The organism is Phenylobacterium sp. (assembly GCF_965284355.1).
GTDB lineage: Bacteria > Pseudomonadota > Alphaproteobacteria > Caulobacterales > Caulobacteraceae > Phenylobacterium.
In genome coordinates, this window is record NZ_OZ260078.1 from 3,645,421 (window position 1) to 4,094,288 (window position 448,868).

Below are 448,868 nucleotides of genomic sequence, written 5' to 3' on the forward strand. Positions count from 1 at the left end.
ACCATCGAGGGCACCAAGCGGGGCAACCTGCGCCGCGCCTGGCGCCGCGCCGGCGAGGACGGGGCGACGTTCGAGGTAGTCCAGCCCGCCGACATCGCGCCGCTGATGCCGGATCTGCGCCGGATCTCCGACACCTGGCTGGCCAGTCACGCCGGTGGGGAGAAGAGCTTTGCGCTGGGCGGGTTCGCCGACCGCTACATGCAGGAGTTCCCGCTGGCCGTGGTGCGCTGGGAGGGCCGGATCATCGCCTTCGCCAACATCTGGCCGGTGGCCAACCGCGCCGCCTTCTCCATCGACCTGATGCGGTACGTCGCCGAGGGGCCGCCGCGGATCATGGACTTCCTGTTCGTCGAACTCATCAACTGGGGCCGCGCCCAGGGCTATGGCGCCTTCGACTTCGGGATGGCCCCGCTGTCGGGCCTCGACGACCGCCCGCTGGCGCCGGCCCTCAGCCGCGTGGGCCGCCTGATCTTCGACCGGGGCGAGGAGATCTACAACTTCCAGGGCGTGCGCCACTACAAGTCCAAGTACGACCCCACCTGGCAGCCGCGCTTCGTGGCCGCCCCACGCAAGTGGGCGATCCCGCGCCTCATGGCCGACGCCGGGCTGCTCTCGTCGGGCGGCGTGGCGGGTCTCGCCAAGCGCCCCAAGAAGAACGACGAGTAGTCGCTATCGCCCCGGCGGCACGATCCCCGCCATCCGCTCGGCGCTGGCCACGCAGAGGATCGCGGCCGTGGCGCACAGCACCATGATCGGCCGCCACGGGATCATCCGGGGACCCTTCATCGGGTTGGGCGGACGGGCGCCCCGCCAGCCTGCGAATCCGGCCACGGCGAAGAGCCCGAGGGCGATGGCGAAAAGCGTGCCGGCGGTCATGGCCGAGCCCTATGCTCAAACGCCTGGGTGAGGGAAGGCCATTCGACGTCCCAGGCCCGATCCGGACGCCACGCCGAAGGGCCGGGCCGAAGCCGGGCGAGCCATCCACAGGAACCGACGCCGCACACCATATGTAGCGTTAGGGTTTCGTTTACACCCCAGGAATCGGTCTCTAGCCTCAAGGTTGCACGGAGCTAGCGATTCGGATGAGCGCGGGGGCGCCCTGGAGCGTCAAGGGGATTGACCCGAAGGCCCGCGAGGTCGCGAAGGACCTTGCCCGGCGCTCGGGCATGACTCTGGGTGAGTGGCTCAACCGCGTCATCCTCGAAGACGACGTTCCCGAAGAGATCACCGCCGAAACCCAGTTCGCCGACCGCGCCTTCCGCGCCGAGGCCCCGCGCCTGCGGGCCATCTCGCCGCCGTCGCCGCCCACGGTTCCGGATCTCGCGCGCATCGCGGCCGCCCTCGATCGGCTGACCGCCCGGATCGAGGCCTCCGAGACCCGCACCGGCCTGGCCATCAATGGCGTCGAGCATTCGGTTCGCCAGGCGCTGGCCCGCATCGAGACCACCGAGCGCGAACAGAACGCCGCCGCCGCCCGGCTCGAGAGCCTGCTCGCCGAGACTCAGGCCGAGGTCGGCCACCAAAGTGAGCGCCTGAGCCGCTTCGAGGCCGACCCCGCCGGGCCGCGCTCGATCGAGGCGATGCGCATGCTGGACTCGCGGCTGGCCGACGGCGAGCCCGAGCATCTGGTGCAGACGGTGCTGGAGCGGCTGGGCGACCGGCTGGCCATGGCCGAGGCCCGCACCGCCGCGGCGCTCGAGGATCTGAAGGGCTCGCTCGCGGGTCTCGACCGCCGCGTCGGCGCTGTCGAGCGCGGCGGCGGGCAGGCGATCGATCAGCGCTTCGAGACGCTGGCGCACACCCTGACCCAGCGCGTGGACGCCGTCCGCGCCGAGGTGGCCGACGCGCTGGCCTCGGCCACCGGCGGCGCGGTCGAAGCGCGCTTCGCCGCCCTGGCCCAGCAGGTCCAGGTCGCCGAGCGCCGCTCGACCCAGGCGGTCGAGGACATCGGCCGCCAGGTTCTGGCCATGGCCGAGGCCGTCGGCCGCAAGCTGACCGACGTCGACAACCGCAGCGCCGAGGCGATCGACCAGGTCGGAACCGAGGTTGCGCGCATCGCCGGCGCCGTCGAACTGCGCCTGGCCCGCGCCGAACAGACCCAGGCCGAGAGCTTCGAGAAGCTCTCCGCGGAGTTCGCCAGGGTGAGCGACTCGCTGGCCGCCCGTCCCTCCGCCGACGTCCAGCCGGCCCTGGAACCCGAGGCGACCCTGGAACCCCAGCCGGCCTGGGCGCCCGAGCCGGCCGCCGCGGTCGAGATGTTCACGGCGCCGTCGGTCCTGGGCCCGCCGCCCGAGCCGGAACCCGAGGCCGCGCTGAGCAGCCTGTCCGATCTGGTCGCCGCCCTGGGCCCGCCGCCGGAGCCCGAGCCCGAGATCCCCACCGTCGCCTTCGGCGCCGAACTGTTCTCGCGCGCCGAGCCGGTGCAGGACGACGAGGTCGAGGTCATCGACCCGCCGTGGCGCCGCCTCGACCTGGACGTTCCTGACGCCGAGCCGCCGGAGGCCTTCGCGCCGCTGGCCGACGACGACCTGTTCGAGGCCGAGCCGCCCGAGCCCACGCCGCAGCTCTCTACCCGCGAGGTCATCGACCGCGCCCGCGCGGCCGCCCGCGCCGCTCAGGAGGCCGCCCGCCAGGCCGAGACCATCGACCCCACCGCCGCCAAGGTCCGCGCCGCCGAGGTTCGCGCCCAGCTGGGCGCCCGCGCCACCGGGCGGCTCTTCCAGGGCTTCAACATGAAGCCCCGGCGTGCGCCGAACTCGGCTCTGCAGACCGCGCTGATGGTTGCGGGCGGGGCGGCGTTCCTCAGCGTCGGCGCCGCCGGCCTCACCCTGATGCAGTCGCCCGGCGCGCCCCAGGCTCCTGAGGCGCCGCAGGTGGCGGCCGCGCCGCCGCTGCCCGAGAATCCGCGCGCCGCGATGGTGCTGGGCCCGGGCCTGGTCACCGACAGCACGACCGCCACGCCCTCCGGCCCGGTGTTCGCCGAGGTCCGGGCCGACATCGAAGCCGGGATGCCGGGCGCGCTCGCCAAGCTGAAAGCCCTGGCTGACGGCGGCCACACCCAGGCTCAGATCTACCTCGCCCAGCTCTACGACAGCGGGGAAGCGGGCCTGCCCCGAGACCCGGTCGAGGCCCGCCGCCTCACGACGCTCGCCGCCGAGCAGGGCGACGTGAAGGCGATGCACAATCTGGGCGTCTACCTGTTCCGGGGCGAGGGCGGGACGCAGGATCTGCCCGGCGCCGCCAAGTGGTTCCGCAAGGCCGCGGCGGCCGGCGTCGTGGAGAGCCAATTCAATCTCGGGCTCCTCTACCAGTCCGGCAGCGGCGTGGCCCGCGACGACAGCCAGGCCCGCTACTGGTTCCGGCTGGCCGCCGCCCGAGGCGACGCCGAGGCCCGCAAGGCGCTGGATCAGCTGAAGCCCGCGCCCGCCGCGCCGGCCGCCGCGCGCGCTCCGGCGGCCGCGCCGCGGCCGGCCGCTTCGCTCAACGTGCGCCAGACCCAACTCGTGCTCGCGCGCCAGGGCTACTACGACGGCCCGGCCGACGGCCTGCCCAGCGACGCCTACCGGATCGCCCTGGCGGCGTATCAGCGCGACCTGGGACAGCATTGACGCTGCCCCTCGCGCCATCCTAGGGCGCTGACGGTGGACATCTACCTTCCCATCGCCGAGGTCGCGGTCAACGCCCCGCTCATCGTGGCGCTGGGCGCGCTGGTGGGCTTCATCTCGGGGATGTTCGGCATCGGCGGCGGGTTCCTGATGACCCCGATGCTGGTGTTCCTGGGGATTCCGGCGCCGGTCGCGGTCTCCTCGATGGCCAACCATGTGGCCGCCTCGTCCATGTCCAGCGTCATCGCCTACAGCCGACGGCGCGCCGTCGACCTGCGGATGGGCGCGGTGCTGGCGGCGGGCGGCGTCGTGGGCTCTATCGTCGGCGTCGAGCTGTTCCGCTGGCTGCGCCTGCTGGGCCAGGCCGATCTGGTCGTCTCGATCTCGTATCTGCTGTTCCTGGGCGTCATCGGCGGGCTGATGCTGCGTGAAAGCGTGGGGGCGATCCTGCGCCGCCGGCGGGGCGACCCGGCGCCGCCGCGCCGCGACCGCCGGCCTGTCTGGCTCTACGGCCTGCCGCTCAAGATGCGGTTCCCCCGCTCGCGGCTCTACATCAGCGTGATCCCGCCGCTCGCCCTGGGCGCCTTCGTCGGCATCCTGTCGGCGATCATGGGCGTGGGCGGCGGCTTCATCCTGGTGCCGGCCATGGTCTACATCCTGCGCATGCCCGCCGGCATGGTGGTGGGCACCAGCCTCCTGCAGATCATCGTCACCTCGTCGCTCACTGGGGTTCTCCAGGCCGGCCGCAACCAGACCGTCGACATCGTCCTGGCCCTCCTGCTGATCGTGGGCGGCATCGTCGGCGCCCAGTTCGGCGCCCGCGCCTCGTCACGCTTCCGGGCGGAGGAGCTGCGCGCCGTCCTGGCCCTCATCGTGCTGGCCGTGGGCCTGCGGATGGGCCTGGGCCTGTTCTTCGCCCCGGAAGAGCCCTTTGTCCTCCTGTCGGGAATGGGTGGCTGATGGAGATCGACGTTCCCCCGCCCGCCGTCCCCCCGCCGGCCGTCGCGCAGGCGGCGATCTCGGCGGCGCTGACCACCACCAACGTCCAGGTGAAGTCCGACTTCCGCGGCGCGCGGATCGTGCTCTACGGCGCGGTGTTCGACACGGGGACGCGGCCGTCCGACGTGGTCGTGCTGGTCCGCGGCCCCGATCAGCCGGTGCGCCTCACGCGCAAGCAGCGCGTGGCCGGCGTGTGGCTCAACAGCCGCCCGGTGGTGTTCCGCGGCGCGCCTGGCTTCTACCGCGCCGCCTCAAACCGGCCGCTGGAAGACATCGCCAACTTCGGCGTCCTGCGCCGCCTGGGCGCGGGCCTCGATCACCTGACCATCAACGCCCCCGAAGAACAGCGCGTCGACACCCGCTATGGCGTGCGCGACATGGTCGTCAGCCGCCTGGGGGCCGACTACTACGACTGGCGCCGCGCCGTGGTCCGCCTGAAGACCAACGCCGGCCTCTACCACGAGGATGGCCGGGGCGTTCAGTTCGTCGATCGGGGCCTCTTCCGGGCCGAGATCGCGCTGCCCACGGGCGCGCCGACGGGCGTCTACAAGGCCGACATCCTGCTCTTCCAGGACGGCAAGCCGGTCTCGCGGCGCTCGCGCACGCTGACCGTCGAAAAGGTCGGCATCGAACGGGCTCTTTACGTCTGGGCCCATTCAAGGCCATGGTCCTATGGTCTGGCAGCCATGGCGTTCGCGCTGGCGGCCGGTTGGGCGGCCTCGGCGGCATTCCGGAGAGACTGATTGCTCATGGATGACGTGCGGCCCGCCTCCAGGGCGGAGTCCCCTTCCGTAGCGCTTTGGGCCATCGCGCTGCTCGCGCTGTCGCCCTTCCCGATCACGTCGCTGCTCTACAGCTACGGGCCCCCTCAGCTTGCGGGCGCGTCGCTGACCAGCCTCCTGGCCTGGTCCACCGCGGTGCTCTCGTTCCTGGGCGGCGTGCGATGGGGCCTCGAAACGCGCGAGCCAAAGCCGCGCTGGATGCGCCAGGCGTTCTCGGCGCTGTGCGCGGTGGCGGCCTGGGTGATCCTGCTGGCGCGCGGCTCGGCCTCCGACGCTTGGGTCATCGGCGGCTTCATGGCCGCCTTCCTCGTCCAATGGCTGTTCGACCACCAGACCCCCGACACCCCCTCACGCTATCCGGTGCTGTCCACCGCAGTCACCGCCGCCGCCTGCGTCTCGCTGGCCCTGGCGCTCGAAAAGGCGATGAGCGCTTAGGGCTGCACGTGCTGCGCGCCGACGCTGCGCTGAATTTCGACAACTCTCTCCTTAGCGTCGTGACACGGCGCTACGCCTCATGATCACGGGTTCGTGATCGGAGATGGTCCATGCACAGGATGCTATTGGGACTGATGTTTGCGGCGTTCGCGCTGGCGGGGTGCACGAAGGCGGAGGAGGCTGCGGCCGAAGCCGTCGGTCGCGTCGGCGCCAAGGGGCGCTTCGTGGGCGTGGGCATCTATTCTCCTGGGCGCATGTGGAACCAGCTGTCGCGGCCCACGCCGGCGTCCCCGGCCGACCCGGCCGCCGCGACGCTCAAGGACGACGACCATGTCATCGTCGTGATCGACACGGCCACCGGCAAGCTTCGCCAGTGCGGCAATCTCAGCGGCCACTGCCTGACGTCCAACCCCTGGGCGAAGTCGACGTCGAGCCAGGCCGCGCCGGCGGCGGTTCTGAAGCATCTGGATCAGTTGCTGACGGAGGATAAGGCCGAGATGGAGGCCGAGTTGAAGGCCGCTCAGAAATAGACCGACAGCGCCGCCGACAGGCCCGGCCGGGTCCAGGTCACGTGCGGTCGGGCGCGGGGCGTCTGCGCCGTCCAGTTCAGCTGCGCCTCGGCGCGACCGATGCAGCCGCGCCACGCCCAGGGTCACGTCCACCCGCTCATCGTCTTTCGGGCCGCCGCCCAGGGGCGCCTGCACGCCCACGTGCCCGGCCAGCCGCCACCCGTCGGCCGGCCGTACGGCCCCGTTCAGCTCGATGTAGGCCGTTTCCACGCCCTTGCGGGGATAGTCCGCCGCCAGTGACACGCGACCCGAGAGGTCGCCCTGCGAGAGCCCGACGTAGGCCTCGGTGTACTCCGTGGAGTAGCGGCGGTCGTAGCGGGGGGCCATGTCCACCCGGCTGACGCCCACGTCCCAGCCCTGGCCGCCCGGCAGCCGGCCCGCGACGCCGGCATAGGCCTGGTACCCCAGCACGCGCGGTCCAAGCGCCGCCGGATCGTGGACCACCACGGTCCCGCCGGCGTAGGCGCCGCTCGGGTGGTCATAGGCGAAGCTGCCGCTCACGGCGCCGCGGCGGTCGGTGAGCGAGACGCCCCGCAGGCGGTAGTCGGTCGCCACGGTCAGCCCGCCGCTCAGCTGCGCCTGCGCCCGGGACGCAGCCGGGATCGCGAACGCCAGGACCGCGAACGCCAGACGGCTCGCCGCCGCCGGCCTCACCGGACGGATCGCGCCGCGAGCGGCGCGGGGGGCGCACACGCGCGCAGGGTGGCGCAGGCGTCGATGGCGCCGCCGCGTCCGCTGACCAGCCGCAGGGGCGCGCCACGCGGGCTGCGTTCCTTCGCCAGCGCCAGGAGGCCGCTGACGTGCGCGGCCGCATACGAGCTGCCGTTCACCATCCCGAACTTGCCGCCCGGCTGGGTGGTGGGGATGTCGCGGCCGGGCGCGGCGTAGGCGGCTGCGGGTCCGCCCTCGCTGGCCACCGACACGACGCCGCGATGCGACGCCGGAAAGCCGCCGCCGGGCAGCGTCGGGTCCTCGGCGCCGACCACCAGGACGCCGCGCGCCGTCGCCGCGTCGATCAGCCGGCCCAGCAGCACGTTCGGCGGTCCGCCCAGGCTCAGGTTGATCACCTGCGCGCCCCGGTCGACGGCGAAATGCAGCGCGTTGGCCAGGGCCAGCGTGTCGCACACGGTGTCGTCCGCGCCGCGTTGCCAGCAGGCCCGGAGCGCCATCACGCGCGCGCCGGGCGCGACGCCCGCCATGCCCAACTGGTTGTCGGCGACAGCGGCGATGACGCCCGCCACTGCGGTGCCGTGCAGCTCCGCGCTCGCCGGCCGGCCGGTCACGAAGTCCTGTCGCACCACCACTTGGCCGGCCAGGTCGGGGTGCCCCGCATCCACGGCGCTGTCGATCACGGCCACGCGCACGTCGCGCCCGGTGGCCACGCCGCGCAGCTCGGCCAGCCGCCAGGCGCTGGCGGCCGGCTGCAGGCGGAAGAGGGGATCGTTGGGCGGCGGTCGCGCCGCGGCCAGCGCGCGGTATTCCTGCATCGGCTCGGCCCAGGCCACCGCCCGGTCACGCGCCAGGTCCGCCGCCACCGCGGCCGCCGACTTGCCCGCAGGAACCTGCATGACGAAGCAGTCCACGCCCACCAGCGGCATGGGCCAGTCGGTCACCATTCTCAGGCCGTGCTCGCGCGCCAGCCGTCCGGCGATCCGCTGCCGCGCCGCCCGGCTCGGGCCGTCGCCATAGCCGCCGGCATAGGCCCGGTCCGAGAAGTGCGCCGCCGGCAGCCGCAGCAGCACCAGCACCTGGCCCTGGGCCTCGTTCGTCGCCTCGGCGGGCTCGGCCGCTTGCGCCCACGCGCCGCCCGCCGTCGCCAGCCAGGCCGCCGCCGCCAGGGCCGTCAGAGCGCGCCAGGCCCTCATCAGTGCGTCTCGATCGGTTCGGCCAGCACCACCCGGTCCTCCGCCCGCAGCACCTTCAGCACGGCGGCCTTCCGGGCTTCGGCGACGTGCAGCACATAGCCGCCCGCGGCCGTCGGCCCATCGACGATCCGCGCCTCGCCGGCCTTCAGCACCGCGCGCAGCTGCCGTTCGGTCGTGTCGGGATGGAAGACCACCACCACGTTCCCGCTCGCATCCGCCGCCGCGGCGGCGCCCAGGGCAGCATACGCCGGCGCCGGGGCCTGCGTCTGCGTCTGCGGCAGCCAAGAGACGCCGGCCACGATCGCAAACGTCGCCGCCAGGCCCCAGCCCAGCCAGGTCGCCCGCCCGCCGCCGTTCCTTGCCGGCGGGGCGTCGTCGTTGGCCTCGAGGCGGCCCCGCATCTGCGCCCAGCCCCGCTCGACGTCGATCGGCAGCCGCGCCACCTCGGAGGTCAGCCGCCTCTCGAAGGCGACCTCGGCCTGGCACTCGGCGCAGTCCGCCAGGTGCGCCTCGACCCGCGCCGTCTCTTCGGCGGAGAGCTGCCCGGTCACGAACCAGGGCAGCAGTTCGGAGAGTTCGTCGTGCTCTGCGCTCATCTCACCAGCCGTCCGCCGCCAGCCGTCCGGCCAGCATGCCCTTCAAGTGCTTGCGCGCATGCATCATGCGCGTCTTCACCGTGCCGACCGGACAGTCCAGGATCTCGGCGATCTCGCTGTAGCCGGCCTCATGGAAGTAGGTCAGGTCCACCACCGCCCGGTGCTCGGCCGACAGCCGCCCCATCGCGGCGGCCAGGATTTCCTGGGTCTGGCGCTGGCTCAGCTCCTGCTCGGGGCCGACGTCCCCGCTGGGCCGCAGTTCGGCCCAGGGGTCCTCCACCGGCTCGTCCAGCCGCGAGCGGGCCTTCAGCGCCACCCGGTAGGCGATGGCGAAGATCCAGGTCGAGACCTTGCTGGTCCCGTTGTAGCTCTCGGGCTTGCGCCACACGACCATCAGCGCGTCGTTCAGCGCCTCCTCCACCGCCTGCGGCTTGCGAAGGATGTTGGAGATGAACCGCGTCAGCCGCGGGTGGTAGATCCGGTACAGCTGCTCGAAGGCCCGCAGGTCCCGCGTGGCCGCGATCCGGGCGATCAGGCGCGCCTCGTCCAGCGCGAACGGCGCAACCGTCCCGCTCTCTGTCCGGCTCGTCTGACCACCCCCGCGCAGCATGGGTCCCCTCTGAAATTCCCCCATCTATGCCGCCCGCGCGGCCATCGGTTCAAAGCCCGGAGAATTTTTTCCGACCGTGAACCGCAAGCCGTCGGGACGGGATGAACGCCGCATAGGCCACCCGCTGGTGGCGCCGCGACCATTCACCCGTTCTGAGGAGCATTCCAGATGCGTAGAGTTCTGTTGGCCGCGGGCGCCGCCCTGGCCCTGGCCGCCCCGGCCCACGCGGCGACCACAACCGACGCCATGGGCGACTTCCTGCCCACCTATGCGGGGCCCCACGACGCCGACCTGAATGTGATCAGCTTCAATGTCTCATTCGACACGGCCGCCGACGCGTTCCGGCTGACCGCCGCTATGGCCGGCGACATCGATCCCAAGCGGCCCGGGCTCTACGCCATCGGGGTCAATACCGGCACGGGCGCGATCCGTCCGTTCGCCGCCATCGGCGCGCCGGACGTGATCTTCAACCAGGTGATCGTCGTCCAGAAGACCGGCGCGGCCGCGGTGGGCGGCAATGCGCTCACGGTCGCCGTGTTCGGCAACATCCTGACCGTGATGGTGCCCCTGGCCCGGTTGCCGTCGACCGGCTTCGCGGCTCGCGAGTACGGCTTCAACATCTGGCCCCGCAACGGCGTGGGAAACAACAATCAGATCAGCGACTTCGCCCCCAACAACACCACCCTGTCGGCCGCCGTTCCCGAACCCGCGAGCTGGGCGCTGATGATCGCCGGCTTCGGCCTCGCCGGCGGGCTCCTGCGCCGTCGCTCCCTTCCGGCGTCCCTGTCTCTCTAGCCGCCCATATTCGTCCGGCCTTGGTGCGCGCTGCGGTCACCCTCCCGCGGCGTCGGTCGGGCGGAAAGGGGCCGTGTCTCCCAACCCCAGGGGTCGGTCGTCCACGACGCCCGGCCTTGCATATCCCCAGAGGGCGACACGGCCCCGCTTCGCTACCGGTCGTCGGCCATGGCGAACAGCTCACGCGTGCGCTGGCGATAGATGTCGGCGACGGCCCGGCGCGAGACCTGCGCCGCGTCCTCGCGCACGGCCAGCCAGTCTTCCTGGTCCCGCTGCAACGCCTCGGGCGGCACGCCGGCCGCCATGGCCGCGGAATAGGCGCGCTTCATCCGCTGGTCCGCCTGCGCCAGCCATCGGTCGCTGCAGACCATCTCGTAGGCCGGCGTGGGCGCGTCGGCGCACGCGTCGAACCGGCTCGTCTCAGGGGCGGTGCGCACCCCCGCCGCCTGCGCGGAAGCCGCGGCGCTGGGCGTCTCGCGCGGCAGGGCCGCTTCCGGCGGCGGCGACGGGATCACCATCCGCGCCGGCGGCGCGCCCTCAGCGGCAGCGTTCATCTGCGGCGGCGGCAGCACCTCCAGGCGCTCGGCGGCCGGGGCGAGCGGGGCGGGCGAGGGGGGCTCGGCGATCACCACCTGCAAGGGCGACGGCGCGGGCGCTTCGACCTCAGGCGGCTGCGCCGGCGCGGGAGGTCGCCCAGGATATCCAAGGGTGGCCCAGCCCACCCCTGCCGCGAGCAGGGCGACGACGGCGCAACCGGCCACCAGCGGCGACCGCCAAAGACGCGGCTCGGGCGGCGCCTCGGCGCGTCGCCACGCCGGCGTGTCCGACCAGCCGGCCTTTACAGGCGTTTCGTCCGCGACGTCGTCCCGCGGCGTGTCGTCGGCATAGCTGTGGAATCCCCCCAGCGGGCGCGCATCGTCGCCTGACGCCATCTCTTAGTCCTCGCGAGCGGTCCCTCGGATGCTTAATCGTCGGGAGAGCGTCGCGGTTGCGGATGGCCTCGCCGAACGCGTCGGAGCGGCCTCCCGCCAGGACGGGCGTTCGCTAAACGGGCTGCGACTTCGTCGGCGACACGCGACCGTCATCCAGGTCGTAGCGCGCGGCGACGATCTTCAACGACCCCGCCAGGACCCGCTTGCGCAGGGGCGGCGAGCCCGCGAAGACTTCGGCCGCGGCGTGCGCGGCGTTCAGCGACACCGCCGCATCCAGCGGATCGGCGGCGCCCGTCGGCACCGCGCGCACGGCCGGCGCGATCAGGGCGGCCAGCGCGCCGATGCGCGTGTCCTTGTCGTCGGGGGATCCGCGGCCCGCCAGGGCCTCGGCGGTGGCCTTGACCGCCCCGCAACGCTCGTGGCCCAGGGCCATGATCAGGGTCGCGCCCAGGTGGATCACGGCGTACTCGATCGAGGCCAGGGTCGCGTCATCGACCACATTGCCGGCCACGCGCACGACGAACAGGTCGCCCAGGCCCTGGTCGAAGATCAGCTCGGGCGCGACCCGGCTGTCGGCGCAGGCCAGGATCACCGCGAACGGATGCTGTCCGGTGGCCACCTCGATCCGGCGCACGGCGTTCGCATGCGGGTGCGCCGACAGTCCTGCGCAGTAGCGGGCGTTGCCGCTCATGAGACGGGTCATCGCCTCTTCGGGCGGGACCGAAGGCGCGGCGTCGTGGGCCGCGGCCGCGTGCGGCTCGGCGGCCGGGGCAGCGGCCGCGGGCTTCTTCGCGACCGGCTTGCGCTTGGGACGCGGCTTGGGCGCCCCCTCGGCGTGCTCGACGCCGCCCTCGGCCAGGGCATAGGCCGGCACGGCGACCAGGCCTGCGCCCAGCGCCAGGATCAGCTTGCGGCGATGAAGGTCGGTCATGTCACGATCCCAGTGATGAAATTTCGCCGGGATCAGGCCTGAAAAACCCTAAGATGAGGTGACGCTGTTATGCGGCGACCTGCGACATCTAGTCCGCCTTGTTCGCGGCGATGCCGTTCAGCTGCCAGCCCACTTCCTTGGCCAGCACCTCGAAGAAGGCCGGCTCGTAGGCCTGCTCGGGATCGGCCCGGACCAGGGCGTCCATCTTGTACGCGTCGTCGCCCACCAGGATCCGCCAGCGCTCGGCCTTCACCCCGTCCAGGATGATCTTCGAGGCCTCGGCCGCGGTGGTGGGGGCGTTCTCCAGGAACCGCCGCGCCTGCTCGTCGGCCATCGCCTGGATCGCCGCGTCGGGGACCTGGCTCGTGTCGACGCCCATCTTGGCCATTCGGGCCCGTGCGCGGGCGATCTCGTCGGCGGCCAGGGTGCTGTCGTCGGTCCCGCGCAGCACCTTTCGCGAGTTGCCCGCGATCATCGTCCCGATGTGCCCCGGCATCACCACCGAGCACTTGATGTGCGGCGCGTTCAGCCGCAGGTCCGTGACCAGCGCCTCGGTGAAGCCCTTCACTGCGAACTTCGCCGCCGCATAGGCCGTGTGCGAGACGCTGGGGCCCAGGCTGGCCCAGAAGCCGTTCACCGAGCTGGTGTTCACGATGTGCGCCTCATCGGCGTTCAGCATCATCGGCAGGAAGGTGCGCACCCCATAGTAGACACCGCCCCAGCAGACGTTGAACGTCCGCTCCCACTCGCCTCGGTCGTCGGTCACGATCGACCCGCCGCCGCCGATGCCGGCGTTGTTGAACAGCAGGTGCAGCTTCTCGGTGTCGTGCAGCTTGGCCGCCTCGTCGCGGAAGCGGATCAGCGCCTGCTCGTCCGACACGTCGGCGATGTGGGCCGTGATCCTGGCGCCCTGCGGGATCCCGTCGGCCTGACATAGCGCGATGGTCTCCTGCATCGCGCGGTCCGACACGTCGCACATGGCCACGCTGCAGCCCTCGGCGATCAGCTGGCGCGCCAGCTCCCGGCCCATGCCCGTGCCGCCGCCCGTGACCACCGCGAACTTGCCCGCGAAATCCTTCATGACGCTCTTCCCTGTCCTTCGTTGGGGCGACGATAGCGCCGGGCGACGGCGACGTAATCCGTCACCCGACGTCAACGGCCCCGTTCAGCGCCCGACGAGCATCGTCCTCGAGACGGCGTCCCGGCGGACGGCCGCCTCGGTGAAGCGCAGGTCGTCCCAGCCCTTCTGCGAATAGAGGCGCGTCTGGTCGGCCGCGTGCGGCGAGTCCGGGTTGCTGGATTGGGAGTACGACAGCACGCCCTGGCTGACCGGACCCCTGGGCGTGAACTCGACGGTCATGATCCAGCTCGAGCCGTGGCGGATCTTGGTCCAGCCCTTTTCGGCCACCAGGTTCACCGGCGTGATCACGTTGAAGATGCCCTCCGGACCCGGGCCGCCGTGGATTGGGATGCGCTCGCCATTCGCCCGCGGCTCGGTCTGCACGGCGCGCAGCGGCGCATCCATCGGGATGTTCAGCGCGCGGAGTTGCGCCACCGCGTCCACCAGGGCCTTCAGCACCCGCGGGTCGTCCACGTCCAGGGTGTGCGGGGTGTTCACCGGATCCTTCGGATCGAACGGGACCTTGAAGCGCAGGCCGCCCTTCTCGGCGAACAGGCGGAAGACGTGCGCGCCCCGGCTGTCCAGGTCGAGCTTGAGATCCCAGCCCGCGAGCGCGGCGCAGGCGTCGGCCAGCTCCGGGTTCGCGCCCGCCGCGGCGCGCCGGCACAGGCCCACGAGGGAGTCACGGGTCAGCTCGGCGCCCAGGTTGCGGTTGTTGAACAGGACGCCCTGCACGGTCTTCAGGTCGAACTTCGGCGCGCCCAGGCCATCGACGCCGGCCACGCGATCCTCGATGAGCTTGAGCGACAGGCGGGTCCGCAGCGAGCGCTCGGTCCGTTCCTCGCCGAAGATGCGTCCGAAGCCCTCCAGCGGCTGCTTCGGATTGGTGAGCCAGTAGCTGTCGTTCGAGTTCGAGGTGAAGTCGTCTCGGAAGATCTGCGGCAGCGCCTGCGGCGGGTAGATCCCCGCCGTCGCCGCCTTGGGGTCGCTGTCCCAGTCGCAGGCCGCCTTCGACCCGTCCAGGATCGGGATGCGCAGCGTCTTCCAGGATGTCCGCGCCGTCTCCGAGATCGCGCAGGCCTCGGCCTTGGCGTCGGTCACGAAGGGCAGGGGCCCGATATCGCCGTAGAAGGCCTTGCCCTTCGCGTCCACCGCGGTCGTGTTGAAGCCCGCGGCCTGGAAGCGGCTGAGCGCCGCCTGCAGTTCGTAGACGCTCCTGGCGCGCCACATGACCATGTACTGATCCAGCCCCCGCAGGTCGACGGGCGCATCGCGCAGCGCGAAGGCCCGTTCCTTGGTCCAGGGGTTGGTGGGCGTCTCCACCACAGGGCCGAAGCGGGTCGAATAGGCCGTCCGCGTGACCGGCTTCAGCCCCTCGGGCGTCTTCACCTGTATGGTCACGTCCATGCGCTGCATGGGGACCGCCTGGCCCTCGAAGAGGTAGGCCGTCGGGTCCTTCGGATCGAGCGTGAGCTCGAACAGGCCGAACCGGCGCGCGGTCGAGACGGTGTGGGTCCACGCCACCTGAGCGTTGTGGCCGATGCCGATGGACGGGCTGTTCTGGAGCCCCGCGCCCACGAAGTTGAGCTTGCCCGGGATGATGAAGTGCATCCGCACGAAGCGGTTGATGCCGTCCCACGGATAGTGCGGATTGCCCAGCAGGACGCCGCGGCCCGACTTCGTCACCTCGCGGCCCAGCGCATAGGCGTTGCTGCCCTGGCCCTCGGGAACGGGCGAGCGCGGGGCGGGGCCCTGCGGCGCCGCCAGGTCGGGAACGCCGGGCGGGGCGGCGCCCGCCACGCCGGCCATCAGGGTCGGCTGCTGCCCGGCCATCACGGTGAGCCAGTAGTCGGTCTCGTCGAAGGGGCGGATCCAGGCCGCGCCACGGCAGCGGGTGTCCGGAATCTTGTCGGCGCCCACATCGGCCACATAGCGATTGAAGCCGGCCATGAAGCCCCTGGCCAGGCTCCGCGCATCGGCCGACGGCCTGTGGCCGCCCGGGACGTCGCCCGCCAGCAGTTTCTCCAGCCGTCCCGACTGGATCAGGCCCCGGTGATAGATGTCGCTGACGACGTTCGCGTCCTTGTCGCCGGGACCCAGATAGCGCGCGCGTTCGCCGCGCACCGTCATGATCCGTTCGGCGAAGTCGCAATAGTTGTCCTGGGCCGCCGCATAGCCGGCGCCGTAGCCCAGGCCGCCATAGTCGCGGGCCACCACATGTGGCGCGCCGTAGGCGGTCCGGAACACTTCGGCGCGGTAAGGCGTCTCCGCCGCCGCGGCCCCGCCCGCCGCCCCGCCCGCAACTCCAGCCAGCCACGCCGCCAGCATCGTCAGTGCAGCACGCTTCATCGCTTCCCCCGTCCGATCTGTCCGACCGGTTGCGCTCAGGCTAGGCCCGCGGCGGCGCGGTTGGAAGCCGCAGTACATCCGGGCGCGTGTCGGATCGGCGAGGCTGCGCTTCCCGCCAAGGCGGCGCCATCCGCGAGTTCGCCGCGGGCCTCTGCAGATTCGCAGAAGAGTGAGAACGAACCCGCGCCTTCCCCCTGGTCAAACGTTCCTGATCGGCGTTCACTGTCGGGAATCTCGGGAGGAACTCTTCGATGGCCGACGGACACGTGGCGCAGATCACGAAGGAACAGGCGAAGGCCGAGGCCTGGTCGCTGCCGATCGAGAAGCTGAATCCGGCCCAGCCCGAGCTGTTCCAGGCCGACGCCATGTGGCCGATCTTCGAGCGCCTGCGGAAGGAGGACCCGGTCCACTACACCGAGGAGCACGAGTTCGGGCCCTATTGGTCGATCACCAAGTACAACGACATCATGGCGATCGACACCGACCACAATCGGTTCTCGTCCGACTTCATGAAGGGCGGCATCACCATCGCCGGCGGCCAGGCCAACATGGACCCGCTGCCGATGTTCATCGCCATGGACCCGCCCAAGCACGACATCCAGCGCAAGGTGGTCTCGCCCGGCGTGGCGCCGCCGGCCCTCCACGCCATGGCCCCACAGATCCGCGAGCGCGCCGCCGCCATCCTGGACGGCCTGCCCATCGGCGAGGAGTTCGACTGGGTCGACCTCGTGTCGAAGGAACTCACGGCCATGACCCTGGCCACCCTGTTCGACGCGCCCCAGGCCGACCGCCGCAAGATCACCTACTGGTCCGACGTGGTCACCGCCGCGCCGATGCCCGGCGGCATCGTGGAATCCCTCGAGCAGAAGATGGCGATCTTCGGCGAGTACCACGCCTACTTCACCGGCCTCTGGAACCAGAAGGTCAATGCGCCCCCGGCCGGCGACCTGATCTCGATGCTGGCTCACAACCCGGCCACCCGGAACATGGAGCCGCGCGAGTACTTCGGGAACGTCGTGCTGCTGACGGTGGGCGGCAACGACACCACCCGCAACACCATCTCGGGCTCGATCCTGGCGCTGAACCAGAACCCCGACCAGTACAAGAAGCTGCGCGAGAACCCCGAGTTGATCTCCTCGATGGTCTCGGAAACCATCCGCTGGCAGACCCCGCTCGCCCACATGCGCCGCACCGCCACCGAGGACGTCGAGTTCCAGGGCAAGACCATCCGCAAGGGCGACAAGGTCGTCATGTGGTACGTCTCGGGCAACCGCGACGAGACGGTGATCGACAACCCCAACGCCTACATCATCGACCGCGAACGCCCCCGCCAGCACATCTCGTTCGGCTTCGGCATCCACCGCTGCGTCGGCAACCGCCTGGCCGAGCTCCAGCTCCAGATCATCTGGGAAGAGATCCTCAAGCGCTTCCCGGAAGTCGTCGTCACCGCCGAACCCAAGCGCTCGCTCTCCACCTTCGTGAAGGGCTACGAAACCCTCCCGGTGATCATCCCCAAGCGGAACTAGACGCGCCGCCGGCGCGGCAGGCCGCATGAGGGGCTGCGCCGGCCTTCAACCCGCGATGGCGCGTCAGCGCCGATGGGTTCAACCACGAACCACACGAACCACACGAACGGAACTTGCGGCTCGCGCGGGCCTCGAAAGCTTGGTCGCGTTCGTGTCGTTCGTGTGGTTCGTGGTCAAACGAGACAGCGCTGGCGGCGCGCTCTGAGCTGGACGGCCCAGCGCGACCCCTCATCCCTCCGCCCGCGGCCGACACCGTCTCCCGCAAGGGGAGAAGGTTCGCCAGACCACGCTACTTCGCCGCCGCTATGAACGCGTCCACGCGGCTCTCCACGACGTCCAGCGGCAGCGGGCCCGCCGCCAGGATCACCTCGTGGAAGGCCTTGAGGTCGAACTTCGGCCCCATCGCCTTCCGCGCCTTCTCGCGCAGCTCCAGGATCTTCAGCTGGCCGATCTTGTAGCTGGTGGCCTGGCCCGGCGTGGTGAAGTAGCGATCGATCTCGCGGGCGATATCCAGGTCCGAGCTCAGGGTGTTGGCGCGCATGTAGGCGATCGCCTGGTCGCGGGTCCAACGCTTGTGATGGATACCGGTGTCCAGCACCAGGCGCGCGGCCCGCCAGATCTCCAGGCTCAGGCGGCCGAAGTCGTCGTACGGGTCCTGGTAGAAGCCGGCTTCCTTGCCCAGCTTCTCGGCGTAGAGGCCCCAGCCCTCGATATAGGCGCCCTGATAGCTGAACCGGCGGAACAGCGGCAGGTCGGCCTGCTCCTGGGCCCGCGCGATCTGGAAGTGATGCCCCGGCGCGCCCTCGTGATAGGCGATCGCCGGCAGCTGCACCTTCGACACCTGGGTCATGTCGGACAGGTTCACGTAGAAGATCCCCGGCCGCGAGCCGTCGGGCGTGCCCTGGTTGTAGAAGGCGGTGGACGCGGTCTTCTCGCGGAACGGCTCGACGGCGCGCACCTCCAGCGCCTGCTTGGGCAGGGTGGAGAACTGCTTGTCCGCCACCGCCATGTAGTCGGCGATGATCTTCTTGGCGTCGGTCAGGTACTGCTGCTTGCCGGCCTCGGTGTTGGGGTACTTGAACTTGGGGTTCGTCCGCACCTCGGTCAGGAACGCGTCCAGGTCGCCCTTGAAGCCCACCTTCACGCGGATCGCGTCCATCTCCTTGCGGATGCGCGCCACCTCCGAAAGGCCGGTGGCGTGGATCTGGTCCGGGGTCAGCGGCGTGGTCGTGTAGAAGGCGACCATGTCGGCATAGAACGCGTCGCCCTGCGGCAGCGCCCAGACGCCGGTCACGGTGGTGGCCGTCTTCGACATCGCCGTCAGCGCGGCGATGTAGCGATCATAGCCGCGCTTCCACTCGCCCTTCAGCGCCGCCTCGGCGTCGGCCTTCAGCTTGGCCTTGGCCGTGTCGTCGATCTTGAGCGCATCCACCTTGGCCTTGAAGTCGGCCCAGACCGGATGGTCCGCGCCGCCGTCGAACGGGGCGCCCTTGATCTGGTTCTGGGCGTCGGGGATCACCCGGCCGAACACGAACGCCGGCGGCAGGAAGCCCTTGGCCGTGCGCTGGTCGATGTCGTCCGAGACCTCGCCCGCCACCCGCTCGAACGCCTTCAGGCGCGCGATGTAGGCCTCGGCGTCGGCGGCGCTGGCCACCTTGTGCGCGTTGATCAGCAGCACCGGCAGGTTGTCCAGCGCGCTGCCGGTCGAGCTCACGGCATAGCTCTGCCAGTACCACTTGAGCTGGACGGTCTGGATCGCCGCCGTCTTCTCGAAGAGGTCGTACGAGAGCTGCGAGCTGGGCGACAGCTTGGCGCGGTCGAACTCGCGCTTCATCCGCGCCACCAGCGCGGCGCCGGCGTCCACCTGCTTCTTCTGGCCCTCGTAGGTGTAGTCGCCGAGTTCGTTGTAGCGTTGCTTGATGCCCAGCTGCGTCAGGGTCTCGGGACTCATCCGCGCCATTTCCAGGAACGCGGCCTGGAAGAAGGCGGCCAGGCGGGCGTCCTCGGACTGCGCGGCGGCCGGCGCGGGCGCGGCGGCGGCCGGCGCCTGGGCCAGCGCGGGCGCGGCGATCAGCGCGGCGCTCAGCGCCAGGATGGAACAGGCGGTGCGGAACATTGGCGGCGTAACCCCGAAGCGATTGTGTGACGCAGGCTTAGTGGCCCGCACCCGCGCTCCGAAGTGAATTCCCGGTAAGGGTGGAAGGGGGGCTCAGCCGCCCCCGCGCAGTCCCGCCACGTGATTGAGCCGCGCCCAGCTGCGGCGGTGCGCCGGCGGCTCCACCGGCGGCCGTCCCGACAGGCGCGCCAGCCAGCGCTCCTCCGCCGCGTCCGCCTCGCGCCAGCACAGCGCCACCGCCGCCGCCAGGTCGCCGTCGCCCGCGGCATCGATCCGCGCGAGAAAAGTCGCCTCCAGCGCGTCCCGCTCGGGCGCGATCTCGGCCAGCGCCGCGCAGAAGTCGCCGAGGGCGGACCGGTGCAATGCCTCGTGCCGCCACCATCGCGAGCCGTCGGCCCGCTCGCCCGGCGCCGCTCCGAAATCGGGCGCGGGCGCGCCGAACACGAACGGCTTGAAGAGGCTGATGCAGGGCGCCGAGGTGCCGGTCACCCAGTGCACGCTGCGTCCGGCCTTGAGCTCGCTCACCATCGAGCCCACCGACTGGCTGCGCCGTGCGCCCGTCGAGGCGTGCATGCAGATCGTCCGCCGAGCGGTGTTGGCCGGGCTCCAGTCGGCCTCGTCGCCGTGGTCGCGCAGGATCGCCATCATCGACGCCGGCGTCAGCGCGGGCGCCGTCCGGTCCAGCAGCGCCTGACCCCGCGCGCACCGCCCGCGTCCGAAGCTCACCGCATCGCGCGCCTCGTCGATCAAGCTGGCGGCCACGTCATAGGCGGCGCCCCGGTCCAGGTCGGCGCTGATCCCGTCATAGCCGGCGCCGATGGAGTAGGCGTTCGACAGCGCCCGTACGTTGCGCACCCGCTCCCACACCCAGGACCGGCCCGCCGTCTCCAGCACATAGGCTTCCGCGCTGTCGGCGATGATGAAACCGTTGTTGTAGTAGAACCGCCCCAGGTGCCCGCAGTCGCCGCCCTGGCCGTACGCCTCCAGCAGCCCCACGATCACATCCAGGGCCTCGCGCGCCGTGCCGCCCCGCTCCAGGCCCAGCCGCACCAGGTCCATGCCGATCAGCGCGCGCCGCCGCTGCGCCGGCGTCTTCGCATGCAGCGCCTCGTTGCCGATCGCCACGCCCGCCTCGTTCACCCCCATCTCCGCGCCCCACATCCAGAAGGGGCGGCTGAGCAGGCACGCATAGGTCCGCGGCGCGTCGGGCAGGGTGATGTAGGTCGCCTTCAGCACCGTCGGCTCGGCGTTCACCCGCGCCGGCGACAGCTCCAGCCCCTGCGCCTCGTTCCGCTCACGGTCGCTGTTCTTGGCGAACAGCACCGCGCCCCGCTGCGTGGCCGCCGCCATCGCGGTGAGGGTGTCGCACACGGGCCTTAAGACCGCGGCGCCGGCGGCGCCTTGCAGGGCTTGATCTCGGCCGGCTTGGGCCGCTTCACCGGCGCTTCGAAGATGGCGATGTAGCCGATCCCGCCGTCCAGCGGCGTGTTCGACAGCTGCCTGTAGCCCACCGCCTCGAACTCGCACTTCAGCAACGCGGGCGGCGTGCCGTGGCTGTTGGTCGGCCGGTCCAGGTCGATCACGCCCACGCGACCGCCCGGCTTCAGCGCGTCGCCCAGCCGCCACAGCAGGGCGTAGGGGCTCTCGATCTCGTGGTACATGTGGACCAGCACCGCCCGGTCCACCGCGCCCGCCGGCAGCTTGGGATCGTCGGGCGTCCCCACCACGATCTTCACGTTCTTCAGGTTGCGTCGCTCGGCCTCGCGCTTCAGGCCCGATAGGTAGGCCTCGACGATATCCTCGGCATAGACCACGCCCGTGTCGCCCACCGCCGGCGACAGGCGAAGCGTGTGGTAGCCCGACCCGGCCCCGATATCGGCCACCGCCATTCCGGGCTTGATCTCCAGCTTCCGGATCAGCTGCCCGGATTCATCGGCCGCATCCCGGTCGGGCCCGTTCGACCACTCGGCCGCCACGATCCCCGCCACCGGCCGGTCCGGCATGGGGAACCCCGCCGCATCCCGCTTCACCGGCGCGGCCTGCGCAGCCGGGCCCTCCACCTGCGACGAACAGGCGGCGATCAGCAATGTTGCGAGGAGTGTGACGAGACCGAAACGCATCGATCCCTTTCCAGCCGAAAACGCGCGTCGGCGCCAGCCCCCACTCGTTGAGCGGGGGTGAAACCAAACGGGAACATGCTATAGCGCCTCGCATGGCCGACGCCGCGGGCCTTTCCGCCAATCTCCTGCCGCCCAAGTTCCAGGCCTGGTTCGCCGGCCGCGGCTGGGCGCCGCGTGCGCATCAATTGGAGATGGTGGCCAAGGGCCGCGCCGGGCAGGACGCCCTGCTGATCGCGCCCACCGGCGGCGGCAAGACCCTGGCCGGCTTCCTGCCCAGCCTGATCGAGATCGCGGAGCGGCCGCCCGCCAACAGCCCGCGCGGCCTGCACACCCTCTACATCTCGCCCTTGAAGGCGCTGGCCGTCGACGTCGAGCGCAATCTGAATGCGCCCATCCTGGAGATGGGCCTGCCGATCGTGGCCGAGAGCCGCACCGGCGACACCGGCATCGCGCGCCGCCAGCGCCAGCGGGTCAAGCCGCCCGACATTCTGCTCACCACCCCCGAACAGCTGGCGCTGCTCTGCGCCTGGGAAGGGGCGCGCCTCTACTTCGAAGACCTGCGCTGCGTGATCCTGGACGAGATCCACACCCTGCACGCCTCCAAGCGCGGCGACCTGCTGGCGCTCGACCTCGCCCGCCTGCAACAGCTCGCGCCCCACATGCGCCGCGTGGGCCTCAGCGCGACCGTGGACGACCCCCAGGTGATCCAGACCTGGATGGCCTCGCACGGCCCCAACGCCCCCTCCGTCAGCTTCGCCGACACCTCCCCCGTTGCCACGGGGGAGGAACTTGTCGCTCCAGTTCCTCCCCCGCGTGCGGGGGAGGGGGACCCCGAAGGGGTGGAGGGGGCGCTGGCGCGCCACGGCCCTCACTCCATTGCGCTAGTGAGAGGCCCCCCGGGCGCCGAGCCCATCGTCGATGTCCTGCTCTCTGAAGGCCGCGTCCCCTGGGCCGGCCACACGGCCCAGCACGCCATGGCCGAGGTCTACGACGTCATCCGCCGCTCGAAGATCGCGCTGATCTTCGTCAACACCCGCTTCCAGGCCGAGTTCGCCTTCCAGGAGCTGTGGAAGATCAACGACGACGGCCTACCCATCGCGCTCCACCATGGCAGCCTGGCCGCCGAACAGCGCCGCAAGGTCGAGGCCGCCATGGCCCGCGGCGAGCTGCGCGCGGTCGTCTGCACCTCCACCCTCGACCTCGGCATCGACTGGGGCGACGTCGACCTGGTCATCCAGCTCGCTAGTCCCAAGGGCGCCTCGCGCATGGTCCAGCGGATCGGCCGCGCCAACCACCGGCTGGACGAGCCGTCCCGCGCCCTCTTCGTGCCCGCCAACCGGTTCGAGATGCTGGAGTGCCAGGCCGCCCGCGAGGCCATCGCCGAGAACCGCCTCGACGGTGACCCGCCCCGGGTGGGCGCCCTCGACGTCCTGGCCCAGCACGTCATGGGCTGTGCGGTCTCCGAGCCCTTCGACCTGCTCGAGCTCTACGACGAGGTCCGCTCGGCCGGGCCCTACCGCGACCTGTCATGGGAGGACTTCGAACAGGTCGTCGATTTCGTCTCCACCGGCGGCTACGCGCTGAAAACCTACGACCGATTCCGACGCATCGTGCAGGGACAAGACGGCAAGTGGCGCGTCCGCAACCTGCAGATCGCCCAGCGGCACCGGCTCAACGTCGGCGCCATCGTCTCGCCGGCCATGCTCGCGGTGCGCATCGCCGCCCGTGGCGGACGCGGCGGCCGCAAGATCGGGGAGGTGGAGGAGGGCATGCTCGAGATGCTGGATCCCGGCGACACCTTCGTCTTCGCGGGCCAGGTCTGGACGCTGGTGGGCATCACCAACCTCGACGTGCTGGTCAGTCCCGCCGCGCACAAGGACCCCAAGATGCCGTCCTGGGGCGGCTCGAAGTTCGCGCTCTCCACCTACCTGGCCAAGCGCGTGCGCCAGCTGATGTTCGACCAGAGCCACTGGGCCGTCCTGCCCGATGACGTGCGCGAATGGCTGGAGGTCCAGAAGGACAAGTCCCTGATCGTCGGCGAGGACGAGCTGCTGCTCGAGACCTTCCCGCACAGGAAGCGCCACTTCCTGGTCTGCTATCCTTTCGAGGGGCGCCTCGCCCACACCACGCTCGCCATGCTGCTTACCCGCCGGCTGGAGCGCCTGGGCATCGGCCCGCTGGGCTTCGTCTGCAACGACTACGCCATGGCCATCTGGGCGCTGGAGCCGATGGACCGCGTCGACCTCGACGCCCTGTTCGACCAGGACATGCTGGGCGACGACCTCGAAAGCTGGCTGCAGGAAAGCTTCATGATGAAGCGCGCCTTCAAGGGCTGCGCGATCATCTCGGGCCTGATCGAGCGCCGCTTCCCGGGCGCCGAGGCCAAGACCGGCCGCCAGGTCACCTTTTCCACCGACCTGATCTACGACGTCTTGCGCCGCCACCAGCCCGACCACCTCCTGCTGCGCTGCGCGCGCGATGATGCGGCGACCGGCCTCATCGACGTGGCGCGGCTGGGCGACATGCTGCAGCGTATCGCCGGCCGCATCCGCCACGCGGCCCTCGACCACCTGTCTCCGTTCTCGGTGCCGATCCTGTTGGAGATCGGCAAGGAACGCTCGCCCGGCGACGCCCGCGAGATGATCCTGGCCGACGCGGAAGCCGATCTCATCGCCCAAGCTACACTTTAAGGATTCCCCACCCAGTGAACGACGTCCGCGTAAGCTCCGAATCTCCTCCCTCATTGGGGGAGGGCGACCATGCGCAGCATGGTGGAGGGGGCTTCGCCACGGCCGCTGAGCCCGCCGACACGCCCCCTCCACCCGCCTTCGGCCGGTCCCCCTCCCCCAATGGGAGAGGAGGGGAACAGCCCTACAGCTTCGCCGCGTCCCCCTGCGGCGGCCTGAGCCTGCGTGTGCGCAACACCGCCGTCGTCTTCCGCGCCTCGGGCGCCCTGTGGCTCGCCGCCAGCCGCACCCTGGTGGTGGCCGACCTCCACCTGGAGAAGGGCTCGGCCTACGCCTCGCGCGGCCAGCTGCTGCCGCCCTACGACACCGCCGAGACCCTGCGCCGCCTCGAGGCCGAGGTCGTCGCGCTCTCGCCGGCCGCCGTCGTGCTGCTGGGCGACACCTTCCACGACCGCCGGTCGGAAGACCGCCTGGCCCCCGACGATGGCGCGCGCCTGGCCGGGCTGGCCGACGGCCGCCGCCTGATCTGGGTGGTGGGCAACCACGACGCCGACGGCCCCCGCCATCTGCCCGGCGAGACCGCCGACGAGATCGCGCTGGAGGGCCTCGATTTCCGCCACGAGCCGCAGCCCGGCCCGCGGCTCGGCGAGGTGGCCGGCCATCTGCACCCCGCCGCCCGCGTCGTCGCCGCCCGCGGCAGCGTGCGCCGCCGCTGCTTCGTCACCGACGGCGAGCGCGTGATCCTGCCGGCCTTCGGCGCCTACGCCGGCGGCCTCAACATCCGCGACGCCGCCTTCGCGGGTCTCTTCGCCCGCTCGCCCCTGGCCGGCGCCCTGGGCCCCGCCCGCGTCCGCGCCGTCGGCTGGCGAAACCTCGCGGACGACTAGGTCTTCTCCACATGCCGCGCTTTCCCCTCCCCCTTGCGGGGAGGGCTATCGATATGGCCGGCACTTGAGGCGGAGCCCTCTCCCCCTTGCGGGGAGAGGGTTGGGAGTGGGGGTGTCGGCTCAGAGTCCGAAGGTTCGCACCCCCACCCCCGACCCCTCCCCGCAAGGGGGAGGGGAGCAGGCCTACTGCGTCGGTCTGTCCGACCCGCGCGACAGCACGTCCGCGTCGCGTTCGCGGCGGCGCTCCCATTCCTTGGGGGTGGCGCAGATGCGCGTCTTGAAATGGCTGCCCAGCTGGGTCTCCTGGACGCACACCTTTTTCGGCTTCTCGGCCTTGGCGGGCGTCACAGCCTCGGTCTTCGCCGGCTCGCCCTTCTCAGGTTGAGCCGCCGGCGCGGTGGCGGCCGGAACCGCCGCTTGCGCCAGCATCAGCGCCATCAACGGTCCCAGCGCCCCCGTCATGGCCCTACATCCGCACCAGGCCGCACAGCTTGTTGCCGTCCGGATCGCGCAGGTAGGCCAGGTACATCTTGCCCGTCGGCCCCTCGCGCACGCCCGGCGGGTCCTCGCAGGTCGTCCCGCCGTTGGCGACGCCCGCCGCATGCCACGCATCGGCCTGGGCCGAGTCGGCGCAGGCAAAGCCGATGGTGCTGCCGTTGCCGAAGGTCGCCGGCTGGCCGTCGATCGGCAGCGAGGCGGCGAACACCCCCGTGGGCGTGCGCCAGAACACGCGGTGGCGGTCCACGAAGCCCGGCGGCACGCCCAGCGCCCCCAGCACTGCGTCATAGAACGTCTTGGCCCGGTCCAGATCGCTGGTGCCGACCATGATGTGCGAGAACATTGAAGCGCCCTTCCTCGAAAACGGCCGGCACTTCAGGCCGCCCCGCCCCGCCGGTCAATCTGCCCCTGGGTGAGCCTCTCCGCCGCGCGTCCGCCAGACCCCCATTCGGGGGACGCGCCGGCGCCGCGGCGGCGGTAGATCGAGACGGGGCCGGAATGGGTGCGCCCCGAGTTCAGTCATGGGGAATTGCATGCGTATCAGGGGTTTCGCTGCGGCGCTGGGTCTGGCGGCGGGCATCGGGCTGTCGGGCGGGGCCAGCGCCGCGGCCATCGACATCGTGGCCTACACGGGCGCCGGGAACACGGTGATCGACTTCGAGGACGTGGCGGCCTCGGGCTATCCAGGCACGGTCTACAACGGCCTGTTCACCTCGCGCGGCGCCACGTTCGGCGAGCGGTTCCAGGGCCAGACCCTCACCACCGTTCCCGACGCCTTCACCCCTGACGGCCTGCTCGACGTGCTGTCCGGCGCGCCCACCGGCCCGCTCACCCTGGTGGCCGGCGCGGCCTCGCAGAACCAGGCGGTGGGCAATGACGGCTTAACCCACAACCTCATCCCGTGCGGCGCCCGCGGATGTGCGCATCCCAACGGCTACGGCGAGGGCGCCTTCGCGGTGATGTTCTCGGGGCCCGTGTCTTACTTCGGCTTCCAGCAGCTCTACGGCGGGGGGCCGGGCCAGACCACGCTCGACTTCTTCAACACCAGCGGCGCCCTGATCCAGCGGATCACGGTCGCCCCCTTCGGCAATTTCGGGTTCGCCCGCGCCGGCGGTCTCAAGGATATCGCTGGCGTCTCCGTCTTCACCACCGATCCCGGCGGCCTGGGCTACGACAACCTGGTCTACGACGCGCCGCTCGTCACCACCGGCGGCGTGCCCGAGCCGGGCGCCTGGGCTCTGATGATCGCGGGCTTCGGCCTCGCCGGCGCGGCGCTCCGCCGCCGCCGGACGGCTGCGGCCTGACGCCGGGCCGCGCAGGGCGCGCCGGCCGGCGCGCCCCCATGCTCAGGGCAGCACGGCCTCGGCCTCGATCTCCACGCGCGCGTTCGGGTCCACCAGCCCGCTCACCGCCACCAGCGTCATCGCCGGAAAGTGCCGCCCCAGCGTCTCGCCCCAGGCCGCGCCCACCTCGGCGCCGCCGGCGTTGAACTCGGCCATGTCGGTCACATAGGCCCGCAGCAGCACGATGTTGGGGATGTCGGCGCCCGCCGCCCGCACCACGGTCACCAGGTTGCCCAGCGCGCGCCGCCACTGCTCGCCCAGCGACAGCCCCTCGGCCACCGCCGCGCCGCCCACCTGCGCCAGCTGGCCCGAGACCCGGATCGTGGTCGCGCCCCGCGAACTCACCGCCTGCGCAAACCCCCGCGGCCGCGGCCACCCCTCGGGCAGCACGGCCCGGTACTCGATATCGCTCATGGCGTTCCTCCGTCCGCCCCCATCAGACGCGGCCGGGGGCGCTCCGGCAAGGTCCGCTTCCGTCGGAGCGGCGTCAGCTCCGCCGCCGCCGCAGCGCGCGAAACAGGTAGGCGCCGACCAGCAGCGCGACCACGGCGGTCGAGACCGGATCCAGCCAGGCTTCGACGCGGCGATACTCGTGCTCCAGCACATAGCCGGTGGCGGCCAGCAGCGCGGTCCAGAGCGCCGTCCCCAGGGTCGTGGCGACGAAGAAGACGCCGCCGGGCATGCGCATCAGACCGGCCGGAACCGACACCAGCGTCCGCACGCCCGGGATCAGCCGGCCGGCGAACACCGCCACGGCCCCGCGCCGCCGGAAGAACGCCCGCGACCGTTCCAGGTCGGCGGTGTCCAGCGTCAGCCAGCGTCCGTGCCGGTCGATCCAGCGGGCGAACGCGGCCTCGGGAATCCGCCGCCCCGCCAGGTACCAGACATAGGCCCCCGCCACCGCGCCCACCGTCCCCGCCGCCACGACGCCGGCGAAGCTCAGATGGCCCTGCGCCGCGGCGAACCCCGCCAGCGGCATGATCACCTCGGACGGGATCGGGGGCAGGATGTTCTCGGCGAACATCAGCAGCAGAACGCCGACGAGCCCGCCCGCCACGATGGCGCCCAGGATGAAATCGAACATGCCGCCGGTGCGCCCTACCGCGCCTCGTCCAGCCCGAACCGGGCCGGCTTCAGCCCCAGCGCCCGGCTGATCCGGCGGGCGGCCTCGCGTTCGGCGGCGTCGAAGCCGCCGTCGGCGTCGGCGATGGCGCAGGCGATGTCGACCAGGTAGGCGGCGTCACGGCCGGCCACCGCCCGCAGGCGGCGCAGGCCCTCGCTCTCGGCCAGGTCGGGGTCGCGGTCGAACGCCCCGGTCACCTTGTCAAAGGCGTCCGCCGTGGCGGCCAGATCCAGCCCGGCGCCCAGGGCGAACCCCTGCAGCTTCAGCAGCATGGCGCGCCGTTCCGCGCCGGTCACCCAGCCGTCGGCATAGGCCACGATGGCGCACGCCGAGGCCAGGGCCTCGACGTGCGCGGTGTCGGCATGGGCGCGAAGATCGGCGATGGCGGCCTTTAGGGGCGCGGCGTCCAGGGACGCGGGGGTCAGGCTCACCGGCGCGCGTCCCCCAAGTCGCCCAGTCGATCGTCCGTCCGGGTCTCCATCCGGGCGTCCGGCGCCGGCCAGCGCGGCGGCGAGGGCGGATCGGCCCACCACGCCCACAGGGGCGCCATGGTCCAGGCCCAGGGGGCCATCATCAGGTCCACGGCCATCTGTTGTTCGAGGGCCCGTTCGCGCTCGTCGCGCGGCATGTTGTGGGGGTGTCGTCTCATGGCAATGCCTCTCTCGTGAGAGGCGCGCCGCCGCCAGGATCGCGAACAGGGGGAACGTCGCGACCAGCCGGCGACGACGCGCCTGCTGCGATCCGACATCACGACCTGCTCATTCAGGTCGCCAGAGGGGCCCGGCCCGCACCCCCTATCTGGGAACCGTTCGCAAAGATGCAAGAGGGCCGCGCGCATCCAGGCGCCGCGCCGCCTCAGGCGTCCCCGGCCAGGCCCTTCAGGTTGTGGCCCTTGATCCGGGCCTCGGCCCGATCCGTGCCCACCCCGAACCAGGCCGCCGTCGGCCGCTCCCACGGCCCCGGATTGGGCTCGCGCACCAGCTGCCGTGTCTGCGGATCGGGACAGAAGGTCACCACCCGGCACATCCCGTCCTCGCGCTCCTCGACCATGAAGTGACGGTGCAGCACCGCCATCGGCTCGTTCGCCGCCGCCGCCGCCCGGGCCGCCTCGGCCCGCGCCTCCGCGTCCGCCGCCTCGGTCGTCATCGGCCGCGTCTTGCCGAACTGCTTCGGCCCCAGCGCCGCCGCCGTCCACCGCAGCTGGCCCAGCTTCACCCGCGTCGCGTAAGCCGTCTCGGGCGTTACGGCGCAGGCGATCTCCCAGCCCTCGTCGCACAGCCGCTCGGCCTGCATCCGCTGCGCCAGCGCCACGGCCTCGCCGAACGCCGGATACTGCAGCCGCCACTTCCACACCGTGTTGAACGACGGCATCTGCGGGTCGCGGCAGATGGCGGTCAGGCTCTCGCCCTCGCTCATCCGATAGTAGATCTCGGCCGCCAGGCTCTCGTCCCACCGGGGTTTCCGCCCGCCGCGCATGTGCCACCCGGCCGCCGTCCGCGCCCGGTGCAGCTTCGCCGCGAACACCGGCAGCCGCTGGATCCACGCCGTGATCGTCGAGCGGTGGGGCAGGGACGGATCGGCGCAGATCGACCGCAGCGCCTCGCCCGACTCCACCCGCTCCAGCACCCGGCGCGCCACCGCCGCCGAATAGAACACCTTGCGCCCCGACGGCCCCGCCAGCCGCCGCGACATCACGCCCTGGCCCTTCGCCGCCATGCGCCGCTCCTTGAGATGTTGATGATGAGGAGGATGAGACACGAAAAAGGGCCCGGCCCGCCCCAAGGCGCAAAACCGAACCCTGCCCGAACCCTACCCCAATTTGCGCGCAAATGCAAGAACAAACACAGAACATATTCCTCCCCCGCAGGGGGAGGGGAACCGCCGAAGGCGGTGGAGGGGGCTTCCGCTCAGGCCCCAGCCAACCCCCGCTCACCGCGGCAGTCTGAACCTCAGCGGAATCTGGCCGACGAAGGGCTTGCCGGCCGCCTCGCCCTCAGGGCGCATCCGAAACTGACACCCCATCCGCTCGGCGGTCGGCCCGAAGTCGTAGTCGGGCTCGGACTCCCGGATCCACACACAGGCCTCGGGGCGGCTGTCGGCCCGGAACCGGCACTGGATCACCGCCGAGCCCTCGACCTCCCGCCGCCGGGCCTTCTCCGGATAGTACCGCAGCGTCCTGTCCGGCTTGCCGGGGCAGACGAACCACGGCCGGTCGACGGGAACCTCCCCCTGCCGCTCCGGCGAAACCTCCACCTGCGCCTGCCCCGCCGGCGCCACGGCCAGCGCGGCGAGCAGCAGGGCGGCCCCGAGCCGGGTGCGCCAGGTCATGCCCAAGCCGGTTGCCCCCGCCCCCCGCCTACATCTCGTTCGGCGGCGGCGGCAGCGGCGCCTCGAACATCGTGTCCACGTCCGCAAACGCGGTCATCATCGTGCCCTTGGGGATCGAGGTGTTCTTCCCCTTGATGAAGGGCAGGGCGGGCCACAGCAGCAGCAGGCTCGCCACCTGCACGCCGGTATTGTGCGACCCCTGCGATCCGCGCTGTGCGCGCAGCTTGATCCGCTCCTCGCCCACCTTGAGGTAGACGAGGCGGATCGCCAGCTTGCCGGTCTTGCCCAGCATGCCGCTCTTGCGCGCGTCGACCACCTCGCCCACGCCACGATAGCCGGCCCGCAGGACCGTCCCGTCCGCCAGCTTCACGTCATCGTCCAGGCTGATCGTGAACCGGTCGCCATCCTGCGCGTGCTTGCTCGAGATCGACTCCTCGAGCCGGACCGTGAACTCGGTGCCCTCCGGAATCTTCACCGTCGCGGCCACCGCGGCCCCCGGCAGCGCCGCCGTCCCAACCGCCAGCGACCACGCAGCCGCCAGGGCCACGATCTTCTGCAATTTCAAGGCAGTCCCCCCATGCGCGCACCCTGCGCCGCCGCCACCTTGGCCGGGTTGCAGCCCGCCGTCCAGCGTCTCCTGCGCGAGCGACGGGCGCGAGGCGGCGCCTGGGCCCCTACCTCCCCCGCGCAGCGGCGGGAGGGGGACCACCGGCCGAGGCCGCAGGCCGAAGAGCGGGTGGTGGAGGGGGCGAGCCTCAGGCTCCGAGGCTGGACTCCACCGGCTGATCGGGAAAAGCTGGCCCGCAATCCGGAGGCCGCATGAAGCCGCCTTACAACGAGGAACGGGCGCGCGCCTGGGGGCGGATGGCGCCGCATATCGCGCAATTCAACGCGATTTGTCTCTGCGCTGTGGCGACGTTTCTCCTTGGCGCCGGCGCCTATGGCGTCCTGTTCGACGGCGTTCCGTACCGCCGCGCCCTGCCATTCCTCCTTATGGGGCTGCTCTTCTACTTCGGCGCCTGGGCGCAGCTCGCGCTCGTCCGCCTGGGGCAACGCTTGTCGCGATCCCAGCAGGCTCCCCCTCCGCCGCGGTGAATCAACCGCTGACAAACGCCCTGCCGGCCGCCCGCCCCCTCCACCCATCGCTCTACGGTCGGCTCGCGCCGCCCTCGGCGACCGGTCCCCCTCCCGCCGCTTCGCGGGGGAGGTGAGGGGGTCACGACACCGCCAGATCGGTCCGGACAATCACCCGGTCGCCCCAATACTCGACCCGTCGTTCGCCGGCGGTATGGATGATGAACCAGTAGACGTCGCCCCAGATCGGCTTCGTCGCATGGGTCAGGCCACTCAGCTCCCAGCCGCCGTCGCGCCGCTCTGAGCGATCCACCCACCAGACCAGCGACCCGCCGCCCAGGCCGGCGACCTCGACCTGCGGCCGTTCACCTGGCCTGAACGACAGTTCGTACCGACCGCGTGGCCCCATGAACCGCATGTCGAACGGCTCCGGCTGTTCCGTCAGTTCCTTGCAGACGACCACGCCCAGCCCCTCCCGCCCCGCTGCCCGACAGGGCAGGGAGGCGTCCTTCGATCCCATGGTTGATTGCGAGCCTGGGGGCTGAGCCGTGTCAAGGATCGCGCCTCCGGCGCGACCGCACCGCGGCGACGCCTGCGGCGTCGTCCTTGAGACGGCTCAGCCCCCAGGCAAACTCCGTCCATGGGATGAAGGGCGCGGTGTGGCCGCTGGGCGGGGGGTGGGTATCGTGTCCCCGCAACTTCCGAGGCCGCAGGCCGAAGAGCGGGTGGTGGAGGGGGCGAGCCCCAGGCTCCGAGCCTGCGACAGCCGCCGCCCACTGGCGCACGCGCAAAGCCTGTCCTAAGGCAAAGCTCAGCTTTCAGTGGAGTTCGCGTTGGCCGTCATCACCTATCACCAGAGCGACAGTCTCTTCTCGCGGCTGGAGCGGGTCTCGGGCTACAACTATCTGGTCGGCGACCCCACGCGGATCACCGCCACCGAGGCCGACTACTTCACCACGCCGGACTTCATCCGTTTCTACGGGACCGACTTCACCTACGACGTAACCCGACATTTCTCTGGCGGCGTGATCAACCGCATCCTCATTGTCGGATTTCGCGGTCTTGAGATCACCGGCCTCAACGTCTCGGCCGCGCGCTTCACCGAGTTGGCCCCCTTCGACGCCCAACTCCGCGCCGAGCTCCTCGCCGGCGATGACACCTTCATCGCCCTGGACGCGCATGACACCATCCGCGGCTACGGCGGCAACGACTCCATCTCCGCGGCGGCGGGCAATGACGATGTCGACGGCGGCGCAGGTTCCGACACTGTCAGCGGCGGCGCAGGCGCCGACCGGATCACCGACAGTGGCGGCGGCGCCAACTACCTCCGCGGCGACGACGGCGACGACTTCATCTCGGGCGGCTTCGATTTCGACGACATCAACGGCAACATGGGCAATGACACCGCCCAGGGCGGCCTGGGCCAGGACTGGGTCGTCGGCGGCAAGGACAATGACAGCCTCTCGGGCGGCGCCGACTATGACCTCGTCTACGGAAACCTCGGCGCCGACACCTGTTACGGCGACGAGGGCAACGACATCATCCGTGGCGGCCAGGACAACGATGTGGTCCGCGGCGGCGACGGCGACGACTACGTCTCGGGCGACCGCGGTGACGACACCATGACCGGCGACGCCGGCGCCGACACTTTCCACAGCTTCGGTGAGGCCGGCGTCGACCGCGTCACCGACTTCAATCAGGCCCAGGGCGATCGCGTCCAGCTCGATCCCGGAACCCAGTACACCCTGGCCCAGGTCGGCGCCGACACGGTGATCAGCATGACGGGCGGCGGCCAGATGATCCTGGTGGGCGTGCAACTCAGCACGGTTACGCCCGGCTGGATCTTCGGGTTCTGAGGTCGCGGCGCCCCACCATGACCCTGCGCGCCATCCCCGCCGGCATGGACCCGGCCGCCGTCGCCCGTATCGACGCCCTGCTGGACGAGATCACCGCCACCCACGGCGTCCACATCCCACTGGCCGTCGAGAGCGGCAGCCGCGCCTGGGGCTTCCCTTCGCCCGACAGCGACTATGACGGCCGCTTCGTCTACGTCCGCCCGCCCGGCGCCCACCTCACGCCCTGGCCGGTCCGCGATGTCATCGAGTTCCCGCCGGAAGCCATCCTCGACGTCAACGGCTGGGACCTCGCCAAGGCCATCCGCCTCCTGCTCAAGGGCAACGCCGTCATCCTGGAGTGGCTCTCCTCGCCCGTGATCTACCGGGCCGACCCCCGCTTCCGCGACGCCTTCACCGACTTCGCCCGCCGCGTCGCCACCCGCGACGCCATCGGCCGCCACTACCTCCACCTGGGCGAGCGCCAGCGGCGCGTCTACTTCGGCGACGGCGAGAGCGTGCCCCAGAAGAAGATCTTCTACGCCCTGCGCCCCGCCGCCGCCCTGCGCTGGCTGCGCCAGCGCCCCGACCAGGCCACGGCCCCGATGCACTTCCCCACCCTCATGGCCGAATGCGACCCGCCCGCCGCCCTCACCGCCGAAGTCGACGCCCTCCTGGCCGCCAAGGCGCAGACCCACGAACTGGGCGCCGCCCCCTTGAGCCCCACCGTCGCCGCCTTCATCGACACCGAGTTCGACCTGGCGCGCCAGGTGTTCGAGACGGGCCGGGCCCAGCCGACCGACGCGGCGCGCGCCGAGGCGGCTGCGTTCTACCGGAGCGTGGTGGAACGGGTGGAGGAGGCGGGCTGAGTTCGTCAGGGCGCCTTGCTCCACAGGAACCGCCATTACTCCACAGGGCTGTGGATAACTTCGACTCGACTCCGCTTCGCGAAGCAAATTATCGAGGTCATGTCACGGGGGGCTCTGCAGCCCTCGGGGGGCTGTGCCGGGGTCCGATCCCGACACAGCTCGCAGTCCCTGAAGGTCGGGGCAGCTTCCGAGCCTTGAGGGGTCGGGTCGGCAACGGCCCGGCCCCTCTTGGCGTGGTGACGTTGAATCACGGTCAGCGCGGACCCGTCAAGCGGGGCGCTTCCCTCCCGCCCCGCTGCCCGCCAGGGCAGGGAAGCGTCCTTCGATCCCATGGTTGATTGCGAGCCTGGGGGCTGAGCCGTGTCAAGGATCGCGCCTCCGGCGCGACCGCACCGCGGCGACGCCTGCGGCGTCGTCCTTGAGACGGCTCAGCCCTCAGGCAGACTCCGTCCATGGATTGAAGGTCGCGGTGTGGCCGCTGGGCGGAGGAATGGTGCTCCTGTCACCTTATTCCCCTTATTTCGTGTCGTTCCGCAGCGTGGCCGCTGGCCAGCCGGAAGGAGTGTTGTGTGTGCGACGCTAGGCCTTGGATCTAAGAATCGCGACGTAGGACTTGTTTGTGTCCTTGTTCTCCCAGGTGGCCTTCAGGTGACCCTCCAGCCGGGGAACGTCCGTCTTGATTGTGCTTGGCCAAAGATTGCTACTGTATTCGAAGACTCGCAGCATATTGTCCACGTCAAATATTCCGCCAGTATCTGTGGTCTTTATGATCGCAACCGGCTTCTCTTGCGCCATGCGAACGCCAAGTTCGAACAGGACGTTCGGGTTGTGATCCGTTAGGTCGGCGATGACCAGATCGGCATCCATGAGCTCGTTGATGATGGTCGATTGGATTACGTCGCTGCCGTCCTTATTGGCCGTCAATACGTCGAAGCCAGACGACTCCGCTGCCGGCTTGATGAGACTTTCAAATACTTCATCGAAGAATCCCTTTGGACGATTAGAGAGTCTTTCGGAGAAGGGCATGATGACGAAGCATCGCTTGCCATCGACGTTCTTCTCGGCCGCAAATTGTCGTAGAGCGGGCATTTCCTCCGAGGCGCGTCGCGACAGTGGCCTGATGTCGGAGTCGTACCCCTTCCAATTGCTGCCAATCTGGCAAAACGTGCAGTTTTCAAGAAATACCGCTCGAAATTCTTCGTGTAGTTCCCGCTCCAGGGAAAACTCGGATATCAGAGTGTTTGATAGAAATTCAATTTCAGGAAGACTATTTCCTTTGTAATATTCAAGAACTTTGCTGAATATGTCGACGTTCAAAAAGGCGCGCCGCCGAGCGACGATTTCCGCTTCTAAACTCGGTGCATAGACGATATCGCGGCCCAACTTCTCCAAGGTGATCGCGGACACGAAGCGCGTCCCACTTGTCAGACCATACAGAAGAGAAGCACGGGTCATCGTGTCCAATGAACTGGACTTTTCACCCATGCCCATTGCCTTGGCCACCTGCGAGGGTGCCCACGGATTTCCCGCATTCTTCTCCTTGATGGCGAGCGCAATCGCTAGCGTCTTCTCCAAGGAGTAAATCGGATATGGGCGAGTAATAGCAGCCTTTCGCGCCTTCTTGGCTGTTGGTGTAGAGCTTTCCTTCTGGCGAGAGTCCTCGCTCGAAGGCTCTAGAGTGCTCGGCACACTGGTATCCTTGGCCATTTTCACCTCGTGCGGCCGAAAGTACTTGGTTCGTTCCTTTCTGTCGAATCCATCATGCTGCCCTCTGAGGTTCCCCTTCCGTTCTTGCCGTCGCTGACCTAGGCTCCCACGGTGACTCTCCCCACCGCCCAGCTCCAACTCGCCCCCGCCCTCGTCGTCCTCCCCGGGCCACGCTGCGCCCTCGCGCCCCCTGACGGCCCCGCCCGCCCCATCCGCCCCCCCGACGCCCGCGACCTCCTCCTCTCCGCCCCCGTCCTCGTCGCCCACGCCTCCCTCACCGCGCGGCGCCTTGGCCTCAACGCCCCGCCGCGCACGCCCCGCATCTTCGACGTGCTGGAGCTGTTCGCCTTCGCGCGGCCCGCCCGGTTCGCCGCCCCCAGCGCCGTGGGCCTGGCCCAGGCGCTGAACCTGCCCATCCCCCGGACGCCCGAGGACCAGGCCGCGACGCTGCCGCTGGCCGCCCGCACGCTGCTTGCCGAACTCGCCGCCGCGCCCACCCCCTCCCGGGAAGAGGCCCTCGCCGTCGCCGAGACGCTGGCGCGGGGCGGGTGGCCCTGGGGCTCGGCGGTGATCGGCGCCCTGCGCTCGGCGCCGGCCGGCAACCAGTTCCGCTCCTCGGGCCTCGACATCTGGCAGCGCCTCACCGAGTGGGAGGCCGAGGCGCCGCCCGGCGAGCCCGGCTCGAAGCCCGTGGCGGCCGGCGATGCGGCGGACCGGCTGCGCGCGCTGCTGGCGACCGCCGGCCACACCGAGGTGCGCGAGGCCCAGGCCGACTATGCCGCGCAGAGCGCCTTCGTCTTCCAGCCCCGCGACCGCGAGGGCGAGCCCAACATGATGCTGGCCGAGGCGGGCACCGGCGTCGGCAAGACGCTGGGCTATCTGGCGCCCGCTTCGCTGTGGTCGGAGGCCAACGGCCCGGCCGTGTGGGTCTCGACCTACACGCGGGCGCTGCAGCGCCAGATCGAGCGCGAGAGCCGCGCCATCTGGCCCGACGAGGCGGTGCGCGCCAGGAAGGCCGTCGTGCGCAAGGGGCGCGAGAACTACCTGTGCCTGCTGAACTTCCAGGACCAGGCGAACGCGGCCCAGCTGGGCGGCGCCGATCTCGTGGGGCTGGCGCTGACCGCCCGCTGGGCGCGGGCCAGCCGCGACGGCGACATGACCGGCGGCGACTTTCCGGCCTGGCTGCCGACGCTGTTCGCGGTGGGGGCGACGGGGGCGGCGTCGGCGGCCAACCTGGTGGACCGCCGCGGCGAGTGCGTGCACGCCGGCTGCGCCCACTACCGGTCGTGCTTCGTGGAGAAGGCGATCCGGGGCTCGCGTCGCGCCGACATCGTCATCGCCAACCACGCCCTGGTGATGAGCCAGGCGGCGTTCGACGGGGCGCGGGCGGCGCGCGGGTCCAAGGGCGATACTGAGACCACGCAACTCCGCCGGATCGTGTTCGACGAGGGTCACCACCTGTTCGACGCGGCCGACTCGGCGTTCTCCGCCGCGCTGTCGGGGCAGGAGGCGGCCGAGATGCGCCGCTGGATCCGCGGGCCCGAAGGTCGTGGAAGGCGCGGGCGAGGGCTGGAAGCGCGGCTGTCCGACATGCTGGGCGACCGGGAGGAGGCGCGCCGCGCGCTGGACGAGGCGATCCGCGGGGCCTCGGCGCTGCCCGGTGAGGGGTGGAGCGGCCGCATCGCCCCGCCCAACGGCGAGGTGGGTCCGGTGGGGCCGATCGAGGCCTTCCTGGTGGCGGTGATTGAGCAGCTGCGCGCGCGGGCTGCGCCCTCGGACGTGGGCATGGAATGCGCCGCGCGCCCGGCGCTGGACCTGGTGCGCGAGACCGCCCGCGAGGCCGCCGCCGCCCTGGCCCGCGTCGAGGCGCCCCTGCTGGCCCTGGTCCGCGCGCTGGAGGACGTGCTGGATGTCGACGCCGAGATCCTCTCCGGCTCCGAACGTGCACGCATAGAGGGCGCCTTGCGAGGACTCGACCGTAGGGCGAGGATGCAGCTCCCGGCCTGGCGCTCGATGCTGGCCGCCATCGACGAGGACGCCGAGGACGACCCGGACTTCGTCGACTGGTTCGACGCCAACTTCATGTTCGGCCGGGTGGTCGACGCCGCCTGCCGCCGCCACTGGGTCGATCCCACCGAGCCGCTGACCAACGCCGTCCTGGCGCCGGCGCACGGCGTGCTGGTCACTTCGGCCACCCTGGCCGACCCCACGCTGGACGACCCCTTCGCCCTGGCCGAGATGCGCACCGGCGCGGCCCGTCTGCCCGAGCGGCCCAAGACGCTGAAGCTGGCCTCGCCCTTCGACTACGCCGCCCACGCCCGCTGCCTGGTGGTCACCGACGTCAGCCGCGACGACCCGCGCCAGATCGGGGCGGCGATGCGCGAGCTGTTCCTGGCGGCGGGCGGCGGCGGCCTGGGCCTGTTCACCGCCATCCGCCGGCTGAAGGCGGTGCACGAACGGATCGCCGCGCCGCTCGCCGACAAGGGGCTGGCGCTCTACGCCCAGCACGTCGACCCGCTGGAGGTGGGCGCGCTGGTGGACATCTTCCGCGCCGAGGAGGACGCCTGCCTCCTGGGCACCGACGCCATCCGCGACGGCGTGGACGTGCCGGGCCGCAGCTTGCGCCTGCTGGTCTTCGACCGCATCCCGTGGCCCCGGCCCGACATCCTGCACAAGGCCCGCCGCGCCCGGTTCGGAAACAAGAGCTACGACGACGCCGTCGCCCGCGCCCGGATCGCCCAGGCCTTCGGCCGCCTGATCCGCCGGGCCGACGACAAGGGCTGCTTCGTCATGCTGGACGCCAGCTCGCCCACGCGCCTGTTCTCGGGGCTGCCCGAGGGGGTCGAGCTGCAGCGCGTGACCCTGGTCGAGGCGATCGAACAGGTGGGCGATTTCCTGCGCGCGCCGCCGGATCCGCAGACGCCTTAGTTCACGTATTGTTCCGTTCCCGTCTGGCGTGCTAAAGCCAAGCTACGCCATTGGGGGAAGCGCATGCGCCTGGTTCACGCCCTGGTTCTGATCGCCGCCTTGCTGGCGCGACCCGCGCTCGCCGCGCCCCAGGATGCGGTGATGAACAGGGAAGGCTACTGGGGCATAGACGTCGACAGCGGCGCCTGCGCGGCCAGCATGACCCTGCAGGGCGGATCGGTCTTTCTGCTGCGGGCCCTCGACGGGGAGGTCACCTTCGGCCTGCTGGGCGTGAGATCCCCGGTCCGCAAGGGCAAGGCCGGCCGCATCGAGACCGACGCGGGCGGCTTCGACTTCGCGCCCAGCTACGGCGAAGATGCGATGACGCTGTTCTACGCCGAGACGCTCGACGCCAAGGCTCTGGACGTCCTGCGGCCGGCGCGACAGCTGCGGGTCCTGATCGACGGCGCGCCAGTCGCGGCGATGACCCTGGAAGGCACGGGTTTCGAAGGCGCGCTCGACGGCGTCGTGGCCTGCTCGAAGGGCCAAGCCGGCTGGTGGGGCAAGGGCGTCGTGGCAGACGCATCGGATGGGCCCGTTCTCGTCTACCAGCGTGAAGGCGACGCCTGGGGCATCGTCACGGGCGAGACGACCTGCCTCGCCTCGGCGGCCGCGCCCGACGATCGCCAACTTCAGTTGCTGTCGGTGGGGGGCCGCATCGGCATCGCGGTCGGCACGACGACTGGGAAGCTGCCCAAGGGCCGCAAGGCGCGGGTCGTGACCGACAGCTACAGCTTCGAATTCACGCCCGAGTACAGCGACGGAGCGACCTACCTGAACTCGGCCGACCTTCTGGATAGCGCCGACGCCTTCGCGCTACGCCGCGCGAAGGCGCTCCGCATCGTCGTCGACGGCCGGACGGTGCTGGACGTGGCCTTCGATGATGACAGCTTCCTGCAGATCATCGACGCCGTAACCGCCTGCTCACGTGGAGAGAAGGGCTGGTGGGGCGAGGGGGCGAAGCCGCCGCGCTAGACCAGCGCGCTCTCAAGCGTCTGCAGGATGGTCGCCCAGCCCTGCGCCGAGCGCTCGGCCCATTCGCCGGGCGTGTCGCGCTGGGTGAGGCGGACGTCGCAGCCGCTGGCGGTCGGGGTGATCTCGACCTCGACGATGGTGACGCCCGGGTCGAAGGCCGGGACCGCGAAGGTGAAGACCAGCCGGCGGGGGTGATCGATCACCAGGTACTCGCCCACGTGCTCGACGTCGCCCATCTCGGGCCGTCGGTCGATGAAGAGGAAGCGGCCCCCGACCCGGGCGTCGATCTCTGTCTTGATCATCTCGCCGCTCGGCGTCGCGAACAGGAACCGCCGCGCCACCGCCGGATCCAGCCACGCATCGAACACCCGATGGGGCGGATGGGGGTAGCTGTGGGTCACAGTCAGGTCAGTCATCGTTCAGCGCCGTTTCCAGTTGTCCCAGGCGCCAACTCCACAGCCTGCGTTGCTCGTCGATCCAGGCGCTGGCTTCGTCCAGCGGCGCTGGGGCCAGCGCCAGGAAGTGCTCGCGCCCCTCCACCCGGCGCCGGACCAGCCTGGCCCGCTCCAGCATGCGGATGTGCTTGCTGACCGAGTTGAGCGAGATCGCGAATGGCCGGGCGACGTCCGTCACCCGCGCCTCGCCCTGGGCCAGCCGGGCCAGGATCGCCCGCCGCGTCGGATCGGCTAGCGCACTCAGCGTCTCGTCCAACATATTCACCTCTAGGGGTGAGCATGTTGCGACAAAGAAGGCCGGTCAACCCGGCCCTCTTCGGATTCGCAGCCTGGCCTAGCCGCCGCGGGCCCGCATGGCGGCCATCGCGGCCTCAAGCTCGGCGGCGGTGACCTTGCCGTCCTTGTTGGCGTCGACCGCGTCGAAGCGCTCGGCGGGGCGGCCCGCGGCGGTCCACTCGGCCTTGTCGACGGCGCCGTCGCCGTTCTTGTCCCAGTTCTTGATGATGTCGGCCGGGGCCGGCATCTGCGCCGAGGCGGCGCCCGCCGCGGCCAGGGCGACGGCGGCGACCGCCGCGAACATGATCTTGCGCATCTCGAATCCTCCCACGATCAGGCCGCGAGTGAGCCGGTCGGATGTTGCTTCGATATTGCCCGATTGTGGCGGTTCAGTGCTTCCCGCGGTCGCGCCCGAAATTCGGCTCGGCGCTTTCCTGGCCCATGGCCACGATCCCGCGGCGGATCTCGCGGGTGCGGCTGAACAGCTCGAAGAGCTTGTCGCCCTCGCCCCAGCGAATGGCGCGGGAGAGGGCCTGCAAGTCCTCGGTGAACCTGCCCAATACCTCGAGCACGGCGTCCTTGTTGGTGAGGAACACGTCGCGCCACATCGTGGGATCGGACGCGGCGATGCGGGTGAAGTCGCGGAAGCCGCCGGCCGAGTACTTCATCACCTCGGCCTCGGCCACGCCCTCGAGGTCGGCGGCGGTCCCGACGATGTTGTAGGCGATCAGGTGGGGCAGGTGGCTGGTGATGGCGAGCACCAGGTCGTGGTGCCGCGCGTCCATCTCTTCGACGCGCGCGCCGATCGCGGTCCACAGCAGCGCCAGCCGGGCGACGGCCTCGCGGTAGGGCGCATCGTCCCGCGTGAGGGGAGTCAGGATGGTCCAGCGGTTCTGGAAGAGTTCGGCGAAGCCCGCGTCGGGGCCCGACTGCTCGGTGCCGGCGATCGGGTGACCGGGCACCACGAAGACGCTGTCGGGGCAGGCGGCGGCGAGGGCGTCTGCGACGTGGCCCTTCACCGAGCCGACATCGGTCACGGTGGCGCCCGGCATCAGGCCCGGGGCGGCCGCGCGGGCCGCAGCCTCCATCGACATCACCGGCACGGCGAAGACCACCAGGTCGGCGTCGCGCACGGCGTCGGCGGCGTCGGCGGTGACCCGATCAGCGAGACCCAGCGCCTCAATGCGTTCGCGAGCTGCGGCGGACGTCTCGGCGATCACGATCTCGCCCGCGGCGCCGGCCTCCCGGACGGCCCGGACCAACGACGACCCGATCAGGCCGCAGCCGATCACGGCCATCCGCGCATAGACCGGCGTCCGCATCTGTCAGTCCTTCACAAACTCGGCGAGCGCCTCGACGACGGCGCGGTTGTGCTCGTCGAGCCCGATGGTGACGCGCAGGTGGTCGGGCAGTCCGTAGTTGAGCACCCGGCGGGTGAGCAGGCCTCGGCGGCTCAGGAACTCGTCAGCGTCCGCAGCCGTCTTGCCCGGCGTCTTGGGAAAGCCCACCAGCACGAAGTTGGTCGCCGAGGGGCCCACGACCTCGAGGCCCAGGCCGCCGATCTGCTGGGCCAGATAAGCGCGCCAGCGCTCGACATGCTCGATGGAGCGCTTCTGAAAGTCCTCGTCGGCCAGCGCCGCGACGGCGGCGTGCTGCCCGGCGATCGAGGTGTTGAACGGCAGGCGGATGCGGTCGACCGCGACCGCGATCTCGGCCGGCGCATAGCCCCAACCCACCCGCAGGGCGGCAAGACCGTGCAGCTTTGAGAAGGTGTGGGTGACGACCACGTTGTCCGTGCCCCGGGCGAAGTCGAGGCCGTCCTGGAACGCCGGATCGGTGGCGAACTCGGAATAGGCGCCGTCCAGCACCAGCACGACGCTGGGGGGCAAGGCCGCGTGCAGGCGCAGCACTTCGGAAAACGGGATCCAGGTGCCGGTCGGATTGCCCGGGTTGGCGAGGAAGATGAGGCGGGTGCGCTCGTCGACCACCTTCAGGATCTCGTCGATGTCGATGCGGTAGCCCGGCTCTTTGGCCAGCTTGACCTCGGCCTGACAGGCCCTGGCGCCGATCGCGAAGGCGGCGAAGCCGAACTCGCCCTGCACGATGTTGTCGCCCGGCTCCAGGAAGGTCTGGTTCAGCAGCGCGAACACCTCGTCCGAGCCGCAGCCAAAGATGAGCCGCTCGGGCTCCAGCCGGAATCGCTCGGCAATGGCCGTCCGCAGGATCGTGGTGCGGCTGTCGGGGTACATCTGCAGATCGCCGGCGTGGGCCAGGTAGGCGGCCCGCGCGTGCTCGCTCGAGCCCAGGATGTTCTCGTTGGCCGACAGCTTGATTGGGTTCTCGACGCCTTCGGCCTGGGCCTTACCAGGCACATAGGCGTGGATGTCCATGATCCCGGACTTCGGAAGCGGGCGGGAGGCGGCCGCCCGGTTCGCGGGCGTGCGGTCGGTGGTGTCGCGGCTGTCGGGCATGGTCAGATCGTTACAATTGAAACCAATTGCCTCTTTACACGTCGAGCGGCGCCGGCGCAGCCCCGATTATGCCCGACAGGCGGCCGGGCGCGCGCGCGAGGCGCTGATCGTTGCGCTGATAGAAGCCCGCCAGCATGAACAGCTTCAGTCCGTTGGCTTCGACCACCAGATCGGCCGCCACGCCGTCGCGGCTGAGGGCGTCTTCCACGGCGCTGGCCGGTCCCGCCGCGTCCGTCACCCAGAAGGTGCGGTCATCGCCCGTGGGCTCGACGTCCACCGCAGCCACCGCGAGAGCCGACATCGGTCCCCAGGCGGCCAGGCAGGGCAGGGTGGCGAATACCTTGACCTCGGGCTCAGCCAGCAGACGGCCCCACCACGCGTTGTCCGGTGTGATGGCGCAGACCGCCACGCCGCCCAACGTCCTGGCCTGGGCGATGGCGTCCTCGGGTTTTGCGAGTTGGCGCAGCGGCGGCGCCGCGCCAAAGCGATGCCGGGCCAGCTCGACCGCGCGGGCCGGGTCCTTGCCGCCCCAGACGTTGATGTGGAACGGCCCCTGGACCGACAGGCTGTCGCCGATCAGCTCACGCCAGATGCGCACGATCAGCGACGGACTGGCGGCGGTGCGCTCGCAGGCGATCAGCCGGCGCAGGATCTGGGTTTCACGGGCCGGGCGCAGTGCGAACTTGTCGCCGGCGCCGGCCGCGCGCTTTGCCTGGGCGACGATCCGGGCCAGCGACGCGCGCTCGTCGACAAGGCGCAGAAGCTCAGTGTCCAGCGCATCGATGCGCTGGCGCACGGCCTCCAGGGACGGCGTCGGCTCCGTCTTCGCCTCGGACATAAATCTCCCCCGAAACAGGAGCCTGCGACCTAGGGGATTGCGGCCAGGGGCGCAATAGGCCCCGAACCCGCAAGAAAGTTGCAGTTGTAACGGGCCTTAGGCCGCGGCCGCGGCCGAGCCGGGATCCAGGGCTTGCTGCAGCGCCTGGAGCAGGTGCTCGGGCTTCATGGGCTTCTCGACCACGCCGTTCATGCCGGCGGCGAGGTAGCCTTCGGCGTCGTCGGGATCGGCGTTGGCGGTCAGCGCGATGATCGGAACGGCGCCCAGGCGGCCGGGCAGGGCGCGGATAGCGCGGGTCGCGGCCACGCCGTCCATCCGCGGCATGCGGATGTCCATGAGGATCAGGTCGAAGCGGCCGGTCTGGGCGGCCTCCACGGCCTCTTCGCCGTCCTCGGCCGACTCGCTGGTGCAGTCGAACATCTCGACCAGCGACTGGGCGACCATGCGGTTGGTGGCGTTGTCATCGACCACGAGGATATGGGCGGCGCGGCCCGTGTCTTCGCTGGGCGCCACGGCTTCTTCCAGCACGGGCGACAGGAGGATCTCGAAGGAAACGGTCTCGGAGGCGCCGGCGTTGGCCTCCTTGCGCAACTGGCCGTTCATGCCGGACAGGACGTTGCGGGCCAGCATGGCCCCCAGCGCCACCTCCAGGCCCAGGCGCTCGGCGATGCTGCGGACGCGGGTGTCGATATCCTGGCTGTCCCAGCCGGTGTCGCGCGGACCCCGGACGCGACCCTCCAGGCGCACGCCGTCGGGCCCGGTCTCGACCGACAGACCCACCTCGATCGCGCCGCGGCTCTGGGCGGCGACCGCCTCGCCGATGAAGCCGTCGAACACCTGCAGCAGACGTTTGCGATCCGTGATGGCGGCGACGTCCGGCTCGCCGTCGAACGACACCAGCAGGGTGACGCCGCTCGCCGCCGCGCGGGGCTGCCAGCGCTCCTGGACCTCGTCCATGATTTCGCGAAGCACAACCGGTCCGAGATCCAGCACGAGGCCTTGCCTGACCACGGCCTTGAGATCGCGTCCCGCGTCGACCATGCGCCGCACGCCCTCGGCCGCAGACATGACGCTGGCGACGCAGGCCTCACCGTCGGCGGTGAGGCGCTGGCGGGCGAGCTGCTCGGTAAGCGCCAGCACGCCATCCATCTGCTGACGGATTTCGGCTGCAACGCGATCAGCAAGGAACTCGGGCAGGGACATGACGCCGGTACTCATGAAACCTCAGGTACCCATTCTGGGGGCTAGCACTTGAGCAGAGGTTAAGTCCGGCGAGTTTTCCGTCGGCGTCGAAAATGCGCGTCCGGAAAGAAAGACGGCGGCGGACCGGGGTCCGCCGCCGCAGTGGTGGCTCTTAGGGAGGAAAGCGCCACTAAAAACAATGTTAGAAGCGGTACTGCAGCTCCACGCCGTAGGTGCGGGGCTGGATCAGGCCGCGTGTGATCGCCGTGCGGGTCTGCGCGATATTCGGCGCCGAGCCCGAGCCGGGGACGTCAAAGATGGCCGTCGGCGTCGTCGAACCGTTCGACGTGAAGCCCTTCTGGTCGAAGGCGTTCTTCACGTAGCCGATGATCGTGAAGCGGTCGTCGGCGTCGTTCCACAGGGCGCGGAAGTCGGTGACGTCATAGCCCTTCACCTTGTTCGCAGCGCTCTTGAACGGCTGGTAGTAGGTCTCGTCGGTCCAGGTGAACGTCGCCGACAGGATCAGCGAGCCCGGATCGAACTCGAAGGTGTAGTTCGCGTTGCCGGCGAACTTGTGCTTCGGCGACTGATAGATGCGCGAGCCTTCCAGGGTCTGGAACACCAGCCGGGTGCCGTTCGAGACTACGAAGCCGCCCGAGGGAGTCGCGTTCGGGTCGAGCGCGCCCGGGTCCGCCGGATCGTAGAAGCAGCAGCCCTTGGTGATCTCGGTGTGCAGGTAGCCGTAGCTGGCAGACAGATCGAGGTTGTCGATCGGCTTCCAGATGGCCTCCAGCTCGAGGCCGTAGGCCTCGGCTTCGACGTTGACGAAGTTGTTCGCCGCCGCCGTGCCGGCCGCGTTCAGCTGCGACAGGTTCAGCTGCAGGTCCTTGTAGTCGTTGTAGAAGGCCGCGCCGTTGATCTGGAAGCGGCCGCCGATGGTCTTCTTCAGGCCCAGCTCGAAGGCGTCGACCTGTTCCTCGTCGGCCTGCGGATCGGGCGCCAGCGTGCCCAGCAGGAAGCCGCCCGACTTATAGCCGCGGCTGTACTTGGCGTAGACCAGGGTGTCGGTGTCCGGGGTCCAGTCCAGGTTCAGCACGCCGGTCACGGCGTCCCAGCTGTCCTTCAGCGCGCGGAAGTTCTGCACGCCGGGGGTCGCCGGATCCATGTCGCTGGACACGTCGAAGGCGAAGGCGCCGCCCGCGATGGCCGGCGACTGGATGATCAGCCGCTGGAACTCGGTGCCGCTCTTCTTGTCCTTCGTGTAGCGAAGGCCCGCCGTCAGGGCGAGTTGGTCGTTGAACGCGTAGGTCGCCTGGCCGAACACGGCGTAGGCCTTGGACTCCAGCGTCGCCTGGTTGTCGGCGTAGTTGCGCAGCGGGTTCGGCGCGGCCGGCGTGCCGGCGAGCGTCAGCGGGTTGGCCAGGGCGGCCTGGTTCGGGTTCCCCAGCTGGATGCGCTGACGGTACTCTTCTTCGTACTGGTAGACACCGAGGATCCAGCGCAGCGGGCCGTCGCCGTTCGAGGTCAGGTTGATCTCGTTCGAGTAGTAGCGCTTGTGCTCGTTGAAGTCCGTCGTCTGGGTCGGGAAGTAGAGCTGGCCAGCGAGAATGCCCGGGATGCCCGCGGTGCGGCTGGTGCCGTCGTTATCGCCACCGGTCTGATAATTGTACTGCTGGAAGCCGCCGATGTACTTAAGGTCGGCGAAGCCGAGGTCGTAGGTCACCGTCGTGGTCAGCACGTGGTTGCCACGCAGCTGCCCGTAGCCGTCGGTGTTGGTGTTCTGCACGTACGGGTCGGTGACGCCCGGGTTCGGCGTGGCGTAGCCGAACTGTGGGTTGACCTGCAGCGAGCCGATCAGGCCGAACACGCGGGTGGTGTCATAGGGCGTGGTCAGGTTGGCGAGGCGGTCGCCGACGCCCAGGGTGTCGTCCCAGCTCGAGCGGTTGTAGCGGACGAAGATGTCCAGCTTCTCGGTCGGCTCGGTTTCGACCTGGAATTCGAAGTAGGTGCGCTTGATCTTCGCGCCCTCGTTCGCGCCGCCGATGTTCTTGATGAAGCCGTCGCGCTGGTGGTCCTGGCTGGCGCCGACCTTGAAGCGCAGGTTGTCGGCGACGGGCAGCGAGACCACGCCCTCCAGCTTGGTGCGGTCGTAGTTGCCGTAGCCGGCGCGGATTTCGCCGCCGAACTGCTTGGACGGGCGCTTGGACACCTGGTTGATGGCGCCGCCGATGGCGTTGCGGCCGTACAGCGTGCCCTGCGGGCCGCGCAGGATCTCGGTGCGTTCGATGAACAGCGCGGTCTTGAACAGCTCGGACGACGAGGCCGAGTAGAAGCCGTCCGAGTACGACGCCACGCCGGGGTCGTTGCCGATGTAGAAGGTGTTGCGGCCGGCGCCGCGCAGCGACACGCGGTCGGTGCCCGAGTAGTTCATGCCGGGGGTGAAGTTCACGAAGTCCTGGATGCCGGTGATGCCCGCGACATCGCGGCGCTCCGAGGTGAAGGCCGACACGGCGACCGGCACGTCCTGCAGCGACTGCTCGCGCTTTTCGGCGGTGACCACCAGCTCTTCGATTTCGAAGGTTTCGTCGGCCGCGGCCTGGGCCATGGCCGGCTGGGCGGCGGCGGTGAGGGCGGCGGCGGAGACGCCGGCGATCAGGAACGCCCGCACGGGCGCGGTTCTGCGAGACATGAAAATCCTCCCGAGAGCGCGTGCGGCATCGCCGCCGGCCTCGTCATTTGCCTAGTTTTCGGAGCGGACGCGGGGAGGCGCCCGGGGCGCGGACCCTCAAGCTGGGTCGCGGCCGGCGTCAACTCACCAGTGATAAGTTACGCGCGTTTGCCTGCGCCTTTTTTCAGAGTGTGGCGAAAAGACCGCATTTTCGAAACCTAGGAGCAAAATCGAACAACGGTCACCGATCCCTTGTACGGTAAGGGCTGACGTAACGCCGAAATCCCACAGAATGCGTACCGAGCTCTCAAAGCGCACGATCGTGCGCTGGGTGTCGGCTACTTTGGAGTCGCAGGAACAGCAGCTTTGGCGGCCAAGCCCATGGGTTCGAACAGCGCCTGCGCCCGCTTGAGCCGGGCCGTCATGTCGGCCACGACGTCGGGATGCGCAGACGCCAGGTTGTAGGCCTCCGACGGGTCGGCCGAGATGTCGAACAGCAGGTCCCCTCGCGAGCCCAGCGGCACGTTGAACCCGCGGTAGTAGGCACGGGCCACATACTTCCAGCGCTGGGTGCGGATCGCGGCGACCTGTTCGTTGTTGAACAGCACCAGATGCTCGTGCGGCGAGGGCGCGCGGCGGCGCGTGAGCACCGCGGTGAGGTCGCGGCCATCCAGTTCGACCCCTGTCGGGAGCGGTTTGCCCGCAGCGGCCAGCAGCGTCGGCAACAGATCGATGTTCATACCGATGGCGTCGCTGGCCAGGCCGGCGGGGATGACTCCCGGCCAGCGCGCGAGGAGCGGTACGCGATAGCCCCCGTCCCATCCCTGGCCGCCCTTGCGGTCTCGTAAGGGGCCCGCGGAGCCCTCGAACCAGGGGCCGTTGTCGGACGTGAAGACCACCAGCGTATCGCGATCGAGGCCCAGCTTCCGCAGATGGGCGAACAGGCGGCCGACGCCCGCGTCAACCTCCTCGACCACGTCGCCGTAGGCCGCGGCGGGAGAACGGCCCGCATGGTCGGGGTGTGGGTCCAGGGGAATATGCGGCGCCGTCAGGGCAAGCATCAGGAAGAGCGGCCGCGCCTTCTGCTCGTCGACGAAGGCCATGCCCCGGTCGAAGAACCGCTGCGTCAGCCGCGCCGGGTCGACGTCCTCCCGGGTGAGCTCGACGCCCGGCCCGGCGGTGAACAGCCCCAGAGGCTTCATGTCGTGGCTGTACGGCAGGCCGAAGAAGAGATCGAAGCCGTGCTTCGTAGGCGGCCAGTGGGGCTCGACATGCCCCAGGTGCCACTTGCCGATTAGGGCGGTGGCGTACTCCGGGCGCAACGCCTCGGCGATCGTGACCTCGCCCGCCGGGAGGCCTCGGCTGTCGTTGGGCTGGATCACCTCGTGCGCCAGGCCCGTGCGGATCGGATAGCGGCCGGTCAGCAGCCCGGCGCGCGACGGCGTGCAGATGTTGGCGCAGGCGTAGAAGTCGGTGAGCCGCGCACCCTCCCGGGCCATTCGGTCGAGGTGCGGCGTGCGGATCAGTCGCCCGTCGTACGAGCCCAGGTCGCCATAGCCCAGATCGTCGGCCAGAACGACGACGATGTTCGGCGCCCGGCGCGGGGGGCTGAACCCGGCAAGGCCTCCGGCCGCAAGCGCCGCCGCGCCCGCCAGGAGTTGACGGCGATGGGGTCGGGATGGCCCGGGCATGATCTTCTCCGCTTGTCGAAGCGCGCATCGGAACAGGCCTAACGGCCGCCGACGCTGGCAGGAATGAACTGCGCCTGGCCGCGGCGTCGAGGGGCGTTGCGTCCGGCGGCGGCGGTCGTCGCGCACGAAAAAGGGCCGGCGGATTGCTCCGCCGGCCCTAGAAGCTTCCCTGGGAAGGGATGCGCCGGTGCTACCAGCGCTTGGTGACCGAGACGCCGTAGGTGCGCGGCTCGGTGTAGAAGACGTTCCGGAACAGACCGGAGCTGTCGTCCGTCAGGTAGAAGTCGGTGATCGCCTTCTCGTTGGTGGCGTTCTTCATGAAGGCGGCCACTTCCACACCCATGTCGTCGTTCACGACCGTGAAGGTCAGATTGACGTTGTCCCAGGCCTTGATGCGGTCCGGCTGGGTGTTCCAGATTCGGGCATAGGTCTGGGTCTGGTGATAGTAGTCGCCGCGCAGCGTCGCTTCCCAGTCGCCGACCATCCAGCTGTACTGGGCGCCCAGCGAGATGGTCCAATGCGGCGCATTGGGCAGTTGCTTGCCGTCCAGGTCGACCGGAACGCCGTCGCTGACCAGACCGCCGAAGGCGTTGGTGCCGGTGGCGATCGCGCCGGTGCCCAGGATGTTGGTCCCGGCGCCGACCTGCTGACCGGCCGCGTTCGGCACGGTGGTGCAGACCCCGAGCAGCGCGAACGGGTTGCCCGCCGCGTTCGAGATGGCGAGGGCCTGGGCCGCGGACGCGGTGGACACGACGCAGTTGGACGCGGCGCTCGACTTCACCAGCGTCAGCAGCGGGTTGCCGCCGGTGCGGTTGAAGGTGTCGATCGACACGGCGTCCTGGATCTCGGTGTCGAGATAGCCGATGGCGGCGTTCAGGCGCAGGCCTTCGACCGGCTGCCAGATCGACTCGAACTCGAGGCCCATGACCTTGGCGTCGATGTTCTCGTTGGTCGAAGCCCGGTTCACGATCTTCGAGATCTGGTAGCCCTTGTAATCATAGTAGAACCCGGTGAGGTTCAGCTGCATCGTGCCGTTGAGCAGCGTGTTCTTCATCCCGATTTCGTACGAGTTGATGAACTCGGGATCGAAGGTCGGCGGCCCGCAGATCACGCCCGCGCCGCCGCTGCACGGCGAGTTCAGGCCGCCCGACTTATAGCCGCGCGAGTAGAAGGCATAGATCAGGGTCTCGTCGGTGAAGCCCAGGTCGGGCTTCCAGTCGAAGCCGAAGCGGCCGGTCGGCTCCTTGAACTTGACGTTCAGGATCGCCGGCGTGCCCGGCAGCGGGCCGCTGATGCCCGAGCCCGGCGTGCCGAGGTTCACTGCGTGGTTCTCGACGTCCTTCTCATCGACCGTGTAGCGCAGGCCCAGGGTCCATTTGAAGTTGTCGGTCATCTGATAATAGAACTCGCCGAACGCCGCATAGGACGTCAGGTCGTAAGGACCGTACGAGTCATAGTAGTTGTGGCCCGAGCGGTCCGGATCCTTGTTGGGATCGATCGCAACGCAGTTGGCGCCGGTCGTGCAGTTGGGATTGCCCGTGTTGAACAGGTTATTGAGCTGGTAGAAGCCCGTGCCTGTGTTGAACATCACGTAGTAATCGCCGGTCGCCTGATAGCGCGAGAAGATGGCGCCGACGTTGTAGTTGAACGGCCCGTCGAAATCCGACTGGAAGCGGATCTCATGGCTCCACTGTTCGGTGTAGCCCGAGGAGATGTCGCTCGTCGTAAAGCGGTTGGCCCGGCCGTTCTGCGGATCGTTGATCACCCCGCCGGGGAAGAGGCCCGCGTAGATGCCGGCAAAACCTGGAACCGCAGCGAAGGCGTTCACCGGGTTCGGCGTGGTGTTGAAGTTCACGCTGGGCGTGTAGCGGTTGTAGTCCTGGCGGGTCGTCAGCTTGTAGATGGTGTAGGCCGTCAGCCAGTTGAGTGTGACGTTCTCGGTCACGTCGAACTGGGCGTTGAACTCATAGATGTCGGTCTTCGACTTGTAGATCGGGTCGAAGTTGGACTCGATATCGCGGATGTTCGGCGTCTGGACCTTGCCGGCGTAGGCGTCGCCGGTCTGGAAGCCGCCGAGGGCCCCGAACAGGCCGCCCAGGGTGGCCTGGCTGTTCACGGTGCCCAGCACGCCCGGGGTGTAGAGACCGGTCGCCTGGCAGCCCTGGCTGAACAGGCCGCGCTGGACCTGGCCGATCAGGCCGCCGGCTGCGGTCGAGAAGCCGACGCCGCCGACCGAGTTCGGGCCGGTGTCCTTGGTGCAGAACTGCTTGCCGATCCGCGAGCGGTTGTCGTCTTCCTCGAAGTGATCCCACATCGCCCAGGCGCGGAACTTGTCGGTGGGTTCGAACTTCAGGGTTGCGCGGGCGCCGTACAGGTCGCGGTCGTCGGCGTCGTTGCCGGTGACCAGGTTCTCACCGAAGCCGTCGCGCTTCAGGTACGAACCGGCCACACGCAGGGCGAACTGCTCGCCGAGGGGGATGTTGACCATCCCGCGCGCCTTCATGGTGTTGTAGTTGCCGTACTCGGCGCGGATGTTGCCCTCGAACTGGTCGGTGGGCTTGGCGGTGATCAGGTTGACCACGCCGCCGGTGGCGTTCCGGCCGTACAGGGTGCCCTGCGGACCGCGCAGCACTTCGACGCGCTCGACGTCGTAGAATTCGGTCTCGAACAGGTTGTTGGCGATCAGCGGGGCGTTGTTCAGGTGGATGCCGGTGCCGGCGTCGCCCGAGCCCGCCACCAGCTTCGAGCCGATGCCGCGGATCTGGAAGTTGTAGCCGGTGAAGTTCCCCTTGGAGAAGTTCACGTTCGGCACGGCCAGCACCAGGTTGGGGCCACCGTCGATCTTGGACTTTTCGAGCGCGTTCTGGTCGAAGGCCGACACGGCGATCGGCACATCCTGAAGGGCTTCTTCCTTCTTCTGCGCCGTGACGACCAACTCTTCGATGACGTTGGTGGGCGCCGTCTGCGCCATGGCGGGCGCTGCGAACGCCATAAGAGCCGCGGCGGAAACGCCCACGGCAAGCATGCTCCGAAGAGTTCGGGTATCCGACATTCTGTTCCTCCCAGGGCGTCCGGGCTCTTTTGTGGCCCTTGGTCGCCGTCACGCCGCTAAAGCGCTCGCTGCGAGGAGGCGGCGCGGCCCCCCATCAGCGTGACGGAAGCTCGACCTCTCACGCTCGCATGTCAACGCAATCCGAAGCGGCGTAAGGGATTGCTGCCTCTACTGTGGCGCCCGCGACAACGAAGTTACCCCAGCGTCGCCCTGCAAAACTTCCCTCGCGCGCGGCCCTGGCCCATATGGGGCCGATGACCGATCAGGCCCTTGTCCTCTTCTCCGGCGGCCAGGATTCCACCGCGTGCCTCGCCTGGGCGCTCGAGCGCTACGAGCGCGTCGAGACCGTGGGCTTCGACTATGGCCAGCGCCACAGCGTGGAGCTGCAGGCCCGTCAGGCCGTCCGCGCCAGGATCGCGCGCGAGTTTCCCCCGTGGGCCGCCAGGCTGGGCGAGGACCATATGCTGGACATCCGCAGCTTCGGCGCCCTGGGCGAGACCGCGATGACCACCGAGCGGGCCATCGAGGTCACCGAGAAGGGACTGCCGTCGACCTACGTCCCGGGCCGCAATCTCGTGTTCTTGACCTACGCCGCCGCTTTCGCCGACCGCCGAGGGCTGAACGTGCTGGTGGGCGGCATGTGCGAGACCGACTTCTCGGGCTATCCCGACTGCCGCCGCGAAACCCTCGACGCGATGGAAAGGGCGCTGAACCTGGGCATGCAGCAGGCCTTTCGAATCGAGACGCCGCTGATGTGGCTGACGAAGGCTGAGACCTGGGCGCTGGCCAACGGGCTGGGCGGCGCGCCCCTGGTGGAGATCACCGTCGAGGAGAGCCACACCTGCTACCTGGGCGAACGCGGGACGCTGCACGCCTGGGGCCATGGCTGCGGGACCTGTCCGGCCTGCGAATTGCGCAGGACGGGCTTCGAGGCCTGGGAGGCGGGCGGACGCCCCGCGCTGCGCGCGTGAGTTACGCGGTCAAGGAGATCTTCCTGACGCTGCAGGGCGAAGGCGGTCAGGCCGGGCGACCGGCGGTGTTCTGCCGTTTCGCCGGCTGCAACCTGTGGAGCGGGCTGGAGCGTGATCGTGCGAAGGCGGTCTGCACCTTCTGTGACACCGACTTTGTGGGCATGGACGGCCCCGGCGGCGGTCGCTTCGCCGACGCCGATGCTCTGGCCGCCGCGGTCGAGGCGGCGTGGACGGGCGGCGCGGCCGACCGGCTCACGGTGCTGACCGGCGGCGAGCCGCTGCTGCAGGTGGATCCGGCCTTGATCGAGGCCCTGCACGCCCGCGGCTTTTCGATCGCGCTCGAGACCAACGGCACCCTGCCGGTCCTGGCGGGCGTCGACTGGATCTGCGTCAGCCCCAAGGCCGACGCCGAAGTGGTGCAGACCCACGGCCAGGAGCTGAAGCTGGTCTTCCCTCAGGCCAAGGCGCGTCCGGAACGCTTCGAGCACCTCGACTTCGAACGTTTCCTGCTGCAGCCGATGGACGGGCCGGACCGCGACGCAAACACGCGCGCGGCCATCGCCTATTGCCTTGAACACCCTCGCTGGCGTTTAAGCGTCCAAACCCACAAATACCTCGGCATAGCCTGAGGCGCTTTCGCCCCGGCGGCCCAACTCTTTGCGATGACCCAACCCATTTTCGAGATCACCAAGGCTGCGACGTTCGATGCGGCCCACTTCTTCGCCGATGGGCCTGACCACAGGCCCTACACGAACCTTCACGGCCATTCGTTCAAGGTGGAAGCCACCGTTCGGGGCCAGACCCAGGAGCCCGTCGGCTGGGTCGCCGACCTCGCCGACCTGGAGAGCGCGCTGAAAGGCGTGGCGAGCGAGCTGGACCACGGCCTGCTGAACGAGAAGCCCGGTCTGGAACGCCCCACCCTGGAGCACCTCTGCCTCTATTTCGCCGAGCGGCTGCGGGTGAAGTTCCCCGGCCTGTCGCGGATCGTGGTCTCGCGTCCGACCATCAGCGAGAGCTGCGCGCTGAGCCTCTGACCCGCGCGCCGGCCGCTCAGCGGCCCGGCGTGAACGCGGCCCCGCCGGTCTGGGCGCGGTGGCGCAGGAAGGCGTCGGCCAGCACACAGGCGACCATAGCTTCCACGACCGGCACGGCGCGGATGCCCACGCAGGGGTCGTGGCGGCCCTTGGTGCGCAGCTCGATCTCCTCGCCCGCCTCGTTGATGCTGCGCCGGAGCGACAGGATCGACGACGTCGGCTTGAACGCCACGCGCGCGGTCAAGGCCTGGCCGGTGGAGATGCCGCCCAGCACGCCGCCGGCCTTGTTGGACAGGAACAGCGGGGCGCCGTCGTTGCCCATGCGCATCTCGTCGGCGTTCTCCTCGCCCGACAGCGCGGCCGAGGCGAAGCCGGCGCCGATCTCCACCCCCTTGGCGGCGTTGATCGACATCAGGGCGGCGGCCAGCTCGGCGTCCAGCTTCCCATAGAGCGGCGCGCCCCAACCGGCCGGGACGCCGGTGGCCTCGACCGCCACGACGGCGCCGGTGGACGAGCCTGCCTTGCGGACCTTTTCCAGATGCTCGGTCCAGACCGGGACGATGTCCGGATCCGGGGCCCAGAATTCGTTGTCGCCGGTGACGCCGAAGTCGATGCGCTCGGGGTCGACCGCGTATGGGCCGATCTGGACGACGGCGCCGCGGATGGTGACGCCCTCGATGATCCTGCGCGCGACGCCGCCGGCCGCGACGCGCGCCGCCGTCTCACGGGCCGACTGCCGGCCGCCGCCGCGATAGTCGCGCACGCCGTACTTGGCGAAGTAGGGATAGTCGGCGTGGCCCGGGCGGAACGCCTGGGCGATCTCGGAGTAGTCGCGGCTGCGCTGGTCGACGTTGTCGATGATCATCGAGATCGGCGTGCCGGTCGTGCGCTGGCCATCCGACCGCTCGTCCTGGAACACGCCCGACAGGATGCGCACCGCGTCCGGCTCCTGGCGCTGCGTGACGAACTTGCCCTGGCCCGGGCGGCGGCGGTCCAGCCACGGCTGGATGTCGGCCTCGGTAAGCGCGATGCCGGGCGGACACCCGTCGACCACGCAGCCGAGCGCGGGCCCGTGGCTCTCGCCCCAGGTGGTCACGCGGAAAAGATGGCCAAAGGTGTTGTGCGACATGGCGGAGGCTTACTAGCCGCTTCGGGCGGCTTCACCAAACGGGCCGGTCAGATGCGAACGTCGACCAGATTCGCCATGGGGCGGACGTAGGCGCGGGCCTGGTTTTGCGCTGCGAGCGAACGCAGGGCTTCTCCGACGATCATGGCGCTCTCGGCCCGGATGCGATCGATCGAGCTCGCCTTGAACAGGCTGACCGGATCGGCGTCCGACGGAGCCGCGCCCTCGCTGGTCTCGACCGACGCCGGCTTGCCCGACAGCGCCAGCAGCTCGGCCGTGCTGCGCCACGTGCGCGGCGTCACGGCGTCCGGCGCGTAGGCCAGTCCGCGAGCGATTGCACCAGTATGGGTCAAGCCTGAGCTCATGCGTCGGTTCGTCGCAATGACGGCGCCAGACACGAAAACGGCGGCGGTTCTGAGACCCGCCGCCGTTGAAAATGCTAAGGAAATGTCCGCCTAGGCAGGCTGCTTGGCCTGCTGTTGGTTGTTACCCGGAATGGGGCCGCGGTTCAGGTCGAAGAATTTCGGGGCCATCTTTGGCACGGCTTCGTCGAGGATCGACTGCACCGTCCAGCCCTCTTCCTTCGTCACGGTCTCAATGGGCCGGGGCTGGGAGTAGAGGATGATGTTCTCGCCCGACGAGCCGAAGATCTGGCCCGAGACGTGGGCGGCCGCGGGGGTCACCATGGCGACGGAGAAGCGAGCCGGCTGGTCGGCGCGGATCTTCTCGGCCATCACGGCGCGGCGCGCGGCGGCGGCCTCGTCCTTGATCGGCACCGACTGGGTCATGCGGGTCCAGGCCACCGGCGCCAGGCAGTTCGAGCGCACGTTGTTGCGCGCGCCTTCCATGGCGATGATCCGCGAGAGGCCGGCGATGCCCATCTTGGCCGCGCCATAGTTGGCCTGGCCGATGTTGCCGAACAGGCCCGACGTCGAGGTGAAGAACATGTAGGCGCCGTCGTTCTGTTCGCGGAACAGCTCGATGGTGGCGCGGGCGACGTTGAAGCTGCCGCGCATGTGCACGTTGATCACCGCGTCCCACTCAGCCTCGGTCATCTTGTGGAACATCACGTCGCGCAGGATGCCGGCCGGATTGATCACCGCGTGCAGGCCGCCGAATTCCTTCTTGGCCAGCTCGACCATGCCGTAGACGGCGTCGAGGTCGGTCACGCTGTCGGAGTTGGAGACCGCCTGGCCGCCCGCGGCGCGAATCTCGGCCGCGACCGCCTCGGCCGGACCCGCCGAGCCCTCGTCCTCGCCCTTCAGACCGCCGCCCAGGTCGTTGACGACCACCTTGGCGCCTTCCTGCGCCGCGATGAGCGCGCAATCGCGCCCGATGCCGTTGCCGCCGCCCGTGACGAGGACAACCTTGCCTTCCAATGCGCCCATGACCGCAATCTCCCTAATTTAATGGGAAGACGCTTATTCGAGGCGGTCGGCCCTTCGCAAGTCGGGAAACAGCTTGGCCCAGAGAGCGGTGACCATGACGGCGCCCACGCCGCCGAAGACGGCCGCGCCCACGGGCCCCAGCAGCCGGGCCACGACCCCGCTCTCGAACTCGCCCAACTCGTTCGAGGCGCCGATGAACACCGACGACACCGAGGCCACCCGCCCGCGCATGTGGTCGGGGGTGACCAGCTGGACCAGGGTCTGGCGCACAAAGACCGAGAGCATGTCGGCGCCGCCCAGGACCGCCAGGGCCGCCACCGACAGCCACAGCGACTTCGACAGGCCGAAGACGATGGTCGCCATCCCGAAGACGGCGACGCCGGCGAACATGTAGAGGCCGGCCTTGCGCCGGATCGGGTTGGCCGCCAGCCACAGGGCCACCAGGGTCGCGCCGATCGCCGGGCCGGCGCGCAGGATGCCGAAGCCCTCGGGCCCGACGTGCAGCACGTCGCGGGCGAAGACCGGGAGCAGGGCGGTCGCTCCGCCCAGCAGGACGGCGAACAGGTCCAGCGAGATGGCGCCGAACACGATCTTCTGGCGCCAGACGTAGGACAGCCCCTCCTTCATCAGCTGCCAGCGCGACCCGGGGTTGGTCTCGGGCTTGGCGTTGGCGCGGATCCCCATCACCAGCACCGCCGACAGGCCGTAGAGGGCGAAGGTGGTGAAGTAGGCCGTCTCGGCCGAGCGGGCGACCAGGAAGCCGGCCGCGGCGGGGCCGGCGATCGAGGCCGTCTGCCAGGCCAGGGAGTTCCAGGCGATGGCGCGGGGCAGCAGCTTGCGCGGCACCAGCATGGGCCCCAGCGCGGTGTTGGCGGGGGCGAAGAACGCGCGGCTGGCGCCGAACAGGGCGGCGATCACCAGCAGCAGGGCGGGCGAGGCGTAGCCGTTGACGGTGGCGATCGCGAGCGCCAGCACGCTGACGATCTCGCCCGACAGGCACAGCAGCAGCACCTTCTTGCGGTCGTAGCGGTCCGCGGCCTCACCGGCCGGCAGCGTGAGCAGGAAGACGGGCACGAACGCGGCCAGGCCGATCATGCCGACCAGGAACGCGCTCTCTTCAACCGACCGGGTCTGGCGGGCGATAGCGTACATCTGCCAGCCCATGGCGACGCTCTGGATCTGGCTGGCGAAGCTGCCGGTCCAGCGCGTGCCCCAGAACATCAGATAGTCGCGCTCCTTCAGCAGGGCGCGGGCGGATGGGACGGCGTCGTCGTCAGGGGGCGTGTCGGACATGCGAGGGTCGCAACTTGGCCGTCGCCGCGCGTCGGGGCAATGGCCACGAGCGCACAACGGGCGGGGAAGTTGTCGTTCAGTATTATAAGGTCACCACTATCTCGTCGCGAACTTGAGTAAGCTTCATGCGTGTAATGATTTGAGTCCGTCATATATTCGTCTGCGACATGTTGTCCATTTGGCTCGATTTTTGATGGTTAATGCCAAATTCACGACGATCGGTCGTGGGTGGTTAATGCGTACCGATGTTCTTCCTCCGGGCGAAATTCGACACACAACGTCGTCGAGACCCTGGAGAACCCAACGATGAAGTTCGCTTGCCTGGCCGCCGTGGCCGTGACCGCTCTGGCCCTGCCGGCCGCCGCCGCCGACCTGCGCGTGTCGCAGGAACCGACCCCGGTCGTCCGCATCAGCCTGATCGGCAAGACCGACGCCCAAGTGGCCAGCGAGATCCAATCGGCCGCGGCCACCGTCTGCAGCGCCGTGACGGGTCCCTGCGTGCAATCGGCCATCCGCAACGCCAACCGTCAGTACGCCGCGATCAAGCGCACCCGTGACGGCGTCGCCGCCACGAAAGTGGAAGTCATCCGCGATGAACGCGCCAGCGTCCGCGTGAAGGTCGCCGGCCGTTCGTTCGACCAGATCAACGCCGACATCGACGCCGCGGCCAAGTCGGTCTGCAAGGTCGTCGGCGGCCCGAACTTCCGCGGCTGCGTCGACAAGGCCGCGCGCGAAGCCAAGAGCCAGCTGCGCGACATGCAGGTGGCCTCAGCCGGCGAGTTCGCGTCGCGCTGAATTCGGTCCGCAGCGTTGTAGAGCGGCCCGCCGGCGACGGCGGGCCGCTTTGCGTCGAGCGCGCGAGATCGCCGCATGGCCAAACCGAGCGTTGACCCCAGGGTCCGTTGGCCCTATCTGCGCGCTTCCTTGTCCACGGCCCGGAGGGCCCGAGAGATGCGACGACGTCCGCTGGCTTAAGCAGCCACCCGAACCCCAGCGGCCTGGGCTTTCCGCCCCGCCGCAGTCGCCCACTCATCTCTCGAGACCGCCCATGTCCCTGCAACCGTGCCGGCCCCCGCCGGAGCTTGTCCTCGTCAACGAAACGGCCGCCCACGGCCCCGCCATCGAAGCGCTGCTGGACCGCGCCTTCGGGCCGGGGCGCTTCGCCAAGGTGTCCGAGCGCGTCCGCGAGTTCGCCGACTTCGCCCAGGACCTGTCGTTCTGCGCCGTCGAGGGCGACACCGTCGTGGGCGTGGTGCGCATGTGGCGTGTGGCCGCCGGCGACCAGCCGATCGTCTTCCTGGGCCCCCTGGCGGTCGAAGCGACCGAGCGCCGCGCCGGCCTGGGCGCCATGCTGGTCGAGCGGGCCTGCGAGGCCTCGCGTGACGCGGATGAGGCCGCCGTCGTCCTGGTCGGCGACCTGCCGTACTTCCAGCGCGTGGGCTTCGCCGTAGCGCCGGGCGTGAGCCTGCCCGGCCCGGTGGACGCCCGCCGCGTCCTGTTCCGTGCGTTCCGGGACGTGGCCCTGCAGGGCATGATCCAGCCCCGCTGACGGCGTCAGCGCCCCCTCCACCACTCCGTGGTCCCCCTCCCCCATTGGCATGGGGGAGGAACTGAAGCGCATCGATCGGCCCTAGTTCCTCACCCGCTTGCGGGGGAGGGGGACCGCGAAGCGGTGGAGGGGGCGTTGGCATTGCCGTGACGGCGGCTTGAGGCGACTCCTCCCACCCCCTACCTTGCCGGGGTGACCACCGTTCAGAAGCCCGGCCTCGACGCCATCGCCCAGGCGGCGCAGTCCCACGAAAAGGGGCAAGCCCCCGGCCGCGGCCTGCCGCCGGTGCACCTGTGGAATCCGGCGCACTCGGGCGAGATCGACATCGTCATCAAGAGCGACGGCCGCTGGCTGCACGAGGGCGCCACGATCTCCCGCGAGGCGATGGTGCGGCTGTTCTCGACCATCCTGCGCAAGGACCCTGACGGCATCTATCTCGTCACGCCGGTCGAGAAGCTGAAGATCACCGTCGAGGACGCGCCGTTCGTCGCCGTGAGGGTGGATCGCGAGGGCGGCGACCTGAAATTCCTCACCAACGTCGGCGACGAGGTCACCGCCGGCCCTGACCACGCCATCCGCGTCGAGGTCGGTGACGACGGCGAGCCCCGGCCTTATCTGCACGTCCGCCGCGGCCTCGAGGCGTTGATCTCGCGGCCGGTCTTCTACGAACTGGTCGACCTGGCCGAGCCACGCGACACCCCGGGCGGCGAGACCCTGGGCGTCAGCTCGAACGGCGCCTGGTTCGCCGTGGGCCCGCCGGGCGCGCACCTGCTGTGAACGTCACGGCCCCCGCCCACGAACTGCGCGACTGGATCGCCGATCACCTCGATCCGCTGCACGATCACGCGGTCGAGGGTGGGCTGCGGCGCTCGGACTTCGACCTTTCGCCCGGCGGCTGGGCCGACGCCTCGGCCGGTCCGCCGAAGCCCGCCGCGGTGCTGATCGGGCTGGTGGAACGCGACCACGGCCTGAACGTGCTGCTCACCCGTCGCTCCGACACCATGCGCAGCCACACCGGCCAGGTCGCCCTGCCGGGCGGGCGCCAGGACGAGGGCGAGCAGCCCTGGGAGACGGCGCTGCGCGAGGCGCACGAGGAGGTCGGGCTCGAGCCGCATTTCGTCAGCCTGATCGGCCTGTCGACCCCGTACCACACGGGGAGCGGCTACCTGATCACGCCGGTGGTGGGCTTCGTGCGGCCGGGCTTCTCGCTGACTCCGAACCCGGATGAGGTCGCTGACATCTTCGAGACGCCGTTCGGCTATCTCATGGACCCGGCCAACTACCAGGAACACGAGCGGACGATGCCCACGGGCGAGACCCGGCGCTTCTATGCGACCACCCACGAGACCCAGTACATCTGGGGCGCCACCGCGGGCATCCTGCGCGCACTCCACGAGCGGCTGTACGGCGCGACCCTTGCCTAGCGCGCGCCTTCGCGTCACTTCCGCGCCATGACCGACACCCCCTCCAAGAACGAAGGCCTGGGCCAGCGCCACTGGATGACCAACCCCGCGACGGTCGCGGTGCTGGACGCGCTCGAGGCCGAAGGCGGCGCCGACTGCGCGCGGTTCGTGGGCGGCAGCGTCCGCAACGCCCTGGTCGGCCGCGCGGTCGACGACATCGACATCGCCACCACGCTGACGCCCGACCGTGTGACGAAGGCCCTGAAGGCCACCGGCATCGCCGCGATCCCTACGGGCATTGAGCACGGCACGATCACCGCCGTGTCGAACCACTTGCCGCACGAGATCACCACGCTGCGCCGCGACGTCTCCACTGACGGCCGCCGCGCCACGGTGGCCTTCACGACCGACTGGGCCGAGGACGCCCGGCGCCGCGACTTCACGCTGAATTCGCTCTACGCGCGCCGCGACGGCTCGATCTTCGACCCCACCGGCCACGGCGTGGCCGACGCCAAGGCGGGCCGCATCGTCTTCGTGGGCGAGCCCGAGCAGCGGCTGGTCGAGGACCATCTGCGCAACCTGCGCTTCTTTCGGTTCTACGCCTGGTTCGGGAAGGGCGCGCCCGACGCGGCCGCCGTCGCCGCCTGCGCGCGCCTGAAGGACAGCATCGACAACCTGGCGGCGGAGCGCATCTCCAAGGAAATCCTGAAGCTGCTGGCGGCCGACGACCCTCGCGCCGCCGTGCGCCTGATGGCCGAGACGGGCGTGCTGGAGGTGGTCCTGAAAGCCAAGGCCAACCTGGCCCGCTTCGAAGCCTTCGTGGAGGTCGAGACCGAGCAGCTCTTCGACTGCGATCCCGTCCTGCGCCTGGCCGCCCTCTTGCCCGACGACCAGGTGGCCGCGATGGCGTTGGCGACGCGGCTGCGCCTGTCGAACCCCGACCGCGACCGCATCGTGGCCGCGCTGGCCCCGACGCCTGTGCTGAAGAGCTGGATGAGCCCGCGCGAGATCCGCCGCGAGGTCTACCGCGCCGACACGGCCACGTTCCGCGACCGCGCCAAGCTGGCCTGGGCCGCCTCGCCGCGCACGGCCACGACGATGCAGTGGCGCGGCATGATCGCCCTGGCCGAAGGCTGGACCCGCCCCGAGCTGCCGCTCAGCGGCCAGGAGGTCATGAATGCCGGGGTGCCGAAGGGCCCGCTGGTCGGCCAGGTGATGCGCGAGGTCGAGGACTGGTGGATCGACAACGACTTCATCGACGACAAGCTGTCGGTCATTGAGAAGCTGAAGGCCGTGGCCCAGGGCATGGTCTATTGAAGATCGGCATCCTCAAGACCGGCCGGCCGCCGAACCCGGCGATCCCGACGTTCGGGACCTATCCCGACATGTTCATGGAGCTGCTGGGCCGCGACGCCTACGACTGGGCCACCTATGCGGCGGAAGAGGGCGAGTATCCGGCGGCGCCCGAGGACTGCGACGCCTACATCGTCACCGGCTCGGCGGCGGGGGTCTATGACGATGACCCCTGGATCGCCCAGCTGATGGACTTCCTGCGCGCCGCGAAGGGCCGCGCGAAGCTGGTCGGCGTCTGCTTCGGCCACCAGGCCATGGCCCAGGCGTTCGGCGGCCAGGTGATCAAGTCGCCCAAGGGCTGGGGCATCGGCGAACACGCCTACGAGGTCGTCAGCCGCGAGCCCTGGATGGACGCCTCCGATCCCATCCGCCTGCCCGCCTCCCACCAGGACCAGGTGGTGACCCTGCCGCCGGGCGCCGAGGTGATCGCGCGGTCCGAGTTCACCCCCTTCGCCGCCCTGGCCTGGCGCGACCAGCCCGCCATCTCGATGCAGCCGCACCCCGAGTTCCTGCCGGCCTACGCCACCGCCCTCATCGAGGCCCGCCGCGGCAAGGTCTACGCCGACGACCAGGCCGATCGCGCCATCGCCAGCTACGGCCGGCCGGATGACCGGGCGCGCGTCGGCGGCTGGATCCGGGCGTTCTTGGCGGGGTAGGGGCGCTGCGCGGGACTCAGCCGATCGCCATCCACACCACGCTCTTCGGCGGCACGCCCTCCAGCCGGCGAAACCCGTACGCTTCGTAGAACCGCTGTGCGCGCACGTTCTGCGCTTGGCAGCCCAGGTGCGCGCGGCCGCCGACGGCGCCGAGGAAGGCGTCCATGAGCCGCCGTCCCATGCCCTGGCCCTGCAGCCGGGGCAGCAGGTCGATGTGCAGGTGCGCCGAGGCGGCGTCGACCGCTGCCTGCGGAGTCTGCGGCGGGTGATGGATGTGATGGGCGTCCCACTGTTCGCGGTTGCGCGTCCTCGCGGGCACGTCGACGGGGTCTGAATACCGCTCCCGCAGCGCCGGCCACCACTCCGCCTCCAGCCGCGCCTCAAACGCCCGCGTGTCGGGCGCGCCCAGGATGTAGCCCGCAACGCCCGCATCATCCTCGGCCACGAAGGCGTACTGAGGCAGCAACACCCCGTACGGCGCCGCGAAGATCTCCCCGATGATCCTGTGGTCCGCGTAGAGGTGCGTGCCGTCGGCGCCGTTGTCGCCGGTCTTCAGGCAGATGTCGTAGAGCGCCGGCAGGTCCGCCGACCGATAGGGTCGGACCCGCGCCATCAGGCGTCCCGTTGCAGGTCGCGCAGGGCGGCGAAGGTGATCAGCCGGGCGCCCGCCGCGTCGATCAGGTCGCTGAAGGCCGGGCTCAGCATCTCGGCGTAGTCGCCGGTGCGGATGTCGGTGTGCGTCGGGTCGTAGGCGCGCAGCTCCGGGCCGTCCTCCACCGGATGCAGGAAGAGCTCGGTTACGCCCGGCCGCAGGTTCGCCAGTCGCTCGGCCACCGACCCGCGGGGGCGGCCCCACACGTCGATCATGTGGTCGGGATAGAGGATGCCCTCGGCCCGCGCCGCGCCGCGCGCGGCGAAGCCCAGGCGTTCCTCTGCGCGTGCCCCGAACATACGGACCGGCAGGCGATACTCGGCGGCGAGGTCGAGGAAGATCTCGAAGTATCGCCGCTCCAGCTGCATCACGCCCATGTGCGTGTCCAGGTGGGTGACGTCAACGCCCCAGGCGAAGGCCTGCTCGATCTGGGCGCGGCACTCGGCGCGGACGTCGGCAAGGTCGGCGCGATCCCACACAGCCTCGGCGGTTGTGGGGAGATAACCCTCTGCATCGTGCAGCGAGGACGCGCCCGTGAGGCTGCGCCAGCGGTAGGCAGGGTACTCGGCGGTCAAGGTCAGATGCACGCCGATGCCGCCGTCCTGGGCGCGCCGAACGCCATCCAGCGCCCAGGGGCACGGAACCATCAGCGTGGAGCTGGAGGCCGCCCCGCGGCGCATCACCTCGCCGATGGCGCGATTGGCTGACGCCGACGAGCCCAGGTCGTCGCAGTTGACAATCAGCAGCTTGGCGTCGGACGAGAAGCCCAGGCGTTCGGCAAGTGTCGGCAAGCTCTATCCTCTTTCCCCGCTCGTGAGGGAGGAGAGAACGACAAGCCCGGACCTACGTCCAGGCCACCATCGGCGGCATCGACGACAGGATGGTCTCGATGTTCCCGCCGGCCTTCAGGCCGAACATCGTGCCGCGGTCGTAGAGCAGGTTGAACTCGACGTAGCGGCCGCGGCGGATCAACTGCTCCTGCCGTTCGGCCTCGCCCCAGGGCTGGCTCATCCGCTTGCGCACGATCTTTGGATAGACGTCGAGGAACGCTTCGCCGACGGCGCGGGTGAACGCGAAGTCCTTCTCGAAGTCTCCGCTGTTGTGGCGGTCGTAGAAGATGCCGCCGATGCCACGCATCTCCTTGCGATGGGGCAGGTAGAAGTACTCCTCGCACCACGCCTTGTACTTGCCGTACCACTCGGGATCGAAGGGATCGCAGGCGCCGCGCATCGCGGCATGGAACAGCTGCGTGTCCTCGGCCTCCTGGGTCCGCTGAACGTCCAGCATGGGCGTCAGGTCGGCGCCGCCGCCGAACCAGCTTTCGGCCGTCGACAGGAAGCGGGTGTTCATGTGCACGGTCGGCACGCATGGGCTGCGCGGGTGGACGATCAGGCTGATGCTGGACGAAACGTAGGTCGGATCCTTGTCGGCGCCCGGCATCTGGGCCGCCATCTCGGGCGAGAAGCGCGCCGTGGCGGCCGAAGTATGCACCGCCGCCTTCTCGAACAGCCGGCCCTTGAAGAAGCCGCCGATGCCGCCGCCGACGCCGGTGTCGCGGGTCCAGGGCCGCATGTCGAAGCGGCCGGCCGGTTCCGGGAACAGCTCGGCCGGCGCTTCGGCGTCCAGCTGCTCCAGCTCGGCGCAGATTCGCGCCTGCAGGTCCTCGAACCACGTCTTGGCGCGGTCGCGGCGTTCCAGAATCTCAGGCGGCAGGGTCGTCGTCATGCGGGCGAGTCTGTTCGTTGCAGGCGCGGGAAGGCCTTGATCTGCCGCAAGGCCTCGCCCAACGCCAGTGTCGCGGCGGTCACGACGTTCAGCGATCGGGCCCCGGGCGCCAGGGGAATCACCACGCGCGCGTCTGCGGCATCATGGACCTCTTCGGGGACGCCGGCGCTCTCGCGGCCGAACAGCAGGATGTCGTTCTCGGCGAACGCGACGTCGTGCAGCGGCGTGGCGCCCCGCGTCGTGAACAGCACCAGCCGGCCGGAAGGCGCGGATTCAGAACGAAAATCCCGCCAGCCTGCGTGTCGCGTCACCTGCGCAAAGGCCGCGTAGTCCATCGCCGCGCGGCGGATTGCCGCGTCGCTCAAGGGGAAGCCGCAGGGCTCGATCACGTCCAGCGGAACGCCCAGGCAGGCGGTCAGCCGTATCGCGGCGCCCAGGTTTTGCGGAATGTCCGGTTGAAAAAGGGCCAAACGCATTCTAAGGCCTCTCGCCATCGGGAGTAGCCGGGGGGCAGGGGTACGAATCACGGGCGGGCGGACATGCAGTTCGCATTATTGCCCGTGTAACGCGCCTGGCCCTCGTCCGCGCCCGGAAACGGTCCTGCGTCAGCGCTGACGCGGGCCGCAAGCATTTGGGCCTCAAGGGGAAACCCGGGCAGGCCCCTTTCGAAGGGTAGCTTCAAGGTGGCCGACACCGTCGCGGGCGCAAATCCCGACACGCATGGCTCGGGGGACGACCCCAGCCGTCGCGACTTCATTCATATCGCCGCTGGCGCGGCCGCGGTTGGCGCCGTGGTCGGCGTCGCCTGGCCGTTGATCGATCAGATGAACCCCGCCGGCGACACGCTGGCGCTGTCTTCGATCGAGTTCGACCTGGGCAAGGTGGCTCCGGGGCAGCAGGTCGTCGTGAAATGGCGGGGCAAGCCGCTGTTCGTCCGTAACCGCAGCCCGGAACAGATCGCTGCGGCCGTGAAGGACGACAACGCGAGCGACCTGCGCGATCCGCAGACCGACGAAGAGCGGCACAAGCCCGGCAAGGCCGAGTGGCTGGTGCTGGTCGGCACCTGCACGCACCTGGGCTGCGTGCCCACGGTCGGCGGCGGCGACTACGGCGGCTGGTTCTGCCCGTGCCACGGGTCGCACTACGACCTGTCGGGTCGTATTCGGAAGGGCCCGGCGCCGAGGAACCTCGAAGTGCCGGAATACGCCTTCCTCACTGACACCTCGATCAAGGTGGGCTGAACCCGATGAGCGGACATTCAACCTACGAGCCGAAGACCGGCATCGAGCGTTGGCTCGATACGCGCCTGCCCATCGTGCGGTTCATGAAGGACACGGCGCTCGACTTCCCGACGCCGAAGAACCTGAACTACTGGTACACGTTCGGCGGCATCCTGGCGCTCATGCTGGGCATCCAGCTGGCCACCGGCATCGTGCTGGCCATGCACTACGTGCCGCACGTCGACCACGCCTTCGCCTCGGTCGAGCGCATCATGCGTGACGTCAACTACGGTTGGCTGATCCGCTACATGCACGCCAACGGCGCCTCGATGTTCTTCCTGGCGGTCTACATCCACATGATCCGCAACCTCTACTACGGCTCCTACAAGGCGCCGCGCGAGGTGCTGTGGATCCTGGGCTGCGTGATCTACCTGCTCATGATGGCCACCGCCTTCATTGGCTACGTGCTGCCATGGGGCCAGATGAGCTTCCACGGCGCCGTCGTGATCACCAACCTGATCGGCGCGCTGCCGATCGTGGGCGAGCCGATCACCACCCTGCTCTGGGGCGGCCCGGCGGTGGACAACCCGACCCTCAACCGCTTCTTCTCGCTGCACTATCTGCTGCCCTTCGTGATCGCAGGCGTCGTGATCCTGCACATCTGGGCGCTGCACGTGCCGGGGAACAACAACCCGACCGGCGTGAACGTGAAGTCGAAGGCCGACACCGTTCCGTTCCACCCGTACTACACGGTGAAGGACGGCTTCGCGATCGCGGTCTTCCTGCTGCTGTACGCCAGCTTCGTGTTCTACAACCCGAACGTCCTGGGCCACGCCGACAACTACATCCCGGCCAACCCGCTGGTGACTCCGGCCCACATCGTGCCCGAATGGTACTTCCTGCCGTTCTACGCGATCCTGCGGGCGGTCCCCGACAAGCTGGGCGGCGTGCTGCTCATGTTCGGCGCCATCGGCACCCTGTTCGTGGTGCCCTGGCTCGACACGTCGAAGGTGCGCTCGATGCGCTACCGCCCGACGGCGCGGCTGTACTTCTTCATCTTCATCTTCATGTCGCTCGTGCTGGGCTACTGCGGCGGCCAGCTGCCGGACAACCCCGTGTTCGGCTCGCCCAGCGGCTTCAAGCTGCTCGACGCCGACATCAACAGCATGGTGTGGCTCAGCCGCGTCGCGACCATCTACTTCTTCGCCTACTTCTGGCTGATCCTGCCCGTCCTCGGCCTGACGGAAACCCCGCTGCCGGTGCCGGAATCGATCTCGGAACCTGTCCTGTCGCATCCCGCCACGACGCCCGCGGGCGCCGCGGCGTCGCCTGAAAAGAGGGGCTAAGCCTAAGATGCTGCGCAAAGGTATCGCGCTCGCGGCGCTGGGCCTCGCCCTCATCGGTGGGCCCGCTCTCGCCGCCGGCGGTCACGCGGAAATCCGTCACGTCGACTGGACGTTCGACGGCCCGTTCGGGAAGTTCAACCCGGCCCAGGTCCAACGCGGCTACAAGGTCTATCGGGAGGTCTGCGCGGCCTGCCACTCGATGAACCTGATGTACTTCCGCAACCTGGGTCAGGCCGGCGGTCCGTTCTACGACCCCGAGTACAAGAACCCGAACGACAACCCGTACGTGAAGGCGTTGGCCAAGGACATCCAGGTCAACGACATCGACTCCGAGACGGGTGACGTGGTCCAGCGTCCGGCCATTCCGGCCGACAAGTTCCCGTCGCCGTTCCCGAACGACGCCGCCGCGGCGGCCTCGAACGGGGGCGCGATCCCGCCCGACCTGTCGGTGATCGTGAAGGCTCGCACGGGCGGCGCCGACTACATCTACTCGCTGCTGACGGGCTACCGCACGCCGCCGGCCGGCCTGAAGGTGGCTCCGGGCCAGAACTACAACGTCGCCTTCCCGGGCGACCTGACGCCCTTCTGGAGCGGCGACCACAAGAAGGTGCCGCCCGGCGGCTTCCTGGCGATGCCGCCGCAGCTGACGCCCGACAAGGTGACGTTCGACGACGGCACCAAGTCGACCGTCGACCAGCAGGCGCAGGACGTCGTGGCCTTCCTGGCCTGGGCCTCCGAGCCCAAGCAGATGGAGCGCAAGTCATTCGGCCTGGGTGCGATGATCTACCTGCTGATCTTCACGGTCCTGCTGTACTTCAGCTACCGCCGCGTCTGGCGCAACGTCGCCCACTAAGGCGCACGCCAGATCCGAGTTCGAGCGGCCCCGGAGAAATCCGGGGCCCTTTTCGTTGGGCGGATAGGGCGGTCGCTAGGGTAGCGGCTGGGCGATCAGCTTCCCGGCGGGAAAATCGAAGCGCAGGCGGAAGTGGGCCAGGACGTCGGCGCCCAACAGGCCCACCACATCGCCCTCGGGCTTCATCAGCCCCGCGCCCGCGTCCAGGCCCGTAGCGCCGGCAAACGACACCTGCGGCAGTCGCGCGAGCCAGACGCCGTCAGGATAGACCTCCTGCGAGCGCGGCAGCGTACCCGGGACCACCCGGGCCAGATCGTCGGCTAGCCGCACGGGCGCATTGGCCCCGCTGGCGATCACGAACCGGCCCCGGATCGTGCGCATCTCGTCCGAGACGGAGGCCTCGGCGGTGGGGCGGCCCAGATCCCAGCCCAGATTCAGCACCCGGCCAGTGAAGCGCGGCGCCTGTCCGGCCGGCCAGAGCCGCACGCGGCACGGCGCATAGCTCACGTCAACCACGAAGCCCCTCAGCACGTCCGCGCCAATAACGCCGGCCGCTGGGGTCGGCAAGTTCCAGGTGCGCACGTCCAGGTCAGCCACCGTCAGCACCGCGGCGCGGACCGCCATCCCCGCCACCCGGACGTCGCCGGTCAGCGCGGTGTCGGTGATGCCCTCGGCCTCGGCCTTGGTGGAATGCAGCGTGGTCTGCGCCGCCCCGGTGTCCAGGATGTAGTCGCCGCCGATGCCGGCCACCACGGCGGGCACGGTTATGGTCCCGGCCTCATAGCGGCAGGCGACCTCGCCCGCGAGCGCGGGGCTCGTGGCGGCCAGGGCCAGTATGCCGAAGGGGAGGGGACTCAGCCGGATCACGCCCGACCATAGCCCGAGATTCCGCCTTATCCCCGCCCCGCGTTGTCGGCACATTCGGCCCATGGCTCACACGCCCGCCTGGAGAAACTTCCGTCGCACCCAGGACCTGACCGTCGCAACGGCCGGGCTCATCTACGCGGGCGCCGTGGTCCACGCCTTCGACCGTCTGGCGGGCGACCCGCTGCTGGTGCAGCGGACCCTGCTGTGGCCGGGGCTCTTCCTGTCGCTCTCGCTGTCCGTGCCCCTGGCGGTGGGCGTGCTGCGACGCACCCTCGCCCGGTACGTCTGGATGAGTTTCCAGGCGGGGTTCGGCCAGAACGTGCGCTCGATCGTGGGCGGCGTGGTCCTGCTGGGCGGGGCGGCGGCCCTGATCTACTGGCAGATCTCCATCGCCGCGCACGGCGGCCGCTATCCGGCCGGCGTCTTCTCTGGCTACGCGGCTGGCATCGGCATCCTCGCGGCCCAGGCGGCCCTCGTGCGCGTGCTGGAGCGGCATCCCGAGGTGAGGAAGCAGATCGAGCTTTAGGGCTCCCCGCCCCGGTTGTTGCCCCCGCCGTTCCGGGCGAACAGCTGCAGGGTGCGCAGGCGCGAGAGCCGGGCGCTGTCGGCATGGAAGCCGTTGGGCGCCACGAAGGCGTGGCCCGCCTCGTACTCGTGGACCGGCATCTCGGGATAGGCCTCGCGGATCGCCGCCACTGTGGCCGGCGGGATCAGCTCGTCGGTCTTGCCCAGGTGCAACAGCGTCGGAACCTTCGGCGCGTCGTGCAGGTAGTCGATGATCTGGCCGCCATAGTACGAGGCGACGGCCGACAGGCCCGTGCAGCGCGACGCCGCCAGCCAGGCCACCGTCCCGCCGAAGCAGAAGCCCAGCGCGAATACGGGCGGCGCCATGGCGTCGATGGCCGCCTGGACGCCGTCCAGCACCTCCGCCCCCCACGCCGCATGCTCGGCGTAGCCGTTCTGGCGGGCATAGAGCGCCGGGTCGGTGTCGCGCTCGGCGAAGCCGCGGGCTCCGTCCAGCTCGAGATGGCGGTCGAACAGGCTGGGCACGATGGTTTCGTAGCCATCCTCCGCGAACTGATCGGCCAGGGCCCGCAGGTGCGGGGTGACGCCCCAGATGGCGTGGCAGACGACCAGGCCGCCGCGCCGGGCGTCCATGGTCGGCGCTCGATACGCGTCGAATTCGAAGCCGTCGCGCGGGCTCGCCAGCCGGATCTGCTCGCCCACGGCCTCAGGCCTCGAGCCTAAGCATGGTCGAACAGTTCGAGGGTGCGGTGGCGCGCCAGATCGGCCGCCTCGGCGTTGTAGCGCTCGGGGCTCTGGTTGTTGAAGCCGTGGCCGGCGCCTTCGTAGATGTAGACCGGAACCTTGTCGCCGTGATGCTCGGCGACGGCGACCGCCACGTCGTCGGCCGGGATGCCCGGGTCGGTACGGCCCAGGTGGACGATGGTCGGGCACATCGGCGTCAGCGCCGCGTTCGCCTGGACCATCGAGCCGTAGTAGCTGGACGCCGCCGCGATCCCCTTGACCTTGCAGGCCGCGAGCCAGGTCAGCGAGCCGCCATAGCAATAGCCCACCACGCAGACCTTGCCGCCGTGCTTGCTCAGAAAGTCGCGGCAGGCGGCGAGGTCGCCCAGCGCCTGCTCCAGCGGCGTGGCGCGCGCCTTTTCGATCCCCGCCTTGATCCCGGCGTCGTCATGCTCGGCGTGGAAGTCGCGCTGCAGGCGGTCGAACATCGCCGGCGCGATGGCCTCGTAGCCCATCTTGGCCCAGCGCTCGACGTCGGCCCGGACGTGCCGGTCGATCCCGAAGATTTCCTGGATCACGATCACGCCGCCCTTGTGCGGGGTGAATGCGGGCTCGTGATAGGCGCTGAACTCGAAGCCGTCCGCGCCCGCCAGAGTGATCGTCTCGCCCATCTCCGCCCTCGTTATCTGTCGTTACACGTTGAACCGGAAGTTCATCACGTCTCCGTCCCGGACGACATACTCCTTGCCCTCCTGACGGAGTTTCCCGGCCTCGCGCGCCCCGGCTTCGCCCTTGAGGTTCACATAGTCCTCGTAGGCGATGGTCTCGGCGCGGATGAAGCCCTTCTCGAAGTCGGTGTGGATCACGCCGGCCGCCTGCGGGGCGGTGTCGCCCTTGTGGATGGTCCAGGCGCGCGCCTCCTTGGGGCCGACCGTGAAGTAGGTCTGCAGGCCCAGCAGGTGGTAGGCCTCGCGGATCAGCTTGTTCAGGCCGGGCTCGGTGAGACCCAGGGTCTCCAGGAACTCGGTGCGCTCCTCGGGGTCGAGCAGGGCGATCTCGCTCTCGATCTGGGCCGAGATCACCACGTGGTCGGCGCCGTCCCTCTTCGCGCGCTCCGCGACCGCATTGGACAAATCATTGCCGGTGGCGGCCGAGCCCTCGTCGACGTTGGACACGTACAGCGCGGGCTTGGACGTCAGCAGCTGCAGCATCCGCCACGCCTTCTCGTCCTCGGCCGAGACCTCGACCTTGCGGGCGGGGCGGCCGGCGTTCAGCTCGGTGAGCGCGGCCTGCACCAGGCGCAGGGTCTGGGCGCTCTCCTTGTCGCCGGTCTTGGCGCGCTTCTCCAGGTTGACGACCCGCTTCTCCAGGCTCTCGAGGTCGGCCAGCATCAGCTCGGTCTCGATGGTCTCCAGGTCGGCGATGGGATCGACCCGGCCTTCCACGTGGGTGATGTCGTCGTCGATGAAGCAGCGGGCCACGAAGGCCACGGCGTCGCAGTCGCGGATGTTGGCCAGGAACTGGTTGCCCAGGCCCTCGCCCTTGGACGCGCCGCGCACCAGGCCGGCGATGTCGACGAAGTTCATCCGCGCCGGGATGATCTCCTTCGACGGGATGATCGCGGCCAGCTTCTCCAGGCGCGGCTCGGGCACCGCCACGTCGCCCGTGTTGGGCTCGATGGTGCAGAACGGATAGTTCGCGGCCTGGGCGGCGGCGGTCTGCGTCAGCGCGTTGAAGAGGGTCGATTTGCCGACGTTGGGCAGGCCGACGATGGCGACTTTTAGGGCCATGGGGAGCAGCAGTTCCTAGGGACTTAGCGGGGGCGCTGCCTAGCACGCGCAGAGGCGCGCGCGAAGCGGGCGAGGAACCGCCTGCTTAGCGGCTAGTCATGTGGCGCTCGAATCCGCGCCTTCCAACGCGATTTGGCGCCGCTTGTCGCGCATTCGCTCCCGGCCCCGCGCTGGGCGGCATTAACCCGGACCTGCAAGCGTACTCACTCGGGGGATACATGGAGTCCGGACGTCAAGTTCCAACGCGCCGCCAGCTTCTTCACGCCATCGGCCTGATGGGCGGCACGGCCGCCGTCTACCAGATGATGACCGCGTTCGGGCATGCCGCCGAAACCCGCTTCCCCGGTCCGCCCAACCTGTCCGGAGCGCGCAAGGGCGCGTCCGTGATCGTGCTGGGCGCGGGCCTGGCGGGGATGCTGGCGGCCTACGAGCTGGAAAAGGCGGGCTACAAGGTCCGAATCCTCGAATTCCAGAACCGTCCCGGCGGCCGCAACTGGTCGCTCTATGGCGGCGACACCTACACCGAGATGGGCGGGGCGACCCAGAAGGTGGGCTTCGCCAAGGGCAACTACCTGAACCCCGGCCCCTGGCGCATTCCGCACCATCACCGGACCCTGCTGCACTACTGCAAGAAGTTCGGCGTGGCGCTGGAGCCGTTCATCCAGTTCAACCACAACGCCTACGTCCACAACACCGAGGCCTTCGGCGGCGCGCCGCAGCGGTTCCGATCGCTGGCCGCCGACTTCGAGGGCGGCGTCGCCGAGCTGCTGGGCAAGGCCATCGACCAGAAGGCGCTCGACACCCGGCTGACCGCCGAAGACACCGACCGACTGAAGGAAGCTCTGCGCTCGTGGGGCATGCTCGACGGCGACATGCGCTATGTGAAGGGCGAGCGCTCTTCCAGCCATCGCGGCTTCGAGCTGCCGCCCGGCGGCGGCGTGAACGGCGCGCCGAAGCCTTCAGACCTGCTGCCCTTCGACGAGGTGCTGAAGTCGGGCATCGCGGCGAACATGTCGTTCTTCATGAACGACGAGTTCCAGACCACCATGTTCCAGCCCGTGGGCGGCATGGGGAAGATCGGCGAGGGATTCGCCCGCCAGGTCGGCCGCCTGATCACCTACAACGCCAAGGTCACCAAGCTCTTCCAGGACAAGACCGGCGTCACGGTCAGCTATACCGACACCGCCAAGGGAACGGCGACCACGGCCCAGGCCGACTACTGCGTCTGCACCATTCCCCTGACCGTGCTGAGCCAGATCGAATCGAACCTGTCGGAGAAGAAGCAGGCCGCGATCGCGGCGGTGCCCTATTCCAACGGCGTGAAGATCGGCCTCGAGATGCGCCGCCGCTTCTGGGAGGAGGAGGCCGACATCTACGGCGGCCACTCGTTCACCAACCAGGAGATCGGCCTGATCTCCTACCCCAACAACAACTTCTTCCAGGACGGACCGGCGGTGCTGCTGGGCTCGTTCGCCAACGGGGCCGGCGGCTATCGGCTCTCGGGCCTGACGCCGGCCGAGCGGATCGAGGCGGCCCTGGAGCAGGGCTCGGTCTTCCATCCGGCCAGCTACCGCAAGGAGTTCTCGAACGGCGCCTCGGTGGCCTGGAGCCGGGTGCCCTGGGTCATGGGCTGCTGCGCCCGCTGGAACGAGGACACCCGACGGGAGCACTATCAGGAGCTTGTGTCCGTCGAAGACCGCATCGTCCTGGCCGGCGAACACGCCTCGTATGTGGGCTGCTGGATGGAAGGCTCGCTGCTGTCGGCGCTGGACGCCATCACCCGTCTGCACAAGCGCGCGCTGGAGGCCTGAGATGATCCGTCGCCTGCTCACCGGCCTCGCCGTCGCCGCGGCCCTGACCACCCCGTCGCTGGCCGACGAACCCGGACCCGGCGGGACCAAGCCGCCCGTCGCCCGCACCGGGCCCGAGGTCTACAAGACCTTCTGCCAGGCTTGCCACATGGCCGACGCCAAGGGCGCGGTCGGCGCGGGCGCCTTCCCGTCCCTGGCCAACAATCCGCGCCTGGGGACGACGGCCTACGCGTCCTACATCATCGCCAACGGCAAGGGCGGCATGCCCTGGTTCCGCGACACGCTCAGCAAGGATCAGGCGCGCGAACTGATCAGCTACTTGCGCACCCACTTCGGCAACGACTTCAAGGACCCGGTCACGGCCGACGACGTCGCGGCCTTCGGCCAGCCCCCGTCGCGGCGATAGCCCCCAAAGCCTTCCAGCGGTCCGCCGAAGAATAACGCCTTCAGGATGGAACTTGTGGCCCATGGCCCAGGTTGGTGCGCTGGAGGGGGTGTCTCCGGCTGGGCTGCGTATCTGCCGACGGGGCGAGCTGCCTTCCTCCGAGTTCGATCATCAACTGACTTGAACGTCGGGAGAACCCGGATGTCCGGGTTCAACGGGGTCCCGTCTCTCTGGAGGGTGCTATGAAACTGAAGACCATCCTCGTCGCTGCGGCGGCGATCACCTTGTCCGCGGGCGCGGCCAACGCGGCCTTGATCACGACGGACGCCGGCTACACCGGCCCTGACCTCGACCTCACCGGCTACGACAACGGCAGCTACAACTTCACCTACGGGCCGGTGGCGGTGGGTGAGTTCACCTTCACCCGCTCCAACACCACCAACAACTCCGGCCAAGGCGCGGTTGTCGGTCAGGGCGGCTACGGCCTCAATGCCAACGGCTCGTTCGGCGGGGACGCGGTGTACATCGGCCTCGACGGTCCGGGCGGCTTCGGCTTCCTCGTCGGCCCGAACGCCTACAGCCAGATCGGCTTCTTCTTCAACTACGCCCCCGGCGTCGGCGATGATCCGACCATCGCCGCGCTCGATATCAACGGCAACGTCCTCGAGGAGTACAACCTCGCCACGGACGCCCCGATCTCCACCCCGGGCGGCTTCAATCAGTTCCAGTTCCGCGGCATCACGCGCGACACGGCCGACATCTATGGGTTCCGCTTCGGCGGCTCGTACCTGCTGGCCTCGGGCACGGCGACGGGCGACGTCATCGGCGGCATTCCGGAGCCGACGACCTGGGCGCTCATGATCCTGGGCTTCGGCTCGGCGGGCGCGATGCTGCGCCGTCGTCGGACCAGCTGCGCGCTCTAGTTCAGCCAGAACGCAGGCAGGGCCCCGGTCGTCGGCCGGGGCTTTTGCTTGTCCGGATCAGGCCTCGGCCCCGGATCAGGCCTCGGACAGAGCCTTGGCCGCCAGGTCGCGCCAGCGCTTGCCTTCCTTGCGGAAGTGACCCGACAGCTTGGTGAGCCGCTTGTCCATGTCGGCGACGGCGGCCCGGGCCTCGTCCTTGCGGCCGTTGCGCGCCATGAAGGCGGCGTACCGCCCAAAGGCCTCGAACCCGGCCACGCGCTGAACGGCCTCGGCGAAGGCTGTGTCGGCCTGCGCCGTATGGCCTAGGCTCTCATGCGCGCGCGCCAACGCCAGGACCGCGCCGGGCGCCAGGGGATCGATCGTCTCGCCGCCGGGGATGAGCTGGATGACGTCCAGCGCGTCCTGCGGCCGGCCCAGTTCCAGGAGCGCATTGGCGCGCCCCAGTAGCAGCGCCGGGTCCTCGGCGTGGATGCCCTGGGCGGCCTGGGCGTAGAGCTGTTCGGCTTCCTCGAAGCGACCGAGTTCGGCCGCGGCCCCGGCCAGCCGTGATTGGTTGCGGACCGTCGGCGTGTCTTCGCAGGCCCGCTTGGCCTCGCGGTACTCGCGGGCCGGGTCGAGCGCGGCGCGCGCCGTCTGTTCCAGCTTCCGGGCGCCTGACCCGCGGGTCAGTTCGGGCAGCACGATGGCGATGAAATAGACCAGCCCGCCCAGCGGCTGGAAGATCAGGATGATCCACAGCCAGAACAGCTCGCGCCCCGTCCGCACCACATGGACGGCGAGCGCGATGGAGAAGATCAGCGACAGCCCGATCAGCGGCAGCGAGCCGCCCAGCAGACCCAGGGTGCTCATTCGCCGCCGCCTCGGGCCTGCTTGCGCGGGTCGGCCTTCTCGGCGGGCGCCAGGCGCATCACCTCGGTCTGGTAGCGCTCGTCCTCGCCCATCGCGAGCAGCGGGGCGGCGTCGGCGCAGGCCTGCAGCAGGGGCTCGACCCAGGCCATTTCGGCCTTGTGGAAGTCGCTGAGCACGTGGCCCTGCACCAGGGCCTTGTCGCCCGGATGCCCGGTGCCCAGACGCGCGCGGCGGAAGTGCGGGCCCACCTGAGAGGTGATCGAGCGCACGCCGTTGTTGCCCGCCGCCCCGCCGCCGGCCTTCATGCGGAAGCGGCCCGGCGCCAGGTCGATCTCGTCGTAGAACACGACCAGGTCGACGGCGGGATCCAGCTTGAAGAACTTCACCGCCTCGCCCACGGCGCGGCCGCTTTCGTTGTAGTAGCCCTGTGGCTTGAGGATCAGCGCGCGGACCGGGCCTTGCGGCGTGTCGATCTGGCCCTCGGAACAGTGGCCCTGAAAACGCGAACGCGCCGCGGAGAAACCCCAGCGGCGCGCAATCTCGTCAACGGCCATGAAGCCGATGTTGTGGCGGTTCTTCGCGTAGGTGGGGCCAGGGTTGCCCAGGCCTGCAATGAGCAGCACGGACGTCCCCGATCCCTATGCGAAGTGCGAGGACTAGGCCTCGCCTTCCGTCGCCTCGGCGGCGTCGGTCACGCCCTTGGACATCGTGATGGAGGCCACGGCCAGGTCGCCGTCGATCGCGGCGGTGACGCCGGCCGGCAGCTTCAGGTCCGCGACGCGCACGGTGTCGCCGATTTCCAGGCCCGTCAGGTCGACCACGATCTCTTCCGGGATCTCGTCGGCGTGGCACGAGACCGACACCGCGTGCAGGGTCACGCCCAGCGTGCCGCCGCGCTTCAGGCCCGGAGAGGCTTCTTCGTTCGCGAAGTGGACGTTCACGTCGATCTTGATCTGCTGGTGCTCGTCGACCCGGTACAGGTCGAAGTGCCAGGGCTCGTCGGTGACCGGATGCATGTCGATCGCCTTGGCGATGACCGGCTGGGTCTCTTCGCCGTACTTCAGGGTCACCAGGTGACCCAGCAGCTTGCCCGTGTAGAGCGCCTTGCGGAACTCGTTGGACTTCACGGCGATGGCCACCGGATCCTTGTCGCCGCCGTACAGGACGCCCGGGACCTTGCCGCTGCGACGGGTGGCGCGCGCGCCGCCGGTGCCGGTCTGTTCGCGCACTTCAACGTTCAAAATGATCTCGGCCATGGCCTTGCCTCAAAACGAAGCCGCCGCGCGACTCGCGCGCGGCGACGAAATATCTATGACCTGTCGGTCGAAAGGGTGCGCGTAGATACACAAAAGCCCCGCCCTGCGCAACGGGGCGGCTGAGCTCATTTGCGCGGCGTTTTCGTCAGCTCTTCTTCTTCACCGGCTTGCGCTTCGCCGGCGGCTTCTTCACCTGCATGCCCTTGTTGATCGACTCCTGGCTCGGAATGAACCGCGCCTCGTAGGGCTCGGGCAGGCCCGCCGCCCGGATCATGCAGCGGCCGGTGTCCATCATGCCGTGCTGGCCCAGGCAGAAGACGTCCTCGTAGTGCGGCCGCGCCACCGCGAGGCACTGGTAGAGGTTCAGCTTCGACATGTTCATGCACATGCCGACGTTGGGCTCGGTCACCAGACCCAGCACCGAATTGACATTGGCGTCGCCCGCCTCGCCCAGGGCGGCCAGGGCGGCCACGGCCAGGGCGCGCACCACCGTCTGGGTGTAGGGCGGCGAGACGGGCGCGCCTGCCGGGACCCCCAGCACCGCAGCCCCCGACGAGGCCTGCTGCAGCCTCGCGGTCTCGTCGACGCTGCCGGTCATGGCGGCGGCCGACAGGCTCTTGGCGGTGGCCAGGCGCGCGTCGCGGCCGGGCACGTCGGCCTTGGACCACGGCTGCTTCTGGATGTCGTAGGCGGCCTGCTTCACGGCCTTGCCGTTGTCGTAGAGCCGCTGCGCGTCTCCCCCCAGCGCCGCGATGATCTGGCCGGCGGCGCTGGCCGAGCCGTTCAGTCCCACCGCATAGGCCGGGTCCTTCAGGATCTCGTAGGCCACCTGACGGCGCTGGGTCGCGTCCTTGGCGTAGATGCGCACGCCCTCGACGAAGGCGCGGTCCTGCAGGGCCACGACGGCGCCATAGGCGATGGCGCCCTTGGCCAGCTGTTGCGGCTCGTACTGGACGCCGGTGCGCAGCGAGGCGGCGATCGCCTCGCCGTCCGTGAAGGCCGGCGCGATGGCCGTGGTGTTGTTCACATACAGCCGATAGGCGCTGGCCAGTTCCACCAGCCGAGGCGACAGCTGGACCACCGGGGCAGGCGGCGGGGGTGGCGGCGCGACCACTTTCGGGGCTTCGGCGCAGGCGGCGACGAACGCGGCCAGCAGGGCCGGAAGAGCGAGACGGACGGCTCGGGGCCGGAAAACGAACGGCATCAGACGGCTTCCCCCACTGTACAGTGGTGATTTCTAGTGTCCGCCCCCGGGAGGCCTATGGATTAGCCGTGGTTTGCCGCCTTGGGCAAGCTCGGGCCGCATCTAGTCGAAGAGCTTCGACACGCTCTCTTCGTTGGCGATGCGCCGGATCGCCTCGCCGATCAGGCTGGCGCAGCTGACGTAGCGGATCTTGCTGGACGTCCCGATGCGGTCGGGCGCCGCGATGGAGTCGGTGACGACCAGCTCCTTCAGGACCGAGCCTTCGACGCGCTCGATGGCGCCGCCCGACAGCACGCCGTGGCTGCAGTAGGCCGAAACCTCGGCCGCGCCGGCGTCGGCCAGGGCCTGGGCCGCGTTGCACAGCGTGCCCCCGCCGTCGATCATGTCGTCGAACAGGATGCAGCGGCGGCCGTCGACGTCGCCGATGATGTTCGCGACCTCGGACTTGCCGGGGCCCGAGCGGCGCTTGTCGACGATGGCCAAGTCGGCGTTCAGGCGGCTGGCGACGGCCAGCGCCCGGACCACGCCGCCCACGTCGGGCGACACGATGAGCAGATCCTTGGTCTTTTCGTAGTTGTCCTTGATGTCGTTCGCCAGCAGCGGCGCGGACAAGAGGTTGTCGGTCGGGATGTCGAAGAAGCCCTGGATCTGGCCCGAGTGCAGATCCATCGTCAGCACCCGGTCGGCTCCGGCGCGGGTGATCAGGTTGGCCACCAGCTTGGCCGAGATCGGCGTGCGGCCGCCGGTCTTCCGGTCCTGGCGGGCATAGCCGAAGTAGGGGGTCACCGCCGTGATCCGACGGGCCGACGCGCGCTTCAGCGCATCGATGCAGACCAGCAGCTCCATCAGGTGGTCGTTGGCCGGATAGCTGGTGGACTGAAGGATGAAGACGTCCTCGCCGCGGACGTTCTCGTCGATGGTGACCCAGACCTCGTTGTCGGCGAACCGCTTCACCTGGGCCCGGCAGAGCGGCAGGTCCAGGTGGCTCGCCACCGCCTGCGCCAGGGTGCGATTGGAGTTGCCGGCGAGCAGCTTCATCGGGGCCTCAGGGCGGGAGTCAGGATGTTGCGCGCGCTTGTAGCAGCGGACGGCGCGCGGGCAAGGGCGCAGGCGCTCTCAGTTTCGCTTTGTCGCCGGCCCTCGCTAAGGTGGCGGGATGCATCGCCTCCCACGCCCGCACTGGACCTGGGTCGCGCCGCTTGTCGCATGGGCCGTCATGGCCGGCGCGGGACTCGGCGGACTTTTCAATCTCATCGTCGCGGCGGCCCTGGTGGGCGCCGTCCTGGCGGCGGTTCATCATGCCGAGGTGGTGGCCCACAGGGTCGGCGAGCCGTTCGGCACGCTGGTGCTGGCCGTCGCGGTCACCGTCATCGAGGTGGCGCTGATCGTCTCGCTGATGGTCGCCGGCGGCCCGGAGGAGCAGGCGCTGGCCCGCGACACGGTCTTCGCCGCGGTGATGATCATCCTGAACGGCATCGTGGGCATCTGCCTGTTGGTGGGAGCCCTGCGCCACCGCGAACAGACGTTCGGCCAGGCCGGCGTCAGCGCAAGCCTGGCCACCATCGCCGCGCTCGCCATCCTGGCCCTGGTGCTGCCGAACTATACGGTCAGCACGGCCGGCCCCACCTACTCCGGCGGCCAGCTGGCCTTCGTGGGGCTGGTGTCGCTGGTGCTCTATCTGGTGTTCGTGCTGGTCCAGACAGTCCGCCACCGCGACTATTTCCTGCCCGCGACCGCCGCGCTTGACGAGGACGCCCATGCCGCGGCGCCCTCCAACGCCGCGGCGATGACCAGCCTCGTCCTGCTCGTCGCGTCGCTGGGGGCGGTGGTGCTGCTGGCCAAGGCGCTGGCCCCGGTGATGAAGGCGGCGGTGAAGAGCGCCGGCGCGCCCGAGGCCGTGGTCGGGGTGGCGATCGCCGCGCTGGTTCTCCTGCCCGAGAGCCTGGCGGCGGTCCGGGCCGCGCGGGCCAACCGGCTTCAGACCAGCCTGAACCTGGCGCTGGGCTCGGCGCTGGCGTCGATCGGGCTCACGATCCCGACGGTCGCGGCGGTGTCGCTCGTCATGGGCTGGCCGCTGGCGCTGGGCCTCGACGCCAAGTCGATGGTGCTGCTGGTGCTGACCCTGATCGTGGCGACGCTGTCGCTGGGCGCCGGCCGCACCACCGTGCTGCAGGGCGCCGTCCACCTGGTGATCTTCGCCGTCTACCTCTTCACGACGGTGGCGCCGTGAGCATGATCGCCGACAGCAGGCGGCCATAGTCGGGCTCGCCGCGGTGGAAGGCCCGGCGGTTGGAGAAGAACAGGTCCGCCTCGGCGCAGGTGTCGTGCCCCACCCATTCGCAGGTCCCCACGCCGGCGCGGGTCAGGCGGTCCAGCACGTAGCCCGGCAGGTCGAACATCTTGCGATCGCCGTCGCCGTCCACGAAGAACCGCGCCGCCGCGGCGCTGTCGGCCACGAACCGATCGTAGAACTCAGGCCCTACCTCGTACGAGCCCCAGCCGATGCAGGGGCCGACCACGGCGACGATCCGGCCGCGCTGGGCGCCGAACGCCTCCATGCGCTCGATGGCCGCCTCGGCGATGCCCGTCAGCGCGCCCTTCCAGCCGGCATGCGCCGCGCCCACCACCCGCGCCACGGGGTCGGCCAGCAGGATCGGGGCGCAGTCGGCCGCCAGGGCGCCGCAGACCACGCCGGGGGTGTCGGTCACCACCCCATCGCCCTCGGGCGGACCCGACCCCCACGGCCCCTGCACGGCGAAGGCGGTGGCCGAGTGAACCTGATAGGCCGTCACCAGCTCGCCGCCCATGTGGGCCGCGGCGCGGCGGCGGTTCTCGGCCACGGCGATCGGGTAGTCCTTCGACCCGGCCCCGACATTCAGGCTCTCGTAGATGCCCTCCGACACGCCGCCCTGCTTCGTGAAGAAGGCGTGGCGGATGCCCGGCAGGTCCAGCAGCTTCGAGGTGATTATGGGCAGGTCGGTCATCTCAGGCTTCCTCGAACGCGGGCGGGGTCCAGCCGGGAGAATAGAGGCAACAGGCCTTGAAGAGTTCCCCCATCTGGTCGCCGCCGACCAATCGATTGAGCTGGCGCCCGATCGTGTGCGCCTTGTGGGGCCGCGCGCGCACCAGCCCCTCGGCCCGCTCGCCGATCCCCATGCGGGCCAGGAACGCCGCCTGGGTCTGGATCGCGGCGCGCGCGCCCGCCGTCTCGGCCGCGGCCATCACCGCCGGGAAGTCGGCCCACACGGTCAGGTCCGCCTCGCCTGGACAGGCCAGGGGATCCACCTTCTTGTGGCGGGATAGCGCCTGCAGGGTGTCGCCGAAGCCCGGCTGGTCTCGGCCATAGTCGATCAGCAGGGCCGCGCCCCCGTCCTCCGCCAGCCGATGGCCCAGGACCGCGCCCAGCGCCTCCTGCGCCGCCGAGATCTCCAGCACGGCCCCGTCGCGCGCGTCGGGCAGGGCGACGGGCGCGGGCACGCGGCCCAGGATCAGGGCGCCCTGGCGATCTACGCCCACCACCTGCTCGGTCCAACCGGTCGCCATGCGGACGAACTGGCGGGCGGGCAGGCAGTCCAGCAGTTCGTTGGCGACCAGCAACATCGGCACGCCGCTCGGAACCTCGTCCAGCGACCGCGCCCAGCTTACCCGCTCGCCCAGACGCGCCGCCTGCCGCGCCGCCAGCGGCTCGGACGTCTCGACCAGCCACACCTCGGCCGCATCCAGGAAGCCGGGCAGGGCGCGGCCGGCCCGCAGCAGGTCCTCCATCAGCGTGCCGTCGCCGGGCCCAATTTCGACCAGAACGAACGGATCAGGGGCGCGCATCTGCCGCCAGGCCGAGGCCGCCCAGAGGCCGATCAGCTCGCCGAACATCTGGCTGACCAGCGGCGCGGTCAGGAAGTCGCCCGTCTCGCCCAGCGCCGGGCGCGTGGCGTAGTAGCCGAACTGCGGGTCGTGCAGGCAGGCGGTCATGTACTGGGCCATCGTCAGCGGCCCGGTCTGCGCGATCTGCGCCGCCAGCTTGTCGGCGAGGCTCACGACGTCTTGGCGGCCGCCGGGCTCGCGGGCGCCGAGAGCGCCGGGGGCAGGGGCTCGCGCATCCCGCGCCAGATCAGGTAGGCGCCGCCCAGCAGCATCGGGATCGACAGGTACATGCCCATGGTCAGGCCCAGCGGCAGGTTCTCGAGCCCGGCGTCGGGCTGGCGCACCGTCTCGATGGCGATCCGGAACACGCCGTAGAACAGCACGAAGATGCCCGCGATCACGCCCCGGCGGTTGCCCAGCTTGGCCCGGTGCGTGGCCCACAGCAGGATCAGGAACAGGATCAGGCCCTCGAAGAGCGCCTCGTACAGCTGGCTGGGGTGGCGGACGACGTTCCCGGCCGGGCAGTAGCCCAGTTCGCGCTGGATCCGGTCGTTGCAGAACACGAAGCCCCACGGCAGGCCCGGCGCCTCGCGGCCCCACAGCTCGCCGTTGATGAAGTTGGCGCAGCGGCCGAGGAAGTGGCCGATCGGATAGGCGGGCGCCACCACGTCGGCGATCCGCAGCAGGTCCACCTTGTTGCGAAGGGAGAAGAGGATCATCGCGATCGAGACGCCGATCACCCCGCCATGGAAGCTCATCCCGCCTTCCCAGGTCTTCAGGATGCGGACCGGATCCTCGGTGATCAGTTCCGGCGTGTAGAAGATCACATGCCCCAGCCGCCCTCCGGCGATCACGCCGATGGCGATCCAGAGGATCAGGTCGTCCATCTGCTCGGGGGTCATGGGCGCCGGGCGATGCGTCCACAGCGCGGTGTTGCGAAGCAGGCCCGTGGCATATCGCCACCCCAGGAGGATGCCCGCGATGTAGGCCAGCGCGTACCAGCGGATGGCGAGGGGCCCGATCTGCACGAGGATCGGGTCGATATCGGGGAAGGGCACTGCGGCTCAGGCTCCGGCGTTGTCTTCCAGGGACTTAGACGAGAAGCCCTTCGCTTTCACCCCTCCAGTCGCCATATACCTGTATGGACGGGCCAACCCGCCGGAAGAAGACCTGGAATGCAGACCCAAAACCCCCTCCTCGACGAGATCGCCAAGCTCTCCACCGCCGCCATGGGCCTGGCCCAGGCCGCCGGCGAAGAGGCCAAGGCCGCCTTTCGCAGTCAGACCGATCGTCTGGTGGCCGAGATGGACCTCGTGCGCCGTGAGGATTTCGACGCCCTGAAGGCCGAAGTCGCCGCGTTGCGTGCTGAAATCGAGGCTCTGAAGACGCCAAAAGCAGCGAAGAAGAACGCGAAGACGACTTGACCACGTTACACGTCACGCGAAAGCCGTTCGCCCGTTACAAGAAGTCGCTGACACTCGTTTCCGGAAACGGTCTAGGGTCGGTTAAGCGGACGATTCGGGGGCGGCGTTCCGTCCCCCGTCCGATCAATAAGGGGTCGTGATGGACACCTCTCAGACCGACGACAGCGTCGTCCTGACCAACGACCCGCTCGACGTCGTCGAGCATGTTCTGACAGCCGAGAACCTGCCGTTCGACAGGACGGAAGATGGCGACCTGGCCTTTACGTTGGCCGGCGACTGGAAGGACTACGAGCTCTGGTTCGCGTGGCGTCCCGAGGGCGACACGCTGCAGCTTTGCCTCTCGATGGACCTGGCGGTGCCCAAGGCCCAGCGCCACACGGCCCAGGAACTGATCGCCACGATCAACCCTCGTGTCTGGCTGGGCCACTTCGAGCTGTGGGACGAAGGCGAGATCATCTTCCGGCACGGCATGGCGCTGATGTCGGGCGAGCAGCCCAGCCTGGCCCAGGCCGCGGCCATGATCGACGTGGCGGTGGAATGCGCCGACCGGTTCTTCCCGGCCTACGACTTCCTGCTCCGCGGCGCCAAGACCCCGCAGGAGGCCATCGCCGCCTGCATGTTCGAGACCGTCGGCGAGGCCTGAAAACCGCAGCGAGGCGACGAAGCGCCGCACAACCCGTCCTGGTTGTCTCGCTCCTCCGCCCTGCCGGGCGATGGTATTGAATAGATAAGGGTCTTCCGCCGCCGGCGTTACCCGGCGCTGTGAAGCGCGTGGGGCGCGCAACCGGGGCGGGCGGCGTCCGCGGCGGCTGTTAGCCATATGCTAAGGACCCGCGCCGCAACGGTGCGCGCATGTCTCCACGCACCGGCCACAAGCTCGCCGACATCGCAGCGCCGCTCGGTCTCGCGGCGGCGTCTGCGATCGTGCTGCTGGCCACGGGATCGCGCTCGGCCGACGCTCGCGAGGCCGCCGGTGTGTTCCCGCCGTGGTGGAGCCGCTCCCAGGTCATGCAGGCCGCCGCCGCCGCGGGGCAGGTCCGCGACCTGGGCGCCGCGCCCTTCATCATCGTCATTCGCGACCCGGAAGGGCGGGCGGCCGAAAAGCTCCGCGACGCCGGGGCGCTGTTCTCCGTCGCGCCCGCGGGCAGCGCGGTCTGTGCCAGCTAAGGACCCCAAATGTTTGAGACGATCGACCAGCAGCGCCAGTTCGCCGCCCGCATCGTGATCGTCGGCCTCTGGCTGCTGGTCCCGGTCACCACGGTCGCGGCCTGGGCGGCCGGGAACGCCTGGATGGGCCTCGGGCTGGCGGCGGCGGCGCTGGCGGGCGTCGTGACGGGACAATGGCGGGCCGCGGGCGCAGGCCCGGCGATGCGGCTGACCTCGGGCGTCGCGCTGATGGCCGCGGTCTCCCTCCTGGTGGCGTCCCTGGCCGGCCACCCGTGGCAGATCGACATGCACATGGCCTACTTCGCCGGCCTGGCCCTGCTGATCGTCTATTGCGACTGGCGGGTCATCGGCGCCGCGACCGCGGTCGTGGCTGCGCACCACCTGCTGCTCTCGGTTCTGCTGCCCGCGGCGGTGTTCCCCGGCGGCGGCCATCTGGATCGCGTGGTGATCCACGCGGTGATCCTGCTGGTCGAGGCGGCCGGTCTGATCTGGGCGGGCCGCAGCATCACGGCCATGTTCGAGCGCTCGGCCCAGACCCTCGCGGCGGCGTCGGAGGCCCGTGAGCGCGCCGAGGTGGCCAGCGCCGAAGCGCAGTCCGCCCGCCACGGCGAGGCCGCGGCCGCCGCCGAGCGCGAACTGGCGCGCCGCGCCTCCGACGACGAGGCTTCTCTGGTGGTCGGCGCCCTGGCCGACGCGCTGGGACACCTGGCCAAGGGAGACGTCACCTATCGCATCGGCGCGTCGTTCCCGCCGCAGTATGGCCAGCTGAAGCGCGATTTCGACGCCGCCGCCGAGCAACTCCAGTCGGCCCTGGGCGCGGTGGTCGAGGTGAGCCATCGCCTGCACGCCGGCATCGGTGAGATCTCCAACGCGTCCGACAACCTCTCCCGTCGCACCGAGCACCAGGCGGCCACGCTGGAGCAGACGGCCGCGGCCCTGGACCAGATCACGGCCACGGTGAAGCGCACGGCCACCGGGGCCATCCGCGCCCGCGAGGCCGTGGGTTCGGCCCGCCAGAACGCCGAACGCTCCGACGAGGTGGTTCAGTCGGCGATCTCGGCGATGACCGAGATCGAAACGTCGTCGCGCCAGATCGGCCAGATCATCGGCGTGATCGACGAGATTGCGTTCCAGACCAACCTGCTGGCGCTCAACGCCGGCGTCGAGGCCGCCCGGGCCGGCGAGGCCGGCAAGGGCTTCGCGGTCGTCGCGTCCGAGGTGCGGGGGCTGGCCCAGCGCTCGGCCGAAGCCGCCAAGGAGATCAAGGCCCTGATCTCGGCCTCCGAGGCCCAGGTCGGCCGCGGGGTCGAGCTGGTGGGGCTGACCGGCGAGACCCTCCACCGCATCGCCGCGGAGGTGGTGGCCGTGAATGGCGTGATCACCGAGATCGCCCAGTCGGCGGCTGAGGAGGCCACCGGCCTCCAGCAGGTCAACACCGCCGTCAACGCCCTGGACGGCGTCACCCAGCAGAACGCCGCCATGGTCGAGGAAGCCACCGCCGCCGCCCAGCAACTGGCGAACGAGGCGCAGAAGCTCACCGGGCTGGTGGCGCGCTTCCGCGTGACGGCCGACCCGACGGCGCGTCGCGCCGCCGCCTGACGGCTATTCGACGCCCAGCACCTTCTTCAGGAACACCACCTCGGTGGCCCGCACGGCCTCCTGGTTGGCCTTCTTGAAGATGCCGTGGCCCTCGTCCTTGGCCAGCACGTACCAGACCTCGGTTCCCTGGGCCCGCAGCTTGGCGACCATCTGCTCGGACTCGGACCGCGGAACGCGTGGGTCGTTGGCGCCCTGGAACACCATCATCGGCTTCTTCATCCGCTCGCTCATCCGGATGGGCGCGATCCTGTCGAACACGGCGCGCATCTTCGGATCCCGCTCGTCGCCGTACTCGGCGCGGCGGTTGTCGCGGCGATAGCCCTCGGTGTTCTGCAGGAACGTCACCCAGTCCGAGATGCCGTAGAGGTCGATCGCGCCGGCGATGCGGTCGTTGTAGTGGCCGGCCACCGCCAGCACCATGTAGCCGCCGTACGACTGGCCCACGACCGCCACGCGGCTGGCGTCCAGGTCGGGCTGCTTGGCCACCCAATCCAGCAGGGCGCCGATGTCCTTCACCGAGTCCTCGCGCTTCTCGGCGTTGTCGAGGCCCATGTAGGTCTTGCCGTAGCCCGACGAGCCGCGGACGTTCGGGATGATCACCGCAGCCCCCAGTTCGGCCACCCACGACTGGCGGCGCGGGTTGAAGCTGGGCTGCTCCTGGCCCTCGGGCCCGCCGTGGATCTGGATCACCACCGGCAGCTTGCCGCTCTTCGCCGTCTTCGGCTTGTAGATGAACGCAGGGATCTGCCTGCCGTCGAAGGTGGGGTAGCGGAACAGGGTGGGCTCGATCAGCCTGGCCGGATCCAGGCCGCCAAGCTCGCTCTCGGTCCAGCGGGTGAGCTGGCCGCTGGCCAGGTCATAGCTCCACACGTCGCCCGAACTGGTGGACGTCGACAGCGAGAGGCCGATCTTCGTCCCGTCGGGCGAGAACTTGGCCGCCGTCAGCACCCCCTGCGGCAGCTTCGGGCCCGGCAGCACCTTGCCGGTCGCCACGTCGCGCAGGACCAGGGTGGAATAGCCCTCCTCGTTGACCGACAGCGCCACGACCTTGCCGTCGGGGCTGAGGTCCATGCCCTCCGAGCCCCACTTCGCGTCGGGCTCCAGGTCGCGGACCTTGCCGGTCTTCAGGTCGATCACCACCGGCCGCGTGTGCTCGGCCCCGTCGTCCGACAGGGTCAGAACGCCCGCGCCGCCGTCCACGAACGCCGCGCCCTGGTAGCCGATCTTCCGGTTGGGCCCGATCGGCGTGAGCTTGCCGGTGGCCACGTCCAGGGTGAACAGCTCGACCCAGGCCTGGGAATGGAAGCGGCCGACCAGCACGGTCTTGCCGTCGCCGCTGATGTCGAGTGGGGCCACCGAGCCGGTCCCCTCGTGGATCACCTTGCGGCCGGCCGGGTTCGCCGGGTCGGCCAGCACGATGTCGTAGTTGGGATCGCCGGGCGTCACCTGGCTCCACAGCACGGTCTTCCCGTCCTTGGCGAAGACGAACCCCTGGTTGCGCGTGTTTGGCGCGGTCAGCTGGGTCTCGGCGCCGGTCAGGGTGCGGATATAGGCCTGGTAGTACTCGGCCCCGCCCACGTCGCGCGGATAGAGGTAGGTCGAGGTCCCGGGCAGGACCTGGGCGTTGTTGACCGGCTCGGGGAAGAAGGTGAGCTGGGTGCGCGCGCCGCCGGGCCGCGCGACGCGGTGGACCTGGTAGGTGTCGCCGAACCGGGTGGTGATCAGCATCGAGCCGTCGGGCAGCCAGTCCTGGAACGTGGCCGTGCGCGCATTGTAGTAGGGCGCGATTGCCGCCTGCAGCGCGGGCGGCGTGGCGGGCGCCCCGTCATAGACGATGTTCCCCACCTCGCGCTTCGCGGGCTGAGCCGTGGCCCCTGCGGCCAGGGCGAGGGCAAGGGCGGTTCCGAGCAGCAGCGCGCGCGACATGGATGTTCCCCGAACGTCAGGGCTGCGAAGCAAGCCCGCCCTCACGCCCGCGTCAACGAAAGTCGGCGGATCGGTGTTTCTTCATAGGGGTCAATGTCCCCCTCGCGCCCCTCTTGGAACGTCATCCCCGGCACAAGGCCGGGGATGACGTTCGGGGGGAGGGGTGGCGGTGTGGAAACCAGGATGACACGGGGGGTTTGGTCGCTAGTTTGCTGAACATGATCACGCCGATCCTGATGCTGGGCGCCGGCCGCATGGGCGGCGCCATGATCGAAGGCTGGCTCGCCGCGGGCGCCTTCGCCGGTTCCGACCTGATGATCCGCGATCCCAATCCGGGTCCGTCCGCTTTGGCCGCGGAAAGGGCGGGCGCTGTCCTCAACCCGCCCGAGGCGGACCTTGCCCGCGCCGCCACCGTGGTGCTGGGGGTCAAGCCGCAGGTCTGGCGCGAGGCCGCCGCCGAGACCGCCGCCTGGCTCGGCTCGGGCGCGGTGATTGTATCCATCGCCGCGGGCGTGAAGTCGGCCGACATCGCCAAGGCCTTCGGCGGCCGCAGCGTGGCCCGCGTGATGCCCACGACGGCGGCGGCCATCGGGCAGGGGACGGCCAGCGTCTTCGCCGACGACCCCGCGGCGCTGGCCCGCGCACACGCCCTGTTCGAGCCGCTGGGGACGGTGGTGTCCCTGACCGACGAGACCCTGATGCACGCCGCCACCGCCGTGTCGGGCTCGGCGCCGGCCTACCTCTATGCCTTCATCGAGACCCTCGAGGCGGCCGGGACCGCCGCCGGTCTATCGGCCAAGGAGGCCCAGCGTCTGGCCCGCTCGACCCTCACCGGCGCTGCCGCCCTGCTGGCGCGCAGCGGTGAGGAGCCGGCGGAACTCCGCCGTCAGGTCACTTCGCCCGGCGGCACCACGCAGGCCGCCCTCGACGTGCTGCTGGCCGGCAACGGCCTGCCTGACCTGATGCGTGAAGCCGTCGCCGCCGCTGTGCGCCGCTCGAAGGAGCTGGGGGCCTGACATCCTCTCCCGACCCTCCCCCTCTCTTCGCGCTGCGCGCTCGGGGGAGAGGAGGTCGCTAGCTCGCTCGCTTCCAGGTCTGGGCCTGGCAGATCACCGAGATGCAGCCTTCCACCTTCAGCGTGCCGTTCGGGTTCACGCTGATCTTCGAGTCATAGGTCTTGCCGCTGTTGGGGTCGTAGATCTTGCCGCCGGTCCACTTGCCGGGCCCCGACGACTTGAAGCCCCACAGCATCGGCATCCCCTGGATCGGGCGGGTCTTCAGCTTCGGGTCGGGGTTGTTGCTGTCGAGGGCCTTGTCGTTCGGCGGCTTCAGCCAGCTGATCGCGCCGCACAGCTTGCCCGCCTGGCTGGGGCAGGGGCCGATCCGGATCTTGCCGGTGGCCGTCTGGTTGAACCACTCGCCCTCGGCCGGGTCGGCGGCGAAGGCGGGCGCGGCGGTCAGGGCCGTCAGGACGGCGGCGAGGGCGATGGCGCGCATGAAGTTTCGATCCCCGGATTTCGTTCGCGGGCAAGCTTGGCCGTCGCCCGTGAACCCCACATGAATGATGCTACCCCGGCAGGCGCACCAGCGCACGCAGGCCGCCCAGCGGCGAGCGGTCCAGCGTGACGTCGCCGCCGTGGCCGCGGGCCACGTCCCGGGCGATGGCCAGTCCCAGGCCCACGCCCTTGATGTTCTGATTGCGGCTCTCGTCCAGCCGCACGAACGCCTTGAAGGCCTCTTCGTGCTGCTCGGCCGGGATGCCCGGCCCGTCGTCGTCGACGGTGATCTCCAGCCCCTGGGCGCCGCGCCGGGCGGCCACTTCCACGTGCTCGCCATGGGCGGCCGCGTTCATCACCAGGTTGGCCAGCGCGCGCTTCAGCGCATTGGGCCGCGCCGTCGCGATCAGGCCGGGGTCGACGTCGATCTTCACCTGGGCGCCCATCCGGCGCGCGCCCTCGCTCACCGCCTCGATCAGCGGGCGCAGGGGCGCGGGCTCGGTGGCCTCGCCGCCCTCGCCGCGGGCGAAGGCCAGGTACTCGTCGACCATGTGCTCCATCTCGGAGAGGTCGCGCTTCATCTCGGCCGTGCGCTTGGTGGGCTCCGCCAGGGCCAGCGCCAGCTTCAGGCGGGTGAGCGGGGTGCGCAGGTCATGGCTCACCGAGGCCAGCAGGGCGGTGCGCTGCTCGATGTGACGCTGGATGCGGGCGCGCATGTCCAGGAAGGCGGTCGCCGCGGCCCGCACCTCCCTTGCGCCGTGCGGCTTGAACGCGGCCACGTCGGCGCCCCGCCCGAACGCCTCGGCCGCGCTGGCCAGTCGCTCGATGGCGCGCACCTGGTTGCGGATGAACAGGATCGCGATGGCGGTCAGCAGCACCGTCGCCACCGTCATCCACAGCACGAAGATATGCCCCTGGGTCGCGAACGCCCGCTCGCGCGGCGCCAGGATCCGCATCACCCCGCCCTGAACGCCCACGCGGATGTCCACGTAGGCGGGGTAACGGGTGGTGTCGAACCAGAACGGGGCGTCGATCCGCTCGCTCAGCGCCCGGTCCAGCGACCGGTCGATGGGCGCGAAGAAAGCCTCCAGTAGCACCGGCGGATCGCGCCGCCGCTCCGGCAGCTTGCGCCCGGGCTGCAACGCCACCGACAGGCTCATAGACTCCTCGGCCCGCTCGCTCAGCTTGGCGAACGCCTCCGGCGTGGGGTCTTCCTTGTAGCTCTCGACCGCCCAGGCGATATCGCCCGCCAGACCCTCCGACAGCCGCGCCGTCACGGTCTGCCAGTGGGCGTCGAAGAAGACGTAGGTCACCGCGATCTGCATCAGCGCCACCGGCAGCACGATGATCAGCAGCGACCGCGCGAACAGCGTCGCCGGCAACTGCCGCTTCAGCCACCTCACCAGGACGCGGAAGGACGAGGGGAGCTTCATGAGTTCCTCCCCTGCGCCTCACCTCCCCCGCGCAGCGGCGGGAGGGGGACCATCGGCCGAAGAGCCGATGGTGGAGGGGGCGAACCACCTGCACGGAATGCGAATCGGCCAGGTTGATCCGCCGAGCTCGCGGCTCGCCCCCTCCACCACTCGCTCTTCCCCCGACACAAGGCCGGGCTCGGCGAGCGGTCCCCCTCCCGCCGCTTCGCGGGGGAGGTGAGGGGTTCGCAGATCCCCATCAGTCCGGCGCGAGCCGGTACCCCACGCCGCGGACGGTCTGGAGGTAGCGGGGGGCCTTGGGGTCGTCCTCGATCTTGCGGCGCAGGCGGGTGACCTGGACGTCGACGGCGCGGCCCGAGGGGTCGACCGAGCCGCGGGCCAGCTCCATGCGGTCGACCGCCTCGTGCGGCGTCCGCGCCAGCTGGCGCAGCAGCGCCACCTCGGCCTCCGTCAGCCGGATGCTCTCCCCGCCGCTGGTCAGCTCGCCGCGCTCGGCGTCGAAGGCGCAGCGACCCAGCGACAGCGAGCCGCCGCCCTGCGGCTTGTCCTGCGCCCGGCGCAGGATCGCCTCGATGCGCAACAACAGCTCCTCGGGCTCGAACGGCTTGCCCAGATAGTCGTCGGCGCCCAGCTTCAGGCCCTCGATGCGGTCGCCGGATTCGGTTCGCGCCGTGAGCATCAGCACCGGGGTCTTGCCCGACGAGCCGCGCTGCTCGCGCAGCCACTTGGTCAGCGAAAACCCGTCCTCGCCCGGCATCATCACGTCGAAGACCGCCAGGTCGAAGTCCAGCGTGCCCAGCAGCCGGCGCGCCGGCGCCCCGCCCGCCGCCGCCGTCACCCGGAATCCGGCGCGGGTCAGGTACTCCTTGAGCAGGTCGCGGATGCGGTCGTCGTCGTCGACGACCAGCAGGTGCCGCGCCCGGGGCGGAGCATCCGAAAAGCTCATCAGCGTCCTCCGGACGGGTTAGGGCTCCTGGTCCGCCCCCCGGCCATGGCCGACAGTATGGCGCGCGCGCCGGCCACGCCGTCCAGTCCCCCCGTGCGGTAGGCGCGGGCCAGATGCGCGCGCACGCGTTCGCTGATCGCCGCCTCGAAGGCCAGGCCACGCTCGGTCAGGGCGGCGCTGCGGCGGCGCGCGTCCTCGTCGCCTGCCAGCTTCTGGGCCAGGCCCTTGCCGGCCAGGTCGGCCAGGATGCGGCTGGCGGCCTGCTTCGAAAGGCTGGTGAGATGCGCCAGCTCCTGCACCCCGATGCCCGGGCGCCGGCGCAGCAGGAACGCCGCGCGCCAGTGCGAACGGCCCAGTCCCAGGCCCTCGGCGTCCAGGCCGGCGTCCACCGCCGCCCACAGCGAGGCCTCGGCCAGCAGCATCAGCTCGACGCCGGCGTCCAGCTCGTCCTCGCGCAGGATCAGGCGCGGATCGGGCGGCGCGCTCATCGGGGGCGCTCGGGTGTGGGGAGGGGATGCAGGCGGGCCATGCGAAGCGCCGGCACCGTGGCCGAGATCGCTTCCCCCCGCAAGGCGAAGGGCCGCAAGGCAGGCGGCCCTCCCGCGGACGGGAGGGCCTGGTGTCAGTGTCAGACCAGCAGAGCTTCGGGGCGCGGATAAGCGTCGCCGCGGCTCAGGTGCACCAGGCCCACGATGCAGCGGATGCCGAACCAGGCCGCGGCCACGCACCAGACCAGACCCGCCAGGGCCATGATCGGGAAGCCGATCAGGATTACGGTCAGGATCGCGCCGATCCCCATCAGGATGCCGCCGACCACGCCGCCCACGATGGCGAGCAGCAGGCCCAGCCAGAAGGTGCGGATCAGGAAGGTGTAGTGCGAGCGCATAACCGGGCCCGCCGTGCTGCGCTGCGCGTACGCGACGATCACGCCGATGACCGCCGTGATGCCGGTGGCGAAGGCGAGCAGGTAGAGCGCGTAGCAGATCGCCGGCATCGTCCGGTCTTCGGTCGTGCTGTAGCCCACTTGGTCGGTCATCGTCTCTCTTGTTGCTCCCAGGGCCTGTCCTGTCCGCAGGACGGGGCGAACAGGCCCGTTGCTTTCGTGAGCGGCCTTCCGGGAAGGCCGCGGGCCCACTATAGGGCGATGCAAGATAGATGGACCCGGAACGGCGTCACGAAAAGTGGTCACAGCGTTACAAATTGCTCACCCGGCGAACGGGCTATCGCGCGACCACGATCTCCACCCCGGCGCCCACCGCGTGCGGGGCCAGCGCCAGGGGCTTTTCGATGCGCACCCGGGCGCGGGTGACGCGCGGGTCCTCGAGGCACGTTTCGGCCAGGCGATGGGCGAAGGTCTCGACCATGCCGATGTGGCCTTGCCCGGCCAGGTCCTGGGCCGCCTTCAGGATCGTCTCGTAGTTCACGGTCTCTGCCAGCCGGTCCGAGGCATTGGTCGGCACGTCCAGCTCCACGTCGACGATCAGCGGCTGCACGCGGCCGATCTCGTGGCGATAGACGCCGATCTCGGCCTGCACCTGCACGCCGGTGACGAACACCTTGCTGATGGCGAGCGTGCTCATGACAGGTGCTGCCCCGAGTCCACCGCGATCATCTGGCCGGTCACCGCCTCGGCGTCGATCAGGTAGCGCAGGGCCGCGCCCATCTGCTCCGGAGCCGAGGGCCGCTTCAGCAGAGTCGTGGCCACCTCGGCCGCGAAGTCGGCGGGGTCCTGGTGGATCGACTGCAGGGTGGGGCCGGGGCCGATGCCGTTCACGCGGATGCGCGGCGCCAGCGCCTGGGCCAGCATCCGGGTCGCGTCCCACAGCGCGGTCTTCGACAGCGTGTACGAGAAGAAGTCGGCGCCCGGCCGCAGCACGCGCTGGTCCAACACGTTCACGATCAGCCCCTCGCGGTCGGCCGGCAGCCGCCGCGCGAACGCCTGGGCCAGCACCAGCGGCGCGCGCAGGTTGGTCTCCATGTGGAGGTCCCAGCTGGCGCGGTTCATGTCGGAGAACTGGTCCTGCTCGAACACCGAGGCCGAGTTGACCAGCAGGGTCACGGGCCCGAGTTCCGCCTCGGCCTCGCCCACCAGGGCCACCGAGGCGCTTTCCTTGCGCAGGTCGCAGGTCAGGATCGTGGCCTTGCGGCCGTGCCGGCGCACGTCGCCGGCTGCGGCTTCGGCCTCGTCGTCCATGGCGCGCACGTGGATCGCGACGTCATAGCCGGCCTCAGCCGCCGTCTTCGCCAGCACGCGACCGATCCGCCGCGCGCCGCCCGTCACCAGTGCTGCGCCGCGGTTGGCCATCGTCAGGGGCGCCTCAGTCGAAGCGGCCGAACTCGAAGCGGTTGAGGGCCGCGAAGACCGCGACGAACACGAGGATCATGTAGATGCCGCTCATGGGGCCTCCGGAGTCAGTTGGTCTGGGCTTTAGCGAGGCCCGGCCAAGCGGGCAAGTGCGGGCGGCCAGGCCGCTGCAAATCTGCGGGCCCTTACAGAAGACTTGTCACCGAAGGGCTTCCCACCTGAACGCCGATCACTAAAATGATTGTTTGAAGGGTGGGGCTCGCAAGCCCTATGCCCGCAACGACATAAGGTCTCCAGGAGGACGTCTATGCGCGAGTACCTCAAGTTCTACATCGATGGGGCGTGGGTCGATCCCGCCGAGGGCCTGAAGACGCTCGACGTCGAGAACCCCGCCACCGAGGAAGTCTGCGGCAAGATCGCCATCGGCACGGCCGCCGACGTCGACAAGGCCGTCAAGGCCGCCCGCAAGGCCTTCGCCACCTGGTCGCAGACCACCCGCGAAGAGCGCCTCGAGGTGCTGGGCCGCATCCTGGCCGAGTACCAGAAGCGCTTCGGCGACCTGGCCACGGCCGTCACCGAGGAAATGGGCGCCCCGGCCTCGCTGGCCCAGCGCGCCCAGGCCCCGATCGGCATGGCCCACCTGGCCACCGCCATCGAGGTGCTGAAGACCTTCAAGTTCGAGGAAGACCGCGGCCCGACGATGATCGTCAAGGAGCCGATCGGCGTCTGCGGGTTCATCACCCCCTGGAACTGGCCGCTGAACCAGATCGTCTGCAAGGTGGCCCCGGCCATCGCCACCGGCTGCACCATGGTGCTGAAGCCGTCGGAAGTGGCGCCGTTCTCGGGCCAGATCTTCGCCGAGATCATGCATGCGGCGGGCGTGCCGGCCGGCGTGTTCAACATGATCCAGGGCGACGGCCCCGGCGTGGGCGCGGCGATCTCCAGCCACCCCGACGTCGACATGGTCTCGTTCACCGGCTCCACTCGCGCCGGCATCGAGGTGGCCAAGGCGGCCGCCCCGACCGTCAAGCGCGTGGCCCAGGAGCTGGGCGGCAAGAGCCCCAACATCGTCCTGGACGACGACGCGTTCGCCAAGGGCGTCGGCCGTGGCGTCGCCACCATGATGACCAACTCGGGCCAGTCCTGTAACGCCCCCACCCGCATGCTCGTGCCGAAGACGCGCATGGACGAGGCGATCGCGGTCGCCAAGGCCGCCGCCGAACAGGTCACCGTCGGCGACCCCAACGGCAACAGCCAGCTGGGCCCGGTGGTCAACAAGACCCAGTTCGACAAGATCCAGAAGCTGATCCAGGCCGGCATCGACGAGGGCGCGACCCTGGTCATCGGCGGCACCGGGCGTCCCGACGGCCTCGACAAGGGCTACTATGTGAAGCCCACGGTGTTCGCCAACGTGAACAACGACATGACCATCGCCAAGGAAGAGATCTTCGGCCCCGTGCTGTCGATCCTCGGCTACGAGACCCTCGACCAGGCCATCGAGATCGGCAACGACACCGAGTACGGTCTGGCCGCCTACGTCCAGTCGGGCGATCTGGAAAAGGCCCGCAAGGTCGCGGCCAAGCTCCGCGCCGGTCAGGTCTCCATCAACGGCAGGCGATGGACGCCATGCAGTCCCCTTCGGCGGCTACAAGATGAGCGGCAACGGGCGCGAGTGGGGCGACTTCGCCTTCCACGAATTCCTGGAAACCAAGGCCGTCCTCGGCTACGCGCCGAAGCCCGCCGCGGAATAAGCGTCCGCCTCACTGCGAATGCGAAGGGCCGCCCTCCGGGGCGGCCCTTTTGCGTTGCGACTTACCTCCCCCGTCGCGGCAGCGAGGGGGAGGGGGACCGCCCGCCGAGGCCGGCGCGAGCCGGCCGCAGAGCGGGGGTGGAGGGGGCTAGCCCCACCCGCTGAGTCCTCCCACTTAGGAGCGGCCGGTCTGCGCCATTCAATCCATGGACGGAGTTTGCCTTGGGGTCCGGCGATCTCAAGGACGGGCCGGAGGCCCGCCGCGGGGCGGCGACGCCCGGCGGGCGTCGTCCTTGACATCGCCGGACCCCAAGGCTCGCATCAACCGTGGATTTCAGGGCGGATTTCATCCCCGTTGGGGATGCTTGGTCTGAGGGGCGGGACCGTGTCGCTGATGACCGAGATCAGACCTTCTGAATGTCTGCGATGGGGGGTCAGCCGACATCCGCGGAGATGAACTCGATCTCGTCACCGATCCTAAAGTCTGAAGCCGCACGCCCTTTGATCAGCAACGCAGCCTGTACATGATCGCCGATGGGTCGGCTTATATAGGCGGTGGTTTCGAGCTCGCCATGCTTTCCGACCTGGACCCGCACTCGGCAGGCGCTCCCCGGAACCCAAGCCTTCACTTGTAGGATCGTCCCACGATCCGGCAGATCGAAGACGTCTTCGATAACCGCCTTCTTACCCCATGGCGGCGCTCGGTCAGCGGGGTCGTGTCGATGCAGGCTCACTGGGGCACCTTGGCAGGCGAGACCTATGTCCGCCATTGGTCAATCGGGCCTTATCATCCGCCCCGGAAGCAGACGCCCGGGGCTGCCCCGAAGGCCCGACACACGCCCGCGCGCACCTCCCCCCGAACGACGATCTCCCAGTTCCCCACCCGCGGCCCCCCGGAACAGGGTAGGTGAGGGGTTTCCCAACTCCGAGACATCGCCATGCCCGCCTACACCATCGTCACCACCAGCGCCGCGCAAGACGCCGAGGCGGCCGAGGTCAACACGCTCGTGGACGATTTCGCCAACGAGAGCGAAGCCATCGGCTACGCCCGTCGCATGGCCGATGAACTGCTGGGGCTGGCCGACCAGCTCACGCTCGACTTCGACTACACCAACGTCTCCGTGCACGACGGCGACCTGCTCGAAGAGGAGCTGGATCCGACGCATCCGTCCTTCATCGGCATGTGGGTGCTCGACGACGAGAGCGTGGCCTTCGTCGGCGCCGACGACTTCCGCGACGGGGCGTCCGGCGAGCTCGCCTTGCAGTAGGGCCGAACCTCGGCTTCGCTACGCGCCAGCGAACGCCAGGGGGGAGACGTCCATGAACAGGCTCTGGAGCGCGGCGCTCGCCGCCCTGTTGGCGCTGGGCGCCGCCTCCGCGTCCATGGCCCAGGCGCCGGCCCCGCCGCCCGCCGACCCCGGCCCCCCGCTCAGTGGCTATCCGCGCAGCGCCCTTCGCGCGCCGACGCCCGCGGAGCTGAAGACCGCCACCTACGTCCGCGACGTCATCTACGGCCACCGCGACGGGATGGCGCTCACCTACGACGTCTTCAAGCCCGTGAAGGGCGCCAACGGCGCGCTGGTGGTCAACATGGTCTCCGCCGGCTGGCGATCCTCATGGGCCCCGCCGCAAGAGCGCCAGGCCCGCTATCAGGCCCTGATCGACAAGGGCTTCACCGTCGTGGCGCTCTACCATTCCTCGGCCCCGCGCTTTCAGGTCCCGGACGCTGTCACAGACGTTCGGCTGGGCCTGCGCCACATCAAGCTTCACGCCGCAGACTACGGGGCCGACCCCAAGCGGATCGGCGTCTGGGGCGCCAGCGCCGGCGGCCATCTGGCCCTCGTCGCCGGCCTGATGGCCGATGACGGAGACCCCGCCGCCGCCAACCCGCTGGAGCGCTCCGGCAACCGCGTCGCCGCCGTCGTCGCCTACTTCCCGCCCACCGATCTGGCCATCCTGCTGCAGGGCCGCCCCAAGGCCGGCCCCATCGCCTTCGAGGACCGGCTCTTCGCCTCGGTCTCGCCCATCCACAATGTCGACGCCCGCGATCCGCCGACCCTGCTGCTGCACGGCGAGGCCGACCGCGGCGTGCCGCTGGCGCAAAGCGAAAAGATGAAGGCGGCCCTCGACAAGGCCGGCGTCGAAAACCGCCTGAAAACCTACCCGGGCGCCGACCACGACTTCTACGTCAAGGGCGACCCCGCCAAGACCGACGCCTACGCCACCGACGCCATGACCGAGATGGTCGCCTGGTTCGAGGGGCGCCTGAAGAGGTAGGTCGGTCGCGGACGGGCCAAGGGTCGGTGGTTTGCGGAACTGACCTCCACCACACCGTCATCCCGGGCGGAGCGCTCGCCAGAGCGCGGAGATCCGGGACCCAGCAGACGCGAGCGCAAAGCTGCGCCGGCCGATGATCCGGGCCCCGTCATAGGCTGGCGTGGCCCCACGGTAGGCCAACACGCCGGCATCATCCCGACGAGCTGCCGGAACGGGACGCTCTAAACCGGGCGCGACCAGCACCCCGGGTGGCGCCCGTCCCTTGGCAGCGTCGCCGGCGGTGCGGCTGGGTCCCGGGTCTACGCGCTCTGGCGAGCGCTCCGCCCGGGATGACGGAATTGGGTAGGGCGAAGCGTCGACGTCGCTTGAGGGCGCGAACCCGGCGATCACGGCGCGGCCAGCACATTGCCCGTACCCGGCGCCGCTTGACGGCGATGCCTTCATGTTCTATCTTTGTTCTCATGTCGACCGAGGCTGCCCGCGACGCGCGTGAGCTCCAGATGCTGGAGGGGCTGGTCGACTGCGCCTACGGGTTGGCGACGACGCTCGCCGCGGCGGCGAAGGCCGAACCCGATACCCGGCGCTGCCTCGACCTCGTCGAGGGTTTCACCAAGTGCACGTTCGCGCTGCGCATGGGCATCCGCCTCTGCAGGACCCTGCGCGCCCCGCCCAAGGCGATGCCGGAACGCCTCGAGCTCCCCGAGCGGGAGCCGGCGGAGCCTGTCGAACGCGGCGAGCGCCCGGAACTGGAGCGGGAACGCGACCGGGACTACGAGCCCGTCAGCCTGCCGAAGTTCCTGAGCACCCTGGGCGTGGTCGCCCGGGACGCGGCCCGTCTCGAAGACCGCCTTCCCCCGGAGGCCGCCCGCCTCCTGCCGACCCTGCGGGACCTCCTGGCGCAGGCGAAAGCCGATCCGCCGGCGCCCGAACCCGGCCCCTCAAGACCCACCGGCGTCGCCGTCCTGGCCCGCCCGCCGCAAGCCGCGACCCGCCACAAACTCCTGGGCTCGGCCGCGCCGCCCAGGCCCGGCCCCCGCGCCCCGCCTCGCTGGCCCAACTCCGGCTGACGGCGCAACGCGTCCTAGGGTTTCAACCACGAACCACACGAACCCCACGAACGCGGTCCCCAGTCCGGGCGCCGCGCCGCAGGCGCATGCCCATTCAACCGCAGGACGACGCAGGCCATCCCCTCCGCGTCCTCCGCACTCATGACGGTCGCCGCTTCGCGGCCATCAGAGATCAGCCCCGTTCGTGGGGTTCGTGTGGTTCGTGGTCCAAAGATCGACGCCTGCCCCCGGCACGGCGCCCATCCGTGCAATCCATGCAATCCGTGGTTCACCCCAACGGCGCCGACGTCGCCTCGCCGGCCAGAGCGCCCTCGTCAGGCCCAGCCCAGGCCCAGCGCCCGCGCCGCCAGAAGCAGCGCGGCGACGGCGATGATCGGCGCGAAGACCCGTAAGGTGTGGCGGGTCAGCCGCTCGGGGAAGAAGGTGTCCGACACGCCCCTGCGCTCGGCTCCGTTCGCCTGGGCGACGGCGGTCAGCGGACAGCGCATCCCGCTGGCGATGAACACCACGCACTCCACGCTCATCAGCCCGCCGGCCACCCACAGCCAGACGCCATGCGCGCCGGTCACGCCCGCGTAGAGCAGGACGAACGCCGATCCGGCCATCACCACGTAGATCGCCGTATGGACGGCGCGCACGAGCGTGAGCCGCTGGTCCTCGGTCATCAGGTCCCCGCGGCCGTCAGGCCTTCATCGCCGCCTTCACCGCCTCGGGCCGGATCGGCAGGTCCCGCACCCGCGCCCCCACCGCGCGGTAGATCGCGTTCCCGATCGCCGGGCCCACCACCGTGGTCGCCGGCTCGCCCAGCCCCACGGGCGCCTCGGTGGAGGGCATGAACTCCACCTCCACGTCCGGCACGCCCGACATCCGCAGCGGCGTGTAGCTGTCGAGGTTCAGGTCCTTGGGCTGGCCGTTCTCGAACGCCGTGCCCTCATGAAAAGCCAGCGAAAGCCCCCACAGCGCCGCGCCCTCCATCTGCGCCAGCGCGCCGTCGGGGCTGACCACCGTGCCGCAGTCGACCACCAGGGTCAGCTTCTCGACCTTCACCGCGCCCGTCGCCGGGTCCACCGCCACGCGGGCGGCGCAGCCGGTCCAGGTGGGCATGTCGCGCTCCTGGCCGAACGAGGTGGCGATCCCGAGGCCGGTGTTCTTCGGCAGCGCCTTGCCCCAGCCCGCCTTGGCCGCCAGCCGGCGGACCACGGCCGCCTGCCGCCTGGCCCCGCCCACCGCATTGGGCGCCGAGCCGGCGTTCTTGCCCGCCGCGTCCAGCATCCGCAGCCGGAACTCCACCGGATCGACCTTGGCCTCGGCCGCCGCCTCGTCGATGAAGCTCTCCAGCGCCCAGTTGGTGAAGCCCGGGCCCACCGAGCGCAGCCAGCCCGGCCGGAAGGTCCGGTTCGCCAGGTCGTTCCCGACGGCCCTCACCCGGTGGGCGCCCACGCTGTACCAGTGGTTCGCCCCGCTCACCGCGAACGGGTCGAAGGCCACGCCGTTCGCGCCCTTGGGCATGAAGAAAGGCGCCATCGCCTCGGTGGGCCAGCCGGCGCAGACATGGTGCTCCATGCCGGTCACCCGGCCGCCCTCGCCGAACGCCATCCGCACGGTCTGCACCGATGGCGACCTGGGCGAGTCGAAGCGGCTGTCGTCGGCGCGGGCCAGCACCATTTTCACCGGCTTGCCGCCGATCGCCTTCGACGCCAGGGCCGCGCCCACCGCATAGTCGCCGTTCAGCCGCCGCCCGAACCCGCCGCCCAGCAGGTGGGTGCGCAGGACGATCGTCTCTTCCTTGCGCCCCAGCGCCTTGGCCAGCCACGGCAGCACCAGCGACTGCCACTGGTTTCCGGTGTGGATCTCGACGACGCCGTCCTTCTCGAACGCCAGCGCGTTCACCGGCTCCAGCTGGAAGTGCAGGGCGGTGGCGGTGGTATAGGTCTGCTCCAGGGTCGTCTTCGCGGCCTGGAACGCCGCGTCGACGCCGGCGTCCTCGACCACCAGCCCGCCCTTGGACCTGTCGGCGATCAGCGCCCGGGCGCGGGCCTGCAGGTCGGCCTCCGAGACCTTGGCCTCGGGCGGCGTGGTCCAGGTCACCTTCAGCGCCTGCGCCGCGCGGTCGGCCGCCACCCAGCTCTCGCCATAGACCATCACCCAGCCGGTGACGTTGTCGGACGGGTCGTCCAGCGCGACGGTCCGCAGATAGCCCGGGACCTTCTTGGCCTCGGCCTCGTCCAGGCTCGCCACCTTGCAGCCGTACCGCGTCGGCGGCAGCACCGGCCGGGCGTAGACCATCCCCGGGACCTTGGCGTCGATGCCGTAGACGCCCTTGCCGTCGGTCTTCGCCGGGATGTCCCGGGCCGGCGCCGCCTTGCCGATCAGCCGCCGGTCGACGGCCTTCTTCACCGGAACCTTGGCCAGCTCGTCCGCCGTGAAGCTGCGCAGCTCGCCCTTCGCGACGATCTCGCCGTAGCCGATCGACTTGCTTCCGGAGACCACCGCGCCATTGCGCGCCGTGCAGCTGGCCGCCGGGAGGCCCAGCAGCTTGGCGCCGGCCTCAACCAGGGCCATGCGGCCGGCCGCCGCCGCCTGGCTGTAGAGCGGATAGCTCTGCCACACAGACCAGCTGCCGCCCGTCACCATCAGCCCCCACTTGGGGTCGGTGTCCACGTGCAGGAACGTCGTCTTGGCCCAGTCGGCCTCCAGCTCGTCGGCGACGATGCGGGCGATGGCCGTGCCCACGTGCTGGCCCATCTCGGCGCGGATGATGTGGACCACCACCTGGCCGCTGCGGTCGATCGTGTACCAGATGGTCGGCGCATAGGCGTCGGCGGCCTCGGCCGGGCCGTTCATGGCGAACGCGGCGCCGGCGGCGGTGACCGTGATCAGGAAGCCCCGGCGGGAGAGATCGGCGATCGCGTTCATGCCTTCACCCCTGCTCTTGCGGCCAGCTTGATGGCGCGGCGGATGCGGATGTAGGCCATGCAGCGGCAGAGGTTGCCCTCCATGGCCGCGGTGATCTGTTCGTCGGTCGGGTTCGGGGTGGCGTTCAGCAGGGCGACGGCCTGCATGATCTGGCCCGACTGGCAGTATCCGCACTGCGGCGCCTGGGCCTCGATCCAGGCCTTCTGCACCGGGTGCTCGCCCTTGGGATCCAGCCCCTCGATCGTGGTGACCGACTGGCCCGCCACCGAGCCCAGCGGCGTGATGCACGCCCGCACCGCCTGGCCGTTCACATGGACGGTGCAGGCGCCGCACGATCCGATCCCGCAGCCGAACTTGGAACCCGTCAGCCCCGCCTCGTCGCGGATGGCCCAGAGCAGCGGCGCGTCCTCAGGCGTCTTCAGCGACACCTCGCGACCGTTCAGACGAAAGGTAGTCATGCCGTGTCCCCAAGCTGGATTGACGACGTAAGCGGACGCCTAAAACCGCCACTCCGCAAGGCTTCCTTTTCGGCCGGGGCCGACTGTGGGCTAGGTCTGATCCGACCCGTCACGCGAGCGCCGCGCGGCGCTGATCGCCAGCACCGCCATGCCCAGCAGCAACGACGCGACAGACCCCATGACCACCCCGGCGCGCACCTGCGCCTCGTGCAGGGCGTCCCCCGCCGGGAAGGCCAGCGCGCCGATGAACAGGCTCATCGTGAACCCCACCCCGCACAGCGCCGAGACGCCATAGAGCTCCAGCCACTTCGCTCCCGTGGGCCGACGCGCCCACTTCAAACCGATGGCCAGGGCCGCGGCCCCGAACACCCCGAGCGGCTTGCCGAAGAACAGGCCCGCCGCCACGCCCAGGCTGACCGGCCCCAATACGCCGCCGCCCGCGACCCCGCCCAGCGAGAAGCCGGCGGCCACGAAGGCGAACAGCGGCAGGATGAAGAAGGCCACATAGGGGTGCAGCGCTTCCATCGTCTCCTGCAGCACGCCCTGGCCGCCGGGACGCTTCGGCTCCAGCGGCAGGCAGAAGGCCGCGGCGACCCCCGCCAGCGACGTGTTGATCCCCGACTTGAGCGTAAAGGCCCAGAGCAGCAGGCCGCCGACCACCCAGAAGGAGTAGGGCGCCGTGCGCCAGCGCGACATGGCCGCCAGCACCGCCAGCGTCACCGCCGCGCCCGCCAGCATCGGGAACCGCACCTCCGAGGTGAACAGCACCGCGATCAGCGCCACCGCCACCAGGTCGGCGGCGATGGCCAGGGTCAGCAGGAAGATCCGCAGCGACGGCGGCAGGCGCGCCCCCACCATGGCCAGCGCCGCCAGGGCGAAGGCGATGTCGGTGGCGGTGGGGATGGGCCAGCCGGCGGGACGGCCGCCTTCGCCCGCGTTGATGGCCAGGTAGATCAGGGCCGGCGCGACCACGCCGCCGGCGGCGGCCAGGACGGGCAGGGCCAGCCGGCGCGGGTTCGACAGCTCGCCGCGCAGGATCTCGTGCTTGATCTCCAGGCCCACGACGAAGAAGAAGATCGGCATCAGCGCCGTCTTCACCCACGCCGCTAGGCTCATCTGCTCGGCGAACGGCCCGACCTGGACCGTGACCGCGTGATAGGTGATCGCGTGATAGGCGCCGGCCCAGGGCGAGTTGGCCCAGACGATGGCCGCCAGCGCCGCCATGGCCAGGATCAGCCCTGAGCCCGTTTCGGTTTTCAGGAACTCAAGCGTGGGCCGGCTCGCCATGGCGCCTGCCTACCAAGGCCCTCCCGGACGCTCTAGCGAAATCGGCCCGCGTCTCTAAGCTGCCGCCGCAACAAACCGAAGGTTCGAGGAAACGCCATGAGACTCTCCAGCCCCCGTGTCGCGCCGCTCAGCGACGCCGAGCTGACGCCCGACCAGGAGGAAGCGCTGAAGCCCGTCCGCAACGGGACCATGGGCGTCCTCAACATCTTCCGCACCCTGGCCCATGCGCCCAAGGCGCTGACCCGGTTCAACGACTGGGGCGGCTATGTCCTCAGCCGCCGCAACGACCTGCCGGCCCGCGAACGCGAGATCGTGATCCTGCGCGTCGGGTTCCTCTGCAAGTCGGGCTACGAGTTCACCCAGCACACCCGCATCGGCCTGCAGTCGGGCCTGACCGACGCCGAGATCGAGAACATCAAGCGCGGCGCCGACGCCGGCTGGAGCGCGGCGGACGCGGCGCTGATCAAGGCGGCCGACGAACTGGTGGGCGACCACTTCATCACCGACGCCACCTGGGCCGAACTGGGCAAGCACTTCACCGACAAGCAGCGGATGGACGTGGTCTTCACGACCGGCCAGTACACCCAGGTCTCGATGATCCTGAACTCGTTCGGCGTGCAGCTCGACGCCGGCCAGACCCTGGACCCCGAGCTGAAGGGTTTCTGAGATGACGGGGCGGCTCGAGAACAAGTCGGCGGTGGTCGTCGGCGCCGGCCAGACGCCCGGCGAGACCATCGGCAACGGCCGCGCCATGGCGCTGCTCTTCGCCCGCGAGGGCGCCCAGGTGCTGTGTGTCGACCGGCTCCTCGACCGCGCCGAGGAGACCGCGGCGCTCATCCGGGAGGAGGGTGGGACCGCCTTCGCCATCGGCGCCGACATCGTCAAGGGGCCTGAGAACGTCCGGATCATCGAGGAGGCGAAGGCCCGCTTCGGACGGCTCGACATCCTGGTCAACAACGTCGGGATCGGCGGCGGCGACGGCCCCGCGCACCGGCTGGAGGAAGCGGCCTTCGATCGCATTCTGTCGGTGAACCTCAAGGGGATGTGGCTGACCATCAAGGCCGCGTTGCCGGTGATGCGCGACGGCGGCGGCGGCTCGATCGTCAACATCTCGTCGCTCGCCGCCCGAGGCGGCGGCATCCAACTGGCCTATGAGGTGTCGAAGGCCGGCGTGAACCGCCTGACCACCAGCGTGGCCCAGTCCAACGCCCGCTACGGCGTGCGCTGCAACGCCATCATGATGGGCTACATGGACACGCCCATGGCTGTCTCGGGCATCGCCGGCGCCAGCGGCCGGTCGACGGCCGACGTCCGCGCCGAACGCGACGCCCGCGTGCCCCTGGGCGGCAAGATGGGCACCGGTTGGGACACGGCCTACGCCGCCTTGTTCCTGGCCTCGGACGAGTCGAAGTTCATCTCGGGCGCGATCCTGCCGGTCGACGGCGCCATGGGCGTTCGGATCGGCTGAGATAGCGCCCCCTCCACCACTTCGTGGTCCCCCCCATTGGCATGGGGGAGGAACCGAAGCGGATCGGTCACCCCCAGTTCCTCACCCGCTTGCGGGGGAGGGGGGCCGCGAAGCGGTGGAGGGGGCGTTGGGAACGCCACAGCCAGCCTCCGCGTTAGTCGCCCCTGTCGAGGGGCTTCAGACCGGAGAGCTTTGCTGATGAATGGCATCATCTATCTTGTCGGCCTCGTGGTCGTCGTCCTGGCGGTCCTGGGCTTCCTGGGTATCCGCTAGTTGCCTCGGGCGGGCGCGACCGGCTAGCTGCCGCCGATGCCCGTCTCCCCCGCCTATCGGCCCGATCCGCAGTTCCCGTCGCTCGGTGGAGAGTTCGCCGATCCCGTCGCGGCGGCCGACTTCCCTCAGACCCTGTTGCGTTTCCGCAACGACCGCGCCGCAGCGACCGTCGGCCTCGACACGCTGACCGACGAGGAGTGGATCGCCCACTTCGGCCGCTTCGCGCCGCTACCGGGCAACATGGATCCCCCGCTGGCCCAGCGCTACCACGGCCATCAGTTCCGCACGTACAACCCCGATCTGGGCGACGGCCGCGGGTTCACATTCGCTCAGATGCGCGAGGCCGGTTCCGGCCGCCTGCTCGAACTCGGCACAAAGGGCTCGGGACAGACCCCCTGGTCGCGCAGCGGCGATGGACGGCTCACGCTCAAGGGCGGCGTGCGCGAGGTGCTGGCGACTGCGATGCTGGAAGCTCTGGGCGTCCCCGCCTCCCGCTCGTTCTCGCTGATCGAGACGGGCGAGGCGCTCATCCGCGGCGACGAGCCCAGCCCGACGCGCTCGGCGGTGCTGGTTCGCCTGTCGCACAGCCACATCCGCTTCGGCAGCTTCCAGCGCCACGCCTTCTTCGAGGCCGCCGACCGGATCACCACCCTCGTGGACCACGTGATCGCCAACTACTACCCGGACCTGGAGGGCGCGAACGACCGGCCCGCCGCGCTGCTGGCCGCCGTCTGCGCGCGCGCCGCGCGGATGACGGCCCGCTGGATGGCCGCCGGCTTCGTCCACGGCGTGCTCAACACCGACAACATGAACATCACGGGCGAGAGCTTCGACTACGGCCCCTACCGCTTCCTGCCGCACTCGGACCCCAACTTCACCGCCGCCTACTTCGACCACCAGGGGCTATACAGCTTCGGCCGCCAGCCCGAGGCCGTGTTCTGGAACCTGCAGCAACTGGCCGGCTGCCTCAGCCTGGCGACTTCGAGCGATCCGCTGGTCGAGTCGCTGAACGGCTTCGGCCCGGCCTACCGGCGCGAGCTGATGGCCGCCATGCTGGCCCGCCTGGGTGTGCGATCGCGCGGCGAAGAGGACGATGCGGCTCTGGTCCAGGCCAGCTTCAGGGCCTTGGCGGAAGGGGGCGAGCGCCTGCGCTGGGAGCCCTTCTTCTTCGACTGGCTCTGCGGCCGCGAGGACCGCGCCCTGGCCGGCCCGCGCGCGGCGCTCTACGCCGAGGCGCCCTTCGCCGAGTTCCGCCAGCGGCTGGCCGCCTACGAGGCCGACCGCCCCGAGCGCCTGAGCCACCCCTACTTCGCGCAGCCCGAGCCCGAAGAGCTGCTCTACGACCAGATCGAGTCGCTCTGGGCCTTCATCGCCGAGTCCGACGACTGGAGCGTGTTCCACGAGAAGCTGGATCGGATCGAGGTCGCGCGGGTGGCCTGCGGCCTTTGGCCAGCAGCCGCTATCCGCTGGGCCAGCACCACGCCGGCCAGGATGGATCGCCGCGCCCAGGCCCTGCAGCGGACCGATCGCCTCGGCGAACAGCACGTAGCCCAGGATCGCCGCTACGACCGGCTGGACCAGCACCACGACCGAAGCGGTCGGCGTCGGCAGGCGGCCCATGGCCCAGGCGATCGAGCCCTGGCCGGTCACGTGCATCAGCCCCAGCCCCACGCAGGCCGCCCAGCCCGCGGCCGTCGTTGGCGTCAGCTGTTCGCCCAGAATGACGGCGGCGATCAACAGCAGCGGCGCGCCCGTCAGCCCGGCCCAGAACATCAGGCGGCTGGCGCCTTCGGTCTTCCGACCTTCGGTGATCGTCAGGAAGTAGAGCGCGTACCAGAGGGCGGTGAACAGCGAGAGCGCATCGCCCAACGGCTGGTTGCTGGGCGTCCCGCCGGTCTTCTCGATGGCCATCAGCGAGGCCCCGCCGACCGCCGCGGCCACGGCCACCAGGAACAGCGCCCGCGGCCGCTGGCGCAGGAAGATCCACGCGAACGCGGTCACCACAACCGGCGTCAGGTTGGGCAGCACGGTGGCGTTGGCGACCGAAGTGTACTGGATGCCGTAGTGCCAGAACCCCAGGTCCAGAGCGAAGAACAGGCCCGCCAGCAGCGCCCACTTCGACGGCGCGCCGCCGAAGCCGCCGGTCCGGGCGGTCATCAGGGCCAGCAACGGGGTCGCGAACACCAGCCGCCAGACCCCCGTCGCGGTGGGGCCGGCGTCGCTCAGCCGCACCAGGATCGCCGCCAGCCCGATGATGCCCGCGCCCAGCACCAGCACCGCCAGCGCCTGCCAGCGCGGGCCCGGTTGCGTATCCGCGACGGCCTCAGCCAAACCCCAGCTCCTTGCGCAGGTCGCCCGCGCTCATACCGTGTTCGCGCAGCGACCGCAGCGTCTCCGCCTTGTCGCGCTTGGCGAACCGCTTGCCGTCGGGGCCCAGCAGGAGCGGATGGTGCCGGTAGGCCGGGGTGGGCAGGCTCAGCAGCGCCTGCAGCAGCCGCTGCACATGTGTGGCGTCGAACAGGTCCACGCCGCGGATCACATGGGTGATCCCCTGCAGGGCGTCGTCGACGGTGACCGCGAGGTGGTAGGCTACGCCCACATCCTTGCGCGCCAGCACCACGTCGCCGCCCAGTTCGGGCCGCGCCGACACCACGCCCTCGGTCTCGTCGGTGAACGTCAGGCCCGCGAAGCCCCCGAGCTTCGCCGCCGCAGCGTCCAGCGACAGCCGCCAGGCAAACGGCTCCCCCGCCGCCAGCTTCGCGGCTTCCTCGCGGGGGGGAAGGGGGCCGCCGCGGAACACCTCCATGGGGCCGTGCGGGGCGGACGCCATGGTTTCAGCGACCTCCTTGCGGGTGCGGAAGCAGCGGTAGACGAGGCCATCGGCTTCCAGGCGCGTAAGCGCGGCGTGGTAGTCGTCCAGATGCTCGGACTGTCGGCGCACCGGCGTCTCCCAGTCGAGCCCCAGCCAGGCCAGGTCTTCGAGGATGGCCGCCTCGAACTCGGGTCGGCAGCGGGTCGCGTCGATGTCTTCGATACGCAGCACGAACCTGCCATCCGCCTGGCGCGCGGCCTCGAATGCGGTCAGCGCCGAGAAGGCGTGGCCCTTGTGCAGGTGGCCGGTGGGCGATGGGGCGAAGCGGGTCGCGAACACCCGCCAGCGTTAGCAGCGGTGCTGTGGGTTGGGGAACAGCCCCATGTGGTTCAGCACCGCCTCGAGAAAGCGCCGCTCGCCGCCCAGGGCTTCCTTCAGGTGGTCGAACTGCTTGAAGCCCGCCATCTCGGCCAGGCCGTGGGCGCCGCACCAGGCCGCCACGCTGGCCAGCTCCAGGTGCACCTCGTCGTCGGGATTGGCGCCGTGCTCGATCATGGTGTCGCGCACCATGCAGTAGGCGCTGTCCTTGTTGTCCTGGACCTCGTCCGGCAGCATCTCTTTGTCGCGCGCGGCGTCATACATCACGCGATAGAGCGCCGGATTGTCGCGGGCGAAGCAGACATAGGCGATGCCCAGCGCCGTCAGTTGGTGCGGACCCTCCGAGGCGCCCTTGGCTTCGAGCATCAGCGCGCTGAGGATGTCCCAGCCCTCCTGGGCGACGGCGTCGAGCAGCTCGGCCTTGTCCTTGAAGTGGTGGTAGGGGGCCGCAGGACTGACGCCCGCTTCACGCGCCACGGCTCGCAGGGACAGCGCCGTGGGGCCCTCTGCCTCGAGCAATCGGCGGGCGGCGTCGACGAGCGCGCGCCTCAGATCGCCATGATGGTACGGGCGGGATTCGGCGCTTTTAGCTTCGCTCATGGCATTACCATAATTTCATATCTAAGCGCTGTACAGATGCCATTGACGGTTCATGGCGCCGCTCTTATCTGAGCGATGTTCAAATAAGAAACGCCCCCACTCCCCTGGGGTTCAACTGAAAAGGTGTGTGTCATGTCTCTCGCAAATTTCGAACGGATCTTCGACCGTCTCGCTCCGGCGTTCCTGCTTTTCCTGGGCCTTACTGCGGCCCTGGCGACGGCGGGCCTCGGCGCCTAGGGTCTCCCCACCCAGGCACGGTCGCACCCGACGGAGGGGCCCCATCGCGGGCCCCTTTTTCGTGGGCGCCGATCGCCGGCGCCTTTTTCATTTTGGGTCATGCATCCAGCTTCGCCGTGGCGCCGTATTTGCAGGAAGTGCGCGACTGCAGACGTTTCCCCTTTCGGGCGAAATTCCCCTGTTGAGTGTCTATCGTAGCGGCTTCACCCCCAAAGCTGCATGGTTGAGCTTCCAATGTGCCGGCATCCCCCAGTCGGCGCGGAGGAAAGTTGCGCTGAGGAGCGATTCCGATGGAGGCCAGCATGGGCTGCCTCGAAGCGACGGGTGGAACAGCCGGGCGGCCGAAGGCGGCGCCGGGCTTCTTTTCCATGTCCCGTTCCGGAACATCCCAGGCGAGGCAAAGCGTCGCGCGGCCGGCTGGCTTAACGACTTCTAGGCGAATTTCGGGCACCTCTACCGTGGGCTGCGATACCCGTCGCGGCGCTGAGTTTGCTTTTGTTCAGACCGATCATCGGGTCGGTTGGGGGCAGGTCCGATGACCGTTGGAACGATTGATCGCCGCGCGCCCAAGCGTGGCCTGATGGCTTCGGCCATCGCGTGGGTCTGGCCGCAGCCGATCCGCAACGAAGAACAACGCACCGGCTACGCCTGGATGGGCCCGCTGGCCGCCTGGATGTGGCCGTCGCGGCTCGAAGACGAACGCTTCGGCCGTCGCCATGGCCTGATGGGCGTCCTGTTCGGCTGGATGTGGCCGCAGGGCCTGGACCGCGGCATGCAGCGCTGGTGGCGCGCAAGCTGGCTCTGGAGCTGGATCTGGCCGGGCCGCGTGATGGGCCCGAACGGCGAGATCTGCCCGTTGGCGCCCTGGCATCCGGCGGCGCGCCCCGAGGTCTGCGCGACGGATCCCTGGCACCGGAAAGTGGGTCGTCACGGCGGCGCCGCGGCGATGATGATGGCCGCGACGGCCATCGCCGCGCCGACCTTCATGGAAGGCAACAGTGTCCTGGATGGGGGCCGACTGAACCTGTTCGTGGGCGGCGGCACGACCCCAGACGGCGCCCCGACGGGCGCCACGGAACAGCCCAGCGGCCCGGACGGCGGCGGCGTTGACGGCGGCGCGGGCGAGCCCGGCGTCGGCGGTGCTGGCGGCGGCGGCGGTGGCGGCGGCCCCGGCGACGGCCCGAATACACCCGACCTGACCGACCTTGGCCCGCCCGACCTGGGTGGAACCGAAGGTGCGACGGACGGCGTGCTGCTCGGCGGCACGGGCGGCCCGACGACGGGCGAACCCGGCCAACCGGGCGACCCCGACGGCCTCAACCCGCCTACGGAAGGCGGCGACGACCTGTCGCCTGATCCCGACCTGGTGCCGGGCAACCCGACCGGCGGCGCCGTTGGCGGCGGCAGTGGTGGTGGTGTCGGCGGTGGCGGTGGCGGTGGCGGCGGTCAGCCGACCATTCCCGGCGGCGGCGAGGATCCGTTCACGCCGCCCACGAACGAACCCGGTGTGAACCCGCCTGGCCTTGAGCCGCAAGGCCCGCTCACGCCTCCGACTCCGCCCAGCGACAAGCCGTTCCCGACGATTCCGGGTGCGGGTGGCCCTGGGGCCGGCGGTCCGCTGTTCAACGACGAAGGCGGTGGTGGCGGCGGCGGCGGTGGTGGCGGTGGCGGCGGCGGTGGCGGTGGGCCGGGCGACACCGGTCCTGTCGGCGGCATCCCAGAGCCGGCGACGTGGGCCATGATGATCATGGGCTTCGGCGCGGTCGGCTACGCGATCCGTCGCCGTCGGTTCGCCGCCACGGTCGCCTGATCGTCTAGTACCGCTCGTACGGGTACGGATAGCGCGGGCGCGGCCAGGCCGGTCGCGCCGGCTCCCAACGCGCCTCGTCCTCTTCATAGGCTCGCCGGCGCTGAGCGTCCTCGTAGGCGCGCCGACGATCGTCCTCGTAAGCCCGTTGGCGCGCCTCGGCGTATGCGCGCTCCTGGGCCGCGGCCTCGGCGCGCCGCTGACGCTCAGCGGTCTCCTCTACCTGGCGCCGTTGGGCTTCCGCCGCAGCGGTCTGGGCCTGGATGGCGGCCAACTGGGCGTCGTTGAGGGCCCGGGCCCGGGCCTCGGCCTCGTTGCGCTCGCGTGCGGCCAACTCCACCGCAGCCCGTTCGCGATGTCGCGTCGCCGCCTGGGCCCCGCAGACCCGCAGGTCGCGCAGCCCCCGTTCGGACCCTGCCAGAGACGCCGTCAGAGGCTCATCCGACAGCCACGCCACGCCCAGCGTGCCGCCCCGCTTCATGGCCGCCTCGGTCTCTTCCGACAGCACCAGCTCGCCGGCCCCGTCGGGCCCCCGCAGCATCAGGTTGGAGAACCGCTGCTTGTCGATGCGGATCGGCAGGAACGCCCGCGCCGGCAAGTCCTGCTTGAAGAACCGCAGACTGACCAGCTGGCCATCCGAGATCAGGCTGACGGGGGTCACGCCGCCCGAGCCGCCGGTCAGCTCCATTGCCACGCGACACCCGGTGTCGGTGGGACTGACGAGCCAGGCGAGGGCTGGAGGGGGCGCCGCGGCCGCGTGGGCCGGGCCTGAAAAGAGCGCAGCAGCGGCTACGCCCCCGATGATCATCCTGATCACGACGGCTCCTGACTGACACGCGTCGCAAAGATACGGCCGTTCACCAGCGCTCGCTAGAGGCATCGACGCCGCGGGTGCTAGGGTGTCGTCTCAGAACAGAGGGAGGCGGACATGACCCGCAATTGGATGTTGGCCGCGGCGGCGGTGATGGCCCTGGGGTCGACGACGGCGATGGCGGCGATTCCGGCCAACGTCGCGGCGGCGCTGGCTGACAAGGGCCGCCCCGCCGAAGACGTGGCCAAGGACGCGACCCGAAAGCCGGGCGAGACGGTGGCGCTGCTCGAGGTGAAGCCGGGCGCGAAGGTGGTCGACCTGGTGATGGGCGGGGGCTACTTCACCCATATCCTTTCGGCCGCCGTGGGCCCGAACGGCCAGGTGGTGGCCTATCAGCCGGCCGAGTTCATCCAGTTCCAGGCCAGCTATGGCGAGAACCTCAAGAAGGTCGCCGCCGCCCACCCCAACGTGACGCCGATCGACTCGTCCTTCGGGGCCCTGGACCTGCCGGACGGCCTGGACGCCGTGCTGACCGTCCAGAACTATCACGACATGCACCTGACCCCGTTCCCGAAGGACACGGCGTCCAAGGTCAATGCCGAGATCTTCAAGTCGTTGAAGCCGGGCGGCGTCTATCTGGTGGTCGATCACGTCGGCGCGCCGGGTTCCGGCCTCGAGGCCGCGATGAAGGTGCACCGGATCGAGCCGTCGATCGTGAAGGCGGAAGTCGAGGCCGCGGGCTTCAAGCTGGAAAGCGAAAGCCCGATCCTGCGCAACACCACCGACGCCCACACCGCCAACGTGTTCGACCCCTCGGTGCGCGGCAAGACCGATCAGTTCGTCATGAAGTTCCGCAAGCCGAAGTAGCCGTCGGGACCCGTCGGCCCGCTTGGCCGCCGACGGATTCGTCCGACCAAAGCAAGTGGCGACTTGTGAGAGCCGCCGATGCCAGACCCCAAGGCCGCGCTCTGCGACAGTTTGTCTGCGGCATGCGGCGTTATGGTTACTGTCGATAAGCTTGGCTGTCGGTCATGTGTCCGCCGAATGGCACAGGCGACGAGATTCGGCCTCACCGAAGGCCAGTCGGCGCTGCGCCGGCTGATGGCGCTTGGCGCGGCGCTGCTGGCGCTTGTGCTGCTGGGCTTGGCGGCGCTGCTGATCGCCGGCTCGCAAGCGCTGGACTCGCTGCAGGTCCGCGAAGACCGCGCCATGGTAGACAATGTCCTTGGCCGCCGCCTGCACCGCATCGTCACCGACGTCACGACCGCCACGGTTTGGAATCAGGCCTATCGTGAACTGCGCCCCGGAGGATCCGTCGAGTGGCTGGACGATGAGATCGGCAGCTACTTCGCTCAAAACCGCGGCCATGACCTGACCATCGCGCTGGATGGGGCCGACCGGCCGTTCTACGCGTGGTCCGGCAAGTCTCGGGTCGACCCCCGCTCGCAGGCGACATTCCTGGCCGACGCGGCGCCCATTGTCCGCCAGGCCAGGGCGCAAGAAGGCCGCCGCAGGCCGGACCCTCAGGTCGGCGACGCCGAGTCCAACCTGGCCGAAACCGCATCCGGCGTCGTGCTCTCAAAGGGCGCGCCCTACCTCGTGGCCGCCTCGACGGTGACCCCCGAAGACGCCTCGGTCCCCCGCCTCCCGGGTCCGGCCCCGCTTGTCATCTCGGCCCAGCGGCTGGATCGCGAAACGCCGGCGTTGCTGGCCGCCACAGGCATTGCCGGCGCGCGCTTCCAGCGCGGCGTTTCCGACTCTCCGGCCTCGATGGTCGTGCGCACCGCCGAAGGCGTTCCGATTGGCGAGATCGTCTGGATGCAGCGCCACCCGGGTCTGCAGGCGCTGAAGACCGCCGCGCCGGTCCTGGCGCTGGGCTGCATCGTGCTGCTGGGCGTGATGTTGGCGCTTGGCTGGCAGATCCTGCGCGTGGCGCGTCGCCTCGTCATCCACGAGCGCGGGCACGCCGACGCGCTGAACGAGCTGAAAGTGGCCCGCGACCGCGCAGAGAGCGCCAGCATCGCCAAATCCCAGTTCCTGGCCAACATGAGCCACGAGATCCGTACCCCCCTCAACGGCGTGCTGGGCATGGCTCAGGTTCTGGCGAAGAGCGACCTGACCCAGGCCGACCGCGACAAGGTCCGGCTGATCCGGGCCTCGGGCGAGACCCTGCTGTCACTCTTGAACGACCTCCTCGACCTCTCGAAGATCGAGGCCGGCCGTGTGGATATCGAGGCGCACGACTTCGACCTCGAAGCCGAGGTCGACACCGCGACCCGCAGCTTCGCCACCCTGGCGGCGCAGAAAGACGTGCGCTTCCTGCTCACGGTGCAGCCCGAGGTTCGCGGAATGTGGCGCGGAGACGCCGGCCGGATCCGGCAGGTGATCTCCAATCTCGTTTCCAACGCCGTGAAGTTCACCGACAACGGGGAGGTGCGGGTGTCCCTGCGCCGGACGGATGAGGGCGTGGTCTGTACGGTCTCCGACAGCGGAGTCGGCATCGCCCGTGACACGTTGGAGCGCCTCTTCGAACGCTTCTCGCAGGTCGACCCCAGCGCCACGCGCCGCTTCGGGGGCTCAGGCCTGGGCCTGGCCATCAGCCGTGAACTGGTCGAACTGATGGGCGGCAGCATTTCGGTGACTAGCGTCGAAGGCCGCGGCTCTGCGTTCACCTTCGAGCTGCCGTTGCCCTGGGTCGGTCCGGGCCGCGCTGTCGCCTCGACGCCCGAGGCGGAGTCGGAGTTGCCGCCCATCCGCATTCTGGCGGCCGAGGACAACAGGACGAACCAGCTGCTGCTGACGGCCATTCTGGATCCGCTGGGGGTGGACGTCGTCATCACCGCCGATGGACGCGCCGCCGTCGAGGCGTTCAACGCCCAGTCGTTTGATCTGGTCCTGATGGACGTGCAGATGCCGGTGATGAACGGCGTCGACGCCACCCACGCCATCCGCGCGATCGAGGCCGAGCGCAACCTGCCGCAGACCCCGATCCTGGCGCTCTCGGCCAACGTCATGCGCCACCAGGTCGAGGAGTACCTTGCGGCCGGCATGAACGGCTTTGTCGCCAAGCCGATCGAGATGGCCGCGCTGATCGACGCGATCTCGCAGGCGCTGGAAGCTCGCGACACAGTTCATAGCGCCGCCGCCTGACGATCGGGGCGGCGCGCCAGGGTTGCCCGGCTAGTCGCCTTTCAGCTTTCGGTCGAAGAAGTCCAGCGTGGCCATGGCGCGGTGCCTCCGGTTGGCCGGCGTCCAGCCGCCGCGGTGGCGAAGGCCCGGATAGACCATCGTCTCGAACGGCTTGCCCTGCGCCTGCAGGGCGAACAGCACCCGCGTCGAGTGGTCGAACGTCACGTTGTCGTCGGCCATCCCGTGGATCAGGAGGAGCGAGCCGTCCTTCAGGCGGGGCAGGCGGCTGACGATCTCCGACGCGCCATATCCCGCGGCGTTGTCGGCCGGCGTGCCCATGAAGCGCTCTGTGTAGTGGGTGTCGTAGAGCTTCCAGTCGGTGACCGGCGCCCCTGAGACCCCCGCCTTGAACGGACTGTCCGGCACGGTCAGCATCAGGAGCGTCATGTAGCCGCCGTAGGACCACCCGGTCACGCCCAGCCGGTTCGCGTCGACGTAGGGCAGGGTCTTCAGGTAGTTCGCGCCGGCGATCTGGTCGTCGACTTCCAGCTGTCCCAGCTTGCGATCGATGGCGGTCTTGAAGGCCGCCGAGCGGAACCCGACGCCGCGGTTGTCGAGCCGGAACAGGATGTAGCCCGCGTCCAGCAGGATCTGGTCTTCCGGCGTATGCCAGTTGCTGGCGACGCGCGGACCTGACGGGCCGCCGTAGACCTGCACGATCACCGGGTATTTCTTCGATGCGTCAAAGCCGGGCGGGGTGCGCATGGACCACCAGAGGTCCGAGCCATCCGCGGCCTTGATCGTGCCGAAGGCCGGCTGGCGCAGGCGGTCCACGTACGGCCAGAACGGGTGGCCGGGCTTCAGCGCGTTCTCCTCGATCCAGCGCACGCGGGTTCCGTCGGCGCGGTAGAGCGCGGTCTGCGCCGGAGTCTTCGGATCCTCGTAGGTCCCGGCGAACGCGCCGCCCTTGTCGGCCACGGTCACCGTCCACCAGCCGCCGGCAGGGGTCAGCGCCTTGGGCTGGCCAGGCTTGGCGTACGAGACGGAATAGATCCGGCGCTCACCGGGGCTGTCCTTGTGCGCGGCGAAGATCACCGTCTGCGTGGCCTCGTCCAGGCCCTCGATCTTGCCGACCGGCCAGGCGCCGGAGGTGACCTGGCGGATCAGCTTGCCGTCACGGCCGTAGAGGTAGAGGTGCCGCCACCCCGACCGCTCGGACGACCACAGGAACGACCCGTCCTTCAGAGGCTTGAAGTCGTCCGTCAGGTCCACCCAGTGCGGGCTGGTCTCGGTGAGGATCACCTGACCCTTGCCGGTCGCCGGATCGACGGCCAGCAGATCCAGCTTGCGCTGGTCGCGGCTCTGGCGCTGCACGTACAGCGTCTTGCCGTCCTTCGCCCAGGCCACGCGGGCCAGGTAGATGTCGGCGTCAGGACCCAGGTCCACCTTCACCCGCGGGCCGTCCAGCGGCTGGACATAGAGCTCGACGCGGGCGTTCGGCCGGCCGGGGCGGGGATAGCGCTGGGCGATCACCTTGGCGCCGGTTGCGCCCACCTCGGGCCGATCGACCACATCGACGCCGGTCTGATCGACGAACGCGATGGCGACGGCCCGGTCGTCCGGACTCCACCAGTAGCCGGTGTCGCGGTCCATCTCCTCCTGGGCGATGAACTCGGCGGTTCCCCAGCTCTTGAGTTCCGTCCCGCCCTCGGTGAGCGCGCGTTCGGCCCCCCCGGCGGTCGGCGTGATGTAGAGGTTGTCGTCGCGCACGTAGCTGACGAAGCCGCCCTTCGGCGAGACCTTGGCGTCGATCTCGTCGCCGGCTGTGCGGGTGACCTGCCGCGCCTTACCGGCCGCCACGTCGTAGACGAAGATGTCGCCTTCGACCGGGGCCAGGATCACCTTGGCCTGACTGTCCCAGGCGTAGTCGACCACGCCTCGGGTCGCGACGCCCGCCCGCTCGCGCCGCGCCTTCTCGGCCTCGGACAGCTCGCGATCGGCCGGGGCAAGGGTCTTGCCGTCCAGCAGCAGTCGCGGCTCGCCGCCGGCCACGTCGGCCGCCCACAGGTCGGTGATCGTCAGGTCGTCGGCGCGGGTCTTGATGTAGGTCACCGACTTGCCGTCCGGCGAAAGCTTCACGCCCCGGGGGCGGGGGCCCGAGATGTCGGGGCTGTCGAAGATCCGTTTGGGGGGAAGCTGTTCGGCCAAGGCGGGGGTGACGGCGAAAAGGGCCGCGAGCGCGGCGGAGGCGAGTTTCATGGCCGTTGTTGAACCGCGTTGATGCGGGCTTGGCAATCCGCCTGCGTCTTGAACCGCGCCGCCGGTCGTGCGAGGTCCCGCGTCATGAGCGAAGACACTCTCCCGGCCCTGCCCGACCGCCTCAGCGTGGACCCCAACAGCCCCTACTATGACGAGGCCGTTCTCGCGCGGAACGTCGGCGTTCGCTTCAAGGGCCAGGACAAGACCAACGTCGAGGAATACTGCGTCAGCGAAGGTTGGGTGCGGCTGTCGGTCGGCGCCTCCAAGGACCGTCACGGCAACCCGCTGACGATCAAGCTGCAAGGCCCCGTCGAGCCGTATTTCCGCGAAGGCTGACCCGGCTGGCGCCGCGCACGTGTCGCCGGCGCCACACACGACGTAACAAAGACCGGCCGATACGGCCGATGACCGCCCGGCGACGGATTCCGGGCGCCTTCGCGCATGTTTCGTGACGCGGTAAAACCTCCCACGATATCAGCGTCTTGAGGGCATTCTTGGCCCGCTGGACGAACCTCTTCCTGAATCGAATTCATGAAGAGGATGAAGTGATCTCCTTAAGCGCCGCCGCGGGCGCTCCCTAGAGGTGGCCGCAGCGGCAGGGGGCGCCGTGCGAGCCGGCCGCCCCGATTCCACACGTCCGCAGCAAGGCATGCCTGCCGCGCGTCCGCGCGTCGGCGATTGGAGGATATGGATTTGAAGCTCTACCCGACGCGCCAGCGCCTGTTGGCCACCTCGTTCATCTGCGGCGCGATCACCGCGACCAGCTTCACCGGGACGGCCTGGGCCCAGGCGGCCGAGGAAGGCGCCGAAGTGGGCGAGATCGTCGTCACCGGGTCGCGGATCCGCCGCGACACGTTCTCGGCGCCGCAGCCGCTCTCGGTCGTCAGCTCCGAGGCCATCCGCGAGTCGGGCCAGGTTTCGGTGGGCGACCTCCTGCTCGAACAGCCCAACATCAACCCCAACCAGAACTCCCAGACCACCTCGGCGACCCTGTTCCTCGCCGGCCAGACCCGCGCCGACATCCGCGGCCTGGGCGCGACCCGCACCCTGGTGCTGATGGATGGCCGCCGCCTGCCGTTCTCGGACGCCTCTTCGCCGGCCGTCGACCTGAACACCATTCCCTCGCTGATGATTGATCGCATCGAGACGATCGCGGGCGGCGCCTCGGCTGTGTACGGGTCGGAAGCCATCTCGGGCGTCGTCAACTTCGTGATGAAGAAGCAGCAGGACGGCCTCGAGGTCGATCTGCAGACCGGCATCACCGAGGAGAAGGACGGCGAGGAGGTCCGCGCCGGCTTCAACTGGGGCCGCAAGTTCTTCGACGACAAGCTGAGCGTTCTGGTCGGCGGTGAGTATGCGAGCCTGGAGCCGATCCTGCAGAAGGATCGGGACTGGGCCTTCCCGGGCATCCGCCGGAACTCCGCCACGGGCGTCACGGTCCAGAACGTGCTGCCGCAGTCGCGCTCGAACTCGTCGCCCTTCGCCACCTTCCAGCTGCGCAACAGCAACGTGGTGGGCACGGGCCTGTCCGTCACCCGCGACATTCGCGACAACGGCAGTTCGATCGTGCGCCTGTCGCAGAACTGCGCGACCGCCACCGTCCAGCCCACCTGCCAGGACCCATCGCTGTTCTACAATCAGGTGTTCACGGCGCTGCAGGGCAAGGCCAATCGCGGCGTCCTGCGCACCTACGTGGACTACAAGGTCACCGACAACTGGAATGTCTTCCTCGACGCCAGCTACGTGAAGGTCTCGGGCTACGGCATCTTCTCGCCGGCGTTCTCCAGCGCGGCGGGCGGCGGCACGATGCCGATCACCATCCGCGGCGACAACGCCTACCTCAACGGCCCTGGCGCGGCGGCGGCGGCCCTCCGGGCGGCCTGGACCGCCTCGTCGGCGGCCACCGTGCCCTTCGAGCAGCGCGGCGCGGGTCTCACCCTCACCCAGGCCTCGCAGGTCCAGGTGGGCAAGACGTGGGTCGAGTTCGGCAATCGTGACGTGAAGACCGAGCGCGAGCAGGTCCGCATCGCCGGCGGCATGGAAGGCAAGTTTCAGACCTTCGGCCGCGACGTGAACTGGGACAGCTACGTCCAGTACTCCGAGCTGAACGGTACGACGATCTCGTACAACGTGCCCAACATCGCCCGCGTGCAGCAGGCGGTGGATGCCGTGCTGCTGAACGGCCAGATCGTCTGCCGTGACGCCGCCGCTCGCGCGGCCGGCTGCGCGCCCTGGGATCTGGTCAACGGCCAGCCGTCCCGTGAAGCCATCAACTGGGCCAACGGCGTCTCGGTCACCGACCAGCAGATCAAGCAGACGGTCGCCGGCCTGAACTTCGCGACGTCGATCTTCGACCTGCCCGCCGGACCTGTCGGCGTGGCCTTCGGCGCCGAGTACCGCAAGGAGGAAAGCTTCTTCGCCCAGGATCCGATCGGCGCCTCGGGCGCGCTGTTCTTCAACGCCATCGGCACGCGCGCGGGCGAATACAACGTCAAGGAAGCCTACGGCGAAATCCGCGTCCCGATCCTGAAGGACGCGCCGTTCGCCGAAGAGCTGACCTTCGAGGCCGCCGGCCGCGTGTCGGACTACTCCTCGATCGGCGGCACCGACCAGTACCGCCTGCACGTCGAATGGTTGCCGGTGAAGGACGTGCGGTTCCGCGCCTCGCAGTCCACCGCCGTGCGCGCGCCCAACATCGTCGAGCTGTTCGCGCCGCAGAGCCGCAACTTCACCACCGCCGCCACCGACCCCTGCGACGCCTCGGTGTTCGCCGGCGCCACGGCGGCCCAGCAGGCGGCGCGCCGGGTCAACTGCGCCGCGGCGATCCCCGGCTACAATCCGGCGACGTTCCAGTCGAGCTTCGGCACGGGGCGCCCGTCGCTGCCGCTGCTGCAAGGCGGCAACCCCGACCTCGGGCCCGAAACGGCCACCACCTACCAGTACGGTGTCGTGATCCAGCCGCGCTGGATCCCGAACCTCCAGATCTCGGCGGACTTCTTCAAATACAACATCGAGGATCAGGTGGGCCTGATCCCGATCAACACCCTGTTCCAGGCCCTCTGCTACGACTCGGCCACGCCGTTCGCGTCCAACCCGTTCTGCGGCCAGATCCAACGCGACCCCACGGGGGCGACGTCGGGCGTCGTGGGCGGCGTGACCCAGGTCGTCCTGGTCAACCAGAACGTGGCCAGCGTGAAGGTCGAGGGCTGGGATTACGCCATCTCGTACGGCTTCCAGACCGAGGACCTGTTCGGCAAGGACTACGGCGCGATCGCCATGCGGCTCGACGCCACCTGGATGTACCGCTTCCACCTCCAGGGGCTGCCCGGTCAGGCCTACACCCAGCTCGCGAACACCATCAACAACGCGACGCCCGAGTGGAAGGCCAACGGCTCGGTCCGCTGGACCTACGACAAGCTGTCGGTCACCTGGAACACGGTCTGGATCGACTCCATGGTCTCGAACAACGCGTTCCAGCCGAACCAGCTCGACCCCTACTACACGGGCGACTATTTCCGGCACGACCTGCGCTTCGGCTACAGGCTCAACGACGACATGTCGGTGCGCGCGGGCGTGATCAACCTGTTCGACCGCAACCCGCCGGGCCTGCCGGAGACCTTCACCGGCACCACTACCGGCGCGTCGCAATACGACAACCGCGGCCGCTTCTTCTTCGTCGGCGCGAACATGGAGTTCTGATGCTGCAAAGGTGGGGGAGCGGTCCGCCGCTTCCCCACCCCTCGTTTCGCCGCAGGCGCTGTCATTCCGGAACCACGAAATACACGAAATACACGAACGCGCCCGAGGACCCGCTAGGGCCGCGGCCAGTTCCGGCCCTTTCGTGTATTTCGTGGTTCCGCCCTACCGGCGCTGACGCGCCAATGCGGGGCGGGGGAAGCTCGCGCTATTCCCCGTCGTCGTCCCGGGGGAGGGGCTCGACCCTCAGCAGGGTGACCCGAGCGCCCTTGCGGGCTTCGACCCGGAACCGATGGTGGTGGAAGGTGTAGGTCTGGCCTACCTCCGGGATCTGCTGAGCTTCGTGGATCAGCAAGCCCGCGACCGTCACCGCCTCGTCGTCCGGCAGATCCCAGTCCATCGCGCGGTTCAGGTCCCGGATCGTGACCGAACCCTCGACCAGCACCGAGCCGTCGGCGTCGGGCTTGATGCCGGCGGCCACGACGTCGTGCTCGTCCTCGATCTCGCCGACAATCTCCTCGAGGATGTCCTCAAGGGTCACCAGGCCCTGCAGCGCGCCGTACTCGTCGACCACAAGGGCGAAGTGGTTGTGGCGCTTCAGGAACGCGGCCAGCTGGTCCTTCAGGCTGGTGGTCTCGGGGATGAACCACGGCTCGCGCAGGATGGCGTCGATGTCGAGGTCGTCGATCCGGCCATCGGTCTCAGCCAGCGCCTGCAGCAGGTCCTTCACGTGCAGGACGCCCACCACGTTCTCGGCGTCGCCACGGTAGATCGGCACCCGGCTGTGCTGGCTGGCCAGGGTCTCGGCCAGGATCTCGCGGGGCGGCTGGTCGCCGTCGACGGTCTCCATCGAGCGTCGGTGGACCATGACCTCGGACACGTCCATCTCGGCGAGGTCGAGCACCCCGCCCAGCATGTAGCGGTCCCGGCTCTCCACCAGGCCTTCCGAGTGGTGATACTCGACGGCCCCGCGGATTTCCTCGTGGGCGGCGAGAACGTCAGTCCCGGCGTCCAGCTTGATGCCGAAGGGCCGCAGCGTCTGGCGCACGATCCACTGCGCCCCGTCGGCCAGCGGACCGAAGATGCGCACCACCCAGTACGTTGGGATCGAGAGCGATCGGGCGGTGTCGTCGGCCCGCGCGATGGCGACGGTCTTGGGCAGGATCTCGGCGAAGATCACCACCAGAACGGTCATCACGGCCGTGGCGATCGCCGCGCCCAGCAAGCCGGGGAACGCTGCGCCCAGCACCTGGGTGGTGACCACCGAGGCGAAGATGTTGATGACGTTGTTCGAGAGCAGGATCGCCCCGATCATCGTCTCCTGATTGCCGATCAGCTTGTTGACCCGGCGCGCCGCCGGATCGCCTTCGCGCTCCAGCTGGTGCATGCGCCCGCGGCTGGCGGCCGTCATCGACGTTTCGGCCGCGGAGATCATCGCCGACATGGTCAGGAGCAGGACGAGGGTGGGCGCGAGGCCCGCGACGAGAGCCCAGATCACGGTCTTTCACCTTGTGGATGGGCGCCCTCGGCCACGAGGAATTCATGCACAACGGCGGCGTCGACATCCTTGGCCACAAAGGCGTCGCCCAGGGCGCGCGCCAGGATGAAGGTCAGTCGTCCGGCTTCGGCCTTCTTGTCCTGCCCCATGTGCAGCACCAGGCGCGAGGCGTCGAACGGATGGCCCGGCACGTCCTGCAGCGTGGTCGGCAGGCCTGAGGCGGCGATGGCGCGGCTGGCGCGCTCGGCGTCCTGGCCGTTGGCCAGCCCCTGGCGGGCCGAGAAACGGAAGGCCAGCGCCATGCCCACGCCCACGGCCTCGCCATGCAGCAGCGCCGCGCCGTAGCCGGTCTCGGACTCCAGGGCGTGGCCGAAGGTGTGACCCAGGTTCAGCAGCGCACGGCGGCCCTGTTCCTTCTCATCCTCGGCGACGATCTCGGCCTTCATCTCCACCGAACGCGCGACGGCATGAGCCAGCGCCTGCGGGTCGCGCGCCAGCACGGCCGCGACGTTCGCCTCCAGCCATTCGAAGAACGCGCGGTCGCCCAGCAGGCCGTACTTGATGATCTCGGCATAGCCCGCGCGCATCTCCCGGTCGGGCAGGGTGGACAGCACCGTCTGGTCGGCCAGGACCAGCTTCGGCTGGTGGAACGCCCCCACGAGGTTCTTGCCGCGGGGCGTGTCGATGGCCGTCTTGCCGCCCACCGAGGAGTCCACCTGCGCCAGCAGCGTCGTCGGGATCTGCACGAAGTCGATGCCGCGCTTGTAGATCGCCGCCGCGAAGCCCGCGAGGTCGCCCACCACGCCGCCGCCGAAAGCGGTGATGATGTCGCCCCGGTCCAACTCCAGCGCCAGCAGGCGGTCGGAGACGTCGGCCAGGCCTTCGAAGCTCTTGGTCTGCTCGCCCGGCGGCACGATCACCGGCAGCGCGTCGATGCCCGCGGCGGCCAGGGCGGCGGTCAGCCGCGCGCCGTGCAGGCCCCACACCGTCTCGTCCGAAACGACGGCGGTGCGGCCGCGCTTCTGGAATGGCGCGATCAGGCGGCCGGCCTGATCCAGCAGGCCTTCGCCCACCAGTACATCGTAGGCGCGGTCACCAAGGCCGACGGGAACGGTGCGGCTCATTCGGATGGTTCGCCCAGGTAGATGGTCAGCGCCTCGATCACCTGGCCCACAGTGACGTGGTGGGCGGCGTCGCCGGTCTCCACGATCACGTCGGCCTGGGCGTACACCGGGTACCGCACGGCGGCCTGCTCTTTCAGGACCTCCATCGGATCCTTGCCGGCGATCAGAGGACGGCTGTCCTTGCGGCCCACGCGGCGGGCCAGGATGTCGAGGTCGGCCTTCAGCCACACCGAGACGGCGCGCTCCTTGATCAGGCCTCGGGTCTCATCATTCATGAACGCGCCGCCGCCGGTGGCCAGCACGTGCGGGGGGCCTTCCAGCAGTCGCGCGATCACCCGGCGCTCGCCGTCGCGGAACGCGGGCTCGCCCATGGCGGCGAAGATCTCGGGGATCGAGCGGCCGGCCGCAGCCTCCACCTCGACGTCCGCATCGCGGAAGGGAAGGTTCAGGGCGCTGGCCAGGCGTCGGCCCACGCTGGACTTGCCGACGCCCATGAGGCCCACAAGCGCGATCGTGCGGCGGCGTAGTGGTTCGTAGCGATCCATCGACGGCGCAGCCTTTACACGACCCTGTGTGCTCGCGCCAACGGGACACCGTGAGTAAGCTGGCGCCATGTTGCGTCTGACCCTCCTCGCCGCCGCCCTGACCCTGGCCTGCGCGCCCGCCCTGGCCCAGGTCGAAGTGACCCCGCTCGCCGCGCCCGACGCCTTCTCGACGCCCGGCCGCGACACCGGACTGCCGCAGGATCTGTGGCGCGGGACGCCGGTCGAGACGGCCCGCGTGGTGTTGCCGATGCTGAGCACGCGGCCCCTGTCGCCGGCCGCCGCAGCGCTCGCCCGCCGCGTCCTGGCCACCGGCGCGCCCGGACCGACCGGCGCGGCCAATGACGAGATGCTGGCCGCCGCCCGGGTCAACGCTCTGATTTCGCTGGGAGATGTGAAGGCTGCGAGCCGCGTTCTGGAGCGCGCGCCCGGTCTCGACCGTAGCGCCGAGCTGTCCCGCGCCGCCGCCGAGAGCGCCCTCCTGGCCGGCGACGTCGCCCGCGCCTGCCAACTGGCCGGCGGGCTGTCGACGGGGCGTGGCGACATCTACTGGCTGCGTCTGCGCGCCCTCTGCCAGGCCGAGGCGGGGCAGGGCGCCCAGGCCCAGCTGACCTTCGACCTGGCCCAGGCCCAGGCCCGCGACGCCGTCTACGGCCGGCTGATGGCCGCGAAGGTGTCGGGAACGCCCGCCGGCGCCGCCTCGCTGCGCAACGGCCTGGACCTCGTGCTCTCCCGCGGATTGAACCTGGACCTGGCCGCGGCGAAGCCCGCGCCGGCGGTGGCGGCCGTGCTTTCGGGCGCCGATCCCGCCCTGCCCACCTATGACACAACCGCCATCGACGCCCAGATCGGCGGGCTGGCCGCCTCGGTCGTCGCGGGACTGCCGCCGCCGGCGGGCGTCTCGGCCCTGGTCGCCGCGGCGAGTGAGGGCGATCCGAAGACGAAGGTCAGGCTGCAGTCCGCCGCTCTGCTGCTCGCCGCCCTGGCCAACGACCTGCCGGCCGCGGATCGCGCCCGGATCAGCGCGTTCCCGATCGCCGAGGGCAAGGCGCCCGCCGGCCGCAACCTGGCTCTCGAGACCGCCGTCGACTCGCGCCGCACGGGCGAGGCCGCGCTGCTGGCGTTGTGGACCTGCGCCGAGGCGGGCGTCGGCGGCCCGGCGCTGGCCGACCGGGTGCGCATGGTGCGCGTGCTTTCTCGGGTGGGTCTCGTCGACGAGGCGCGGCTGCTCGCCCTCGAAGGGCTGGCAGGGCTCAAGTGAGCAAGGGGGCCGACTGGGCCGAGGCCTTCCTGGAGATGATGGCCGTCGAGCGCGCCGCGGCCCGCAACACGCTGTCGGCCTATGCCCGCGACCTGACCGACGCGTCCAGCTACCTGGCGACGCGGGGCACGGGCCTGGCCGAAGCCAGCGCCCGATGCGCTGGAGGCCTATTTCGCCGACCTGGGCGTCCGAGGCCTCTCTCCGGCCACCGCGGCGCGGCGCCGCGCGGCGGTGCGCCAGTTCTACCGCTTCGTGCTGGGCGAGGGCTGGCGCGACGACGACCCTTCGCGGAGGGTCGAGGCGCCGAAGAAGGGCCGGTCGCTGCCGAAGGTGCTGTCGCGGGACGAGATGGACCGCCTGATCGCCGCCGCCGGCGCGCGCGACGGCGCGCAGGGCCTGCGGTTCGGCTGCATGGTAGAGCTGGCCTACGCCTCGGGCCTGCGCATCTCGGAACTGACGGCCCTGCCGCTCTCGGCCCTGTCGCGGGACCCGGCCTACCTGATCATCAAGGGCAAGGGCGGCAAGGAGCGGCTGGCGCCCCTGAACGACGCCGCGCGCGCGGCCGTGAAGGCCTACATCGCCGTGCGCCCGGCCTTCCTGCCCAAGGGCGACAAGGCCAATCCGTGGTTGTTCCCATCACGCGGGAAAGCCGGACGCCTCACGCCACGACGCTTCGCCCAGGTGCTGGACGAGGCCGCGGCCGGCGCCGGCATCGATCCCGAGCGCGTGAGCCCGCACGTCCTGCGTCACGCCTTCGCGACCCACTTGCTGGAGGGCGGCGCCGACCTGCGCGTGGTGCAGAAGCTGCTCGGCCACGCCGACATAGCCACGACGCAGATCTACACCCACGTTGCTTCGGATCGTCTGCGCGAGATCGTGCAGACCCGCCACCCGCTCTCCAGGAAGAAGTGACTTCCCCTCGATGGGGGGCGGGACAGTTCGCGGACGCGGCGGTCCGTACCCGGGCGGAGAGGTGGGTGGTTATCCCACACGCCCCCACCCTGATCGCCTCGCGCTCTGTCCCTCCCCGAAGGGAGGCAAGAGAGCCTAGCCCGTGATGCGGTAGCGCCCGTCGCTGTCGGGGCAGACCCGGACGTAGCGCACGTCGCGGCCGTAGGCGTCGACCGGCGCCGCGGCCAGGCGGCAGCGCTGACGCGTGTAGTAGTCGCGGTCGTAGGCCGACGCGTAGCGGCGGCTGCCTTCGCGGTACTCCACGGTGTCGTCATAGCTGAAGTACGGACCGCGGCTGTCGCACTTGTACTTGTCGTTGGCGTTGCCGACGGCCCCGCCGACCACGGCGCCCGCGACGCCGCCCAGCACCGCGCCCTCGGTCCGGTCACCGCGGCCCGCGATCTGCGAACCCAGCACCGCGCCGGCCAGCGCGCCGATCACGCCGCCGGCGACGGTCGAACTGTTCGAGCGGCTGCCGCTGCTGCAGGGAATGCTGGTGGCTGACGCCGGGCGGCCATAGTAGCCGGCATAAGGCGGCGGCTCATTGCGGGTCCAGTAGGACTGGTCCCAGACCGGGCGCGGATACATGCGGGCATACGCGCCGTAACCATAGCGCTGGTCGTAGATGGTGCGGGCGCGATTCCATTCGGCCAGGCGGCGATCGTAGTCCCGGCGGGCGGCGCGATAGTCGCGACGGGCCTCGCGGTAGTTCTCGCGCGTACCCTCGTACTGGGCCCGCTGGTCTTCATAGCGCTCGCGCTCTCGGTTGTACTCCTGCTGCTGGCGCTGATACTCGTCCGTGGGACGGTATTGCTGGGCCACGGCCATCGGCGCGGCGGTCGCGAGGGCGAGCGCCGAGGCCATTCCGATCTTCAGATGCTTGTTCATGTCTGGACTCCGGTCTCCTCGATGGCGACCCAAACGATCAGCAGGCTTGAGCGTTCCGTCGCACCGAACCGCCGCGAACGGCTCACGCCTTGTGAGCGAGGCCGTTCCCGCCTAATTTCCGCCGCTTCCCGAGGCGGCACGCCTCCCTGGACGGATCCCTGAATGGCCGCGCACTACCTCGAGTTCGAGCGCCCGATCGCCGACCTCGAAGCCAAGATCGAGGAGCTCTCCAAGCTCTCGAAGACCGCCAGTCCGGGCTCGTTCGACGACGAGATCGACGCTCTGCGGTCGCGGGCGCAGGACATGCGCCGCGAGGCCTATGCCAACCTGGACGCCTGGCAGAAGACGCAGGTCGCCCGCCACCCTGACCGGCCCCACTTCGTGGACTACGTCGGCGCCCTGATCGACGAGTTCCAGGAGCTGCGCGGCGACCGGAAGTTCGGCGACGACCAGGCGATCCTGGGCGGCCTTGGCCGTTTCCGGGGCCGGGCCGTCGTCGTCATGGGCAACGAGAAGGGCCGCGATACCCAGAGCCGGGTGAAGCACAACTTCGGCTACGCGCGCCCCGAGGCCTACCGCAAGACGGTGCGGCTGATGGAGCTGGCCGAGCGCTTCACCCTGCCGGTGATCTCGTTCGTGGACACGCCGGCCGCCTATCCCGGCATGGCGTCCGAGGAACGCGGCGTGGCCGAGGCGATCGCGCGGTCCACCGAGAAGGCGCTGATGCTGTCGGTGCCGATGGTGGCCGTGGTGACGGGCGAGGGCGGCTCCGGCGGGGCCATCGCCACCGCCTGCGGCAGCCGCGTGCTGATCATGGAACACGCCATCTATTCGGTGATCCCGCCCGAGGGCGCGAACTCCATCCTGTGGCGCGGCGCGCGGACCGCGGCTGAGGCGGCCAAGGCGATGAAGATCACCGCCCAGGACCTGCTGCAGATGAAGATCGTCGACCGGATCATCCTCGAGCCGCCGGGCGGCGCGCATTCCGATCCGGAAGCCGCCATGGCCGCCGTGGGCGACGCCGTCGAGGAAGAGCTGAAGGCCCTCGAAGGGCTCTCGGCCGAGGAGCTCAAGGCCCGACGCTCGGAGCGCTTCTACGCCATCGGCCGCAGCGGCCTGCAGTAGGCGTCCATCGCCGCCCGCTGCGTCGCGGGTGGTGAGATAAGCCTTTCGCACGAAAGAAAAGAGCCGCCGGGTCGCCCCGGCGGCTCTTTCCGTATCCGGCAGGAACCGGCCGGGCCCGAAAGCCCGGCCGAGACCTTAGAACTCCATGTTCGCGCCGACGAAGAAGAACCGGCCGGCGTTGTCGTATTGCGACGAGCCGGTGCCCGTGCCCGTGAAGGTCTCAGGCAGTTGCGGGGGCTTCTTGTTGAAGGCGTTCACGACGCCCGCGCGGAGGCGGATATCGTCGTTCAGGCGGTAGGTGGCGCGGATGTCATGACGGAAGTAGTCGCCCGTCTTGAAGGGGTCGATCACGCCACGCTGCTGCGCCTGGTTCGCGATCATCGAGCCGATGTAGATCGTGCTCCACGTGAACGAGAACTTGTCGTAGCTCCAGCGGGCCGAGGCGGTGCCCTTCCACTCCGGAGTCGCGTTCGTGATGGTGTTCGCGAACTGCGTGTAGGCCTGGGTCGGCAGCCCTTGCAGCGCCCACTGGTACATCCAGGTGGCGTCGACGCGCATGGCGATCGAGCCGTAGTCCTTGCCGAACAGATCTTCGGTCTGGAAGCCGTAACTGACCGAATAGTCCCAGCCCTCGACCTTCACAGACGCCACGTTCTGCTGAACGAGGACGACTTCGAAGATGCCGCCTTGCAGGCCACCGGTGGTGGCGCCGGTGCGGTCACGACGGATCTGCTGGCAGAACTGGTTCGACTCGATCGGACGCGAAGCGTCGTCGTAGCAGAGGGCGCCCAGCAGCGTGTTGATCGGGATCGAACCCACCTGATCGGTGATGTTGTATTTGAAGAAGTCCGCCGAGATCTGCAGGTTCGGCACCCAGCGCGGGTTGATCACGACGCCGTACTGGAAGGTGTGCGCCCGTTCCGCACCGAGGTCCGGGTTGCCGCCTTGCAGCAGGGCCAGCGAGGGACGACCGGTGCCGATGTTCGACACGAAGGTCGTCGGGTTATAGCCCGGGATCGCCGCCGCGCAGGTGACCCGGCGGGCCGCCTGTTGGGCCGCGGTGGCGGCGCGGAAGTTGGCCGAGTCGCAGGGGTCGAGCGCGGTGGTCGTGAAGTTCCGGCCTTGCGGCGCGAAGAGTTCCACGATGTTCGGCGCACGAACCGCGGTCGATTCCGTCGCCCGGAAGCGGATGTCCTTCACCGGAGCCCAGGTGACGTTCACGCGCCACTGGTCCGTGCCGCCGATCGTCGAGTAGTCCGACACGCGGCCGGCGGCCTCGACAGTCAGCTCTTCGGCGAACGGAAGGTCCTTCAGGATCGGAATACGGATTTCCGCGTAGGCTTCGCGGACGTCGTACTCGCCTTCACGAGTGCCGATGGCGTTGAAGAACAGCGCGCCCGAGGCCGACAGGGCGTCCTGGACGAACTGGCTCTTTTCCTTGCGGTACTCGCCGCCGAACGCGACGCCCACCGGGCCGGCCGGCAGGTCGAAGATGTCGGTGGCGAAGTTGATGCCGGCGACCGTCTGGCTCAGCTTCTGGTCGGACGTGGCCACGCCGTTGGTCCACAGGATGGCTTCACGGCTGGCGCCGTTGACCAGGTCCCAGGGGGTGCAGCCGGCGGCGCGGGCGGCCGCGTCTCGGCAGACGACGGCGCCGTTCAGCAGCACCGCGTCGGTGGCTTGTTGGACGCGGGCGACGTTCGGAACGTTGAACGAGATCGTGGTGCCCGTCACTTCCGAGTACTGGACATAGCTGTCCATGCTCACGTCGCGACCGAAGGTCTGGAACTTGCCCTCGATGCCGCCCGTGTACTTGACCTGCTCGCGCTCGGCCTTGACGTCGCGGCCGCCGAACTCCTGCCAGAACTTGCCGACCTGAGCCGTCGAGCCCTGGGTGAAGGTCTTGCCGGCGGCGAGCCATTCCGCGCGTAGCGCGGCGGCGGTGGCGCCGGCGCCGTTCAGGTAGGCGTTGTCGCCGCGCAGGACGACCGGCATCGTGCCGCCGCCCGCAGCCGACGAGAACGCCGGCTGGAAGATGCCGTAGCCCGAGCCGTGCAGGTACGACAGGTCGACGAAGGCCTTCCAGGTGTCGGTGATCTTGTAGTCGGCATAGCCGCGGATCACCTGGCGGTTACTCTTGCCCTGCAGCGTGTTGTACGCCGGGCCCGAGTAGAACAGCGCGGGGTCCTGGCAGTCGGGCTGGACCGTGGCGGTCGAGCAGGCGGCCGACAGGCGAACCACGTTGGTCGGGTTGCGCGCGTCCAGGGTGACGGAACGCGCGGTGCCCAGGGCGCCGCCGATCAGCTGGAACGTCGCGAAGGGCGAGGTGTTGGCGCGCGAGGCCGGGATGATCGGCTGGGGCGTCACGCGGGTGTCGCGACGGATGCCCGGGTCGCCGTAGCTCCGGTCGCGCTGCATGATCGTGTCCTGGCTGGCGACTTCACCGCCGATCAGGATGTTCAGCTTGTCGTCGAAGAACTTGGAGCCCCAGTTGAAGCCGGCGCGGTACTCTTCGCCGTCGCCTTCCTGGGTCACGCCGCCCTGGACGTCCAGTTCCAGGCCGTCCTGCTCCTTCTTCATGATGAAGTTGACGACGCCCGCGATGGCCTCCGAGCCGTACACGGCCGACACGCCGCCGGCGATCGTCTCAATGCGCTCGACCATCAGCGAGGGGATGGTGTTGAGGTCGACCGCGGGCGAGCTGGCGTCCGAGAACGGCAGACGGCGGTTGTCCATCAGCACCAGGGTGCGCGTCGGGCCCAGGCCACGGATGTCGGCGCGGGCCTGACCGGCCAGGAACAGCGTGCCCGACGAGTTTTGCGCGTTCGTCGCGGGGTTGATCACCGGCTGCTCGAGCAGGAGGTCGCCAATCGACACCTGGCCCTGCTCGCGGATGGCTTCGGCCGACACGACGGCCAGCGGCTGCGGCGACGAGAAGGTGTCGCGGCGGATCCGCGAACCGGTGACCACGATTTCGCCGACGTCGACCGTCGCTTCACCGGCGGTCTGAGCTTGGGCGATGGACGGCGCAGCGAGCAGGCTGGCCGAGGCGGCTGACATCAGCAGCGCGCTTCGAAGCATGGTGTTCATCTGGACTTTCATTGTTACGGCCCCCCGGCCTGGGAAACGTTTTTGCAAGCGCGCCGGGCGGCGCCGACGCTTGTCCCCGACGACGCGAAGTCCTCCGGGCGGCGCCGCGTGAACGACGACGAATGAAGGGCTTCGCACCAGAAACGGTGAGCGCGGAAGCTGTCACGCAGGAGTCAGACGAGCAACGAAAAGCCGTCACACTCGCGACGAGTGGTCGGGGAATGTTACGGATTTTCCATGATGTGCGGCGAAAGCGCCACACATTGGCCGGAATTCGGCAAGGGTTTGCCCGTAATTGGTAACAAACGCCGAAGCGTTGCCGTCACACGATCCCGCGGAGCGTTTCGGCCAGCTCCTCGACCGCCGCTTCAGTCGTCGCCCACGAGCACATGAAGCGCACCGAGCCGTCGAGGAACCGGTAGACGAACCAGCCGGCCGCGTGGAGCGCCGAAAGCCTGTCCTCGTCCATCTCGACGAAGACCCCGTTGGCTTCGACCGGGTGCAGGATGGGGAACGGCATGGCGGCGGCCAGCTTCTTCGCCATGGCGTTGGCATGGGCGGCGTGGCGGACGTAGGCGCCGTCTTCCAGCATGCCGATGAACGGCGCGGCGTAGAACCGGCCCTTGGACGGCAACTGTCCGGACTGTTTCAGGCGGGCGTCGAATCGGCGTGTCAGCGACTTGTCGAACAGCACGATGGCCTCGGTGGGCGTCATGCCCGCCTTGGTGCCGCCGATCACCAGCAGATCGACGCCCAGGCCCTTGATGGCCTTCAGGTCGAACCCGGCCGCCGCGGCGTTGGCCAGCCGCGCGCCGTCCAGGTGGACGCCGTAGCCCATGGCCTTCACCGGATCGATCAGCGCCTTCAGAGCCGCGGCCTCATAGACGGTGCCGTACTCGGTGGAATTGGTGACCGACAGCGCCGCCGGCGGCTGCCAGTGCGGCTGGTCGGGGGCGGCGAGCGGGGCGGCCAGGCTCGCGGGGTCGATGCGGCCCGATGCGCCCGGCAGACCGGCGATCCGCAGGCCATGTCCGAAGAACCCGGGCGCGCCGGTCTCGTCGGTGGCCACGTGGCTGTGTTCGTGCGCCAGCACCGCCTCGAACGGCCGGCACAGGGTGGCGAGGCAGATGGCGTTGGCCGCCGTGCCCGAGGTCACGAATCGCACGTCGGCGTCGGCGTCCAGCAACGCCCGCACCAGGTCGGCGGCCCGGGCGCTGACCGTGTCGCTGCCGTAGCCGGAGGCAAAGCCGGCGCCATTGGCGGCGATCAGCGCGGCCATCGCCTCAGGCGTGGCGGGGGCGGTGTTGTCGGACGCGAAGTCGTAGCGGGCCATGGCTGGCTTTTAGGGCGTTGGCTCGCGCGAGCAAGGCGTCGGGATCACCCGTGCTCCCGGCCCCAGGCCCGCACTTCGTCCACGAACAGGTCCGGCTCCTCCATCGCGGCGAAGTGGCCGCCCTGGGGCATCTCGGTCCAGCGGACGATGTTGTAGGCGCGCTCGGCGAAGGCGCGCGGCGGGGCCGAATAGAGCGGCTCGCCCGGGAAGTTGGCGAAGGCCGTCGGCGTCTCAACCCGCTCCCCGGGGCCGAAGGCGACCCCGCCTTCCTCCACCAGGCCGCGGTAGTACCAGGCGCCGGTCGTGAAGCTGTCCGTCATCACATAGATCATGATGTTCGTGAGCAGCCGGTCCTTCGGATAGACCTCGTCCAGCGGTTTCTTCCGCAGGTCGGACCAGTCGTGGAAGCGCTCGGCGATCCAGGCCGCCTGGCCCACCGGATTCCCCGCCGCCATCCAGGCCAGCGACTGCGGCTTGGAGACCTGCAGGCGGAAGTAGGCGCCCATCATCTCCATCGCCGCCGCCGACTTCTGGGCCCAGGCCACCTCGTCCTCGGTCTGCGGGCCGCCGTGGGGCCGGAAGCCCATCATGTTCAGGTGGATGGCGCGGGCATGCTTGCCGTGGTCGCGGCCCAGCCATGAAGTGACCATGGCGCCCCAGTCGCCCCCCTGGGCCAGATAGCTGTCGTAACCCAGAACTTCGGTCATCAGCGTGTTGAACAGCCGCGCCGTCGAGCGCTGGCCGATCGGCCGCCTGGGCTTCGACGAGAACCCGAAGCCGGGGAGGGACGGGACCACCAGGTCGAAGGCGTCGGCCGGGTCGCCGCCGAACCGCGACGGGAACGCCAGCTTCTCGATCGACTGCCAGAACTCGTAGTGTGAGCCCGGCCAGCCATGTGTCACGATCAGCGGGCGCTTGCCGCCGGCCTCGCCCACCACGTGCAGGAAGTGGAGGTCGAAGTCCTCGACGCGGGCCGTGTACTGCGGAAACCGGTTGAGATCGGCGACGGCCGCGCGCCAGTCGTAGGCGTCCGTCCAGTGGTCGCAGAGCCCCTTCAGCCAGGCCCCATCGGTCCCATAGGCCCAGCCGTCCGGGACATCGGGTTGCAATGGCCACGGATAGGCCCGCACCTGATCCAGCACCCGGCCCACCTCGGCCTCGGTCCAGGTCACTTCAAAGGGTTTGATGTCCGCCATGCGCGCCTCCCGTAAGGTCGCCACGCTCGCAGGGTTCCCCGTGCGGCGGTCAAGCGGGGTTCACGCCCCCGGCTTCAGCCCCTTGGCCAGGGTCGAGCTGATCTGGTGGTGCAGTTGGCGCGCCGCGCCGGGGGGCAGCTTGCCGGCCATCTCCAGCACCACCACGCCATGAGTGGCTGCCCAGAACATGGCGCCGATCGCCTCGGGATCGCCCGTCATCTCGCCGGCGGCGATCTGGTCCTTGACCCAGGCGGTCTGAGTCTCGTGCGCGCGGCGGCCCGCCGCTTCCAGTTCGGGATAGCGGCTGTCGGCCATCGGCTGGTTCAGGTCGAACATCAGCTTGTAGGTGTGAGGGTGGTCGAAGGCGAAGCGGACATAGGCCTCGCCCACGGCGGCGGCCTTGGCCCGCGCGCTCTTGGCGCCCGAGCGCGCCGTCTCCAGGGCCGCGGCGAACTGGTTGAAGCCGTTGGTGCGCACGGCGGCCAGGATGTCGTCCTTGTCCTGGAAGTAGCGGTAGGGCGTCATCGGCGAGACGCCCAGCTCGGCCGCCAGCTGGCGCATGGTCACCGCATCCGGGCCCCGCTCGGCGAACAGCCGCTCGGCCGCCGCGCAAAGGCGCTCGCGGAAGTCGGCGACGTCGGTCTCGGTCAGTACGCGCGGCATTCGACTCAAGCCCCAAGAAAGCCCTTGCCAAGGGGTACGGCCTGCATCATAAATTTACAACGTAAGTTGCACAAGCGCGACATAGTCAGCGCATAGCGAACGTGAAGTCGAGCAACGAAAGGGAAGGGAACGGCGATGGACGGCAATGCACGCGTCAATCCGTATCTGGCGGGCAACTTCGCCCCGATCCGCTCGGAGGACGACTTCGACCTTCCGGTGAAGGGCGAGATTCCGGCGGGCCTCCGCGGCGCGCTGTTCCGCATCGGGCCGAACCCGCAGTTCGACCCCCGCGACCCCAATCACCACTGGTTCGCCGGCGACGGCATGGTCCACGGCTTCTACGTGGCCGACGGCAAGGTCGGCTATCGCAACCGCTATGTCCGCACGCCCAAGTGGGAACTGGAGCACGAGCACGGCCGCTCACTGTTCGGCACTTTCGGCAACCCGATGACGACCGACCCGCTGGCGATGGGCAACGAGGGCGGCGTCGCCAATACCAATATCGTCTGGCACGCCGGCAAGCTGCTGGCGCTGGAGGAGGGCCACCACCCCTTCGCCATGGACCCGCACACCCTGGAGTCGAAGGGCTACGACCGCGAGTTCAAGGGCAAGGTCACCGCCCACCCCAAGCTCGACCCTAAGACCGGCGAGATGATCTGGTTCGCCTACAACGTGGGCCAGATGCCGTTCTCGACGGGCCTCAGCTACGGGATCACCGCCGCCGACGGCAGCCTGGTCAGCCGTCAGGAGTTCGAGGCGCCGTTCTCGTCCATGGTCCACGACTTCATGGTCACCCAGAACCACGTGCTGTTCCCGATCCTGCCGCTCACCGGCAGCCTGGAGCGCGCGATGACGGGCAAGCCGCCGTTCGCCTGGGAGCCGGAGAAGGGCTCGTGGGTGGGCGTGATGCGCCGGGACGCCGACGTCTCGACCGTCCGCTGGTTCAACACTGAGGCCTGCTACGTCTTCCATCCGCTGAACGCCTGGGAAGAGGACGGCAAGATCCACTGCGACGTGATGCGTTACGACGTGGCGCCGCTGTTTCCCAAGGCCGACGGCTCGCCGGGCGAGAAGGCGGCGGCGCGGCTGGTGCGCTGGACCTTCGATCTGAACGGCGCGTCCGACGCGATCCAGGAGACGAAGCTGGACGACCTGGACGGCGAGTTCCCGCGGGTCGACCCGCGGGTCGAGACGCTGAAGCACCGCCACGGCTGGTACGCGGCCGACCCGACTGGCAGCGGCACGATCCGCCAGTGCGCCATCGCCCACCTCGACCTTTCGACCGGCAAGCGCCAGGTCTACGAGCTCAACGGCGGCGACCTGACCTCGGAGCCTGTCTTCGTGCCCCGCTCGGCCGATGCCCCCGAGGGCGACGGCTGGCTGACAGCCACGATCTACCGCGCCGCCGAGGACCGCACCGACCTGGCGATCTTCGAGGCCCAGGACGTGGCCAAGGGCCCCATCGCCGTCGCCGAGGTCCCGCGCCGCGTGCCCTTCGGCTTCCACGGCAACTGGGCGGCGATCGACTAGGCCTGCGGTCAAGGCCCTCCTGACCCGTAGGAGAAGGGGGACCATGCGCAGCATGGTGGAGGAGGCTTCGCCGAGAGCGCCAAGCTCTGGCTTTGGTCCCCCTCCACCACCCTTCGGGCGGTCCCCCTCCCCCTACGGATGAGGAGGGGCCGTCGTCATTCTGGAGACTGTCTGATGCTTGGCTGGGATCTGCTCGTTGACCGGGGCGACCTGACGAAGACGGCCCTGGCCGAAACCGACCTGCAGGCCCCCCTCGCCGAGGGCGAGGCGCTGCTGGAGGTGGAGAGCTTCGCGCTCACCGCCAACAACATCACCTACGGCGCCGTCGGCGACCAGATCGGCTATTGGAAGTTCTTCCCGGCGCCGGCCGGGCAGGGACGGATTCCGGTCTGGGGCTTCGCGCGCGTGGTGCGCTCCAACGCCGCCGACGCGCCGGAGGGCCTGCGCCTGTTCGGCTACTGGCCGATGTCGAGCCACACCGTGGCCCGGCTCCAGAAGCGGCCGTCGGGCTACGTCGAGACCTCGGCCCATCGCGCCGAGCTGCCGCCCACGTACAACGCCTACCAGGAGGCCCAGCCCGGCGCCGACGATGACTGGCGCTCGCTGCTGCGGCCGCTGTTCATGACCAGCTTCCTGCTGGACGATCAGCTGTCGGACACGGCGCTCTCGACCCTGGTGCTCTCCAGCGCCTCGTCGAAGACGGCGATGGGCCTGGCCTGGCTGGCCCGCAGGCGCGGCGTGAAGGTGGTCGGCCTGACGTCGCCCGGCCATGCCGACCTGCTGCGCGGCACGGGCCTCTACGATGAGATCGTGACCTATGAAGATGTCGCCGGCCTCAGGGCGACAGGCCCCGCCGGCTATGTCGATTTCGCCGGACGAGCCGCGGTCACCCGCGACGTCCACGCCGTCCTGGGCGAGGCGCTCGTGCTCAGCCTGGGCGTCGGGGTCACCCACTGGGACGCCCTGACGGCGCCGCGGCCGCAGGTTCCGGGCGTCGCGCCGGTGTTCTTCTTCGCTCCCGACCGCATCCGCCAGCGCGCTCAGGAGTGGGGCATGGCTGAGCTGGACGCCCGCTTCCAGGCGGCGCTGAAGGCCTTTGTCGCCGACAACGCCTGGCTCAAGCTGCGCCGCCACACCGGCCCCGACGCGCTGCAGGCGCTCTATGCGGACGTGGTCGCCGGCAACGTCCAGCCCGACGAAGGCCACATCGTCAGCCCGGCCTGACGAAAATTCATAAAAACGTATTGCGTAATTACTGGATTTTCAGGACGAGCTAAGGCACAGCTTCGCGCACGTTTTCCGTGTGTGAGGCTTCATGTCCCTGCTTATCCTGTCCAACGCCATCTCAAGCCGGCCGCTGCCGGGCGGTGACGTCGTGATCCCCGGCGACGCCATTCCGATGCCGCTGCCCATCGCCGTCGGCGAACCCAGCGCCGGCGGTCGCGTCCGCATCGTCGCGGGCACGGAGGGCGACGACACGCTGGTTCTTGAAGGCGGCGCGACCGCCGTCGGCGGGGGCGGTGACGACACCTTCGTCCTGGTTTCCAGCGGCGATGCAGAGGGCTCGGAGCGCCTGGGCGCCATCCTCGACTTCGACGCCGACGACACGCTGGACCTCAGCCGTCTGGGCGCAAACGCCCGCATCCTGGGCCGCGAGGACGCCGACGGCGGCACGCGCGTCTCGATCGACTACGACGGCGACGGCCAGGAGGACGGCTTCGTCCTGACCTTCGAGACCGGCCAGATCGTCCCGTCCCCCGACGACGGCGAATTCCACATCCTGCCGTTCCCGATGCCGGGCGACGGCGAAGTCGTCATCCTGCCGGTCGAGCCCGACGGCGGCATCGGCGACGGGACGGTCCACATCCTGCCGTTCCCCATGCCGGGCGACGGCTGGATCTAAGGGCCGGCCCGGAACTCCAGGGTCTGCATCGAGGGCTTCGCTGTCGGCGCGAGGATCACGCGCGCCTGCAGCACGCCCCTGTCGCAGGGGAACGAGAGGATCGTCGACATCGCGTTGTCGGCCGCGATCGGGTCGGCGGCGCGGCAGGCGCCCAGCCTAGCCTTCAGAGCCGCGATGTCGGCGTTGCGGCGCGGGGCGTCGCGGTCCAGCAGCATGTTCATGGCGAGCGCGTCGCGCGCGGTCATCACGTCGCCCGACGCATAGATCCGTTGCACCGTCGCGGCCATGGACTGAAGGGCGGGGCTCACCGGGGTGGTGCGAACCGGGAAGGCTCCGCTCTTCACCAGCGAGATCGTCGCCGCCCGCACCGTCACGCTGACTGGGGCATAGGTCAGGTTCGAGAAGGCGAACACGCCCACGCCCCGCTCGGGTAGCATCAGCACGTTCGAGCCATAGCCCGGCAGCCCGCCCGAATGGGTGAAGTGCGGGCCCAGCACGCAGTCGGCAAAGGCGATGGTGCCCATCCCGTAGGTCCGCGCCCGGTCGCAGTCGTCGGCGTCGGTCCGGTCGGCCCGCGTCACCACGCTGGCGAAGTTCTGCCCGCGCACGATCTCGCGCACGCTGGACCGCTTCAGGATGCCGTCCTCGTCCCCGTCGCGCGGCGGCCAGGCCGCCAGCTCCCAGGCCATGTAGCGGGCGTAGTCGCTGGCGCTGGTCATCAGCCCGCCCATCGCCCCGAAGGCGCCCGGCCCCAGCGCCGGCTCCTCGACCCAGCGCCCGTCCTCCCAGCGATAGCCCACGGCCAGGCGTCCGGCGGGGGCCTTGGCCAGGTCGTACCCGGTCGAGGCCATCCCCAGCGGCTTCAGGAACGCGCCGTCGATGTAGTCGGCGTAGTTCGCGCCCGCGACGTTGGTCACCACCCGTCCCGCCAGCGCATAGCCGTAGTTCGAGTACTCGAACGCCATCCCCGGCGTCCGCGAGAACGGCACGCCCGCCGCCGTGAACCGCGAGAACTCGGCTTCGCTCATCGGCAGCTGCCGGTCGCCCCACGGGTCGTCGGTCACGAACCCGCCGACATGGTTCAGCAGGTCGCGCACGGTGATCTTGGGGCTGTCGGTGGTGGGGTACTTCAGCCCCTTAAGTTCGGGAATGATCGTCTCGGCCGGCGCGTCCAGCGACAGCTTGCCCTCGTCGCGCAGCTTGAGCGCCGCCAGGGCCGTGAAGTTCTTTGACATCGAGGCGATGCGGAAGACCGTGTCGCGGTTCACGGGCGCGTTGGTCTTCGTGTCCTGAACCCCCAGGCTACGCACATAGGCCAGCTTGCCGTCCACCACGACGCCATAGACGAGCCCCGGCGCATGCCGCTCCTCCATGAAGGCCTCGAACAGCGGATCGATCGCCGCAAACGCCGCCTTCTGGGCATCGGTCTGGGCCAGCGCCGGCGCGCCCCACGCGACCAAGGGCAGGGCGCAGGCCAGGCCCGCCCACATCGTCCGCACACCCATCCCCGTCTCCCCCGAAATGTAACCCGCGTTGCGTTTGCGTGGCGGCGCACCAGTCAAACTGGGTCGCCGCGCGGTTGCCAAGAGGCCTCGTCGGCGCGACCGATGGTTCGGGGAGGAAACGCACATGAAGTCGACGATCCTGGGGGCGCTCGCCGCCCTGGTTCTCACCGCGCCCGCCGCCGCGGCGCCCGACTTCGCCAATCGCCAGGACTTCGACTTCGCCGAGCGCGGCTTCTTGGGCACGCGCAGTGATCCCAGGATTCTCGCCGCCGATGGCCGGGTGGTCTGGGATCTCGCGGCCTACGACTTCCTGAAGGGGCCTGCGCCCACCAGCGTGAACCCCAGCCTGTGGCGGCAGTCGCAGCTGCTGGCCAAGCACGGCCTCTTCGAGGTGGCCAAGGGCGTGTGGCAGGTGCGGGGCTTCGACGTGTCGAACGCCACCTTCATCGCCGGCAAGACGGGCTGGATCGTCATCGACCCGCTGACGTCGGCCGAGGTCGCCAAGGCCGCGCTCGACCTCGCCAACGAGAAGCTGGGCGCCCGCCCCGTGGTCGCGCTGATCTACACCCACAGCCACGCCGACCACTTCGGCGGCGCGCGCGGCATGGTCGCCCAGGCCGACGTCGAGGCGGGCAAGGTCCAGGTGATCGCCCCCGAGGGCTTCCTCGAGCACGCGGTCAGCGAGAACGTCATCGCGGGCGCCGCCATGCAGCGTCGCGCCACCTACCAGTTCGGATCGTACCTGCCACGGGGCCCGATGGGTCAGGTCAGCTCAGGCATCGGGCCGGGTGTCTCGGCGGGGACCCAGACCCTGATCCCGCCCACGGTCAGCATCGCGCGCACCGGCCAGACCCTGACCGTCGACGGCGTGAAGATGGAGTTCCAGCTGACGCCGGGCACGGAAGCCCCGGCCGAGATGAACCTCTACCTGCCCGATATGCGCATCCTGTGCCTGGCCGAGAACGCCAACCCCTCGATGCACAACGTGCTGACCCCGCGCGGCGCGCTGGTCCGCGACGCCAAGGAGTGGGCCAGCTACCTGGGCGAGGCCGGGCGGCTGTACGGCGACCGCTCGGACGTGCTGTTCACCAGCCACGGCTGGCCGCGCTTCGGCCGCGCCGAGATCGCCGACTACATCGACAAGCACCGCGACGCCTACAAGTACCTCCACGACCAGTCGGTGCGGCTGATGAACGAGGGCTTGCTGCCGAACGAAATCGCCAATCGGATCAAGCTGCCCGAGGCGCTGGATCGCGAGTGGTACAACCGCGGCTACTACGGCACGATGAGCTTCAACAGCCGCGCCGTCTATCAGCGCTACATGGGCTGGTACGACGCCAACCCCGTCCACCTGGCCCCGCTGGAGCCCGCCGACGAGGCGCGGCGCTATGTCGAGATCATGGGCGGCGCCGCCAAGGTCCAGGCCGCGGCCCAGGCCGCCTTCGACGCGGGCGACGAGCGCTGGGCCGGAGAACTCCTGAACCGCCTGGTCACCGCCGACGCGGGGAACACGCAGGCGCGCGAACTCCTCGCCCGCGCTTACGAGCGCCAGGCCGCCGGCGTCGAGAGCGCCATCTGGCGCAACATGTACCTGTCCGGCGCCCAGGAGCTACGAGGCGGGGTGCGGACCGCGCCGGCCCAAAGCGCCTCGCTCGACTTCGTGCGCAATACGCCCACGCCGATGCTGCTCGACCTGATGGCCGTGCGCGTCGATCCGGAAAAGGCGAAGGACGGCGACGTCTCGGTCGACCTGAACTTCCCCGACCGCAAGGAGCGGTTCCGCGTGCGCATCCGGCGCGCTGTCCTGACCTACGAAGCCGACCCGCCGGCCGGCAAGGTCGACGCGGTCCTCACCATGCCGCGCGCCCAGTTCCTGGCGGGCGCCCTGGCCGGCGCCGACCTCTCAGGCGCGACGACCTCGGGCGACCGGACCGCGCTCGGCCGCCTCCTGAGCTGGCTCACCCCGCCCAAGCCCGGGTTCCCGATCGTGACGCGGTAGGGCCACTCCCCGCCGACTGGCCCGTGACAACGCCGTTCGGTTTGCCTAGGGTGGCGTCGATGAGCCCGCGCCTCGCCCTCGCTTCGAAGGTAGCCGCCGCCCTTTCCGGGGCTCGCGAGGTCGTGCGCGTCTGACGACGCAAGCGCCCCGATCCCCGCCAACAGCGGATGGATCGGCCAGCTCCTCTCCATCCGAACAGCCCGATGGAGACACCCGATGACTTCGCCCAATCCGCCCAGCCTCTCTTGGGAAGACCGCTTCAGCCCGCGAATGGCGCACGTCCGCGCCTCCGAGATCCGTGAGCTGCTGAAGCTCCTGGACCAGCCCGACATCCTCAGCTTCGCGGGCGGCATTCCCGACCCCACGCTGTTTCCGGTGGAGCGGATGCAGTCCTTCTATGCCGAGGTCCTGGCCGAGGCCGGGCAGCAGGCGCTGCAGTACTCGGTGTCCGAAGGCCTGCCAGCGCTACGCCGCTGGGTGGCCGAGCGGATGACCCGCGCTGGCGCGCCCTGCGACGCCGAGAACATCGTCATCACCGCCGGCTCGCAGCAGGCGCTGGACCTGCTGGGCAAGCTGTTCCTGGCGCAGGGCGATACGGTGCTGGTCGAGCGGCCCACGTACATGGGCGCGCTGGGCGCCTTCAACGCCTACGAGCCTGGGTACGCCGACCTCGCGGGCGAAACCCCCGACGGCGCGCGGCTGGCCTATGTGGTGCCCGACTTCGCGAACCCGACGGGCAAGACCCTGACCCGCCTGGAGCGCCTCAAGCTCTTGGACCGCGCCGCCGAGGGCGACGTCCTGATCATCGAGGACGGCGCCTACCGCGAGCTCCGCTTCGCCGGGACCGACGAGCCGATGCTGCTGGCCCTGGACATCGCCCGCACCGGCTCCATCGAGCATGCCCGGACCATCTTCTGCGGCACCTTCTCCAAGACCCTGTCGCCGGCGCTCCGGCTGGGCTGGATCTGCGCGCCCACGCCCGTGATCGAAAAGATCGTGCTGCTGAAGCAGGGCGCCGACCTGCACGCCTCCACGATCAACCAGATGGTCGCCGAGCGGATCGTGTCCGAGGGTTACGACCAGCATCTGGGCCGCCTGCGCGCCGCCTACCGCGAGCGCAATTCGGCCATCCAGGACGCGCTGGCCCGCCACATGCCGATGGGCGTCACCTGGACCAAGCCCCAGGGCGGCATGTTCGTCTGGTTGACGCTGCCCGAAGGCCTGGACGGCGCGCGGCTGCTGGAAGCGGCGCTGGCCGAGGCCCGCGTGGCCTTCGTCCCCGGGGCGCCGTTCTTCGCGGTGGGCGCCGAGGCGAATACGCTGCGCCTCAGCTATTCGCTCCCGCCTCTGGACGCCATCGACGAAGGCGTGCGCCGCCTGGCCCGCGTGATCGAGGCCCGGATGGCGGGGCGTTATTCGGCTGCGATGGGCGCTGGTTGAGCCCCCGCCCGCGGCGGAACGGGCAGGGCGTTGCCGGCCGCCTTCGCCCGCTTCGCGCCGCGCTCGATCTCCTTCAGCAGGTCGTGGACATAGATGCCGAAGTCGACCTGGATCGTGTGGCGGGCGGCCTTGTAGTAGGGCCCCAGGTGCAGGGCCTCGTCGTCCTTGATCACCTGCGCCATCTCGGCCGGCGACGGCGGCAGGTAGCGGCCCGTCAGGTAGGCGCCCGCCAGCTTGGCCTGCTGCTCGGCGAAGTTCACCAGCGTCGGCAGCGGCTGGGCCAGACCCATGAAGAACAGGTTCGGGACGCCCGGCTGCATCATCCGCTTGAACAGCGGGAAGCGGTTCTCGGCGTCGGGCGACAGCGCGGGGTCGTCGAAGAACGGGAAGGTGATGTTGTAGCCGGTGGCGTAGACGATGGCGTCCACGTCCTCGACGCTCCCGTCCTCGAACCGCACCTGCCGGCCCATCAGTTCGGCGATGTTCGGCTTGAACCTGATGTCGCCGCAGCCGGCCCGGGTCAGGAACTCGCCCGACACCGACGGGTGGGCCTCCAACGGTTCATGGTCGGGCTTGGGCAGGCCGTAGTCCTCCATGGCGCCCACCGCCCGCTTGATCGCCCGCCGCGCCAGCGCCAGCCCCAGCTTGCGCGGGAACCAGGCGGGCATGGCGGCTTTGTCGGCCACCCTGCCGTTCATATACTTCGGCAGCACCCAGACGCCCCGCCGGGCCGCCACCCACAGTTTGCCCGCGATCGGCCGCTGCGACAGCTCGGAGGCGATATCCATCGCCGAGTTGCCCATGCCGACCACCACGATCGACTTGCCGCGCATGTCCACGGGATCGAACGGGCTGCGGTAATCGTGGGCGTGGAAGGCGGGGCCGTCGAATTTGCCCGGATAGTCGGGGGTGCGGGCGTCCCAGTGATGGCCGTTGCAGACGAACAGCACGTCATAGGTCCGCGTCTCGTCGTTCGACAGCCGCACCGACCACAGGCCGTCGGCCGTGCGCCCGGCGTGCTCGACCCGGGTGTTGAACGTGATCCGATCGCGCAGGCCGAAGTGGTCCACATAGTCGCGGAAGTACTGCAGGAGCTGGCCGTGGTGGGGGAAGTCGGGCCAGTCGGTCGGGACCGGATAGTCCTCGAACGCCAGCCGCCATTTCGATGTGTCGATGTGCAGGCTCTCGTAACAGGCCGACATCCCGTTCGGATTCTTGAAGTACCAGTTGCCGCCGACGTCGTCCGACATCTCGAAGCAATCGAACGGCACGCCCAGATCCTGGAGGCGTTTGGCGGTGGTGAAGCCGGAGCAGCCGGCGCCGATGATGCAGGCCTTGGGGAGCGCGGTCATATCGGGTCCACTTGATGAGGTCGCAGCGAGTCTGGCCGGCCTGCCCCCACGTCCGGCAAGGCTCCGCGACTTGCCTGTCTCGCAGGGTCAGCCAAACTCGCCGGAAAGCATCGGGGAGAGCCTGCTCATGTTCAGGATGCTCGCGGTCGCCGCGTTGAGCCTTGGATTGATGGGGGCCGGGCCGCCGCCCCTGACGCCGGATCGGGTCGCGCCCGTCGGAAACCTCGCCGTCGCGGCCAAGACGTTCCAGGGCCGTGCGGCCTTGCAGGTCACGGACCTGGGCCCGCCCAATGGTCAGACCGATAAGCTGGTCGTGCTGCCGGGGACCGACTTCGGCGATGGCGAGATCGAGGTCTGGGTGGCGGGCGAGCCTGGGGCGGTCGGCGCGAACCCCGGCGCGCGCGGGTTCGTCGGCGTGATGTTCCGCCTGTCCGAGGATCGCAAGACCGGCGAGGCCTTCTATGTCCGGCCGACCAACGGCCGGGCCGAGGACCAGGAGCGGCGCAACCACACGGCTCAGTACATCTCGGCGCCCGACTGGCCCTGGGAGCGGCTGCGGGGCGAGACGCCGTCCCGCTACGAGGCCTATGTCGACATGCAGCCGGCCAAGTGGGTTCGCCTGAGGATCGTGGTGAGGGGCGAGCGCGCCAGGCTTTTCGTCGATGGCGCCGAGCAGCCCACGCTCATCGTCAACGACCTCAAGGGCGGCGCCGGCCGCCGCGGCGCTATCGCGCTGTGGATTGGTCCCGGCACCGTCGCCCATTTCGCGGGCCTTACGGTGAAGCCGTCGTAGCGGGCTGGCCCCGCTCGGCGGATTCGCGCATGGAAGCGCCATGGCGGCGGAATCCCTCGACGGCGAGTACGACTACATCGTGGTCGGCGCGGGCTCGGCCGGCTGCGTGGTGGCCAACCGCCTGTCGCAGAACCCGCGCAACCGCGTCCTCCTGCTGGAGGCCGGCGGCCAGGACGACTGGATCTGGTTCCACATCCCCGTCGGCTACCTGTTCGCCATCGGCAATCCGCGCTCGGACTGGCTGTACGAAACCGAGCCCCAGCCGGGCCTTAACGGCCGGGCGCTGAAGTATCCGCGCGGCAAGGTGGTCGGCGGCTCGTCGGCCATCAACGCCATGATCTCGATGCGCGGCCAGGCGGCCGACTACGATCACTGGCGACAGCTGGGCCTGACCGGCTGGGGCTGGGACGACGTGCTCCCGGCCTTTCGCCGCCTCGACAACCATTTCCTCGGCGAGACCGAGCACCATGGCGCGGGCGGCGAGTGGCGGGTTGAGCAGCCGCGCGTGCGCTGGGCCGTGCTGGACGCCATAGCCCGCGCCGCCGTCGAGATGGGCGTCCCGGCCACCGACAACTTCAACACCGGCGACAACAGCGGCGTCGGCCTCTTCCACGTGAACCAGCGCCGGGGCCTGCGCTGGTCGTCGGCCACGGGCTTCCTGAAGCCGGTGCTGAACCGGCCCAACCTGCGGCTTGAGACCGGCGTCACGGTCGAGCGGGTGACCTTCGACGGCCTGCGCGCCACGGGCGTCGCTTTCCGCGGCGGCGGCCGGCGGATCGAGGCGCGGGCGAAGGGCGAGGTGATCCTCTGCGCCGGGTCGATCGGCTCGACCCAGATCCTCCAGCTGTCGGGGGTGGGGCCCGCTGAGTGGCTGGGCGACCTGGGCCTGCCCGTCGTCGCCGACCGCCAGGGCGTCGGCCGCAACCTGCAGGACCATCTGCAGCAGCGGGCGATCTACAAGGTCAGCGGGGTGCGCACCCTCAACGAGACCTACCACAACCTCATCCGCCGCGGCCTGATGGGCGCCGAGTACGCCCTGTTCCGCACCGGCCCGCTGACCATGGCGCCGTCGCAGCTGGGCCTGTTCACGACCTCGTCGCCCGAGCACGAGCGGGCCAACATCCAGTTCCACGTCCAGCCGCTGTCGCTGGACCGCTTCGGCGAGCCGCTGCACCGGTTCCCCGCCGTGACCGTGGCGGCATGCAACCTGCGCCCGACGTCCCGCGGGACGATCCGCCTCCGCTCGCCCCACCCCGCGGACGCACCGCGGATCGCGCCGAACTATCTCGACACGCCCGAGGACCGCCGCGTGGCCGCCGACGCCATCCGTGTCACGCGCCGTCTGATGGCCCAGCCGGCCCTGGCCGGCTTCGCGCCGCAGGAGCATCTCCCCGGTCCGTCGGTCGCCGACGACGACGCCTCGCTGGCCCGCGCCGCCGGCGACATCGGCACGACGATCTTCCATCCCGTCGGCACGGCGAAGATGGGCCTGCCCTCCGACCCTCACGCCGTCGTCGACGCCCGCCTGAAGGTGATCGGCCTCGAAGGCCTGCGCGTCATCGACGCCTCGGTGATGCCCACCATCACCTCCGGCAACACCAACACCCCCACGATCATGATCGCCGACCGCGGTGCGCGGTTCGTGCTGGAGGATGCCGCGGGTTAGGCGGCCGCCCTGATCAGATCAGGGCGCCATGGCAGTGCTTGAACTTCTTGCCCGAGCCGCAGGGGCAGGGCTGGTTGCGGCCGGTGTCCTGCCAGCCGTCGGGCAGGGCCGACATCGGCAGGGCGGCGCGCTGGTCGGCGGCGACCCCGTCGGGCACGAAGCCGCGTTCGGCCTCGTTCTCGCCGGTCAGCGGGTCGAGGTGCACCTCGAACGTCGGGCCGGACGGCGGCGCCGGCGGCTCCTCGAACTGGAACTCCACCGTCATCAGCCAGCGGGTCACGTTCTGGCGCAGGTCGACCAGGAGCTTCTCGAACAAGGAGAAGGCCTCGGTCTTGAACTCGTTCAGCGGGTCGCGCTGGCCATAGCCGCGCAGGCCGATCACCGTGCGCAGGTGGTCGATGTGCATGAGGTGCTCGCGCCACTGCAGGTCGATGGTCTGCAGCAGGAAGCTCTTCTCGATGTTGCGCATGTGATCGCCGACCAACTGGTCGCGCTCGGCGGCCCGGGCGTCGGCCGCCTGGACGATCCGCTCCTCGATCTCCTCGTTGGCGATCCCCTCTTCCTGCGCCCAGTCGGCGACCGGCAGGTCGAGGCCCAGCATCGACTTGAGGTGCCCGTCGAGGCCCTCGATGTCCCACTGCTCGGCATAGGCCTTGGGCGGCAGGTGGCGGTTCACCAGGTCGTTGATGGTGTCGATCCGGAACTCGCGGATGATCTCCTGGAGGTTCTGGGCCTCCATGAACTCCTGGCGCTGCTCGAAGACGGCCTTGCGCTGGTCGTTGATGACGTCGTCGTACTTCAGGAGGTTCTTGCGGATTTCGTAGTTCCGCTGCTCGACGCGCTTCTGGGCGGTGGCGATGGCGCTGTTCAGCCACTTGTGGGTGATCGCCTCGCCTTCCTGGACGCCGAAGGTGCGCATGATCGAGTCGAGCCGATCGCCGGCGAAGATGCGCAGCAGGTCGTCCTCGCACGACAGGAAGAACTTCGAGTGGCCCGGGTCGCCCTGGCGGCCCGTCCGGCCGCGCAGCTGGTTGTCGATCCGCCGGCTCTCGTGCCGCTCGGTGCCCAGGACGAAGAGGCCGCCCGCGGCGAGGGCCTGTTCCTTCAGGTCCTTGATGTCGGCTTCGATCTCGGCCTTCTTGTCCAGCGCCTGCTGAGGCGTGACCTCGATCCCGGCGTCGCGCTGGTCCTCGCGCCACTTGGCCAGGCGCATGTCGACGTTGCCGCCCAGCTGGATGTCGGTGCCGCGGCCGGCCATGTTGGTGGCGATGGTCACCGCGCCGGGCACGCCGGCGTCGGCGACGATCGCCGCTTCCTGCTCGTGGAAGCGGGCGTTCAGCACGTTGTGCGGGATGCCTCTGATGGTCTTGCCGTCCAGCTCGAAGGTATGCGCCTTGAGGACTTCCGAAAGCTGCTCGGACTTCTCGATCGACACCGTGCCGACCAGAATCGGCTGCTTGCGGCGGTAGCAGTCCTCGATCAGTAGGGCGACGGCGCGGTTCTTCTCAGCCGAGGTGCGATAGACCTCGTCGTCGTCGTCGATGCGCTGGACCGGCCGGTTCGTCGGGATCTCGGCCACGTCCATCTTGTAGATGTCGTTGAATTCCTGCGCCTCGGTCGCGGCCGTGCCGGTCATGCCGGACAGCTTCTCGTAGAGGCGGAAGTAGTTCTGGATCGTCACCGAGGCCAGGGTCTGGTTCTCGGGCTGGACGACGGCGCCTTCCTTGGCCTCGATGGCCTGGTGCAGGCCTTCCGACAGGCGGCGGCCATGCATCATGCGGCCGGTGAACTCGTCGATCAGGATCACTTCGCCCGCGCGGACGATGTAGTCCTTGTCGCGCACATAGATCACATTGGCGCGCAGCGCCTGGTTGATGTGGTGCACGACCGAGATGTTGGCCGGGTCATAGAGGCCCGCCGAATCCTCGGCCAGGTGGCCGGCCTCGGCCACCATCTCCTCGACCTTCTCCGAGCCGTACTCGGTCAGCATCACCTGACGCTGCTTTTCGTCGTACTCGTAGGTCTCCGGGTCCTTGACCAGCTCCTTCACCAGGAGATCGATGATCCGATAGAACTCGGACTTGTCGTCGGTCGGGCCCGAGATGATCAGCGGCGTGCGCGCCTCGTCGATCAGGATCGAGTCGACCTCGTCGACGATCGCGAAGTTGTGGCCCCGCTGGACCATCTCGCCGACGTCGTAGACTAGGTTGTCACGCAGGTAGTCGAAGCCGAACTCGTTGTTCGTCCCGTAGGTGATGTCCGAGCGGTAGGCGTCCTGGCGCTGGCCCTGGCTGAGCCCGTGGACGATCACGCCCACCGACAGGCCCAGGAACCGATAGACCTGACCCATCCACTCGCTGTCGCGCTGGGCGAGATAGTCGTTCACCGTGATGACGTGCACGCCCTTGCCGGCGAGCGCATTGAGATACACCGGGCAGGTGGCCACCAGCGTCTTGCCTTCGCCGGTGCGCATCTCGGCGATGCCGCCCTTGTGCAGGATCATCCCGCCGACGAGCTGCACGTCGTAGTGCCGCTGTCCCAGGACCCGCCGCGACGCCTCACGGACGACCGCGAAGGCCTCCTCCAAGAGCTGGTCCAGGGTCTCGCCTTTTTCCAGACGGGCGCGGAATTCCGCGGTCTTGCCGCGCAATTGCTCGTCGGTGAGCGCCTGGATCGCGGGCTCGAGCGCCGTGATCTTGGCGGCGCGGGCCTGCATGCCCTTGACCTTGCGGTCGTTGGAGGAACCGAAGAACCGTTGGAAAATGCTCAAGGAAGGTATCCGTCCGGCGGCGATGTGGCCCTTCGCCCGCCGGTAAGAAGGCGCTATTTTGGGGCGTGGCTGACTTAAGGACTGCCCCGGCCCAAGTCAACGCAGCGCACCCGTGACGGGTTGACCTGTCCCCTGAGGCGAGTGACCCTTCCGCCACCATGAAGGCCTAGTCGCTCATAAGCGCCGCGGACACCGCCGGCCCCTGCGACGCCCCGGACGCTCCGGGGCGACCCCTTTCTCAATTCCTGAGGCCTACATGCCCGACACCACGGTTCTGAACCGCTATGGCTCCATAGCGGCCGAGATCTACGACATCGACAAACCCGACTTCGCGCTGCCCGACACCCGTTTCCACATGGAGCGGTTCCAGGGCTTCGGGCGGCCGATCCTGGAGCCCGCCTGCGGCTCGGGGCGGACGCTCATCCCGTTCCTGCAGGCGGGGCTGGACATCTCCGGCTTCGATCCCAGCCCGGAGATGCTGGAGCGTTGCCGAACAAGGGCGGCGCAAGCGGGTTACTCGCCCGACCTTTCCCGCCAGCGCTACGAGGACTTCGCCTATGATCGGCGGTTCGGCGCGATCCTGATCCCGGTCGGATCGTTCACGCTGATTGACGATTTCGCCGCGGCGATGGCGGTGCTGCGCCGGTTCCATGAGCACCTGGAGCCCGGCGGCGTCCTGGTCATCGACCTGCAGGGGCTGAACGTCCTGACCGCCCGCGGCGAGGATCGACGCCGCTGGACCGCGCCGAACGGCGATCTGCTGACCTGCGAGGGCATCCGCACGCGCACGGACATGCTCCGTCAACGGGCCGAGACGACCTATCGCTACGAGCGCTGGCGCGACCACCGCCTGCTCGAGACCCAGATCGACGTCATGGCCCAGCGCTACTGGGGCCTGGACGAGTTCCGGCTGGCGCTGGAGGCGGCGGGCTTCGGCGGGGTCACGGTCTGTGGCGGCTACGATCGTCGCCGTGGCCCGCGCGAGGCCGACCGGGTGTGGACGTTCGAGGCGGTGAGGGCCTGATCCGGCAGCGCGGCGCATCCATAAGCGCGGGTTGCGCACATAGCAAAACGGGGCGCCGAAGCGCCCCGCCCGCAAAGTCGGATTGTTGGTCGGTCCTTAGAAGACCTCGAACAGACCCGCGCCGCCGCCCGAAATCGCGCCACGCGATTTCGGTCATCCTGGCTGATGGGCCGCGCGAACCGGACGTTTTCGAGGTCAGAAGACCTCGAAAAGTCCTGCGCCGCCCATGCCGCCGCCGATGCACATGGAGACCACCACGTGCTTGGCGCCACGGCGCTTGCCTTCCTGCAGCACATGGCCCGAAAGGCGGGCGCCGGTCATGCCGAAGGGGTGGCCGATGGCGATGGAGCCGCCGTTGACGTTGTACTTCGCCGGGTCGATGCCCAGCTTGTCGCGGCTGTAGAGGCACTGCGAGGCGAAGGCCTCGTTCAGCTCCCACAGGTCGATGTCGTCGACCTTCAGGCCGTGGCGTTCCAGCAGGCGCGGGATCGCAAAGACCGGGCCGATGCCCATTTCGTCAGGCTCACAGCCGGCGACGGCCCAGCCCTTGAAGGCGCCCAGGGGCGTCAGGCCGCGGCGCTCGGCTTCCTTGGCTTCCATCAGCACGACGGCGGCGGCGCCGTCCGACAGCTGGCTGGCGTTGCCGGCGGTGATGAAGTTGCCGGGGCCCTTGACCGGCTCGAGCTTGGCGAGGCCCTCGGCGGTGGTGTCGGGGCGGTTGCACTCGTCGCGATCGACCACGTAGTCGACGATCGACTCGGCCTTCGTCGCCTTGTCGACCACCTTCATCTTGGTCTTCATCGGGACGATCTCGTCCGCGAACTTGTTGGCCTGCTGGGCGGCGGCCATGCGGCGCTGGCTCTCCAGCGAGTACTCGTCCTGGTACTCGCGGCTCAGGTTGTAGCGCTTGGCCACGATGTCGGCTGTGTCGATCATGGCCATGAAGATGTCCGGGGCCACCTTCAGCAGCTCGGGATCGAAGTTGTCCTTGCCGACGCCCGGGTTCGGCATCGAGATCGACTCGACCCCGCCGGCGACCACGGCGTTGGCGCCGTCGTTGCGGATGTAGTTCGCCGCCATCGCGATGGTCTGCAGGCCCGACGAGCAGAAGCGGTTGACCGTCACGCCCGAGGTGGTGATCGGCAGGCCGCCGAGCAGGCCGGCCTGGCGGGCGACGTTGCCGCCGCCGTGCGCCACGTTGCCCATGACCACGTCTTCGATATCGGCCGGGTCGACGCCCGACTTGGCCACGGCGTGCTTCACCGCGTGGGCGGCCATGGACACCGTGGGGGTCATGTTGAACCCGCCGCGTCCCGACTTGGCGAGACCCGTACGGGCATAAGAGACGACGACGGCTTCACGCATAAGGGTAATCCTCCCAACGAAATGGACTTTTTGAGCCCTCGGTCGGGCCCGGAAATACGCGGGCGCAACCTTTGCATTCCGAGATGCGCTTGGCCAGCGTGCGGCGACGCCCGGACGCAAACTCTTGAAGGAAACGGGCGCGGCAGGACGCTCGAAAAGTGGCTTCCACTTTGCTGGACCGCGCTCTAGGGACGGGCTGCGCTGCCTCGCCGATTTCAAAGGACGACCGCATGACGGCCAAGAGGCCCTTCCGCATCGCTGTCATGGCCGTCGTCGTGGCGCTGAGCGTGGCGGCCTGCGGTCGCGACGCCGGCGGCGACAACCCGCCCGAGCGGGGCGACAAGGCGGTGGCCAAGGTCGACGGCAAGACCATCTGGGCGTCCGACGTGAAGCACGAGGCGGTGGCTCAGGGCCTGGTGGGCGAGGGCGAGCCGCTGGACACCTCGTCGGACCTCTTCCGCCGGATGATGGACGAGGTGATCGACCAGAAGCTGCTGGCGGCCGAGGCGCGCCGGCGCAAGCTGGACAAGGATCCGGCGGCCCAGCGTCGGCTGACCGCGGCGCAGGACCGGGTCCTGGGCGACATGCTGGTCGAGAATCAGGTGGCCGACGCCGTCACCGAGAACGCCATCCGAGGCCTCTATGAGGAACAGCAGAAGCTGTCGCGCCGATCGATGGAGATCCGCGCCCGCCAGATCGTGCTGGCCACCGCCGCCGAGGCCGAGCAGGTGAAGAAGCTGCTGGCCGCCGGCGCCGCCTTCGAGGCCCTGGCGATGGAGCGTTCGCGTGACGCGGCCACGCGGTTCAATGGCGGCGACCTGGGCTACTTCACCACCGACGTCATGCCCGAGGCCTACGAGACCGCGCTGAACGGCGCGCGGGTCGGCCAAGTGGTGGGCCCGGTGGCCGTGGAGGGCGGGTTCGCGCTCGTGAAAGTGGAGGACGTGCGCGAGGAACAGCCGATCGCCCTGGACGCCGCCCGCCCGCAGATCGTCCGCTTCCTGACCTACGACCGCATCCGCGATCTTCTGGAAAAGCTGCGCGCCAAGGCCAAGATCGAGACGCTGATCAAGCCCGAGGCCGGCGCGCCGAAGGCCGTTCCGCCCGCCGATGCGCCGAAGGTCGCCCCGGCCCCCAAGGCCGCGCCGGCCGCCCAGCCTCAGCCCAAGGAAACCGCCAAATGAGCCGCAAGCCCGCCAAGCCCGCGGCCAGGACGCCGGCCGCGAAGTCCGCCAAGCCGGTTGAAGTCGTGGGTCAGACCATCGAGCGCGCGCTCGAGCCCCTGACCTCGGCGGTGAAGCGCGCCGCCGCAGGCAAGCCGGCCGCAAAGGCCGCCCCGGCCAAGGTCGACAAGGCGGCGATGCCCGTCTCGCCGCTGGCCGTGCCGTTCCCGCGCATGAAGCCCGTCCGCGGCGTGACGCTGGGAACCGGTCGGGCCGGCTTCTACAAGCACGAGCGCGAAGACCTGCTGGTCATGAGCTTCCCCGAGGGCGCGAGCTGCGCCGGGGTCTTCACCCGCCACGCCGTCGGCTCGGCCCCGGTCGACTGGTGCAAGCGCCAGCTGGAGGCGACCAAGGGCGAGGGCGTGAAGGCCCTGGTGGTCAACGCCGGCTGCGCCAATTCCTTCACCGGCCGGCCGGGCGCGGATGCCGTCCGCCGCGTCGCGTCAGCCGTGGGCAAGCGTTTCGACTGCCGTCAGCGCGACGTGATGGTCGCCTCGACCGGAGTCATCGGCGTTCTGCTGGACGACGCGAAGATCACCGCGCGCCTGCCCGAGGTCGAGGGCCGGCTGGAGGCTGACGGATGGGGCGGCGCGGCGCGCGCCATCATGACCACCGACACCTTCCCGAAGGGCGCCTACGCCGAGGCCAAGATCGACGGCGTGACCGTGCGCATCGGCGGCATCTGCAAGGGTTCGGGCATGATCGCCCCCGACATGGCCACCATGCTGGCCTTCGTCGTCACCGATGCCAACATCTCGCCGCGCGCTCTGCAGGCCCTGGTCAGCCTCTACACCCGCAACACCTTCAACGCGGTGACCGTGGACGGCGACCGCTCGACCAACGACACGCTGCTGCTGTTCGCCACCGGCCAGTCGGGGGCGCCCAAGGTCAGCCGCGCGGGCGAGCATCGCCTGGCCGACTTCCGCGACAAGCTGGAGGCGGTGCTGATGAACCTGGCCCACCAGCTGGTCCGGGACGGCGAGGGTGCGACGAAGTTCATCAAGATCACCGTGACGGGCGCGCAGAGCGCCGCCTCGGCCCGCAAGATCGCCCGCTCGGTGGCCGATAGCCCGCTGGTGAAGACCGCCTTCGCCGGTGAGGACGCCAACTGGGGCCGCATCGTCATGGCCGTGGGCAAGGCCGACGAGCCCGTCGATCGCGATTCCCTGAGCGTGAAGTTCGGCCCGCACTGGGCGGCGCAGGATGGTCTGATCGCGGCCTCCTACGACGAGGCCAAGATGAGCGCCTACATGAAGAAGGCCGAGCTGGAGGTGACCATCGACGTGGGGGTCGGCCGGGCCAGCTCCACCGTCTGGACCTGCGATCTCACCAAGCGCTACGTCGAGATCAACGGGGACTATCGCTCGTAACCCACGGGGGCTTGCGCAGCGGCGGGCTGGCCAGCTTGTAGTCGCTGTGGCGCAGGTCGAAGAGCGGGTTGTGGAATGGGTCCTGGTCCAGCGCCCGGCCCCAGCGGGACTTCATCGCGGCGATCTCGGCGTTGAAGCGCGCCTGGGCCTCGGGTTCGCGATCCTCGCCGCGTGAGGCGGACTCGTGGTGGACCAGCTCGGCGTAGGGCGTCCAGACGATGTCGTAGCCGGCCGCACGGACCTTCAGGCACAGGTCGACGTCGTTGAAGGCGACGGTCAGGCGTTCCGCATCGAGCCCGCCGACCTCGTCGTAGACCGACTTGCGGATGGCCAGGCAGGCGGCGGTCACAGCCGTGACGTTCCGGGGCGTGAGGAGATGGCGATAGTAGCCGCCGTTGTCGCCCGGCGCCCCGTAGCAGAGGTGGCCGGCCACGCCGCCCATGCCGATCACGACGCCGGCGTGCTGCACGGCGCCGTCGGGAAACAGCAGGCGCGCGCCGACGGCGCCGACGTTCGGCCGCACGGCCTGTGCGACCATCGCGTCCAGCCAGTCGTCGTGGAGCATCGAGATGTCGTTGTTCAGCAATAGCAGGATCTCGCCAAGCGCCTGGGCGGCGGCCATGTTGTTCAGCGCCGAGAAGTTGAAGGGGCCGGGCGCAGGGAGGATCCGGACGCGCGGGTCCTTTCGCAGACGGTCGAAGAGGGCCGCGGTCTCGGGCTCGACGCTGCCATTGTCGACGATCAGCAGTTCCAGCGGGTCATAGGCCGTCTGGTTGAGCACGCCGTCGGCGCACTGGGCCAGCAACTCGGCGCGGTCGCGGGTCGGCACGATGATCGAGACCAGCGGCCGGGGTTCGGGCGGCGCGCGTCGCACGCCGACCCAGCCGGGAGAGTCTTCGAGGTTCGCGACGGTCACTCGCGTTTGTCCCGTGCGGACCAGGTGTTCGTCCACGGCCCGGCGGGCAGCGTCGGCGCAGCGATCCATGAAGGCCTGGGAGAACGTCTCGGGCCCGCCCTCCTGGCGCCAGTGGTAGAGCACCCAGGGAATGTGATGGATGCGGGAGGGCGACGATTGTTCGCTGACCCGTAGCGCCAGATCGTAGTCCTGGCTGCCCTCGAACCCGACCCGCAGCCCGCCGATCGCCTCCACGATGCTGCGCCGATAGACGCCCAGGTGGCTCACGAAGTTCTGGCTGAGGATCAGCTCGGGGTTCCAGGCGGTCTTGAAGTACGGCTCGTAGCGGCGCCCGTTCGTGTCGATCTTGTCCTCGTCGGAGTAGATCAGGTCGGCGTCGGGATGGTCCTGCAGCAGGGCCGCGACCTCGTAGAGCGCGCGCTCGGGCAGGATGTCGTCGTGGTCCATCAGGGCCACGAACTCGCCGGTCGCCAGCGTCAGGGCCGAGTTGGTGGCGGCGCAGATGTTGCCGTTCTCGGCGCGGCGGAAGACCTTGATCCGGGGGTCCGAGGCGGCCTGCTTCTGCAGCGCCTTCCAGACCGCCGGGTCCGGCGAAGCGTCGTCGGCGATGCACAGTTCCCAGTGGGGGTAGAGCTGGGCCCGCACCGAGGCGATCGCCTTGACGATCAGGTCGGGCGATCTCGCGTAGACCGGCATCACCACCGAGATCAGCGGCCTGTGCGTCATCCGCTCGATGTGCGCGCGGATCGCCTGGCGGTCGGTGGGGGACAGGGTGTCGTAGGTCGCCACCCAGTCCAGGTAGTCGCCGTAGCTCAGCGCCTCGGGCTCGAGAACCGAACGGATGTAGCGCTCGCCCCAGCGGGTCTTGGCGATCAGTTCTGCGACCGCGTGCACGACCCGATGGATCAACGGCGCGCGGCGCACAGCGTTCAGCGCATGGATGGACAGGGTGCGGACGAGGGCGTGCATGGATTGCGTCTTGTCGCCCGCGCCGCGGCCTTCCGTCTAGCGGTTGCTCCAGACGCCCGTCGGGCGGTCGCCGCCGCCCGCGTTGCCGCCCCCGCCGCCCCGGCGACGCCGGCTCGGACCCTTGCAGCCCGGCTTGGCGTTCTCGCCCTGGGAACGCCCCTCGGAACGGCCGCCCTCCGGACGATGGCCCGGCTTGGCGTCGGCGTGATTGCGGTTGCGCTTGGCCGCGTGAGCCCCGCGATGCGGCTGGGCCTTGCCCTGCGGACGGGCGGCCTGCGAACGCTCGGGCTTGCCCGTGTCGGGCATGGCCGCGGTGGCTGCGCCCAGGTGGCGGTCGTTGCGGCGATCGAAGCTGGGGATCCGCTGACGGGTCACCTTCTCGATGTCCTTCAGCAGGTTGCGCTCGTCGTCGGCGCAGAACGCCACGGCCGAGCCGTCCGCGCCCGCACGGGCCGTCCGGCCGATCCGGTGGACATAGGCTTCCGGGACGTTCGGCAGCTCGAACTGGACCACGTGGCTCACCGCGTCGATGTCGATGCCGCGGGCGGCGATGTCGGTGGCCACCAGGGCGCGGACGTCGCCGGCCTTGAAGGCGGCGAGGGCGCGCTCACGCTGGCCCTGGCTCTTGTCGCCGTGGATCGAGACGGCCTCTACGCCCGATTGCTCCAGCCCCTTGGCGACCCGGTCGGCGCCGCGCTTGGTGCGGGTGAAGACGATGACGCGCTTGAAGCTGCCATCATCGAACAGTTCGGCTAGCAGGGCGCGCTTGCGCTGTTGCTCGACAAACAGGACGCGCTGGTTGATCCGCTCGACCGTCGTGGCCTGCGGCGTCACCGAGACCTTGAGCGGGTTCGGATTGAGGATCTCGGCGGACAGCTTCTCGATCTCGCCGGGCATGGTGGCCGAGAAGAACAGGTTCTGGCGAACCCGCGGGACGAACTTGATGATCTTCCGGATGGGGACGATGAAGCCCATGTCCAGCATCTGGTCGGCCTCGTCGAGCACCAGGATCTCGACACCCTCGAGGGTCATCGACTTCTCGCCCAGGTGGTCGAGCAGGCGGCCGGGCGTCGCGACCAGGATGTCGACGCCGGGCGCCATGGCGCGCATCTGGCCGCCATACTTCACGCCGCCGAAGATCACCGCGACGGTGACGCCCATGTGCTTGCCATAGGTCTTGAAGCTCTCGCCGATCTGGGTCGCCAGCTCGCGGGTCGGGGCCAGGACCAGCACCCGGGCGCTGCGGCGCGGGGCGGGCTTACGGTTCTCGGCCAGTCGGTGCAGGATCGGCAGGGCGAAGGCGGCGGTCTTGCCGGTGCCCGTCTGGGCGATGCCCAGCAGGTCCTTGCCCGACATCACGCCGGGGATGGCCTGCGCCTGGATCGGCGTCGGCTGGGTGTAGCCCTCGTCGGCCAGCGCCTTGAGCAGCGGCTTGGCCAGGCCAAGGTCGATAAATTGGGTCAAACGAACAGTCTTTCGCGTATGCGACGAACGCGCCGGCTCGGAACCTTCCGAGGGCGCGGGGATCGCTGTCTTTGGGGAGCGCCCCGCGTGATGGGCGATCTATGAGAAGTCTCTCACTGCGCTCGACAGGCTGGGTCTTCGGAAAGACCCCACGCGGCTGGAGCGTCGCTAGCACTCAGGAGGAGCGCAGACCGCACATCGGGGTTTTGGCCGCCAATGTCAACCCACGCGGTCGGAATAGGAGCCGCCGTCGCCGGGGGCGCAGCCCGTCGCCTCGGTGACCGCCATGCATCTTCGCAGCCCGCAGCCGTGCATCCGGGACGCAAAAGGCAACAGCTACCCACGCGGGGTACTCGCGGGCTTGACGGTCCGGGCCGGAACCCAAAGAAGAGGCGCGGGGAACCAGACGCCGCGCGTCTGGCAAAGGGGAAGGGGTTCAAGACATGAGGTTTTCGCCAACCCGCGGGCGCGTGCGCCTGCTGGCCACCAGCGCGCTTTGCGCGGTCGCGGCGCTCTCGACGCAGGCCCGGGCCCAGGACGCCAAGACCGACACGGAAGTCGATGAGATCGTCGTGGTCGGCTCGCAGATTCAGGGCTCGAAGGTCACCGCCGCCCTGCCCGTGACCCTGCTGACGACCGACCAGATCCGGGGCGCCGCCGCGGGCTCGGGCGACGAACTGTTCCGCACCATCCCGCAGGCCGGGAACGTGACGTTCAACTCGAGCTTCCTGCCGGGCTCGTCGAACTCGGCGCGAGGCGACGTCAACTCGGTCAGCCTGCGCAACTTGGGCGCGGGCAACACCCTGGTGCTGATCAACGGCCGCCGCACCGTCTACCACCCGACGACCCAGGCGGAGTCGCTGGTTCCGACCTTCACCTACAACACCAACGCCATCCCCGTGGCAGGCCTGAAGAGCATCGAGGTGCTGCGCGATGGCGCGGCGGCGATCTACGGCACCGACGCGGTGGCCGGCGTCATCAACACGGTGCTGCAGGACGACCTGGACGGCGGCTCAGCCGAGTTCCAGTACGGCACGGCGCCGGGCACCAACCTGCGTGAGGGCCGCCTGACCGGCGTCTACGGCGAGAACTTCGCCGACGGCCGCGGCAACATCACGATCTTCGGGTCGCTGGAGCGGCGTTCGGCCCTGCTGGCGTCCGACCAGGACTACACGGCCTCGTCCAACCGCCAGTCGCTGTTTGCGGGCACCGAGTTCGCCACGGCGGTGGGTCTCGACAGCCGGGCGACCACGTCGGGCTTCGGCGCCTTCCAGGCCGTCGGCGTGACGAGCGCGATCCGCCAGGGGACGACGGCGATCACTGGCGCGACCGGCATCTTCCACACCTCGCCGCAGTCGGTGACCTGCACCGTGGTGATCGGCCCGGGTCTCTGCGTCGTGCCGGGCGCCTTCAACACGACGACCGACCGGGCCTTCCGCCCGGACACCGTGGCCCAGACCAAGTCCTCGGTCATCCCGCAGGCGGCCCGGACCAACATCTTCCTGACCGGCCACTACGACATCGCCGAAGACCTCACGGTGTTCGGCGAGGCCGGCTACTACCACGCCCGCACCGAGGGCAATGTCTCGGGCTTCAACGCGCTCAGCACCTCGCCGGCGATCAGCATCGGGCCGAACGCCTTCTACAACCCCTTCGGCGCGGCGACGCTCGCCAACGGCCAGCCCAATCCGAACCGCCTGCCCAACCTCGTGGGCGTGCCGGCCGGGGGCCTGAGGCTGACCTTCAACGCCTACGGCCTGCTGGACCTGGGCGCCTCGCAGGTGATCGTCAACAACGACCAGTACCGGATACTGGGCGGGCTCAAGGGCAAGAAGTTCGGCTTCCGGTGGGAAAGTGCGGCGCTCTACTCAGAGGCGACGGTCGATGACCTGTCGTACGCCCTGGACGGCACGGCCTTCTCCAGGGCCGTCAACCGCACGACGGCCGACGCCTACAACCCGTTCAACGGCATCGGCGCGGGCACCAACCTCGTCACCGGCGGCGACCAGACCCCGTCGAGCGCTGCGGCGATCGCCGGGCTCATCATCCCGATCACGCGCTCGAACAAGACCACGCTGGCGTTGTGGGACTTCAAGATCAGCCGTCCGGACCTGTTCACGATCTGGGCAGGCGATATCGGCCTGGCCGCTGGCGTCGAAGTGCGCCGCGAGACCTATCGCGACAACCGCGACGACAACGTCGATGGGACCATCCCGTACATCGACGCGATCACCGGCCCCATCGTCGGCGGCACGGTCGCGCTCAGCAACATCCCGGGGACCTCGGTGTCACCGGACGTGAGTGGCCATCGCACTGTGAAGTCGGCCTACGCCGAGCTGGCCATTCCGCTGGTCTCGCCGGAGATGAACATCCCGCTGGTCGATCGCGTCGAGGTCCAGCTGGCCGGGCGCGCAGAGGACTACAGCGACGTCGGCAGCGTGGCGAAGCCGAAGGTGGCCGCGGCCTGGGACATCATCCCGGGCTTCCGTCTGCGCGGCTCATGGTCGAAGGGCTTCAAGGCGCCCAACCTGGAGCAGATCAACGTCAGCCAGGTCAGCCGCACCAACAACCGCCAGGACTACTACTTCTGCGAGGCCGACCTGCGCGCCAGGCGGATCACCAGCTTCACCCAGTGCACACAGTCGCGGACCACGCGCGCGGTGCGCGCCGGCAACCCGGACCTGAAGCCCGAGACGTCTGAGTCTCTGTCCTACGGCATCGTCCTCCAGCCCGAGTTCATCCCGCCGGAGTTCGGCCGCCTGACCCTGACCGCCGACGTCTGGAAGATCCGGCAGAAGGGCATCGTGGGCCTGTTCGGCGAAGGCAACGCGGTGATCCTCGACTACCTGCTGCGCCTGCAGGGCTCGTCCAACCCGGCGGTCCACCGCCTGGCGCCGACGCCGGACAACATCGCCGTGTTCGCGGGCACCGGCCTCGCGCCGGTGGGCTTCGTGGACTTCGCCGACGACAAGTACGTGAACCAGCTGCCGCAGGTGGCCCAGGGCGTCGACCTCGGGCTCAACTACCGGGTGGGCACGGATCGCTTCGGCGACTTCAGCCTCGACGTGAATGTCGCGCGCCTGGACAAGCTCTATCAATCGCCGACCGAGGGTCTGGCGGCCCTGCTCGCGGCCCGCGCGGCCGGCCAGATCAACGCCGGCACCATCATCACGGGCGGCCAGGATATCGTCGGTCAGAACGGCACGCCCGAATGGCGCGGGACGGGGTCGTTCACCTGGCGCAAGGACGGCTTCGCGGTGAACTGGTTTTCGACCTATACCGGCAAGTACTATGACACCGGCCTGACGTACGCCGCGGGCGGCTTCTACAACGTGCCCTCGACGATGGTGCACAACGTGTCGCTGGCCTACACCTTCGAGGAGGGGGGCAAGTACCTGGAGGGCGCCCGCTTGCTCGTGGGCGCGCGCAACGTGTTCGACAAGGACCCGCCGCTGGTGCCGGGCGGCTACTCCGCCACGGTCTACAACCCCTACGGCCGCTACCTCTACTTCAACGTCAGGAAGTCCTTCTAGCCACGGTCGATGCGGCGTCCGGCCGAAGGGTCGGGCGCTCGCCCGGGAGTTCAGCATGAACCTTCGCAAACTGGTCCGTCACGCGGTGGTTCGCGTCGCGCTCTCCGGCGCCCTGGCGCTGTCCCTGGCGGTCGGGGCTCCGGCGCAGGCGCAGGACGGGGCCGCTGCGCCGGATATCTCGCGCACCGGCGGCGACCTGATCGGATACCGTTCGATCCACCATCCGGTGATCGGGCGCGACGGCATGGTGGTGGCCCAGAGCCGGTCCGCCGCGCGGATCGGAGCCGACATCCTGGCCCGCGGCGGCAACGCGGTGGACGCGGCGGTGGCGGTGGGGCTGGCCGAGGCCATGACGCTGCCCCGGGCGGGCAATATCGGCGGCGGCGGCTACATGCTGGTCTATGACGCCGCGTCGAAGAAGACAGTCGCCATCGAGTACTACGGCCAGGCGCCGCTGGGCGCGACGCCCGACTTCCTGCTGGGACCCGACCAGAAGGTCTCGGAAGCCAAGGTCATGTCCTTCAAGGGCGTGACCGTGCCCGGCACGGTGGCCGGACTGTACGAGGCTCACAAGCGTTTCGGCCGCCTGCCCTGGGCCCGTCTGGTCCAGCCAGCCATCGACCTGGCCGCGAAGGGCGTGGTCATGACCGACGACGAGGCCGCCGCCCTGGCCCAGCGCAAGACCATGATGGCCCAGGACCCGGGCGGCGCGCGGAAGGTCTATTTCAAGGCGGACGGTTCGGCCTATCAGCCCGGCGAAGTGTTCCGGAACCCCGACCTGGCCTGGACCCTGAAGCAGATCCAGGCGCGGGGCGCCGACGGCTTCTACAAGGGTCCCGTCGCCGACCGGCTGGTCGCCGGGATCAAGGCCGGCGGCGGGATCATCACCCGCGAGGACTTGGCCACTTACCGAGCCAACGTGCTGGAGCCCGTCTGGTCCGACTACCGCGGCCACCGGATCGCCTACATGCCGCCCACGTCGGCCGCGTCCAGCGTGGCCGAGGCCATGAACATCCTGGAACAGTTCCCGGTCGCCGACATGGGGCAGGGCAACGTCGCCACGATGCACCTCCTCGCCGAGACGATGAAGATCGTGAACGTCGACCGTCGCTACTCCGGCGGCGGCCCCCAGTGGACGACGCCGGCGCGGGGGATCGCCAGCAAGGCCTTCGCCGCCGAACGGGCCAGGCTGATCTCGATGTACAAGTCGCTGGACAGCAAGTCGCTGCCGGGCCTCGATCCGCGCCCCTACGAGAGCCCCGACACCACCCACTATTCGATCGCCGACAAGGACGGGAACGTCGTCGCCAACACCTACACCCTGACCGCCTCGTTCGGGGCGCACGTGGTGGCGCCCGGCACCGGCTTCCTGCTGAACAACTCGCTGGCCAACTTCGACTGGAGCCCCAAGCCCAACAGCATCGGCAACCGGATCGAGCCGGGCAAACGGGCCATCTCGACCATCTCGCCGATCATCGTGTTCAAGGACGGCAAGCCCTGGGTGGCGACCGGCACGCCCGGCGGCGGCACCATCATCGCCACCATGACCCAGATGCTGAGCAACCTCATCGACTTTCGCCTGAACGTCGCCGAGGCCGCCCAGCGCCCGCGGATCTACCAGGCCGGCGTCGACGGACCGCTGCAGGTGGAGGAGTCCATTCCTCAGGACCTGGTGGCCGGCCTGCAGGCCAAGGGGCACAAGGTGGAACGCTCGCAGATCCTGGGCAGCACCCAGTCGATCATGATCGGCCCGGACGGGGTCATGTACGGCGCCGCCGACACTCGCCGTCCCGACGCCGGCGTCGCCGCCGTCCGCCAGTACTAGACAGGCCGCCCTCGTGAGTCCGACTGGAAAGCCGATCGTGCTGGTGGCCGCCGCGGCGCTGGTGGACGTCGACGGCCGCGTGCTGATCTGCCAGCGGCCCGAAGGCAAGCAACTGGCCGGCCTGTGGGAGTTTCCCGGCGGCAAGGTCGAGTCCGGCGAGACGCCCGAGGCGTGCCTGATCCGCGAGCTGGACGAGGAGCTGGGCATCAAGGTCAGCCATGCGTGCCTCGCCCCGTTCGTGTTCGCCAGCCACGAGTACGAGACGTTCCACCTGCTGATGCCGCTCTATCTGGTTCGGCGCTGGGAGGGGACGGTGCGGGCTCTGGAGCACAAGGGGCTGGCCTGGGTGAAGCCCAGGGACATGGACCGCTACCCGATGCCGCCGGCCGACGCGCCGCTGGTGGCCTGGCTGCGCGATCTGCTGTGATGCGCCAGGCGGCCCAGACGCTGAGCTTTCAGACGCCGGGCCCGGGGCTGCACGAAATCACCCGCGAGGTCGTGGCATGGACCGCGGCGCAGGGCATGACGACGGGCCTGCTGACCCTGTTCTGCCGCCACACCTCGGCGTCGCTGACCATCCAGGAAAACGCCGACCCGGACGTGCGCCGCGACCTCGAGGATTGGGTCGCCGCGGTGGCGCCCGAGAGCGCGGCCTATCGCCACCAGGACGAGGGCCCGGACGACATGCCGGCCCATCTCCGCAGCGTGCTGACCGGCGTGCAGCTGTCCGTGCCGCTGATCGGCGGGCGGCTGGCGCTGGGGACCTGGCAGGGGATCTACCTGTTCGAACACCGCCGCCGGCCCCACCGGCGCGAGGTGGCCCTGCACCTGCTGGGGGAATGACGATGCGCTGGATCCTGCTCGCCGCCGCCCTGCTCGCCACGCCGGCCCAGGCGGCCTGGCGGCATATCGACCTGGCGACGGACGTGACCCTGCGCGCCGTGGCGGTGGTGGACGCCCAGCGGTTCCACGTCTCGGGCTCGAAAGGGACGCACGCCGTCACCGACGACGGAGGCAGGACTTGGCGCAACGCGATTCCCGCCGACGGCAGCGCGCTGGACTTCCGCGGCGTGGCGGCTCTGGACGCAGAGACCGCGGTCCTGATGAGCGCCGGAGACGGTCCGACCGGGCTGGCGCGCCTCTACCGCACGGCGGACGGCGGGCGGACCTGGGCGTTGGTGTTCGAGACACGGGAGACGGGCAGCTTCCTCGACGCTGTGGCGTTCCGCGACGGGCGGCGGGGGTTCGTCCTGGGCGACCCGATCGACGGGCGCTGGTTCCTGCTGCAGACGAAGGACGGCGGGAAAACCTGGGCGCGCATCCCCGGGCCGTCGGTCGAACCGGGCGAGGCGGCCTTCGCCGCCAGCAACTCGGCGCTGTTCATGGGCCCGGGCCGCGAGCTGTGGGTGGTCTCGGGCGGATTGCCCAAGGGGCGCGTGGCCCATTCGCGCGACGACGGCGTCGGGTGGGACACCCTGGAGAGCCCGGTGGGCGGATCGGCCACCGCCGGCCTGTTCGGCGGGCTGGCGCTGGGCAAGGACCGGGCGGTGGTGGTCGGCGGCGACTACAAGGACGAACTGCGGGACGGCGTCAGCTTGGTCCTGTTCGAGAAGTTCGACATCTGGACGCCACCCCATGACGGGACGCCGCACCTCCTGGAAGGCGTCGGCCGCCTCGACGCCAAGACCCTGATCGCCGTGGGCCCGCGCGGCACGTCGATCAGCGCCGACGACGGGCAATCCTGGCGGCAGGTCGACGGCGAGGCGTTTCACGCCATCGCCTGCCGCGCCGGGACCTGCGTGGCCGCGGGCGCCAAGGGCAAGGTCGCGGTCTGGGGCCGCTAGGGCCATCTCGCAGGAACGCACGCGCCTCGGCCCTTGACCTGAACGTCATGGCCGGCCTTGTGCCGGCCATCCATAAGCACCGACGTGCAAGAGTTCGCAGTGGCGCTGCTGCGAGCGACCTTGAAGCGCCTGCGTGTCTGGGTGGCCGGCACAGGGCCGGCCATGACGTACGAAGATTGAGGGAAGCTGCCCCCTCGTCCAGGCGTCAATGCAACGACGCGCGCCGGACCCGCGCGGGCTTCGTCGCCTCGACCACGCACTGGCCCGGGTCGCTCATGGCGTGGACGCCCAGGCAGTAGATGTCCTCGTAGTGTGTGCCCGAGGCGGCGAGGCACTGGTGATAGTTGAGCTTGGCCGAGCGCAGGCACATGCCGGCGTTGCGCTCGCTCATCAGCCCCCGCGCGGCGGCGTCCTGGCCCAGGACCGTGAGCGCCGCCACCGCGACGCCGCGCGAAATCACGGAACTGGTCCCGCCGCGCCGGCCGCTCTCGGCCAGAGCCGCCGAAAGCCGGGCCCGGTCGGCGGGCTCGGCGCGGTAGCCGGCGGCTTGCTTCACCGCCGCCAGCCGTTGCGGGCCGTTGGGAACACGGGCGCGCGACCATGCCTGGTGCTGGATCGAATACGACGTCTTCTTTACCCGCGCGCCGGCGGCGGCCAGAGCCTCGCCGCGACGGGCGAGGGCGGCGTTGGCCCGCGCCGCCGCCGCCGCGCCGCCCGGCAGGTCCACGGCGGCGTTCGGGTCCGAGGCCAGGCGGCGGCCCAGGTCGCGGCCCCCCGCCTTCACGGTCTGCACGAAGCGCGGCTCCTGCATCGCGGCCATGGCGGCGTAGGCGATCATCGCCGCCTCCAGTTGCTTCGGGTCGTAGCCCGCGGCGGTGCGCAACTGGACCCCGATCTCGGACGGATTGGCGAAGGCGGCGTCGATCCCGGCCGCACGGCGCGTGTAGGCCTCGAACGCGGCGGCCTGGCTCGCGAGGCCCACGTCGAACACGCCGGTCGCAGGCGCGCCGGCGCGGCCACGCGGCGGCGGCGTCGAGCTCGAGGCGCAGCCGGCGAGCAGAATGGCGATCATGGCGGCCGTGAAGCCGCGGGCAGTCCCTGGGCGCATGTCAGTTCCCCCTGACGAATCCGCCCCCCACAGGCGCGAGCTTAGCCGGAAGGCCGTCGCCCGAGCCGCGACGGACTGTCACATCGGTATGGTTATCAAAGGCTTATGGCTAAGCTTGCGGCGCGGATTGGGGCGCCCACCCCGTCAGGGTGATGATCTCGAAACTGGCCGGGACGCGGCCGTCCGGCGTGCCGAAGCGCTCGATGTAGATCTCGGCCATGCGGTTCAGCAGCGTCCGCGTCAGCATCCTGGGATGCCGGTCGGCCAGCACGCCGGTCTCGCCCATCTGGCGCAGGTCGTAGAGCAGCTTCAGGGGGTGTTCGTAGGTGACGGTCACCTTGTCGACGTCGCTCACGGTCTGGACGAAGCCGGCCCGCGACAGCAGGCCTGCGGCGTCCTGCAGGTCTGCGAAGGGCGAGACCCGGCTGCCCGCGCCGCCCAGGATTTCGCTCTCGGCCGCCACCAGCGACTGGCGCAGCTCGGTCAGGGTGATCCCGCCCAGGAACGCGGCGATGAACAGGCCGTCGGGCTTCAGCGCCAGCCGGGCCTGGATCAGCGCGCCCACCACGTCGTTGGTCCAGTGCAGGCCCAGGGTGGAGACGATCAGGTCCAGGCTGCCCGGCGCGAACGGCAGTCGCTCCTCGTCGGCCACCACGCGTAGGCCGGGGCGTCCCGTCAGCATCCGACCCGACAGGTCGGCCTCGATCAGCGTCTCGACCTTGCCCGGCGCCTCCTCAACCAGAGCCTGCGCGAACGCGCCGCCACGCGCGGAGAGGTCGACGGCCACGTTGAAGGTGCGCATGATGGGCGCCAGGCGCTCGGCGATATCATAGGCCGCGCGCCGCTGCAGGAAGTCCGCGCCCGCGTAGCCGTTCGCCGCCCGGTCCAGGCGCTTGCGGTGCAGGTCGCGGTCGAAGAGCCGTGGGGGCGCGTGATGGGGAGGCGAAGCCATTGAGCGCGGATGAAGCGGATTTCGTCGCGCGATGGAAGCCGAAAGCCCAGGCGGGCCTGCGCACGGCGCTCGACCTGTTGTTCCCACCCCAGGCCATCGACGGCGGGCCCCGGCCGATGGCGGGCGGTTTCTCGGCCGACGCCTGGGGCCGCATCCGATTTCTGGACGGGCCGGTCTGCGACGGCTGCGGCGTGCCGTTCGAGTTCGATCCGGGCGACCGATGCGCCGCCTGCCTGGCCCGGCCGCGGGCGTTCGACGCCGCCCGGGCGGCGTGCCTCTACGACGAGACTTCGCGCGATCCGATCCTCAAGCTGAAGCACGCCGACCGGCTGGACCTGGCGCCGATGCTGGCTCGCTGGATCAGCCGCGCGGCCCGCGAGCTGATCGAGGAGGCCGACGCCATCGCGCCCGTGCCCCTGCACCGCTTCCGCCTGCTGCATCGGCGCTACAACCAGGCCGCGGAGATCGCCCGCCCGCTGGCGGCGATGACGGGCACGCCCTACCTGCCCGACGCGCTGGTCCGGCGACGCGATACGGCGACCCAGGCGGGCAAGTCGGGGTCCGGCCGCAAGCGGAACGTGGCGGCGGCGTTCGAAGTCCCGGCTTCGCGGCGGAAACAGGTGGACGGTCTGCGCATTCTGTTGATCGATGACGTGCTCACCACCGGCGCCACCGCCGAGGGCTGCGCCAGGGCCCTCAAAGCCGCCGGCGCCGCCCGCGTCGATCTGGCCGTCGTCGCCCGCGTGCAGGCGGCGGCGGGACTCACCATATGATCTGCTAACCCAGACCGTGTTATCTGAGAGGCCATGACCCAGGTCACCATCTACACCAAGCCGTATTGCCCCTACTGCATCCGCGCCGTGGATCTGCTGGAGAAGAAGGGCGTCGCCTTCACCGAGATCGAGGCGGCCTTCGACCCCGAGAAGCGGCAGGAGATGATGCAGCGCTCGGGCCGCGCGACGTTCCCGCAGATTTTCGTGGGCGACCGCCACATCGGCGGCTGCGACGACATGATGGCGCTGGAGCGCGAGGGAAAGCTGGACCCGCTGCTGGCGGCCTGATCCCTCCCCTTCATGGGGAGGGTGGCTCGCGGCGCGAGCCGGGTGGGGAAGTGTCGATCCTCGCCGACCTCAGCGTTCCGGCCCACACTTCCCCACCCTGGCCGCTGGCGCGGCCTGTCCCTCCCCATTAAGGGGAGGGAGATGCTCGTTGGCCTCATCCAGACCCGCACGCCCGCCACCCACGCCGCAGCGCTGGCCCATGTCCTGCCGCTGGTGAGGGACGCCGCCGCCCAGGGCGCGCGGTTCATCCTGACGCCCGAGGGCACGAACATCCTGCAGAAGGATCGTGAGGCCCTGCTGCCACAGTTGACCCTCCTCGCGGACGATCCCGTCGTGAAAGGCCTTCGCGCGGCGGCCCGCGAGCTCGGCGTGTGGATCGACGTCGGCTCGGCGCTGGTGAAGCGTGAAGACGGGAAAGCCGCCAACCGCCAGGTGCTGATCCGGCCGGACGGGACCATCGCCGCCACCTACGACAAGCTGCACATGTTCGACGTCGACCTGCCCACCGGCGAGACGGCGCGCGAGAGCGAGACCTACGAGCCGGGCGACCGGGCCGTCGTCGCCGACACGCCCTGGGCCCGGCTCGGCCTGACCATCTGCTACGACCTGCGCTTCGCCGCCCTCTACCGCGCCCTGGCTCTGGCGGGCGCCCAGGTGTTCACGATCCCCGCCGCCTTCACCCGGCCCACCGGCGAGGCGCACTGGGAGGTCCTGATGCGCGCCCGCGCCATCGAGACCGGCAGCTATGTCCTGGCCGCCGCGCAGGGCGGGTTTCACGAGGACCGGCGCGGCACGTGGGGGCGTTCGCTGGTGGTCGGGCCCTGGGGCGAGGTGGTGGCCAAGCTTGACCATGATGAGCCGGGCGTGCTTCTGGCCGACCTCGATCCGGCGGCGTCCGCCAAGGCCCGCGCCGCCATTCCGGCCCTGGCCAACGCGCGCGCCTTCACCGGCCCGTAGAGCAGTTCGATGATCCGCTACGCCCTGACCTGCGACCACGACCACGAATTCGAAGGCTGGTTCGGCTCGTCCGACGACTACGACGACCAGCAGGCCCGCGGCCTCGTGGAATGCCCGATCTGCGCGTCGAAGCAGGTGCGCAAACAGATCATGGCGCCCGCCGTGGCCGGAACGAAGCGCACGGTGAAGGACCTCGAGCCCGCCAAGATGCAGGCGATGATGATGGAGGCGGCCGGCCGCATCCGCCGCCATGTGGAAGAGAACTTCGACGACGTCGGCGACAGCTTCGCCGCCGAGGCCCGCGCCATCCATGAAGGCCGCGCCGAGGATCGCGGCATCTATGGCCAGGCCACGCCGAAGGAGGTGCGCGAGCTGGTGGAGGACGGCGTCCCGGTCGCGCCGCTGCCCGGCGAGCCGCCGAAGAAGACCGAGGTCAACTAACCCGATCTTTTCCCGATCTGGCGGGTCCGACGCGCCGACGTCCTTGCAGCGCAGCTTGCCGCGCGGCAATTTCCGATTGTATCGGGGGGAAGGGTGTTCATGCGCGTTCTCGGCGTTCTGGCTGCGCTCGTCGTGGCCTTTGCGGGTGTGTCCGCCATGGCCGCGCCCTTGGCGGCCTATGGCGGCCTGCCCACCATCGATGCGATCGAGATTTCGCCGGACGGCTCGACCCTGGCGGTCCTCGTCTCGGACGGGAACAGCCGCGGCATCGTGCTGCGACCGACAGCCGGCGGACCGCAGAAGACCTATCCCGTCGGCGCCGCCAAGGTCCGGCGGCTGGACTGGGTGGGGTCGGACTATCTCATCGTCACCACCTCCCAGACTGAGCGGCTGATCGGATGGACGGGGGACAAGGGCGAATTCTCGCTGGGCTACGTGCTCGACGTGAAGGCGCAGAAGGTCTCTCCGCTATTCGAAGAGTCGCTGGAGAAGATGCAGACCGGCACCCACTTCCGTGGCGCCTCGACGAAGATCACGGATCTCTGAACATCCTGGCTGGGCCGCCCGAGGTGCGGGTCATCGACGGAAAGCCCACGGTCTTCGTCGAGAAGATCACCTTCAAGGAAGGCTGGGGCGTGATCACGGTGGTCCGCGCCGACCTGAAGAGCGGTCGCCGCGACATCGTGGAATTCGGCGAGCGGGACACTCGCGCGGTCCTCCTCGGGCCGGAGGGAACGATCATTGCGCGCTCGGACTACGACGCGAAGTCGGGGCGCTGGGCGTTGAAACTGCGTCAGGGCGGGGGATGGTTCGATGCGCGGACCGCCGTCGCGAAGCTCGACCGACCGTACATGGTCGGGCTGGGTCGTGACGGGACCTCGGTGCTGATCGGCGAGCTTGAGTCCGGCGGCTACGTGCTTCGCGAGGTCAGCCCGGATGGCAAAGCCAGCGAGCCGCTCGACGTTCGTAACGGCGACGACGTCATCTTCGACCCTGAGACGCGTCGGCCGATCGGGCTCTACGCCCTGGTCGGAGACGAGGGGCGCTACACCTTCTTCGCTGAGCGTGACCAGAAGGTCTGGGCGGCGGTGAAGGCGGCGTTCAAGGGCGATGCGGTCGACCTGGAGTCCTGGTCACACGATCGCCAGAAGATCGTCGTGCTCGTCGACTCCGCGGCCGAGGGTCCCGCCTACGCCCTGGTCGACCTGGCGACGCGCAAGGCCGAGTGGCTGGGGCCTCAGTATGAGAAGCTGATGCCCGAGGACCTCTCCAAGGTGCAGCCGGTGCGCTTCAAGGCCCGGGACGGTCTGGACCTCACAGGCTACCTCACCCTGCCGAACGGCCGCGAGGCCAGGAATCTGCCGCTCGTGGTGCTGGCGCACGGAGGCCCGGAGTCCCGCGACATGCCGGGCTTTGACTGGTGGTCGCAGGCGATCGCGTCACGAGGCTATGCGGTGCTGCGGGTGAACTATCGCGGGTCGGACGGCTTTGGCCGCGCCTTCGTCGAGGCCGGCTACGGGCAGTGGGGCCGCAAGATGCAGACCGACCTGTCCGACGGCGTGCGCTATCTCGCGGCCCAGGGGATGATCGATCCGAAGCGCGTTTGCATCGCGGGCGCCAGCTACGGGGGCTATGCCGCGCTGGCCGGCGCCACGATCGACACGGGCGTCTATCGCTGCGCCGTGTCGGTGGCCGGTCTCTCCGACCTGCGCAAGCTGGTCGAGGACGAAGGGCGCAGCGCCAAGCGCTACTGGAAGCGCTTCATGGGCGTCACGTCGCTGAGCGATCCGGCCCTCGCCCAGATCTCCCCCGTCACCCACGTGGACAAGGTGTCGATCCCCATCCTCATGGTCCACGGCCGCGACGACACCGTGGTGCCGCTGGAGCAGAGCGAGATCATGGCCGACGCGATGCGCAAGGCCGGCAAACCGGTCGAGCTCATCGTCCAGAAGGGCGAGGACCACTGGCTCAGCCGCGGCGAGACCCGCAGCGCGATGCTGGAAAGCACCATGGCCTTCGTCGAGAAGCACAACCCGCCGAACTGAGGATGTTGCTCATGCGGATCGTCGCGCGCCTTGCCGCCCTTGTCCTGATTCTGGTCGCCGCGCCGGCTTTGGCGGCGCCGCTCTCGGCCTACGGCAAGCTGCCGTCGATCGAGCGCGCGGTGATCTCACCCAGCGGGCATGCCGTGGCGGTGGTGGTCACCAACGGCGAGCAGCGCCACATCGTCGTGAAGGATCTCGCTTCGAACGCGGTCACGCTCAACGGCTTCGTCGGCGACCACAAAATCCGCAGCGTCCAGTGGGCCGGAGACCGGCATCTGATCGTCGTGAGCTCGGCGACGCAGACCGCCTTCAATATCCAGAACGGTCGGCGAGAGTGGATGTTCGGCAGCGTCATCGATCTTCAAACGAAGAAGATGTGGCCGCTCATCAAGGCGACCGAGACCTCGATGGGTGCGATCTTCGATCTGCCGATCGTGCGAACCTACAAGGGCGAGCCAGCGGTCTATGCGCAGGGCGTCGTGTTCCAGGGCGGTCGCGGATACCTTTCGCTATTCCGGATCGATCTCGACAGCGGCAAGAGCCGCGTCATCGTGACCGGATCCGAGGAGACGGTGGACTGGGTCGTCGACGCCGAGGGCCAGCCGCTGGCGCAGGAGCTCTTTCATCGCGGGACCGGGGCCTGGTCGATCAAGCTGCGATCAGGGATGGCGTGGCGCGAGGCCGCCTCGGCCAAGGCAGGCCTGAATTCGCCTTACCTCGTCGGGCTGGGCCGCGACGGTGCGTCGGTGATCTACGCGGCGCCTGACGAAGACCGCGACTGGTCGTGGCACGAGCTGCGAATTGACGGAGCCAAGCCAGCCGAGCCGATCGCGACGCTGGACGATCAGAGCCCTATCCGGGCCGCCGCCGACGGTCGCCTGATCGGTCACCACGTGCTCGCAGGCGACGAGGATCGCTACGTCTTTTTCGACCCGGTCGACGAGCGCGCCTGGAAGGCCATCGTCAACGCCTATCCGGGCGAGCGCGTGTCGCTCGCGTCCTGGAGCGACGACCGCAAGAAGATTGTGGTCCTGGTGGATTCCCGGACGGATGGACCGGCCTATGCCATCGTCGACCTGAACACGCGCAACGCAAAATGGCTGGGCGGCGAGTATCAGGGGCTTCAGCCAGCGGATATCGCGTCGCGCGAGCCGATCCGATTCAAGGCGGCCGATGGCCTGCCGCTGACGGGTTACCTCACGCTGCCCCGTGGCAAGCCGGCCAAGAGCCTGCCGCTGATCGTCTTTCCGCATGGCGGTCCCGCCGCGCGCGACACGCCCGGCTTCGACTGGTGGGCTCAGGGCATGGCGTCGCGCGGCTATGCGGTTCTGCAGGTGAACTTCCGCGGCTCCGACGGCCTCGGCGGACGGCTGCTGGAGGCCGGCCATGGCGAGTGGGGTCGCAAGATGCAGACCGATCTCTCCGACGGCGTACGCCACTTCGCCGCGGCTGGGACGATCGATCCGAAGCGCGTCTGCATCGTGGGCGCCAGCTACGGCGGCTACGCGGCGCTGGCGGGCGCCACGATCGATCAGGGTGTCTATCGCTGCGCCGTCTCGGTGGCTGGCGTGACGGATCTGCGCCGCCAGGTATCCTACTCGGCGAGCCGGGGCGGCGGCATGACCCAGCGCTACTGGAACCGCTTCATGGGCGCCGAAGGCCGCAACGACGAGGTTCTCGATCGCTACTCCCCCGCGAAGCAGGCCGCCAAGGCCGACATCCCGATCCTGCTGATCCACGGCAAGGACGACACCGTCGTCCCGCTGGAGCAGAGCCGCGTGATGTCGGAAGCGCTGACCAAGGCGGGCAAGCCGCACGAATTGATCATCCAGAAGGGCGCCGACCACTGGCTCTCCCGGGGCGACACCCGCCTGCAGACCCTGGAGGCCACCATGGCCTTCGTCGAGAAGCACAATCCGCCGAATGATCCGGCGCAAGGTTCTTGTGTGGCGCATCTGCCACACTACATCGGGTGAGCCGGACGCCGTGCTTCGAAGAAGGCGGCGTCCGAGTTCCGCCTTGATGGGGATCCTATGAACATCGACACCTATTCCGACCGCGCCAAGCAGGCGATCCAGTCGGCGCAGAGCCTCGCGCTCGCCCGGCGCCACCAGCACCTGGCGCCCGAACACATCCTGAAGGTCCTGCTCGAAGAGAAGGACGGTCTTTCGGGCGCCCTCATCCAGAGCGCCGGCGGGCGGCCCGCCGAGGTCGACAAGGCCGTCGAGGCGACGCTCTCGCGCACGCCCAAGGTCGAGGGCGGCTCGGGCCAGCTCTACATGAAGCCTGAGACGGCCCGCGTCTTCGCCGAGGCCGAGGCCGGCGCCAAGGCGGCCGGCGACGCCTTCGTCACCACCGAGCGCCTGCTGATTGCACTGGCCAAGGAAGGCGGCGAGGCGGCCAAGGTGCTGAAGGACGCCGGCGTCACCGCCAAGGGCCTGGAGGACGCCGCGACCGCGGTGCGGAAAGGCCGCACGGCCGACAGCGCCTCGGCGGAGGAAGGCTACGACGCGCTGAAGCGCTATGCCCGCGACCTGACCCAGGCCGCCCGCGACGGCAAGCTGGACCCCGTGATCGGCCGCGACGAAGAGATCCGCCGCGCGATCCAGGTCCTGCAGCGCCGGACCAAGAACAACCCCGTGCTGATCGGCGAGCCCGGCGTCGGCAAGACCGCCGTGGTCGAGGGCCTGGCCCTGCGCATCGTGAACGGCGACGTTCCCGAGGGGCTGAAGGACCGCAAGCTGCTCAGCCTCGACATGGGCGCCCTGATCGCCGGCGCGAAGTACCGCGGCGAGTTCGAGGAGCGGCTGAAGGCGGTGCTGAACGAGGTCACCGCCGCCGAGGGGTCGATCATCCTGTTCATCGACGAGATGCACACGCTGGTCGGCGCCGGGAAGTCGGATGGGGCGATGGACGCTTCCAACCTCCTGAAACCCGCGCTTGCCAGGGGTGAGCTGCACTGCGTGGGCGCCACGACGCTGGATGAGTACCGCAAGCACGTCGAGAAGGACGCGGCGCTGGCGCGGCGCTTTCAGCCGGTGATGGTGGACGAGCCGACGGTCGAGGACACCATCTCGATCCTGCGCGGCCTGAAGGAGAAGTACGAGGTCCACCACGGGGTGCGCATCTCGGACAGCGCCATCGTGGCCGCCGCGACCCTGTCGAACCGCTACATCACCGACCGCTTCCTGCCGGACAAGGCCATCGACCTGATGGACGAAGCCGCCAGCCGGGTGCGCATGGCGGTGGACTCCAAGCCCGAGGAGCTGGACGAGATCGACCGCCGCGTCGTGCAGCTGAAGATCGAGCGCGAGGCCCTGGCGAAGGAGCCCGACGCCGCCTCGAAGGCGCGGCTGGTGAAGCTGGAGGAAGAACTCGCCGAGCTGGAGGCCCAGGGCCAGGAGATGGGCGCGCGCTGGAAGGCCGAGAAGGAGAAGGTCTCCTCGGCCGCCCAGGCCCGCGAGGCCCTCGACCGCCTGCGCGCCGAGCTGGTGAGCGCCCAGCGCCGCGGCGACCTGCAGCGCGCCTCCGAGATCGCCTACGGCGAGATCCCGCAGCTCGAGAAGCGCCTGGCCGAGGCCGAGGCGGCGGAAGGCCAGGACGAGGCCATGGCGCCCGAGGTGGTCGACGCCGAGCAGATCGCCGCCGTCGTCAGCCGCTGGACCGGGGTGCCGGTCGAGAAGATGCTGGAGGGCGAGCGCGAGAAGCTGCTGCGCATGGAGGACAGCCTGCGCGGCCGCGTGGTCGGGCAGGAGGAGGCGCTTGTCGCCGTTTCCGACGCCGTGCGCCGGGCCCGCGCCGGGCTGCAGGATCCGAACAAGCCGATCGGCTCGTTCCTGTTCCTGGGCCCCACGGGCGTCGGCAAGACCGAGCTCACCAAGGCGCTGGCCGAGTTCATGTTCTCGGACGAGCAGGCCATCACCCGCCTCGACATGAGCGAGTACATGGAGAAGCACTCGGTGAGCCGGATGATCGGCGCGCCTCCCGGCTACGTCGGCTACGACGAGGGCGGGGCGCTGACCGAGGCGGTGCGCCGGCGGCCGTACCAGGTCGTGCTGTTCGACGAAGTCGAGAAGGCTCACCCGGACGTCTTCAACGTGCTGTTGCAGGTCCTCGATGATGGCCGCCTGACCGACGGGCAGGGCCGCACGGTCGACTTCCGCAACACGCTGATCATCATGACCTCGAACCTGGGCTCACAGCACCTGGCCGAGCTGGCTGATGGCGACGATGTGGAGAAGGCCCGGCCCGGCGTCATGGAGGTGGTGCGCCACCACTTCCGGCCCGAGTTCCTGAACCGGATCGACGAAATCATCCTCTTCAAGCGGCTGGGCCGCAGCGAGATGGACGGCATCGTGAAGATCCAGCTCCAGCGGGTCGAGAAGCTGCTGGCCGACCGCCGCATGACGCTCAGCCTCGACAACGGCGCCCTGCACTGGCTGGGCGACCGCGGCTACGACCCCGTCTACGGGGCGCGGCCGCTGAAGCGGGTGATCCAGAAGGAACTGATCGATCCCATCGCCCACAAGCTGCTGGCCGGCGACCTGGCGGACGGTTCCGTCATCGACGTCCACGCGGGCGACGGCGCCCTGTCGATCGGCCGGGCGAAGGTGCACTAGGCGCAGGTCTGATCCGACCTCCCCGCCGCGGCGGGGAGGTCGGCCATCACGCTCCGAACATCCGCGGGGGGGGGGGCTCTACCCCCTTCCGTCATCCCGGGCGCAGCGCTCGCAAGAGCGCGGAGACCCGGGACCCAGCCGCTCCGTTCGCCAAGCTGCGCAACAAACTCTGACGCGAGCGTTGCCCTAGGCGAGCGTGGCGCGATCGATGCCCAGAACCCGGACTGGCGCGATCCCTCCCGAAGTCCCCGTGGGACCGCTGTCGCGGCTGCGGCGTGGTCCGAATCCCCCTCACCGCGAGTCAGAGCTTGACTTTGCCCGACAAATATGTTCTTGATTTGTTCATGTCACACGAGGCGGACACCACGGCCGAACAGGCGCTCCTCATGGAGCTCGCCCACCTCGGCATGGGCATGGCCCGCAAGGTGCATGAGGCGGCGCTGGCCACCGACGACACTGACCAGATCGTCGCGCTTGCCCAAGCCTACCACCACATGAGCCGCGGCGTGCGCCAGTCGCTGGCGCTTCGCGCCCGCTTCGCCGCCGGTACAGTCGCGCCCGCGCCTCGCGCTCAGGCAATCCGCTCTGCCACCTCACCTGACGCCGAACGCCCCGAGCGCGACGACGCCTACGAACGCCCGGACTGGCACACGCGCCTTGAGACGCGCGAAGCCGTCGAACGCCTCCATGCCGACGACGACGTCAACCGCGCCCGTATCGCCCGGGACCTCACCGTCGTGTCCCGCACCCCGGCGCTCGCCGCCATCCCGGCCCTCCAGGCTCCCGCCGCCGCGCTGGCCGGCCGCGCCGCCCTCCTCACCGGCGCCTCGCTGCGGCTCGTCAACACCTCCTGAGAGGCGCTCTCCTCTCCCAGGCGCGGCAGCGCCGTGGGAGAGGCCGGGAGAGGGCGGCTCCACGCCCAGATCATCCCCGCCGTTGAACCCGACCGCACCCGGCGGACGGCCCGAGATTTCCAGATATCCGGTTGGTCCCCTGGTCTTCGCCTGACGGCGAAACCGGGGTGGCTCCCGTTGGGGTGTCGCGCGGTTAGCCCGCCGCGTACACCTGCGGCCGCGTCGGCCGCACGCGCACCGACTGCCCGGGGCTGACGCCCGGGGGCAGGGTGGGGCCGTGGCCGATGAGTTCGACCGGCTGGCCTTCGATCCGGCCGTCGATGCGCACGTCCGGGCCGCGCTGGGCGACGGCCTTCACCTCGACCGACAGTCCCATGCCGTCCGTCGGGGCGAAGGTCACCTCGTCGGGACGGAAGAACACTTCCACCGCGCCCTGCGGCGCGCCGGCGGGCGCCTCGGAGTCCCAGTCGGCGATCTTCAGCCGGCCGCCTTCGACCACGCCCGGCATGCGGCAGGCCTGGCCCAGGAAGTCGAACACGAACGGCGTCGCCGGATGCTCGTAGACCTCGTTGGGCGAGCCCAGCTGGATCAGCTGGCCGTCCTTCAGGATCGCGACGCGGTCGGCCAGGTCGAGCGCCTCTTCCTGGTCGTGGGTGACGAAGACGGTGGTGACGCCGGCGCGGTCGTGCAGCTCGCGCAGCCAGCGGCGCAGCTCGCGGCGGACCTGGGCGTCGAGCGCGCCGAACGGCTCGTCCAGCAGCAGCATCCGGGGCTCGATCGCCAGCGCCCGCGCCAGGGCCACGCGCTGGCGTTGGCCGCCCGAAAGCTGCGAGGGATAGCGCTTGCCCAGGTCTTCCAACTGGACCAGCTGCAGCAGCTTGTGGACCCGGTCGGCGATCTCGGACTTGGAGGGTTTCTCCGACCGCTTCCGGACCGTCAGCCCGAACGCGATGTTCTGGGCGACGGTCATGTGCCGGAAGAGGGCGTAGTGCTGGAACACCATGCCCACCTTCCGGTGGCGCACGGGCAGGGACAGGAAGTCCTCGCCCCCGAACCGCACCTCGCCGGCGTCGGGCGTCTCCAGTCCGGCCAGCACGCGCAGCAGGGTGGTCTTGCCCGAGCCCGACGGCCCCAGCAGCGCCAGGAACTCCTTGTCCCGCGCCTGCAGCGACACGTCCTTCAGGGCGGGGAAGCGGCCATAGGCCTTGGAGACGCCTTTGATCTCCAGGGCCAGGTTGGCGCTAGTGTCGTCGGCTCGCTGAAAGTTCACCGGAATGACGCCATTCGAGGACCGACTTGAGGACGAGGGTGACGAGGCCGAGGCCTGCCAGGATGGAAGCCGCCGCGAAAGCGCCGACGAATTCGTAGTCATTGTAGAGCACCTCGACGTGGAGCGGCAAAGTGGTGGTGAGGCCACGGACGCTGCCTGAGACGACAGAGACCGCGCCGAACTCGCCCATGGCGCGCGCGTTGCAGAGCAGGACGCCGTACAGCAGCGCCCACTTGATGTTGGGCAGGGTCACCCGCCAGAAGGTCGTGAAGCCGCCGGCGCCCAGGGTCAGCGCGGCCGCTTCCTCGTCGGCCCCCTGGTCCTGCATCAGCGGAATCAGCTCGCGGGCGACGAAGGGCAGGGTCACCAGCACGGTCGCCAGCACGAGCCCCGAGGTCGCGAAGATGATCTTGATGTTGTGATCCTGCAGCCAGGGCCCGAACCAGCCCTGGGCGCCGAACAGCAGCACCCAGACCAGACCCGAGACCACCGGCGACATCGAGAAGGGCAGGTCGATGAAGGTGACCAGCAGGCTCTTGCCCTTGAACTCGAAGCGGGCGATCGCCCAGGCCGCCGCGACGCCGAAGATCGCGTTCAGCGGCACGGAGATGGCCGCCACCGTCAGCGTGAGCCGGATCGCCGCGAGGGCGTCGGGGTGTGTCAGCGGCTCGATGTAGGCCGCGACGCCCTGCGACAGGGCGCTCGCGAACACCACGCCCAGCGGCAGGACGATCAGCACGCCCAGGATGATCAGAGTCAGCGCCAGGAAGAGCGGCGCGAGGCCCGGCAGGCGGATCGTGTTCATGCCCTCCTCCCCCATTGGGGGAGGGGAACCATGCGCAGCATGGTGGAGAGGGTTCGATGCCGAGCGCCGCGGATGGGGTGCTCCCCCTCCACCCCCCTTCGGGCGGTCGCCCTCCCCCTATGGGTGAGGAGCGGTGGATAGCGAAGCGGGTTCATCGGCGGCCTCGCCCGGCCAGGAAGAGCTGTAGGCCGTTCACGGCCAGCAGGGCGCCGAACGAGATGGCCAGCATGGCCAGGCCCACCACCGCGGCCCCGGCGTAGTCGTACTGCTCCAGCCGGATAACGATGAGCAGCGGCGCGATCTCGGACTTCAGCGGCATGTTGCCGGCGATGAAGATCACGCTGCCGTACTCGCCGACCGCCCGCGCGAACGCCAGGCTGAACCCCGAGATCAGCGCCGGGGCCACCGCCGGCATGACCACGTGGACGAAGCGCTGGAGCGTGGTCGCGCCCAGGGTCGTGGCGGCTTCCTCGACCTCGATGTCGAGGTCCTGCAGCACGGGCTGCACGGTGCGCACGACGAAGGGCAGGCCGATGAACAGCAGCGCGATGTAGACGCCGACGGGGCTGTAGGCGGCCTTGATCCCCAGCTTGGCCAGCGGCTCGCCCAGCAGGCCGGTCGGGGCACGGAACGCAGGTGTCCCGTGACGGCTCCGCACCGTATGCCTCGGTAATCCCATCACCTGAATAGGATTAAAGTGAAGGCAGCCGCAGAAATTCTGCGCCTGGGGCAGCTCAGGGCGCGCTTTGGATCTGATCGAAGACGCCGCCGTCGGCGAAATGCGTGGCCTGAGCGGTCTTCCAGCCCCCGAAAGCCTCGGCGATCGTGACCATGGGCAGCGGCTTGAAATCGCCGGCGTGTTTGGCCGCGGCGGCCGCCTCGCGAGGACGGAAGTGGTGTTTGCCGATTAGGTCCTGGGCGGCGGGCGTGTACAGGAACTGGAGGTAGGCTTCGGCTAGCGCCCGCGTGCCCTTCTTGTCGACGTTGGCGTCGATGAGCGCCACGGACGGCTCGGCCAGGATCGAACTGGACGGGTAGATCGTCTCGTAGTTCGGGCCGAACTCCTGGATCGTCAGGTGCGCCTCGTTCTCCCACGACAGCAGCACGTCGCCGATGCCGCGCTGAGCAAAGGTGGTGGTCGAGCCGCGGCCGCTGGAGTCCAGGACAGGAACGTTCCTGAACAGCCGCCGGACATAGTCGCGCGCGCCGGCGTCGCCGCCGATCTTCGCCGCCTGGGCATAGGCCGCCAGATAGGCCCAGCGCGACGCGCCGGCGGTCTTCGGATTGGCGATGATCACCTCGACGCCTGGCTTCACCAGATCCGCCCAGTCACGGACGCCCTTGGGGTTGCCCTTGCGGACCAGGAACACGATCGTCGAGGTGTACGGGCTGGAGTTGTTCGGCAGTCGCGACTGCCAGGTCTCGGGCAGCAGCCTGGCCCGCGCGGCGATCTCGTCGATGTCGCCGGCCAGCGCCAGGGTGACGACGTCGGCTTCCAGGCCATCGATCACGGCCCTGGCCTGCTTGCCTGAGCCGCCGTGGCTCTGGTCGATCTTCGGCGTCGCGCCGGATGTCTGTCGCCAACTCTCAGCGAAGGCGGTGTCGATGTCCTTGTAGAGCCCGCGGGTCGCGTCATAGCTGACGTTCAGCAGGGGGGCATCGGCGACCGCCGGCTTGTCGGCGGCCCTTGTGCAGGCGGCCAGGCCGGCCGCCGCGGCGCCGACCACTATTCCACGTCGCGTCAGCAGGCTCATGGGACTTCTCGATATGGGCGACGCGGACCGCCCGAGGGGGCGATCCGCGCAGCGTGAGTGACCTAGAACTCGGCCTTCAGGGTCAGACCCCAGGTCCGCGGATCGGGCATCTGTGCCGAGATGAGGCCCGTGTTTCCGGGAGTCACCGCGAGGCTCTCGAAATACTCCTCGTCGAACGCGTTCCGCACCCAGCCGAAGATGTTGAACTCGTCCGTGCGGAAGCCGACCCGGAAGTTGTGCAGCGCATAGCTGTCGATGTCCGTGTAGATCGACCGCGAGGCGTTCGAGGAGAACTTCGAGCGGTAGTTGCCGTCATAGCCGGCGTAGACCTCACCCTCCCGTCCCAGCAGGGTTGTGGGGACGTTGTATTCCGCGCCCCAGGAGAACGCCCACTTCGATATGCCGGGCATCCGCTGTCCAGACACGTCGCAGTTGGCCGGGCTGTTCGCGCCAGGCGTCGCAGGCGGTCCGGGAGGCGTTCCCGTGCCGCCCCCGACCAGTTCGGGCGGGCACGGTGCGTCGACGAACTTGATCCACTTGGCGTCGGTGTAGGCGCCGGAGGCGTAGGCGCTGAAGCGCTCGGACGGCTGCACGGAGAGGTCGAACTCCACGCCCTTCGTCCGCGCCTTGTCGGCGTTGGCGAGATAGCCGCGCAGCACGTTGCTGCCGCTGATGTTGCTGATGACGCTGGCCTGGAAATCCTTGATGTCAGTGTAGAAGGCCGAGAGGTTGAACGTCGCGCGCCGGTCCCAGAGCTGGGTCTTCAGGCCGGCCTCGAAGTGATTCACTTTCTCCGGATCGATCTTCGCCACTTCAAGCGCCGGCAGGCCGTTCGCCAGGCTGGGGACGCCGTTCAGGTTCACGCCGCCGGTCTTGAACGAGCGCGCGTAGGTCGCGTAGGCGTTGATGTCGTCGGTGATCTCGTAGGCGAGGTTGATGTCGTACGAGACGTTCCAGTCGCTGAAGTCGACCTCGAAGAACTGCGAGGCCTGAACCCCGCGCTGCGCCGCGATCCAGGGATCGCTGAAGAGCGGGCTCGTCGGATCGTTGGAGACCTTGACGCGCGCGCCCGTGGACGCCGTGCCGGTCACGACGCTGTCGTAGAGGCCTTCCTTCTTGTCGTAGTTGATCCGGATGCCCGGCGAGACCGTGAAGCGGTCGCTCACCTTCCAGTTCACCTTGCCGAAGGCCGCCACGCTGGTGTTGTCGAGGCGGATGTCGTTCTCGGCCAGCAGGTTGTTGAGCACGGCCGGGTTGTTGGACAGAGCGCTTGTGGGCGCGAGAAGCCACGCGCTGGCCGCCGTTCCGGTCTGCTGGACGCCGCTCGTGCGGATCTTCTGGTGGAACGCGAAGAGGCCCGCCACGAAGTTCAGGCTCTCGCCGTCGTAGGTGTAGCGGAACTCCTGAGTGTACTGGTCCTGCTTCGTCGGATTGTTGACCTTGGTGTAGACCGGCAGCCCGGTGAAATCGCGGTCGTTCTTCGGGCCCCAGTCCCAGTAGCGCCAGGCGGTGACCGAGGTCAGCGTCCCGGGGCCGACATCCCACTCGACCTTGCCCGAGACGCCGCCATGCTCGTTGCGCGCCGCGATCGGGGCGTCCAGGTCGGTCAGGCGGTCGAAGGGGTTGGTGCTGGGCACGCGATAGCCGGGGAACCGCGCGGTGAGGGCGGCGTACTGCCGGTTCAGGGCCCGCTGCGTCGTTCCGACCCGCGCATAGATCTGGGCGCAGCAGATCGGGTTCTGGAGGTTGTAGTCGCCGGTCAGGGTGAAGTTCAGGTCGTCGCTCGGCTGCCACAGCACGGTGGCGCGGACCCCCAGGTTATCCTGCGAGTTCACATGCTGGTTCGTGGCGACGTTGTATATCGTCCCGCGCCGGTCGGTGTTCGAGACGCTGAGGCGCGCGGCGACCGTTTCGCTCAGCGGGCCCGAGACCGAGGCCTTGCCCTGCTTGAAGCCGTAGTTGCCGAGCGACACTTCGGCCTTGCCTTCAAACTCGAAGCTGGGCGGCCGCGTGGTGATGTTGATCGCGCCGGCGGTCGTGTTCTTGCCGTAGAGCGTGCCCTGCGGCCCGCGCAGGACTTCGACCTGCTCCACGTCGACGAAGTCCAGCGTCGCTGAGGCGATGCGGTTGTAATAGACCTGATCGATATAGATGCCGACGCCCTGCTCGAAGCCATCGTTCGTCAGGCCGAACGGCGCGCCGATGCCGCGGATGTTGATGAAGGTGTTCCGCGGGTTCGTCGAATAGAACTGCAGCGTCGGCTGAAGCTGGGTCAGGCGGTTGATATTGTAGGCGCCCTGGGCCTCGAGCGTGCTCGCGCCGACCACCGACACTGCGATCGGCACCTCCTGCACGTTCTCGCTCCGCCGGCGCGCCGTGACCGTGACTTCGCTGACCGACGGACCCTCGGCCTCGTCCACGGCGGCGACATCGCTGGCCGCCGCCTGCGCGTTCGGCGCCGTCGCCTGAGCCAGCGCCGCCGTCGCGCTCGCGCACAGCAGAGCCGCCAGGCCCGCCGTGGTCATAAGTCTGTTCGTCGCGCCCCGCGCCATAGCCGTTCTCCTCACTCAGGAGTGGCTTGGTAATTAGTGTAATCCTATCGAGACAGTAGGAATAAATTCCATGCGCTTTGAGTTTTTCTGAAGCGGACAAAGTCTCGCCGTTAGAGGACCGCGGGGGTCATGCGGCCGCCGCGGACGACCACACGCTTCATCAGCGCGACGGTGGCGCCGCCGGCCGGGCCGACGGGGCGGGCAATCGTGATGGCGTACCAGGCGCCATCGGGGAGGCCGCCGAAGGCGAACTGATCGGCGTCGTCGCAGGTGGTGCGCTTCACATAGGGGCCGGCGTCGCCAGCGGGCGCGCTGGGCGTGCGGCGGCGGACCTCGTCGGCGGGCAGGGCGGCGCGCTCGGTGGAGCCGTAGAGCGCGGTCATGCGGCGGGCCGACCACGCGGTCTCGGGCGTCAGCACCACGGCCGAGCCGGCGCAGGTGTAGCGGGTCGGGCCCTGCCTGTAGGCGACCTTGCCCGCGATGACGTTCGCACCCGAACGCTGGGACCAGGCGAAGTCCCCGGCGTTGAACTGCGCATTGCCGCTCATGGGCGGCAGCGGCTGGGTGGCGCCCGGCGGCGGCGGGCCCAGCGTCGGCGCGCAGGCGGTGGCGGTGAGGGCGAAGAGCGTGGCCGCGAGGGCGAGCGAACGTCGGGGGGCGAACATGGGCGCACCTTATAGGCGAATGCGGCCAAACCTTGAAAGCGCCACCGCTTATGTCGGCTTGACCACGTCCGCGAGGCTGGCACCAATGGGCGCGTTCGGGGACAAATGACCAGGGAGGCCCGCGTGGCCCACAAGTTCGAAATCTACAAGGACAAGGCCGGGGAATTCCGCGTCCGGTTCAAATACAACAGCGAAGTGATGTTCTCGACCGAGGGCTATGCGTCCAAGTCGGGCGCCAAGAGCGCCATCGAGAGCATCAAGAAGAACGCGCCCGGCGCGGAAATCGACGACACGACCGATTGATGGGTTGGCCCCCGGCGGCGACGCCTAATCGTCGCCGCTGGGACGCCCGCGCATCGCCTTCACGCCAGACCGCTTGGTCTTGCCCTCCAGCCGGCGCAGCTTCGAGGCGTAGGTGGGTTTGGTCTTCTTGCGCGGCGGCGGCGGCGGTTCGGCCGCCTTGCGGATCAGGTCCAGCAGACGTTCCAGCGCCTCCTGCCGGTTCATTTCCTGCGACCGCCGCGACTGTGCCACCAGCACGATCACGCCCTCCAAGGTGAGCCGGCTGCCCGCCAGTTTCTCCAGCCGCGCCTGCACATAGGGCGTCAGGCTCTGCGACCCGCGCACGTCGAAGCGCAGCTCGATCGCCGTCGACACCTTGTTCACGTGCTGGCCGCCCGGCCCGGAGGCGCGAACGGCGCGGATCTGCACCTCGTCGTCGGCGAGGGTGATGGCGGGGGTGACCTCGATCATGCCGGCGGGCCTTCCCGCAGTTGGCCCAGAACCCGCAGGGTCGCCGCCAGATCGTCCGGGGAGATCACGCGATCCAGCGCCCGCCAGAGCGGCGCCTCCACACGCCTCATGCGTTCGATGGCGGCCTCGCCGGCGAGCGTCAGGCTGAGCAGCGAGGATCCCCGGCGTCGCGGATTTGGAACCTCCGCCAGGTAGCCCGCGGCGAGCAGGACCTGGATGGCGCGCTGCATAAACTGCCGCGAGACGTCGCGCAGGCGCGCCAGATCCGAGATGGTCTGAGGTCCCAGCCGGGCCACCGTCATCAGGATAGAGCGACCCCCTGCGTTCAGTCCCAACTCGCCGTGCAGGGCTTCAGCGTCCCGGCTCAGCCGGTGGTAGGCCAGCACCAAGCACTCGACTACGCGCTCCGTCGAGACGCTGATTTTGTCACCTTGGTTGACAACTTCATGATCCGTCATAATGTCAACTTAGGTGACAACTTGGACGGAGGAAACCCATGACTCGCCTCTTCGACGGCCCCGGCGGCGCGCTGGTGGGCCCGGTGATGGCGAAGGCCAACGCCGCCGCTGAGGCTGAAGCCGTGGCTATGCTCGATCCTGTTCCGAGCGCACACGTCGTGGTGCTGGGCTTCGGCCCTGGCGTGGGGCTCGCGATCCTGGCGAAGCGCCTGACGTCGGGGTTCATCCTCGGCGTCGATCCATCTGGCGCAATGCACAAGCAGGCAGCCCGTCGCAACAGTGATCCGATCGCCGCGGGCCGCGTTCGTCTGGAGCGGACAGGCGCAGATCGCATTCAGGTTCCGGATGCGACCTTCGACGGCGCCATCGCCGTCAACACGCTGCAGCTCTGCGCCCCGTTCGCCAACACCGCGCTGGAGCTCGCGCGCGTGCTGAAGCCGGGCGCCGCGATGGTCAGCATCACTCATGACTGGGCGGCCGCGAAGACCGCAGGCACGGCCGAGGCCTGGGTGGCGATGACGCTGAAGGATCTCGGCGCGGCGGGGTTCCAGGAAGCACGAGCCTTCGCCGCGCACGCCGAGAATGGCCGCGCCATCGCGCTGGTCGCTCGGCGTGGTTAGGCGCGAGGCGCTCCAAGGCTTTACCGGGCTGGCCGGCGTGGGTATTGGATAGGGCATGCGCGCCTTCGCCATGCAGCTTGTAAATCTTCTTCCGACCGCCTCGGGCGGGCCGGTGAGGGATGTTGCGCGCTAGCAGACGAAGCCAGAGCACAGACCGAACACCAGCCCCGCCGGGATCCGGACGGGGCTTTTTTCTGGCCCGTCCGTCCCGTTCCAGAGGAGAGACAGATGGACCCGCCGATCCCCGAGGCGCCTGACATACGCGTTCGCGCGGCCGAACCCGCGGACATGCGGCTGGTGGCCGACGTCATGAACCAGCCGCGCGCCGTCTGGGGCACACTGCAGACCCCGTTCACGCCCGTGGCGATGCGGGAGGCGCGTTTCGACGCGACCGATCAGAACAACCGGCTGCTGGTCGCGGACGTCGGCGAGCGCATCGTGGGCATGATCGGGCTGCACCGCGAGCCGTGGCACCGGCGCAGCCACGTCGCCCATCTTGGGATGGCGGTCCATGACGCCCATGCCGGTCGCGGTGTCGGAACGGCGCTGCTGGCCGCCGTGGTCGACCTCGCCGAGCGATGGTGGAACGTCCGCAGGCTGGAGCTCAACGTCTACGCCGACAACGCCCGCGCCATCGCCCTCTACGAGCGCTTTGGCTTCGAACGCGAGGGCGTTCACAAGGCCTATGCGTGGCGCGATGGGGCCTATGTGGACAGCCTCAGCATGGGGAGGGTGCGCCTGTGACCCTGCGTGCATGCTCGCTTCCCTTGACCTTCGCGCAAAAAAACGCTTCACACCCCCGGCTTCGCCGCACGGCCGTTGCGCCCGCAGGCGAACATTCTTTGTCCTAGGAGAACAATCATGCGCGTCTACTACGACCGCGACGCCGACATTTCCCGCATCCTGGACAAGAAGATCGCCATCGTAGGCTATGGCTCCCAGGGTCGCGCGCACGCGCTGAACCTTCACGACTCGGGTGCGAAGAACGTCGCCGTGGCGCTGAAGCCCGGTTCGGCCACCGCCAAAAAGGTGGAAGCCGACGGCCTGAAGGTGATGAGCGTCGCCGACGCCGCCAAATGGGCCGACGTGCTCATGGTTCTGGCCCCCGACGAGCTGCAGCGCGGGATCTACAACGCGGAAATCGCGCCGAACATCAAGCCGGGCACGGCGCTGCTGTTCGCGCACGGCCTGAACGTGCACTTCAACCTGATCGAGCCGGCCGCCGGCATCGACGTGCTGATGGTCGCGCCCAAGGGCCCCGGCCACACCGTCCGCGGCGAGTACCAGAAGGGCGGCGGCGTGCCCTGCCTGATCGCCGTCCACCAGGACGCGACCGGCGGCGCAATGGACCTGGGCCTCGCCTACGCGTCCGCCATCGGCGGCGGCCGCTCGGGCATCATCGAGACCAACTTCCGCGAGGAATGCGAAACCGACCTGTTCGGCGAACAGGCCGTGCTGTGCGGCGGCCTCGTCGAGCTGATCCGCGCGGGCTTCGAGACCCTGGTCGAGGCCGGCTATGCGCCGGAAATGGCTTACTTCGAATGCCTGCACGAAGTGAAGCTGATCGTGGACCTGATCTACGAAGGCGGCATCGCCAACATGAACTACTCGATCTCGAACACGGCCGAGTACGGCGAGTACGTCACCGGCCCGCGCATCGTCACCGCCGACACCAAGGCCGAGATGAAGCGCGTGCTGGAGGACATCCAGTCCGGCCGCTTCGTGCGCGACTTCATGCAGGAGAATGCCGTCGGAGCCCCCAGCTTCAAGGCCATCCGCCGCCGGGGCGCCGAGCACCAGATCGAGGAAGTCGGCCAGCGCCTGCGCGCCATGATGCCCTGGATCACCAAGAACAAGCTGGTCGACACGGCGCGGAACTAGCCTCCCGCCGATCCCTGCACAATTGAGGCGGCCCGGGACGTGAGTCCCGGGCCGCTTTTCGTTGTCAGCGCACGGTGGCCGCGTTTCGTGCTATCCTGGGCCCGTTGGGTTGTGGTCCGCGTTGCGCGACGAGCCCGTACGGCCCCGTGCAGTGACGGCCCGACCCTGAGCAAGGGGTGCGGGAGGACTGCCATGGCGACCCAACCTAATCACATCGAGAACCCGTTCGAGTACGCGGCCGAGAAGCTGGCGTGGGGGGTGCGCGATTTTTCGCGCTTCCTGATCCCGCACCCCGAGCGTCACGCGGGACAGGCCGCGCCCGTGGTGCAGAAGATCGGGATCAGCGACCTGCGCGACGCGCTGAGGAAGGGCGTCGACGATATGGGCGCGCTGCGCGACGACGTGCTGTTCATCGGGCTGATATATCCGATCGTGGGCGTCGTGCTGGCGGCGGTGGCGTTCAACGCCAACCTGCTGATGATGCTGTTCCCGCTGGCCTCGGGCTTTGCGATCCTGGGGCCCGTGGCCGCCACCGGCCTCTACGAGATGAGCCGCCGGCGCGAACAGGGCGAAGACGTCAGCTGGATGGACGCCATGCGGGTGTTCGGCTCGTCGGCCATCGGTTCGATCCTCGGCGTTGGCGTCGTGTTGATGGCGATCTTCGGCGTCTGGATGGCCGTCGCCTACCAGATCGGTGTGGCGACCCTGGGCGCCGAGACGCCGCCCACGCTGCGCGTCTTCCTGGAAAACGTGTTCCGGTCCGCCACCAGCCCGGCGCTGATCGTCGGTGGTGTGGCGGTGGGCTTCGTCTTCGCGGCCCTGGCGTTCGCGATCAGCGTCGTCTCGGCGCCGTTGCTGCTGGATCGGGACGTCGGTCTCTTCACCGCGATCAAGACCTCGCTCAAGGCGGTGCAGACCAACTTCGGCACGATGGTCGTATGGGCGGCGATCATCGCCGGCGCCCTGGTGTTGGGGTCGATCCCCGCGCTGGTGGGCCTGATCGTGGTGGTGCCGATCCTGGGGCACGCCAGCTGGCACCTCTACCGCAAGATGGTCGCCTGAGCTTCAGGCCGGGACGGCGGCGTCCACGATCGCGCGGGCGACGGCTTCGCCGACCTTGATGCCGTCGACCCCTGCCGAGAGGATGCCGCCCGCATAGCCGGCCCCTTCTCCAGCCGGGAACAGCCCGCGGACGTTCAGGCTCTGGAAGTCGGGCCCGCGGGTCATGCGGATCGGCGATGACGTTCGCGTCTCGACCCCGGTCAGCACGGCTTCCGGGTCGTCGTAGCGCGGGATCTTGCGGCCGAACACCGGCAGGGCCTCGCGCATCGCGGTGATCACATACTCCGGCATGACGGCGGCCAGGTCGGTCGGCCGCACGCCGGGGCGGTAGCTGGGGACCACGCTGCCCAGGGCCGTCGAAGGGCGGCCGGCCAGGAAGTCGCCCACCAGCTGTCCGGGCGCGTCGTAGTTGCCGCCGCCGGCCGTGAAGGCCAGGCTCTCCAGCTCGCGCTGCAGCTCGATGCCCGCCAGGGGGTGGTCGCCGGGATAGTCCGCCGGCGTGATCCCCACGACGAAGCCCGAGTTGGCGTTCCGCTCGTTGCGGGAATACTGGCTCATGCCGTTGGTGACGACGCGGCCTGGCTCGGACGCGGCCGCGACGACGGTCCCGCCTGGGCACATGCAGAAGCTGTAGACGGTCCGGCCGTTGGCGCAGTGGTGCGACAGCGAATAGGCCGCGGCGCCCAGATCGGGGTGCCCGGCGCAGGGTCCGAACAGCGCCTTGTCGATCCAGGACTGCGGATGTTCGATCCGGAAGCCGATCGAGAACGGCTTGGCCTCGACGTGGACGCCCCGGTCGTAGAGCGCCTGGAAGGTGTCGCGCGACGAGTGGCCGACGGCGAAGACCACATGGTCGGCCTCGAGGAATTCGCCGGTATGCAGGTGCAGGCCGCGCAGGCGCTGGGCGCCATCGGGCGCGCGCTCCAGTTCGACGTCGGTGACGCGGGTCTGGAAACGGTATTCCCCGCCCAGCGCCTCGATCTTGGCCCGCAGGCTCTCAACCATGGTCACCAGCCGGAAGGTGCCGATGTGGGGGTGCGCCTCGGTCAGGATCTCGGGCGGGGCGCCGGCCTGGACGAACTCGGTCAGCACCTTGCGGCCCAGATGCCGCGGATCCTTGATCTGGCTGTACAGCTTGCCGTCCGAGAAGGTGCCGGCCCCGCCCTCGCCGAACTGGACGTTGGACTCCGGGTTCAACTCGCCGCGCCGCCAGAGGCCCCAGGTGTCCTTGGTCCGCTCGCGCACCACCTTGCCGCGGTCGAGGATGATGGGATTGAACCCCGCCTCGGCGAGGATCAGCCCGGCGAACAGTCCGCACGGCCCGGCGCCGACCACCACCGGCCGCAGGCGCTGGGTCGTCGGCGCGCGGGCGGCTGGCTTGTACGAGGTGTCCGGCGTCGGGCGGAGGTGCGGATCGCCGGCCAGACGCTGCAGCACCGCCGCCTCGTCGGCGACGTCGACATCGACGATGTAGACCTTGAGGATCGCGGCCTTCCTGCGTGCGTCATGCGCTCGCTTCCAGATCGACCAGTCCTTGAGGTCCTCCGGCCGCACGCCCAGCCGCGCGACGATCGCCGCGGGCAGGGCGTCGGGCGCGTGGTCCAGGGGCAGCTTGAGCTCAGAGATCCGCAACATCGCGGCCTAAGTAGCGATTTCGCCGCCCCTGCGCACGCTAGTCCTCTGGTCCCCGCCGCTTCTGCTTCATCCAGGCCCGCGCCGCCTTGTGCCGCGAGGCCCAGAGCTTCTTGTTCTCCTGCGCCGCACGCGGGTCTTCGCGGCGACGCTCGTGCGCGAGCTCGCCCTGCAGCTTCTCATAGGCGCGCAGCCGCGCTTCGGGCAGCACGCCGCTCTCGACGGCCGCCCGGATCGCGCAGCCCGGCTCCTTGACGTGGCTGCAATCGCTGAAGCGGCACTGGCTGGCCAGCGCCTCCACGTCGTCGAACACCGTCGCGACCCCGGCGTCGGCTTCCCACAGGCCAAGTTCCCGCATCCCCGGCGTGTCGAGGATCAGCCCGCCGGATGGCAGCAGCACCAGCTCCCGGTGGGTGGTGGTGTGGCGGCCCCGCTCGTCGGCCTCACGGATGGCACCCGTGTCCATCCGTTCCTCGCCGGCCAGGGCGTTCAGCAGGGTCGACTTGCCTGCCCCGGACGAACCCAGCAGCACGGCCGTGCGCCCAGGCGGGAGGTGGGCGGCAATGCCCTCGAGACCCACGCCCGTCTTCGACGACACCGTCAGCACGGGCGCGCCCGACGCGATGGTCTCCACCTCGGCGACGGCTGCCGCGATATCCTCCATCAGGTCGGCCTTCGTCAGCACGATCACCGGGGCGGCGCCGCTCTCGAACGCGGTGGCCAGGTAGCGCTCGAGCCGGCGCAGGTTGAGGTCGGAGTTCAGGGAGGCGACCAGGAACGCCGTGTCGACGTTGGCCGCGATCACCTGGGCGCCGCCGCGCACCGAGCGGCGGATGAAGGCGCTCGTGCGGGGGAGGACGGCGTGAACGAGGGCGGTAGTCTCCCCGGGCCGGGCCTCGATGGCGACCCAGTCGCCGGCGGTGGGCCGTTCCTCATCCGAGGCCGACTTCAGGAAGGTGCCCGAGGCGCGGCCTTCGATCTCGCCGTCCTCGGTGATCAGGCGATAGCCGCCGCGCTGCTGCACGACGAGCCGGCCGGGGATCAGCCCCTGGGCGGCATGACGTTGGAACTGGTCCTGGAGCTCGGGGCTCCAGCCATATTGGATCAACAATGGAGATGTCCTCGGGTCAGCATGCCGATGGGGCGTCGACGCCAGGGCATCCCCAATCCCGGGGATGATGCGCTGCTAGGCAGCGGACGGCGCGACGCAGCGAAGGGCTGCGTGGGCAATGGGCGACATCACGAACCTCTCCTCTGCTGCAGGTTGCGCCGAATGCGGCGGACCTTGGCGACCGGCCTCGCGTCCGTCAAGAAGACGTTGAGAGAAGGAGCCGCCGCATGGCTGACGTCCAGGTGACCGACAACACGCAGGCCCATCGCTTCGAGGTGAACCTCGAGGGCCATACCGCCTTCGCCGAGTACCGCCTGAAGCCCGGCCACATCGTGCTGCCGCACACGGTGGTCCCGCCGGAGTTCGAAGGCAAAGGCGTCGCCAGCGCGCTGGCCAGGCATGCCTTCGGCTACGCCCGCGAGAACGGCCTGAAGGTGATCCCCACATGCCCTTTCATGTCGGCCTGGGTGAAGAAGCATCCCGAGCAGCACGACATCGTCGACGACAGCTGCAAGGCGGAGCTGGGGATTTAGCGATGGTCCAATCCAAGGCCGCCACCGTCGACGACTGGTTCGCCGAGGTCGATCCCAAGCGCGAGGCCGTGCTGCGCGCCGTCCGCGACAGCGCCCTGAAGCACTTCGGCGTGGCGGCCGAACGGATGAGCTACGGCATGCCGGCCTACGTCCGCCCCGGCGACGAGGCCCCGGTCTTCGCCTTCAACAGCCAGAAGCAGCATGTCTCGCTGTACGTGAGCCCGCGTGTGCACCCGGCCTACGAGGAAGAGCTCAAGAGCCTCGACGCCGGCAAGAGCTGCATCCGCTTCCGCCGGCCCGACCAGGTCGACCTGGACCTTCTCGACCGCATGCTGGCCGACAGCGCGAAGCTGTCGAGCGTGGGCAAGGGCGGCTAGCCCCAGGGCAGGGCGGCTTCGCCGCGCAGGATCGCTTCCACCTCCGGGCGGTGCTTTTCGCCGCCGCGGTCGTGCAGGACCAGGGGCGGGAGCAGCTTCAGCGGCGCCTTGCCGGTCTTGATGGCGCGGACGATCACGCGTTTGGCGGGCTCGTCCGCGAAGGGGTGGACGGGTCGGATCTGCACCGAGCCCGACTTGTCGCCCAGCAGGGCCAGGATGTCGGCGAGGCGGTCGGCGCGGTGGATCAGGGTAATCGTCCCGCCCTCGCGGACCGCCTTGGACAGGAACCCGATCCAGGCGGCCAGGCCATCGTCGGCCATCCAGGCGGCGCGACGCTCGGGGGCGGGGCCGCGCAGGGCGCCGGCGTCGTCGAAGAACGGCGGGTTGCTGAAGGCGGCGTCGAAGGGCTCCAGGCCCAATCCTGAGAACCGCACGGCCACGTCGCCTTCCACCGCCTCGACCCGGTCGTCGAGGCCGTTCAGCGCAATGTTCTCACGCGCCAGCCGCAGGGCGGCGGGATCGCGCTCGATGCCGGTGAAGCGTGTGGCAGGCCGCCGGACAGCCGCGGCCAGCAGGGCGCCGCCGGCGCCGCAGCCGGCCTCCAGAACCCGCTCGCCGGCCTTGGCGTCGCACGTGGCCGCCAGCAGCGCGGCGTCCAGCCCGGCGCGGTATCCGCGGGCCGGCTGGCGCAGCATCACGCGCCCGTCCAGCAGGCGGTCTTCGGTCGTTGCATCCATCCGGCGTGACCTTGATGTAGAAGGGATTGAGCGTGTTCGGCTGCGGTCGCTTGACCGTGCCCTATCGCGTCACCATTGTCCCGGCAAACGGCGGATGGCGGGGCCCAGACGCCGACACGAGAGTTAGGAACTGAGACTTGGAAGCCGCCCCGGCCGTCGCCGCACCGCCCTCCCTGGACCTGCTGCTGAAGCTGGCGGGTCCCGACATGCGCGCCGTCGACGCCCTTATCCGCGAGCACATGGACAGCCCCGTGCCGGTGATCCCGGCCCTGGCGGACCACCTGATCGCCGGCTCCGCCAAGCGGCTGCGGCCGCTGCTGACCATCGCCGCGGCGCGCCTGTGCGGCGCCCGCGACGACGCCTGCCTGAAGCTGGCGGCGGCCGTCGAGTTCATCCACACCGCCACCCTGCTGCACGACGACGTGGTGGACTCGTCCGAGCTGCGCCGCGGCCGCGTGGCGGCGCACCTGATCTGGGGCGCCCCGGCCAGCGTGCTGGTGGGCGACTTCCTGTTCGCGCGTTCGTTCGAGCTGATGGTGGGCGCCGGATCGATGGCGGCGCTGGAAGTCCTGGCGCGCGCCAGCCGCGTGATCTCCGAGGGCGAGGTGCTGCAACTCACCCGCAGCCACGACCTGGACCTGACGCAAGAGGTCTACATCGAGATCATCAAGGCCAAGACCGCCGAGCTGTTCGCCGCGGCCGCCGAGGCCGGCGCGATTTCGGCGGGCGCGCCGCCCGAGCGCTGCCGGGCGCTGCGCAAGTTCGGCCAGGACCTGGGCCTGGCGTTCCAGCTGATCGACGACGCCCTGGACTATTCGGGCGATGCCGACACCCTGGGCAAGAACCCCGGCGACGACTTCCGTGAGGGCAAGGTCACCCTGCCGCTGCTGCTGGCCATGCAGCGTACAGCCGCCTCCAAGCGCGACTTCTGGGTTCGCACGGTCGACCGCCGCGAGCAGGAGCCGGCCGACCTCGACCATGCCCGCGAGCTGATGCGCGAGACCGGCGCTCTGGACGAAACCCTGGCGCTCGCCGAGCGCTACGCGGAAAGCGCCAAGGCGGCTCTGGCCGACTACGGCTCCAACAGCTGGCGCCCCGCGCTGCAGGACCTCGCCGACTTCGCGGTGATGCGCCGGGCCTAGAAGCCGGTCAGCGGGCGACGAACTGGTGGCTCCACGGACGGCCGTCGACCGCTTCGAACTCCAGCGCGAGCCAGAACGCGGGCGCCAGGGTATCGCGCGCGTTGATCGTGACGAGCGAGACGCTGTCCAGCGCCTCCTGCAGCAGCGCGTTCACGAGCGTGCGGCCGACGCCGGATCGGCGGGCGGCGGGGTCGATGTAGAGGCGACGGATGCGCATGGCGGCCTCGCCCGGGAGCTCGGGTTCCGGGGTCAACCCTCCGATCGCGACCAGGCGATCACCCTCCATCGCCCCCAGCAGGCACACGAAGGCGTCTTGATCCTGCGCCCACTCGGCCTCCAGCCGCGCGAGCGCTCTGAAGCCCTCGGCGTCGGCCGCCGCACGCAGTCTGGCGAAATCCGCCGGAAGGTCGTCCTGGATCCGGACGAGTTGCATCAGCCGACTCCTGCCCAGGTGAGGCCGCCCGGCAGGTCGGCGCTTGCATAGTCCACCTGCAGGACCCGTCGCCGTATGGGCGTCCGCGACCGGTCAGACGCGTGTAGGATTGGGGTCGCGTAAGCCCACACATCGCCAGCCGCTGCGAGGCAGACCACTTGGGCGAACGTTGCGGCGCGGGCCGCGGCATCGGCCGCTGAAACCACGCCGATGCAGTGCGATCCCAAAGCGGCCCGGAGGGGCGCGTTGTCCGGGCCGACGTGATCCAGGTGGATCCGGAGGGTCACCATGCGTTCCAGAATGCTGACCGGCGGGGCGACATGCAGCGCTCCGTTCTTCCGTGACCACGGCCCAAAGCCCTCGGCTTCGACCCGCTCGGCCACGCAGATCGTTCGGTCCTGGTGCCAGGCCACCAGCCAGTTGGCGTCAGCGGTCTTGTCAAAGACTACGGCGCGCACAGGTCGCGCCTGGGCGCGCATGAGGGCGGTCGCCGCTTCAGTGGCGGGCGTGATCAGGTCGTGGAGGCGCGCATCGTGCAGGCGGACGCCAGGACCGGAGGTCGGAAGTTCGCGGAGAGCTTCCACGCGCGCACTGTCGAACAGGGCCGGCAGACGCAGGGCGCCGTCACGCTGGAAGGCCTTGAGGTCCAGGGTCAGCCCGGGCTGATCATCTTTTCGGGCCGCACCCACTCGTCGAACTCCTCGTTCGTGAGATAGCCGCCGCCGACGGCTTCCTCGCGGAGCGTCGTGCCGTTCTTGTGCGCCGCCTTGGCGATCTTGGCGCAGTTGTCGTAGCCCAGCTTGCCGTTGAGCGCCGTCACCAACATCAGCGACCGCTCGAGGTTGGCCTTGATGTTGTCCTCGCGCGCCTCGGTGCCGGCGACCATGTTGTCGGTGAAGCTGATCGCGCCGTCGGCCAGCAGGCGGCACGACTGCAGGAAATTGTAGGCCATCACCGGGTTGAAGACGTTCAGCTCGAAGTGGCCCTGCGAGCCTGCGAACGCCATGGCCGTCTGGTTGCCCATGATGTGGGCGCAGACCATCGTCAGCGCCTCGGCCTGGGTGGGGTTCACCTTGCCGGGCATGATCGACGAGCCGGGCTCGTTCTCAGGCAGGGCCAGTTCGCCCAGACCCGCGCGGGGGCCAGAGCCCAGGAAGCGCAGATCGTTGGCGATCTTGAACAGGGCGCCGGCCGCCGCGGTGAGAGCGCCGTGGCTGAAGACCATCGCGTCATGCGCCGCCAGGGCCTCGAACTTGTTGGGGGCGGTCACGAACGGCAGGCCGGTGATGGCGGCGATCTTCTTGGCCACCAGCTCCGCGAAGCCGACGGGCGCGTTCAGGCCGGTGCCGACGGCCGTGCCGCCCTGGGCGAGTTCATAGAGGCCGTACAGGGTCTCCTGGACCCGGCGCTCCGACATCGCGACCTGGTGCGCATAGCCGCCGAATTCCTGGCCCAGGGTCAGCGGGGTGGCGTCCTGGGTATGGGTGCGGCCGATCTTGATGATGTGGTCGAACTGGGCCGACTTCGTCTTCAGCGCGGCGTGCAGATGGGCCAACGCGGGAAGGACAGAGCGGGCCACTTCCTCGGCTGCGGCGATGTGCATGGCCGTCGGGTAGGTGTCGTTCGACGACTGGCTCATATTGACGTGGTCGTTGGGGTGGACCGGCTTCTTCGAGCCCATCACCCCACCCATCATCTCGATGGCGCGGTTCGAGATCACCTCGTTGGCGTTCATGTTCGACTGGGTGCCCGAGCCGGTCTGCCAGACCACCAGCGGGAAGTGGTCGTCCAGCTTGCCGTCGATCACTTCCTGGGCGGCGGCCACGATGACCTTGCAGATCTCGGGGTCGAGCTTGCCCAGCTCCATGTTGGCCTCGGCGGCCGCGCGCTTGACGATGCCGAGCGCCCGGATCACCGGCTTGGGCTGCTTTTCCCAACCGATCTTGAAGTTGCCGAGCGAGCGCTGGGTCTGGGCGCCCCAATAGACATCGGATGCGACCTCGATGGGGCCGAAGGTGTCGGTCTCGGTGCGGGTCGCGGTCATGGAATTCCCCCTGTTTGCAGCGGCACCACCGTTTACCCCCTGTCTGGGAGACTGCAAGCCGCTGGACCGCTAAGAGGTCGTTCGATGATTGAGACCTGGACCCAGCACGGCAAGGTGCGAGCCCGCGAGGCGGACGGCCTGCTCGAGATCGCGGTGGATGGGCTGACCACCCAGGCCAAGTACTACAAGCCCCTGATCTACGAGTTTTTCCGGAAGGCCTGGCGGGGCAGCCGGCCGGCCTGGGGCGAGTACGCGGTCGAGATCGGGATGGAGTATGTGGGCGAGCCGCCCTGGCTCGACCTCGACAACCTGGCCAAGGCGCTGCTGGACGCGATCAAGGGCTACGCTTTCCACGACGACGCCCAGGTGGCGCGTCTGCTGGTCGAGCGCCGGCCGGGCGAGCGCGAGCGGATCACGATCTTGGTGCGGAAGCTGTCCTGACAAACGAAACCGGCCGCGCCCAGGGTGCGGGGCGCGGCCGGTTCGTTGATCTAGACCCGCGCCTTGGGGAGGGGGTCTAGCGGTACTGTTGCAGTCGGGTCGTACGCAGACCGGCCATGCCGTGGCGTTCGATCGAGCGCTGCCAGGAGAGGAACTCGTCGTTCGTCAACGAGTAGCGCTCCAGGGCTTCTTCGAGGCTGATCAAGCCGCCGCGGACCGCCGCAACGACCTCGGCCTTGCGGCGAATGACCCACCGGCCCGTGTTGGGCGGCGGAAGATCGTTCTTCGTCAGCGGCGCGCCGGTCGGGCCGATGACGTACGCTTCGCCGCGGCTGTTCGTGCGCGTCTGTTGCTGTTGAAGCATGGGCTTTCTACCGCCTCACCATCACTGATTGAGCGTCAACATAGCCCGGGGCTCCTAACAGCCGCTGAATCGCCTTAGTAAAGAAACGCCTAACCAAGCGATCCTCCGTGTACCATTTTAATACAGTAGAGTTCATTCAGAGGTTTCGCTGCTGGTTAACGTCTAGTATTAGCGCTTAATGTTGATGAGTTCTTCCAGCATCTGATCGGCCGTGGTGATGATCTTCGAAGAAGCGGAGTAAGCTTTCTGCGTCTGGATCAGTCCCGTGAACTCTGCGGACAAGTCGACCGTGGACGCTTCGAGGCTGGAGGGAGAGATCTTGCCCGCGCCGCCGACGCCGGCTTCCTTCACGGTCATCTCGCCGGCCGCCAGGGTCGGGCGGTAGGCGTTGCCGCTGACCTGGGCCAGACCGTCGGCGTTCGGGAAGGTGGCGACGCCGATCTTGGCGACCTCGCGGATCTGGCTGTTGTCGTAGATCGCCGAGATGATGCCGTCCTCGTCCACCTCGATGGCGACGATGTTGCCGACGCCGGCGCCGTTGTTGCTGATTGCGTTGACGGTCGAGGTCTTGGCGTACTGGGTGACCTTGGTGAGGTCGAGATCGATCGTCTGGGCGCCGATGCCGAGGGAGTCGGCGAAGTTCGGCTGGGCGCCGCCCGAGGCGTTCAGCACGATCTGCGGCGTGGCGCCGGCCGCACCGAACAGCGTGGTGTTGGTCAGGTTGATCGAGCCGTCGTTGTTGAACATCACCTGGCCGCGGGCCAGCTGGCCGGGGCGACCGGCGACGTCATAGTCGCTGGCGGGGATGCCGTAGATTTCCGCGTGCCACACGTTGCCCGTGGCGGCGTTGTCCTTGAGGAATGAGACGGCGACCTTGCGCGCGCCACCCTGGGAGTCGGTGACGTTCATCTCGATGACGAAGTCGGGCCGGGTGCCGGTGGTCGGGTCGTCAGCGTAGTCGGCCATCGAGGCCACGGTGTTGTTCACATAGGCGGCTTCGCCGGCCGAAACCACGCCAGCGGCGTTCAGGTTGGCGCTGACGCCGATCTCACTCGTCGGCGCGACCGCGGCGCCCAGGTTCTTGACGTTGATGGAGTTCATCAGCGTCAGGTCCGAGGGGTTCACATTGTAGGAGCCGTCGCTCTGCACGGGCCAGCCCTGCAGGTAGAGGCCGGAATCGTTCACGAGGTAGCCGTCGGCGTCGACGCTGAACGAGCCCTGGCGGGTAAAGGTTCGCGAGTCCGACGCCGTAAGGCCCGCGCCGCGCTCGGCGACGACGAAGAACCCGTCGCCCGAGATGGCGAGGTCGGTCGCCGAGCCCGAGGACTGGATCAGACCTTGCTGGCTCACGAACTGGCGGGTGATGCCTTGGACGCCGCCGGCCGAGTACTTGCCCTTCACCGCCTGGGCGGTGACGACGTTGGCGAAGTTCACTTGGTTGCGCTTGTAAGCGACGGTGTTGACGTTCGCGATGTTGTCCGAGATCGCCGCCAGCGCCGACGAGTTGGCGACCAACCCCGAGACGCCAGAGAGCAGGGCAGAATTGATGCTCATGATGCTTTTCCGTTCTTTTCCTTAAGTGGTTCCGCGTCCTGCGGAGGTTCGGCCGGTCAGGCCGCCACTGGGGTCGACGTTTCTTCGTCGTCCGGGTTGTTGTTGGAGGCCGTCGTCTGGGCCTTGTCGGTTGTCGGTTCGGGCGCCTGGCGGATCAGGGTGATCTTTTCCCAGGGGACCTGGGCGCCGTTGATGGTGACGATGGTCTGGCCGTCGACCTGTTGGACGCCGGTCACAACGCCCTGGGCGATGACGCCGGTGGGGACCGTTGAGCCCTCGCTGTCCTTGGCGGTGACGCGCAGGCTGTAGACGCCGTCGGGCGCGGTGGAGCCGTTGGCGGTCTTGCCGTCCCACTTGAAGGTGTGCTCGCCGACCTTGTTGTCGGTCGGTGCGATCGTCTGGACGACGCGGCCCTTGGAATCCAGGACCTCGACCTTCACGTCGGTGGCGGCCCGATCCAGCTTGTAGACCCACTCGGCCTTGCCGCCCGAGAGCGCAGCCTGGTCGGAGTCGGCGCGCACCTCCTTGCCGATCAGGCTGACCGCGGTGGAGATGCCGGAGCCGGTGTTGGCCACCAGCTTCTCGAGCAGGTCATTGGTCAGCAACTGCTGCTCCACGCCCGTCATCTGGACCAGCTGCTGGGTGAACTGGGTCGAGTCCATCGGCGACAGCGGGTCCTGGTTCTTCAGCTGCGTGGTGAGCAGCGACAGGAACGTGTCGAAGTTCTCGGCGAGACGGGCGCGGCCGGTGCCGGAAGCGGCGGCGGCGGTCGTGGAGGAAACAGCGTCGACCATGGTCAGATCCTCACGTCCAGGCCGGCGTTGACGCCCCGGCGCAGGCGCAGCGCGCCTTGCGCGGCGCTGTCAGCGTCGCCTGCGGTTTCAAGAGCGGCTCGGAAGGCCTGGCCGCGGAAAGCGCGGCCGTTGTCCGTCTGGTCCTGCCAGGCCTGGCCCTGTTGGCGGCCATGGTCGGCGACGTTGAACGAGAGCCCGCCCGAGAGGTCGAAGCCGGCCTGCTCCAGCATCCGCTGCAGCTCGCTGGCGCGGGCCTTGAGCTCATGCGCCGACTGGGCGTTGTCGAACATCATGGCGGCTGACAGTTGGCCCTGCGCCCCGATCTCGATGCGCACGTCGACCTTGCCCATCCCATGTGGGTTCAGCTCGAGGTCGAACCGGGAGGATTGGCCTTCCAGCTTCTTGACGATCTGGGCGGCGAGGTTGGCGACGGTCTCGGGTGATCCGCGGACCGCGTGCGTGGTGTGGGCGGCCGGCGCGGCCGACTGCGACGCGGCCTTGGCGTCCGCCGCCAGCGTGGCGTCCGGGCCTTCGGCGGCGACGTCGGTCTCGGCGTCGAGCGTTTCGGGCGGCCGGGCGTCGTCGGAGGTGGTGGCGGCCTTGGCCGCGGCGTCGACGGCCTTGGCGTGCACGGGCTTGTCGGCGGCTTCGAGCGGCTTCAGGTCCGACCGGCCTTCGGCTTCGGAACCGCCCTTTCGATCGGTGCGCGAGGCGCGCGGCGAGGCAACGGGAACCTCCGGCCGGGCCGCGCCCTTGGCGGCGGCCGGCGCTTCGGCCTGCACGGCGGCGGCGGCCGCCTGAGCAGCGTCCTCCGCGACAACAGGCGGCGGCGGAGGGGCGACATCGACCTGTGCGGCGGTTTCGACCGCAGTCGGCATGTTGGAGGCGGCCGGGGTCGGCAGCAGCGACGCCGAGCGCGGCGGCGGCGCGGACGCCGGAGCCGGCGCGCGGGTCAGCGCGGCGTCCGGTGTCTCGCCCGTGGGCGCTGGGTTCTCATCGACGGCTTCCGGCGCCAATTCGGATTTGCCCGGGAGGTCGGCGTTGGGGTTGGCGTTCACGATCGCAGGCTGGGCGGGAGTCCCCTTGACCTTGTCGCGGCCCCACGCGGGCGCGGTGTGTTCGGCCGGCGGCCTGGCGCTGGTGGCCTCTGCGGGCGGGGCCGTGACGGACTGTTGCGCCGCCAGGGCGGCGGCCATGGCTGCGACGGCGTCGTCGTCGCCCGCAACCTCCGGGGTCGCTGCAGACGGCTCGTCCGGCGCAGCGTCCTCGGCGTCGTCCGTCAGAGCCGGGACGAGCGTCTGTGCGACCGCGTTCGTCGCCGCGGGGCTGGCGGGAGTGTCGCTCGCCGGCGGCTGGGCGCCGACGGGGAACAGCGCCGCCAGCAGGGCGTCGAAGCCCGCCGCCGCGCCGGTCGCGGCCTTGGCGGAGCCTGGGCCCGTCGCGCCGGTCGCGCCGGCGGCAGACGTCATAGAGGCGGTATTGAGCGCGGACGCGGTCATGAGGCCTTGGGAAGCGAGGGCTTCGATGTGAGGAGCGGCGCGTCCTGCGCCCAACATTCGACAAGCACCGAGCAACGACCGCGCCAGTTGGTCAGTTTGTTGAATTTTCGAGACTATTTGCCGGTCCACTGCACGCCCATCCGCAGCTCGTGGAGGAAATTGCCGGGCCGCCGACGACCGCATCAGGCATTCCCTGCCGGTCTGTAGGGTTGGCCTGTCGCATGCTTTCGGCGCCGTTTGGCATGCCCCTTCAGAAACTGGCGCCGCTCTTGCGCTCTCATTCTCCAACCCCTTGGGTCCAGAGAAGGACCATGCTGAAAATATTGAAGAAATTCCGGCCTGACGCGTGTGCGTTCACCAATGCCTCGGCAGAATCCGCCGGGTCATGCGTCAGCCTTTGCCGGGCGGAGCCCTGATCCATGTCGCTGAGCGCCACTCTCCGCACCGCGTCTTCCGGCCTGCAGGCCGCGCAGGCGTCGCTGCGCACGGTCTCGGACAACATTTCCAACGTGAACACGCCCGGGTACGTGCGGAAGGCGGTCGATCAGGAGTCCCTGGTCGTCAACGGCGCCGGCATGGGCGTGAAGATCGGCGGTATCCGCCGCGTCACCGATCAGTACCTGCAGCTGGCCTCGCTGACCGCGGCGTCCGACGCCAAGCGCTGGGACGCGGTGGCGGAGTACCTCGACAACGCCCAGAGCCTGTTCGGCAATCCGGGCAACGACGGGTTCTTCTTCAACCGTCTGGACAAGATTTTCGCCGGCTTCTCGACGGTGGCCGATGACCCGTCCTCGACCCTGTTGCGCGGCCAGGCGCTGTCGAACGTCCAGGATTTCCTGACCGAGGCCGACCGCATCAACAGCCAGCTCGTCTCGCTGGGCGACACCGTCGAGACCCGCATCACCGCAGGCATCGACCGCGCCAATCACCTGCTGGAGCAGATCTCGGTCCTCAATGCCGACATCAAGCGCGCAAGCCTGGTGGGGGCCGACGCCTCGGGCTCCGAGAACATCCAGAGCCAGCTGCTGGACGAACTGTCCGGGTTGATGAACGTCAGGATCGCGGGTCGCGACGGCGGTGGCGTCGACGTGCGCTCGGCCGAGGGCGTCCTGCTCGCCGGAGACCAGCCGGCAAAGCTGAACTACGTCTCCACGGACTCGACGCCCGGCTATATCACCGCCCTTCCGGCCAACAGCACCTTGGAACAGCCGATCGAGCTGACCAGCGGCGAGCTGAAGGGCCTGACCGAGCTGCGCGACGTGGAACTGCCCAAGATCTACGAGCAGTTGGGCGAGTTCGTTTCCAAGGCGGTCGATCAGCTGAACGCCGCGCACAACGACGCGGCGGCCTACCCGCCGCCGGCGACCATGGCCGGCCGCAACACGGGACTCGACCTGACGACCGCCGTCACTGGCTTCACCGGAACCTCGACGATCGCCATCGTGAACGCCGCGGGCGTGATGCAGCGCTCGATCACCGTGAACTTCACCGCGGGCACCATGTCGGTCAACGGCGGCGCCGCGACGGCCTTCACGCCGGCGACGTTCCTGGCCGACCTGAACACCGCGCTGACCGGCTTCGGCAACGCCACCTTCTCCGGCGGCGCCCTGACCCTGAACGCCACCGGCGGCAACGGGCTGGCCATCGACGAGGGCACGTCGAACAAGGCCGGCCGCGCCTTCTCGCACTTCTTCGGCCTGAACGACCTCATCAAGACGACGGGCCAGGCCAACTACGCCACCGGTCTCACGGCGGCGAGCCCGCACGGCTTTACGCCCGGCGACCAGATCTCGCTGCGGCTGTCCCATCCCGACGGCCGGCCGATCCGGGACGTGAACGTCACCGTCCCGGCGGCGGCGAACATGAGCGACCTGCTCAACTCGCTGAACAACAACGCGACCGGCGTGGGCCTCTATGGCGCGTTCAGCCTCGACAGCAACGGGGTGCTCACGTTCGCCGGCTCGGCGCCGCTGAACGCCAAGCTCTCGGTCGCCACCGACAACACCGAGCGCGGCGCGGGCGGCCCCTCGATCAGCCAGTTCTTCGGCCTGGGCGTCCAGGCGCGGGCGTCGCGGGCCAGCCAGTTTGCGCTGAACCCGGCCCTGCAGTCCGATCCCACCAAGCTGGCGGCGGGCAAGCTCGACACGGCGGCGGCCGTCGGCCAGGTCGCCGTCCGGCCGGGCGACGGGCAGGGCGCGCTCGCCATCGCCGGGGCCGGCGAAACCTCGACCCTGTTCCAGGCCGCCGGCTCGCTGGGCCAGGTGACCATGTCGCTCAGCCGTTACGCCTCGGAGTTTGGCGGCACGGTCGGCCGCGTGGCCGCCGCGGCCGAGACCCGCAAGGAAAGCGCCGAGGGCGTCGCCCGCGAGGCCACCAACCGGCGCCAGGCCGTCGAGGGCGTGAACCTCGACGAAGAGCTTGTGAACCTCACCACCTATCAACAGGCGTTCAACGCCTCCGCCCGCATGATCCAGGCCGCCAGCGACCTCTTCGAGGTCCTGGTGAACATGGTCTGAGGAGTCCGCCATGGTCACCCGCGTCACCACACCCGGCAACTACGCCGCCGTCCTCGCCAACCTGCTCGCCGCCCAGCAGCGCCAGCAGGACGCCGGCAACAAGGTCGCCACACAGAAGAACGGCGACGACCTGAAGGACTACGCCAAGTCCTCCGAGCTGCTCACCGCCATGCGGACGGTCCAGACCCGGCTCTCGGCCTTCCAGGAACAGAGCAAGCTCCTGGCCGACAAGCTGGCGACCCAGAATACCGGCATCGTGCGCGTGGCCGACGCCGCGCAGGCGGTGCGCCAGATCTTCTCGGACGCCATCGCCTCGGGCCGCGTCGACACCCTGGTCGAGGACGTCCAGGCCCAGCTCAGCAACGCGGTCGAGGGCATGAACGGCCGCTATGGCGGCAAGTATCTGTTCGCCGGCGGCCAGGTCGACACCCGGCCGGTGAGCGTCATCACCCTCTCGCAGCTGACCGCCGGCCCGACGATCGCCAGCTTCTTCCTGAACGATCAGTTCCAGGTGACCGCCAAGCTGGACGAGGCCACGACCATCAACACCGGCATCCTGGCCGACGACCTGGGCACGGCGATGCTGACCGCCTTCCAGAGCTTCCAGGCGTTCCAGGAAGGCGCCAACGGCCCCTTCACCGGCGCGATGACCGACGCCCAGCGGACGTTCCTCGAGGGCCAGCTCAGCGTCTGGGACAGCGTCCGCACCGACGTGACCAACATCGCCGCCTACAACGGCACCAATCAGAAGCGCCTCGAGACGGTGTTCACCGACCTGGAGAGCCGCCAGAACGCGCTCGCGGGCATGATCGGCGACATCACCGACGCCGACATGGCCCAGGCTGCGGCCGAGCTGCAGACCGCCCAGCTGTCGGTGCAGTCGGCGGCCTATGTGTTCCAGTCGCTCAAGGACTCCTCGCTGCTGAACGTGCTGCGCTAGGGCGCCGCGTCGGCTCGCAAGGCGCTCGTCCAAGCGGCTGCGGCGCTGTCCGCTCTCCCCATCCGGAGGAGAGAGGACTATATGGCGGTCATGAACGCCCCGGTCCTCGCCTCCGACCGCCTGAGCGACGGCCTGATCGAGGCCGCGCGCGACGCCGTGCGCCTGCCCGTCGGGACCCGGATCGTGGCCGCCATGTCGGGCGGCGTGGACTCCACCGTGACCGCTGCGCTGCTGGCCCGCGCCGGCTATGACGTGGTGGGCGTCACCCTGCAGCTCTACGACCACGGCGCGGCGATCCAGAAGAAGGGCGCCTGCTGCGCCGGCCAGGACATCCACGACGCCCGCACGGCCGCCGACGCCATCGGCATCCCGCACTACGTCCTGGACTACGAGAGCCGCTTCAAGCAGCAGGTGATCGAGGACTTCGCCGACAGCTATCTGCGCGGCGAGACGCCCATTCCCTGCATCCGCTGCAATCAGACGGTGAAGTTCCGGGACCTGCTGGACGTCGCCCGCGACCTGGGCGCCGAAGCCATGGCCACCGGCCACTATGTGCGCCGCGAAGTGGGGCCGAACGGGCCGGAATTGCATCGGGCCGTCGATCCGGCGCGCGACCAGTCGTACTTCCTGTTCGCGACGACCGCGGAACAGCTGGCCTATCTGCGCTTCCCCCTGGGCGGTCTGCCCAAGCCGGCGGTGAGGGCGGCGGCGACCGAGCTTGGGCTGGCGGTGGCCGACAAGCCCGACAGTCAGGACATCTGCTTCGTGCCGGAGGGCCGCTACACCACCGTCATCGACCGGCTGCGCCCGCACGGCGCCGAGCCGGGCGACATCGTGCACATGGACGGCCGCGTGTTGGGCCGTCACGAGGGCGTGACGCGCTACACGATCGGCCAGCGGCGCGGGCTGAACGTGGCCGTGGGCGACCCGCTGTTCGTGGTGCGGATCGACGCCGATGCGCGCCAGGTGATCGTGGGGCCGCGCGAGGCCCTGCTGACGCGTGCGCTGTCGCTGAAGGAAACCAACTGGATCGGCGACGGGCCGACGATCGAGGACGCCATGTCGCGTCAGCGCAGCGTCCTGGCGCGCGTGCGCTCGACGCGAGAGCCGGCGCCGGCCCGCCTGGGCGTGGTCGACGGCCAGCCCGGGCTGGTGTTCGGCGCGCCCGAGGAAGGCGTCGCGCCCGGTCAGGCCTGCGTTCTGTACGATCCGGACGAGCCGTCCCGGGTGCTGGGCGGCGGGTTCATCGTGGGCACGGTGCGCAACCACTGAGCTCTCCTGCGTCTCGCCCGCGAACATGGCGGGCGCGTGCGTCAGAAGCGGTCGCAGCGGGCATGTGATACCGTCCGCGATCATGGACGTTCGCCAGCTTGTGGACATCGCCTGCGAAGAGGATCCCAGGGCGCCGTGCCTTTGGCTGCCTTCCGACCTGTTCCCTGAGTTCTGCGCGGCGATCCGGCAGCGGCCGAACGTGGTGGGCGCCGTGATCTATCGGAACAAGACCATCCGCGACGGCGGGCCTTACTCCGACATCACCACGCGGCGTCCGTAGCTGCGCCTCTCCCCATGAAGGGGAGGGAAGGCTATATGCCGGCCATGACCCACACCTCCGATCCCGTCGTCATCGCTTCGTATGCCCGCACGCCCATGGGCGGTTTCCAGGGCGTCCTCACCGGCGTGAAGGCCACCGACCTGGGCTCCGCGGCGGTGAAGGCCGCTGTCGAGCGCGCGGGCGTGTCGCCCGACGCCATCGAGCAGATCGTCATGGGCTGCGTCCTGCCCGCCGGGCTGGGCCAGGCGCCGGCGCGGCAGGCGGCCCTGGGCGCGGGGCTGCCCAAGTCGGTCGAGGCCACGACCATCAACAAGATGTGCGGCTCGGGCATGCAGGCCGCGATCCTGGCGCACGACGCGCTGGCCGCCGGCAGCGTCGACGTGATCGTGGCGGGCGGCATGGAGAGCATGACCGGCGCGCCCTACCTGATGACCAAGCATCGCGGCGGCGCGCGCATCGGCCACGACACGATGTTCGACCACATGTACCTCGACGGGCTTGAAGACGCCTACGAGCCTGGCCGCCTCATGGGCAGCTTCGCCGAGGAGTCGGCCAAGAGCTACCAGTTCACGCGCGAGGCGCAGGACGAGTACGCCATCGGCAGCCTCGCCAAGGCCAAGGCGGCCATCGAGAGCGGGGCGTTCCGGCGCGAGATCACGCCTGTGACGGTGTCGGGTCGCAAGGGCGACGTGGTCGTCGACACGGACGAGCAGCCGCTGAAGGCCGATCCGGCCAAGATCCCGACGCTCAAGCCCGCCTTCGCCAAGGACGGGACGATCACGGCGGCCAACGCCAGCTCCATCTCGGACGGCGCCGCGGCCCTGGTGATGACCCGCGAGAGCGTGGCCCGGAAGCTGGGGATGAAGATCGTGGCGCGCGTCGCCGCCCACGCGGCCCACGCCCACGAGCCCGGCCTGTTCACCACCGCTCCGGTCCCCGCGGTCCAGAAGGCCCTGAAGCGCGCCGGCTGGAGCGTGAACGACGTCGACCTGTTCGAGATCAACGAGGCGTTCGCCGTGGTCGCCATGATCGCCGAGCGCGACCTGGGGATCGACCGGGCGAAGCTCAACGTCAACGGCGGCGCCTGCGCCCTGGGCCACCCGATCGGGGCGTCCGGGGCGCGGATCCTGGCGACGCTGCTGTCGGCGCTGGAAGCGCGGGGCGGGAAGCGCGGCGTCGCCTCGCTGTGCATCGGCGGCGGCGAGGCGACGGCCATGGCGGTGGAGCTGGCCTAGAGCGTCTTCGCCAACGCCTCCATCTGCTCGGCCACGGCGCCCCAGCCGTCGTGGAAGCCCATCTCCTCGTGCTGCCGCCGCTTTTCGACGGTGGGGTGGCCGACGCGGGCCACGTAGAGGGTCTGGCCCGCACCGTGCGGCTCGAACGTGACCACGGCGGTCATCATGCCGCCGTCCTGCGCCGGGACCCAACCTTCGGTGTAGGCATCGGTGAACACCAGCTTCCGGTTCGGAACGACCTCCAGATAGACGCCCGGGTTCGGGACGACCTCGCCGTCGGGCCCGTACATCGTGGTCTCGGCGGCGCCGCCGGGGCGCAGTTCCATGCGGGTCGCCTCCGCGCGCCAGGGCGGCGGGCAGAACCACCGCGGATAGAGCTCGGGCGTGCTCCAGCAGCGGTAGACCTGCTCCGGCGTGGCGTCGACGATCCGGGCGAGCACCAGCTCGCGCTCGTTGTTCGGGGCGAGCTCGACGGGGGTGGTCATACGCTTTCTCCTGGGGGACTCGTGGTTCGACTTATGCCCCCAAGGACGGCGTGGCCGCCCCCGTCCCGACACGCCGGCCGACTATTTTCCGCCCAGCGCCGCCACGTCGTTGATGTTGATCGTCGCGCCGCCCGGCAGCGTCATGTCGCCGGGCTTCATGCCGGCCGGACACGCGCCCTGCCAGACGCCGGTCATCTCCATCTCCTGCGTGCCGTTCATCTGCAGCATCTTCGCGCCGGTGGTGGTGGTGGACATCTTCAGGACGTACTTCGTGTTGAAGTCGCCGGTGATCGTGCCGGTCGAGACGTTCTTGCCGGCCTCGCCGAAGTCGCACTCGGACTCGATGCGCCAGCCGCCCGCCATCGGCGTGATGGTGTTCTTGGCGCAGATGTCCTTGCCCGCGGCCTGGCCCCAGACCGTCATCTTGGCCTCGGTGGACTCGTCGAGGCAGAGCTTTGTCTCCTGGCTGCCCGCGGTCGAGCTGACCGTCTGCAGCCAGAGGCCGGGCTTGCGCTTGGGCGCGGCGATGGGGCCTGAGGGCGCCGAGGCCGCAGCCCCCGCGCCGTCGGCCGTGGCGGCCTTCTCTTCCGGCTTCGAACAGGCGGCCAGGGCCAGCAGCCCGACGCCCAGCACAGCAACGACACGCATCTTGATCTCTCCGTTCGCGTTCCCCAGCATCGAACCTAACGGTCACGGGAATGCGATCAATGTCAGAACGGACGCCAGGCGCACTTCGCGACACGGGCGAGCGCTACGAAATGGACGAGGCGGGGCACACCTCCTACGCCGACTATCGGAAGACGGGCGATCGTCTCTACATCGACTACGTCTTCAGCCCCGTGCCCCTGCGCGGCAGCGGCGCCTCGGGGCGGCTGATGGCGGCGCTGTCGGCCGAGGCCCGCGATCAGGGGCTGAAGATCACGCCCATCTGCGGCTATGCGGCGGCCTGGCTGCGGCGAAGCCCGGAGTTCCGCGACCTGGTGGCCTGAGCGCCGCGCCGCAGGCGCTGTTTGGATTCAACCACGAAATACACGAAATACACGAAAGGGCATGAGGCGACCCGCGGGCGGCGGGAGCCGGCTCGCTTTCGTGTATTTCGTGTATTTCGTGGTTTGGATTTAGGGCGCTTCGCGCGGGCGGCGCGTCAGCCGGAGGGGCGCCAGTGGGGGCGTCGGGGGCTGGTCCCTCGAGGCGCGGGGTCCGGGGCCATGGGCCGCAGGCCGGCGGTGAAGGCGCGGGCGGCGGCGTTGGCGGCGGCGATGTCTTCGGGTGTGGCGGGCTCGGGGTCGGGGAAGAAGGTGGGGGCCGGCAGGTCTCGCCAGCGTTGGGCGTAGTCGTCGGGGAGGCCCAGGGTCTTGCAGACGCGGCGGATGACGGCGTCGACGTCGTCCACGATCCAGTCGGGCTTCTCGGTCCAGTCGTCCACTTCGCGGTCGAAGCGGTGACACCAGTCGGTGTGGAGCGTCTCGTCGCCATCCGCGGCGGCGGAGATCACCCGCTCGACGGCGTCCTGCACCAGCGCGGTGCGCTCATCGATGGCCTGGTCATGGAGATCTCGTGCGGAACGGCGCGGCGCCTCGCGTTCGGCCATGGCGCGGTCGGCCCTCAGCTTGCTGAGCAGGGCGAGCGTCTGGCGGAGTGAACGGGTGAGCCGGGTGTAGGCGCGGGCCAGGTCGGAGAGTTCGGCCACCTCTTCGGTGGCGAGCGCCTTGTTGTGGAGGCGCTCGGCGAAGGCGAAGTCCATGCGGGCCGCGCGGGCCAGCAGCTGGTCTTCCTCGAAGATGTCGGGCGCGGGCTCGGACATGATCGCGAGTGGAACATGGGGGTACGACAGAAACGGTCGTAGAACCGCGCCTCGCTTCCAATTCTCTTTCAGATCGTCATGGCCGGGCTTGTCCCGGCCACCCAGAAGCGCCGCCGTTTCCGGAGAGGGCGCGGGCGGGACGGCCGTGCGCCCTGCGGCCAGCGCCTCGTATCTGGGTGGCCGGGACAGGCCCGGCCATGACGTTCTGGGGGAGGGGAGGAACGGGTCTGCGGGCGGGCTTCAGCGCCGCACCGTGGGGCTGCGCGACCGCGCGCAGGCTTCTGGAAGCCGTCCCGCGGCCCGGCGCCCGTCCGCGCCGGCGTGCCGCAGTGGGACAGTCGGGGCGCCTAGGCGCGGGCGACGATGGCTTCGAGGGTCTGGACGCGGCTGTCCAGGTCTTCGGCCAGGCGGCGGGCGACGTCGCGCACGCCGGGGGAATAGGCGTCGCCACCTTCGGCGATCTCGGCGGCCAGCTCTTCGAGCCCGACCATGGCGGTCGTGAGCGCCTTGACGTGATCCTTGGCGAGCTGCCGGGCTTCCGCCTGCAGGCGCTGGACGCGCTGCGCGACGGTCTCGGCTTTCGGAAGGACAGTTTTCAGGTCGTTGTCGGCGACCACACTGAGAGACGGTGACATCCTGATGGTCCTCAAACTTTCGCACCCAAGTTACATACGGTCCGCAATCCCCTTTGGATCGCTGCCAGACCGCCCCGGCTGCTTTCAATCTACGAGCGAAAACAGCACAGGTTCCCTGTCAGCCGCATGAACGGCGCCAGTTAACTCTCTGTCAGCTATGAGTGGGGCGCCGGGGACACAGTGTGTCGTTAACGGCGGGGGCGATCTAAGCGACCCGCATTCGGGTTGCGATGTCCGCGAGCCGGCGATCCTGCGTCCACAGGCGCGCATCCCGCGTCAGGCGGACCGACGCCAGGAGGTGGGCGTCGACGTATCCGATGCCCAGGCCGTGCAGAGCCTCAGCCTCGATGAGCGCGCGAACTTCGGCGTCGGTCGCGACCTCCGCGCGGGGCAGGCGGCCCAGGTCGGCCAGCAGGCCGGCGCGGTCCCGCAGATTGCCCATGGCCAGTTCGCCGATGACGAACGGATGGCTCAGCACTTGTCCCGCGTTCAGAAGCGCGGCGAGGTTGGCGTCGCCCGCGCGTAGATGTGCGACCCAGACGGACGTGTCGACCAGGACCATCGGTCAGCGTCGGCGCGCCGGGACCTCGAGATCGGGCTGAGTTCCGCCGAGGCGCGCCAGCCGTCGCGCGCCCTCCCGCTCGATGAGCGCCTTCAGGGCTTCGCGCACCAGCGCCGACTTCTCACGCACGCCGGTGAGGCTGGCGGCTTCTGCGAGGAGATGATCGTCGAGGGCGAGGGTCGTGCGCATGGCGGCGGCTTTCGTCTGGAGCATGGAATGTAGCATCAAATGATGCGGTTAGCGATGCCTTCGTGAGCTGGGCGAGGGGCGCGCGACAGCGCTGGAGCACGCGTTAGCTGAGCCGGTCAGCGGAGGCGGTAGTGTCCGCGCCCTATGAATTCGAGGTAGCCCGCATCCCGCAGGACCTGCAGTTGCTGGCGAATCTTCGGGCGGATGTTGTTGTTCTCAGGATAGACGCGCTGCAGGTGCGTTTCTGCGGCGTAGACGTCGTCCAGCGTGAACTCCGGACGCCCGATGGCTTCGACGGCCTTCATGACCTCCAGAAGCCAACCGCGCGCGTCGATCGACGCGCTTTTGAGGAAGAGGGTGCTCTGCCAACGTCGCTGAACCTCTTCACGCGGCGTCCAAACGCGATCCTTGAGGAGGGCAATCCGGCCCGCAGCTGGGACGCGCGAGATGTTGATGTTGCAGCCCACCCAGCCGGCACGCCTCGCGGTGGCCGCGAGCGGTTTTCGCTTCTCGATCATGTCGAGAGTGAAGAAGTGCTTCGGTATGACCAGAACGTCCGTCGCCTCATGCGCCGCCGCGTCGTAGCCGAGGAGCATGAGGTGAGGATTGGTGGGCGAGAGCAGTCGGGCGCACATCGTGCCGTAGGCGCCGTCCGTCACCCGCGGTCCGAAGCGTCCCTTTTTGCTCTTTAGCTCGAACTCCTCGGCACAGTCGGGGCAGCGCAGGTCGGCGACGGGGCTGTTGTTTGGAAGTCGATCCAGCGTCGACGCACCGCAGCTGGGGCACCCCATTCGGCTCGCCCAAACCTCAGTTGCGACCCGCGCCTTCTGCGACGCGCTTTCGAAGTGCGCCGGGGCCTCTTCGAGCCCGAGTGGCCGGTGATAGGGCTCGTCGTTACCGGTCATTGGTGGCTGGGCTCTGCGAGAGTCACAACCGAGTCTTTGGCTGGTTTGGTGACCCGTCCCTTAACCGAGGCGCTTCGGCCTCTAGGCCGCGACTTCGGTCTCCGCGATCTCGGCGCCGATCGCGTCCAGGGTAATGAAGATGCGGTCGTCGAACTCGCAGACACCATCCGGTAGCCAGGGAAGGTCGCCGTCCTGTTCCTCAGCCAGGGCGGCGGCCTCGACAGGATTGTCCGCCTCCACATGTGCGAGGTAGTCGACGTAGGCATCGACGCGTCGCCTCACGGTGTACGTCGGCATGCCATTTCTCCCTTGTTTCAGATCCAATTCTTGGATCTGAAACAATGAGTTGGCAACGATTGAGCGCTCTGGCGGGATAGGTGGATGAGGCGGTGGCGGAAGCCCCCTCCACCGCGTTCCGCGGTTCCCCTCCCCCTGCGGGGGAGGAACTTAGGGCCCCTTCCGCCTTCTCCCGCGCATCTTCCGAAACTCCTCGGCTTTCTCCGCGCGCACTTCGCTGCGGATCTGCTTCGCGGCCTGGCGGCCCTCGTCGCCTTCGCCGGCCCCAGAGAGGGCGTCGGCGGCGAATTCCAGGTCGAGGAGCTTGAGGCGTTTGACCTCGTCGCGGAGGCGGGCGGCTTCCTCGAATTCGAGGTTGGCGGCGGCCTCGCGCATGCGTGTTTCGAGGTCCTTGAGGGTGGCCTTGAAGTTGTTGCCGACGAACGAGGCGCCGGCCTTCTCGGCGACGCCGGCCGAGACGGTGACGTGGTCCTTCTCGTAGCCGCTGGCGAGGATGTCCTTGATCTGGCTCTTGACGCTCTCGGGCGTGATGCCGCTTTCGAGGTTGTACTGCTCCTGCTTCTCGCGGCGGCGCTTGGTCTCCGCCATGGCCCGTTCCATCGAGCCGGTGATGCTGTCGGCGTAGAGGATGACGCGGCCGTCCACGTTCCGGGCGGCGCGGCCGATGGTCTGGATCAGCGAGGTTTCCGAGCGGAGGAAGCCCTCCTTGTCGGCGTCGAGGATGGCGACCAGGCCGCACTCCGGGATGTCGAGGCCTTCGCGCAGCAGGTTGATGCCGACCAGGATGTCGAAGGCGCCCAGCCGCAGGTCGCGGATGATCTCGATGCGCTCCAGGGTGTCGACGTCGGAGTGCATGTAGCGTACGCGCAGGCCCTGCTCGTGCATGTATTCGGTGAGGTCCTCGGCCATCTTCTTGGTGAGGACGGTGATGAGCGCGCGGTAGCCGTTCTTCGTGACCTGGCGGACCTGGTCGATCACGTCGTCCACCTGGCTGAAGCCGCCCTTGGAGACGGGCTTCACCTCGACCGGCGGGTCGATCAGGCCGGTGGGGCGGATCACCTGCTCGGCGAAGACGCCGCCGGTCTTGTCCATTTCCCACGGGCCGGGGGTGGCCGAGACGAAGACGCTGTCCGGCCGCATGGCGTCCCACTCCTCGAACTTGAGGGGGCGGTTGTCGATGCAGGAGGGCAGGCGGAAGCCGTATTCGGCCAGGGTGAACTTTCGGCGGTAGTCGCCCCGGTACATGGCGCCGATCTGCGGCACCGTCTGGTGGCTCTCGTCGACGAACAGCAGGGCGTTGTCGGGGATGTATTCGAAGAAGGTGGGCGGCGGCTCGCCCGGCCGGCGGCCGGTGAGGTAGCGGCTGTAGTTCTCGATGCCGGCGCACGAGCCGGTGGCCTCGATCATCTCGATGTCGAAGGTGGTGCGCTGTTCGAGGCGCTGGGCCTCCAGCAGCTTGCCGTTGGCGACCAGCCAGTCGAGGCGCTCCTTGAGTTCCACCTTGATCTGGTTGATGGCCTGGCGGAGCGTCGGGCGCGGCGTCACGTAGTGGCTGTTGGCGTAGATCTTCACGCCTTCCAGCTCGGCGGTCTTCTTGCCGGTGAGCGGGTCGAACTCGGTGATGGCCTCGATCTCGTCGCCGAACAGGCTGATGCGCCAGGCGCGGTCCTCGTAGTGGGCGGGGAAGATCTCCAGGGTGTCGCCGCGCCGGCGGAAGCTGCCGCGCTCGAAGGCCTGGTCGTTGCGCTTGTACTGGAGGGCCACGAGGTCGGCCATCAGCCGCTTCTCGTCGATGCGGTCGCCCGGCTTCACCTGGAAGGTCATGGCCGAGTAGGTCTCGACCGAGCCGATGCCGTAGATGCAGGACACCGAGGCCACCACGATGACGTCGTCCCGCTCCAGGATCGCGCGGGTGGCCGAGTGGCGCATCCGGTCGATCTGCTCGTTAATCGAGCTGTCCTTCTCGATGTAGGTGTCGGTCCGCGGCACGTAGGCCTCGGGCTGGTAGTAGTCGTAGTAGCTGACGAAGAACTCGACCGCGTTCTCGGGGAAGAAGCTCTTGAACTCGCTGTAGAGCTGGGCGGCGAGGGTCTTGTTCGGCGCGAGGATCAGGGCGGGCCGCTGGGTCTCCTCGATGATCTTGGCCATGGTGAAGGTCTTGCCCGAGCCCGTGACGCCCAGGAGGACCTGGTCGCGGTCGCCGCCGTCGACGCCGGCCACCAGCTCGCGGATGGCGGTCGGTTGGTCGCCCGCGGGCTGGTAGGCGCTGCTCAGCTTGAACTTGCGGCCGCCCTCGCTCTTCTCCGGGCGCACCGGGCGGTGCGGCTTCCAGAGCATGGGCATGGTGTTTTCGTCGTAGTCGAAGGCCGCCGACATGTCGGCGACACCCGTCGGCGCGGAGGGGGCTGGCATGGCGTCCAAGGTAGGCTCTCCCGGCAGGGTTCGCCACCTCTGTGCGCCAGACCTGCTGACAGCAGTCTGTCAGGATCAGCCGGGTCGGCGCACGCCCAGCAGGACCGTGGCCATGTCGCCCTTGGCCTGGAGCGTGAGGATCAGGAGGTAGGGGAGCAGGAAGCCCGCGCCGCCGAAGAACGCCACGACCGCGAGGGCCAGGCTGGCCGGGGAGAAGCCGCCGCGCCAGGCGGTCCAGAGCGCTGACAGCACAAGCATCATCAGGAAGTCGAGGTTGAACTGGCCGGGCCAGCCCATCTTCGCGATGTCGCCGAAGAAGATGGGGATGAGGTTCATCCCGTGGTTGGTGATGACCACCGCGGTGAAGGCGAAGAGCACGCCCCACAGCACGACCAGCAATATGCGGAACGCCGCCATCTCGATCACCTCCCCCTTGTTGCGCGGATGTTGGCACGGGAGGGGGGCGTCCGCACATTACCTGGCAGGTAACGGGAACGCGCGGTCAGGCGGCGTGCTCGAAGCGGAGGGGCGGATCGGCGGCCGACGGGTCGCCGTCGGCCTCGCGCGGGAGCCCGGCGAAGAAGTAGCCGACGTCCACGTCCAGCACGCAGGCCAGCTTCCACAGCATGGCGACCGACAGGCGGTTGCCGGCGCACTCGTACTTCTGGATCTGCTGGAAGCGGACGCCCACGGCCGCGGCGACCTGCGCCTGGGTCAGGCCCAGCAGGCGGCGACGGCGGCGCAGGGCGCGGCCCACCAGGATGTCCACATCGTCGGTCATGACCCTTACGCCCGGCACGTTCAACTACCCCGACGTGTAGCGCCGACAACCTAAGGGGCGTGACCGATCAAGTTCCGAGCGCGCCGATTTCTCGCCGAGCCGGACCGTGGCGGGCGGCCGATCGGCCTGAACCTGACGTGGCGGCGGCTTGCGGGCGCAGCCCAGCCGGGCCAATACAATGTAAACGCACGTTTGAAGGAGACGCCCTGTGAAGACCCGCATCACGGAACTGTTCGGTATCGAGCACCCCATCATCCAAGGCGGCATGCACATGGTGGGCTACGCCGAAATGGCGGCCGCCGTGTCGAACGCGGGCGGCCTGGGGATCATCACCGGCCTGACGCAGGGGACGCCCGAGAACCTGGCCAAGGAGATCGCCCGCTGCCGGGAGATGACCGACAAGCCGTTCGGCGTGAACCTGACCTTCCTGCCGGCGGTGACGCCCCCCGACTACCCGGGCTTCGTCGAGGCGATCATCAAGAGCGGCGTGAAGGCGGTCGAGACGGCCGGCAACAACCCGGCCAAGTGGCTGCCGGGCCTGAAGGACGCCGGCATCAAGGTGATCCACAAGTGCACCTCGGTGCGCCACTCGCTGAAAGCCGAGGCGATCGGCTGTGACGCGGTCAGCGTCGACGGCTTCGAGTGCGGCGGCCACCCGGGCGAGGACGACGTCGGCAACTGGGTGCTGCTGCCCCGTGCGGCCGAGGAGCTGAAGATTCCGTTCGTGGCCTCGGGCGGCTGCGCGACCGGCAGCCAGCTGGTGGCGGCCCTGGCGCTGGGCGCCGAGGGCGTCAACATGGGCACCCGCTTCATGGCCACCAAGGAAGCCCCGATCCACCAGAACGTGAAGGACGCCCTGGTGAAGGCGACCGAGCTCGACACGCGCCTGATCATGCGCCCGCTGCGCAACACCGAGCGGGTGCTGAACAACGCGGGCGTCGAGCGCCTGCTGGAGAAGGAACGGACCCTCGGCGACAAGATCACCTTCGCCGACATCGCGCCCGAGGTGGCCGGGGTCTATCCGGCGATCATGAAGGACGGGGACATGGACGCCGGCGGCTGGAGCTGCGGCATGGTCGCGGGCCTGATCCACGACGTGCCGACGGTGAAGGAACTGGTCGACCGGATCATGTCGGAAGCCGACGAGATCATCACCCACCGCCTGGCGAAGTTCGCGGGCAAGGCGACGGTCGGGGCCTGATTGCAGGCCGCGTTCGGGCGTGGAAGAACTCCGCCCATGACGGTGCAGAGTCTTCCCGCCTGGATGTACACGAGCGAGGCGTTCTTCGAGCGCGAGCGGCAGACCATCTTTCGGACGGCCTGGCAGGTGGTCTGCCACCTGAACGACATCCCCGAGGCCGGCGACTACCAGGCGTTCGACTTCCTGGGCGAGCGGGTGCTGACGGTGCGCGGTGACGACGGCGAGGTGCGGTCGTTCCACAACGTCTGCCGACATCGCGCGTCGCGCCTGGCGGATGGCAATTCGGGCAACTGCGGCCACCGGATCGTGTGCCCGTATCACGCCTGGAGCTATCGGCTGGACGGGCGGCTGGCCAACGTGCCTCCGTGGCAGGGCTTCGACGGGATCGATCCCGGCGAACTGGGCCTGAAGCCGATCGAGCAGGAGATCTACCTGGGCTTCGTCTTCGTGCGGTTCGCGCCGGGCCTGCCCAGCGTGGCCGAGATGATGGCGCCCTACACCGCCGAGCTTGCGCCGCACTGCCCGGCCGACCTGCAGCCGCAGGGCCGTGTGACGCTGCGGCCGCGGCCGGTGAACTGGAAGAACATCGGTGACAACTACTCCGACAGCCTGCACATCCCCGTGGCCCACCCGGGGCTGACGCGGCTGTTCGGGACCAGCTACGGCATCGAGGCCGAGCCGTGGGTCGACAAGATGTGGGGCGACATCGTCGAGACGCCGTCCAGCAACTGGGTCGAGCGGAACTACCAGGCGCTCTTGCCCAAGTTCGACCACCTGGAGGGCCGCGATCAGCGCCGGTGGAACTATTACAAGCTCTGGCCGAACGTGGCGTTCGACGTCTATCCCGACCAGATCGACTTCATGCAGTTCATCCCGATCTCGGCCACCCAGACGGTGATCCGTGAGATCGCCTACGTGCGGCCTGACGCGCGGCGCGAGGTGAAGGCGGCGCGGTACCTCAACTGGCGCATCAACCGGCAGGTCAACGCCGAGGACACCGTGCTGATCCGGCGCGTGCAGGAAGGCATGGAGAGCTCGGGCTACGAGACCGGCCCGCTGGGCCCGTCCGAGGTGTGCCTCAAGGGCTTCGCCGAGAAGATGGCGAAGTTCATCCCGGAAGCGGCTGAGGCGGCGGAATAGCGGCTAGGGTTCGACGATCAGGCTCTCCAGTCCGCGGAAACCGGGCAGGGCGCGATAGGTCAGGGTCTGGTCGGCGAGTTTCAGGTTCGGGAACCGCTCGAAGAGCTTCCAGAGGGCGACCTGGCCTTCCATGCGGGCCAGGGGCGCGCCGATGCAGATGTGGGCGCCGCCGCCGAAGGCCATGTGCGGCACGTGCTTGCGGGTGATGTCGAACTGATCGGGCGCCTCGTAGACGGCCGGGTCGCGATTGGCGGCGCGCAGCACGGTGATCATCGCCTCCTTCTCGGACACCGCCTCGCCGCCGACCTCCATGGGGCACGAGGCGATGCGGCTGGTCATGGTGATGGGCGGGTCCCAGCGCAGGATTTCCTCCACCGCCATCGCGATGAGCTTCGGGTCGGCCTTGAGGGCCGCCAGTTGCTCGGGGTGGGTGAGGAAGGCGCGGACGCCGTTGCCGATCAGGTCGGTGGTGGTGAGGTTGCCGCCCACCAGCAGGCTCTGGAGGTTGACGCTCACCTCCTGGTCCGAGAGCTGGGCGCCGGCGGCCTGGAGCTGGACCATGTCGGTGATCAGGTCGTCGCGCGGGCGGGTCCGGCGCTCAGCCATGGCTTCGGCGAAGAAGGCGTCCAGCGCCTGGGCCGCGACCATCAGCTGCTGGTCCTGTTCGGGCGTGCGCAGGGCATTGAGCGACAGGATGATGCCCTCGGACCATTCGCGGAACTCGCGCAGGCGCGCCTTCTCGATGCCCAGCACGGCGGCGATGACCAGGATCGGCACCGGCACGCCGTAGTCGGCGATGATGTCGAACGAGGTTCGACCGCTGAGGCTGTCCAGCACCTCGTCGACGATCGTCTCGGTCTGGGGCTTCATCTTGGCGGCGCGCTTGTAGAAGGCCTGGGTCAGCGGGCCGCGCACTCGGGCGTGGTCGGGATCGTCCATGAACAGGATCGAGAGCGGCTGGTCGCCCGACCCCTCGGACACGCGGCTGAACAGCGCGCGCGGGTTGCCGCGGGCCGGGTTCCTCCAGAGGCTGCGGTCGTTGACGACGCCGCGGACGTTCTCGTAGCCGGTCACCACCACCGACTCGAGGACCGGGTCGTGGCGCACCGGGCAGCGCGCCTGCAGGTCGGCCAGCCGCGGGTAGGGGTCGGCCCGGAACTCGGGGTCGATCTCGAGAAGCTGGAAACCCGTGGGCAGGTCCTGCGGCTCGGGCGCCTTCTGTTCCGACATCGGTTCACTCCTCCTCGTGGCGGGGGAGTCAGCGCCAGGAGGGCAGCGCGCGCAAGGCCTAGTTCGACGTCAGGCCGCGTACTGGGCGAAGCGGGCGGCGGTGGTTTCCAGCGGCAGGGCCAGGCCGTTCGAGAGGTAGGCCACCGTGCGGTAGGAGCCGCAGAGCAGCAGGATCTCCAGGATCTGGTCGTGGCTGTAGTGGCGCTGGAGGTCGGCGAACTCGGCGTCGGAGAGCGTGGACCGATCGTGCAGCGCGTCGACCGTGGCCACGAGGACGGCTTCGTTCCCCGTCCACGGCCCGGGCGCGCCAGGCGGCGCCAGGGTGGCGGCGATCTCCTCGGGCGACAGCTTGGCCGCCGCGGCGAAGGCGCTGATGTGGACGCCCCACTCATACTCGCAGCCGGCCCGGGCGCACACCCGGTCGATGACGATCTCCCGCTCACGCAGGCTGATCAGGCGCCCGTCGAGCAGCGAACCCGCGCGGAACTTCTTCCAGGCGCGCTCGCTGCTGGCCAGCGTTGTGAACAGCACCAGCGGCGGGACGCCGGGCGGCATCACCTGGTCGAAGTGACCCTGGATCTCGGCGGGGTAGGGCGCGGCGAGGGGCGCGATCCTTGGCATGGGGAGTGTGTTCCGCTATCAATAACGTAGCACATAGGTGCTATGAAAACGATAGCGATGACAAGGGCCTTTCGTGAGCGATGATCCGGCGATGCTGAGAGTGGGCGGCCAGCGGCCGATCATGGCGCTGCTGGAGCTGCTGGGCCGGCGATGGGCCCTGCGGATTCTCTGGGAGTTGCGCGACGGGCCGCTGACGTCGCGGGCGCTTCGCGCCGCGGCGGGCGGGCTGGCGCCGTCGGTCCTGCAGGCGCGGGTCAACGACCTGCGCGGCGCCCAGCTTCTCGCGTTGCGCGCCGACGGCTACGGGCTCACGCCGCTGGGGCGCGAACTGCTGGAGGTGTTCACGCCGATGTACATGTTCTCCGACCGCTGGGCCGAGGCGATGCCCCGCGACAGTTAGCGGCGGGCGTCCAGCCAGTCGCGGATGGTGCGGTTCACCTGGGGCGCGGCGTCGTGCTGCACGAAGTGGCCGGCGTTCGGGAACATCACCACGGTCGTGTCGGCGTCGACGTAGTTCCAGGTTCCGGAGTGGCCGGCGGCGTTGAGGGCCGTGTCCTTCATGCCGTGGATGACGAGCACCGGGACCTTCACGCGGTTGTTCGGTTGAGCGGACGGCGCGGGCTGGACGTCGGCGCCCGTCCCGCGCGGATAGTTGGCGCGGTAGTAGTTCATCATCGCGGCGAAGTCCGAGCGCTTGAAGGCCTCGATGTAGCCCGGCCGAGCCGCGGGGTCCTTGGTGGCCATGCCGGCCAGCATCTCGGCGCTCAGCATCTTCTCCGAGCCCTCCTTCTGGAAGTTGCGGGCGTACTGGCTGTTCTTCTGCTGGTCGGCGTTGGTGGCCAGTTCGCGGGCCATCCCGGCGGGGTGGGGCACGCTCAGGATTACCAGCTTGTTGACCAGGTCGGGGCGCGCGAACGTGGTCTGCCAGGCGATGGCGGCGCCCCAGTCGTGGCCGATGACGATGGCGTTCTTCTCGCCCTCGGCTGCGATCACGGCGGCCACGTCGCCGATCAGGTTGGGCATGGCGTAGGCCGCCTCGCCCTGGGGCTTGTCCGAGAGATTGTAGCCGCGGGTGTCCAGGGCGGCGGTGCGATAGCCGGCCTTGTTGAGCTCGGTCGTCAGCGGCTTCCAGGTCGCGGAGTAGTCGGGAAACCCGTGGATCAGCACCACCAGCGGCCCCTTGCCCTCAGCCACGTAGTGGATCTTCACGCCGTTGTTGACCGCGTACTTGTCGGCCGCGTGGGCGGCAGTGGACAGCATCAGCGCGGCGGCGAAGGCGAGCGCGGCCCGGATCATCGGCGGTTCCTCTTTGTGTTTACGGCGTAGATAGACCCTGGCCCGGTGGGCAGCAATCGGATCAGCGCCGGGCGTTGGCCGGGAACGCGGCGACGGCGAGCAGGCCCCACGCGATGGCCAGCTCGATGATCAGTTTGGTGGTTTGCGCGACCACGAGGTCCTGGTTGGCCAACCGCGCCGCGGAGTCCGGTCGAAGGATGCCGCCCACGCTCCCCAGGCCGCAGATGTCCCAGGTGGCCAGGGCGAAGAAGAAGGCGCTGGCGACCCGCCAGTGGGCGCCCCTGGCGTCGGCGAATGGCTCGCCACTCAGGGCCGCGCGCGCGAAGGCCGCGCAGATCAGCGTCGCGATCACGATCCCGATCGCGGCGAAGAAGGCTGCGTAAGGCCCCGGCAGGGCGGGGATCATCCACACCCCGATCCAGGCCGCCGCGCCCAGAGCGAACCAGCGCCTGAAAGTTCGCGCAGCCTCACCGGTCGCGCGCAGGGCGGCCCAGGCAAGGCAGAAGGCGCCAAGGTGAAAGGACAACATCCAGAGGATGGTCCGGGCTGCGCCCCAGACGAGCGCCAGCGGTGCGACCTCGCCGCCTGCGTCTTCGTGCGCCAGGAACCGGCGATATCCGGGCAGCACCAGCCAGTTGCCCGCCACGGCGTAGGCCAGAAGCAAGAGCCCCAGGAAGAGCCACACCGGGCGGCTGGGCGCGGAGCGGTCGGCGGCGGCGATTCTCATGGGTAGGCCTTTTCCCGTTTTGCGACGACGAGGGGCCGGGCGAGACCATCCTCGATCTTGCCGAACAGGCGAACCGCGCGGCCACGCTCCTCAGCGGACAGCGGCGCGGTCAGATCGGCCATCCTGGCGAAGATGTCGGGGAGCACGACGTCGAGCAGGGCTTCGCCCCGCGCCGTGATCGCGATGGCCTTGCGGCGGCGGTCGGCGCCATCAAGCGTGTGGGCCACCAGGCCTTCGCGGGCCAGGCCGTCGATCAGGCCGGTGACCGTGGCGCGGGTCACCCCCAGGCGTTCGGCGATCTCGGACGGGGCGAGGTGGGGCCGATGGACGTCCAGCGCCATCAGCACCGAATAGCGACCAGGTGACAGCCCGTGGGTGGCGAAGGCGTCACCGAATGACCCGAGCATGTGCTTGGCGGCCCTGAGCAGGTCCTGGGCCGCCGCCACGGCTGCCGCATCGACATGACCCATCGCGGCCTTGCGGCGCTCGAGAGCCTCAAGGGCGGGCGTGTCGAGGAGGGGAATCTCGGATGTCATGTGCGCGCACCACTGGTTAGGCAGCTGATAATATGGCGCCATACTAACGAGTCAATGCGGGCAGGTCGCTTCACCACCTCCACATGCTGTGTGCCACATAGTATGCGCTGGACACTGTGTATCGCACAGTGTATGACGCACAGCACGATGCCAAATGACGCCGACATTTTCGAAACGCTTCGCCAGGAGTTGCGCCGCGGATCGCTGATCCTGGCCGTGCTGGGACAGCTGAGGTCCGAGCACTACGGCTACACGCTGCGCAAGGCCCTGGGCGACGCCGGCGTCGAGATCGACGAAGGCGCGCTCTATCCCATGCTGCGCAGGCTGGAGGCGCAGGGCCTGCTGACCAGCGAATGGCGCGAGGAAGAGCGGCGCAACAAGCGCTTCTACCGGCTCTCGGACGAGGGCCGCGCCGTGCTCGACCGGCTGGTCGAGGAATGGACCAGGCTGAACGCCTCGGTCGACGCCATCCTGAAGGGTTGAGGCATGTCCGACCTGATCGAACGCTACCTGGGCGCCATCGCCCGCCAACTGCCTGACGGCCAGAAGGCCGACGTCACCGCCGAGTTGCGCGACGTGCTGCTCAGCCAGGTCGAGGAAGAGGAAGAGCGCCTGGGCCGTCCACAGACCCGCGAGGAGCTCGAGGCGCTGCTGATCCGGTTCGGCCACCCGCTGACGGTGTCGGGACGGTATCGCCAGGTGCAGCACCTTATCGGCCCGGAGGTCTTCCCGTTCTGGTGGGCGGCCATCAAGGCCACGCTGTCGGTGATCCTGGGGATCTGGGTGGTGATGGCGCTGCTGGTCGTCATCGCAGGCCAGCCGTTGGCCCTGGGTCTGGACGCGGGCGATGGGTCACTCTTCGGCCTGCTGGTGTTCGCTTTCGGGATGATCACCCTGGTCTGCGCGCTGATCGAGCGGTTCGGAAAGACGTCGTTCCTGAAAAGGTGGAAGCCCAGTCAGCTGCCGCCGCCCGAGGGAAAGACCAAGTCCCGCTTCGAGCGTGTGGTGGAGATAGGCATGGGCGCCGTGTTTTTGCTGTGGTGGGTGGGCGCGATCGAATTCCGCGCCTTCATTCCCGATCACGACATGAGCGTCGAACTGGCGCCGATCTGGCAGGAGATGTACTGGCCGATCCTCGCCTACGCGGCCTTCGACGTTAGCGTGAACGTCCTAGCGTTGTTCACGCCCGGCGCGGTCTTCTTCAATCGTGCGACGTCGCTTGGCCGCAACCTGTTCGGCGCAGGCGTGCTGGGGGCGGTCTACCAGGCCGGGCACTGGGTGGAGGTGAACTGGGACGTCTGGACGCCGCAGGTGCGCGAGCAGGTTCAGGCCAACTTCGACACGGGCATGCGGATCGGCGTCGCCTCGACGATCCTTGTCTTTCTGGCGCTCGCGGCGGTCGACGCCTGGCGTATCTGGCAGATGGTCCACGCCGATCGGCGGGCGCCCATGTCGGCCTGATCTAGAGCGTCGCGTGGCTCACGGCGCTGGCGGCGACGAGCAGCACGCCGATCAGAGTGGCCAGGGCGAAGATGAGATTGCGCAACCTAGGGTTCCCTCGTTGATCCTTGGGGAAGTTACGCAGCAACGTTAGCGCCAGATGCGTCAGCAGGCCGCAGATCGGTCGGTCAGTTGGGGTCGACGCCCTTGCTGACCACCGTACCGACACCGGCTCCGACGGCGGCGCCGACAGGTCCGCCGACCACCGCGCCGGCGACCGCGCCGGTGGCGGCCCGTTGTTCCACATTGTGCCCGCACGCCGAGAGGGCGAGGGCGGCTGCGAGGGTCAGGAAGGTCAGTGTGCGCATGGGGTCTCCTGATGGGGAGAACACGCCTCGAAGACTGTTGTTCCACGCAAGCTTCTGCGGCGCCGACGCAAGGTAAACGAGTATGGTTTCAGAAGACTTGCAGGCGGTCTAAAGACTAAATGCAGCCCCGGGTGAGCATCCCGAAATTCTCCTGCGAACTCAGTCCCATGTCGGGGATAACCGAACTCAAGTCGCCTTAGAGGCGATCTCGGCGTTAATGGTGCAGCGCAAAAAAGTCTTGCCAAAGGCCCTCGCCGCATTCATACAGCCTCCACCATTTGCCGTCGCTCGACCCCACAACGGATCTCGGGGAAGAGCCTGCCGGCGGACGCTGCCAGCACGTGCAGGGGCGCCCGGGGCGACATGTAGGTTGGGGGGCACGTAACGCCCTCGCCGCTGAGGACCGTTTCCGTTTTGCAGTATGAATTCCTGGTGCGCGCCGTTCGGCGTACACCGTTTGGCGCCGCTTTGGCGGGCGCAGGCATGGGCCTGGGCCTGGGCGCAGCCTTTCTGATCTTCGGCATGGCCGGCCATGCGGCGGACTATGCGCACGAGCTGCGCATGGCCGACGCGGCCGTGGCCGGCTACAGCGGCTCGTACCTCGAGGCCGAGGGCGAGGGCCTGCGTGTCGGGCTCCAGCGTTACGGTTTCGAGGGCGCGCTGGACGCGATCACCCATCCGAGCCGCGTGGACAAGGAGCGCCTGAAGGCGCGCCGCCGCGCCGACCTCGATTGCCTGACCACCGCCGTCTACTACGAGGCCCGCGGCGAGAGCGCCCGCGGTCAGGCGGCCGTCGCCCAGGTGGTGATGAACCGGGTGAAGCACCCGGCCTTCCCGAAGACCGTCTGCGCCGTCGTCTTCCAGGGCGCCGGGCGCAAGGGCTGCCAGTTCAGCTTCGCCTGCGACGGCTCGATGCGGAAGCGTCGCGAGGTCCTGGCCTGGAACCGGGCCCGCGACGTGGCCACCCGCGCCCTGGCCGGGGCGGCCCGGGTCGAAGTGGGCGCGGCCACGCACTTCCATACGACCGCGGTCTCGCCGATGTGGGCGCCGCACATGCTGCGCGTGGCCAACGTGGGGGCTCACGTCTTCTACAAGTTCGCGCCCTATCGCCTGCGTCACGCGCCCGCCGCGGCGCCGGCGGTGCGGCAGGCGCTGCTGACCAGCGGCGCGGGCCCGGCCCAGGACCTGCGCATCGATCCCACGGTCGAAAAGGCCATCGAGTCGTCCCTGGAGACGGCGTCGCCGACCACCGCCGGCGAGCCCAAGGCCGCCATCGGCGCGGCCACCCCTGTGGTGGCCGAGGAAGCGCGGCTGGCTCCGGCCCAGCCGACGGGGGCGTCGTCCTAACGGCGACCGGGGCTAGAGCACGTCGATCTGCCTGGCGAGCCGGCGGCGGACCAGGCCGGGCAGGAACCGATTGAGCAGGCCGATCTGTCGCGCCTGGCCGCCCACCAGATGGTGCAGCCGCGGCTTGCCGTGCACGGCCGCCCACACCGCCTCGGCGACGTCGGAGACCGGATAGACCGGCACCTTTTCCTGGCGCAGCGACACGCGCAGGTCCTCGTTCCCCGAGAAACGGGCCTTGTCCAGCAGCGGCGTGTCGATGAACCACGGCATGATGCAGCGGACGCCGACGCCGATGCGCGAGAACTCGGCCTCCAACGCCTCTGAGAGCCCGCGCACGGCGAACTTCGTGGCGGCGTAGACGCTCATCCGCGGCGGAGCGACCACGCCCGCCACCGAGGCCACGTTGACGACCAGGGCGCCGGGCGTCGCGGCCAGCAGGTCGAAGGCGGCCTGACATCCGTTCAGCACGCCCTTGAGGTTCACGTCGATCTGGAGGTCGACGTCCTCGGGCGTCTGGGTCTCGAGGTAGCCGCCCTTGGCGAGGCCGGCGTTGTTCATCAGCACGTCGAGGCGGCCGCCCGTCGCCTTTGCGAACACGGCGAGCTCGCGCTTCCAGGCGCTGCGGTGGCGAACGTCGAGACTGCAGACGATCCCGTTGGCGGGGCCGATCGCGTCGAGCGCCGCCGCGAGGCCTTTGGCGTCGATGTCGGCCAGGCCTACGAACCAGCCTACGCCGGCGAAGCGCCTGGCGGTCGCCAGCCCGATGCCGCTGGCCGCGCCGGTGATGAAGATGGCCCGGCGGCCGTCCGCCTGCGCCTTGGTGATCCCCGACATCGCGAAACCCCCCATATGCTGCGAAGCTACACCCAGTATCTGCCGAAGGGGAAAATCGGATGGCGATCGAAGCTAAGGATCAACTGGCCAAGAACCTGCTGGGGAGCCCTTACGAGACGCTGACGCCGGTGCAGCGAAGCGTCATCGACCTGATCGCCACCGAGGCGCCGACGGGTCTGGACTCGCGGCTGCACACCGACGACCGCAAGCCGGGCGAGAAGCTGTCCGACCGCGTCGCCGCCGTCGGCGGATCGTGGCGCTTCATCATCGGGTTCGCGCTGGTGCTGGCGATCTGGATGACCTGGAACGCAGTGGGCCAGGGGACCAAGCTGGCTTTCGACCCGTACCCCTTCATCTTCCTGAACCTGATGCTGTCGACGCTGGCGGCCGTGCAGGCGCCGATCATCATGATGAGCCAGAACCGAGCCGCGGCGCGTGACCGGGCGGCGGCCGAGCACGACTACATCGTCAACCTGCGCGCCGAGCTGGAGATCATGCACCTGCACGACAAGATGGACGCGCTGCGGCAACGCGAGCTGCTGGAGATCATCAAGCGGCAGAACGAGAGCCTGCGGATCCTCCGCCAGCAAGGCCCGGGCGGGATCGGCGTCTAGAGCCCGTCCCGGTTGGCTTGAATCAAGCCAACGGGAGGAACGGGCTCGTCGTCTTCCTGCTGGAGCGCATCCTTATCGCCTGCGCGCCTCATCCTCGGCGGGATGCGCTCTAGGCGCTGGGCTGAGGCTTCAGCGCCTCAGGCTCGTCCGCTTGATCATCAGCATCCGCGTACCAGGCCGCCAAGGTGCGGTATTCGCGGGCGACCTCGAGGAAGCGATCGCGGCTCTCACCGGGGCCCTTGTCCGCCAGATCCTGCACCCGCCGCGCCTCGGACGCGTAATATCTGCGGCGCCCCTTCAGGGCGATGGTTCCGGGCTGGACCGACATACGCACGCTCTCCACTGACCATCGAAAAGCGTCCGGCAGGCTCCGGTTCCGACGGTCAGGCTCTGGCGGCTCTGCGTAGCGCCTGCGGGGGTTGTCCGAAGGCGCGCAGGAAGGCGCGGCGCATGCGCTCGGGGTCGCCGAACCCCACGGCCTCGGCGACGTGGTCGATGGGTGCGTGGCTGCTCTCGACGGCCGTGCGGGCGGCTTCCAGGCGCAGCCGCTCGACGGCCTTGGCCGGCGTCGTGCCGGTTTCGGCCGTGAACGCGCGGGCGAAGTTGCGGGGGCTCATGGCGGCCCGCTCGGCCAGGCGCTCGACGGTGAGCGCCCCGGCGAGGTTGGCCCGCATCCAGTCCATCAGCTCGGCGAAGCGGCCGGACGCGCCGCCCATCTCCACCAGGGCCGAAAACTGGGATTGGCCGCCGGGCCGCCGCTGATGGACGACCAGTTGCTGGGCGGTGCGGCGCGCGATCTCGGGGCCCAGGTCGTCCTCGATGAGCGCCAGGGTCAGGTCGATGCCGGCGGTGATGCCGCCCGACGTCCACACGTTGCCGTCGCGGATGAAGATGCGGTCGGCGTCGAGCCGGATCTTCGGATAGCGCCGGGCGAAGTGGTCGGTGCGGCTCCAGTGGGTGGTGGCGCGCCGGCCGTCCAGCAGGCCGGCCTCGGCCAGGAAGTAGGCGCCCGAGCAGACGCTGGTCACCCGTCGCGCGGCCGGGGCCACACGCTGGAGCCACGCCACGATTTCGGAGAACTCGCCGACGGCGCGGGTGGCGTCGCCGCCCGAGACCAGGATCGTGTCCCAGGGCCCTTCCGAAAGCGGCTCGCAGGCGAAGCCCGCGCCGGCGGTCGAGGGCGTGTGCCCGCCGCCGGGCGCCAGGACGTGGGCCTCGTAGGCGCCGGGGCTGAAGCGGCCGGCGATGTCGAAGGCCGACAGCGGACCCGCCGCGTCGAGCAGCTGGAAGTTCGGGAAGACGACGACGGCGATCTTGCGGGTCATGGCAGGATTTGTGGGAACATTGTCATTTCAGCCAGACCATGCCGGGCGTAGGTCGGGGACGTCAAGTTTTCAGGAGGTCCCAGATGTCCAAGCTCAAGATCCTCTTCGTGCTCTATCCGGGGGTGACCCACCTCGACTTCACCGGCCCCCACCAGGTGCTGTCGCGGGCGCCCAATTCCGAGACCCTCGTCGCCTCCATGGGCGGCCAGGACATCGAGGCCGAGGGGCTGACCTTCACGAACCTGGCCGATCTTTCGAAGGTCGAGCGCTGCGACGTGATCTGCATCCCCGGCGGGTTCGGGACCACCGCCGCCATGCTGGACGAAGCGTTCATGGCGCAGGTCCGTCGTCTCGGCGCGGGGGCGAAGTACCAGACCAGCGTCTGCACGGGCTCGCTGATCCTGGCCGCGGCCGGGTTCCTGAAGGGCAAGCGCTCGGCCTGCCACTGGGCCTGGCGTTCGATGCTGGAGCCGTTCGGCGCCATCGTGAGCGAAGAGCGCGTGGCGCGTGACGGCAACATCATCACGGGCGGCGGCGTGACCGCCGGCATCGACTTCGCCTTTGTGATGCTGGAGGAGCTGGCGGGCCGCGACTACGCCGAGGCGGTCCAGCTGGGCCTGGAGTATGCCCCCGCGCCGCCCTTCAACTCAGGCCGGCCCGAGCTGGCCCGGCCCGAGGTGCTGGCTCAGGTGAAGGCCCGGATGGCCGCGTCCGCCGACAGCCGCGCCGAGGCGGCGGTGCGCGCGGCGCAGGCGGCGGAGCCCGTCTGATGCGGCGTTGGATGATCGCGGCCGCCGCCTGGCTGGCGCTGGCGGTCCCGGCGGCGGCGAAGCCGCTGGTGGTGATCCTGGCGGACGCCGACGGGACCGAGACGACCGACCTGATCGCGCCCTATGCGATCCTGGCCGAGAGCGGCGCGGTCGAGGTGAAGGTGGTCGCGGCTTCGGCCGCGCCCATCAAGCTGATGCCCGGCATGGCCCGGATCTCGCCGCAGATGACCCTGGCTGAACTGGCCCGGCGGCCGAAGGGGCCGGACGTGGTCATCGTGCCGGCCATGCACCAGGTGCGCGACCCCGAGCGGGCCGCGTGGCTGCAGGCGCAGGCCAGGGCGGGGGCGCGCCTGGTGTCGATCTGCGACGGGTCGTTGGTGCTGGCCGAAGCGGGGCTGCTGGATGGCCGCCAGGCGACGGTCCACTGGTTCAGCGCCGAGGGCCTGGCGAAGAAGCACCCGAAGGTGACCCTGCGCCGCGACTTGCGGTGGGTGACGGATGGTCCGATCACGACCACGGCGGGGGTCAGCGCCTCGGCGCCGGCCTCGCTGGCGCTGCTGAAGGACCTTGCCGGAGACGACGTGATGCGCGCGACGGCCGGGCGGCTGGGGCTGGCCCAGCCCGATCCGCGTCATGCCGGCGGCGACTACCGCCTCTCGTCACGACCCCTCGGTGTGGCGGCGGGCAACGCGGCCGCATTCTGGCGGCGCGACGACGTGCAGGTGGCGCTGTCGCCGGGCATCGACGAGTTCAGCTTCGCCGCCGTCCTGGACGGGTGGTCGCGCACCTACCGCTCCACGGCCTGGGCCACGGGGCCGGCCACGGTGGTGTCGCGTCGAGGCCTTACCCTCCATGCCGACCCGGCCGCCCCGAAACGGTTCGACCGCCAGGCGAGCCTCCCGGCCACGGGTCCGATCGAGGGCATGATCGACCAGGTCCGGGCGGCCTACGGCCAGCCCACCGCGCGGTTCGTCGCGCTGCAGCTCGAGCACCCCTACGGCGCGCTCAGCGCCTGGTAGGGCTCAGAACGCGAACTGGCTGCGGATCGACAGCACGTTGGCGTCGTCGCCGACCTCGACCCCGGTGGCGCTCAGGCGGTCGACGTCGATGTGCTGGTACTGCAGCTGGAAGCGGACGACGGCGTTCGGATACCAGTTCAGCGCCGCCGTCGTGATCGTCTGCTCGCCGCCGCGGATGCCGCCGGCCGGGGTCGCCGCGCCGCGGAGACCGGCCTTGTCGTCGAGGTCCAGCACGCTGTAGCGGCCGGCGATCTCAAGGGCGCCCCAGGCGCCCTCGGCGGGGTTGAAGGCGGTCTTGGGCCGGATGCCCCGGAAGCCGCCCGACTGGTTGAGCCACGCGCGCCGTTCGCCCGTGATGGTCCAGGCGGCCTGTGCGTACCAGCCATCGAAGCTGGCGTTGGCGGCGCCCGTCCGGTCGAGGTCGATCCGGAAGGCCTCGGCGGAGGCCTGCAGGTTCTTGTAGTTGAAGCCCAGTTCGGCGCCGTAGGTCGTGGCGCCGCTGGCGTTGAGGCTTCCGGTGTCGACGAGGCGTGTCCCGTCGACCCGCAGTTCCGGCCGCTCGCGAAGGCGCAGCTGGCGGGTGCGCGCCGCGCCGGCGCCGGTGTCGGCGACCTTCAGGACCCCCGAGACGGCGCCGCCGACGTGGAGGGCGAAGTCCTCGTCGCCCAGCGGGCTCCAGGCGAGGCGGCCGATGTAGCCCATCTGCTCGTCGAACTCGGGCGCGGCCGGCGTTCCGACCACGGCGCCGGTCAGGACGCCCGAGGCATACCAACGCTTGCCGTTCGCAAAGACCCCGACGCTGCTGCGCCCGTCGCCGCCTGCGATACCACGGACCAGCTCCGCCGCGGCGGCGCGCTCGATGAACACGCCGTCGGTGATGCCCGTGGCGTCTTCCAGGCCCACGGGAGTGGCCCAGGCGCCGGCGCGCAGACGCACCGGGACGCCGCCCGGCCGCCAGCCGGCGTACTCGATGTAGGCCTGGTTCAGCACGGCCTGTTCCGAGCCGCTGCCGCCGAACTCGCCGGTCAGGGCGTAGTTCCAGTCCCGGGCGAACGTGCCCTCCACGCCCAGGCGGGCGCGGCGGAAGTTGGTTCCGGAGTTCAGGTCGTTTGCGCCTCGCGTCTCGTCGTACGCGGCGCCGTCGAACTGGACGAGACCGCGCACGGCGAATCTCTGGCCGTCGGCGGTGGAGATCGTGGGCCGGCCGTTCGAGAGCGCGGTGGTCGGCGCCTTCTTGCGCTCGGCCTCGGCCTTCTGGGTGGCCGCCTTGATGTCGGCGAGCTCGCCGGTGAGGGCGGCGATCTTGGCTTCGAGCGCGGCGATCCGCTCCTCGGCGGTCTGCGCCAGGGCCGTTTGCGCCACACCGGCCAGCAGTAGGGCCAGGAGCGAGGCCCGCATCATCGTCTTCATCGGGGTCCGAAGTCCATTACGGTCGTGTGACAGCCTTAAAGACGGATACGATGAACGACCGGTTCACATGATCGAAGAAGCAACTTCAAGTATATGAGGTGGGAATTCTGGGAATTACCGGTTGCGCGGGGTGCGTCGACAATTCGCACCATGATTAATTAGATGGTCATTGCCTTGCGTCATGCGTGGCCTGTCACTTGAAGCGCGCAGGACCGCCCGTGAATTTTCGGAACCTCTCGATCTCGGCAAAGCTTGTTTTCGTTTTCGCCGGAATGCTCGCCACCATCGCGGCGGGCGGCGTGGCTCTCTACCTGAACAACGCGTCGCTGCAGGCCTCGGTGGCCCGCACCGACCACGCCCAGCAAGCGCTCTCGGCGGCGGTCGACGCCACGTTCCGGCTGGCGCGGCAGGAGAACTCGCTGCGCGGGTTCCTGCTCTCGGGCGACACCTACTACGCCAAGCGCATCAACGAAGTGCACAAGGTCAAATTTCTCGAGGCCATGAAGACCTTGGAGGCGTTGGCCCAGGGCGATGCCGCGGCGACGGCGCGCGTGGCCAAGGCCAAGACGGCCTTTGCGAACTATGAGACGGTCGCGCTGAATGTCGGCATCCGGCTGGGCTCAGACCCGGCGACCCGCCCCGAAGGCGTGGCCCTGGTCAGCCATGACGGGGTTGCGGACAAGGCGATCGAGGCGGTCGAAGACGCCATCGGCGCGATCAATGACGCAGCCGCCAAGTCGCTGGAAAGCGAAGCCGCCGCCCAGGCCGCAGCGCTGCAGCGGGTGACCATCGGCCTCATCGCCGGGGTGGCCCTGCTGGCCGCCCTGGCCCTCGCCGCGGGCGTGATCCTGGCCCGCTCGATCGCCGATCCCGTGCGGGCGATGACCAAGGTCATGCGACAACTGGCCGCGGGCGACAACAACGTCGATGTGCCCGCCACCGACCGCAAGGACGAGGTGGGCGCGATGGCGCAGGCCGTGCTGAGCTTCAAGGAAAGCGCCCTTGCGCGGATCCAGCTCGAGCGGAAGGCCGAGGAGTCGGAGGCCGATGCGGAACGCCAGCGCAGCCACGCCGAGGCCGAGCGATCGCGCGCCCAGGCCGAGCAGGCCGCCGTGGTGAAGGCCCTGGCGCTGGGCCTGTCGCGCCTGTCGTCCGGCGACCTGACCTATCGGATCACGGACGCGTTCCAGGGGAGCTACGAGGAACTGCGTCACGACTTCAACACCGCGGTCTCGAACCTCGAGCGCACCCTGGGCCAGATTGTCGACGGCTCGGGCGCCATCACTTCGGGCGCCGGTGAGATCAGTCAGGCGGCCGACAACCTGTCGCGGCGCACCGAGGCCCAGGCGGCCAGCCTGGAAGAGACCGCCGCAGCTCTGGACGAAATCACCGCCACGGTCCGCAAGACCGCCGACGGCGCCCAGGCCGCCGACTCGGTCGTGAACGAAGCCCGCGCCAGCGCCGAGGCCTCCACCGACGTGGTGGGGCGCGCGGTGTCGGCCATGGGCGAGATCTCGGCCTCGTCGCAACAGATCAGCCAGATCATCGGCGTGATCGACGAGATCGCGTTCCAGACCAACCTGCTGGCGCTGAACGCCGGCGTCGAAGCGGCGCGCGCCGGCGACGCGGGCAAGGGCTTCGCGGTCGTCGCCTCGGAAGTCCGCGGCCTGGCCCAGCGCTCGGCCGAAGCGGCCAAGGAAATCAAGTCGCTGATCTCGGCCTCGTCGGAACAGGTGGGCGCGGGCGTCGAGCTGGTCGACCAGACGGGCAAGGCGCTGCATCAGATCTTCGAGCAGTTCAGCCAGATCGCCGTGGTGGTCCGCGACATCGCCGCCTCGGCGCGCGAGCAGGCCTCGGCCCTGGGCCAGGTGAACACCGCCATCAACCAGATGGACACGAACACCCAGCAGAACGCCGCCATGGTGGAAGAGAGCACGGCCGCCAGCCACACGCTCTCACGCCAGGCCAGCGAACTGACCCGCCTGGTCAGCGCCTTCAAGGTGCACCCGGGCGCCGGCCGCCGCGCCGTCGAATCCGTGCAGCCGCTGCGTATGGCGGGTTAGGGCAGCGCCTTCTTCCGCGGGACGTAGGCGATCATCTGGATCTCGAGGACGCCGTCGTCGGCCAGCAGGCCGGTCGTGCCGACGGCGGTCCACGCGGGGTGGGGCGGCGACATGAACTCGTCCTTGGCCTTGGCGAAGGCGGCGAACTGTTCGTCGCGCGTGCCCTTGAATCCGGGGCCATCCCAGACGTGGAACGTGTTGATCATGACCACGTCGGCGAAGGTTGCACCGTCGGCCTTCAGCATCTGGTCGATCGAGCGGAAGGCGCCGCGCACCTGTTCGGTGAACGCCGCATGGTCGGTCGGCGGCTTGCCGTAGGGCCCGGCGATCACGCCCGAGATGTAGAGGAAGTCTCCGGCGCGGCGCGCGGGCGCAAACTTGTAGGCGTCGTAGTTTCGCTGAGCGCCGGGGCTTTGGATCACGACGTGGCCGCCGGGCGATGGCACGATCCTGGGATAGCCGGCGGCCGGCTGGGCGTGGGCGGGGAAGGTGGCGGTCGTCGCCATGACGGCGATGAGGACGGGCTTGAGCATGGCCGCGACTAGAGCCCAGGCCCGCCCCGCCTGCCAATGCCCGAAACCTATCGCGACGCCCGCTGCAGCCAGGGACCCAGGTGGAACGCGCTCATCAGCACGTACATGACGACCATTCCGCTGACCGGAGCCGGGGCGGGGCCGCACACGGTGACTGCGGCCCTGGCGTCGAGCGCGGCCGTCACCGCCGCCATGACCGTGAAGGTCGGGGCGGCGGCGAGGCTGAGCCAGGCGGCTGGCCTCATGCCTTGGCCTTGGCCGAAGCCTCGCGGAAGGCCTTCTCGCCGGCGTCCGAGATCTCGGCCCACTTTGCATCGGGCGCAGCCTCGTAGGAGTCGTGCCACCTCCACCACTTGTAGCTGGGGTGCTGGGGATAGCCCTCCGGTGAGTCTTCCCAGAGCTCCTGGCGGCCCAGCGGGGTGATGTCGAGATAGGCCCAGGTGCCGCCCATCGCCTCGTCGCCGCGGTTGTTCAGGAAGTAGGTGCGAAACACCCGGCCGTCGTCGGCGCGACAGAAGACGTTGGTGCCATGCCATTCGCCGACGCCGAAGTCCGTGTCGAAGTCGTCGGTGATGCTGACCCACGGGATATCCTGCCAGCCCATCCGCGCCTTCAGGCCCGCGATCTGGTCGGGGTTGGCGCGGGAGGCGAACACCAGCGTCACGTCACGGGCGTTGAGGTGGGCCGGATGGGCCACCTGGTCGGCGACCAGCGAACAGCCGGGGCAGCCGCGGTCCGGCCAGCCGTGGACGCCGGGTTCGTAGAAGGCGCGGTAGACGATCAGCTGCCGCCGCCCGTCGAACAGCTCCAGCAGGGTCTTGGGGCCGTCGGCGGTGTCGAAGCTGTAGGCCTTGTCGACCTCGACCCACGGCATTCGGCGCCGCTCGGCGGCCAGGGCGTCGCGAGCGCGGGTGAGGGCCTTTTCCTTGACGAGAAGGGCCTGGCGGGCGGCTTCCCAGGCCTGGGCGGAGACGATGGGCGGGGTTTGCACGAGGCAGGCTCCTTCGACGGAAACTATTTGGGCAGGCGGGCGTCGTACTCGCCGCGCAGGCGGGTCCAGTTGGCCCAGAACAGCGGCAGCTCGCCCCCGCGCAGGACGCCGATCAGGATGTCGACATGGGCGTGCCAGCCGGCCGAGACGCCGAGCAGGTTCCCGCGGTCAGGCAGGCGGCGGTGGGTGAGCGTCAGCTTCACCTCGGCGCCCTTCGGCTCGAGCTCGAAGGTCACCTCGCTGCCGCTCGCGCCCCAGCCCAGCACCAGCAGGCGCGGAGCCTCGAAGCGGATGACCTCGCAGTCCATGCGGCGCTCTTCCGGGACCCCCTCGGGACGCTGCTCGTGGCGACCGGACAGATCGTCATTGCGCCAGACCAGCTCGACCTTGGCGCCCGGCTGCTCGGGCATCTCGCCGGTGGCCAGCCAGCGGCTGCGCAGGTCGCTGTCGGTGAGGTAGGACCACACGCGCTCTATCGGGCCGGGCAGCATGCGCTCCAGGCGCACGGTCATGGGTGCGATCAGCTCGCCGTGCGGGCTGAGGATGGCGGCGTCGGTCATTGGTCGTCTCCTGAAACGTCGGGGGTCGGGGCCTGGGTGGGCGCGGCGCGGGCGTCTTCGGCGCGCAACAGGCTTTCGAGAGCGTCGAGGCTGCCGGTCCAGAATCGCTCGTAGGCCCCGATCCAATCGTGGGCGTCTTCCAGCGGGCGGGCTTCCAGCCGGCAGATGTGGGTGCGCCCCTGGATGGTGCGTCGGACGAGGCCGGCCTTCTCCAGGGCCTTGATGTGCTTGGAGGCCGCCGCCAGCGACATGTCGAAGGGCGCGGCCAGTTCGCCCACCGTCCGCTGGCCGCCCGAGAGCGAGCGCAGCATCCGGCGGCGGGTGGCGTCGCCCAGAGCGTGGAACACGGCGTCGAGCCGGACGTCGGCGGGGGCGAGTTGTTGTTCAACCATATTGTTGAATATGGAGGCGGCGGGATGATTGTCAACCGATTGGTTGTGGATTTCGAGGCGGCCTATGGGTGTCCTTCTCCCCTTGCGGGAGAAGGTGTCAGCCGCAGGCTGACGGATGAGGGGTCGCGCGAGCCTTCCAGTCTGAGCGCGCCGCAGGCGCCTTCAGGCGCGTCCGGAGCCGTCTGCGTGGGTCTATGGGCCAACTGAAGAGCGCGGACGCGCCCTCGTGCGACCCCTCATCCGACCTGCTTCGCAGGCCCCCTTCTCCCGCAAGGGGAGAAGGGTGCGGATTGGACTCGCTGTGGAGGTTCTCTCGGTGTCGCCCCCACTGAGGTGGGCGTTCTGCTCACACCTACTCGCCGACCGCGTCCAGGCCGATGTCCAGGACCTTGGCCGAATGGGTCAGGGCGCCGACGCTGATGACGTCGACACCGGTCTCGGCGATGGCGCGGACGGTGTCGAGGGTGACGCCGCCCGAGGCCTCCAGGGTGACCCGACCGCCCACGATCTCGACCGCCGCGCGCAGGTCGGCCAGGCTGAAGTTGTCCAGCATGATCACGTCGGGGTCGCCGGCGAGCGCTTCCTGCAGCTGAACCAGGGTGTCGACCTCGACCTCGACCTTCACCAGATGGCCGGCGAAGGCCTTGGCCCGGCGAACCGCCTCGCCCACCGAGCCGCAGGCGGCGACGTGGTTGTCCTTGATCAGGATGGCGTCATCCAGGCCGAAGCGGTGGTTCACCCCGCCGCCGCAGCGCACGGCATACTTCTCCAGCGCCCGCAGCCCTGGCGTGGTCTTCCGCGTGTCGGTGATCCGGGCCTTCGTGCCGGCGACGCAGTCGACGTAGTCCTGGGTCAGGGTGGCGATGCCGCACATGCGGCCCAGCAGGTTCAGGGCGGTGCGCTCGGCGGTCAGGATGGCGCGCGCATTGCCGCTGACCCGGGCCAGCGCCGTGCCGGCCGGCACGACGTGGCCGTCGACGGCGAGCGGATGGAACGTCGCGTCCGGATCCAGCTCGGCCAGGGCCAGGCGGATGCAGCTGAGCCCCGAGACCACCCCGCCCCGCCGCACGGCGAAGTCGGCGGTCAGCCGGGCGTCGGCGGGCACGCAGGCCTGGGCGGTGATGTCGCCGGCGCGGCCCATGTCCTCGGCCAACGCGGCGCGGACGACGGGCGCCACGATCAGATCGGGCAGGGGGGCGATGGTCGGGAACGGGGTCATGACAGGGCCGTAGGCTTGGACAGGGCGATACCCGCGAGGAAGCCGCGGATCAGGGTGAGGGTGGCGGCTCGGACTTCCAGACTGGCGGCGGCCGGATCGGCGGCGACCGCGATCCTGAGCGCGCCCTGCACGAAGGCGCCGAACACCAGGTGCGAGAGGGTGGGGACCACCTCCTCGTCCAGAAGTCCGGCCTCGGCCAGGTGGCCCATGGCGTGGGCGATGAGGCCGATGCAGACCGGCTCCTGCAAGGTGATCCACTGCTGGAAGCCCAGCACCGAGGGGCCGTCGATCAGCAGCAGCCGGCGGGCGTCGGCCGCCTCGTAGGCGTCGAACATCTTCGAGCCGCCGACGATGATCTCCTCCAGGGGATGAGGGCTCTCGGCCATGGTGGAGAGATCGACGTACTTCGCCACGTCGGCCATCACCGCCTCGCAGGCGGCGCGGAACAGGTCGGTCTTGTCCTTGAACTGGTAGTAGACGGCGCCCTTGGTCAGCCCGGCCGCCGCCGCGACCTCGTCCACCGACACCGCCGCATAGCCGTTCTCGGCGAACAGACGACGCGCCTGGGCGACCAGCCGGTCGCGATTTGTGAGCGGGGCCGTTGACATCATACTCTCGGTATGGCGATCATACTGAGAGTATGACAAGGGATTTGGACATGCGGCTTCCCACGTGGGCGATGGTTTCCGGCGCGGCTCTGATCGCGCTGGCCTTGGGTCTGGCCTTCACGCAGGCATACGGCGGCTACACCGAGAAGGGCGTGCTGGCGGGGACGGCCGTCACGGCGCGCTGGGCGTTCCCGTTCTTCATCGCCGCCTGGAGCGCCTCGTCGCTGGCCAAGGTCTGGCCTGGGGGCTGGCGCACGGCGCTGCTGCGCCGCCGGCGCGCGATCGGCCTGGCGTTCGCCGCCAACCACTTCGTGCACCTGGGCTTCGTGGTCGTGGCCGTGTCGCAGTTCGGCCAGGCCCGGCCGCTGTTCGTCTGGCTGCTGGGCGGCGGGGCCTATGTAATGATCGCGCTGATGGCGCTGACGTCGAACAACGCCGCGCAGCGCTGGCTGGGGCTGGCGCGATGGAAGCTGTTGCACGCCACCGGCGGCTGGTGGGTGCTGGTGATCTTCGCGAACAGCTATGTCAGCCGCATCCCGATCAAGCCCGCGCTGGCGATCCCGGCGGTGGCCCTGATCGCGGTGGCGCTGGGCCTGCGGATCGCCGCGGCGCTGAAGGAGCGGGTGCGGGCTCAGGCGGCCTGACACGCGCGTTCCGCGGCGGTGACGAAGGTGCGTTCGGGTTTCGCCGCTTGGGGGTAGTCGGCGCGGAAGTGACCGCCCCGGCTTTCCCGGCGGGCCAGCGCCGCCTCGGCGACCAGGCGGGCGGCCACCAGGGGCGCGGCGCGGCCATGCTGGCCCTCCAGCGCGCCGATCTGGTCAGCCAGCCGTGTCAGACCCGCGGCGTCGCGCACCACGCCGGCGTCCCGGCTCATCGCCTGGCGCAGGACCGCCAGGGCCGGAGCCGGGAGTTCGGGCGCGATGGCGGCGCGGACCAGCGGACCGGTCGCGGCGGTCGTCTCGCGGGCGGTGTGACCGGCGCGGCGGCCGAAGACGGCCGTCTCCAGCAGCGAGTTGGACGCCAGGCGGTTGGCGCCGTGAACCCCGGTCGCGGCGCACTCTCCGGCCGCGAGCAGGCCGGGCAGGGTGGTGCGGGCGTGAACGTCGGTGGCGATGCCGCCCATGTGGTAGTGGCAGGCGGGCGCGACCGGGATCGGCTGCACCCGCGGATCGACGCCGCCGCCCATGCAGGCGGCGAAGACGGCGGGAAACTCGTCCGGGAAGTGGGCGCCCACGGCCTGACGGGCGTCCAGGAAGGCGCCGCGGCCGGCCAGACGCTCGGCATGGATGGCGCGGGCCACCACGTCGCGCGGCGCCAATTCAGCGTCCTTGTGATAGCGGGCCATAAACGGCGCGCCGTCGGCGCCGGTCAGCTTCGCCCCTTCCCCGCGCAGGGCCTCGGTGGCCAGCGGGGCGGGGTCGCGGCCGATGTCGATCGCCGTGGGGTGGAACTGGACGAACTCGGGGTCGGCGATCGTGGCGCCGGCGAGAGCGGCGAAGGCCAGGCCCTCGCCCTTCAGCTCGGCCGGGGTGGTGGTGATCGCATAGAGTCCGCCGATGCCGCCGGTCGCCAGGATCACGGCGCGGGCGGTGATCTCGATCAGCTCGGCGCCTTGCCGCACCACGACGCCGCGCACGCGGCCGCTTGCATCCTGCAGCAGGCCCGCCAGCTTCCAGCCGGTGCGCACCTCGATATGCGGGGAGGCGAGGGCGGCCACAGTGACGGCCTGCATGATCGCCTTGCCGGCCTGGTCGCCCTTCACCCGGGCCACGCGGGCGCGGGAGTGGGCGGCTTCCAGGCTCTGGGCGAAGGCGCCGTCGGGCGTGCGGTCGAAGGGCGCGCCCAGGCCGGCCAGCCAGCGCACCGCCTCGGGGCCTTCCTCGGCGAGCAGGTGGGCGACCTCGGGCACGACGAGACCCGCGCCAGCGGCGATGGTGTCGGCGGCGTGCAGTTCGGGCGTATCGTCGGCGCTGAGCGCGGCGGCGACCCCGCCTTGAGCCCAGGCCGACGAACAGCCGCTGTTCAGCGGCGCGTCGGTGATCAGCAGCACGCGGGCGGGCGCAGCCGACATGGCGGCGGCGAGCCCGGCGAGGCCGGCGCCGACGACAATCACGCCGTCATGGTTCAGGCGCTCAGCCATGGGTCGCCTCGTAGAACACGTCGGTGGGGCGGGTGCGGGCCGCGATGTCGAAGGCGCCGTAGACTTCCCAGTGCACGCCGGTCAGGTCGCGGCCCAGTTGGGCGGCGGCGTCCCGGGCGGCCGCATGGGCTGCGCCGCGCTGTGACCACGCGCCCAGGTGGGTGACCTGCACGGCCTCGCCGGCCGGCGTGCTCCAGGGCGCGACGGCGCCCATGCCCGGGAACGGCCGGGCCAGGCCCACGCCGATGCGCAGGTCCAGCACGCCGTCGTCGTCCTCGCCCTCGCACAGCACGACGTCGCCCCAGTAGGGGCCGTAGTCGCCGGTGCGCAGCGCCGCGTGGACAGAGTCCAGCGCCTTGAACACGACCGCCCCCATGTGTTCGGGGCGGACGCGGGCCGTGACGGCCGCGAGAGGTTGGGCCGCCACGGTCGTGATGACCGGGTCGTAGCTCACGTCAGATCAGCTCCACATCCACATGGTGGCGGGCCTTCACGAGGTCGTAGCGGGCGGGTCGGACCGGCGGCGGCAGGTCGACCATCCGCTGGACGGCCAGTCGCGCACGTTCGGCGATCGCCGGATCGACGGTCACTTCGTAGCGGTCGTGCAGCAGGGCCTCGTAGATGTTCTCCAGCGTGATCATCTTCATGTGCGGGCACAGGTTGCACGGGCGCACGAACTCGGTGAACGGCGCGTCGGCGGCGACGTTGTCGGCCATCGAGCACTCGGTGATCAGCACCACGCGCTTGGGTTTGCGCTGGATAACGTAGTCGTTCATCGCCGCGGTCGAGCCGGCGAAATCCGAGACCTCCAGCACTTCGGCCGGGCACTCGGGGTGCGCCAGGACCTCGGCGTCCGGATAGGCGGCCTTGAGCTCCAGGATATCGGCGGCCGTGAAGCGCTCGTGCACTTCGCAGCGGCCCTGCCAGGCGATAATCTTGATGTCGGTCTGGCGCGCCACGTTGCGGGCCAGGAACTCGTCGGGGATCAGGATCACCCGGTCGACGCCCCACAGGCGCGCCGCTTCTTCCACCACCTGCACGGCGTTGGCGCTGGTGCAGCAGATGTCGGTCTCGGCCTTCACGTCGGCGGTGGTGTTCACGTAGGTTACCACCGGCAGGCCGGGGTAGCGCTGCTTGATCAGGCGTACGTCGGCGCCCGTGATCGAGCTGGCCAGCGAGCAGCCGGCGCGCAGGTCGGGGATCAGGATGCGCTTTTCCGGCGACAGGATCTTCGAGGTCTCGGCCATGAAGTGCACGCCGGCCTGGACGATGATCTTGGCGTCCGAACGGGCGGCCTCCTTGGCCAGGCCCAGGCTGTCGCCCACGTAGTCGCCCACGCCGTGGAAGATCTCGGGCGTCATGTAATTGTGGGCGAGGATGACCGCGTCCTTCTCGCGCTTCAGCCGGTTGATCTCGGCGATGAGCGGAGCCTGGAGGCGCCACTCCATAGGCGTGACGTGGTGCTTGACCTTCTCCCATGCGGGAGCGGTCTCAGCCTGGACATCAGGTGTAAACGCGAACTGGAACCCGTCGGCGGCCATGGAACCCTCCTTATGCTCAAAGTGAGCATTTCTCAGGCCTAAAAGAGAGCGCCTGGGGCTTAACGGGCTCCGGCGCTTTTGCTCACTTGGAGCATAACCACTATATGGGGCTGACGTAGCGACGTGCAAGGGGCTTTTCGCGGGAGAGTTGAACTGTCTATCGGCGGCTTCGTCGGGGTTACGCGCTCGGCGCGGTGACCTCGGCGATGGCGGCGGCCAGCTGGTCGGGGCCGTAGGGCTTGCGGAGCAGGGGCCATGGGGCGTCTTCGGCGGCGACCAGGACTTCGCCCGTGTAGCCGGAGGACAGGATCACCGGCAGGCCGGGACGCTGGCGCACCGCCACCCGCGCCAGATCCACGCCCGACTTGTCCCCCGGCATGATCAGGTCGGTGAGCATCAGGTCGAAGGTGTCGCCCGTCTCCAGGATCGAGAGCGCTGCGTCGGCATGCTCGGCGCGGCGCACGTGGTGGCCCAGGTCGCTCAGCATGGCGTCGACCATCTCGGCCACCTGCAGGTCGTCCTCGACGAGGAGGATGCGAAGGGATGGACCCAAACGGGCCGCCGCCGCCGCCCCGGTGACATGCGCGGCGATCGCGCCGGCGGCGATGCGCGGCAGGTACAGGCAGACGCTGGAGCCCTTGCCCGGCGCGCTGTCGACCGTCGCGACGCCGCCGCTCTGTCGGGCGAAGCCGTAGACCTGGCTGAGGCCCAGGCCTGTGCCCCGGCCGGGCGCCTTGGTAGTGAAGAAGGGCTCGAAGACGCGCGCCTGGGTCTCAGCGTCCATCCCGACGCCGGTGTCGTGGACGGCCACACAGAGATAGTCGCCGGCCTCCAGGGTCTCGACCTGGCGGGCGTCCAGGCGGACGGGCAGGGTCTCGATCCGGATCATCCCGCCGCTGGGCGTGGCGTCGCGGGCGTTGACCACCAGGTTCATGATCGCCGCTTCGAACTGGCTGGGGTCGAGGTTGACCACGCATTCGGGCGCGGCGGGGGCCACGATCAGGTTCACGGATTCGCCGACCGCGCGGCGCAGCAGGGGCTCGGTGTCCTTGAGCAGAGCGTCCACCTGCACCGGCTCGGGCTTCAGCGCCTGGCGACGGGAGAAGGCCAGCAACTGCTGGGTCAGGCGCTCACCGCGCCGCGCCGCGCCCTGGGCCGCCCCGATCATCCGCTCGCGGCGCGCCTCGTCCTTGGGATGGCGCTGCATCAGGTCGAGCGCGCCGATGATCACGGTCAGGAGGTTGTTGAAGTCGTGGGCGACCCCGCCGGTGAGCTGGCCCACGGCGTCCAGCTTCTGGGCGCGCTGCAGTTGCGCTTCAGCCTCGTCGCGCTCGCTGAGGGCAGCCTGCACCCGCTCGGCGAGGAGATCGTTGATCCGCTGCAGATCCTCTTCGGCGCGCTTGCCGTCACTGACGTCGAACCCCACGCCGATAAAGCCCTGGAATGCGCCGTCCGGTCCCCAGCGAGGCTGCGACACCGAGCGGACCCAGCGGAACTCGCCGTCGGCGCGGCGGTACCGCGCCTCGAGGGTGAACAGCCGGCGCGAGGCTTCGCCGGCGACCTGCTCCTCGAGGATGCGCGCCATGTCGTCAGGATGCAGGACGCGGCGCCAGTCGAAGTCGATGGCCTCCTCATAGGGTACGGCGAGAAAGTCGACGTAGGCTTTGTTGGCGAACTCGCGCCGGCCGTCCGTGCGCGTGACCCACATCAGGATGGGTGCGCTGTCGGCCAGGGTGCGGAACCGGGACTCGGTGACCTCCAGCGTCTGCTGGGCCGCCGCCTGGCTCGCCGCCGCCTCGTCCAGGCGCAAGAGGCCGGTCCGAAAGTTCTCGCAAAGCACCACGGTCAGCGCCCCGGAGACGCCAAACAGGGCCTGCAGCCGCATCAGGTCCACCGTGAGGAAGGGGCTGGGGGACAGCAGGTTGAGCGTCAACGCCGTCGCCAGCAGTAGCCATCCCCAGCGGGCGCCGACCAGGATCGTCGCGGCGATCAGGGCCGGGAAGTAGGTGATCGACAGTCCCAGGCCCCGTTCCGGACCGAGCAGCAACAGCCGCAGACCGACCGCGGCCACGAGGGCCACGACGGTGACCGCCAGGCCTTCGAAGAAGGTCGGCGAGCGTCGCGGTACAAGCCGAAGCGGCCACAGCGCCGGCGTCATGGAACTGGCATCAAACCCCCCGGCCCGAACAGGGCCGAGCACAGCATGGGATGCGCCGGAGGCCCGCGCAACCTTCGTCGAACAAGGTATGCCGAGCTGACGCCGGCGGGCCGGCTTGCATGAATTTTGCCCGGCGCGGGTCCTATTGGAGCCCATTTGCTCCTATATGCGACAGCCTTGAATTGAGGAGGGGTAGGTCCCTGACGTCGAGTTGGAGACATGGGCTTCGTCCCGCGTGGACGAAGATCGGGGCCGTTTCGGTCCTGGCGGCCGCCATGGCCGGACCGGCCTGCGCGCCCCAGGGCGCCGGCGCGGACAGCCGCAACGTGGCCAAGTTCGTCTCGACCGACATGTCCAACCGCGGCCTGACCCGGCTGGCCTACAGCATGGATCCGTCCATGCGCGCGCTGGCGATCCGGCATGACCCGGGCGTGCGTCGCGCCGACCTCTGGTCGCGGCCGGAGGGCTGGGAGCGGCTGGACCTCAACACTGTCCCGAACCTGGGCTTCACCGGCGACGCCGCGGGCGAGACCGCGGAAGAGCTGAACGCGCTGCGCTCGTTCTCCAATCTGCCCATCCGGCCAATGAAGCCGTTCTACCTCGCGCCCAGCAGCCCCGAATACGGCCGCGCGCTCGAGTGCCTGAGCCAGGCCGTCTACTACGAAGCCGCCCGCGAGCCGCAGCTGGGTCAGGAGGGCGTGGCCCAGGTGGTGCTGAACCGCATGCGCCATCCCGCCTATCCGAAGTCGGTGTGCGGCGTGGTCTACCAGGGCGCGGCGCGGACCACGGGCTGCCAGTTCACCTTCACCTGCGACGGCTCGCTGCGCTGGGCGCCGCAGCCGGCGCTCTGGAGCCGGGCCAGGGCTGTCGCCGCCCGCGCGCTGGCGGGCCACGTCGACAAGACCGTGGGCTCGGCCACGCACTATCACGCCCAGTACGTGGCCCCCTACTGGGCGCCGACGCTGGTCAAGATGACCCAGGTGGGCCAGCACATCTTCTATCGGTGGACCGGCCCGTGGGGCGAGCCGCCGGCGTTCACCGGCCGCTACGCCGGTGGCGAGGCCTATCTGTCGCCCGCCATTCTGGGCGCGCTGGACCAGCGGACCCAGGGCGGCGTGCTGTCGCCCGAGGCGCAGGGCATCTCGGCCGAGCGCAAGATCACCCTGGCCGTGGCCGGCGAGGTGCGCACCTACAACGTCGTCGACCCCACAGCCCCGGGCGGCGAGAAGACCCGGGTGATGGGCGTTCTCTACTCGTCGCGGCGCCAGCCGACGGCCGACGAGGTCAAGCGCATCAACCAGAGCCTCGAGGCGATCGAGCGCTCGATGGACGCCAAGCCCTCGACGCCGCCGTCCCTGGCGCCGACCACGACCACGGCGAACGGACCCGCCGCCTGAGCTAGGGCGTGAACGCGTCGGGATAGGCGACGCTCAGCGGATGATCGAAGGCGCCGCGCTCCAGGGCCAGCGCCATGAACGATGGGCTTCCGGAGTAGGGCGAGGCCACCCGGGCCGCGGTCTCGGCGAGAAACCCGAAGCGCGGATAGTACTCGCGGTGACCCAGGACCAGCACGCCGTGCGCGCCGAACTCCTTGGCTGCGTCCAGGCCGGCGCGGACCAGCGCCGAGCCCGTGCCCGACCGCTGCAGGCCCGGCCGCACGGCCATGGGCGCCAGGGCGGCGAACATTTCGGCCCGGTCGGCGAACAGGCGGCTGAACAGGATGTGGCCGGTGACCTGGTCGTCCTCCACCGCCACCAGCTCCAACAGCACATCGCCGTCGGCGCGCAGCCGCTCAATCAGCCGCACCTCGTCTGGCCCGCCGAACGCGAGTTCGTTCACCTCGGCGATGGCGGGATGGTCTGCGGTCCGGGCGTAGCGGATCAAGCTCACCAGGCCCCGATCTTCTGGGCCTCTTGGTGGCTGATCGGGTCGTGGGCCTTCTTATGGTCTTCCTCGGCCAGGAAGCGGACGGCCTCCAGCGCGGCCATGCAGCCCATGCCGGCGGCGGTGACGGCCTGGCGGTAGACGTCGTCGGTGACGTCACCGGCGGCGTAGACGCCCTCGATCGCCGTCGAGGCGGTCCCGGCCTTCACCTTCAGATAGCCTGAGGCGTCCATCTCCAGCTGGCCCTGGAAGAGCTGGCTGGCGGGGGCGTGACCAATGGCGATGAAGACACCGTCGGCGGCCAGGGTCTGGGTCGCGCCGGTCTTGACGTTCTTGAGCCGCGCGCCGGTGACGCCCAGCGGGTCGGTTTCGCCCAGCACCTCGTCGATCACGCTGTCCCAGACCACTTCGATCTTCGGGTGATTGAACAGGCGCTCCTGCAGGATCTTCTCGGCCCGGAACTCGTCCTTGCGGTGCACGACGGTGACCTTGGACGCGAAGTTGGTGAGGAACAGGGCCTCTTCCACGGCGGTGTTGCCGCCGCCCACCACGATCACCTGCTTGCCGCGATAGAAGAAGCCGTCGCAGGTGGCGCAGGCGGAAACGCCGAAGCCCTGAAACTTCTGCTCGGTCTCGAGGCCCAGCCACTTGGCCTGGGCGCCCGTGGCGATGATGAGGGTCTCGGCCAGCCAGACCTGGCCGCTGTCGGTCTCCAGCCGGAAGGGACGCTGCGACAGGTCGGCCTTCAGGACGATGTCGCTGATGATTTCCGTGCCCACATGCTCGGCCTGGGCCTGCATCTGCTCCATCAGCCAGGGGCCCTGGATCACGTCGGCGAAGCCTGGGTAGTTCTCCACGTCGGTGGTGATGGTGAGCTGGCCGCCGGGCTGGATGCCCTGGATCAGCACGGGCTTCAGCAGCGCGCGGGCGGCGTAGACGGCGGCGGTGTAGCCGGCGGGGCCGGAGCCCACGATCAGGCAGCGGACGGAGCGAGGTTCGGACATGGCGCTAATGTAGTGTCGATTCCGGGCGCGCGCGACGCCTCAGCGTGCTGGGGCGGGGAACGATCTGGCGCGCCGGCCGCTGATGGTGCGATCGAGCGGGAGCGTAACCATGAACAAGCTGAAGACGGCCGGCGTGATCTTCCTCATCGCCCTGGCGCTGGGCGCCGGTTGGGCGCTGTGGATGGGGCTGAAGCTGCTGGCGTGGATCGCGGCCGCGGGCCTGGTGATCGGCATCGTCGCCGGCGCCGCCCTCAAGAGCCGGTCACGGCCGAAGCTCGCCGCGCCGGACGACAACGCCCGACTTGGTTAACGAGGTCTTCAGCGGCGCAGGCGTAGTCTCTGCGCCATGGCCAAGACCCCAGAAATCGAGATCGCCGGCCGGAAGATCGGCGCCGCCCACGAGCCGTATGTGATCTGCGAGCTTTCGGGCAACCACAACGGCAGCCTGGACCGGGCGCTGGTGATGGTGGACGCCGCCGCCGAGACCGGCTGCGACGCCATCAAGATCCAGACCTACACCGCCGACACCATCACCATGGACGTCGACCGGCCCGAGTTCAAAATCCACGGCGGACTCTGGGACGGGCGCAGCCTCTACGAGCTGTACGAAGAGGCCCACACGCCGTTCGAATGGCATGCGGCGATCTTCGAGCGGGCGAAGACGCGGGGCGTGACGATCTTCTCCAGCCCCTTCGACGAGACCGCGGTGGACCTGCTCGCCGACCTGGGCGCGCCGGCCTACAAGATCGCCTCGTTCGAGGCCGTCGATCTGCCGCTGATCCGGTACGCGGCGTCCAAGGGCAAGCCGCTGATCATCTCGACCGGCATGGCCAACCTGGCGGAGATCCAGACCGCCCGCGACACCGCGCTGGCCGCCGGCGCGCCGGGCGTGGTGATGCTGCACTGCGTGTCGAGCTATCCGGCCACCTTCGCGGACGCCAATGTGCGGACCGTCACCGACATGGCGCAGCGTTTCGACTGCCCGATCGGGCTTTCCGACCACACGCCGGGCACGGCGGCGTCAGTCGCCGCGGTGGCGATGGGCGCCAGCGTGATCGAGAAGCACTTCACCCTGGCCCGCGCCGACGGCGGGCCCGATGCCGCGTTCAGCCTGGAGCCCAACGAGTTCAAGGCCCTGTGCGACGACACCAAGGCCGCCTGGGCCGCGCTGGGGCAGGCGCACTACGACGTGCTGGGCTCGGAGCGGGGCAGCCTGCTGTTCCGCCGCTCGCTGTACGTCACCGCCGACGTGAAGGCCGGCCAGCCGCTGACTCGCGCCAACGTCCGCTCGATCCGGCCGGGCAACGGCCTGCCGCCCGCCCACTTCGAAGAGGTGCTGGGCCGCACCGCCAAGCGCGACCTGGCGCGTGGCGAGCCCCTGGCCTGGGACATGTTAGCCTAGGGGTCATGGACCCCGTCGACGACCCGACGATCTTCTCAATCGTTCAGCAGATCGTCGCGCCGCAGCCGGGCGATCCGCAAGCGCGACTCACGACTCCGATCCTGCGGGCGAGACGTCGCGAGATCTCGCGTGCGCTTGGAGACGCGCCGGCCGCGGACGTCCTTCGGCTCGCGCGGCATGTCGAGGGCGCGCTTCCCCAGGAGCAGAAATGGATCGCCTACGAGCTGATCCGCCATCACCCCGGCGCGTTCGCGGCCATCGGCGTGGCCGAGATCGAGGACTTCGCCGGCCGCACCACCTCCTGGTACGCGGTGGACGGGCTAGGGACGATCCTGACCGGCGCGCTCTGGGCCAGGGGGCAGCTGCCGGACGCGCTGTTCGACGCCTGGTCCGGCTCCGAGAACCGCTGGCTACGACGCTCGGCCCTGGTGGCGACGGTGGGCCGCAACGCCGTGCGGCCCGATCCCGAACGCACCTTCGCGCTGTGCCTGCGGCTGGCCGACGACCGCGACGACATGGTGGAGAAGGCGGTGTCCTGGGCGTTGCGCTGGCTCGCGCAGAAGGACCGCGCGGTGGTGGACGCCTTCTGGGACGCGGAGACTGACCGTTTCCGGCCGCGAGTGCGCCGCGAGGTGGCCCATAAGCTCAGCACGGGACGGAAGACTCCCCGTCGGCGCTGAATTGAGTTATCGTTGATAACCTATCTTGATACAGATCAAGGTCGGCGTGGGCGGGTCGTAGAATCTGCCGCGAAACATAGACTGGGAGGGTTGCTGGAATGAGCACGACACAAGGGGCTGCGGCCGAGCACTTCGACGTCCTGATCGTGGGCGCGGGCATCTCGGGCGTCGGCGGCGCCTATCATCTGACCCAGCAATGCCCCGACAAGTCCTTCGTGGTGCTGGAGACGCTGGAGAGCTTCGGCGGCACCTGGCTCACCCACAAGTACCCCGGCATCCGCTCGGACAGCGACCTCTACACCTTCGGCTACCGCTTCAAGCCGTGGGTCGGCCCGCCGATCGCCACCGCCGAAGAGATCCTGAACTACATGGGCGAGGTGATCGAAGAGAACGATCTCGCCCGCCACATCCGCTACCGCCACCGCATCGACCGCGCCGAGTGGTCGTCGGGCGACAACCTGTGGACCATCGAGGCGACGCGCACCGACACCGGCGAACAGCTGCGCTTCACCGCAGGCTTCCTGTGGATGTGCCAGGGTTACTACCGCCAGTCCGAGGGCTACACGCCCGAGTGGGAGGGCATGGCCGACTACAAGGGCCAGATCATCCACCCGCAGACCTGGCCGTCCGACCTTGAACTGAAGAACAAGAAGGTGGTCATCATCGGCTCGGGCGCCACGGCGGCGACGCTGCTGCCCAACATCGCCGACGACTGCGCGCACGTGACCCTGCTGCAGCGCTCGCCCACCTATTTCATCCCCGGCCGCAACGCGATCGACATCGCCGACCAGCTGCGCCTGCTGAAGGTGGACGAGACCTGGATCCACGAGATCGTCCGGCGCCAGCAGCTGTACAACGGCGACCTGTTCACCCGCCGCGCCTTCGAGGAGCCTGAGGCCGTGAAGGCCGAGCTGCTGGCAGGGGTCTCCTCACTGGTCGGCCCCGAGATCACCGCCAAGCACTTCACGCCCAGCTACCGGCCGTGGCGCCAGCGGATCGCGTTCGTGCCGGACGGCGACCTGTTCCGCTCGGTCGCCGAGGGCAAGGCCTCGGTGGTCACCGACGAGATCGAGCGCTTCACCGAAAAGGGCATCCTGCTGAAGTCCGGCGAAACCCTCGAAGCGGACATCATCGTCACGGCCACCGGCTTCAACCTCAACGCCCTGGGCGACATCGACTTCGTGATCGACGGCAAGCCGCTGAACTTCGGCGACACCGTCACCTATCGCGGCATGATGTTCACCGGCGTCCCCAACATGGTCTGGGTGTTCGGCTATTTCCGGGCCAGCTGGACGCTGCGGGCCGACCTGGTGTCCGACTTCGTCTGCCGGCTGCTCCAGCACATGGACGGCAAGCAGGCCCGAAAGGTCGAGGTGGCGCTGCGCCCGCAGGACAAGGACATGCCCCTGCTGTCGTGGATCGACCCCGAGAACTTCAACCCGGGCTACCTGATGCGCGGCATGCATCTGCTGCCCAAGCGCGGCGACAAGCCCGAGTGGCAGCACAGTCAGGACTACTGGCGCGAGAAGGACGAGCTTCCGCTCATCGACCTCGACGATGCGGCGTTCGTCTACAGCGGGACCCAGGCGAACCGATCACGCGCCGCGTGAGGCCTGCATCCGGGCGATCAGCTCGGCTGTGCCGGCCCAGCCCAGGTTCATCACCGCGTCGATGAAGGCCATGTAGGGCGTGAACGGCTCGCGGCCTTGCGGGTAGGCGATCTCGACGAACCCCTGGAAGCGCACAGGGAAGGCGGCGGCGGCGAACACGCCGTCGTCCTCCATGTAGTCGTGGCTGCCCATCGGCGAGAGATAGTCGGTGGCGCCCACAGCCCGGCAGATGGCCAGCAGGTGGTCCGAACGCTGGCCCGGCGCGCCCAGCGTGCTGGCCCGCACGAACTCACGCTCTAGGCCGAGCCGGGCGGCGGCCGTCTGGATGAGGCCGCAGTTGAGGTCGCCCAGGCCGGCCGCCGGCTGCGCGAACTGGTCTTCCAGGAAGGCCATGCCTTCGGCGAAGAACGGGCGCTTCGCATAGGTGTGGCGGATCGAGTTGAGGTGTTTTTCGCGCCACGGCTCGGCGTCGGAGAGCCGGATATCGCTGATGTTCGCGTCGCGGTCGGTCTTCTGGACGGGCACGCTCAGCATCACCTCGCCGGCGGCGCCCCAGATGCGGTTGCGCTGTTGCCACGAGCGGCGGGCGAACTGGACGTCGTCGAGGAAGACGAACACGTCGGAGGCGGCGATCAGGTGGAAGTAGCCGAGGTAGGGCAGGTACGTCGGCTGCATGATGGCCGCGGTTCTGCCTCCGGCGGGCTGGGCCATCAGGCGGCGGCCTTGGCCTTCGACACGCCCAGCGCGGCCGACAGCGCCGCGTCCATCTCGACGAACTTCTCGCCCTTGGCGTAGGGCTCCCAGGCGCCGGGCACGAAGGCCGGGCCCAGGCGATCGCTCAGCGTCGCGCGCAGCTGGGCCAGGCGCTGGATGGCGTCGACCGTGTGGTAGATCCAGCGTGGCTTGATCGAAGCGGCCAGCAGGTCGCCCAGGGTGAGGTCGCCCTCGAAACCCTTCAGCAGGCGATGGATGTCCCAGCTCAGCTCGTCGCCGCCGTCCTCGGCCACGCACTCGGCGGTCAGCAGCGTCTTGCCGCCGCTCTCGTAGATGTAGACCCGGAAGCAGCTGCCTTCGGCCGTGAAGTTCTGGACGTAGAAGGGCAGGGCGCCGGTCCAGCGGGCTTCGAAGGTGTAGGTGGCGAAGCTCTTGGGCAGCAGCCGGGGCACGGGGACGCCGGCGGCCTTGAACAGGGGCGTCGGATTGGCGGCCCAGACCAGGACTTCGCCGGCATGTTCGGCGAGCGCCTGGCGCGGCGAGACCAGGTCGCGCTCGTGGATGGCGACGCCGATCGCCTCCAGCGCCTTGCGACAGCCGCGCAGCAGGGCAGGGAATCCGCCGACGGGCAGGCTGGCCTGCAGGTTGTTGGTGTGTCCCCAGAGATGGCGCGGGATCGCCAGCAGCTCGTTGGCCAGCGGATCGGTCTTCTTCGCTTCGGCCAGGGTCTCCAGGTCGGCGCCGACGGGATAGCTGCGGTTGATCGCCAGCGGGGTCGCGGCGCTTTCGTGCACGGTCGAGAGGTCGCAGCCCAGGTGCCAGTGCGCATAGCGGACCAGCGGGTCTCGCAGGGCAGCCGGATAGCAGTCCAGGCGGTCGGCCAGACTGGGACCGACGGGGGCGGTCAGCGTGATGTCGGCGCAGGCGAAGCCGGGCCCGCCGAAGTCCTCGATGTAAACCTCGCCGGGCGAGAGCGAGCCGAAGCGATTGTCGAAATCCTGGAACTCAAGCCCGTGGGTCTCGAGCAGGGCGCGGATCGGATCCGTGCTGGGGCCGAAGTAGATGCAGCCCTCGCGCATCTCCAGGCCGTTGCGGACGTCGGGCAGGGCCACGCCGCCCAGGTTGTCGAACCGCTCGTGCAGTTCGATGTCAGTGGCGCCCATGGCGTGCGCCTGAAAGGCGGCCAGGATGCCGGTCAGGCCGCCGCCGACGATCTTCACCCGACTCACGGGACCCTCCCCCAGACCACCAGGTCGCTGTTGCCGGGCACACGCCGGCCCGCCTGAAGGTTGTCGAACCGGACCGCCAGTTCATTGCGATCGGTCAATCCCAGGGTCCCGACCAGCAGGTCGACCAGCCCGTGCTGCGTGTAGAAGCGGTTGAAGAGGCCCGCCTCGCCGGTCTCGGGCGTGGCCAGGCGGAAGCCGTCGGGCTCCTCCTCGACGCCGCGGCCATAGCGGTAGTCGTCGATCAGGCGGGTACGGACGAACACCTCGGCGCCCGCCGCCAGCAGCGGTTTCAGCTCGCTCAGCACCGCCGTCGCCTGGCTCAGCGTCAGGTAGCAGAGCAGGTTCGGGATGATCAGGGCGTCGAAGGGGCCGGTCAGCGGCGGCAGTCCCTTGGACAGGTCGGCCTGGATGAACTCGGGCCCGTCGCCCAGGTTATGCCGCGCATCGGCCAGGGCCCCGGCGTCGTAGTCGACGCCGACGCAGGTCCAGTCCCAGGTCTGGTAGAGCGACAGGTTGTTGCCGGTCCCGGAGCCCAGTTCGAGCACCCGGCCGGTCCGTTCGCTCAGGCCACGCTTGAAGAAGTGCCGCACGACGAATTCGTCGGGGTACTTCAGGCCACGAATCTCGCGCAGGGATCGCATGCGGTCATGCTTGGACCGCGGAAGAAAACACTCGGTTAAGGATACGAGAAAGTCGCACCCTCAACGGGTCGGGCGGGTCGTGGCGTTCAGGCGGCGCGCGCCGCGATCAGGGTGAGGAACGTCTCGGCGGTGCGGCCGGCGCCCAGCCCGTCGCAAAGTTCGGAGCTCTTGCGGGCCAGGTCGCGGCGCAAGTTTGCATCGCGCAGCAGGTTCCAGAGCGCGCGGTCGAAGCTCTGGTCGAACTCGGGATCGCCCACGTCGACGACCAGGGCGGCTTCACGGTCGGCCATGGCGCGAGCCGCGGGGCGCTGGTTCTCGGCCAGGACGACCAGCACCGAGGGCAGGCCCAGGATGCAGCGCTCCCAGGTCGTGGAGCCCGGCGCGCCGACGCCGATGTCGGCCTCGGCCGTGAGCCGGGCCATATGCTGGGTGTCGACGTGCAGCATCAGGCGCGGGTCGCGCCGCGCGATCTTGGTCAGGCCGGGCAGGCTGGGGGCGGCCGCGCCCAGCACGATGTCGAGGCCCGCTTCGCCCGAGCGGCGCCGGACGATCTCGACGATACGGCTGGTGATCCCGCCCACGTCGGTCAGGCCCATGCTGATCAGGATCCGTTGCACGGGCTCGCCGCGCCAGGCAAGGGCGGGACCCCGCAGGGCGGCAAACTCGGGGCGCACGGCGGCGAAGCTGGGGCCCAGCAGCAGGCGGCAGGTCTCGGGCACGAGGCCCTGGTAGTCGGCGGCCTTCCGCTCGGGTCCGGCGTCCACGACGACATCGGCGCCCAGCGGGCGGTCGGCCAGATCGTCGATCACCAGGGTCGGGCGGCCCTGGGCCATCGTGCGGTGGTCGGGCTCGGCCAGCCCGTAGTGGTCGAAGGCCACCGCATCGAACGACTCGCGGACCGCCGCGGCCGCCAGGTCCTCGGCGGAGATGCGGGCGGCGTCGGGCGCGTAGGTGTCGAGCAGGTCGCTGACCGCGGGCGGACCGACGAAGGCGTAGGTCGCGCCCTGGGCTTCCAGCGCCTTGGCCAGGGTCAGCGAGCGCATGACGTGGCCGCCGCCCACGGTAGGGCCGGCGTCGACGACGAAGAGGATACGTGGGCCGGTCATAGCCGCCGATGACCTCCGAACTGGGCAAGATCGGGGCGGACGGCCAGGAGCGCGCGGATGTCCGCCGACGTGAAGGCCGGATTGCCGGGGTAGAGCGCCTCGTAGACCGCGACGGCGAAGGCATAGTCGTCGGGCGTATCGACGGTCCAGCGGATGTCGCCGTCGTCGGCGTGCGCGCTCTTCAGCCAGGCGGTCTTGTAGCCGTGGTCGCCGTTGTAGAGGCCCCAGGTGACGTGCTCGCGTTCCTCGGCGGTGGAGGCCTCGGCGGCGGCGCGGCGCAGGGCCGGCGCCGTGACGACTTCGACGTCCAGGCCCTTGGGAAAGGCGAAGGTGTCAGGGGTGTTCGAGGTGTAGTCGGCGCCGCTTTCCAGGTGCAGGGCGATCGTGTCGTCCACGCCGTCGGGATCGGTCAGCGGGCAGTCGGCGGTGAGCCGCACGACGTGGTCGGCGGGATGGGCGTCGAGCGCGCCGACAAAGCGGGCCAGCACATTGTCCAGGGGGCCGCGGTGGACCGCTACGCCCTCTGCGGTCATCGCCTCGGCCAGGGGATCGTCGGAGGTCTCGGTGCTCGTGGCGACGACCAGCCGGTCAAGCCGGCGGCAGCGCGACAGCCGCTCGATCTGGCGCAGCACCATCGGGCGGCCGCACAGCGGCTTCAGCACCTTGCCGGGCAGGCGCGAGGAACTCATGCGGGCCTGGAGGATGGCGAGGATCATCCGCCTCACATGACCCGATGCGGCCCCAAACGCAAAGGGCCGCCCCGAAGGGCGGCCCTCGCTGTACGATTTGTCGGCCGGCCTAGAGGAAGCTGGCCGAGCTGACGTCGGCAAGAGCGCCGCCGACCAGAATAACCACCTGGTCCGCGGTCCCATCGGCGTTGGTGTCGACGAAGACCCCCACGGTCGACGCGCCCGCGTAGCTGATCGCCGCGTAGATCACCGTGCCGTCCAGGGCGGTGTTGGCCGCCGCCAGCGCCGCGGCGAAATCGTCCGCCCCGCCAGCCGCGCCTTCGAAGTAGTTGGCGCCGGTTCCGGGAGCGAGCCCGAACTCGAACTTGTCGTCGGCTGAGAAGTCGTCGATCCGGTCGGCGGTGCCGACGCTGAGACCAGTGTCGCCGTTGGCGAAGAAGAAGATGTCAGCGCCGCCGCCGCCGCCGAGGCTGTCGGCCCCGGTCCCGGCCGTGATCGAGTCGGTCCCCGCGCCGCCGTCGACAGTGTCGTTTCCGCCGCCGGAGCTCACCGAGTTGGCGCCGCCGAGAGCATTGATGACGTCGCCGCTGGCGCCCGACACGATCGTGTCGGCGCCCGTGCCGCCGGTGATCTGGTTACTGCCTTCGCCGGCGTTGATCGAGTTGGCGCCGTTGCCGCCGTCGATCGTGTCGTTGCCGGACCCTGTGGTGATGACGTCGTCGTCGGCGCCGCCGGTGACGTTGTTGGCGCCTTCGCCGGCGCTGATGGTGTTGGCGCCGCCCGTGTCGTTGATGGTGTCGGCGCCGAGGCCGCCGGTGATGTTGTCGGCGTTGGCGCCGCCGATGATCGAGTCGTCGCCGCTGCCCGCATCGATGATGTTGGCGCCGGCTCCGCCGGTGATGGTGTCGTTGCCCGATCCGGAGGACAGGGTATCGGCGCCGCCGCCCGCGGTGATGACGTTGTTGCCTTCACCCGCAGTGATGCTGTTGGAGCCGCCGGCGTCCGTGATCGTATCGTTGCCGGCCGCGCCGGTGATGGTGTCGGCGCCCGTTCCGCTATTGATCGAGTCGTTGCCGTTGTTGCCGTCGATGATGCTGTCGACGGTGCTGGCGCTGCCGTCCACGGTGTCGTCGCCGTCGCTGGCCAGGATCGAGCCGCGGTTGGTGTAGGTGATGCTGTCGTTACCGGCGCCCGAACTGATGATGTCCAGGCCGGCGCCCGTGCTGATCGTATCGTCGCCCGAACCCGAGTTGACGGTGTCGTTGCCGGCGGTGGCGCTGATGTTGTCGTTGCCCGAGCCGCTGGTGATGCTGTTGTTGCCGCCGGCCGCGACGATCGTGTTGACGCCTTCGCCACCGTCGATGACGTCGGAGCCCGCGCCAGTCGTGATGCTGTCGTCGCCCGCGCCACCGAAGACTGTGTTCGCGCCGCCGGTGTCGGTGAGGGAGTCCGCCCCGTCGCCCAGGGTGACGTTGTCGGCCCCGGCGCCCGAGGACACGCTGTCGGCGCCGCCACCCGAGCTGATGGTCGAGGCCGTCGAGGTCGAGATCGTGTCGGTCCCGGTGGAGGTGCTGACCGTGCCCCCGCCGGCCAGGGTGATGACGTTGTTGCCTGTGCCGCCGTCGACGGTGTCTTCACCCGCGCCGCTGGTCAGCGTGTCGTCGCCGTCGCTGAGCGTGATGTTGTCGTTGCCTGAACCCGAGCTGACGAGGTCGTTGCCGATGCCCGCGCTGATCACGTTGTCGCCGTCGCTGGCGGCGATGGTGTCGGCGCCGTCGCTGGACGTAATGTTGTCGGCGTCGATGCCCGAGGTGATGCTGTCGTCGCCCACGCCCGACGTGATGGTGTTGGCGCCGTCGCCGGCCCCGATGCTGTCATTGCCCGCGCCGCCGTCGACGTAGTCGGCGCCCGAGCCCGCCGTGACGAGGTCGTTGCCGCCCGCGGTCACGATGATGTTGGCGCCCGTGCTGGCCGTCACGACGTCGTCGCCCTCACCGGAGTCGATGGTGTCGCTGGCCGTGCCGCCGGTGATGATGTCGTTACCGTCGCCGCCGGCGAGGGAGTCGGCGCCGCCGCCGCCCGTGATGGTGTCGTTGCCGCCTTCGCCGCCCACGGTGTCGGCCGATGAGCCGGCCGTCAGGCTGTCGTCGCCCAGGTTGCCGAGCAGGAAGTCGCCGCCGCCGGCCGTGCCGTCGATGGTGTCGTTGCCCTGGCCGCCGAGAAGCAGTTCGCGGCCCGTGCCGCCGATGATGACGTCGTCGCCGAGGTTGCCCTGGGCGAACTGGAACACGGTGGCCGTGCCGCCCGTACCCGTCGAGATGGTGTCGTTGTCGCGGCCGCCGTAGATCACGTCGTCGCCGGCGCCGCCGACCAGACTGTCATCGCCCTGGTTGCCTTGCAGCAGATCGCTGCCGCCCGCGCCGTCGATGGTGTCCGAACCCGTGCCGCCATAGAGGCCGTCACGCAGGCCGGCTCCAGCAAGGGAATCGTTGCCCGTCGTGCCGATGCGAAGCAGCGAACCGTCGGGGAGCAGGAAGTCGTTGTCGTTCCGGGGGCCCGGGTCGGCGAACGTCACCGACCGCGTAGGCGTGGAAATGATGATGTAGTCCGGCGTGTTGATCGTGAACGGCACGAAGCTGACCGAGACCTGGGAGGCCGAGAGATCGCCCTGGAAGATCAGTTGGTCGGTGCCGGCGTTGTAAGCCAGCGCCTGTTCCGCCGTGATGTCGTTGAAAAAGTAAGTCGCCACTGTGCGGCCCCCAAAAGCGATTCGGTTGCGTCCCTTGCCGGGAGGCTACTCATAATTCCTTAGCTAAAGTTACCGCGACAGGCGAACCGGGCAAGAAACCATTGCTCGCGGTTGTCTTTCTTGCCCCGATCAGGACGATCCGTCGTATCGGCGCAACAGTTCGCGGGCGGCGCGGTCGGTTTCCGCAAGCGGTTCATAGGCTTCGCCCGTCAGGTCGCCGACATAGGGCCGGGCGATTCCGCGGGCGCGCAGGGCGTCGTGGAAGCGGCCCAGCTTGGCGCTGTGGCCGGGGATCGGAATGGTAAACAACGGGACGCCTGTCGCGGCTGCGTCGGTGGCCAGATTGGTCGAATCCTCGGTGACCAGGATGGCGTCGGCGGCGGCCAGGAAGGCGAAATAGGGGTTCTCCCCTGTCTCGTCCCAGATGATGCCCGGTAGGTGGGCGAGTGCGGCGGTCATCGCCTCGCGCGCGACGCGTGGCGTGCGACGTGTGAAACTCAGCAGGATCGAGCCGCCGGCGGCCTCGACGCCGGCCGCGATCCGGCGCGCGATCGCAAGGGCGGCCTGACGCGGCAGGTCGTGCGCCTTCGATTTGCCGCCGATGATCACGGCCACGCGTGGATGGGGGAGGGGATCGATCCGCTCTGCGAAGCGCGCGCGCTCGATCAGCAGCTTCTCGGGGCTGATGCGATTCGGCGCGCCCAGGATGGGGAAGACGTTGGGGCCGGTCAGGCCGTCATGTTCGGGCGGGATGACGAGGTCGAAGCGCTTGAGCGGCGCCTTGGGGTCCTGGGTCTGAACCACGAAGGTCCTGCCCTCGGCCCAGGTGAGCATCCGCGTGGACAGCGGCAGGGTGGCCCGGCCGGCGCCGATCCAGATGTCCGGCCACGGCGCCTCGATCGGATCGCCGGTGCGCGCCGCCGGCGGGATCAGCCTCCACGGCAGTCGGCCCAGCCCGGCGCGCCAGCCGATCCGGCGCGTGGCGATGTGGGCCGGGCGCAGGCGAGCCACCGCTTCCGCGAGACCCAGGGCCTGGGCCTCGATGCCGGCGCGGCCGTCGGAAACGGCCCAGATCCGTAAGGGACGCCCGCCGGTGGCCATCAGGCGTGGATCAGACCCACTCCACCTTGGTGATCTCGTAGGACTTGCCGCCGCTGGGGGTGATCACCTCCACGACGTCGCCCTTTTCCTTGCCGATGATCGCACGTGCGATCGGCGAGGTGATGGAGACCCGGCCGCGCTTCACGTCGGCCTCGTGCTCGCCCACGATCTGGTAGCGAGCCTCTTCCTCGGTGTCTTCGTCCACGACCGAGACGGTCGCGCCGAACTTGATCTGACTTCCCGAAAGCTTCGAGACGTCGATCACCTGGGCGCGCGCCATGCGGTCCTCGATGTCGGCGATCTGGCCCTCGATCCAGCCCTGCCGCTCCTTCGCGGCATGGTACTCAGCGTTCTCGGACAGGTCGCCGTGAGCTCGCGCCTCGGCGATCGCGGCGATCACGGCGGGCCGCTCGATCGTCTTCAAACGCTTCAGTTCTTCGTCGAGGGCCTTGTAGCCCTCGGCGGTCATCGGAACTTTTTCCATCGTGACTCGAAGTTCGCCTTGGTGGATCCCCAACCCGGCCGCGGGCGCACGCGTCCCGGGGGCAGAGATGCTAGGATTGTGCGCCGCAAAAAGCAAGACCGCAGGTGAGTGAGGTCATCGGCCCGACGGACCGAGGCGGCGCCTGGCCGCGCGACCTGCGCGCCTTAGCTAAGCACGCCGCGTGGAGAATGCCATGGCCGCCGGGCAAGATCGCGCCATTGAGGCCGTGCGGCCCCCGCATCCTGGGCCCGCCGATCCGTTAGTCCAGGTCAGGGAGGGGCAACGCGCCGTCGGGCGGCGTGGCCACTTCGGCGACGTTCAGGGTCATCGAGACCAGGTCGTAGTAGCCGTTGACCCCGATGAGGTCGATGACGCCCTGGTCGCCGAACAGCTTGTGGACGCGGGCGTAGGTGGCGTCACTGACCTTCCGGTCGCGGCGCAGCTCGGTGCAGAAGTCGTAGATCGCGGCCTCGTCGTCAGCCATGCCGCGGGGCTTCAGCCCCTTGGCCAGGTCAGCGGCGACCTCGGGCCTGAGGCCGCCCTGCAGCGCCAGCGGGTAGTGGGCGTACCACTCGAACTTGGCGTTCCAGTGCCGCGCGGTGATCAGGATCGCGAACTCGTTCAGCCGTGGCGGCAGGCTGGACCTGTAGCGAATGTGCTCGCCCACCTTTTGCAGCCGGTCGGCCAGCTCGGGGCTGCGAAGCCAGGCGTTGAAGGGGCCGCGGATCGAGCCTCGAGGGCCTGAGGCGATCGCCTCGGCCACCTGCTTCTGCGCCGGCGTCATCTGCTCGGGCCTGAGCTCGGGAAACCGCTCCGCCGCATTCGCCGTCGTCGCCATCAGAAGCCCCGCAAGAATGGTCGCTGTCCGCATCATGCCCTGGCGCCTCCCTAGAACGCCGATCGCCAATCCTCGCCGGCCCGAAAGACGCGGAGAATGGTGACCCCCAGCTCGGAAACCGAGAATGCGATGGTCAGGCGCCGCTCGAACCCAATTGTCCGCAGACCCGGGATGAGGTCGTCATGCTTGGCGCCCCTTTCCGACGCGAAATCGAACCCCGCGAGATAGTCCCTGACCCGCCCAAGGTACCTTGTTGCGGTCGTGAGCGAAGCCGCGTTCGTTATCCACTGGTCGATGGCGTCTAGATCGTCGAGCGCCTCAGGTGACAAGATGACGTGACGACGGATCAAGGACGATCTTTGTTTCGCGCCTCTCGCCGCCGGGTGATTTCCTCGAATGCGTCTGCCAAGGGGATGCCGCGGGACGGATCAGCCTTCATCGCGTCGTAGGTCGGCACGACCTCTTCCCGCAGCCAGCGCTCGATCGCTTCATCACGTTCCTTCAGCGCGCGTATGCCGGCTCGGACCACCTCGCTGGCCGAAGCGAACTCGCCGGCCTCGACCTTGGCGTCGATATACTCAGCCTGTTCTTCGGCGAGGCTGAACGTGCGCTTCTGGATCGGCATCGGGCGGCTCCTGTCGACCACCATGGTATGACTTGTTCATACCGTCAGCTAGCGTCAGTTGCTCTCGCTGATGATCGCGCCTTCCAGTTCAGACGGATCGGGGGTCTCGAAGACGCCCTCGATGAAGTCGAAGTGCTCGGGGGGGACTTCGATGGCGAAGTTCTCGCCGCGCACCACGTTGCGCTCGGCCACGCGGGCGCGGCGGACCTCGGTGGTCGCCGTCACATAGTGGAACGTCAGCGGCAGCCCGGCGCCCTCGGCGATCTCGCGGACCCGCGCCCGGTCTGCCTTCCGCATCAGGCCGATATCGAAGATCACCGGCGTGCCGGTCGCCAGCACGCCCGCGGCGACGGACCAGATCTGAGCCTCGCAACGCTGAACCCGCTCGATCATCCACTCGTACTCGATGGGCTGGGGCATGTCGGGCGCGAAGAGCTGGGCCATCCACTCGTCGAGCACGAAGGCCACCGCCTTTTCCCGGCGCGCGAAGCTGTGGGCGTAGACGGTCTTGCCGGCGCCGGACGGGCCGAAAATCACATGCAGGGTCGGGAGGGTCGTCATGCTCCGGCTGTAGACGACAGACGGACACCCGTCGACTTGACGGCATGTATATAACCAACTAGTTCCATAACTGATGAGTTACGAACAACAGCTCGACGCCACGTTCGCCGCCCTGGCGGACCCTACCCGGAGGGCGATCCTCGCCAGGTTGGCGCTGGGGGACGCCTCGGTGGCGGAACTGGCCGAGCCTTTTTCGATGAGCCAGCCGGCGGTCTCCAAGCACCTGAAAGTGCTGGAGCGGGCGGGCCTGATCCGCCGCGGCCGCGACGCCCAGCGCCGCCCCGCCCGGATCGAGGCCAAGCCGCTGCAGGCGGCGAACCTGTGGATCGAACGCTATCGCGCGCTCTGGGAGGCGAACTACGCCCGCCTCGACAATCTCCTGGAAGAGCTCAAGGCCAAGAAGGACTGATCCGATGCCGAAGCCCGTCGACGTCACCACCCCGTCCGATCGCGAAATCCGTGTGGTGCGGGTGTTCGACGCCCCCGCCAGACTGGCCTGGGACTGTCACACCCAGCCCGACCTGCTCCGCCGCTGGATGCTGGGCCCGCCGGGCTGGAGCATGCCGGTGTGCGAGGTGGACCTGACCGTGGGCGGCGCCTATCGCCACCGCTGGCGCAGCGACGCGGACGGGACCGAGTTCGGCTCGGGCGGGACCTATCTCGAGATCGTGCCGTTCGAGAAGATCGTGACCACCGAGAGCATGGAGGGCTTCAGCGGCGAGGCGGTGAATACGCTGCTGTTCGAGGAGGCAGGCGGCCAGACGACGGTGACCCTCACGATGCGGTTCGTCTCGAAGGAGGCCCGTGACGGCGCCCTGCAGAGCGGCATGAGCGACGGCATGGCCATGGGCTACGACCGGATGGACGAGCTGCTGGCCGAACTGGCGGCGGCATGATCCGCGTCTACAACTTCATCGGCGGCGTGCGCGGCCTGCGGGTGGTCTGGCAGTGCGAGGAGATGGGGCTGGCCTACGAGGCGAAGGCCTTCGCCTATCCGCCGCCGGCCGACTACCAGGCCAAGTACCCGCCGGGCTCCGTCCCCTTTCTCGAGGACGAGGGCGGCGTGGCTATGGGCGAGTCCGTGGCGATGATGCTCTACCTGGCCCAGCGATATGGTCCGACGCCGCTGTTGCCCGCCGACCCTGCGCAGATGGCGCGCGTGCTGCAGTTGGTCGTGGCCGGCGAGGCGTCCATGGGCGGGCTGATGAACCCGATGATGGGGACCAGATTCATGGCCCCCGCCGACCAAAAGTCGGGCTGGACGCTGAACTTCTGCGAGGCCCAGGTGAAGCGCGCGCTGGACTATGCCGAGGACCTGTTGGGCGAGCGCGCGTTCTTCGTGGGCGATGAACTGACCCTGGCCGACATCGCGGTCTCTACCGCGCTGGGCATGTGGACGGGCGCACTGGACCAGAAGATCCCGCCGCGCCTGGCCGCCCATCGCGAACGGATGATGGCCCGGCCAGGCTACCAGCGCGCCAAGGCGGCTTTCGAGATCTGAGCTCCTTTTCCTCTCCGCTTCGCGGCGGGAGCGGAGAAGCTCAGCGAACGGTCAGGCCGCCGTCGATCACCAGCTCCTGGCCGGTCACGTATCGGCTCTCGGAGGAACAGAGCCAAAGGACGCCATTGGCGATGTCCTCGGGCCACCCCTTCACGCCCATGGGCACGGCCATGGCCGACATGGCGTCGAGGTCCGGCGGGGCGTTGGCGAGCGGGTTCACCGCCTGGCCCACTGTCACCCAGATCGGCGTCTCGATGAGGCCGGGGTGCACCGAGTTCACGCGGATGCCGTCCTTGGCGTTGGCGCACTCCATGGCCACCGCCTTGGTGAACAGGCGCACGCCGCCCTTGGTGGCGCAGTAGCCGGCGAGGTTGGCCGAGCCCTTCAGGCCCGCCACCGACGAGATGTTGACGATCGAGCCGCCGTCGCCGCTCTCGCGCATCAGCGGGATCGAGTGCTTGGTGCCCAGGAACACGCCGTCGAGGTTGATGGCGGTCTGGCGGCGCCAGTCCTCGAGCTTCATCTCCAGGATGGAGCCGCCGATGCCGATGCCGGCGTTGTTGACCAGGAAGTCTAGGCGGCCGTGGCGTTCCCGGACGCCCGCGACGACGTCGGCCCAGACATCTTCCTGGGTCACGTCGTGGTGGACGTACTCGGCCTTGCCGCCCGCCTTCTGGATGCCGGCGACGACTTCGGCGCCCAGGGCATCCTGGATGTCGGTGACGACGACGAAGGCGCCTTCCGACGCCAGCTTTTCGGCGCAGCCCCGGCCGATGCCGCTGGCCCCGCCCGTGACCAGGGCCACCTTGCCCTTCACGCGATCGCCCATGACGTTCCTCCCCTTATCGTTGGTTAGTTGGAGTGGTAGCCCACGCTCCGGACGGCGAACAGGGCGCCGCGAGGTAAGGGTTACAAATGATCTTGAACATCCGGGGGCTCGGCCCCGACGATGTGGCCGACCTTGCGCTGGTGGGACAGGCGACGTTTCTCGAGACCTACGCCTCGGTGCTGCCCGCGGCCGACATCGTCTATCACTGCCGCCACGAGCACGGTGAGGCGCGCTATGCCGGGTGGCTGGGGAAGTCCGGCTACGATTTCTGGGGGGTCGAGATCGACGGACTGGGCGGCCTTGTGGGGTACGCGATGCTGAGCCCGCCAGACCTGCCGGTGGCGGTCGAGCCTGGCGACCTGGAGCTTAAGCGCATCTACCTGTTGTCGAAGTTCCAGGGCGGCGGCGTGGGCGCGCGCCTGATGGGCGCCGTCTGCGAGGCGGCGCGGGCGCGGGGCGCAAGACGGCTTTGGCTGGGCGTCTATGGCGAGAACGCCAGCGCAATCGGCTTCTACGCCCGCCAGGGGTTCGCACAGGCGGGCGTCCGGAAGTTTCAGGTGGGCGCCAACACCTATGACGACCTGGTGCTGGCGCGCGATCTCTAGAGTTCAGCTCGGGACGCTACTGCATCCACTTGGGGTCGGCGCTGCCGGTGGTGACGATCCCGTAGATGAACCCGACGGCGAGCAGGACAATCGCGGCCACCATGATGACGCCGACCATCCCCTCGAACTTTTCGGCCAGGTGTTTCGGCTTGTGATGTTTCACATCGCCGGTGTGCGGTTCGGTATGCATGACTTCTTCCTCGCAATCCCTTGTGGAGTTTTTGGTCTCCACGCCAGGCTGCGGCAGACGCCAGAGGCGTCCCCCGGAAGTGCGCCCGTCCAGACCGTCCCCATTGCCGATTTGGCCGTGAGGCGGAGAGGGCGTTTGTAGCGGGCCGCCGGGGCGCGCCCTTGCCGCCTGTCTCAGTCAGGCGATGTGCGGAGCCTGCGCTTCCTCTGACGCTGGGTCAACCAGTTGTGACGCTTGCCGGCGGGCCCCCTTGCAGGGGCCCCTTGAAGGCGCAGTCTAAGCCGCGTTCCGAGCTCGCGCGGCGACGTATATGTCGGGCTCAGCCAGCCAGTCGTTCATGGCGCCGACCACCTTGCGGCCCGGCCCGTCGCCCTGCACGAAACTGCCCTGCCATTTGCGGTCGTAGACGGGGATCTCGTAGCGGACGAGGGCCTTCAGGTGGCCGGGGATCGCGCGGCCGTCCTTGAACTTCCACGTCACGCGGCGGTCCGCGCCAGGCGGGTCAAGCACCATGTCGCTGAGCGCGGTCTCGGCCCCGTCGAGCTGCCAGCCGCCGCTCGCGCCCTTCGCGCCCAGCAGCGTGGTGGCGTTGGCGCTGTCGCCGGACAGCCAGGCATAGTTGAACGGCTGGTCGAACCGGGGCGCTTCCTGGCGTTGCTCGTGGAACTTGGACGGACCGTTCAGGCGCAGCTTGCGTCCGCCGATCTCGGCCTCGCCCTCGACGAAACCGTAGATCTCGTCGCGGCCCTCCAGCACCTGCGCCCCCAGGGGGCTGACACCCAGGAACTGGCAGGTGATCCGGCCGGGAATCTTGCCGGGGCCATGGGGCGCCGACCGGCTCTCGTGGAACATCAGCTCGGCCGAAAGCCGCACGGCGGGCATGGCGCCGCCGCCGCGCCGAACGCGGACCAACTCAGCCTTCAGCGGGTTCGCCCGATACTCGGCCACCGGAGAGCCGGCTAGGCGGTCGCTGCTGCACGGCAGGTCGTGGCTGGTGAAAGCGTAGAAGCGACCCTCATGGAAGATATGGCACCATAGCCAGGTCTGTCCCTCGACCGGGAAGCGGCAGAAGCGGAGCGTCATGGCGCTGGCGCCGTCGAGGCCGACGGTCATCACCATCGCGCTCTCGGAATAGGCCTTGGACCCGCGAACGGCGATGTCGGCGGCTTTGGCCGGCAGGGCCAGGGCGGCGGGCGCGGCGGCCAGCAGGGTGCGGCGAAGGATCATCGGGCGGGGCTCGTCGATGGAAAGGGCGGGCGCGGCTCGTCATCGGGCACGCCCATTGAGCGGCGCAGGCGGTCGATCGCGGCCTTTCGGTCGGCGAAGCTGTCGTCAGGCGGACTGGGCCGCAGGACCTCGCGGTCCAGGAACTTCAGGGCGTCGCGCATGCGCGGCTGCATGGTCCGGCCCAGGTGGTCGGCGCCGCGGACCAGCCGGTACTCGTGGGGGACGCCATGGTCCCACATCACGCGGTGCAGGAACTCCACGCCCTCGTCCAGGTGGAACATGTCGAGGTCTCCCACCTCGATGTAGATGGCGAGCTTGCTGGCCAGGATCGCCTGGCGGTTGGCGATGACCATGTTGGCCGGGTTGGAGCGCTTCCAGAGGTCGCGATCCACGGGGTCGCCGAAGATCGTCTTGAAAAAGGCGTCGTTGCGCTGAAAGCGGTTGCGCATCTTCACGTCCTCGAAACTGAGCGCCGGCTCGATCCCGGCCTCCAGCGCCGCCAGGCCGCCGAACACCTGCGGGTGGTCGAAGCCGAGGCGCAAGGACCCCAGGCCGCCCATGGAGATGCCCGTGACCACGGTCTTGCTGCGCTCGGCAGACAGGCCGTAGCGGCGGCGCAGCTCAGGGATCATCTCGGTGACGAGGAAGGTCTCCCATCTCTGCGAGCCGTCCTTGTAGTCCATGTAGAGCGAGCGCTGGACGTTGGGCGTGACCACCACCGCGGGCGCCACTTCATTCGCCGCCCAGGCCGCCTCGACGATGGGCCGCATTTGGGTGAGGAAGCCCTCGTCGCCGCCCCCGCCGTGCAGCATCAGGATCAGCGGCAGTTTCTGGCTCGGCTGGTAGCCGTCGGGCAGCAGCACGGCGACCTTCACCGGAGACGGGACCAGTTTCGAGGCGAGCTCGATGGTCTCAAGCTTCGACGCCGCCTGCGCCGCGCCCGCCAGACCCAGCGCCAACATCAACCCCAGCACGGCCTTCAGCACGCCGATCCTCCCTCACGTTTCCGGTGAGGCTAGCACCATCGCCGCGGACGCGAAGGCGGGCCGGGCATGGCTCCAGGCTATGCGCCATGGACTTACGTCGCATCCGGCGGCACTTAGCCGGCGGAATTCCGGAGACGCGCATGGTCCACCTCGACGACTTCATCGATGACGGCGACGACGGCGAAGAGGGCCCGGACGTCGCGGCCGACTTCGCCGCGTTGAAGGGCTGTCTGAAGGCTCTTGCGGACGCCATCGCCAGCACCAACCTGGCGGTCATCAACGGCGCCCAGGGCGACGTCGCCGCCGCCACCCAGCGGGTGCAGGCCTCGATCGGCGCCCTCAAGCGCTTCCACGAGGCGATGAAGGTGCTGGAGTCCGGAACCGAGGACGAGGCCGCCGAGGACGACGAGGAGTCCTAGGCCGCCACGCCGAACAGGGCGCCCACGCCGGCGGTGGCCGCGAGCGCCAGCGCGCCCCAGAAGGTCACGCGCACGACGGCCTTGCCCATTCCTGCCCCGCCAGCCCGCGCGCCGACCGCGCCCAGGATCGCGAGGAACAGGATCGCCGCAGCCGATACGACCGGCACGATCAGCGGCGGCGGGGCCAGCAGCGCCGCCAGCAGAGGCAGGGCCGCGCCCGCCGCGAAGGTGAGGGCCGACGCGATGGCCGCCTGGATCGGGCGGGCCGTCGTGATCTCGGAGATGCCAAGCTCGTCGCGGGCGTGAGCGCCGATCGCGTCCTTGGCCATAAGCTGGTCGGCCACCTGTCGGGCCAGGCTCAGATCGACGCCGCGGGCCACGTAGATGCTCGCCAGCTCCTCGAGTTCGACGGCCGGCTGGGTGGCGAGCTCGCCGCGCTCCCGCGCCAGGTCGGCGGCCTCGGTGTCGGCCTGGGAGCTGACCGACACGTACTCGCCGGCCGCCATCGAGAACGCCCCGGCGACCAGGCCGGCCACGCCCGCCAGCAGGATCTCGCTGCGCCCCTGCGAGGCGGCGGCGACACCCACCACGAGGCTCGCGGTCGAGACGATGCCGTCGTTCGCGCCCAGCACCGCGGCGCGCAGCCAACCGATGCGCTGGACCATGTGTCGTTCGAGATGGCGGGGCGCCATGGCGGGTCCTTGCGATTGGGAGCGAGAGGCGGTTGCGCCGAGGCTCGTCTCATCTGCCCGATCCGCCAAGCGGGCGCATTGATCGAGGTCATGGGGTCGTGCCGGCGTGAGGCCTATCCGGGGTTTGGGCGGGCTATCAGAGGATTGATGCCATGACCGAAACCTCATTCCCGCGCCCCGCCAGCCTGAAGGTCTGGGACCTTCCGACCCGGCTGTTTCATTGGGCGCTTGTGGCCGCGATTGTGCTGGCCTTCCTGTCGTCCGAGGAGGACAGCGCGCTGGCGCAGTGGCATCAGGCGGCGGGCTGGATCGCTGGGGTGTTGATCGTGTTTCGGCTGGTCTGGGGCTTCCTGGGCGGCGAGCACGCCCGCTTCACCGACTTTCTGCGGCCCGAGCGCCTCGTGAGCCACGTCGGCGACCTGTTACGGCGCAGGCCGGCGGCCGAACTCGGCCACAATCCGCTGGGCGCGTTGGCGGTGGTGGCGATGCTGGCCCTGGTCGCGGGTTCGGTGGTCACCGGGATCACCCTGCTGACCGGCGGCGGGGAAGACCTGCACGAGGCGCTGGCCTACGGCCTCCTGGCCGTGATCGGCGTCCATGTGGTCGGCGTCATCGTCATGTCCTTCGCCACCCGCGAGAACCTGGTGCGGGCGATGGTGACGGGCCGCAAGCCCAGCGACCGCCATCCCGGCGCCGCCGATGCGAAGCCGGCCGCGATCTACGCCTTGCCGCTGGCGGGGCTCGCGGTCGCCGCTGCGGTGGCGGGCGCTATCCGGATCGACCCCCAGGCCTTCCAGCCGCACGCGCACGCCGAGGCGGGCGAGGGCGGCGAACATGCCGCGCTGGACCACGCGAATCACGACGACGACGACTGAACGCCAGCCAGGGGCGCCCGAACGCGCCGTAGCGCCCCTCGCCGCCGTGGCGGCGATTCGTCTAGTGTCGGCGGACATCGCGGGGGCGACGCATGCTGCGGAAGATCGGGCTGGGGCTGCTGGGACTGTTGGCGCTGCTCGTCGTCGTGGGCGCGGGTCTCGCCGGTTACCGCATGCTGCGCCAGTCCCAGGCTGCCGAGCGGCTGGCGTTGAGGGGGTCGGACGCGATCAGCGAGGCGGGCTTCGTCCGCATCGGCGGCATCGACCAGTGGGTCTCGGTCCGCGGCGAGGATCGCGACAACCCGGTGCTGGTCATCCTGCACGGCGGTCCCGGCGCGGCGTTCCAACTGATCGCCTACGACGCGATGCGGCCCTGGGAGCGCGACTTCACCGTCGTGCAATGGGACCAGCGCGGCGCCGGCCGGACGTTCGGGCGCAACGGACCCGAGGGCTCGGGGACGATGTCCATCGACCGGATCTCGGCCGACGCCGTCGAGGTGATCCAGCACGCGCTGGCGCGCACGGGGCAGCCGAAGGCGGTTGTACTGGGCGTCTCGTGGGGCTCGATCGTGGGCGTCCAGGTCGCCCGGCGGCGGCCTGACCTGCTGCACGCCTATGTGGGCGCCGGCCAGGTGGTCGACATGGTCGCCAACGAGTCCGTGGGCTACGAGGGCCTCGTGGCCCGGCTGACGGCGCGCGGCGAGACCAAGGCGCTGGAGACGCTGAAAGCCATCGGCCCGCCGCCCTACGCCGACATGGCCGAACTGCTGGACGAACGGAAGGTGCTGATGGCCCATCCGCCGGCCAGCGAACGCGACCTCTACCGGAACGCCGTCACCGCGGCGCTCTCGGCGCCGAACGTCGGGCTGGGTGACATCGGCGACTGGCTGGAGGCCGGCGAGTTCAGCGTGAGCCGCCTCTACCCGGAGATGATGGCGTACACCGACCGCGCGGCCCCGGCGCCGATCCCCGTCCCGGTGGTGATCATCCAGGGCGACGAGGACATCCAGACGCCCACCGTCCTGGCGCGCGAATACTACGACCGCCTGCAGGCGCCGTCGAAGACCTGGGTGACCCTGCCGGGCGGCGGGCACAGCGCGGTGTTCGCCATGCCCGAGGCCTTCCACCATGCGCTGCTGAAGCATGTGCGGCCGTTGGCGACTGCGGCGCCCCGGTCCGCGGCGCCTGCGCTATAGTGCGCCAGGGGCGTCAGGGTGGACGCATGCGGGCGGGGGGACTTCTGCGATGACCACGGTCGGCCGCTATGGCCATCCCCGCGACGAACGCCAGGGTCTGTTCCAGGACGCCCTGGCCGACTGGACGAACGACGACGTCCTGCAGACCAAGGAGGCGCGGGCGGCGCTGGGGGCGCGGCATCCGGGCGCGCTGCGGGTGCTGGACTGGCCTGAGCTGCGGGCGCTGTTCGCCAAGTACGATCCGCCGGCCACGAAGCACGGCCTGCGCGACCGCAGGTTCGGCCTGCTCTCGGTGGGGCTGGCGGCGCTGGGGCTGGTGCTGGCGCTGGCCTCGCCGCTGGCCATCGGCGCCGAGCGGGCGGTGGAGATGGTGGCGGCCGCGCTGGTGGTCGCGGGTCTGACGACCATGGGCTTCCACAGGTTCGGCGCGAAATCGAAATCCCGCGCGCTGGGGCAGCGGTTCGGAGCCGAACGGGTCCGGGCGCTGTACTTCCAGGCGGTGCTCGCCAACCTCGACCTCGCGTCGCGCGCCATGACCGACGATGCGGCGCTGGGCGAGTGGAAGATGGCGCGGGGGCGTCTGCTGGATCACCTGCCCGATCCGGAAGAGCTTCCGGGCCAGATCCCGAAGCTGGCCGGCCCGGTCGACGACGACGCCGAGGCCTGGGTCGCGCCCGAGTGGTCGACCCCGGCCGCGCCGCCTGAGCCTTCGGCCGAGCTGGAGCTGCTGCTGCGGCTGCTGCGTGGGCAGCGGATGGACGGGCAGATCGACTATGTGGAGCGCAAGCTGGGCGCCTCGCTGGGCGCGCCCGGCCAGCGGGCCGCGGTGGTCCGGATGCTGAGCCGGCTGCTGCTGGGCGCGGCGGTGGTCACCGGCGCGATCGCCGCGGTGCTGGTCGTCGGCATGGGTCGTGGGCCGGGGGACACCGACGTCAAGCTGGCCCTGGAGGTGACGGCCGGCGCGCTCGTGGCCGTGATGGCCCTGGCGATGCTCAACGACGGGCGCCTGCTGGCGGGGGACTCCGAGCGCTATGCGGCCTACCTCGCGGCCGTCTCCACGGCCCGGACCCGGTTCGACCGGGGCGACTTGGCCGAGAAGGTGGTCGCGCTCCGCGAGATGGAGATCATCTGCTACCGCGACCTGCGCGCGTTCATCGGCGCGCACTGGCGGTCGCGGTAGGGGGCTACCTCGGCGTTGGGCCAACTCCCGCCGCACCGCGGCGAGAGCGCCTGATCACGCGTAGCTCTGCAGCGGCCGCACTTCCAACGGGCCCTCGGCCACTGCCGCGATGGCGCGGGCGGCGGCCAGCGCGGCAGGCGTGGTGGTGAAATAGGGGATCTTCATCATCAGCGCCGTGCGGCGGATTTCGAAGCTGTCCTTCAGCGACTGCTTGCCCTCGGTGGTGTTGAACACCAGCTGGACCTCGCCGTTCTTCATGGCGTCCACGATGTGGGGGCGGCCTTCCAGAACCTTCTTCACCACCTCGACCTTCACCCCGTTGTCGGCGAGGAACGCGGCGGTGCCGGTGGTGGCCAGGATGCGGAAGCCCTGGGACGAGATGATCTGGGCGGCTTCGAGGATCCAGTCCTTGTCGGCGTCCTTCACCGAGATGAAGGCGCAGCCCTTGGACGGCAGCACTGTGCCGCCGCCCAGCTGGCTCTTGGCGAAGGCGCGCGCGAACGCCGGGCCGGGACCTTCGCCCGGGCGGATCCAGTCCAGGCCCATGACCTCGCCGGTCGAACGCATCTCGGGACCCAGGATGGTGTCGACGCCCTGGAAGCGGGCGAACGGGAAGACCGCCTCCTTCACCGCGATGTGGTCGTTCGACCTGTCGACCAGATTGAAGTCGGACAGCGGCTTGCCGGCCATCAGCTTGGCGGCGATGGCGGCCACCGGCTGGCCGATGGTCTTGGCCACGAAGGGCACCGTGCGGCTGGCGCGCGGGTTCACCTCGAGCACATAGATGCGCGGGTTGGCGCCGGCCGGCTCCTCGATCGCGAACTGCACGTTCATCAGGCCGCGCACGTTCAGCGCCTTGGCCATGGCCTCGGTCTGGCGCTTGAGCTCGGCGATGGTCTCGGGACGCAGCGAGAAGGGCGGCAGCGAGCAGGCGGAGTCGCCCGAGTGCACGCCGGCCTCCTCGATGTGCTCCATCACGCCGGCAACGAAGACTGCGCCCGTGGAATCGCAGAGGGCGTCGACGTCCACTTCGGTGGCGCGGCGCAGGTACTGGTCGATCAGGACGGGGTTGTCGCCCGACACCTGCACGGCGGTGGTGATGTAGCGCTCGAGCTGCTCGTCGTCGCGGACGATCTCCATCGCCCGGCCGCCCAGCACATAGGAGGGGCGGATCACGACCGGGTAGCCCACCTTGTGCGCGCCCGCGAAGGCCTCGTCGCGGGTGCGGGCGATGGCGTTCACCGGCTGGGCGATCTGCAGCTTGTGCAGCAGCTGCTGGAAGCGCTCGCGGTCCTCGGCCAGGTCGATGGCGTCGGGGCTGGTGCCCAGGATCGGGATGCCGGCGTCTTCCAGCGGCTTGGCCAGCTTGAGCGGGGTCTGGCCGCCGAACTGGACGATCACGCCGATCAGCTCGCCCTTGGCGCGCTCGGTCTCGATCAGCTCCAGGACGTCTTCCGCCGTCAGCGGTTCGAAGTAGAGACGGTCCGAGGTGTCGTAGTCCGTCGAAACTGTTTCGGGATTACAATTCACCATGATCGACTCAACGCCGATCTCGTCCAGCGCATAGGCCGCGTGGACGCAGCAGTAGTCGAACTCGATGCCCTGACCGATCCGGTTCGGCCCGCCGCCCAGGATGATCGCCTTCTTGCGGTCGGACGGATCGCTCTCGCAGTCGGGCTCCTGGCCCAGGGCGCCGGTCTCGTAGGTCGAGTACATGTAGGGCGTCGAGGCGCGGAACTCGCCGGCGCAGGTGTCGATGCGCTTGAACACCGGGCGCACGCCCAGGGCGCGGCGGGCGGCGCGGACGTCCTTCTCGGTGGTCTGGATCAGCTTCGCCAGGCGGGCGTCCGAGAAGCCGGCGGCCTTCAGCTTGCGGAAGCTGGGCGCGTCCGTGGGCAGGCCGTCCTTGCGGATGGCGTCCTCGGTCTTCACCAGGGCTTCCAGCTGACGCAGGAACCAGGGCTCGTAGCTGCAGGCGCCGTGCACCTCTTCGACCGTGAGGCCGGCGCGGAACGCCTGCGCGATGACGCGCAGACGGTCGGGGGTGGGGGTGGCCAGGGCGCGCAGGATCGCCGCGTGGCCCATCTCGGGGTCGTCGCCGCCCTCGATCTCGACCTCGTCCAGGCCGCTCAGGCCCGTCTCCAGGCCGCGCAGCGCCTTCTGCAGGCTCTCGGCGAAGGTGCGGCCGATGGCCATGACCTCGCCCACCGACTTCATCTGGGTGGTCAGGTAGGGCTCCGAGCCCGGGAATTTCTCGAAGGCGAAGCGCGGGATCTTGGTGACCACATAGTCGATCGACGGCTCGAACGAGGCGGGCGTGGCGCCCGTGATGTCGTTCATCAGCTCGTCCAGGGTGTAGCCGACGGCCAGGCGGGCGGCGACCTTGGCGATCGGGAAGCCGGTGGCCTTGGAGGCCAGCGCCGAGCTGCGCGACACGCGCGGGTTCATCTCGATGACCACCATGCGGCCGTCGGCGGGGTTCACCGCGAACTGGACGTTGGAGCCGCCGGTCTCGACGCCGATCTCGCGCAGCACCGCGATCGAGGCGCGGCGCATCCACTGGTATTCCTTGTCGGTCAGCGTCAGCGCGGGGGCGACGGTGATCGAGTCGCCGGTGTGGACGCCCATCGGGTCGATGTTCTCGATGGAGCAGACGATGATGCAGTTGTCGGCCTTATCCCGGACGACCTCCATCTCGTACTCTTTCCAGCCCAGCACGCTCTCTTCGATGAGCACTTCGGTGGTCGGCGACAGGTCGAGACCGCGTTCCACGATCTCGCGGAACTCCTCGATGTTGTAGGCGATGCCGCCGCCGGTCCCGGCCAGGGTGAACGACGGGCGGATGATCGCCGGCAGGCCGACCATTTCCAGACCCTCGAGGGCCTCGTCCATCGTATGGGCGGCCTTGGACTTCGGGCTTTCCAGCCCGATCTTGTCCATCGCATCGCGGAATTTCTGGCGGTCCTCGGCCTTGTCGATCACGTCGGCTTTCGCGCCGATCATCTCGACGTTGTACTTGGCCAGCACGCCGTTGGCCTCGAGCGCCAGGGCGGTGTTGAGCGCGGTCTGGCCGCCCATGGTGGGCAGCAGGGCGTCCGGACGCTCCTTGGCGATGATCTTCTCGACCATCTCTGGCGTGATCGGCTCGATGTAGGTGGCGTCGGCGACGTTCGGATCGGTCATGATCGTCGCCGGGTTCGAGTTCACCAGGACGATCCGGTAGCCCTCGGCGCGCAGCGCCTTGCAGGCTTGGACGCCCGAGTAGTCGAACTCACAGGCCTGGCCGATCACGATCGGGCCGGCGCCGATGATCAGGATCGAGGAGATGTCGGTACGTTTGGGCATCGGTCTCGCGCGAATGGGCGGCCGCGCGAAAACGCGCGCCGGCGCCGGTCAGAACTTCAGGTTAAGGCGCCCCAATAGAGACCCGCGCCCGGCTACGCAACCCGCTCTCTCGACGCAGCCGAAAGCGCGATTTGGTTCCCGGAAATTTGTCTGTGGAATCATGCAACTAATGGAGACCTCAGGCTCTATCTCCCACGAGCGCCGACCGTCGGCGCAGTCAAAGTGGAGTTCCCATGAGCCTGCTGGAGAGAATCCCGACCCTCAGCGACGACGAGGTCGTGAACCTGCTGGCGAACGCGCAGAGGCTGGTCGAACAGGGCGATGAGAAGCAGAAGGCCGCGGCGCTGGAGGTCCTGCCGCTGCTCAAGAGCCAGGCCGAGGAGCGCCATGCCGAACGCATGGAACGCGCCAAGGAAAAGCGGGCGGCGACGCGCAAAGCGACGTTAAGAAAGCAGGCGGCTTAGGCGGGTCGAGGGGGCGCTGACGCGGGCGCGGAAGTCAGGCAGGGTCGCAGCATGCGAATGCTCATCCTCGCCGCCCTGACCCTCGCGGCTCCGGCGGCCGCCCAGCCCGTCACCCTCGGCACGCCGGTGACCATAGACGCCACGCTGTCGGGCCAGCCGGTCCGGGCGCCGTCTGGCGACCTGCGCGTGACCATCACCCAGACGCAGCTGCCCGTCGGCGGCAAGCTGGCGGCGCACAAGCATCCCTATCCGCGCGTGGTCCAGGTGCTGGCCGGTCGGCTCGAGGTGCGCAATCTCGACACCGGCCAGACCCGTCAGGCCAAGGCCGGCGACTGGATGGTGGACGCGGTCGACCAGTGGCACGAGGCCGTCGTCGTGGGTGACGAACCCGTGCGGCTGATGACTATCGACCAGGCTCCGCCCGGCCAGCCCGTGACGATCATGCGCAATCCCTGATACGCCAGCGCTTGCATCCTCGCGCGCAGACAGGCAGCTTCGCCGTGCCAGTTCGTCGCATGCGAACGCTTGCCCAGGGACCTCCATTGGCCGCTGTAGCCACGACGCCAGACGTCCTCTCAACGCTGATGTCCCGCATCGCCGCCGGCGAACGCGAGGCCCTGCGACAACTTTACGACGCCACCTCCGCGAAGCTTTTTGGCGTCTGCCTCCGTATCCTCTCCGACCGCGAGGAGAGCGAGGACGTTTTGCAGGACGTGTATGTCACCATCTGGCGCCGAGCCGACCGTTTCGACGGCGCCCGCGCGAGCGTGATGACGTGGGTGTCCACGATTGCGCGGAACCGTGCGATCGACCGTCTCCGCGCCCGGGGTCCGATGGCCTACGCCGAACAGGTGGACGACCTCGAAATCGCCGACGGGTCTGTGGGGGCCGAGGCGCTGCTCGAGGCGGCCGACGACAGCAATCGCCTCCAGGGTTGCCTGAGCGAGCTGGACGACCGGACGGAGAAAGTCATTCGCACCGCCTTTTTCGAAGGGGTGACGTACGAGGCCCTGGCGCGCCGCATGGATGCGCCTCTGGGGACGGTGAAAAGTTGGATTCGTCGGGGATTGGCGAAACTTAAGGGCTGTCTCCAGTCATGAGCGAAGCTCCCGATCTTTCCGAGTCCGAGGCCCTGGCCGCCGAGCATGCGCTGGGGGTCCTGGACGCCCGCGAGCGGGCGGAAGCCGAAACCCGCATGGCCACCGATCCGGCGTTCGCCGCCGACGTCGAAGCCTGGCGACACCGCCTCGCGCCGATGCTGGACAGCATCGCCGCCGTGCCCGCCCCGCAGGGAACGTGGGCGCGGATCGAGCGGCGGCTGCCGGCCAACGACGACCGCGCCGGCGCCGCCAACGACAACGTCCAGCTGCTCAACCGCGTCCGCTTCTGGCGGAACTCGGCGATGGGCGGCTTCAGCGCCGCGGCCGCCGCGCTGGTCGCCGCGCTCGTTGTGGGCGCCCAGCCCGCGACGATCGTCACCAAGGAAGTGCCGGTCTCGCCGCAGGGCCAGCTGCTCAGCGCCAGCGTCGTCAGCCAGGACAGCCGCGTGCAGCCGCTGTTCGTCGCGGCCTATGACCCCGACCGCAAATCGCTGATCGTCACCTCGCTGCTGCCGGAAGGTTCCGAGCGCGACAAGGTGCACGAGCTGTGGCTGATCGCCGGTCAGGACAAGCCGAAGTCGCTGGGCCTGGTCGAGAGCGGCAAGGCCAAGGTGATCGCCCTGCCGACCGAGCTTCTGGCCAAGATGGCCGACGGCGCGGCGCTGGCCGTCTCGCTGGAACCGCCGGGCGGCTCGAAGAGCCCCGACGGCCCGTCGGGCCCGGTCATCGGCGTCGGCAAGCTTTCGAAGCTCTAGGCCCGGCATGATCCGTCACCTGCTGGCCGCTGCGGCCTGCCTGGCGCTCGCCGCCGGGCCGGCGCAGGCGCGTCCGATTCCGGACAAGGGCATGACGGTCGAGGAGGTCTCGGCCTGGCTGAAGTCGGTGGGCCACGAGCCCAAGATCCAGAAGACCTACGACGGCGAGCCCTATGTGGAGTCGACCACCGCGGGCGGCGTGAAGTTCAGCGTCGACCTCTACGACTGCGCCGAGGGGCGGTGCCGGGCCCTGCAGTTCGTCGCCAGCTTCGACGTCACGGACCCGCTCCCGCTCGACAAGGTGAACGCGTGGAACCGCAAGCAGCGGTATCTGCGCGCCTATATCGACGACAGCGGCGACCCGACGTTCGCCTATGACGCCAACGTCGCCCCTGGCGGCACCTTCGAGGCGTTGCAGGACGACTTCGACATCTTCCTGCAGATCCTGCCGATCGCCCTTGAGCACATCGGCTGGTGACCCGGTCCGGCAGCGCAGCGCTAGACGTGCCGCAGCTTGTCCGGGTTTCGCATGACGTAGATGGCGGCGATGCGGCCGTCTTCGTCGGGCTCGAAGGCGAAGGTCTCGGGGCCGTCGGCCATCTGTAACAGCAGGCCCGGCGCGCCGTTGACGCGCACCGCCTCGACCGACTTCACGCCCATGTCGCCGTGACGCCAGACGATGCCCTGGATCAGGGCCATCACGTCGTCGCGGCCCACCAGCACCCGCAGCGCCGCCGTCCGCTTGCCGCCGCCGTCAGAGACCATGATCGCATCCTCGGCCAGCAGCTCGGACAGCGCCCGGGTGTCGGCGGTGGCGCTGGCGGCGGCGAAGGCGGCGGCCAGTTTCAGAGCCTTGTCATGATCGACGGTGAAGCGCGGCCGGGCCGTCTGCACATGCTCGCGGGCGCGGCTGGCCAGCTGGCGCACGGCCGACTCCTTGCGGTCCAGCGTCTCGGCCACCTCGGCATAGTCCTGCTCGAAGACGTCATGCAGCAGGAAGACGGCCCGCTCCAGGGGCGAGAGCCGCTCCAGCGCCAGCAGGAAAGCCACCGACACCTCCTCGGCCCGTTCCACCGGATCGGCGGTGAGCGGCTCGATGAGCGGCTCGGGCAGCCAGGGGCCCTTGTAGGCGGCGCGTTCGGCCTTCGCGGTCCGCAAGCGGTCGATGCAGAGCCGCGTGGTCGTGCGGACCAGCCACGCGGCGGGGTCGGCCACCTCGGCGCCCGCCCGCTGCCAGCGCAGCCACGCGTCCTGGACCGCGTCCTCGGCCTCGCTGACCGAGCCCAGCATGCGGTAGGCCAGCCGCTTCAGCCGCTGGCGATTGGCCTCGAAGCCGTCGATCAGGGCCGCATCCATCGTCGCCACTCTACGCCGCCAGACGCAGGGGCGCGACCGCCTCGCCGGCCACCTTCACCCGCGAGCAGGTCTTGCCGTAGCCCAGGGCGTACTTGAGCGTCGGGTACATGCGCGACGCCACGAGGGCCAGGCCGACGGCCACCAGGGCGGGGTCTCCGAAGCGGCGGACGATCTCGTCCCGCAGCGGGTCGCAGGCCTCCATGTCGCGGGCCAGGCTGGCGCGGGCGAAGCGGTAGCCCAGCGCCGCGGTCTCGCCCATCGCCGCCTCGTCGCCGGCGATGATCGCGCGCAGGATCTGCGGGTCCACGCCGTTGGCCGTGGCGATATCGACGCCCACCTGCACGCAGGGGCCGCAGTCTTCGGTGAGCGTGCCGTAGAGGCCTGCAGCGACCAGCAGCTCGCGCGGGGCCGCCGACGGGTCCAGCGCCTGCGTGCCCAGGCTGAACTTCATCAGGCTCCACGGCTTCACGCGCAGGACGTGGCGCATATACGCGGCGTCGTAGTTGAAGGCCGTCTCGAACTTGTCGAGGTGGCGGGTCAGGAAGGTCTTGAGCATCGTTCAGGCTCCGATCGTGCGGGGTTTGCGGAACAGGGCCAGGGCCAGCGGGATCGCGGCGAAGAGGTAGACGCCCACGAAGTCGCGCTGGACGTCGGCCAGCGGGCTCGACCCGCAGGTGGCGTCATAGACGTGGATGGCGGCGTGCATCGTGAGCCATGCGGCGGCGGCGGCCATCGCCGCCCAGCCGGCGGCGGGCCGCCACGCGAACCAGGCTAGGCCCAGGCCGCACATGACGTAGATCGCCCCGATGTCCTTGATGAAATGGGGGTTGAACGGCCCGGTCGTCGCCACGCCGGGGACCGCGTCATACCAGGCCAGTGACGCTCCCAGCATCACCACCCCGTTCGCCCCCAGCAGCAGGGCCATCACCCCCGCCAGGCATCGATCCCAATAGCGCATCCACGCCCTCCATCCGGTCCTTTGCGCCTAGGACGGAGGGGCGGCGGCGGTTGTGACATCGTGGCGAATGGTCGGCTTAGCCTTTGGCCGCGTCGGGCCGGTTCAGCTGAGCCCCCGCACCCAGGCCGGCAGGTCGGAGATGCTTTCTAGTTCCGCGAAGCGCGGGTGCTCGCCCGGCGGGTCGGCGACTTCGTGGGCCCAGGTGATGTGGTAGGGGATGTAGGCGCCCCAGGCGCCGGCCTCGAGGGCCGGGAGGATGTCGGAGCGCATGGAGTTTCCGACCATCACGGCCTCTTCAGCGCCCGTGCCGAAGCGCTCGAAGACGCGGCGGTAGGTGCCGGCGTCCTTCTCGCTGACGATCTCGACGCCCGCGAACAGCTCGCCCATCCCCGACGCGGCCAGCTTCTGCTCCTGGTGCAGCAGGTCGCCCTTGGTGATCAACACCAGGCGGTAGCCGTCAACCAGGTCGTGCAGCGCCTCCTCGACGCCGGGCAGGGGCTCGACGGGGTGGGCCAGCATCTCGCGGCCGGCGGCCAGGATGTCGGCGATCAGGCGGCCGGGCGGCTCGCCCCCGGCCAGTTCCATCGCCGTCTCGATCATCGACAGCGTGAAGCCTTTCACGCCGTAGCCGTAGAGCCGGAGGTTGCGGCGCTCCACCTCGGCCAGCTTGGTGTTGGTGGTCTCGTGGTCTGCGAAGTCGGCCAGCATCCCGCGCAACCGGTCTTGGGTCAGGCGGAAGATCGTCTCGTTGTGCCAGAGGGTGTCGTCGGCATCGAGGCCGATCGTGGTGATACGCATGGCCACGCCCATACGCCGCGGACCTATCGCTGTGCAATCGCCACGGGCGGGCGCTCTGGATGCGGGCGCAGACACGCAATCCCTTATCGCGCAAGGGTTTGGCAACCCATTTCGGGGAATTTGCTCGCGTCGATTCGGAGGGGTGGAGCGGGCGCGATGCAGCGATGGCTGGCCAGGCTGGTCGGCGGGCACGCCGTGGCCCGGGCCCAGGCTCAGGCCGAACTGGCCGAGAGCCGGCTGCGTGACGCGATCGATGCGATCCCCGAGGGCGTGGTCTTCCTGGACGCCGAGGGTCGCTATGTCCTGTGGAATCGCCGCTACGCCGAGATCTATCACCGCTCGGCCGACCTCTTCCGGCCCGGCGCGCGCCTGATCGACACCCTGCGCGAGGGCGTGCGGCGGGGGGACTATCCCGACGCCGTCGGGCGCGAGGCCGAGTGGCTGGCCGCGCGCGAGGCCAAGCTCGCCACCGCCACCGGCGAACGCCATGAGCAGCAGGTGGCCGATGGCCGTTGGCTGATGATCGAGGAGCGGCGCACCTCGGACGGGGGCGTCATCGGCCTGCGGGTCGATATCACCGAGATGAAGCGCCAGGCCGAGGCGCTGGAGCAGGCGCTGGCCCACGCTGAGGCCGCTCATCGCGCCAAGGCCGAGTTCCTGTCGGACATGAGCCACGAGCTCCGCACGCCCCTGAACGGCGTGCTCGGGCTGGCCCAGGCTCTGGACGCCACCGACCTGGGGCCCGACCAGCGCGCCCTGGTCTCGGAGATCCGTGCCGCGGGGCGCCAGCTGGACCGGCTCGTGAACGGTCTGCTGGACTATGGCGACGTCGACCTCGCCCCTGACGACCATCCGGTGCGGACCGCGCCCGACCGGCCGCTACGGGTGCTGGCGGCGGACGACAATCCCACCAACCGCAAGGTGCTGGAGCTGATGCTGGAGGCGGCGGGGGTCGAGGTGGTGACCGTGGAGAACGGGTTCGAGGCGGTGGAGGCCTGGCGGGTCGGCGGCTTCGACGCGGTGCTGATGGACCTGCGTATGCCGGTCACCGACGGCCTGTCGGCGATCCGCGCCATCCGGAGCGAGGAGCGGGCCCTGGGCCGGCCGCGCACGCCGGCGGTGGTGCTGTCCGCCAATACCTCGGCCGACGACCGCGCCGCCAGCGCCGCGGCGGGCGCCGACGGACACATCGCCAAGCCGATCCGGGTCGAGTCGCTGTTTGCGGCCCTGGAGGCCGCGCTCAGCGCCCACGTGACCGAGGTCGCGATGGCGAACTGTGGTGAGTCCGCCTAGCGTCCTCCCCGGACGGTTGGAGATGGCGCATGGACAAGCCACGGATGAGCCGCCGGGTGGCCCTCACAACGGCCCTGGCGGGCGTCGCTGCAGCGCCGGCGGCTGGGGCCGCGGACCGACGCGCGGAGGCGGAAGCGACCCTCAGGGCTTTCCTGCACGCCTTCGAGAATGACGATCTCGCGGCCATGGAGGGGGCGTTCGCGCCCGACGCGGTCAGCTTCGACGTGGTGGTGGCCTCGCCTGAGGCGTCATCGCCGCTTGCTCGCGACGCGGTCCGTCGCAAGCCCGGCATGCCGCCGGTGATGCGCCGGCTCGTCCAGAGCACGCCAAAGGCCGCCTCTGGACCGCCCTACCGCAAGCTCGATCCCAAGGACCTGCTGGTGCAGACGGAGGGCGAGATGGCGCTCTGCACGTTCCATCTCGAGCTGCCGACATCGCTGGCGCGGCGCACGGTGGTGCTGGTCCGGCGCAGCGGCACCTGGAAGATCCTGCACATCCATGCGTCGAACGTCGTGACCGCCTAGGCGGCGCAGGCCTTGTGAGCCTTGGTCACCCGTTCGGTCGAGGCGGGGAAGCGGGCCAGGGCGCCGGCGGGGCGGATCGGCCGCCGCACCAGCTCGCCCGTGCAGTTCGGGCAGGTCCCGGCGAGGCGATTGTCGGCGCAGTCCGCACAGAAGGTGCACTCGAACGTGCAGATGCGGACGTCGGGGCTGTCGACGGCCAGGTCGCGGTCGCAGCATTCGCAGTTGGGTCGGAGAGCGAGCATGCCGATAATCTCCCTCAGCTTAGGCTTGGCAGAAATGCCAAAGTTCCCTCGTTTTCTGCCGCTACGGTCCCGTCAGGACGACGCCTTCGATCTCGGCGGTGAAGCGCGGGGCCGGGCCCTCGGCGACCTCGATGTCGAGACCGAGCGCGCGGTAGTGGCCCGAGAGCTCGGCGGCGCGCGGGTGGGTCACGCTGAAGCGGATGAGGCGGGGGCCGGCAGGTGATGTGATCGAAGGGTGCGGGGTCGCGCCCCAGTCGATGAAGAAGGGGATGAAGGTCCCGAAATCGTGGCCGCCGATCAGCAGCATGCGCCATTCCAGGAGCTCGCCGGTCGCGGTGCGGCGCGAGCCGGGGACGGGGCCGAACGGGGCCAGCCCGGCCGCGGCCGCCGCCGCCGCGACGGCCTGAAGGTCCGAAGCCTGAGCGGCCCAGTTCACGAGGGCAGGGGTCTCCAGCCCGGCGAGCTGCTGGCCGAAGCCGCGGAGCTCGGTGTGCCCGGGCGCGGGCGCCAGCACTTCCAGGTAGACCCCGCCGCCCAGCGAGAGCAGCGCATTGGTCGTGCCCATCGTCGGGTGGACGCCGCCCGGCGCCGGCGCCACGCCCAGCTGCGCGGTCACCTCGCGGACGCCGACGTCGAGGTCAGGCGCGCCGAACAGGAGGTGGTCGAGGGCGACCTCGGGGGTCATTCCCCGAAGCCTTCGCCCGGCTCCTGGGGCGTGAGGCACAGCAGCCGCGAGTCGGCCACGCCGGCCGTACGGTGCTTCACGTGCTCGCGGTACTCGGGGTCGCGGACCATGGCGATGAACGCTTCGGCGTCGGGGTACTCGGCGATGAAGGCCAGGTCCCACGCCTCGGCCTGGGGACCGGTCACCATCACCTGCGGCGCGCCCACCCAGACCTGCCGGCCGCCGACGCGGGCGAACACCTCGGCGGACGTGCGGCCATAGGCGCGGTAGGCGTCGAGACCCGTCAGATCCTTGCCGTGGTCGGGGTGGTCGGCCGGATACTCGGCCTTCGGCTTGAGGCGGATCAGGTTCAGCATGTTGATCGGCTGGCTCTTGGGCAGGGTCTTGAACACAGCCCAGGCCTCGCGATCCGGATCGATATAGGTCATAGGTCCCCCCGCCGCATTGACCGCACCTGCGGGACTCACTACCTAGCGCGCCGTTTGCCCAGGCGCCGCCCCGCGGCGCCAGACCTTAGACGTCGCGCCGACAGCGCGACAAGGAGCCCCGCCATGAGCCGCGACCTGCTGCCCGGCTGCACCGGAGTCCTTGTGCTCGCCGACGGGACCGTCCTGCAGGGGATCGGGGTCGGCGCGGTGGGCGATGCGGTGGGCGAGGTGTGCTTCAACACCGCCATGACCGGCTACCAGGAGATCCTCACCGACCCCTCCTACATGGCCCAGATCGTGGCCTTCACCTTCCCGCACATCGGTAACGTCGGCACGAACGTCGAGGATATCGAGCAGATGTCGGGCTCGGCGGAGACGGCGGCCCGCGGCGCGATCTTCCGTGACCTGCCGACCCGGCCGGCCAACTGGCGCGCCGACAGTGATCTCGAGACCTGGATGAGCCGCAGGGGCGTCATCGGCCTCGCCGGCGTCGACACCCGCGCGCTCACCAAGGCGATCCGCGAGCACGGCATGCCGCACGGCGTGATCGCCCACAATCCGGACGGCGTGTTCGACCTCGACGCGCTCGCCGCCAAGGCCAAGGCCTGGTCGGGCCTCGAAGGGCTGGATCTGGCCAAGGACGCCTCGTGCCTGCAGCCCTTCGTCTATGAAGAGGGCCTGTGGAGCTGGGAAGGCGGCGGTTACGCCAAGGCGGCCGAACAGCCGAAGTACGAGGTGGTGGTCGTCGACTACGGCGTGAAGCGCAACATCCTGCGGGCGCTGACCTCGGTGGGCGCGCGGGTCACCGTGGTGCCGGCCAAGACCTCGGCCGAGGACATCCTGGCGCGCAACCCGGACGGCGTGCTGCTGTCGAACGGGCCCGGCGATCCGGCGGCGACCGGCGAGTACGCGGTGCCCGAAATCCAGAAGCTGGTGGCGAGCGGCAAGCCCGTCTTCGGCATCTGCCTGGGCCACCAGATGCTGGCGCGTGCGCTGGGCGCCCAGACGGTGAAGATGGAGCAGGGCCACCACGGGGCGAACCACCCGGTGAAGGACCTGACCACGGGCAAGGTCGAGATCGTGTCGATGAACCACGGCTTCACGGTCGACCGCGACAGCCTGCCCGAGCCTGTGGTCGAGACCCACGTCTCGCTCTTCGACGGCACGAACGCCGGCCTGGCGCTGAAGGACAAGCCCGTCTTCTCCATCCAGCACCACCCGGAAGCCTCGCCGGGGCCGACGGACAGCCTCTACCTGTTCGAGCGCTTCGCCGGGCTCATGGACAAGGCGAAGTAGGGTCAACTCAGCCGATAAGCTGGCCGCTTTCGCGAGCGGTCCACATTTCCGGTTGGCATACCCTTGCGATGCGAACGTCGGTCACTAAGTAACGCGCGTCCGGGAAGCTCGGCCGTGAGAGCCCGCGCGTCCGGACGGGAAATGAACAGGAACTGGGTCGCCCTTCTGTCAGACGAGGAACGACCATGATGCGCACGCTTGCCCTGGCCCTTGCCGCCAGCGCCCTCATCGCCGCCCCCGCCGCCGCCGGCACGGCCAAGGTGACCCTGGAGGGCAAGACGCCCCAGGAAGTCAGCCGCGCCGTCTGGGCCGCCGCCCATCGCGCCTGCCTGAAGCGCGAGATCGCGATCACCGTGATGGAAGCGCACCGCGCCTGCGTGGTGGCCACCTACAAGAGCACCCTCGCCAACTCCGGCAAGCCGAACCTGATGGCCCTGGCCGACACGCTCCCCGCGTCCTGATCGTCGGAGCTTCTCGGCCCGCGCCGCGGAAGCGGCGGGGCCGGGCGGCAACCGCGGCCGGATCGCTGGTCGGCGACATGCGTCCGCTTCTGACATCGCTGGAACCCACAGGTTGTCCACAGGGGAATCAGCGCATCGCACGGGTGCGGCTTGCGGCTCTCTCGCGCTTGCCGTCGGGAGATGTGAAGGCACGGTGTGATGGTCGGGCGGTTCGACGAACGGTTTTTGGAGGAGATCAAGTCGCGGCTTCGGCCGTCCGACGTGATCGGTCGCACCGTCAAGCTGCGCAAGCAGGGCCGCGAGTATGTGGGCCTGTCGCCGTTCAACAAGGAAAAGACCCCCTCGTTCTACGTGAACGACGACAAGGGGATGTTCTTCGACTTCTCGTCGGGCAAGACCGGCGACCTGATCACCTACCTGCAGGAGACCGAGCGGCTGAGCTTCGCCGAGGCGGTCGAGCGGCTGGCAGGCGAGGCGGGGGTGCCGCTGCCGGCGGTGGATCCGCGTGGGGCCGAGCAGGAGAAGGTTCGGCAGGGCCTGGGCGACTGGCTGGAGCTGGCGGCCCAGTGGTTCGAGGCCGATCTGCGCCGCCCGCACGGCCGTGAGGCGCGAGCCTATCTGGAAAAGCGCGGCCTGCCCGAGGCCGAGTGGGCCCGGTTCCGGATCGGCTTCTCGCCGTCGAGCCGCACCGCGCTGAAGGACTACCTGATCACCAAGGGCGCCAAGCCGGGCGAGCTGGTCGAGGCCGGCCTGCTGGTGGCGCCGGAGGAGGGTGGGGCGCCCTACGACCGGTTCCGCGACCGCATCATCTTTCCGATCCTGGACGCGCGCGGCCGGGTGGTCAGCTTCGGCGGCCGGGCCATGGATGCGCAGGCGCGCGCCAAGTACCTGAACGGCCCCGAGACCGTGGTCTTCCACAAGGGCCACCACCTCTACGGCCTGTCCGAGGCGCGCAAGATCCTGGCCGCCGCCAAGGCCGACGAGGCGCCGCCGTTGGTGGTGGTGGAAGGCTACATGGACGTCATCGCCTGCATCCGCGCCGGCGTCCCGGCGGTGGCGGCCATGGGCACGGCCCTGGGCGAGGACCAGATGGAGGCGCTCTGGCGCCACCACCCGGAACCCACCCTCTGCTTCGACGGCGACCGGGCGGGCCGCCAGGCCGCGTCGCGGGCGATCGATCGGGCCCTGCCGTTGCTGAAAGCCGGCCGCAGCCTGCAGTTCGCCCTCGTCGAGGGCGGCAAGGACCCCGACGATGTGCTGCGAGACCAGGGCGCCCCGGCGCTCCGCGCCCAGCTGACCAAGACCACGCCCTTCGCCGAGGCGCTGTTCCGCCGGGAGCACGACGAGGCCGAGCCGCTGGACACGCCTGAGCGGAAGACCGCGCTGAAGGTGCGGCTGCGCAAGCTGGCCGCCAGCATCGCCGACCCCGACCTGGCGCAGGCCTACAAGGAAGACCTGCTGGCCCGCTACGAGGCCCTGTGGCCGACGCGGGCGCCGGTCTACACGGTGGGGGCTGCGGGCCGGGAGCTGTCGCGGGCCCGCTGGGACAAGCGCAAGCCCGCGCTCACGGGCGCCACGGCTGAGGGCAAGGACGCGGCCCAGCGCCTGCGCGCGTCGTCCAAGCCGCTGTCGGCGGCCCTGGCGCATGCGGCGGTCCACGACCTGACCCTGCTGGACGACTCCATCGAGCTGGTGGGCTCGCGCGGCTTCGGCGACGAGAAGCTGGACAAGCTGGCTCACGAACTGGTGCGCCTGCGCTACGAGACCGACCACCTGGAGATGGACGCGCTGTACCGGCGTCTGCTGGCCAGCGGCGTGACCAAGGCCGACCTGGACCGCGTCGAGCGCGAGGCCGGGCGCGCGGGCGTCTCCGCGCCGTTCCTCAAGGAGAGCGGCGTGCGGGCGCGTATCCTGTGGCGGCAGGCGTTCGACCTCCTGATGCAGCTGGAGGCCCTTGAGCGCGCCGTCGAGACCGCCCTGCAGGATGTCGGCCGCGATCCCAGCGCGCTCAACACCCTGGGTCCCCTGAAGGCGGAGCGCGACCATCTGCGCCGCCTGATCAACAGCGACTGGACCCAGGACGAGATGGCGCCGCCCACCGTGCTCCCGCACTGACCTTGCTTTCCCACGCCGTGGGAAAGGACCTACGACTTTAGTCCAATTTCGAAGCGCGGCCGCAGGGCGTACAACGTGGGCCATGGACGGGGCGCGCGATGGGGACCAGCCGACGCCGACGCTGACCGACAAGGTTCGCGCCGAGCAGGTCCGCATGCTCTACGCGGACGGCGCATCGTACTTCTCGACCATGGCCGCGAGCGCCACCCTCGCCGGCATCCTCATCTGGCAGAACACCCTGTCTCCGGCGATCGCGGCGCTCTGGCTGGGGTTCATGGTGTTCCATACGGTGGTACGGCTTGGCGTACGGGTGGCCTACAAGCGCGCCAATCCGCCGGTCGCCGAGTGGCGCAAGTGGGGGCGCTGGTTCGTCGCCGGCTGCGTCGTCAGCGGCCTGACGTGGGCGGTGGCGTTGCCGTTCCTGTTGTCGCCCGAGCGCTTCGACCTGCAGACGCTGGTGATCGTGTCGCTGGTGATCGGCACCTACGGCGTCATCGGCTCGGCCGGTGCGCTCAAGGCGGCGTTCGGCACGTTCTTCCTGCCGTTCCCCTCGGTGGTGGTGTGGATGCTCTACCAGGGCGACACCCTGCATGTCGCCTGCGCGATCCTGCTGTGCCTCTGGCTGCCCAGCGTGCTGACCATGGGCAACCGCTTCAACGAGACGCTGGAGGAGGCGCTCAAGCTGCGCTTCGAGAATGCCGCCCTGGCCGACGACCTGCGCGCCCAGAAGCAGGTGGCCGAGCAGAACAGCCTGGCCAAGTCGCGCTTCCTGGCCGCCGCCAGCCACGACCTGCGCCAGCCCGTCCATGCGCTGGGCATGTTCATCGGCGCGATGCGCGGCCACCGGCTGCCCCGGCGCTCACTGGAGCTGGTGGACCAGATGGACGCCTCGATCGGCGCCCTGGACGGCCTGTTCAGCTCGCTGCTGGACGTTTCGCGCCTGGACGCCGGGGTCATCGAGAGCAAGCCCGCGGCGATGCCGGTTCAGCCGCTGCTGACCCGCATCTGCCGCGAGCTTGAGCCGGAAGCCGAGGCCAAGGGGATCGACCTGGTGGTCGTGCCCACCACGGCCTGGGTCCGCAGCGATCCGGTGCTGCTGGAGCGGGTGCTGCGCAACCTGATCAGCAACGCGGTGCGCCACACGCAGAAGGGCTGGGTGGTCGTGGGCTGTCGGCGGCGCGGGCGGCGCTATTGCCTGGAAGTGCGGGACACGGGCCCAGGTATCCCGGAGCACCTGCGCGAATCCGTGTTCGAGGAGTTCTACCAGGTCGACAATCCTGACCGCGACCGGGCCAAGGGCCTGGGTCTGGGTCTGCCCATCGTGCGCCGCCTGACCGCCATTCTGGATCATCCGCTGGAGATGGAGAGCGAGCCGGGACAGGGAACGACGTTCCGGGTGCTGGTCCCGCGCGCCGCCGCCGCCAGGGTCGCCTCGCCCCCGTCGCCGCGCGAAGGCGTGCTGGCCGACGTGCGCACCGGCGTGATCCTGGCCATCGACGACGAGCAGGCGATCCGGGTGGGGATGACCGCGCTGCTGGAAAGCTGGGGCCATACGGTGGTCGCGGCCTCCGGCAGCGAGGCGGCGATCGCGGCGTTCACGGCGCGACCGGCGCCGGACGTCATCGTCTGCGACCACCGGCTGCGGGGCGAGACCGGCGTCGAAGCCATCCGGCGTGTCCACGCGGCGTTGGGCGTCGACGTACCGGCGATCCTGGTGACCGGCGACACCTCGCCCGAGAACATCCGCGAGGTGCAGGCCAGCGGCTATCCGCTGCTGCACAAGCCCCTGTCGCACGCCCGGCTGCGCGCGGCGGTGACCGCGCTCATTCGCCGTCGCGCAAGCCCGCCGGCAGCGGCTGCGGAATGAGCCCGGCGGCCTGGGCGGCGTGGGCGGCCTGGGTGCGGTTGGTGACGGCCAGGGTGCGGAAGATCGCGCCCACGTGGGCTTTCACGGTCTTCTCCGACAGATTGAACTTGCGGCCGATCTCCTTGTTGGAGAGCCCGCGGGCCAGAGCCTCCAGCACCTCGCTCTGGCGCGGCGTGAGCTCCAGAAGGGGCCCACGTTCGGGCCGCCCGCGCGTGGGTGTCTCGCCCGTCTGCAGCATCTGGGACGGGACGTAGATCTCGCCGGCCATCACCATCCGCACGGCGGTCAGCAGCACCTCGGGGTTGGCCGACTTCGGCACATAGCCCAACGCGCCGCGGCGCAGCGCCTCGCGGACATCCTCGGGGTCTTCGGACGACGACAGGATCAGGACGGGCAGTTCGGGGCGGCGGCGACCGATCTTTCCCATGGCCGCGAAGCCGTCGGCTCCGGGCATACGCAGATCGAGGAGGACCGCGTCCAGATCGGCCCGGGTGGCGACCACCGCCAGCGCCTGCGCCACGTCGCCCGCGTGGACGACCTCGGTCGCGGCGCCCTGATCGCGCAGCAGCGCTGCAAGCCCTTGCCGGACCAGGGTGTGATCGTCGACCACCAGGATCTTCATGTCGACTAGGTGACTCGCGGTTGAGAGTCGGCGCAAGCGCCCGGCTGTCGTGGGGTTGCTCTCTCAACCCCTACGGATCGCCTCGACCGCCGGTTGCCAACAGGTCGCCTTAAGGTCGGTGAGCTGCGGCGAAACGACCAGGCCGGTTCAGCCATTGGGTGCGTCGCCTTGACACCGGACGACTCGCACGCCATCTGCGGGCCTGCGGATTTAGCGCGCTACGACAGACATCGCCGGGCCGTTGCGAACACGAACGCGCCCCCCACGCGGATCATGATGTCTCCCTCGATGTGCGGAAATCCCAGTGGTCGCGCCGTTCCCGCGGTCGACGCCACGTAGACGCTGTGAAGGGCATCCTTCCCGGCGATTTGCTGCATGGCGCGTCCAATGGCGGTGATGAAGCGTAGCCACTGGCGGAACGCGATCAGATTGCACGGAACGAATTGGCGGACTGCGGGTCGTATTGACGCGACCTCTCGATCCCCGGGCCGCCGCCCACCATTTTCGGCCCGCCGCTTGCAAGAGTGGTGGCAGCCGATTTCGGAGATTTAGATGAGCGCTAACACGGCCGAAACCGAAGCCCCCGAGTCCACGGCCGGCGACGGTCCGCTGCTCGACCTCACGGATGCGGCGGTCAAGAAGTTCATCAAACAGGCCAAGACGCGCGGCTACGTCACGATGGACGAGCTGAACAAGGTCTTGCCGTCCGAGGAAGTCACCTCGGAACAGATCGAAGACACCCTCGCCATGCTGAGCGAGATGGGCGTCAACGTGGTCGAGTCCGAGGACGACGCCGAGGGCGGCGAAGTGGCCGTGCGCGAGGAATCGGCGGTCGTAGAAACGACCAAGGAGCCGGCCTACGACCGCACCGACGACCCGGTGCGTATGTACCTGCGCGAAATGGGCTCGGTGGAGCTGCTGTCGCGCGAGGGTGAAATCGCCATCGCCAAGCGTATCGAGGCCGGCCGCGACACGATGATCCGCGGCCTGTGTGAGAGCGCCCTGACCTTCGAAGCCATCATGGTTTGGCGCGAAGAGCTGGAAGGCGGTCGCATCCTGCTGCGCGAGGTGATCGACCTCGAACAGACCTACGGCGGCGTGAACGCCGCTGCGGCCGAGGAACTGGCCGCCAACGCGCCGCCGGCCGAGGAAGAAGAAGCCGCCGAGGTCAACGAGGACGGGGAAGCCGTCGCCAAGGGCGAGAGCGACGACGACGACGAATTCGACGACGGCGCCGGCCCGACCATCAGCGCGATGGAAGCCGAGTTGCGCGAAGGCGTCATGGCGACCCTGGACGCCATCGCCGGCGAATTCGAGGCCTTCCGCCTGCTGCAGGAGAAGCTGGTCGGCGCGAAGCTGAAGGGCGAGGACCTGAGCGAGAAGGACCGCGCCGCCTACCAGGCCGCCGCGGGCGCGATCGTCCTGCACCTCAAGACCCTGAAGCTGAACAACAATCGTATCGAGGCGCTGGTCGAACAGCTCTACGCGATCAACAAGCGGCTGATGGTTCTCGAGGGGCGCCTGCTCCGTCTTGCCGACAGCTACGGCATCAGCCGCGGCGAGTTCCTGAAGGCCTACTTCGGCCAGGAGATGCGGCCCGACTGGCGCGACCAGGTGAAGGCCCTGGGCGTACGCTGGACCAAGTTCGCCGACAACGACGCCGGCCAGATCACCGACATCCGCAACGAGATCGCCGCCCTGGCGCAAGAGACGGGCGTGCCGATCGACGACTACCGCCGCATCGTCCAGACGGTGCAGAAGGGCGAGCGCGAGGCCCGTCAGGCGAAGAAGGAAATGGTCGAGGCCAACCTGCGCCTCGTGATCTCCATCGCCAAGAAGTACACCAACCGCGGCCTGCAGTTCCTGGACCTGATCCAGGAGGGCAACATCGGCCTGATGAAGGCAGTCGACAAATTCGAGTACCGCCGCGGCTACAAGTTCTCGACCTACGCCACCTGGTGGATCCGGCAGGCGATCACCCGCTCGATCGCCGACCAGGCCCGGACCATCCGCATCCCGGTGCACATGATCGAGACGATCAACAAGATCGTCCGCACCAGCCGCCAGATGCTGCACGAGATCGGCCGTGAGCCGACCCCCGAAGAGCTGGCCGAAAAGCTGGCCATGCCGCTGGAGAAGGTGCGCAAGGTCCTGAAGATCGCGAAGGAGCCGATTTCGCTCGAAACGCCGATCGGCGACGAGGAAGACAGCCACCTGGGCGACTTCATCGAGGACAAGAACGCCGTCCTGCCGATCGACGCGGCGATCCAGTCCAACCTGCGCGAGACCACCACCCGCGTGCTGGCGTCGCTGACGCCGCGCGAGGAACGTGTTCTGCGCATGCGCTTCGGCATCGGCATGAACACCGACCACACCCTGGAAGAAGTCGGGCAGCAGTTCAGCGTCACGCGCGAACGGATCCGCCAGATCGAAGCCAAGGCGCTGCGCAAGCTGAAGCACCCCTCGCGGTCGCGGAAGCTGAGGAGCTTCCTCGACAGCTGATCTGGGTCCACAACGCATCAGTAGGCTGACGGCGTGAGCTGATCGGCTGAAACTCCCCGGGCTCAACTCCGGGGAGTTTTCGTATGCGCTCGCGCGACGGCTCGTTCTTAGCCTGCCGTCAGCGCCTCGGTCGGTTGAAATCTATGGAGAAATGCCGCGCTGGCGCGGTGGCGTGCGCCTGCGCTAGAGATGGCGCAAACCTGGGAGTTTCGCTTGAACCCGTCACCGATCCTGGCCGGCCTCGCAGCCACGGCCCTGCTTGTCTCGTCCGCGACCGCGCAGACCTCTGCCGCCTTCCAACCCTCCGCGGACAACATCCGCGCGCATGTGAGCTTCCTGGCCAGCGACCTGCTGGAGGGCCGCGAGGCGGGTTCGAAGGGCTATGACATCGCCGCCGGCTATGTCGCCTCGCAGTTCGCGCAGCTGGGCCTGAAGCCCGCCGGCAACGACGGGACCTACTTCCAGACGGTCCCGCTGGTCGCGTTCCGGCCGGCGGAGGAGGGTGTCTTCGTCGTGCGCGGCAAGGACGGCGTGGCGGTCCCGCTGGTGTTCGGCGAAGACGTGCTGAGCGGCCGCAACGCCGGGCCGCGGGATCACAAGGTTTCGGCCCCGCTGGTGTTCGCTGGCTGGGGAGTCGTCGCGCCGGAGAAGAAGCACGACGACTACAAGGGCCTGAACGTGAAGGGGAAGATCGTCGTCGTCCTGACCGGCGGCCCGCCCGGCTTCCAGACCGAAGAACGCGCCTTCTACGGCAACGCCCGCACCAAGCAGGTCGCGGCCGCCAAGGCCGGCGCGATCGGCGTGATCTATGTCTCCACGCCCAAGGACGAGGCCCGCAGGCCCTTCGCCGAGGGCAAGCGCACGTGGCGCGCCTGGTCGATGACCTGGCGCGGTCCGGACGGGAAGGCCTACGAGGCGGCGCCGGGCGCGCCCGGCCTGGGCGGCGTCAGCGTCAAGGGCGCCGAGAAGCTGTTCGCCGGCGCCCCCAAGACGTTCGCCGAGGTGGCTGCGACCGCCGATGGCGGCAAGGGCGCGGTCCCGCGCTTCGCCCTGGCCACCAGCCTGGACGTGACGCTGCGCACCGAAGTGAAGACCATCCAGAGCCCCAACGTCGCGGGCCTGATCGAGGGCTCGGATCCCAAGCTGAAGGACGAGGTGATCGTCCTGTCGGCGCACCTGGACCACATCGGCGTGACCGCGCCGCTGAACGGCGACGAGATCAACAACGGCGCGCTCGACAACGCCGGCGGCATCGCCACCACGCTGGAGGTGGCGCGCGGCTTCCGCGAGGCCGGCAAGGCGCCGCGCCGCTCGGTGCTGTTCCTGGCCGTCACCGCCGAGGAGAAGGGCCTGCTGGGCGCGGAGTACTTCGCCCGCAATCCGACCGTGCCGGGCGCCCTGGTGGCCAACGTCAACCTGGACATGCCGATCCTGACCTATGACTTCCTGGACGTGGTCGCGTTCGGCGCCGAGCGCTCGACTTTGGCGCCGGCGGTGCAGCGCGCCGCCCAGCGCGCAGGCGTCTCACTCTCGCCCGATCCGATGCCGGAGGAGGGGCTGTTCACCCGCTCGGATCACTTCCGTTTCGTGGAGATCGGCGTGCCCTCGACGTTCCTGATGACCGGCTTCCAGAACGGCGGCGAGGCCAAGTTCCGCGGCTTCCTCAAGGACTGCTACCACAAGCCCTGCGACGACCTGGGGCAGGGGATCGACTACGCCGCCGGCGCCAAGTTCGCCCGGATCAACTACGAGATCGCCCGCGAACTGGCCGACGCGGACGCCCGCCCGCAGTGGAACAAGGGCGACTTCTTCGGAAGCAAGTTCGCCCCGGCCCAAGCCATCGCGGATCGCTAGGCGGCTGCAACCCACCGCCATGATTCTGATCGCTGCGGCCATGGGCAGGCCGGCGGCGACTCCCCTAGCGTGGGGCGGTGTTCATCGCCGCCCTATCGCCATCCATAGTTGAAGCTGACGCTGACCCGCGGGGTCTTGGCGCGGTTCACGGGCACCTCGTGGCGCAGCCAGCTCTCCCACATGTAGATCGTGCCGGGTTCCGGCTGGAGGTAGACGAAGGTCTGGGCGGCTTCGGGCGCGTCGGGCCGGCGCGGCGGGGCGGCCATCATCAGCGGCAGGCGCGGATCCTCGAGGCGCAGCGCGCTCGCGCCGGGCGGCGTCGCGACGTAAACCGTGCCGGAGAGCACGCTGTGCGGGTGGACGTGGCCCGAGTGGGCCGCGCCCGGCTTGAGGATGTTCACCCACAGGCTGTCCATGCGCAGCTTGCCGCCCTGCAGGTCGAAGGCCAGCTGATCGGCGAAGACCTTGGCGTGCTTGTCGAGCCGCCGCTTGAGCTCGTCGAAGACGCTCATCCGCTGCGGCAGGTCGTTCAGCGAAGCGTACGACGTGTATCCGCCGTAGCCGTGCTCGCGGCTCCAGGCGCGGCCGGCGACGTCCTCCTCGGCGAGAGACTGGCAGGCGTCCAAAATCTCGCGGTTGAAATTTTCGAAGCTACGGTCTGTTGTAAGGCTGGCTTCATAGACCGGCGTGGCGAAGAGCGGGCGCAGCGTCATGCTGCGTGGCTTAAAGCAGCCTCCGGCTTTGTGAAAGTGGGCGGCTTCGCCGCGTCGGCGTTTGTCAAAGAGTCGGCGTCGCTGGCGCGGTGCGCGAAGGTTGATTAGGGTTGGCGTCAATTACAGCTTTGCCGGTTGCAGGCGGAGCGTTGGGGGAAACGAGAACATGATGAAGTTCATGGCGGCGCTGGCTGTTGTGGGCCTGGTGGCGGCGGCCCCGGCGCCGGTGCTGGCGCAGAAGGCCAAGGCGGGCGCGACCTACAAGGCTCCGCGCGGTCCCGACGGCAAACATCCCGATCTCAACGGCGTCTGGCAGGTGATGAACACCGCCGGCTGGGACATCGAGCCCCACGCTGCGCGCGCGGCGCTGCAGATGCGGCCCGGCCCGTTCGTGCCCGTGCCGGCCAAGGCCGTGGTGGCGCTGGGCGCGGTGGGCGCGGTGCCGGCAGGTCTCGGGATCGTGGAAGGCGGCGAGATCCCCTACACCCCCGAAGCCAAGAAGAAGCGCGACGAGAACCGCGCCAACTACCTCAGCCTGGAGACCGGCGACCCCGAGGTGAAGTGCTACCTGCCCGGCGTGCCGCGTGCGAACTACATGCACCTGCCGTTCCAGATCTTCCAATCCGAGAAGTCGATGATCGTCGCCTACGAGTACGCGGGCGCGGTGCGGAACTTCCTGTTCACCGACCCGGGCCCGGCCCCGGTCGACAGCTGGATGGGCCAGTCGGTGGCGAAGTGGGATGGCGACAGCCTGGTGGTGACGGTGACGGGCATGAACGACCGCACCTGGTTCGACCGGGCGGGCAACCACCACTCCGACCAGATGAAGGTCGAGGAGCGCTGGACCCCGACGGGCCCCGGCGTGATGCGGTACGAGGCCACGATCACCGACCCGGCCACCTTCACCCGGCCGTGGAAGATGAGCTTCAACCTCTACAAGCGTCAGGGCGAGGACGCGCGCCTGAACCAGTTCAAGTGCGTCGAGTTCGTCGAGGAGCTGATGTACGGCGACCTGCGCAAGGAACCGCTGAAGTAGCGAACTAAGGAATCGGTCGGCAAACCCGACCTTCTAGAGATACAGTCTGCATCCGGCGTTGGAGGCGCGAGATGACGAAGAAGAAGCTGATGATCGCAGGGGCCGTGGGTGCGGCGCTCGCCGTCGCCGCCGCCGGCGGCGCGGCGTGGGCCCACCACGCCTTCGCGGCCGAGTTCGACGGCAAGGCCCCGGTCCTGCTGCGCGGCAAGGTCACGCGGGTGGAGTGGATCAATCCGCACGCCTGGGTTCACATGGCCGCCGTCAACAAGGACGGCACCACCACGGCGTGGATGGTCGAGGGCGGTACGCCCAACACCCTGATGCGTTCGGGGATCACCAAGGCCTCGCTGCCCCCGGGCACCGAGATCATCGTCCGCGGCTATCAGTCCAAGGACAAGCTCTGCCGTCCGGCCTGCAAGGCCAACGGCCGCGACGTGACGTTCCCGGACGGCAAGAAGCTGTTCATGGGCTCGTCGGGCACGGGCGCGCCGCAGGACGGCTCGGACCCGACCGAGAAGAAGTAGGATTCCCGGCGCAGGCCGGATGCGGAAAGGGGAGCCGCGAGGCTCCCCTTTTTCGTGCGCGGAAGACGGGCGGCTTCGGCTACTTCTGAGTCTCGAGCAGTGAGTCCCACATGTCCTGGGCGAAGCCGATCACCGACAGGTTGGCGGTGAAGGCGTGCTTGGACTGGATCATCTCGACCATCGCGCCTTCGACGTCGACGGGCTGGTCGCCGCCCATGCGGGAGACTTCGACGGCGGCCGTCTCGAAGCGGCGCGAGGCCGCCATGAGGCCGTAGCGGGCGGTTGCGATGGGGTCCATACCGCCACGCTGACACGAGACCGGTTAAGCCGGTGCTCGCAAACGTCGTGAACTAAGTCTTACGCGGCTTGCGGGGCTTCTTTTCCTTCCGCGGCATCGCCGACGTAAAGGCGTAGGCCGCCTGCAGGGTTTCGGCAAAGCGGCCCTCGTCCTCCAGCACCGCGTCGGGCAGCACCACATAAGCCCGCATCGGCCGGCCCGGCATCGGCTCGAAGTGTCGCACGCCGAACTTGGCGTCGAGCTCGGCGTGCAGGGTGGGCGGCAGGCGCGCGAACGCGATCTCCTGGAGGAGGCCCGCGAACATGTTGCCGTTCACGAAGGCGCAGGGCTGGCCGAACATGCGTCGCCGCTCCAGCCCTGGGCCGTCGGGCAGGCAGGCGTCGAACAGGTCGACCATCCCCTGCGAGGGCTTGGTCCAGGCCATGGCGGCCGACCCCTAGCCCAGCGCGGCGTAGACCATCTTCTGGAACATCGGACAGCCGATGCGACCCGTCGGCCGCTGGCCCTGCATCGCCGTCACCGCTTCGGGGCCCAGCGGCATGGAGTCCTGGATCAGGTAGATCAGGATCATGTCGTTGGCCGGGTCGGCCTGCCACCAGGTGCCGAAGGCGCCCGGCCAGCCGAACGCGCCCGCCGCGCCCGCGCCCATCCACTCGTGCTTCTGGGCGTCCAGCACCATCGACGTGCCGAGGCCGAAGCCCTGTGAGAGCCAGAACGGCATGCCCATGAACGTATGGCCGCGCTGCTCCTCGGTGAGCAGGTTCGTGGTCATGGCGTCGATGGTTTCGGGCTTGGCCAGACGCACGCCGTCCACCTCGCCGCGGCCCAGCATCAGCCGGGCGAACTTCAGATAGTCGTCGAGGCAGGACACCAGCCCGCCGCCGCCGCCCTCGAATGGCGCAGGGGTCGGCGGATCGGACCACGACACGTCCTTCAGCCCGCCTTCCAGGGGCGCCTGATAGAGCTTGGCCATCCGTCCGCGCTTCTCGGGCGGCGTCCAGAAGCCGGTGTCGTGCATGCCGAGCGGCGCGAAGATGCGTTCCTTCAGCACCTCGCCCAGCGACTTGCCCTCGATGCGCGCCACCAGGAAGCCCAGCACGTCGGTGGCGTGGCTGTAGTGGAAGCGCTCGCCCGGATGGTAGCTGAGCGGCAACTCGCCCAGGCGCTTCATCCACTCGTCGGGGCCGTGGGGATTGGCCAGCGCCGAGCCCAGCTTCTCTTCGTGCGCGTGGGCGATCGGGCCCATCGACGTGAAGCCGTAGGCCAGGCCCGAGCGATGGGTCATCAGGTCTTCGACCGTGATGTCGCGCTGGGCCGGCACGGTGGAATCCAGCGGCCCGGTCGCATCGGTCAGGACCTGCATATCCTTGAACTCGGGCAGCCACTGGGTGACCGGGTCGGTGAGCTTCAGCTTGCCTTCCTCGACCAGCATCAGCGCTGCCAGCGTGGTCACGGGCTTGGTCATCGAGGCGATGCGGAACAGCGTGTCCCGCTCCATCGGCAGGCCGGCCTCGATGTCGCGCTGGCCGATGGTGTTCACCTGCACCACTTCACCGCGGCGCCAGACCATCGTGACCATGCCCGAGAGGGCGCCCTGGTCGACCAGGCCCTTCAGCGCCGGTCCCACCTGCGCCAGCACTTCCGGCTTGAAGCCTGCCGGGGCCTGAGCTCCATCCACGAGACGTCTCCCTTATCGTTGTTCAGTTGGATTAGCGCAGGGCGGCGGGGCGGACGTCAAGCGCGACGCGAGGGCAGGGCGCCTTGCGTCCCGGCGCCGGGACCCAACGTACAGGCGAAGGGCGCAGCGACGGTTGCGCCGCCGCGCCCGCGTCCGTAGGTCTGACCCCGATGTCCGCTCCCATCAGCAAGCGTTCGGCCCTGGCCGCCCTCTCCGGAACCTTCGCGGCGGCCTGCTCGCCGCTCAGCCTCTTCGCCACCCTTTCGCCCAAGGACCCGGCCAGCCAGGTGGCGCGCGGCGCGGCCTATGGCGCGGGCGAGCGCCAGCGCCTGGATGTCTATGCGCCGCGCAAGGGCGCCCAGCCCGCGCCCGTCGCCGTGTTCTTCTATGGCGGCTCGTGGGACTCCGGACGGCGACAGGACTACAACTGGGCCGGTCGCGCCCTGGCGTCGCGCGGCTTCCTGACCGTTGTCGCCGACTACCGCCTGTATCCAGAGGTGCGGTATCCCGGCTTCCTGGAAGACGGCGCGCAGGCTGTGGCCTGGGCCAGCCAGAACGCCCGGCGCCTGGGCGGCGATCCCGGCCGCACGGTGATCGTGGGCCACTCGGCCGGCGCCTACAACGCCGTGATGCTGGCGCTGGATGGCCGCTACCTGCAGGCCGCCGGCGTCGATCCGAAGTCGGTGAAGGCGATGGCGGGCCTCTCAGGCCCCTACGATTTCCTGCCGATCGCGAGCGACATCACCGAACGGATATTCGGCGGGACCGCAGACCTGCCGTCGACCCAGCCCCTGGCCTATGTGCGCCCGGATTCGCCGCCCGCGTTCCTGGCGACGGGCGCGGCCGACGATATGGTCTGGCCCAAGAACACCATCGCGCTGGCGAAGAAGCTGCGCGAGGCGGGCGTGCCCGTGGAAGAGCGCCACTACGACGGCGTCGACCACGTGAACATGGTGCTGGCGCTGTCGCGGCCGCTCCGGGGACGGGCTCCGGTGCTGGACGAAATGACGGGCTTCCTGCGTCGCTACGCCGGCTGACGTCTCGCTGCGGTGCGCAAGGCGCAGTCGGCGCGCAAGCGCGAGCGTCACCTGTCTCACTCGCAAACCCTTACGATGTAAGGAAATCGTGAGCTCGACAGACGCTGCGGCAGCTTGCGGCATTGCCGCATTGAACCGGGTCCGAGGCGTGCGTATATGCCCGCCCTCGGGGCTCTAGCCGGCAAGGACCGCATATGTTGCTCACGCTGATGAAGGCCAAGCTGCACCGCGCCACGGTGACCCAGGCCGACATGGACTACGAGGGCTCCATCGCCATCGACCGCGACCTTCTCGACGCGTCGGGCATCCTGCCGCACGAGCAGGTGGACGTCCTGAACATCACCAACGGCGCCCGCTTCACCACCTATGCCATCGAAGCGCCACGTGGTTCGCGTGTGATCGGCGTCAATGGCGCCGCCGCCCGGCTCGTCCAGAAGGGCGACAAGGTGATCGTCGTCACCTATGGGATGCTGCCCGCCGAGGAAGCCCGCAACTATGCTCCGACCGTGGTCCTGCTGGACGACGCCAACCAGATCAAGAACGCCGCCTGAGGCCTTGGCGGGGGTCGCGCTGGCGGCCCTCTCCCTCACCGCCTGCTCGCCGACCGCGCCGCCGGGCGTCGATCGCGACCAGCTGGACACGGCCGTCTCGCGCGCCATCGGCGACCCCAACAGCTGCCTGCTGATCGCCAAGGCGGGGACGGGCAAGCTCTACTACCGCTACAACACCTACACCGCTTGCGACCGCGAGCAGCCGTCGTGCGAGGGGCCCGGGAAGGCCAAGGTGGGCCAGCTGCTGGACCGCACGGTGAAGAGCCGCGCAGCCGTCATGCTCAGCTGCGACAGCAAGGCCGACGCCTCGCGCGGGGTCGGGTGGGCGGCCGGTCCCATCGCTGGGACCGACCTCGTCTATGCCGCAATGATGGAGGGCGACCGCGCCTTTCCGGGCCGGATAATGGCCGACCGCCTGGAAGGCGCTTTCCGCCGCGCGAAGGTGTCGAAGGCGCCTTAGCGGGTGACTTCGTAGAGGCCGGCCACGTCGATGCGCACCGTCAGCTCGCCGGCCTGAACCGGCGTGGCGTCCTTTGCGAAGCCGCGGGCCGCGGTCATCTCCAGCATCGGCATCGGAGGCCGCGGCGCATACCCGCCGCCTTCGCTCAGCGACACCAGGCGGGCCACGCGATAGCCGGTGGCCTTGGCGTAGAGCTCGGCCTTGGCCGCCAGCGCCTTCACCGCCGCTTCGCGCGCGGCGTTCTCGGCCGCCGTCGCGTCGACCAGGCCGAAGCTGATTCCCTGGATCTGATTGGCGCCGGCGTTGACCGTCGCATCCACCGCGGCGCCCAGCTTCTTCAGGTCCAGCACCCGGATCGTGACCTGGTTCGAGACCTGGTAGCCGGTCAGGATCGGGGCCTGGTTCTCCACGTACCGGTACTGCGGGTTCAGGTTCAGGCCCGAGGTCTGAATGTCCTTCTGGGCGACGCCGGCCTTTTTCAGGCTGGCGATCACGGCGTTCATGCGCGTGGCGTTGGCGGCCATCGCCTCGGCGGCCGTCTTGCCCTCGGTCATCACGCCCAGGGTGATCATCGCCATGTCGGGCTCGACGCGGGTCTCGCCATAGGCGGCAAGGTTCAGCGTCGTGGCGCGGAACATGGTGTCGGCCGCGGGCGGCGCGGCCTGGGCCAGGGCGGCGGGGGCCGCGGCGGTGAGGGTCAGCGCCAGCCCAAGTCCGGCGGCGCGCATCAGGGTCTTCATAACAAGCTCCAGTGGGGGAGGATGGAACACGGTCCAAGCGTCGCAGTTCCAACCTGAACGCAAGCTTTAAGCGCCGTGCAGCCCATGCTAACCGCGGCGGGCACGAGCGCTGCAGGGGCCTGTAGCTCAATGGTTAGAGCCGACCGCTCATAACGGTCTGGTTGCAGGTTCGAGTCCTGCCGGGCCCACCAGCAGCGCGTTTCGAGCGGTCCCGTGGTACGAAAACCGTTTGATACCGACACGTCTCGACGCGATACCAACAGCCATGTCCCTCTGAGACGCCAAGCTCCGGATTTCCGGGTCGGCGCCCGGGCGGCGAATGAGTTGGATCTTGTTCGACATCGTCTTGTCTCCGTTCCGAAGGCCGGGAGGAGCCCGGCCGTTCGCGGGCCATCCCGCGATCACGGAGACGTTCGACATGGGGCAGGGCGCCGCGCGAAATCGGGGCCCTGGGGGAACGGCACGCAGGCGCTAGCTGGAGATGGGGGACCCGGGAAGCCCGCCTGCAAGGCAGGTCGACTTGGCGCGACGCACGCCCGCGTCAGGTTCCGAGATCGATCGCGGGCCGCCAGCGGTCCGGTTCTTCAAGCCAGCATTGAGACGAGATGTCTGAGCTGGCCTCGTGAGTGTGTAGAATCTGCCGTCCAAGATCCGGGGTGAAGCCCGGCACCCTGGGTGCATCGAACGAATGTATCGGTAGATCTGCGGGTACTGGCTGTTCGTCCGCGTTCCGGATGACGTGGTGGCGTGGGTCTTGGCAGCCCACCAGCGCGCTCCACTGCGGCGTCGTTGAGATTGCGTGACGTGACATCTCGATCAGCGCGCGAGCGGACGTTCTTGCTATGGGGGTATCGTCGTTCCATGCTGAACATGGCGGTGGTCCTCGCGCGATGTACCTGTCGGCGGGAGCTGACCATGATGGGAGGCGGCCGTGACGGGCGGGCCGGGTCGGGTGAGCATCGTCGAGCGGAAGTCGCAGGTTGGCCGCGAGAGGCGCGCAGAACGGCGCCAACTGACCATTCTGTTCTGCGACTTGGTTGGTTCGACCAGCCTCTCCACCTCGATGGATCCTGAGGACCTGCTGGAGTTGATGGTGGAGTTCCAGCACTACTGCGTCGAACGGATCGAAGCAGCGGGTGGATATGTGGCGCGCTTTGCGGGCGACGGCGTCCTGGCCTACTTCGGATATCCAGTGGCGCAGGAGGACGCACCGCAGCGGGCGCTCCAAGCCGCGCTCGCGCTGCGTGAGGCCCGCGAGCACGTAAGCGGGCCCGACGGCGGCGCCCTGGCGGTCCGTATCGGCGTGGCGACGGGCCTTGTCGCCGTCGGCGATCTCGTCAGCGCGGGCGCACACGAACGCGCCGTGGCCGGCGAAACCCCCAACATGGCCGCCCGCCTGCAGGCCCTGGCCGAACCGGACATGGTGCTTGTATCCGACGCGACCAAACAACTGACCGATGGCCTGTTCGCGTTCCGCTCCCTGGGACCTCAGCGGCACAAGGGTTTCCCCTCGGCCACCGTGGCTTGGGAGGTCGTCGGAGCGCGGGCCACCGTCGCCCGCTACGATGGCCGCCGCGCCATCGGCCTCAGCAGGTTGGTCGGTCGCGGGTCCGAGCTCAGCGCGATCCTGGACGCCTGGTCGGAATGCCGGGATGGCCGTCGCGGCGTGGTCAGCATCGTCGGCGAGCCGGGAATTGGGAAGTCGCGGCTCCTTGAGGAGGTGCGCGGCCGGATCGACCAGGAAGGCGGCGTGTTGTGGCTCGAGGGCGGCGGCGCGAGCATCTATGACAACACTCCCTTCCACGTCGCGGCGCAGATCGCGCGCCGACTCATCGACCCGGGGTCCGGCGGCGACAGCCCCGACGATCCTCTGCTCACGTTCCTCGCCCGCGGCGGAGCCGGCGACAACGAACGCCGGGACGACTTGATGGCCGAGATGGCGCGGCGCGTCTGTGCCGCGGCTGAGCGGCAGCCGACGGTGCTCGTCGTGGAGGATCTCCACTGGGCGGACCCATCGTCCCTTGAACTCCTCGACCTTATCCTCGCGGCAGGTGGCGCCGGCCGGTTCCTGGTGATCTACACATCGCGGCCCGGGCTCTCCCATCGCTGGCCGCGCGACGTTCCCCGCTGCAAGGTCGAACTGTCGAAGCTCGATGAGGCCGGCAGCGCCGCCCTGGCTCGCGCGGCGGGCGGCGACAAGCTCAGTCTGGCGCACATCAGCGCCATCGTCGCGCGCGCCGACGGAATTCCGCTCTACGTCGAAGAGCTGGCGCGCTTGGTCGCGGGCCAACCCGGCTTGGCGCTCGACGACGCCCTGCCGCGCACGCTGTCGGACCTGCTCGCAGCCAAGCTCGAGTGCGCGGGCCAGACGAAGCGCCATGCACAGGTCGCCGCCGTCCTGGGGCAGGCGTTCTCCGCCACCCTCCTCGCGGCGATGACCGGGATGCAGGCGGGAGAAGGCGAGGCTCTCCTCCGCGACCTGGAAGCCCGCGGGGTGATCGTGCAGGAGGGCGACGCTTGCGCCTTTCGCCACGCGCTGCTGGCGGCCGCAGCCTACGATACGCTGCCGAAGCGGGAGCGGCGCGAACTGCACGAGCGCGCCGCCGGCCTGCTGCTGGGGCAGGACCCGGCCGTCGAGACGGCCCGCCCCGAGGTCGTGGCGCGGCATTGGACGCAAGCCGGCCGCTATCGCGAGGCGCTGGAGGCCTGGCGCGAGGCCGGCGCGTCGGCCAATCAGCGCCGCGCCTTCCGGGAGGCGGAGCATGCCTACCGCCAGGCGCTGGCCGTGCTGAGCGAGGCGGATGTCCCCGACCGCGACCGCCTCGAACTCACGATCCGCGCGGCGTTCAACCGCGTCGTGCAGATCACCCAGGGCTATTCGGCATCGGAGGCCGGCGCGTCCACTCTGCGCGCCGCCGCGCTCGCCGAACGGATCGGCGACCCAGGCGCGCGGGCGCGTGAGGAGCAGGTGAAGTGGCGCAGTGTCTTCACAGCGGGCGACTACGCCGAGGCCGAGGCCACCGTCGAGCGGTTCATGGCGCTTACGCACGACCATGGGGATGCGGCCTGGCGGCGCCGGTTCATCCTGCGCGCCGGCCTCCAGCAGGGCTTTTACACAGGCGACCTCGCTCGGGCAGAGCGTGACTTCGTGGCTTGGGAAAGCCTGAGAGACGACAGCCACAGGGCGCCCGGCGACGATGTGCTGTCGATGGGAATCGGCGGTTTGACGGCACAGATGGCCGGCCGGCATGCCTCAGGGCGCGACCGGATCCACCGGGCCTTCGAGATCGCCGACGGCTACGGCACGCCCTACGACCTCGCCATGGCCACGCACACCGAGGCCTGCTTCCATCATTTCGCCGAGGACGCGGCCCAGTTGGCCAACGCCGCCGCCCGCTTGGCGAAGGTCGCGGCCGACAGCGGGTTCGAGTACGCTAGCCACCTCGCGATGGGCTGGCTGGCAATCGCCGACCTCGACGCCGGCCGGATCCCCGAGGGTACCGAGCGCGCAGCTGCCGCGCTCAAGGGAATCGATCGTTTGGGGGCCGGCGTGTCCAAGGTCTTCTGGCTCGGGGTGTTGGCCCGCGCCCAGTGGCTGGCCGGTGAAGTCGCCGACGCCGAGCAGAGCTTCCGGCAGGCCTATGCCTGCAATCGCCAGGAACTCGCCTTCGTGCCAGTGACGCGAATGGCGCACGCCCGGCTGCTGGCGGCGTCAGGCAGAGAGCCTGAGGCGGCGCGCGAGCTATCGCGAGCGGTGCGGCTGTCCGCGTCGATGGGGGCTGGCCAATTCCAGTTTCGGGCGCTCGTCGCGCTCGCTGGCCTCTCGCAGGAAGACGCAGCGCTTGGCGGGCGGGCGCTCCGGGCCGCACGCGCATTGGCTCACCTCGACCACGGCCCAGCAGACCGCATCCGCTTCGATGCATTGGCTCACCCGGCAGGCGCGGGCGTACGATCTACGGTTTGACCCGCCACCGGCGACGCGGCTCGGCGGCCTGAACCGGCGGCGCGGAGCGCGACGTCAGGTAGGCGAGGCCCGCCTCCACCACGGTCCGGACGGTCTCGACCAGCATCGCTTGGGTTTCGGTCGACGCGAGCGGCGGCGGTCGCTCGCCCGGAGCCGGGTCTTCCAGGCCGATGTAGCGGAATACGCCGTCAGGCCGCGGATTGCGCCGGGTCCAGATCGTCTTCTGCAGTTCGAGGGTGCGCGCGGTGACGTCGCGAAGCCACTCCGCGTGCCACTCGGGGTTCTCGCCGGTCGAGCGCGTCCAGCCGCGCTGGAACGCGCGAAAGTCCTCCGCGAACCGTCCGGCGTCGCCCGTGCCGGCCGCCGCCTGCGCATAGCGCACGAAGACCCGCGACCACATCTGCGCGCTCACCGCCAGCGGCTGCAGCGCCGGGCCGCCGAAGATCGAGCCGGCGAGGCGGGCGAACGCAGGGTCTTTCGCCGCCTCCTCATGGCCGTGCGCGCCGACGCGTAGCCAGAACTCCGACAGGTGACGGTTGCTGACCAGCGCGCCTGACAGTTCGAGGTAGCGCATGGCCGGGTCGAAGTAGCCGCGGAAATCCCTGTCGAAGCCGGCGAGGTCGTTCGCTTCGAACCGACCATTCTCCAGGGCGTCGAGCAGTGTCGGCAGGGCCAGGATCGCCGACTCCATGCCGTGGGTGATACCTTCTCCGGTCAGCGGATCGACGAACGAGCCGGCGTCGCCGATCAGGAGCCCGCCGTCGAAATGGTTGCGATCGATGCCGCCGTACGTCTTCACCACGCCGCCGATCGGACGGCTGGCGAGTTCCGCGCGGGCGCACCCTGGATGGCGGATCCTGAGCCGCGCCAGGGCGCGCTCGAAGGCTTCGCGGACCGGCAGTCCAAAGCGCTGGCTGGTCTCACTGGAGAACCCGACCCCGACGTTGGCCAGGCCGCCCGGCATGGGGAACATCCAGCCGTAGCCGGGCGCGATCTCCTCGTCGAACCACACCGCGGCCTCGCCGCCGTCGATCTCGACACCCTTCACATAGGCGCGTTGGGCCACGCCGATGTGGCGCCGGTTGGTGCGCCGGAGGCCCATGCTCTTGGCCACCACCGACTCGGTGCCGTCCGCGCCGACGACCAGGGGCGCGCAGAGCGTCAGCGCCTGGTCCCCGATGGTCGCCTCGACGCTGACCATGCCGCCATCACGGGTGATCGCACGGGCCGTGGCGGGGCTGAAAACGTCCGCCCCGGCGTCATGCGCGTGCTGCAACAGGATGGCGTCGAACTCGCGACGGGAGACGACCAGCCCGTAGTTCAGCCGATCCTCGGGGTGGTCATAGTAGTGAATGTCGCCCCGGTAGATCAGCTTGGGTCCGAAGTAGACCCGATTGCGGGTGATCCGCAGGCGTTCGCCGCTCTCGATCTGTGGCAACACGCCCATGCGCGCCAGCAGGCGCAGTCCGCCCGGCTCGACGAAATCTCCGCAGACCTTGTCCCGCGGAAAGGTCGCCCGCTCGACGATGGCGACCCGCACACCATGGCGGGCCAGAGCCCAGCCCATCGTTGCGCCAGCCGGCCCGCCGCCAACCACGATGACGTCGTAGGCATGCCCCGCGCGGCTGACGCTCATCGACGCGACAGCTCGCGGGTGTGGTCCACCAGGGCGTAGAGGCCGGCCGGGTCGACGGCGTGAAGCTCCGCCTGCCATTTCGCCTCGATGGCCAGTTCGTCCAGCTTGTCCTCGGCCTGTGGAAGCCGCCGGCTCATGGCCGCGGCCACGATGGCGAGGTCGTCCGGCGAGGGCTGATCGGCGCAGAAGAGGGCGCGCACCGCCGCGTCGTCCTCGATCGCCAGCGCCGCAGGCAGGGTCAGGATCCCATCGCGCAGGTCATCCTCGCCGCCGCCGCCCAGCGAGGTCAGGCCCTTCACGTCGGCGACGTCGTCGCAGCCGTGGTAGACCATGCCCAAGAGACGGCCGTACAGGCGCAGGGACTCGTCGCTGGTGCCGATGGCCGCGCAGACCTCGAACATCGAGCCCGTGTCTTCCTGCGCCAGGCGCCGCCAGTCTTCGTAGCCGCCCGGCTTGCGTCGCGAATCCCACTGCACGCACTCGGCGACGCCCAGGCGCTTCAGCAACTCGGAGAAGAGGCCGACGTCGTAGGGCCGCTCGGCCGACATGCGGTAGCCCTCGGCCACGATGTAGCCGGAAGCCATGAGCGCCGGCAGCTGGCCGAACCGGGTATGCAAGGTGGCGCGTCCACGCCGGGTCGGCGACTGATCGAGGATGTCGTCGATGATGAGCGATACGTTGTGCATCATCTCCAGCACAACGGCCCGCTCGATAAGCGACTCCGGGATCTCGCCCCCGAACCGGGCGCGATGGCACGCGAAGATGGTCAGCGGCCGGAAGTACTTCGACCCCTGCTCGAACTGCCAGCGCAGCATCTCCTGCATGGACCCGTCGGTGGTCTCGATCCACGCGCCGATCATCTGGCGCAGCCGGGCCAGTTCCGCGCCGAACCCGAGGGCGGAGACAATGTCGGTGGAGATGGAATTCACGCAGGGCTCCGGGGGCCGGCGGCTACAGGCATCAGTCTTCGTATTCCCTGCGCCGATAGGCCGCCGCTCCCTCCGCGATCGCCTTGCGCAGAATGCGACGGACCTCTCCTGACGCATTCGTGTCGACGGAGGGGAGGTTCTGCAGGAAGTCCACAACCCCGGCGGCCTTGCCGAACGCGACGTTCGACAGCCGTCCCGCCGTATCGTGGGTGTCGCCCAGGGCGTCGTCGACGAGGTCCGACCATGTCTCCGGCTTGTCACAGTGGCGCCTGCGCGGGATCGGGCGGGGCAGGCGCTCAGGATCGCGCCACGTTTTGGGCGCGTCGGGGGAAGGGCGCGGCCGACGGTGGCGCGCCATGCGCCATAGGCCAGGCCGAGCCCCTCCTCCTGCAGCCTCGGCCCCACGCGCGGGCCTTCGACGACCAACGCCCGCGCCACGTTCACGGCCAGCCCGACCACGCCGATCTTCTTGTCGTGGCGGCCCGAGTAGCCTGGCGGCCCCTCGTTCTGCTCGTCGCTGCCGGGGATCATGTGGCCGCCGAGTTGGTTGACGCTCTTCAGCCAGTCGGTCCAGAACGCAGCGGCGAGCGCGGCGGCCATCAAGGGGAACCGCACTGCTTCAGAGGGCCGCTGTTCGGCTTCCTTGTATAGGTCCGTTAACGCGGCCAGGTAGGCCGTCGGCGAGGTGAAGAGCTTCGCCACCAGCAGCGCTTCCGGCCCATAGACCGTGTGCTTGCGCAGCCGGATGACGTCTTTCACCGCGGCGTCTCGCGCCGCCCCGGGCGGAGGCAAGTTCTCCCACTGCAGCGCCTGGGCGGCCAGGACGCCGCTTTGGACGGCGGCCTCGACCGTCGCCATGTCGACGTCGGTCATGCAGTAGTCGCCGGCGAAGAACACGTTCCTGCAGACCAACTCGCCCTTGGCGTTTTCCAGCTTCACCTTGGGCCGCCACTCGTTGCTGCCGGTGTCGTTCAGGAACAATAGGTGGTCCTTGTTGGTGATGACCCGGGTGCGCTTCCAATCGACGGAGACGGGCCCGCGAGCGGCGTCCGGTTTGTCGTCACCCCAGTACCTGCCGGGGTTGATGAACGGCAAGTAGCCGTGCAGCCGGACCAGCATTTGCCAGCCCTGCTGTACGCCGTTGTCGTCGGGGACGGCATACGTCGAGAGTTCGTAGTCTTCGGGGCCGACCGCCTTGATCGCCGTTGGGCGCGACGCGGCCAGCACCAGGACGGGCTCGCCATCCTTTGCGCAGAGGTCATTTTCGGGGTCATCCCAGACCGATGCGATGTTGTGGATCGAGATGTCGTAGCCGACCTCGGGCAGAGGTGTGCCCGGATGCAGGATCGCGAGTTTCTCGGTGATCGCGCCCTTTCCCTCTTCGTCGACCTTCCCAGGCTTCGCGCCTTTCCTGCGCTTCTGTTGCTTGAACCCCGTGAGTTCGTTCGGGAGGAACTTCAGATCTTCTGCATGTGCTGTGCGGAACGGCTTCGTGAAGTAAAGGTACACAACCGGAATTCGCGCGGCTGCCGCTTCCCGAAGTCGAGCGAGGTTCGGCTGCCGATAGACCAGGCTCTTCTTCGAGCCGTCGCCAAGCGACAGATATCCGGCGTCACGGGCCGGCGTGGCTATCACGGCGTAGCGAAAACGCTTCGTCTCGCTTTTGCTGGGCGGGTCTTTGACGCTTCTGAACCTAATCTCGACGAGCTCATCCCTCGGCTTGCCGTCCTCGTCCGTGTCCAGCGCCACGCGGGTGACGATCGTCTCATTCTTGATCCCGCCCTTGCCGAGACGTTTCCGGAGACGCTCCTCGATCTTGTCGAGCAACTTCGTTTTGAGCGGCCCTTTGACCAGCCACGCAAACGGCGTTTCCCGCGGGAAGGTCAGGGTGTGCTTGATCAGCTTCTGATAGGCCTTGGCCGACACGGAATCGCTCGGCATCGACCAGATGGTCTTGATGATGGCGTCGTGAAAGTCCGCGATCTCGTTGTTCATGTAGGGCCGGGAATAGAGGAACCCGGTCACGTCGAGGTCGGTCAGCAGCTTCGCATGGCGTTCGGATGTGGCCTGCGCGCTGACAAGGTCCAGATAAGTGTATCCGAACAGGAAGGACTCGCGCGGCGTGAGCACACCATTGTAGCAGTTGTTGATCAGGTTCCTCAGCGTCGTGGGCGTCGAGACAGTGGCGAACGTCACGTCCTTGAACGTCTTGGGCGGGTCACCTTCGCTCGGGATAATCGCCATCCGGACGTCGTCGCGCCGCAGGAACAACTTCTTCCGCTCAAGCTTGAGATCGTCCTCCAGCAGCGACCAGAATTCTTCGTACCAATCGCCGAATATGTGTGGGTATATCTCGAAGGGCCTGCCGTTCTGATCGAGCGAGTTCGAGGACAGGTTGCCCCCAAGAAACTTCGCCTTCTCGAACAGCGTGACGCGGTAGCCCTTGTCACTTAGCTTGATCGCGGCCGTGATGCCGGCGATACCGCCGCCGATTACGGCGACGCTGAGCGGATCGACCTGATCGTCGGGACCGGTGTGGCTGTGTTGCTCAAGCCCTTCGTTGGTCGCCATCTGACTGCCCTCCGATCGAGGCTTGAGCTTAGCTCGAACGGCGTTCGTTTCAACCACAGCGCGTCCTCTATTTCGAGGCGTAATGAAGCGTGCAGTGCGGTCCTCAGCGCACTGGCGGCAGCTCCAGCAGGTCACCGACGGCCTGGCCAACCAGTTGCTCCAGCCGCGACAGGTCCAGGAAGGCCAGGCGGCGCCGCTCGAACTCGATGATGCCGCGCTCGGCCAGCACGCCCATCTCGCGGGTGACGGCCTCGCGGTGGGTGCCGATCCGGTTGGCGAGCTCTATGTGGGTGGGCGCCTCGGACGCCTCGCGGCGGCCGTTCGCCGCCGGCGGCGTGGTCTTGGCGATGCGCAGCAACTCGCAGTGCAGTCGCGCCTGCACGTTGAGGGCGCTGAGCTCGAACAACCGCTCGTTCATGTCGCGCACCTTGGCCGTCAGCAGTCGCGCCAGCCATAGCGCGGTGTCGGGCGACGCCCTGACGGCGGCCAGGAAATCCTCGCGACGCAGCGCGGCCACGCGCGCGTCGCGCTGGGCCACCACCGCGGCGGTCCGGGGCAGGCCGTCGACCGCCGCGAGCTCGCCGAAGGTGTCGCCCTCCGACAGGGCGCGAAGGCTCACTTCGCGTCCGCTCGCCGAGTAGATGATGACGTTGAAGGAGCCCTCGAGCACGAAGTAGATGTCGGTCGACGCGGTCCCGCGGCCCAGCAGCGACTGGCCGCGCTTCGCACGCAGAATCCGCATCTGACCCTGCACCTGCTTGCGCAGCTCCGGTGGCAGGCTCGCGAGAAAGCCGTTGCTGCCCTGCTCCATCCCGCCTCCCTGACCTTGAAATAGTGCCGGTCGGTCGGAGTCGGCGCAACCTTAAGGAGCTGTCGTCTCGGCCTTCGCCGATGTGCGAAAAGTCACGGCGCCGCCGTGCTGAGCGCGACAGCTCCCCAACCACCGAAGCCGCACCCTGGACGTCGAGGGCGAGCGACCGCACAGGGCGGCGACCACCAGCAATCGGAGGGGATTATATGCCAGGCGCCAAGAACGCCGCGGAGTTCAAGCCCGGGAAGCCGCCGAAGCGCGTCCTTCTCGTGATGTTCTCCGAGCACGACGACGACGGGGTCGAACTGTCTATCGAGGTCTCCGACCTCCATGGCGTCGACTCCTACAGCTTCTCGTTCGACGGCGTGCCGGTGCCGATGAGCGGCGGCAGGGGAATCTTCTTCGCGTCTCCGACCGTCGAGAAGCTGCTCGAGTGGGTGATGCTGGGCAACCCCGGCGGCTACATGAAGGTGGTCGTCAAGCGCGGCGAGACGGTCCTGAGACAGCGGGATACGTCGACCATCGCGCCGCCGTATGGCGAGGGCTACGACGCCTTCAAGCTGAAGGGCGCCTGACATGATCGCCCCCAAGCTCGCCGCCTGGCTAGGAAGCGCCGCAATCCTCGTCGCGCCTGCAGAGGTCTTGGCGCAGGCGGCGGGTTCGCCGCAGCAGATCGCCGAGGAGGCCGCCGCCCGGGCCGAGGAGGCCGCCGCCGCTGCGGTCAAGGCCGCCGCCGCCGCGCGCGCTGCGGCCAACGCCCTGCATGCGGCCGCAGCCCCTGCTGCAGCAGGCCACCCCGCATCCACAAGTGGCGAATCCTTGATCGAGGGCGGGAGCCTCAGGGCCGCCATCCAGGCTAAGGAGCAGAAGCTCTTCGCGGAGACGGTGGACAATGGCACCGACGGGACGAACCTGAACGCCAGTCGGATTCCGGATTTCCAGATCCTCGCCACGGAAGACGACAAGGTCGCGAAGGTCGCGCTGACGTTCGACTTCGCCAACCACTCCGGGACGCCCGGCCTCACCACCGACCAGCTGACGCTCAGCGCTTCGACAACGCTGGACGATGGGCAGACCGACGCTTCACTGGTCGGCCTAAAGGGGTTCCAGAACGGCACCAGCCTCGAGCTCAGCTTCATCCACTACAGTGGCCGAACGAACCTCACCGGCATCGAGCAAGCGGCCGTCGCGGCGGCGCGCGATGAATGCGAGAAGGGGCTGGGACGCGGTGCGGCGGCATGTGATCCCTACGCCTACGCGACCGGCGCTGGGTCGTTCGTCGCCAAGTACTCTCCAGGCGGTTACGAGGCCATGCTCGACGCCGTTCGGCCCGGGCCGGTCGCGTTCACGGGACTCCGGGTGTCGGGCAACCAGGCGGCCTACAAGTATCTGGATCGCCCCAGCTTCGGCATCGAGAAAGAGAGCCACTTCGGGTTCAGCGCCGGGGCCTTCGGCGGTTTGTTGCTGAACCACGGGATGACCTCGGTCACCGGCGAGTTCACCTACAAGCGCGCCTATGATGCGCAGGATCCCGTCGAGCTGTGCCAGCCACTCTCGGGGACCATCCAGACCCAGTGCCTGACGGGCGCCGATGGTCGCCCCGAGCGATCCAAGGAAGCGATCTTCAGCGCCGAATTGCGCCATGCATTCAAGGCGAAGGTCGGGACCTTCTCCAAGCTGGCCATCGCGCCCGAGGTCAGCGCCGACGTCGAGAACGATGCCTGGTCGGTTTCGCTCCCCGTGTATTTCGCCGGCGACGGGAAGGGCAGCCTCAGGGCGGGCGTCCGCGGCGTCTACGTCAACACGAAGGACAAGGTGAACGGCGGGCGAGACGAAGACTTCACCATCGGCGTCTTCTTCGGCGTCCCCTTCAGCGTCCTCCAATCCAACTAGCGAAGGACGGTCCCATGACTCCTCTCGAGAACCTCCAGATCGCGATCGCCATTGTGGCCATCGTCTGCGGCGTGCTGAGCTTCGGGGTGTACATCATCCATAGCCTGAAGCCGCCAGCGCAGGCGGCGGCGCAGAAGGCCAGCGGCGTCGCGCAGACGGTGCAGGAGAAGGTCGGCGTCACCCCCGCGGAAGTGACCGACCTGGTCAAGGCCCTGGCGGCGCTGAGCGAGAGCTTGGCCAAGGCCGGGCCTGCGCTCTGGTCGATGATCGGCGCGGCGCTGTTCCTGCTGATCGCCGCGGTCTCCGCCGGCGTGCTCCATGGCAAGCCTCCGGCCGCGCCGCAAACTGGGGGGGCGGGAGCGTCGGCGGCCGGCCGGACATCGGGGGGTGACCCATCGGTCGGCGGCGCTCCCAAACTACCGCAGACCCCCGAAAGCAAGATCGAGCCGGCTAACGGCGGCCCAACTTCGGCGCGGCCGGCTGCTACAGCGCTATCATGACGCTGAAGCGGTCGGCCGTGACGTTCAACTTGCCGTCGGAGCGTTCGATCAGGCCGGCCAATTCAAGCACCATGACGTCCTCGTGGACGAGGCGGAACGGTCGGTCGAGGACGTCCGCCAGAGCGCTCACGCAGGGCTCGGGGTGATCGTGAAGGTGGCGCAGGATCCGGTGGCGCTCTTGCGTCATGAGCTCCGCGAATCTGTCGAAATTCTCGAAGGCGGCGATCCGTCCGCCACCGCGATCGGAAGGCTGCAGCGTCCAGCAACGCGCAAGCGCCGCGAGGCCATCATCTTGCCCGCCAGCGTCCTCGGCGTCTGACATCGCACCCATCTGGTATTCACGCCCCGGTTGTGAACGTTCGTCAAGCTCGATGCTTGTCCGACTGATGGAGGTGCGCCAAGCGCAGTCAGTCACGTCATGTGGCATAGGCCGTTCGGGCGCGGCCAGGCTGATGGCTTCCCCACTGACATTGGCCAAGCGTGTAAACGCCGCGGGCCTCTTGGCCCAATCTGACGCGGAGGGCCGCGTTGGCATTCTTGTTGGTGCGATACGCCGCGCCCCGCTCGCTGCCGACGAGATTTCGAGTCCTGCCGTCCCACCAGCAGCCGTGCTGCTCAACGACGCCAATCTGACGAGAGAGCCGCGGCGATGCGGCGGGTGGCGTCTGTCGGCTTGGCCAAGCCATGCCCAAACGGCGCGGTCCGGCCGTGAACAAGGTCAGGTGAAGCCGGCAGAAGGCGATCCGACCATTCCAGCGCGCGACAAGAGGCGCGTCCGTGCCCGCCAATAGCCGCGGGGATCCCGAAAAGAGGGGGCGCTCAAGTCGTCCCATCTATCGAGATAGACTGCGGCCCTGCGTCAGCCTGTCGCAGTATAGGAAAAATTATACCGCCATCGGACTAAATCACTACTCAAGTTAATCATAGTATATTTGTATAAAAATCGACCGTCCTCAGAATGGGTAGATTAAGGTGTCAGGCGACAACTTAGCTTAAGATGACAGAAACTACGTCTCGCTAGTTTTCGCTCACCAGTTAGCCAGGGGTCCGCCCTCGCGAACTTGAGGCCCGGGAGTGAGGCGTGATCGAGACTGTTCATGGCGATGCCGGCGAGCGCGTCGTCACGTTTGAAGGACCTGCGACGATTCCCCATGTGGCCGACGCCTGGACCCGCCTGTGCGCGGCAGTGGCGGAAGGCGACGACCTGCGGATCGAGCTGTCGGAGACCACGTCGGCGGATCTGTCCTTCATCCAACTCTTCGAGGCGGCGCGGACGGCCTGCGAGCAGCATGGCGCCAACCTGCGCCTCGCCCGCCCGGCCGAAGGCGCGCTGCACGATGTTCTCCTCCGCGGTGGGTTCCTCGATGGGAGCGACCCGGCGCGACTGCAATTCTGGACCCATGATGGAGCGGTGAAATGATGGCCTCTGTTCTCACGGTCGATGACTCGGCGAGCATCCGGCAGGCCATCAAGATCGCCCTCGGCTCCGCCGGCTACGCCGTCTCCGAGGCCACCAACGGCTCGGAGGGCCTCAACAAGGCCGAGGCCGGCGGGTTCGACCTGATCATCACCGACCTGAACATGCCGGTCATGGACGGCCTGACCATGATCCAGCAGCTTCGCGCCCGGGGGCGCGTGGTCGGCACCCCGATCGTGTTCCTGTCGACGGAGTCCGATGGCGACATCAAGGCCCAGGCGAAGGCGGCGGGCGCCACCGGTTGGCTGACCAAGCCCTTCGACCCCGAGCAGTTGGTCCGCATCGCCAACAAGGTGCTCAGCAAGTGAACCTACAGGACCCCGCGGAGGTCTTCCGCCTCGAAGCCCGCGAACTGCTGGAGGCGATCGAGCAGGGTCTGCTCGATCTCTCCGAGCGCCGGGACGACCGCGAACTGGTCGACGCCGTGTTTCGTAGCCTTCACACCCTCAAGGGGTCGGGCGCGATGTTCGGCATGGACGAGCTCGCCGCCTTCACCCATCACTGCGAGACCGCCTTCGACCGGGTCAGGAAGGGCCTCGCGCCCGCCACGCCGGAACTCATCACCTGTGTCCTGAACGCGCGTGACCACATGCGTGCGCTGGTTGAGGAACGCGCCGATCCCGCGGCCGGCGAGGCGCTGCTGGCGGAGCTTCATCGGGCGCTGGAGGCCGGCGATGCGCAGGCCGTCGGGGAAAGCGCGGCGCCTAAGGTCCGCCGCTGGAAGCTGCGGTTCTCGCTGCCGCGCGACGCCATGGCCAACGGCACCAATCCTCTGGGCCTCCTGGCCGAGCTTCGCGATCTGGGCGAGTGCGAGGTCGTGGTCTCCACGGCGGATGTGCCGCCGATCGGAGAGCTGAATCCGACGGACTGCCATCTGGCCTGGGACGTCACCCTGTCCGGCGACATCACCCGCGACGCGATTGAGGAGGTGTTCCTCTTCGTGATGGACGATATGGCCCTTGAGATCCACGAGGAGGGCGTTCCAGCAGCGACGGCCTCCCAGGAAGCTCCGGCCGCAGACATCGAGGTCACCGCCCCGGCAAGTCCTTTCGCGGACGCCGTCGTCCCGACCGCCGCCGCCAAGAAGGCGGATGAGCCGAAAAAGGCCGACACCACCGTGCGCGTGCCGGCCGAGCGGCTGGACGAACTGATGGACCGGGTCGGCGAGCTGGTCATCGCCCAGTCCCGCCTGAAGCAGATCGCCGGCGCCTCCTCTGACATGGCCCTGCGCTCGGTCTCGGAGGAGGTCGAGCGCCTGGCCTCCGAGCTGCGCGACACCATGATGGTCGTGCGCATGGTGCCGATCTCGACCCTGTTCGGCCGCTTCCGCCGCCTGATCCACGATCTGCAGCGCGACACCGGCAAGACCATCGAGCTCTTCACCGAGGGCGAGACCACCGAACTCGACAAGACCATCATCGAGCGCCTGGCCGATCCGCTGATCCACGTCATCCGCAATGCCGCGGATCACGGTCTGGAAACCCCCGAGCAGCGCGCCGCGGCGGGCAAACCCGCGGCCGGCAAGCTGGTGCTGTCGGCCCGTCATTCCGGCGCCGAGGTGGTGATCACGGTCACCGACGACGGGCGCGGCATCGACCGCGAGCGGGTTCGCGCCAAGGCCGAGCAGAACGGCCTGATAGCGCCCGGCGCCAACCTCAGCGACGCCGACCTGCTGCAGCTGATCTTCGCCCCCGGCTTCTCGACCGCCGCCACCGTCACCAACCTGTCCGGCCGCGGCGTGGGCATGGACGTGGTCAAGCGGACGATCGAAGGCCTGCGCGGCGCCATCGACATCGCCTCCGTTCCGGGGCAGGGCTCGCAGGTCTCGCTGCGCATCCCGCTCACCCTGGCGATCATCGACGGGCTGTTGGTGCGCGTCGGCGCCGGCCGCTACGTGGTGCCGCTGGCCGCTGTCGAGGAATGCGTCGAACTCAGCGTCGAGCAGGACAGCCGCTCCGCCGGTCGCAGCCTGATCTCTCTGCGCGACGAGTTCGTGCCCTTCGTGCGGCTGCGCGAAGTGTTTCACACGAAGGCCGAGGCCGGCCCGCATCAGAAGGTCGTGGTGGTCTCCACCGGTGAGGCCCGTGTGGGCCTAGTGGTCGACCAGATCATCGGCGACCACCAGACGGTCATCAAGTCGCTCTCGAAGCTGCACGCCGACGTCGAGACCTTCTCGGGCGCGACGATCCTGGGCGACGGCGGCGTGGCCCTGATCCTGGACGTGCCCCACCTCGTCGAGGCGGGCCAACGCCTTGAGAAGCAATTCCGTGTGGCGAGCTGATCCCATGATGCACACCGAAAACGCCGCCAACGACGACGACCTCCAGGTCCTGACCTTCGACATCCGGGGCGAGACCTTCGCCCTGGAGGCCGGGCTGGTCCGCGAAATCCTCGACCTGCCGGACGAGACCGAGGTGCCCGGCGCCGCGGCTTTCGTCAGCGGAATGATGAACTTCCGCGGGCGGGTGATCCCGGTGGCCGACCTGCGGCTGGCCTTCGGGCTGGGCCGCGCCGACGACACCCTGGACAGCCGTATCGTCGTGATCGAGCTGGAACTGGATGGGGATCCCACCCTCGTCGGCCTCCGGGCCGACAAGGTGCATGAGGTCACCAGCCTGTCGCTCGCCGACACCGAGCCGCCGCCCCCCATCGGGATGCGCTGGCGGCACGACTACGTGAGCCGTCTCGCCCGCCTCGCCGGCGAGCCGATCATCCTACCCGACCTGGCCTGCATCTTCGCCGAACGTGGCGAACCGCGTTCCGCAGCGCCTTCCCTTCAGACCATTTCCTGACTCCGAGGCCCGAGAATGCGCTTCACCATCAAGCTCAAACTGATTGTCGCCTTCAGCGTCCTCCTGGCGCTGATGCTGGGCGTCGCCGGCTTCGGCATCGTGCAGGTGAACCGCCTGGCCACGCTGCACGACGACATGATCGAAGGCCCGGTCCACAGGCTCGACGCCTCGCTCAAGCTGAACGTCGCGTTGCTCCAGATCATCCGGTCGGAAAAGAACCTGGTGATGACCGAGGATCTTGCCGAGTCCCAGGCCGAGGTCGCCACGATTGAAGCCCAGAAGCGCGTCTTCCAGCAGACCCTGGACGCGGCTCTGGCGACGGCGACGCCGGATAGCAAGCCCCGTTTGATCGCGCTGCAGGCCGAGTGGAACCGCTTCCTGCCTCTGGACGCCCAGATCCAGCGCCTGGGGGCAGCGAATGAGAACGCTGAAGCGATCAAGATCATGCTGGGCCCCCAGCGGACGATCAACGCGGCGATCTTCAAGGCGTCCGAGGAACTGGTGAATCTCGATGAGGCGATCCTCAAGACCGCCCAAGAGCAATACGACGCCGAAGCGGCGAGGAGCCGGACCCTGTTCGCCGCAATCACGGCGGCCGCGGTGCTTGTGGCCGTCGGCTCGGCGATCTGGCTGTCCCTCACCATCAGCCGCGGCCTCGGCCGGGCGGGCGCGGCCGTCCTCAGCGTGGCCGAGGGCGACCTGACGCGCACCGAGACCGTGACCACCAACGACGAGATCGGCGACCTGCTCACCAGCGTGAACAGCATGGTTGGCCGCCTGCGCATTGTGGTGGGTGACGCCGCAAGCGCGTCCGAGCAGGTGGCCGCCGGCAGCCAGCAGCTGTCGTCGGCGTCCGAACAGGTCAGCCAGGGCGCCACGGAGCAGGCCGCCGCCGCCGAAGAGGCCTCGGCCTCGATGGAAGAGATGGCCGCCAACATCAAGCAGACCGCGGACAACGCCGCCCAGACCGAGCAGATCGCCCGCCAGTCGGCCAAGGACGCCGAAGCCTCGGGCGAGGCTGTCACCCGGGCCGTCACGGCGATGCAGACCATCGCCGAGAAGATCATCATCGTGCAGGAGATCGCCCGTCAGACCGACCTTTTGGCCCTCAACGCGGCGGTGGAAGCCGCCCGGGCCGGCGAGCACGGCAAGGGCTTCGCGGTCGTCGCCTCGGAAGTCCGCAAGCTGGCCGAGCGCAGTCAGACTGCGGCGACCGAGATCGGCGCGGTGTCGAGCGACACCGTCAAGGCGGCCCAGTCGGCCGGTGAGATGCTGACCCGCCTGGTGCCGGATATCCGCCGCACGTCCGAACTGGTCACCGAGATCAGCGCCGCCTGCCGCGAGCAGGACATCGGCGCCGCCCAGATCAACGAGGCGATCCAGCAGCTCGACAAGGTCACCCAGATCAACTCCAGCGCCTCGGAGCAGATGTCCTCCACCTCCGAGGAGCTTGCCGCCCAGGCCGAGGAACTGCAGGCCTCGATCTCGTTCTTCCGAACGGACAACGCGGGGCGCGCCCCGGCCCGGGTGGCCTCGCCCGCCAAGGCGAAGGCCAAGCCGAAGGCCACGATCCGGCAACCGGCGCCCGCGCGCGCCGCGCCGAAGACCGTGCAGGCCCAGCAGGCCGCGGCCAAGGGCTTCGCCCTCGACCTTGCCCAGGGCGGTCCGGACGAACACGACGAGGCTTTCCGCCAGTACGGCTGACGGCCGGCGCCAACCGCGCGAAGGCGAAGTTCCGCACCTCCCCAACCTCACCACGACGGGACAGCTGTCCCTGGAGCCCTGATATGCGCCTGACCATCAAGTTGAAGCTGGGCCTCGCCTTCGGACTGATCATCTCGCTTATGGTCGGCTCGATCGCCTTCGCGGTGATGGAGCTGGGCGCCTTGTCCGCCGCCCAGACGGCGTTGGTTGATGGGCCGGCGCGGCGTCTGGAAGCCGCCCAGGCGGTCGACATCGCCCTGCTGCAGGCGCAGCGCACGCAGCAGGACATGCTGGCGGCTGACGACGCAGACGAGCGCAATCGTCGGAACGTCAGCGCCGCGGCGTTCAACAAGCAGTTCGTGGAGCAGCTCGCCGCGTCCAAGGACATCCCAGTGGGCGCTGACAAGCCCAAGTGGGACGTGCTGCGGCAGGAAGGCGACAAGTTCGCCGAGCTGGATGAACGCATCCGCAGCCTGATCGCCGAGGGGCGCGTCGCCGAGGCTAAGGCCCTTGCTGGGACCGACCTCCGCACGGTGAGCGACGCCGTGACCCGTCAGGCTGACGAACTCGTCGAGCTGTCGCGCAGCGAACTCCAGGCCGCCGAGGCTAAAGGCGCCGCAGACTACAGGATAGCGCGCAACGCGCTCGTCGGCGTGCTGGTCCTGGCCCTGCTCGTGGCCGCTGGCGCTGCGACCTGGCTCTCGCTGACCGTCAGCCGGGGGCTGAAGAAGATATCCGATCTCACCGAGGCGGTGGCCCTGGGTGACCTGAGCCAAACCATTGCTGTCACGAGCAACGACGAGATCAAGGACCTCGTGGAGACGGTGAACCGCATGACCGCCCATCTGCGCGCCCAGGCCGCGGTGGCCCAAAAGGTCGCCGACGGGGACCTGACCGTCCGCCCCGACGCTCAGTCCGACAAGGATGTCCTGGGGCTGGCCCAGGGGCACATGGTCGATCGCCTGCGGGACGTCGTCGCCAACGCGGCCAAGGCGTCATCGGAGGTGGCGGCCGGCAGCCAGCAGCTTTCCGCGACGGCGGAGCAGGTCAGCCAGGGCGCGACCGAACAAGCCGCCTCTGTGGAAGAGGCTTCGGCCTCGATGGAAGAGATGGCCGCCAACATCAAGCAGACCGCGGACAACGCCGCCCAGACCGAGCAGATCGCCCGCCAGTCGGCCAAGGACGCCGAAGCCTCGGGCGAGGCTGTCACCCGGGCCGTCACGGCGATGCAGACCATCGCCGAGAAGATCACCATCGTGCAGGAGATCGCCCGCCAGACCGACCTTTTGGCCCTCAACGCGGCGGTGGAAGCCGCCCGGGCCGGCGAGCATGGCAAGGGCTTCGCGGTCGTCGCCTCGGAAGTCCGCAAGCTGGCCGAGCGCAGTCAGACTGCGGCGACCGAGATCGGCGCGGTGTCGAGCGACACCGTCAAGGCGGCCCAGTCGGCCGGTGAGATGCTGACCCGCCTGGTGCCGGATATCCGCCGCACGTCCGAACTGGTCACCGAGATCAGCGCCGCCTGCCGCGAGCAGGACATCGGCGCCGCCCAGATCAACGAGGCGATCCAGCAGCTCGACAAGGTCACCCAGACCAACTCCAGCGCCTCGGAGCAGATGTCCGCGACCTCCGAGGAACTCGCCGCCCAGGCCGAGGAACTGCAGGCGGCAATGGCCTTCTTCCGCATTGAAGCGACGCACGAGACCCCGGCGGTGGCGGCCCCGGCGCGGCGCAAGCCCGCTCCACTTCAGGTGTCGGCGTCCGCGACGCGCCCGCGCGGGGGCTCGGTCAGGGCCCAGCAGGCCGCGGCCAAGGGCTTCGCGCTGGACCTGACGCGGGGTGGTCCTGATGATCAGGACGTCGCCTTCCGGGAGTATGCCTGAGATGTCGGCCTCTGAAGTCCAATACGTCACCCTGGGCCTAGGCCGCGAGGTCTTCGCGGTGCCCGTGGAGTACGTCCGCGAGATCCTCGACTATCGCCAGCCCTTCGCCATTCCGGAAGGACCGACCTATCTGCTCGGCTTGACCGATGTGCGCGGGCGGGGAACGGCGACCATCGACCTGCGGGCCAAGCTGGGCCTGCAGACCGTGCCGCCGGGGCCCAGCACCCGCATCCTGGTGCTGGACGTTCCCATCGAAGGCCGGCTGCTGTCGCTGGGCCTGGTGGCCGACCGTGTGATCGAGGTGGTCACCATCTCGACCGACCAGATCGAGCCCCCGCCGGACATCGGCGTCGCCTGGCGATCCGACTACATCGCCGGCGTGGTGCGACGCGACGACGGCTTTGTCGTCCTGTTCCAGCTCGCTCGCCTGCTCACCAGCCAGGAAGCCGCCGCCTTGCCCCAGGCGGCCGACGCCGCGGCCTGAACGGCCACGCTGCAACTCTCCAGAACGGATGACCGCCAGTGTCGGCTGAAAGCGTCTACAATCTCGATATCGCGGACACTCTGAGCCCCGCGAGCTATCGCCGCCTCGCGGTCTTCATCCACGAGTACAGCGGCATCAAGATGCCGCCCAGCAAGAAGACGATGCTGGAGGGCCGCCTGCGAAAGCGGGTGCGCGATCGCGGTCTTCAGAGCCTCGACGACTATTGCGCGTTTCTGTTCGAGCGGGGCGGAATCGACGCCGAGGCCGTCCACCTCATCGACGTGGTCACCACCAACAAGACGGACTTCTTCCGCGAGCCGGCGCATTTCGACTTCCTGGTGAACGAGGCCTTGCCGGGGTTCGTCAGCGAGCGCCGCCGCGAGATCCGCATCTGGAGCTCGGCCTGCTCGATCGGCGCCGAGCCTTACACGGTCGCCATGCTGCTGGAGGACTTCTGCCAGGCCAACCGCGGCCTCGACTATTCAATCCTCGCCACCGATCTCTGCACTCAGGTGCTGGGCGACGCTCTGCTGGGGATTTTTCCGACCGCGATGGTCGAGCCGGTGCCGATGCCCCTGCGCAAGCGCTACCTCCTCGCCTCGCGCGACCCGTCGAAGGACGTGGTCCGGATCGCCCCGCACCTCCGCGCCAAGCTGTCGTTCGCGCGCCAGAACCTGATGGACGAGACCTATGCGGCGCCCCGCGATCAGGATGTAATATTCTGTCGGAACATATTGATATACTTCGACAAGGCGACCCAGGCGACGGTCCTCAAGCGCCTGTGTTCGCATCTGCGGCCCGGCGGCTACCTGTTCCTCGGCCACTCCGAGACGCTCGTCGGCGTCGACCTGCCCGTCCGCCCGGTCGGCGGCACCGTCTTCCAAAGGATCTGATCGATGTCTCGCAAGATCCGCGTCCTGGTGATCGATGACTCGGCCACGGTGCGCCAGACCCTCGTCTCCGTCCTGCAGGACGATCCCCAGATCGAGGTGATCGCGACGGCTGCGGATCCCTTCGCGGCGGCGCGCGCCATCGCGAAGGAAGTGCCCGATGTGATCACCCTGGACGTGGAGATGCCGCGCATGGACGGCATCACCTTCCTGCGCAAGCTGATGAGCCAGCATCCCATCCCGGTGGTGATGTGTTCGTCGCTGACGGAAGAGGGGTCCGAGACCCTGATGCAGGCCCTGGAAGCCGGGGCCGTGGATGTCATCCTGAAGCCGAAGATCGGCGTGGCCGACCACCTGCAGGAGTCGCGGACCCGGATCTGCGAGGCCGTGAAGGGCGCCGCCCAGGCGCGCGTCTCTGCCCGCGCGCCGCGACCGGCCGTGGGCATGCGCACGCCGGAAAAGAAGCTCACCGCCGACGCCATGCTGCCGCCGCCCCGCGAGGGCGCCCGGGCGATGGCCCGGACGACCGAGACCGTGATCTGCATCGGCGCTTCCACAGGCGGCACGGAGTCGTTGCGCGAGGTGCTGCAGGCGTTGCCTAGCAACGCGCCGGGCATCGTCATCGTCCAGCACATGCCCGAGAAGTTCACCGCCGCCTTTGCGCGGCGCCTCAACGACATGTGCGGGGTCGAAGTCAAGGAGGCGGCCGACGGCGACGCCGTGCTGCGCGGCCGCGCCCTGATCGCACCGGGCAACATGCATACCTTGCTGGAGCGGTCCGGCGCCCGCTACCACGTCTCTGTGAAATCCGGTCCGCTGGTGTCGCGTCACCGGCCATCCGTGGACGTCCTGTTTCGCTCGGCGGCCCGCGCGGCCGGCTCGAACGCCGTCGGCATCATCATGACCGGCATGGGCGACGACGGCGCCCGCGGCCTGGACGAGATGAAGCAGGCCGGCGCCTACACGGTCGCCCAGGACGAGGCGACCTCGATCGTGTTCGGCATGCCGAAGGAGGCGATCGCGCGCGGCGCAGCGATGAAGGTGGTTCCGCTGGGACGGATCGCGGGCGAGATCATGCGTCTGGGCGCCATGGCGGTCTGAGGAGCGCGCCGTTGTCGATCGCCACACCGCTCGCGCGGCCCACTTGGCAGCCCGCGCCTCTCCCGACGGCCCGCGGCGATGCGCCGGCGCGCCTCGCCGCCGCGCGCGAGGTGATCGAGGGCAAGTTCCTCGATCTGGGCGTGACGCTGGAAAAGTCTGTCGAGGTGGTGAGCGGCCTCGTCGCCTCGCTGGATCAACTGACCAGCCTGTTCAGCGCCACGGCGGTGGACAGCGCCAGCGAGAAGCTCTCCGCCGCCGCGGCCGAGTTGAGCGGCCTGGCGGGTGCTAGAAGCGGCCAGCGCGAGCGGTTCCAACGCCTGGCGGCCACGGGTCGACAGCTAGGGTCCCATATCGACGACATGCAGCGGGCCCTGCGCTACCTTCGGGTGTTCGCCGTCAACATCAAGGTCACCGCCGGAACCGTACCGGGCGCGGTTGTCCTGTTCGAGGGTTTCGCAGAGGAGATCCGCGGCGCCGTCGAGGATGGTCGAACCCAACTTGATGAGTTTGGTCGGGATCTGGACCAGTTGGGGGGCCTGGTCAGCGCGGCGCTCATCCATGAGAGCGAGCTGGACGAACGGTGCAATCAGGTGCTGCCGGCGGTGCCGATGCAGCTGACGGCCGACGCGCTGACCCTGTCGTCTCACCACAAGCGGATCGCCGCCGTCGCCGCGGAGGTGGGAGCTGTCGCGCGGGGACTGCAGGGCAAGGTCGCCATGGCGCTCTGCGGCCTGCAGATCGGCGATACGGTCCGCCAACGGGTGGAGCACGTGGAGATCGGGCTCGCGATCCTGGACCGACGCCAGGCGGCGGGCCAGGGCAACCCGGTGGCCGACGATCTGGTTCGCGCGATGCTGGCCGCCCAGCTGGACGACATCGTCGAGAGCTTCGACAGCGAGGTCGGGAAGGTTGCGCAAAGCCTCGAAGGACTGGCCAGGGACGCCAGAACGCTTCTGCAGCTCCGCGACGCGGCGCGCGGGGCGGGCGGTCGCGGCGGCAAGGCCGGAGACCTCGCCAGCCTCGAAGCGAGCCTGGAGCAGGCCATGGCGCTGGTCGCCCAGATGGGCGCCACAGAGGCGGCCGCGCTGAACGTCGGCCAGTCCGCCGAGAGCACGGCTCAGGGCCTGACTCAGCGCATCAGTTCGATCCGCGACATCAAGACCACCATCCACTCGATGGCGCTGAACGCCCACCTGAAGTGCGTGCGCCTGGGCGACGCCGGACGGCCGCTGAGTGTCGTGGCGGTCGAGCTGCGCCAGCATGCCGACGCACTCGGCGAAACGGCGGGCCAGGCCGAGTCGATCCTGGTTCACATGGGCGGCGGCGAGACGGCGGAGGCCGAGGACAGCGGCGCGGTCAGGGTGGGGGAACTCCTGGAGACGGCCGCGGCTCCGATCCGCGAAGCCGAGGGCAAGATGGGCGCTGAGCTGACCCGGATGGCCTCCCAGGGCGAGGCCGTGATCCAGGCTCTGCAGCAGGCGACCGGCCGGTTGAATTTCCAGGGCGCCGTCAGTGACGTGCTGGCCGCCTGCGCCCACCAGATCCGTCCCGGCGACCTGGCCGAACTGAACGCTCTCGACCAGGCCACCGCGACGGCGCTGAACGAGATGCTGAGCGAGATCGGCAAGACCTACACCATGGCGCGCGAGCGCAAGATCCAGGCCGCCTACGTTCCGCCGACTCCAGGCTCGGATGATGACGGGCCTGAAGAAGGCTGACGGCCCGGGGGCCATGGGTTCCGCGGACGGCGCCTCAAGGGCTGATATCAGAGGGCTGGCTGCTTGGGCTCGGCGGCCTTAGGCTGGCCGCCATGCCCCTCCAGATCAACTCTGGCTCCATGATGGCCTGCAGCTTCGGCGTGGCGCCCAGCGCCATCGTTGTTCTGCCGGCCAACCGGGTGACGGCCGGTGGGACGCCGGCGGCGAACATCATGGATCACGTCCCGATGACCAACGTCATGCCGTTCGGCATGTGCAGCAGCCCATCGAACCCCACCGTCGCCGCGGCCACCGCCGCGGCCCTGGGCGTGCTGACCCCCATGCCGTGCGTCCCGGCTACGCCCGCGCCGTGGGCGCCGGGTGTCCCGAAGGTGCTGATCGGCGGCATGCCGGCGCTGGACCAGACCTGCAAGCTCAACTGCCTGTGGGGCGGGGTGATCCAGTTCACGGCGGCGGCGCAGACGACGGTGATGGACTAACGCCGGGCCGCTGAGGCGGATTTCGGCTGGGCCGATCCTACACGACGTGCGAACGTGTCCGTCCGCAACTTCAGGTGAGCGCGATGAGCGGGCGGGTCATACAGGGCTTGTTTGTCGGAGGCCGGCCGCGGCCGGTGGCTCAGCCGCGCGCGGTCGCGCCGAGCGCATCAAGGCCGGGGCCGCCCGCCGCCCTCGCTGGCCGCCCGCCTCTGGTGCATCAGGCCATCCAGGTCGCCCAGGCCTTCGGGGCGGATGACAGCTTCGAGGTCGATCCGGCGCACGTCGGCCTTGGACGAAGCGTCGGCCAGCCGCTGCCGCACGCCCTGCTGGCCAAGATGGAGGCGGCGTTCGGCGCGGACTTCTCGGGCGTGCGGGTCCACGTGGGCCCGCAGGCAGCGCGGATCGGCGCCGTGGCGTTCACCATGGGCGACGACCTGTACTTCGCGCCCGGCAAGTTTCAGCCGGACTCGGCGCAGGGCCAGCAACTGATCGGCCACGAACTGGCCCACGTGATCCAGCAGCGTCAGGGGAGGGTGCGGGCGCCGGGTGCAGGCGTCACCGTGGTCCAGGACCGCGCGCTGGAGGCCGAGGCCGACCGGCTGGGGATGCGGGCGGCATTGACCGTCGCGCCGCCGCGCTTTGCGCTGTGCCGACAGCCCGTCCGCTCGGCTCCGACCCGGCTCGGAGCGGTGCAGCGCAAGCCCGACTTCGTCATCCCCGCCCATTTCACCGGCGAGCAGTACATCACCAAGGCCGCGCTGCTGCTCAATCCGACGTCGACCGTGACCGTGTTCTCCGACGCGGCCGCGATCGAAGTCCAATATCGCAAGGACGCCGCCTTGATCGGCGTCAACTTCTTCGAGATGTACAACCGCCGCCACAATACCCCTTGCACGTCGGATGCCGAGGCCAAGGCGCATCTGATCGGCAGTCAAAAGCGCCAGCTTGACCGCACGGTCGCCTACATGCGCTCGGGCCTCGCTGACGCCGATCGGCGGGTCCGGATCAGCCCGAGGCCCCTCGGGACCATGACGACCGGCTCGACCCAGGCCGTCCGGGACGCCTTTGCGGCCAATCCGAGGTCGGCGAGCGAGGCGATCCTGAGGAACATTCAGGGCAGCCTGGACTGGGAGACCTGCGTGGAGATCCGACGGTTCTTCGGCAGCAAGGGCTTCGAGGTCGGTGGCAAGTACGTGCTGTTCTGGGGCCGGCGCTCGGGAGAAATGCTTGGCGCGGGCGCCTATCTCGACACAAACGAACAGATGATCGCGCAGATGATGGTGACGATCCGCAAGCGCGATCCAACCCGACGCTTTGTCCTGATCGGCGACCAGATCGACATTCCCGCCACGATCGACGGCCTACCGGTCCCCGCCATCGACATCGATCTCGTGGCCTACTGGCGCCGGGGATTGCCAGGCGATGGCGACGTCAATGCGCAGTTCTACTTCCTCAACTACCTCAAGATCGCCACCGACACCGTCGCGGTCGGCACGAACAGCGGCATCCTCGAAATCCCGCATCTGCTCGGCATGGCGACCGTCTACCTGGAGAACGTGCACCTTCACAAACGCAAGGGCCTGCGCTGGCAGCTGCTCGCCTCGAAGTACGAGTTCAAGGAGAGCGAGGGCGAAATCCGCAGCCTGATCAAACGGCAGGAAGGCGCCAAGGACTTGAGGCGGAAGGCGGAACTGGGCAGGCGGCTGGCGTCCACCGAAATGCAGAAGGTCGTGGTGGGCGGCAAGCTGCGACCCCGGCTCGTGCGCTTCTCGACCACCGGCGCCACCGAGCTGTGGGTGCTCCGCAAGCAGGTGCTAGGCGAGATCAAGGCCTGGATCCTCGCGTCCCGCGAAACCACGGTCGACAGCGTCGGCCCCACGCCGCAGCGGGTGCTGCTTAAGGCGACGCAGGACGATCTGCTCAAATTGATCGTGCGTTGCGAGGGTGTGAGCGACCTGGAGGCGACCCCCGACGGACAACGTCTCTCCTATGTCCTGCTTCACGATGTGAAGCGCCGTTGGGGCGCGATCAACGTTTCGCGGGAACTCTGCCTCTGCCCGATCGAACTCAAGCGGATGGCGGTTCTGGCGATCGACAAGCTGATCCGCCGCCATGCGCTGACCGCCCAGGAGATCCGGCGCTTCTGGGAGACGTTCAACTATACCTATGTGAACGATGATCTCTCCGCGGCTCCGGACTACAGAGCCGGCATGCGCGCCTGGCTCCGCGACAGCGAGGAAGTGTGGAACCAGGTCAAGAATAAGGGACGCCTGGGAAGCCGGGTCGACCAGATCAAGGCCGCGATCGCGCGCGAAGCGGCAGAGGAACGGGCCGCCGCCGCCGCCGCCGCCGCGCGGCTCGCGGTCGACAACCGGCGATGGCTCGCCAGCAACGCGACCGCCTGGGCGCACGTCCGACGCCGGGCGGGCCTATGAGCGGGCGGGTCATTCAGGGCTTCTTCGCCGGCGGCCGGGCTCAGCCGCCAGCGCGGATTGTCCAGGCGGCGGCGCGGGCGCGAGCCGTGCTCCCCGGCCCTGCACAGCCGGGTCGTCCCCCGCCGGCCTTCGCCGGCCGCACCGCGGCGGCGCAAGCGCGGCCCGCGCCGGGCTGGCCGCCGCCGGCGCACCACGCGGCACAAGTCGCCCAGGCCTTCGGCGGCTCTGAAAGCTTCGAGATCGACCCGGCGCAGATCGGCCTCGCGCGCGGCGGCGGCCAGCCGCTGCCGCCAGGCCGTGCTGGCCAAGATGGAGGCGGCGTTCGGGGCCGACTTCTCCGGCGTGCGCGTCCACGTGGGGCCGCAGGCGTCGCGTATCGGCGCGGTCGCTTTCACCATGGGCGACGACGTCTACTTCGCGCCGGGCAAGTTCCAGCCGGACTCGGCGCAAGGCCAGCAGCTGATCGGTCACGAGCTGGCCCACGTCATCCAGCAGCGCCAGGGCCGCGTGCGCGCACCGGGCTCGGGCGTGGCGGTGGTGCAGGATCGGATGCTGGAGGCCGAAGCCGATCGGCTGGGAATGCGGGCGGCGGCGATGCGGCCGCGGCGGCCGTCTGCAACGGTGCAGCGCGCAGCCGCTTCAGGCCGACCTTTGGCGCTGCGCGGAGCGATTCAGCGCGAGCCGCTGGCAAAGGTGGCGGTCAACCGACGGACGCCGTTGCGTCAGTCGCACGACGGGCTGTCGCTGTCGTCCGGCGCCGACATCGGTGTGCTCGACCCGGGAACGGAGATCGAGATCGACCTGGGAGATCAATGGCTGTCGCGACTCGGCGATGGCGCCGTCGGCGACGCGGCCGCCCACACCTGGTACCGCGTCGTCAAGCACGGCGGGAACGCCGTAAGGGCCGACATTTACCTTCGCGGCGGCACGTTCGATGTCGTCGGGCAGACGACGGCGGCGCAGGGCTATGTCGTCTGCTTTCGGTTCTGCAACGCCCAAGATCCCGAGACCTTCAAGTCGCACCTGTCCAAGGGCAAGTCGTGGTCCTCGCCAAACAAGCCGCGCGCCGACCTGCCTGAATCCCTGTTGAAGCGGGCCATGAGCCACATGGACGGCGCCATCGAGAAGAGCCCATTCGTGTCGGTCGCGACCAGTGAGCAGGCCCTTCTGAGGTTTGGGCACTCCGGCGGGCTGAAGAACGTCATTTTCGGCGCCACCGTCCCGGCCGAGCGTGCGCCCCACATTGCGATCTTTCACATCCCGGAGGGTCGCCTCGTCTCCCCGGCGTTCCTCAAGGCCACGGTCCATGGGGCCGCACAGTTCATCGGCCTGGCCCGTGCTCAGGTCGAAACCGAGCTGGTCTACTACGGCGACGATATCCAGACCTACATGATCCGGTACAAGGACAATCCCTACAACGTGCATCACTACCAGGCCCTGCTTGCAGAGCTGGATACCGACTGATCCATGTGCGAGTGACGCTGTTACTTCTGTTGGATTGTCCTGGACGAGTTGAAAACGGAAGACGCGATGGGCGGGCGAGTTATCCAGGGGTTCTTTGTCAGTCCTCCGGCGCGGACCGCGGCGCATCTCGACGGGCCTCGGACGTCGCAGCGGACCATAGCTGCCAACGCCAGGCGTCTGCCGCAGCCGACTCTGCCTGCCTTTGCCGGCCAAGCCGCGATGGTTCAAGCGCGACCGGCGCCCGGTCGGCCGCCGCTCGTGCACCAAGCCCCAAAGGTTGCTCAACCCTTCGGCGGCCCCGACAGCTTCGAGATCGACCCGGTGCAGATCGGTCTGGCGCGGAGCGGCGGCCAGCCGCTGCCACAAGCGGTCCTGGCCAAGATGGAAGCGGCGTTCGGCGCCGACTTCTCCGCGGTCCGGGTCCATGTGGGCCCTCAGGCGCCCAGGATCGGCGCGGTGGCGTTCACGATGGGCAACGACCTCTACTTCGCCCCCGGCAGGTTCCAGCCAGATTCCGCGCAAGGCCAGCAGCTGATCGGTCATGAGTTGGCCCACGTCGTCCAGCAACGCCAGGGCCGGGTGCGCGCCCCGGGCTCCGGCGTGGCGGTCGTGCAAGACAGGGTGCTTGAGGCGGAGGCGGATCGGCTGGGCCTGCGAGCCGCCTTGCACCGGTTCCCGGTCCACGGGGCGAGGTCCGTGCAGCCGCAATCCCGGTGCGTCCGCCTTGGCCAGGACTTGGCCGTGCAACCCTCGGCGTCCTGGATGCTGGGGCTCGGCCTGACCGGCGCGCTGGTCGGCGGCTGGTGGGCAGGCGGAGTGGGCCTAACCGCGCTCGGGCTCGGCATGGTGGGTGCAGCCGTCGGGCGGCAGTTCGGAGGCGCCGATCCGCCGCGAGCCGAAGGACACCGGCCGCGAGCCCCGGATCCACGTACCGCCGACCTGAGCGTCGTCGCCGCGCAGCTCAACACCCTTCATGAATATCGCGACACCGCCACGCACGCCGTGGCTGAGCGGGCCGACGGCACCTTCGCGGTCTATACGCAGCGCGGCTACGATAGCGTGCGAGAATGCGCTGAGGTGCTCCGGGCGGCTGGGATCCCAGAGATGATCGACTTTGTCGAGGCCGACGGTACGGAGACGGAGTACAATATACACGCCGAGATGCTGGCGGTTTCGGAGTGGTTGCTCGGCAATCATCCGAAGCCGGTTCGGATCGGCGCCAGCCGCGGCATCTGCCTCTACTGCAACCGCGTGCTGACCCATCTGGGCGTGCGGCAGTACAACGTCGAAGGCCACACCACGAAGAGCTGGGTGAACCCCTGGTGGCTCAAGGACCGCGTGACCCCTGCGACTTTGGCCATTCCGCGTTACCGCAGGTACAACCGCGACTACCCCTGACGGCTGCGCCGTCATGACGACGTCTGCGAGTGAGGCCGTCGCTCTCGACGGCTGGGCCTGCTAGCATGCCGCGACCGGGTCGGGACGACACCGGCGTCATGAGGAGACGGCGCGATGGGCGGGCGCGTCATCCAGGGATACTTCATCGGAGGTCGGCCGCTCGTGGTCGCCGCGAAGCCGGCCGTCGCACAGCCGGCGGGACAGCGCGTCACGCTCGCGAGGCCGGCGCCTGGCCCGCCGCCGGCCTTCGCCGGACGCGCACCAGCGGTCCAGGCCAAGCCCGCCCCGGGCCGGCCGCCGCTGGCCCATCAGACCGCCGGCGTGGTCCAACCGTTCGTCGGCGGCGACAGTTTCGAGATCGACCCCATGCAGATCGGCCTGGCCCGAGGCGGCGGCCAGCCGCTGCCCCAGGCCGTGCTGGCCAAGATGGAGGCAGCGTTCGGCGCGGACTTCTCCGGCGTACGGGTCCACGTGGGCCCGCAGGCGTCGCGGATCGGCGCGGTGGCCTTCACCATGGGCGACGACGTCTACTTCGCGCCGGGCAAGTTCCAGCCGGACTCGCCGCAGGGCCAGCAGCTCATCGGCCACGAGTTGGCCCACGTCATCCAGCAGCGCCAAGGGCGCGTGCGCGCGCGGGGCGCGGGCGTGGCGGTGGTGCAGGACCCCGCGCTCGAAGCCGAGGCCGACCGCCTGGGCAACCAGGCCGCACAGGGATTCGTTCGGCCCTGGCGCCCCGCCGGGGGGCCCGCAACTAGCCTAGGCAATGCAGCGGCGATCCAGCCGTACTGGCCACTTGTCGTCGGCGCGGTCGGCGTGGCGGCGGCGATCGGCGCATGGTACACCTGCGGCCCTGGCTCCGCGCGCCGCGCGCAAGCGCCCGCACGGCGGTACGACCTCGTGACGGATCGCACGACCGATATCGTACGCTGGCTCAGCGACAACGATCCGGGGACGCAGAAAAGCAATTTCTCGGTCGGCCGGACGGAGCGAGGCATCTATATCGTCTCCAAGGTCGGGGGCCTTGGCCTTCGTGCGGGGATTTCCACCGACCTCGCGGCCCGGTTCCCCGACGTCGAGATCTATCTCGCGCCGTCGTATGGCGGGGGAGGCGCAGCGAGCGGTTCGCATGGTGAGATGTGCGTCGTTGCGGGCGCCAATGCTGCGACAGGAAGGCTGCAGAAGGTGATCTGCACCCATCCGAACTGCGAGCTGTGCGTGGTGCAACTCGACCATCTTGGCATCGGAGGCGGCTCGATCAGGGCCGGAGCACCCGGCAATCAGCAAACCTGGGTGCACCCGACCGAAGCGGCGCAATTCGGCACGCAGTTCGGAGCTTCCATGCCCGAGGTCGTGGCGGCGCTAAGGGCCTTCAACGCGGGCAGGCCCATCCCGCGCGAATGCGGGATAGCCGGCGGGGTGCGACCCACGCGCGGCGGCGCCGTTAAGCTCACCTGACTCAGCGAGCGCCTCAGTTCAGTTTCACCATCCCGCCCTTCGCGGTCAGTGCGCCGCCGCCGTCGATCGTGGCGCTCGTGCTGGCCGTCATCTCCACCGTGGCGCCCTTCAGGGTCAGGGCCGAGCCGGCCTCGATGGCCACCGTCGTGCCGCCCTTCACCGTGAGGCCCTGACCCGACTCGATCGTCACCGACCCGTCGGCCTTGATGGTGACGTTGCCGGTCACCTGGATCGTCAGGTTGCCCTTGACCGTCTCGTCGGCGTTACCCTCGATCGTGACGGTCGAGTTCCCCTTCACGCCGTGGGTGGCGTTTCCCGTCGCGACGGAGGTGGTCCAGTCGCCCTTGCTCACCGTGAAGCTGGCGTCGCCTTCCTCAACGGTCACCTTGCGGTCGGTCTTCACCGTCTCGGTGGCGTTGTTGAGGACGGTGATGTTGAGGTCCTTCTGGGCCTGCAGGAACACTTCCTCCTCGCCGGCCTTGTCCTCGAAGCGCAGCTCGTTGAAGCCGCCGCCGTCGGGAGTCGACTGCGACTTCAGCGTCGTGCGGGTCTGGTTGTCGGGCAGGGGGTAGGGGACGGGATTGTCGCCGTTGTAGACGCAGCCGGTCACCAGGGGCTGGTCGGGGTCGCCGTTTAGGAAGCTGACCACAACCTCCTGGCCGATGCGCGGCAGGGTGAAGGCGCCCCAGGTCTTGCCGGACCAGCTCTGCGAGACCCGGACCCAGCACGAGCTGTCGGCGTCCTTCTTGCCCAGGCGATCCCAATGGAACTGGAGCTTGATGCGTCCGTACTGGTCGACCCAGATCTCCTTGCCCTCGGGCCCCACGACGAGCGCGGTCTGCGACCCGGCGATCCGCGGCGCGGGCGTGACCCGCGCGGGACGGAAGGGGACGTCGGCCGGAAAGGCCGTGAACGTGTTGGAGTACAGCCGCCGCTCGGCGCTGTGGTGGATGCGGAACAGCACATACTTGCGATTGAACGCGGCGGTGGGATGGCCGCTCAGCGTAAAGCTGGCGCCCGACGCCATATGGCGCAGCGGCGACGTGGCGCGCATGGTCAAAGCCAGGGCGGTCAGTTCCTCGTCACGACGCTTGGCCGCCGCCTCGGCGTCGGCCTTTTGCGAGAAGCCGCCCGGATACTCGTAGACCTTGCCGCGCCCTTCCGTCGCGAGGAGCGAGGTTGCCGGGGTGATGAAGTTGTAGTCGGTGGCCTTGAAGCCGTCGGGGACGATCGTCTGTACAAGCTCGGCGCTGTCGAGGCGCGCGTCGGACAGCCAGGTGTTGCCGCCCTCCAGAGCCAGCCAGGGCACGGTGGCGGCGTTCGGGCAGGACGGGAACTTTGCCGGATCGTCGATCAGCACCAGGGTGTGGCGGCCGGCCTTGTGTTCGAACCTGTACGCGATGCCGTCTCGCTCCAGCAGGCGGCTGACGAAGGCGAAGTCGGACTCGCCGTACTGCACGCAGTATTCGATCTTGGAGTAGCTGCGGACGAGGTCGTTGCGCATATCCGCCAAGGGGTAGTCGGCGAACACCTGGGCTAGGATGTCGGCGACCGCGAGGTTCTGGAAGACGCGGTGGTTCCGCGAGAACGTCAGCAGCCAAAGCCACGGGCGAACCTCCATCGTCACCTGGGAGCTGCCCTGGGAGATCCAGGTGACGACGCCGTTGAACGGTCGCGCCACGCCGTCTCCGCCCTTCAGGGTGACATCGACCGGCTTGCCCAGCAGCGCCTTCGGATCGATCCAGGGCTCGCGGCTGGCCGCTGCCAGCGTGAAGGCGAAGGGCTGCGAGATCTCCTCGACCCCCTCGAACGAGAGCAGGCTGAGCGCGCCGTCGCCGAGCGGGGTGGTGAGCGTCAGAGACCAGCTGGCGTCGCTCATCGGTCGATCGTCAGGTGCAGGCGGCCCTGCACCAACCCGATGTGGGCGCCCGTGACGCGGCTGCCGTCGGCGAGGCTGTCCAGCAACTGGCCCGACAGCTGCGGCAGCACCTGGTGGTTGATAATGGCGTCAACGCTGCGGGCGCCCCCGTCGTTGACTCCGGCCTGCCGCGCGATCGCGTGGACGACCGCCTCGTCGTAGGTCAGGTCGCTTCCGCGCGTCTCCGCAAACCGCTGCTGGATGTGGCCCAGCTTGAGGCGGACGACGGCCTCCACTTCCCGGGGGCCCAGCGCGGCGTAGGGGACGACCACAAGGCGACCCAGGAACGCCGGCGCGAAATGCCGGAGCAGTTCCGGACGAAGCGCCGCGGCAAGGTCGGTGGCCGAGGGCGGCGGCGTGCGGCCGCGCCACGCCGTCATCGTATCCGAGCCGATGTTGGCGGTGAGCAGGATCAGTGTGTTGGTAAAGTCCACGGCGACGCCTTCGCTGTCGTCGAGCACGCCGCGATCGAAGACCTGGTAGAAGACCTCCAGGACATCGGCATGGGCCTTGTCGACCTCGTCGAGCAGCACCACGGAGTACGGTCGTCGTCGGACGGCCTCCGTCAGCACGCCGCCCTTGCCGTAGCCGACATAGCCAGGGGGCGCACCCTTCAGCCCGGAGACCGAGTGGGCCTCCTGGTACTCCGACATGTTCACGGTGATCAGGGCGCGCGGACCGCCATAGAGGAGTTCCGCCAGGGCGAGGGCGGTCTCGGTCTTGCCGACCCCGCTCGGCCCGCAGAGCAGGAAGACGCCCGTCGGCTTCCCGGGGTCGCCGAGGTCGGCGTAGAAGGTCTGTATGCGCCGGGTGATGGTGTCCAGCGCCGCATCCTGTCCGACGATGCGCTCTGACAGCCGCGCCTTGAGTTCGAGCGCATTCGCCGGAGCCGCGCCAAGGATGGCGTCGAGCGGCACACCGGTCCAGGCCGACACGACGTCGGCCACGGCGCGGCGGTCGACGGCGAGCGGGATCAGGGGGGCGTCCTGCTGGAGTTCGGCGAGCTCGAGGTTGAGGCCGCCCAGTTCACCTTCCGCCTCGACGTCGGGCCCTTCGGCCAGGATCTTCTCCAGCGCCCGGATCCGCTCGACGGCGCGGCGCTCCTGCGCCCACAGGCTCGCGAGGCGGTCCCGCTCGTCCTGCGCCGCGGCGCGCGCTTCGGCCACGGCCTCGCGGCGTTCCGCGCCGTGGACCGCGCTCGGCTCGACATCTGAGAGACGTTCGGCCTCCAGCGCCAGGTCGCGGCAGCGCTGCTCGGCCGCCGCCAGCGCCCGGGGTTGCGACGTACGCGCGATGGCGACCCGCGCGCAGGCGGCGTCGAGGACGCCGAGGGCCTTATCGGGCAACTGGCGATCGGGGATGTAGCGCTGCGACAGCCAGGCAGCCGCCGCCAGCGCGCTCTCCGTGATCCGGACCGCGTGGAAGTCCTCGAGCCCCGAGGCCAACCGCCGCAGGATAGCCACGGTTGCGGCCGGGCTCGGCGGCTCGACTCTTATCGCCTGGAAGCGGCGCGCGAAGGCGGCGTCCTTCTCGATATAGCGCTTGTACTCGCTCCAGGTGGTGGCTGCGATCACGCGAAGGCCGCCCCTGGCCAGCGCCGGTTTCAGCAGGTTGGCGGCCTCGCTCGATCCGCCAAGGAGCGCATGGGCCTCGTCGATGAAAAGGATGATCCCGGCCGGGTCCCCGGCCACGGCGTCGAGGATCGACCGCATCCGCTGCTCGAGCTCGCCGCGCGCGCCGGCGCCCGCCAGCAGGGCGCCAAGGTCCAGGGACCGGATCGAAACGCCTGCGAGGGGCTCTGGCGCCTCGCCGTCGGCGATGCGCTGCGCCAGCCCCTCGACGATCGCTGTCTTTCCGACCCCGGCGTCGCCAGCCAGGATCGGATTGTTCTGGCGCCTGCGCAGCAGGATCTCGACCAGCTTGGCGACCTCCTCGTCGCGTCCGACGACCGGATCCAAAGCGCCGGCGCGGGCCTGGGCGGTGAGGTCTACGGTGTAGCGGTCGATCGCCGCCGCATCTGTGCCCCCGAGGGCGGGGCCCCGCGAAGGTGTCGCGCGGCTTTCACGACCCGAGGCGACCAGGCCCGCCAGCGACTCGGCGAGTTGCTGGCGCGGGATCGACGCCAGTTCGGGGGCGGCGCCCATCAGCGTCTCGCGCGCCCGGCCGTCCTCGATCGCCGCCTGGAGCAGACATGCCGAATTGAGATGGGACAGCGAAAGGTCGATCGAACTGATCACCCAGGCCGCCTCCAGAGCCTTGACGAGCGGCGCGGAGAGGCCCGGTGTCACCGTGCTGCCGACCGAGTACCGCGCGGCGGCGGCGGCCAGGCCGACGGCCAGCTGCGCCCGGTCGATCCCGAAGCCCTCCACGGCCCGGGCCAGGTCGGAGCCGGGATCGGACGCGAGTTCGCCCATCAGGTGCTCTATCTCGACGGCGGAGTGGGTCTGCGCCCGGCAGCGCTCGGCCGCACGTTCCAGCGCAGAGCGTGAGGTCGGCGTCAGCCGGTCGATCAGGCGGGCGACGCGCGTCACGGCGCTCTGTCGGGGCGCGGGGGGAGGACGGAGAACCGCGTCTCCGCGGCTTGGCGGCGGCCGAGCCGCGGGCCGCCGCCAAGCCGCGTCCGCCCGAGCCGAGGCCGACCGCTGCGCAGCCATGCGGTCCAGCCGAGCCGTGAGCCCGTCGTCTCGCCGCCCGGTGGCGATTGAGGTCCGTTGCGCCGGCCGGCAAGGCGCGTGCGCGGCGCGGTGTCGCCCTTCACGATGAGCCGCGCGGTGACCGCGATGTCGTCGCCCAGCAGGAACCCAAGCAAGGCCGCCAGCCGCCGATGGTCCGCGGCGCCCGGGAGCAGGCGCTCGGCCGTGACATAGGGAATGGGACCGAGCACCAGCTCGATGCCGGCGGATTGATCCCATGCACGTCGGCCGACCACCGCGTCGACGCCCAGGCGCCGGTTACGGCCGGTGGCCCCGATCTTCGTGCGCTGCGATGTGGGGATCTCCAGCCAGGCGCCCTGGAACGGCCGCACCTGCGTCGGAATACCGAACTGCGACGCTACGGCCCGCTCGACGGCATGTGCGCTCAGCGGGCGCTGGTTGACGAGGGCGGCGAGCGGCAGCAGCGCGGGCGCCAGTTGCGGAATACTCGCGGCGACGCCAGGCGTGCCAAGCCCGAGCATCGCATAGAGCTGAGCCGCGATGTTCGAGTCCTGCGGGGGTCCGGGCTGCAGCACCGGCTGGAACAGGCGGTCCAGGGCCAGCGCCGAGGCCACGAGCCGGCCGTTGAAGATGTCGACAAAGTCGCGTGGCGCAAACTCGTCGCGGGCGACGCTGTCGTTGATGAACTCGGTATAGGGGACCGGCAGGGGCCCGATGGCTCCGCCCAGCCCTATGGAAGTGACGATCATCTCCGGACGGCCTGAGGAGAAGGACACCGCTTCCACGTCCGCGGTCGGGAAGGCGAGGTCAAACGTGCTGCGCAGCCGGACGCCGGGACCGTCCAGCGCCGACAGAATGCGCAGCGCCTGGCCGCCTTCGAAGCGGAAGGGCTCGCGGCGAAGCCGCTCAAGGAGAGGCGCGGGGGTCAGAGCAATAAGCGATCGCCCGCCCGGGCCGGCCATCGCCTCCAGACGTCGTTCCGGCCATCTCGCTTGATCACCAGACGGGTGAAGCTGTTGATCCCCGCGTAGAGGGCGATGAACCGCTCCAGGACCGAGGCGAGCAGGAAGGCGCTGCCGCCGACGCTCCCCTTGTCGTTGAACACCATCGTCACTTCCGTGCCGCGTACGAAGCCTCGCCACTGCTTCTCGCCATAGCAGCCCACCTCGCGACGGGTGCTGAGGCCGGTGAGGCTCTCGATCTGCTTGAGATTGTCCGCCCGATCGGTGACGCCGGCGTAGAGGCTGAGGATCTGCTGCAACGCGCGGCGGCCCGTCTCGCCGTCGAGCGACAGCTTGTTGAGCGTGAGCTGAGAGACCAGCCGCCACATATGCTCGCCGGTGAAAGTCGCATCCACCGGGGCGGTCGGCTTCTGCAGGCAGCGGATGGCGCGCAGCGGCAGGTCGAGCTCAAGCGTGAGACGGGTGCGCGGCGACAGCTGGCGGGCCAGCGCGCGGTTCGTGCAGAGCAGGTGGGCGAACACGACGTCGGCGGCCGGCTTGTCGGGCCGCATGTGCGGGTCAACGAATGACAGCATCACTTCAGAGCCGGAAAGCGCCGGATTCGACGCCCTGCGGCGACGCGCCAGCCATCGCCCGCTGGCTGCGCTTCGCCCGCCATCGAGGTCGGGGGTGGCGCTGAAGAAGGGTTGGAGCAGTTCCTCGCCGCCGCCTGCCGCCGCGGATCGGGAGACGCCCAGCACCGTATGGACCTCGGTCGTGGTCGCGTACCGGAGGTCCGGCGAAAGGGGGTACTCGACCGACAGATGGTCGAGCCGGATCGGCTCGCTGGTGCGGTGAAAGAGGTTGATGATCGGCACACATCCGAGTCGCAGCGTATGGGCGTGCACCCGCAGGTCGTCGGCACGACCGTCCTGGAGCAGGAAGATCAGCTGCGCCTCGCGTCCGGCTCCCAGCGCGCCCGGCGCCAGCCCGGTCACTTCGAGGAACATGAACTTGTCGGGAAAGGCGAAGTATTCCTGGATCAGCCGGTAGCCCGCGTGAGCCGTGTCCGGATAGGGCAAGAGGGCTTCCTCGGGGTCGAGCCCCATCGGACGAACCCTGACGCCGGGCAGCCGGGTGAAAGTCTCGCCTCCCGGCGCGTCACCGGGGGTCAGCACGGCGACCCCTTCCAGTTTGTTGCACAGCAGTTCGTAGAGGCGCGCGCGGGTCGCTTTGTCGCCGTCGATGTAGAAGCAGAGTGACGTCAGGGGCAGGTCGCTGAAGCGCGCCTTGGGTCCCACGCATTCGAGCGAAACACTCAGGCAGAGTTCGACCCGCGATCGGCCCTCCAGCAGGGCTTGCGCCGCCCGGGCCGAAAGGTCGGCGGGCCGAGCCTTTGTCACGGCGGCGACCTTGAGCGGCCAGAGGCGCAGCGGATAACCGGTGCGGAAGCGGCATTCGACGCCCGCGCTGTCTTCGGCGGTGGCGTAGAGCGGCGTTCCCTTGGGAACCTCGACGCCCTCCAGGGCCTTCGCCTGCCCCGAGTCCACCTCGAACTCGGCGATCGTCACCGAGGGCACCGGCGCCACGAGCTGCGGGTACATCGCCTCCAGGAGCGCCATCGGCGCCTCGGGAAACCGGGCGTCGTACTGCTGCTCGAGCTTGGCCGTCAGGAAGGCGAAGGATTCGATAAGCCGGTCGATCTGCGGGTCGGCGCCGGTGCGATCGGAGATGTCGAGGCCCGCGGCGACGTGCGGATAGGCTTCGGCGAACGCGGCGCCGGCGTCGCGCAGGGCGCCGAGCTCGCGCAGATAGTAACCCAGGAAGGCGTCGTCAGCCCGCATCGCGATCGTCCTCGCCGCCACCGATCTCGATCGGCCGGAAGCGGATGGGGATGACAATCATGCCGGTGACCACGTCGCCCGAGACGGTGACCGCCAGCCTCTGGGTGCGGGCGTCGGCGCGTCCCAGTTCGACCCGGACATTGTGGAGGCGCGGCTCAAACTGGCTGATCGTCTGGGCCAGATGATCGGAGAGCCGCGTCATCATCGCGACGTCCCCCATGAGATAGTTCGAAAGGTCGGGAATCCCGTAATCCATCGTCGAGCGCTGGTTATCGCGGTTGCGCTGGTCGAGCGTGGAATAGTCGACCGGCGTCCGTGAATTGAGCAGCCATTTCAACTGCTGGAATACCGAGTCCTGGAGTCCGTCGGCGTCGTACGTCTGCTGCGGCCGTCGGCTTGCGCCATCCGCATCCTCTCCGCGCCGGACCAGGCGGTCGAAGAGCAGCGCCCGTGCGCCGGGCTTGCGGACGCCGGTCGCCGTCGCGGCTTCAACTGACGTCTTCGGGCTCAGCTGACTTCCTGCTTGATGAGGTCATGCGCCACCGGCTGCACGCCGCCCGCTTCGCCGGTGTCGGGAACCTGCGACTTGTACTTGTAGGTCACCTTCCCGTAGGCGAGGGAGATGTTCTCGGTGGGCAGATCGCCCGCGCCGCCGCCGAGACTGACGTTGCTGACGATGACGTCCTCGAACATGACTTCCAGATAGAGGATCGACTTGTTCTCGCCGTCCGAGCGATAGCACTGCAGCGTCGCCTTGCCGATCTGCTTGCCACTCCAGCAGTACTTCAAGAGGTCGTCGGTCGCGGCATCCAGGTACTTCGAGAACGAAAAGTCGGAGTGGTTGGCCTGCTCGACTGTGCCCCCGCCGGCGCTGCTGCGCGTCGACTTGGTCGGCTGGTTGAAACTATGGCTCCAGGACAGAACCTGAATTTCATCCTTGTGACCGCTGTCAGTCGACTCGCCCTTGATCTCGGGCTCCTCGAACTTCAGGAACATGTTGCCGGCCATGACGGGGGCGCCCTTCTAGCAGTTGGTGCTTTTTCGAGGATTCAGGCCACGGGGGCCGGCAGTTCGGCCACCAGCCGCAGCGAGGCGGTCAGCCCCTCAAGCTGGAAGTGCGGCCGCAGGAAGATGGTGGCGGTGTATTCCCCTGGGCGACCAGGGATGTCGGAGACGTCGATGCGGGCCTCGCGCAGCGGATACTGCGCCTTGATGGATTGCCCGGAGTCGTCCTTGGCCAGCACGTAGTCGCTGATCCAGGTGGTCAGGTAAGTTTGGACGTTTTCCTTGGTCATGAAGCGGCCGATCTTGTCGCGCATCATGACCTTGATGTAGTGCGCGAATCGCGAGGCGTTCAGGATGTAGGGCAGGCGCGCGGAGAGCTCTGCATTGCTGTTGGCAGAGGCCTTGTTGTACTTCTTGGGCTTGTTCACAGTCTGCCCGCCAAAGAACGCCGCGTAGTTCGTGTCCTTGCAGTACACCAGCGTGATGAAGCCTTGGTCGCTCAATTCTTTCTCGCGCCGGTCGGTGATCGCCACCTCGGTCGGGATGTAGACCGTCTTGTCGCCGCGCAGCGTCTTGTACTTGTGGAGCGGCAGGCCCTCGACCTTGCCGCCGCCCTCGATGCCCCGGATCGCAGCGGTCCAGTTGTAGAGCGCAAAGGCGTTGGCGATCCGCTCGCCCAGGACGTAGGCAGGGTTGCCCCACAGGTATTTGTTGGACTTGGGGTCCAGGGCCGGGTCGTCGTCCTGCGCCGTGTGACCTCCGGATGCGGCGCTGGGTTCGCCCACCTCCTCGGTGAAGTCCATGCGCTCGACGGGGTTCTCCTTCTTGTCATAGGGCAGCCGCATGAGGACGCGCGGCAGCACCAGGGTGAGGTAGCGACTGTCTTCGCTCTCGCGCAGGGCCCGCCACTCGGCCATGGTGGACGTCTCGAAGATCTTGCCAAGGTCGCGGGGCCGCGGGAGGTCGCGGAAGTCGTCCATGTCGAAGAGGCCAGGGTCGGCCGCGGCGATGAAGGGCGCGTGCGCCGCCGCAGCGACCTCGGCGATCTTGCCGAGCATCTTGATGTCCGGCGTGGTGCGGCTGAAGGCGTAGTCGCCGATCAGGCAGCCATAAGGCTTGCCGCCCAGGGTGCCGTATTCGTCCTCGTAGACCTTCTTGAAGAGCTTGCTCTGGTCAAACTCGACGGCGTCCTCGAGGTCCTTCTTGAGCTCCTCCTTGCCGATGTCGAGCACCCGCAGCTTCAGGCGCGAGCTGGTTTCGGCCTTGTCCACCAGATGGTGCAGACCACGCCAGCTCGCCTCCAGCGCCTGGAAATCCTCGTGGTGCAGGACGTCGTTGAGCTGGCGGAAGATGATCGCGTCGAGCCGGGCGATCTCGTCCTGGATGAGCTTGCGGATGGCCGGATCCCGGCTCGCCCCGTTCCCGGCCGTTCCGTTCTTCACCGCCTCGGTCGCCGTTTCGACAAAGACCGTGAGCATGCTCAGGCCTTCGATCTGGGTGGTCTTGAACTCGTCCAGCGAGTCCGGCGACGGCGGGGCGTCCAGGCCGGGCTCGGCGAGCCGGGTGTATTTCAGAATGCCGGAGAAATCGATCTGGTCGGCCGGTTCACTCATCGGGAACTCCTGTCACCTGCTTGGCAGGCGAATTCTGATGGGAAGGTCTCATCTCGTCGGTGGGCGCCGCGCCGCCGCCGGGAGACGGCGTCTGCGGCCTGCCCGCCGGCCGCGAGCGTCAGGTGTTGCCGCCGCCCTGTTCGCCAGGCGTTTCGGTCTCTCGAGTGTTTTCGACCACAGGCGTTTCTTGCGAACCGCCGGCGGCAACGGGCGTCGTTGATCCCGACCCGCCGTCGGCTTGCCCGGCCGGCGGGCTCTCGCCATTCCCGCCGGCGGCCGGCTTCGGCAGCGCCCGGATCTCGCCCAGCCTGTCGCTGACCTTTGCTCCGAGGTCCTCCAGCAGCTTCTCGCTGCGGCTGGCGTCGGTCAGCTTCCCGAGCAGAGGATCGTTGCCGTCCAGCTTTGTCAGCATGTCGCGCAGCTGGTTGCGCCGCTTCCACAAGGTGCTGATGCCCGGGTTCGTGTCGTCGTTGATGAGCTTCTCGACGAGCTTGTCCGGCTGGAAATCCTCGAGCTTGGTGAAGGTGAGATTGAAGACGGCCTTGGTCGGGTCCTTTCCGGCCGTCTCGCCGGTCTCGTCCGCCTTCGGGGGCTCGGCCCGGGCATCGTTCACCTGAAGCTGCAGGGTCGGGCTGAGCTGCGCCATCACGGCGGCGAAGTTGTCGCGGTCGATCTCGACGAAGGGCCGCTCCTGGAGCGGAATCGCGTTCGTCTTGTCTCCCGAGAGGTCGGCCAGGATCCCGATGACGAACGGGAGCTCCTTCTTCTCGATCGCATCGCCGATTTCGACGTCATAGGTGATCTGGACGCGGGGAGGCCGCACCCGCGACAGTTTATGCTGTGTGCCGTCCGCCATTCCGCCCTCCAGCCCGGGGAGACTGAATATTCACCCGGAAAATCAATGACTTATTTTGAGAAGGGGCGCCCCCGCCCAAGTGCTTAATGAAGGGTAAACACTTAACGTTTTGGGTGTCAAAGACCATTCCACAACCACTGCCGATTTGGGCGAGCACACAACCGTCAGTCGGCGTCGAGACCCAGGACCTGCAGCAGAACCGAGACGTCGCTGCCGGCGTCATTGAGGCGCTCCTGCAGCTGCGGCAGCGTGAGCCCGCCCCAGGCCAGAAGCTCGCGCAACACCAGCGGGACCGGGCTGTGGGGCTCGAGGACGGCGAGCACATCGGCGATCCGAGCCAGCTCGCGATAGGCGATGTCGCGGGACATTGGCCCAGGCTCGGGTGCTGGAGGACGAGGGGGCGTCGCGGCGGCGGGTGGCGGCAGAAGCGGCGGCGGGTCGACCTCTTCGTCTGCCCGTTCGCGCAGTGCGCCATCGACGAAGGCCTCGAGGTCCAGCAGCACGGTGCGGATGCGCCCCAACCCCGGCGCGTCGCGTCCGCACAGGCCAGTCAGCGTGGATTCCAGCTCACCCAGTCGGGTACGCGCCGCGCGCGCTGCGGCCAGGAATTCGCGAAAGACGTCGCTGTCCGTCTGCCGCTGGCAATCCGTGAACTGGGCCAGCGTCACGGCGCCCTTGGCCTCGGCGCGTTGGGCCGCGCCGGCGTCTTGCTGGCGGACGTGCTCCAGCCGCTGCGCCTCAAGGTAGGTCGACCAACTGTAGGCGCGCTCGGGCTGAGCGGGATCGAAGACCAGCGGCAGCAGATTGATCACGACGGGAACGCGGCGATTGAGCCACTCGAAGGGCGCCACGCGCGCGCCCAGGTCGCCGTCGCGGATCGCCGGGTGAAGGTCGGGCCAGTAGCGTCGGCTGAGCTGGTCCAGCACGAGGAGGCCTCGGGTCAGACCTGGGATACCTTCACGTTGCAGCCACGCCTCCGCCAGCCAGCAGGCGACCCGAAGGTCCTTCGACCGCTGGATCAGGGCGTCCGTGCAGAGCCGCTCGACGGTCGCCCAGTCGGCCCGTTTGACATCGCGCTCCCAGATCCCCTGGGGCAGGGCGGCGTTCTCCTCGCGGCGAGCATCCTCGATCAGGGCGTAGTCGGGCTCGTAGCGAATGGAGCGGCCGGTGGGATTGGCCACGGCGATGGGCGCCAGCAGGTCCATGATGCGCGCGTCCGTCGCGCTGGGGGCGGCCCACTCGCTCATGACCCGCCCTGATCCTGGCGAGGATACTGGGCGGCGGTGCGGCGCAGGTCTGGGGCCATCGTCGGAAACGGCGGCAGGCTAATCTTCGCCGGCGGGCCCGCCGGACCGGCCGCGGCCGCCGATTTCAGGGTCAGGCGCAGGAACACCCGGGCCTCGTTCAAGTCCCTGGGGTCGCCACCGATGGCAGGCTTCTGCAGGTTGGGGATGAGCGGCACCGAGAAGGCGATCGGCAAGCCGCCGCGCCGCGTCGTGGTCGCGATCTCGGAGGGCCGGGGCTCGGCCCTGCGGATGAGGCGCAGCAGGGCCCAGTCGCCGTCCACGCGCAGTTGGGCCGTTGCGCCCTCGGCTGTGAAACCGCCGCCCGCGCGATCCGACCTCGGCTGGCTTGGGGCATTGGCGGCCCACCGCAGAAGCACGCTGATCGGCTGCCCGTTGGTCCAGGTGAAGCCCGGGTCGGCGGCGCCGCTGACGGCGCGGGCCGCGGGTGGCCCGATAGCGGCTTCGATGACCTGAGACTGCCCGGGTCCGGGATCGCTGAAGAACTCCACATCGACCCGATAGGCGAGGGGCGCGCCCGGACGGCCGGCGGAGAACATCGGCGCCAGCGCGTGCTGGGTCTCAATCAGGTCATCGACAAAGTCTGCCGCGGCCCGGCCGGCCGCCCCGTGGGGACGCAGGCCGTCGGCCGCCAGGGCCTCCTTCAAGGCGGGAAGGTCGTCGCCGTACGTCAGGAAGAAGTCGCGCACGCGGTCGGGATCGGCCGCAGGCGCTGCCGGGCCGGCGAAGGGAAACTGCTGTGCGAGGTCCTGGTTGAACCGCCTGGCCATCGCGGCGTAGCGGGCTTCCATGCCGCCGGCGCAAAGCGCCAGAGCCCTCTGGCGGATCGTGCGGATCTGATCGGAGAAGTAGTCCCGCGTCGTCCCGACCGGGTCTCGAAGGCGGCATGAGGGCAGGCGCATCTGATCCAGGTCGACGGCGACAAACTGCTCCAGCCGGGACAGCGCATTGCCAGGCCGGTTGGCCTCGTGGGCCTGCAGCGTCGCGCGGAGCCTGTCCAGGCGCGAGGCGCGCGCCGCGCCGTCCGCCGACTCCATAAGGGCGCCAGGATCGCGCAGGTAGCTGGCGAGCGGGCTCGCGGCCTCGACGATCGCGCTCACTATCGCCTGCCGCTCGGCGAGCTCGGCCTTCAGGTCTTCCGCCGTGGCCACGCCGAAGGCCCGTGGCGCCAAGCCGTCGGAACCTGTCCAGCTCTGCAGGGCGTTGCCGTCCAGGGCATAGACGGCCCGTCGGTCGAGACGCTGCTCGGCGGCCCGGAGCAGCGTCTCGGCTCTACGGCTCACCGTGGCGTCGAGTTCGTCGGCGAGGTCGGCGGCCGCGGGCGCGCGCGACTGGCGCAGCAGATCGCGCAACCGCGTGAGGGACGGCAGGGCCAGGGCCAGTGCGGTTGTCTCTGCCTGGTCCGGTTCGGCGACGGACCCCAGCGGCATCGCCGCCGCCGCAAGTTCGGCGTCGACATAAGCTGACAGGTGCTCGATGGCCGCAGCGCGGGCGAGCGCCTGCGCCGGCGCCGGGACATCCACGGGCGAGGCGAACGAAAACCTGAGGAAGCTCTCGACGGCCCTCTCCGCCGCCTGCAGGCGCTGGAGGTTCCAGGCGATCGGTCCGTCGGGCAGGTCGGCGCCGGCAAGGGCCGGAGGCTGCGCCATGAAGGGCTGGGCCAGCAACTGCTGCACGTAGGCGCGCGTCGCCGTCATACCTGGCGACGGCTGGGGAAGCCCATCCACCTGGGCCAGCACCGGCGTGCCCGCCACGGTCGCCGTGCTGAGCGCCTGGGACGCATCCTGGCGATAGGTGTCGGACTGACGGCCGAGTTCACGGATGAAGGCCGTGGAGACCAGCGTCAGCTTTTCGAGCGCCGGGAGCTGAGCCGCCGGTCCCTTCTCGTCGACCTGGGGATTGTAGATCCATCCGTAGGCGCCGGGGATCGCGCCGCGGGCGGAGATGGTCTGGTAGTCGGCGAGGAACTGGCGCAGCACCGCCTCCGGGCCCGGCGAGTCCTCGCCCACGTCCAACGACGGCCGGCCGGCGGGGATCGCATCGACGCAAGCGCCGCCGGGAGTTGCCGGGTTGTTGGCGCCCAGGATGCTGGCATCGACCCGGAAGGCGTCGACGATCCTCGCGACCGCGCGTGCGAGCGGGCGGCACGTGTACCGGGCCTGGAGGGCGGCCTTGAACCGCTCGTCCAGGGCGTTCTGAAACAGTCTTCGGACCTCGGCGTCTTCGAACCGCGGCGCCGAGCTCTCAGCGACCCCTCGCCCATAGATCTGGTAGTCTACGTTGAACGTCGCCGGCACCGAGATGCCGAACGCAAACGCAGCCACGTCGCGGAACGTCGCCACCTTCTCGCGATTGCTCTGCCCAGGCTCGCGCAGCTCATTGAGGTGGTTGTAGTGACGATCGAACTTGGCCGCGTTGGCGACGATGTTGAGCCAGCTTTCATCGGCCGGGATGCTGAGCGCGTAGGGGGCCAGCAACGCGTTGATGCCCTCGCGGGTGCCCATTTTGTAGAGCAGCGCCCGGCAGATGGTGATCCGATAGCCGATGCCGACCGCTTCCTCCACGTCGTCGTTGAGCGGGTCGAGCGCGGAGCTTGGCGCCCACGGCGTGCTGACGCCGTTGCTGTGAACCCGGGCCATGAGCCCGAGCAACTCCTCGGACTGCGCCAGAACGGCCGGTTCGGCCGTGGCGACCATGAGCGTCTCGCGGGCGTCCCGCCGCTGGGCTTCGCAATCGCCGGCCACTGACTGGCCGGCCTGGATTGCCTGCGGGCTGGAGGTCTCCGCGTGTCGCACGTCCGTGGAAATCGTCGAGAGCAGCCTGTCGATCGGCTCTAGGTGGCGGTCGAGGAAATGCTGAAGCCCCCAGACGCCCAAAACCGCGGCGAGCGCGGTGGCCGCGAACCCGGCCTGCGCCCAGCGGAGCCCGCGATGGCGGCGTGTCATCTCGCCCGAAGCCGGCTGCGCCAGGCCGGCCTCCATGAAGACGCGCGTATCGAACACCCGATGGGCGATAGGGGAGCGCGCTGCGGGCCGGGGTCGTTCCGCCGCACGATGTCCGCCGGCGCCGGCGGACATTGGACCCAGCCGCAGGGTTGAAAGATCAGCGTCGGCGCCTGCGGTGGCGGCCGGGGTCTCCCCGCTCGGGGTCGGCCCAGGCGCTTCCGCGCCAGGTCGGGTCTCGGCCGGGCCGGCGTTGAGGTGCGCCGCCACGCTCTCCGCATCGACCTGGGGCGACGGATCGCCGCCGTTGGTCAGATAAAGGCCGCGGAACATGAACGCCTCATGGTAGGCGCTCGGCTGGAGCATTCGCTCAAACAGCGCGGCGACACCTGCGCGAAGCATCTCGAGGCGCTGCGGCAACAGGAAGATCGACGTCTCGGTCCCAGGCTGCGCGGGCCGCATCATGAGCGTGAACTGTTGCGCGGTCAGCGCCCTGGCCATGGACCGGAACGCGGTCTCGACCCAGCTGGCGCGGTAGGCCGCGTCGATGCCGTCGGGCGGCGCCCAGCCCAGCACGGGTGTTTCGATCTGCCCCGTGACGCCGTCCTCCACCTGGCAGGCCGCCAGCCAGTCCGCGAAGCCCGGCACCGCGTCATCGCAGCCAGAGACGAGAACATGGATCGGGAGTCGCCAGCCCGTGTGCTTCTGGACCTTGGTGATGATGTCGTAGAGCCGCTGGCCGCGCTCGGCGACAGCGTCGACTGCGGCGGGAGACTGTGGATCGGCCAGGGCGGTCAGGAGACCTGCCGGGACAACGACCGCCAGCGCGTCGATGGGGCGCGCGCCCCGCGCACGCTCGACGGCGCTCAGCAGGCCGCCCAGCTTTTGCGCCCACGGCGAGTTGGCCACCAAGCCGTCATCAAACGTCAGGACAACGCCCCCGCGGTGGAACGACAGTGTCCCCTCCTGGGCGATGCGCGCGTGATCAAGCCAGCCGATCGTCCGCATTTCGGCTGCCGCGGCCGCGTGCGCAGGGAGCAGGGGCTGCATTTCCGGGGCCGCCGCGCCCACGGCCAGGATCCAGGGTACGGCTTCGGCGCTGTCGCGGCCGCGAGCCAGGTCGCGCAATTCGGCCGCCGCCGCGCTCACCGCTGCAGAGAGGGCCAGTTTCGGTTGCCCGTCGACAGTCTCCGCCGGGGCGTCGCCCTTCAACAGTCGCTTGAGGCCGAGGGCGATCCCAACGGCGAGCAGCGCCAGCACGGCGATGGCCACAACCCCGAGCGCCGCTCCAAGCGCGAGGGTCGGCAGGCCGGTCACGGTCCGCGTCTGCCGCTATCATGGCCGACGATAGTGTCCGCCATCTGGCTCACATGGCGGACCTGCCACCACCAGAACAGGTGGGTCGCCGGCATATAGGCCAGCACAATGGCCGCGATCGCCGCGAACCACGGCCAAAGGGCGGGCAGGCGGAAGACGCTCTTGCCAGAGAGCGGCGGTGATTCCGGCGCGACCCGGATTTCGGTCGGGGCGGCCGTCCAGGGCTGACCGTGGACGAGCTTGTAAAGCTGGTCGCGCACCCGGGCGATCTCGGCAGGCCCGTCCTCCTCGTCGCGGTACCGGCCCTGGTAGCCGAGCAGGATGCACGTCAGGATCACGATCGCGGTCCCGGTTTCGTCGCCCAGGTTGTCGATAAGCTTCCGGGCTGCTTCGAACACCCGGTCGCCTGCCAGGCGCGTGCCGTAGATGGCGCGCTCCAGCGGCCGGCGCACCCAGTCGACTCGTCCAGGCCAGTCTCCGGGCGCCGCGAGGATCATTTCGTCGGCCATGGCGACCATGACGTAGGCCGGCCCGACGGCGGGCTCGTCGTCGCCTGACGCGACCGGCATATAGCCGAGCGCCTCGAGCTTGCTGCGCAGATGTTCCTGAAGGGCGCCGGCCAAGTCAGGACTGCGTGGCGTGCTCGCGTCCCCCTGCGCAATGCAGAACCGGTCGCGGAGCGCGATGACGACCCCGTAGAAGCTGCGGAAGTCGTCGAGCCGCCGTTGATCGATGTCTTTCAGCGGCCTTGCGGTCATGACTTTGCGGCCGGCCGTGCAGAGACATAGAGGTAAAGTTGCGCCGGTGGGTTCTCGCCTTCGCCTTCGACGATGAGCACGGGGTCGTCCTTGACGATGTCGTCGCGGGAGTCCCTGATCCGGTACAAGCGCCGCTCGGTGGTGCTCCGAGTGTCCAGCGCCTCATCTTCGGAGATGAACTCGCGCTCGGCCCCCCGCGTGCGCTTCTCGGGTTTCTCGCGCATGCTCTGCTCGGTCGCGATCCGGGCCTTCGCCATCCAGCGGTCGATGCCCGTTCCGTCGGCGCCGGGGTCGGCGAAAGCACAGATGACGAACGCTGCGTCCGTGCTTGCCGGACGCTTCTTCAGGCGGAAACGAACCGTCCCGTCATCCCCCTTCTGGATTTCGAACGGAACGGCGCGGTACCTCTGGTTCAGCGTTTCGAGGATCGTCCCGATCTGCTCCCGCACTCGGGCGAAGCTCCTCAGGAGGTCGCGATGTTCGTAGCCGGGCAGAGCGTCCGGCAGTCGGAACTCGCCGCCGATCGCCGAGAGGTCGCCCAGCACGTCGCAGAGCGTCAGGAATGCGGCTTGCGGGTGCGTGGCCGACGCGTCCGAGATCATCGCGTTCAGGCGGGGCAGGGTGCGGCTGACGGCCTGCAGGTCCATCAGGGGTTGGCGGGACCTGAAGAACTGCGCGACCGTCTCCAGCACCTCGTGCCGGCTCTGGGGGGCCAGTTCAGGGTCGTCGCCGCCCTCGGCGCTTCTCCTTCGGGCTCGCAGATTGTCCTTCAGGAAAGCAACCTTGCGCGTCAGCTCGCGCCTGACCAGGTCGGCCTCTTCCAGGATCGGCGAGTCCGCGCCATTCCCGCCCCGTAGGAACGTTCCGAGCGCCAGGCTGGGCGGTTGATAGGGCTCGTGGACGACCGCGCCCTCGCGGAGGATCAGGCAGGCGAGCGGCAGCCCGACCAGGCGTCCGGGCAGGCTCTCGAGGGGCCCCTCGGTCAACTCCAGCGACAGGCGTGGCCGCAACCAGGGCTTCTCCGCAAAGGTCTCGTCCGTTTCGTCGTCGTGGACATCGAGCCCTGCCAGGGGCGCGGCGCCGGCGGCGACGCCATATCGCGCCTCGCCGCCCCAGCCGCGCTCGAGGCCCGGCCATCGGACAGCCGCGACATGGACATGGACCTGATGCCACTTCTGCAGGGCCGCGCTGACGTCGACCCTCAGGGCCTCATGCTCGGTGTCGCGATAGCTGATCATCATCCGATCGGGCATCACGGCTTCCAGCGCGCGGACCTGGAAGACGCCCTTGTCCAGGCTCGACGTCAGCGATCGGACGCCCCAGCCGTGGGGATGGCTCGCTTGCACGAGCCAGCCTGCCAAGGCCTCGGATCGCCGCGTCGACTGCTGGAAGTGCCAGGGCATCAGCAGCATGCCCTCGTGCCAGTTCAGCAGGTCGGGGATGTCGTGGGCTTCAAGGACGACAGGGCCGCTGTCGGCCTTGCGCAACTCGGCGGCCTTGTTGGCAGGGTCGGACTCTGAGTTCATGTCCCGGGTTCGTCCTATCTCGGCGTCCAGGCGATCTCTTGCTCGCCCAGCGTCAAAGTGCCCGCCTTGGCCTTGCCGACGGAGATGCGGTGGTCACCCGCCGCCTGGTAGCTGGCGAAGAGGTAGGTTCCATTGAGTCCGCAAGGCGGCGTCACCTTGCTTGTCGCGACCTGCTGTCCGGCCTGGATCTCCCAGCGCCGCGTGCGCACGTCCCGGGGATAGTCCCGCAAGAGTTGGTCGTGGAGGGCGAAATAGTCCCGCGCCCGGAGCTTTGAGATCGCGGCGGCGGCGGGCTTGGCCGTGACATAGACGAGATCGATCGCAATCGGGCGACCGTTATTGCTTTCAGGACGGGAATTGATGTCGATCGAGCGCAGGCCGCTCGGGCGAACACAGGGAACCGGCAGCGTCTGGCATGCGGCCAGTGGCGCGAGGAAGATCGCCACAGCTGCCGCTCGCGAGCGCTGACCTCTGCTCCCGGCCTCGCAGATCGGCCCCTGCCGTTTGCGCGCGAACGGCAGGCGCGCGGGTGCGGCGCCCAAGTCCATCCAAATGCGGTTCGCGATACGCACGGTCTGCCCCCATCCCCAAGGGGAGCTAGCCATACTCTTCTGCGAAAACCAAGCGTTGCACCGGGGTGCTGCAACAACTTCTAGCGAGGCCATCAGCCGCCGCTATGGACGTCCTATCGCGGGGTGTCCGGAAGATTCTCCCCGGACCGATGTCAGCGTGAGACGCTGCCCGAGGCGTTCGCGCAACGGTGTGATGTGATGCGCCAACAGATCACGGCGCGATACCATTCCGGTTCACTCGCCGACGCCAACCTGATGGCAGGGCTTGCGGTTTTGCGGTGACGACTGACAATCAGGGCGGCTTTGACAACAATCCGGGCGACTCCATCGATGGCGGGCAAACGCGACCCCGGATCTGCCAAGGCTGCGGCGGCGGGCGCACGGTCAAGCGGCGGCGCCCGCGCGATCGCACGCGTGCTGCGCGACCAGATCCAGGGCGGCGACATCAAGGCCGGAGACTGGCTGCGGGAGATCAAGCTGGCGGAGGAGATGGGCGTCGCGCGCTCTGCCGTCCGCGAGGCCCTGCGTCTGCTCGAAGAGGACGGTTTCGTCGCGCTGGAGAAGTTCCGCGGCGCGCGGGTGACGATGCCGACGGTCTACGAGCTGTTCGACCTGTTCGAGGTTCGCGCCGCTCTGTTCGGTCTGGTGGCCCGGTTCGCCTGCTTTCGGGCGCCGGACGCCGATCTCCGGGAGATCGTCGGCCGCATAGAGGCGATGCTCGAGGTCGCCGCCGCCCAGAGCGTGCGGTGGCGGGTCGACCAGGGGGTCGAGATCGGCGCCCTGATCACACGCCACGGAAGCCGCGACGCGCAGCAGATGATGGCGGCGTCGCATCGCAAGGCCCGCTGGCATTTCTCGTACATGGGCCTCACCGACAGCGGCGTGCTGGGGCCGATCGATGACTGGCGCCAGTTGGCCGCGGCGCTGTCGGTCCGCGACGCCGAGGCCGCCGCCGGCGCCGCACGCCGGATCATCTACTTCACCCAGCAGGAGGTCAGCCGACTGCTGCTGGCCAAGGGCGTGGCCACAGGCTGATGGTCAGGGAATGGACCGCTTGTCGTTGACGAAGTCGACGTCGGGGTTCTCGCCGATGAACATGGAGATCGACTCGACGTGAAGCCCGTCCCCGCCCCACGGCGGCGGCGTGAACTTCGGGGTTGGCAGGAACGCAGCCTTCCAGGCGGCATAGTCGTCGAACCACATCTCTGCGACGCGGGGATAGGTCGAGGCCGGGCTGACCGCCGAATAGAGCGCATAGCGACGCAGACCCGGCAGCTTGCCCACCTCCTTGGCGTGGACGTCCCGGTACCAGGCGTCGCCGGTTTCGGGGGTGACGCCCTTGGGATAGCGGAAGAAGATGATCCACCGCAGGTAGGGCGTCTCCTTGGGCGGCGTGTCCTTCGCCACGAACACCTGCTGCGGGTTCACCGGCAGCGTGGCCGTGGTGCTTTCGAAGCCCGCGTTGGCCCAGCCGCCCGGCGGCGGCGTGAAGGAGCCCAGGCCGCCGGCATAGATGTTGTTCGGCCGGCTCTCCTGGAAGTCGGCCAGGGTGTCGAACTGGATCTCCGTCATGCGCCCATACTGCAGCGGGTAGGCCTTGCGGGCCTCTTCGGGCGGGAGGTAGCTGCGGAACGAAACGTAGTTGCGCTGCCAGGCCTTGAAGGCTCGCCGCACCTGGGGTGCGTGGAACGTCATGTACCAGCGATCGAGGACCAGCTGGTCAGTCCCAGGCTTCAGATCGACCAGGATGTAGTGCTTGATCGCGCCAACCGCCCAGGCGGGGGTTGCGAGCGCGGCGGTCGAGGCGGCGGCCATGGCGAGCGCGGCGCGGCGGCTGAGTTGCTCGGTCATCGTCAGGCTCCATCGGGGAGGGCGAAGGCCACCAGGCGATGCGGCGTTCGGCGAAAGCCCATACCGCAGACCACGTACTGCTTGCCGTTCGCCAGATAGGTCATGGGCGGGCCCAGGGTTGCGCCGGGCAGAGGCAGCTCCGCCACCACTGCCCCGGTCGCTTTGTCCCACGCGCGCAGCACCCGTCGCGTGTTCACGTCGTGCGGCCCCTCGCCCAGGAACAGCAGGGTTTTGGTCAGCAGCGGCCCGGTGCGGCCCATCGAGCCCACCCAGCCCGTGTTCAGGCCCTTGAACGCCGGTGTCTCGCTGGCCCCCGGCCCGTTCGGCTTCATCCAGAGGATCTCGCCGCGGTTCAGGTCGATGGCGGTGATCCGGCCATAGGGCGGCTTCACCAGCGGCAGGCCGCGGGGGCCGGTGACCGCGCGGGCCGATCCGGCGATCTCCTCGGTCTCGCCCGTGCCGATCCGCTTGCCGTCGGCAGCCAGGGCCAGCGCGCCGATCGACGAGGTCGAGGGCACGTACAGTATGCCGCTCTCGGGATCGACCGCGGCGCCGCCCCAGTTCGCGCCGCCGACCCATGCCGGACGCTGGATGGTAAGGGTCTCGCTGAACGGGGTGAAGAGCGGCCCCCATTTGTACTCGGCCAGGATCTTCGAGGCCTCGGCGCGCAGCTCGGGTGTCCAGTCAATGAGCATGTCCTCGGTCATGCCCTGCGGCTCGAAAGGCGGCGGCTTGGACGGAAAAGGCTGGGTAGGAGAGAGCTTCTCGCCGGCGAGGGTGCTGGGCGCGACCGGCTTCTCCTCGATGGGCCAGACCGGGCGGCCGGTGACGCGGTCGAAGACGAATGTGAAGCCGTGCTTGGTGACCTGGGCCACCGCCTTGATCCGCCGCCCACCCACCCGGATGTCCACCAGGTTGGGCGCGCAGGGGAGGTCGAAGTCCCAGATGTCGTGATGGACGAACTGATAGTGCCAGCGGCGCTTGCCCGTCTTCACGTCCAGGCAGATCAGGGCGTTGCCGAACAGGTTGTCGCCCGGCCGCGCCCCGCCGTAGAAGTTGTTGGTCGGGCAGCTGCCTGGAAGATAGACAAGGCCCAGGTCATCGTCCGCCGCCATGGGCGCCCAGATGTTGGCGTTGCCGTTGCGCGCCGCCGAGCCGTCCTCCCAGGTCTCCCAGCCAAACTCGCCCTTCATGGGGACGGTGTGGAACGTCCAGAGCAGCTTGCCCGTGCGCACGTCGAAACCGCGAACGTCGCCGGGCGGCATATCTGCGACCACGGGCCGGTCGTGAATGTACTGACCCATCACGATCACGTCGCGGCAGATGGTGGGCGGCGAGGTCGAGGCGAACAGGTCGATGGGATCGCGCCGGGGCGGCCGTTGCAGCCCGACGACGCCCAGGTCCACCTCGCCGTCCACGCCAAAGCTGGGGATCGGCTTGCCGCTCCGCGCGTCGAGCGCGATCAGCCGGTTGTCGCCCGTCCCGATCAGCACGCGCGCGTCATCGCCGTCGCGCCAGTACGCGACGCCGCGGTGCTGCATGCCCTTGCTGGTGTACTTGCCGTGCTTCCAGGAGCCAGGATCATAGACCCACAGGTTGCGCCCCGTTGCCGGGTCGATGGCGACGACCTGGCAGAAGGCGGTCGAGGTGTAGAGCACCCCGTCGGCCATGATCGGCGTGGCCTGGAACTCGCCCGGGGCAAGCGACGGGTTGTCCTTGATGATCGCGGCATCCGGACTGTCCCAGGTCCAGGCGACCTTCAGCCGGTTCACGTTGCTGGCGTCGATCTGGTCGAGCGGGGAGTACTTCGCCGCGGCGTTCGTTCCGCCGTACGCCGGCCATTCGCCAGCGGCGGTCTTCAGCCGGGCTGCCTCGACCCGGTCCCACGGCGCCGCGGCCACGGTCGCCAGGCTGGCGCCGCCGGCGAGCGCCTGGCGTCGATCAATCGGCTTCATCGGAAGGTCACGGCTCAAAAGCGGCTCCGGAACTGCAGGACATACTCGGGGCCCGGCGTCGCGACGAGGAAGCCAGCGCCGTACAGGAACTCATAGCGTTGGTTCAGCACGTTGGAGGCCTTCAACGCGACCTCCCATTTGTCGCCGTGACGGATGCCGGCCCTCAGCTGCAGGCTCCGGTTGGTGTCACGGCGCTGCAGGTTGGAAATGTTGTAGTAGCCGTCCCACTCGCCCTTGTAGGCCGCGTTCAGGAAGCCTTCGATTTCGCCTGCGATCGGCCGGCTGTAAGTGCCGCTGGCTGTGAGGGCGAAGTCCGGCGTGCCGTTCAGCTTATTGCCGTCGACGGTGGAGATCGGGGAGTCGAGCGTCGAGTCGATCCAGGTCCCAGACAGGGTGTAGACGAAGCGCCCGCCGATCATCGGCTGCGCAACGACTCCGTTCAGCTCCACCTCGGCGCCGGTGGCCTTCGCGTCGCCCAGGTTGTCCAGATAGATAAAGGCGCCGCCGCCCTGAGCCGCGAAACGCGTGCCTGTGTCGCTGACCAGCACGTCGCGGTAGTCGGTGCGGAAGACCGCCGCCGTGACCTGCAGCGCGCGCGAGGCGTCGAACTTCACTCCGGCCTCATAGGCTGTGGTCGTCTCCTCGTCATAGGCCAGCGGCGTGGCAGGATTGCCCGGCAGGGCGTTCGAAGTCCCAAAGTCGCGGTTGTAGCCGCCGGCCCGGAAGCCGGTCGCGAAGCGCGCGTAGACATTTAGCCGTGATGTCGGTTGCCAGCTGAATGAGCCGCCGTAGGTCCAGTTTACGAAGGTGCGCTCTCGAGGCGGGATCGAGCCCTTGAGCGGCACGCCGTTGGACAGGCCGCCGAACAGCTCTTTCTCATCCTGGGTCCAACGCAGGCTGACCTCCGCCGAGAGGTCCGGGGTGATCTTGTAGGATCCGGTCCCGTATGCGCCGAAGGTGCGATTGTCGCTGTCCAGGATGGCGAAGGACGGGGCGACAGGCGTGGCGCCCTGCACCCGGCCGTAGTTCGCGACCGTGTAGGAGTCGCTCAGCGCGCGGAAGTCGACGCCGGCGGCCCAGGTCAACGGGCCGTTGTCCCCATTCAGGCGAACCTCCTGGTAGAACACGTTCACCTGGTCGGCGAAGGTCGAGAAGCAGTTGTTGGTGCGGCAAGTGGCGCCGCCCGTGATGTTCGGCTGGCCGTTCGCCAGCAGTGGCGCGCCGGGAAAGCGGCCATCGTCATCGGACGTCGCGGTCGAGTCGCGCCAACGGGCATTGGTGGTGCTGGACAACTCCGCGAAGCCGAGGTCGGCCTTGATCGAGAGGTTGCCGTTGGCGATGTTCTGGCGGAGCCGCGCCTTGGTGTTGCCCTCGGCCTGAGTCTGGTAGTCGAACGTCTCCGGGATCGCCGGGTAGAGCCGTCGCTGGACGTCAACCTGACCCCCGGTGGGGTCGTCCAGGCGGGACAGGTCGATGGTGGCGACCACCTTGAAGCGGTCGTCCGGCGTGAAGGCCAGGGCCGCCCGCACGCCGCGATAGTCCCCGCCGTCGATGTGTTCCCGACGGAAGGTGTTGTAGACGCGTCCGCCGTCCTGCTCGGTGACGTCGACGCCCACGCGCAGAGCCAGCACATCGTTGATCGGCAGGTTGACGATGCCGATGGCGTCGATCCCCTCCTTGTTGAAGTTGTAGCCGCCCTCCACCTGCGCCCCGAACGTCGGCTTCGGGTCCTGGCTGACGACCGAGATCACCCCGCCCACGGCGTTTGCGCCGTACAACGCGCCCTGGGCGCCGCGCAGCACCTCGATCTGGCCGACGTCGAACATGTCCATGCGGGCGAAGCCGCGTCCGCCGATGTTGCCCCCGGTCACCTGGGCGCCGTTGCGAAGAAGCGCGATCGCCGAGTCGGCGTTGACGTTGCGCCCGGCCTGGCCGGCGCCGCGGATGGCGAACTCGCTGTTGACGCTGTCGTTGTCGACCAGGGACACGCCGGGCAGCAGATTGGTGAAATTTCGCAGGTCGGTGACGCCGCCGAGGTCCTGCAGCCGCTCGCCGGTGAGGACGCTGCCTGCGGCGGGAATCTCCTGCAGCCTTTCATCACGCTTGCGGGCTGTGACGATCACCTCGCTGAGCGCGTTGTCGTCCGTTGTCGCCGTTTGAGCTGAAGCGGGGAAGGCGGCAAGTCCCGCCAGCGCCACGCCGCGCAACAGGTATCGCCGCATCGATCATCCCCCTTTGAGCCCACGCCAATGGCCAGACAGGTCGAGGCGCGTCGTTAGATCGTCGGTATAACGCCGTGGTATTGTCAAACAATCCAGAATTATTGTTGAACAAAAAGCGACGCCGCCTGTGGCGGAGTCCTCAGGCCGGGCTGACCTGGAAGGCGGCGGCTATCGAGCGCGGCGCGACCTGCGGACGCCTGACCCTTTCGCGGGGTTGAGGGATATTCGACGCTGCCGCCGACAAGCGGGCAACTGGGCATCCAATCGTCACTCAGGCGTCACCGAGCCGACATGCGCGCCGGGGATTCATGCCGGGACGCGGGCGGTGCTGCCGGCGGCAGCGTGGTGAGGGCATGGCACGATCGGTATGGCGGGCGGGCTTGCTCGTCGCGGGGTTGCTGGCGCTGGCGGGGTGCGGCGAGCGCGCGCCCAGCGCGTCCGCCGGCTGGCGCGGCGAGTTCAAGGAACTCAAGATGGCCATCAGCGGCAACAATGACGACCCCCAGCTGGTCCGTCGCCGCGAGGTCTACCGCGAGCACCTGTCCAAGGCGTTGGGCATGCCGGTGCGTCTCTATGAGTCCTCGGACTACAACGGCGTCATCCAGGCGATCTCGTCGGGCCAGGTGGACTTCGCGAATATCGCTGGCGGCGGTTACGCCAACGTCGACGCCCAGGTGGGCGACAAGGTGGCCCCGCTGCTGACGCCCCGCCAGGCCGAGGGCGAGACCGGCTACTACTCGGCGCTGGTCGTCCGCGCCGACAGCCCGATGAAGTCACTGGCCGACATGAAGGGCCACAGCCTGGGCTACGTCGACTACAACTCCACCTCCGGATACCTCTATCCGCGCGCGGCGCTGCGGAAGCAGGGCATCGATCCCGACACGTTTTTCGGCAAGACCAGCTTCGCGGGCGGCCACACCCAGGCCGTGATGGCCCTGGCGAACGGCCAGTTCGATGCGGCGATCCTCCAGGCCAGCGGCGGGACGCCCGAGACCGGGTTTACGCGCGGACCGTTGCGCACCCTGGCGCGCGAGGGCCTGGTCGACATCGACGATTTCCGGATTGTCTGGACCGCCGGCCCCATCCCCAGCGAGGCCCTGGTCGCCCGCACCGACCGGCCGCAGGCTCTGATCGATCTGGTCCGCGGCGCCATGGCGGCGCTGCCGTACGACGAGCCCGAGTTGTGGCCCGAGATCGGTCAGCTGGACGGTTCGGCCTACACCGCCGTCGATCGCCGCCACTACGAGGAGATCATCGCCCTGCGCCGCGAGGAACTCGCCCAGCGGCGTGGCGGAGGCCGGCCGTGAAGGTCGCCACGCTCGCGCTGGCCGCAGTCTTCGTCCTCACAGCTGCGGGGGCCCGGGCCGAGCCGTTCCGCATCGCCGCGGTCGGCGCCAGGGCGCCCTGCGCACCACCGGGCGGGGGCGCCGCGGCCGGCGAAAGGGCCTACTATGACCTGCTCGCCAAGCGGCTGGGCCGCACCGCGATGAAGTGCGGCTACGCCAGCGCGGCCGACGCAGCCGCCGGCCTGGCGCGAGGCGAGGCCGACATGGCCTGGCTGGATCCGGTCGCGTTCGCGCCTGTCCGCGCCCAGACGCGCGCAATCCTGACGGTTCGCGGGGCCCGCGAGTCCAACCGCATCCCGGTGGTCGTGGCCGTGCGGGCGGGCGATCCGGCTCGGGACGTCGCCGCGCTGAAGGGCCGGCTCATCGGGTTCGGCGGGCGCTCGCCTGCGGGCCTTCCCACGCCTCAGACGGTGCTGTCCGAGCGCGGCCTGGCGCCCGCCGGCTATCGCCCGAAGATCGATGTCGATGGAGACCAGGCCCTCGCCGAGCTGCGGGCCGGCCGGGTCGACGCGGTGGCCGTGCATGCGGCAGCCTGGCAGCGGGTCTGCCGGATGGTCTCGCCCAAGGTCCCAAATCCGTGCGCTGACCTGCGCATCGTCCTCAAGGCCCGTCCCCGCGCCGCGCAGGCGCTGGTCGTGCGGCGCGACATCCCGGACGAGCTGCGGTATCGCCTGATCGGCCTGCACATGCCGATGCACCTGGAGGCGCCGACCGCCTTTGCGTTCGCGACCGCCGGGACCAAGGACGCCGCCGAGTTCCAGCCTGCGGAAGCCGACGCGCTGACCCTGGCGACGCTGAAGTGACCGCGGCCGTCGAGACGTTCGAGCAGGAGCGGCGACGCGTCCTGCGGCGGCGTCGCGCCGAGGCGCTAATTGGGCTGCTCGCGTTTTCGGCCCTGCTCGCGCTGTCGTTCCAGCGGAGCGAGTTCTTCTCGGCCGACATCGGCGGCGACCCGCTGGGGCGCATCGGCGAGTTTCTGGCGCGCATGGTTCCTGACCTGAAGGCCGAGGCCCTGCTGGAGGATCGGCAGGCGCGGGGGTCGCTGGCGTGGTGGTACTACGAACTGCCTCTGTGGCTGCGGACGGGGTGGCAGACCGTAGAGATGGCGCTGATCGCCACCACGGCCGGCGCAGCGGCGGCATGCTTCGCGGGCTTTGCCTGCGCGCGGAACCTGATGCCGCTGGCGCCCGTCCGGTTCGTGGTGCGCCGGACCCTGGAGTTGATCCGGACCCTGCCCGATCTGATCGTGGCGCTGATCCTGGTGGCCGCGTTCGGCGTGGGACCCCTGGCGGGGGTGATCACCCTGGCGCTTTCGACCTTCGGCTCGCTGGGCAAGCTGTTCGCCGAGGTCAACGAAGAGGTCGACCCACGACCTCTCGAGGCGCTGGAGGCCAGCGGCGCGGGGCTGGCCCGCAAGATCCGCTACGGCGTGCTGCCTCAGGTGCTGCCCAACTACGCCTCGTACGCGCTGCTGCGCCTGGAGGGGAACGTGGCCGCCGCCGCCGCCCTGGGCATCGTGGGCGCCGGAGGCATCGGGGTCGAGCTGCAGCGGGCGATCACCTACACCGAGTTCGACACCTACCTGGCGATCCTGCTGCTGATCGTGGCGATGATCTTCCTGATCGACATCGCATCCGAGCAGATCCGCCATCGCCTCATCGGCCTGGGAGCGAAGCGATGACCCCTGGTAGGATGGATCAGGCGCTGGCGCTCGCTCCGAGGGCCATCCGCCCCAGCTGGCGCGACCGTGTGGTGCGCGGCGTCACTGGCGTTCTGGCTGTCGCCGCGCTGGTCGCCATGGCCATCGACGTGGGGTTCACGCCGGCGGCGCTGGCGGCGGGCTCAGGCAAGCTGGCGACGTTCCTGAGGGCGATGATCCCACCCAGCGACGGCGGCGAGCTGGTGCGTATCCTTCGCGCCCTGGCCGAGACCTTCGCCATGGCCTTCGCGGGCACCGTGCTGGCGGCCGTCGCCGCACTCCCGCTGGGCGTGTTCGGGGCGAAGTCGGTGGTGGCCCAGCCGCTGCTGCATTTCGGCTTCCGCCGGGCGCTGGACATCTTCCGCGGCGTGCCGGCGCTGGTGTGGGCGCTGATCTTCGTGGCCGCCTTCGGCCTGGGGCCGTTCGGCGGCGTGCTGGCCCTGGCCATCGCCGACGTGCCGGGCCTGGCGAAGCTATACGCCGAGGCGATCGAGAACTGCGATGAGAAGCCGCTGGAGGGTCTGCGCTCGGCTGGGGCCTCGCCGCCGGTCGTCCTGCGCTACGGCCTGCTGCCGCAGGTGGCGCCGCTGATGGCCAGCCAGACACTGTTCTTCCTGGAGAGCAATTTCCGCAACGCCGCGGTGCTGGGCATCGTGGGCGCGGGCGGCATCGGCTTCGAGCTGGAAGAGCGCATCCGCATCTTCGCGTTCGACGAGGTGGCCTTCATCGTCCTGCTCTACGTGGTGTGCGTGGCGGTGCTGGACACGATCTCCCAGCGCCTGCGCGCGCGGCTGGCCTGACCCGACAACCTGGCGTCTCGTCGCTTTCCCTGCGCCCTGCAGCGTCACGGGGGCGTCACCCATGGGGCCTAGTCTGGTCCCCGACAGCAGCGGAGGGTCGATGCTCGAGCTCCAGGGAGTGACCAAGCGCTTCGGCGATACGGTCGCGGTCGACAACGTGTCGCTGGCGTGCCGCCGCGGCGAAATGGTCGGGATCATCGGCCGATCCGGGGCCGGGAAATCCACCCTGTTGCGGATGATCAACCGCCTGAGCGAGCCCGATGCGGGCAAGATCCTGTGGGAAGGTCGCGAAGTCAGCGGCCTGCGCGGCGACGACCTTCGGCGCTGGCGTCGCCGCTGCGCGATGATCTTCCAGCAATTCAACCTGTGCCCGCGGCTGGACGTGGTCACCAACGTGCTGGTGGGCGTGGTCGCCGAGCGGCCGCTGGGGCCCTCGCTGTTCAAGATCTTCCCGACCGCCGACCGGGCTCGCGCCGTACTCGAGCTGGACGCGTTGGACATGGCGCATGCGGCGCTGCAGCGGGCCGGCACGCTCTCGGGCGGTCAGCAGCAGCGGGTGGCCATTGCGCGGGCCATGTTGCAGGAACCCGACGTCGTGTTGGCGGACGAGCCTGTCGCCTCGCTGGATCCCGTCAACGCCGAGGTGGTGATGGAGGCCCTGCAGCGGATCTGCCACGAGCGGAACGTGCCGGTGCTGGTCAATCTGCACAGCCTTGAGATCGCGCGGACGTACTGCACGCGGGTGATCGCCATGGCCAAGGGCGCGATCGTGTTCGACGGCCCGCCCCAGGGTCTGACGCCCGCGGTGCTGGAACGCGTCTATGGCCGGCGCGCCAGCCGCACCCTTGAGCCGCTGCCTGCGGTTGAGGCCGCCTGATGCTTCGACTGGCCGAACGTCCGCTGGAGCCGGGCGACCGCTATTTCGAGCGACACACGCCGGCCGGCGCCGATGAGCTCGACCCGGCGGCGCCGGTGATCCATCCGGAAGCGTCGGTTCACGACTGCGTCCTGGGCGCCTGGACCCGCGTGGGCGCCCGCACCAGCCTCTCGGAAGTCACCATGGGGGCCTACAGCTACATCGTGAACGACGCGTCGGCGACCTATGCCGAGATCGGGAAGTTCTGCTCGATCGCCCGTGACGCGCGGATCAATCCGGGCAACCATCCGACCTGGAAGGCGGCCCAGCACCACTTCAGCTATCGCGCGGTGTCGTACCGCCTGGCCGAGGCCGACGATCAGGAATTCTTCGAGTGGCGGCGTTCGCATCGCGTGGTCCTGGGCCACGATGTCTGGATCGGGCACGGGGCGACGGTGCTGCCGGGCGTGACCGTCGGGACGGGATCGGTCGTCGGCGCCGGCGCGGTGGTGTCGAAGGATGTGCCGCCGTTCACGATCGTGGGTGGGGTGCCGTCGCATCCGATCCGCGAGCGCTTTCCGAAGGCCGTTCAGGACGGCCTGCTGGCGCTCGCCTGGTGGGACTGGAGCCATGATCGCCTCGCTGAAGCCCTCGAAGACTTCCGCCGCCTCGACGCCCACGCCTTTGTTGAAAAGCACAGCTGACGGCCTGCTGGTCCTCGTGGTCGGCCCTTCGGGGGTCGGCAAGGACACGCTGCTGGACGGGGCCCGCGCGGCGCTGGCCGGCGACGACGGCGTCCTGTTCGCCCGGCGCGAGATCACCCGGTCGGCCGACGCCGGCGGGGAAGACCATGATCATGTGAGGGAGGCCGACTTTCAGGCGCGCCGCGCCGGGGGCGGATACCTGCTGGCCTGGGAGGCGCACGGCTTCGGCTATGGCCTGACCGCCGAGCTGGCCGCCGAATTGGCTGCCGGCCGCACTGTCGTCGCCAACGTCTCGCGCGCGGTGCTGGATGAGGCCCGATCGCGGTTCGCGCGTGTCCGCGTCGTATCGATCTCGGCCAGTCCCGCCACGGTCGCGCGCCGTCTGGCCGCCCGCGGGCGCGAGGATGCGGCGGGCATCAAAGACCGTCTGGCGCGGGCGGATCTCTACGTCACGCAGGGCGACGACGTGATCGAGGTGAAGAACGACGGCTCGCCCGAGGATGGCGTGGCGGCGCTCGTGTCGGCGATCCGAGGCTAGCCCAGGCGCAAACGGTCGAAGGCCGATGGCCGCTCCCGCGCCGCCCATTCCCCGATGAGGCGATGGGCGTTGGTCTCGGGACTATGGGTTCCGTCCAGTTCCAGGTCATAGACGGCGTGGCGGTGGATGTTGTGGAAGTCGCAGGCGGCGCTTCCGATCGGGCGATCGCCACGGGCCAGTTCGCGTCGTTCGAGGTCCGCCAGCGGGCAGTGTACCCCAACGAAGAAGACGTCGGCGCTCTCGAGCAGGATCGTGAGTTGCTGCATCCAGGCCGGCGTCTCCACGATGTGCTCGACGATCAGGTTGTTGCCCGGCGCCAGGAAGGCCTTCAGCGACTGACGGAAGCCGTCGAAGAAGGCGTCGCGCTGGTCTGACCAGGGAAACTCGCCGCTGCGGATGCGGTCCAGCGGCAGGACGCCGGCGTCACGCAGGTGATCGATGGAGAAATGCCAGAAGGGCTCGCCGATGCGAGCCTGAACGGCGCGCGCGATCGACGACTTACCCCTGCTTGACGCGCCGTTGAGCAGGATGGCCTTACCCGTCATGGAGCCCGACCGACAGCTACGCGGCGACGGCCGCCCGGAACGGGAAGCGTTGGAGCACGTCGAAGGGCGCCTGGCGATCCGTCTGGCGGAACACGGCGACGCCGTCGAAGCGATGCGGGCCGCTTTCGGGCGAGAAATGGTCCTGCAGGGCCGTCAGCACCTGCCCGCGGACCTGCTCGTCGCGGATCGCGCCGGTCAGGGTCATGTGGAAGCGGAAGTCCTCGAAGATGTAGGGATAGCCCCAGGTAACGAGGCGTTCGTCCTGCTCCGGTGTGAGGTTCGCCTTGCGGCGGCGCGTCAGGTCGGCGTCGCCCAAGGGCGCGCGGAAGGGTTCGAAGCCGCGCACGCTGGCCGCGTGCAGAGCGCTCATCTCGGCCTCGCCATCCTGAAGCCGGAACGCCAGGAAGCGGCCCAGGGCGGCTGGGGCGATGGCGGCCTCGAACGGCGTCAGCCCGGCGGCGACCTCGGCGGCCGCGGCGAGCAGCTCGGACTCGGTCTTGCCCGCGGCCAGCTCGAACGGGGCCTTCAGCGTCGCGTGGAAGCCGTAGTGGCGCGGGTCGGCGGTGAGGGCGTCCATGTCCAGACCGTCGAGCCCCGCGATGACCGGGCGCGCGACGTCCTCGCCTGTGGCCGCGTCGCGGCCCAGCCAGGCCGAGGCCTTGCGCCAGAGCGCCGAGCCTTCGGGCGGCGCGTAGTAGATCGCGTAGCGCGCCGTCATGCGACCCGCAGGCCCTCGCGCCAGACCTCGCCCGGGAGGGGCCAACCGTCGGCGCCGCGGCGGACGCGGATCAGGTCGGCGCGCTGGCCAGGCGCGATCTCGCCGCGGTCGGCCAGGCCCACCGAGCGGGCCGGGTTGGCCGCCACGGTCGCCAGCGCCTTCTCCGGCGCCCAGCCGAAGCGGTCGATCAGCATGAAGGCCGAGCGCAGCATCGAGAGCGGCACATAGTCGGAGGCCAGGATGTCGAGCATGTCCTCCTCGGCGCAGGCGCGAGCCGACAGATTGCCCGAATGCGACGAGCCGCGCACGAAGTTGGGGCCGCCCATGCAGATCATCATGCCGTAGTCGCGCGAAGCCCGCGCCGCCTCGAGGGTCACCGGGAACTCGGCGATCACGCAGCCGTCGGCGTGGGCCTCGTCCACGTGGGCGACGGTGGCGTCGTCGTGGGCGCAGAGCGGCACGCCGAACTCGCGGGCGATGGCGACGACGCTGCGGCGGTTGTCGTGGGCGACCGAGGGATCGCGGCCCTGGTGCTGCTGGACCAGGAACTCCTGGGCCTCTTCCTCAGAGCGGCCGCCGGCCAAGAGGCGCGTGCGCAGGCCCGCCACGTCGGTGGTCTGCCGCTGGCCGGGCGTGTGGTCCATCACCGACAGCAGCCGCAGGCGCGCGTGGTCGGCATGCGGCTCCAGAAGATCCAGGAGCTCGGGGTTGGTGACCTCGCAGCGCAGGTGCAGCAGGTGTTCGGCGCGCAGGGCGCGGTCGGCGGTCGCCTGGTCCATCGCCGCGATCATCGGGCCGAGCGAGGCCTTGCGGTCCAGGCCGTCCTTCATGCCGTGCAGGCTGAGCGAGTCCAGGACCGTCGTGATGCCGGCCGAGGCGCACTGACCGTCGTGGGCCAACGCCGCGCCGTAGGCGTCCCACAGCGCCCCGGGGCGCGGCTGGTAGTGGCGCTCCAGGTTGTCGGTGTGGATGTCGACCAGGCCCGGGACCAACCAGTCGGCGCCCCAGTCCTCGGCGCCCATGGACGCAGACTTGGCGGGTTCGATGGCGAGGATGGCGCCGCCACGCACCGTGACCTCGGCGCGGAACAGACCTTCGGGCGTGACGACATGCTCGGAGAAGATGCGCCTCTCCATCACGCCGCCGCCTTGAAGTCGGTGACAGAGAACAGCCGCGTCGCCACCGCATCGCGCACGTCGTGGTCGTGGAAGATGCCGATCATCGCCGCACCGCCGGCCAGAGCCTCGCGGATCAGGCTGACCACGATGGCGCGGTTCTCGGCGTCGAGCGACGCCGTGGGCTCGTCCAACAGCAGGACCGGATAGTTGCGGATGAAGCTGCGGGCGATGTTCACCCGCTGCTGCTCACCGCCCGAGAAGGTCGCCGGCGGCAGGTCCCAGTGGGCGCGCGGCAGGCGCAGCGCGGTCAGCAGCCGTTCGGCCCGTTCCTGCGCCTCGGCCGGATCGACGCCGTTCTCCAGCAAGGGTTCGGTCACGAGCTGCAGGGTCGAAATCCGCGGGATCACCCGCAGGAACTGGCTGACATAGCCCAGGGTGCGGCGGCGCACGTCGATCACCTGGTGCGGCGCGGCGCTGGTGATGTCGACGTACTCGCCGTCGTGCAGCACCCGAACGCCGCCCGCCGAGGGCAGGTAGTTGCCGTAGATGGCGCGCATCAGGGTGGACTTGCCGACGCCGGACTCCCCGGCCAGCACCACGCACTCGCCGGGGCGCACCTCCAGCCGCAGCCCGCTGAACACGGGGATCGCCGCGGCGTCGGCGTTGTGCAGGACGAAGGTCTTGGCCAAGTCGTCGACGACGATCAGGGGGAGGCTGCTCATGGCGACGCTCAAATCTGCAGGACGGAGGAGACGAGGAGCTGCGAGTAGGGGTGCTGCGGATCGTCCAGCACCTGGTCGGTGAGGCCGGTCTCGACCACCTCGCCGCCCTTCATGACCATCAGCCGGTCGGCCATCAGGCGGGCGACGGCCATGTCGTGGGTGACCACGATCACCGCCAGCTCCAGGTCGCGGACCAGTTCGCGCAGCAGGTCGAGCAGGCGGGCCTGGACCGAGACGTCGAGGCCGCCGGTGGGCTCGTCCATGAACACCAGCCGGGGGCCGTGGATCAGGTTGCGCGCCACCTGGATGCGCTGCTGCATGCCGCCGGAGAAGCGCCGCGGCTTGTCGTCGATGCGCCGGGTGTCGAGCTCGACGCGCTCCAGCCATTCGACTGTGGCCTGGCGCATCTTGCCGTAGTGGCGGCCGCCCAGGTTCATCAGCGGCTCGGCCACGTTGGCGCCGCCCGAGGCGCGCATGCGCAGGCCATCGCGCGGGTTCTGGTGGACGAAGCCCCATTCCTCGCGCTGCATCCGGCGGCGGTCGGGCTCGTTCAGGGCGTAGACATCGGTCAGACCGAAGCGGGCGGTGCCGAACTCGACCGACCCGGAGGTGGGTGCGAGGCGGCCCGAGATGCAGTTGAGCAGGGTGGTCTTGCCCGACCCGCTCTCGCCCACGATGCCCAGCACCTCGCCGGGGCGCATTTCGAACGACACGTCGCGGCAGCCCAGGATCTGGCCGTACCACTTGGTCACATTATCGACCCGCAGCAGCGGGGCGGCCTGCATCTTCGCGAGATTGTTCGGCAGGGGGGCGTTCACTGCGCCGGCTCCTTCTCAGGCGTGGCGGCCAGCTGGTGCCCGGCCATGGGGCCGACGTGGCCCTGGGCGCGCCTCTCGGCGCAAAAGTGGCTGTCGGAACAGACGAACATCCGCTCGCCGGCGTCATCCAGCACCACCTCGTCGAGGTAGGAATCCTTGGCGCCGCAGAGGGCGCAGTCCTCCTCCCAGGTCTGGGTCTCGAAGGGGTAGTCCTCGAAGTCGAGGCTGCGGACGCGGGTGTGCGGCGGCACGGCGTAGATCCGCTTCTCGCGGCCGGCGCCGAACAGCAGGATCGCCTCGTTGTCGTCCAGCTTCGGGTTGTCGAACTTGGGGATCGGCGAGGGGCTCATCAGATAGCGCTCGTCGACCATCGTGGGATAGCCGACGGTCGAGGCGATGCGCCCGTACGTGGCCACGCTCTCGTAGAGCGAGACGTACTGCAGACCGTATTCCTCATAGGCGTGCATGGCCCGGGTCTCGGTCTCGCGGGGCTCCAGGCCGCGAAGGGGCTCGGGCTGCGGCACCTGGAAGACCAGCACCTGGCCGGCCTTCAGCGGCTGTTCCGGGATGCGGTGGCGGGTCTGGATGATCGTCGCCTCGGCGGTGTCCTCGGTCACCGCCACGTCCGCCACCTGGGCGAAGAAGCGGCGGATCGACACCGCGTTGGTGGTGTTGTCAGCGCCCTGGTCGATGCACTTGTAGACATCGTCCGGGCCGATGATGGCCGCGGTCAGCTGGATGCCGCCCGTGCCCCAGCCGTAGGGGACCGGCATCTCGCGCGAGCCGAACGGGGCCTGGTAGCCCGGGATCGCCAGCGCCTTGAGGATGGCGCGGCGGATCATCCGCTTCGTCTGCTCGTCGAGGTAGGCGTAGTTGTAGTAGCGCTCAGGCGTATTGGACGCGGGGCTCATTCGGCGGCTTCCTTGAGGGCTGCCTCGCGATCGAACCATTCCCGGCGCAGGCGGCGGATGAGCTGCAGGTCGGCCTGGAAGTCCACGTAGTGGGGCAGCTTGAGGTGCTGGACGAAGCCTGAGGCCTCGACGTTGTCGGAGTGGTAGAGGACGAATTCCTGGTCCTGGCAGGGGGCGGCGACCTCGACCTCTTCGGCGTCGCGCAGGGCGCGGTCGACGATGGCCATGGACATCGCCTTGCGCTCGCAGTGGCCGAAGGTGAGGCCGTAGCCGCGGGCGAACTGGGGGGCCGTCTCCATCCCGGCGGCGCCGGTCGAGATCATGTGGCACTCGGTCAGGGTCAGCTCGCCGATCTCGATGGCGAAGCCCAGCTCATCGGGGACGAACTCGACGGCCACCTCGCCCAGGCGGATCTCGGCGCACAGCGGGTGGGTGTTGCCCCAGCCGCGCTGCGAGGAATAGGCGAGGCTGAGCAGGAAGCCCTCATCGCCGCGGGCCAGGGCCTGCAGGCGCTGGTCGCGGCCGGCCGGGAAGCTCATAGGCTCGCGGGTCAGGTCGAAGGGCTCACCGGCGTCGGCGCTGGGAACGTCGCTCTCCAACAGGCCTTCGTGGTCGAAGACGCTGGCGATAGTGGCCATCGGATAAGCCTGGGGCTCCTCTGCCTCGACCGCCGCATCCGGGACCATCCCGTCGGCCGCCAGCCGGAAGTCGAGCAGGCGGTGGGTGTAGTCGAACGTCGGGCCCAGGACCTGGCCGCCGGGGATGTCCTTGAAGGCCGCCGAGATGCGCCGGCGCACCGCCATGGTCGCGGTCTCCACCGGCTGCGCGTAGCCGAAGCGCGGAAGGGTGGTTCGGTAGGCCCGCATGAGGAAGATCGCCTCAGGCAGGTCGCCGCGCGCCTGCTTCACCGCCAGGGCCGCGAGGTCGCGGTCATAGCAGGAGCCCTCGCTCATCACCCGGTCGACGGCCAGCGAGAGCTGCTCACGCACCTGGTCGGCGCCCAGTTCCGGCACGGCCGGATCGCCACGGCGATCCTCGGCCAGCCATCGGTGGGCGTTGCTGATCGCGGCTTCGCCGCCTTTGACCGCCACATAGGCCATGCTCAGTCTCCCTTGGTGGTGACGCGCGTCGAGCGCGGCAGGCCGGCGACCAGGTCGCCGGCGGCGAAGATCAGATCGACGCCGAACTGGAAGCGGTCGTGGTTGGCCTGGACCTGCGTCCAGAACCCCGGCTCCAGTCCCGCCGGCGCCAGCGAGGTGCGGCCCTTGATGCCCGGCCCCTCAAGGGTCGCGCAGCGTCCGCCTACCAGCCCGGGCACCTGCACGATGAGGGTCGTGGACCGGTCAGGGTACTTGGCGTCGCCGGGATTGAAGGACGACAGCGGCGGGCAGGCCTGGGCGTCGACCACGATGGCGAAGGCGGCCTCGCCGGGTTTGTCCGTGAACGGGCAGGCGCAGTGGAAGCGCAGCCAGTCGGCGGCGGGGCCGGTCCGCAGAACGGGGTCCAGCCAGACCAGGGTCTCGAAGTCGAACAGGGTCAGCGCCACCGCGGCGGCCGCGCGCGTGGCCACGCAGGCGGCTCGGGCGCGAACGACAGGTCTTGGATCGTGCCGGGGCGCGCGATGGCGTCCATCACGCGGCGGAAGACAGCCTGCGAGTCGCGGGTCGGGTCGGCAAAGCCGGGGGCGATCTCGGTGAGATCGAGAGGAGAGGCGTGCATGTTCATGCTGCGGGCCCTCGCGTCCGGACCATGGTGAAGAAGTCGACCTTGGTGGCGGCGGCCTTGCGGGCGGCGGCGTCGCGGCGCTGCTGCTGGGCGGTCTCGAGCGGATCGACGATCCCCTCGGCCACGGGGCGCAGGTCAGGCGACTGCATCATGGCGTCCACGACGGCGGCGATCTCGGCGTGACGGCGGTCGCGGCCGGCGACATAGCCGATGCCTGTGGCGCCCGTTTCCAGTCGCACCGCGGCGCGGGTCACGGTCATCTCGCCGACGTTGAACGCGTCGCCCGTGCCGCCGGCGCGGCCACGGACCATGACCATGCCGATCTCAGGGGCGCGTAGGACGCGATAGCCGGGCTGGCGCGCCAGCCCGTCCCAGGCGGCGGTCACCTCCGCCGGCGTCGCCTTGGCCAGGACCGAGAGCCAGCGTTTCCGCGGCTCGGCCTCGACAACCGGTGTGGCTGGCATCTCCTGACCTCCAACAATTCTGCAATTTGTTGTGTTGTTGCAAGTAGAGAGATACGAGTATCCGAGTTGACGTGCAAATATCGGCTCGTGAAATTTCGACGACAGTAGTAAAACTTGTCTAGATTGGTGTCGTAAGATTGATAAACGCCGTTGCTAGGGTGCGGCTCATGACCCTCTGGCGAGAGATCTCACAGTCGCTCGAGCGCCGGATCCTGGCGCGGGAGCTGACCCCCGGCGACAAGCTGCCGACCGAGTTCGAACTGTCGCGGCAGTTCATGGTCAACCGGCACACGGTGCGGCGCGCGCTGACCGACCTGCAGGAAAAGGGCATCGTGGAGTCGACCCAGGGCCGCGGCAGCTATGTGCGCCGCCCTTCGGCCCCCATGCGCCTTCAGCGGCGGCCCCGATTCACGGAACATGTGCGCGAGCGCGGCCGCATCCCCCGGACCGACACGATCAAGCTGATTGTGCGCCCGGCCGACACCAAGGTCGCCGTGCAACTAGGCCTGCGGCCGGGCGAGCCGGTGGTCTACCTGGAGCGGCGACGGTTCATCGACGGCGAGCCGACCGGCCTCAGCCAACACCACTTCAGCCACGCCCGCTTCCCGGCCTTCGTCGAGACCTATCGCGCGCGCGGCACGATCACCCAGACGCTGATCGACTTCGGCGTCCCTGACTATACGCGCAGCCGCACTTGGATCTCGGCCCGACTCCCATCCGCGCACGAGGCCGACATCCTGCAGGTGCCGCGCCATGTCCCGCTGCTGGTGCAGCGCTATCTCAACATCGACGGCCTCGGCCGGCCGCTGGAGTACGGCATCTCCCGCGCCGCCACCGAGGTCGAGATCGACTTCCCGGGGGTGGAATGAACAACGTGCTACTGAATTCCGTGAGCGTGGCCGAGGCCGCGTTCCGGAACGCCATGGTCGTCACCCCCGACGACGCGTTCCTGGGCTCGGTGCAGGTCCGTGGCGGCCGCATCGTCGCGATCGACCGCGGGGCCTCTGCGGTGGGCGAGGATCTGGAGGGCGACGTCCTGATGCCGGGCGTCATCGATTTGCACACCGACAACCTCGAGAAGCACTTCTTCCCGCGCCCCAACATCGACTGGAGTCCCGTCTCGGCTGCGGTGACGCACGACGGCTGCTGCCTGTCGGTGGGCGTGACCACGGTGTTCGACAGCCTGTCGATCGGCTCGTTCAACGCGGCGGCGTCCCGCAACCACGACAACCTGATCCGCCTGGCGGACGGCCTGGCCTCTGCGCGGGCCGCGGGCATGCTGAAGGCCGATCACCGCCTGCACTGGCGTTGCGAGACGCCGGCCGACGACCTGCTGGACCGGCTCGAGGCGCTGGTCGATCACCCGATGACGGGCCTGCTCTCGCTGATGGACCACACGCCGGGGCAGCGGCAGTACCGCAATCTCGAGCGCTATCTCGCGAACTGGGTGGAGCAGGGCATGAGCCCCGGGGCCATGGATGAGCGCATGGCCGGGATCCGGGATCGACAGGCCCGCAATGCGGACCGCAACCGCCGCCTCGTCGCCGAACTCGCAATCGCCCGAGGCCACCCCCTGGCGAGCCACGATGACGAGGACGTCGAGCACATCGACGTCGCTGCCGACCTGGGGGCCACCGTGGCCGAGTTCCCGGTGACCCTGGAGGCCGCGCGCCGCGCCCACGAGCGGGGCATGGTGGTGGTCATGGGCGGGCCGAACCTGATCCGCGGCGGCTCGTACTCGGGCAATGTCCCGGCCGCCGACCTGGCGCACGCGGGACTGCTGGATGCCTTCGCCTCGGACTACGTGCCCCGCAGCCTGGTCGAGTGCGCCATCAAGCTCACGATGCCCGCGTTCGGCTGGAGCCTGGCCCAGGCGGTCGCGACGGTCACCTCCGCGCCGGCCCGCGCGGCCCAGCTGCACGACCGGGGCGCCATCGCGCCGGGCCTTCGCGCCGACCTGCTGCGCGTGCGGATCCACGACGGCCTGCCCGTGCTGCGGGGCGTCTGGGTGGAAGGCCTCCGCGCGGCGTGAGACGCCTGCGCGTCGTCACGCTCAACACCTGGAAGAACGAGGGCGACTATCCGGCGCGGCTGTCGCGGATCGCCGAAGGCCTGGCCGCGCTCGATCCGGACGTGGTGTGCCTGCAGGAGTGCTTCGTGGGCGGCGGCCACGACACGGCGCGCTTCCTGGCCGATGCGCTGAACCTCGACCTCCATGCCGCCCCCGCCCGGGCGAAAGTCCGTGAGTTCGGGGGCGCTGCCGTCGACAGCACGTCGGGTCTGGCGATCCTCACCCGCCTTCCGGGTCGGGCCGAGACCGTGGCGCTGACCAGCCACCTGGCCGACGGCGAGCGCATCGCGCAGCGGTTCGCGACGCGCCGGCTGCGGATCCTGAACCTGCACCTCTCGCACCTGCGCGGCGACACAGGGGCAATGCTGCGTCGGCGACAGCTCGATGAGGCGATCGACTGGGCGCGGCAGGGCGGGGGCGGGAGCCTCCTCGTCTGCGGCGACCTCAATGCGGGTCGCGGCGATCCGGAGTTCGGGCCGCTGAACGCTGCGGCGGCGGGCGAGGAACTGGGCTCAACACTGCATGCCGTGGCGCAGGGGCGCGCCATCGACCACGCCATTCTGCTCGACCCCGGCGATCTGCATGTCAGCCGCCGGTCCCGGGCATTGGCGACGCCCGACGGCGATGGCCGCTATCCCAGCGACCACGCCGCCGTCGTCGTGGACCTCAATAGCGGATCGTGAAGTCGATCCCGTAGCTCCGGGGATCGTTGAAGACGTTCGTCCGGAACCGCGACGCGGTGCTGAAGCTCTGCGCGGTGGCGTGCTCCTCGTCGAGCAGGTTCCGCGACCACAGCGAGATGTCCATCTGGTGGCCGTCGGCGAGCTCGAAGTTCACGATGGCCAGTCGCGCGTTGATGTTCAGCGAGGCGTCGGTCTTGGGCGAGGTGATCGTGTTGTTGCCCGAGTTGAACCCGCCGGCCGCCGACCCGTCGATGTGGAAGAGGATCTCGAAGTTCTCCTGCGGCCAGGTGTAGTCGATCGCCACATTGAGGGCGTTGCGCGGCGTGTAGATAACGTTCAGCGGCGTCAGCGCGTTGTTGAACGGGTTCACGGCCGGCGGGATGTGGGCGGTGGTGTAGGCGTAGCTGGTCTTGATGGTCAGGTTCTCGATCGGGGCGACCGTGATGTCGGCCTCGAAGCCCTTGATCTTGGCGACGCCGGGCACGTTCACCGTCTCGTTCACCGTGCGGTTGCTGCCCAGCACGATGGCGTTGCGGTTGAAGTCCACCTGCATGTCTTCGTAGTCGGTCTTGTAGGCCGCCAGATTCACCCGCGCGCGGCGGTCCCAGAACTCGGACTTGAGCCCGATCTCGGCCGACTTGATCACCTCGGGGCCGAAGGGCCGGTAAGTGAGCGAGCGCGAGTTGGCGCCGCCGGCGCGGTAGGCGGTGCCGTACTTGGCATAGGCGTGGACGTTCTCGATGACGTCGAAATCGGCCGACACCGCGGGATCGATCCGGTCGTCCTTGAAGGTGAAGCGCGAGCCGTCCGGCAGGCCATTGACCTTGGTGAGCACCCCGCTGCGGGTGTCCTTGGTGTAGCGCGCGCCCGCGGTCAGGCGGAGGCGATCGTCCAGGATCGGCGGGGTCCAGGTGAACTGAGCGAACGCGGCCGTGGACCGGGCCTTGGCTTCGCTCTCGCGGTCCGGGAAATCGAACTCGGCGCCCACGCGCAGGCTCGGCAGCTGAGTGTAACCGGTGCCGGTCGCGTTCCATTGCAGGGTGTTGGGGGCCCAGGCCTGATCGCCTCCGGTCTCCTTGAAATAGTAGAGGCCGGCCACGTAGTTCAGCCGCGGGATCGACCCTACCAGCTGGAACTCCTGGCTGAGCTGGTCCTGGTGCATCCACGCCAGGCTGTAGCGCGCGAACTGGGCGTTGGGCGTGAAGGGGTTGGAGTGGGCTCCGGCGCCGTTGTCGTACTGGCTCTGCTTGATCTCGCGGTAGGCGGAAATCGAGCGGATCTCGGTGTTCTCCCAGGGCGTCCAGCGCAGGGTCAGCCGGTGGCCGTAGATGTAGCCTTCGCTCTCGGCCATCGGCACGCCGATATCGGCGACTTCGGCGCGGTTGGTCTGCACCACCACCAGCGGCGAGAGGCGGGTATTGGGGGCCACCTCGACCAGTTGCGAATAGCTGGGCGTCGTGTCGTCGTATGAGACGTCGTAGCCATAGTCGGCGCTGAAGGTCTCGCTGGGCGCCCACTTGGCCCGGATCGCCAGGCCGCGGCGGTCGAAGGCGTTGAAACCCGGCTGGCCCTGGGCGGGATTGTCCACCACGCCGTCGCGCTTGGTGATCAGCCCGTCGATCTTGATCGCCACGCCGTAGAACGACGGCAGGTCGATGTGGGTCTCGGACGAGTATCCGTTGAAGTTGCTGACCCCGGCGGTCTGACGGAACTTGAATTCGCCCGACGGCTCGCGGGTGACGATGCTGAGCGCGCCGCCCGTGGCGTTGCGGCCGAACAACGTGCCCTGCGGGCCCTTCAGCACTTCGATGCGCTCGATGTCGAACAGCGCCGCGCCAAGGCCTTGCGGGCGGCCCAGGTAGACGCCGTCGATGTAGACGCCGGTGGCGGAGTCCCGCGCCGGCTGGTTGGTGTCCGAGCTCGGGAACACGCCGCGGATGCCGATCGAGAACGCCGAGTTGCGCCGCGCAAATTGCGCGATCCGCAGCGACGGCACTGAGCCGTCCATCAGGTCGGCCAGGCTCTTCACCCGACGGTTCGCCAGGTCTTCGGCGCTTTCCACCGAGATGGCGATGGGGGTCTGCTGGAGGTTGGTCTCGCGCTTCTGCGCGGTCACGGTCACCTCGGCGAGGCCCACGCCGTCTCCGCTCGCATCCGCGCCCGCCGCGGCCACCGCCGCCTCTTCCGCGAACGCCGGCGCGCCGGCCAGCGCCAGCGGCGCGGCCGCCACGCACGCCATGAGCTCCAGGCTGATGCGTCGACGCATCGCCCCGCGAAGTGCCTTGCTGTCCATTGATCGCCCCCTGCTGATGTCGTCAGCTGACGGGCAGGCTAGGTAGGCTCGTGAGGTGTCACCCCCGCGCTAGTTCGATGAAGCCTGGGTGAGCGGCGGTGAACTTGTCTGTAGCGGCTGCCGCGGGTGTTGCGCGCCCTTGCGCCACCGTCGCGTCAGGCTTGAACCGGTCAGACCGCGATCGCGAACTGCGGCGCGTCGGCGGCCGGCTCGCCCGCCATCGCCACCCACTGCAGATCGCCATCGTACCGCCAAGCCATTCGCCCCGCTTCGTCCAGCGCGAACAGATGCAGCCAGCCGTTGTCGAACAGTTCGCGCACCTGCGGATGGCGGTGCAGGACGTCGGCGATCGCCTCGCGCGGCGCCTCCAGGCACACCGACAGGCGCAGCGGCGCGTGCGCCAGGGTCTCGCCGTCATGCACAGATTGCCAGGGCAGGCCGGCCCGCAGCAGACCGCCGTTCCCTTCGACCACCCCAATGCCGCCCGTCACGTTGTGCAGCAGCTTGTTGCCGCCGCCGAACACCTCGGGCGCGACGGTCGATCCGTAGTATTGCAGGCTGATCCAGCTGGCGACGACCACCGGCGCGGTCAGGATGAGCTCCAGGACGGCGAAGTCGCGGTCGCGCCGCCAGTCGTAGTCGTGCAGGAACGCGCGGCCCTCCAGGCTCTTGCCGATCGTGCGGGCGCGCGGCGCGGCGATGAAGGCCTTGCACCCGGCCAGCGCCCATTCCGGCCGCGTCTCGGCCCAGTCGCGGCTCCGCTTGGGGATCGCCGCCTGGTCGCCCGCTCGCGGCAGACGAAGCGCGCGTTCGCCGCGGGCGAGCTTTCCGGCCGCCGCCAGCCAGGCCCGCGCATGCTCCAGATCCTGGGCATGGCCCTCGGCCGGATGATCTTCGGCGTATAGGGTCACCTCGTCGGTCGTCGTGTCGTGCAGGGCGGCCACGAAGAGAGTGTCGGCCGGGATCGCGATGCCGGCGCCGGCCAGCACGATCCGCACCGCCGGATCATTCAGCAGGGACGTCAGCAGCCGGGCGTTCACTTCGCCCGAATAGCCGCCACAGGCGCCGCAATGCAGCGCGCTGGCATGGGGGTTGTTGAAGACGTTGGCGCCGTGCCCCGCCAGGACGACCAGCCGCGCGAAGTCGCCGGTCAGGGACATCGCCCGCAGCACGGTCTCGGCCGCCTTGGCGCGCGCCGCGTCCTGCAGTGTCGGATCGAAGCGCGGCGCGGGGTCCCTGGGCGCCGAGGCGCCGTGCAGCCCCAAGGCGTCGCCGACCAGCTTGCCGACATAGAGCGGCCCCGTGGCCTCCACGAAGGCGAACGACGAAACGGCGGCGAACTTGAACCGCCCCCAGGCGCGCTTCGCGCGGGCCTTCACCCGGGCGAGCACGTCGGCCTCGGCGACCGCCGACCCGCCCGCGCAGGAGGTGACCGTCGGGTTCAGCAGCACCGGGAGCCGCTTCTCCGTGACGTCCGAGGCGAAGCGGCGATGGGCCGTGGCGAGGCCGAAGAAGCCGGCGAAGCCCACGGTCTGGATGCCCGGGCTCACACTCTCCAGGGCGCGGCGGAAAACCTCGGAGCGCACGTCGATACAGAACGCCGCCTGCAGGGCCGGGCGTTCTTTCCGGGCGGGGGCGGGCGCCGCCGCCAGGGTCTGGCTCAGGGCGCGCTGCGCCGACCGCTCGGCCGCCTCCTGCAGGATGGCGTCGACCACGAGGTCCGCCGTGGCGACCACCGGAGCGGCGTACCCCGTCCGCGCCTGCGCCCATGCCTCGGCGATCTGCGCACCGTAGCGCAGGAAGAGGGCTTCTTCCCACACCAGACGGATCGCCAAGAGGTCCGTGACGCTGGAATCCTCCGCGCCCACGAGTTCCGCCTGCCAGAGCTTGTAGCGCGCGTACTGGGCCCATCCGCCCTGGGTCATGAGCAGCCGGTGGAAATAGGTCTCCAGCGCGTCTACGCCCAGGCCGAGCCGCTCGACCGCCCGCGCGATGGCCGGCGCCGAACTCTCGGGCGCTTCGGAAACGTGCAGCGCAAAGCCCGGCAGGCCGCAGATCTCCGGGGTCAGGTCGTGCGTGGCCACGGCCCGCCAGGCCGCGTAGGCGTTGCGTCCGCGCGGGGCGGCCCACAGCGCCTGACCTTCGTCGAAGTACCCCGCCGCCCACGCCCCGATCCGATCCGCGATCAGGCCGGGCCAGTCCACGCCGGACACCTGGGCCGCGAGATCCGCGACGGTGGGCAGGGCGGCCGGCGTGGGTCGATCCACCGCGGCCGCTGTCTTCACCGCGGCCGGGTTGGCCGGCCTCAGGTCGGCAGGGGCGCGCCCCCAGGCGTCGGCGAGGTCAGCATCCAGGATCTCGCCGGCTGCGATCTTCTCGGCATACCAGCGCCGGGGCAGGGTCACCGGAGCGCCCGCCACCCGCGCGAGCCTTGCGCCGGCGATCGCCAGCGGTTCGGCTGTTTGGCCGAGGAAGGGATTGACCGCGACGCTCGACGCCAGCGGCCAGGCGGGCGGGATGGCGCGGGTCGCACGATCCGCGAGGATCTCGAGGATGCCGGGTTCGGCCTGCGCCGTAGGTTGAGCGTTGGGCATGGAAAGCTCCCTTGGGGCGCGGTCAGGAGGACTTGCGGAGGGACCAGCCGCCGAGCAGCCGGTCGAAGACGGCGTTCGCGTAGAAGCCGTTGGAGAGGTGCACGCGAAGGCCCGCAGCGGCCGGGTGATGCGCCCACAGCGGGAACATCGCCTGCACCACCGCCACCAGCCCGAAGCTGAGTAGCGCCAGGACGATCAGCGCCCACTCCAGGGGCCCGGGGGCCGGGGTCGCGGGCAGCACTCCCGCCGTCAGGGCGGTCGCCGCCGTCTGCAGCGCGAAGTAGGCGATCGAGGTGGCGACGGCATAACCCGCTGTGCGCCGGGTCAGGGCCCGCGGCGCCGCGTCGGCCTGGCCCTGCGCCAGCATATAGGCGACCCCAAGGATCAGAATGACGCCAAGCGCGATCGCCTGGGGCGACTTGTGGGTCAGGCCGAAGGCGAGGCCGACGACGACGTAGACGCCGAGGGCCGACAGGAAGGCGCGGCCCACCGCCCCGGCGTCGGGAATGGCCACCGGGCCGGGCCGGGCGATCGCCGCCACCCGCTCCACCGCCCCGCCGGACGCGAGGAACGAGTGCGCCTTATAGAGCGAGTGCGCCACGATGTGCAGCAACGCCAGGGGGAAGAGCCCCAGCCCGCACTCCAGCACCATGAAGCCCATCTGGGCGACGGTCGACCAGGCCAGCGAGGTCTTCACCGCGGGCTGGGTCAGCATGACAAGGCTTCCGAACAGCGCCGTGAACCCGCCGACCATGACCAGGACCGCCAGAACGCCTGGAGCCAGCAGCATGACATCGGCGAAGCGGATCAGCAGGAAGCCGCCGGCGTTGATGACCCCGGCATGCAGCAGGGCCGACACCGGCGTCGGGGTCTCCATCACCTCGGTCAGCCAACCGTGGGTCGGGAACTGGGCGGACTTCAGCATGCCGGCGAGCGCCAGGAGGCCGGCCGCCGCCACGGCGAGATGCCCGCCCTCGCCGGCGCGCGCGCCCTGCGCGATCTGGCCGATGTCGGCCGTGCCGTAGGCGAGGACCAGCAGGGTCGCGGCTCCGATCAGGGCGGCGTCGCCGAGGCGCGCGGTGATGAACTTCTTGCGGGCCGCCCGCTGGGCCGCGACCCGCTCGGGGTAGAACAGCAGCAGCTTGTGCAGGAAGAGACTGGTGGCGATCCAGGCCGCCACGAGGACGATCAGATCGCCCGCAGTGACGAGCAGCAGCACCGACGCCAGGGTCAGACACAGCCAGCCCGTGAAAGCTCCCTGCCGCGCCTCTCCATCGAGGTAGGTCCCAGCATAGCGCACCACCACCCAGCCGATGAAGGTCACCAGCAGCGACATCACGGCGCTGACGGCGTCCAGGCGGACCGAAAGTCCGATCTCGGCGAACCCGATGAACCGTCCGGCGTCGGGCCCCGACAGGACAAGCCCGCAGGCCGCTATCACCGCGCCCAGGAGCGCGAGCAGCGCGCCGGCCTCGGCCAGCTTCGGCAGGCGCCGTGGCCGGACGCCCGGGCTGAGGAAACCCATGGCGGCGACGGCGAGCAGCGCCGCAGGCGCGATCAAAAGCGACAGATGACTGAACAAGGCTCATCCCCTTCCGCGCACGGCCTGCGCGTCGGGGGGCTAGGTAGCGATGCCGTCGCCTCGAATAAAATTCATTGTTTTGGCGTTATCGTTCGTTTTAACAGAACGATATGGCGCAGTTGAACTACAACCACCTCCGCTACTTCTGGGCTGTAGCGCATGAGGGCAGCCTCACCCGGGCGGCCCAGCACATGAACCTGTCGCAGTCGGCCCTGTCGGTGCAGATCCAGAAGCTGGAGCACCAGGTTGGGCATCCGCTCTTCGAACGCGTCGGGAAGAAGCTAGTCCTCACCGAGGCCGGCGGCATCGCCCTCGATTATGCCGACACGGTATTCCAGGCCGGCGAGGAATTGCTGAGCACGCTGCAGGGTCGCCCGCGCGCCAACAGGCAGGTCCTGAGGGTCGGCGCGCTCACCACCCTCTCACGGAACTTCCAGCTGGAGTTCCTGCGCCCCCTGGTGGGGCGCGCCGATGTGGAGCTGATCGTTCGATCCGGCAACGTCCGCGACCTCCTCGCCCAGCTGGAGGCTCACACGATCGACGTGGTGCTGGCCAACAGCGCCGCGCCCACGGACGCGCGCTCATCGCTGCGCAATCACCTCCTCGCCGAACAGCCCGTCAGCCTGGTCGGCCGTCCACGGGAAGCCAGGCGGCGCTTCCGGTTCCCTGAGGACTTGCGGACCGAGCCGCTGCTGCTGCCCAGCCTCGACAGCGACATCCGCGTGGCGTTCGACCGCGTTCTCGAGCGGGCCGGGATCCGTCCCACGATCCTGGCCGAGGTCGACGACATGGCGATGCTGCGCCTCTTGGCCCGCGAGCGCGAGGGCGTCACGCTGGTGCCGCCGATCGTGGTGCGCGACGAGCTGGAAGCCGGAGTCCTCGTCGAGCACTGCCGCATTCCCGAGGTAACGGAGCGGTTCTACGCCATCGTGCAGAAGCGGCGCTTCGCGAACCAGCTTCTGACCGACCTGCTGTCGAATCTGGCGCCGGGCTGAGCCGCCGCCGTACGGTTCAGCTCCGTTTGCGGCGAGTGCGCACCAAACCGAAGACCGCGGTCGCCAGGGTGACGATCAGAAGTCCCGCAAACAGCGCGCCGGGCAGCGCCCCGCCGTCGGGAGCCGCCCGGAACGCCGGGGACTTGCCGAAGTCCGGTGCGCCGAAGGGCGTCTCGTTGAACAGGTACGGGTAATAGAAGCGGCGCAGGTCGGCATGGAACGCACGGATGCGGTCCTGGTAGGCGATCTGTGCGGCCGGGTCGGTGTCCGCCAGCCGGTGCAGCGCCAACTGGACGGCCACGCCAGGAAGAATGTAGCCCAGACGCTCGCTCCAGGCTGCGCGCTTGAGAATGCCCGCGCGATAGTCGCGGGACATGTCGGCCACCGACTGGTCGCCCACCTGATGGAAAGCAAAGTACCATTTCCAGTGGAACGGCTGGGTCACCGGCGCCGTGTCGGCCCACTCCGGGTGGGTTGTGAAGAACGCCCGCATGGTGTCGGCCTTCGGGATATCCCAGGCCTGGTGGACGGCCGTGCGCTGATGCAGGCTGAGCTCCATCCCCTGGCGAAGGGGCGCGGCGGTGTTGATCGCCACGTGGCCCACGGCCGGCGCGATGATGGTGAGCACGAGCCAGGTTGCAGCCAGCGTCATGGCGTTGGCCAGGGAACTGCGCGTCATCCGCCCGACGACGAGGCAGAGCGCCGTCCAGAAGCCGATGTAGCACAGGATCAGCAGCAACACCGCCGACACCTTCCAGGCCGCGACCCCCGCGATGGCCGCGCCCGTCAGGAAGGGGAGTGCGAGCGCCAGAAGAAGCGCCGTCACCCTGACCGCCACCCGGGCTGTCCAGAGCCGCCTTGCGTCGCCCGCGGCGGCCTCCAGCGACCGCAGGCGACCCGCCTCGCGCTCGCCGGACAGCAGGTCGTGGAAAAGCAGGATTGCAAACAGCGGCGTCAGGTAGACCAGGACGAAGGCGAAGTCGAAGCGACCTGGGAGCGAGGCTTCCGGATTGCCGATGTCGCCTTCGTAAAGCTGCGCCTCGAGCCCGAGCGCGCGGACGCGGAGCATGTAAGGGGCGACGTCGCGTAAGCCGAGCGCGGCGAACGCCAGGTCGGACGGCGGATCCCAGGTGGCGTGGAAGGTGTAGTAGGCCGCGTTTCCCGCATCCTTGTCGCGCGACACCCAGTCGGAAATGGCCTGCACGTCGGCGGCCTGCTGGGGAGCGATCCGGGCGATGGCGTCGTTCTGGCGAGCGATCTCGACCAGCCCGGCCGCCGTACCGGCCGCAGCGAGCAGGAAAAGGCCCAGGGCCGCGGCCAGCGCAGCGCGGAGCCGAAGGAAGAGGCGCGCCTCGCGGATCAGGTCGTTCATGCGGCGCTCCGGCTTATGCGATGGGCTGCGAAGCCTGTGAGCAGGGTGGCGGCGGCCAGCCAGGCCGTGAGGATCGCAAGCGAGGGCGCGGCGCGCGCGAGCACGTCGGCCTCCGTGGGGCGGGTCGGCCGGAACTCGGGCATCTTCCGCCAGTTCTCCGCTGAGATGCGGCTTCGGGCCTCAGCTGCCGCATCGCTGCTCTTCGCGGCGTCGTCTGCCGCAGTCACGGCGGTGGCCTGAAGCATGTTGAGACGCTGAACCAGGTCATAGCGATAGGCCTCGGCCTGCTCCAGGAACCGCCGGTAGCCGGCCAGATCGGTCTCGGCGGCCGTCATGGACAGGCGCCGGATGGCGATCGTCGGGCTGAGCGCCGAGAGCCCATCCATTGTTCTGCTCTGGCGCTCCATCGCACCGAAGGCAGTGTCTGCGTAGCGATCGAAAAGGCTCGAGGTGAGCTTCTCGCCCTCCATGCCCAGAAGGCCGCGATAGTTGAGCGGCAGGTCCTCGACCTTCGTGACGCCGTACCTGGCGAGGGTCTTCTGCTTGAAGGCCGCGAAGTAGGGGTCGTCCGGATTGTGACTGTCACCCAGGTTTCGCAGGTCGCGTTGGATGGCGATGTCGGTCTCTAACCGCGTCGGAAGCGGGTCGAGCGCCGTCGCCGCTTCCGGAGCCATCCGTGGGACAAGAAGCACAGCAAACGACCAGATGGCCACCAGGGTGATCAGGGCTGACCGACTGCGGCCCGCCAACGCCGAGACGGCCACGATCAGCACCACCCAGAACGCGAGATAGACAGCGTAGCCGCCCGCGCTCAGCAGCACGGCCGATCCCCGGGCCGGCCCGGACAGGCTGAGCCAGAACAGAAGCACCGCGGCCGGGGCGGCGATGACTAGCGCCGCGCCCCCCAGGGCCAGCGCCTTTCCGGCCAGCAGGCTGCGCCCGGACGCGCCGGTGAGCAGCACCTGGCGAAGGGTCCCCCGTTCGCGCTCGCCCGCGATGACCCCCGCGCCTATGAAGACCAGCAGCAGCGGGGCCACGACCTGGAGCACTAGGGCCGGCGCCAACTGGCCGAAGCGCACCAGCAGCGACGACTGCCGCGCGTCGCCGAAGTTCGCGCTGTTCTGGCGATGACCCTCCAGGAAGATCATGTTGCCGGTAAATGCTTCCACGCCCGGATCCATGGCCGCCAGGCCGCTGGCGGGGCGCACGGCGAAGTGCCCGGCATGCACCACGCGGTGGGGATGGCGGTCGGGCTGGGACTCGAACTCCTCGTTCGCGGTGTGCTGCAGGCGCTCGCGCAGGCCGCCCTGTTCGGCCTGGTAGGCGCTCGAGGTCAGGGCGGCGGCCAGGCTCAACAGCGCCACCAGCAGGACGCCGGTCAGGGCGATCCGGCTGCGCGCCAGATGGCGAATCTCGTTCCGCGCGATGGTGAGGACGCCGCTCACGCTGCCTTCGCCCGCGTAAAGAGCGCATGCAGGGCGCGCAGATCGAAGCGCTCCGGGCCCGCAGCCCGCGCCTCATCGACGATTCGGCCGTGGTCGAGGAAGCCGATGCGGTCAGCAATGTCGGCCGCGCCCACCAGGTCGTGTGTCACGATCAGGATGGCGGCGCCCTCCGCGCGCAGAGTGGTGAGCAGAGCGTTGAAATCGGCTGCGGCGCCGGGATCGAGCCCGGATGTCGGCTCGTCCAGCAAGAGCACCGAGGCCCGTCGCAGCATGGCGAGCGCGATGGCGGTCTTCTGGCGCATGCCCTTGGAGAAGCCGGACACCCGGCGGTCCCACGCCTCAGCGGCCAAGCCGACGGTGCGGAACGCCTCTTCGATCTCGCCGGCGCCGCGGCGGGCCCCGGCCAGGTCGAGGAAGTAGGTCACGTTCTCGCGCGCCGAGAGATGCTCGTAGAGGGCAACGTTCTCGGGGATGTAGGCGATCGATCGACGCACCTGGACGGGCTCTGCGCTCGGCGCATGCCCGCACACCCGCACATCGCCGGAAGTCGGGGCCAGGAAGCCGAGCAGCGCCTGCAGGGTGGTGGATTTCCCAGCCCCATTGCCGCCCAGCAGCGCGTAGACCTCGCCCGCTTCGACGGACAGGGAGAGCCCGTCAAGGACGCGGCGCTCCCCGTAGCGGACGACCAGATCGCGGATGGCGACAGGCGGGGTGTCGGCGGGCATTCCGGCTCCTCGAAGCTGCACGGAGCGCCTGGAAGCGACGTCGTGCGTAGATGTGATGTTATATCATAACATTCTCATTGACCGCGGTTCAAGGCGCCGCTTATTCGTCCCGCTCCGGCTTGGGGCCGGTCCGGGTGGGAGGTCGTGAGGATGCGTCGTCGTTCGAACTGGCGGGGGCTGTTGGCGGGCGTGTCGGCCCTGCCCTGGGCGGGCGTCGCCCATGCGGAGGACGCCGCCGACGTCGAGGCCGTGGTGGTGACCGGGTCGCGAACGGCCAGCGCCAGCATCAACGGCCTGGACGTCGACACGCTGCGCCTGCCGCAGAGCGTGCGCGTCCTGGACGACGCGCTGATCGTGCAGACCGGGATCGCGAACCTGTCCGACCTGTTCGACTACGCCGGCGGCATGGCGCGGCAGAACAGCTTCGGCGGCGCCTGGGACGCCTACGCGATCCGAGGCTTCTCAGGCGATATCAACCAGGGACCGGACCTGCTTGTGAACCGCTTCACCGCCAACCGCGGCTTCAACGCACGCCGCGACGTGGCCACCGTCGAGGTCTTCCAGATCCTGAAGGGCCCGGCCTCGGCGCTGTCCGGCAAGGGCGAGCCGGGTGGCTCCATCAACATCGTCACCAAGGCGCCGAAGGACACGGCCCACGCCTCGGCCGAGCTAGCCTATGGCAGCTTCGACACCCGCAGGGGCGTGGCCGACATCGGCGGGCCGTTGGGCCACGGGTTCGCGGCGCGGATGATCGGCGTCTACCAGTCGACGGACGGCTGGCGCGACTTCGTGGACAGCGACCGCCTGCTGCTGGCGCCCTCGGTGTCGTGGGCGCCGTCGGAGGATCTGCGGCTGCTCTATCAACTCGAGGTCAACAAGGTTCACTTCGTCCATGATCGCGGGCTGCTCGCGCTCGCGGGCGACGGCAAGGCGCTGCCACGTTCGCGGTTCCTGGGCGAGCCGAACGACGGCAGCATGACGCAGGAAACGGTCCAGCATCAGTTCAGCGCGACCTACAACTTCAGCCCCAGCCTCGCGATCGAGGCCGGCGTGCAGTATCGCGACGGCAGCTTCGAGGGGCGCTCGACCCACAACTCGTTGCTGGTCGGGAGCCAGCTGCGGCGACAGCTGCGCATCCATGACTACGACTGGGACGACCTGTCGGGTCGGGTCGAAGTCAGCTACGATGGGACCTTCGCCGGGGTAGACCACCAGTTGCGGGTGGGCGCCGACGCCTTCACCTACGATCAGCGCCGCGTGTTCTACCGGTTCAGCCCGACCGCGGCGAACCCCTACGCCATCGATATCTTCAATCCCGTCTACGGCCAGCCCAAGCCCGTCGCGCCGCTCAACCAGAACATCCTGGAGGAGCTTCGCGGCGAGAGCTTGTACGTGCAGGATCTGGTCACCCTGAGCGAGCAGTTCACCCTGCTGGTGGGGCTTCGCCAGGACTGGGTGCGCCAGACCAACACCAACTTCCGCAACGGCGTCGTGACCCGGCAGTCGCCGTCGCGCGCCTCGCCGCGCGCGGCATTGACCTGGGCTCCGACCGAGGGTCTCTCGGTCTACGCAAGCTGGGGCAAGTCCTTCCGATACAATCAGGGTTCGGACGCGGCCGGCGGCGCCTTCGCCCCGGAAATCGGAGAGGCCTGGGAGGCTGGCCTGAAGTGGCGGATCGGCGGCCGGTTCGAGGGGACGGCCTCGGCCTTCCACATCGAGAAGGACAATGTGCTGGTCAACGATCCCGCCAACAGCGGCTTCTTCATCCCCGTGGGCAGCGCCCGCAGTCAGGGGCTGGAGGTCGAGGCGAACGCCACGCTGTTCGAAGGACTGACCGCGACGGCCGTCTACGCCTACACGGACACGAAGATCACGCGCGACACCCGCCCGACCCTTGTCGGCAGCCGGCTGAGCAACATCCCGAAGCACTCCGGGGCGATCTACGCCAACTGGCGCTCGGACGGCGCGAACGCCGGGTCCGTCGGGCTCGGGGGCGGCCTCGTCTACGTCGGAGAGCGTGCGGGCGACGACATCAACAGCGGGTTCGAACTGCCCGACTATGTCACGGTCCGGCTGAACGCGACCTACCAGGCCAGCGATCGGGTCTCGCTGCACCTCGACGTCGAGAACCTGTTCGATACCTACTATCTCGAAAGCTCGTTCAGCGACGTCTGGATCGCCCCTGGGGCGCCGAGGACGATCATGGGGCGCGTGCGGGTGAGCTTCTGATCGCCGCCACATCCTGGCGCCCGGCTCCGGCCATCCACATGTAAGGACGGTCGCAGGCAGGAGAAGGCTGATGGGCGCGGGGGAACTCTTGGCGGCGGTGGCCGGCGCCGTCGGCGGTCTATTCGGGATCCGTGCGGGCACCGAGGAGCCCCCCTACCAACTCGACCGGACGATGGGCGCAGTGGAGGTGCGGACCTACGCGCCCCGGCTGGCCGCGGAGACCGAGGTCGAGGGTGAGAAGCAGGCGGCGCTCAATGAGGGCTTCAGCCGCATCGCCGACTACATCTTCGGCGCCAACGTCTCCCGTTCGTCGATCGCCATGACCGCGCCGGTGGTGCAGGTTCCGGCCTCGCAGAAGATCGCGATGACGGCGCCGGTCGTGCAGACGCAGGCCGGCGCGAACCGGTGGAGCGTGCGCTTCATCATGCCGGCCAAGTACACCGCCGACACCCTGCCGCAGCCCCTCGACGCGCGGGTGATGATCGTCCAGGCGCCGGCCCAGCGTTATGCGGTTCTGCGGTTCTCGGGCAGCCGCACGCCCCAGGCCGTCGATCGCCGCAAGGCCCAGCTGCTGGATGCGGTCGCCGGCGCCCGCCTGCAGACGACCGGCCCGGTCGAGGCCTGGTTCTACGATCCGCCGTGGACGCCGCCGTTCCTGCGACGCAACGAGGTCGCCGCGCCGATCGGCTAGCTTCACTCAGAGGCGCAGGACCTGCTTGGCGATGATGTTGCGCTGGATCTCGTCCGAGCCGCCCGCGATGCTGGCGGCGCGCCCCTCGAAGTAGCGGGCCACTTCCCGGCGCGCCCAGCCGGGGCCGATGTCGTCCGGGGCAGGGCCATTCACCTCCGGAAACCAGGGCGCGGCGTACGGGCCCGCGCAATCCACAAAGAACTCGGTCATGCGCTGCACGATGTCGGTGCCCTTCAGCTTGAGGGCTGACGACTGAGCGCCCGGCGCGCCGCCGGCCGCCACCTCGGACAGCGTGCGCAACTCGGTCGCGGCCAGGGCCTGGAGCTCGATTTCCGCCAGCGCCAGCCGATGCCCGAAGCCGGGATCGTCGAGCAGGACGCCGCCCTCGGCGCCCGGCAGCGTCGCTGCGGCTTCGCGGATCCGGCCGAGCAGATCGGTGGACAGCGAGACGAAGGCTTGCCCCGTCCGCTCATGGGTGAGCAGCCCCTTGGCCACGGTCCAGCCCTCGCCCTCGCGCCCGACGCGGTTCGAGACCGCCGTCCGCACACCGTCTAACGTCACCCGGTTGAACGCGTGGCGGCCGTCCAGCGAGATGATCGGAAAGATGGTGACGCCCGGCGAGCGCATGTCGAGCAGCAGGAAGGTGATCCCATCCTGGCGCCTGGCCTCATCCGACGTCCGCGTCAGGCAGAACATCCAGTCCGCGCGGTGGGCGCCGCTGGTCCACACCTTTTCGCCGTCGATCACATAGTGATCCCCATCCAGCACGGCGCGGGTGCGAAGGGACGCCAGATCCGAGCCGGAGCCGGGCTCGGAATAGCCCTGGCACCACCGCGTGCGGTTGTGGAGAATGTCAGGCAGGAAGCGGTCCTGCTGTTCCGGCGAACCGTAGGCGAAGAGGATCGGCGCCAGCATGCCCATCCCCATGCCCCCCACCTGGGGCGGCAGACCTGCCGCGGTGACTTCGCGCTCCCAGATGAAGTGCTGGGTTGCGGTCCAGCCCGGCCCTCCAAAGGCCGTCGGCCACTTGTTGGCCGCCCAGCCGCGCGCGAGCAAAGCCTGATGCCAACGATGCTCGTGGTCGGAGCCGCCGTCGTATCGCTCGGGCGCGGGGAAGGCGGTCGCGATCAGGTCGCGAACCTCCTCGCGGAACAGCAGTTCGGACTCCGTGAGGCTCAGGTCCATGGACAGGCGCTCGCTATTTATTGTAGCGTTCGTCAATAGTAGGCTCAGGCCGCGGCGGTCAAGGAAGCACGGCATGTCGACAGAGACGTTCACATTCGCCGAGCACGACGGCGTCCTCGCCGGGCCGGTGCGCTGCCCGGTCAACTTTTCGCGCGACGCGGTGGGATCGATCCACGACGACAAGACCGCGCAAACCCTGGGTTTTCGGGGCGGCACCGTCGCGGGCAACATCCACTTCGAGCAGTTTCCGCCGCTCCTACTGGCGCGGTTCGGAGACGATTGGCGCAGGCGGGGCGGCCTCTCGCTCTACTTCCTCAACGCCACCACGGATGGCGAACCGGTCCAGGCCTTTGCTGGAGCAGTCGAGCATGTCGGGCTGGGCGTGCGTCGCGCGGCGGCCTGGATGGCCACCCCGGAGGGTATTCGGGTGAGCGAGGGCACGGCCTGGGCGGGCGGCGACGATCCCGGTTCAGCCCTGCGGCTGCGGGTCGCCCAACAGAGGCCGGCGACCGACCTGAGGATCCTGAAGGCTTGCCGCGTGGGCGACCAGGTCCGCGACATTCCAAGCCGCCGCGACAGCGAAACCGCGCTGCGTCGCCTGGAGGGCGTGACGGAGATGCTCCCCGAGTACCGTGACCCCGCGTTGTTCGGTGGGCTCGTGGCCGCGCCGGCCGTGGCGATCGACCTCCTGCGCGCCGTGGAGGACCCGCTGTTCCGGTTGGGCAAGGACTTCGTCGGCATGTTCGGCGCCATCGAGCTGGAGTTTCTCGACGGCCCGGTCTTCCTGGATCGGGACTATCTCGCGGACGGACGGATCCTTGCCCTCGGCGAGTCTCCCAAGACCGAGGTTGCGTGGTACGAGAGCACGCTGCGCGACACTTCGGACGGTCGGCCGGTTGCGCGACTCATCATGATGAGCCGGCTGTTGAAGGCGTCGTCGCCGCTCTGGGCTTAGGGTCGGCCTGCCTCGCTGATCGCATGCGCCAAGTGATCGCCGTCTTACACCTTAGCCGGAGCACGGCATGAAACTGGGCGTCTGCTACTATCCCGAACACTGGCCCGAGGAACTGTGGGCCGACGACGCGCGCCGCATGGTCGAACTGGGCATTCATTGGGTGCGGATCGGCGAGTTCGCGTGGAGCCGGATCGAGCCTGAGCCGGGGCGGTTCGATTGGGCCTGGTTGGACCGCGCCGTGGAGACCCTGTCCGCAGCGGGGCTGAAGCTCGTCATGTGCACGCCGACGGCCACCCCGCCCAAGTGGTTGGTGGACGCTCATCCCGATATGCTGGCGCTGGATGCGGGCGGACGCCCCCGGGGCTTCGGTTCTCGCCGCCACTACTGCTTTTCGAGCGAGAGCTACCGGGTGGAGTGCGCGCGGATCACCGAGGCCGTCGCGGGCCGCTACGGGCGCCACCCGGCCGTGGGGGCCTGGCAGACCGACAACGAGTTCGGCTGTCACGACACGACGATCAGCTATTCGCCAGCCGCCGCCAAGGCCTTCCGAGGCTGGCTGGCCCAGCGATACCAGTCGGTCGACGCGCTCAATCGCGCCTGGGGCGCGGTGTTCTGGTCGCAGGAGTATCGCGACTTCGACGAGGTGCAGCCGCCCAACCTGACGGTCACTGAGGCCAACCCCAGTCATCGCCTGGACTACAACCGCTTCGCGTCGGACGAGGTGGCGCGCTTCAACCGGATCCAGGTCGACATCATTCGCCGCCTGTCGCCGGGCCGGGACGTGACCCACAACTTCATGGGCTTCTACACCGAGTTCGATCATTTCCACGTCGGCGTCGACCTCGACATGGCCACGTGGGACTCGTACCCGCTGGGTTTCCTGGAGCAGTTCTGGTTCCCCGAAGCTGAGAAGCTCCGCTACCTGCGCCAGGGCCACCCAGACATCTCGGCCTTCCACCACGACCTCTATCGGGGTGTCGGTCGTGGTCGCTGGTGGGTGATGGAGCAGCAGCCCGGCCCTGTGAACTGGGCTCGCTACAATCCGGCGCCGCTGCCAGGCGCCGTTCGCGCCTGGACGTGGGAGGCCTTCGCGCACGGCGCCGAGGTGGTCAGCTACTTCCGGTGGCGGCAGGCGCCTTTCGCCCAGGAACAGATGCACGCCGGGCTGAACCGTCCCGACAACGTTCTCGATCGGGGCGGGGAGGAGGCGCACGCCGTCGCGCGGGAGTTGGGCGAGATGGGCGCGCCGGCAGCCTGTTCGCGTGCTCGGGTGGCGCTGGTGTTCAGCTACGAGGCCGACTGGCAGTTCGGCATCCAGCCGCATGCTCAGGGCTTCCGGTGGCTTCAGCTGGCCTTCGAGATGTACTCGGCGCTGCGGCGGCTTGGGCTCGATGTCGACATCGTGCCGCCGGACGGGGATTTCACAGGCTACGCCCTGGTGGTCGCGCCCTCGCTGCCGATCCTTGAGGCTTCGACACTCGTGGCGCTCACGGCGTCGGGCGCCGTCGTGTTGTTCGGGCCCAGGACCGGGTCGCGGACGCGCGAGGGGCACATTCCCGCGGTCCTGCCGCCTGGGCCGTTGCAGGCCCGGCTGCCGCTTCGTGTCGGCCGCGTGGAAAGCCTGCGGCCCGGCGCCGGGCCCGAAGTCGAGGTCCACGGCCGCATCTTCGGCGCGCGCCTTTGGCGGGAAGTGATCGAAACCGATCTGCCAGTACGGGCGGAATTCGCCGACGGCGGGGCGGCTTGGGTCTCGAACGAATTGTGGCACTATCTCGCCACCTGGCCGGAGACCGCATTGCTGGATCACGTCATCGCCACCGTCGCCCTCGAGGCCGGACTGTCCGTCCAGCCCCTGGAGGAAGGCGTGCGTCTGCGTCGGCGCGGCGATGTCTGCTTCGCCTTCAACTTCGCGCCGGAAGCGCGGCGGACGCCGGCGCCCGCCGATGCGCCGTATCTGCTCGGCGGGGCCAGCCTTCCGCCCGCCGGCGTGGCGGCCTGGCGCATCGCAACGCCGTGAGCGGATTGGCGGCGGTTCAACGCAAGCGGACCCGGCTCGCGCCCGAGGTGCGCCGCGAACAGATTCTGGACGAGGCCGCGCACCTCATCCTGTCCGAGGGCCTCTATGCGGTCAGCATGGAGCGGCTCGCGCGCGACGTCGGGATCAGCAAGGGGCTGGTCTACAACTACTTCCCGACCCGCGACGCCCTGCTCACCGCCCTGCTGAACCGCGAGCAGGCCGAGCTGCGCGACCGCGGCATGGCCAGCGCCCTCGAGGCCGAGAGTTTCGCCGACCTGATCCGCCAGACCACGCGCCTCTACCTGGAACAGACCCGCGATCGCGGGGCCCTGATCGCCGCGCTGCTGTCGGATCCCTCGGTCGCCGCGCTGATGGAGGACGAGAACCGCGCCGAGCGCGAGCGGACCGTGCGCTACTTCGTGAGGGCCACGCGGCGCGAGTACGGCCTGCCGCTGCCGATGGCGATCGCCGCGGTGGAGATGGTCTCGGCGATCACCGATCGCGCCGGGCGCCTTGTGGCCGAAGGCCAGCTCGATATCGACGACGCCACCGACATGTGCGTGGGCCTGATCACCGGCGGCCTGTCCGGCCTGGGTCGGTCGCTCAAGGCCTGAGAAACGCGCGCACCGCGGCCAGGAAGCCCTCGAAGTTCTCCCGGCGCACATTGTGTCCGGCCCCGGTGATCTCGACCGTGCGGATGTTGGGATTCAAAGCCCGGGCCTCATCGGCGATCGCGGCGGTGATAATGCTGCCGAGCCGGGCCTCGCCGTGGACCACCAGTGTCGGGGCGACGATCCGATCCACCTGCGCCTGCCAGGGCGTCGCGTAGTGGGGAAAGGCCTCAGGATCCACCTGGCGCTTCGCGGCTGCCCAGGCCGGGAAGTCGTCGTCATGCCAGCCCGGGGAGTCCTTCCGGCCCATCGCCAGGATGTCCGCCTCGCTCATCTCCTGGAACCGCGCCACCTGGCTGCGGAATTTGGCGCGCCGCACGGCGGCGGCCTCGGCATCGATGAGGGGCAGGAACACCGGGTCTTCCAGGATGACCTTACGGACCTTGTCGGGATAGGCGTTGGCGTAGGCCGCCGTGGCGCGGGCGCCGACCGAATGCCCAATGACGATCGGGCGCTCGAGGCCCAGGCTGGCGATAAGCTCGCCGATGTCGCGTGCGGGATCCGTCACCACCTCAGCGCTCGTCCTGGCGCTGCCGCCGTGACCGCGGGCGTCGATCATGATCACGTCGAACTCGGGCGCCATCTCGGCTGCGAAGCGGCTCCAGCAGAGGCCGTTGTCGGTCAGGCCATGCGACAGGACCAGGGTCGGTCCGGCCCCGCCCGTGCGGTGGTAGGTCAGGTCACCGCCTGGAACCCGCGCCGCGCCGACACTCCAGCCGCTACCAGGCATAGGCCTCGGGCGCCGGGCCGCAGGGCGGGAAGATCGCGTCGATCCTCTCCATGGCCTCGTCGTCGAGCTGGACCTCAACGGCGGCCAGCGCCGCCGTGAACTGGCTCCGCTCGCGGGGTCCGATGATCGTCGCGGTGACGGCGGGCTGATGCAGGAGCCAGGCCAGGGCGACCGTGCTGGGCGTCTGACCCAGGTCGTTGCAAAGGGCGCCGAACGCGGCGAGCTGAACTTCCCGCGCCGCCGCGGCCTCTAGGGCTTCAGGCGTTCCCCGGCGGCCCTCCGGCGCGGCCGCGCCGCCGGCCAGAAGTCCGCCAGCGAGGGGGCTCCACGGGATGAGGCCCAGGCCATACGCCTCGCAGGCCGGGATGACTTCCAGCTCGGCGCGGCGCTCGATCAGATTGTAGAGGCTCTGCTCGCTGACCAGCCCCAGGCCCTGCCGCGCGATGGCCTTCTCGTTGGCCCTCGCGATGGCCCAACCTGGGAAGTTGCTGGAGCCGACATAGGTGATCTTGCCCTGGGCGATCAGCCTGTCCATTGCCTGCCAGATCTCCTCGACCGGGGCGGCGCGGTCGATGTGGTGCATCTGGTAGAGGTCGATGTGATCCAGGCCCAGGCGCTTCAGGCTGGCGTCGCAGGCCATCTGGATGTGCCGCGCCGACAGGCCCCTGTCATTGATGTCGTCGGACATCGGCTCGTGGACCTTGGTGGCGATCACCAGCCGGTCCCGTCGCGTCGGGCTGGCGGCCAGCCATCGCCCGAGGATCGACTCCGTCGTCCCGACGCCCAGGGCGCCGCCATATTGATTGGCGGTGTCGATGAAGTTGACGCCGGCCTCCACGGCCGCGTCCAGAACCGCGAAGCTCTCAGCCTCGGACGTTCGCGGGCCGAAGTTCATGGTGCCGAGGCACAGGGCGCTGACTTTGAGGGCCGATCGGCCGAGAGGGCGGTACTTCATCGCGCGCTGTCCCGGTTCACGGCGCGCGCAGCGTCGTGCCCGTCACCAGGGTCTCGCTGGAGTCGGCGACACAGTGGCGGACCAGCTTCTGCGCCCGCTCGGACAGCTTGCGATAGTCGCCGTAGGTGATGCCGGGAACGATCGGCTCGCGGAACCAGGGCGCATAGAACTCGAGGTTCGGGATCGAGCGGATCGCGTCCGACACGTTCGGCGTGCCGCCGTGCCAGGCCCGCACGTCCCGCACCATGATCGCCCCGGCCGGAGCCGGGCAGACGGTGCTGAGGCGCATCCACTCGGGCTCTTCCTCGAGGGTCGGTATCTTCGTCCGGGAGTGTTGGGTCCCTGGGATCTGACGGGTGGGCCCGTTCAGGCGGGTGACATCCTGCGGCAGGAAATTCACGCAAACGTAGGGGCAGGGCAGATCGCGGATGGTCACGTGGCCCCGCGGGTCGTGGAAGGCGCTGAAGGGCGTCGTCGCGTTGTCGCGCCAGTCGCCGACATCGGAATGCAGGGGCTGGTACTCGGTGGCGCCTGGCAGGCAGAAGTCGCCGCTGGCGGCGCGCAGCACGTAGTCGGACGACCCGAAGATCGCGCTTACCACCTCATCCACCACCGGGATGTCGAGCAGCATCTGCCACTCCGGGCGGTGGAGTTGGCTGCGGGTCAGGCTTGAGCCGCCGAACGAGTAGCGGTGTGAGCCGCGGTTGCCGCGGCGACCGTCGTCCAGGGCCAGGATGTCGGCGGCGACATCGGCGCAGCCCTTGGCGAGAAGCTCCGTCTGGGCGCTGTCGAGCACATTGGCGATCACCACGAAGCCGTCGCGGCGGAACAGGTCCACGGCATGACGGGTGTCGCCCGGCTCCAGGATATCCAGGCCGCGGATGCCGTTGTTGGCCTCGAGATAGGCCCTGAGCGCCTCGAGATCGGCCTCGGCCGACACGTCACTGACCCGCTGCGCGCCATCCATCATCGCCATCCTGCTTCGAACGTCTTATTGTACTAAACGTCAATAGTAAGTGTCCTGGGATTGATGTGCAAGCCCTAACGCCTTCGCTGCGCCTAGCCGCCGGCGGAGGGGCGGAGCGCGACGGCGATCGCGGCGTGACGGGCGCGGGTGATCCCATAGGACGCGAAGATCACCATAGAGATGACCGCGATAACAGCCGGGATCGGACCCCAGACCCAGACCAACTGCACCTTGACGTCATCCGGGAGCGCGCCCGGGGTCTTGGCGAGGTCTGCGGGGAAGCGGATGACGTCCAGCGCCCGGCCGGCGAGGAAGACGCCGACAGCCACCGCCGCCTTGTTGGCGAAGCCCAGGCCCGCGAAGTAGAGCCCCTCACGGCGCCGGCCGAACAGGTGCTCATGCTCGTCGGCGGCGTCGGCCATCATCGAAGGATAGGCGACGCTGACAAAGCCCAGGCCGATGCCGGCGACAAACGAGTTGATCTGCATCGGCAGCAGCGCGGCGTCGCCTACAGGGGCATAGACCCCGGCCAGCCAGGCGCCCTGCATCACCAGCCAGTTGGCGATCAGCAGGGAGAGCCCGATCAGGACGACCGTCTTCTTTTCGAGGCGCGCCTGGATCTTCGGCGCCGAGCCCACCCCCAACAGGAGGCCCACGACGAAGGCGTAGGAGATGAACTGGATGTTCTCGCTTTTGATCAGCCAGACGAACACGAACGAATGCTGGTTCAGCGTCGCGTTCAGTCCCTGGGCCAAGTAGGTGATGACGGCCGAGATGAAGAGCAGCCGGAATGAACGGTTGGCGAAGATCTCCACGACCTCGGACGGCATCCGCCGCCACATGGGCTCTGCCACGCGCTCGGGCTGCGGCAAAGCTGCGGCGTAGCGCCGGAGGCCCAGGCAACAGGCGCTCATGCAGACGGCCAGGACCGCGGCGGCCGACCAGCCGAAGCCCGGATAGCTTTCCGCCCGTTGCAGGCCGCCATCGGCGAAGAACGCCGTGTACCCGAGCGCAGTGATCGCCAGCCCGGCCAGCACGCCGGCGGCGGAGCGATAGACCACGACGCTGGTCCGCGCCGCATAGTCGGTGGTCAGTTCCGCGCCCAGGGCCACGTAGGGCACGTGGAACAGGGAGATGGCGCAACGCGCCGCGATGGAGAAGGTCGCCAGCCAGACGAACAGCAGCGGCTGGGAGAGACCGGCCGGCGGAGAGAACAGCAGGCCGACGCAGATCACCGTCGGCGGAATCGAAATGATCATCAGCGGCAAGCGCCGCCCGAGGCGGGACTTGAGGTTGTCTGACCAGGAGCCAATAGCCGGATCGACCAGCGCATCAAAGACCAGCCCGACGGCCAGCGCCGCGCCGATGAGTGTGCCCGATAGCCCCAGCACCACCGAATAGTAGAAGAAGACGAAGCCCACCGCGGTGTCGAACCCGCCGGACTGGGCGGCCTGTCCCAGGCTGTAAAACACCTTCAGCGCGATCTTAGGCGAGGCCGGGCAGGCCGGCCCGATGTCATGGGCCTGGATGTCGGATCGCTCCACGGCGCATTCCCCCACTATTGACGAGTCGTTCAATTGGGCTTGACGGTCGCGCGCCTCCCAATCTAGTTATTGACGCTACTTACAATAAACACACTGGCGGACAAGGGAGAACCTCCCGGCGCCTCAGGGGGAGTAAGACACATGCGAAGCCACCGGTCCGTCGCCATCGCTGCGGCCTCCACGATCGCCCTCATGGCCGCGGCGCCCGCCGCCGCCGAGACCGCCAACGAGATCGAGGAACTGGTCGTCACCGCGCAGAAGCGCGAGCAGAACCTCCAGGACGTGCCGATCGCCGTGAGCGCGTTCTCCGAGGCGGCCTTGGATCGGGTGCAGATCGAGGACGCGACCGACATCCAGCTGTCGATCCCCAACGCCGTGCTGACCGGCAATGACCGCTTCACCCTGCGCGGCGTGGGCAACAACGCGCTGGCCGGCGTGGACCCAGGGGTGCCCACGTTCGTCAACGGCGCGGCCATCGGCTATCCGCCACAGAACGAATTCTTCGACGTCGCCCGCATCGAGGTGCTGCGAGGGCCGCAGGGTACGCTCTACGGGCGCAACACGACTGGCGGGGCGATCAACATCATCACCCGCAAGCCGGGGACCGAGTTCGGGGGCGAGGTCAGCGTCCAGGCCGGCAACTATGACAACGTCCGGGTGGGCGCCGCGGTCGACCTCCCCCTGGGCAGCGTGGCGGCCCTGCGGCTGGCCGGTTACTCCCTGGACCGCGACGGCTACACCCGTAACGTCGCGACCGGCAACGACGTCGATGGCCGCGACCAGTGGGGCGCCCGCGGCTCCCTGGTCTTCGACCTCGGCGAAAACACCGACGCCACACTGATGCTGAGCCGGTTCGAAGAGGACAGCTCGCGCGCCCGGGAAGGCAAGCGCCTGTGCAAGGCCCATCCCGTGCTGGGCTGCGACCCGCGTGTCCTGGGCTTCGACTCGCCGGACGCGAACACCACGATCCTCCAGACCCTGGCGCGGGCCTTCACGCCGTTCCCGGCCGGCGGGAACATCTACGCCGGCGCGCCGAACCCCACGGACCTGCGCGCGATCGCCGCCGACACCGACCCGACCTACGAGGCGGCCCAGACGGCTGCGTCCGTCGAATTCAATCATGACTTCGGCCAGATCACCCTGTCGGCCGTCCTCGGCTATTCGAAGTTTTCGACCGAGCAGAACACCGACTGGGACAACGCCGACCTGCCGTTCCGCTTCACGCGGCCGATCACGTACTTCAAGGACCGCGACACGCAGGTGACGACCGATCGCCTGCTGACGACCGACAGCTTTACGTCGCGCGGGACGACCAAGACGGGCGAACTGCGCCTGGCCTCGCAGTTCGAGGGGCGGTTCAACTTCCTTGTCGGGTATTTCGGCGCCCAGGGGACCAACTCCGGCGGCTTCGAGACCTGGCACCCGGCGATCGAGTTGTTCCAGCGCGCGCTGGGCCGTCCGCAGGAGGCGTGGCGCGTCTCGACGCTGACGCGGAACGGCAAGAGCGACACCTGGGCTCTGTTCGGCGAAACCTACTTCGAGATCACGCCAGACCTCCGGCTCACCGTGGGCGGCCGCTATACCGAGGAGGAACGCTCGGGCGAGTCGCGATCCATCGTGCTGGCCCCCGTCGGCCCGTGGGTCTACGCCAAGTTCGAGGGCCAGAAGACCACCTACAAGGTCGCGCTCGACTGGACGCCGGACCTGGCCTTCACCGACAAGACCCTGGTCTATGGGTCGGTGGCGACGGGCTACAAGGGCGGCGGGCAGAACGCAAACGCGTCTGCGCCCACATTCGGTCCCGAGACGGTCACCGCCTATGAGGTGGGGACCAAGAACGTCCTGATGGACGGCGCGCTGCAGGCGAACCTGACAGCGTTCTACTACGACTACACCGGCCTGCAGCTGGGCCAGCGGATCAACGGCGGCGTGGTCACGCGCAACGCCGATGCGACGATCTACGGGCTCGAGGGCGAGTTCGCCTACTCGCTGGGCGACCACTGGCTGTTCGACGCCAACATCTCGCACCTCCACACCAGCATCGGGACCTTCCTCAGCGAGGACGCGGCCAACCCGGCGCAGAGCCTGACGGCCACGACGCCGACCGTCCGGGTCAACCTGAAGGGCAACGAGTTGCCGCATTCGCCGGGCTTCAAGGTCAAGGCGGGCGCCCAGTACCAGACTGGAATCGGGGCCGGCGACTGGACGGCGACCTTCCGGGTCGACGCCACCTGGCAGGACTCGTACTTCGCGCGGGAATACAATACGCCCACCGACCGGATCGACTCGTGGGGCGTGATCGACCTGCAGGTCCGCTTCGACAACGATCCGAAGGGCCTGAACGCGCGGGTCTTCGTGAAGAACCTCACCAACGACGACAACATCACCAACATCATCATCGAGGACGCCCTGATCGGCCGCTATAGGAACGCGCGGCTCCTGGAGCCGCGGACGTATGGCGTGATCGTGCAGAAGCGGTTCTAACCGGCAGAGTCAGGCCGGCGCCGGCGTTGCGCCGGCAGACCTGAGCTGGCGAGATGGGGGTCATGGAGAGCCGCAACGACTGTCTGGAGCCCCAATGCCTGATCCGGTCCGGCGACAGGCTGGGGGAAGGCCCCTGCTGGTCGGCGCGCGAGGGACGCCTCTACTGGTTCGACATCAAGGGCTGCGCGCTGAACTGGTGGTCGCCGGGCTCGGGCGAGGCCGGCCGGCATGACCTGGGCCTGCGCGCCAGCGCCGCGGCGCCCTGCGCGGGCGGCGGATTGCTGGTCGCGACCGAGCAGGGCCTGGCGTGGTGGGACAGTGACCGGGCGGCGTTGCGGATCGTGCGGCCGATGGCCCTGGAGGCCGGCTTCAGGACCAACGACGGCAAGATCGATCCGCGGGGCGACTTCTGGTGGAGCACGATGGACGATGACGGCGGTCGGCGGCCCGGCGCGCTGTACCGGACGCGGCGCACCGGCGAGACCGAGGCCATGGTCGAGGGCATCCACATCGCGAACACCGTCAGCTTCACCGCCGACGGCCGGGACCTGCTCCTGGCCGATTCCCATGTGCAGACGATCTTCGCCTACGACACCACCGCCGATCTGAGCCGGCGGGTCGTGTTCGCCCATACCCGCGGCGAGGCCGCGACGCCTGATGGCGGGGCCCTGGACGCCGAGGGCTTCCTGTGGAACGCCCAGTGGGGCGGCGCGCGCCTGGTCCGGTATGGGCCCGACGGTCGCATAGACCGGATCGTGCCCATGCCCGTCGCGCAGCCGACGAGCTGCGCGTTCGGCGGCGACGACCTGCAGACCCTGTTCGTCACCAGCGCGTGGGATGGGTTGTCGGACGCCGAGCGGCATGCACAGCCTCTGGCTGGCGGTCTGTTCGCGTTTCGGCCGGGCGTCGCCGGCCAGCCCCTGCCCTTGTTCGAGGGGCCACTCGTGGATCCGGAGCGCCCGCATGGCCGATAAGCCCGCCCGCAGTCAGAAGAACTTCGGCAAGCTGGACCGCGACGGGTTCATCCACCGCAGCTGGATCAAGGGGACTGGCCTGCCGGAACACGTGTTCGACGGCCGGCCCGTGATCGGCATCTGCAACACCTGGTCCGAACTGGTCACCTGTCAGTTCCACCTCCGCGATCTGGCCGAGTACGTAAAGCGCGGCGTCTGGGAGGCTGGCGGCGTCCCGATCGAGTTCCCGGCCATGAGCCTGCCGGAAACGCAGATGCGGCCCACGGCCATGCTGTTCCGCAACCTTCTGGCGATGGAAGTCGAGGAGTCGATCCGGGCCAACCCGATCGACGGGGTGGTGCTGCTGGGCGGTTGCGACAAGACCACGCCGGGCCAACTGATGGGCGCGGCCAGCGTTGACCTGCCCACCATGGTGGTGTCGTCGGGGCCGATGCTGAACGGCAAGTTCCAGGGGCGCGATATCGGCTCGGGCACCGACGTGTGGCGGTTCTCCGAAGCGGTGCGGGCCGGCGAGATGACGCTGGCCGACTTCATGGGCGCCGAGGCCGGCATGAGCCGCAGCCACGGGACCTGCAACACCATGGGCACCGCTTCGACCATGGCCAGCCTGATCGAGGCGCTGGGCGTCAGCCTGCCGAACAACGCCGCGCTCCCCGGCGTGGACGCCCGCCGCAAGACCCTGGCCCACCTTACCGGGAACAGGATCGTGGACCTGGTGAAGCAGGATGTGCGGCTGTCGCAGATCCTGACCCGCGAGGCGTTCGAGAACGCCATCCTGATGCACGCGGCCATCGGCGGCTCCACCAACGCGGTGGTCCATCTTCTCGCGCTCGCGGGGCGCGTCGGCGTCGAGCTCAGCCTCGAGGACTTCGACCGGCTGGGCCGCGAGGCGCCCCTGCTGGTGAACCTGATGCCGTCGGGGCGCTACCTGATGGAGGACTTCTGCTACGCCGGCGGCTGTCCGGCCGTCATGCGCGAACTGTCAGGCGTCTTCCGCCGAGAGGCGCTGACCGTCTCGGGCTTCACCCAGGGCCAGATCGCCGACGCGGCCGAAGTGTGGAACCGCGACGTGATCGGCAGCGTGACGGACCCCATCGGCCCCTCGTCGGGGGTCTGGGTGCTGCGAGGCAATCTCTGCCCGGACGGCGCGATCCTGAAGCCCAGCGCCGCCACGCCCGAACTGCTGACCCATCGGGGCCGGGCGGTCGTGTTCGAGAATATCGAGGACTACAAGGCCCGCATCGACGATCCGGACCTCGAGGTCGATGAGACGTCGATCCTCGTCCTCAAGGGCTGCGGGCCGAAGGGCTACCCGGGGATGCCCGAGGTGGGCAACATGGCCCTGCCGCGCAAGCTGCTGCAGGCGGGCGTGCGCGACATGGTGCGCATCTCGGACGCGCGCATGAGCGGCACGGCCTATGGCACGGTCATCCTGCACGTGTCGCCTGAGGCCGAGGCCGGGGGCCCGCTGGCCCTGGTTCGCAGTGGCGACGAGATCGCCTTCGACGGTCCCGGCCGCAGCCTGGAGCTGCTGGTCAGCGATGCGGAGCTCGCCTTGCGTCGTCAGGCCTGGGAGGCGGCTCGCGCGCCATCCACGTTCACCCGCGGCTGGTACAAGCTCTACATCGACACGGTCCTGCAGGCCGACCGCGGCGCCGACCTCGACTTCCTGGTGGGCAAATCCAGCGCTGACGTCACGCGGGAATCCCACTGATGGATGGCGCGTCCTACCCCAGTCTGCGCGGGCGGGTCGTCTTCGTGACGGGCGGAGCGACCGGCATCGGCGAGAGCTTCGTCCGGCGCTTCGCCAGCCAGGGCTGCCGCATCGCATTCGTCGACCTGCAGGCTGAGGCCGGCGAGGCGCTGGCCGGGGAGGTGGGCGGCTGGTTCCGGCGCTGCGACGTCACAGACGCGCCGGCGCTGCAGGCCGCGATCCACAGCGCGGCGGCGGCGTTGGGCCCGATCACCATCCTGGTCAACAACGTGGCGGACGACACCCGTCACGAGGCTGCGGAACTTACACCCGAAACCTGGCGCAGGTCGCTGGCCGTGAACCTGGATCCCGCGCTCATTGCCTCGGTCGCCGTCCATCCGATGATGAAGGCTGAGGGCGGTGGCGCGATCGTCAATGTCGGCTCCATCAACGCTCTCTGGGGCCCGGCAGGGATGGCCGCCTACGTCGCAGCCAAGGGTGCGATCAACAGCCTCACCAAGGGCCTCGCCCGCGAATGGGGCCCGGACGGCATACGCGTGAACGCCCTGTCGCCGGGCTGGGTGGTGACCGAGCGGCAACTCGAGTTGTGGCTGACCCCGGAGGCCGAGGCGGAGTGGGCCATGCAGGTGGCGTTGAAGGGTCGCATCCTGCCCGACGACATCGCGCGCGCCGCCCTGTTCCTGGCGTCGGATGAGAGCCGCATGATGACCGGGCAGAACCTCGTGGTCGACGCGGGGCGCCTCTGATGGCGAGCCCGGCCCTGTTGGCCTGCGACTGGGGAACGACGAACCTGCGGGCCTGGACGCTGGACGGGCAGGGCGCCGTGGTCGCTGAGCGTGAATTTCCCCTGGGGGTCTCGCGCCTGCCGCGGGGTGAGGCGGCAGCCGTCTTCTCCGATCAGGTCCGACCAGCCCTGCATGCCGAAAACACTCCAGCCATACTCTGCGGCATGGTTGGCTCGGGCCTGGGCTGGACGACGGCGCCCTACCATGACTGCCCGACGACGCTGCCGGATCTGGCGAAGGCGATGATTGCCGCGCCTGGCGCGCCGGATGTGCTTATCGTCCCCGGTGTTCGCTACGCCGGCTTCAACGGACATGGCGACGTGATGCGAGGCGAGGAGACCCAGCTCTTCGGCTGGCTCGCTCTGCACCCGGAACATGCAGAGGGGCGCCACCTGGTCTGCCATCCTGGGACGCACGCCAAATGGATGGTCGTCGAGGATGGGCGCCTGACGGCCTTCGCCACCGCGATGACCGGCGAGTTGTTCGCCCTTCTGACCACGCACGGCGTCCTGGCCACCGACTCGACGCCCGGCGACAGCGAAGCCTTCGACGATGGCCTGTCGGCCGCCGGCGACGGCGGGGCGCTCGTGGCCCGGCTGTTTACCGCGCGGGCCCGGGTGGTGGGCGGCAACGCAGCGCCCGAGACGTCGGCAAGCTTCCTCTCGGGCCTCCTCATCGGCGCCGACGTGGCGGCGACGCCCAGGCTGCTCGCCGACGCGCCGACCACCGACGTCGTCCTGCTGGGGGACGCGAAACTCTGCGCGCTCTACGCCCGCGCGCTGGAGGCCCGGGGCGTGCGGACGCGCACGTACGACGGCGAGGCGGCGGCTGTCGCCGGCCTCTGGGCGCTGCACACTGCGAAGGCCTCTCCATGAAGCTCGCCGAGGCGCTGGCCGAATGCCCTGTGGTCGCCATCCTGCGCGGGGTGAGGCCGGACGAGGTGGTGGAGCATGTCCAAGCCCTCTACGAGGCCGGGCTCCGGGCTGTGGAGGTTCCGCTCAATTCGCCCGAGCCGCTCAACAGCCTGCGCCGGATCGTGGCCGCCTTCGAAGGGCGCATGACGATCGGCGCCGGGACTGTGCTGGCGGCCGACCGCGTCGATGCCGTTGCCGAGGCCGGCGGGCGGCTGATCGTCTCGCCGAACACCGATGCGGCCGTGATCCGCCGCGCTGTGGAACTGGGCCTGGAGTGCGCGCCGGGCTTCGCCACCGCCAGCGAGGCGTTCGCCGCCTATGGCGCCGGCGCCCGGCATCTCAAGCTGTTCCCGGCCACGACCTATGGCCCGAACCACCTGCGGCAGCTCAGGGCCGTGCTTCCTGCCGACGCGGTCGTCTGGGCGGTGGGTGGGGTGGGGCCCGACAGCATGGCCGACTGGTGGGCGGCCGGGGCTCGTGCGTTCGGGTTGGGGGGCGAGCTCTTCCGGCCAGGACAGGCGGCTCGCGAGACGGCCGAAAATGCCATTCGCATCAGGGCGTCCCTCGAGCCCTTCAGATCCGAGTGACTTGCAAAACGATACTCACTGTGCATGCTCGCGGGACAGCTTGTCAGAGGGAACACCGCCGTGCGTCCGAGCCCGCCCGAGCGCGTCGCCGAGTATCGCCGCAAGGGGTGGTGGCGGGGGCAGACCGTCGATGCGCTGTTCCGTGAGGCCGTGGCCAAGCGCGGCCCTGAAGCGGCGTTGGCGGACGCGCCCAATCGCGAGGCCCTGGTCGGGTCGCCGCCGCAGCGGCTGACGTGGGCCGAGGTCGAGACGCGGGTCGACGCCCTGGCCCATGTGCTGGCCGGGTTGGGCGTCGGGCGGGGGGACGTGGTGGCGACGCAGCTGCCGAACGTGGTCGAAGGCGTGCTGGCGTTCCTGGCGTGCGCGCGGATGGGGGCGATCCTCAGTCCGATCGCGATGGCGTATCGCGGCCACGAGCTTCGCCAGATCCTGCCGGTGATCGCACCGAAGGCCTACGTGACGGTCGGCGAATTTCACGGCTGCGACCACGCCGCGATGCTGGCGGACCTGAGGCGCGAGGGGGTCACGTCGGCCGCGATCGTGTCGTTGGCGCGCGAGGCGCCCGAAGGCGTCAACCGCCTGGCGGACCTGGTGGACCGGGCGGCGAAGACGCCCTTCCCGACGCCGGCCGATCTCGACGCCGCCGAGGCGCTGACCATCTGCTGGACGTCCGGCACGGAAGCCATGCCCAAGGGCGTGCCGCGGCATCACGACCACTGGGTCGTCAATGGCGAGGCCCTGGTCGAGGCGGCCGGCCTGACGGCCGGCGACACGATCCTGAACCCGTTCCCACTGATCAACATCGCGGCCATCGGCGGCATGCTGATGCCCTGGCTCACGTGCCAGGGCCGGCTGATCCAGCACCATCCGTTCGATCTGCCGATCTTCCTGGGCCAGATGCAGGAAGAGGGCGTCGTCTATACCGTGGCGCCGCCCGCGGTGCTGAACATGCTGCTGCAGAACGAGGCGCTGCTCGCGAAGGCCGACCTGTCCAAACTGCGCTGCCTGGGTTCGGGCTCGGCGCCCCTGTCGCCCTGGATGGTGTCCGGCTGGCAGGAACGGCACGGCGTGACGGTGATGAACGTCTTCGGCTCGAACGAGGGCGCCTCGCTGTTCTCGACCGGCGAGGCGATCCCCGATCCCGATCATCGCGCCCGCTTCTTCCCGCGCTTCGGGGCGCAGGGCGTGGACTGGCCGGCCGCATTCCCCGGCAAGATCCGGACCCGCCTGGTCGACCTGGCGACCGGCCGCGAGATCACCGAGCCGGGCGTCGAGGGCGAGCTGCGCATCTCGGGCGCCATGACCTTCGACGGCTACTACCGCGCGCCCGAGTTGACGAAGGCGGCCTTCGACGATGAGGGCTTCTTCCGCACCGGCGACCTCTTCGAGATCGCGCCCGAGGACGGCGGGCGGTTCTATCGCTTCGTCGGGCGCTGCAAGGAGATCATCATCCGCGGCGGTCAGAACATCTCGCCGGCCGAGCTGGACGTGCTGATCGAAGGTCATCCCAAGGTGCGGGAAGGGGCCTGCGCGGCCTATCCCGACGAGCGTCTGGGCGAGCGAGTGTGCGCCTTCGTGGCGCTGAAGCCGGGTGAGAGCCTGACCCTCGACGAGCTGAACGCCCACCTCAAGGCGCACGACATCGCGACCTACAAGCTGCCCGAGCGGTTGCAGGTCGTGGCGGCGTTGCCCCGCAACGCGTTGAACAAGGTGCTGCGCCGTGAACTTGGGCAGTTGCTGCCCGCGTGATCGCCTGTCGCGTGCGATCGCTTGCGCGCTCTGGGTGGCTTGCATACTGCTACTTCGACCGCGGCGTTTCGCGACCAAGGCCTTGGAAGAGCACGCCTAAACCATGACGACGCCCAAGTTCATCCGCACCTGTTCCATCTGGCGGGCGCTGGAAGTCGTGGGCGACACGTCGGTCCTGCTGATCCTGGAAGCCAGTTGGATCGGGGCGCGGCGCTTCGACGAATTCCGGGCGCGGACGGGCCTCGTACAGACCCGTCTCAGCGACAAGCTCAAGAAGCTGGTCGCCGCGGGCGTGCTGGAGAAGAAGCTCTACAGCGAGGCGCCGCCGCGGTTCGAGTATCACATGACCGCCAAAGGCCGGGACCTCTACTGGCCCGCGCTGATGATGCTGCGCTGGGAGCGCCGGTGGAGCGCGCCCGAGGGCAAGCTGCGGCTGACCCTGCGCCACAAGACGTGCGGACACGCCTTTGAACCGGCGCCCACCTGCCTGAAGTGCGGCGACGAGATCAGCGCGCGGGATGTGGATTGGGCCGAGGGGCCGGGCGTGGGCTGGATGGCGGCCCGCTACAGCCGCCGCCGCCAGCAGCGGCAGGCGGCCTCCAACGCCCAGGGCCTGATGGTGGACGTGGCCCAGATCACCGGCGACCGCTGGGCCAGCCTGGCGCTGCGTTCGATCTTCACCGGCCTGCGCCGCTTCGACGAGATCCAGCGCGATACGGCCATGGCCACCAACATCCTGTCGGAGCGGCTGTCTTGGCTGACGGCCCAGGGGGTGATCCGCACCCATGACCTGGGCGCGCGCCGCTTCGAGTACCGGCTGACCGAGAAGGGGATCGACTACTATCCGGTCCTGCTGATGCTGCTGCGCTGGGGCGACAAGTACTACGTCTCGCCCGAAGGCCCGCCGCTGCTGCTGCGCCACAAGGCCGACGGCCACGATCTGGAGCCGGCCGTCACCTGCTCGTGCTGCGGCCAGCCGGTCGAGGCGCACGCCGTCGACTTCGAGGTGATCGAGGCTGAGGGCGCCCGACCCCCGCGCGAACCCTTGGAGATGAGCCGCGCCTGACGCGGCGCGGCGCCGCCGACCCACGCTCGGCCGGCGGCGCACAGGTTCAGCTTCAGCCGACCGTCGCGTTGAACACGGTCCGGCGGCGCGAGCGGAGCGCTGACCCGGCGGCCCCGAAGCCCAGGATCATCATGGCCCAGGTGGCCGGTTCCGGCACAGCGCCCGTGCCCCGGACGAGGGTCGCATCCAGTGTCAGCTCGGTGACCACGAAGTTGCCATTGAACGCGCGACCCGGCCCATTGGTCGGATACCCATTGGCGCTCTCGTGGACGTTGAGGAAGATGCCGGTGATCGCCGCCGCGCTGTTGATGGTTCCGTTGATCGTGTAGGCGTCGGTCGTCCCACCGCCCGAGGCGAAGACATGACCGCCCGAGAAGGTGAACGTCGACCCGGTCAGTGAGCTGCCGCCGGTATAGCTCACCAGCGTCTGCATGCTGGCCAGGGTCGGGGCGGCGTCCGTCGTGTATCCGAAGCTGAATTCGCCCAGAGTATGGGCCGAGTTGCAGCAGACGAAGAACTGGTTCGCCACAAACGTCAGATCGTAAGACCCCGCCGCCAGCGGCGTGGCAAGCACCAGCAGCGCCGATTGGCTCTCGGTGCCGCCTGGGCTGTCGGCGATGGCCCAGCCGTAAGAGTCGCTGCCGTCGAACATCGCCGTCGGACTGAAGCCCGGCTGCGAATAGGTTGCGTAACCTTGGGAGAAGGCTACCGGCGCGGCCGTCGCCGAATGGGCCAGCAGCGTTGCCGCCGCCGCGCCCGCGAGAGTCGTCCAAAGTGCTTTCATGTGTCTGCCCCAATCGGATGTGTGGCCACAGCCTGCAGGGGGCGGCCCTCAGCGCGCATCTGCCATTTGAATTATCCCCGAAAGGGGAAGCCGCTCGCGCGCCAGGAGATCGGGTCCGGCCGGCAATGTTACTTTCATAACGATACCCATTTGGATAAGCTGTGTCCCACCGACGGGGGAGGTGCATGGCGTATCGAGTGATCCAGTGGGCGACGGGGGCGATGGGCAAGTCGTGCCTGCGCGCGGTGCTTGACCATCCTGACACCGCGTTGGTGGGCCTCTACGTCTATGGCGAGAAGGCCGGCCGCGACGCGGGCGAGATCGCCCGCCGCGAGCCTACCGGGGTGATCGCCACCCGCGACATCGACGAGATCCTGGCGCTGGACGCCGACGTCGTCATCCACTGCGCGCGCCTGGCGCCGCCCTACGGCTCGCACGACGCCGAGATCCTGCGGCTTCTTGCGTCGGGCAAGAACGTCATCAGCATCAACGGCTACAGCCACGCGTCGCACTGGACCGGCGAACGCCGCGAGGCGCTGGAGGCCGCCTGCCGGGCAGGCGGGACCAGCCTGATGGCGGCCGGCCTCAACCCGGGCTTCGCCGCCGAGCAGATCGCCGTCGTCGCCACCGGCGTCTGCCAGGTGCTGGATCATGTGGAGGTGGTCGAGAGCGTCGACTGCCGGGCCGTGCGCAATCCGGACTACGTCTTCCGCATTCTGGGGTTCGGCTCGGACCCGGCGGCCGTCGATCCCAACGACCCCGCGTGGGGACCCGCGAGTTCCCTGAACGGGATGTACGAGGAGGTGCTGGCGGCCATGGCCGAGCACCTCGGGGTGACGCTGGAGCGGGTCGAGACCGATCACCGCGTGTTCGCCGCCACCGAGGACCTGGGCATTGCGGCCGGCGTCATTGCGGAAGGCCGCATCGGTCACGTGAACTGGCGCTGGAACGGCATCGTGGAGGGCCAACCGAAGCTCACCATGTCGATCCACTGGTGGATGGAGGAGGCGCATCTCGACGAGCCCGATCCGCCCCTGTGGCGAATCCGGATCAAGGGCCACCCGGGCGTGCGCATCAGTGTCGACCTGGAAAAGCGGGAGGGCGACACGACGGCCACCTCGGCCGAACAGATCGGCGTGGCGGGCGCGGTCCTGAACGCCATCCCTCACGTCGTGGCGGCGGCCCCGGGGTTGATCACCCGCCCACTGGCGACGCCGTTCCGGACCCGTCTCGCGGACGCGTGATCGCAAGCCTCGGCGCAAGTGACTTGCATAACGATACGTTGTGTGGATGATCGATCGCAGGAGGAGCGTGCGATGGCGGCTGTAGAGACCGACCTGTCGGGCCGCGTCGTGATCGTCACGGGCGCCGGCAAGGGGCTGGGCCGCGCCTATGCGCTCGATCTCGCCGCGCGGGGCGCCAGCGTGGTGGTCAACAACCGCTGGGCCGACCGCAGCCAGCCCTCCAGCGCCGAAGCCGTCGTGGCCGACATCGTGGCCAGGGGCGGCTGCGCCGTGGCCAATCTGGACCCCGCCGAGGCGCCCGAGACGGGGGCCAGGCTGGTCGAGCAGGCGCTCGACACCTTCGGTCGGCTGGACGGCGTCGTGTCGAACGCGGGGGTGCCCGAGACGCTGCGCCTGCATCGCCAGACCCGCGAAGGCTTCCGGCGCATCTTCGACATCAACTTCTTCGGCGCGTTCGACCTCGTCCATGCCGCCTGGCCCGTGCTGTCGAAGACCGGCGGCCGGATCGTCGTCAGCGCGTCGTCGGCCGGTCTGCACGGCGGCGACGGCATGGCGGCCTATGCCTCGTCCAAGGCGGCCCTGATCGGCCTGGTCCGTGGACTGGCCACCGAGGGGCGGCCTCGCAACGTGCTCATCAACGCCATCGCGCCCTACGCCGTGACGGCTATGACGGCGCAGCATCTGGCGCCCGGCCTGGCGGAACGGATGGATCCGGCCGACGTGGCGCCGCTGGTCTCCTGGCTGGTCAGCGAAGACTGCGACATCACGGGCCAGACGCTGGTCTCGGGCGGCGGCCGGCTGCGGATCGCCACCGCGGTCGAAGGCGCTCCGGTCAGCCTCCAGGGGGCCATCGGCTCTGCGGTGCACGCGGCTCTTCGCGCCGAGCCGCGCGAGGCCTATCCTGACTCCCACGCGGCCTTCGCGGCCTTCATGGACGGCCGCCCTGCGCTCGCCGCCACTCCGGCATAATCACGAGGACACCATGACCTACATTCTTGGCGGCTGGCAGTCGGACTTCTCCCAGAACTGGGCCCGCAAGCAGATGGACTTCGCGGACGCCTTTGCTGAGGTGGTGGGCGAGGGGCTGGCCGCCGTCGACCTCGAACCCAAGGACATCGACACGGGCCACGTGGGGAACTTCGTGGGCGACCTGTTCGCGGGGCAGGGGTTGCTGGGCGGCTTCTTCGGCCTGGTGCACCCCGAGTTCGACGGCATGCCGACGTCGCGCCACGAGGCGGCCTGCGCCTCGGGCAGCGTCGCGATCCTGGCGGCCACCGCCGAGATCGAGGCGGGCCGCTACGACACCGCCTGCGTCGTGGGCCTCGAGATGATGCGCAACGTCTCGGGCCAGAAGGCGGCCGAGAACCTGGGCGCCGCGGCCTGGACCGGCCACGAGTTGCAGGACGCGACCTACCTCTGGCCGCGGGCCTTCTCGGACCTGGGCGAGGAGTACGACCGCCGCTGGGGCCTGAAGTACGAACACCTCATGCGAATCGCGGAGATCAACTTCGCCAACGCGCGGAAAAACCCCAACGCCCAGACGCGCCAGTGGGCGTTCAACGAGCGCAGCTTTACGGCCGATGACGAGGCCAATCCGGTCGTCGAGGGCATGATCCGCAAGAACGACTGCGGCCAGGTGACCGACGGCTCGGCCGTGATCTTCCTGGCCTCGCCCAAGGCCGCGAAGGAATACGCTGACAAGCGCGGCATCCCGCTGGAGAGCCTGCCGCGCATCAAAGGCTGGGGCCACACTTCGGCGCCCATCAGCTACGATCGGAAGGTCCGCGCCAGCGAGGGCCAGCCCTACGTCTTCCCGCGGGTGAAGCAGGCCATCGACGCCGCCCGCAGCCGCGCCGGCGTGAGCGACATCGCCGAGCTGGACGCCGTCGAGACCCACGACTGCTTCACCACCACCGAATACATGGCCATCGAGCACCTGGGCCTGACCGCGCCGGGCGAGGCCTGGAAGGCGGTGGAGGACGGGTCGATCGAGATCGGCGGGCGGCTGCCGATCAACCCGTCGGGCGGCCTGATCGGCCTGGGCCACCCGGTGGGGGCCACCGGCGTGCGCATGACCCTCGACGCCTACAAGCAGGTGACCGGCAAGGCGGGCGACTATCAGGTCGAAGGCGCCAAGACCGTCCAGACCCTCAACATCGGCGGCTCGACCACCACGACGGTCAGCCTGGTCGTGGGCGTCTGACATGGCCGACAGCGCCGCAGCTGGGGTGAAGGCGCCGTTCCGCGAGGCCCACCTGATGCCGGTGGACCTGGAGGTGGAACGGCGTGCGGACGGCGCGATCACCATCGCCTCGCGCATCCCGCTGCGGCCCTACGATCCGAACATTCCCGCGGCCTTCGCGCGGCGCGCTGCGGTCTCGGCCGACAAACCCGCCCTGGCCCAGCGGGGCGCCGACGGCGAATGGGCGTTCCTGTCCTACGGCCAGCTCAAGCGCGACATGGACGCGGCGACCCAGTGGCTGCTGGACAACGCCTCGGACGGCGCCGTCCTGATCCTGGCGGGCAACACGCCGGCGTTCGCCGTGATGAGTTTCGCCGCGCAGGCGGCGGGCCGCGCGGCCTGTCCGGTGAGCGTGACCTACGCGGCCCTGGGCGGCGACTACGGGCGGCTGGCGCACGTGGTGTCGAAGGTGAAGCCCGGCGTGGTGTTCGCCGAAGACACGGGGATGGCGAAGGGCGCGCTGGAGGCGCTGGACCTCGGCGGCGCGACCATCATCACCGGCGATCCGGGCCGGCTGTCGAAGCCCTCGGTCGCCTATGCCGACGTGCTGAAGACCGCGCCGACCGAGGCCGTGGCGGCGTCGATCGCGCGCCTGCAGCCCCAGGACCGCGCGGCCCTGATGCTCACCTCGGGCTCCACCGGCCTGCCCAAGGTGGTGCCGATCACCTTCGACAACCTGATGGCCAATTCCACCCAGTGCCAGCAGACCATCGGCGAGGCGGCCGGTTGGCATGACGTCATGCTGGACTGGCTGCCCTGGCACCATGCGGCGGGCGCCTTCGTCCTGCGGACCACGCTGCTGGAAGGCGGCACGCTGTACATCGATGACGGCAAGCCGGCGCCGGGGTTGTTCGAGACCTCGATCCGGAACCTGCGCGAGATTTCCGTCAGCTATTTCAACAACGTGCCGCTGGGCTACGCCATGCTCACCGACGCCCTGGAGCAGGACGCCGAACTGCGCGCGACCTTCTTCCGGAAGATGCGGCTGATGCTGTACGGCGGCGCGGGGCTGCCGCAGACCGTGCTGGATCGGCTGCAGGCCGCCGCCGTCGCCGAGACCGGCCACCGCATCATGATGACCAGCGGCTACGGCATGACCGAGACCGTCTCGGCCTTCATGGTCATCCACTTCGAGACCGACCGGGTGGGCATCGGCCTGCCGGCGCCGGGCACGACGGTGAAGCTGGTCCCGGTGGGCGATCGCTACGAACTGCGCGCCCGCGGTCCGAACGTCACCGCGGGCTATCTGGACGAGCCGGAGAAGACCGCCGCGGCTTTCGACGACGAGGGCTTCTACCGCACCGGCGACCTGGTGACCTTCCACGACCCCGCCGACCCCACCCAGGGCCTGGTGTTCTCCGGCCGCGCGGCCGAGGAGTTCAAGCTGTCGAGCGGCGCGTGGGTCTATGGCGGCGGGCTGCGGGACGGGCTGATCAAGGCGCTGTCGCCGCTGGTGAGCGACCTGGTGCTCTGCGACGACGGGCGGCCCTATCTGGGTGTGATGCTGTGGGCCCGGCCGGACGCCGAACTGGCCGAGATCGGCCGGCGCATCGCGGCGTTCAATTCTGAGCAGCATGGCAGCGCGGCGCGGATCAAGCGCGCCCTGCTGCTCAAGGACCCGCCCAGCGCCAACGCCCACGAGATCTCCGACAAGGGCACCATCAACCGCCGCGCCGTCATCGACCGGCGGGCCGGGGAGGTGGAGCGCCTGTTCGCGGAAACGCCGGACGAAGGGGTGATTTCCCTCTGACTCAACGCCTTCCTTTCCCACGAAGTGGGAGAGGGGGACCATCGGCCGAAGAGCCGATGGTGGAGAGGGCGGGCCGCAGCATCTGTGGTCCGACCGGGTATTCTTGGCTCTGTGGATGAGGCTCGCTCCCTCCACCGCCCGCTCTTCGCCTGCGGCTCGGCGTGCGGTCCCCCTCTCCCACTGCGTGGGAAAGGAAGGGGCTCAGCGCTGGGTGTGCGGTTTCCACTCGGCGCCGGCCTGCGCGTAGTCGGCGCTGAACCAGCGGGGGTAGCCGTGCAGGGTCTGGCCGCCGTCGGCGAGGATCTCGGCGCCGGTGACATAGCCCGCGTCGTCGCCGCAGAGGAACACCGCCAGCCGGGCGATGTCCTCGGGCTTGCCCAGCCGGCCCACCGGGGTGTTCGCGATCGCGTCGGCGCGGACGGCGGGGTCGTCGATCAGCGACTGGGTCATCGCCGTCTCGATCACGCCGGGCAGCACCAGGTTCACCCGGATGCGCCAGACCCCGAGCTCGGACGCCAGGGACTTGGCCAGCATCCGCACCCCGGCCTTGGACGAGGCGTAGGCGCCCAGCAGGTCGCAGATGTGGGTCGCCGCGGTCGACGCGGTGAACAGGATCGCCCCGCCGCGGCCCGCATCACGCATGGCCCGCGCCGCCCCCTGGGCCATCAGGAAGCCGCCGTTCAGGTTGACGTCCACGTGCTTGCGCCACTGGTCGAAGGGAATGTCGATCAGCGGGCCGTAGCGGCCGTAGCCCGCATTCAGGAAGGCGGCGTCGAGGCGGCCGAACCGATCCTTGATGGCCGCGAACAGCCCCTCGACCGCGGCGGGATCCGACTGGTCGCAGGCGTGCGCCAGGACCTGGCCGCCGGCTTCGCGCAGGGCGGCGGCGACCGCCTCCAGCGCGTCGGCCCGGCGGTCGGTGACCACCACGTCCGCGCCGTCGCGGGCGAAGGCGGCCGCCGCGGCCGCCCCGATGTCGCCCGCCGCGCCGGTCACGAGCACCACCTTGCCGCTGTAGCCGCCCATGCCATCATCCCCAGGGTTTTTCGCGTTGTGGCGCGACCTTAACTTGCATAGAAAGACTGTCAAACGGCCCGCAGAAGCCGGGGCAAACGGGGAGAGATTGTGTGCCTGATTTCGTGGTGATCCTGGCGGTGAACGCCGTCGTGATCCTGGGCCTCTTCGTTCTGGCCTGGGCCATCTGCGTCGCCCAGCGGGATGTGACGCCGGTGGACAGCCTCTGGGGCCTGGGCATGGGCGTCGTGGCGATCTCGACCTTCCTGCAGACCGGCGGCGGCACGTCGCGCCGGATGATCCTGACCGGCATCTGCGTCGCCTGGGCGGTGCGCCTGGGCGGCTACATGCTGTGGCGCTGGCGCGATCACGGGCCGGACGGCCGCTACACGCGGATGATGGACAAGGCGAAGGCCGAGCGCGGCTGGGGCTATGGCTACGCCTCGTTCCGGCTGGTGTTCATGCTGCAGATGCCGCTGCTGTGGCTGGTCTGCCTGCCGGTTCAGTTGGGCCAGGTGTCGGCCGAGCCCGCCGAGCTTGGCGCGCTGGGGATCGCCGGCGTCGGGCTGGCGCTGTTCGGCCTGGCCTTCGAGAGCCTGGCCGACTGGCAGCTGGTCCGCTTCAAGAAGAACCCGGCGAACGCCGGCCAGGTCCTGGACAAGGGCCTCTGGCGCTACACGCGCCATCCCAACTACTTCGGCGACGCCTGCGTCTGGTGGGGCCTGTGGCTGGTGGCGTCGGAAACCCAGCTGGGGCTCTTCGCCGTGGTCGGCCCGATCTACCTTGTCTACACCCTGACCCGCTGGAGCGGGATGCCCACGGTCGAGGGCCGTATGAAGCGGCGCAAGCCCGACTACGAGGACTACGTTCGCCGCACCTCGCCCTTCGTCCCGTGGCCGCCGAAGCCGCCTGAAGCCGCGTAACCGGAGCCTCCATGTCGCTTCCTGCCCACATCGCCGAGCGGCTGCGGCTGCCGGCCATCGCCGCCCCCATGTTCCTGGTCAGCGGCGTCGACATGGTGCTGGCGGCCTGCAAGGCCGGCATCATCGGCTCGTTCCCGGGCAACAACGCCCGCTCGCTGGACGAGCTCGACCAGTGGCTGGCGACCATCAACGCCACCCTGCCGGCCGACGCCCCGCCGTGGGCGATGAACATCATGGTCCACCGCTCGTACGCCCGCTGGGAGGAAGAGCTGGAACTGGTTCTGAAGCACCGGCCGCCGATCGTCATCACTGCCCTGGGCAGTCCCGCCACGGTGGTCGACGCGATCCACGGCTATGGCGGGCTGGTCTTCGCCGACGTCAATTCGCTGACCTTCGCCCACAAGGCCGCCGCGACGGGCGTCGACGGCCTGATCCTGGTGGCCTCGGGCGCGGGCGGCCACACCGGGCCGATCTCGGGGTTTGCGTTCGCGCCGGCGGTCCGCGAGTGGTTCGAGGGCACGCTGGTTCTGGGCGGCGGCATCGGCTCGGGACGGGCGGTCCGCGCCGCTCAGGTGCTGGGCGCCGACCTGGCCTATCTCGGCACCCGCCTCATCGCCTGCGAGGAGAGCCTGGCCGTGCCGGGCTACAAGCAGATGCTGGTCGAGGCTACGGCCGAGGATATCGTCACCTCCGCGGCGCTCACCGGGATGCCGGCCAACTGGCTGAAGGCCAGCCTGTTGGCCGCCGGCTACGACACCGAGGGCCTCAAGGCGAAGGCCGAGATCAACCTGGGTCGCCCGGAAGACGCCGCCAAGCGCTGGCGCGACGTCTGGTCGGCCGGTCACGGCGCAGGCGAGGTGAAGGCTATCGAGCCGCTCAGCGCCATCGTGGACGAGATGGTGGCCGACTACGAGCGCGCGGGCCGTACGACCTGAGCGCGCCTTGACAAGGCGGCGGCCAGCTTCGAAGGGTCGAGGGGCGTAGTCCGAGGCGACATGGCCGAACCCCCACCTTCCGAAGCGCCGCCTCAGACCCAGCTCGTCCAGGCCAACTCCGCCACCCGCGCCCTCAACATCCTGGGCGATCGCTGGACGCTGATGATCCTCTATCTCGCGTTCCAGCGCGTGCGCCGCTTCGACGAGTTCCAGGGCAGCATCGGCCTGGCGCGCAGCCTGCTGATCGACCGGTTGCGCCGGCTGCAGAAGGCCGGGGTGTTCGAAAAGGTCCGCTACCAGGAACGGCCGATCCGCGAAGAGTATCACCTCACGGAGATGGGGCTCGATCTCTACAGCCTGGCGCTGATGATCGTGCGTTGGGAGAAGCGGTGGTTCTACGATCCGGCCAACCCGGCCCACCGCCTCACCCACACCTGCGGCAAGGCGTTCACGCCCGAGTTCCGGTGCCGCTGCTGTGGCGAGCTGGTCAGTCCTCGCGATGTCTATGTGGAGGAGGGGCCGGGCGCGGGCCTCGACCCGTCCCCGCCGCCGCGCGTGCAGCGCCGCTCGATCGTGCCCTCGGGCAGCCTGAACCAGGGCAACCCGATGCTGGACCGCGCCTTCCAGGTGCTGGGCGACCGCTGGACCAGCCACGTGATCGCCTCGGCCTTCCTGGGGCGCCGGCGGTTCAACGACTTTCAGAACGCCCTGGGCGTGGCGCCCAACATCCTGGCCGACCGGTTGTCACGGCTGGTGGACCTGGGCGTCCTGCGCAAGGAGCTTTACCAGCAGCGGCCGGATCGCTGGGAGTATCGGCTGACCGACGAGGGGCGCGATCTCTACCCCCTCATCGCCGAGCTGAACCGCTGGGGCGACCGCTGGCTGGCGGGCGGCAAGGGCCCGCCGCTGATCACCTATCACCGTCCCTGCGGCCACGAGCTGGTGTCGAAGGTGACCTGCGACCAGTGCCACGAAGAGGTGACGGCCTTCAACGTGACGCCGCCCCAGCGCTAACGCGACTTCGCCAAAGGCCGGTCCAGCATTTCCCGGACCTCGGCGGTCATGGGCGCGCCGGCCTTCATCTCGGCGCTGATGCGGCCGTCGAAGTATTCGCGCCATTCGCTGACCAGCCGGCCGCGGAACTGCAGGCTGCCGGCGTAGGGAATGGCGACATGCTGGCCGGTGACGAGGTCGAACTCGTCGACGCCCTCCATGAACAGCCGGTCGGCGGACTCGGCGTAGTCGAAGATCCGCCACTTGTTGCTGCCCGGCGCGATGGCGGTCTTCATCCTGGTGAGCGCCTCGCGCATGGCCGCCTTGCCCTTGATCGCGGGCGCGTAGCCGGACGAGTTGCGCCAGACGATGTCGTCGGTGACGCAGGCGAGCACGCCTTCGACGTCCTGCCTCTTCCAGGCGGCGATGATCGCCTCCAGCACGGGATAGAGGCGCGGCATGGCGGTCTCCTTGGCGAGGGCCGGCGGGGCGAGGGCGGGACTGGCGGCCAGCGCGCCCGCGGCGGCCACGAGGGTTCGGCGGTTCACGGTCATGGGGCGACCGGTCGGTCGAGCAGGTCGAGGACCTGGCGGCTGAGGGGCTGGCCGGCCTTCTGTTCGGCGGCGACGCTGAGGTCGACGTAGTCGCGCCAGCCGACGATCAGGTCGCCCTGGAAGTCGAGGACGCCGGCATAGGGCGTGGCGACGCGATGGCCGTCCGGCGTGAGGTAGTCGTCGACGCCTTCCACGAAGAGACGGTCGCCCACCTCGGCGTGGGCGAAGATCCGCCACTCGATGCGGTGCATGTCGGCCTGGAAGCGGGTCAGCAGCTTGCGGGCGGCGGCCTTGCCGCGCACGGGCGGCATGACGGCCACAGCATAGTGCCAGACGATGTCGTCGGACATGAAGGTCAGCACCTTCTCGATGTCCTTGGCCTGCCAGGCCTGGATCAGCTGGCGGAGGATATCGATGCGGTGGCCCATGGACACTCTAGTGGAAGGAGGACGCCGGGCGGCGGGGGCCGCCCGGCTGGGAGAGGGGTCTAGAAGGACGCCGAGAGTTCGATCCCGTAGGTCCGGGGATTGCCGAACGATGACATCTCTTCCTGGAAGAAGGGAATGATGTTGGTCCGGTACTCGGTGTCGCCGATGTTCTTGGCATAGACCGAGACGCTCCACGGGCGGTTGGGCAGCGTCAGCGTCACGCGGCCGTCGAGGATGCCGTAGGCGTCTTCCCAAGTGGTGTTCTCGGGCGCCCAGGGCATGCGGCCCTGGTAGCGGTAGTTCAGGCGGGCCGACAGCGCGTCCTCCCACGAGCCGACGTCGGTGGTGACCTCGGCGCCGATCACGCCCTGCCACCGCGGCGTCCGCTGCATGCGGTTGCCCGAATTGTTGACGCCCGCGAAGATGAAGGTGTCGTACTCGGCGTGCACGTAGCTGCCGCTGCCCCAGACGCGCAGCCAGGGCGTGGGCGCGATCTGGACGTCGGTCTCAACGCCCTTGATGGTCGCGCCGGGCGCGTTGCTGATGACGTTGCAGAGGCACGACGCCAAGGTCTGCTGAACCTGCAGGTCCTTGTACTTCATGTAGAAGACCGCGGTGTTCCAGCGCAGGCGGCGGTCGAACAGCTCGGTCTTGTAGCCGGCTTCGTAGTTGGTGACGCTTTCGGGGTCGTAGGGCGTCGCCGCGGCGAAGGCGTTGGACGCGTTGTTCTGGAAGCCGCCGCCCTTGAAGCCCTTCGACAGCGTGAAGTACGCCATGTTGGCGTCATCTGGCGTCCAGCGCAGGGTGGCCTGCGGGGTCAGTTCGTCCCAGGACTCGCCGTAGGCCGTCGCGAAGTTGGTGGTCAGCGGCGTCAGCGGCGCGGTGTCGTTCGGGTTCAACCGGTCGCCGGTGGCGACGATGATGCCCCGCTGGAAGCCGTATTTCTTGTCCTTGGTGTATCGGGCGCCGACGTCCAGCTTGAGCGTGTCGGTGATCTTGAAGCCCACCTGGGCGAAGGCGGCGAGGTCGCGGTTGTGGCCGTGATCGTCCCAGTGGCTCTCGCCCGACAGCGTCGGCAGGACCGTCGATTCACCCCAGAAGCGGTTGTACTGGTGGACGTTGGTCTTCTGGTAGTAGGCGCCCACCAGCCAGTCGAAACGGCTGTCGGCGTTGGTCGAGGCCAGCCGCACTTCCTGCGAAACCTGGTTCATGCCCTCGATGAAGTTGACCGGCTCGGCGAACAGCAGGGGCGCGGCCACGTTGAAGCCGTTGGCCGGGCCCAGGCCCGTCTGGTCGTACAGCGTGAACGAGTGGTTGTGGCGATAGCCGGTGATGCTGGAGAAGCGGACGTTCTCGGCCACATCCTTCTCGACCTTGGCGATGATGCTGTAGGTCTCGTGATCGGCGCGCTGCGGCGTGGGCGCCGTATCACCCCGGAACAGCGGCCAGATCGGCAGGCTCTCGTCCTGCTTGAGGCCGCCCGGACGCCGCGCGGCGATCAGCGTGCGCGTGCCCGACCACGGGGTGAAGCTGGCCGGGAGGGTGGGGCTCTTCAGGCCGACGCGGTGGATGCCGTCGTTGCTGTCCTTGGCGTAGTCGACGATCAGGTGCGCGCTGAGGTCTGATCCCTCGGGCCGGTACAGAAGCTGCACGCGGGCCTGCGTGGAGTCGAGGTTCTCCAGCCGCGTGTTGTGCAGGATGTCCTTGTAGAAGCCGTCGTGGTTGATCGTCTGGAACGAGATCCGGCCGGCGAGGCCGTCGGTGATCTTGCCAGTGACGTGGCCTTGCGTCTGGCGCAGGTCATAGCTGCCGAGCGTCAGGGTGACTTTCCCACCGGCGTCGAAGCTGGGCGCCGCGCTGATGATGTTGACTGCGCCGCCGGCGACGTTCTTGCCCAGCAGCACGCCTTGCGGCCCGCGCACCACCTCGATGCGGGCGATGTCGTAGAACGCCGAGTTCAGGTTGCCCGCGCGGCTGACGAACACGTCGTCCATGAAGGTCGAGACCGACTGGTCGGCGGTCGGCGAGCTGAGGCGGGTGTTCACGACGCCGCGGATGTTGATCTCGAACGACTGCGGCGAGTTCGCGGTGAACGAGATGCCGGTCATGGTGTTGGCCAGATCCTGCAGGGTCAGCACGCGGTCCTTGGCCAGCGTGGCGCCCGAGATGGCCGTGATCGCCAGCGGCGCGGTCTGGACGTTCTCCTCGCGCTTCTGGGCGGTGACGATCAGCTCCTCGAGCTGGTTGTCCGCGTCAGCGGCGATGGCGGGCGCGCCCAGGCCCAGACCCGCCAGCAGGGCGATCGCCGATACGGTGTGCTGAAGTCTCATTTTCATCTCCCCCGGGCCCCGCCGCGGTGACGGCGCGGTCCCCTGTGTTGTCCGCGACGAGGCGGTTGCGAACGGGGGGCGTGACTGGGACTTCCTGTCCGATCCGCGGACAAGGGTCGCGCGGTCGGCTTGCATAACGCCATCAATATACCGCAGCAAAAGAGCTGCCGTTGGCGCGCTATGTCTTGCAGTTATCCCTGGTCACAACCTCCCGATACTTATTGTTTTTGTTACCCGTAGGCTCGAAAGCGATAGGCCGTCAGTTTGCGTCTCGTCAAGCAAGTCACATAACCGCCGGATCGTGACGGGGCTTGCCGTCCCGCGTTCCGATGGTTCAGTGACGCTTGCAGAAAACGACTTGCCAGATGTTCGTACTGTTATGCAAGTTAATTGCTGCATCTGGATCGAGGGAGGGCGCAGGCCATGGCGGTGACGCTGAGCGACGAACAGAAGATCGCCAAGGGCCGCGAGATGGCCGAGGCCTGGCGCGCGCTGGACTGGCGCAAGGTGGCCGATATGTTCGCGCCCGACGGCGTGCTGCACTCGATGATGGTGGAGCCCATTGTGGGCCGCGAGGCGGTCTACAAGCGGGTGTCCGGACTGGGCGACGGCCTGGAGTCGATCGTCCTCAACATCCGCCACATGGGCGTGATCGACGGGGTGCTCTACATGGAGCGGACCGACGAGTTCACCATCCGGGGCAAGTTCGGGTCGGCGCCGGTGGTCGGCGTCCTCGAGTTCGAGGGCGACCTGATCTCGGTGTGGCGGGAGTACTACGACCGGGCGCACCTCCTGAAGGCCATGGGACTGGTCGAGGACTTCGACGCGAAGACCCGTTGAGACCATGAGCGAACCCCAGGTCTCCCAGGCCGAGCTCCGCGCCCTGCTGGACAAGCAGGCCATCACCGAAGTGATCCTGCGCTACAGCCGCGCCGTCGACCGCGGGGACGAGGCGCTGCTGCGGGGCTGCTACCACGACGACGCGGTGGAGGATCACGGCGGATCCTTTCTGGGCCCCGCCAGCGACTATATCGCCGCCATTCTGCCGACCCTGCACAGCGACCGGCTGATGACCCACACGGTGACCAACATCCTGGTAGACCTCGAGGGGCCGATCACGGCGACGTCGGAGGCCTACTACCTCTCCTTCGCCCGCTATCCCGCCGCCGAGCCGCCGTTCGAAACCCTCACGCTCGCCCGCGCCGTGGACCGGATGGAGAAGCGTGAGGGGGTCTGGCGGATCGCTCGCCGCACCCTGCGCTGGGAGTGGAACCGCGAGCAGCCGATCGCCGAGACCTGGGCCCGCGGCGGGATCGGCGACCCTGCTATCCTGCTGCACGGCGGCAAGAAGCCGAACGATCCGCTCTACGAGGCCCCGCCTCAGCGCCCGTGAGCGCGCAACTGGGCCGACTTGGCGCTGTCGATGTACTCGTCGAGGCGGGTGATCAGGCCGTTCTCCATCCTGACCACGACGCAGGCGTCCATGGCCCATTTGGTCCCGTCCGGCAGGGTGGCTTCCAGGATGTGCTGCTGCATGAACCCGTCCGGCAGCGCCTCGAGCCGCAGGACCCGATAGTTCCGGTCGGGCAGGGCGCGGATGAACCAGTCCAGCACCTTCATGTTCTGGTCGACGGTCTGCTCGATCCCGTCGTTGTTGTGCCAGAGCTTGGCGTCGGGGTGGTAGCAGGCGCGCACCGTGGCGGTGTCGCCGCTCTGGATGGCGCCGACGAATTTCCTGGCGAAGTCGATGTAGTCCTGGCTGGTCATGCGGGTCCCTGGCGTCCGGTGGTGACGCGCTCGCCCAGCAGGGAGCGGCGCATGGCGATCTCGAGGGCCTTCGGGTCGCGGGCCAGATTGGCGCGGACGTCGATGGCCATGAAGTCGGTGTCGACCTCGTCGGCGCCCTTGCGGATCGCTTTGAGCCCCGCCTCGGCGATCGTGGCCGGGGTCTCCTTGAAGCCCTCGACGTGGCTCGCCATCCGAGTGTCGACCGATCCCACGATCAGCGCGGTGACCGAGGTGCCCTGTGGCGCCAGCTCGGCGCGGACGCAGGTGGTCATGGCGCGGCCCGCGAACTTCGACGGGCTGTAGCCGCCCATGCCGGGGACGGCGACGATGCCGCCGGCCGACAGCACATTGGCGATGGCGCTTTCCTTGTGGCGGCCCAGGATCGGGGCGAAGGCGCGGCACATGGCCAGCGGGCCGAAGTAGTTGGTCTCCATCTCCGAGCGCGCCGCGGAGAGGTCGGGAGCGCCCATCAGGGTCTGCATGGCGAACTGGCCGGCGTTGTTCACCAGGATCGAGACGTCCTGGCAGCGGGCGGCCGCACCCTCGATCTGCTCGGGACGGCTGATGTCCAGCTCGACGGCCACGACCTTGCCCTGGCCTTCGTCGACCAGGTGCTGGGCGTTCTTCGGGTCGCGGGCGCCAACATAGACCTTGGCTGCGCCGGCGGCGAGGAAGGCGCGCACGAAGGCCTCGCCGATGCCGCGGTTGCCGCCCGTGACCAGGGCGACGCTGTCCTTGATATCCATGGTGCTTAGATCTTCCGGTCAGGCGGCGGGCGCGGCGTTCAGGCTGGCGATGCGGCCCTCACGGATGAACTCGCGGTCGGCCCACACGCTGTGGGTGCCGCTGGAAATCTTGTGCGGCAGGGCGATGCGGACCACCGGCCCGGCCTCGAAGTTCTTGCAGTCCACCAGGATGCATTCCGACGTGCCGGTGTTCTCGTCGATGATGAAGCTGACCAGATAGCCGTCGTCTTCGTCCTTGGCGCCGATGCGCGGCACGAAGGGGCTCTCGCTGGCGTAGCGGCCCTCGGGCAGGTTCAGCTCCCAGCTCTCGCCGGTCTTGAGGTCGTGCTTCACATAGCCGTTGAACAGGAACCAGCCGGGCTTGGTGCGGGTGGAATAGGCGTAGCGGTAGGGCTTTCCCGCATAGCGGTTGTTGAACATCCCGAACTCCAGGATGCGCTCGTCCATGTGGTGTTCGGTGGTCTTGCCGGTCTTCAGGTTGAAGCGCCAGCGGTGCAGCTTGGGGATGAAGCTGTGCTCGTCGACGAAGGCCATCATGTGCTGGTAGCCGTCGGGCGCGTCCGCCAGGGGCCGGGGGGTCGGCTTCTCCTGGAAGTAGCCGTCCATGACGATCTCATCGCCCTCCTCGTAGGCGTTGAGGAAGTGCAGGATGTAGGTCGGGTCGGCCTCGAACCACCTGATGTCCTGGGTGTCGCCATAGCGCGGGATCACCGCGAACCGGGAGGGCAGGCCCCGGTGCTCGCGCACGGCGTGGATGTTGCGCTTGAGCAGTTCCTCGTCCCAGAACACCGGCAGGTCGTTGAGGATCGAGTAGTTGGTCGTGAAGACCATGTCGTGCGGCAGGCGCGGGCCGGGCAGGGGCACGGGCACATAGTGGACCAGCTTTCCCGTCCGATCGACCACGCCGTAGTGCATGTAGGGCGCGTGCTTGGAGTAGTTGAAGAACAGGAGCTCGCCGGTGGCTTCGTCGATCTTGGTGTGGGCCGAGACGCCGTCGAGCGGGCCCCAGCTGGCGACGCCGCCCTGCTCCAGGGATTCGGGGTCCAGCCAATAGGCCTCGCCGCACTGGTAGAAGGTCGAGACGATCTTGCCGCCATGCACCACCACGTCGGTGGAGGAGGCGTCCTTCAGGCCGCCATGGGCGCCGAAACCCGGCCGCAGGGACACGTTGGGTCCGTCCATCAGCCCGCCCCAGAGCGCCTGGCCGGCCTCCTGTTCGGCCTCGAAGCCCCGCGTGCGGACGAAGCGGTTGCGGTAGTCGGCGCGGCCGTCCTTGAAGCTGATCATGTGCAGCATCCCATCCCCGTCGAAGGGGTGGTAGCGGCCGAGAGGCTGCTGGACGGGGTTCTCGGTGTTGCGCACGTAGATCCCGTCGATGTCGGTGGGAATCTTGCCTTCGATGACGGTGAGGTCGGTGGCGTCGACCTCCTCGTGCAGCGGCGTCCAGGCCCCGTTCAGGTAGGGGTGGTTGCTGGGCCGCAGGGAGGTCTTCACCGGCGGCAGCCGCTCCATCTTCATCAGAGCTCTCCGAGCGTCATGGCGGCCGGGTGGGCGCGCCCTTGAACTCAGACTAGCATCATGGTCTTGTTGTGCAAGTGACTAGTCGACGCCGATGCGGCGCCGGCACGGGAGGAGACATCATGAAAATTGTTCTGGCGGCCGCCGCGGCCCTTGCGATGGCGCTTGCGCCGATGGCCGCTCAGGCGGCCGATACCGACGCCGGCCGCGTCGCGGTGGTCAAGGAGATGATCGCCGCCTGGAAGGCCGCCGACTGGCGCAAGGTGGGCGATCTGTTCGCCGAGGACGGCGTGCTGCACTCCATGATGATCGAGCCCGTGAAGGGCCGCGAGGCGATCTACCAGCGCATTGCGGCGCTGGGCAAAGGCGCGCCGGGCGGGGTGGTGCTGGACGTGTCGCACATGGGCGTCATCGACGGCCTGGTGTTCATCGAGCGGGTCGACCGGTTCACCTACAACGGCAAGCCGGGCTCGGTGCCGGTGGTCGGCGTGCTGGAGGTCAAGGACGGCAAGGTGAAGACGTGGCGTGAGTACTACGACCGGGCCCAGCTGCTGAAGGCGCTGGGGACGACAGAACACTAGGCCCGTTCCAGCACCACGGCGGCCCCGACGCCGACGCCGCCGGTGGCCACCACCAGGCCGGTCGCGGCGTCGAGCTGGGCCATGTCATCCAGCAGGGTGGTGGCGAGGATGGCGCCGGTGGCCCCCATCGGGTGACCCATGGCGAGGTGGCCGCCGTTGGGGTTCACGCGGTCCATGTCGGGCCCGTAGCGGCGCTCGAACAGCACGGGCGCCACGGCGAACGCTTCCATGAACTCCACGGCGCCGACGTCGCCCAGCGCCAGGCCGGCGCGATCCAGAGCCAGCTCCATGGCCGAGAGGCCGGCGGTGAGCTGCATCACCCTGTCGCCGGCGGTCTCGCCGATCGAACGGATGCGGGCTGTCGGCGTCAGGCCCAGCGCGCGGCCGGCCTCCAGCGTGCCCAGCAGCAGCAGCGCGGCGCCATCCGAGATCGGCGGGCAGTGCGCCACCGTGTGCGGGTGCTGGACGGCGTCCAGCTCGGGCCGGTGGGCCAGCAGGATGTCGTCGTAGCCCTGGGCGCCCGTGGCCGCGAAGATGGGGCCCAGCTTGGCGAGGACCGCGCCTTCGCCGAAGTCGCGGATGTTCTCGTCGCGGGCGAGGACGACCTCGCCGTCGGCGTTCGTCACCGGGATCACCCGGTCGGCGTAGCGGCCCTCGGCCCAGGCGGCGGCCGCGCGGCGGTGCGAGCGAAGGACCGCGGCGTCCATCTCGGCCCGGGTAATGCCTTCGGTCGTAGCCAAGAGGTCCGCGGCCAGCCCGACCGGCGCCCAGCCCATGGCCGCGGCCATCTCCATGTCGCTGTAGTAGTCGGCCTGGTCGGCCAGGAACGGCGCCTGGGACATGCTTTCCACGCCGCCCGCCAGGGCGATCTCGATCTGACCGCTCTCGATCCGGCGGGCAGCATCGGCGATGGCGCTGAGGCCCGAGACGCAGAAGTTGTTGATCGTCAGGCAGGCGACCTCGTCCGGCAGTCCGGCCTGGATGCGGGACGACAGGGCGATGTGCCCGCCCTGGACGCCCGCCTGGGTCACGCAGCCCAGCGTGAAGTGGCGGGCGGCGCGGACCGCGTCGGTCCCGTTGCGCTGCTGCAGGGCGTCCACGAGCTGGGCGACCAATCGGGCGGGCTTGACGCCGGCCAAGGCGCCATCCGGCCGTCCCTTTCCGCGCGGCGTCCGCACGGCGTCGAAGATGTAGACCGACATGCCGCTCCTCCCACCGAGTCAGTCTTGTAAGCGAAGTTATCCTCCGGCGGGAAGCGTGATCCCGGCCGACCCGGGCCGGTCAGCAGCCTTGACGGCATTTTGGCCCCTGCCTAGCGTCGATCGGCGCTCCAGAGGCCGGGCTGCAGATCCGATCCAGCGGCGCGGGGAGTACGACATGAACGACGTGTCCAAAGCGCCGGCCTGGCACCTGCAGGGCAACTGGGCGCCCGTGCTCGACGAGATCGACGCCGGTCCGCTCAAGGTGAAGGGCGCAATCCCCAAGGATCTCGAAGGCGACTACATCCGCGCGGGCATGAACCCACGGTCGGGGACCAGCGAGCACTGGTTCGCCGGAAACGGCATGCTGCACGCCGTCCGCCTCGGCGACGGCCAGGCGCGCTATCGCAACCGCTACGTCCGCACGCCCTACTACGAGCAGGATATGGGGCAGATGGCGGCCCGGTTTGACCTGACCGCCTCGCCGGCGAACACCAACATCGTGGGCCATGCCGGCCGGATGCTCGCGCTGGAAGAGGCCCATCTGCCGTGGGCGGTGGATCGCGACCTCACCACCCTGGGTGCCCACGACTTCGGCGGACGCCTGCAGGGCGCGATGACGGCGCATCCCCGGGTATGCCCGGCGACGGGCGAACTGCTGTTCTTCGGCTACCAGTTGGCTCAGGCGCCCTACCTGACCTACTACCGCGCCGATGCAGCGGGGGTGCTGGTCGAAAGCCAGCCGATCGACCTCCCGAACCCGGTGATGATGCACGACTGGAACATCACCCGGAACCACGTGGTGTTCATGGACCTGCCGGTGGTGTTCAGCCTGCAGGACGCGATGCGGGGCCTGCCGCCGCTGCGGTTCAATCCCGAAGCCGGTGCGCGGCTGGGCGTGATGAAGCGCAACGGGGCCGGAGGCGTGGTGCGCTGGTTCGAGATCAATCCCTGCTACGTCTTCCACCCGGTGAACGCCTACGAGGACGGCGACCGGATCGTGATCCATGTGTGCCGCCAGGAACAGGCGATGGCCGGCGGGTTCGGCAACCTCTACGACGGCGACGCCACCACGGGCCGGCTGTGGAAATGGACGATCGATCAGGCCGCCGGAACCGTGACCGAGGAACAGCTGGACGACGTGGCCTGCGACTTCCCGCGTGTGAACGACGGCCTGGTCGGCCTGCGGGCGCGGTGGGGCTACATGGCGACGCTGAACTCGAAGGCGCCGACGCTGACCCTGGGCCAGCACCTGCTCAAGTACGACCTGGAGACCGGCGCGCGCAGCACCTACGACGGCGGCGCCAGCCGGCGGTTTGGCGAACCGATCTTCCTGCCTAGGCCGGCGGCTCGCGGCGAAGACGACGGCTGGGTCCTCGCGCTGAGTCACGATGAGGCCGATCAGGTCTCGCGCCTGTCCATCCTGGACGCCCAGGCCTTCGACGCCGGGCCGGTCGCCGAGGTCCAGCTGCCCCGACGCGTGCCCTACGGCGCCCACGGGAACTGGTTCCCGGCCTGAGGCCGCAGCGTCAACGTCGGACTGTCACAAGACTGTCGCGCAACGGCGTCACGGTGAAGTTGTGATGTCCATGCGAGACCGGCGGGCTCCGCCCGATCTGCTCCAACAGGCGCGCGCGCTGCGCGCCGCGATCCGGCGCCAGACGTCGCCCGGGATCGTCGACCTCATGCGCGCCGAGATCGAGCGGCTGGAAGGCCTGGCGGAAGCCTACGAGTCCGCCTCCGAAACGCCGGCGCACGCTGACCGCGGCCGCGCCTTGCGAGGCTAGAGCGCATCCCGCCGAGGATGAGGCGCCGCAGGCGATGAGGATGCGCTCCAGCAGGAAGACGACGAGCCCGTTTCTCCCGGTTGGCTTGGTTCAAGCCAACCGGGACGGGCTCTAGCGCGGGCGCAGCGCGGCCAGGGCGGCGCGGAGCCTCAGCATGCCCTTGTCTATGGCGACCGGGTCGGCGCCGAAGCCGATGCGGATGTGGCCGGGGGCGTCGAAGAACTCGCCGGGCGCCACCAGGACGTCGAAGTCCTCCAGCAGGCGGCGGGCCAGCGCGCGGGTGTCGTCCACGCCGATTACCCGCGGGAAGACCATGCAGCCGTAGCGCGGCAGGCCGCCCGCCAGCAGGCAATCGTCGAACAGGGCGGCGAGATGGCGCGCCACGACCGGACGGGTGGCGGCCAGCACCGATTGCCAGTGCGCCTCGAAGGGGGCGGGGCTCTCCAGCACGTGAGCGGCCACGGCGTGGCTGAGCTTGGAGACGCCCATGTCGCCGTCCGGGGCGGCCAGGCGCAGGCGGGCGATCAGGGCCGGGTCGGCCGCCAGCCATCCGAACTTCAGGGCGAAGAGGCCGAACACCTTGGTCAGGCTGGAGACGCTGATGATGTTGGGTCCCAGCCGGGCGGCCGGCGGGGCGGCCTCTGCGGCCGCGAAGTCGGCGTAGATCTCGTCCACGATCAGCACGGCGCCGACCTCGTCCGCGATCCGCGCGGCCGCCGCGACCTCGACCGGGTCCATCCAGGCGCCCGAGGGATTGTGCAGATTGGTGATGATCACGGCGCGGGTGCGGTCCGTGAGCTGGGTTCGCAGGTGGTCGAAGTCGAGGCTGTAGTTCGGGCCGCTACGGACCACGGCGCCGACGGTCGCGCCGGCCTCGGTCGCCAGCCGCGTCAGCAGGTCGAAGCCGGGCCGTTCGACCAGGACATGGTCGCCTGGGGAGACCAGCGCCTTGAGCGCCAGGGCCATGGCGCCCGTGCAGCCGGTGGTGGCGATGATCTGTTCGGGGTCGAGGCCATAGCGTTCGGCCACGGCGTCGATGGCGAAGCGGTTGCCGTCGGCGAAGACGCTGACATAGCGCGAGGTCAGATCCTGCGAGAACGCCTCGCGGACCTTGTCGACCAGGAGCTGGGTGGGCTCGGCGATCGTGCTCTCGAACAGCAGGCTGACATCGGGCCGCGCCCGCTTGACGCGCATCGCGCCGCGCACCCAGTCGGCGTAGGACGGGGCGTTGAACAGGGTGTCGCCCTCCGTCCGCCCGTCGGCGGCGCCTGTCGAACGGACTGACGTCAACGAAACACCCCTGCTCGCCGCCCAGACTTCGGCGGCTGCTGCTAGCTTAGGCGCCGTTGGTGGAGTTTCTTTGCGATTTCCCCCCGGAGTGGCCGCCGTCGCGCGCGGCCTATTCGCAGGCGAGAGCCGCTGCGCATAACTCATGCATGGCCTCTGGAGCCGACCGGGCGGACGCCGAGGGTCGCCGCGGGCGGGGCGCGCACAACGAAAAGAAAATCCGCTGAGGGCTCGGTAGGCTGCGCAGAGGTTCGGGGATGCGCATGGCGAACGAGTGGATCCGCGGCGGCGCCGCATTGGGCGTCCTTCTGATGATGGGGACGGCCGCGATGGCCCAGACCGCACCGGCGCCGCGGGTGGCGGTGACGAAGCACGAGGGCGCGTTCAACGGCCAGACGGTGCGCTATACGGCCACCGTCGCCGAGACCGTGCTGAACGACGCGACGGGCCGGCCGGCGGCGATGGCGACGACGATCGCCTACGTCCGCGACGGGGTGAAGGACCGCGCGCAGCGGCCGGTGATGTTCCTGTTCAACGGCGGGCCGGGCGCCTCGTCCTCGCCGCTGCACATGAGCGCGCTGGGGCCCTACAAGCGCACGCCCGCGCCCCCCGGAGACCGCAGCGGCGGCGGCTGGGTTCCGAACCCGGCGAGCCCGCTGGACGCCGTGGACCTGGTGTTCATCGATCCCGTCGGCACCGGCTTCAGCCGGCCGCTGCCGGGCGTGGACGGCAAGCCGTTCTACTCGAACGCGGGTGACGCCCAGGCGGTGAAGACCGTGATCCAGGCGTGGCTGAAGGCCAACGGGCGCGAGGCCTCGCCGCGGTTCCTGGCGGGCGAGAGCTATGGGACGACGCGGGCGGCCACGATCGTCGGGATCTCGAAGGACCTGCCGTTCGACGGCGTGCTGCTGATCGCGCTGGCGGGCGAGGTGCCAGGGCGCGAGATGCCCTACGTCGTGGCGCTGCCGACGATGGCGGCGGGGGCCTGGCATCACGGGAAGATCGACCGGGCGGGGCGGACGGTGGACCAGGTGTTCGCCGAGGCCGTGGAGTTCGCGCGCACCGAGTACGTCACCGCGCTGATCCAGGGCGGCAGCCTGCCGGCGGCGGAGAAGCGGCGGATCGCGGAGAGGATGTCGGCGCTGGTCGGCCTGCCCGCCGCGCTGATCGAAGAGAAGAACCTGCGGCTGTCGAAGAACGACTGGATGTTCAACATCCTGAAGGACCGGACGCTGCGCACGGGCCTGCTGGACGTGACGGTCACGGCGCCGCTGGAGCCCGGGCAGGACGGGGCGATCGACGACCCGGCGCTGGGGGTCGTGCCGAAGCGGGCGGCCGGCGCCCCGGCCGGTCCACCGCCCAGCCCGGCGGCAATCGGCCCGGCGCCGTCGCCGGCGGTGGGGCGCTACCTGACCGAGGTCCTGAAGTATCCGGCGAGCGAGCCGTACTATGGCGTGAACTTCTCGGTGAACGCGGCCTGGACACACGAGCGGCGAAGCAATCCGTACGAGGCGCTGGGGGCGGCGATGCAGGCCGACCCAAAGCTGCGGCTGTTCTGGGCGGCGGGCTATTACGACCTGACGACCCCGGCCTACGCAGGGCGCTATGTGCTGGACCAGGCGGGCGTGCCGGCGGGGCAGCTGACGGCGGCCTACTTCGCGGGGCCGCACGGCGTGTACGACGGCGAGGCGAACCTCGCGCGCTTCAACGCGGCGGTGCGGGCGTTCGTGACGAAGCGCTGAGGGGTTGGTTGGCGCGGTCGCGCCAGAAAGATGGAACCACGAACCACACGAACCACACGTGCGGGCCCGGTGCGGCGGGACGCCCGGACGTTCGTGTGGTTCGTGTCGTTCGTGGTCAACTGAACGGCGCCTGCGGCGCACGGGAGCCGGAAGACCGGCTACCACGGGCCAGGCGGTCGGTGGCGTGGCAGGCCTGGGAGCCCTGACGGCCTTGGTCGGGGCGGCGCGGTCAGGGTGAGGGCGGCGGTTCCGCCGGAGAGGCGTTCGCGGAGAGGGCTCGCGGGTCTGGCGGCGGGCGCGGGCTGGGCGCCGACGCGGTCGAGGAGTTCGCGCAGGGCGGGGAGTTCGGCGGCCTGCGGCTGGAGGGTCTCGGCGTCGCGGGCGACGCGTCGCAGGGTGCTCAGGAGCAGCGGGAAGCTGGCGCGCTCGGTCTCGCGGTCGCGGTCATCGTAGCGTTCGGGACGCTCGGGCTGTTCGGCCGCCTCCGCTTCGAGGCGTTCGGTCTCGGGCCGCTCGGTCTCAGAGCGTTCGGCTTCGGCGCGCGGCGCCGTGCGGGCCTCGCGGGCGAGGCGCATCTTGAGCGCGATGGACAGGCGGACGGCGGCGAAGCTGCGGTGGAAGGCGTCGAGGAGCGTGAGCTTGCGGTCGATGTCGTCCTCGGCCAGCGCCGCCTGGCCCAGGTTCATGCCGAGGCGAAACGCGACCTCGCGCATCTGATCCAGCTGGGCGGCTTCGCCATGCATGGAACAAACATAGAACGTACGGGTCGCGGCGTCAAGCGGAACCGATCGGTGTGGATAGCCGCGATCGACCCGTTGGAGAATTCGAGTGTGCTATGCTGAGGCCCATTTTCGAGGGGGAATGATTATGCGCTTCAAGTCGTGGGGGCTCGCCATGTTGGCGGGGTTGGGCATCCGCGAAGCGGCATTCGCTGCGCCCTATGTACTTGTGCACGCAGACGCAGATAACGCGCTTGTACTAGACCGTGGTGCATTGAAGCCGAGTGAAGCTAGCCAAACAACATGGTCGCATCTCATATTCGTCAACGCGCTTGCCGACGGTACTGTATCCATCTCGATCCGGAGAGAATATGACTGCGCGGCCCAAAAAGAACCGCGTGATAATAAGTCAGTCGTATGATGCCAAGGGCGGTGCGATCTTCACCAACGATCGCCCGAGCGACTGGAAGTCCGTGCAACCCAAAACGCCCGGAGCAATAGAACTTCGAGAGGTGTGCTCTCCAACGCCTCTAGGACGGTTGATCGACGACGCTCCAAGCGTTGATGCGTTGATTGCGGGGATTCGCCAAAAGATGAGCACCGCCGACTATCGATCCATCTTCCGGTGAACAGGTCTCGCCGCGCGGGCTCAACTCATAGGGTGTCGTGAATCTGACGGCCCCTTTCTCGGGATGCTGAGGACCGGGGTGCGCAGATGCACGCGGCCCACGGCCTTGCGGACACCCTGCCTTTCCCACGCAGTGGGAGAGGGGGACCATCGGCCGGAGAGCCGATGGGGGAGAGGGCAGGCCTCAGGCTCGGCGGATCGATCGGGCGCACCAAACGCAGTGGATGAGGCTCGCCCTCTCCACCACCCGCTCTTCGCCTGCGGCTCGGCGGGCGGTCCCCCTCTCCCACTTCGTGGGAAAGGAAGGGGGCGCAGGCCTTTGGCCTACTTCGTCGCGTCGCGGATCAGGGTGCGGACGTCGTCGGCGAAGGGGCCGGCGGTGTCGCCGAGGTAGAGCATGTGGCCCGAGGCGTAGCGGCGGAGCGTGACGCGGTCCTTGGGCAGGCCGGCCTGTTCGATGGCGTACTCGGCCGGGGCCGAGTGGGTGGAGAAGTCGTAGTAGCCGGAGGCGACGAGGACGCGGAGCTTTTCGGTGCGGCGCATGGCGACGGCGAGGTCGGTGGCGAAGGACTGGCCGGGGGGCACGCCGCCGCGCTCCCAGTTCCAGGATGGCAGGAGGTCGCGCCAGACGATGGCGCCGTAGGGGCGGTCCATCGTGACCTTCAGGTCGTCGGCCACCGTCTGGTGGAAGGCGGCCACGAAGCCGGGGACGTAGCGGCCCATGGCCGGGTCGTCGCCGACGGGGTCGTTCCCGGTGTTGGCCAGGGGCAGGGTGTAGCGGCTGTCGTACGTGCCCACCTGCAGCCCCTGGTCGGCGAGCAGGCGGCGGCCGAACTCGGCGTCGGTCATGGCGAGCGCCTTGTCATAGGCGCCGGCCGGGAGGCCGGTGTAGGCGGCGAGGCGGGCGGTGATCGCGGCGCGTTCGGGGGCGGAGAGCTGGCCCGCCTTGTCCATCTTCAGCGCCTGGGCGTAGTCGCCCTTGGCGAAGGCCGTGACCTCCTGGTGGAAGGCCTCGAGGCTGCGGCCTCTCCGGTCGATCTTCTGGTGATACCAGGCGGTGTCGGCCATGGCGGGGAGCATCAGCGCCTGGCGCATCTCGGCCGCGCCCGCCTCGCCCGAGGCGTTGCGGGCGTTCAGCGTCGTGCCCAGCAGGACGACGCCGTTCAGCGTGATGCCGCGCATGTAGCCGATGTAGAGCGGGCCGCCCATCAGCGCGCGGGGCAGGACGGCGGCGCGGACCGAGCCGTAGCTCTCGCCCATGACGAATTTGGGCGCGTTCCAGCGCTTGTGCTCGGTGAGCCAGAGCTCGATGAACTGGGCCACGCTGTCGGCGTCCTCGTCGACGCCCCAGAAGTCGGCCGTGGAGCCCTTGCCGATCACCCGCGACCAGCCCGTGCCGACGGGATCGATGAAGACGAGGTCGGCCACGTCGATCAGGCTGTGCGGATTGTCGGCGACGTCGAAGGGCGGGGTGTTGGAGGGGTTCACCTCGCGGTCCAGCACCACGCGGCGCGGGCCGACGACGCCCATGTGCAGCCACAGCGACGACGAGCCGGGGCCGCCGTTGAAGACGAAGAGGACGGGCCGCTTCGTGTCCGGCGGGCCGTCCCTGAGGTAGCTGAACGAGAAGATCGAGCCGATCGGCTCGGCGGCGCGGTTGTAGAGGTACGTCTCGCCGGCGATCGACGTGTAGGCGATCCGCTGACCCTTCACGGTGATGGTGCGCTTGGCGGTGAAGCGTTTCGGGGCGGGCAGGGCCTCGACCGGGCCGGGCGCCGTGGGCCGCGACATCGGGATCGAGAACGGGCCTGCGTTGGCGGGCGGCGGCGGCGGGGTCTGGGCGAAGGCCGAGGTGGCGATCAGCGTGGCGGCGACTAGGGCGAAGACTAGGGAGCCCCTCCCCCTTGCGGGGAGGGGTTGGGGTGGGGGTGTCGGCGCCGAGTTCAGGAGTTTGCACCCCCACCCCCGGCCCCTCCCCGCAAGGGGGAGGGGAGTCATGCCGGCGGGGCTTTCGGCAGGACGGCCAGCAGCTTGTCGACGTCGTTCATGTCGTTGAACACCGAGAGCGAGACGCGGAAGCGGTTGGCGCTGACGGTCATGCGGATGTCGTTCTTGGCCAGGAGGTCGCCCAGCTTGGCGCGGGCGTCCTTGAGCGCGAAGGCGACCAGGGGCGTGCGGCTGTCGAGCGGCGTCATCGGCTGGTAGCCGCGGCGGCGCAGTTCCGTCTGGATCGCCGTGGCCATCGGCTGGCGGTAGGCCTGGATGTTGGCGACGCCCAGCTGGCGGATCCAGGCCAGGCTGTGCTCGAGCTGGACGACGCCGGTCCACGAGGTGGTGCCCATGGCGAACTTGCCGGCGGCGCCCTCGGCGTAGCCATAGTCGGCGGCGCCATCGCCGGGCGGATCGAACGGCAAGACGTGGGTGGTGAAGCGGCCGCCCACCTGGTGGTAGCCCCACCAGGGCCGGGCGATCCTGTCCTGGATTTCCCGGCGCACGTAGAGGAACGCCAGGCCGAAGTCGCCCATCAGCCACTTGTAGGAAGAGCTCGCGGCGAAATCGACGCCGGCGGCGCGAAGGTCGAGCGGGGTGGAGCCCGCGCCGTGGATGATGTCGGCATAGACGTAGGCGCCGTGGGTGTGGGCCAGGTCGCAGACGGCCTTCAGGTCGTGCTCGAAGCCGTTGGTGGTGGAGACGTGGCTGATCGAGACCAGCTTCGTCCTGTCGGTCACGGCGGCGGCCATGGCGGCCATGTCGATGCGGCCCTCGGGCGTCATCGGCAGGGTGACGACGTCGACGCCGGCCTTGGCCAGCTCGCCGTAGGTGTAGAACGAGCCGAAGAAATGCAGGGCGTCGCTGACGATGCGGCCGCCCGTCTGGGGGTAGCCCAGGGCCGCAAGGACCAGGTTCTCGCCCATGGTGGTGGACTGGATCAGCACCAGCTCGTCGGGCGCGGCGCCGACCAGCGCGCCGAAGCCGGCGATCACCGCCTTTTCCTTGGCGTCCATGCTGTAGCCGGGCCAGAGGCCGTCGCGGGTCTTGTAGTGGAGGTACTCTTCCAGGGCGGCCTTGGCGCCCAGCGGCATCGGGTGGGTCGAGCCCGCGTCGAGGTAGACGAAGGGCATCTTCGCGAAGGCAGAGCGGGCGGGCAGGGCGGCCGACGACCCCGCAGGCGTGGTCGCAGCCTGGGCGAGGCCGGGGGAGGCCGCCGCGGCCGCCACGAGCGCTCTGCGGGTGAAGTTCATCGGACGTCCTGCCTCAAGACGGAATGCTAGCGCCGGCCCTACGAATTATCCTTTCGAACTTGGCCGGGGTCCGCCAGGGCCTTGGATGAATTATCCAAGTGGCTCAACGGAACTGCCGCGCGGTGAGGGGCACGGCCATGGTGCTCTTCTGCGCCGAGAGGGTGACGATCGAGCGGACGTCGACCACGCCGGGCAGCTTGAGCAGCACCGAGAAGATGAAGTCCTGATACCAGGTCACGTCGGGCGCCAGGATCTTCATCATGGCGTCCATCTCGCCGAAGACCGTCCAGCACTCCAGGATCTCGGGGATGCTGTTGATCGCCTTGTAGAAATTGGCGCGCTCGGCCTCGGTGAGGGTGGTCATCTTCACCTGGGCGAAGATCTGCATCTTGAAGCCCAGCTTCTCGTGGTCGACGACGGCCACGACCGACTTGATGTAGCCCTCCTCGCGCAGGCGCTGGATCCGCCGCCAGCAGGGCGACTGCGACAGCCCCACGCGCTCGGCGAGTTCGCCGGTCGAGAGCGAGGCGTCCTTCTGCATCAGCTCCAGGATCTTGATGTCGATCGCGTCCAGCGCGGTGGGCATAACTTCGTCTTTGCGGCGGGCCATGCGCGCATAGCGGATGCGCGGCGCGGCCGAGTCAAGACGAGCTGAGGCGCGAAGGGAGCCTGACTATCACCTGCATTGCTCATTCGCAGCGGGTGCGGCGGCTGCATTATCAATCTGTGTCGGCCCGGCGACGGTTCGAAGAACGAAAAGAAAAACCGGGCCCCGAAAACTACCGTTCTCACATTGCAGGACCCTGGCCGAAGACATGCGGGAAGCGCAGCTTCGACACCCAGGGGCCACCGACTTGGGGGATCACGATGAGCGGCTATTCCATTCGCAGGCGCATGCTGGGCTCGACGGTGCTGGCCGGGCTGGCGCTGATGGGGGCCATGCCGGCCTTCGCCCAGGCGGCCGAAGACGGCGCCCGGGAAGTGGGCGAGGTGGTGGTCACCGGCTCGCGCATCCGTCGCGTCGAGACGACGACCGAGGCCCCCGTCTCGGTGATCGACGCCGCCGCGGTGCAGGAGCGCGGCTTTGTCCAGATCGGCCAGGCGCTCAACGAACTCACGTCCAACATGCCCCAGTTTGCGGTGGCCGCCGGCAGCGGCTCGGCCGCGGGCAACGGGCAGCAGTTTCCCAACCTGTTCGGGCTTGGCGCAGGCCGCACGCTGACCCTGGTCAACGGCCGCCGCTTCGTCACCTCGTCGTCGGGCCTGGGCGACCGGGTGGTCGACACCAACATCATCCCCACCGGCCTGATCCAGCGGGTCGACATCGCCCAGGCGGGCGGCGCGGCCGTGTATGGCTCGGACGCCATCTCCGGGGTCGTGAACTATGTCTTGAAGGACGACTTCGAGGGGCTGGAGTTCGACGCCCAGTACGGGATTTCGTCGCGGGACGACTATCCGCAGTCGAGCCTGCGGGCGACGGGCGGCCGCAACTTCCTGGACGATCGCGCCAACATCGCGGTGAACCTGGAGTGGTCCAAGACCCGGCCGCTGTTCGACTATGACCGGCCGCGTTCGAACCTGGGCCGCGTGACCATCTCGAACCCGGCCAACCGCACGGCCACCGACGGCATTCCCTCGGTCACGGAAAACCTGAACAGCCGGTTCGTCAGCTTCAACGCCAACGGGGTGCTGTTCAATCCGGGCCCGCCCTTCGCCAGCTCGATCTACCGTGCGCCGGGCACGACGACGCCGCTCCAGTTCAACGCCACGGGCGATGCGCTGATCCCCTACAGCATCGGCAACCTGCTGAACCCGACGGTGCCGCCCTTCACCAGCGGCGGCGACGGCAATCCCTATCAGGAGCTGGCCGCGCTCTACACGGGCATCGAGCGGTGGACCGCCGCCGCCGTGGGCCACTACGACATCACCGACCGGATCAAGCTCTCGGCCGAGCTTCTGTACGCCCGCGTCGAAGGGCGCGACCCGTACGGCCAGCAGGCCAGCAACACGGTGCTGAACAGCGCCGCCAGCGGCTCGGGGGCTATAGCGGTCTCGCGGACCAATCCCTTCCTGTCGCCGGCGGTGCGTGCGGTCCTGGGCCCGGCCGGGGCGCCGCTCTCGCTCTCGAAGTGGTGGACCGACCTGCTGCCCACGCGTGAGAGCGTCCTGCAGACCGACAGCGTCCGCGCGCTGGTCGCGCTCGAGGGCGACTTCGACCTGGGCGAGCGCAACTTCTACTGGAGCCTGTCGTACAGCCGCGCCGAGACCGACGGGGAGAGCCGCGCCTACGGCGTGTGGACCCAGCGGTTCAACAACGCGATCAACGCGGTGCTCAACGCCCAGGGTCAGATCGTCTGCGGCATCAACGCCGACGCCAGCGCGGCCAACGACGACCCGAACTGCGCGCCGATCAACCCGTTCGGCAACGGCAACGTCAGCCAGGCGGCGCGGCTCTATGCGACCACCCCGATCGGCCAGGACTACCTGAACACCCAGGACGACTTCCTGGCGACCCTGGGCGGCGACCTGTTCAATCTGCCGGCCGGCGCCGTGAAGTTCAGCGCCGCCTACGAGCACCGCGAGGAAAAGGCGAAGTTCGTGCCGCTGACCGCCAACCAGCGCGGCCTGGTGGGCTCGCAGGTGCCGACGGTGGCCACGGGCGGCCAGTACAATACCGACGAGTTCTCGGGCGAGCTTCTGGTCCCGCTGCTGGGCGGGGAGTTCTCGTTCCCCCTGGCCCGGTCGCTCGACCTGAACGGCTCGTACCGCTACGTCGACAACTCGATCGCCGGCAAGGAAGACGTCTGGGGCCTGGGCGGGCGCTGGGAGGTGGTGGAAGGCTTCACCGTCCGCGTTTCGCGCAGCCGCAACTTCCGCGCCCCCACACTGGATCAGCTGTTCGCGCCCCAGCGCACGGCCCTGGGCTCCATCGCTCAGGACCCCTGCGACGCCGACCGGATCGCCGGCGGCCCGGCTCCGGCCACCCGCCTGGCCAATTGCCAGGCGCTGTTCCGCGCCAATCCCAGCTACGGCAACCTGGCGACCTTCCAGGACCTGTCGGAGAACTTCTCCGGCGCGCTGATCACGACCGGCGGCAACCCCGATCTGCGCAATGAGATCTCGAAGACCTGGACGTACGGCTTCGTCTTCCAGCCCACCTTCGCGCCGGGCCTGACGATCGTGGCCGACCGGATTGAGGTGGACCTGCAGGACGGCCTGTCGGCCTTCACGCCGCAGAGCTTCCTGGCGACCTGCTTCGACGCCTCGCCGCAGCCGGCGGACATCTGCGCCACCTTCACGCGGGACGCGGCCGGCAACGTGGTCACGGCCCGTTCGACCACGTTCAACGCCGGTCGGATCACCTTCCGCGGCGAAGTGTACAACATCAACTACGCCTTCCCGGTCGGTCGGTTCTTCGACGACGCCGACCTGGGCGACCTGGAGCTGAACCTCGAAGCCACGCGCATCGAGAAGCTGCAGATCTCGGTCACGGGCGTCGACCGCACCCGCGTGGACAACACCTCCTCCACGCCGGACTTCGGACCGTCACCCGACCTGTCGGCCAAGTTCGATCTGCGCTACCGCAAGGGGCCGGTGAGGCTCAACTACACGCTGAACTACCTCTCGCCCGTGAAGCAGACCTACACCGCGACGATCGAGAGCACGCCCACGCCGCACATCAAGGAGAACATCCGCCACTCGGTCTCGGGCTCGTACGAGTTCCTGGATGGCTACACGCTGCGCGCCGGGGTGACCAACCTCACCGACGAGGAGCCGTCGTTCCCCACCCGCACCTATGGCGACATCCTGGGCCGGCGCTACTTCGTGGGCCTGAACGCCAAGTTCTAGACAACGCGATCCGGAGCGTATCGGATCGCCCGGCCGCGGCGGCCTTCCCACAGGGCCGCCGCGGCTCCCCATTCTCGTGGAGTTGCGCGCGGCGATGCGGATCATTGATCGCGAAGAGGTGGCCCGGCGGCTGACCTACGAGCTGTGCATCCCGCTGGTGCGCGAGGCGATGATCGCCTTCTCGAAGGGCGAGACGCGGCAGCACCTGCGCTCGATCCTGCCGCTGGGGCCGAACGGCGTATTCGGGATCATGCCGGGCGCGCTGTCCGAGGGCGGGATGTTCGGCGCCAAGCTGATCGGCGTCTATCCCGGCAACTTCGCCAAGGGCCTGCAGTCGCACCAGGGCGTGGTCGTGCTGTTCGAGGGCGAGACGGGCGCGCCGGTGTGCATTGCCCATGCGGGCGAGATCACGGCCATCCGGACCGCGGCGGCAAGCGCCGTGGCCACCGATGCGCTGGCCCGGCCCGAGGCCCGCCGGATGGCGATCCTGGGCTATGGCGAACAGGCCGGGACGCATGCGCGCGCCATCTCCAAGGTGCGCGAGCTGTCGAAGATCACCGTCTGGGGGCGCGACGGCGGCAAGGCGGCGGCGTTCACGGAGAACCTGGGCGCCGAGCTGGGGATTCCGGTCGTGGCCGCGCCCGGCGTGCGCGAGGCCGTTGCCGACGCCGACATCATCACCGCCGTGACCAACGCCCGCGAGCCGATCCTGATGGGCGCGTGGGTCGCGCCGGGGACGCACGTGAACCTGGTGGGCTCCAGCGGGCCCGGGCCGGTCGAGGTGGATCACGACCTGGTGGTCCGCTCGCGGTTCATCGCCGACAGCCGCGAGGGGGTGCTGGCGCAGGGCGCGGAGTTCCTGAACGCCAAGGCGGCCGGGCTGATCGGCGACGACCATGTGGTGGGCGAGATCGGCCAGGTGCTGGCCGGCGACCTCGAAGGCCGGCAGTCGCCCGAGCAGATCACCGTCTACAAGTCGCTGGGCCACGTGGTGCAGGATCTGGCGGCGGCCAAGGCGCTGTACGAGGCCCCGATTTGAAGAAGCTGGTGTTCTCGCTGGCGGCCGCGATGGCCGCCACGGCGGTGGCGGCACAGACCCCGCCGGAGTTCGGCGTGGTGCTGCGGCCGGGCGGGATCGATGCGGCGGCGGGGCGGGGCTTCGTCGATGTGACCCTGACCGTGCCGCAGGTGGACGTGGCGGCCGGCGCGCCGCTGCTGACCCTGCCGGTGGTGATCGCCAACACCGATACGGTCGCCAACACGCTGACCGGGCTGAAGGTCACCGACGCGCTGGGCGCCGTGCCGGTCACGGCGAAGGACGACCCGGTTGCCATCGCCTATTCGCGCCACTGGCTGGCGGGCCGGGCCGTGAAGGGCGACGTCACGGTGACCTACCGGGCGCCCGTGGACAACACGCCGCCGAAGCGCGGGTCGGGCCCGCCCTACAGCCTGCGCACCGAAGGCGGCGGCGTCTCGGGGGTGGGCAACACCTTCATCCTGCTGCCCGAGGGCGGGAAGCCGCACCGCGTGGCGCTGTCGTGGGACCTGTCTGGGCTTGGCGCCGGCGCCACAGCGATGTCCAGCCTGGGCGACGGCGACGTGAAGCTGGCGGCGGGGCCGGTGGAGCGGCTGCATCGGACGCTGTTCATGGCCGGGCCGATGCGCCGCGTGCCGGCGCAGGTGAAGCCCACCGGGTTCTCGGCGGCCTGGCTGGGCGATCCGCCGTTCGATCCGCGGCCGCTGATGGGCTGGGCGGCGAACCTGCACGGCTGGATGAGCGGCTTCTTCCAGGACCCGGAGGCGCCGCCCTATCGGGTGATCCTGCGCTACAACCCGATCAACGCCGGCGGCGGCGCGGCGCTCACCAACTCGTTCCTGCTGACCTGGGGCGAGACGGCGAAGGACCCCGAGGGCCTGAAGGGCACCCTGGCGCACGAGATGATCCACACCTGGACCGCGTCGGGCCTGGGCGGCCAGTGGTACGGCGAGGGGATCGCGGTGCACTATCAGGCGCTGCTGCCGATGCGCGCGGGGATGCTGACGCCCGCGCAGTACCTGGACGACATCAACGACACGGCGCGGCGCTACTACACCAACGCCCTGAACGACACGCCCGACAGCGAGATCGCGGCGCGGTTCTGGGAGGACACCCGGATCCGGACGCTGCCGTACGACCGGGGGGCGATGTACTTCGCGGTGCTGGACGGGAAGATCCGGCGCGCCAGCGGCGGCAGACGGTCGCTGGACGACCTGATCCGCGAGATGGTGCGGCGTCGGCGGGCCGGGGAGAGCGTGCCCGAGAGCGGCTGGGTGGACCTGCTGGCGAAGGACCTGGGCGAGGACGGGCGGCGCGTGCACGCCGACATGCTGGCCGGCAGGCTGATGCTGCCTGAGAGCGGCGACTTCGGGCCCTGTTTCGCGCGGACGACGGGCAAGTTCCGGCGGTTCGACCTGGGCTTCGAGCCGAAGTCGCTGGTGGGCGACGTGAAGACGATCCGCGGGCTGGTCGCGGGATCGGAGGCGGCGAAGGCTGGCCTGCGGGATGGCGACGTGGTGACCTATTCCGTGGCCATGGACAGCGTGCAGGGCGACCCGACGCGGACGCTGACCCTGCGGGTGACGCGGGGCGGGGAGACGTTTCCGATCACCTATCTGCCGAGGGGTGAGACGGTGGACGCCTGGCAGTGGGAACGCGTGGCCGGCGTGCCGGATGGGAGATGCGCAGGTTGAGCGCGTTCCTTCTCCCCTTGCGGGAGAAGGTGGGCGCCGAAGGCGGCCGGATGAGGGGTCGCGCTGAGCCGGCGGACGTGCGCGCCGCAGGCGCATTCCTTCTTTTGTCCACGAACCACACGAACCACACGAACGGAGCCGTTGCTCGCGGGGTCTTGGGAGCTCGAAGTGAGTTCGTGAGGTTCGTGTGGTTCGTGGACAATCTGATCGGCGCTGGCGCGCCTCCGCGGCTGACCTGCTCGCGCGACCCCTCATCCGACCTGCTGCGCAGGCCACCTTCTCCCGCAAGGGGAGAAGGGCGCTAGGGAGCGAGGGAAGCGCTCACCAGCGCCCGGATGTCCTGGCTGAACTGCAGGCGGGTGGGTTGGTCGCGGTACATCATGTGGCCGCCCGGGTAGCAGCGGAAGGTCATGGCGGCCTTGAGCGGGGTAGGCAGGCGGCGGGCGGTTTCGTCGTCGCCGGCGCAGTTGGCCAGGGAGTCGTAGAGGCCCGAGGCGACCAGCACGCGGAGTTTCGGGTTCAACGCCAGGGCCTCGGCCGTGCCCGGCAGGGGCGGGCCCAGCTTGGGCGGGCCGGCGCCGGTGCGGACGGCTTCGGCGTAGGCGGCCTCCCGCTCGGCCGGCGTGATCGGAGCGGTGGCGTAGTCCCAGCGGGCGCCGACGCCGAGCGGCGGCTTGCCGTCGGGGCCGTTGGGCTCGGCCTCGAGGCCCACGTAGGGCAGGTCGGTGCGGTAGCCGAGGTCGCCGCGGAGCCAGGTCAGGATCGCCGCCGCCGCCCGCGCCTGCGGCTCGTCGCGGAGGCGCATGTCGAAGACGTGGAGCGGCTTGTCGCCGCCGAGTTCGGTGCGGAACTGGCGCGGCGTGATGGTGAGCGTCTTGCGGTCGATCTTCGCGGCCGGGACGCCGGTGAGGCGCGACAGGCCGGCGGCGATCTGCTCGCGCTCGTCGGGGGTCAGGTGTTCGAGGCGGGCGAGGGCGGGGCCGTAGGTCTCGCGGGCCCAGGATTCGGCGGTGCGCCGGACGGCGTCGGGCGTCGTTCCGACCTCGGGCGAGAGCCTGCCGTGGTGGAGCGCTGTGGCCGCATAGCCGGCGATCCTGAGGTGGCCGACCGGGCCGTCGTCGCCCAGGCGCGAGAGACCCGTGCCGCCCGAGATCAGCCCCAGCCCGTCCACGCGCACGCCGCGCTTCAGCAGCGCCTCGCCCACGTTGGCGGCGCGGCCGGCGCCCCAGCTCTCGCCGATCAGGTACAGCGGCTGGGCCTCGGCGGCGTGCAGGATGCGCCACGACCGGACGAACTCGGTCACCGAGGCGACGTCGCCCAGGGTGCCGTAGAAGCCTTGCGCATATTCCGGGCGGGTCGGGCGGCTGAAGCCCGTGCCGATCGGATCGACGAAGACCAGGTCGGCGTGGGTCAGCCAGGTCTCGGCGTTGTCGACCAGCCGGCCGCCTTCGCCGCGCTTGGGCCCCGCCACCTCGAAATGCAGGGTCGCCGAGTTGGCGCCGGGGCCGCCGTTCCAGACGAAGGCCAGCGGGCGCGGGTTCGCCGAGGGAACGCGGTAGGCGATGTAGAACATCCAGCCGCGCGGCTGGCCGGTCTCGGGATCGCGGATGGCGATGCGGCCGGTCTCGGCGGTGTAGGCGAGCGGCTTGCCGGCGATGGCGATGCTGTGGCGCGTGACGACCGGGGTCTCGGTCGGCGGCTGGGCGAGCGCGGGCGTGGCGACGGCGAGCAGGGCGGCGGCGAGCAGGGCCCTCATCAGAGCTTCCGGGGCGCGAACTTGCCGCCGGTGATCCACGACCGGATGTCGCCGGTGAACGCCTTCAGCGAGGGTTCGTGGGTGTAGGCCATGTGGCCGCCGACGTACTCGCGCTGGATGACGCGGTCGCGCGGCCAGTCGCTCTTGGTGACCATGTAGCGGGCGGGGCCGACGGTGGTGGTCAGGTCGTAGATGCCGGTGCCGATCATCAGGCGGAACTTGGGATCGGCCGCGAAGGCCGGGTTGATCCGGGCCTGGTAGTCGTAGTCGAGGAACGGGCCGCCCGGACCCAGCGTGCCGTTCCAGGCCCAGCCGCCGGTGTTGGGCGCGCTGCTGCGGTAGTCCGACGCCGGCCAGGTGACGCCGAGCGTCTGGTAGTGGGCCAGCATCGCCGGCTGGATCGCCGCGATCACCGGGCCGAACGGATCGGAGGGCCGCTGGCCGGCCGGGGCGGGGCCCACATAGCGGGCGTCGTACATGCCCAGCACCTGGTCCTTCTGCAGCTCGCGCAGGAAGGCGATCTTGGTGATCTGCAGGTCGTTGGCCAGGTAGTAGTCGGCGCTGACGCCGGTCATGGCCTGCAGCTTCGCCGCGATGGCGCGACGCCTGGGGGCCGGAAGGTCGTGGCCCTGCAGCAGCGCCTGGAGATACTCGCCCATGCCCCAGGCGTAGGCCTCGTCGACCACCGCGCTCATCGGCTTGCCGGTCCAGGCGGGGGCGCGGCCATGGTAGGCGGCGACCGCGGCCAGAGAGGTGAGGTTGGTGGCGTAGGCCAGGACGTTCTTCGCCCGCTGGCTGGTCTCGATCATGTTGACCGCCTGGCCGAACAGGAAGACGCCCGACAGGGGCATCACCTTGGCGAGCTGGCCCGCCATCAGGGCGGCGCGCAGGGTGCCGTAGCTTTCGCCCAGCACGAACTTCGGCGAGGCCTCGCGGCCGTTGGCCTTGATCCAGGCGACCACGAAGTCCGACACCGACTGGGCGTCGCCTTCGACCGAATAGAAGTACGGCGTCTTGCCGCCCGGCAGCACGCGGGAGAAGCCGGTCTCGGCCGGGTCGATGAAGACGAGGTCGGCGACGTCGAGGACGGTGTCGAGGTTGTCGACGAGGCCGCCGGCCGCGGCGACCTTCGGGTCCTGGGAGACGGTGAGCCGTTTCGGGCCCAGGGCGACCATGTGCAGGGTGGCCGACGAACTGGACGGGCCGCCGTTGAAGGCGAACAGCACCGGCCGGGCCGCGGGATCGCCGCCGCGCTTCACATAGGATGTGCTGACGAACCGGACGGTGGGCTGGCCGTCGGCCCCGACGATCACCGTCTCGCCGACGGTGGCGGTGTAGTCGACCTTCTGGCCGCCAAAGAGGCCGGTGTGGTTCGAGACGAACGGGCCACCCTCGGCCGCGCGGGCCGCGCCGGCCGCCGCCAGAGCGAGACCGCCCACGCCCAGCAGCGCCCGCTTGGTGATCTCGGCCATATCTTCCCCCCGGTCAGGTCACGCCGTCAGGCTAGCGCGGGGCGGGCGGATATTCTTTTCGTTCTGGCGCCGGGGCTCAATCGGCATGGCATAGGCTATGCCGGCCGGCCATCGCGGCCTGCATTGTTCTTGTCGCGGCCCAAGGCCGCCGACCCCAGTTCGAATAGAAAATCCCGGCCTCCGAGGTACGATGATCCTGTCGTGAGGGGTTGTCTCGATGTCGCTTAGAACCGCCGCCGCCGCGGGCGCTCTCCTGGCGCTGGTCTTGTCTGGATCGGCGCTGGCCGAGGTGCACCGATATGTGGTGATCGCCAACGGCGAGAAGGTGGGCCACCTCACGGCCGACGTGCAGGGCCGGACGACGTCGGTGGACTACGCGGTGGTCAACAACGGCCGCGGCCCCAAGGCGCGTGAGCGGATCGAGGCCGACGCGAACGGCCTGCCGGTGACCTGGACCATCGAGGGCGAGAGCCTGTTCGGCAGCCCGGTGGCCGAGCGGTTCACCTGGAAGGCGGGCCAGGCCGAATGGGTGAGCCAGGCCGACAAGGGCCAGGTCGCGGCGCCCAAGCCGCTGCTCTACATCGGCAACGACGTCAGCCCGTGGATGCTGGGCGTCTATGTGAAGGCGCTCCTGAGGGCGCCCGATCGGACCCTGCCGGTGCTGCCGGGCGGGCGGCTGAAACTGACCGAAGTGCGGAAGGTGACCCTGGGCCAGGGCAAGGCGGCGGTCCCGGTCACGGTCTACGAACTGGCCGGCATCGACCTCAATCCCGACTACGTGCTGGTGGACGGCAAGGGCGAGCTGTTCGCTGCGGGCGGGCTGATCCGCGAAGGCTACGAGGCCGAGGTTCCGAAGCTGGACGTGATCCGGCGCGAGATCGCCCAGGTCCGCGCCGAGGAGGCTCAGAAGAAGCTGGCGCACCGGTTCGCGGGGCCGGTGCGGATCCGCAACGTGCGGGTCTTCGATCCCGTCTCGATGACGCTCAGCGGCGAGCTGAAGACCGTAGGCGTGTTCGGCGACCGCATCACCGGAGTCTGGGCGAACGATGCGGCCGGGCCGGCGCCGGTGGGCGAGACGGTGATCGACGGGCAGGGCGGGACCTTGCTGCCCGGCCTGCACGACATGCACTCGCACACCAGCCTGTCGTCCAACCTGTTCAACCTGGCGGCGGGCGTGACGGCGACGCGGGACCAGGGCAACGACAACGAAGAGCTGCTGGCGATGCTGGAGGGCCTGCGGGTCGGCCGGCTGGCGGGGCCGCGGATCGTGCGCAACGGGTTCCTGGAAGGCCGCAGCCCCTACTCGGCGCGAAACGGCTTCGTCGCCGACACCCTGGAGGACGCGCTAAGGGACGTGCGCTGGTACGCCGCCCACGGCTATTGGCAGGTCAAGATCTACAACAGCTTCAATCCCGACTGGGTGGCGCCGGTGGCCGCCGAGGCCAAACGGCTGGGGATGGGGGTGACCGGCCACGTGCCGGCCTTCAGCTCGCCCGACCGGGTGATCCGTGACGGCTATGACGACATCGCCCACATCAACCAGCTGATGCTGGGCTGGATCCTGGACCCCAAGGAAGACACCCGCACGCCGCTGCGCCTGACCGGCATGGCGCGGGGCAAGGACCTGGACCTCAAGTCCGAGCGCGTGCAGGCGACGGTGCGGCTGATGAAGGAGAAGCGGATCGCGCTGGACACCACGGCGATGATCCTGGAGCGCCTCATGCTGTCGCGTTCGGGCCAGGTGCAGGCGGGCGACGCGCCGTACCTCGACCATGTGCCGATCGGCTACCAGCGCTACCGCAAGCGCAGCTTCGTGACGATCCGGACCCCGCAGGACGACGCCGACTACCAGGGCGGATTCCGCAAGGTGCTCGAGGTGCTGAAGATGCTGGACGACAACGGCGTCCAGCTGCTGCCCGGCACCGACGACGGCACGGGGTTCTCGAACCTGCGCGAGATGGAGGTGTACGTCGCCGCCGGAATCTCGCCCGGCCGGGCGCTCTATCTCTCGACGCTGGGAGCCGAGCGGTACTTCAAGCGCGACCACGAGCTGGGGACGATCGAGCGGGGCAAGCTGGCCGACTTCATCCTGGTGGACGGCGACCCCGTGGCCAACATCTCGGCGTTGCGGAAGACGCGGATGACCATGGTGGGCGGGGTCGCCTACTACCCGGCCGAGATCTACGAGCACCTGGCGATCAAGCCGTTTGCGCCCCCGCCGCCGGTTATCCCGCCCCGCCCGGAGGCCCCATGACCGACCAGCTCCGCCCCGGCGTCCGCCTTATCGACCTGGTCATGCTGGGCGCCGGCACGGCCATCGGCGCCTCGATCTTCTCGGTGCTGGGGCCGGCGGCCCAGGTGGGGCACGAGGGCATCCTGCTGGCCTGCGTGATCGCCGCCATGCCCATGGTGCTGTTCGGGCTGGTGTACGCCTACATGGCCTCGGCCGTGCCGCGGACGGCGGCGTCGTTCGAG

Annotated in this window: 416 protein-coding genes, 1 tRNA gene and 5 pseudogenes (2 of these 422 only partly in view); 196 read left to right on the forward strand and 226 right to left on the reverse strand. The window is 69.4% G+C overall.

The window, feature by feature from the left end:
* Positions 1-666 carry the end of a phosphatidylglycerol lysyltransferase domain-containing protein gene (locus tag ACQ66R_RS18025; RefSeq protein ID WP_430424122.1) on the forward strand. It extends 978 nt beyond the left edge of the window, so only the last 666 of its 1,644 coding nucleotides appear in the window; the start codon falls outside the window, past its left edge; its stop codon occupies positions 664-666.
* 3 nt (positions 667-669) lie between these two features.
* Here ACQ66R_RS18025 and ACQ66R_RS18030 read toward each other — a convergent pair whose 3' ends face one another.
* A complete protein-coding gene (locus ACQ66R_RS18030; protein ID WP_430424124.1) occupies positions 670-876 on the reverse strand; it encodes a hypothetical protein in 207 nt (68 codons plus the stop codon).
* A gap of 206 nt (positions 877-1,082) precedes the next feature.
* On the opposite strand from ACQ66R_RS18030, the gene ACQ66R_RS18035 reads away from it, so the two are divergent.
* Genes ACQ66R_RS18035 through ACQ66R_RS18050 form a run of 4 tightly spaced genes read left to right on the forward strand, consistent with a single transcriptional unit; the run spans position 1,083 to position 5,821 of the window.
* Complete coding sequence (locus tag ACQ66R_RS18035) at positions 1,083-3,608, forward strand: hypothetical protein (RefSeq protein WP_430424126.1); 2,526 nt, start codon at positions 1,083-1,085, stop codon at positions 3,606-3,608.
* A 33-nt stretch (positions 3,609-3,641) separates the two neighbouring features.
* A complete protein-coding gene (locus tag ACQ66R_RS18040; RefSeq protein ID WP_430424128.1) occupies positions 3,642-4,565 on the forward strand; it encodes a sulfite exporter TauE/SafE family protein in 924 nt (307 codons plus the stop codon).
* Positions 4,565-5,347 carry a TIGR02186 family protein gene (locus ACQ66R_RS18045; RefSeq protein ID WP_430424129.1) on the forward strand — a complete coding sequence of 261 codons (783 nt, stop codon included), beginning with the start codon at positions 4,565-4,567 and terminating at the stop codon, positions 5,345-5,347. Before ACQ66R_RS18040 ends, ACQ66R_RS18045 begins: the two co-directional genes overlap by 1 nt.
* Positions 5,348-5,353: 6 nt before the next feature.
* Positions 5,354-5,821, forward strand: coding sequence for a DUF3429 domain-containing protein (locus ACQ66R_RS18050; protein ID WP_430424130.1), 468 nt, complete (start codon positions 5,354-5,356; stop codon positions 5,819-5,821).
* A gap of 122 nt (positions 5,822-5,943) precedes the next feature.
* On the opposite strand, the gene ACQ66R_RS18055 is transcribed toward ACQ66R_RS18050, so the two are convergent.
* From ACQ66R_RS18055 to ACQ66R_RS18070, 4 genes are read right to left on the reverse strand one after another with little or no spacing between them, the layout of a single operon-like run.
* Complete coding sequence (locus tag ACQ66R_RS18055; RefSeq protein ID WP_430424132.1) at positions 5,944-7,044, reverse strand: TorF family putative porin; 1,101 nt, start codon at positions 7,042-7,044, stop codon at positions 5,944-5,946.
* Positions 7,041-8,255, reverse strand: coding sequence for a S8 family peptidase (locus tag ACQ66R_RS18060; protein ID WP_430424134.1), 1,215 nt, complete (start codon positions 8,253-8,255; stop codon positions 7,041-7,043). Before ACQ66R_RS18060 ends, ACQ66R_RS18055 begins: the two co-directional genes overlap by 4 nt.
* Positions 8,255-8,851: a zf-HC2 domain-containing protein gene (locus ACQ66R_RS18065; protein WP_430424136.1), complete on the reverse strand. Its 597-nt coding sequence runs from the start codon at positions 8,849-8,851 to the stop codon at positions 8,255-8,257. The genes ACQ66R_RS18060 and ACQ66R_RS18065 overlap by 1 nt, the downstream gene beginning before the upstream one ends.
* A 1-nt stretch (position 8,852) precedes the next feature.
* The gene (locus tag ACQ66R_RS18070) at positions 8,853-9,461 is read right to left on the reverse strand and encodes an RNA polymerase sigma factor (protein WP_430424138.1); all 609 of its coding nucleotides are present in this window, start codon (positions 9,459-9,461) and stop codon (positions 8,853-8,855) included.
* 168 nt (positions 9,462-9,629) lie between these two features.
* Here ACQ66R_RS18070 and ACQ66R_RS18075 point away from each other — a divergent pair, with 168 nt between their 5' ends.
* The gene (locus ACQ66R_RS18075) at positions 9,630-10,256 is read left to right on the forward strand and encodes a PEPxxWA-CTERM sorting domain-containing protein (protein WP_430424140.1); all 627 of its coding nucleotides are present in this window, start codon (positions 9,630-9,632) and stop codon (positions 10,254-10,256) included.
* Positions 10,257-10,408: 152 nt separating this feature from the next.
* On the opposite strand, the gene ACQ66R_RS18080 is transcribed toward ACQ66R_RS18075, so the two are convergent.
* The 4 genes from ACQ66R_RS18080 to ACQ66R_RS18095 all read right to left on the reverse strand — a co-directional run bounded on the left by ACQ66R_RS18080 (position 10,409) and on the right by ACQ66R_RS18095 (position 15,588).
* Positions 10,409-11,188 (reverse strand): hypothetical protein, encoded by a 780-nt coding sequence (locus ACQ66R_RS18080; protein ID WP_430424142.1) that lies wholly within the window; start codon positions 11,186-11,188, stop codon positions 10,409-10,411.
* A 112-nt stretch (positions 11,189-11,300) separates the two neighbouring features.
* Positions 11,301-12,119 carry a carbonic anhydrase gene (locus ACQ66R_RS18085; protein WP_430424143.1) on the reverse strand — a complete coding sequence of 273 codons (819 nt, stop codon included), beginning with the start codon at positions 12,117-12,119 and terminating at the stop codon, positions 11,301-11,303.
* 88 nt (positions 12,120-12,207) lie between these two features.
* Entirely contained in the window at positions 12,208-13,200 is a 993-nt protein-coding gene (locus ACQ66R_RS18090) for an SDR family NAD(P)-dependent oxidoreductase (protein WP_430424145.1), read from the reverse strand.
* An 84-nt stretch (positions 13,201-13,284) separates the two neighbouring features.
* Entirely contained in the window at positions 13,285-15,588 is a 2,304-nt protein-coding gene (locus tag ACQ66R_RS18095; protein WP_430424147.1) for a penicillin acylase family protein, read from the reverse strand.
* A gap of 251 nt (positions 15,589-15,839) precedes the next feature.
* Here ACQ66R_RS18095 and ACQ66R_RS18100 point away from each other — a divergent pair, with 251 nt between their 5' ends.
* Positions 15,840-17,114 (forward strand): cytochrome P450, encoded by a 1,275-nt coding sequence (locus ACQ66R_RS18100; protein WP_430424149.1) that lies wholly within the window; start codon positions 15,840-15,842, stop codon positions 17,112-17,114.
* Positions 17,115-17,403: 289 nt separating this feature from the next.
* Here the strand turns inward: ACQ66R_RS18100 and ACQ66R_RS18105 are convergent, their stop codons facing one another.
* From ACQ66R_RS18105 to ACQ66R_RS18115, 3 genes are all read right to left on the reverse strand, one after another.
* Positions 17,404-19,230 (reverse strand): DUF885 domain-containing protein, encoded by a 1,827-nt coding sequence (locus tag ACQ66R_RS18105; protein ID WP_430424151.1) that lies wholly within the window; start codon positions 19,228-19,230, stop codon positions 17,404-17,406.
* A 93-nt stretch (positions 19,231-19,323) separates the two neighbouring features.
* Positions 19,324-20,601, reverse strand: coding sequence for a C69 family dipeptidase (locus ACQ66R_RS18110; RefSeq protein ID WP_430424154.1), 1,278 nt, complete (start codon positions 20,599-20,601; stop codon positions 19,324-19,326).
* A gap of 5 nt (positions 20,602-20,606) precedes the next feature.
* Positions 20,607-21,350 carry a methyltransferase domain-containing protein gene (locus tag ACQ66R_RS18115; RefSeq protein ID WP_430424156.1) on the reverse strand — a complete coding sequence of 248 codons (744 nt, stop codon included), beginning with the start codon at positions 21,348-21,350 and terminating at the stop codon, positions 20,607-20,609.
* Between the two features lie 92 nt (positions 21,351-21,442).
* Here ACQ66R_RS18115 and ACQ66R_RS18120 point away from each other — a divergent pair, with 92 nt between their 5' ends.
* Both ACQ66R_RS18120 and pdeM read left to right on the forward strand, forming a co-directional pair.
* The gene (locus ACQ66R_RS18120) at positions 21,443-24,040 is read left to right on the forward strand and encodes a ligase-associated DNA damage response DEXH box helicase (protein ID WP_430424158.1); all 2,598 of its coding nucleotides are present in this window, start codon (positions 21,443-21,445) and stop codon (positions 24,038-24,040) included.
* A gap of 224 nt (positions 24,041-24,264) precedes the next feature.
* Positions 24,265-24,924 carry a ligase-associated DNA damage response endonuclease PdeM gene (pdeM, locus tag ACQ66R_RS18125; RefSeq protein ID WP_430424159.1) on the forward strand — a complete coding sequence of 220 codons (660 nt, stop codon included), beginning with the start codon at positions 24,265-24,267 and terminating at the stop codon, positions 24,922-24,924.
* 183 nt (positions 24,925-25,107) lie between these two features.
* Here pdeM and ACQ66R_RS18130 read toward each other — a convergent pair whose 3' ends face one another.
* Both ACQ66R_RS18130 and ACQ66R_RS18135 read right to left on the reverse strand, forming a co-directional pair.
* Positions 25,108-25,386 carry a hypothetical protein gene (locus ACQ66R_RS18130; protein ID WP_430424161.1) on the reverse strand — a complete coding sequence of 93 codons (279 nt, stop codon included), beginning with the start codon at positions 25,384-25,386 and terminating at the stop codon, positions 25,108-25,110.
* A 4-nt stretch (positions 25,387-25,390) separates the two neighbouring features.
* Positions 25,391-25,765 carry a VOC family protein gene (locus tag ACQ66R_RS18135; protein WP_430424162.1) on the reverse strand — a complete coding sequence of 125 codons (375 nt, stop codon included), beginning with the start codon at positions 25,763-25,765 and terminating at the stop codon, positions 25,391-25,393.
* 190 nt (positions 25,766-25,955) lie between these two features.
* On the opposite strand from ACQ66R_RS18135, the gene ACQ66R_RS18140 reads away from it, so the two are divergent.
* Entirely contained in the window at positions 25,956-26,726 is a 771-nt protein-coding gene (locus tag ACQ66R_RS18140) for a PEPxxWA-CTERM sorting domain-containing protein (protein ID WP_430424164.1), read from the forward strand.
* A 42-nt stretch (positions 26,727-26,768) separates the two neighbouring features.
* On the opposite strand, the gene ACQ66R_RS18145 is transcribed toward ACQ66R_RS18140, so the two are convergent.
* The 7 genes from ACQ66R_RS18145 to ACQ66R_RS18175 all read right to left on the reverse strand — a co-directional run bounded on the left by ACQ66R_RS18145 (position 26,769) and on the right by ACQ66R_RS18175 (position 30,781).
* Positions 26,769-27,179, reverse strand: coding sequence for a RidA family protein (locus tag ACQ66R_RS18145; RefSeq protein WP_293361778.1), 411 nt, complete (start codon positions 27,177-27,179; stop codon positions 26,769-26,771).
* Positions 27,180-27,252: 73 nt separating this feature from the next.
* The gene (locus ACQ66R_RS18150; protein ID WP_430424166.1) at positions 27,253-27,849 is read right to left on the reverse strand and encodes a DedA family protein; all 597 of its coding nucleotides are present in this window, start codon (positions 27,847-27,849) and stop codon (positions 27,253-27,255) included.
* A 14-nt stretch (positions 27,850-27,863) separates the two neighbouring features.
* Positions 27,864-28,319 (reverse strand): TerB family tellurite resistance protein, encoded by a 456-nt coding sequence (locus ACQ66R_RS18155; protein WP_430424168.1) that lies wholly within the window; start codon positions 28,317-28,319, stop codon positions 27,864-27,866.
* Entirely contained in the window at positions 28,316-28,537 is a 222-nt protein-coding gene (locus ACQ66R_RS18160; RefSeq protein ID WP_430424170.1) for a hypothetical protein, read from the reverse strand. Before ACQ66R_RS18160 ends, ACQ66R_RS18155 begins: the two co-directional genes overlap by 4 nt.
* A gap of 206 nt (positions 28,538-28,743) precedes the next feature.
* A complete protein-coding gene (locus ACQ66R_RS18165; protein WP_430424172.1) occupies positions 28,744-29,604 on the reverse strand; it encodes a hypothetical protein in 861 nt (286 codons plus the stop codon).
* A gap of 213 nt (positions 29,605-29,817) precedes the next feature.
* Positions 29,818-30,216, reverse strand: a complete 399-nt coding sequence (locus tag ACQ66R_RS18170) for a TonB family protein (RefSeq protein ID WP_430424174.1) — start codon at positions 30,214-30,216, stop codon at positions 29,818-29,820.
* Positions 30,217-30,244: 28 nt separating this feature from the next.
* Complete coding sequence (locus tag ACQ66R_RS18175; RefSeq protein WP_430424176.1) at positions 30,245-30,781, reverse strand: hypothetical protein; 537 nt, start codon at positions 30,779-30,781, stop codon at positions 30,245-30,247.
* 254 nt (positions 30,782-31,035) lie between these two features.
* Between ACQ66R_RS18175 and ACQ66R_RS18180 the strand changes: the two genes are divergently transcribed.
* Positions 31,036-31,311 carry a hypothetical protein gene (locus tag ACQ66R_RS18180; RefSeq protein ID WP_430424178.1) on the forward strand — a complete coding sequence of 92 codons (276 nt, stop codon included), beginning with the start codon at positions 31,036-31,038 and terminating at the stop codon, positions 31,309-31,311.
* A gap of 121 nt (positions 31,312-31,432) precedes the next feature.
* On the opposite strand, the gene ACQ66R_RS18185 is transcribed toward ACQ66R_RS18180, so the two are convergent.
* On the reverse strand, positions 31,433-31,753 hold the full coding sequence (locus tag ACQ66R_RS18185) for a hypothetical protein (protein WP_430424179.1): 321 nt from the start codon (positions 31,751-31,753) through the stop codon (positions 31,433-31,435).
* A gap of 370 nt (positions 31,754-32,123) precedes the next feature.
* On the opposite strand from ACQ66R_RS18185, the gene ACQ66R_RS18190 reads away from it, so the two are divergent.
* Complete coding sequence (locus ACQ66R_RS18190; RefSeq protein WP_430424181.1) at positions 32,124-33,146, forward strand: calcium-binding protein; 1,023 nt, start codon at positions 32,124-32,126, stop codon at positions 33,144-33,146.
* 17 nt (positions 33,147-33,163) lie between these two features.
* Positions 33,164-33,991 (forward strand): nucleotidyltransferase domain-containing protein, encoded by an 828-nt coding sequence (locus tag ACQ66R_RS18195; protein WP_430424182.1) that lies wholly within the window; start codon positions 33,164-33,166, stop codon positions 33,989-33,991.
* 579 nt (positions 33,992-34,570) lie between these two features.
* On the opposite strand, the gene ACQ66R_RS18200 is transcribed toward ACQ66R_RS18195, so the two are convergent.
* On the reverse strand, positions 34,571-35,698 hold the full coding sequence (locus tag ACQ66R_RS18200) for a hypothetical protein (protein WP_430424184.1): 1,128 nt from the start codon (positions 35,696-35,698) through the stop codon (positions 34,571-34,573).
* 111 nt (positions 35,699-35,809) lie between these two features.
* On the opposite strand from ACQ66R_RS18200, the gene ACQ66R_RS18205 reads away from it, so the two are divergent.
* A complete protein-coding gene (locus tag ACQ66R_RS18205; protein ID WP_430424186.1) occupies positions 35,810-38,626 on the forward strand; it encodes an ATP-dependent DNA helicase in 2,817 nt (938 codons plus the stop codon).
* A gap of 63 nt (positions 38,627-38,689) precedes the next feature.
* Positions 38,690-39,640 carry a hypothetical protein gene (locus tag ACQ66R_RS18210; protein WP_430424188.1) on the forward strand — a complete coding sequence of 317 codons (951 nt, stop codon included), beginning with the start codon at positions 38,690-38,692 and terminating at the stop codon, positions 39,638-39,640.
* Here ACQ66R_RS18210 and ACQ66R_RS18215 read toward each other — a convergent pair.
* The 10 genes from ACQ66R_RS18215 to ACQ66R_RS18260 all read right to left on the reverse strand — a co-directional run bounded on the left by ACQ66R_RS18215 (position 39,637) and on the right by ACQ66R_RS18260 (position 52,246).
* A complete protein-coding gene (locus ACQ66R_RS18215) occupies positions 39,637-40,056 on the reverse strand; it encodes an SRPBCC family protein (RefSeq protein WP_430424190.1) in 420 nt (139 codons plus the stop codon). The two genes, ACQ66R_RS18210 and ACQ66R_RS18215, sit on opposite strands and share 4 nt — an antisense overlap.
* Complete coding sequence (locus ACQ66R_RS18220; protein ID WP_430424192.1) at positions 40,049-40,354, reverse strand: ArsR/SmtB family transcription factor; 306 nt, start codon at positions 40,352-40,354, stop codon at positions 40,049-40,051. Before ACQ66R_RS18220 ends, ACQ66R_RS18215 begins: the two co-directional genes overlap by 8 nt.
* Before the next feature lie 75 nt (positions 40,355-40,429).
* Positions 40,430-40,687 (reverse strand): EF-hand domain-containing protein, encoded by a 258-nt coding sequence (locus ACQ66R_RS18225; protein WP_430424194.1) that lies wholly within the window; start codon positions 40,685-40,687, stop codon positions 40,430-40,432.
* A gap of 73 nt (positions 40,688-40,760) precedes the next feature.
* Positions 40,761-41,693: a prephenate/arogenate dehydrogenase family protein gene (locus ACQ66R_RS18230; protein WP_430424196.1), complete on the reverse strand. Its 933-nt coding sequence runs from the start codon at positions 41,691-41,693 to the stop codon at positions 40,761-40,763.
* 3 nt (positions 41,694-41,696) lie between these two features.
* Positions 41,697-42,842 carry a pyridoxal phosphate-dependent aminotransferase gene (locus tag ACQ66R_RS18235; RefSeq protein ID WP_430424198.1) on the reverse strand — a complete coding sequence of 382 codons (1,146 nt, stop codon included), beginning with the start codon at positions 42,840-42,842 and terminating at the stop codon, positions 41,697-41,699.
* Between the two features lie 34 nt (positions 42,843-42,876).
* On the reverse strand, positions 42,877-43,680 hold the full coding sequence (locus ACQ66R_RS18240) for a chorismate mutase (protein ID WP_430424200.1): 804 nt from the start codon (positions 43,678-43,680) through the stop codon (positions 42,877-42,879).
* A 96-nt stretch (positions 43,681-43,776) separates the two neighbouring features.
* A complete protein-coding gene (locus ACQ66R_RS18245; RefSeq protein WP_430424201.1) occupies positions 43,777-44,898 on the reverse strand; it encodes a response regulator in 1,122 nt (373 codons plus the stop codon).
* Between the two features lie 166 nt (positions 44,899-45,064).
* Positions 45,065-47,551 carry a TonB-dependent receptor gene (locus ACQ66R_RS18250; RefSeq protein WP_430424203.1) on the reverse strand — a complete coding sequence of 829 codons (2,487 nt, stop codon included), beginning with the start codon at positions 47,549-47,551 and terminating at the stop codon, positions 45,065-45,067.
* Between the two features lie 317 nt (positions 47,552-47,868).
* Positions 47,869-49,221, reverse strand: a complete 1,353-nt coding sequence (locus ACQ66R_RS18255) for a sulfatase family protein (protein ID WP_430424205.1) — start codon at positions 49,219-49,221, stop codon at positions 47,869-47,871.
* A gap of 190 nt (positions 49,222-49,411) precedes the next feature.
* Entirely contained in the window at positions 49,412-52,246 is a 2,835-nt protein-coding gene (locus ACQ66R_RS18260; RefSeq protein ID WP_430426345.1) for a TonB-dependent receptor, read from the reverse strand.
* Positions 52,247-52,518: 272 nt separating this feature from the next.
* Between ACQ66R_RS18260 and queC the strand changes: the two genes are divergently transcribed.
* The 3 genes from queC to ACQ66R_RS18275 are packed head-to-tail and all read left to right on the forward strand — an operon-like array spanning position 52,519 to position 54,278.
* On the forward strand, positions 52,519-53,244 hold the full coding sequence (gene queC / locus ACQ66R_RS18265; RefSeq protein ID WP_430424207.1) for a 7-cyano-7-deazaguanine synthase QueC: 726 nt from the start codon (positions 52,519-52,521) through the stop codon (positions 53,242-53,244).
* Positions 53,241-53,873 (forward strand): 7-carboxy-7-deazaguanine synthase, encoded by a 633-nt coding sequence (gene queE / locus ACQ66R_RS18270; RefSeq protein ID WP_430424209.1) that lies wholly within the window; start codon positions 53,241-53,243, stop codon positions 53,871-53,873. Before queC ends, queE begins: the two co-directional genes overlap by 4 nt.
* A 33-nt stretch (positions 53,874-53,906) precedes the next feature.
* On the forward strand, positions 53,907-54,278 hold the full coding sequence (locus tag ACQ66R_RS18275; RefSeq protein ID WP_430424211.1) for a 6-pyruvoyl trahydropterin synthase family protein: 372 nt from the start codon (positions 53,907-53,909) through the stop codon (positions 54,276-54,278).
* Positions 54,279-54,294: 16 nt separating this feature from the next.
* On the opposite strand, the gene aroC is transcribed toward ACQ66R_RS18275, so the two are convergent.
* From aroC to ACQ66R_RS18295, 4 genes are all read right to left on the reverse strand, one after another.
* Positions 54,295-55,407 (reverse strand): chorismate synthase, encoded by a 1,113-nt coding sequence (gene aroC / locus ACQ66R_RS18280; protein ID WP_430424213.1) that lies wholly within the window; start codon positions 55,405-55,407, stop codon positions 54,295-54,297.
* A gap of 47 nt (positions 55,408-55,454) precedes the next feature.
* Positions 55,455-55,769 carry a hypothetical protein gene (locus tag ACQ66R_RS18285; protein WP_430424215.1) on the reverse strand — a complete coding sequence of 105 codons (315 nt, stop codon included), beginning with the start codon at positions 55,767-55,769 and terminating at the stop codon, positions 55,455-55,457.
* Between the two features lie 90 nt (positions 55,770-55,859).
* Positions 55,860-56,792, reverse strand: a complete 933-nt coding sequence (locus ACQ66R_RS18290) for an SDR family NAD(P)-dependent oxidoreductase (protein ID WP_430424216.1) — start codon at positions 56,790-56,792, stop codon at positions 55,860-55,862.
* Positions 56,793-56,825: 33 nt separating this feature from the next.
* Positions 56,826-58,085 (reverse strand): MFS transporter, encoded by a 1,260-nt coding sequence (locus ACQ66R_RS18295; RefSeq protein ID WP_430424218.1) that lies wholly within the window; start codon positions 58,083-58,085, stop codon positions 56,826-56,828.
* Positions 58,086-58,391: 306 nt separating this feature from the next.
* On the opposite strand from ACQ66R_RS18295, the gene ACQ66R_RS18300 reads away from it, so the two are divergent.
* The 6 genes from ACQ66R_RS18300 to ACQ66R_RS18325 all read left to right on the forward strand — a co-directional run bounded on the left by ACQ66R_RS18300 (position 58,392) and on the right by ACQ66R_RS18325 (position 63,046).
* The gene (locus ACQ66R_RS18300) at positions 58,392-58,880 is read left to right on the forward strand and encodes a hypothetical protein (RefSeq protein WP_430424220.1); all 489 of its coding nucleotides are present in this window, start codon (positions 58,392-58,394) and stop codon (positions 58,878-58,880) included.
* A gap of 253 nt (positions 58,881-59,133) precedes the next feature.
* Positions 59,134-59,634 carry a GNAT family N-acetyltransferase gene (locus ACQ66R_RS18305; RefSeq protein ID WP_430424222.1) on the forward strand — a complete coding sequence of 167 codons (501 nt, stop codon included), beginning with the start codon at positions 59,134-59,136 and terminating at the stop codon, positions 59,632-59,634.
* A 192-nt stretch (positions 59,635-59,826) separates the two neighbouring features.
* Positions 59,827-60,411: a DUF1285 domain-containing protein gene (locus tag ACQ66R_RS18310; protein WP_430424224.1), complete on the forward strand. Its 585-nt coding sequence runs from the start codon at positions 59,827-59,829 to the stop codon at positions 60,409-60,411.
* Positions 60,408-61,058: a CoA pyrophosphatase gene (locus ACQ66R_RS18315; RefSeq protein ID WP_430424226.1), complete on the forward strand. Its 651-nt coding sequence runs from the start codon at positions 60,408-60,410 to the stop codon at positions 61,056-61,058. The genes ACQ66R_RS18310 and ACQ66R_RS18315 overlap by 4 nt, the downstream gene beginning before the upstream one ends.
* 27 nt (positions 61,059-61,085) lie before the next feature.
* Positions 61,086-62,354 carry a CCA tRNA nucleotidyltransferase gene (locus ACQ66R_RS18320; RefSeq protein ID WP_430424228.1) on the forward strand — a complete coding sequence of 423 codons (1,269 nt, stop codon included), beginning with the start codon at positions 61,086-61,088 and terminating at the stop codon, positions 62,352-62,354.
* Positions 62,351-63,046 carry a glutamine amidotransferase-related protein gene (locus ACQ66R_RS18325; RefSeq protein ID WP_430424230.1) on the forward strand — a complete coding sequence of 232 codons (696 nt, stop codon included), beginning with the start codon at positions 62,351-62,353 and terminating at the stop codon, positions 63,044-63,046. The genes ACQ66R_RS18320 and ACQ66R_RS18325 overlap by 4 nt, the downstream gene beginning before the upstream one ends.
* Positions 63,047-63,062: 16 nt before the next feature.
* Here the strand turns inward: ACQ66R_RS18325 and ACQ66R_RS18330 are convergent, their stop codons facing one another.
* The 4 genes from ACQ66R_RS18330 to ACQ66R_RS18345 are packed head-to-tail and all read right to left on the reverse strand — an operon-like array spanning position 63,063 to position 65,899.
* Positions 63,063-63,659, reverse strand: coding sequence for a GNAT family N-acetyltransferase (locus tag ACQ66R_RS18330; RefSeq protein ID WP_430424232.1), 597 nt, complete (start codon positions 63,657-63,659; stop codon positions 63,063-63,065).
* A complete protein-coding gene (locus ACQ66R_RS18335; RefSeq protein ID WP_430424234.1) occupies positions 63,659-64,489 on the reverse strand; it encodes a ChbG/HpnK family deacetylase in 831 nt (276 codons plus the stop codon). The genes ACQ66R_RS18330 and ACQ66R_RS18335 overlap by 1 nt, the downstream gene beginning before the upstream one ends.
* A 52-nt stretch (positions 64,490-64,541) precedes the next feature.
* Positions 64,542-65,423, reverse strand: coding sequence for an oxygen-dependent coproporphyrinogen oxidase (gene hemF / locus ACQ66R_RS18340; RefSeq protein ID WP_430424236.1), 882 nt, complete (start codon positions 65,421-65,423; stop codon positions 64,542-64,544).
* Positions 65,420-65,899: a tRNA (cytidine(34)-2'-O)-methyltransferase gene (locus tag ACQ66R_RS18345; RefSeq protein ID WP_430426347.1), complete on the reverse strand. Its 480-nt coding sequence runs from the start codon at positions 65,897-65,899 to the stop codon at positions 65,420-65,422. The genes hemF and ACQ66R_RS18345 overlap by 4 nt, the downstream gene beginning before the upstream one ends.
* A 207-nt stretch (positions 65,900-66,106) precedes the next feature.
* Between ACQ66R_RS18345 and petA the strand changes: the two genes are divergently transcribed.
* Genes petA through ACQ66R_RS18360 form a run of 3 tightly spaced genes read left to right on the forward strand, consistent with a single transcriptional unit; the run spans position 66,107 to position 68,842 of the window.
* Positions 66,107-66,664, forward strand: coding sequence for a ubiquinol-cytochrome c reductase iron-sulfur subunit (petA, locus tag ACQ66R_RS18350; RefSeq protein ID WP_430424238.1), 558 nt, complete (start codon positions 66,107-66,109; stop codon positions 66,662-66,664).
* A 5-nt stretch (positions 66,665-66,669) separates the two neighbouring features.
* Positions 66,670-67,989 (forward strand): cytochrome b, encoded by a 1,320-nt coding sequence (locus tag ACQ66R_RS18355; protein ID WP_430424240.1) that lies wholly within the window; start codon positions 66,670-66,672, stop codon positions 67,987-67,989.
* A gap of 7 nt (positions 67,990-67,996) precedes the next feature.
* Positions 67,997-68,842 (forward strand): cytochrome c1, encoded by an 846-nt coding sequence (locus ACQ66R_RS18360; protein ID WP_430424242.1) that lies wholly within the window; start codon positions 67,997-67,999, stop codon positions 68,840-68,842.
* 75 nt (positions 68,843-68,917) lie between these two features.
* Here ACQ66R_RS18360 and ACQ66R_RS18365 read toward each other — a convergent pair whose 3' ends face one another.
* Positions 68,918-69,709, reverse strand: coding sequence for a hypothetical protein (locus ACQ66R_RS18365; protein ID WP_430424244.1), 792 nt, complete (start codon positions 69,707-69,709; stop codon positions 68,918-68,920).
* 61 nt (positions 69,710-69,770) lie between these two features.
* On the opposite strand from ACQ66R_RS18365, the gene ACQ66R_RS18370 reads away from it, so the two are divergent.
* Positions 69,771-70,235 carry a hypothetical protein gene (locus tag ACQ66R_RS18370; RefSeq protein ID WP_430424245.1) on the forward strand — a complete coding sequence of 155 codons (465 nt, stop codon included), beginning with the start codon at positions 69,771-69,773 and terminating at the stop codon, positions 70,233-70,235.
* Here ACQ66R_RS18370 and ACQ66R_RS18375 read toward each other — a convergent pair.
* Genes ACQ66R_RS18375 through ychF form a run of 3 tightly spaced genes read right to left on the reverse strand, consistent with a single transcriptional unit; the run spans position 70,232 to position 72,747 of the window.
* The gene (locus ACQ66R_RS18375; RefSeq protein WP_430424247.1) at positions 70,232-70,936 is read right to left on the reverse strand and encodes a dienelactone hydrolase family protein; all 705 of its coding nucleotides are present in this window, start codon (positions 70,934-70,936) and stop codon (positions 70,232-70,234) included. The genes ACQ66R_RS18370 and ACQ66R_RS18375 overlap by 4 nt on opposite strands.
* Before the next feature lie 17 nt (positions 70,937-70,953).
* On the reverse strand, positions 70,954-71,628 hold the full coding sequence (locus ACQ66R_RS18380) for a dienelactone hydrolase family protein (RefSeq protein WP_430424248.1): 675 nt from the start codon (positions 71,626-71,628) through the stop codon (positions 70,954-70,956).
* 21 nt (positions 71,629-71,649) lie between these two features.
* Positions 71,650-72,747, reverse strand: a complete 1,098-nt coding sequence (gene ychF / locus ACQ66R_RS18385) for a redox-regulated ATPase YchF (protein WP_430424250.1) — start codon at positions 72,745-72,747, stop codon at positions 71,650-71,652.
* A 218-nt stretch (positions 72,748-72,965) separates the two neighbouring features.
* Between ychF and ACQ66R_RS18390 the strand changes: the two genes are divergently transcribed.
* The 3 genes from ACQ66R_RS18390 to ACQ66R_RS18400 all read left to right on the forward strand — a co-directional run bounded on the left by ACQ66R_RS18390 (position 72,966) and on the right by ACQ66R_RS18400 (position 75,866).
* A complete protein-coding gene (locus ACQ66R_RS18390; RefSeq protein ID WP_430424252.1) occupies positions 72,966-74,558 on the forward strand; it encodes a flavin monoamine oxidase family protein in 1,593 nt (530 codons plus the stop codon).
* 1 nt (position 74,559) lies between these two features.
* Entirely contained in the window at positions 74,560-74,964 is a 405-nt protein-coding gene (locus tag ACQ66R_RS18395) for a c-type cytochrome (RefSeq protein ID WP_430424253.1), read from the forward strand.
* A 221-nt stretch (positions 74,965-75,185) separates the two neighbouring features.
* The gene (locus tag ACQ66R_RS18400) at positions 75,186-75,866 is read left to right on the forward strand and encodes a PEPxxWA-CTERM sorting domain-containing protein (RefSeq protein WP_430424255.1); all 681 of its coding nucleotides are present in this window, start codon (positions 75,186-75,188) and stop codon (positions 75,864-75,866) included.
* 75 nt (positions 75,867-75,941) lie between these two features.
* On the opposite strand, the gene ACQ66R_RS18405 is transcribed toward ACQ66R_RS18400, so the two are convergent.
* The 5 genes from ACQ66R_RS18405 to ACQ66R_RS18425 form a co-directional block, all read right to left on the reverse strand.
* A complete protein-coding gene (locus ACQ66R_RS18405; protein ID WP_430424257.1) occupies positions 75,942-76,715 on the reverse strand; it encodes a tetratricopeptide repeat protein in 774 nt (257 codons plus the stop codon).
* A complete protein-coding gene (gene pth / locus ACQ66R_RS18410) occupies positions 76,712-77,338 on the reverse strand; it encodes an aminoacyl-tRNA hydrolase (RefSeq protein WP_430424259.1) in 627 nt (208 codons plus the stop codon). The genes ACQ66R_RS18405 and pth overlap by 4 nt, the downstream gene beginning before the upstream one ends.
* Positions 77,339-77,371: 33 nt before the next feature.
* Complete coding sequence (locus ACQ66R_RS18415) at positions 77,372-77,971, reverse strand: 50S ribosomal protein L25/general stress protein Ctc (RefSeq protein WP_430424261.1); 600 nt, start codon at positions 77,969-77,971, stop codon at positions 77,372-77,374.
* A gap of 145 nt (positions 77,972-78,116) precedes the next feature.
* Positions 78,117-79,175, reverse strand: a complete 1,059-nt coding sequence (locus tag ACQ66R_RS18420) for a hypothetical protein (protein WP_430424263.1) — start codon at positions 79,173-79,175, stop codon at positions 78,117-78,119.
* A 102-nt stretch (positions 79,176-79,277) separates the two neighbouring features.
* Positions 79,278-80,213 carry a ribose-phosphate pyrophosphokinase gene (locus ACQ66R_RS18425; RefSeq protein WP_430424265.1) on the reverse strand — a complete coding sequence of 312 codons (936 nt, stop codon included), beginning with the start codon at positions 80,211-80,213 and terminating at the stop codon, positions 79,278-79,280.
* 118 nt (positions 80,214-80,331) lie between these two features.
* Between ACQ66R_RS18425 and ACQ66R_RS18430 the strand changes: the two genes are divergently transcribed.
* Entirely contained in the window at positions 80,332-81,405 is a 1,074-nt protein-coding gene (locus tag ACQ66R_RS18430; RefSeq protein WP_430424267.1) for a calcium:proton antiporter, read from the forward strand.
* On the opposite strand, the gene pgeF is transcribed toward ACQ66R_RS18430, so the two are convergent.
* Genes pgeF through lgt form a run of 3 tightly spaced genes read right to left on the reverse strand, consistent with a single transcriptional unit; the run spans position 81,386 to position 84,094 of the window.
* Positions 81,386-82,159 carry a peptidoglycan editing factor PgeF gene (pgeF, locus tag ACQ66R_RS18435; RefSeq protein ID WP_430424268.1) on the reverse strand — a complete coding sequence of 258 codons (774 nt, stop codon included), beginning with the start codon at positions 82,157-82,159 and terminating at the stop codon, positions 81,386-81,388. The genes ACQ66R_RS18430 and pgeF overlap by 20 nt on opposite strands.
* Before the next feature lies 1 nt (position 82,160).
* Complete coding sequence (locus ACQ66R_RS18440) at positions 82,161-83,210, reverse strand: class I SAM-dependent methyltransferase (RefSeq protein WP_430424270.1); 1,050 nt, start codon at positions 83,208-83,210, stop codon at positions 82,161-82,163.
* Complete coding sequence (lgt, locus tag ACQ66R_RS18445; RefSeq protein WP_430424272.1) at positions 83,207-84,094, reverse strand: prolipoprotein diacylglyceryl transferase; 888 nt, start codon at positions 84,092-84,094, stop codon at positions 83,207-83,209. The genes ACQ66R_RS18440 and lgt overlap by 4 nt, the downstream gene beginning before the upstream one ends.
* A gap of 117 nt (positions 84,095-84,211) precedes the next feature.
* Between lgt and ACQ66R_RS18450 the strand changes: the two genes are divergently transcribed.
* The 4 genes from ACQ66R_RS18450 (at position 84,212) to ACQ66R_RS18465 (ending at position 87,226) form a co-directional block, all read left to right on the forward strand.
* Complete coding sequence (locus ACQ66R_RS18450) at positions 84,212-84,460, forward strand: accessory factor UbiK family protein (protein ID WP_430424274.1); 249 nt, start codon at positions 84,212-84,214, stop codon at positions 84,458-84,460.
* 139 nt (positions 84,461-84,599) lie between these two features.
* Positions 84,600-85,103, forward strand: coding sequence for a YbjN domain-containing protein (locus ACQ66R_RS18455; RefSeq protein ID WP_430424276.1), 504 nt, complete (start codon positions 84,600-84,602; stop codon positions 85,101-85,103).
* A gap of 209 nt (positions 85,104-85,312) precedes the next feature.
* The gene (locus tag ACQ66R_RS18460) at positions 85,313-85,627 is read left to right on the forward strand and encodes a hypothetical protein (RefSeq protein WP_430424278.1); all 315 of its coding nucleotides are present in this window, start codon (positions 85,313-85,315) and stop codon (positions 85,625-85,627) included.
* 9 nt (positions 85,628-85,636) lie between these two features.
* Positions 85,637-87,226 (forward strand): methyl-accepting chemotaxis protein, encoded by a 1,590-nt coding sequence (locus ACQ66R_RS18465; protein WP_430424280.1) that lies wholly within the window; start codon positions 85,637-85,639, stop codon positions 87,224-87,226.
* 3 nt (positions 87,227-87,229) lie between these two features.
* Here the strand turns inward: ACQ66R_RS18465 and ACQ66R_RS18470 are convergent, their stop codons facing one another.
* Entirely contained in the window at positions 87,230-89,152 is a 1,923-nt protein-coding gene (locus ACQ66R_RS18470; protein ID WP_430424282.1) for a S9 family peptidase, read from the reverse strand.
* Positions 89,153-89,370: 218 nt separating this feature from the next.
* Between ACQ66R_RS18470 and proC the strand changes: the two genes are divergently transcribed.
* Positions 89,371-90,168 (forward strand): pyrroline-5-carboxylate reductase, encoded by a 798-nt coding sequence (proC, locus tag ACQ66R_RS18475; protein ID WP_430426349.1) that lies wholly within the window; start codon positions 89,371-89,373, stop codon positions 90,166-90,168.
* A gap of 58 nt (positions 90,169-90,226) precedes the next feature.
* Here proC and ACQ66R_RS18480 read toward each other — a convergent pair whose 3' ends face one another.
* The 7 genes from ACQ66R_RS18480 to ACQ66R_RS18510 all read right to left on the reverse strand — a co-directional run bounded on the left by ACQ66R_RS18480 (position 90,227) and on the right by ACQ66R_RS18510 (position 95,332).
* The gene (locus tag ACQ66R_RS18480) at positions 90,227-90,649 is read right to left on the reverse strand and encodes a DUF2147 domain-containing protein (RefSeq protein ID WP_430424284.1); all 423 of its coding nucleotides are present in this window, start codon (positions 90,647-90,649) and stop codon (positions 90,227-90,229) included.
* Between the two features lie 70 nt (positions 90,650-90,719).
* A complete protein-coding gene (locus tag ACQ66R_RS18485) occupies positions 90,720-92,081 on the reverse strand; it encodes an ATP-binding protein (RefSeq protein ID WP_430424286.1) in 1,362 nt (453 codons plus the stop codon).
* A 238-nt stretch (positions 92,082-92,319) separates the two neighbouring features.
* Entirely contained in the window at positions 92,320-93,027 is a 708-nt protein-coding gene (locus ACQ66R_RS18490) for a response regulator (RefSeq protein ID WP_430424288.1), read from the reverse strand.
* Complete coding sequence (locus ACQ66R_RS18495; RefSeq protein WP_430424289.1) at positions 93,027-93,515, reverse strand: MarR family winged helix-turn-helix transcriptional regulator; 489 nt, start codon at positions 93,513-93,515, stop codon at positions 93,027-93,029. The genes ACQ66R_RS18490 and ACQ66R_RS18495 overlap by 1 nt, the downstream gene beginning before the upstream one ends.
* 140 nt (positions 93,516-93,655) lie before the next feature.
* Entirely contained in the window at positions 93,656-94,063 is a 408-nt protein-coding gene (locus ACQ66R_RS18500; protein WP_430424291.1) for a DUF4870 family protein, read from the reverse strand.
* 184 nt (positions 94,064-94,247) lie between these two features.
* Positions 94,248-94,607 carry a dihydroneopterin aldolase gene (gene folB, locus ACQ66R_RS18505; RefSeq protein ID WP_430424293.1) on the reverse strand — a complete coding sequence of 120 codons (360 nt, stop codon included), beginning with the start codon at positions 94,605-94,607 and terminating at the stop codon, positions 94,248-94,250.
* Positions 94,604-95,332, reverse strand: coding sequence for an SDR family oxidoreductase (locus tag ACQ66R_RS18510; protein WP_430424294.1), 729 nt, complete (start codon positions 95,330-95,332; stop codon positions 94,604-94,606). The genes folB and ACQ66R_RS18510 overlap by 4 nt, the downstream gene beginning before the upstream one ends.
* A 307-nt stretch (positions 95,333-95,639) precedes the next feature.
* Between ACQ66R_RS18510 and ACQ66R_RS18515 the strand changes: the two are divergent.
* From ACQ66R_RS18515 to ACQ66R_RS18530, 4 genes and pseudogenes are all read left to right on the forward strand, one after another.
* Positions 95,640-97,083: pseudogene (locus ACQ66R_RS18515) on the forward strand (aldehyde dehydrogenase family protein).
* A 937-nt stretch (positions 97,084-98,020) separates the two neighbouring features.
* Positions 98,021-98,350, forward strand: coding sequence for a hypothetical protein (locus tag ACQ66R_RS18520; RefSeq protein ID WP_430424296.1), 330 nt, complete (start codon positions 98,021-98,023; stop codon positions 98,348-98,350).
* Positions 98,351-98,402: 52 nt separating this feature from the next.
* Positions 98,403-99,359 (forward strand): prolyl oligopeptidase family serine peptidase, encoded by a 957-nt coding sequence (locus ACQ66R_RS18525; RefSeq protein ID WP_430424298.1) that lies wholly within the window; start codon positions 98,403-98,405, stop codon positions 99,357-99,359.
* A 461-nt stretch (positions 99,360-99,820) separates the two neighbouring features.
* Complete coding sequence (locus ACQ66R_RS18530; protein WP_430424300.1) at positions 99,821-100,426, forward strand: hypothetical protein; 606 nt, start codon at positions 99,821-99,823, stop codon at positions 100,424-100,426.
* Positions 100,427-100,740: 314 nt separating this feature from the next.
* Here the strand turns inward: ACQ66R_RS18530 and ACQ66R_RS18535 are convergent, their stop codons facing one another.
* The 4 genes from ACQ66R_RS18535 to nhaA form a co-directional block, all read right to left on the reverse strand.
* Positions 100,741-101,091, reverse strand: coding sequence for a hypothetical protein (locus tag ACQ66R_RS18535; protein ID WP_430424302.1), 351 nt, complete (start codon positions 101,089-101,091; stop codon positions 100,741-100,743).
* A gap of 16 nt (positions 101,092-101,107) precedes the next feature.
* Positions 101,108-103,342 (reverse strand): molybdopterin cofactor-binding domain-containing protein, encoded by a 2,235-nt coding sequence (locus ACQ66R_RS18540; protein WP_430424304.1) that lies wholly within the window; start codon positions 103,340-103,342, stop codon positions 101,108-101,110.
* On the reverse strand, positions 103,339-103,800 hold the full coding sequence (locus ACQ66R_RS18545; protein ID WP_430424306.1) for a (2Fe-2S)-binding protein: 462 nt from the start codon (positions 103,798-103,800) through the stop codon (positions 103,339-103,341). The genes ACQ66R_RS18540 and ACQ66R_RS18545 overlap by 4 nt, the downstream gene beginning before the upstream one ends.
* A 90-nt stretch (positions 103,801-103,890) precedes the next feature.
* On the reverse strand, positions 103,891-105,087 hold the full coding sequence (gene nhaA / locus ACQ66R_RS18550; protein WP_430424308.1) for a Na+/H+ antiporter NhaA: 1,197 nt from the start codon (positions 105,085-105,087) through the stop codon (positions 103,891-103,893).
* A 96-nt stretch (positions 105,088-105,183) separates the two neighbouring features.
* On the opposite strand from nhaA, the gene ACQ66R_RS18555 reads away from it, so the two are divergent.
* The 3 genes and pseudogenes from ACQ66R_RS18555 to ACQ66R_RS18565 all read left to right on the forward strand — a co-directional run.
* Entirely contained in the window at positions 105,184-105,753 is a 570-nt protein-coding gene (locus tag ACQ66R_RS18555) for a carboxymuconolactone decarboxylase family protein (RefSeq protein WP_293364214.1), read from the forward strand.
* Position 105,754: 1 nt separating this feature from the next.
* The gene (locus tag ACQ66R_RS18560) at positions 105,755-106,555 is read left to right on the forward strand and encodes an SDR family NAD(P)-dependent oxidoreductase (protein WP_430424310.1); all 801 of its coding nucleotides are present in this window, start codon (positions 105,755-105,757) and stop codon (positions 106,553-106,555) included.
* Positions 106,556-106,864: 309 nt separating this feature from the next.
* Positions 106,865-108,274, forward strand: a pseudogene (locus ACQ66R_RS18565) (protein adenylyltransferase SelO); the annotation flags it as partial.
* A 108-nt stretch (positions 108,275-108,382) separates the two neighbouring features.
* Here the strand turns inward: ACQ66R_RS18565 and ACQ66R_RS18570 are convergent.
* The 3 genes and pseudogenes from ACQ66R_RS18570 to ACQ66R_RS18580 all read right to left on the reverse strand — a co-directional run.
* A pseudogene (locus ACQ66R_RS18570) lies at positions 108,383-109,105 on the reverse strand (DMT family transporter); the annotation flags it as partial.
* Positions 109,106-109,151: 46 nt separating this feature from the next.
* Positions 109,152-109,979: a tRNA glutamyl-Q(34) synthetase GluQRS gene (gene gluQRS, locus ACQ66R_RS18575; RefSeq protein ID WP_430424312.1), complete on the reverse strand. Its 828-nt coding sequence runs from the start codon at positions 109,977-109,979 to the stop codon at positions 109,152-109,154.
* Between the two features lie 9 nt (positions 109,980-109,988).
* A complete protein-coding gene (locus ACQ66R_RS18580; protein ID WP_430424314.1) occupies positions 109,989-110,618 on the reverse strand; it encodes a TetR/AcrR family transcriptional regulator in 630 nt (209 codons plus the stop codon).
* 1,945 nt (positions 110,619-112,563) lie between these two features.
* Here ACQ66R_RS18580 and ACQ66R_RS18585 point away from each other — a divergent pair.
* Positions 112,564-112,665 (forward strand): annotated as a pseudogene (locus ACQ66R_RS18585) (PEPxxWA-CTERM sorting domain-containing protein); the annotation flags it as partial.
* Between the two features lie 4 nt (positions 112,666-112,669).
* Here the strand turns inward: ACQ66R_RS18585 and ACQ66R_RS18590 are convergent.
* Positions 112,670-113,356, reverse strand: coding sequence for a hypothetical protein (locus tag ACQ66R_RS18590; RefSeq protein ID WP_430424316.1), 687 nt, complete (start codon positions 113,354-113,356; stop codon positions 112,670-112,672).
* A 234-nt stretch (positions 113,357-113,590) separates the two neighbouring features.
* Here ACQ66R_RS18590 and ACQ66R_RS18595 point away from each other — a divergent pair, with 234 nt between their 5' ends.
* Together ACQ66R_RS18595 and ACQ66R_RS18600 are read left to right on the forward strand one after the other, a co-directional pair.
* On the forward strand, positions 113,591-114,340 hold the full coding sequence (locus ACQ66R_RS18595) for a class I SAM-dependent methyltransferase (RefSeq protein WP_430424317.1): 750 nt from the start codon (positions 113,591-113,593) through the stop codon (positions 114,338-114,340).
* A gap of 177 nt (positions 114,341-114,517) precedes the next feature.
* Positions 114,518-116,623, forward strand: coding sequence for an ATP-binding protein (locus tag ACQ66R_RS18600; protein ID WP_430424319.1), 2,106 nt, complete (start codon positions 114,518-114,520; stop codon positions 116,621-116,623).
* Positions 116,624-116,653: 30 nt separating this feature from the next.
* Here ACQ66R_RS18600 and ACQ66R_RS18605 read toward each other — a convergent pair whose 3' ends face one another.
* Positions 116,654-118,861, reverse strand: coding sequence for a S9 family peptidase (locus ACQ66R_RS18605; RefSeq protein WP_430424321.1), 2,208 nt, complete (start codon positions 118,859-118,861; stop codon positions 116,654-116,656).
* A gap of 84 nt (positions 118,862-118,945) precedes the next feature.
* Between ACQ66R_RS18605 and ACQ66R_RS18610 the strand changes: the two genes are divergently transcribed.
* Complete coding sequence (locus ACQ66R_RS18610; RefSeq protein WP_430424322.1) at positions 118,946-119,197, forward strand: DUF3297 family protein; 252 nt, start codon at positions 118,946-118,948, stop codon at positions 119,195-119,197.
* A gap of 357 nt (positions 119,198-119,554) precedes the next feature.
* Positions 119,555-122,560 (forward strand): TonB-dependent receptor plug domain-containing protein, encoded by a 3,006-nt coding sequence (locus ACQ66R_RS18615; protein WP_430424324.1) that lies wholly within the window; start codon positions 119,555-119,557, stop codon positions 122,558-122,560.
* 205 nt (positions 122,561-122,765) lie between these two features.
* On the opposite strand, the gene ACQ66R_RS18620 is transcribed toward ACQ66R_RS18615, so the two are convergent.
* The 3 genes from ACQ66R_RS18620 to ACQ66R_RS18630 are packed head-to-tail and all read right to left on the reverse strand — an operon-like array spanning position 122,766 to position 125,793.
* Entirely contained in the window at positions 122,766-124,055 is a 1,290-nt protein-coding gene (locus tag ACQ66R_RS18620; protein WP_430424325.1) for an HlyC/CorC family transporter, read from the reverse strand.
* Positions 124,052-125,179: a 3-dehydroquinate synthase gene (aroB, locus tag ACQ66R_RS18625; protein ID WP_430424327.1), complete on the reverse strand. Its 1,128-nt coding sequence runs from the start codon at positions 125,177-125,179 to the stop codon at positions 124,052-124,054. Before aroB ends, ACQ66R_RS18620 begins: the two co-directional genes overlap by 4 nt.
* Positions 125,176-125,793 (reverse strand): shikimate kinase, encoded by a 618-nt coding sequence (locus ACQ66R_RS18630; RefSeq protein ID WP_430424329.1) that lies wholly within the window; start codon positions 125,791-125,793, stop codon positions 125,176-125,178. Before ACQ66R_RS18630 ends, aroB begins: the two co-directional genes overlap by 4 nt.
* On the opposite strand from ACQ66R_RS18630, the gene ACQ66R_RS18635 reads away from it, so the two are divergent.
* Together ACQ66R_RS18635 and ACQ66R_RS18640 are read left to right on the forward strand one after the other, a co-directional pair.
* The gene (locus tag ACQ66R_RS18635) at positions 125,792-126,982 is read left to right on the forward strand and encodes a hypothetical protein (protein WP_430424330.1); all 1,191 of its coding nucleotides are present in this window, start codon (positions 125,792-125,794) and stop codon (positions 126,980-126,982) included. The two genes, ACQ66R_RS18630 and ACQ66R_RS18635, sit on opposite strands and share 2 nt — an antisense overlap.
* Positions 126,979-127,894: pseudogene (locus ACQ66R_RS18640) on the forward strand (site-specific tyrosine recombinase XerD). The gene ACQ66R_RS18635 and the pseudogene ACQ66R_RS18640 overlap by 4 nt, the downstream one beginning before the upstream one ends.
* 135 nt (positions 127,895-128,029) lie before the next feature.
* Here the strand turns inward: ACQ66R_RS18640 and ACQ66R_RS18645 are convergent.
* Positions 128,030-128,821: a glycine zipper 2TM domain-containing protein gene (locus ACQ66R_RS18645; protein WP_430424332.1), complete on the reverse strand. Its 792-nt coding sequence runs from the start codon at positions 128,819-128,821 to the stop codon at positions 128,030-128,032.
* A 162-nt stretch (positions 128,822-128,983) separates the two neighbouring features.
* Between ACQ66R_RS18645 and ACQ66R_RS18650 the strand changes: the two genes are divergently transcribed.
* Positions 128,984-129,946: an acetyl-CoA carboxylase carboxyltransferase subunit alpha gene (locus tag ACQ66R_RS18650; RefSeq protein ID WP_430424334.1), complete on the forward strand. Its 963-nt coding sequence runs from the start codon at positions 128,984-128,986 to the stop codon at positions 129,944-129,946.
* Positions 129,947-130,081: 135 nt separating this feature from the next.
* On the opposite strand, the gene ACQ66R_RS18655 is transcribed toward ACQ66R_RS18650, so the two are convergent.
* The 4 genes from ACQ66R_RS18655 to ACQ66R_RS18670 form a co-directional block, all read right to left on the reverse strand.
* The gene (locus tag ACQ66R_RS18655) at positions 130,082-133,048 is read right to left on the reverse strand and encodes a TonB-dependent receptor plug domain-containing protein (protein WP_430424335.1); all 2,967 of its coding nucleotides are present in this window, start codon (positions 133,046-133,048) and stop codon (positions 130,082-130,084) included.
* A gap of 310 nt (positions 133,049-133,358) precedes the next feature.
* Entirely contained in the window at positions 133,359-134,369 is a 1,011-nt protein-coding gene (locus tag ACQ66R_RS18660) for a beta-eliminating lyase-related protein (RefSeq protein ID WP_430424337.1), read from the reverse strand.
* A gap of 44 nt (positions 134,370-134,413) precedes the next feature.
* Positions 134,414-135,565, reverse strand: a complete 1,152-nt coding sequence (locus ACQ66R_RS18665) for an epoxide hydrolase family protein (protein WP_430424339.1) — start codon at positions 135,563-135,565, stop codon at positions 134,414-134,416.
* A gap of 60 nt (positions 135,566-135,625) precedes the next feature.
* Positions 135,626-136,228: a TetR/AcrR family transcriptional regulator gene (locus ACQ66R_RS18670; RefSeq protein WP_430424341.1), complete on the reverse strand. Its 603-nt coding sequence runs from the start codon at positions 136,226-136,228 to the stop codon at positions 135,626-135,628.
* A gap of 135 nt (positions 136,229-136,363) precedes the next feature.
* Between ACQ66R_RS18670 and ACQ66R_RS18675 the strand changes: the two genes are divergently transcribed.
* The 3 genes from ACQ66R_RS18675 (at position 136,364) to ACQ66R_RS18685 (ending at position 139,661) form a co-directional block, all read left to right on the forward strand.
* Positions 136,364-137,758, forward strand: a complete 1,395-nt coding sequence (locus ACQ66R_RS18675; RefSeq protein WP_430424342.1) for a carotenoid oxygenase family protein — start codon at positions 136,364-136,366, stop codon at positions 137,756-137,758.
* Positions 137,759-137,932: 174 nt separating this feature from the next.
* A complete protein-coding gene (locus tag ACQ66R_RS18680; protein ID WP_430424344.1) occupies positions 137,933-138,982 on the forward strand; it encodes a DUF2855 family protein in 1,050 nt (349 codons plus the stop codon).
* A 91-nt stretch (positions 138,983-139,073) separates the two neighbouring features.
* Complete coding sequence (locus tag ACQ66R_RS18685; RefSeq protein ID WP_430424346.1) at positions 139,074-139,661, forward strand: hypothetical protein; 588 nt, start codon at positions 139,074-139,076, stop codon at positions 139,659-139,661.
* Here ACQ66R_RS18685 and ACQ66R_RS18690 read toward each other — a convergent pair.
* Entirely contained in the window at positions 139,658-141,166 is a 1,509-nt protein-coding gene (locus ACQ66R_RS18690) for a serine hydrolase domain-containing protein (protein ID WP_430424348.1), read from the reverse strand. The genes ACQ66R_RS18685 and ACQ66R_RS18690 overlap by 4 nt on opposite strands.
* A gap of 124 nt (positions 141,167-141,290) precedes the next feature.
* On the opposite strand from ACQ66R_RS18690, the gene ACQ66R_RS18695 reads away from it, so the two are divergent.
* Positions 141,291-143,165 carry an alkyl/aryl-sulfatase gene (locus ACQ66R_RS18695; RefSeq protein WP_430424350.1) on the forward strand — a complete coding sequence of 625 codons (1,875 nt, stop codon included), beginning with the start codon at positions 141,291-141,293 and terminating at the stop codon, positions 143,163-143,165.
* A gap of 216 nt (positions 143,166-143,381) precedes the next feature.
* Positions 143,382-144,605 (forward strand): PLP-dependent aminotransferase family protein, encoded by a 1,224-nt coding sequence (locus ACQ66R_RS18700; RefSeq protein WP_430424351.1) that lies wholly within the window; start codon positions 143,382-143,384, stop codon positions 144,603-144,605.
* On the opposite strand, the gene ACQ66R_RS18705 is transcribed toward ACQ66R_RS18700, so the two are convergent.
* Positions 144,578-145,957, reverse strand: coding sequence for a flavin-containing monooxygenase (locus tag ACQ66R_RS18705; protein WP_430424353.1), 1,380 nt, complete (start codon positions 145,955-145,957; stop codon positions 144,578-144,580). The genes ACQ66R_RS18700 and ACQ66R_RS18705 overlap by 28 nt on opposite strands.
* 127 nt (positions 145,958-146,084) lie before the next feature.
* Between ACQ66R_RS18705 and ACQ66R_RS18710 the strand changes: the two genes are divergently transcribed.
* Entirely contained in the window at positions 146,085-146,750 is a 666-nt protein-coding gene (locus tag ACQ66R_RS18710; protein ID WP_430424355.1) for a hypothetical protein, read from the forward strand.
* A gap of 40 nt (positions 146,751-146,790) precedes the next feature.
* Positions 146,791-148,416, forward strand: coding sequence for a GMC family oxidoreductase (locus tag ACQ66R_RS18715; protein WP_430424357.1), 1,626 nt, complete (start codon positions 146,791-146,793; stop codon positions 148,414-148,416).
* Positions 148,417-148,429: 13 nt separating this feature from the next.
* Here the strand turns inward: ACQ66R_RS18715 and secA are convergent, their stop codons facing one another.
* Positions 148,430-151,132: a preprotein translocase subunit SecA gene (secA, locus tag ACQ66R_RS18720; protein WP_430426351.1), complete on the reverse strand. Its 2,703-nt coding sequence runs from the start codon at positions 151,130-151,132 to the stop codon at positions 148,430-148,432.
* 310 nt (positions 151,133-151,442) lie between these two features.
* On the opposite strand from secA, the gene ACQ66R_RS18725 reads away from it, so the two are divergent.
* Positions 151,443-152,210, forward strand: a complete 768-nt coding sequence (locus tag ACQ66R_RS18725; RefSeq protein ID WP_430424359.1) for a class I SAM-dependent methyltransferase — start codon at positions 151,443-151,445, stop codon at positions 152,208-152,210.
* 195 nt (positions 152,211-152,405) lie between these two features.
* On the opposite strand, the gene ACQ66R_RS18730 is transcribed toward ACQ66R_RS18725, so the two are convergent.
* Positions 152,406-153,575, reverse strand: a complete 1,170-nt coding sequence (locus ACQ66R_RS18730; RefSeq protein ID WP_430424360.1) for an acetyl-CoA C-acyltransferase — start codon at positions 153,573-153,575, stop codon at positions 152,406-152,408.
* Positions 153,576-153,805: 230 nt separating this feature from the next.
* On the opposite strand from ACQ66R_RS18730, the gene ACQ66R_RS18735 reads away from it, so the two are divergent.
* Complete coding sequence (locus ACQ66R_RS18735; RefSeq protein ID WP_430424362.1) at positions 153,806-154,759, forward strand: peptidylprolyl isomerase; 954 nt, start codon at positions 153,806-153,808, stop codon at positions 154,757-154,759.
* A complete protein-coding gene (argJ, locus tag ACQ66R_RS18740) occupies positions 154,756-156,168 on the forward strand; it encodes a bifunctional glutamate N-acetyltransferase/amino-acid acetyltransferase ArgJ (protein ID WP_430424364.1) in 1,413 nt (470 codons plus the stop codon). Before ACQ66R_RS18735 ends, argJ begins: the two co-directional genes overlap by 4 nt.
* Here the strand turns inward: argJ and ACQ66R_RS18745 are convergent.
* A complete protein-coding gene (locus ACQ66R_RS18745; RefSeq protein ID WP_430424366.1) occupies positions 156,146-158,053 on the reverse strand; it encodes a glycosyltransferase family 2 protein in 1,908 nt (635 codons plus the stop codon). The two genes, argJ and ACQ66R_RS18745, sit on opposite strands and share 23 nt — an antisense overlap.
* Positions 158,054-158,089: 36 nt before the next feature.
* On the reverse strand, positions 158,090-159,517 hold the full coding sequence (locus ACQ66R_RS18750) for a DEAD/DEAH box helicase (protein WP_430424368.1): 1,428 nt from the start codon (positions 159,515-159,517) through the stop codon (positions 158,090-158,092).
* Positions 159,518-159,960: 443 nt separating this feature from the next.
* Between ACQ66R_RS18750 and ACQ66R_RS18755 the strand changes: the two genes are divergently transcribed.
* The 5 genes from ACQ66R_RS18755 to ACQ66R_RS18775 are packed head-to-tail and all read left to right on the forward strand — an operon-like array spanning position 159,961 to position 166,719.
* Positions 159,961-163,050, forward strand: a complete 3,090-nt coding sequence (locus ACQ66R_RS18755) for a TonB-dependent receptor domain-containing protein (RefSeq protein WP_430424370.1) — start codon at positions 159,961-159,963, stop codon at positions 163,048-163,050.
* Positions 163,051-163,105: 55 nt separating this feature from the next.
* Positions 163,106-164,875, forward strand: coding sequence for a gamma-glutamyltransferase (ggt, locus tag ACQ66R_RS18760; RefSeq protein ID WP_430424372.1), 1,770 nt, complete (start codon positions 163,106-163,108; stop codon positions 164,873-164,875).
* A gap of 13 nt (positions 164,876-164,888) precedes the next feature.
* Positions 164,889-165,302, forward strand: coding sequence for an 8-oxo-dGTP diphosphatase MutT (mutT, locus tag ACQ66R_RS18765; RefSeq protein ID WP_430424374.1), 414 nt, complete (start codon positions 164,889-164,891; stop codon positions 165,300-165,302).
* The gene (locus ACQ66R_RS18770; protein WP_430424376.1) at positions 165,302-165,718 is read left to right on the forward strand and encodes a secondary thiamine-phosphate synthase enzyme YjbQ; all 417 of its coding nucleotides are present in this window, start codon (positions 165,302-165,304) and stop codon (positions 165,716-165,718) included. Before mutT ends, ACQ66R_RS18770 begins: the two co-directional genes overlap by 1 nt.
* A gap of 2 nt (positions 165,719-165,720) precedes the next feature.
* Positions 165,721-166,719 carry a WD40/YVTN/BNR-like repeat-containing protein gene (locus ACQ66R_RS18775; protein ID WP_430424377.1) on the forward strand — a complete coding sequence of 333 codons (999 nt, stop codon included), beginning with the start codon at positions 165,721-165,723 and terminating at the stop codon, positions 166,717-166,719.
* Positions 166,720-166,924: 205 nt separating this feature from the next.
* Here the strand turns inward: ACQ66R_RS18775 and ACQ66R_RS18780 are convergent, their stop codons facing one another.
* Both ACQ66R_RS18780 and ACQ66R_RS18785 read right to left on the reverse strand, forming a co-directional pair.
* On the reverse strand, positions 166,925-167,827 hold the full coding sequence (locus tag ACQ66R_RS18780; RefSeq protein WP_430424379.1) for a hypothetical protein: 903 nt from the start codon (positions 167,825-167,827) through the stop codon (positions 166,925-166,927).
* A 109-nt stretch (positions 167,828-167,936) separates the two neighbouring features.
* A complete protein-coding gene (locus ACQ66R_RS18785) occupies positions 167,937-168,779 on the reverse strand; it encodes a methyltransferase domain-containing protein (RefSeq protein ID WP_430424381.1) in 843 nt (280 codons plus the stop codon).
* Here ACQ66R_RS18785 and ACQ66R_RS18790 point away from each other — a divergent pair.
* The 9 genes from ACQ66R_RS18790 to ACQ66R_RS18830 all read left to right on the forward strand — a co-directional run bounded on the left by ACQ66R_RS18790 (position 168,779) and on the right by ACQ66R_RS18830 (position 178,756).
* The gene (locus ACQ66R_RS18790; RefSeq protein ID WP_430424383.1) at positions 168,779-169,552 is read left to right on the forward strand and encodes a ComF family protein; all 774 of its coding nucleotides are present in this window, start codon (positions 168,779-168,781) and stop codon (positions 169,550-169,552) included. The two genes, ACQ66R_RS18785 and ACQ66R_RS18790, sit on opposite strands and share 1 nt — an antisense overlap.
* A 33-nt stretch (positions 169,553-169,585) precedes the next feature.
* On the forward strand, positions 169,586-169,840 hold the full coding sequence (gene grxC / locus ACQ66R_RS18795) for a glutaredoxin 3 (RefSeq protein ID WP_430424385.1): 255 nt from the start codon (positions 169,586-169,588) through the stop codon (positions 169,838-169,840).
* Positions 169,841-169,981: 141 nt separating this feature from the next.
* Entirely contained in the window at positions 169,982-170,797 is an 816-nt protein-coding gene (locus ACQ66R_RS18800; RefSeq protein WP_430424387.1) for a carbon-nitrogen hydrolase family protein, read from the forward strand.
* 9 nt (positions 170,798-170,806) lie between these two features.
* Positions 170,807-171,238: a DUF1178 family protein gene (locus tag ACQ66R_RS18805; RefSeq protein ID WP_430424390.1), complete on the forward strand. Its 432-nt coding sequence runs from the start codon at positions 170,807-170,809 to the stop codon at positions 171,236-171,238.
* Between the two features lie 99 nt (positions 171,239-171,337).
* Positions 171,338-171,784: a hypothetical protein gene (locus ACQ66R_RS18810; RefSeq protein WP_430424392.1), complete on the forward strand. Its 447-nt coding sequence runs from the start codon at positions 171,338-171,340 to the stop codon at positions 171,782-171,784.
* Between the two features lie 23 nt (positions 171,785-171,807).
* On the forward strand, positions 171,808-173,283 hold the full coding sequence (locus ACQ66R_RS18815) for an alpha/beta hydrolase family protein (RefSeq protein ID WP_430424393.1): 1,476 nt from the start codon (positions 171,808-171,810) through the stop codon (positions 173,281-173,283).
* A gap of 11 nt (positions 173,284-173,294) precedes the next feature.
* Positions 173,295-175,259: an alpha/beta hydrolase family protein gene (locus ACQ66R_RS18820; protein ID WP_430424395.1), complete on the forward strand. Its 1,965-nt coding sequence runs from the start codon at positions 173,295-173,297 to the stop codon at positions 175,257-175,259.
* Positions 175,260-175,316: 57 nt separating this feature from the next.
* A complete protein-coding gene (gene clpB / locus ACQ66R_RS18825) occupies positions 175,317-177,902 on the forward strand; it encodes an ATP-dependent chaperone ClpB (RefSeq protein WP_430424397.1) in 2,586 nt (861 codons plus the stop codon).
* 344 nt (positions 177,903-178,246) lie between these two features.
* Positions 178,247-178,756, forward strand: a complete 510-nt coding sequence (locus ACQ66R_RS18830; protein WP_430424399.1) for a hypothetical protein — start codon at positions 178,247-178,249, stop codon at positions 178,754-178,756.
* Between the two features lie 193 nt (positions 178,757-178,949).
* Here ACQ66R_RS18830 and ACQ66R_RS18835 read toward each other — a convergent pair whose 3' ends face one another.
* The 6 genes from ACQ66R_RS18835 to ACQ66R_RS18860 form a co-directional block, all read right to left on the reverse strand.
* The gene (locus ACQ66R_RS18835; protein ID WP_430424401.1) at positions 178,950-180,026 is read right to left on the reverse strand and encodes a sulfate/molybdate ABC transporter ATP-binding protein; all 1,077 of its coding nucleotides are present in this window, start codon (positions 180,024-180,026) and stop codon (positions 178,950-178,952) included.
* Positions 179,998-180,831: a sulfate ABC transporter permease subunit CysW gene (gene cysW / locus ACQ66R_RS18840; protein ID WP_430424403.1), complete on the reverse strand. Its 834-nt coding sequence runs from the start codon at positions 180,829-180,831 to the stop codon at positions 179,998-180,000. The genes ACQ66R_RS18835 and cysW overlap by 29 nt, the downstream gene beginning before the upstream one ends.
* Positions 180,832-180,982: 151 nt before the next feature.
* Positions 180,983-181,489 (reverse strand): ABC transporter permease, encoded by a 507-nt coding sequence (locus tag ACQ66R_RS18845; protein WP_430424405.1) that lies wholly within the window; start codon positions 181,487-181,489, stop codon positions 180,983-180,985.
* Between the two features lie 76 nt (positions 181,490-181,565).
* Positions 181,566-182,585: a sulfate ABC transporter substrate-binding protein gene (locus ACQ66R_RS18850; RefSeq protein WP_430424408.1), complete on the reverse strand. Its 1,020-nt coding sequence runs from the start codon at positions 182,583-182,585 to the stop codon at positions 181,566-181,568.
* Positions 182,586-182,647: 62 nt separating this feature from the next.
* Complete coding sequence (locus tag ACQ66R_RS18855; protein WP_430424410.1) at positions 182,648-185,110, reverse strand: TonB-dependent receptor; 2,463 nt, start codon at positions 185,108-185,110, stop codon at positions 182,648-182,650.
* Positions 185,111-185,247: 137 nt separating this feature from the next.
* Positions 185,248-185,802 (reverse strand): hypothetical protein, encoded by a 555-nt coding sequence (locus ACQ66R_RS18860; protein ID WP_430424412.1) that lies wholly within the window; start codon positions 185,800-185,802, stop codon positions 185,248-185,250.
* Between the two features lie 123 nt (positions 185,803-185,925).
* Here ACQ66R_RS18860 and ACQ66R_RS18865 point away from each other — a divergent pair, with 123 nt between their 5' ends.
* A complete protein-coding gene (locus ACQ66R_RS18865; protein ID WP_430424414.1) occupies positions 185,926-186,105 on the forward strand; it encodes a YegP family protein in 180 nt (59 codons plus the stop codon).
* Positions 186,106-186,129: 24 nt separating this feature from the next.
* Here ACQ66R_RS18865 and arfB read toward each other — a convergent pair whose 3' ends face one another.
* Together arfB and ACQ66R_RS18875 are read right to left on the reverse strand one after the other, a co-directional pair.
* Positions 186,130-186,555, reverse strand: coding sequence for an alternative ribosome rescue aminoacyl-tRNA hydrolase ArfB (arfB, locus tag ACQ66R_RS18870; protein WP_430424416.1), 426 nt, complete (start codon positions 186,553-186,555; stop codon positions 186,130-186,132).
* Positions 186,552-186,941: a MarR family winged helix-turn-helix transcriptional regulator gene (locus tag ACQ66R_RS18875; RefSeq protein ID WP_430424417.1), complete on the reverse strand. Its 390-nt coding sequence runs from the start codon at positions 186,939-186,941 to the stop codon at positions 186,552-186,554. Before ACQ66R_RS18875 ends, arfB begins: the two co-directional genes overlap by 4 nt.
* Before the next feature lie 158 nt (positions 186,942-187,099).
* Here ACQ66R_RS18875 and ACQ66R_RS18880 point away from each other — a divergent pair, with 158 nt between their 5' ends.
* The 4 genes from ACQ66R_RS18880 (at position 187,100) to ACQ66R_RS18895 (ending at position 190,576) form a co-directional block, all read left to right on the forward strand.
* Complete coding sequence (locus ACQ66R_RS18880; protein ID WP_430424419.1) at positions 187,100-187,633, forward strand: class I SAM-dependent methyltransferase; 534 nt, start codon at positions 187,100-187,102, stop codon at positions 187,631-187,633.
* Between the two features lie 228 nt (positions 187,634-187,861).
* Entirely contained in the window at positions 187,862-188,377 is a 516-nt protein-coding gene (locus ACQ66R_RS18885) for a GNAT family N-acetyltransferase (protein ID WP_430424421.1), read from the forward strand.
* Positions 188,378-188,494: 117 nt separating this feature from the next.
* Complete coding sequence (gene ilvC, locus ACQ66R_RS18890; RefSeq protein ID WP_430424423.1) at positions 188,495-189,514, forward strand: ketol-acid reductoisomerase; 1,020 nt, start codon at positions 188,495-188,497, stop codon at positions 189,512-189,514.
* A gap of 192 nt (positions 189,515-189,706) precedes the next feature.
* Complete coding sequence (locus tag ACQ66R_RS18895) at positions 189,707-190,576, forward strand: DUF2189 domain-containing protein (RefSeq protein WP_430424425.1); 870 nt, start codon at positions 189,707-189,709, stop codon at positions 190,574-190,576.
* Between the two features lie 3 nt (positions 190,577-190,579).
* Here the strand turns inward: ACQ66R_RS18895 and ACQ66R_RS18900 are convergent, their stop codons facing one another.
* On the reverse strand, positions 190,580-192,211 hold the full coding sequence (locus ACQ66R_RS18900; protein WP_430424427.1) for an NAD(P)/FAD-dependent oxidoreductase: 1,632 nt from the start codon (positions 192,209-192,211) through the stop codon (positions 190,580-190,582).
* A 37-nt stretch (positions 192,212-192,248) separates the two neighbouring features.
* Positions 192,249-193,319: a ribosome small subunit-dependent GTPase A gene (rsgA, locus tag ACQ66R_RS18905; protein WP_430424429.1), complete on the reverse strand. Its 1,071-nt coding sequence runs from the start codon at positions 193,317-193,319 to the stop codon at positions 192,249-192,251.
* 227 nt (positions 193,320-193,546) lie between these two features.
* Between rsgA and ACQ66R_RS18910 the strand changes: the two genes are divergently transcribed.
* Together ACQ66R_RS18910 and ACQ66R_RS18915 are read left to right on the forward strand one after the other, a co-directional pair.
* A complete protein-coding gene (locus tag ACQ66R_RS18910; protein WP_430424431.1) occupies positions 193,547-193,852 on the forward strand; it encodes a GNAT family N-acetyltransferase in 306 nt (101 codons plus the stop codon).
* A gap of 2 nt (positions 193,853-193,854) precedes the next feature.
* Entirely contained in the window at positions 193,855-194,229 is a 375-nt protein-coding gene (locus tag ACQ66R_RS18915; RefSeq protein ID WP_430424433.1) for an iron chaperone, read from the forward strand.
* On the opposite strand, the gene ACQ66R_RS18920 is transcribed toward ACQ66R_RS18915, so the two are convergent.
* A complete protein-coding gene (locus ACQ66R_RS18920) occupies positions 194,226-194,966 on the reverse strand; it encodes a tRNA1(Val) (adenine(37)-N6)-methyltransferase (RefSeq protein ID WP_430424435.1) in 741 nt (246 codons plus the stop codon). The two genes, ACQ66R_RS18915 and ACQ66R_RS18920, sit on opposite strands and share 4 nt — an antisense overlap.
* Before the next feature lie 173 nt (positions 194,967-195,139).
* On the opposite strand from ACQ66R_RS18920, the gene ACQ66R_RS18925 reads away from it, so the two are divergent.
* Entirely contained in the window at positions 195,140-196,108 is a 969-nt protein-coding gene (locus ACQ66R_RS18925; protein WP_430426353.1) for a polyprenyl synthetase family protein, read from the forward strand.
* A 7-nt stretch (positions 196,109-196,115) separates the two neighbouring features.
* On the opposite strand, the gene ACQ66R_RS18930 is transcribed toward ACQ66R_RS18925, so the two are convergent.
* From ACQ66R_RS18930 to fumC, 3 genes are read right to left on the reverse strand one after another with little or no spacing between them, the layout of a single operon-like run.
* A complete protein-coding gene (locus ACQ66R_RS18930; protein ID WP_430424437.1) occupies positions 196,116-196,541 on the reverse strand; it encodes a GNAT family N-acetyltransferase in 426 nt (141 codons plus the stop codon).
* Positions 196,541-197,230, reverse strand: a complete 690-nt coding sequence (locus ACQ66R_RS18935) for a phytanoyl-CoA dioxygenase family protein (protein WP_430424439.1) — start codon at positions 197,228-197,230, stop codon at positions 196,541-196,543. The genes ACQ66R_RS18930 and ACQ66R_RS18935 overlap by 1 nt, the downstream gene beginning before the upstream one ends.
* Entirely contained in the window at positions 197,194-198,585 is a 1,392-nt protein-coding gene (gene fumC / locus ACQ66R_RS18940; RefSeq protein ID WP_430424440.1) for a class II fumarate hydratase, read from the reverse strand. The genes ACQ66R_RS18935 and fumC overlap by 37 nt, the downstream gene beginning before the upstream one ends.
* A gap of 84 nt (positions 198,586-198,669) precedes the next feature.
* On the opposite strand from fumC, the gene ACQ66R_RS18945 reads away from it, so the two are divergent.
* A complete protein-coding gene (locus ACQ66R_RS18945; RefSeq protein WP_430424442.1) occupies positions 198,670-199,026 on the forward strand; it encodes a RusA family crossover junction endodeoxyribonuclease in 357 nt (118 codons plus the stop codon).
* Positions 199,027-199,102: 76 nt separating this feature from the next.
* On the opposite strand, the gene ACQ66R_RS18950 is transcribed toward ACQ66R_RS18945, so the two are convergent.
* From ACQ66R_RS18950 to ACQ66R_RS18965, 4 genes are all read right to left on the reverse strand, one after another.
* Positions 199,103-199,390 carry a DUF1153 domain-containing protein gene (locus ACQ66R_RS18950; protein ID WP_293361462.1) on the reverse strand — a complete coding sequence of 96 codons (288 nt, stop codon included), beginning with the start codon at positions 199,388-199,390 and terminating at the stop codon, positions 199,103-199,105.
* Positions 199,391-199,558: 168 nt separating this feature from the next.
* On the reverse strand, positions 199,559-200,944 hold the full coding sequence (locus ACQ66R_RS18955; RefSeq protein ID WP_430424444.1) for a flagellar hook protein FlgE: 1,386 nt from the start codon (positions 200,942-200,944) through the stop codon (positions 199,559-199,561).
* 56 nt (positions 200,945-201,000) lie between these two features.
* Positions 201,001-201,738, reverse strand: coding sequence for a flagellar hook assembly protein FlgD (locus ACQ66R_RS18960; RefSeq protein WP_430424446.1), 738 nt, complete (start codon positions 201,736-201,738; stop codon positions 201,001-201,003).
* Positions 201,739-201,740: 2 nt separating this feature from the next.
* The gene (locus ACQ66R_RS18965) at positions 201,741-203,207 is read right to left on the reverse strand and encodes a flagellar hook-length control protein FliK (protein WP_430424448.1); all 1,467 of its coding nucleotides are present in this window, start codon (positions 203,205-203,207) and stop codon (positions 201,741-201,743) included.
* Between the two features lie 449 nt (positions 203,208-203,656).
* Between ACQ66R_RS18965 and flgK the strand changes: the two genes are divergently transcribed.
* From flgK to ACQ66R_RS18990, 5 genes are all read left to right on the forward strand, one after another.
* Positions 203,657-205,753, forward strand: a complete 2,097-nt coding sequence (gene flgK, locus ACQ66R_RS18970; protein WP_430424450.1) for a flagellar hook-associated protein FlgK — start codon at positions 203,657-203,659, stop codon at positions 205,751-205,753.
* A gap of 10 nt (positions 205,754-205,763) precedes the next feature.
* On the forward strand, positions 205,764-206,693 hold the full coding sequence (locus ACQ66R_RS18975) for a flagellin (RefSeq protein WP_430424452.1): 930 nt from the start codon (positions 205,764-205,766) through the stop codon (positions 206,691-206,693).
* A gap of 81 nt (positions 206,694-206,774) precedes the next feature.
* Positions 206,775-207,965, forward strand: a complete 1,191-nt coding sequence (mnmA, locus tag ACQ66R_RS18980; RefSeq protein WP_430424454.1) for a tRNA 2-thiouridine(34) synthase MnmA — start codon at positions 206,775-206,777, stop codon at positions 207,963-207,965.
* 82 nt (positions 207,966-208,047) lie between these two features.
* A complete protein-coding gene (locus ACQ66R_RS18985; protein WP_430424456.1) occupies positions 208,048-208,245 on the forward strand; it encodes a hypothetical protein in 198 nt (65 codons plus the stop codon).
* Positions 208,246-208,289: 44 nt separating this feature from the next.
* Positions 208,290-209,480, forward strand: coding sequence for an acetyl-CoA C-acyltransferase (locus tag ACQ66R_RS18990; RefSeq protein WP_430426355.1), 1,191 nt, complete (start codon positions 208,290-208,292; stop codon positions 209,478-209,480).
* Here ACQ66R_RS18990 and ACQ66R_RS18995 read toward each other — a convergent pair.
* Positions 209,477-209,965, reverse strand: a complete 489-nt coding sequence (locus ACQ66R_RS18995) for an SRPBCC family protein (protein WP_430424458.1) — start codon at positions 209,963-209,965, stop codon at positions 209,477-209,479. The genes ACQ66R_RS18990 and ACQ66R_RS18995 overlap by 4 nt on opposite strands.
* 81 nt (positions 209,966-210,046) lie before the next feature.
* Positions 210,047-210,613, reverse strand: coding sequence for a DUF3617 domain-containing protein (locus tag ACQ66R_RS19000; protein ID WP_430424459.1), 567 nt, complete (start codon positions 210,611-210,613; stop codon positions 210,047-210,049).
* A 59-nt stretch (positions 210,614-210,672) separates the two neighbouring features.
* Here ACQ66R_RS19000 and ACQ66R_RS19005 point away from each other — a divergent pair, with 59 nt between their 5' ends.
* Positions 210,673-210,954 carry a GNAT family N-acetyltransferase gene (locus tag ACQ66R_RS19005; protein WP_430424461.1) on the forward strand — a complete coding sequence of 94 codons (282 nt, stop codon included), beginning with the start codon at positions 210,673-210,675 and terminating at the stop codon, positions 210,952-210,954.
* Between the two features lie 155 nt (positions 210,955-211,109).
* Here ACQ66R_RS19005 and ACQ66R_RS19010 read toward each other — a convergent pair whose 3' ends face one another.
* From ACQ66R_RS19010 to ACQ66R_RS19050, 9 genes are all read right to left on the reverse strand, one after another.
* Positions 211,110-211,769 carry a hypothetical protein gene (locus tag ACQ66R_RS19010; protein ID WP_430424463.1) on the reverse strand — a complete coding sequence of 220 codons (660 nt, stop codon included), beginning with the start codon at positions 211,767-211,769 and terminating at the stop codon, positions 211,110-211,112.
* A gap of 347 nt (positions 211,770-212,116) precedes the next feature.
* Positions 212,117-212,404: a hypothetical protein gene (locus tag ACQ66R_RS19015; protein WP_293361488.1), complete on the reverse strand. Its 288-nt coding sequence runs from the start codon at positions 212,402-212,404 to the stop codon at positions 212,117-212,119.
* Between the two features lie 205 nt (positions 212,405-212,609).
* On the reverse strand, positions 212,610-212,966 hold the full coding sequence (locus tag ACQ66R_RS19020) for a type II toxin-antitoxin system VapC family toxin (RefSeq protein ID WP_430424465.1): 357 nt from the start codon (positions 212,964-212,966) through the stop codon (positions 212,610-212,612).
* Between the two features lie 3 nt (positions 212,967-212,969).
* Positions 212,970-213,179, reverse strand: coding sequence for a type II toxin-antitoxin system VapB family antitoxin (locus tag ACQ66R_RS19025; RefSeq protein WP_430424467.1), 210 nt, complete (start codon positions 213,177-213,179; stop codon positions 212,970-212,972).
* 92 nt (positions 213,180-213,271) lie between these two features.
* Positions 213,272-214,060 carry a DpnI domain-containing protein gene (locus tag ACQ66R_RS19030; protein WP_430424469.1) on the reverse strand — a complete coding sequence of 263 codons (789 nt, stop codon included), beginning with the start codon at positions 214,058-214,060 and terminating at the stop codon, positions 213,272-213,274.
* Positions 214,061-214,141: 81 nt separating this feature from the next.
* Positions 214,142-214,357, reverse strand: coding sequence for a hypothetical protein (locus tag ACQ66R_RS19035; protein WP_430424471.1), 216 nt, complete (start codon positions 214,355-214,357; stop codon positions 214,142-214,144).
* 150 nt (positions 214,358-214,507) lie between these two features.
* Positions 214,508-216,769, reverse strand: a complete 2,262-nt coding sequence (gene uvrB / locus ACQ66R_RS19040; protein ID WP_430426357.1) for an excinuclease ABC subunit UvrB — start codon at positions 216,767-216,769, stop codon at positions 214,508-214,510.
* A 75-nt stretch (positions 216,770-216,844) separates the two neighbouring features.
* Positions 216,845-217,186 carry a hypothetical protein gene (locus ACQ66R_RS19045; RefSeq protein WP_430424473.1) on the reverse strand — a complete coding sequence of 114 codons (342 nt, stop codon included), beginning with the start codon at positions 217,184-217,186 and terminating at the stop codon, positions 216,845-216,847.
* An 85-nt stretch (positions 217,187-217,271) separates the two neighbouring features.
* A complete protein-coding gene (locus ACQ66R_RS19050; RefSeq protein ID WP_430424475.1) occupies positions 217,272-217,550 on the reverse strand; it encodes a helix-turn-helix domain-containing protein in 279 nt (92 codons plus the stop codon).
* Between the two features lie 208 nt (positions 217,551-217,758).
* On the opposite strand from ACQ66R_RS19050, the gene ACQ66R_RS19055 reads away from it, so the two are divergent.
* Positions 217,759-218,751, forward strand: a complete 993-nt coding sequence (locus ACQ66R_RS19055) for an NAD(P)H-dependent flavin oxidoreductase (protein ID WP_430424477.1) — start codon at positions 217,759-217,761, stop codon at positions 218,749-218,751.
* A 36-nt stretch (positions 218,752-218,787) separates the two neighbouring features.
* Complete coding sequence (locus tag ACQ66R_RS19060) at positions 218,788-219,891, forward strand: aromatic ring-hydroxylating oxygenase subunit alpha (protein ID WP_430424479.1); 1,104 nt, start codon at positions 218,788-218,790, stop codon at positions 219,889-219,891.
* Between the two features lie 3 nt (positions 219,892-219,894).
* Here ACQ66R_RS19060 and ACQ66R_RS19065 read toward each other — a convergent pair whose 3' ends face one another.
* Positions 219,895-221,121, reverse strand: coding sequence for a cytochrome P450 (locus ACQ66R_RS19065; RefSeq protein WP_430424481.1), 1,227 nt, complete (start codon positions 221,119-221,121; stop codon positions 219,895-219,897).
* Positions 221,122-221,190: 69 nt separating this feature from the next.
* Complete coding sequence (locus ACQ66R_RS19070; protein ID WP_430424483.1) at positions 221,191-221,742, reverse strand: carboxymuconolactone decarboxylase family protein; 552 nt, start codon at positions 221,740-221,742, stop codon at positions 221,191-221,193.
* 73 nt (positions 221,743-221,815) lie between these two features.
* On the opposite strand from ACQ66R_RS19070, the gene ACQ66R_RS19075 reads away from it, so the two are divergent.
* Complete coding sequence (locus ACQ66R_RS19075; protein ID WP_430424485.1) at positions 221,816-222,142, forward strand: winged helix-turn-helix transcriptional regulator; 327 nt, start codon at positions 221,816-221,818, stop codon at positions 222,140-222,142.
* On the opposite strand, the gene ACQ66R_RS19080 is transcribed toward ACQ66R_RS19075, so the two are convergent.
* The 3 genes from ACQ66R_RS19080 to ACQ66R_RS19090 all read right to left on the reverse strand — a co-directional run bounded on the left by ACQ66R_RS19080 (position 222,139) and on the right by ACQ66R_RS19090 (position 224,301).
* Positions 222,139-223,038, reverse strand: coding sequence for an alpha/beta fold hydrolase (locus tag ACQ66R_RS19080; protein WP_430424487.1), 900 nt, complete (start codon positions 223,036-223,038; stop codon positions 222,139-222,141). The genes ACQ66R_RS19075 and ACQ66R_RS19080 overlap by 4 nt on opposite strands.
* A gap of 61 nt (positions 223,039-223,099) precedes the next feature.
* Entirely contained in the window at positions 223,100-223,765 is a 666-nt protein-coding gene (locus ACQ66R_RS19085; protein ID WP_430424489.1) for a hypothetical protein, read from the reverse strand.
* Entirely contained in the window at positions 223,762-224,301 is a 540-nt protein-coding gene (locus tag ACQ66R_RS19090; RefSeq protein WP_430424491.1) for a MarR family winged helix-turn-helix transcriptional regulator, read from the reverse strand. The genes ACQ66R_RS19085 and ACQ66R_RS19090 overlap by 4 nt, the downstream gene beginning before the upstream one ends.
* A 147-nt stretch (positions 224,302-224,448) precedes the next feature.
* On the opposite strand from ACQ66R_RS19090, the gene ACQ66R_RS19095 reads away from it, so the two are divergent.
* On the forward strand, positions 224,449-224,784 hold the full coding sequence (locus tag ACQ66R_RS19095; RefSeq protein WP_293359398.1) for a PadR family transcriptional regulator: 336 nt from the start codon (positions 224,449-224,451) through the stop codon (positions 224,782-224,784).
* A gap of 3 nt (positions 224,785-224,787) precedes the next feature.
* Complete coding sequence (locus ACQ66R_RS19100; protein ID WP_430424493.1) at positions 224,788-225,762, forward strand: hypothetical protein; 975 nt, start codon at positions 224,788-224,790, stop codon at positions 225,760-225,762.
* Positions 225,763-225,929: 167 nt separating this feature from the next.
* Here ACQ66R_RS19100 and ACQ66R_RS19105 read toward each other — a convergent pair whose 3' ends face one another.
* A complete protein-coding gene (locus ACQ66R_RS19105) occupies positions 225,930-226,109 on the reverse strand; it encodes a hypothetical protein (protein ID WP_430424495.1) in 180 nt (59 codons plus the stop codon).
* 483 nt (positions 226,110-226,592) lie between these two features.
* Here ACQ66R_RS19105 and ACQ66R_RS19110 point away from each other — a divergent pair, with 483 nt between their 5' ends.
* The gene (locus tag ACQ66R_RS19110; RefSeq protein WP_430424497.1) at positions 226,593-227,456 is read left to right on the forward strand and encodes a cell wall hydrolase; all 864 of its coding nucleotides are present in this window, start codon (positions 226,593-226,595) and stop codon (positions 227,454-227,456) included.
* A gap of 12 nt (positions 227,457-227,468) precedes the next feature.
* Here ACQ66R_RS19110 and ACQ66R_RS19115 read toward each other — a convergent pair whose 3' ends face one another.
* Positions 227,469-228,290 carry an SDR family oxidoreductase gene (locus ACQ66R_RS19115; protein WP_430424499.1) on the reverse strand — a complete coding sequence of 274 codons (822 nt, stop codon included), beginning with the start codon at positions 228,288-228,290 and terminating at the stop codon, positions 227,469-227,471.
* A gap of 59 nt (positions 228,291-228,349) precedes the next feature.
* Between ACQ66R_RS19115 and ACQ66R_RS19120 the strand changes: the two genes are divergently transcribed.
* On the forward strand, positions 228,350-228,904 hold the full coding sequence (locus ACQ66R_RS19120) for a DUF1003 domain-containing protein (RefSeq protein ID WP_430424501.1): 555 nt from the start codon (positions 228,350-228,352) through the stop codon (positions 228,902-228,904).
* 109 nt (positions 228,905-229,013) lie between these two features.
* On the opposite strand, the gene ACQ66R_RS19125 is transcribed toward ACQ66R_RS19120, so the two are convergent.
* Positions 229,014-229,232 carry a hypothetical protein gene (locus ACQ66R_RS19125; RefSeq protein ID WP_430424502.1) on the reverse strand — a complete coding sequence of 73 codons (219 nt, stop codon included), beginning with the start codon at positions 229,230-229,232 and terminating at the stop codon, positions 229,014-229,016.
* 55 nt (positions 229,233-229,287) lie between these two features.
* Positions 229,288-230,229: a GlxA family transcriptional regulator gene (locus ACQ66R_RS19130; protein ID WP_430424503.1), complete on the reverse strand. Its 942-nt coding sequence runs from the start codon at positions 230,227-230,229 to the stop codon at positions 229,288-229,290.
* A gap of 83 nt (positions 230,230-230,312) precedes the next feature.
* Between ACQ66R_RS19130 and ACQ66R_RS19135 the strand changes: the two genes are divergently transcribed.
* Together ACQ66R_RS19135 and ACQ66R_RS19140 are read left to right on the forward strand one after the other, a co-directional pair.
* Positions 230,313-230,999 (forward strand): DJ-1/PfpI family protein, encoded by a 687-nt coding sequence (locus ACQ66R_RS19135; RefSeq protein WP_430424504.1) that lies wholly within the window; start codon positions 230,313-230,315, stop codon positions 230,997-230,999.
* Positions 230,999-232,018, forward strand: coding sequence for a DJ-1/PfpI family protein (locus tag ACQ66R_RS19140; RefSeq protein ID WP_430424506.1), 1,020 nt, complete (start codon positions 230,999-231,001; stop codon positions 232,016-232,018). The genes ACQ66R_RS19135 and ACQ66R_RS19140 overlap by 1 nt, the downstream gene beginning before the upstream one ends.
* A 3-nt stretch (positions 232,019-232,021) precedes the next feature.
* On the opposite strand, the gene ACQ66R_RS19145 is transcribed toward ACQ66R_RS19140, so the two are convergent.
* On the reverse strand, positions 232,022-233,428 hold the full coding sequence (locus ACQ66R_RS19145; protein WP_430424508.1) for an OprO/OprP family phosphate-selective porin: 1,407 nt from the start codon (positions 233,426-233,428) through the stop codon (positions 232,022-232,024).
* A 218-nt stretch (positions 233,429-233,646) separates the two neighbouring features.
* Between ACQ66R_RS19145 and ACQ66R_RS19150 the strand changes: the two genes are divergently transcribed.
* Positions 233,647-235,491: a methyl-accepting chemotaxis protein gene (locus ACQ66R_RS19150; protein WP_430424510.1), complete on the forward strand. Its 1,845-nt coding sequence runs from the start codon at positions 233,647-233,649 to the stop codon at positions 235,489-235,491.
* Here the strand turns inward: ACQ66R_RS19150 and ACQ66R_RS19155 are convergent.
* The 7 genes from ACQ66R_RS19155 to ACQ66R_RS19185 all read right to left on the reverse strand — a co-directional run bounded on the left by ACQ66R_RS19155 (position 235,488) and on the right by ACQ66R_RS19185 (position 239,794).
* Entirely contained in the window at positions 235,488-236,024 is a 537-nt protein-coding gene (locus ACQ66R_RS19155) for a Rid family hydrolase (protein ID WP_430424512.1), read from the reverse strand. The two genes, ACQ66R_RS19150 and ACQ66R_RS19155, sit on opposite strands and share 4 nt — an antisense overlap.
* Before the next feature lie 47 nt (positions 236,025-236,071).
* Complete coding sequence (locus ACQ66R_RS19160) at positions 236,072-236,269, reverse strand: hypothetical protein (RefSeq protein WP_430424514.1); 198 nt, start codon at positions 236,267-236,269, stop codon at positions 236,072-236,074.
* Positions 236,266-237,015: a DUF899 domain-containing protein gene (locus ACQ66R_RS19165; protein ID WP_430424516.1), complete on the reverse strand. Its 750-nt coding sequence runs from the start codon at positions 237,013-237,015 to the stop codon at positions 236,266-236,268. The genes ACQ66R_RS19160 and ACQ66R_RS19165 overlap by 4 nt, the downstream gene beginning before the upstream one ends.
* A 23-nt stretch (positions 237,016-237,038) precedes the next feature.
* A complete protein-coding gene (locus ACQ66R_RS19170; RefSeq protein WP_430424518.1) occupies positions 237,039-237,575 on the reverse strand; it encodes an SRPBCC family protein in 537 nt (178 codons plus the stop codon).
* Positions 237,572-237,967 (reverse strand): ArsR/SmtB family transcription factor, encoded by a 396-nt coding sequence (locus ACQ66R_RS19175; RefSeq protein ID WP_430424520.1) that lies wholly within the window; start codon positions 237,965-237,967, stop codon positions 237,572-237,574. The genes ACQ66R_RS19170 and ACQ66R_RS19175 overlap by 4 nt, the downstream gene beginning before the upstream one ends.
* A gap of 352 nt (positions 237,968-238,319) precedes the next feature.
* A complete protein-coding gene (nadC, locus tag ACQ66R_RS19180; RefSeq protein WP_430424522.1) occupies positions 238,320-239,186 on the reverse strand; it encodes a carboxylating nicotinate-nucleotide diphosphorylase in 867 nt (288 codons plus the stop codon).
* Entirely contained in the window at positions 239,183-239,794 is a 612-nt protein-coding gene (locus ACQ66R_RS19185) for a TetR/AcrR family transcriptional regulator (protein WP_430424524.1), read from the reverse strand. The genes nadC and ACQ66R_RS19185 overlap by 4 nt, the downstream gene beginning before the upstream one ends.
* 50 nt (positions 239,795-239,844) lie before the next feature.
* On the opposite strand from ACQ66R_RS19185, the gene ACQ66R_RS19190 reads away from it, so the two are divergent.
* Entirely contained in the window at positions 239,845-240,438 is a 594-nt protein-coding gene (locus ACQ66R_RS19190) for a hypothetical protein (RefSeq protein ID WP_430424526.1), read from the forward strand.
* On the opposite strand, the gene ACQ66R_RS19195 is transcribed toward ACQ66R_RS19190, so the two are convergent.
* The 4 genes from ACQ66R_RS19195 to ACQ66R_RS19210 form a co-directional block, all read right to left on the reverse strand.
* Positions 240,426-241,934 (reverse strand): L-aspartate oxidase, encoded by a 1,509-nt coding sequence (locus ACQ66R_RS19195; protein ID WP_430424528.1) that lies wholly within the window; start codon positions 241,932-241,934, stop codon positions 240,426-240,428. The genes ACQ66R_RS19190 and ACQ66R_RS19195 overlap by 13 nt on opposite strands.
* Positions 241,927-242,388 carry a hypothetical protein gene (locus tag ACQ66R_RS19200; RefSeq protein ID WP_430424530.1) on the reverse strand — a complete coding sequence of 154 codons (462 nt, stop codon included), beginning with the start codon at positions 242,386-242,388 and terminating at the stop codon, positions 241,927-241,929. Before ACQ66R_RS19200 ends, ACQ66R_RS19195 begins: the two co-directional genes overlap by 8 nt.
* A 1-nt stretch (position 242,389) precedes the next feature.
* Complete coding sequence (gene nadA / locus ACQ66R_RS19205) at positions 242,390-243,475, reverse strand: quinolinate synthase NadA (protein WP_430424532.1); 1,086 nt, start codon at positions 243,473-243,475, stop codon at positions 242,390-242,392.
* 178 nt (positions 243,476-243,653) lie between these two features.
* Positions 243,654-245,633 (reverse strand): ATP-binding protein, encoded by a 1,980-nt coding sequence (locus ACQ66R_RS19210; RefSeq protein WP_430424534.1) that lies wholly within the window; start codon positions 245,631-245,633, stop codon positions 243,654-243,656.
* A gap of 275 nt (positions 245,634-245,908) precedes the next feature.
* Between ACQ66R_RS19210 and ACQ66R_RS19215 the strand changes: the two genes are divergently transcribed.
* Positions 245,909-247,030, forward strand: a complete 1,122-nt coding sequence (locus ACQ66R_RS19215) for a cell wall hydrolase (protein WP_430424536.1) — start codon at positions 245,909-245,911, stop codon at positions 247,028-247,030.
* 1 nt (position 247,031) lies between these two features.
* Here ACQ66R_RS19215 and ACQ66R_RS19220 read toward each other — a convergent pair whose 3' ends face one another.
* Together ACQ66R_RS19220 and trxB are read right to left on the reverse strand one after the other, a co-directional pair.
* A complete protein-coding gene (locus ACQ66R_RS19220; protein WP_430424538.1) occupies positions 247,032-247,523 on the reverse strand; it encodes a GNAT family N-acetyltransferase in 492 nt (163 codons plus the stop codon).
* The gene (gene trxB / locus ACQ66R_RS19225) at positions 247,520-248,530 is read right to left on the reverse strand and encodes a thioredoxin-disulfide reductase (RefSeq protein WP_430426359.1); all 1,011 of its coding nucleotides are present in this window, start codon (positions 248,528-248,530) and stop codon (positions 247,520-247,522) included. Before trxB ends, ACQ66R_RS19220 begins: the two co-directional genes overlap by 4 nt.
* A gap of 100 nt (positions 248,531-248,630) precedes the next feature.
* Between trxB and ACQ66R_RS19230 the strand changes: the two genes are divergently transcribed.
* From ACQ66R_RS19230 to ACQ66R_RS19245, 4 genes are all read left to right on the forward strand, one after another.
* Positions 248,631-248,831, forward strand: coding sequence for a hypothetical protein (locus ACQ66R_RS19230; protein WP_430424540.1), 201 nt, complete (start codon positions 248,631-248,633; stop codon positions 248,829-248,831).
* Positions 248,832-248,867: 36 nt separating this feature from the next.
* Positions 248,868-249,923 carry a pseudaminic acid synthase gene (gene pseI / locus ACQ66R_RS19235; protein WP_430424542.1) on the forward strand — a complete coding sequence of 352 codons (1,056 nt, stop codon included), beginning with the start codon at positions 248,868-248,870 and terminating at the stop codon, positions 249,921-249,923.
* 5 nt (positions 249,924-249,928) lie between these two features.
* Positions 249,929-250,603, forward strand: a complete 675-nt coding sequence (locus tag ACQ66R_RS19240; protein ID WP_430424543.1) for a DNA alkylation repair protein — start codon at positions 249,929-249,931, stop codon at positions 250,601-250,603.
* Between the two features lie 98 nt (positions 250,604-250,701).
* Complete coding sequence (locus tag ACQ66R_RS19245; protein ID WP_430424545.1) at positions 250,702-252,213, forward strand: flavin-containing monooxygenase; 1,512 nt, start codon at positions 250,702-250,704, stop codon at positions 252,211-252,213.
* On the opposite strand, the gene ACQ66R_RS19250 is transcribed toward ACQ66R_RS19245, so the two are convergent.
* The 12 genes from ACQ66R_RS19250 to ACQ66R_RS19305 all read right to left on the reverse strand — a co-directional run bounded on the left by ACQ66R_RS19250 (position 252,199) and on the right by ACQ66R_RS19305 (position 262,950).
* Entirely contained in the window at positions 252,199-252,888 is a 690-nt protein-coding gene (locus tag ACQ66R_RS19250; protein ID WP_430424547.1) for a WbqC family protein, read from the reverse strand. The two genes, ACQ66R_RS19245 and ACQ66R_RS19250, sit on opposite strands and share 15 nt — an antisense overlap.
* 35 nt (positions 252,889-252,923) lie before the next feature.
* Positions 252,924-254,156, reverse strand: coding sequence for a flagellin modification protein FlmF (locus ACQ66R_RS19255; protein WP_430424549.1), 1,233 nt, complete (start codon positions 254,154-254,156; stop codon positions 252,924-252,926).
* Positions 254,153-254,797, reverse strand: coding sequence for a class I SAM-dependent methyltransferase (locus tag ACQ66R_RS19260; protein ID WP_430424551.1), 645 nt, complete (start codon positions 254,795-254,797; stop codon positions 254,153-254,155). The genes ACQ66R_RS19255 and ACQ66R_RS19260 overlap by 4 nt, the downstream gene beginning before the upstream one ends.
* 86 nt (positions 254,798-254,883) lie before the next feature.
* On the reverse strand, positions 254,884-255,903 hold the full coding sequence (gene pseG, locus ACQ66R_RS19265; protein WP_430424553.1) for a UDP-2,4-diacetamido-2,4,6-trideoxy-beta-L-altropyranose hydrolase: 1,020 nt from the start codon (positions 255,901-255,903) through the stop codon (positions 254,884-254,886).
* A complete protein-coding gene (locus ACQ66R_RS19270; RefSeq protein ID WP_430424555.1) occupies positions 255,900-256,619 on the reverse strand; it encodes a cytidylyltransferase domain-containing protein in 720 nt (239 codons plus the stop codon). The genes pseG and ACQ66R_RS19270 overlap by 4 nt, the downstream gene beginning before the upstream one ends.
* 82 nt (positions 256,620-256,701) lie before the next feature.
* Positions 256,702-259,341, reverse strand: coding sequence for a beta strand repeat-containing protein (locus ACQ66R_RS19275; RefSeq protein ID WP_430424557.1), 2,640 nt, complete (start codon positions 259,339-259,341; stop codon positions 256,702-256,704).
* 129 nt (positions 259,342-259,470) lie between these two features.
* Positions 259,471-260,442, reverse strand: a complete 972-nt coding sequence (locus tag ACQ66R_RS19280) for a mitochondrial fission ELM1 family protein (RefSeq protein WP_430424559.1) — start codon at positions 260,440-260,442, stop codon at positions 259,471-259,473.
* Positions 260,443-260,452: 10 nt separating this feature from the next.
* Positions 260,453-260,926, reverse strand: coding sequence for a transcription elongation factor GreA (gene greA, locus ACQ66R_RS19285; RefSeq protein ID WP_430424561.1), 474 nt, complete (start codon positions 260,924-260,926; stop codon positions 260,453-260,455).
* A gap of 259 nt (positions 260,927-261,185) precedes the next feature.
* Positions 261,186-261,764: a carboxymuconolactone decarboxylase family protein gene (locus tag ACQ66R_RS19290; RefSeq protein WP_430424563.1), complete on the reverse strand. Its 579-nt coding sequence runs from the start codon at positions 261,762-261,764 to the stop codon at positions 261,186-261,188.
* 50 nt (positions 261,765-261,814) lie between these two features.
* Complete coding sequence (locus ACQ66R_RS19295) at positions 261,815-262,114, reverse strand: type II toxin-antitoxin system RelE/ParE family toxin (RefSeq protein ID WP_430424565.1); 300 nt, start codon at positions 262,112-262,114, stop codon at positions 261,815-261,817.
* Complete coding sequence (locus tag ACQ66R_RS19300; RefSeq protein ID WP_430424567.1) at positions 262,111-262,389, reverse strand: type II toxin-antitoxin system ParD family antitoxin; 279 nt, start codon at positions 262,387-262,389, stop codon at positions 262,111-262,113. The genes ACQ66R_RS19295 and ACQ66R_RS19300 overlap by 4 nt, the downstream gene beginning before the upstream one ends.
* 54 nt (positions 262,390-262,443) lie before the next feature.
* Positions 262,444-262,950 (reverse strand): AAA family ATPase, encoded by a 507-nt coding sequence (locus tag ACQ66R_RS19305; protein WP_430424569.1) that lies wholly within the window; start codon positions 262,948-262,950, stop codon positions 262,444-262,446.
* A gap of 73 nt (positions 262,951-263,023) precedes the next feature.
* Here ACQ66R_RS19305 and ACQ66R_RS19310 point away from each other — a divergent pair, with 73 nt between their 5' ends.
* Genes ACQ66R_RS19310 through ACQ66R_RS19320 form a run of 3 tightly spaced genes read left to right on the forward strand, consistent with a single transcriptional unit; the run spans position 263,024 to position 264,451 of the window.
* Positions 263,024-263,359, forward strand: coding sequence for an ArsR/SmtB family transcription factor (locus tag ACQ66R_RS19310; RefSeq protein WP_430424571.1), 336 nt, complete (start codon positions 263,024-263,026; stop codon positions 263,357-263,359).
* A 4-nt stretch (positions 263,360-263,363) separates the two neighbouring features.
* Positions 263,364-263,846, forward strand: a complete 483-nt coding sequence (locus ACQ66R_RS19315) for an SRPBCC family protein (protein ID WP_430424573.1) — start codon at positions 263,364-263,366, stop codon at positions 263,844-263,846.
* On the forward strand, positions 263,843-264,451 hold the full coding sequence (locus ACQ66R_RS19320) for a glutathione S-transferase family protein (protein ID WP_430424574.1): 609 nt from the start codon (positions 263,843-263,845) through the stop codon (positions 264,449-264,451). Before ACQ66R_RS19315 ends, ACQ66R_RS19320 begins: the two co-directional genes overlap by 4 nt.
* Positions 264,452-264,491: 40 nt before the next feature.
* Here the strand turns inward: ACQ66R_RS19320 and ACQ66R_RS19325 are convergent, their stop codons facing one another.
* Complete coding sequence (locus tag ACQ66R_RS19325; RefSeq protein WP_430424576.1) at positions 264,492-265,280, reverse strand: SDR family NAD(P)-dependent oxidoreductase; 789 nt, start codon at positions 265,278-265,280, stop codon at positions 264,492-264,494.
* A gap of 86 nt (positions 265,281-265,366) precedes the next feature.
* Here ACQ66R_RS19325 and ACQ66R_RS19330 point away from each other — a divergent pair, with 86 nt between their 5' ends.
* Positions 265,367-265,885 carry a GNAT family N-acetyltransferase gene (locus ACQ66R_RS19330; RefSeq protein WP_430424579.1) on the forward strand — a complete coding sequence of 173 codons (519 nt, stop codon included), beginning with the start codon at positions 265,367-265,369 and terminating at the stop codon, positions 265,883-265,885.
* Between the two features lie 16 nt (positions 265,886-265,901).
* Here the strand turns inward: ACQ66R_RS19330 and ACQ66R_RS19335 are convergent, their stop codons facing one another.
* The 3 genes from ACQ66R_RS19335 to ACQ66R_RS19345 all read right to left on the reverse strand — a co-directional run bounded on the left by ACQ66R_RS19335 (position 265,902) and on the right by ACQ66R_RS19345 (position 268,288).
* Complete coding sequence (locus ACQ66R_RS19335) at positions 265,902-266,075, reverse strand: hypothetical protein (RefSeq protein ID WP_430424581.1); 174 nt, start codon at positions 266,073-266,075, stop codon at positions 265,902-265,904.
* A 276-nt stretch (positions 266,076-266,351) separates the two neighbouring features.
* A complete protein-coding gene (locus ACQ66R_RS19340; RefSeq protein WP_430424583.1) occupies positions 266,352-267,302 on the reverse strand; it encodes a hypothetical protein in 951 nt (316 codons plus the stop codon).
* On the reverse strand, positions 267,299-268,288 hold the full coding sequence (locus ACQ66R_RS19345; RefSeq protein WP_430424585.1) for an alpha/beta hydrolase: 990 nt from the start codon (positions 268,286-268,288) through the stop codon (positions 267,299-267,301). The genes ACQ66R_RS19340 and ACQ66R_RS19345 overlap by 4 nt, the downstream gene beginning before the upstream one ends.
* A gap of 140 nt (positions 268,289-268,428) precedes the next feature.
* Between ACQ66R_RS19345 and ACQ66R_RS19350 the strand changes: the two genes are divergently transcribed.
* The gene (locus tag ACQ66R_RS19350; RefSeq protein WP_430424587.1) at positions 268,429-268,707 is read left to right on the forward strand and encodes a hypothetical protein; all 279 of its coding nucleotides are present in this window, start codon (positions 268,429-268,431) and stop codon (positions 268,705-268,707) included.
* Here the strand turns inward: ACQ66R_RS19350 and ACQ66R_RS19355 are convergent.
* On the reverse strand, positions 268,704-269,399 hold the full coding sequence (locus tag ACQ66R_RS19355; protein ID WP_430424589.1) for a VIT1/CCC1 transporter family protein: 696 nt from the start codon (positions 269,397-269,399) through the stop codon (positions 268,704-268,706). The two genes, ACQ66R_RS19350 and ACQ66R_RS19355, sit on opposite strands and share 4 nt — an antisense overlap.
* 152 nt (positions 269,400-269,551) lie before the next feature.
* On the opposite strand from ACQ66R_RS19355, the gene ACQ66R_RS19360 reads away from it, so the two are divergent.
* The 3 genes from ACQ66R_RS19360 to ACQ66R_RS19370 all read left to right on the forward strand — a co-directional run bounded on the left by ACQ66R_RS19360 (position 269,552) and on the right by ACQ66R_RS19370 (position 272,650).
* Entirely contained in the window at positions 269,552-270,274 is a 723-nt protein-coding gene (locus tag ACQ66R_RS19360; RefSeq protein ID WP_430424591.1) for a cytochrome b/b6 domain-containing protein, read from the forward strand.
* A 92-nt stretch (positions 270,275-270,366) separates the two neighbouring features.
* Positions 270,367-271,470, forward strand: a complete 1,104-nt coding sequence (locus ACQ66R_RS19365) for an alpha/beta fold hydrolase (protein WP_430424593.1) — start codon at positions 270,367-270,369, stop codon at positions 271,468-271,470.
* Positions 271,471-271,519: 49 nt separating this feature from the next.
* Positions 271,520-272,650 carry a hypothetical protein gene (locus ACQ66R_RS19370; protein WP_430424595.1) on the forward strand — a complete coding sequence of 377 codons (1,131 nt, stop codon included), beginning with the start codon at positions 271,520-271,522 and terminating at the stop codon, positions 272,648-272,650.
* A gap of 54 nt (positions 272,651-272,704) precedes the next feature.
* Here ACQ66R_RS19370 and carB read toward each other — a convergent pair whose 3' ends face one another.
* Positions 272,705-275,995, reverse strand: coding sequence for a carbamoyl-phosphate synthase large subunit (gene carB / locus ACQ66R_RS19375; RefSeq protein WP_430424597.1), 3,291 nt, complete (start codon positions 275,993-275,995; stop codon positions 272,705-272,707).
* A 233-nt stretch (positions 275,996-276,228) separates the two neighbouring features.
* Here carB and ACQ66R_RS19380 point away from each other — a divergent pair, with 233 nt between their 5' ends.
* From ACQ66R_RS19380 to ACQ66R_RS19400, 5 genes are all read left to right on the forward strand, one after another.
* Positions 276,229-276,459 carry a hypothetical protein gene (locus tag ACQ66R_RS19380; RefSeq protein ID WP_430424599.1) on the forward strand — a complete coding sequence of 77 codons (231 nt, stop codon included), beginning with the start codon at positions 276,229-276,231 and terminating at the stop codon, positions 276,457-276,459.
* A gap of 51 nt (positions 276,460-276,510) precedes the next feature.
* Positions 276,511-276,915 carry a cupin domain-containing protein gene (locus ACQ66R_RS19385; RefSeq protein WP_430424601.1) on the forward strand — a complete coding sequence of 135 codons (405 nt, stop codon included), beginning with the start codon at positions 276,511-276,513 and terminating at the stop codon, positions 276,913-276,915.
* 128 nt (positions 276,916-277,043) lie between these two features.
* Positions 277,044-277,559: a sigma-70 family RNA polymerase sigma factor gene (locus ACQ66R_RS19390; RefSeq protein WP_430424603.1), complete on the forward strand. Its 516-nt coding sequence runs from the start codon at positions 277,044-277,046 to the stop codon at positions 277,557-277,559.
* Positions 277,556-278,314: an anti-sigma factor gene (locus ACQ66R_RS19395; protein WP_430424605.1), complete on the forward strand. Its 759-nt coding sequence runs from the start codon at positions 277,556-277,558 to the stop codon at positions 278,312-278,314. Before ACQ66R_RS19390 ends, ACQ66R_RS19395 begins: the two co-directional genes overlap by 4 nt.
* Positions 278,315-278,321: 7 nt before the next feature.
* On the forward strand, positions 278,322-278,792 hold the full coding sequence (locus ACQ66R_RS19400; protein WP_430424606.1) for a YbjN domain-containing protein: 471 nt from the start codon (positions 278,322-278,324) through the stop codon (positions 278,790-278,792).
* Between the two features lie 20 nt (positions 278,793-278,812).
* On the opposite strand, the gene sigJ is transcribed toward ACQ66R_RS19400, so the two are convergent.
* From sigJ to ACQ66R_RS19420, 4 genes are all read right to left on the reverse strand, one after another.
* Complete coding sequence (gene sigJ / locus ACQ66R_RS19405) at positions 278,813-279,670, reverse strand: RNA polymerase sigma factor SigJ (RefSeq protein WP_430424608.1); 858 nt, start codon at positions 279,668-279,670, stop codon at positions 278,813-278,815.
* A gap of 10 nt (positions 279,671-279,680) precedes the next feature.
* A complete protein-coding gene (locus tag ACQ66R_RS19410; protein WP_430424610.1) occupies positions 279,681-280,226 on the reverse strand; it encodes a hypothetical protein in 546 nt (181 codons plus the stop codon).
* 3 nt (positions 280,227-280,229) lie between these two features.
* A complete protein-coding gene (locus ACQ66R_RS19415) occupies positions 280,230-280,628 on the reverse strand; it encodes a hypothetical protein (RefSeq protein WP_430424612.1) in 399 nt (132 codons plus the stop codon).
* Between the two features lie 102 nt (positions 280,629-280,730).
* The gene (locus ACQ66R_RS19420; RefSeq protein ID WP_430424614.1) at positions 280,731-281,426 is read right to left on the reverse strand and encodes an HAD family hydrolase; all 696 of its coding nucleotides are present in this window, start codon (positions 281,424-281,426) and stop codon (positions 280,731-280,733) included.
* A 156-nt stretch (positions 281,427-281,582) separates the two neighbouring features.
* Here ACQ66R_RS19420 and ACQ66R_RS19425 point away from each other — a divergent pair, with 156 nt between their 5' ends.
* Both ACQ66R_RS19425 and ACQ66R_RS19430 read left to right on the forward strand, forming a co-directional pair.
* Entirely contained in the window at positions 281,583-282,719 is a 1,137-nt protein-coding gene (locus tag ACQ66R_RS19425; RefSeq protein ID WP_430424616.1) for a response regulator, read from the forward strand.
* A 29-nt stretch (positions 282,720-282,748) separates the two neighbouring features.
* Positions 282,749-283,243, forward strand: coding sequence for a nuclear transport factor 2 family protein (locus ACQ66R_RS19430; RefSeq protein ID WP_430424618.1), 495 nt, complete (start codon positions 282,749-282,751; stop codon positions 283,241-283,243).
* On the opposite strand, the gene ACQ66R_RS19435 is transcribed toward ACQ66R_RS19430, so the two are convergent.
* The 3 genes from ACQ66R_RS19435 to ACQ66R_RS19445 form a co-directional block, all read right to left on the reverse strand.
* The gene (locus tag ACQ66R_RS19435) at positions 283,240-283,485 is read right to left on the reverse strand and encodes a DUF1272 domain-containing protein (RefSeq protein WP_430424620.1); all 246 of its coding nucleotides are present in this window, start codon (positions 283,483-283,485) and stop codon (positions 283,240-283,242) included. The genes ACQ66R_RS19430 and ACQ66R_RS19435 overlap by 4 nt on opposite strands.
* Positions 283,486-283,546: 61 nt before the next feature.
* Positions 283,547-284,170 carry a VOC family protein gene (locus ACQ66R_RS19440; RefSeq protein WP_430424622.1) on the reverse strand — a complete coding sequence of 208 codons (624 nt, stop codon included), beginning with the start codon at positions 284,168-284,170 and terminating at the stop codon, positions 283,547-283,549.
* A complete protein-coding gene (locus ACQ66R_RS19445) occupies positions 284,167-284,598 on the reverse strand; it encodes a DUF1330 domain-containing protein (protein WP_430424624.1) in 432 nt (143 codons plus the stop codon). Before ACQ66R_RS19445 ends, ACQ66R_RS19440 begins: the two co-directional genes overlap by 4 nt.
* A 123-nt stretch (positions 284,599-284,721) precedes the next feature.
* Here ACQ66R_RS19445 and carA point away from each other — a divergent pair, with 123 nt between their 5' ends.
* The 4 genes from carA (at position 284,722) to ACQ66R_RS19465 (ending at position 290,337) form a co-directional block, all read left to right on the forward strand.
* Positions 284,722-285,894 carry a glutamine-hydrolyzing carbamoyl-phosphate synthase small subunit gene (carA, locus tag ACQ66R_RS19450; RefSeq protein WP_430424626.1) on the forward strand — a complete coding sequence of 391 codons (1,173 nt, stop codon included), beginning with the start codon at positions 284,722-284,724 and terminating at the stop codon, positions 285,892-285,894.
* Between the two features lie 185 nt (positions 285,895-286,079).
* Positions 286,080-286,355 carry a hypothetical protein gene (locus tag ACQ66R_RS19455; protein ID WP_430424628.1) on the forward strand — a complete coding sequence of 92 codons (276 nt, stop codon included), beginning with the start codon at positions 286,080-286,082 and terminating at the stop codon, positions 286,353-286,355.
* Positions 286,356-286,553: 198 nt separating this feature from the next.
* Positions 286,554-288,470 carry a DNA primase gene (dnaG, locus tag ACQ66R_RS19460; RefSeq protein WP_430424630.1) on the forward strand — a complete coding sequence of 639 codons (1,917 nt, stop codon included), beginning with the start codon at positions 286,554-286,556 and terminating at the stop codon, positions 288,468-288,470.
* 82 nt (positions 288,471-288,552) lie between these two features.
* The gene (locus ACQ66R_RS19465; RefSeq protein WP_430424632.1) at positions 288,553-290,337 is read left to right on the forward strand and encodes an ATP-binding response regulator; all 1,785 of its coding nucleotides are present in this window, start codon (positions 288,553-288,555) and stop codon (positions 290,335-290,337) included.
* On the opposite strand, the gene ACQ66R_RS19470 is transcribed toward ACQ66R_RS19465, so the two are convergent.
* Positions 290,294-290,959, reverse strand: a complete 666-nt coding sequence (locus ACQ66R_RS19470) for a response regulator transcription factor (RefSeq protein ID WP_430424634.1) — start codon at positions 290,957-290,959, stop codon at positions 290,294-290,296. The two genes, ACQ66R_RS19465 and ACQ66R_RS19470, sit on opposite strands and share 44 nt — an antisense overlap.
* Before the next feature lie 552 nt (positions 290,960-291,511).
* Between ACQ66R_RS19470 and rpoD the strand changes: the two genes are divergently transcribed.
* Positions 291,512-293,461 carry an RNA polymerase sigma factor RpoD gene (gene rpoD / locus ACQ66R_RS19475; RefSeq protein WP_430424636.1) on the forward strand — a complete coding sequence of 650 codons (1,950 nt, stop codon included), beginning with the start codon at positions 291,512-291,514 and terminating at the stop codon, positions 293,459-293,461.
* A 213-nt stretch (positions 293,462-293,674) separates the two neighbouring features.
* Positions 293,675-295,315 (forward strand): M28 family metallopeptidase, encoded by a 1,641-nt coding sequence (locus ACQ66R_RS19480; RefSeq protein WP_430424638.1) that lies wholly within the window; start codon positions 293,675-293,677, stop codon positions 295,313-295,315.
* Between the two features lie 92 nt (positions 295,316-295,407).
* Here the strand turns inward: ACQ66R_RS19480 and ACQ66R_RS19485 are convergent, their stop codons facing one another.
* On the reverse strand, positions 295,408-296,028 hold the full coding sequence (locus ACQ66R_RS19485) for a TIGR02466 family protein (RefSeq protein ID WP_430424640.1): 621 nt from the start codon (positions 296,026-296,028) through the stop codon (positions 295,408-295,410).
* 166 nt (positions 296,029-296,194) lie between these two features.
* On the opposite strand from ACQ66R_RS19485, the gene ACQ66R_RS19490 reads away from it, so the two are divergent.
* Together ACQ66R_RS19490 and ACQ66R_RS19495 are read left to right on the forward strand one after the other, a co-directional pair.
* On the forward strand, positions 296,195-297,064 hold the full coding sequence (locus tag ACQ66R_RS19490) for a hypothetical protein (RefSeq protein WP_293359214.1): 870 nt from the start codon (positions 296,195-296,197) through the stop codon (positions 297,062-297,064).
* 71 nt (positions 297,065-297,135) lie between these two features.
* On the forward strand, positions 297,136-297,588 hold the full coding sequence (locus tag ACQ66R_RS19495; RefSeq protein ID WP_430424642.1) for a DUF6152 family protein: 453 nt from the start codon (positions 297,136-297,138) through the stop codon (positions 297,586-297,588).
* 79 nt (positions 297,589-297,667) lie between these two features.
* Here the strand turns inward: ACQ66R_RS19495 and ACQ66R_RS19500 are convergent, their stop codons facing one another.
* Genes ACQ66R_RS19500 through ACQ66R_RS19510 form a run of 3 tightly spaced genes read right to left on the reverse strand, consistent with a single transcriptional unit; the run spans position 297,668 to position 299,564 of the window.
* On the reverse strand, positions 297,668-297,886 hold the full coding sequence (locus ACQ66R_RS19500) for a flagellar basal body rod C-terminal domain-containing protein (protein ID WP_430424643.1): 219 nt from the start codon (positions 297,884-297,886) through the stop codon (positions 297,668-297,670).
* 52 nt (positions 297,887-297,938) lie between these two features.
* Positions 297,939-298,310 carry a TfoX/Sxy family protein gene (locus ACQ66R_RS19505; RefSeq protein ID WP_430424645.1) on the reverse strand — a complete coding sequence of 124 codons (372 nt, stop codon included), beginning with the start codon at positions 298,308-298,310 and terminating at the stop codon, positions 297,939-297,941.
* Positions 298,311-298,322: 12 nt separating this feature from the next.
* Complete coding sequence (locus ACQ66R_RS19510) at positions 298,323-299,564, reverse strand: serine hydrolase domain-containing protein (protein WP_430424647.1); 1,242 nt, start codon at positions 299,562-299,564, stop codon at positions 298,323-298,325.
* Between the two features lie 170 nt (positions 299,565-299,734).
* Here ACQ66R_RS19510 and ACQ66R_RS19515 point away from each other — a divergent pair, with 170 nt between their 5' ends.
* The 3 genes from ACQ66R_RS19515 to ACQ66R_RS19525 all read left to right on the forward strand — a co-directional run bounded on the left by ACQ66R_RS19515 (position 299,735) and on the right by ACQ66R_RS19525 (position 301,612).
* Positions 299,735-300,601 (forward strand): alpha/beta hydrolase, encoded by an 867-nt coding sequence (locus tag ACQ66R_RS19515; protein ID WP_430424649.1) that lies wholly within the window; start codon positions 299,735-299,737, stop codon positions 300,599-300,601.
* Positions 300,602-300,795: 194 nt separating this feature from the next.
* Positions 300,796-301,152 (forward strand): aspartate 1-decarboxylase, encoded by a 357-nt coding sequence (gene panD / locus ACQ66R_RS19520; RefSeq protein ID WP_293359197.1) that lies wholly within the window; start codon positions 300,796-300,798, stop codon positions 301,150-301,152.
* 4 nt (positions 301,153-301,156) lie between these two features.
* Positions 301,157-301,612 carry a hypothetical protein gene (locus tag ACQ66R_RS19525; RefSeq protein ID WP_430424651.1) on the forward strand — a complete coding sequence of 152 codons (456 nt, stop codon included), beginning with the start codon at positions 301,157-301,159 and terminating at the stop codon, positions 301,610-301,612.
* On the opposite strand, the gene ACQ66R_RS19530 is transcribed toward ACQ66R_RS19525, so the two are convergent.
* Positions 301,609-302,352: an SIMPL domain-containing protein gene (locus ACQ66R_RS19530; RefSeq protein ID WP_430424653.1), complete on the reverse strand. Its 744-nt coding sequence runs from the start codon at positions 302,350-302,352 to the stop codon at positions 301,609-301,611. The two genes, ACQ66R_RS19525 and ACQ66R_RS19530, sit on opposite strands and share 4 nt — an antisense overlap.
* Positions 302,353-302,467: 115 nt before the next feature.
* Between ACQ66R_RS19530 and ACQ66R_RS19535 the strand changes: the two genes are divergently transcribed.
* Together ACQ66R_RS19535 and ACQ66R_RS19540 are read left to right on the forward strand one after the other, a co-directional pair.
* Positions 302,468-302,543, forward strand: a tRNA-Ile gene (locus ACQ66R_RS19535).
* A 761-nt stretch (positions 302,544-303,304) separates the two neighbouring features.
* On the forward strand, positions 303,305-306,316 hold the full coding sequence (locus ACQ66R_RS19540) for an AAA family ATPase (RefSeq protein ID WP_430424655.1): 3,012 nt from the start codon (positions 303,305-303,307) through the stop codon (positions 306,314-306,316).
* On the opposite strand, the gene ACQ66R_RS19545 is transcribed toward ACQ66R_RS19540, so the two are convergent.
* The 3 genes from ACQ66R_RS19545 to ACQ66R_RS19555 all read right to left on the reverse strand — a co-directional run bounded on the left by ACQ66R_RS19545 (position 306,306) and on the right by ACQ66R_RS19555 (position 312,263).
* Positions 306,306-307,952, reverse strand: a complete 1,647-nt coding sequence (locus tag ACQ66R_RS19545) for an NAD(P)/FAD-dependent oxidoreductase (RefSeq protein ID WP_430424657.1) — start codon at positions 307,950-307,952, stop codon at positions 306,306-306,308. The two genes, ACQ66R_RS19540 and ACQ66R_RS19545, sit on opposite strands and share 11 nt — an antisense overlap.
* A complete protein-coding gene (locus ACQ66R_RS19550) occupies positions 307,949-311,452 on the reverse strand; it encodes an FAD-dependent oxidoreductase (protein ID WP_430424659.1) in 3,504 nt (1,167 codons plus the stop codon). Before ACQ66R_RS19550 ends, ACQ66R_RS19545 begins: the two co-directional genes overlap by 4 nt.
* A 103-nt stretch (positions 311,453-311,555) precedes the next feature.
* Positions 311,556-312,263 carry a Crp/Fnr family transcriptional regulator gene (locus ACQ66R_RS19555; RefSeq protein WP_430424661.1) on the reverse strand — a complete coding sequence of 236 codons (708 nt, stop codon included), beginning with the start codon at positions 312,261-312,263 and terminating at the stop codon, positions 311,556-311,558.
* Positions 312,264-312,469: 206 nt separating this feature from the next.
* Here ACQ66R_RS19555 and ACQ66R_RS19560 point away from each other — a divergent pair, with 206 nt between their 5' ends.
* Genes ACQ66R_RS19560 through ACQ66R_RS19570 form a run of 3 tightly spaced genes read left to right on the forward strand, consistent with a single transcriptional unit; the run spans position 312,470 to position 314,656 of the window.
* A complete protein-coding gene (locus tag ACQ66R_RS19560) occupies positions 312,470-312,838 on the forward strand; it encodes a hypothetical protein (protein WP_430424663.1) in 369 nt (122 codons plus the stop codon).
* Position 312,839: 1 nt separating this feature from the next.
* Positions 312,840-314,156, forward strand: coding sequence for a hypothetical protein (locus ACQ66R_RS19565; RefSeq protein WP_430424664.1), 1,317 nt, complete (start codon positions 312,840-312,842; stop codon positions 314,154-314,156).
* Positions 314,157-314,170: 14 nt separating this feature from the next.
* Positions 314,171-314,656 carry a hypothetical protein gene (locus ACQ66R_RS19570; RefSeq protein WP_430424666.1) on the forward strand — a complete coding sequence of 162 codons (486 nt, stop codon included), beginning with the start codon at positions 314,171-314,173 and terminating at the stop codon, positions 314,654-314,656.
* On the opposite strand, the gene ACQ66R_RS19575 is transcribed toward ACQ66R_RS19570, so the two are convergent.
* Positions 314,640-315,134, reverse strand: a complete 495-nt coding sequence (locus ACQ66R_RS19575) for a hypothetical protein (RefSeq protein WP_430424668.1) — start codon at positions 315,132-315,134, stop codon at positions 314,640-314,642. The two genes, ACQ66R_RS19570 and ACQ66R_RS19575, sit on opposite strands and share 17 nt — an antisense overlap.
* Before the next feature lie 603 nt (positions 315,135-315,737).
* Between ACQ66R_RS19575 and ACQ66R_RS19580 the strand changes: the two genes are divergently transcribed.
* The 15 genes from ACQ66R_RS19580 (at position 315,738) to ACQ66R_RS19650 (ending at position 333,933) form a co-directional block, all read left to right on the forward strand.
* Positions 315,738-316,076: an STAS domain-containing protein gene (locus ACQ66R_RS19580; RefSeq protein ID WP_430424670.1), complete on the forward strand. Its 339-nt coding sequence runs from the start codon at positions 315,738-315,740 to the stop codon at positions 316,074-316,076.
* Positions 316,073-316,441: a response regulator gene (locus tag ACQ66R_RS19585; protein WP_430424671.1), complete on the forward strand. Its 369-nt coding sequence runs from the start codon at positions 316,073-316,075 to the stop codon at positions 316,439-316,441. Before ACQ66R_RS19580 ends, ACQ66R_RS19585 begins: the two co-directional genes overlap by 4 nt.
* On the forward strand, positions 316,438-318,414 hold the full coding sequence (locus ACQ66R_RS19590; protein ID WP_430424673.1) for a chemotaxis protein CheA: 1,977 nt from the start codon (positions 316,438-316,440) through the stop codon (positions 318,412-318,414). Before ACQ66R_RS19585 ends, ACQ66R_RS19590 begins: the two co-directional genes overlap by 4 nt.
* 4 nt (positions 318,415-318,418) lie before the next feature.
* Complete coding sequence (locus ACQ66R_RS19595) at positions 318,419-318,925, forward strand: chemotaxis protein CheW (RefSeq protein WP_430424675.1); 507 nt, start codon at positions 318,419-318,421, stop codon at positions 318,923-318,925.
* A gap of 15 nt (positions 318,926-318,940) precedes the next feature.
* Entirely contained in the window at positions 318,941-320,629 is a 1,689-nt protein-coding gene (locus ACQ66R_RS19600; protein WP_430424677.1) for a methyl-accepting chemotaxis protein, read from the forward strand.
* Between the two features lie 83 nt (positions 320,630-320,712).
* Positions 320,713-322,509: a methyl-accepting chemotaxis protein gene (locus ACQ66R_RS19605; RefSeq protein ID WP_430424679.1), complete on the forward strand. Its 1,797-nt coding sequence runs from the start codon at positions 320,713-320,715 to the stop codon at positions 322,507-322,509.
* A gap of 1 nt (position 322,510) precedes the next feature.
* Positions 322,511-322,993, forward strand: coding sequence for a chemotaxis protein CheW (locus tag ACQ66R_RS19610; protein WP_430424681.1), 483 nt, complete (start codon positions 322,511-322,513; stop codon positions 322,991-322,993).
* A gap of 38 nt (positions 322,994-323,031) precedes the next feature.
* Positions 323,032-323,886, forward strand: a complete 855-nt coding sequence (locus tag ACQ66R_RS19615; RefSeq protein ID WP_430424683.1) for a CheR family methyltransferase — start codon at positions 323,032-323,034, stop codon at positions 323,884-323,886.
* A 3-nt stretch (positions 323,887-323,889) separates the two neighbouring features.
* Positions 323,890-324,984 carry a protein-glutamate methylesterase/protein-glutamine glutaminase gene (locus tag ACQ66R_RS19620; RefSeq protein WP_430424685.1) on the forward strand — a complete coding sequence of 365 codons (1,095 nt, stop codon included), beginning with the start codon at positions 323,890-323,892 and terminating at the stop codon, positions 324,982-324,984.
* Between the two features lie 11 nt (positions 324,985-324,995).
* Positions 324,996-326,702: a hypothetical protein gene (locus ACQ66R_RS19625; protein ID WP_430424687.1), complete on the forward strand. Its 1,707-nt coding sequence runs from the start codon at positions 324,996-324,998 to the stop codon at positions 326,700-326,702.
* Between the two features lie 92 nt (positions 326,703-326,794).
* Entirely contained in the window at positions 326,795-327,181 is a 387-nt protein-coding gene (locus ACQ66R_RS19630; protein ID WP_430424689.1) for a DUF4280 domain-containing protein, read from the forward strand.
* An 83-nt stretch (positions 327,182-327,264) separates the two neighbouring features.
* On the forward strand, positions 327,265-329,616 hold the full coding sequence (locus tag ACQ66R_RS19635; protein ID WP_430426361.1) for a DUF4157 domain-containing protein: 2,352 nt from the start codon (positions 327,265-327,267) through the stop codon (positions 329,614-329,616).
* A gap of 297 nt (positions 329,617-329,913) precedes the next feature.
* A complete protein-coding gene (locus ACQ66R_RS19640; protein WP_430424691.1) occupies positions 329,914-331,080 on the forward strand; it encodes a DUF4157 domain-containing protein in 1,167 nt (388 codons plus the stop codon).
* A 321-nt stretch (positions 331,081-331,401) separates the two neighbouring features.
* Complete coding sequence (locus tag ACQ66R_RS19645) at positions 331,402-332,478, forward strand: DUF4157 domain-containing protein (protein WP_430424693.1); 1,077 nt, start codon at positions 331,402-331,404, stop codon at positions 332,476-332,478.
* A 114-nt stretch (positions 332,479-332,592) separates the two neighbouring features.
* Positions 332,593-333,933 carry a DUF4157 domain-containing protein gene (locus ACQ66R_RS19650; RefSeq protein ID WP_430424695.1) on the forward strand — a complete coding sequence of 447 codons (1,341 nt, stop codon included), beginning with the start codon at positions 332,593-332,595 and terminating at the stop codon, positions 333,931-333,933.
* 13 nt (positions 333,934-333,946) lie between these two features.
* Here ACQ66R_RS19650 and ACQ66R_RS19655 read toward each other — a convergent pair whose 3' ends face one another.
* The 13 genes from ACQ66R_RS19655 to ACQ66R_RS19715 form a co-directional block, all read right to left on the reverse strand.
* The gene (locus ACQ66R_RS19655) at positions 333,947-335,812 is read right to left on the reverse strand and encodes a type VI secretion system Vgr family protein (protein ID WP_430424697.1); all 1,866 of its coding nucleotides are present in this window, start codon (positions 335,810-335,812) and stop codon (positions 333,947-333,949) included.
* The gene (gene tssH / locus ACQ66R_RS19660; RefSeq protein ID WP_430424699.1) at positions 335,809-338,382 is read right to left on the reverse strand and encodes a type VI secretion system ATPase TssH; all 2,574 of its coding nucleotides are present in this window, start codon (positions 338,380-338,382) and stop codon (positions 335,809-335,811) included. Before tssH ends, ACQ66R_RS19655 begins: the two co-directional genes overlap by 4 nt.
* On the reverse strand, positions 338,379-339,467 hold the full coding sequence (gene tssG, locus ACQ66R_RS19665) for a type VI secretion system baseplate subunit TssG (protein ID WP_430424701.1): 1,089 nt from the start codon (positions 339,465-339,467) through the stop codon (positions 338,379-338,381). Before tssG ends, tssH begins: the two co-directional genes overlap by 4 nt.
* Positions 339,431-341,290, reverse strand: coding sequence for a type VI secretion system baseplate subunit TssF (gene tssF, locus ACQ66R_RS19670; RefSeq protein WP_430424703.1), 1,860 nt, complete (start codon positions 341,288-341,290; stop codon positions 339,431-339,433). Before tssF ends, tssG begins: the two co-directional genes overlap by 37 nt.
* A complete protein-coding gene (tssE, locus tag ACQ66R_RS19675; RefSeq protein ID WP_430426363.1) occupies positions 341,280-341,801 on the reverse strand; it encodes a type VI secretion system baseplate subunit TssE in 522 nt (173 codons plus the stop codon). The genes tssF and tssE overlap by 11 nt, the downstream gene beginning before the upstream one ends.
* Positions 341,798-342,298, reverse strand: coding sequence for an Hcp family type VI secretion system effector (locus ACQ66R_RS19680; protein WP_430424705.1), 501 nt, complete (start codon positions 342,296-342,298; stop codon positions 341,798-341,800). The genes tssE and ACQ66R_RS19680 overlap by 4 nt, the downstream gene beginning before the upstream one ends.
* A gap of 41 nt (positions 342,299-342,339) precedes the next feature.
* A complete protein-coding gene (tssC, locus tag ACQ66R_RS19685; protein ID WP_430424706.1) occupies positions 342,340-343,908 on the reverse strand; it encodes a type VI secretion system contractile sheath large subunit in 1,569 nt (522 codons plus the stop codon).
* Positions 343,909-344,026: 118 nt separating this feature from the next.
* Positions 344,027-344,764 (reverse strand): type VI secretion system contractile sheath small subunit, encoded by a 738-nt coding sequence (gene tssB, locus ACQ66R_RS19690; RefSeq protein WP_430424708.1) that lies wholly within the window; start codon positions 344,762-344,764, stop codon positions 344,027-344,029.
* A gap of 164 nt (positions 344,765-344,928) precedes the next feature.
* Positions 344,929-346,011 (reverse strand): type VI secretion system protein TssA, encoded by a 1,083-nt coding sequence (tssA, locus tag ACQ66R_RS19695; RefSeq protein WP_430424710.1) that lies wholly within the window; start codon positions 346,009-346,011, stop codon positions 344,929-344,931.
* The gene (locus ACQ66R_RS19700) at positions 346,008-350,327 is read right to left on the reverse strand and encodes a type VI secretion protein IcmF/TssM N-terminal domain-containing protein (RefSeq protein WP_430424712.1); all 4,320 of its coding nucleotides are present in this window, start codon (positions 350,325-350,327) and stop codon (positions 346,008-346,010) included. The genes tssA and ACQ66R_RS19700 overlap by 4 nt, the downstream gene beginning before the upstream one ends.
* On the reverse strand, positions 350,324-351,085 hold the full coding sequence (locus tag ACQ66R_RS19705; protein WP_430424714.1) for a DotU family type IV/VI secretion system protein: 762 nt from the start codon (positions 351,083-351,085) through the stop codon (positions 350,324-350,326). Before ACQ66R_RS19705 ends, ACQ66R_RS19700 begins: the two co-directional genes overlap by 4 nt.
* Entirely contained in the window at positions 351,082-352,611 is a 1,530-nt protein-coding gene (tssK, locus tag ACQ66R_RS19710) for a type VI secretion system baseplate subunit TssK (RefSeq protein WP_430424716.1), read from the reverse strand. The genes ACQ66R_RS19705 and tssK overlap by 4 nt, the downstream gene beginning before the upstream one ends.
* 14 nt (positions 352,612-352,625) lie before the next feature.
* Entirely contained in the window at positions 352,626-353,183 is a 558-nt protein-coding gene (locus tag ACQ66R_RS19715) for a hypothetical protein (RefSeq protein ID WP_430424718.1), read from the reverse strand.
* Between the two features lie 330 nt (positions 353,184-353,513).
* Here ACQ66R_RS19715 and ACQ66R_RS19720 point away from each other — a divergent pair, with 330 nt between their 5' ends.
* Entirely contained in the window at positions 353,514-354,218 is a 705-nt protein-coding gene (locus tag ACQ66R_RS19720) for a GntR family transcriptional regulator (RefSeq protein ID WP_430424719.1), read from the forward strand.
* Between the two features lie 3 nt (positions 354,219-354,221).
* Here ACQ66R_RS19720 and ACQ66R_RS19725 read toward each other — a convergent pair whose 3' ends face one another.
* The 3 genes from ACQ66R_RS19725 to ACQ66R_RS19735 are packed head-to-tail and all read right to left on the reverse strand — an operon-like array spanning position 354,222 to position 359,211.
* Positions 354,222-355,034: an EthD family reductase gene (locus ACQ66R_RS19725; protein ID WP_430424721.1), complete on the reverse strand. Its 813-nt coding sequence runs from the start codon at positions 355,032-355,034 to the stop codon at positions 354,222-354,224.
* A 2-nt stretch (positions 355,035-355,036) separates the two neighbouring features.
* A complete protein-coding gene (locus ACQ66R_RS19730; protein WP_430424723.1) occupies positions 355,037-356,989 on the reverse strand; it encodes a pyrroloquinoline quinone-dependent dehydrogenase in 1,953 nt (650 codons plus the stop codon).
* A gap of 14 nt (positions 356,990-357,003) precedes the next feature.
* On the reverse strand, positions 357,004-359,211 hold the full coding sequence (locus ACQ66R_RS19735; RefSeq protein ID WP_430424725.1) for a TonB-dependent receptor: 2,208 nt from the start codon (positions 359,209-359,211) through the stop codon (positions 357,004-357,006).
* A 353-nt stretch (positions 359,212-359,564) separates the two neighbouring features.
* Between ACQ66R_RS19735 and phnD the strand changes: the two genes are divergently transcribed.
* The 7 genes from phnD (at position 359,565) to phnN (ending at position 365,154) form a co-directional block, all read left to right on the forward strand.
* Positions 359,565-360,518 (forward strand): phosphate/phosphite/phosphonate ABC transporter substrate-binding protein, encoded by a 954-nt coding sequence (gene phnD / locus ACQ66R_RS19740; RefSeq protein WP_430424727.1) that lies wholly within the window; start codon positions 359,565-359,567, stop codon positions 360,516-360,518.
* Positions 360,515-361,360 (forward strand): PhnD/SsuA/transferrin family substrate-binding protein, encoded by an 846-nt coding sequence (locus ACQ66R_RS19745; RefSeq protein WP_430424729.1) that lies wholly within the window; start codon positions 360,515-360,517, stop codon positions 361,358-361,360. The genes phnD and ACQ66R_RS19745 overlap by 4 nt, the downstream gene beginning before the upstream one ends.
* Entirely contained in the window at positions 361,357-362,238 is an 882-nt protein-coding gene (gene phnE / locus ACQ66R_RS19750; protein ID WP_430424731.1) for a phosphonate ABC transporter, permease protein PhnE, read from the forward strand. Before ACQ66R_RS19745 ends, phnE (ACQ66R_RS19750) begins: the two co-directional genes overlap by 4 nt.
* Positions 362,235-363,056: a phosphonate ABC transporter, permease protein PhnE gene (gene phnE / locus ACQ66R_RS19755; protein ID WP_430424733.1), complete on the forward strand. Its 822-nt coding sequence runs from the start codon at positions 362,235-362,237 to the stop codon at positions 363,054-363,056. The genes phnE (ACQ66R_RS19750) and phnE (ACQ66R_RS19755) overlap by 4 nt, the downstream gene beginning before the upstream one ends.
* A 100-nt stretch (positions 363,057-363,156) precedes the next feature.
* Entirely contained in the window at positions 363,157-363,933 is a 777-nt protein-coding gene (phnC, locus tag ACQ66R_RS19760; protein ID WP_430424735.1) for a phosphonate ABC transporter ATP-binding protein, read from the forward strand.
* Positions 363,933-364,616 carry a DapH/DapD/GlmU-related protein gene (locus ACQ66R_RS19765; RefSeq protein WP_430424737.1) on the forward strand — a complete coding sequence of 228 codons (684 nt, stop codon included), beginning with the start codon at positions 363,933-363,935 and terminating at the stop codon, positions 364,614-364,616. Before phnC ends, ACQ66R_RS19765 begins: the two co-directional genes overlap by 1 nt.
* The gene (gene phnN, locus ACQ66R_RS19770; RefSeq protein ID WP_430424739.1) at positions 364,600-365,154 is read left to right on the forward strand and encodes a phosphonate metabolism protein/1,5-bisphosphokinase (PRPP-forming) PhnN; all 555 of its coding nucleotides are present in this window, start codon (positions 364,600-364,602) and stop codon (positions 365,152-365,154) included. The genes ACQ66R_RS19765 and phnN overlap by 17 nt, the downstream gene beginning before the upstream one ends.
* Here phnN and ACQ66R_RS19775 read toward each other — a convergent pair.
* From ACQ66R_RS19775 to phnG, 10 genes are read right to left on the reverse strand one after another with little or no spacing between them, the layout of a single operon-like run.
* Entirely contained in the window at positions 365,151-365,699 is a 549-nt protein-coding gene (locus ACQ66R_RS19775) for a chloramphenicol phosphotransferase CPT family protein (protein ID WP_430424741.1), read from the reverse strand. The genes phnN and ACQ66R_RS19775 overlap by 4 nt on opposite strands.
* A 16-nt stretch (positions 365,700-365,715) precedes the next feature.
* Complete coding sequence (locus ACQ66R_RS19780) at positions 365,716-366,417, reverse strand: DUF1045 domain-containing protein (RefSeq protein WP_430424743.1); 702 nt, start codon at positions 366,415-366,417, stop codon at positions 365,716-365,718.
* Positions 366,414-367,553: an alpha-D-ribose 1-methylphosphonate 5-triphosphate diphosphatase gene (locus ACQ66R_RS19785; RefSeq protein WP_430424745.1), complete on the reverse strand. Its 1,140-nt coding sequence runs from the start codon at positions 367,551-367,553 to the stop codon at positions 366,414-366,416. Before ACQ66R_RS19785 ends, ACQ66R_RS19780 begins: the two co-directional genes overlap by 4 nt.
* Positions 367,553-368,257 (reverse strand): phosphonate C-P lyase system protein PhnL, encoded by a 705-nt coding sequence (gene phnL, locus ACQ66R_RS19790; RefSeq protein ID WP_430424747.1) that lies wholly within the window; start codon positions 368,255-368,257, stop codon positions 367,553-367,555. Before phnL ends, ACQ66R_RS19785 begins: the two co-directional genes overlap by 1 nt.
* Positions 368,258-368,265: 8 nt before the next feature.
* Entirely contained in the window at positions 368,266-369,075 is an 810-nt protein-coding gene (gene phnK / locus ACQ66R_RS19795) for a phosphonate C-P lyase system protein PhnK (protein WP_430424749.1), read from the reverse strand.
* Positions 369,072-369,986, reverse strand: coding sequence for an alpha-D-ribose 1-methylphosphonate 5-phosphate C-P-lyase PhnJ (locus ACQ66R_RS19800; RefSeq protein ID WP_430424751.1), 915 nt, complete (start codon positions 369,984-369,986; stop codon positions 369,072-369,074). Before ACQ66R_RS19800 ends, phnK begins: the two co-directional genes overlap by 4 nt.
* A complete protein-coding gene (locus ACQ66R_RS19805; protein ID WP_430424753.1) occupies positions 369,983-371,086 on the reverse strand; it encodes a carbon-phosphorus lyase complex subunit PhnI in 1,104 nt (367 codons plus the stop codon). The genes ACQ66R_RS19800 and ACQ66R_RS19805 overlap by 4 nt, the downstream gene beginning before the upstream one ends.
* A 2-nt stretch (positions 371,087-371,088) precedes the next feature.
* On the reverse strand, positions 371,089-371,556 hold the full coding sequence (gene phnH / locus ACQ66R_RS19810) for a phosphonate C-P lyase system protein PhnH (protein ID WP_430424755.1): 468 nt from the start codon (positions 371,554-371,556) through the stop codon (positions 371,089-371,091).
* Positions 371,523-371,705 (reverse strand): phosphonate C-P lyase system protein PhnH, encoded by a 183-nt coding sequence (locus ACQ66R_RS19815; RefSeq protein WP_430424757.1) that lies wholly within the window; start codon positions 371,703-371,705, stop codon positions 371,523-371,525. Before ACQ66R_RS19815 ends, phnH begins: the two co-directional genes overlap by 34 nt.
* A 2-nt stretch (positions 371,706-371,707) precedes the next feature.
* Entirely contained in the window at positions 371,708-372,175 is a 468-nt protein-coding gene (gene phnG / locus ACQ66R_RS19820) for a phosphonate C-P lyase system protein PhnG (protein WP_430424759.1), read from the reverse strand.
* Between the two features lie 167 nt (positions 372,176-372,342).
* On the opposite strand from phnG, the gene phnF reads away from it, so the two are divergent.
* From phnF to ACQ66R_RS19835, 3 genes are read left to right on the forward strand one after another with little or no spacing between them, the layout of a single operon-like run.
* Positions 372,343-373,044, forward strand: a complete 702-nt coding sequence (phnF, locus tag ACQ66R_RS19825) for a phosphonate metabolism transcriptional regulator PhnF (protein WP_293359150.1) — start codon at positions 372,343-372,345, stop codon at positions 373,042-373,044.
* A 5-nt stretch (positions 373,045-373,049) separates the two neighbouring features.
* Positions 373,050-374,207: an alpha-D-ribose 1-methylphosphonate 5-triphosphate diphosphatase gene (locus ACQ66R_RS19830; RefSeq protein ID WP_430424761.1), complete on the forward strand. Its 1,158-nt coding sequence runs from the start codon at positions 373,050-373,052 to the stop codon at positions 374,205-374,207.
* The gene (locus ACQ66R_RS19835; protein ID WP_430424763.1) at positions 374,204-374,929 is read left to right on the forward strand and encodes an endonuclease/exonuclease/phosphatase family protein; all 726 of its coding nucleotides are present in this window, start codon (positions 374,204-374,206) and stop codon (positions 374,927-374,929) included. Before ACQ66R_RS19830 ends, ACQ66R_RS19835 begins: the two co-directional genes overlap by 4 nt.
* On the opposite strand, the gene ACQ66R_RS19840 is transcribed toward ACQ66R_RS19835, so the two are convergent.
* From ACQ66R_RS19840 to ACQ66R_RS19850, 3 genes are all read right to left on the reverse strand, one after another.
* Positions 374,913-377,222 (reverse strand): TonB-dependent receptor, encoded by a 2,310-nt coding sequence (locus ACQ66R_RS19840; RefSeq protein WP_430424765.1) that lies wholly within the window; start codon positions 377,220-377,222, stop codon positions 374,913-374,915. The genes ACQ66R_RS19835 and ACQ66R_RS19840 overlap by 17 nt on opposite strands.
* A 170-nt stretch (positions 377,223-377,392) precedes the next feature.
* Entirely contained in the window at positions 377,393-379,816 is a 2,424-nt protein-coding gene (locus tag ACQ66R_RS19845) for a YbcC family protein (RefSeq protein WP_430424767.1), read from the reverse strand.
* A 22-nt stretch (positions 379,817-379,838) separates the two neighbouring features.
* The gene (locus tag ACQ66R_RS19850) at positions 379,839-381,398 is read right to left on the reverse strand and encodes an NADH-quinone oxidoreductase subunit L (protein ID WP_430424769.1); all 1,560 of its coding nucleotides are present in this window, start codon (positions 381,396-381,398) and stop codon (positions 379,839-379,841) included.
* 110 nt (positions 381,399-381,508) lie between these two features.
* Between ACQ66R_RS19850 and ACQ66R_RS19855 the strand changes: the two genes are divergently transcribed.
* On the forward strand, positions 381,509-382,393 hold the full coding sequence (locus tag ACQ66R_RS19855; protein WP_430424771.1) for a LysR family transcriptional regulator: 885 nt from the start codon (positions 381,509-381,511) through the stop codon (positions 382,391-382,393).
* A gap of 16 nt (positions 382,394-382,409) precedes the next feature.
* On the opposite strand, the gene ACQ66R_RS19860 is transcribed toward ACQ66R_RS19855, so the two are convergent.
* From ACQ66R_RS19860 to ACQ66R_RS19870, 3 genes are read right to left on the reverse strand one after another with little or no spacing between them, the layout of a single operon-like run.
* Positions 382,410-383,765 (reverse strand): DUF3526 domain-containing protein, encoded by a 1,356-nt coding sequence (locus ACQ66R_RS19860; protein WP_430424773.1) that lies wholly within the window; start codon positions 383,763-383,765, stop codon positions 382,410-382,412.
* Positions 383,762-385,210, reverse strand: coding sequence for an ABC transporter permease (locus ACQ66R_RS19865; protein WP_430424775.1), 1,449 nt, complete (start codon positions 385,208-385,210; stop codon positions 383,762-383,764). Before ACQ66R_RS19865 ends, ACQ66R_RS19860 begins: the two co-directional genes overlap by 4 nt.
* Positions 385,207-385,935 carry an ABC transporter ATP-binding protein gene (locus ACQ66R_RS19870; RefSeq protein WP_430424777.1) on the reverse strand — a complete coding sequence of 243 codons (729 nt, stop codon included), beginning with the start codon at positions 385,933-385,935 and terminating at the stop codon, positions 385,207-385,209. The genes ACQ66R_RS19865 and ACQ66R_RS19870 overlap by 4 nt, the downstream gene beginning before the upstream one ends.
* A gap of 150 nt (positions 385,936-386,085) precedes the next feature.
* On the opposite strand from ACQ66R_RS19870, the gene ACQ66R_RS19875 reads away from it, so the two are divergent.
* Both ACQ66R_RS19875 and ACQ66R_RS19880 read left to right on the forward strand, forming a co-directional pair.
* Complete coding sequence (locus ACQ66R_RS19875) at positions 386,086-388,164, forward strand: TonB-dependent siderophore receptor (protein ID WP_430424779.1); 2,079 nt, start codon at positions 386,086-386,088, stop codon at positions 388,162-388,164.
* Positions 388,165-388,234: 70 nt separating this feature from the next.
* A complete protein-coding gene (locus ACQ66R_RS19880; protein ID WP_430424781.1) occupies positions 388,235-388,855 on the forward strand; it encodes an SOUL family heme-binding protein in 621 nt (206 codons plus the stop codon).
* Between the two features lie 6 nt (positions 388,856-388,861).
* Here the strand turns inward: ACQ66R_RS19880 and ACQ66R_RS19885 are convergent, their stop codons facing one another.
* Positions 388,862-390,040 (reverse strand): acyl-CoA dehydrogenase family protein, encoded by a 1,179-nt coding sequence (locus ACQ66R_RS19885; RefSeq protein WP_430424783.1) that lies wholly within the window; start codon positions 390,038-390,040, stop codon positions 388,862-388,864.
* A 73-nt stretch (positions 390,041-390,113) separates the two neighbouring features.
* On the opposite strand from ACQ66R_RS19885, the gene ACQ66R_RS19890 reads away from it, so the two are divergent.
* From ACQ66R_RS19890 to ACQ66R_RS19900, 3 genes are all read left to right on the forward strand, one after another.
* Positions 390,114-390,995, forward strand: a complete 882-nt coding sequence (locus ACQ66R_RS19890; RefSeq protein ID WP_430424785.1) for a hypothetical protein — start codon at positions 390,114-390,116, stop codon at positions 390,993-390,995.
* A gap of 67 nt (positions 390,996-391,062) precedes the next feature.
* Positions 391,063-393,012 (forward strand): beta-galactosidase, encoded by a 1,950-nt coding sequence (locus ACQ66R_RS19895; protein ID WP_430424787.1) that lies wholly within the window; start codon positions 391,063-391,065, stop codon positions 393,010-393,012.
* A 5-nt stretch (positions 393,013-393,017) separates the two neighbouring features.
* On the forward strand, positions 393,018-393,626 hold the full coding sequence (locus ACQ66R_RS19900) for a TetR/AcrR family transcriptional regulator (RefSeq protein WP_430424790.1): 609 nt from the start codon (positions 393,018-393,020) through the stop codon (positions 393,624-393,626).
* Here ACQ66R_RS19900 and ACQ66R_RS19905 read toward each other — a convergent pair.
* The 4 genes from ACQ66R_RS19905 to ACQ66R_RS19920 all read right to left on the reverse strand — a co-directional run bounded on the left by ACQ66R_RS19905 (position 393,616) and on the right by ACQ66R_RS19920 (position 397,879).
* A complete protein-coding gene (locus ACQ66R_RS19905) occupies positions 393,616-394,413 on the reverse strand; it encodes an alpha/beta fold hydrolase (RefSeq protein ID WP_430424792.1) in 798 nt (265 codons plus the stop codon). The genes ACQ66R_RS19900 and ACQ66R_RS19905 overlap by 11 nt on opposite strands.
* A complete protein-coding gene (locus ACQ66R_RS19910) occupies positions 394,403-395,368 on the reverse strand; it encodes an aldo/keto reductase (protein WP_430424794.1) in 966 nt (321 codons plus the stop codon). The genes ACQ66R_RS19905 and ACQ66R_RS19910 overlap by 11 nt, the downstream gene beginning before the upstream one ends.
* 16 nt (positions 395,369-395,384) lie before the next feature.
* Positions 395,385-396,344, reverse strand: a complete 960-nt coding sequence (locus tag ACQ66R_RS19915) for a phytanoyl-CoA dioxygenase family protein (protein ID WP_430424796.1) — start codon at positions 396,342-396,344, stop codon at positions 395,385-395,387.
* Between the two features lie 83 nt (positions 396,345-396,427).
* Positions 396,428-397,879, reverse strand: a complete 1,452-nt coding sequence (locus ACQ66R_RS19920; RefSeq protein ID WP_430424798.1) for an MFS transporter — start codon at positions 397,877-397,879, stop codon at positions 396,428-396,430.
* A 141-nt stretch (positions 397,880-398,020) separates the two neighbouring features.
* Between ACQ66R_RS19920 and ACQ66R_RS19925 the strand changes: the two genes are divergently transcribed.
* From ACQ66R_RS19925 to ACQ66R_RS19960, 8 genes are all read left to right on the forward strand, one after another.
* Positions 398,021-400,363 carry a TonB-dependent receptor gene (locus ACQ66R_RS19925; protein ID WP_430424800.1) on the forward strand — a complete coding sequence of 781 codons (2,343 nt, stop codon included), beginning with the start codon at positions 398,021-398,023 and terminating at the stop codon, positions 400,361-400,363.
* Positions 400,364-400,425: 62 nt separating this feature from the next.
* Positions 400,426-401,337, forward strand: a complete 912-nt coding sequence (locus ACQ66R_RS19930; RefSeq protein ID WP_430424802.1) for an SMP-30/gluconolactonase/LRE family protein — start codon at positions 400,426-400,428, stop codon at positions 401,335-401,337.
* Positions 401,327-403,051, forward strand: coding sequence for an IlvD/Edd family dehydratase (locus ACQ66R_RS19935; RefSeq protein WP_430424804.1), 1,725 nt, complete (start codon positions 401,327-401,329; stop codon positions 403,049-403,051). The genes ACQ66R_RS19930 and ACQ66R_RS19935 overlap by 11 nt, the downstream gene beginning before the upstream one ends.
* A complete protein-coding gene (locus tag ACQ66R_RS19940; protein WP_430424806.1) occupies positions 403,051-403,797 on the forward strand; it encodes an SDR family NAD(P)-dependent oxidoreductase in 747 nt (248 codons plus the stop codon). Before ACQ66R_RS19935 ends, ACQ66R_RS19940 begins: the two co-directional genes overlap by 1 nt.
* Positions 403,797-404,711 (forward strand): 2-dehydro-3-deoxygalactonokinase, encoded by a 915-nt coding sequence (locus tag ACQ66R_RS19945; protein WP_430424808.1) that lies wholly within the window; start codon positions 403,797-403,799, stop codon positions 404,709-404,711. Before ACQ66R_RS19940 ends, ACQ66R_RS19945 begins: the two co-directional genes overlap by 1 nt.
* Positions 404,708-405,337: a 2-dehydro-3-deoxy-6-phosphogalactonate aldolase gene (locus ACQ66R_RS19950; RefSeq protein WP_430424810.1), complete on the forward strand. Its 630-nt coding sequence runs from the start codon at positions 404,708-404,710 to the stop codon at positions 405,335-405,337. Before ACQ66R_RS19945 ends, ACQ66R_RS19950 begins: the two co-directional genes overlap by 4 nt.
* 60 nt (positions 405,338-405,397) lie before the next feature.
* On the forward strand, positions 405,398-407,086 hold the full coding sequence (locus ACQ66R_RS19955) for a class I adenylate-forming enzyme family protein (protein WP_430424812.1): 1,689 nt from the start codon (positions 405,398-405,400) through the stop codon (positions 407,084-407,086).
* Between the two features lie 103 nt (positions 407,087-407,189).
* A complete protein-coding gene (locus ACQ66R_RS19960; RefSeq protein ID WP_430424814.1) occupies positions 407,190-408,152 on the forward strand; it encodes a winged helix-turn-helix transcriptional regulator in 963 nt (320 codons plus the stop codon).
* Between the two features lie 52 nt (positions 408,153-408,204).
* Here ACQ66R_RS19960 and ACQ66R_RS19965 read toward each other — a convergent pair whose 3' ends face one another.
* The gene (locus ACQ66R_RS19965; protein WP_430424816.1) at positions 408,205-408,936 is read right to left on the reverse strand and encodes a PEPxxWA-CTERM sorting domain-containing protein; all 732 of its coding nucleotides are present in this window, start codon (positions 408,934-408,936) and stop codon (positions 408,205-408,207) included.
* Between the two features lie 185 nt (positions 408,937-409,121).
* Here ACQ66R_RS19965 and ACQ66R_RS19970 point away from each other — a divergent pair, with 185 nt between their 5' ends.
* The 4 genes from ACQ66R_RS19970 (at position 409,122) to ACQ66R_RS19985 (ending at position 414,172) form a co-directional block, all read left to right on the forward strand.
* On the forward strand, positions 409,122-410,180 hold the full coding sequence (locus tag ACQ66R_RS19970; RefSeq protein WP_430424818.1) for an NAD(P)H-dependent amine dehydrogenase family protein: 1,059 nt from the start codon (positions 409,122-409,124) through the stop codon (positions 410,178-410,180).
* A 72-nt stretch (positions 410,181-410,252) separates the two neighbouring features.
* On the forward strand, positions 410,253-411,149 hold the full coding sequence (locus ACQ66R_RS19975) for an SDR family NAD(P)-dependent oxidoreductase (protein ID WP_430424820.1): 897 nt from the start codon (positions 410,253-410,255) through the stop codon (positions 411,147-411,149).
* A gap of 13 nt (positions 411,150-411,162) precedes the next feature.
* On the forward strand, positions 411,163-412,383 hold the full coding sequence (locus ACQ66R_RS19980) for an acetyl-CoA acetyltransferase (RefSeq protein ID WP_430424822.1): 1,221 nt from the start codon (positions 411,163-411,165) through the stop codon (positions 412,381-412,383).
* A gap of 1 nt (position 412,384) precedes the next feature.
* Positions 412,385-414,172, forward strand: a complete 1,788-nt coding sequence (locus ACQ66R_RS19985) for an AMP-binding protein (RefSeq protein ID WP_430424824.1) — start codon at positions 412,385-412,387, stop codon at positions 414,170-414,172.
* 201 nt (positions 414,173-414,373) lie between these two features.
* On the opposite strand, the gene ACQ66R_RS19990 is transcribed toward ACQ66R_RS19985, so the two are convergent.
* Positions 414,374-415,198, reverse strand: coding sequence for an SDR family NAD(P)-dependent oxidoreductase (locus tag ACQ66R_RS19990; protein WP_430424826.1), 825 nt, complete (start codon positions 415,196-415,198; stop codon positions 414,374-414,376).
* A 101-nt stretch (positions 415,199-415,299) separates the two neighbouring features.
* On the opposite strand from ACQ66R_RS19990, the gene ACQ66R_RS19995 reads away from it, so the two are divergent.
* Genes ACQ66R_RS19995 through ACQ66R_RS20005 form a run of 3 tightly spaced genes read left to right on the forward strand, consistent with a single transcriptional unit; the run spans position 415,300 to position 418,058 of the window.
* A complete protein-coding gene (locus ACQ66R_RS19995) occupies positions 415,300-416,109 on the forward strand; it encodes a DUF1295 domain-containing protein (RefSeq protein ID WP_430424828.1) in 810 nt (269 codons plus the stop codon).
* A gap of 11 nt (positions 416,110-416,120) precedes the next feature.
* Entirely contained in the window at positions 416,121-417,044 is a 924-nt protein-coding gene (locus ACQ66R_RS20000) for an NAD(P)H-dependent flavin oxidoreductase (protein ID WP_430424830.1), read from the forward strand.
* Between the two features lie 60 nt (positions 417,045-417,104).
* Entirely contained in the window at positions 417,105-418,058 is a 954-nt protein-coding gene (locus tag ACQ66R_RS20005; protein WP_430424832.1) for a winged helix-turn-helix transcriptional regulator, read from the forward strand.
* Here ACQ66R_RS20005 and ACQ66R_RS20010 read toward each other — a convergent pair.
* From ACQ66R_RS20010 to ACQ66R_RS20020, 3 genes are read right to left on the reverse strand one after another with little or no spacing between them, the layout of a single operon-like run.
* Positions 418,055-418,591 carry a nuclear transport factor 2 family protein gene (locus ACQ66R_RS20010; RefSeq protein WP_430424834.1) on the reverse strand — a complete coding sequence of 179 codons (537 nt, stop codon included), beginning with the start codon at positions 418,589-418,591 and terminating at the stop codon, positions 418,055-418,057. The two genes, ACQ66R_RS20005 and ACQ66R_RS20010, sit on opposite strands and share 4 nt — an antisense overlap.
* On the reverse strand, positions 418,588-419,019 hold the full coding sequence (locus ACQ66R_RS20015; protein ID WP_430424836.1) for a nuclear transport factor 2 family protein: 432 nt from the start codon (positions 419,017-419,019) through the stop codon (positions 418,588-418,590). The genes ACQ66R_RS20010 and ACQ66R_RS20015 overlap by 4 nt, the downstream gene beginning before the upstream one ends.
* A gap of 59 nt (positions 419,020-419,078) precedes the next feature.
* Positions 419,079-421,349, reverse strand: a complete 2,271-nt coding sequence (locus tag ACQ66R_RS20020; protein WP_430424838.1) for a TonB-dependent receptor — start codon at positions 421,347-421,349, stop codon at positions 419,079-419,081.
* 423 nt (positions 421,350-421,772) lie between these two features.
* Here ACQ66R_RS20020 and ACQ66R_RS20025 point away from each other — a divergent pair, with 423 nt between their 5' ends.
* Both ACQ66R_RS20025 and ACQ66R_RS20030 read left to right on the forward strand, forming a co-directional pair.
* Entirely contained in the window at positions 421,773-422,189 is a 417-nt protein-coding gene (locus tag ACQ66R_RS20025; RefSeq protein WP_430424840.1) for a nuclear transport factor 2 family protein, read from the forward strand.
* A gap of 4 nt (positions 422,190-422,193) precedes the next feature.
* Positions 422,194-422,742: a nuclear transport factor 2 family protein gene (locus ACQ66R_RS20030; protein ID WP_430424842.1), complete on the forward strand. Its 549-nt coding sequence runs from the start codon at positions 422,194-422,196 to the stop codon at positions 422,740-422,742.
* On the opposite strand, the gene ACQ66R_RS20035 is transcribed toward ACQ66R_RS20030, so the two are convergent.
* From ACQ66R_RS20035 to ACQ66R_RS20045, 3 genes are read right to left on the reverse strand one after another with little or no spacing between them, the layout of a single operon-like run.
* Positions 422,730-423,116: a nuclear transport factor 2 family protein gene (locus ACQ66R_RS20035; RefSeq protein WP_430424844.1), complete on the reverse strand. Its 387-nt coding sequence runs from the start codon at positions 423,114-423,116 to the stop codon at positions 422,730-422,732. The two genes, ACQ66R_RS20030 and ACQ66R_RS20035, sit on opposite strands and share 13 nt — an antisense overlap.
* Positions 423,113-423,883, reverse strand: coding sequence for an SDR family oxidoreductase (locus tag ACQ66R_RS20040; RefSeq protein ID WP_430424846.1), 771 nt, complete (start codon positions 423,881-423,883; stop codon positions 423,113-423,115). The genes ACQ66R_RS20035 and ACQ66R_RS20040 overlap by 4 nt, the downstream gene beginning before the upstream one ends.
* 18 nt (positions 423,884-423,901) lie before the next feature.
* Positions 423,902-425,401, reverse strand: a complete 1,500-nt coding sequence (locus ACQ66R_RS20045) for a carotenoid oxygenase family protein (RefSeq protein WP_430424848.1) — start codon at positions 425,399-425,401, stop codon at positions 423,902-423,904.
* A gap of 122 nt (positions 425,402-425,523) precedes the next feature.
* Between ACQ66R_RS20045 and ACQ66R_RS20050 the strand changes: the two genes are divergently transcribed.
* Entirely contained in the window at positions 425,524-425,982 is a 459-nt protein-coding gene (locus ACQ66R_RS20050; protein ID WP_430424850.1) for a nuclear transport factor 2 family protein, read from the forward strand.
* Here the strand turns inward: ACQ66R_RS20050 and ACQ66R_RS20055 are convergent.
* Positions 425,979-427,184, reverse strand: a complete 1,206-nt coding sequence (locus tag ACQ66R_RS20055; protein WP_430424852.1) for an acetyl-CoA C-acyltransferase — start codon at positions 427,182-427,184, stop codon at positions 425,979-425,981. The two genes, ACQ66R_RS20050 and ACQ66R_RS20055, sit on opposite strands and share 4 nt — an antisense overlap.
* 175 nt (positions 427,185-427,359) lie before the next feature.
* On the opposite strand from ACQ66R_RS20055, the gene ACQ66R_RS20060 reads away from it, so the two are divergent.
* Positions 427,360-428,700: a carotenoid oxygenase family protein gene (locus tag ACQ66R_RS20060; protein ID WP_430424854.1), complete on the forward strand. Its 1,341-nt coding sequence runs from the start codon at positions 427,360-427,362 to the stop codon at positions 428,698-428,700.
* Positions 428,701-428,764: 64 nt separating this feature from the next.
* Positions 428,765-428,968 carry a hypothetical protein gene (locus tag ACQ66R_RS20065; RefSeq protein ID WP_430424856.1) on the forward strand — a complete coding sequence of 68 codons (204 nt, stop codon included), beginning with the start codon at positions 428,765-428,767 and terminating at the stop codon, positions 428,966-428,968.
* A gap of 111 nt (positions 428,969-429,079) precedes the next feature.
* Here ACQ66R_RS20065 and ACQ66R_RS20070 read toward each other — a convergent pair whose 3' ends face one another.
* Positions 429,080-430,258, reverse strand: a complete 1,179-nt coding sequence (locus tag ACQ66R_RS20070) for a pyridoxal phosphate-dependent aminotransferase (RefSeq protein WP_430424858.1) — start codon at positions 430,256-430,258, stop codon at positions 429,080-429,082.
* Positions 430,259-430,518: 260 nt separating this feature from the next.
* On the opposite strand from ACQ66R_RS20070, the gene ACQ66R_RS20075 reads away from it, so the two are divergent.
* Complete coding sequence (locus tag ACQ66R_RS20075; protein WP_430424860.1) at positions 430,519-431,997, forward strand: S10 family peptidase; 1,479 nt, start codon at positions 430,519-430,521, stop codon at positions 431,995-431,997.
* Between the two features lie 158 nt (positions 431,998-432,155).
* Here the strand turns inward: ACQ66R_RS20075 and ACQ66R_RS20080 are convergent, their stop codons facing one another.
* The 4 genes from ACQ66R_RS20080 to ACQ66R_RS20095 all read right to left on the reverse strand — a co-directional run bounded on the left by ACQ66R_RS20080 (position 432,156) and on the right by ACQ66R_RS20095 (position 437,172).
* Entirely contained in the window at positions 432,156-432,740 is a 585-nt protein-coding gene (locus tag ACQ66R_RS20080) for a hypothetical protein (protein WP_430424862.1), read from the reverse strand.
* 928 nt (positions 432,741-433,668) lie between these two features.
* Positions 433,669-435,135, reverse strand: coding sequence for a S10 family peptidase (locus ACQ66R_RS20085; protein ID WP_430424864.1), 1,467 nt, complete (start codon positions 435,133-435,135; stop codon positions 433,669-433,671).
* A gap of 203 nt (positions 435,136-435,338) precedes the next feature.
* A complete protein-coding gene (locus ACQ66R_RS20090; RefSeq protein ID WP_430424866.1) occupies positions 435,339-436,586 on the reverse strand; it encodes an aminotransferase class V-fold PLP-dependent enzyme in 1,248 nt (415 codons plus the stop codon).
* Positions 436,587-436,689: 103 nt separating this feature from the next.
* Positions 436,690-437,172, reverse strand: coding sequence for an Lrp/AsnC family transcriptional regulator (locus ACQ66R_RS20095; protein WP_430424868.1), 483 nt, complete (start codon positions 437,170-437,172; stop codon positions 436,690-436,692).
* A 281-nt stretch (positions 437,173-437,453) separates the two neighbouring features.
* Here ACQ66R_RS20095 and ACQ66R_RS20100 point away from each other — a divergent pair, with 281 nt between their 5' ends.
* The 3 genes from ACQ66R_RS20100 (at position 437,454) to ACQ66R_RS20110 (ending at position 443,165) form a co-directional block, all read left to right on the forward strand.
* The gene (locus ACQ66R_RS20100) at positions 437,454-440,435 is read left to right on the forward strand and encodes a TonB-dependent receptor domain-containing protein (RefSeq protein WP_430424870.1); all 2,982 of its coding nucleotides are present in this window, start codon (positions 437,454-437,456) and stop codon (positions 440,433-440,435) included.
* 94 nt (positions 440,436-440,529) lie between these two features.
* The gene (locus ACQ66R_RS20105) at positions 440,530-441,474 is read left to right on the forward strand and encodes an ornithine cyclodeaminase family protein (protein ID WP_430424872.1); all 945 of its coding nucleotides are present in this window, start codon (positions 440,530-440,532) and stop codon (positions 441,472-441,474) included.
* Positions 441,471-443,165, forward strand: a complete 1,695-nt coding sequence (locus tag ACQ66R_RS20110) for a hypothetical protein (RefSeq protein WP_430424874.1) — start codon at positions 441,471-441,473, stop codon at positions 443,163-443,165. The genes ACQ66R_RS20105 and ACQ66R_RS20110 overlap by 4 nt, the downstream gene beginning before the upstream one ends.
* 301 nt (positions 443,166-443,466) lie before the next feature.
* On the opposite strand, the gene ACQ66R_RS20115 is transcribed toward ACQ66R_RS20110, so the two are convergent.
* Both ACQ66R_RS20115 and ACQ66R_RS20120 read right to left on the reverse strand, forming a co-directional pair.
* Positions 443,467-444,921 (reverse strand): S10 family serine carboxypeptidase-like protein, encoded by a 1,455-nt coding sequence (locus ACQ66R_RS20115; protein WP_430424876.1) that lies wholly within the window; start codon positions 444,919-444,921, stop codon positions 443,467-443,469.
* Positions 444,921-446,393, reverse strand: coding sequence for a S10 family peptidase (locus ACQ66R_RS20120; protein WP_430424878.1), 1,473 nt, complete (start codon positions 446,391-446,393; stop codon positions 444,921-444,923). Before ACQ66R_RS20120 ends, ACQ66R_RS20115 begins: the two co-directional genes overlap by 1 nt.
* Positions 446,394-446,610: 217 nt before the next feature.
* Here ACQ66R_RS20120 and ACQ66R_RS20125 point away from each other — a divergent pair, with 217 nt between their 5' ends.
* Both ACQ66R_RS20125 and ACQ66R_RS20130 read left to right on the forward strand, forming a co-directional pair.
* Complete coding sequence (locus tag ACQ66R_RS20125) at positions 446,611-448,647, forward strand: amidohydrolase family protein (protein ID WP_430424880.1); 2,037 nt, start codon at positions 446,611-446,613, stop codon at positions 448,645-448,647.
* On the forward strand, positions 448,644-448,868 hold the 5' portion of the coding sequence (locus ACQ66R_RS20130) for an APC family permease (RefSeq protein ID WP_430424882.1). Its footprint extends 1,077 nt past the window's final position; the window shows 225 of its 1,302 coding nt (coding positions 1-225); the start codon lies at positions 448,644-448,646; the stop codon falls past the right edge of the window. The genes ACQ66R_RS20125 and ACQ66R_RS20130 overlap by 4 nt, the downstream gene beginning before the upstream one ends.

Coding starts and splice junctions, on each gene's coding strand:
- ACQ66R_RS18030 (WP_430424124.1), bottom strand. CDS start 876: ATGACCGCCGGCACGCTTTTCGCCATCGCCCTCGGGCTCTTCGCCGTG.
- ACQ66R_RS18035 (WP_430424126.1), top strand. CDS start 1,083: ATGAGCGCGGGGGCGCCCTGGAGCGTCAAGGGGATTGACCCGAAGGCC.
- ACQ66R_RS18045 (WP_430424129.1), top strand. CDS start 4,565: ATGGAGATCGACGTTCCCCCGCCCGCCGTCCCCCCGCCGGCCGTCGCG.
- ACQ66R_RS18050 (WP_430424130.1), top strand. CDS start 5,354: ATGGATGACGTGCGGCCCGCCTCCAGGGCGGAGTCCCCTTCCGTAGCG.
- ACQ66R_RS18060 (WP_430424134.1), bottom strand. CDS start 8,255: ATGAGGGCCTGGCGCGCTCTGACGGCCCTGGCGGCGGCGGCCTGGCTG.
- ACQ66R_RS18065 (WP_430424136.1), bottom strand. CDS start 8,851: ATGAGCGCAGAGCACGACGAACTCTCCGAACTGCTGCCCTGGTTCGTG.
- ACQ66R_RS18070 (WP_430424138.1), bottom strand. CDS start 9,461: ATGCTGCGCGGGGGTGGTCAGACGAGCCGGACAGAGAGCGGGACGGTT.
- ACQ66R_RS18075 (WP_430424140.1), top strand. CDS start 9,630: ATGCGTAGAGTTCTGTTGGCCGCGGGCGCCGCCCTGGCCCTGGCCGCC.
- ACQ66R_RS18080 (WP_430424142.1), bottom strand. CDS start 11,188: ATGGCGTCAGGCGACGATGCGCGCCCGCTGGGGGGATTCCACAGCTAT.
- ACQ66R_RS18085 (WP_430424143.1), bottom strand. CDS start 12,119: ATGACCGACCTTCATCGCCGCAAGCTGATCCTGGCGCTGGGCGCAGGC.
- ACQ66R_RS18090 (WP_430424145.1), bottom strand. CDS start 13,200: ATGAAGGATTTCGCGGGCAAGTTCGCGGTGGTCACGGGCGGCGGCACG.
- ACQ66R_RS18095 (WP_430424147.1), bottom strand. CDS start 15,588: ATGAAGCGTGCTGCACTGACGATGCTGGCGGCGTGGCTGGCTGGAGTT.
- ACQ66R_RS18100 (WP_430424149.1), top strand. CDS start 15,840: ATGGCCGACGGACACGTGGCGCAGATCACGAAGGAACAGGCGAAGGCC.
- ACQ66R_RS18105 (WP_430424151.1), bottom strand. CDS start 19,230: ATGTTCCGCACCGCCTGTTCCATCCTGGCGCTGAGCGCCGCGCTGATC.
- ACQ66R_RS18115 (WP_430424156.1), bottom strand. CDS start 21,350: ATGCGTTTCGGTCTCGTCACACTCCTCGCAACATTGCTGATCGCCGCC.
- ACQ66R_RS18120 (WP_430424158.1), top strand. CDS start 21,443: ATGGCCGACGCCGCGGGCCTTTCCGCCAATCTCCTGCCGCCCAAGTTC.
- ACQ66R_RS18130 (WP_430424161.1), bottom strand. CDS start 25,386: ATGACGGGGGCGCTGGGACCGTTGATGGCGCTGATGCTGGCGCAAGCG.
- ACQ66R_RS18135 (WP_430424162.1), bottom strand. CDS start 25,765: ATGTTCTCGCACATCATGGTCGGCACCAGCGATCTGGACCGGGCCAAG.
- ACQ66R_RS18140 (WP_430424164.1), top strand. CDS start 25,956: ATGCGTATCAGGGGTTTCGCTGCGGCGCTGGGTCTGGCGGCGGGCATC.
- ACQ66R_RS18145 (WP_293361778.1), bottom strand. CDS start 27,179: ATGAGCGATATCGAGTACCGGGCCGTGCTGCCCGAGGGGTGGCCGCGG.
- ACQ66R_RS18150 (WP_430424166.1), bottom strand. CDS start 27,849: ATGTTCGATTTCATCCTGGGCGCCATCGTGGCGGGCGGGCTCGTCGGC.
- ACQ66R_RS18160 (WP_430424170.1), bottom strand. CDS start 28,537: ATGAGACGACACCCCCACAACATGCCGCGCGACGAGCGCGAACGGGCC.
- ACQ66R_RS18165 (WP_430424172.1), bottom strand. CDS start 29,604: ATGGCGGCGAAGGGCCAGGGCGTGATGTCGCGGCGGCTGGCGGGGCCG.
- ACQ66R_RS18170 (WP_430424174.1), bottom strand. CDS start 30,216: ATGACCTGGCGCACCCGGCTCGGGGCCGCCCTGCTGCTCGCCGCGCTG.
- ACQ66R_RS18180 (WP_430424178.1), top strand. CDS start 31,036: ATGAAGCCGCCTTACAACGAGGAACGGGCGCGCGCCTGGGGGCGGATG.
- ACQ66R_RS18195 (WP_430424182.1), top strand. CDS start 33,164: ATGACCCTGCGCGCCATCCCCGCCGGCATGGACCCGGCCGCCGTCGCC.
- ACQ66R_RS18200 (WP_430424184.1), bottom strand. CDS start 35,698: ATGGCCAAGGATACCAGTGTGCCGAGCACTCTAGAGCCTTCGAGCGAG.
- ACQ66R_RS18210 (WP_430424188.1), top strand. CDS start 38,690: ATGCGCCTGGTTCACGCCCTGGTTCTGATCGCCGCCTTGCTGGCGCGA.
- ACQ66R_RS18215 (WP_430424190.1), bottom strand. CDS start 40,056: ATGACTGACCTGACTGTGACCCACAGCTACCCCCATCCGCCCCATCGG.
- ACQ66R_RS18220 (WP_430424192.1), bottom strand. CDS start 40,354: ATGTTGGACGAGACGCTGAGTGCGCTAGCCGATCCGACGCGGCGGGCG.
- ACQ66R_RS18225 (WP_430424194.1), bottom strand. CDS start 40,687: ATGCGCAAGATCATGTTCGCGGCGGTCGCCGCCGTCGCCCTGGCCGCG.
- ACQ66R_RS18230 (WP_430424196.1), bottom strand. CDS start 41,693: ATGCGGACGCCGGTCTATGCGCGGATGGCCGTGATCGGCTGCGGCCTG.
- ACQ66R_RS18235 (WP_430424198.1), bottom strand. CDS start 42,842: ATGCCCGACAGCCGCGACACCACCGACCGCACGCCCGCGAACCGGGCG.
- ACQ66R_RS18240 (WP_430424200.1), bottom strand. CDS start 43,680: ATGTCCGAGGCGAAGACGGAGCCGACGCCGTCCCTGGAGGCCGTGCGC.
- ACQ66R_RS18245 (WP_430424201.1), bottom strand. CDS start 44,898: ATGAGTACCGGCGTCATGTCCCTGCCCGAGTTCCTTGCTGATCGCGTT.
- ACQ66R_RS18250 (WP_430424203.1), bottom strand. CDS start 47,551: ATGTCTCGCAGAACCGCGCCCGTGCGGGCGTTCCTGATCGCCGGCGTC.
- ACQ66R_RS18255 (WP_430424205.1), bottom strand. CDS start 49,221: ATGCCCGGGCCATCCCGACCCCATCGCCGTCAACTCCTGGCGGGCGCG.
- ACQ66R_RS18260 (WP_430426345.1), bottom strand. CDS start 52,246: ATGCTTGCCGTGGGCGTTTCCGCCGCGGCTCTTATGGCGTTCGCAGCG.
- queC (WP_430424207.1), top strand. CDS start 52,519: ATGGGGCCGATGACCGATCAGGCCCTTGTCCTCTTCTCCGGCGGCCAG.
- ACQ66R_RS18275 (WP_430424211.1), top strand. CDS start 53,907: ATGACCCAACCCATTTTCGAGATCACCAAGGCTGCGACGTTCGATGCG.
- aroC (WP_430424213.1), bottom strand. CDS start 55,407: ATGTCGCACAACACCTTTGGCCATCTTTTCCGCGTGACCACCTGGGGC.
- ACQ66R_RS18285 (WP_430424215.1), bottom strand. CDS start 55,769: ATGAGCTCAGGCTTGACCCATACTGGTGCAATCGCTCGCGGACTGGCC.
- ACQ66R_RS18290 (WP_430424216.1), bottom strand. CDS start 56,792: ATGGGCGCATTGGAAGGCAAGGTTGTCCTCGTCACGGGCGGCGGCAAC.
- ACQ66R_RS18295 (WP_430424218.1), bottom strand. CDS start 58,085: ATGTCCGACACGCCCCCTGACGACGACGCCGTCCCATCCGCCCGCGCC.
- ACQ66R_RS18300 (WP_430424220.1), top strand. CDS start 58,392: ATGAAGTTCGCTTGCCTGGCCGCCGTGGCCGTGACCGCTCTGGCCCTG.
- ACQ66R_RS18305 (WP_430424222.1), top strand. CDS start 59,134: ATGTCCCTGCAACCGTGCCGGCCCCCGCCGGAGCTTGTCCTCGTCAAC.
- ACQ66R_RS18320 (WP_430424228.1), top strand. CDS start 61,086: ATGACCGACACCCCCTCCAAGAACGAAGGCCTGGGCCAGCGCCACTGG.
- ACQ66R_RS18330 (WP_430424232.1), bottom strand. CDS start 63,659: ATGGCGCGGGTCCGACCCTATCGGTCGGCGGACCTGCCGGCGCTCTAC.
- hemF (WP_430424236.1), bottom strand. CDS start 65,423: ATGACGACGACCCTGCCGCCTGAGATTCTGGAACGCCGCGACCGCGCC.
- ACQ66R_RS18345 (WP_430426347.1), bottom strand. CDS start 65,899: ATGCGTTTGGCCCTTTTTCAACCGGACATTCCGCAAAACCTGGGCGCC.
- ACQ66R_RS18355 (WP_430424240.1), top strand. CDS start 66,670: ATGAGCGGACATTCAACCTACGAGCCGAAGACCGGCATCGAGCGTTGG.
- ACQ66R_RS18360 (WP_430424242.1), top strand. CDS start 67,997: ATGCTGCGCAAAGGTATCGCGCTCGCGGCGCTGGGCCTCGCCCTCATC.
- ACQ66R_RS18370 (WP_430424245.1), top strand. CDS start 69,771: ATGGCTCACACGCCCGCCTGGAGAAACTTCCGTCGCACCCAGGACCTG.
- ACQ66R_RS18380 (WP_430424248.1), bottom strand. CDS start 71,628: ATGGGCGAGACGATCACTCTGGCGGGCGCGGACGGCTTCGAGTTCAGC.
- ychF (WP_430424250.1), bottom strand. CDS start 72,747: ATGGCCCTAAAAGTCGCCATCGTCGGCCTGCCCAACGTCGGCAAATCG.
- ACQ66R_RS18390 (WP_430424252.1), top strand. CDS start 72,966: ATGGAGTCCGGACGTCAAGTTCCAACGCGCCGCCAGCTTCTTCACGCC.
- ACQ66R_RS18395 (WP_430424253.1), top strand. CDS start 74,560: ATGATCCGTCGCCTGCTCACCGGCCTCGCCGTCGCCGCGGCCCTGACC.
- ACQ66R_RS18400 (WP_430424255.1), top strand. CDS start 75,186: ATGAAACTGAAGACCATCCTCGTCGCTGCGGCGGCGATCACCTTGTCC.
- ACQ66R_RS18405 (WP_430424257.1), bottom strand. CDS start 76,715: ATGAGCACCCTGGGTCTGCTGGGCGGCTCGCTGCCGCTGATCGGGCTG.
- ACQ66R_RS18415 (WP_430424261.1), bottom strand. CDS start 77,971: ATGGCCGAGATCATTTTGAACGTTGAAGTGCGCGAACAGACCGGCACC.
- ACQ66R_RS18420 (WP_430424263.1), bottom strand. CDS start 79,175: ATGCCGTTCGTTTTCCGGCCCCGAGCCGTCCGTCTCGCTCTTCCGGCC.
- ACQ66R_RS18425 (WP_430424265.1), bottom strand. CDS start 80,213: ATGAAGCTGCTCGCCGGCAACTCCAATCGCACCCTGGCGCAGGCGGTG.
- ACQ66R_RS18430 (WP_430424267.1), top strand. CDS start 80,332: ATGCATCGCCTCCCACGCCCGCACTGGACCTGGGTCGCGCCGCTTGTC.
- pgeF (WP_430424268.1), bottom strand. CDS start 82,159: ATGACCGACCTGCCCATAATCACCTCGAAGCTGCTGGACCTGCCGGGC.
- ACQ66R_RS18450 (WP_430424274.1), top strand. CDS start 84,212: ATGCAGACCCAAAACCCCCTCCTCGACGAGATCGCCAAGCTCTCCACC.
- ACQ66R_RS18455 (WP_430424276.1), top strand. CDS start 84,600: ATGGACACCTCTCAGACCGACGACAGCGTCGTCCTGACCAACGACCCG.
- ACQ66R_RS18460 (WP_430424278.1), top strand. CDS start 85,313: ATGTCTCCACGCACCGGCCACAAGCTCGCCGACATCGCAGCGCCGCTC.
- ACQ66R_RS18465 (WP_430424280.1), top strand. CDS start 85,637: ATGTTTGAGACGATCGACCAGCAGCGCCAGTTCGCCGCCCGCATCGTG.
- ACQ66R_RS18470 (WP_430424282.1), bottom strand. CDS start 89,152: ATGTCGCGCGCGCTGCTGCTCGGAACCGCCCTTGCCCTCGCCCTGGCC.
- proC (WP_430426349.1), top strand. CDS start 89,371: ATGATCACGCCGATCCTGATGCTGGGCGCCGGCCGCATGGGCGGCGCC.
- ACQ66R_RS18480 (WP_430424284.1), bottom strand. CDS start 90,649: ATGCGCGCCATCGCCCTCGCCGCCGTCCTGACGGCCCTGACCGCCGCG.
- ACQ66R_RS18485 (WP_430424286.1), bottom strand. CDS start 92,081: ATGAAGCTCCCCTCGTCCTTCCGCGTCCTGGTGAGGTGGCTGAAGCGG.
- ACQ66R_RS18490 (WP_430424288.1), bottom strand. CDS start 93,027: ATGAGCTTTTCGGATGCTCCGCCCCGGGCGCGGCACCTGCTGGTCGTC.
- ACQ66R_RS18495 (WP_430424289.1), bottom strand. CDS start 93,515: ATGAGCGCGCCGCCCGATCCGCGCCTGATCCTGCGCGAGGACGAGCTG.
- ACQ66R_RS18500 (WP_430424291.1), bottom strand. CDS start 94,063: ATGACCGACCAAGTGGGCTACAGCACGACCGAAGACCGGACGATGCCG.
- folB (WP_430424293.1), bottom strand. CDS start 94,607: ATGAGCACGCTCGCCATCAGCAAGGTGTTCGTCACCGGCGTGCAGGTG.
- ACQ66R_RS18510 (WP_430424294.1), bottom strand. CDS start 95,332: ATGGCCAACCGCGGCGCAGCACTGGTGACGGGCGGCGCGCGGCGGATC.
- ACQ66R_RS18520 (WP_430424296.1), top strand. CDS start 98,021: ATGCCCGCCTACACCATCGTCACCACCAGCGCCGCGCAAGACGCCGAG.
- ACQ66R_RS18525 (WP_430424298.1), top strand. CDS start 98,403: ATGAACAGGCTCTGGAGCGCGGCGCTCGCCGCCCTGTTGGCGCTGGGC.
- ACQ66R_RS18530 (WP_430424300.1), top strand. CDS start 99,821: ATGTCGACCGAGGCTGCCCGCGACGCGCGTGAGCTCCAGATGCTGGAG.
- ACQ66R_RS18535 (WP_430424302.1), bottom strand. CDS start 101,091: ATGACCGAGGACCAGCGGCTCACGCTCGTGCGCGCCGTCCATACGGCG.
- ACQ66R_RS18540 (WP_430424304.1), bottom strand. CDS start 103,342: ATGAACGCGATCGCCGATCTCTCCCGCCGGGGCTTCCTGATCACGGTC.
- ACQ66R_RS18545 (WP_430424306.1), bottom strand. CDS start 103,800: ATGACTACCTTTCGTCTGAACGGTCGCGAGGTGTCGCTGAAGACGCCT.
- nhaA (WP_430424308.1), bottom strand. CDS start 105,087: ATGGCGAGCCGGCCCACGCTTGAGTTCCTGAAAACCGAAACGGGCTCA.
- ACQ66R_RS18555 (WP_293364214.1), top strand. CDS start 105,184: ATGAGACTCTCCAGCCCCCGTGTCGCGCCGCTCAGCGACGCCGAGCTG.
- ACQ66R_RS18560 (WP_430424310.1), top strand. CDS start 105,755: ATGACGGGGCGGCTCGAGAACAAGTCGGCGGTGGTCGTCGGCGCCGGC.
- ACQ66R_RS18580 (WP_430424314.1), bottom strand. CDS start 110,618: ATGAGCGAAGCTAAAAGCGCCGAATCCCGCCCGTACCATCATGGCGAT.
- ACQ66R_RS18595 (WP_430424317.1), top strand. CDS start 113,591: ATGACCCGCAATTGGATGTTGGCCGCGGCGGCGGTGATGGCCCTGGGG.
- ACQ66R_RS18600 (WP_430424319.1), top strand. CDS start 114,518: ATGGCACAGGCGACGAGATTCGGCCTCACCGAAGGCCAGTCGGCGCTG.
- ACQ66R_RS18605 (WP_430424321.1), bottom strand. CDS start 118,861: ATGAAACTCGCCTCCGCCGCGCTCGCGGCCCTTTTCGCCGTCACCCCC.
- ACQ66R_RS18610 (WP_430424322.1), top strand. CDS start 118,946: ATGAGCGAAGACACTCTCCCGGCCCTGCCCGACCGCCTCAGCGTGGAC.
- aroB (WP_430424327.1), bottom strand. CDS start 125,179: ATGAGCCGCACCGTTCCCGTCGGCCTTGGTGACCGCGCCTACGATGTA.
- ACQ66R_RS18635 (WP_430424330.1), top strand. CDS start 125,792: ATGTTGCGTCTGACCCTCCTCGCCGCCGCCCTGACCCTGGCCTGCGCG.
- ACQ66R_RS18630 (WP_430424329.1), bottom strand. CDS start 125,793: ATGGCGCCAGCTTACTCACGGTGTCCCGTTGGCGCGAGCACACAGGGT.
- ACQ66R_RS18645 (WP_430424332.1), bottom strand. CDS start 128,821: ATGAACAAGCATCTGAAGATCGGAATGGCCTCGGCGCTCGCCCTCGCG.
- ACQ66R_RS18650 (WP_430424334.1), top strand. CDS start 128,984: ATGGCCGCGCACTACCTCGAGTTCGAGCGCCCGATCGCCGACCTCGAA.
- ACQ66R_RS18655 (WP_430424335.1), bottom strand. CDS start 133,048: ATGAAAGTCCAGATGAACACCATGCTTCGAAGCGCGCTGCTGATGTCA.
- ACQ66R_RS18660 (WP_430424337.1), bottom strand. CDS start 134,369: ATGGCCCGCTACGACTTCGCGTCCGACAACACCGCCCCCGCCACGCCT.
- ACQ66R_RS18665 (WP_430424339.1), bottom strand. CDS start 135,565: ATGGCGGACATCAAACCCTTTGAAGTGACCTGGACCGAGGCCGAGGTG.
- ACQ66R_RS18670 (WP_430424341.1), bottom strand. CDS start 136,228: ATGCCGCGCGTACTGACCGAGACCGACGTCGCCGACTTCCGCGAGCGC.
- ACQ66R_RS18675 (WP_430424342.1), top strand. CDS start 136,364: ATGGACGGCAATGCACGCGTCAATCCGTATCTGGCGGGCAACTTCGCC.
- ACQ66R_RS18680 (WP_430424344.1), top strand. CDS start 137,933: ATGCTTGGCTGGGATCTGCTCGTTGACCGGGGCGACCTGACGAAGACG.
- ACQ66R_RS18685 (WP_430424346.1), top strand. CDS start 139,074: ATGTCCCTGCTTATCCTGTCCAACGCCATCTCAAGCCGGCCGCTGCCG.
- ACQ66R_RS18690 (WP_430424348.1), bottom strand. CDS start 141,166: ATGGGTGTGCGGACGATGTGGGCGGGCCTGGCCTGCGCCCTGCCCTTG.
- ACQ66R_RS18695 (WP_430424350.1), top strand. CDS start 141,291: ATGAAGTCGACGATCCTGGGGGCGCTCGCCGCCCTGGTTCTCACCGCG.
- ACQ66R_RS18700 (WP_430424351.1), top strand. CDS start 143,382: ATGACTTCGCCCAATCCGCCCAGCCTCTCTTGGGAAGACCGCTTCAGC.
- ACQ66R_RS18705 (WP_430424353.1), bottom strand. CDS start 145,957: ATGACCGCGCTCCCCAAGGCCTGCATCATCGGCGCCGGCTGCTCCGGC.
- ACQ66R_RS18710 (WP_430424355.1), top strand. CDS start 146,085: ATGTTCAGGATGCTCGCGGTCGCCGCGTTGAGCCTTGGATTGATGGGG.
- ACQ66R_RS18715 (WP_430424357.1), top strand. CDS start 146,791: ATGGCGGCGGAATCCCTCGACGGCGAGTACGACTACATCGTGGTCGGC.
- secA (WP_430426351.1), bottom strand. CDS start 151,132: ATGCAGGCCCGCGCCGCCAAGATCACGGCGCTCGAGCCCGCGATCCAG.
- ACQ66R_RS18725 (WP_430424359.1), top strand. CDS start 151,443: ATGCCCGACACCACGGTTCTGAACCGCTATGGCTCCATAGCGGCCGAG.
- ACQ66R_RS18730 (WP_430424360.1), bottom strand. CDS start 153,575: ATGCGTGAAGCCGTCGTCGTCTCTTATGCCCGTACGGGTCTCGCCAAG.
- ACQ66R_RS18735 (WP_430424362.1), top strand. CDS start 153,806: ATGACGGCCAAGAGGCCCTTCCGCATCGCTGTCATGGCCGTCGTCGTG.
- argJ (WP_430424364.1), top strand. CDS start 154,756: ATGAGCCGCAAGCCCGCCAAGCCCGCGGCCAGGACGCCGGCCGCGAAG.
- ACQ66R_RS18745 (WP_430424366.1), bottom strand. CDS start 158,053: ATGCACGCCCTCGTCCGCACCCTGTCCATCCATGCGCTGAACGCTGTG.
- ACQ66R_RS18755 (WP_430424370.1), top strand. CDS start 159,961: ATGAGGTTTTCGCCAACCCGCGGGCGCGTGCGCCTGCTGGCCACCAGC.
- ggt (WP_430424372.1), top strand. CDS start 163,106: ATGAACCTTCGCAAACTGGTCCGTCACGCGGTGGTTCGCGTCGCGCTC.
- ACQ66R_RS18770 (WP_430424376.1), top strand. CDS start 165,302: ATGCGCCAGGCGGCCCAGACGCTGAGCTTTCAGACGCCGGGCCCGGGG.
- ACQ66R_RS18775 (WP_430424377.1), top strand. CDS start 165,721: ATGCGCTGGATCCTGCTCGCCGCCGCCCTGCTCGCCACGCCGGCCCAG.
- ACQ66R_RS18780 (WP_430424379.1), bottom strand. CDS start 167,827: ATGCGCCCAGGGACTGCCCGCGGCTTCACGGCCGCCATGATCGCCATT.
- ACQ66R_RS18785 (WP_430424381.1), bottom strand. CDS start 168,779: ATGGCTTCGCCTCCCCATCACGCGCCCCCACGGCTCTTCGACCGCGAC.
- grxC (WP_430424385.1), top strand. CDS start 169,586: ATGACCCAGGTCACCATCTACACCAAGCCGTATTGCCCCTACTGCATC.
- ACQ66R_RS18800 (WP_430424387.1), top strand. CDS start 169,982: ATGCTCGTTGGCCTCATCCAGACCCGCACGCCCGCCACCCACGCCGCA.
- ACQ66R_RS18805 (WP_430424390.1), top strand. CDS start 170,807: ATGATCCGCTACGCCCTGACCTGCGACCACGACCACGAATTCGAAGGC.
- ACQ66R_RS18810 (WP_430424392.1), top strand. CDS start 171,338: ATGCGCGTTCTCGGCGTTCTGGCTGCGCTCGTCGTGGCCTTTGCGGGT.
- ACQ66R_RS18820 (WP_430424395.1), top strand. CDS start 173,295: ATGCGGATCGTCGCGCGCCTTGCCGCCCTTGTCCTGATTCTGGTCGCC.
- clpB (WP_430424397.1), top strand. CDS start 175,317: ATGAACATCGACACCTATTCCGACCGCGCCAAGCAGGCGATCCAGTCG.
- ACQ66R_RS18830 (WP_430424399.1), top strand. CDS start 178,247: ATGTCACACGAGGCGGACACCACGGCCGAACAGGCGCTCCTCATGGAG.
- cysW (WP_430424403.1), bottom strand. CDS start 180,831: ATGAACACGATCCGCCTGCCGGGCCTCGCGCCGCTCTTCCTGGCGCTG.
- ACQ66R_RS18850 (WP_430424408.1), bottom strand. CDS start 182,585: ATGAGCCTGCTGACGCGACGTGGAATAGTGGTCGGCGCCGCGGCGGCC.
- ACQ66R_RS18855 (WP_430424410.1), bottom strand. CDS start 185,110: ATGACCACGGCGGGCCTGGCGGCTCTGCTGTGCGCGAGCGCGACGGCG.
- ACQ66R_RS18860 (WP_430424412.1), bottom strand. CDS start 185,802: ATGTTCGCCCCCCGACGTTCGCTCGCCCTCGCGGCCACGCTCTTCGCC.
- arfB (WP_430424416.1), bottom strand. CDS start 186,555: ATGATCGAGGTCACCCCCGCCATCACCCTCGCCGACGACGAGGTGCAG.
- ACQ66R_RS18880 (WP_430424419.1), top strand. CDS start 187,100: ATGGCGAAGGCCAACGCCGCCGCTGAGGCTGAAGCCGTGGCTATGCTC.
- ACQ66R_RS18885 (WP_430424421.1), top strand. CDS start 187,862: ATGGACCCGCCGATCCCCGAGGCGCCTGACATACGCGTTCGCGCGGCC.
- ilvC (WP_430424423.1), top strand. CDS start 188,495: ATGCGCGTCTACTACGACCGCGACGCCGACATTTCCCGCATCCTGGAC.
- ACQ66R_RS18895 (WP_430424425.1), top strand. CDS start 189,707: ATGGCGACCCAACCTAATCACATCGAGAACCCGTTCGAGTACGCGGCC.
- ACQ66R_RS18900 (WP_430424427.1), bottom strand. CDS start 192,211: ATGTTGCGGATCTCTGAGCTCAAGCTGCCCCTGGACCACGCGCCCGAC.
- ACQ66R_RS18910 (WP_430424431.1), top strand. CDS start 193,547: ATGGCTGACGTCCAGGTGACCGACAACACGCAGGCCCATCGCTTCGAG.
- ACQ66R_RS18915 (WP_430424433.1), top strand. CDS start 193,855: ATGGTCCAATCCAAGGCCGCCACCGTCGACGACTGGTTCGCCGAGGTC.
- ACQ66R_RS18920 (WP_430424435.1), bottom strand. CDS start 194,966: ATGGATGCAACGACCGAAGACCGCCTGCTGGACGGGCGCGTGATGCTG.
- ACQ66R_RS18930 (WP_430424437.1), bottom strand. CDS start 196,541: ATGCAACTCGTCCGGATCCAGGACGACCTTCCGGCGGATTTCGCCAGA.
- fumC (WP_430424440.1), bottom strand. CDS start 198,585: ATGACCGCGACCCGCACCGAGACCGACACCTTCGGCCCCATCGAGGTC.
- ACQ66R_RS18945 (WP_430424442.1), top strand. CDS start 198,670: ATGATTGAGACCTGGACCCAGCACGGCAAGGTGCGAGCCCGCGAGGCG.
- ACQ66R_RS18950 (WP_293361462.1), bottom strand. CDS start 199,390: ATGCTTCAACAGCAACAGACGCGCACGAACAGCCGCGGCGAAGCGTAC.
- ACQ66R_RS18955 (WP_430424444.1), bottom strand. CDS start 200,944: ATGAGCATCAATTCTGCCCTGCTCTCTGGCGTCTCGGGGTTGGTCGCC.
- ACQ66R_RS18960 (WP_430424446.1), bottom strand. CDS start 201,738: ATGGTCGACGCTGTTTCCTCCACGACCGCCGCCGCCGCTTCCGGCACC.
- ACQ66R_RS18965 (WP_430424448.1), bottom strand. CDS start 203,207: ATGACGTCTGCCGCCGGCGCGACCGGCGCGACGGGCCCAGGCTCCGCC.
- flgK (WP_430424450.1), top strand. CDS start 203,657: ATGTCGCTGAGCGCCACTCTCCGCACCGCGTCTTCCGGCCTGCAGGCC.
- ACQ66R_RS18975 (WP_430424452.1), top strand. CDS start 205,764: ATGGTCACCCGCGTCACCACACCCGGCAACTACGCCGCCGTCCTCGCC.
- mnmA (WP_430424454.1), top strand. CDS start 206,775: ATGGCGGTCATGAACGCCCCGGTCCTCGCCTCCGACCGCCTGAGCGAC.
- ACQ66R_RS18985 (WP_430424456.1), top strand. CDS start 208,048: ATGGACGTTCGCCAGCTTGTGGACATCGCCTGCGAAGAGGATCCCAGG.
- ACQ66R_RS18990 (WP_430426355.1), top strand. CDS start 208,290: ATGACCCACACCTCCGATCCCGTCGTCATCGCTTCGTATGCCCGCACG.
- ACQ66R_RS18995 (WP_430424458.1), bottom strand. CDS start 209,965: ATGACCACCCCCGTCGAGCTCGCCCCGAACAACGAGCGCGAGCTGGTG.
- ACQ66R_RS19000 (WP_430424459.1), bottom strand. CDS start 210,613: ATGCGTGTCGTTGCTGTGCTGGGCGTCGGGCTGCTGGCCCTGGCCGCC.
- ACQ66R_RS19005 (WP_430424461.1), top strand. CDS start 210,673: ATGTCAGAACGGACGCCAGGCGCACTTCGCGACACGGGCGAGCGCTAC.
- ACQ66R_RS19010 (WP_430424463.1), bottom strand. CDS start 211,769: ATGTCCGAGCCCGCGCCCGACATCTTCGAGGAAGACCAGCTGCTGGCC.
- ACQ66R_RS19015 (WP_293361488.1), bottom strand. CDS start 212,404: ATGTCACCGTCTCTCAGTGTGGTCGCCGACAACGACCTGAAAACTGTC.
- ACQ66R_RS19020 (WP_430424465.1), bottom strand. CDS start 212,966: ATGGTCCTGGTCGACACGTCCGTCTGGGTCGCACATCTACGCGCGGGC.
- ACQ66R_RS19025 (WP_430424467.1), bottom strand. CDS start 213,179: ATGCTCCAGACGAAAGCCGCCGCCATGCGCACGACCCTCGCCCTCGAC.
- ACQ66R_RS19030 (WP_430424469.1), bottom strand. CDS start 214,060: ATGACCGGTAACGACGAGCCCTATCACCGGCCACTCGGGCTCGAAGAG.
- ACQ66R_RS19035 (WP_430424471.1), bottom strand. CDS start 214,357: ATGCCGACGTACACCGTGAGGCGACGCGTCGATGCCTACGTCGACTAC.
- uvrB (WP_430426357.1), bottom strand. CDS start 216,769: ATGCCAGCCCCCTCCGCGCCGACGGGTGTCGCCGACATGTCGGCGGCC.
- ACQ66R_RS19045 (WP_430424473.1), bottom strand. CDS start 217,186: ATGGCGGCGTTCCGCATATTGCTGGTCGTGCTGTGGGGCGTGCTCTTC.
- ACQ66R_RS19050 (WP_430424475.1), bottom strand. CDS start 217,550: ATGACCGACGATGTGGACATCCTGGTGGGCCGCGCCCTGCGCCGCCGT.
- ACQ66R_RS19060 (WP_430424479.1), top strand. CDS start 218,788: ATGACGGTGCAGAGTCTTCCCGCCTGGATGTACACGAGCGAGGCGTTC.
- ACQ66R_RS19065 (WP_430424481.1), bottom strand. CDS start 221,121: ATGTCGGAACAGAAGGCGCCCGAGCCGCAGGACCTGCCCACGGGTTTC.
- ACQ66R_RS19070 (WP_430424483.1), bottom strand. CDS start 221,742: ATGCCAAGGATCGCGCCCCTCGCCGCGCCCTACCCCGCCGAGATCCAG.
- ACQ66R_RS19080 (WP_430424487.1), bottom strand. CDS start 223,038: ATGATCCGGGCCGCGCTCGCCTTCGCCGCCGCGCTGATGCTGTCCACT.
- ACQ66R_RS19085 (WP_430424489.1), bottom strand. CDS start 223,765: ATGAGAATCGCCGCCGCCGACCGCTCCGCGCCCAGCCGCCCGGTGTGG.
- ACQ66R_RS19090 (WP_430424491.1), bottom strand. CDS start 224,301: ATGACATCCGAGATTCCCCTCCTCGACACGCCCGCCCTTGAGGCTCTC.
- ACQ66R_RS19095 (WP_293359398.1), top strand. CDS start 224,449: ATGCCAAATGACGCCGACATTTTCGAAACGCTTCGCCAGGAGTTGCGC.
- ACQ66R_RS19100 (WP_430424493.1), top strand. CDS start 224,788: ATGTCCGACCTGATCGAACGCTACCTGGGCGCCATCGCCCGCCAACTG.
- ACQ66R_RS19105 (WP_430424495.1), bottom strand. CDS start 226,109: ATGCGCACACTGACCTTCCTGACCCTCGCAGCCGCCCTCGCCCTCTCG.
- ACQ66R_RS19110 (WP_430424497.1), top strand. CDS start 226,593: ATGGGCCTGGGCCTGGGCGCAGCCTTTCTGATCTTCGGCATGGCCGGC.
- ACQ66R_RS19115 (WP_430424499.1), bottom strand. CDS start 228,290: ATGTCGGGGATCACCAAGGCGCAGGCGGACGGCCGCCGGGCCATCTTC.
- ACQ66R_RS19120 (WP_430424501.1), top strand. CDS start 228,350: ATGGCGATCGAAGCTAAGGATCAACTGGCCAAGAACCTGCTGGGGAGC.
- ACQ66R_RS19125 (WP_430424502.1), bottom strand. CDS start 229,232: ATGTCGGTCCAGCCCGGAACCATCGCCCTGAAGGGGCGCCGCAGATAT.
- ACQ66R_RS19130 (WP_430424503.1), bottom strand. CDS start 230,229: ATGACCCGCAAGATCGCCGTCGTCGTCTTCCCGAACTTCCAGCTGCTC.
- ACQ66R_RS19135 (WP_430424504.1), top strand. CDS start 230,313: ATGTCCAAGCTCAAGATCCTCTTCGTGCTCTATCCGGGGGTGACCCAC.
- ACQ66R_RS19140 (WP_430424506.1), top strand. CDS start 230,999: ATGCGGCGTTGGATGATCGCGGCCGCCGCCTGGCTGGCGCTGGCGGTC.
- ACQ66R_RS19145 (WP_430424508.1), bottom strand. CDS start 233,428: ATGAAGACGATGATGCGGGCCTCGCTCCTGGCCCTACTGCTGGCCGGT.
- ACQ66R_RS19155 (WP_430424512.1), bottom strand. CDS start 236,024: ATGCTCAAGCCCGTCCTCATCGCCGTCATGGCGACGACCGCCACCTTC.
- ACQ66R_RS19160 (WP_430424514.1), bottom strand. CDS start 236,269: ATGAGGCCAGCCGCCTGGCTCAGCCTCGCCGCCGCCCCGACCTTCACG.
- ACQ66R_RS19170 (WP_430424518.1), bottom strand. CDS start 237,575: ATGACCGACGCCGCCATCCTCAGCCCGCACGGCGAGCTGATCGCACCC.
- ACQ66R_RS19175 (WP_430424520.1), bottom strand. CDS start 237,967: ATGGTTGAACAACAACTCGCCCCCGCCGACGTCCGGCTCGACGCCGTG.
- nadC (WP_430424522.1), bottom strand. CDS start 239,186: ATGACCCCGTTCCCGACCATCGCCCCCCTGCCCGATCTGATCGTGGCG.
- ACQ66R_RS19185 (WP_430424524.1), bottom strand. CDS start 239,794: ATGTCAACGGCCCCGCTCACAAATCGCGACCGGCTGGTCGCCCAGGCG.
- ACQ66R_RS19190 (WP_430424526.1), top strand. CDS start 239,845: ATGCGGCTTCCCACGTGGGCGATGGTTTCCGGCGCGGCTCTGATCGCG.
- ACQ66R_RS19195 (WP_430424528.1), bottom strand. CDS start 241,934: ATGGCTGAGCGCCTGAACCATGACGGCGTGATTGTCGTCGGCGCCGGC.
- nadA (WP_430424532.1), bottom strand. CDS start 243,475: ATGGCCGCCGACGGGTTCCAGTTCGCGTTTACACCTGATGTCCAGGCT.
- ACQ66R_RS19210 (WP_430424534.1), bottom strand. CDS start 245,633: ATGACGCCGGCGCTGTGGCCGCTTCGGCTTGTACCGCGACGCTCGCCG.
- ACQ66R_RS19215 (WP_430424536.1), top strand. CDS start 245,909: ATGGCCGGACCGGCCTGCGCGCCCCAGGGCGCCGGCGCGGACAGCCGC.
- ACQ66R_RS19230 (WP_430424540.1), top strand. CDS start 248,631: ATGAACAAGCTGAAGACGGCCGGCGTGATCTTCCTCATCGCCCTGGCG.
- pseI (WP_430424542.1), top strand. CDS start 248,868: ATGGCCAAGACCCCAGAAATCGAGATCGCCGGCCGGAAGATCGGCGCC.
- ACQ66R_RS19240 (WP_430424543.1), top strand. CDS start 249,929: ATGGACCCCGTCGACGACCCGACGATCTTCTCAATCGTTCAGCAGATC.
- ACQ66R_RS19245 (WP_430424545.1), top strand. CDS start 250,702: ATGAGCACGACACAAGGGGCTGCGGCCGAGCACTTCGACGTCCTGATC.
- ACQ66R_RS19250 (WP_430424547.1), bottom strand. CDS start 252,888: ATGCAGCCGACGTACCTGCCCTACCTCGGCTACTTCCACCTGATCGCC.
- ACQ66R_RS19260 (WP_430424551.1), bottom strand. CDS start 254,797: ATGCGATCCCTGCGCGAGATTCGTGGCCTGAAGTACCCCGACGAATTC.
- pseG (WP_430424553.1), bottom strand. CDS start 255,903: ATGACCGGCCCACGTATCCTCTTCGTCGTCGACGCCGGCCCTACCGTG.
- ACQ66R_RS19270 (WP_430424555.1), bottom strand. CDS start 256,619: ATGATCCTCGCCATCCTCCAGGCCCGCATGAGTTCCTCGCGCCTGCCC.
- ACQ66R_RS19280 (WP_430424559.1), bottom strand. CDS start 260,442: ATGGCCACCGGCGGGCGTCCCTTACGGATCTGGGCCGTTTCCGACGGC.
- greA (WP_430424561.1), bottom strand. CDS start 260,926: ATGGAAAAAGTTCCGATGACCGCCGAGGGCTACAAGGCCCTCGACGAA.
- ACQ66R_RS19290 (WP_430424563.1), bottom strand. CDS start 261,764: ATGGCGACGACGGCGAATGCGGCGGAGCGGTTTCCCGAGCTCAGGCCC.
- ACQ66R_RS19300 (WP_430424567.1), bottom strand. CDS start 262,389: ATGCCGATCCAGAAGCGCACGTTCAGCCTCGCCGAAGAACAGGCTGAG.
- ACQ66R_RS19305 (WP_430424569.1), bottom strand. CDS start 262,950: ATGACGACCCTCCCGACCCTGCATGTGATTTTCGGCCCGTCCGGCGCC.
- ACQ66R_RS19310 (WP_430424571.1), top strand. CDS start 263,024: ATGAGTTACGAACAACAGCTCGACGCCACGTTCGCCGCCCTGGCGGAC.
- ACQ66R_RS19315 (WP_430424573.1), top strand. CDS start 263,364: ATGCCGAAGCCCGTCGACGTCACCACCCCGTCCGATCGCGAAATCCGT.
- ACQ66R_RS19320 (WP_430424574.1), top strand. CDS start 263,843: ATGATCCGCGTCTACAACTTCATCGGCGGCGTGCGCGGCCTGCGGGTG.
- ACQ66R_RS19325 (WP_430424576.1), bottom strand. CDS start 265,280: ATGGGCGATCGCGTGAAGGGCAAGGTGGCCCTGGTCACGGGCGGGGCC.
- ACQ66R_RS19330 (WP_430424579.1), top strand. CDS start 265,367: ATGATCTTGAACATCCGGGGGCTCGGCCCCGACGATGTGGCCGACCTT.
- ACQ66R_RS19335 (WP_430424581.1), bottom strand. CDS start 266,075: ATGCATACCGAACCGCACACCGGCGATGTGAAACATCACAAGCCGAAA.
- ACQ66R_RS19340 (WP_430424583.1), bottom strand. CDS start 267,302: ATGATCCTTCGCCGCACCCTGCTGGCCGCCGCGCCCGCCGCCCTGGCC.
- ACQ66R_RS19350 (WP_430424587.1), top strand. CDS start 268,429: ATGGTCCACCTCGACGACTTCATCGATGACGGCGACGACGGCGAAGAG.
- ACQ66R_RS19355 (WP_430424589.1), bottom strand. CDS start 269,399: ATGGCGCCCCGCCATCTCGAACGACACATGGTCCAGCGCATCGGTTGG.
- ACQ66R_RS19360 (WP_430424591.1), top strand. CDS start 269,552: ATGACCGAAACCTCATTCCCGCGCCCCGCCAGCCTGAAGGTCTGGGAC.
- ACQ66R_RS19365 (WP_430424593.1), top strand. CDS start 270,367: ATGCTGCGGAAGATCGGGCTGGGGCTGCTGGGACTGTTGGCGCTGCTC.
- ACQ66R_RS19370 (WP_430424595.1), top strand. CDS start 271,520: ATGACCACGGTCGGCCGCTATGGCCATCCCCGCGACGAACGCCAGGGT.
- carB (WP_430424597.1), bottom strand. CDS start 275,995: ATGCCCAAACGTACCGACATCTCCTCGATCCTGATCATCGGCGCCGGC.
- ACQ66R_RS19380 (WP_430424599.1), top strand. CDS start 276,229: ATGAGCCTGCTGGAGAGAATCCCGACCCTCAGCGACGACGAGGTCGTG.
- ACQ66R_RS19385 (WP_430424601.1), top strand. CDS start 276,511: ATGCGAATGCTCATCCTCGCCGCCCTGACCCTCGCGGCTCCGGCGGCC.
- ACQ66R_RS19390 (WP_430424603.1), top strand. CDS start 277,044: ATGTCCCGCATCGCCGCCGGCGAACGCGAGGCCCTGCGACAACTTTAC.
- ACQ66R_RS19395 (WP_430424605.1), top strand. CDS start 277,556: ATGAGCGAAGCTCCCGATCTTTCCGAGTCCGAGGCCCTGGCCGCCGAG.
- ACQ66R_RS19400 (WP_430424606.1), top strand. CDS start 278,322: ATGATCCGTCACCTGCTGGCCGCTGCGGCCTGCCTGGCGCTCGCCGCC.
- sigJ (WP_430424608.1), bottom strand. CDS start 279,670: ATGGATGCGGCCCTGATCGACGGCTTCGAGGCCAATCGCCAGCGGCTG.
- ACQ66R_RS19410 (WP_430424610.1), bottom strand. CDS start 280,226: ATGCTCAAGACCTTCCTGACCCGCCACCTCGACAAGTTCGAGACGGCC.
- ACQ66R_RS19415 (WP_430424612.1), bottom strand. CDS start 280,628: ATGCGCTATTGGGATCGATGCCTGGCGGGGGTGATGGCCCTGCTGCTG.
- ACQ66R_RS19420 (WP_430424614.1), bottom strand. CDS start 281,426: ATGCGTATCACCACGATCGGCCTCGATGCCGACGACACCCTCTGGCAC.
- ACQ66R_RS19425 (WP_430424616.1), top strand. CDS start 281,583: ATGCAGCGATGGCTGGCCAGGCTGGTCGGCGGGCACGCCGTGGCCCGG.
- ACQ66R_RS19430 (WP_430424618.1), top strand. CDS start 282,749: ATGGACAAGCCACGGATGAGCCGCCGGGTGGCCCTCACAACGGCCCTG.
- ACQ66R_RS19435 (WP_430424620.1), bottom strand. CDS start 283,485: ATGCTCGCTCTCCGACCCAACTGCGAATGCTGCGACCGCGACCTGGCC.
- ACQ66R_RS19440 (WP_430424622.1), bottom strand. CDS start 284,170: ATGACCCCCGAGGTCGCCCTCGACCACCTCCTGTTCGGCGCGCCTGAC.
- ACQ66R_RS19445 (WP_430424624.1), bottom strand. CDS start 284,598: ATGACCTATATCGATCCGGATCGCGAGGCCTGGGCTGTGTTCAAGACC.
- carA (WP_430424626.1), top strand. CDS start 284,722: ATGAGCCGCGACCTGCTGCCCGGCTGCACCGGAGTCCTTGTGCTCGCC.
- ACQ66R_RS19455 (WP_430424628.1), top strand. CDS start 286,080: ATGATGCGCACGCTTGCCCTGGCCCTTGCCGCCAGCGCCCTCATCGCC.
- dnaG (WP_430424630.1), top strand. CDS start 286,554: ATGGTCGGGCGGTTCGACGAACGGTTTTTGGAGGAGATCAAGTCGCGG.
- ACQ66R_RS19465 (WP_430424632.1), top strand. CDS start 288,553: ATGGACGGGGCGCGCGATGGGGACCAGCCGACGCCGACGCTGACCGAC.
- ACQ66R_RS19470 (WP_430424634.1), bottom strand. CDS start 290,959: ATGAAGATCCTGGTGGTCGACGATCACACCCTGGTCCGGCAAGGGCTT.
- rpoD (WP_430424636.1), top strand. CDS start 291,512: ATGAGCGCTAACACGGCCGAAACCGAAGCCCCCGAGTCCACGGCCGGC.
- ACQ66R_RS19485 (WP_430424640.1), bottom strand. CDS start 296,028: ATGACGCTGCGCCCGCTCTTCGCCACGCCGGTCTATGAAGCCAGCCTT.
- ACQ66R_RS19490 (WP_293359214.1), top strand. CDS start 296,195: ATGATGAAGTTCATGGCGGCGCTGGCTGTTGTGGGCCTGGTGGCGGCG.
- ACQ66R_RS19495 (WP_430424642.1), top strand. CDS start 297,136: ATGACGAAGAAGAAGCTGATGATCGCAGGGGCCGTGGGTGCGGCGCTC.
- ACQ66R_RS19500 (WP_430424643.1), bottom strand. CDS start 297,886: ATGGACCCCATCGCAACCGCCCGCTACGGCCTCATGGCGGCCTCGCGC.
- ACQ66R_RS19505 (WP_430424645.1), bottom strand. CDS start 298,310: ATGGCCTGGACCAAGCCCTCGCAGGGGATGGTCGACCTGTTCGACGCC.
- ACQ66R_RS19515 (WP_430424649.1), top strand. CDS start 299,735: ATGTCCGCTCCCATCAGCAAGCGTTCGGCCCTGGCCGCCCTCTCCGGA.
- panD (WP_293359197.1), top strand. CDS start 300,796: ATGTTGCTCACGCTGATGAAGGCCAAGCTGCACCGCGCCACGGTGACC.
- ACQ66R_RS19530 (WP_430424653.1), bottom strand. CDS start 302,352: ATGAAGACCCTGATGCGCGCCGCCGGACTTGGGCTGGCGCTGACCCTC.
- ACQ66R_RS19545 (WP_430424657.1), bottom strand. CDS start 307,952: ATGAGCGTCAGCCGCGCGGGGCATGCCTACGACGTCATCGTGGTTGGC.
- ACQ66R_RS19550 (WP_430424659.1), bottom strand. CDS start 311,452: ATGGCGACCAACGAAGGGCTTGAGCAACACAGCCACACCGGTCCCGAC.
- ACQ66R_RS19555 (WP_430424661.1), bottom strand. CDS start 312,263: ATGGAGCAGGGCAGCAACGGCTTTCTCGCGAGCCTGCCACCGGAGCTG.
- ACQ66R_RS19560 (WP_430424663.1), top strand. CDS start 312,470: ATGCCAGGCGCCAAGAACGCCGCGGAGTTCAAGCCCGGGAAGCCGCCG.
- ACQ66R_RS19565 (WP_430424664.1), top strand. CDS start 312,840: ATGATCGCCCCCAAGCTCGCCGCCTGGCTAGGAAGCGCCGCAATCCTC.
- ACQ66R_RS19570 (WP_430424666.1), top strand. CDS start 314,171: ATGACTCCTCTCGAGAACCTCCAGATCGCGATCGCCATTGTGGCCATC.
- ACQ66R_RS19585 (WP_430424671.1), top strand. CDS start 316,073: ATGATGGCCTCTGTTCTCACGGTCGATGACTCGGCGAGCATCCGGCAG.
- ACQ66R_RS19595 (WP_430424675.1), top strand. CDS start 318,419: ATGATGCACACCGAAAACGCCGCCAACGACGACGACCTCCAGGTCCTG.
- ACQ66R_RS19600 (WP_430424677.1), top strand. CDS start 318,941: ATGCGCTTCACCATCAAGCTCAAACTGATTGTCGCCTTCAGCGTCCTC.
- ACQ66R_RS19605 (WP_430424679.1), top strand. CDS start 320,713: ATGCGCCTGACCATCAAGTTGAAGCTGGGCCTCGCCTTCGGACTGATC.
- ACQ66R_RS19610 (WP_430424681.1), top strand. CDS start 322,511: ATGTCGGCCTCTGAAGTCCAATACGTCACCCTGGGCCTAGGCCGCGAG.
- ACQ66R_RS19620 (WP_430424685.1), top strand. CDS start 323,890: ATGTCTCGCAAGATCCGCGTCCTGGTGATCGATGACTCGGCCACGGTG.
- ACQ66R_RS19630 (WP_430424689.1), top strand. CDS start 326,795: ATGCCCCTCCAGATCAACTCTGGCTCCATGATGGCCTGCAGCTTCGGC.
- ACQ66R_RS19635 (WP_430426361.1), top strand. CDS start 327,265: ATGAGCGGGCGGGTCATACAGGGCTTGTTTGTCGGAGGCCGGCCGCGG.
- ACQ66R_RS19650 (WP_430424695.1), top strand. CDS start 332,593: ATGGGCGGGCGCGTCATCCAGGGATACTTCATCGGAGGTCGGCCGCTC.
- ACQ66R_RS19655 (WP_430424697.1), bottom strand. CDS start 335,812: ATGAGCGACGCCAGCTGGTCTCTGACGCTCACCACCCCGCTCGGCGAC.
- tssG (WP_430424701.1), bottom strand. CDS start 339,467: ATGGCCGGCCCGGGCGGGCGATCGCTTATTGCTCTGACCCCCGCGCCT.
- tssF (WP_430424703.1), bottom strand. CDS start 341,290: ATGCGGGCTGACGACGCCTTCCTGGGTTACTATCTGCGCGAGCTCGGC.
- ACQ66R_RS19680 (WP_430424705.1), bottom strand. CDS start 342,298: ATGGCCGGCAACATGTTCCTGAAGTTCGAGGAGCCCGAGATCAAGGGC.
- tssC (WP_430424706.1), bottom strand. CDS start 343,908: ATGAGTGAACCGGCCGACCAGATCGATTTCTCCGGCATTCTGAAATAC.
- tssB (WP_430424708.1), bottom strand. CDS start 344,764: ATGGCGGACGGCACACAGCATAAACTGTCGCGGGTGCGGCCTCCCCGC.
- tssA (WP_430424710.1), bottom strand. CDS start 346,011: ATGAGCGAGTGGGCCGCCCCCAGCGCGACGGACGCGCGCATCATGGAC.
- ACQ66R_RS19705 (WP_430424714.1), bottom strand. CDS start 351,085: ATGACCGCAAGGCCGCTGAAAGACATCGATCAACGGCGGCTCGACGAC.
- tssK (WP_430424716.1), bottom strand. CDS start 352,611: ATGAACTCAGAGTCCGACCCTGCCAACAAGGCCGCCGAGTTGCGCAAG.
- ACQ66R_RS19720 (WP_430424719.1), top strand. CDS start 353,514: ATGGCGGGCAAACGCGACCCCGGATCTGCCAAGGCTGCGGCGGCGGGC.
- ACQ66R_RS19725 (WP_430424721.1), bottom strand. CDS start 355,034: ATGACCGAGCAACTCAGCCGCCGCGCCGCGCTCGCCATGGCCGCCGCC.
- ACQ66R_RS19730 (WP_430424723.1), bottom strand. CDS start 356,989: ATGAAGCCGATTGATCGACGCCAGGCGCTCGCCGGCGGCGCCAGCCTG.
- ACQ66R_RS19735 (WP_430424725.1), bottom strand. CDS start 359,211: ATGCGGCGATACCTGTTGCGCGGCGTGGCGCTGGCGGGACTTGCCGCC.
- phnD (WP_430424727.1), top strand. CDS start 359,565: ATGGCACGATCGGTATGGCGGGCGGGCTTGCTCGTCGCGGGGTTGCTG.
- phnE (WP_430424733.1), top strand. CDS start 362,235: ATGACCCCTGGTAGGATGGATCAGGCGCTGGCGCTCGCTCCGAGGGCC.
- phnC (WP_430424735.1), top strand. CDS start 363,157: ATGCTCGAGCTCCAGGGAGTGACCAAGCGCTTCGGCGATACGGTCGCG.
- ACQ66R_RS19765 (WP_430424737.1), top strand. CDS start 363,933: ATGCTTCGACTGGCCGAACGTCCGCTGGAGCCGGGCGACCGCTATTTC.
- ACQ66R_RS19775 (WP_430424741.1), bottom strand. CDS start 365,699: ATGACGGGTAAGGCCATCCTGCTCAACGGCGCGTCAAGCAGGGGTAAG.
- ACQ66R_RS19780 (WP_430424743.1), bottom strand. CDS start 366,417: ATGACGGCGCGCTACGCGATCTACTACGCGCCGCCCGAAGGCTCGGCG.
- ACQ66R_RS19785 (WP_430424745.1), bottom strand. CDS start 367,553: ATGGAGAGGCGCATCTTCTCCGAGCATGTCGTCACGCCCGAAGGTCTG.
- phnL (WP_430424747.1), bottom strand. CDS start 368,257: ATGAGCAGCCTCCCCCTGATCGTCGTCGACGACTTGGCCAAGACCTTC.
- ACQ66R_RS19800 (WP_430424751.1), bottom strand. CDS start 369,986: ATGAGCCCCGCGTCCAATACGCCTGAGCGCTACTACAACTACGCCTAC.
- ACQ66R_RS19805 (WP_430424753.1), bottom strand. CDS start 371,086: ATGGCCTATGTGGCGGTCAAAGGCGGCGAAGCCGCGATCAGCAACGCC.
- ACQ66R_RS19815 (WP_430424757.1), bottom strand. CDS start 371,705: ATGCACGCCTCTCCTCTCGATCTCACCGAGATCGCCCCCGGCTTTGCC.
- phnG (WP_430424759.1), bottom strand. CDS start 372,175: ATGCCAGCCACACCGGTTGTCGAGGCCGAGCCGCGGAAACGCTGGCTC.
- phnF (WP_293359150.1), top strand. CDS start 372,343: ATGACCCTCTGGCGAGAGATCTCACAGTCGCTCGAGCGCCGGATCCTG.
- ACQ66R_RS19840 (WP_430424765.1), bottom strand. CDS start 377,222: ATGGACAGCAAGGCACTTCGCGGGGCGATGCGTCGACGCATCAGCCTG.
- ACQ66R_RS19845 (WP_430424767.1), bottom strand. CDS start 379,816: ATGCCCAACGCTCAACCTACGGCGCAGGCCGAACCCGGCATCCTCGAG.
- ACQ66R_RS19855 (WP_430424771.1), top strand. CDS start 381,509: ATGGCGCAGTTGAACTACAACCACCTCCGCTACTTCTGGGCTGTAGCG.
- ACQ66R_RS19860 (WP_430424773.1), bottom strand. CDS start 383,765: ATGAACGACCTGATCCGCGAGGCGCGCCTCTTCCTTCGGCTCCGCGCT.
- ACQ66R_RS19870 (WP_430424777.1), bottom strand. CDS start 385,935: ATGCCCGCCGACACCCCGCCTGTCGCCATCCGCGATCTGGTCGTCCGC.
- ACQ66R_RS19875 (WP_430424779.1), top strand. CDS start 386,086: ATGCGTCGTCGTTCGAACTGGCGGGGGCTGTTGGCGGGCGTGTCGGCC.
- ACQ66R_RS19880 (WP_430424781.1), top strand. CDS start 388,235: ATGGGCGCGGGGGAACTCTTGGCGGCGGTGGCCGGCGCCGTCGGCGGT.
- ACQ66R_RS19885 (WP_430424783.1), bottom strand. CDS start 390,040: ATGGACCTGAGCCTCACGGAGTCCGAACTGCTGTTCCGCGAGGAGGTT.
- ACQ66R_RS19890 (WP_430424785.1), top strand. CDS start 390,114: ATGTCGACAGAGACGTTCACATTCGCCGAGCACGACGGCGTCCTCGCC.
- ACQ66R_RS19895 (WP_430424787.1), top strand. CDS start 391,063: ATGAAACTGGGCGTCTGCTACTATCCCGAACACTGGCCCGAGGAACTG.
- ACQ66R_RS19905 (WP_430424792.1), bottom strand. CDS start 394,413: ATGCCTGGTAGCGGCTGGAGTGTCGGCGCGGCGCGGGTTCCAGGCGGT.
- ACQ66R_RS19910 (WP_430424794.1), bottom strand. CDS start 395,368: ATGAAGTACCGCCCTCTCGGCCGATCGGCCCTCAAAGTCAGCGCCCTG.
- ACQ66R_RS19915 (WP_430424796.1), bottom strand. CDS start 396,344: ATGGCGATGATGGATGGCGCGCAGCGGGTCAGTGACGTGTCGGCCGAG.
- ACQ66R_RS19925 (WP_430424800.1), top strand. CDS start 398,021: ATGCGAAGCCACCGGTCCGTCGCCATCGCTGCGGCCTCCACGATCGCC.
- ACQ66R_RS19930 (WP_430424802.1), top strand. CDS start 400,426: ATGGAGAGCCGCAACGACTGTCTGGAGCCCCAATGCCTGATCCGGTCC.
- ACQ66R_RS19935 (WP_430424804.1), top strand. CDS start 401,327: ATGGCCGATAAGCCCGCCCGCAGTCAGAAGAACTTCGGCAAGCTGGAC.
- ACQ66R_RS19940 (WP_430424806.1), top strand. CDS start 403,051: ATGGATGGCGCGTCCTACCCCAGTCTGCGCGGGCGGGTCGTCTTCGTG.
- ACQ66R_RS19945 (WP_430424808.1), top strand. CDS start 403,797: ATGGCGAGCCCGGCCCTGTTGGCCTGCGACTGGGGAACGACGAACCTG.
- ACQ66R_RS19950 (WP_430424810.1), top strand. CDS start 404,708: ATGAAGCTCGCCGAGGCGCTGGCCGAATGCCCTGTGGTCGCCATCCTG.
- ACQ66R_RS19960 (WP_430424814.1), top strand. CDS start 407,190: ATGACGACGCCCAAGTTCATCCGCACCTGTTCCATCTGGCGGGCGCTG.
- ACQ66R_RS19965 (WP_430424816.1), bottom strand. CDS start 408,936: ATGAAAGCACTTTGGACGACTCTCGCGGGCGCGGCGGCGGCAACGCTG.
- ACQ66R_RS19970 (WP_430424818.1), top strand. CDS start 409,122: ATGGCGTATCGAGTGATCCAGTGGGCGACGGGGGCGATGGGCAAGTCG.
- ACQ66R_RS19975 (WP_430424820.1), top strand. CDS start 410,253: ATGGCGGCTGTAGAGACCGACCTGTCGGGCCGCGTCGTGATCGTCACG.
- ACQ66R_RS19980 (WP_430424822.1), top strand. CDS start 411,163: ATGACCTACATTCTTGGCGGCTGGCAGTCGGACTTCTCCCAGAACTGG.
- ACQ66R_RS19985 (WP_430424824.1), top strand. CDS start 412,385: ATGGCCGACAGCGCCGCAGCTGGGGTGAAGGCGCCGTTCCGCGAGGCC.
- ACQ66R_RS19990 (WP_430424826.1), bottom strand. CDS start 415,198: ATGGGCGGCTACAGCGGCAAGGTGGTGCTCGTGACCGGCGCGGCGGGC.
- ACQ66R_RS20000 (WP_430424830.1), top strand. CDS start 416,121: ATGTCGCTTCCTGCCCACATCGCCGAGCGGCTGCGGCTGCCGGCCATC.
- ACQ66R_RS20005 (WP_430424832.1), top strand. CDS start 417,105: ATGGCCGAACCCCCACCTTCCGAAGCGCCGCCTCAGACCCAGCTCGTC.
- ACQ66R_RS20010 (WP_430424834.1), bottom strand. CDS start 418,591: ATGACCGTGAACCGCCGAACCCTCGTGGCCGCCGCGGGCGCGCTGGCC.
- ACQ66R_RS20015 (WP_430424836.1), bottom strand. CDS start 419,019: ATGGGCCACCGCATCGATATCCTCCGCCAGCTGATCCAGGCCTGGCAG.
- ACQ66R_RS20020 (WP_430424838.1), bottom strand. CDS start 421,349: ATGAGACTTCAGCACACCGTATCGGCGATCGCCCTGCTGGCGGGTCTG.
- ACQ66R_RS20025 (WP_430424840.1), top strand. CDS start 421,773: ATGGCGGTGACGCTGAGCGACGAACAGAAGATCGCCAAGGGCCGCGAG.
- ACQ66R_RS20030 (WP_430424842.1), top strand. CDS start 422,194: ATGAGCGAACCCCAGGTCTCCCAGGCCGAGCTCCGCGCCCTGCTGGAC.
- ACQ66R_RS20035 (WP_430424844.1), bottom strand. CDS start 423,116: ATGACCAGCCAGGACTACATCGACTTCGCCAGGAAATTCGTCGGCGCC.
- ACQ66R_RS20040 (WP_430424846.1), bottom strand. CDS start 423,883: ATGGATATCAAGGACAGCGTCGCCCTGGTCACGGGCGGCAACCGCGGC.
- ACQ66R_RS20045 (WP_430424848.1), bottom strand. CDS start 425,401: ATGAAGATGGAGCGGCTGCCGCCGGTGAAGACCTCCCTGCGGCCCAGC.
- ACQ66R_RS20050 (WP_430424850.1), top strand. CDS start 425,524: ATGAAAATTGTTCTGGCGGCCGCCGCGGCCCTTGCGATGGCGCTTGCG.
- ACQ66R_RS20055 (WP_430424852.1), bottom strand. CDS start 427,184: ATGTCGGTCTACATCTTCGACGCCGTGCGGACGCCGCGCGGAAAGGGA.
- ACQ66R_RS20060 (WP_430424854.1), top strand. CDS start 427,360: ATGAACGACGTGTCCAAAGCGCCGGCCTGGCACCTGCAGGGCAACTGG.
- ACQ66R_RS20065 (WP_430424856.1), top strand. CDS start 428,765: ATGTCCATGCGAGACCGGCGGGCTCCGCCCGATCTGCTCCAACAGGCG.
- ACQ66R_RS20075 (WP_430424860.1), top strand. CDS start 430,519: ATGGCGAACGAGTGGATCCGCGGCGGCGCCGCATTGGGCGTCCTTCTG.
- ACQ66R_RS20080 (WP_430424862.1), bottom strand. CDS start 432,740: ATGCATGGCGAAGCCGCCCAGCTGGATCAGATGCGCGAGGTCGCGTTT.
- ACQ66R_RS20085 (WP_430424864.1), bottom strand. CDS start 435,135: ATGTCGCGGCCCACGGCGCCCGGCCCGGTCGAGGCCCTGCCCGCCCCG.
- ACQ66R_RS20090 (WP_430424866.1), bottom strand. CDS start 436,586: ATGAACTTCACCCGCAGAGCGCTCGTGGCGGCCGCGGCGGCCTCCCCC.
- ACQ66R_RS20095 (WP_430424868.1), bottom strand. CDS start 437,172: ATGCCCACCGCGCTGGACGCGATCGACATCAAGATCCTGGAGCTGATG.
- ACQ66R_RS20100 (WP_430424870.1), top strand. CDS start 437,454: ATGAGCGGCTATTCCATTCGCAGGCGCATGCTGGGCTCGACGGTGCTG.
- ACQ66R_RS20105 (WP_430424872.1), top strand. CDS start 440,530: ATGCGGATCATTGATCGCGAAGAGGTGGCCCGGCGGCTGACCTACGAG.
- ACQ66R_RS20115 (WP_430424876.1), bottom strand. CDS start 444,921: ATGAGGGCCCTGCTCGCCGCCGCCCTGCTCGCCGTCGCCACGCCCGCG.
- ACQ66R_RS20120 (WP_430424878.1), bottom strand. CDS start 446,393: ATGGCCGAGATCACCAAGCGGGCGCTGCTGGGCGTGGGCGGTCTCGCT.
- ACQ66R_RS20125 (WP_430424880.1), top strand. CDS start 446,611: ATGTCGCTTAGAACCGCCGCCGCCGCGGGCGCTCTCCTGGCGCTGGTC.